Here is a 441,479-nt window from a genome sequence, read left to right as displayed (position 1 = left end):
GGACGGTTCGACCCCGATCGGTGGTCCGGTGAATGTGGTCGACGGTAAGGCGAAGCTGTCGCACACCTTCGACACGGCGGGTGCGCATTCGATTACGGCGACCTATTCCGGGTTCGCGGGTTTCTCGGGTGCGGGTTCGCAGGCCAGCACGGTGACGGTGGCCGGTTCCGGTGGGGACGGGTCGTTCGGCTCCAGCCAGTTCGGTTCCTGAATCCCCAGATCGACCTCGATCCAACAATGCTCGGTGCTGCAAATGGAGGAAATCTCATGTCTCATACGGTGATGCGTCGCGCGGTGGCGGCGGTGAGTGCCGCGGCTGTTGTTGCCCTGGGTCTCGGGGTCGGTGGTGGTGTCGCGTCGGCGGCGCAGACGTCGGCGACGGTGACGACGACGAACATCGTGGCGACGAAGACGTTGCTGGGTGATGGTTCGGTGTTTCCGGGTGAGGTGGTGACCTACCGCACCGAGTTCTCGGTGAACAGCATCATCGACCGGTACCTGAACAAGATCACCGATGTGCATCCGGCCGGGTTCGAGTATGTGCCGGGTAGCGCGAAGGTGTCGGCGGCGTCGACGTCGTCGGTGACGCCGAGTGTGGATGTGGCGAACAACCGGGTGTCGGTGTCGAATTCACTCAGTGCGTGGATGTTGTCGAAGAACGTCAACCGCAAGGTGTCGTTGGAGCTGTCGTACAAGGTTCCGGACAATGCACCGGCGGGCACGTTCGACAGTGGTCTGACGTTCGACGTGAACACCTTCGGCTCGACGCAGGTGTTCAACCCGATCGGCGTGACGATCGACGTGCAGGGCCCGGCCTCGACCACCACGCAGCTGACGGCTCCCGCGACCGCAACCGTGGGTACCGCGGTCGACCTGTCGGCCTCGGTGTCCCCGTCCGTTGCGGGCGGAACCGTGCAGTTCAAGGACGGTGACGTGAGCCTAGGCGCGCCGGCCACCGTTGTGAACGGCACCGCGACGTTGTCCCACACGTTCGCGACGGCGGGCCCGCGCAGCATCACCGCGGTGTACTCGGGCGTGCCGGGATTCGCGGGTTCGACCTCAGCGCCCTCGACGGTGGCGGTGTCGATGCCCGACGTGGCGACCTCGACGGTGCTCAGCCTCGCGAGCGACGCGCAGACCGGCGTCCAGGTGAGCCTGGTCGCCGCCGTGACCCCCGCCCCGGCAGGCGGCACGGTCCAGTTCAAGGACGGCGACACCCCGATCGGCGGCCCGGTGGGCGTGGTGGACGGCAAGGCCACCCTGTGGTTCACGTTCAACACCGCGGGTGACCATCAGATCACCGCCGTGTACTCGGGTGCGCCCGGCTTCAAGGCGTCGACCTCCGCGGCCACCGCGCTCAAGGTCACCGGGGCGAACACCGGCGGCACCGGGTCGCTCGGATTCGGCTCCTGATCACGAGGGCCCGGTCGCATTCAGTTCCACACAAGCACCTTGGAGGAATTCTCATGTCTCAGACGGTGATGCGCCGCGCGGCGGCCGCAATCAGCGTGGCGGCAGTTGTCGCCCTCGGTCTCGGGGTCGGTGGTGGTGTCGCGTCGGCGACGCAGACCTCGGCGACGGTGACGACGACGAACATCGTGGCGACGAAGACGTTGCTCGGTGATGGTGTGGTGTTTCCGGGTGAGGTGGTGACGTATCGGACCGAGTTCTCGGTCAACAGCATCATCGATCGGTATCTGAACAAGATCACCGATGTGCATCCGGCCGGGTTCGAGTATGTGCCGGGTAGTGCGAAGGTGTCGGCGTTCTCGACGTCGGCGGTGACGCCGAGCGTGGATGTGGCGAACAACCGGGTGTCGGTGTCGAATTCGCTCAGTGCGTGGATGCTGTCGAAGAACGTCAACCGGACGGTGTCGCTGGAGTTGTCGTACAAGGTTCCGGACAACGCACCCCTGGGTACGTTCGACAGTGGTCTGACGTTCGATGTGAACACCTTCGGTTCGACGCAGGTGTTCAACCCGATCGGCGTCTTCGCGACCGTCGAGGCGCCGGACACCGCCACCACGACCGGGCTGACCGTGCCCGGTTCCGCAGTGGCGGGCGACGTTGTCCCGCTGTCCGCGACGGTGGCCCCTGTTCCGACGGGCGGCACCGTGCAGTTCAAGGACGGTGACACCCCGCTCGGAGCGCCGGTCACCGTCATGGACGGCAAGGCGATGCTCCCGCATTCGTTCGACAGCAACGGGGCGCACCGGATCACCGCGGTGTACTCGGGCGGCGGACGATTCCTGGCGTCGGTCTCGCCGACCCTGACCGTCAACGTGTCGGGCGGCACCGGCGGTGGCGACGGCGGCACCGGTTCGGCCGGTCTGCCTTTCGGCTCCTAGACGCGTGAACGACAGGGCCCCGCCGACGCTCGGCGGGGGCTCTGCCTTGGTCGGGAGGTGCGGGCGTGGAGGGGGCGAGCATCGCTCGGCCCGGCTTCAGGTCGAGCCCGGTGGTCGGCTCGTCGAGGACCGGACAATGGGGCACGGGGTGCCGGGGACGTCCGAGGTCCGTGGTTCGATGGGGTGTGGCAACAGAACCGATCCGGCTCGAGGTGATCGTCGGAAGCGTCCGCGTCGGTAGGTTTGCACCCGTGGTCGCCGACTGGTTCCTGTGTCGGGCCCGGGCGCACGAGGGGTTCGACGTCGGCACGCTCGACCTCGCCCACATCGCGCTGCCTGCCGACCTGTCAGACAGCGCCGCGGCGGCCGCCTTTCGGGAGCGCGTCGACGCCGCGGAGGCATTTGTCGTGGTGACCCCGGAGTACAACCACGGCTATCCGGGCGCACTGAAGAACGCCATCGACAGCGCGAAGGAGCAGTGGCGGGCCAAGCCGGTCGGATTCGTGTCCTATGGAGGGTTGTCCGGAGGGCTACGCGCCACCGAGCAACTGCGTCAGGTGGTTGCCGAGGTGCACATGGTCTCGATCCGCCAGACCGTCAGCTTCCACCAGGCGCGCAAGCGATTCGGTCCGGACGGAGAGACCACGGACGGTGCGGCGATCGACGGTTCCGTCCGGCTGCTCGATCAGCTTGCATGGTGGGCAGAGGCGCTGCGGTCCGCGCGTGCCGCCGATCCGTATCCCGGCTGACCGACCTCACCGGGCCGGCTGAAGCGGGCGGGTGGCCCGTGGCCTTCCGATGAACGCGGTCTCCTGCGCGATGGTGACCAGGACGAGGTCCACCTGTTTGCCGTCGGCGCGGAGCGTGACGCGGTCGCCGCTCGCACCGGGCTGCACGATCGAGATCTGCGGTTCGACGCCGGGGGCGGGCTCGTGGACGTCGCGCACCCGGATGGTGGTGACGCCGGCGCGTGGCGGCACCGGCTCGACCCCGTCGAACAGAACCGCCGTGAACGTCGGGTCGAGCCGGGTCGGATCGCCGATCAGCCGCAGCCGGTCGGGTGTGGCGATGGAATCGATGAGCGAGCCCCACACCTGCGGGCGATCCGAGTGGATCTGGATCCGGGCTCCGGTCGCGACGGCACGGAAAACCAACTGCTGCGCAAGGTACAGCTCGCCGAGCACGTCCACGTACTCGATCTCCGGTCCCACGATCCGGGCGGTCAGCCCGTGTCCGTAGTTGTCGGAGCCGATCAGCTGACCACACCCCGACAGGGGCAGGGCAAGGGCATCGAGCTGTGCGGTCGTGAAGTCGGTGAACGGGGTGAGCGAGTCGAGGTCGGATGAGGCAAACGGCAGGTTGGAGGTCAGCCCGTCGGCATGCCGGCCCTGCATGGAGATGAGACCGGGGATGTCGAGCCGCTCTGGCAGGGTGCGGGTGGTCATCCGGACGGATGCGGCGACCCGAATCTCGCCGGACCGCGTGCCGGGACGCATCCGCACCGTCACCGTGGTGCCGAGGCCCGAGGGCACCCACAGCTTCGCCAGCAATTCGTCGGACAACACTCGCGGATCGACCGCGTATCCGGTGTTGCACACCCCCGGTAGCGGGGTATGGGTCCAGGAACGGGTGAACGAATCGGGGCGCACACCGCGGCTGATCTGTAGTGCGGCGGAGGTGATCTCGGCGGCGGTGAGCGGCCGCGACGCGCAGCCCGCATCGGACAGGGCACGGACGATCCGCAGAGCCGCGACCGATGCCGTCCGTGCCGCGCCGGTCGTGCCCCCGCCCCGCCGCGCGACGGCATCGGACTCGTCGGTCGCGTCGAATCGGACCGCGAGCCAGACCGTTCGCAACGCGGTCGCAGGCAATGGACCCACGAGCTGGTCGTAGACCTCGGTGGCGGGGCTTCCCGCACTCGAGCGATAGCCGTGGCTGACGATGTCGATGCCGCTGAGCCTGATGTCGTGCTGGGTCATCGATTCGGCCAGCACGACTACCGGCAGCCGGTGGACCGATTCGAACGAGTCGCGGGTGACCTGGGTCAGATTGCCGGGAATCGGCAGTACCTCGATGACGGCGACCACCGACCCGTTGTCCCAGTGCAGACCGACCACGGGGCCGGAGGGGGTGCGGAAGTCGGAGGTCGCGCCGAGGCCGCGTTCGCGCCGCAGCAGATATCGCCATCCGGTCACCGCCCAATCGAGCAGGCATCGCCCGCCGACGGGGATCAGGCCGAGCAGTGCGACGACGGCGCCGATGGCCACGGCGGGCCACCAGGACAATCCACAGACTGCCGCCGCCGCGCCTGCGGCTACGCCCAGGAGTTGGGCAACCACCAGATTTCGGACAGACACCGTCGGCATCACACGCCGACGCGACCCCCGTCGTCGAGACACGATCTTCCCCCATCGCCCCTGATCCGCGCGGTCCCCGCCGCTCGGTATCCCGGCAGAACTGTACTGTGTCCCTCCGTAGTGCGCGCCAAACGGGGGAGGGAACATGGCAGCACAGCCGACTACGCGTTGGCAGGTCAACGGGTATCGCTTCTTGGTCCGTCGGATGGAACACGCCCTGGTTCGCCGGGATGTACGAATGCTGCACGATCCGATGCGAACGCAATCTCGTGCGCTGGCGGTGGGCGCGGTTCTGGCCGCGATCGGCCTGGCCGGATGCGGCGCGCTGGCCTTGATCCGGCCGCAGGACAAGATCGGTGACGCGCAGATCGTCGTCGGCAAGGATTCCGGGGCGATGTTCGTGATGGTGGAGGCCACCCTCCATCCCGTGCTGAACCTGGCGTCTGCCCGCCTGATCGCGGGCGATGCGGCGACACCGGTCATCGTGAAGGAATCGGAGATCGGCACCCGTCCGCGCGGTGCGCTGATGGGCATTCCCGGTGCGCCGTCGGCACTTCCGCACGGCGGGCCGACCGCCTGGACGGTGTGTGATTCCATCGCCTCGGGCGGGACGAAGGCGATCAGCACCGCGGTGATCGCCGGTGATCCCGAGCTCGGTGAGAACGTCTCGACTCTCGCCGACGGCGAGGCGCTGCTGGTCACCGGCGCGGACGGAACGTTCCTCGTCTACGACGGCAAGCGCGCCCGCATCGACCCCGGCAATCGCGCGGTGGCACTCGCGTTCGGCCTCGACGGGGTCGAGCCGCGGCCGGTGAGCCCGGGCCTGCTCGGGGCGATCCCGGAGGCGCCCGCGATCTCGCCGCCCGTGATCGACGGTGCGGGTGGACAGCCCGCCTACCCGTTGCAGGGGAAGACGATCGGTTCGGTCGTTCGCGTCCAGGATGCGCAGGAGACCAAGTCCTATGTGGTGCTGCGCGGGGGACTGCAGCGGATCAGCCAGGCCACCGAGGATCTCATCCGGTACTCGGATTCGCAGGGCAGTGCGGGCGCCGACAGCATCACGCCGGATGTCGTGTCACGTGCTCCACAGGCGAACGACCTGGCGGTGTCCACGTTCCCGGCCGTGGCGCCGGAAATCGTCGAGGTCGACAGCCGTCCGGTGAGCTGCCTGTCCTGGCGGCCGATCGACGGCGCCGACGAGTCCGACGGCGGACTGCGCGCCACCGTCGATGTGATCACCGGGAATGCGATCCCTCTTCGTCGCGAGGCCGAGTTGGTTTCGCTGGCACAGGCGGATGGAACCGGCCCCAATGCGGACACCGCCTACCTGGAACCGGGCAGCGGTGGGCTGGTCCACACCACGGGCATCGATCCGTCCAGCGAGCGCAAGGGCGCGCTGTTCTTCGTCGCGGACACCGGAGTTCGGTACGGAGTCGAGAACGCGGAGGCCGCCAAGGTCCTCGGGTTCGCCGACGGAAGCGTCCCGGCGCCGTGGCCGATCGTCGGAATGCTCGCCCCTGGTCCGATGCTCGGCAGGGAGGCCGCTTTCCTGGCGCACGACGGGATGGCCCCCGACGATCAGCCGGCCGACGTCTCGCCGCCGTCGCGCTGAAGCCTGCGCCGCAACGGAAACGAGGCCAACAGGCCCAGCCCGAGCAGCGCCGCGACGCCGCCCACCCCCGCCACCGCGACATTTCGCGGACGGTGGTCGGGCGGCGTGGGCGCATCGGGGATGGCCATCGCGGTGGACTGGGCGCCGTGCGGCGATGTGGCACCGGGGACCTCCGCCGTCACCGCGGCCGCCGGGTCGATGACGCCGTGTCCCACGAACGGATCCCACCCGCCTGCGGGTGCATGCGCTGTCTGCTCGATCCGGTCCATGACCTGGCGGGCGTTCAACTGCGGGAACCGCGACCGGATCAAGGCGGCGGTGCCCGCGGCGTAGGGGGCGGCGAAGCTGGTGCCCTGAACCGAACCTCCGTTGACGGAGTTCGTCAGTCCGGTCGGTTCGGGTCGGCGCGGGTCGAGCGAGGTGATGTCCGTGCCGGGAGCAGCGACATCGACCCACGGGCCGGGGACGGTGAAGGCGGACGGGGCACCGTCCGGGTTGACCGAGCCCACCGCGAGCACCTGGTCGTCGTACCAGGCCGGGGTGGCGATGGTGGTCACCGAATCCCATGGACTCGCATGCGGCGCGGCGGGATTCGGCGGCGGGTTCGATGCCCGACAGGCCTCGCTGTCGAGGTTGCCCGCCGCGGCGACCACCACGATGTCCTTGATTCGTGCGGCGTAGTCGACGGCGGCGCCGAGCGTCGCACTGTCGCCCGCGCCGGCGGGGACACATGCTACCTCGGAGATGTTGATGACCGTCACGCCCGGGAAGTCCGCCGCGTGCCGGATTGCCCGGGCGAGGGTGCTCACATTGCCCACGCCCTTCGCGTTCTGGCCCTCCGCGTCCTTGCGGCCGTCGGTTTCCCGGTAGATATTGCTCGACTGCCGGATGCTCAGGATCCGGGCGTCCGGCGCGACTCCGGCGAACCCGGTCTGTCCGTTGCGATTCGCCGCGATGATGCCTGCCACCAGGGTTCCGTGGGCATCGCAGTCCTGGGTCCCGTCTCCCGCGGAGACGTAGTCCCCGCCGGGGATCAGTCCGGGCAGGCGGCTGTGCCGTTCGACCCCGGTGTCGATCACCGCCACGGTCTGACCCCGCCCGGTGCTGAGCGGCCACACCGACTCCAGGTCCAGCGCGCGCTGCGGCGCTGGCACCTCAGCGAGGTCACCGACCGGTTGTGTGGTGGAACAGGGGTCCCTCAGTTCGGTCTTGGGACCGGACGGCGCCGAATTGGGCGGCACCCGGCCGGGATCGATCGACGGCGGAGGTATGGCGACCGCGGTCGCCTGGCCGAGCGATACCGCGAGGGCGATACCGGCGAGCGCGACCGGGATCCGCCGGGAGTGGCCCCTCACAGTCCGCGCATCATGGTGAACAGCCCGGACACCCAGCAGACCAGCGGGACCACCGCGGCGATCGCCGCGTAGTCGAGCAGCTCGACGCTGCGACGAAGGACCGGTGAGAAGGTCTGATTCGGGGCGATGACACCCAGCGCCAGGGCGATTCCGGCGACGAGCACCGTCAGCGCGAAGACCCCGACGGACTGGCCGGGATTGGTGACAGCGGCACCGACGAGGAGCATCAGCACGATGGCCGCACCGCCGCCGATCAGGGGGATCGCCTGCTCGGCGCTGGCATAGGTACGGCCACGGAGCATGAGCACACCGGCACACACGACCGCGAGAATGGTTCCGGACCAGAAGATTCCGCCATCGGTGAAGACCTTGGCGGCGAGCAGGGCGCCCCCGGCCGTCAGCGCGGTCATCGCGCACACGAGGCCGGTGAGATACTGCCGGGCACGGGCCGCCCTCGACGCGAGCGAGACGAAGGACGGCAGTATCGCGTCCGGCTCGAGGGTCTCCTCTTCGATGTCGACCGCGGAACCCGGTGCGGGCACCGGCGGCAGGGGGAGCTTGGCCAGCAGCATCGAGATTCGCGGGGCGAAGGCGAGTCCGCCGAGCGCGACAGCCGCGAGCACCGCACCGATCGCGTACGTGGGCTGTTCGGTCAGCGTGCCGACGGCGGCGGCGACCGACAGCGGCAGGGTGGCGGCGGCGACCCCGGTGAACAGCGCCAGCCCGACCCCGCTGATCCGCATGGCGAGCGCGGCGGCGGCGCCGCAGGTCACGGCGCCCAGCAGCAGGCCGGCGGCGCCGAGCCTGCCGGGGACCATCAGGGCCCCGGCGGTGAACGCGAGTGGCATCGCGCATCCGCACAGCACCACCGCGGCGGCTCGGTCGAGATAGATCCGACTGACGACGGTGCCCGCCGTGATCAGGAGCGCGGCAACGAAGAGGGCCACGAATGCGCCGAGGAGACTGTCCGATTCGGTACGGGCCCGAAGCAGCGCCCCGGCGCCGGCCGTCATGGCGAGAACCGCAACGGCCGAACCCATCACCCGTGCCGACAGCGGCGTCCAGCGCCGGTACCGGTCGGCCTCGAGGGCGGCGACGTTGTGCATGATGTCGTCGAAGAGGGGGGGCGGGGGCGCTCGCCGGGGCCGACTGCAGGACGAGCAGATCGCCGTCGCGAACCCCGTGCTCTCCGAGGCTCAGCGTCGCCGACAGCGGGGACTGTCCGATCCGCGCCAACACCCATTCTGTGGGTTCGTACGAATCCGTGGGGGGCGCGAAGTCGTTTGCGATGCTGTGACTCTCGATCATGTCCACGATGCCGGGAATGATCAGCGCGACCGGTACCGCGAACGGAACCGCGAGATCGACCTGGGTGTGATCCGCCAGAATCGTCAGGCGACACAGATCGGTGCGGCCACCCTGATGTGCGTCGGCCCGCGACGCGTCTGTGCGTGGCGTGGTCATTGTTCGGTTCCCCCCAGAAACTCGGTGTGCAGGTCCCCACCTGCACCGATCCTCGTCCAACGGGTGAACTCTACGACATCGCCGGTCTCCGGCCCGGCGCTGTGGGGCCGCGTGGGATGGGCTAGCCTCTGATGGCTCGAGGCATCGGCTCAGGGGAGTGGGTCCGTCTCGAGACGTCCGAGCGGAATCTGGGGGGTGAACGCGCGTGAGTACCGTGCGATTCGTACGTAGGGCACGCCGAGAGGTGCCGCGCACGCCGGGTGGTGAACTGAGCCTGCAGGCCCCGCCCGAGATCCCCAAGATCATCCCGGGCAATCTGCTCACCAAGCTGTTACCGGTGGTGATGGTGGTGGCGATGCTCGGCATGGTCGCCCTGATGTTCACCTCCGGTATGGCGGCCAACCCGATGTCGCTGTTGTTCCCGGTGATGATGGTCGTCTCGATGCTGGGCATGCTCGCGGGCGGCGGTGGAAAGGGCGGCGGGGCCAGATCGGCCGAGGCGAACGAGGACCGCAAGGACTATCTGCGCTACCTCGACCAGTTGCGCCGGGACGTATACGAGACCGGTGACAAACAGCGCGCGGCCCTCGAGTGGTGCCACCCGGACCCGCGGTTCCTGTGGACGCTGGCGGGTACCGCGCGGATGTGGGAGCGCCGGGTCGCCGACCCGGACTACTGCCACGTGCGTGTCGGCAGGGGAAGCCAACGGCTGGCCACTCGGCTGATCGCGCCCGAGACGGGGCCGGTGGAGGACCTCGAGCCGGTCGCCGCGGTGTCGCTGCGGCGATTCGTCCGCACTCATTCGGTCGTCCACGAATTGCCGACCGCGGTCTCGGTGCGCGGCTTCGCCGCCATCGGCATCGATGGTGACCGGCAAGCCGCGCGCGCGATGGTGCGGTCGATGCTGGTGCAGCTGTGCACCTTTCACGGGCCGGACCAACTGCATGTCGCGATCGTCTGCGGCCCCGACACCGCACCCGAGTGGGAATGGGCGAAATGGCTGCCGCATGCGCAGCATCCCGAGGCGCAGGACGGAGCAGGAACGAGCCGGATGTTCTTCGGTTCGTTGATGGAGCTCGAGGCCTCGCTGGGGCCGCAGCTGGCGATGCGCAGTCGGTACTCCCGCAACGCCCCGGCCACTCCGGGTGTGGCGCAGATGATCGTGGTCGTCGACGGCGGGATCCTGGACGGCGAGAGCATCATCGACGGCGGTCTGGATTCGGTGACCGTCGTGGACCTCAGCGGCTACTGCCCGACGCTGGCGTCCGGCCGAGGGATCCAGCTCGTGATGGACGGTGAGTCCATCGGCGCGCGAAGCGGCTCCGGTGTGGAGACCTTCGCGATCGCGGACCAGCTGAGCACGCATCAGGCGCAGACCGCGGCCAGACGTCTGGCCCCGTTCCGGACGGCGACGCAGCAGACGGCCGACGCGGTCGAGGACGGGCAACCGGTCGCGAGCTGGCACCACCTGCTGGGAATCCCGGACGTCGCCACGCTCGATCCGACTTTGGCCTGGGCCCCGAGGTCCGCGCGGGAGCGTCTGCGGGTGCCCATCGGGGTCGGCATGGACGGTTCGCCGGTCGAGATCGACCTCAAGGAAGCCGCCGAGAACGGCATGGGCCCGCACGGCCTGTGCATCGGCGCCACCGGATCGGGCAAGTCGGAATTCCTCCGAACCCTGGTCCTCGGCCTGTTGGCCACCCATTCACCGGAATCGTTGAACCTCGTGCTCGTCGACTTCAAGGGCGGTGCCACGTTTCTCGGCCTGGAGAGCGCACCCCATGTCGCCGCGGTCATCACCAACCTGGCCGAGGAGCTGGCGATGGTCGACCGCATGAAGGACGCGCTCGCGGGAGAGATGAACCGAAGGCAGGAGCTGCTGCGCTCGGCCGGCAACTTCGCGAACGTCTCCGACTACGAGAAGGCGCGGGCCGCGGGCGCCGATCTCGCCCCGCTCCCGGCGCTGTTCATCGTGGTCGACGAGTTCTCCGAGCTGCTCAGTCAGCAGCCGGAGTTCGCCGATCTCTTCGTCGCGATCGGGCGGCTGGGTCGGTCCCTGCACATGCATCTGCTGCTGGCGAGTCAGCGGCTGGAGGAGGGCAAGCTCCGCGGACTGGACAGCCACCTCTCCTATCGCATCGGGCTCAAGACGTTCTCCGCCAACGAATCCCGCACCGTACTCGGGGTGCCCGACGCGTACCACCTGCCCGCGACGCCGGGCTCGGGCTATCTCAAGTGCGACTCCGCCGAGATCGTCAGGTTCGCGGCGGCCTATGTATCCGGCCCGTACCTCGGCGGCCGAGCGCGGGGCGCGATCGAGTCCGCCGCGTCGCCGATCGACCTGCGCCCTCGTCCGTTCACCGCGGCGCCGGTCTCCGAGCTGGTCGTCGATGTCCCGGCCGCGCTCCCGCCGAGCGCCGACGACACGGAGCCGGAACCGAGCGGGCTGACGGTCCTGGAGACGGTGGTGGACCGGATCCGTGACCGCGGACCCGCCGCGCACAACGTGTGGCTGCCCCCACTGGAGGACCCGCCGACCCTCGATTCCATGGTGCCGAGATCCGTTCTGACCGAGCCGGTTTCCGCGGTCAGTTCGCTGCGGGCGCCGATCGGCATCGTCGACCGGCCCTACGATCAGCGACGAGATCAGCTGGTGGTCGATCTCTCCGGGTCCCAGGGCAACATGGCGATCGTCGGCGGACCGCAGTCGGGCAAGTCGACCGTGCTGCGCACCCTGATCATGTCGATGGCACTGACCCATTCGCCCGAACAGGTGCAGTTCTATTGCCTCGACTTCGGTGGCGGAACCCTCGCGGCCCTGGCGGGTCTCCCACACGTCGGATCGGTCGCGAACCGTCTCGACGTGGACCGGGTACGCCGCACGGTGGCCGAGATGAACACCATCGTGCGTCAGCGCGAGCGCCGCTTCCGGGAGCTGGGCATCGACTCGATGGCCGAGTTCCGACGGCTGCGTTCGCTCGCCCCGGCCGCCGACGGCCACGCGAGCGGAGCCACCCTCGAGCCGGGAGCGCTCGGCGTGTCCGAGGACCCGTTCGGCGACGTGTTCCTGGTGATCGACGGTTGGCCCAGCATCCGGCAGGACTTCGAGCCGCTGGAGGCGCAGATCGGCGCCCTTGCGGGTCAGGGTCTCTCGTTCGGCGTGCACGTGGTGCTCACCGCGTCGCGGTGGGGCGAGATCCGTCCCGCCCTCAAGGATCAGTTGGGCACCCGAATCGAGCTCCGGCTCGGCGACCCGTCGGACTCGGATGTGGGCAGGCCCAAGGCCTCTCGCGTGCCGGAGGGCCGACCGGGCCGCGGCATGACGCGCGAGGGCCTGCACCTGCTGACCGGGTTGCCCCGAGTGGATGGCCACCCACGCAGCGCCGACCTCACCGCGGGCGTGGCCGACGCGGTCGGACGGATCGCCGCGGTCACGGTCGGCCGCGCCGCGCCGCCGGTGCGGATGCTCCCAGAGCGATTCCCACGAGGCGAACTGCTCGCGATGTCGTCACCGGCATGGCCGCCCGCGGGCGATGGCGGGTGCCTCCGGATCCCGATCGGCATCGACGAGGCGGAACTCGCCCCGGTGTTCGTGGACTTCACGGAACAACCGCACATGCTCACGTTCGCCGACAGCGCGTCCGGCAAGACCACCCTGCTGCGGGGCATCTGCGCGGGCATCATGGAATCGAACACCCCGTCGCAGGCCAAGATCATCCAGATCGACTACCGGCGGACCATGCTGGGGGTCGTCGAGGGCGATCACCTCGCCGGGTATGCGCCGAACTCGTCGACGGCCACCAAGTTCATGAACGAGCTCGCCTCGATCATGGAGCGCCGGATGCCGGCGCCCGACATCACCATTCAGGCGATGCGCGATCGGAACTGGTGGACGGGTCCCGAGATCTATGTTTTGGTCGACGATTACGACCTCGTCGCCACCGCGAGCGGGAACCCCTTGACCCCGCTGCTCGAGTACCTGCCGCACGCCAATGACATCGGCCTGCACCTGGTCATCGCCCGTCGATCCGGTGGCGCGGCCCGCGCCCTGTACGAACCGATCATCGCGCGGTTGCGTGATCTGGTCCCCGCCGGGCTGGTGATGAGCGGAAGCCGCGACGAGGGGAACCTGATCGGCACGGTCCGGCCCAGCGAGATGCCGCCGGGCCGGGGAACCCTGGTCACCAGGGCAGGCGCGTCCCTGGTCCAGGTCGCGTGGCTCCCGCCGCTGTGAGCCACGACGGTGTGCTGGCGATTCATCTCACCGAATCGACGGTGTGGGCGTGTCGTGAAGGTGTTCAATTCGATTGTCCGGCAGCGGTATACGCCGACGAGTTCGGATTGCAGTTCGGGGAACGGGCCTTTGTGTCGGGGATCGCGGACCCGGAGTTCTTCGAGCCCTACCCGATCAGGTTCGTCGACGACGACTACCTCGCCCTCGGCGACCGGGTGTTCCCGATCGACGAGGTGCTGGCCGGGGTGTTGCGGCACGCGGCGACCGGCACCGGGATGCGCACCACCCCGGACCTGATGGTGCTCACCCACCCGGCGAACTGGGGGCTCGGCCGACGGCGGACCCTGGTCAAGGCCGGGCGCGGGTTGGGGAAAGAGGTGGTGCTGATCAGCGTCGCGGCGGCGCTGGCGCGCTCGCCCCAGGAGCAGGTGCCGGCCGGGAGTGCGGTTCTCGAGGTCGGGTTCCTCGATGCGACGGCATCGGTACCCGGTGCCGACGGTGAGGATTGCGTGCACAGGCCGGACCACGGCTCGTCGGACCTGCGTGACAGCCCGGACACGGTCAGCGAGGTCGTCGCGGTGCTGCGCGAGCTGTGCCCCGAGCGGCCGCCGCGAGTGCTGGTGACCGGCGAACTGCCCGGCACGACGGGTCTGTCGATCGTCGACGCCGTGGAGGCAGCCTGGGATCTGCCGGTGGTGGTGAGGACGATCCCCGGCTCCGCCGTCGCGGCGGGCGCGCTGGCCCGGGGACTCGAGTTGCCGCCTCGGGTTCCCGAGGCGGTCCTCGCGCTCGCACCGGGGGTGCGGCAGTCGTGGTGGGATCGGTTCGGCCGGTGGGTGCCACTCGGCGCGGCGGGTCTGCTCGTGGTCGCGGCGACCGCGGCGGTGGTGGTGGTCGGGCGGGGAACGGATCCCCCGGCGCGGGCGGAGGTGCAGGAGCCTGCATCGGCGCGCGCGGGGCGGGCGAGTGTCACCGTTCCGCGGGGCTGGCGCGACCGCGGCGAGCGGAGCGAGGTCACCCGCGTGGAGTTGGTGCCGGAGAACGGCATGGCGGCGCGGATTCTGGTCGTGGCGCAGGAACTGGCGCCGGGCGCCGATCTCGATGCGGTGGCGCAGACGCTGCGCTCGCGCGCGGCCCTGCGTCCGGCGGTCTTCGGCGCTCTCGAGCGCGCCGAGGTCGGCACCCGGCCGGGCCTGGTGTACCGGGAGAAGCCCGACCCCGATTCCGAGGTGCGGTGGTCGGTCTTCGTCGAGGACGGGCTGCAGGTCAGCGTCGGCTGCCAGATCTCGCCGGATCGATGGCTCGACCTCGCGAGCGCCTGCGAACAGGCGGTTCACTCGACGTCGGTGGCCGACGGCTAGCTATCGACGGCGCCAGGAAATTGGTCCGGATTCGATGGAACCGAACAGCCGGGCGCGCGCGTCCAACTATCTGTAGGCGCGGTCCGGCTCAGTCCAGAGGGGGCTGGAAATCCAGGACGCGGACGATTTCGAAGGAGCTGGGCATGAGCGGTCAGATGAGGACCACCACCGAAACCATGGAGACCGCGGCGCGGCACGTGGGTGACGTCAACGCGGACATCCAGGGACAGCTGTCCTCGCTCCAGGGTCGGCTCGCCGCCGTCAACGGCGCCTGGGAGGGCGCAGCCAAGGTTGCCTTCGACAACCTGATGGTCCGCTGGGACTCCAGTGCCAAGCGCCTCAACGAGTCGCTGCTCGCGATCAGCGAGAACATCAAGGCCAACGGTGTCGCGTACGCGGCGGTGCAGGACGACCACACGAGCGCCATCAACAGCTCCGGCGGCGGCCTCAACATCTGACGTCGCGCTCGGGCCGGGCCCGGGCGGAAATCACCTTTCGAACCAGACTGCTTTCGATCCACACTGTAGGAGGACCCATGAGCGGGACCATGCGTTACGACTTCGGCGCCATCGACGGCGCCCGAGCGGACATCGCCGCCACCAGCGGCAACATCAACGGCAAGCTGGGCGACCTGAAGAGCTACCTCGCTCCGCTCGTCTCCGAGTGGGAGGGCTCCGCGTCGGAGGCGTATCAGGCGCAGCAGGCCAAGTGGGATTCCGCCGCCAACGAGCTGAACCAGGTCCTCGAGGCCATCGGTCGGGCCGTGGGCGCGGGCAATGACGACATGAATGCGACGAACAACAGCGCGGCCGCCAGCTGGGCCTGAGGTCGGCGCGCTGGTCGCGTTCATGTCTTGAGGATTCCCCGGTGGAGGAGAGCCGCCGGGGAATTCTCGTGTTCGGGGCCGGATCGTTGATTCGGGATCGCCGGGCGCGGATACTCGGAGCACCTTCGCCGAAAGGGGCAGGGGATGACTCAGACCGCAGGGGCCGATTCCGGCCCGACGGATGCCCGCGTCGCGCGGCCGCGAAGCTATCTGATGTGCCCGCCGACCTTCTTCGACGTGGTCTACAGCATCAACGAATGGATGCGGCCCGAGGAGCCCGTCGACACCGTGCTGGCGATGTCCCAGTGGGAGCACCTGGTCGGCACCTACCGGCGCCTCGGACACGAGGTGCTGACGATCGATCCCGTGCCGGGGCTCCCTGACATGGTCTTCGTCACCGACAGCGGCCTCGTCATCGACGGTGTCGCTCTGGGGGCGCGCTACCGAACCGCGCAGCGCGCGGCGGAGGCCGACCATGTGCTGCGATGGTTCCGCGCCAACGGACTGCGCAGGCCGACCCGGCCGCGATACGTCAACGAGGGCGAGGGCGACCTGCTGGTGGTCGGTGACATCGTCTGCGCGGGAACGGGTTTCCGTACCGACGAGCGGGCCCACGCCGAGGTGGCACGGCACCTGGTGCGGCGTGTGGTCACCCTGCGGCTGATCGATCCCCGGTACTACCACCTCAACACGGCCCTCGGTGTGCTCGACGATCGCACCATCGCCTATCTGCCGCAGGCCTTCGCTCCCGAGAGTCTCACCGTCCTCCGGGAACTGTTCCCCGATGCGATCATCGCCGCCGAAGCGGACACCGAATGGCTCGGCCTCAACCTGGTCAGCGACGGACTAAACGTGGTGCTGCCCGGTCAGGCGCACCGGCTGGCGGATCAGCTGGCCGACCGCGGCTATGTCCCGGTGCCGGTGGACTTCTCCGAGTTCCTCAAATCCGGCGGCGGGATCAAATGCTGCACCCTCGAACTCCGCGGGTTTCGCGAGCTGAAGGCGAGTCGATGAGCACGCGGGTGCCCGTGACGCCGGGCACACGCGCGGAACTCGACCGGGCGCAGACGCACAGTGCGCACAACTACGATCCGCTGCCGGTGGTGCTCGCATCCGCGCGCGGGGTGTGGGCGCGCGGCATCGACGGCGTCGAGTACCTCGACATGCTGGCCGGATACTCGGCGCTCAACTTCGGCCACGCGCACCCGCGACTCGTGGAGGTCGCCCGTGCCCAGCTCGGGACGCTCGCACTCACCAGCCGCGCGTTCCAGCACGAGACGTTCGCCGGGTTCTGCGAGGACGTCAGCCGCCTGTGCCGCAAGGAGGCGGTGCTGCCCATGAACACCGGGGCAGAGGCAGTCGAGACCGCGCTGAAGCTGGCCCGGCGCTGGGGGTATGACGTCAAGGGTGTCGCCGAGGACCGCGCGGAGATCATCACCTTCGACGGGAACTTCCACGGCCGGACCATCACCATCGTCGGGTTCTCCACCGACCCCGATGCGCACGACGGATTCGGTCCGTACCCGCCGGGGTTCCCCACCGTCGCCTATGGCGACATCGATGCGCTCGCGGCCGCGGTCACGGAGAACACCGTCGCCGTCCTGATCGAACCGATCCAGGGGGAGGCCGGGGTGCTGGTGCCGCCCGCAGGCTACCTCGCCGCCGTCCGGGCGCTGTGTGACGAGCACTCGATTCTGATGCTCGCCGACGAGATCCAGAGCGGGCTCGGTCGGACCGGTGACACCTTCGCCTGTGACCACGAGAATGTCGTGCCCGACGTCTACATCCTCGGAAAGGCGCTCGGCGGTGGATTGATCCCGGTCTCGGCGGTGGTGGCGGACTGGCCGGTGATGGGTGTGATCCGTCCGGGTCAACACGGCAGCACGTTCGGCGGGAACCCGCTGGCCTGCGCGGTCGGCAGTGAAGTGGTCCGGCTGCTGGAGACGGGGGAGTACCAGCGGCGCAGCCGCGAGCTCGGCGCGTACCTGCACGATCTGCTCGGGCAGCTCGCGCCGGACCAGGTGTCGGAGGTCCGCGGCCGCGGATTGTGGGCCGGCGTGCAACTGGCGAGCGGTCAACCGAGCGCGCGGGTGGTCTGCGAGCGATTGCTCGCTCGCCGGGTGCTGGCGAAGGACGCCCACGAGGGCACCATTCGGATGGCGCCACCGCTCGTCATCGAGCGCGACGAGGTCACCTGGGCGGTCGAGCAGCTGGCGGACGCGCTCGACCCACTTTGACCAGGCCCTGACCTGGACGGTATCGTTCTACGTCGGCGTGCGGTACTGCGCGGCACTCACGTGCCCGCTGTAGTGCGGGTTCTCGGGTCTCCCCTGGCCGCCGAGATCATCCGGACCGCGTGCTGTGGCCAGCAGCTACACGATATGACGAGGAAGTTCTGTGTCTACGTACACCCCGAAGGCCGGAGATGTGACCCGCACGTGGCACGTCATCGACGCCACTGACGTGGTGCTCGGCCGACTTGCCGTTCAGGCAGCGAACCTGCTGCGCGGCAAGCACAAGCCCACCTTTGCACCGCACGCTGACGGCGGCGACTTCGTCGTCATCATCAACGCTGACAAGGTCGCGATCAGCGGCAACAAGCGTGACGGCAAGCTGCTCTACAACCACTCCGGATACCCGGGTGGCCTGCGGTCCCGCACCGTCGGCGAGGTCCTCGAGCGGACCCCCGACCGTCTCGTGGAGAAGGCCATCGTCGGCATGCTCCCCAAGAACAAGCTCGGCAGCGCGATTGCCGGCAAGCTGAAGGTCTACGCAGGCCCGAATCACCCCCACGCCGCGCAGCAGCCGGTTCCGTTCGAGATCAAGCAGGTGGCCCAGTGACCGAGCAGAACGAGACCGCTGAGGTCGTTGTCGAGGAGACCGTGGTGGAGGAGTTCGATTCCGCCGATCAGCCCGAGATCGTCGAGGAGTTCGAGGCAGAGGCGGCCGTCGCCCCCGCAGCCCCGATCTACATCGATCGTCCGATCCAGACCGTCGGCCGTCGTAAGGAGGCGGTCGTCCGCGTCCGCCTGACCCCCGGCACCGGCGAGTTCAAGCTCAACGGCCGCACCATGGAGGATTACTTCCCCAACAAGGTGCACCAGCAGCTCATCAAGGCCCCGCTCGTCACCGTGGAGCGCACCGAGTCCTTCGACATCGTCGCCCTCCTGCACGGCGGCGGACCGTCCGGGCAGGCAGGCGCCCTGCGTCTGGCCATCGCCCGCGCCCTGATCGAGGTCACCCCCGAGGATCGTCCGGCTCTCAAGAGCGCCGGCTTCCTCACCCGTGACGCCCGCGCCGTCGAGCGCAAGAAGTACGGCCTGAAGAAGGCCCGTAAGGCATCTCAGTACTCGAAGCGCTGATGTGTCGCCGATGTCGGCCCTAGGGTCGGCATCGGCACCTGTTCACCAACAAGAGCAGGCGTCCAGCAGTACCGGACGCCTGCTCTTGTCGTAGCAAGGCAGAGGGGTCTGATTTCATGGGTCGGATGTTCGGTACGGATGGTGTGCGCGGCTTGGCGAATGCCGAGCTCAGCGCCGAGTTGGCGCTGCGGATCGCCGGGGCGGCGGCCTCGGTGCTGGCGCTCACCGAGCGGGGCGCGCCCCGTCCCACCGCCGTCGTCGGACGTGACCCCCGCGCCAGCGGCGAGATGCTCGAGGCGGCGGTCACCGCCGGGCTCACCGCGGCAGGCGTCGACGTGATCAGCGTCGGCGTGCTGCCCACGCCCGCCGTCGCCTTCCTCACCGATGCCTACGACGCCGCGCTCGGCGTGATGATCTCCGCCTCGCACAACCCCATGCCGGACAACGGCATCAAGATCTTTGCGGCGGGCGGGCACAAGCTCGACGACGAGTCCGAGGACCGCATCGAGGCCGCCATCGCCGACCACGACCTGATTCCGCGACCCACGGGCGCCGGGATCGGGCGAGTCCGCACCGCGACCGACGCCGCGGAGCGGTACCTCGCGAACCTCGCCCGCGCCACCACTCACCGCCTCGACGGATTGACCGTGGTGGTGGACTGCGCGAACGGCGCCGCCTCCACGGTCGGCCCCGAGGCGTACCGGGCCGCAGGCGCGCGCGTCATCACGATCGATGCCGATCCCGACGGTCTGAACATCAACGACGGCTGCGGTTCCACCCACCTCGAGAACCTGCAGGCCGCGGTCCTCGCGCACGGCGCGGACCTGGGCATCGCGCACGACGGTGACGCGGACAGGTGTCTGGCCGTCGATGCTACCGGCGCCGTGGTCGACGGAGACGCGATCATGACCGTGCTCGCCCTCGCGATGCGCGAGTCGGGCGAGCTCGCCCAGAACACCCTGGTCGCGACCGTGATGAGCAACCTCGGCCTGCACATCGCGATGCGGGAGGCCGGCATCGCGGTCCGCACGACGGCGGTCGGCGACCGGTACGTCCTCGAGGAGCTGCGCAACGGCTCGTTCAGCCTCGGCGGTGAACAGTCCGGGCACGTCGTGCTGCCCGGCTTCGGAACCACCGGCGACGGTGTCCTGACCGCGCTGCGGCTGATGGGCCGGATGGCTGAGACCGGCCGCTCGCTGCGTGAGCTGGCCGCGGTGATGCGCACGCTGCCGCAGGTCCTGGTGAACGTTCAGGTCACCGACAAGGCCGCGGTCGCCACCGCGCCCGCCGTGCTCGAGGCGGTGGCCGAGGCCGAGGCGATGCTCGGCGCGGACGGCCGCGTGCTGCTCCGCCCGTCCGGCACAGAACAGCTGGTGCGCGTGATGGTCGAGGCGACCGAGATCGAGATCGCCCAGAAGCTCGCCGACGGGCTCGCCGACCGCGTCGCGTCCGTGTAGCGGATTCCGCTCATCGGCCGCCCGGCAGTTAGGGGGAAACCCCTAACTGCCAAGGGTTTTCGTCCCATCCTGCAGGGGGATACCCCGAGGCGGAGATCAGCCCTCAGGGCGATGCGGCGGGGCGCCGTCTCCCGAATAGTGGAGGACAACGCAGCGAGCCGCTGCACCGTTCGACGAAGGGGAGAGACATGACCACCCAGACCACCGGCCGTCGCCTGAGCCGCGCCCGCACCGGGAACATCTTCGGCGGTGTCTGCGCAGGCCTCGCCCAGTACCTCGGTTGGAAGCCGTGGCTGGTGCGAGCGCTGTTCGTCGCCTCCTGCCTGCTGCCTGGCCCGCAGTTCCTCATCTACCTGGCGATGTGGATCTTCGTCCCGAAGAGCGAGTTCTAAGAGCGCATCCGACCCATTCTCCTGAGCACCTGAGGCGCTGCCGCCGGGCGTGGTCGACATGTGTACGACATGGCGGCTGCAGCCGGGGGCTGTGACCCGTTGCACACGACCGGCTCGATATGACACACTTCCGATTAGAAATAGCCATGTCACACGGTTGGGGGAGGGAAGGAGTCCCGGATGGCCCGGCAAGTCCCGGCGGAGTCCGTCACCAGTACCTTGCAGCGCGCCTCGCTGGTCCTCGATGTCTTCGACGGTGGAAGGCGTCTGAATCTGACGCAGATCGTGCTGCGAACGGGGCTGCCCCGTTCCTCGGTGCACCGGATTCTGGAGCGCCTCGTGTCGCTGCGGTGGGTGATCCGACAGGGCAACGAGTACGGACTGGGCCTGCGGATGATGGAGCTCGGTTCGGCCGCCGTGCACCAGGATCCGCTGCGACAGGCGGCCCTGCCCAGCCTGCAGTGGCTGCACCGCACCACCGGGTGCATCGTGCACCTCGGGGTGCTCGACGGAACCGACGTGATCTACCTCGAGAAGATCGGCGGGGAGCTCGCCTCCGCGGTCACGTCGCGGGTGGGAGGCCGGTTACCCGCGTACTCGTCGGCAGTTGGCAAGGCGATGTTGGCTTCCTACGATTGCGCGATATTCAAGTCTCCTGAGCTCGTGACGGTCCGTGAGACCGGCACCGCCTACGAACGTGAGGAGTCGCTGCGGGGGTTCGGCTGCATTGCCTCGCCCATCGGGCCGCCAGGCGGCCGTGAGGCGGTGGCCGCCGTATCCATTTGTGCGCCCATCAACCGGGTCGTGTCGGAGGACCGACTCCGCTTTCCCGTGCGGACGGCCGCTGCCCAGATCTGGCGGGAGTACAAGGATTCGCAGAGCGGACTGGTGCGATCGCCGCTCGTACGCAGTCACTCTGCGTCGGCGTAGGCCCAGCTCGGTCCCGGCGGGAGTCAGTTCTCCGCGGCCGGGGCGTCGCCGGTCGCCTCGCCGACCCGCCAGCTTCCAGGGGCGATCGGCTTGGGCAGGCCCCACTCGTCGAAATCCTCGACGCGGCCGAAGTCCAGTGCCGCGGCATCGATGTCCTCGAGCAGGCCGCGGGCCAGATCGATCTCGGCCTGGAAGTAGCGCTGCGACCACCGCAGGCTCAGCGCGGTGAACGCCCATGCCGGGTCGCGATCGGACCTGACGGCCTGCGCGCCTGCCCGGTCCCGGATCTCCTCGAGGTTCTTGATGTGCTCGGTGACAAGGGATTTCAGGTGCTCCGGGTCGTTCAGGTGCCCCATCCAGAGCCGGAGCACGACGCCGTGCTTGAGTACCGGCAGTTCCACGGGCGCGTCGTGTGACCATGCCCGGATCGCGTCGACACCGGCGCGGGTGATCTCGTACATGCGACGGTGTCGGACGCCCGGTTCGCTGACGACCGTGGATGTGACCAGATCCTGTTCCTCGAGCTTCTTGAGCTCCGAGTAGACCTGGCTCAGGGACGGTCCCCAGTAGAAGTACTTGACGCTCAGATCGGCCCAGCGCTTCAGATCGTTGCCCGTGAGCTTCTCGCCGAACGTGAACATCCCCAGGACCGCCCATGCGGTTGCCGGGAGTTCGGGGTACGACGCGCGATCCGGCGTGGGCTCGACCACTGCTGGAGAATAGCATTCGGCGGCCGGGGATCAGCCGTGCCGGCCGTTCGGTACCCGCCCGGCGAGCAGCGCCTCGACGGTTGCGTCGCCGAGCTCGTCGCGGAGCCGGCGAGTGATGTCGGGGGCCCGGCGCATGTGGGCGCCGCCGTCGACCGTGATCGCCGTGCCCGTGACCCACGACGATTCGGGACCCGCGAGGAAGCGGATGGCCCCGGCGATGTCCGTCGGCACCCCGAGGCGCCCGAGCGGGGTCTGCTCGAGGAAGGCCGTCGGCCGGGCGCCCGTGAAGCTGGCTGTGACCTTCGGGTTGTCAGGTGAGTTCACCAGGCCCGGGCGAATGCAATTGATCCGGATGCCGAGGTGCCCGAATTCGTCTGCGGCCGTGCGCACCAGCGCCTCGAGGCCGGCCTTTCCGGCGCAGTAGCCGCTCATGTACGGAAAGGTCTGTGCTGCGATGACCGACGAGGTGAACACCATCGATCCGCCGCCCGCCTTCGCCATGGCAGGCACGCACGCCTTGATCGCGACAAAGGCGCTGGTGGTGTTGACCTGCAGTTCGGCGGTGAAGTCCCGCGCGTTGTTCATCAACAGGGGCGTGGTGCTGCCCCGGCCAACCGTGCTCATGCAGATGTCGAGGCCCCCATCGCCGCTCGCCCTCGCCACGGCGGCGGCGACGTCCTCCTCGCTCAGCGAGTCGCCGACGATGTGATCCACCCGGGCGCCTGCGGGCGCCTGCGCGGTCAGTTCCGCCGCGAACGTGGCAATTCTCGTCTCGTCACGGCTCATGATCGTCACGGACGCACCCGCCGAGAGCAGGGCGCGTGCCCCGGCACCGCCGATGCCTCCGGCGCCGCCGATGAGCAAGGCTGTCTTTCCGCTGAGGGCGAGCTCCATCTGTGTGCACCTCCGAGGGATGGGCGCGTTGTCGCGGCCCTGAGGCCCCGAGGCTAACCCTGTCCTCGGAGGGTTCATGGCGGCGATGTCCGCTCCGCGGGAGAACCCGGCTGGCGCTGTCGGTGATCAGAAATGCACTGCGACAACCGGTTCGGGTGAGTCTCCGCGGCGGCAGTCGAGGTTCGTGAGTTTGTCCGCTCGGCGGGAAATCCCGATTCGCTGCAGTGTGCCGCGGTCCTACGTTCCGGTTGGCAGTTCCTGTCAACCCGACGAAAGAAGGTCCTTCATGTCTCGACGTGGTACCAGGTTCGCGGCCCTGCTCGTCACGAGTTCGGTGCTGTTCATGGGTTCGGCCGGTCTCGCGGCGGCCCAACCCGCGCTTCCCCCAGCGCTCGGCGGACTCCTCGAATCCGGTTCGGCAGGGCTGGGGAGCGTGGCTCCGGTCGCGGATGCCCCTCGGCTCGAGAGCGTGGACAACTTTCGCGATGTCGCGGGCACCGGAACCGGCTACTCCGCGGCGCACGGTCGGCAGGTCACCAAGGGGGTGTTCTATCGCTCCAACGCGATCGCACCGAACGATGCGGACCGCGCGACCCTCGCCGGCCTCGGCCTGACCGTCGCATACGACCTGCGCAGCCAGGGGGAGATCGCGAAGAAGCAGGACCGCCTTCCCGACGGGGTTGCGTACATGAACATCCCGATCCTGTCCGGCAATGTCAACGAGGCCGAGATCTTGGCAAGCATCCACACGCCCGAGGACGCTCGCGAGTTGATGCGGACGGGTAACCGTACGTTCGTCACTGGTGAGGTGGAGCGGGCCGGGTTCGGGAAGCTGCTCACCGAACTGGCGAACACCGATGGGCCGCAGGTGTTTCACTGCACCGCCGGTAAGGACCGCACCGGCTGGGCGTCATACCTGCTGCTGAGCATCGCAGGGGTGGCGCCGGGGACGATCATGGACGACTACCTGCTCACAAACGAATACGCCAAGGACTCGATCGCGGCCACGCTCGCGCACATCGAGCAGGCACAGGGGGCGGAGATGGCCTCGAAGATCGCCCCGCTGATCGGGGTCGAGCAGAGTTACCTGCAGGCTGGCATCGACCAGTTGACCGCCTCCTACGGCACGGTCGAGAACTATCTGACCGCCGGGCTCGGGCTCAGCGCGGACACCGTGGCCGCCCTCGAGCACAAGCTGGTCGGCTAGAGACGATGTCAGCCGAGGCGCCGGCAGTCGCGGCCTGCCTACCTACGGTTGCGTACGGATCTGCGTCTCGGGCAGGCTTCTCTCCGCATCGACCACACACCGCGGGAGAGATGACATGGGGCACTACAAGAGCAACGTGCGCGATATTGAGTTCAACCTGTTCGAGGTACTCGGAATCGGAGAACTGCTCGACGGTGGCGCCTACGGCGAACTCGACGCGGATACCGTGCGCAATATCCTCGCGGAGGTCGCGAGGCTGGCCGAGGGCCCGGTCGCCGCGTCCTTCGCCGACGCGGATCGGCATCCCGTCGAGTTCGACGCGCCGAATCACGCGATCGTGGTCCCCGATCCACTCCGCAAGACCGTCGAGGCGGTGAACGAGGCCGGCTGGTCGCGACTCGGGCTCCCCGAGGGCATGGGTGGCGTGCCCGCCCCCGCGCCGTTGGTCTGGGCGATCGGCGAGATGCTGGTCGCGGCGAACGGATCGGCGAGCTTCTTCAACATGGGCCCGCTGATGGCGAGTGTGCTCTACACCGTGGGGACCGAGCAGCAGAAGCATTGGGCGAAGGCGGGATTCGAGCGCGGCTGGGCCGGAACCATGGTGCTGACCGAGCCCGATGCCGGATCCGATGTCGGCGCAGGCCGAACGAGGGCGATCCAGCAGGACGACGGCACGTGGCACATCGAGGGAGTGAAGCGGTTCATCTCCGGCGGCGACGTCGGTGACACCGCCGAGAACCTCTTCCATCTGGTGCTGGCCCGACCCGAGGGCGCTGGTCCCGGCACCAAGGGGCTGAGCCTGTTCTACGTCCCGAAATTCCATTTCGATCCGGAGACACTGGATCTCGGCGAGCGCAACGGCGTGTACGTCACCGGCGTCGAGCACAAGATGGGCATCAAGTCGTCCCCGACCTGCGAGCTCACCTTCGGGGCCACCGGCGTCCCGGCGGTCGGCTGGCTCGTCGGCGACGTCCACGACGGCATCGCCCAGATGTTCCAGGTCATCGAGAACGCACGAATGATGGTGGGCACCAAGGCCGCCGGGACGCTGTCCACCGGGTACCTGAATGCCTTGGCGTACGCGAAGGAACGTGTGCAGGGTGCAGATCTCACCGAGATGACGGACAAGACCGCACCCCGAGTCACCATCACCCACCATCCCGACGTACGACGCAGCCTGGCGATGCAGAAGGCCTACGCCGAGGGCCTGCGCGCCGTGTACCTCTACACCGCGGCACACCAGAACGCCGATGTCGCGGAGCTGGTCTCCGGCGCCGACGCCGAGCTGGCGGCGCGGGTCAACGACCTGCTGCTCCCGATCGTCAAGGGCGTCGGCTCCGAGCGGGCGTACGAGCTGCTCACCGAGAGCCTGCAGACCCTCGGCGGTTCCGGCTACCTGCAGGACTACCCGATCGAGCAGTACATCCGCGATGCCAAGATCGACACTCTCTACGAGGGGACCACGGCAATCCAGGCGCAGGACTTCTTCTTTCGGAAGATCGCCCGCGACCGTGGGGTTGCGCTCGCGCATGTGTCCGGTCAGGTACGCGAGTTCATCGACAGCGCCGCCGGCAATGGCCGACTCAAGTCCGAGCGGGCGCTGCTCGAGACCGCGTTGACGGACGTGCAGGAGATGGCGGGGATCCTGACCGGCTATCTGATGGCTTCCCAACAGCAGCCGGCCGAGCTCTACAAGGTCGGTCTCGGTTCGGTGCGTTTCCTGTACGCCGTGGGTGACCTGCTCATCGCCTGGCGCCTGCTGGTGCAGGCGGAGGTGGCGTTGGCCGCGCTGGACGGTGATGCGCCGGCCAAGGAGCAGCCGTTCTATCGGGGCAAGGTCGCGGTCGCGTCGTTCTTCGCCAAGAACGTCCTGCCGACCCTGGCCTCGACGAAGGTGATCCTCGAGACCATCGACAACGAGATCATGGAGCTCGAGGAAGAGGCCTTCTAACGGCCGACTCCGCCTCGGCAGGGAACCGAAGAGTCGCCTGCTGCGTCTGTACTCGTGACGGGTGTATTCGACGGGGGAGCCGCGGTGGGGGAGCGTTTCGTACTGGACGTGCTGGCGGTACAGGCCGTCGCGGAGGGGCTCGGTGTATCGGCGGCGGCGCTGGAAGCGGCGGCCGTCGCACTGCGGCGCCGGGACGAACGGCTGGCGCGTCCCGTGCAGGCGTGGGCGGAAGCGACGAGGTCGAACGCGCACCGGCTGGACCGAACCGTCGCCGAGTACGAGCGGCAGGAACTGGAGAATGCCCGGGCGGTCGGCGGGGTGGACCGATGAGCGCGGCCGGGACCGACGAGCTCGGGTACTTCGCCGAGTTCTTGCCGCGACTGAGGTCCGTGACCGGGTCCGCGATCGGCTACGACCAGCTCGGTGACCGGTACTTCGGACCGGCCGAGAGCGCGCTCGCGGCGCTGCGCGAGGACGCGGATGTCGTCGGGGCCGCGGTCGCGACGATGCGGGCGCAGTGCGACGCGCAGCGGCAGCTGATTCTCGGCCTCGCGGCCGGGTGGGAGGGCGATGCGGCCGACTCGGCGCGGCTGGCGCTGCTCGCCGACCTCGAGCGCGCACACGCGAGCACCGAGACCATGATGGCCGTGCACGCGGCCCTGCTGGAGGCCGCGGAGGTCATCCGGACGGTGGTCGCCGCGAACGCCACGGCGATGAGCGAGCTCGACGCGACGCAGGTGGGCGGGCGCACCCCGGCGGATGTGGACGTGATGATCGCGGTCGCGCAGCTCACGTCCGGCGACCACGCGTGGGGTCTGCTGCAGCAGGTGTCGGGCTTTTTCGCCGAGTTGTCCCCGATGGTCCCGACGGCGGTGACAGCGGGGGCGCCGGTCGGTGACCGATTGCTGGGAGTCGCCGTCGACCTCGCCTCGACGTGGCTGAGTGAGGTGTTCGTGCCACATGTGCAATCGCAGGTCGCGGGAGTTCTCGAGCTGTGCGATGCGACGGCGCGGGCGGTCGACGGTGCCAACCAGTTGGTCTTGGACGCAATGGGATTCGCCGGTGCCGACCTGGACGGAACCGGTCCGGTGGACCAGGTGGCCGAGCAGGTCGGCGGATCCACTCCGACGGCTCTGGCGGAGTCACCCGTCGCGCGGGTGGCGGCCGCAGAACCGTCGACGTCGATGGTGGTCATCGAGGCCGACGACGGGCAGGCCCTGCAGCTACTGCGGCAGGGCGAGGAGCCGAGGACCTACCGAGTCGAGATCGGGGCCGATGGCGAGCCGTATCTGTGTGACTGTGATTCGCAGGCGCGCGAATTCGGTCTTGCCGTCGAACGGAAGGACGGCGGTGGCATCGACTCGGGGCCGCCGCCGCAGGAGTCCGCACCGCCCCCGAAGCCATCGCCGTCCGATCACGTCCTCGCGCCGGGGGACTCGGCACCGGGATCTCCCGTACCCGAATCTCCCGTGTCCGGAGCGCTGCCCGCCGCGCCCCCGCAGCCGGCGCGCGAAGGCAGGACCAGTGCGCCCACCTCGACCATCGACCAGCCGCCGGCTGGTCCGGGGCCGGAGTCCGGGGCCGAATTGGCCGAGGCAGGCCCGCTGTGAGGAACCGGATCTCGCCGGATTCGGTGCTCGCCGAGCATGCCGCCGCGCTCGAACGGATTCGGGCCGGCTTCTCGGACGCGAACCTCGCGGCAGACGCGCGGTCGCGGCGTTTGCGTTCCGCGGCAACGGTGCCCGAACCGCCGCGGGAAGAGCAGGAGCGCGCTGACGGCTACCCGGTGAGCTGGCTCGTCTGATCGGACGCCAGCTCGACGGCCAGGGTGCCGGGAATGTGCGCGCCGGGCAGTGCGTACTCCTCGTACCGGGTCTCGCCGAGCAGGTGGTAGAGCAGGTATCCGGTCAGCAGCGCGCGCGTGGTCTTCTGCGTTCCGCGCTCGGAGCCGCCGAGCCCGAGGGCGCCGAACAGCCTGCGGCCCTCGGTGAGTCCGCTGCCGGACGCGCCGTCGACGGTGCGCAGGATCGCCTGACCGCCCCAGGCCTCGGCGATGGAGCGGGCGTTGCAGTTCAGCGAATCGATGTCCTCGCCGCCCGCGACGATCAGCCCGGGGCCCGCGACGGCGGCGGCGGACCTCTCCGCGGACGGCGCGGTCGGCGCCGGGAACAGTGCGGCGACGGCCGCGGCCGGGCCGTGCTGGGCGGCGGCGATCACCGCGGCGCCCGCTCCCATGCCGTGGCCGGCGTACGCGACCCGGGTCGGGTCGACGCTGATCTTCCCGGGGCCCAGGCGCACGCCCGCGCAGATGTCCACCGCGGTCCGAAGATCGGCGGCCAGGCCCAGATGCGAGGGGACGGGGGTGCGTTGCGTGTCGGGAGCCGCCACGACCAGGCCCCAGGAGGCGAGGTGGGTGAGGGTCTGCGCGTACCGGTCGACGCCGGTCATCCACCCGTGTGCGAAGGCCACCACGGGCAGCGAGAAGCCCTCCGCCGGGGTGTACACCACGCCGGGTTGGCCCGCCAAGGAGAGGTCGCCGCGCAGCACCTGGTGCGGACCGCGCTTAGATAGCTGAGAGGCCAGGGTCTTCGGAGTCGGCGCCACGAGGATGACCGTATCCGATCGAGAACCACAGGGAGAAGCGACAAGTGTTTGGCATTCCGGTACCGGTGCCCCGCGACCTGCCCCGCGCGGTGGAGAACGTGCGTGCGCGGCTCGAATCCAGCGGTCTGGCGGATCTGCGGCCGACGCCGTCGGAGGTCGTCGACTCGAGCTCCGAACGCACCGTCCGTCGCTTCCGCTCGGTGCATCGTGAGGCGACGGGTGCGCCGCTGCTGTTGGTCACGCCGCTGGCCGCCACCTCCGTCGCGTTCGATCTCCGCCGCGGTTGCAGCGTCGTCGAATACCTCATGGAAACCGGTCGAGACGTGTACGTGGTGGACTACGGCCCGGTGAACTTCGAGGACCGGACGCGAGGCTTCGAGCACTGGGTGGACGACGTGGTCCCCGACGCGGTGCGGGTGGTCAGCGAGGACGCGGGCGGCCGGCCGGTGCACCTTGCCGGCTGGTCGCTGGGCGGGATCTTCGCCGTCTATGCGGCCGCGGCCCACTCCGAGCTGCCGTTGGCCTCGCTCACGCCGATCGCCAGCCCCTTCGATCTGCGGCAGGTCCCGCTGTTCGCGACCCTGCGTCCGCTCGATCGGCTGTTCGGCCCGTTCACCGTCTCGCCCCTCTACAAGGCGCTCGGCACCATTCCGGCGCCGCTGACCAGCCTCGGGTTCAAGGCAGCCAGCATCGACAAGTATCTGACCAGGCCGTTCACCATTCTCGCCAATCTCGACGACCGAGATCACCTCGAGCAGCTCGAGGCCGTCGACCGGTTCATGAACAGCATGTACGCCTATCCCGGCCGCACATTCGGACAGCTCTATCACGTGGTGATGCGGTCGAACGAGTTCGCGACCGGTCACATGGAGATCGGTGACCGGCGGGTGCACCTGAGCGACATCGACGTGCCGACGATGGTCATCGCGGGTGCGAATGACGGGCTCGCGCCCGAGAAGGCCGTTCATCACCTCACCGAACTGCTCACCGGGGCGCCGGAGGTCCGCTACGGGGCGTTCCCGGGCGGACATCTGGGGGTGCTGACCGGTCGCGCGGCGCGCGAGACGATGTGGCCCGCGCTCGCCGACTTCCTCGCCCACACGGACCCGGAGGTCACAGCACGGTAGCGGTCTCCGCGCACCGAAACCGGAAATGTTGCGAAAGCATCACGATGGCGGGATCCGGTCTGCTTGAATTCGCGGGAAATCCCGACTACCCGGACGGTGCACCTTGCGCAGAGCGGCCTACTGTCTCGCACTCTCGTTCCTGTTCCTCCTGGTAGCCGGCCCGACGCCGGCTATGGCGCAACCGGGTCCCTCGGTGCTCGGGGTGGGCGAGTATCCGCGCCTCGTCCGGCTCAAGCAGTCCGGCACGATCCTGGCGTCGATGACCAGCCGCGACGCGCAGGGTTACTTCTCGCCGATCCTCGAGAGCACCGACGACGGCGCCACCTTCCATCCCATCGGCGCCATCCGCGACCCCGAGGCCAACTCGGGACTGTGCTGCAGCACCCTCTTCGAGGTCCCGCAGCAGGCCGGCCTGCTGCCCGCGGGCACGCTGCTGTGGGCGGGCACGGTGGGCCACGAGGCCGGCCGCGACCGGCGGATCGCGATCAAGGTGTGGGCGAGCTGGAACGGCGGCCGCGACTGGGTGCCGCTCGGCGTCGCGGCACGGTCCCCGAACCACGAGGGCGTCTGGGAACCCGAGTTCGTTGTCGACGCGGCGGGCACGCTGTGGCTGTACTACGCCGACGAGACCGAGATGCCACGGCATTCGCAGGTACTGAGCAGGGTGTCGTCCGTCAACGGCCTGGACTGGCTCGGTAAGCAGGTGATCCTGGCGCGCGACCCGCAGCGGGTACGCCCGGGCATGGCGGTGGTGACCCGTCTACCGGACGGGCGGTTCGCCTCGACCTACGAGATGTGCAACTTCGGCGCCGAGTACTGCAGCCCGTACGTCAAGGTCTCGCACGACGGGGTCAACTGGGGTGCGACGACCGATCCCGGGGTCAGGGTGACCACCGCGGACGGCAGCTACTTCCAGCACTCGCCTTACCTGCAGTCCGTGCCGGGCGGCCCGAACGGGACCCGGCTGGTGCTCGGCGGGCAGACGTACGTCGGCAAGAACGGGAAACCGTCCGCGAAGAACGGTCGCGTCCTGCTCGCCAACGACAACTTCGGGGCGGGCCACTGGTTCGAGATCCCGGCGCCGGTGGCGGCGCCGAGCGCGAAGAACAAGACCTGTGCGAACTACAGCTCCCCGCTGCTGCCGGTCGCGGGCGGATCCAGGGTCCTGCAGGTCGCCGTCGAGCTGCACAACGGGGTGTGCACTGCGTTGTTCGGCACCGGCCCGGTCGCACCGTGACCCAGGTCACCCGGCGCCCGCGCCCTGCCGGTCGGCAGGGGTCCGCCTGCCCAGTACCCTTGTGACCCATGTGCGGAATCGTGGGATACGTCGGCCACCGCCAGGCGCTGGACGTCGTGGTGGAGGCACTGCGCCGGATGGAGTATCGCGGCTACGACTCGGCCGGGATCGCGGTCCTCGACGGTAAGGGCAGCGTCGCGATCGAGCGGAAGGCGGGCCGGCTGGCCAACCTCGAGGCCGAGCTCGCGGAGACCGGCACCGATCGGTTCGTCGGGACGGCAGGCATGGGCCACACCCGCTGGGCGACGCACGGCAGGCCCACCGACCGGAACGCGCACCCCCACCGGGATACCGCAGGCAAGGTCGCGGTCGTGCACAACGGCATCATCGAGAACTTCGCCCCGCTGCGCGCCGAGCTCGAGAACGACGGCGTCGAGTTCGCCTCCGACACCGACTCCGAGGTGGCGGTGCACCTGGTCTCGCGGGCCTACGCCTCCGGTGACACCTCGGGCGATTTCGTGGAGAGCGCCAGGAAGGTGATCCGCCGCCTCGAGGGCGCGTTCACCCTGGTGTTCACGCACGCCGACCACCCGGACACCATCGTCGCGGCCCGCCGGTCCACCCCGCTGGTGATCGGCGTCGGCGAGGGTGAGACCTTCCTCGGATCCGACGTCGCTGCGTTCATCGAGCACACCCGCGACGCGGTCGAGCTCGGCCAGGACCAGGTCGTCGTCATCACCGCCGACGGCTACACCGTGACCGACTTCGACGGCAACGAGGACGTCCCCACGCGTCCGTTCCGGATCGACTGGGACCTCGCCGCCGCCGAGAAGGGCGGCCACGACTACTTCATGCTCAAGGAGATCCAGGAGCAGCCGGCCGCGGTGGCCGACACCCTGCTCGGGCACTTCGACAACGGGCGCATCGTGCTCGACGAGCAGCGGCTCTCCGATCAGGAGCTGCGCGACGTGGACAAGGTGTTCGTCGTGGCCTGCGGCAGCGCCTACCACTCCGGTCTGCTCGCCAAGTACGCGATCGAGCACTGGACCCGGCTGCCCGTCGAGGTGGAGCTGGCCAGCGAATTCCGTTACCGCGACCCGGTTCTCGACCGTTCGACCCTCGTCGTCGCGATCTCGCAGTCCGGCGAGACCGCGGACACCCTCGAGGCGGTGCGGCACGCCAAGGATCAAAAGGCGCGCGTGCTCGCGGTGTGCAACACCAACGGGTCCCAGATCCCGCGCGAGGCCGACGCCGTCCTCTACACCCGGGCAGGACCGGAGATCGGAGTCGCGTCCACCAAGGCGTTCCTCGCCCAGGTGACCGCGAACTATCTGGTGGGGCTGGCCCTGGCACAGGCGCGCGGCACCAAGTACCCGGACGAGGTCGCCCGGGAGTATCGCGACCTCGAGGCGATGCCGGAGCTGGTCGCCCGCGTGCTGCAGACCGTCGAACCGGTTCGGGAACTGGCCCGCGAACTGGCGCACTCGCCGACCGTGCTGTTCCTCGGCCGCCACGTCGGGTACCCGGTGGCGCTCGAGGGTGCGCTCAAGCTCAAGGAGCTCGCGTACATCCACGCCGAGGGATTCGCCGCGGGCGAGCTCAAGCACGGGCCGATCGCGCTGATCGAGGAGGGCCTTCCGGTCATCGTCGTGATGCCGTCGCCGAAGGGTCGCGCGGTGCTGCACTCGAAGCTGGTCTCCAACATCCAGGAGATCAAGGCCCGCGGTGCACGGACCGTCGTGATCGCGGAGGAGGGCGACGAGGCGGTTCGCGCGCACGCGGATCACCTCATCGAGATCCCGGCGGCGCCGAGCCTGCTGCAGCCGCTGTTGTCCACGGTGCCGCTGCAGGTGTTCGCGGCCGAGGTCGCGCAGACCCGGGGCTACGACGTGGACAAGCCCCGCAACCTCGCGAAGTCCGTCACCGTCGAATAGACGCAGTCGCGATCGGTACCCGCTGGGTACCGATCGCGCTCAGGCACGTCAGCGCACGATGACCTGGCCGCCCATGTTCGAGTGCAGGGTGCAGATGTACGTGTAGGTGCCCGGCCTGGAGAAGGTGACACTGAAGCTGCCCTCGGACATGTCCTCGCTGGCGAAGTTCCTGCCGGACGCCGTGGCCCATCCGGTCGCGGTGACGTTGTGTTCGGTGGCGCCGTCGTTGAACTCCCAGGTGACGGTGTCGCCGATCAGGACCCTGGCGGTGTGCGGCCTGAAGGCCATGTTGTTGACCTCGACGGTCTTGTCCCGCGCCTGCGCCGGACTGCCGCTTCCCGCGAGAACCGATGCGACAAGCAGTCCGGTTGCGATGGTGGCGCCGAGTGCGCGCATGGTTAACAGGGTAGCCCCGAACAGCGGCTGTGGCGATACGGTGATTCGATGCGTGACTACTTCACGGCCGATCAGGTGCGGGCCGCCGAGGCGCCGCTGCTCGCCGCGCTCCCCGAAGGCGCGTTGATGCGCCGCGCCGCGCACGGCCTGTCCGTTGTCGCGGCGGCCGAATTGCGTTCTCGCACAGGAGGCGTGGCGGGACGTCGGGTGACCTTGCTCGTCGGGTCCGGCGACAACGGCGGAGACGCGCTGTGGGCGGGTGCGATGCTGCGGCGGCGCGGGGTCGTGGTCCGGGCGGTCCTGCTCGACCCGGGCCGGGTCCACGCCGCGGGCCTGGCGGCGCTGCGTTCCGCGGGCGGGCGGATCGATTCGGGCGTCGAGGCGGATCTCGGCGACCCCGACCTGGTCCTCGACGGCATCGTGGGGATCTCGGGCCGTGGGCCCCTGCGGCCACCCGCGGCCGCACTGGTGGCCAGGGTCTCGGCGCCGATCATCGCGGTAGACCTGCCGAGCGGGGTGGACCCCGACACCGGCGTCACGGCGGGACCGGCGGTGACGGCGTCGGTCACCGTCGCCTTCGGGGCGCTCAAACCCGTACACGCCCTCGCGGCGGCGCACTGCGGCCGGGTGGAACTCGTCGACATCGGCCTCGGCCTCCCGCAGGCGTCGGTTCAGGCCATGGGCGCGCCCGAGATCGGCGCCCGCTGGCCGATGCCGGGGCCGGGCGACGACAAGTACAGCCAGGGGGTCGTCGGGGTGATCGCGGGCAGCGCGCGCTATCCCGGCGCGGGCGTGCTGTGTGCGGGGGCCGCCGTCGCCGCCACCTCCGGCATGGTGCGATATGCGGGAACCGCGGCGCCACAGGTTCTTTCGCGCTGGCCCGAGGTCGTGGCGGTGGACGGGTTCGGCGCAGCCGGCCGGGTGCAGGCGTGGGTGGTCGGCCCGGGGATGGGCGTCGATGCGGAGGCGCTGGCGGTGCTGCGTGCGGTCCTCGGCACCGACCTGCCGGTGCTGGTGGACGCCGACGCCCTGACCCTGGTGGCGGCGGATCCCCGGCTCGTCATGGGCAGGGCGGCGCCGACGCTGCTGACCCCGCATGCGGGTGAGTTCGCCCGGCTCACCGGGCGCGATCCCGCGGCGGACCGGGTGGCGATGACCCGCGCCCTGGCGGCCGAGTGGGGGATCAGCGTGCTGCTGAAGGGGCGGTGCACGGTGGTGGCCGATCCGGACGGATCGGTTCTGCTGAACGAGGCGGGTGGTTCCGCCGCCGCGACGGCGGGTGCCGGGGACGTGTTGTCCGGCGTCGTCGGGGCACTGATGTCGACCGGCCTGGTGCCGCTGACCGCCGCGGGCATGGGCGCCCGGGCGCACTCGCTGGCGGCGAATCTTGCTGCGGGGGAGGGTTCCGTCACCGCCGCGCCGATCTCCGCTGACGCGCTGTTGTCCCAGGTCAGGGCGGCGGTGAGGGTGCTTCGTGCCCAAGCGGTGCCCGAAATGTGACCTCGTTAGTGATGGAAATCATTTGGCCTCTCAGCCGTCAATGGCAGTATCTGGGATCGTGACCTCCGACTTGTCCGTATGGGACGATCTGCGCATGACTTCCGCGGTTGCGCCGTCCGCGCCGCAAGCGGAAGCGCTGATCGACCTCGATGCGATCGCCCACAACGTCCGATTGCTGTGTGAACACGCGGGTGACGCTGCCGTGATGGCCGTCGTGAAGGCCGATGCCTACAACCACGGGGCGGTGGAGGTGGCCCGCACGGCGCTCGCCGCCGGGGCGGCCGAGCTGGGCGTCACCACCGTGGACGAGGCCCTGGCACTGCGGGCCGCGGGCGTCGACGCGCCCATCCTGTCGTGGCTGCACACCCCGGACGCGGACTTCGCCGCCGCAATCGCCGCGGGGATCGAACTGAGCGTCTCCTCGCCCCGGCACCTGCGGTCTGTGGTCGCGGCCGCCCGGGAACTCGGGACCACCGCGACCGTCACGCTCAAGGTGGACACCGGCCTGGGACGCAACGGCGTCTCGCCGTTCGAGCTCGAGGACACCCTCCAGGACCTGGCCCGGGCGGAGGCCGAGGGCGCGGTGTGGCTGCGCGGGATGTTCTCCCACCTGGCGCACGCCGACCAGCCGCACCACCCGGTGATCGACACCCAGGCGGCGCGCCTCAACCAGGCCGTGGCCGACGCCGCGCGGGTGGGCCTGCGCCCGGAGATGGTGCACCTGGCGAACTCGGCCGCCGTGCTGACCCGGCCGGACCTGCGCTTCGACATGGTCCGCCCCGGAATCGCGATCTACGGACTCTCCCCGGTGCCCGAACTCGGCGGGTTCGGGCTGCGCCCCGCCATGACGCTGCGCGCGCGGGTGGCACTGGTGAAGCGGATCGCCGCGGGGGAGGGCGTGTCCTACGGGCACACCTGGGTGGCGAAGCGCGACACGACTGTCGCCCTGCTGCCGGTCGGCTACGCCGACGGCATCCCGCGCGCCCTCGGCGGACGCATCGACGTGCAGATCGGGGGCCGTCGCCACCCGCAGATCGGCCGGGTCTGCATGGACCAGGTGGTCGTCGACCTCGGACCGGACCCCGCCGGGGTGACGGAGGGCGATGTCGCGGTGCTGTTCGGCAGCGGCGACAACGGCGAACCGGTGGCACAGGACTGGGCCGACGCGCTCGAGACCATCCACTACGAAGTGGTGACCGGGGTACGGGGACGAATCGTCCGCAGCTACACAGGTGGGGGGGACCCGCGATGAGACCGTTGGGAAAGGGCCTGATCGGCGGCGCGGTCAGTGCCACCGCGCTCGGCGCGCTCGCGGGCATCACCGTCGCTCACCGGCCGTCACCGCGCCGCGGCGGGCGGCGCGACCGGTACGCCAAGGAAGACTTCCGGCTGATGAGCGCCGACCGCGCCAGCATCGTGGCGGCCGAGGACGGCACGGCGCTGGCGGTCCGTGAGGTCGGACCCGCCGACGCGCCCCTCACGGTGGTCTTCGTGCACGGTTACTGCCTGCGCATGGAGTCCTGGCATTTCCAGCGGCGCCAGCTCGAGAAGCGTTGGGGCAAGGCGGTTCGGATGGTCTTCTACGACCAGCGCGGCCACGGTCGGTCCGGGGTGCCCGCGCACGCGAGCTGTACGATCGGCCAGCTCGGTCGGGATCTCGATGTGCTCCTGCAGGCGGTCGCGCCCAGGGGGCCCGTGGTGCTGGTCGGCCACTCCATGGGCGGCATGACGATCCTCGCTCTGGCCAGGCAGGTGCCGGAGTTGTTCGGCACCAAGGTGATCGGGGTCGGTCTCATCTCCACCGCGGCCGAGGGCCTCAACAAGACCGGGCTGAGCAGGAACCTGCAGAACCCCGTGATCGACGCGTTCCGGCTCGCGGTCCGCACCTCGCCGGGCCTGGTCCAGTTCGGGCGCGGCGCCGCGCGCATGCTGATCTCCCCGATCCTGCGCGCGGCCTCGTACGGCACCGAAGTCAGCGAATCGCTGATGCGGTTCTCCGAGTGGATGCTCAACCAGACGTCGGTGACGACGATCGTGAACTTCCTCAAGTCCCTTGAGCTGCACGATGAATCGGCCGCATTGCCGGTCATCGCCGAGCTGCCGTCGTTGGTGCTCTGCGGGGATGCGGACATGATCCTGCCGTTCTCCCAGTCCGAGGCCATGGCGGCCCAGCTGCCGGAGTCCGAGCTGGTGCGCGTGGTCGGCGGCGGGCACCTGGTGCAGCTCGAGTTCCCGATCCGGGTGACGGACGCGATCGACCGACTGGTGGGCCGCTCCATCGCCGAGCAGGGCGAAGCCGAACGGACGGTTGTCGGTGGCTGACCACGAACCGCGCACGATCCACCTGCCGACCGCCGAGGACACCGAGGCGTTCGGCAGGCGCCTCGCGCTCGAACTGAGCGCGGGTGACCTGGTCGTGCTCGACGGACCCCTCGGTGCGGGCAAGACCGCCCTCTCCCGTGGGATCGCGGCCGGGCTGGGTGTGCAGGGCAGGGTCAGCTCGCCGACGTTCATCATCGCCCGCGAGCACCGGGCAGGTGGCGAGCGTCCCGGCGGCGGTGAGCCGGTGGCCATGGTGCATGTCGACGCCTACCGGCTGGGTATCGGTGCCGATCCGGGACAGACCTTCGACGAACTGGACGCCCTGGACCTGGACACGGACCTCGCGGGCGCCGTCGTGGTGGTCGAGTGGGGCGAGGGCATCGTCGAGCACCTGGCCGAGCGTCATCTGCTGGTGCGGCTGCGTCGCGAACCCGAGTCGGACGTGCGCACGGCGCAATGGGCCTGGGTTCCTTAGCGCTGGGTATCCTCGATAACCGTGCTCGTACTCGCGGTCGATACCGCCACGCCCGCCGTCACCGCCGGGGTGGTGCGCCTTGAGGGCGACACCCCCAAGACCCTGGCGTCCCGCATCACGGTCAACGCGCGCGCCCACGCCGAGGTGCTGACCCCGCACATCCTCGAATGCCTCACCGAAGCGGGCGTGGTCCCGGCGGATCTCGACGCCGTCGTGGTCGGGTGCGGACCGGGCCCCTTCACCGGCCTGCGGGTCGGCATGGCCACCGCCGCTGCGTTCGGTGACGCCCTCGGCATCCCGGTGCACGGTGTCTGCAGCCTCGACGCGATCGCTGTCGAGGCCGCGCTGGGCCGGGATCTGCTGGTGGTCACCGACGCTCGTCGTCGCGAGGTGTACTGGGCCAGGTACAGCGGGGGTGTCCGCGTGCAGGGGCCGGAGGTGAACAAGCCTGCCGATCTGGAGCCGACTCCCTCACAGGCGATCGCGGGATCGGCCGGTCACGTCGACCTGTTCGACCTCCCGGTCGAGCCGGTCGAGACGCCCTCGCCTGCCGGTCTGGTCGCGGTGGCGGCGGCCGCGCTCGGCTCCGGTGCCGAACCCGCGCCGTTGGTGCCGCTCTACCTGCGCCGCCCCGACGCGGTCGCGATCGCGGACCGGAAGAAATGACCACGCGGATCGTCGGGATGACCGCGGCCGACGCGACCCGCTGCGAGGAGCTGGAGACGGTGCTGTTCCCCGGGGACAGCCCGTGGAGTGCGGATGCCTTCCGCTCGGAGCTGGCCGGACCACACAACCGATACTTCGTCGCCCGCGACGAGGCCGACACGATGCTCGGCTACGCCGGGATCGCGTTGCTCGGCACCGGGATCGGAGCCGAGTCGGAGGTGCACACGATCGGGGTCGATCCCGTTCACCAGCGCCGGGGCCTGGGCGCGCTGCTGCTCGCCGCGCTGCTGCGGGAGGCCGACGACCACGGTGGCCCGGTGTTCCTCGAGGTGCGCACGGACAACGAACCGGCGATCGCCCTCTACCGGGGAACGGGTTTCGAGATCGTCGGAACGCGAAGGAACTACTACCAGCCCAGTGGGGCCGATGCGTACACGATGCGCAGGCCGGCCGCCCGGGCCGAGGGGCAGCGGTCATGATCGTGATGGGGATCGAGAGCTCCTGCGACGAAACGGGAGTCGGCATCGTCCGGTGGCACGAGGACGGAACCTGCGAACTCCTCGCCGACGAGGTGGCCTCCAGCGTCGACCAGCACGCCCGATACGGCGGTGTGGTGCCCGAGGTGGCCTCGCGGGCGCACCTCGAGGCCATCGTCCCGACTATGCGCCGTGCGCTCGCGCAGTCGGGGATCGCCAAGCCGGATGCGCTCGCGGTGACCATCGGACCGGGTCTGGCCGGCGCACTGCTGGTCGGGGCCGCGGCCGCGAAGGCGTACGCCGCGGCCTGGGACGTGCCGTTCTACGCGCTGAACCACCTGGGCGGTCACGTCGCGGTGGACACCCTCGAACACGGCCCCATGCCGCCGTGCGTGGCGCTGCTGGTCTCCGGTGGGCACACACACCTGCTGCACGTCGAGGATCTGGCGCGGCCGATCGTCGAACTCGGCACCACGGTGGACGACGCCGCGGGGGAGGCGTTCGACAAGGTGGCCCGACTGCTCGGACTCGGATTCCCCGGCGGCCCGGCGCTCGACGCGGCCGCGCAGGACGGCGACCCGAACGCCATCGCGTTCCCGCGTGGCATGACCGGTCCGCGCGATGCGCGCTACGACTTCTCCTTCTCCGGGCTGAAGACGGCGGTGGCCAGGTATGTCGAGTCGAAGGAGCGGGCCGGTGAGCCGCTTCCCATCCCGGACATCGCGGCCTCGTTCCAGGAGGCGGTGGCGGACGTGCTCACCATGAAGGCGGTGCGGGCGGCGACCGACGTCGGCGTCGACACACTGGTGCTGGGCGGCGGTGCCACCGCCAACTCACGCATCCGGTCTCTCGCCGAGGAGCGTTGCGCGGCCGCCGGTTTGACCCTTCGCATCCCCAAGCCGCGGTTGTGCACCGACAATGGGGTGATGATCGCCGCGTTGGGAGCGCACGTCATCGCGGGGGGTGCCGCGCCCTCGCCCCTGACGGTCGCCACGGATCCGGGTCTCTCGGTGACCGTCAGCCAGTCGCGGACGGCGAGCAATGGGCGATGACACGTTCGAGAACCTGCCGAAGGAGCAGCGGCGCAGCCTGATCCGGCGCGCCGCCATTCGCCCGCTCGCCAGCGCGGTCGCGCTGGTTGTCGTCTACTTCGTCATCCCGATGGAGAACCTGGAGTCGGCCTCCGCGATCGGCGGGCTGGTGCTGGGGCTGGTCTTCGTCAGTGCGCTCTTCGCCTGGCAGATCCGGAAGATCGTCCACGCGGAGCACCCTGGGCTGCAGGCGATCGCGGGTCTCGGACTGATGCTGCCCGGTTACCTGCTCGCGTTCGCGACGCTGTACCACCTGATGTCCCTGTCGGGCTCGGAGAACTTCAATGAGCCTCTGACGAAGATCGATTCGCTGTATTTCACGCTGGTGTGCTTCTCGACGGTGGGATTCGGCGACATCACCGCGACCACCGAGGTCGCCAGGGCCATCGTCTCGGCGCAGATCGTGGGGAACCTGTTCCTGATCGCGGTCGGTGTCCGCATCATCACGGCCGCGGTGCGGCTGGGGCAGCGTCGCAGGGGCGGCGAGACGAGCGGGGAGATCACGCCCTGACGGGGTCGGTGAGCGCCAGCAAGGTGAGCCCGGTCGGCTCCTGGATCAGGTCGTCGACGGTGACCCCGTCGAGCGAGTCGTAGAACGCGATCTGGGCGCGGCGCAGGGCGCCGCGCAGTCGGCAGCCGCTGCGCAGCGGACACGGATGGTCACCCTCACAGGTGACGACCTCGTCGTCGCCTTCCAGCGCACGGGCGAGCCGGCCCACCGAGGTGACGCGACCGGCATCGGTGATCGTGAGCCCGCCGCCCCGACCGCGGCGGGCTTCGACCATACCGAGTTCACGCAGTCGCGCGACGACCTTGGCCGTGTGCGTGTACGGAATCGACATCTGATCCGCCACCTGACTTGTGGTCAGGCCACCGCCTCCGGGAGAGGCGGCCAGGCGCATCACCACGCGCAGCCCAAGGTCCGTGAAACGTGTCAGCTGCACGGTCCGACCGTATAATACTTGCATCTGAGATTCAACAAAACGATCACGCCCTCGGCGAGGCCAGCAGCAGCAGCTCGGTGTTGTGATCGGCGGACCCGCCCACCGACTTCGGGTCGGCGTGGATGTCGTTGAACGACAACTCCCGGTACAGCGAGGCCAGTCCCTGCTGGGAGAAGTCCCCGTGCCGGACCTCATAGGGGCTGTCCGCCTCGAGCAGCGTCGTCAGCAACGAGAGCGTGCCATCGGTGTTGTCGACCACCTCGATCACCCGTGCGTGCTGTGGGAAGTCGATGTGCGACGCGGTGTTGATCTCCCAGAAGCCCTGCACCGCGGTGGCGCCCGGGTGCGCCGTGATCTTGTTCTCGTGGGTGTGCCCGTTCACCCAGGCGAGCACGTTCGGGAATCGGTGCAGCAGGTGGAGCAGCTCGTCGCCGCTGTGCCTGCGCTCGGCGGGGTTCTCGGGGTCGGGAATCAGGTTGGTCATCGTGTCACTGGTGTGGTGACTGAACAGCAGGAAGTAGGTGTCCTCGCGCGACTGCGTGACCGGGCGCCCGCCCGCGTCGAAGAAGCGGCTGCTGCCCGCCTGCAGGGTCTGCTCGATCCAGCGGAACTGGGCGTCGCCGAGGGAGCCCTCGACGAACCCGGCGCGGTTGGTGGAGTCCATGCTGATGCCGACCACGCCCGGCGCGATCTCGAACGAGTAGTAGCCGATACCGGTCTCGCCCGCATCGGGGGCGAAGCCGTGCCCGACCGGTCCGGGTCCGGTGTTCCTCGGGTCGAGGTGGGCTGCGATGTACTGCCGCGGTGTGAACGGCGCCCGGTCGGAGTCGGGTGTGACGATGCGCGGCGGGGTGGTGACCGCCGCGAGCAGGGCCGGGATCGCGGATGGATCCGAGCTGGCGGCGCTACCGATCGCGCGGGCCTGCTCCGAGTCCGGCACCTCGATCTTGATCGACCCGGTGTACATGGCCTCGAGCGGTGGGATGCCGCTCGGGACGGTGCCCTCGACCGAATCGTCGTGGTTGCCGAACACGCTGAACCACGGGGTGCGCAGGCCGGGGCTGGTGACCGGGGTGAGGGTCGCCGCGCCGAGCAGTCCCGGCATCTCGGGGAAGCCGGCCTTCTTGTACATGTCGCGGATCGGTGATTCGGGGTTCCAGTACAGGTCCGCGCCGGAGTTCTGCACGCCCTCGTAGCGGTCCGCGGCACCGGTGTTCGGGATGAACGTCCCGCCGTTGAGCGCGGTCAGAAACCAGCCCAGCTCGGCGTGTTCCTTGTTGTCGGTGTTGTCGCCGGTCGTGACCACCGCATCGAAGGCGCGGCGGGTGTGCGGCCCTCCGGGCAGCGAGTTGATCCGGGACACGAGCGAGACCAGGCCCTGGGTGGTGAGGGTCTCGTGCGGGCGGAAGGCCGAGCCCGTGAACGGGTGCACGTACTCGAATCGCATGGGCGACTGGGCGTCGAGCACGTGCAGGTCGGTCAACTGCACCAGCGAGGCGAGGGCGGTCCTGCGCTCCTCGCGGCCCGAACGCGCCTGCGCGAGCTCGCCGCGCACGATCATCGGCCACCCGGGTCCGGCGGTGAGGGTCCGGTATCCGGACCCGCCGACGGGGGTCGCGACGGCCTCGAGGGTGGTACCCGCAAAGGATGCGGGCAGGGGATCGGCCGCCGCGTACCAGGTACCCCACGGTGCCCGTCCGAATGCGCCGACCCCGAGGGTTCCGGCGGCTCCGAGCCCGGCCAGTCCGATGAATGCGCGCCTGCTGATGTTTGCCACGGCGACGACTCTAGGTCACCAGACCGTCACCTCTGCCGGGTACGGCGCGGATGTCGGACAGTCGTCCATCCCGGCGCCGGCCGCGCGATCAGCTCGACGCGAGGCGCAGGGCGAGCGCCACGACGGCGACCGCCGCGTACGCGAGTGGAACGGGGAGGTTCTTCGCGTCGTGTGCTCGAAGGTGGAAGGCGACGGCCCCGGCGAAATAGCAGATCACCCCGGTCGCGGCGGCGACTCCGAGCGGGGCCCACGCCAGCCCCAGGATCAGGCCGGCTGCGCCGGCGAGGAGGATCGCCGCCAGCGTGTTCAGCCGGTTCTCGGGTACGCCGACCCGGGCATAGCTCTGAACCACCCGGTCCCGGTGGCTCAGCTTCCGGATGGCCGCGAACCCGAGGAGGGCGGCCAACAGAACGGATACGACGACGGTGGCGACGAACATGATGAGCTCCGGTCCTTCAGCCCCCCAATCTAAACAATTGTACAATTTGAACCGAGGCCCACAAGGGCGCGAGGGAGGGTGGGCGACCGTGTCCCAGCGCAGCAATCGTTCGAACCTGATCGAGGGCACGCTCCGGTGTCTGGAACGGCTACCGCCCGAGCGGATCACCGCCCGCGTCATCGCGGAGGAGTCCGGGGCGAACCTCGCGTCGATCACCTACCACTTCGGGTCCAAGGACGAACTGGTGACGGCGGCGGTGATCGAGGGGCTCGATCGTTGGCTCGCCGAGCTCGCGCGCGGCCTGGGCGAGCTGCCCACGGAGTTGCCTGCCTTGCGATTCGGCCACGCCGCGCAGGCGGTCGAGGCCAGCAGGCGACAACACACCGGACTGGCCAAGAACTTCGTCGGTGCGCTCGCGAAGGCGCAGCACGATCCGGGGATCAGGAGGTTGCTCGCGACCGGTTTCCGCCGTTCGCGCCCGGCGGTCGCGTCCCTGCTCGGGCTCGGCGACGACCAGGCGGGCGAGGATGCCGCCGGATTGGCGCTCGCCCTCTTCGACGGCCTGCTGTTCCAGGAGTTGCTCGACCCAGGCCTCGCCGTCAGTGGCGACCGGATGACGCGCGCGCAGATCCGACTGCGCCGGGTCCTGGCTGCGCGTGTGGAGTAGTCGCCGGCCGGAAGTCTGCCTTGCACCCGCCGACCTTGAGCGCTGGCACTCGCATGTATAGAGTGCTAGATGGCGCTGACCGAGTCTCGGCACCCGCGACGACGGGACTCGAGTGAGATGCCGCAAGCGTACGAACAAACCATCACGTCCTGGGACCAGCCCTGGACGCACAAACCCCTGAAAGTGGAGGGCTCATCGTGGCGAGCGTGAACATCAAGCCGCTCGAGGACAAGATCCTCGTCCAGGCCAACGAGGCCGAGACGACGACTGCCTCAGGCCTGGTCATCCCCGACACGGCCAAGGAGAAGCCCCAGGAGGGCACCGTCGTCGCCGTCGGCGAAGGTCGCGTGACCGACAAGGGCAACCGCATCCCGGTCGACGTCAAGGAAGGCGACACCGTCATCTACAGCAAGTACGGCGGAACCGAGATCAAGTACGCCGGCCAGGAGTACCTGATCCTCTCGGCACGTGACGTGCTGGCTGTCATCTCCAAGTAAGCCACTTGCGATCCGCCCCGGCGTCCCGTCCATCGGACCCGGGGCGGATCGCGTTGCGGACCCTCCCAATCCAGGAGTAGCTGAGCAATATGCCCAAGGAAATCCAGTTCAACGAGACCGCGCGCCGGGCTCTCGAGCGCGGTGTCGACACGTTGGCGGACGCGGTCAAGGTCACCCTCGGCCCCCGCGGACGGCACGTCGTGCTCGCCAAGGCGTTCGGCGGCCCGACGGTCACCAACGACGGCGTCAGCATCGCCCGTGAGATCGAGCTCGAGAACCCGTTCGAGAACCTCGGCGCACAGCTCGTCAAGAGCGTCGCCACCAAGACCAACGACGTCGCGGGCGACGGCACCACCACCGCGACCGTGCTCGCACAGGCGCTCATTCGCGGCGGCATGAAGAACGTCGCGGCGGGTGCCAACCCGATCTCGCTCGGCGTGGGCATCGGCCAGGCCGCGGACGCGGTGTCGGAGGCACTCATCGCCGCCGCGACCCCCGTCGAGGGCAAGTCCGCGATCGCTCAGGTGGCCACCGTCTCCTCGCGCGACGAGGAGATCGGCGAGCTGGTCGGCGAGGCGATGACCCGGGTCGGTGTCGACGGCGTCGTCACCGTCGAGGAGTCCTCGACGCTGCAGACCGAGCTCGTGGTCACCGAGGGCGTGCAGTTCGACAAGGGCTACCTCTCGCCGTACTTCGTCACCGACGTCGATGCGCAGCAGGCGATCTTCGACGACGCGCTGATCCTGCTCTTCCGCGAGAAGATCAGCTCGCTGCCCGACTTCCTGCCGCTGCTCGAGAAGGTCGCCGAGGCGGGCAAGCCGCTGCTGATCATCGCCGAGGACGTCGAGGGCGAGGTGCTCTCCACCCTGGTGGTGAACTCCATCCGCAAGACGATCAAGGCCGTCGCGGTGAAGGCACCGTTCTTCGGTGACCGGCGCAAGGCGTTCCTCGACGACCTCGCTGTCGTCACCGCGGGCACGGTCATCAACTCCGATGTGGGCCTGACCCTCAAGGAGGCCGGACTGGAGCTGCTCGGCAGCGCCCGTCGGGTCGTCGTCACCAAGGACGAGACGACCATCGTCGACGGCGCGGGCACCGAGGCGGACATCGAGGCCCGGGTCGCGCAGCTGCGTCGTGAGATCGAGAACAGCGACTCCGACTGGGACCGCGAGAAGCTCGAGGAGCGCCTCGCCAAGCTGTCCGGCGGCGTCGCCGTGATCAAGGTCGGCGCTGCCACCGAGACCGAGCTCAAGGAGCGCAAGTTCCGCGTCGAGGATGCGGTTCACGCGGCCAAGGCCGCGGTCGAGGAGGGCATCGTGCCCGGCGGCGGCTCCGCGCTGGTGCAGGCGGGCCAGACCCTCGGCGCGCTGGCCGCGTCGCTCTCCGGCGACGAGGCGACCGGCGTCGAGGTCGTGCGCGCGGCGCTGTCGGCCCCGCTGTTCTGGATCGCCACCAACGCCGGTGTCGAAGGCTCCGTCGTGGTCAACACGGTCGGCGAGGCGCCCAAGGGACACGGCTTCAACGCTGCCACCCTCACCTACGGCGACCTGCTCGCCGACGGCGTGGTCGACCCCGTCAAGGTGACCCGCTCCGCGGTGGTCAACGCGGCGTCGGTCGCCCGCATGGTGCTCACCACCGAGAGCGCCGTGGTGGAGAAGCCGGTCGAGGACACCGCCGACGCGGATCACGGCCACGGCCACAGCCACTAGTTCCACCGTCGCCCCCCGGGTGGCACAGCGACAGGCCCCGGACGGATCCGATTCCGTCCGGGGCCTGTCGGCTTCTCTAGCGCAGGGGCAGCGAGGCGAACACGTCGGTGGTTGGCCGCTCCGAACCGCCGGACGGTTCCACCGTGAAGGCGAGCAGCGATGCGCCGTCGAGATCGTCGAGCACCGCCACGGTCGACGGTGCCACCTGGTCCGGCGACATCGTGCCGGCCGAGACCGGAGCGCCGGTGCCCGCGATCAGCCACATCTGGTAGACCGAATCCGCCGCGGGCGGGGTGACGTCGTTCATCATCAGCACCGCGGCGTCGGTCGACCTGGAGTAGACGGCCGTCGCCGATCCGCCGCCCGGCACGGCGGTCGACGAGGTCCGGACGTCCGGGGCGCTCATCACCTGGGCGGCCACCGGCTGCGGCGGAGTCGTCTCGCGTAGCTGCGCTCCGATGACCACCCCGCCTGCGAGCAACGCGGCGGCGGCCGCCGCGGCGCCCACCAGCCGCCACCGGGTGACGCCGCGACGCCGATCGGCGAGCACGACCGGCGCAGCCTCCCGGGACGGGAAGGTGCGGGGTTCCTTCGCGATCTGCATCAGGAGGCGTTCCCGCAGGTGCGCGGGCGGCGGGGTCGAGGTCGCGGCGGCGGTCGCCGCCATGGTCTCCCTCGCCTGGCGCACCAACTTCTCGAAATCGGCGCGCAGCGCGTCGTCGGAGGAGGCCAGCAGTCGCTCGACCGAACGACGTTGATCCGCGTCGAGGGCATCGAGGGCGTAGGCGTGAGCCAGGTCGATCTGGTCGTCGTTCACCACTCCACCCCCAGGCATCCTCTGAGTCGAACCAGTCCGTCCCGGATACGGGTCTTGATCGTCGGTAGCGCCACCCCGAGCTGCGTGGCCACCTCGCGGTAGGTGCGCCCGCCGTAATAGGCGAGTGAGACCGACTCCCGCTGCACCGGGGTGAGGGAACCGAGGCAGTCGATCACGGCCTGCCGGTCGAGGCGCCCGGAGACCTCCTCGGCTACCTGGTCGAATTCGCTGCCACGGTTGCGTGACTCGTAGACCACCTCGCGATTCGAGTGCGACTGTTCCGACCTGACCCGGTCGACGGCCCTGCGGTGTGCGAGGGTCATCAGCCAGGAGACCGCGGAGCCCCTGGTCGCGTCGAAGGCGTCTGCGGTCCGCCAGAGTTGCAGGTAGACCTCCTGGGTGGTCTCCTCGGCGAAACCGGGGTCGCGCAGGACCCGCAGGACCATCCCGTAGACGCGGGCGCACGTCCGGTCGTACAGCTCGGCGAAAGAGCCGGTGTCCCCGTCGGCCGCGCGTGCGAGCAGGGCGGCCAGCTCGGCCGCCTCGGTCTCGCGCTCGGTGACGGCCGGCCCGATGTCGGTCGGGCAGGCCGCCTCGCCGGAGCCGTGATCGGGCGCAGCGCCGGAACCCGTGGACCCCGGGCCCGTCACGACTGTCCGATTCCCTTCATCGACAATCACGTTACTGCGGCATGAGCACCGAATCGATGAGGTAGACGGTGGCGTTCGCGGTGCTCACGCCGCCGCAGACGACGTTCGCGTCGTTGACCTTGAGCGCGTCCCCCGATCCGGTCACGGTCACGGCGGCGCCCTCGACCGTCGGGTGCTGGCCGGCGATCTCGCTCGGTGGGATCTGGCCGGGCACCACGTGGTAGGTGAGGACCTTGGTCAGCAGCGCGTCGTCGGTCTTCAGGGTGTCGATGGTCGCCGGATCCACCTTGCCGAACGCCTCGTCGACGGGAGCGAACACGGTGAACTGTCCGCCGTTGAGGGTGTCGACGAGGTTCACGTCCGGGTTGAGCTGTCCGGAGACCGCCGACACCAGGGTGGTGAGGAGCGGATTGTTGGAGGCGGCGACGGCCACCGGATCCTGGGCCATGCCCGAGATCGACCCGCCGCCCTCCGGCACGGCCTCGGCGTAGTCGGCGCAGCCGGGTCCGACCAGATCCGCAGCGGGATCGGCGGCCATCTCAGCCGACATGGAGTCGCCGGCGGCGGGAGCGGAGTCATCGCTGTCGGAGGAACACGCCGAGAGCCCGACCAGGGCGACCGATGTGGTGAGGGCGATGGCGAACGTGCGGGCGGTGCTGATGCTCATGGGATTGCCTTCCCGAGATGAACGTGCGAGTGCTGTCGGGAAGGCATTCGGTGCGAGTGGTGCGGTGGATTGGTCGCCGATTCGGCGCGCCCCTCAGGGCCGTGGCGACCGGTGGAAGCCCTACACGGCGATGCGCTGGCGGCCCCTACGGGCGTGCATCTCCCGTTCGGTCTCGGACATGCCGCCCCAGATTCCATACGGTTCGCTCACGCTGAGTGCGTGGCTGCGGCACTGCGCGAGCACCGGGCACTGGCGGCACATCTCCTTGGCGCGCGTCTCACGCTGGGTGCGGGCCCGGCCCCTCTCGCCATCCGGATGGAAGAACATCGCGGAGTCCACTCCGCGGCACAGGCCGTGCATCTGCCAGTCCCAGATATCAGCATTCGGTCCGGGGAGGTGATTCGGCTGAGGCATGCCATCTCCTGTCGATCCATACACCTGAAGTGCGTCCAGGTCTGCAATCAATTCGTCTCGGCAACGGTAGAGGCATTGCGGAAAACCAGTCAATAGTTCTTCAAGTGGGGATTTCCATAGTGTTCGCACGAGAATTTAACGTTCTGTTCATAGACAAGGACATGTAGCCGTGATCGGCTGTCGCGGCGACGGACTCCCGACTCGGTCTCGGTGTCCCGTAATGGGTGCTGACGAGTGCTTTTGTGCCTTTGACCCGGTGGGAGGGTGTGGCGTGGCACCTGTCAGCGGGCGGACCGGCGCTGAGATTCTTGATTAACACAATTGCCACAAACCAGACGCCGAATCAGCTGCCTGATTGAATCTTGATTCAACCTTGAAATACGTTGGCGCGTCCGTAACTCTCGACAAACGCGATGCGAATGGGTATTCGGGCGAGGGTGGGTGCGCCGCCCGGGCGCGCCGGGGCCGGCCCTACTCTTGGCCTGGTGGGGACACTGATCAACGCCGCATTCGGCGACGAGCCCGGGTTGGCCCCGCTGCCGGCCGCCGCCGACGACCATCAGCGCTGGCTCCGGGCGGTGGCGCTCGGAGGACAGGGTCGCTACGCGGCGGCCCGGACCGAACTCTCGGTCATCGGACGCGGGCGACCGAGTCGGGGCATCGCCTCGCTCGCGCTGAGCACGGAGGCGTCATTGCTCCGGCAACTCGGGTGGCATCGACTGGCGGCAGGTGTCGACGGGCGCGCACTCGCGGTGCTCGGCGGCCAGGAGGGTCGGGACGGGTGGTCCGTGGAGGTCGCGGCCCGATGCGACGCGCTCACCGGCCTGGCCGCGGATGCGCTCGGCTGCGGTCGGCTCGCGCTCGGCACCGCCCTGCTCGCTCGGTGTGCGCCGCTCGTCGGGAACGGACCCGAGATGTGGCGTCAGCGCGTGCGCCTGAACTGGGTGAGCGCCGAGATCGCGTTGGCGTCGGGAAACGCCGAGACGGCGCACCGGCATGCGAGCGCGGCCGTCGAACTCGCCCGGGGCACCGACTCGGTGCGCCACCAGGTGAAGTCGGATCTGCTGCTTGCGGCCGCCCACAGTGCGGGCCCGGATCCCTCCGCCGCGGTTGATCTGGGCGAACAGGTGTTGGACCGATGTGCCGAGCACGGGCTGTGGCCCCTGCGGTGGGCGGCGGCGATGCTCGTCAACGGAGTCCGTCCGAGTGCGGGTGCGGCGGCGATCCGGGACGAGTCCCGACGGCGAATCTCCGACCGCGGTGGCCGATTCAGGGATATGTGAGGGTCTGTCGCTATCCTTCAAACGTTCCACCACCAGGTGGGAGCGCTCTGGAGCGGGCGCCACTGTAACGCCAGGAATCACTCTGACGATGACTAATACGAGCGAGGAGTTGGACTCAGCCGTCGCTGCGGCAGCGCAGGGCGATCGAGTTGCCTTGTCTCAAGTGCTCGAGAGTGTTCGACCCTTGGTTGTGCGTTACTGCCGATCACGGGTCGGAGCCGCGGAAAGGGGACAACTGTCCGCGGACGACGTGGCGCAGGAGGTGTGCCTGGCAGTGATGACCGCGTTGCCGCGGTATCAGGATCAGGGCCGCCCCTTCATGGCATTCGTGTACGGCATCGCTGCGCACAAGGTGGCCGATGCCCATCGGAACGCCGGGCGTAACAAAGCCGAGTCGATGGCCGAGGTACCAGATGTCATCTCCACCGAGGAGGGACCCGAGAAGCTCGCGTTGGATTCGGAGACCACCCGGCAGATGAACGCATTGCTGGGAACCCTCCCGGAGAAGCATCGGGAGATCCTCGTCTTGCGGTTGGTGGTCGGCCTGTCGGCGGAGGAGACGGCAGCTGCCGTGGGAAGCACGGCCGGAGCAGTACGGGTCGCCCAGCACAGGGCGCTCGCGAAGTTGAAGAACGAAGTTGCGAAAGCGGGTGAGATGTATGGCTAGGGGCAGCAAGCGTGGTGGGGACCACGAGGGAACGCGGCAGGACACGTCCGGTGCCGACCTCACCCCGGACGCATCGTCCCTCGGTGACACCGACGCCTCGTCGCTCGGCGACCAGGACGCCTCGGCCGCCGATGCGACGGCAGTCGACTTCGCCGCCATCGCGCGCGACGACGCACTGATCGACGCGATCGCCGGTGACGGCCCGGTCGCGACGAACAGCCCCGAGGAGTTCGAGCTCGCGACCCTGCTGACCGCATGGCGCGCCGAGATCCTGGCCCCCGCCATGCCTGCCGAGCCGAATCTCGACCAGGTGGCCGCCGCGGTGGACAGGGAACTGGCGACGATCGCCGCCCCCCGCCGCTCGGGCCTACGGCTGCTCCGGCCGATCGCGGGTGCGGCCGCCGCCGTCGCCGTCGTGATGGCCGGGCTGACGGTCTTCTCCTACAACGCCGTACCCGGCGACCCGCTGTGGAAGGTCAAGGAGGTCGTGTTCACCGAGCGCGCCAACTCGACCGTCGCGGGCATCGACACCACCAACAACCTGGAGGAGGCCGAGCGCCTCATCCAGGCGGGTGACCCGCAGGCCGCGCTGGCCGTGCTGGAGTCCGCGCGCAAGCGAGCCGGCGACGTGAGCGAGTCGGCCAAGCGTGACGAGCTGACGGCGTGGCACGAGCGGCTGATGGCCGACGTGGTCAAGACCACGCCTCCCACGACGACGACCACCACGCCGCCTTCGGAGCCCGGGACGATTCCCGGGACGATCCCCGGACTACCGCCTGTGCCCGGTGTGACAGTGCCCGGGTCGACGGCGACCGTGCCGGTGCTGCCCACCACCGTGCCGACCTTCCCGAGCCTGCCGACCGTCCCGCCGATCACGGTGATTCCGCCGATCACGATCCCGCCGATCACGATCCCGCCGGTCGACACGACGATCCCGCCGGTCGACACGACGATCCCGCCGGTGATCACGACCGCTCCGCCCGTGCCGACCACGACGTGGAGCGAGCCGACCCCGGAGGACACGCCCCCGCCGCGCGACCTGACCACGAACGAGATCCCCGGCTGAGCCGAGTACGCACAACGAAACGGCCCGACAAGGTGAATTCCTTGTCGGGCCGTTTCGTTGTGTCAGCGGCGGATCAGGCGTCGAAGGTGTCGCCGTGCAGCGCCTCGTTCATCGACGCGTCCGCGTAGCCGCGGCAGTAGTCCCACGTGACGTAGGCCTCGGGCACGGGGTCGTAGGCGGGCTCGTGTGGGCGTACGGTGCCGTCCACGAGCAGCTGCAGCAGGTTGGCGCGCAGCATGTCCCAGTCGTGGTAGTGATCCTGCTGGCAATCGTCACAGCAGACGACGAGCCCGCGGATGCCACGATGGCCCAGCAGGGCCTCGTAGACGGCGAGGTCCGCGAGGTCCTCTTCCACGGCGAGTCGCTCATGGGGGTCCAGGGGCTGACCCGGCTCGAGCGCGTCCAGCGCGGCCGACGGATCGGAGGGGTCACCGGCGAACGGATCCGGCGGCAGACCGGGGGGCAATTGATCACGCACAGGTCCACGGTACGCAGCGCATGCGGGTCTGCGCCAGCCGTCACACTCACCGCGTTCGCTCGCACCCGTGTCCAGCCGATACCATGGTGGCCGGGTCAAGGGAATAGTTCGCCCCTTCCCGAGCATTGACGACGTATCCGCGCCGCGGGGGATCGATGCCCCCAACCAGGTGTGCCGCAACACAGTTCCAGGAAAGGTCCCGAGCCGCATGAGTATTTCCGGAGGGCACGTGCGTACCGGCGGTGACGACCCCGACAAGGTTGCGATGCTGGGCCTCACCTTCGACGACGTGCTGCTGCTGCCCGCCGCGTCGGACGTGATCCCGGGTCAGGTCGACACCTCCAGCCAGCTCACCCGCGACATTCGCCTGCGGGTGCCGCTGGTCAGTTCGGCGATGGACACCGTCACCGAGGCCCGCATGGCCATCGCGATGGCGCGCGCAGGCGGCATGGGCGTCCTGCACCGGAACCTCTCGGCGGATGCGCAGGCCGGTCAGGTCGAGACGGTCAAGCGCTCCGAGGCGGGCATGGTCACCGACCCGGTCACCTGCAAGCCGTCCGACACGCTCGCTGACGTCGACGCGAAGTGCGCCCGGTTCCGCATCTCCGGGCTCCCCGTGACCGACGAGCAGGGTCAGCTCGTCGGCATCATCACCAACCGCGACATGCGCTTCGAGGTCGACCAGAACCGCGCGGTCGCCGAGGTCATGACCAAGGCCCCGCTGATCACCGCGCGCGAGGGCGTCACCGCCGAGGCCGCGCTCGGACTGCTGCGCAGGCACAAGATCGAGAAGCTGCCGATCGTCGACGGTCAGGGCAAGCTGACCGGCCTGATCACGGTCAAGGACTTCGTCAAGACCGAGCAGCACCCCGACGCCACCAAGGACCGGGACGGCCGCCTGCTCGTCGGCGCCGCTGTCGGTGTCGGCGACGACGCCTGGGTTCGCGCGATGTCGCTGACCGACGCGGGTGCCGACGTCCTCATCGTCGACAGCGCGCACGGTCACTCCAATGGCGTGCTCGGCATGATCGCCAAGCTCAAGAGCGAGATCGGCGACCGGGTTCAGCTCATCGGCGGCAACGTGGCGACCCGCGCGGGCGCCCTCGCGCTGATCGAGGCGGGCGCGGACGCGGTCAAGGTGGGCGTCGGCCCCGGTTCCATCTGCACCACCCGCGTCATCGCCGGTGTCGGCGCCCCGCAGATCACCGCGATCCTCGAGGCCACGGCCGCGGCCAAGGCGCTCGGGGTGCCGGTGATCGCCGACGGCGGCCTGCAGTTCTCCGGCGACATCGCCAAGGCACTGGCCGCGGGCGCCTCGACCGCCATGCTCGGTTCGCTCCTCGCGGGCACGGCCGAGTCCCCGGGCGAGCTGATCCTGGTCGGCGGCAAGCAGTTCAAGAGCTACCGCGGCATGGGTTCGCTCGGCGCGATGCAGAGCCGCGGGCAGGGCAAGTCCTACTCCAAGGACCGCTACTTCCAGGACGACGTGCTCGCCGAGGACAAGCTCGTCCCCGAGGGCATCGAGGGGCGGGTGCCGTTCCGCGGCCCGCTGAACCAGGTCATCCACCAGCTCACCGGTGGCCTGCGCGCCGCCATGGGGTACACCGGCTCCGGCACGATCGAGGAGCTGCAGAACGCGCAGTTCGTGCAGATCACCGCCGCGGGTCTCAAGGAGAGCCACCCGCACGACATCACCATGACGGTCGAAGCCCCGAACTACGCTGCCCGCTAGCTAGCACTCACACAATCGAAGAAAGGGGCGCGCGTGCGCGACCTCGTTGAGATCGGCATGGGCAGAACCGCCCGTCGCACCTACGAGCTGGACGACATCGACATCGTCCCCTCCCGCCGGACCCGGTCCTCCAAGGAGGTGTCGACGGCCTGGCAGCTCGATGCGTACCGCTTCGACATCCCGGTGCTCGCGCACCCGACCGACGCCCTGGTCTCGCCCTCGTTCGCGATCGAGCTCGGCAAGCGCGGCGGACTCGGCGTGATCAACGGCGAGGGCCTGTGGGGTCGGCACGCCGACGTCGAGGCGAAGCTCGCCGAGCTGGTCCACCTCGCCGAGACGGACGACGACCCGGACGCGCCCATCGCCCGGCTGCAGGAGCTGCACGCGGCGCCGATCCAGCCGCACCTGCTCGCGGCGGCCGTCGCGCAGGTGCGTGACTCCGGTGTCACCACTGCGGTCCGGGTCAGCCCGCAGAATGCGCGTGCGTTGACCCCGGAGCTGGTCAAGGCCGGGATCGACCTGCTGGTCATCCACGGCACGATCATCTCCGCAGAGCACGTCGCGCACGGCGAGAGCGAGCCGCTGAACCTCAAGACGTTCATCTCCGAGCTCGACGTCCCGGTGATCGCCGGCGGCGTGAGCGATCACCGCACCGCGCTGCACCTGATGCGCACCGGCGCCGCGGGCGTCATCGTCGGCTACGGCTCCACCGAGGGCGCGACGACCACCGGTGAGGTGCTGGGTATCGGGGTGCACATGGCCACGGCCATCGCGGACGCCGCCGCCGCGCGTCGCGACTACCTCGACGAGACCGGTGGACGCTACGTGCACGTCATCGCCGACGGTGACATCAGCACCTCGGGTGACCTGGCGAAGGCCATCGCGTGTGGCGCGGACGCCGCGGTGCTCGGTGCGCCCCTCGCGGTCGCGGCGGAGGCCCCGGGCGGCGGCTGGTACTGGCCGTCGGCGGCCGCGCATCCGTCGGTTCCGCGCGGCGCGCTGTTGCCGGTCGGCGCCGGCGAGCGCCCGTCGCTCGACCGCGTCCTGACCGGACCGTCGGACGATCCGTACGGTTCGCTGAACCTGGTCGGCGGCCTGCGCCGCTCGATGGCGAAGTCCGGCTACTCGGATCTCAAGGAGTTCCAGAAGGTCGGCCTGACCGTCCGCGCCTGACATCGCTCCGGCGGCATTCCGCCTGTTCCTGCTACCTGTCGTTACACTTAGGCAACCCTTGTGGCATCGGTCACAGGGATCCGGTGCATACTGACGAGTAACTAATCCAGGTTCATGGTGGAGGTGTCCAGATGGGCAAGCGTGCAACGGACTTCGATGTCCTGATCGTCGGCTCCGGCTTCGGTGGCAGCGTCACGGCGCTGCGGTTGGTGGAGAAGGGGTATCGGGTCGGGATTCTCGAGGCCGGTCGTCGGTACGCCGATGCCGACTTCGCGAAGACCAGCTGGGACCTCAAGCGGTTCCTCTGGGCGCCCGCGCTCGGCTGCTACGGAATCCAGCGCGTGCACCTGCTGCGCGACGTGCTGATCCTCGCGGGCGCGGGCGTCGGCGGTGGTTCGCTGAACTACGCCAACACGCTCTACAAGCCGCCCACCTCGTTCTTCGAGGATCCGCAGTGGCGCGACATCACGGACTGGCACGACGAGCTGAGCCCGTACTACGACCAGGCCCGCAAGATGCTCGGTGTCGTACAGAACCCGCACATGACCCCCGCGGACGAGGTCATCAAGTCGGTGGCCGAGGACATGGGCGTCGGCGACACCTTCATCCAGACCCCGGTCGGCGTCTTCTTCGGCGAGCCGGGCAAGACCGTCCCGGACCCCTACTTCGGCGGCGCGGGCCCGGACCGCACCGGATGTATCGAGTGCGGCGAGTGCATGACCGGCTGCCGGCACGGTGCGAAGAACACCCTGGTGAAGAACTACCTCGGCCTCGCCGAGAAGGCCGGGGCCACGATCATCCCGATGACCACGGTGACCGGGCTACACGAGGCCTCCGACGGCAGCTGGGACGTGGTGACCCGGCGCACCGGCGCCAAGATCCGCAAGAACCACCGGACGTACACCGCGCAGAACGTCGTGCTCGCCGCCGGCACCTGGGGCACCCAGCACCTGATGCACAAGATGAAGGACACCGGCTCGCTGTCGCGCCTGTCCGACAAGCTCGGCGAGCTCACCCGCACCAACTCCGAATCGATCGTCGGCGCGGGCAAGTTGAAGGTGGACCCGGCGATGGACCTGACCAAGGGCGTCGCCATCACCTCCTCGTTCCACCCGACCGCGGACACCCACATCGAGCCGGTGCGCTACGGCAAGGGCTCCAACGCGATGGGTCTGCTGCAGACGCTGATGACCGACGGTGGCGGCACCACCCCCCGCTGGGTGAAGTTCCTCGGCGTCGTCGCGAAGAACCCGATGCAGATGATTCGCATGCTCACGGTGAAGAACTGGAGCGAGCGCACCATCATCGCCCTGGTCATGCAGAACCTGGACAACTCGATCACCACGTACACCAAGCGCGGTGTGTTCGGGCGCAAGGTGACGAGCAGGCAGGGCCACGGCGAGCCGAACCCGACCTGGATCCCGGCGGGCAACGACGCCACCCGGCGGATCGCGGAGAAGATCGACGGTGTCGCGGGCGGTACCTGGGGCGAGATCTTCAACATCCCGCTGACCGCGCACTTCCTCGGCGGGTGCGCGATCGGGTCGGACCGCGAGCACGGCGTCATCGACCCGTACCACCGCGTGTACGGCTACCCGACCCTGAGCGTGGTCGACGGGGCGTCGGTGTCGGCGAATCTGGGCGTGAATCCGTCGCTGACGATCAGCGCGCAGGCGGAGCGCGCGGCGTCGCTGTGGCCGAACAAGGGCGAGCAGGACATGCGTCCGGCGCAGGGTGAGGGCTACTTGCGGATCAACCCGATCGCGCCCAACAGCCCGGTGGTGCCTGCGAGCGCCCCCGCGGCTCTGGTGCTGCCGATCGTGGAGATCCGCACCGGCGCGGACGCGGTCCAGGCGAAGACCGGAACCGGCGCGGCCTGAACGCAGTTCGACTCACGACAAGCCCCCGACCCACGCGGTCGGGGGCTTGTCGTCCTTCGAGGGCGGGTCGAGCGGTGATGGGGTGCGCGGGGCGGTGGAGCTGGGCCGATTAGACTGGCCATGTGGCAGATATCCAGCACTCCGGCCCCGCTGCGCAGCAGCCCGTTCTCGTCGTCGATTTCGGGGCGCAGTACGCGCAGCTGATCGCTCGCCGGGTGCGGGAGGCGAACGTCTACTCGGAGGTGGTCCCGCACACGGCGACCATCGAGGAGATCGTCGAGCGCAAGCCGCTCGCGGTGATCCTGTCCGGCGGGCCGTCGAGTGTGTACGAGGACGGCGCACCGCAGCTGGACGCCCGGCTCTTCGACCACGACATCCCGGTGTTCGGTATCTGCTACGGATTCCAGGCCATGGCGGGCGCCCTCGGTGGCACCGTCACCCACACCGGGACCCGCGAGTACGGACGCACCCAGCTCAGCGTGGACGGCGGCGTGCTGCACGAGGGCCTGCCCACCACCCAGCCGGTGTGGATGAGCCACGGCGACGCGGTCACCGATGCGCCCAAGGGCTTCGAGGTGACCGCGACCAGTGCGGGCGCCCCCGTCGCCGCGTTCGAGGACCGCGCCCGGCGCCTCGCGGGCGTCCAGTACCACCCCGAGGTGCTGCATTCCCCGCACGGCCAGCAGGTGCTCAGTCGCTTCCTGCACGAGATCGCGGGCATCCCCGCCAGCTGGACTGCCGCGAACATCGCCGAGTCGCTGATCGAGCAGGTCCGCGAGCAGGTCGGCGACGGTCAGGCGATCTGCGGGTTGTCGGGCGGTGTCGACTCCGCGGTGGCGGCGGCGCTGGTCCAGCGCGCGATCGGCGACAAGCTCACCTGTGTGTTCGTCGACCACGGCCTGCTGCGGGCGGGCGAGCGCGAGCAGGTCCAGCAGGATTTCGTGGCCGCGACCGGCGCGAAGCTGATCACCGTCGACGCGGTCGACACCTTCCTCGGCGAGCTCGAGGGCGTCTCCGATCCGGAGACCAAGCGCAAGATCATCGGCCGCGAGTTCATCCGCAGCTTCGAGGGCGCGGTGTCCGAGGTGCTCGGCGAGAGCGCCGCGCACGGTGAGACTGTCGACTTCCTGGTCCAGGGCACCCTGTACCCGGACGTGGTGGAGTCCGGTGGAGGCACCGGTACCGCGAACATCAAGAGCCACCACAATGTCGGTGGTCTGCCGGAGGACCTGCAGTTCAAGCTCGTCGAGCCGCTGCGGCTGCTGTTCAAGGACGAGGTCCGTGCGGTGGGCCGCGCGCTCGGTCTGCCGGAGGAGATCGTCGCCCGGCAGCCGTTCCCCGGACCCGGCCTCGCGATCCGCATCGTCGGATCGGTCGACCAGGGCCGGTTGGAGACATTGCGGCAGGCGGATTCCATCGCGCGCGAAGAGCTCACGGCCGCGGGCCTGGACGGTCAGATCTGGCAGTGCCCCGTGGTGCTGCTCGCCGACGTGCGCAGTGTCGGTGTGCAGGGCGACGGCCGCACCTACGGCCACCCGATCGTGCTGCGCCCGGTCTCCAGCGAGGACGCCATGACCGCGGACTGGACGCGGCTGCCGTACGAGGTGCTCGAGCGGATCTCCACCCGCATCACCAACGAGGTGGCCGAGGTGAACCGGGTGGTGCTGGACGTGACGAGCAAGCCGCCGGGCACCATCGAGTGGGAGTAGGCGGCTCCGCCGCACTGTGCGCGTGGTGCACCCCGATCGGGGCGCACCACGCGCACAGTCATTTCCGGCCGTCCAGGTACAGGTAGCCGCCGACCAACGCGACCATGCCCAGCAGGCCCGCGCCCACCGGCATCGCGCAGCCGACCGCGGTGATGACGGTCGCGGCGGCGAGCACGATCGGCATGGTCCTGGATTCGCCTTCGTCCGTGCTGAGCAGCGACTCGCCCATCGACCTGGTCTCGTTCGGCTCACGCATGAGCAGCCAGGCTGCGAGGTAGACGGGGACGCCCGCGCCGGCGAACAGCAGCGAGACCAGCAGCGCCAGTCGGACGCTCGACGTGCTTACGTTCAGACGGCGCGCGATGCCGACGCTGACGCCCGCGATCATGCCCTCTGCGGGCAGGCGCTGCGGAAGGTTCTGGAGGAAGGAGCTTTTCGACATCGTGGTTTCGTTCGTGGTCATGCGATCAATACTTCTCGATCGACCGCGGTGTGCACCATCGGGAAGCACCCCGATCTTCGGACGGACGGACTCGGGGTGCCGGTCTCAGGGTGCGGCAAGCGCGGTGGGGTCGACGCCGGGGTCCTCGCGGCCGGCCAGTGCGGTGGCGACCCACAGTGAACGCTGCGCGTCGGCGGTCTCGCCGTTGCGCAGGTAGTCGAGGTAGTTGTCCACCTCGCGCGCGAGCGACCACCGTCGCGACAGCTCCCTGTCGAGTCCGGCCGAGTCGGCCAGGTCCTCGCAGCGCGCCCGCAGTTCGGCGCCGCGACCGTCCAAGTCCGCCAAGCGATTCCACAACATCGGCGCGACCGCGAATTCGCCGACCGCGGCCAGGGGCTTCGGGTCGATGGCCCGCCAGCCGCCGCGGGCCGCGAGGATGTTCTCGAAATGCAGGTCCGTGTGGACGAGGACCGGCCCGCCCGCCGGTTCCCGGCACACCGCGACGGCTTCCTCGACGAGCCACTCGGGGCAGGGCCCACCGAGGCGCCGCCACAGTTCCGGCAGCTCCGTCTCCCAGCGCGCGGCCAGGTCCGGCAGGAGGTCGAAGTCGTCCCCGGGCGTGACTTCCGACAGGTCGCGCATCAGCGCTCCCCAGATCGGGATCGCCTGCGCGACGGGCACGTTCATCAGCGACCGGGTCCGATCGAGGCGTTCGAGCAGTATCACCTGATCCGCGGGGTCCGCACGCAGCAACCGAACGGCACCATTGCCGTCCCAGCGCGCGAGCGCGGCCGACTCCTTGGCGGATTCTTTGCTCGGGTACGACACCTTGAGCACCGCGGGAGTGCGGTCGGGGAGCAGGACCGGGATCACGATGGCGACGTAGCCGTGCCAGACCTGGGTGCCGTCCCTGGTGAGCCCCCACTCGTCGAGGTGGCGCGTCACGAGCCCGGGGAGGCGCCGCAACCACGACTCGGCGTCCGGGGCGTATGACCGCACCCGGGCGCCGTAGGAGTCGGGGATCGTCAGCACTATTTCCGGCGTCCCGGGGCGAGCACCAGGATCACCCCGACCACCACCGCGGCGATCACGAGGATCCACCGGAACTGGGTGTCGCCGAGGGATTCGAAGCTTCCCGGCCCGATCAGGGCCCACCCGCTGACCAGTAGCGCGGCCAGCCCGGCGAGCAGTAGCAGCGCCGAGGGACGGCGCCCCGCCTTGTCTGTGGTTTCGGTGTTCTCAGCCACGATCCACCCGCATCTCTCCGAACGTTCCGTCCATGTTGAGTGTCAGCACGGGCCCGTTGGTCCCGTCGGCCCCGCCGTCGATTCCCTCGGGAAGGCAGTTCGTCTCCCCGAACGCCATCGAGCAGTTGTTCTTGACGTTCATGTTCTCGGGGACCAGAACTGTCAAGCTGCCCGCGTTCAGGTCCACGTCCACCGTCTTGTCCCCGGTGAGTTCGAGGCCGGTGAGGTCGAGGGTGAAATCCCCGAACTGGCCCGAGTATTCGGGTTTGAGGTCGGCGGCCGTGGGCGCCCATCGAACGTCACCCATGTTCTCGCTGTTCCAGTCGATCGGACCGATCAGCGAGGCCAACAGCACGAATCCGATCAGCGGCCCGGTGACCACGAGCAGTCCGTAGCCCCTGCGCAGGAAGGCCCCGATGAGGAGTCCGATGCCGATCACCGCGAGGGCGACGGCCCCGATCCGGGCGGGGGAGAGCCACTCCGATCCGGTGGCCGAGCTCAGCGCCCAGGTGGCCGCGGCCGCGATGATGGCGAGGCCGAGCACCGTCGTGGTCAGTCGGGACTTCGGCTGTTTCGGGAGCGCGGGCGCCGCCGCGGGGGTGGGCTCGGGCAGGTCCCAGGCGAAGGGGGCGACGCCGAGCGGGTCCCAGGCCGGGGGCTGGGGGGCGTCGGTCGTGCCCATGGTCGCCTTCCCGGCCTCGGGAGCCGCGTCCGTCTCGGCCGCCGACGCAGGTTCAGGGGTGGGGGCGGTGGTCGGTGTGGAGGGCTCGTAGGTCTGCGGGAGGGTCGTGTACGCGCCGACCGTGAACGGCGGGGTCGCCGTGAACGGCGGGGTCGCCGGGAACGACGGTGCCGGGAAGGTGCTCGGCGGGAACACCGCGCCGGGGTAGCCGGCGGCCGGGTAGATGCCCGCGGGCGGCGCCGGGGGCACCGGCGTCCGCTGGTACAGCAGCCACAGACCGCCGAGCATCAGCGCGAGGCTGATCAGGCCGGAGCCGCCGAGCCCGACGCCGACCGGGCCGAGCGTGCTCAGCGCGATGATCAGTGCGACGGCGAGCACCACCGTCTTGGTGCCGGACTCCGAGCTGTGCCCACGGCCGACGAGGGATTCCGCCGCGGACGTCTGGTCGCCCGCCTGCGGGAGCAACAGCCAGCAGGCGAGATAGAGAACGATGCCGATGCCGCCGAAGATGGTCGACACCGCGAAGGCGACCCGGATCAGCACGGGATCCACGCGATAGCGATGGCCGATGCCGGCGGCGACGCCTGCGATCGGGCCCTGTCTGGGCAACCGCACCGGTCGGGTGCGCCACAACTCGTGCAGCTGTTCCTGGAAGCTCGGATTGCTCATGACGACAATGGTGGTCGGCAGGAGGCGCCCAGCGCATCGGGACAAACCCTGATCTTTCGCCGCGGCCCGGGTCGGGGTGCCCGCGGGCAGTTCAGGGTCGGACCCTGATGCGCGCCCGGCGGTCGGCGTGCCACCATCGATGTTGTGCAGCCGGTTCCGCGTGCCCTCCCGACTGGCGAGGTGCCGTACCCCCGCCTCGAGCGCCGTGTCGGCGGTCGGGTGATCGGTGGTGTCGCGGGCGGGCTGGCCGACCATCTCGGCATCGACGTCCTCAAGGTGCGGGTGGCGTTCGTGTTCCTCGCCGCGCTGGCGGGCGCGGGCATCGTCGCCTACGGGCTGCTGTGGATCTTCACCCCGACCGGCTCGGATACCGAGCGGCCGAGCCCCGTCGAGCGTCGCCGGGCCCTCGGGCTCGCGGTGATCGGGCTGGCGCTGTCCGCGGCGTTGGCCTGGCTGTTCAGCGGCAGCGCGGCCTCGGTGATCGTCCCGGTGATCGTGGTGGCCGTCGGTGCAGCGCTGGTGTGGCGCGAATTCGATTCGGGCGGGCCGCGTTCGGCGCTCGGGCTGCCGCAGCGGCCGACGGTGCTGACCTGGGCGCGGGTGCTCGGCGGCGCCACCCTCATCGTGATCGGGCTCGGCGTCGTGGTGATCGCGCGTGTCGACCTGGATTCGCTGCGATCGTCGCTGCTGGCCGTCGTGGTGACGCTGGTCGGTGCCGGATTGCTGACCGTGCCGCTGTGGCTGCGGTTGTGGAGGGACCTGGGCGAGGAGCGCGCGGCCCGGATCCGGAACGAGGAGCGCGAGGAGATCGCCTCCCATCTGCACGATTCGGTGCTGCAAACGCTGGCGCTGATCCAGAAACAGGCCGACCGGCCCCAGGAGGTCATGCGGCTCGCGCGTGGCCAGGAGCGGGAGCTGCGCAAGTGGCTGTTCGACGGCGGGGAGGCCGCGCACGCCAGCCTGGCCGAGGCGCTGCGCACCATCGCTGGTGAGGTCGAGGACCAGCACGGCATCACCGTCCGGCCGGTCACCGTCGGCGACGTGCGGCTCGACGTGGACGCCGCGGAGTCGGGCCTGTCGAAGGAGAGCGTCACCGCACTGTTGGGTGCCACCCGTGAGGCTCTGGTCAACGCCGCCAAGCACTCCGGTGAGACGAACGTGGACCTGTTCGCCGAGGCCGAGGCCGACGAGGTGAATGTGTTTGTGCGCGATCGCGGTACCGGATTCGACGTGGACGCGGTGCCGGAGGATCGGCAGGGCCTTGCCAGGTCGATCAGGGCCCGGATCGAACGTCGTGGTGGTGTGGTCGAGGTTCGTTCCACGGTGGGCCGCGGCACCGAGGTGCGGATTCAGATGCCCCGCAACGGTAATGGCCACGACTCCGAAGCGGGCGAGGAGGAGGGCCACGACGCACCGCCGTCGGCGGAGGAGGCGGCTGTTCTAGAGTGGTCGCAGCAGCTGATGCAACCTGACACCGAGGTCAGGCCCAGACCCGAGGAGCAGCCCAGGTGACCACTCCCGGAACCGCCTACCGCGTCTTCCTCGTCGACGACCATGCCGTGTTCCGGTCCGGGGTGCGTGCCGAACTCGGGTCGGAGCCGGACATCGAGGTCGTCGGCGAGGCGGGTGGCGTGGCCGAGGCGATCGCGGGCATCAACGCCACGGCTCCGGACGTGGTGTTGCTGGACGTGCACATGCCGGACGGTGGCGGCGTGGCCGTCCTCGACGGCATCGCATCCGGACCGGTGTGCCTGGCTCTCAGCGTGTCCGATGCGGCCGAGGACGTCATCGCGGTGATCCGCGCGGGCGCGCGGGGCTATGTCACCAAGACCATCTCCGGGACCGAGCTCGCGGACGGCGTGCGTCGGGTGGCCGGTGGGGACGCGGTGTTCGGTCCCCGGCTGGCGGGCTTCGTGCTCGATTCGTTCACGGGGAGGTCCTCCGCCCCGGAACCGCCGCTCGACCCCGAACTGGATTCGCTCACCCCCCGCGAGCTCGAGGTGCTGCGGCTGCTCGCCCGCGGCTATACCTACCGTGAGATCGCCGAGGACCTGGTGATCTCGGTGAAGACGGTCGAGACCCACGCCTCCAACGTGTTGCGAAAGACCCAGCAGTCCAACCGGAATGCGCTCACCCGCTGGGCGCACCGGCGTCAGATCGACTGAATCGGAGCGTTCCGTCGACCGGCTCGGCTACATGCTGATCAGGGCGACGGTCAGGACCACGACGGCGATCGCGGCGATCGCGATGAGCGTCAACACGAGCGCCATCGGCGGAGCGGGCACGGACCGGCGCGAGGGCGCCGGGCCCGACGGGTTCACGGCCATGCTCGGCGGTCCGGGTACCCGGGGGCCGGGCCGGGGAACGTTGCCGAGTGGGACGTTCTGGTCCACCGCGGGCAGGCCGGCGATGGTGCTGGTGGGCAGCCGGTTCGAGCGGCGGCCCGGCCCGCCCCCTGCGCCGCGGGCGGCCCAGAACGGCACCGTGCCGTCGGCCTCCAGTAGCGGCGCGCCGAGGACATAGGCGACGTTGCCGCCCGCGCCGGCCGCGAGCGAGGCGAGCAGGTCGCGGGCCTCGGCCATGGTGGGCCTGCGGGCTGGGTCAGGTTCGAGCATGTGCAGCAGTGCATCGGTGATCTCGGCACTCTTGACGGGCCGCATGATCTCGGCCCTCGCCACTCGGTGCAGCAGGGCGATGGAGTCCTCGTCGATCCCGAACGGTGGCTGGCCCTCGGTGGCCGTGTACAGCGTGGCGCCGAGCGAGAACACATCCGAGGCCTCGGTGGGATCGCCGCCGCGGGCGACCTCCGGCGCGAAATAGGCCGGGGTGCCGGTGATCACGCCCGATTGGGTGGGGGCGCCGTCGCTCTTGGCCCTGGAGATGCCGAAGTCGCTGATCTTCACGGTGCCCGCCGCCCGGCCTCGGTCGGCGATGAGGATGTTGCCCGGTTTGATGTCGCGGTGCACGATGCCCGCCGTGTGCGCGTCGACCAGGGCGTCGGCCACCTGCGCCCCGATCTGTGCGACCTGGAGCGGCGGCAGTGTCTCGGTGACGTTGAGTGCCTGGGCCAGGCTGCGCGAGGGCAGGTACTCCATGACCAGCCACGGGTCGCCGTGCTCGAGCGCGACGTCGTACATGGCGATCGCGTGGTCGTGCGAGAGCTTCGCCGCGATCCGGCCCTCGCGCATGGCCCGGGCCCGGATCTCCTGCGCGGCCTCCTCGGTCAGTCCGGCCGTGGAGGTGACCTGCTTGATGGCGACCTCGCGGTGGAGCAGCGTGTCCTGGGCCAGCCAGACCGCGCCCATGCCGCCGCTGCCCAGCTTGGAGCGCAGGCGGTAGCGGCCCGCCACCAGGTAATCCGGTCCGACGATCCGCTGCGCCTGTTCTTGCTCCGTCACATCCGTGAGGTTAGTGGAGGGGGCGACGGGGCGTCTCGGGTGGACGCTGAACTGGCGCTTTCCCGTCGTCTTGACGGATGTCGGGGGGAGGGTCTTTACTGAGATCGTTCGAATGAGTGTTCGATAACCCCGTCTTCCCCGTGGGTGATCGGCCGGCCGTGACGGCGGCGGAATGAAGGTGGGAGACGGTGGTGGCTGTGGTTGGTGCGGTGGCCGAGGTGGCCGATTCGGGGCAGGCCGGGTTGGCGGAGTTGGCCGGGTTGGCCGGGTTGTCGAGGCAGGACCGGCTCGAGCACCTCCGGCGGCGGATGGCGGCAGTGCCCGCGCGGGGCGAATCGGTGGCGGCCCGGCCCCCGTCGCAGCCTGCCGAGGCCGCGGGCGTTTCGCGGTCGTCCGCCGGTGTGCTCCCGGTGCCGCCTGCGCTGGCATCGCTGCTGCCGCGCGGGGGACTGGCACGGGGTTCGGTGGTGTCCGTGTCGGGGGCGGGTTCGCTGTTGCTCGGCCTGCTGGCCTCGGTGACGGAGTCCGGAGGTCACGCGGCGGTGATCGGGCTGCCCCGGCTCGGCCTGCTGGCGGCCATCGAGATGGGGGCCGAGCTCGGCAGGCTCGCGCTGATCCCGGACCCGGGCCCGGACCCGGTGGAGGTCGCGGCCGTTCTGCTCGACGGACTGGACCTGGTGGTGCTGGGTCTCGGCGGGCTGGCGGTGCCGCCCTCTCGGGCGCGTGCGGTGGTGGCGAGGGCGCGGAGCAAGGGTTCGACCCTGGTGGTGACGGACGGACACTGGGACGGTGCCGAGATCCGGCTGGAGGCCAGGGTGTGCGGCTATGACGGGATGGGGCAGGGTGCCGAGCTGGGGCGCGGGCGGCTGCGCGCGCTCCGGTTGGCGGTCAGCGCCAGGGGCCGGGCGTTTCAGCCCCGCACCACCCGTCTCGATCTGCGTCCGGTCCGCGGTCGGGTGGAGTGGACGGCGGAAACGGTGCGGCGGCCCGGGATGCTTCCGGACGCGGTGTCGTGGTGACATCCGGTGATTCCGCGCGGGTGCTGGCGTTGTGGTGTCCCGACTGGCCCGCGATCGCGGCGGCAGCGGTGGCGGATCTGCCTCCGACGGAGCCCGTGGCGGTGACCCTGGGCAATCGGGTCGTGGCCTGCTCTGCGACGGCCCGATCGGAGGGGGTGCGCAGGGGGTTGCGCAGGAGGGAGGCGCAGGGGCGCTGCCCGGGGCTGCACGTGTTCACCGTCGATGCGGGCCGGGATGCCCGGCTGTTCGAGCCGGTTGCCGCGGCGATCGACGCGGTGGCGCCGGGCGTGGAGGTGCTGCGGCCGGGGCTGCTGGTGCTCGCCGCGCGCGGGGTGAGCCGCTACTTCGGCTCCGAATCGGCCGCCGCCGAGCGGCTGATCGACGAGGCCTCGGCCGCGGGGGTGGAGTGCCAGGTGGGGATCGCGGACGAGCTCTCCACTGCGGTGATCGCCGCCCGAAGGTCGGCCCTGGTCCCCGCGGGTGCGGGGGCGGAGTTCCTCGCCCCGATCCCGGTGGCCGAGCTGGCCGCGGAGCCCAGCCTGGCGGCGAAGGGGAGGGCCGATCTGGTCGATCTGTTGCACCGGTTGGGGCTGCGGACCATCGGCGACTTCGCGGCGCTGTCCCCGGTGGCGGTGGCGTCCCGGTTCGGCGCCGATGCGGTGTCGGCGCACCGCAGCGCGCGCGGGGAGCCCGAGCGTCCGCCGTCGGCACGGCGGCTGCCGCCGGACCTGGAGGTCGAGCAGCACTGCGATCCGCCGATCGACCGGGTGGATGCGGCGGCGTTCGCGGGGCGGGCGTTGGCCGAGCGGCTCCATGCCAAGCTGTCCGCCGCTGCGGTGGCGTGCACCAGGCTGCTGGTGCACGCGAGTACCGGTAACGGGGAACATCTTTCGCGAACCTGGCGGTGCGCGGAACCGCTCACTCCCGAGGGCACGGCGGACCGGGTGCGCTGGCAGTTGGACGGCTGGCTCACCGGACGCAGCGAGTCGCGGCCGACGGCCGGGATCGAGGTGTTGCGGCTCGAGCCGGTGGAGGTGGTCGCGGCGGGCGCGCTGCAGTTGGGGTTGTGGGGTGGGGTCGGCGCCGAGGACGAGCGGGCCAGGCGGGCGCTCGTCCGCGTGCAGGGCCTGCTCGGGGGAGACGCGGTCCAGGTGGGCGTGCTCAGCGGCGGCAGGGGGCCGTTCGAGCGGGTCACCCTGCTGCCGTTGGGGGATGAACTGCGACCGGCCGCGGACCCCTCCGCGCCCTGGCCCGGACGGTTACCCGAACCGTCGCCCTCGGCGGTGCTGTCGGGCAGGCCGACGGTGGCACTGGAGGGGGTGGACGGTGCGGCGGTACTGGTCACCGAGCGCGGCGCGTTCAGCGCGGCGCCGTTCCGGCTGCGCTGGGGGCGGCGGGAGTGGGAGTTGCTGGGCTGGGCGGGGCCGTGGCCGGTGGACGAGCGTTGGTGGGATCCGGCGACCGCGCAGCGGGCGGCTCGGGCGCAGGTGCTGCTGGACGAGCCGAGGGCGTTGCTGCTGATCTGCACGGCAGGAGTCTGGACCGTGGAAGGCGTGTACGAGTGAGGGTGGACGTGAGCCATAACCTTGTCGCATACCCCCTCTGGGTATAGTCTTCGTGACATGACTTCGGACCGCGGAACTCATGCCGGACAGCACGCGTCCGAAGGGCATCCAGGGCACGATCCGGCGATGGTCGAGGATCACGCCGGCCATGACGCGCGCGAAGCCCATGCAGCTCATGAATCCCACGAGGGACACGGGGGCCATGGCGCACAGGGCGGTCACGGGGGCCATGGCGGGCACGGTGACCATGGCGATCACGTCGGGCAGTTCCGGAGACTGTTCTGGATCATGCTCGCGATCGCCGTTCCGGTGGTGCTCGCCAACGCGATGTTCGCCGACCTGATCGGGTACACGCTGCCGCACAGCGGACCGGTCACCTGGATCTCGCCGGTCCTCGGCACGGTGATGTACGTCTGGGGCGGCAAACCGTTCCTCACCGGCGCGGTCGCCGAGGTCAAGGCCCGCCAGCCCGGGATGATGCTGCTGATCGCGCTGGCCATCACCGTGGCGTTCATTGCGTCCTGGGGCGCGAGCCTCGGAATCCTGAACCACGAGTTGGACTTCTGGTGGGAGCTCGCGCTTCTCATCGTGATCATGTTGCTCGGGCACTGGATCGAGATGCGCTCACTGGGACAGGCGTCGAGCGCGCTCGAATCCCTCGCCGCGCTGCTGCCGGACGAGGCGGAGCGGCTCGACGGCGATGAGGCCGTCACCGTGCCGACCTCGGAGCTGACGACCGGCGACCTCGTCATCATCCGGCCCGGCGGCCGGATCCCGGCGGACGGCACGGTCGTCTCCGGCGCAGCCGACGTGGACGAGTCGATGATCACCGGCGAGTCGGCGGCGGTCCGCCGTGCGGTGGGCGACCGGGTCGTCGCGGGCACCGTCACCACCGACTCGGCGCTGCGTGTGCAGATCACGGCGGTCGGGGACGACACCGCGCTGGCCGGGATCCAGCGGTTGGTGAGCGAGGCGCAGAGTTCGTCGTCGCGGGCCCAGGTGCTGGCGGACCGGGCCGCGGGCTGGCTGTTCTGGTTCGCGCTCGGCGCCGCGGTACTCACCGCGATCGCCTGGCTGATCCTCGGCGCCCCCGAATCCGCGGTCACCCGCACCATCACCGTTCTCGTCATCGCCTGCCCGCACGCGCTCGGCCTGGCGATCCCGCTGGTCGTCTCCATCGCCACGGAGCGGGCGGCCCGCGCCGGCGTGCTCATCACCGACCGCAGGGCCCTCGAGTCGATGCGCACGGTCGACGCCGTGCTGTTCGACAAGACCGGCACCCTCACCAGGGGGGAGCCCGCGGTCGTCTCCGTCGCGGCGGCGCCCGGGTACACCGAGGACGAGGTCATCGAGCTGGCCGCCGCCGTCGAACGCGACAGCGAGCACCCCCTCGGCCGGGCCATCGTCGCCGCGGCCGAGCAGCGCGGGCTCGCCGTCCGGGCCGCCACCGACTTCCAGGCGCGCAACGGGGTGGGGGTGACCGCCACCGTCGCGGGCGCGGAGGTCAGCGTCGGTGGACCGGGCATGCTCGCGAGCCACGACCTCGACGCCCTGACCCAGGCAGACGCCTGGTCGGGCCAGGGCTCGACCGTGTTGCAAGTGATCCGAGACGGCGCGGTCGCCGGGGCCGTTGCCCTTGCCGACGAGATCCGCCCCGAATCGCGGCAGGCCATCGACGCCCTGCACGAGCGTGGTGTGCACGTCGCCATGATCACCGGGGACGCGGAGGCCGTCGCCCATTCGGTGGCGCAGAGCCTGGGCATCGACGAGGTCTTTGCCGGGGTCCTCCCGCAGGACAAGGGCGCCAAGGTCAAGGCCCTGCAGTCCGCCGGCCGCAAGGTGGCCATGGTGGGGGACGGCGTCAACGACGCGCCGGCATTGGCGCAGGCCGACGTGGGGATCGCGATCGGTGCTGGCACCGACGTGGCCATCGCGTCCGCGGGTGTCGTGCTCGCCAGCGACGACCCCCGCTCGGTGCTGTCGGTGATCGAACTCTCCCGTGCGACCTACCGGAAGATGATCCAGAACCTCAGCTGGGCGGCCGGGTACAACCTGATCTCGGTGCCGCTCGCGGCCGGGGTGCTCGCGCCGTGGGGCTTCACCCTCCCGATGGAGGTCGGGGCGCTGCTGATGTCGGCCTCGACGGTCGTGGTCGCGATCAACGCGCAGCTGCTGCGCCGGCTGGACCTGCGGCCCTCGGCCGTTCTCGCGAAGCGGTCTGGGTAGCCTCACCACCGGGCCGCTCACGAGACGGCCGAGACGGCGAAGGGTGACTGCAGACGGTGATGCTGATGACTGCCACGACCGCCGACGACGTCGAGCTCTCCTTTCGCGATTCCGGTGGCGACGATCCGGTACCGGTGATCCTGGTGCACGGCATGGGCGGTGACAGTCACACCTGGGACCGGTTCGCCAAGAACCTCGTCGGCCGCGGGCGCCGGGTCATCGCCATCGACCTGCGCGGGCACGGCCGCAGCGCGCACGCGCCGTCCTACCTGTTCACCCAGTTCGGTGACGACCTCCTGCACCTGTGCGACCATCTCGGGCTCGAACGGGTGGACCTGGTCGGGCACTCGCTCGGCGGGCACACGGCCTCGCTGGTCGCGCAGGCGCGCCCGGACCTGGTCCGGCGCCTGGTCCTCGAGGAGGCGCCGCTGCCGCTCCGGACCGGCGAGACGCTCGGCCGGATGCGCAGCAGGTTACCGACGCCGGTCGAACTCTGGCATGCCGTGACCGCGCTGATCCGGCACCCGCGCGCGGCCCTCGCCTTCGACCGGTCGATGACCCGCAGCGCTCTGGCGCAGTTCCGCGAGCCGAATCCGGTGTGGTGGCAGAACCTGTCCGAGATCACCGCAGACACCCTCATGATCAGCGGCGGTCCAGGCGGGATGGTCGATCCGGACCGGCTGGTCGCGGCGGCTGACGCCATCCCGCGATGCGACGCCATCACGATCACGGTCGGGCACAGCGTGCACCGCGACCGGCCGAATCAGTTCGAGGCCGCCGTGACGGCGTTCCTCGAGGAGTGATCCTCGGCCGCCGCGTCACCAGCCCCCACTGAACGAGTACCAGGGGCCGCGCAGGTGCCAGACCTGCACGCCCTCGCCCACCGGGTCGGGCGTCGCGGGCTCGCCGTCCGGCAGGTAGGCCACACCGTCGTCATCGATGAAGCCGCTGTCACGGACCACGAAGTAGACGTTGTCCCCGTGCGTGCGGACGTCCCGGACGTCGTAGCCGCCGATCCGGCCGTCGTAGTCGGCCCGGTCGGCGCCGGACCGGACCTCCTCGACGGCCGCCGCGAAGTCCGACTGCGAGAGCTGCCAGCGCGCCTGCAGCGGGACGTCGAACACCAGCAGCGTGGTGCTCGTCAGCGCAACCAGCGGCACCGCGAGGATCCAGTTGGACCAGGCGTTGCGGCGGACGAGGAAGGTGGTGGTCTTGACGGTCCAGCTGACCGCGATCAGCACCGTCGGCCAGAGACAGAACAGGATCAGGATCCAGCTGTTGGGCGTGGGAAAGGTGAACGCCCACAACGCTGCACCGCACACCAGCGCGGTCGTGGCCAGCAGCGACCACCCCGGCGGCCGATCCCAGAACGTCGCCCACCACTGCAGCATCCGCACCCCCACCGCCGGCCCCGACCCGAATTCGGAGCCTACCCGCGGGGCCGCCAGCCCCCGGTCTGTCGCGCGTAGGTGGCCGGCGGTGTCCCGACCGCCGCAGTGAACGCGCGGATCAGGTGGGCCTGGTCGCTGTAACCGAGCCGGTCGGCCAGCTCCGCCCACACCACGGGGCGTCCGCCGTGTGCTTGCTCGGCGGCGTCGAGCAGGCGGTGGCGTTGGATCACCCACTTGGGCCCGATGCCGACGTACTCGGTGAACATCCGCTGCAGGCTGCGCACGCTGACACCGGCCAACGCGGCCACCTCGTCGACCCGGTGGATGCCCGGGTCGTTCTCGATCCGTTCCATCAGCGCGGCCACCGTCTCGATGTACGGATCGGGTTGTGGCCGTATGGCTTCGAGGTAGTCCTCGACGAGCGCGGTCATATTGTCGTCATCTGTCGTGGCGAGCGCCGCCGCCGCGGTCGGGGTGTCGTCGCGACCGAGGAGGTCTCCGGCGGGGAGCACGGTGCCCTCGAGTGCGCCGACGCTCGACCGCAGGAACGGCCGGAAGCCGCCGGCCCGGAACGCCACCCCGATCACGTGGCCGGTTCCCAACAGCTTTCGGCTGAACGGGGCTCGGCTCACACCGTGGACGAGCAGACGGCCGTCCTCGGCGGCGAGGTGGATCTTCGGTTGCGGCAGCACCTGCTGTTCGTGCGTCCCGTCGACCGCCCAGTGCACTATCCAGAGGTACTCGACGAAGGGCGCCAGCGACTCTCGGGGGTACCGCCGCGCGACGGTGAACTTCTCGGCGGCCTCGTCGGGGTGCAGCACCGCCTCCGGCGTGCCGCGGGGTGGGGTCGATTCGGTCATCGTCGTCGATCCTACGATCGGGGTATGACACTGACCGCGCTCGACGGCAAGCTCATCGGCTGGTCCGCCGCGTATCTGCTCTCGCAGGCCAACATCGCGCGACTGCTCGGCCCCGCCGCGCCCAAGCTCCTCAAGACCCAGACCGCGATGTCCGCGCGGGCCTACCGGGACGTCCTCGACAGCATGGAAGAGGCGGAGACGGCCCGGTTCCGCAGTCATTTCGGGCCGGACATGATCCATCCGGTCATCTACGGAGTCGCGCTGTGCACCGGGGCCAAGCGGCTGGGCCAGCTCACCGAGCTGTCCCCGGCCACCCGCCGCGCGCTGTACGCGGCCCCGGTCGTCGCCGCGGCCGCGGACTACGTCGAGAACGTGGTCGACCTGTACCTGCTCGACCACCGCGACCGCATCACCGACCCGGTGGTGCGCGCGACGTCGACGGTCAGCATCACCAAGTGGGTGCTGAGCCTCGGTACCCTCGCGTACCTGTCGCAGGGCTTCGTGCGGGTGTGGGCGGGCATGGCGACCGGTCGCCGGTAGCGTCGCGTTTGTTCAATCCTCTGTCGTGGTCGCCGCCTACGGTTGGACCATGGCGGTCGAACGCAGCATCGAGCACTTCCCGGACCAGGCGAGCTTCCGCGAGTGGCTGGCCGCGCACCACGACAACTCACCCGGCATCTGGCTCAAGTTCGCCAAGAAGGGGTCGGCCCAGACCAGCCCCAGTTGGGACGAGGCCGTCGAGGTCGCGCTGTGCTTCGGCTGGATCGACGGTCAGGCCCGCAAGTGCGACGACGACTTCTCGCTGCGCGGTTTCACCCCCCGGCGTAGGCGCAGCCCGTGGTCGAAGCGGAACCGGGAGAAGGCCGAGCGGCTGATCGCCGAGGGGCTGGTGCAGCCGTCGGGGCTGGCGGAGATCGAGGCGGCCAGGGCGGACGGCCGGTGGGAGCGGGCCTACGAGGGACAGGCCGCCGCGACCGTGCCACAGGACTTCCTGGACGCGCTCGCCGAGGTCCCGGCCGCCGAGGAGTTCTTCGGCACCCTCAACAAGGTCAACCGCTATGCGGTGTTCTACCGGCTGCAGGACGCGAAGAAGCCGGAGACCCGCGCCCGCCGGATCGAGAAGTTCGTGCAGATGTTCGCCGAGGGCAAGAAGATCCATGGGTGACGCCGCGGGCACAATGGTCGGGTGACCGCCCCAGCCCCCGCGCCGACCTGCTCCGCGCTCTCCGCGACGGACGAGCCGCTTCCCGGGACCGCGGCCCACGTCACCGGCTGGCTGTGCCTCGAGCACCCCGGTGCCTGGGGCCGCGATGTGCTCGGCGGTGAGGCGCTCGGGCCCGAGCTGTCCGCGGAACTGGAACGACGGACCGAGGCCGCAGGCGTGCGGCTGCTGCTGATCCGTCGCCCGGGTCGGGCCACAGCCCCGCCGGACAGGCGCACCGTGCTGGTCGGGCGCTCGGATCCGTCCGGTGCCTGGTGCGAGCGGCTGGAGGTGACCGATCCCGCCGCCCTGCTGGATCTCGATCTCGGGCTGCCCGCGTCCGCGCCGGGGATCGGGCGGCCGGTGACAGACCCGGTGACCCTGGTGTGTGCGCACGGCAAGCGCGACCAGTGCTGCGCGGTACTCGGCAGGCCGATCGCGGCGGAGCTGGCCGCGCGGTTCGGGGATTCGGTGTGGGAGTGCTCGCACACCGGCGGTCACCGGTTCGCGCCGTCGATGATCCTGCTCCCGACCGGGTACACCTACGGACGGCTCGGCGCGCAGCAGAGCGTCGAGGCGGTGCTCGCGGCCGCGCGCGGAGAGGTCCAGCTCGAGGGTCTGCGCGGCCGCAGTTGCTGGGACTCGGCCGGCCAGGTCGCAGAAATCGCAGTGCGGGAGCAGGTTTCGGCGGGCGCCGCGGACCTCACGGTGGACGAGTCCGGTGCGCTGCCGGTGGTCCGTCATCGTGACGGGCGGGCCTGGGTGGTCGAGCTGTCCCGGACGGAACTGGACCCGCGCCCGCCGAGTTGCGGCGCCGCGTCGAAGGCCGTGGTCGCGCTGGTCGCGGAATCGGTTCGGCCGCTTGCGGCGTGAACACGGCGGTCCCTGGGACACTGGGGTGCATGTCCGAGAACAGTGAACTGCCGCGCTATCGCGTCCTCACCGGGCCCGACGACGCCGAATTCTGCCTGCGGGTCAGCGCCGCCCTCGACGCGGGATACGACCTGCACGGATCGCCCGCGGTCACCTTCGACGGGGACCGGGTCATCGTGGCACAGGCGTTGATCCGTCCCCGATAGCCCGTCGGCTCCGCGTCACCAGTGGGTGCCGGGCACCACGCGGGCGATGCGTCGGCCCACCTTCGCGACGGCCGAATGCTTCGGCTTCGCCGTGGGTGCGAGCGCCGGTGCCGATGTCGGTTCCGGCGCGGCGGCGCCGCGGCCGGTCTCGACCTCGCCCTTGGAGGCGGGGGAGTCCGGGAACGCCCGGTACATCCGGTGCAGCACCCGGTCCTTGATCCCGGGCGCGAACAGCTGTCCGTACTCGCCGAGGGTGCCCAGCGGGTCGTCGATACGCTTGGGCCGCTCGACCAGTCCACGCACCACCATCGCGGCGGCCTTCTCTGGGCTGATGACCTTGCCGATGTTCGCCTTCCCCGACGGGGTGATCATGGGGGTCTCGACGAGCGGCATGTGGATGGTGGTGAAGGTGATGCCGGCCGAAAGCGTCTCGGAGGCAATGGTGTCGGTGAATCCGTCGAGGGCGGCCTTGCTGGCGACATAGGCGGAGAACCGGGGCGTGTGGCTCTGGACGGCGGCGCTGGAGATGTTCACGACGTGCCCGAAGCCGCGCTCGCGCATCTGTGGGAGCAGCGCGAGGACCAGTCGGACCGCGCCGAAGTAGTTGACGGCCATGGTGCGTTCGTAGTCGTGCAGCCGGTCGGTGGAGGCGAACACGCTGCGGCGGATGGACCGGCCGGCGTTGTTGACCAGCATGTCGACGTGGCCGTGCTCGTCGAGGACGGTCTTGACGGTCTGGTCGACCGATTCCCCGTCGGTGATGTCGCAGGGGTATCCGAATGCGGCGCCGCCCACGGCCCGGATCTCCGCGACGGTGGCCGCGAGCTCCTCTTCACCGCGGGCCAGCAGCAGCACGGTCGCCCCCTTGGCGGCGGCGGCGTGTGCGGAGGCGCGCCCGATGCCCGACGACCCGCCGGTGATCATCACGTGCCGACCGGCCAGGGGACCGGTCCGGCTGTCGCGGTGGGGGTCGAGGTTGCGTTCCCAGTAGGACCACAGGATTCCGGCGTAGGAACCCAACGGCGGCACCGTGATCCCGGTGCCACGGAGAGCCTCCTGGGTCTTGGTGGAGTCGAAGGTGGTCGGGAGGGTGAGGTGATCGAGGATGACCGGCGGGATGCCGAGCTTGCCCAACACCACGTTCCTGGCGGCCTTGACGCTGCGCAGGGGCGGTCGCATCACCGGCGCCGCGACGACGGCGGGCAGGTCGGCGACCGGATGTGGGGCGCCCGAGGCCTGGGCCAGGGCGGCGTACACCTCGCGCATCGGCTGCGGCTCGGGGTTGACGAGGTGGAACACCTCGCCATCGTGACCCGGTGTCAGCATCAGCGCGACGATGGCCTTGGCCACGTAGTCGACGGGCACCAGGTTGGTGGCGCCGAGGCTCGGCACCGCGACGGGAAGTCGGGAAGGCAGCTTGGCGAATCCGGCGATGGCGGGGAAGAGGTAATACGGGCCGTCGATCTTGTCCATTTCGCCGGTGGTCGAGTCCCCGACGACGGCGGAGGGGCGGTACACCCGCCACGTCAGCCCTGCGGTCTCGCGGACGAGCTTCTCGGCCTCGAACTTGGTGCGGTGATAGGCGGTGGGGAAGCCCTGGCCGAGGTCGAAGTCGTCCTCGGTGAACGTGCCCTTGTGGTCGCCCGCGACCGCGATCGAGGAGATGTGGTGCAGGGTGGCCCCGGTTCGCAGGGCGAGTTCGATGACCGATCGGGTGCCCTCGACGTTGGTGCTCGCCTGCTCGTCGCCGGCGGTCATGTCGTAGATGGCGCCGAGGTGTAGGAGGTGGTCCGCGGCGGGCGGGGCGGTGTCGAGGCCGAGTCCGGGCTCGGTCAGGTCGCCGATCAGCGGGTGCACGCGGTCACCTCCGTCCCATCCGGCGGCGAGGCGTTCCAGTCGTGCCACCGAGGCGGGGCGCACCAGAACGTGCACCTGGGCGTCGGGGTCCCGGCGCAGCAGCAGTGCGAGCACGTTGCGGCCGAGGAATCCGGTCCCGCCGGTCACGATGTAGGTCGACATCCCGCTCTCCTCTTTCATTGGGCTACACCGGTTAACTTACTCCAAAGTAAGAAATCGTGAAAGAGTTGATGTCGACGCGACCGGCCTCAGGAGATGGCGCTCATGCGATGTCCCACAACAGCCGGTAGTAGGCGATCCGTTCGCGATCAGGATCCACCCCGTAGCCGCTGTACACAGCATCCTCGAAGCCGGGACCGTAGTCGTCCACCGTGCTCCACGCGGCCACCGCCAGATCGGCCCAACGGTCGGCCACCCCGAGCGAACCGAGGTCGACGTGCGCGGCGAACGTGCCGTCGTCGCGCAGCAGCGCGTTGGGGACGCTGGCATCCCCGTGGCACACAACCAGCCGATCGATCGGCGGTGGGCTATCCGCCTGGGCGCGGGCCTGCGCCACCGACAGCGACGCGTGCTCGGGCGACCAGTCGGACGGACCCTCGCCCTGTTCGATCCGCTCGTCGGTCCGCGCGAGCCGCTGCTCGACACTCCAGGTGAAGGGGCAGGCATCCACCGGGAGGGCGTCGTGCAGCAGGCGCAGTCCGCGGCCGATCGCGGCTGCGGCGATGGCCGGTTCGTGGACCCAGCGCGGGTCGACGGCGGAACGGCCGGGGACAGGTCGCGTCACCAGCCATGTGCCGTCGGCGTCAGCGCCGTGCTCGAGCGGCTGCGGTACCGATGCCCAAGGCCGGGCCCACGCAAGTCGTGCCGCCTCGCCGGCCAGGTCGATCTCCGGGGTGCCCGCGGCGACCCATTTCACATAACGGTCCGTAGGTGTCCCGGCGCCGAGTCGAAAGGTGATGCCGCCGAGCTCGTTGCGCCACACCGCGTCGATCGACTCGCCGGCAGCCAGCGCGAGCACCGCTCCCGGCACATCGACGGGCCCGGTGGGTACCTCGGGTGCACTGCCCTCCGGCGTCAATGCCCGATGCCGACCTTCTCGTGCACCTTGCGCATCCACGCAGGCGCCCACCAGTTCGCCTCGCCCATCAGCTTGACGAGCGACGGGACCAGGAGCATTCGCACCACGGTGGCATCGATGATCAGTGCCAGGATCATGCCGATGCCGAGGAACCGCATGATCGAGAGCCCGGAGATGGTGAAGGCGCCGGTCACGATGATCAAGAGCGCCGCCGCCGTGGTCACGATCCGGCCGGTTCGCTCGGCGCTGAACCGCACGGCCTCCTCGGTGCTCGCCCCGTTCGCCCTCGCCTCGACCATTCTCGACATGAGGAACACCTCGTAGTCGGTGGACAGGCCGAACACCACTGCGAGGATCAGGACCACGAAGGTCGCCTCCAGCGGGGCCGGGGTCACGCCGATCAGGTCAGCGCCGTTGCCGTCCTGGAAGATCCAGGTCAGCACCCCGAACGTGGCCGCCATGCTGAGGCCGGCCATGGCCACCGCCTTGATCGGCAGGACCACCGACCCGAAGGCGAGGAACAGCAGCACGAGGGTCGAGCCGACCATGATGCCGAGCATCAGGGGCAGCTTCGCGGTGACCGCGGCGTTGCCGTCGTCGACGAGGGCGGCGCCGCCGCCGACCAGCACGTCGACGCCTGCCGGGGCCGGGATGGCTCGCACATCGCGGACCACCTGGCCGGGGGTTGCCCCCTCGGCGTAGGTCGCGGACAGGATCGCGAAATCGTCCGACGCCGCGACCATCCGCGCCGCGGCGACACCGTCGACGGCCCGCACCTGCGCACCTACCTCGCTGAGCTGGGCGGTGGTGGGCGGCGCCCCGTTCTCGCCGCGCACCATCACCGTCGCGGCCTCACCGGTGGTGGGGAACTCGGTGGACAGCGTGTCCGCCGCGGTGCGGGCCGGGTCGTTCGGCGGCAGCGCGGTGTAGGTGATCTCGCCGAGGCTCGCGCCGAACAACGGCGCGGCCAGCAGCAGCAGGCCCGCGGTGATGGTCACCGCCACCGTGGCAGGCTTGCGCATCACCTTGGTGACCACACCGCCCCAGAACTTGCGGGCCCGCTCCTCGCCGCGTTCGACGGTTCCGCGCCGCCAGGCGAGCGAGTTGATCCGGTGGCCGAGGATCGCGAGCAGCGCGGGCACCGCGGTGAGGGAGAGCACCGCGGCCCCGGTCACGGCTGCGATCGCCCCGAAACCGAGCGAACGGATGACCGCCTGCGGGAACACCAGCATGCCTGCGAAGGCGCAGACCAAGAGCAGTCCGGAGAACATCACGGTGCGTCCGGCCGTGTCGACCGTGCGGCGCACGGCGGCGTCGGGTTCGGTGCCAGAGGCCAGCTCTTCCCGGAAGCGGCTGACGATGAACAGGCCGTAGTCGATGGCAAGGCCGAGCCCGAGCAGGGAGGCGACGTTGATCGAGAACGAACTGACCTCGGTGACGGTGGTGAGCAGTCGCAGGATCGCCAGCGCGCTGAGCACCGCGAGCATTCCGACGAACACCGGGACGGCCGCGGCCGTGACGGTGCCGAAGACGACCACCAGGAGCAGCAGGGTGATGGGCAGCGCGATGGCCTCCGCGCGCACCAGGTCCTGCTGCAGGTGGACGTTGAAGGAGTACCCGACGACGGTGCCGCCTGCGAACTCGGTGTCGATGCCGGGCGGGGTGAGCGCCGCGGTCATCTTGTCCAGCTCGGTGAAATGCGTGCCCGCGTCCCAGTCGATCGAGATCGTCGCGAGGGCCTTGGTGCCGTCGTTCGAGGTCATCAGCTTCGCGGTGTTCGGGTCGACGGACCAGTACGAGGCGATGCCGAGGGTGGGCACCTGCTCGCGGAACGCCGCCAGGTTCTGTTCGACCTCGGGGCCGATGTCCGCGAGGGTCTTGCCCTCCGGCGCGGTGTAGATCGCGACGATGTCCGGTGACTGTGGGCCGAACTTCTCGTTGACCAACGAGCTGACCTGTGCCGCTTCGCTGTTCGGGTCGATATAGCCGCCCTGGCTGAGCTTGCTGAAGACCCCGAATCCCCAGAGTCCGCTGATCACGACGGCGAGCACCGTCAGGATCAGGACCCACCATTTCCGGGAGACGACGAATTTGGCCCAGCGCGTCATATGGGTGCTCTCTCGGATCGGGGGGTCGGATGCGCCCCGACTCTACCGACGGGCTGCGCGTGCCCGACTCTGGTGCCCGGCGGCCGAAACGCGGAGAGTGGAGCCATGGGCGTTCCGGATGTCATGTCGGGATGGCGGGTCCATGAGCCGGGGCCGTTGGCCGGCCGGCCGCTGGAGCTCGCGGAGCTGCCGGTGCCGGAACCGGGCCCGGCGGAGCTGCTGGTCCGGGTGCGGGTGTGCGGGGTCTGCCGGACCGACCTGCACGTCGCCGAGGGCGACCTGCCCGTGCACCGCCCCGCCGTGGTGCCCGGCCACGAGGTCGTGGGCGAGGTCGTCGGGTGGGGTGCCGACGCCGGCGCGGCCTTCGGTCTCGGCGATCGGGTCGGGATCGGGTGGCTCCGGCAGACCTGCGGCGAGTGCCGGTACTGCCGCAGTGGACGGGAGAACCTCTGTCCACGCTCGCGGTACACGGGATGGGACGTCGACGGTGGGTACGCGGAGTTCGCCACCGTGCCGGCGGCATTCGCGCACCGGCTGCCCGACGGCTACCTGGACGAGGAGCTGGCGCCGCTGCTGTGCGCCGGGATCATCGGCTACCGGGCGCTGATGTGTGCGGACGTCCCGGAGGGCGGACGCCTGGGCATCTACGGCTTCGGCGGCAGTGCCCACCTCGCGGCGCAGGTCGCGTTGGCGCGGGGTGCCGAGGTCCACGTGATGACGAGGGGGGAGCGGGCCAGGGAGCTGGCGCTCGAGCTCGGCGCCTCCTCGGCATCCGGCGCCGCGGATCCGCCGCCGGTGCCGCTGGACTCGGCGATCCTGTTCGCCCCTGCCGGTGAGCTGGTCCCGGCCGCGCTGGCGGCCCTGGATCGGGGCGGCACGCTGGCCGTCGCGGGCATCCACCTCTCCGACATCCCGCCGCTGAACTATCAGCGGCACCTGTTCCAGGAGCGCAGGCTGCGATCGGTCACGGCCAACACCCGCGCCGACGCCCGCGAGTTCCTGGAGTTCGCCGGCAGGCACCGGCTGCTGGTCAGCGCGATGGGGTACTCGTTCGACGAGGCCGACCGCGCCCTGGTCGATCTGCGCGAGGGGCGGGTGACCGGCGCGGCGGTGCTCATCGTGTGAGGTGTCGGCTCTGCTTCCTTCCCGGTCTGCCCGGCCCGGCCACGAGCCAGATGGCAAGCAGGAACTCGCCGACGAAGGTGAACCCGCCGATCTTCGGGAGGGAACCTCCGGACAGCACCGCAGCCAGGCTGTCGAAGGCATAGCCGAAGCCCGCGACGGCCACCAGGACCGCCAGGAACCTGGGCACGAAGCCCGACCGGAATGCCAGCACGCCGACCACGAGCAGGTGCAGGCCGAAGAGGAACAGGCCGATGTCCCAGATGTCGTGGAACGCCCCGACTTCCAGGAGCACCTGGGCGTCGCGCTGATCGGCGCCGAACGCGGCGGGGGCGCCGTCGTCGAGCAGCCGGAGCACACCGGCGAGCTGGGCGACGGCGACCAGGAACACGCCGGCGTAGGCCAGCCGGAACAGTGCCGCCAGCATCGAGAGCGCCGTGCTCACCGGGCGTAGCGCCGTGTAGAGCGCCCACGCGACCACCACGTCGAGCGCGGCCACCAGGATCAGGCTCACGATCCCGAGCCGGAACACTCCTTTCGAGTCCGCGAGGTTGCGGGCAGTCTGCGTCGCATCGCCGGGTGTCACCGGTCCGTCGACGGCGACCGGGATGGCGAATGCCGCGAGCGCGGCCATGAGCAGCAGCCCGACCCCCGCGACCAGGCAGGCGCGGCGCCACGACTGGTCCTGTGGTGCGGCCAGGTCCTCGTGCGGGACGGCGGCCCGGATGCTGTTCACGAGACCGCCGAGGAGACGCGCTCGCGCTCGTTGCCCGGGCCCGGGACCCGCATCGAGAAGGGTCGGAACCCCTTGGCGATCAGGAGGATCGGCAGGATCAGCTCGAACAGGCCGCCGGGGACGTACATCAGCATCCCGGGACCGGAGTCGAGCGTGGCGATGTCGAGCAGGCCCGCCGGGATGGCGAGGAGCAGTACGCCGTAGCCGAGGAAGCCGAGCCAGGCGAGCCATGCGTGAACGAGTCCGGTCCGGAGCAGGACGAAGGACAGGATCAGACCGGCGATGCCGGAGAAGAGGTAGATGAGCAACTCGTACTGCTCGAACTGCGACGTCGTGGTGAGCAGGTAGGCGCCGACCGCCACGATCGCCACGCACTCGAGGCACCGGGTGACCAGGTAGGCAGTGGCGAGGGTCCTGCTGTACCGACTCAGGATTCGCAGCAGTGCGAGCCCGATGCCGACGACGGCGAGGCCGCAGAGGGTTTGGAGAAGTACGCCCGCGACCAGACCGCCGGTCCGGCCGGTCCCGGTGGCGAAGTACTCCTGGATCAGGGCGTCCCCGACCAGGAACGTTGCGGTGGAGAAGAGAAACAGGATGCCGACGGTGCGGGCGGTTGTCCTGCTCGCTGGGTCGGTTCCCTGGCGGTCGTGGTCTGTGGGGGTTGTCGTCATGACGTCTTCCTCGGTGGTGGGACGTGAGACTTACGGTGTAAGTAGTTCTACGCTTACAGGGTAAGTGCGTCAAGGCGAGAGGGGGAGGTATGGCACCGCCCAGGTCTGCGCGCGGTCCGCGTGGCCGGCTGAGTCGAGACGAGGTGCTTCGGGCCGCTGTCGGTTACGCCGACGAACACGGGATCGCGTCACTGAGCATGCGCAAGCTCGGCGAGGCGCTCGCGGTCGAGGCGATGTCCCTCTACAACCACGTGGCCAACAAGGATGACCTTCTCGACGGGATGGTCGACCACGTCTTCGGTGAGATCGTGCTGGACCCGGGCGCATCCGGCTGGAGGCAGGCGATGCGACTGCGGGCGATCTCGGCCCGCGAGGTGCTGTCGCGTCATCGTTGGGCGATCGGGCTCCTGGACTCGAGGAGCAGTCCCGGCCCGGCGACGCTACGGCATCATGACGCCGTCCTCGGGAGTCTTCGGGCGGGAGGCTTCTCGGTTCCGATGGCCGCGCACGCGTTCGCCGTCCTCGACAGCTACATCTACGGCTTTGCGCTGCAGGAGGCTGCTCTTCCCTTCGAGGGCCCGCAGGAGACCGAGGATCTGGCCCAGGCCATCTTGGATGGAATGCCGGCCGACGAGTATCCGCACCTCACCGAGCTGGCCGTGGAGCACGTGCTCCAGCCCGGATATGCCTTCGGCAACGAGTTCGAGTTCGGCCTCGACCTGATCCTCGACGGCCTGGAGAGGTCTTCCGCGGCAACCTGATTCGCGGCGCCGACCGCCGCCCGCGGGATGGGTTGACTCCTGCGTGGGGTTCGGTTCATAATAGAACACACGTTCGACGCGACTTCCCCGCTCGAGCTCCACCGCCGGATCCCCGGCGGTCGGATGCGCAGGGAAGGTGAACGCGATGGGCTGGGGAAACGGGCCGCCGACGTGGTCGGAGATGGAGCGGGTGCTCTCCGGCAGGCCGGGTCGGAACCCGCCGGAGGCGATGTATCCGGGCGACGGCAGCGACAGTCCGGCCTGGTCCCGTAAGCGCGGCGAGTACCGCGCCGGTTCGATCGCCCGGGATGAGACGCCGACCGTGCCCTACGCGGAGCTGCACGCGCACTCGGCCTTCAGCTTCCTCGACGGCGCGAGCCCGCCGGAGGAGTTGGTGGAGGAGGCGGTCCGGCTGGGGCTGGAGGCGATCGCGTTGACCGACCACGACGGGCTCTACGGGGTGGTGCGCTTCGCGGAGGCGGCCAAGGAGCTGAACATGCGCACCGTCTTCGGCGCCGAACTGTCCCTGCCGTCACACGATGCGGGCCCAGCTGATCCGCGGACCGGGACGCCGGACCCCGGCGGCACCCACCTGCTGGTGCTGGCGCGGGGCCGGGAGGGGTACCGGCGGCTGTCGCGGCAGCTCGCGGCCGCGCACCTGGCCGGCGGCGAGAAGGGCAAGCCGCGCTACGACCTGGACGCGCTGACCGAGGCGGCGGGCGGGCACTGGCAGATCCTCACCGGCTGCCGGAAGGGGCACGTGCGGCTGGCGCTCGACTCCGGGGGCGTCTCGGCCGCGGAGGCCGAGTTGCGCGGACTGGTCGAGAGGTTCGGCACGGACCGGGTCACCGTCGAGCTCACCCATCACGGCGTGGCCGAGGACGATGAACGCAACGCCGCGCTGGCCGGGCTCGCCAAGGCCACAGGTCTGCCCGTCATCGCCTCCACCGCAGCGCATTTCGCCGGACCGCCACGGCGACGCCTGGCCATGGCGATGGCGGCGGTCCGCGCCAGGCAGAGCCTGGACGAGGCGGCCGGATGGCTGGGGCCGACCGGCGGGGCGCACCTGCGGTCGGGGGCGGAGATGGCCCGGCTGTTCGCCGCGCATCCCACCGCGGTGCCGGGCGCGGCCGAGCTGGGCCGCGAGTGCGCCTTCGACCTGCGCCTGATCGCGCCCGAGCTGCCGCCGTTCGAGGTGCCCGAGGGCCACGACGAGGACAGCTGGCTGCGGGAACTGACGATGGCGGGCGCACGGCGGCGCTACGGGACCCCCGAGCGGCGGCCTGACGCCTACCGGCAGATCGAGCACGAGCTGGCAATCGTCGCCCGGCTGGGGTTCCCGGGGTACTTCCTGGTGGTGCACGACATCGTGTCCTTCTGTCACCGCAACGACATCCTCTGTCAGGGAAGGGGATCGGCGGCGAACTCGGCGGTCTGCTACGCGATCGGCATCACCAACGTCGACCCGGTGGGGAACAAGCTCCTGTTCGAACGGTTCCTCTCGCCGGAGCGGGACGGCCCGCCCGACATCGACGTCGACATCGAATCGGATCGCCGCGAGGAGGCGATCCAGTACGTCTACAACCGCTACGGCCGTGCCTATGCGGCGCAGGTCGCGAACGTCATCACCTACCGCGGCAAGATGGCGGTGCGGGACATGGCTCGGGCGCTCGGCTTCTCGCAGGGTCAGCAGGACGCGTGGAGCAAGCAGGTCAGCCGATGGACCGGGGTGAAAGACGAGACCGGCACCGATATCCCGCCCGCCGTGCTCGATCTGGCCGGCCAGATCGAGGGCCTGCCCCGGCACCTCGGCATCCACTCCGGGGGCATGGTGATCTGCGACCGGCCGATCGCCGACGTGTGCCCGGTGGAGTGGGCGCGGATGGAGAACCGGAGCGTCCTGCAATGGGACAAGGACGACTGTGCCGCGGTGGGGCTGGTCAAGTTCGACATGCTCGGACTGGGCATGCTGTCCGCGCTGCACTACATGATCGACCTGGTCGCCGAGCACAAGGGCCTCGAGGTGGACCTGGCCAGGCTGGACCTGTCCGAGGACGCGGTCTACGAGATGCTGCAGCGCGCCGACTCGGTCGGCGTGTTCCAGGTGGAGTCCCGCGCCCAGATGGCCACCCTGCCGCGACTGAAGCCGCGCAACTTCTACGACCTGGTGGTGGAGGTGGCGCTGATCCGGCCCGGACCCATCCAGGGCGGCTCGGTGCACCCGTACATCCGGCGCCGCAACGGGATCGAGCCCGTCACCTACGACCACCCGTCGCTGGAGAAGGCCCTGGCACGGACCCTGGGGGTGCCACTGTTCCAGGAGCAGTTGATGCAGATGGCGGTCGACGTGGCCGGGTTCACCGCGGCCGAGGCCGACCAGCTGCGCCGGGCGATGGGGTCCAAGCGGTCACCGGAGCGGATGGAGCGGCTCCGTGGCCGGTTCTACGACGGGATGCGCGATCTGCACGGCGTCACCGGGGACGTGGCGGACCGGATCTTCGAGAAGTTGTACGCCTTCGCGAATTTCGGCTTCCCGGAGAGTCATTCGCAGAGCTTCGCCGCGCTGGTCTTCTACTCGGCGTGGTTCAAGCTGCACCACCCGGCGGCCTTCTGCGCGGGCCTGCTGCGGGCCCAGCCGATGGGGTTCTACTCCCCGCAGTCGTTGGTCGCCGATGCCCGCAGGCACGGGGTCCTGGTGCACGGGCCGGACGTGAACGCCAGCCTGGCGCACGCCACTCTCGAGGGCGGCGGGCTGGAGGTCCGTCTGGGTCTCGGAGACGTGCGGCACATCGGAACGGCGCTGGCGGAGAAGATCGTGGCCGCCAGGCGCGAGGGCGGGCCCTACGCCTCCCTGCTCGACCTGACGGGCCGAGTGGAACTGACCACCCCGCAGGCGGAGTCGCTGGCCACCGCGGGCGCGCTCGGCTGCTTCGCCGGGTCCCGCCGCCAGGCGCTGTGGGCGGCGGGGGCGGCCGCGGGAGAGCGTCCCGACCGGCTGCCGGGCATGGGTGCCTCGACCAACGCGCCGACGCTGCCCGGGATGAGCGACGTGGAGCTCGCGGCCGCGGACGTGTGGGCGACCGGGGTCTCCCCGGACTCCTATCCCACCGAATTCCTGCGACCCCAGCTCGACGCGCTGGGGGTGACCCCGGCAGCGGGGCTGCTCGCGGTGCCCGACGGCGACCGGGTGCTGGTCGGGGGAGCGGTCACCCACCGCCAGCGCCCGGCCACCGCGGGCGGGGTGACCTTCATCAACCTCGAGGACGAGACGGGGATGGTGAACGTGGTCTGCTCGGTGGGGCTGTGGGCCAGGTATCGCACCCTCGCGCACACCGCACCCGCGCTCCTGGTCCGCGGGAAGGTGCAGAACGCGGAGGGCGCGGTCACGGTGGTGGCGGATCGGTTGCAGCGGATGGACCTGCGAATGACGGGCCGATCCCGGGATTTTCGGTGAACCGCACCGGGCCGCACGCCGGGCGGCGTGTCGAAGCTCCCGCCGCCGCCCGCCGACCCGCATAGCATCCGGATATGAAGGCACCCGCGCTCGCCACGTTCCTGATCCTGATCGCGCTGCTGGCGGGCTGCGGCGGTGGCGAGCCCGAGCAATCGCAGTCGTCGCCTGCGGTCGGCGCCGACGCGGGGGTCGCACCCGACGCGAAGCTCGCCCCGGCGCCCGCGGAGGGCCTCGCCGAACGCCAGGAGGTCACCACCGGCACGGTGTCGCTCACCGCGGCCGACCCGGTGGACGCGGGTCACGCCGTCGCCCGCATCGTCGAGGACGCGGGCGGACGCGTCGACGACCGGACCGAGCGGCCGCGGACCGACGACACCGAGCCGAGCAGCTCCCTGACGGTCCGCATCCCGGCGGACCGCCTCACCGCGACCCTCGACGAGATCTCGGGTCTCGGCGAGGTGACCGGGGTCAGCATCAGCAAGAGCGATGTCACCATGCAGTCCCAGGATCTCGACGCGCGGATCGGTGCCCTGCAGGCCTCGGTCGCACGGCTGCAGGGACTGATCGCGTCCGCCGCGAACACCGCGGACCTCATCGAGGCGGAGAACGCGCTCGCCGAACGGCAGGGGGAACTCGACAGCCTCGTCGCGCAGCGGCGCACCCTGGCCGATCAGGTCGAGCTCGCCACCATCTCGATCGACATCAGCACCGACGGGCCGGACGGCACGGATCCGGACAGCTTCTGGGACGGCGTCGTCGCCGGATGGAACGCGCTGCTGTCCGCGCTGCACGGCCTCGTCGTGTTCCTCGGCCGGGCCGTCCCGTGGGTGGGCTTCGTCGCGCTGGTCGTCCTCGTCGGGTACGCCGTCGTGCGGCTGATCCGCAGGCGCTGAGCTCGTCAGCTGTCGCTGTCGGCGGGATACGGTCCGGTGTCGCCGCCGACATCCGGCTCGGTGTAATCGGCGGGCGCCGCGTCCGGGGCGTCGGAGGCGGCGGCGTTCTCGTCGAGGACGCTGACGGTCACCCCGTACGGCAGGAATCGCACCAGTCGGCGCGCGTCGGTGTTGTTCTTGTTCGCCCGCAGCGCCTCGAGTTCGGTCGCGAACACCTGCTCGACGCGGGCGGACCCGTCGTCGTCGACGATGTAGATGGCCCAGACGCCATCGCCGGTCTCGCCCGCCGTGTCCCGCCGGGGCCGCGGCCACGAGGTGTTGCTCCCCACGCTGAACGAGTGCGAATAGGGGATACCCGCATCGTCGAGGAACCTGCCGACCTTCTCGGCTGCGTCGCGGAGCCCCGCGCTGGCCTCACGGGCGATGCGCTCGATGTCTTCGGGATCGATGCCGAACGGTCCCCTGCTGCCCATGGCGACTCTCCTGAGGTTTCGCTCCCGGCCCGCGTCGAACCGGGGATCCACCTCCAGTGTGGCCGTGCCGCGTCGACCGCGCCAGCGCCGCGGGGTCATCGAGGCGCGGACTCCTGTTCCGCAAGCGCACGGCGCGACTCCTCGTGCAGCACCTCCAGCAGCTCCTGTTCCAGGGCGACGAACTCCGGCGAGGTGACCACCGACAGTTCCCGTGGCCGCGGGAGATCCACCCGCACCTCCCGGCGCACGGTGGCGGGTCGGGCCGACAGCACGATCACCCGGTCCGAGAGGTAGACCGCCTCGCGGATGTCGTGGGTGATCATGAGGACCATCCATCGGTACCGTTGCCAGACCTGCTGCAGCCACTCCTGCATCTCGGTGCGGGTCAGCGAATCGAGGGCGCCGAAGGGCTCGTCGAGCAGCAGCAGTTCGCGGTCCTGGACCACGGTGCGCAGCATCGCGGCGCGCTGCCGCATCCCGCCCGAGAGCTGGAACGGGCGGGCGTCCTCGAACCCGGACAGGCCGAAGATCGGGAACAGTTCGCGGGCGCGCTGCCTGGCCTCCCGCCTCGTGACGCCCTGCACCTCGAGCCCGAGCGCGGTGTTGTCGAGGACGGTTCGCCAGGGGAACAGCAGATCCTTTTGCGGCATGTACGCGCTGTGCGGGGTTCCCGCGGCGCCGTCGTCGCCGACGAGCACCCGGCCCGAGTCGGGGGAATCCAGCCCGGCGAGGATGTTGAACACCGTGCTCTTGCCGCAGCCGCTGGGGCCGATGACGGAGACGAACTCCCCCGGGGCGGCGTCGAAGGACACCTGCTCCAGCACGCGACGGGAACCGGCGCGGCGTCCAGGCAGCGGATACGACTTGGTGATCCGGTCGAGCGCGATCCTCGATCCCCGTGCCCCACTCACGTCAGCCATGTCCACGCTCCATCCGGGACCAGGGCGCGACGACCCGCTCGACCGCGAATGTGAGCAGGTACAGGGCGATGCTGATGGCGGCGGTGACCAACACCGCCGCCAGCACCAGGTCGGTGCGGAACGAGTTCTTCTGCAGGCTCATGTAGATGCCGAGACCCTTACTGGCGCCGACATACTCGGCGAACACCGCCCCGACGACGGCGTAGGTGATGCCGATCCGCAGCGCGGTGAAGAATCGCGGCAGCGCGGAGGGCAGTCGCACGTACCGGAACACCTGCCACCGCGACGCCCGCATGCTGCGCAACAGCGCGCCCGCCTCCCGATCGGTCGCGGCGAAGCCCTCGATCAACCCGATCGCCATGGGGAAGAAGGTCGCCAGGGAGATGACCAGGACCTTCGGCAGCAGCCCGAAACCGAACCAGATGATCATCAGGGGAGCGATCGCGATGATCGGCAGGGTCTGGGAGGCGACGAAGAGCGGCACGAATGCGCGACGCAGCCACGGCGAGAAGTCCACCAGGATCGCCAGCGCCCACGCCAGGGTGAGCGACACCGCGAAGCCGATCAGCGTCACCGTCAGCGTGGCCCCCGCATGCACGGCGATCTCGTCGCGGTGCGACCAGCCCTGCTGCGCGACGCGCAGCGGTGATGGCAGCAGGGCCGGGCGTATCCCGCTGACGGCGACGTAGATCTGCCAGGCGGCGACGAGCGCCGCCACCATGGCGAGAGCGGGGGCGAGCCTACGAAGAGCCGAGGTAGTCATTGGTGAAGTACGTCGACCAGTCGGGTTCGGTGGTCAACGGATTGCCGTCCGGGCCGGCGAGCAGTCCGTGCTCGTACAGGAACCCGGAGTTGCCGGACCATTGCTCGAGTGTCTGGGTGCCGACCTTCCCGGTCGCATCCTTCATGTACTGGGAGGCGAGCATCCGCTGGCTCTCGGTCACCAGCGACTCGTCGTTGAAGGCGCCCGGGTTGGCCTCGATGAGCAGCTTCGCGGCCTGATCCGGGTTGTCCGCGGCGAACTGGTAGCCCCGCTGCAGCGCCTGGACGAACGCGCGGGCCTGCTCCGGGTGCGCCTCGAGCCAGTCCTCGTTGCCGTCGATCACGATGGCGTAGGCGTCCGGGAACCCGAAGTCGGTGTAGCGGAAGTACCGCATCGGGGTGCCCGCGTGTTCGGCCTCGATGCCCTCCCACGCGAAGTAGGAGACGGTGAAGTCGGCCTTGCCGGAGTAGACCGCCTCGTAGGCGGACGTGCCGAGGGTGACCGAGTTGAAATCGCCCGTGCCGCCGTCGTTTCGGATCACCTGGCGCAGCGTCTCGTTCTCGCCGGGATCGCCGAATCCCGCGTAGGTCTTCCCGTCGAGGTCCTTCGGGCTCACGATGTCGGCCCGGTCGGCGCGGACGCCGATCGCGGTCGCCCAGTGCTGCAGCGGAGCCAGCACCGACACGGTGTGCGCGCCGGAGGCCCGCGAGAACGTCGACGCGTCATGGGTGCTGATGCCGAACTCGGCGTTGCCGGCGTCGACGAGGGTGTCGACCGCGGTGTTGTTGTACGGCAACACCTCCACGTCCAGTCCGGCGTCGGCGAAGTACCCCTGCTGCTGCGCCACGAACAACCCGGTGTGGTTGGTGTTCGGCGTCCAGTCGAGCGCGAACCGGATGGTCTCCTCGGAGCCCGTGTCGGTGCCGCACGCGGTGAGCAGGGACAGCGAGGTCAGCGCGACGACGGCGCCCGCGAGCGCGCGGCGGATCCGGGCGGTCATCGGACGGGCCAGGGCTGCGGGTGGAGCGCGGTGTCCCAGAACAACAGTTCGTACCGCGTCGCGACGGTGAACGCGTCGACCATCGCCTCGCGCTCGTGTTCGGTGGCGGCCGCCGCGGCCGCGTCGACCAGGGTGCGGGCGGTGGCCGCGGCGGTCTGGAACTCCTCGGCGTCATAGGTCGACACCCACTGCGCGTAGGGGTGCCCGGGATCGGTGGCGAGCACCTTCGCCGCGCTCGCGGCCAGGTCGCGCCCCACCTCGGCATAGATCCAGAAGCACGGCAGGATGGCGGCCGCCGCGACCGGGTACGGCTCGGTGGCCGCGGCCGCGATCAGATACGAGACGTAGCCGAGGCAGGTCGGGGAGTGCTCGGGCTCCTTCTCGGCGGGCGGCAGCACCCCGCCCGAGAGCAGGCCCTCGTGCAGGGACGTCTCGACGACGGCGGCGCTGGCGGCGGAGGTGGCCCAGAATGCCGCGGTGGCCGGGTCGGGTGCCCGCGAGGCGAGCAGCGCCAGCGCCTTGGCGTACCCGCTCAGGTAGAGCGTGTCCTGCTCGACGTAGAAGCGGAAGACATCCAGCGGCAGGGTGCCGTCGCCGAGACGCCGGAGGAACTCCAGCTCGTCGATCGCGACGCGCAGCGCCTTGGTGTGGTCCCACAGGTGTTCGGTGAAGCGGTCGGGCGTATGCGAAGCCATGACATCCCTTCGTCAGCATTACCTGGCCAGGTTCTCGGGTCTGCTCTCAGCCCCGCGTCTGCGGAGCACCCCGTGTCTCAACACGGCTGACATTAGCATCCGCGCAGGCCAGGGCCGACGCCGCCGGTGGTGATATACCCCGGCGGGTACCATGGCGACGACGGATCCGGATGTGCGAACAGGGAGTGGTGAGATGACGGGTGACGAGGAGAGCATCGCGTTGGTGCTCAACAGGCTGCGCCGCGCGCAGGGTCAGTTGGCGGGCGTCATCTCGATGATCGAGAGCGGCCGCGACTGCAAGGACGTGGTGACCCAGCTCGCCGCGGTCTCGCGTGCGTTGGACCGCGCCGGCTTCAAGATCGTCGCGACCGGCCTGCGCGATTGCCTGTCCGGGACCAATCGCGACAACCAGGAGCCGATGACCGAGGCGGAGCTCGAGAAGCTCTTCCTGGCACTGGCCTGAGCCGGCGGAGTCGATCCACGAACGCCGCGGTCGGCCCCGCGCTCGAGGCGTCGCCTTGGATCGGACCGCTTCGGCAGTGTGTCGCGCGCCCCCACCTGAACGTCGGCATAGCAAGATGTAACCCGGCCGCGCGCTGAATGATTCGGCGCGCGGACGGCGATCTGTTCATACCGAATGAGGTGTTGGCGTGTCCGTGGGAATTGGGCTCAGGGTGGGCAGCATCGTGTCGCACACGGTGATCGCGTCGAACGACGCGGGGACCCCGGACCCGATAGTGATCGTCCGCGACACGGTGTTGCATGTGTGCTCTGACGGGAGCACCGTTCTCGGTGGGGTTGCACAGGACGGTGGCGAGGTGCACACGCTGTCCGGTTTCCTGTCGAGGGTCGGCGACCCCGAGGGGGTCGCGGCCAGCGACGGCACCCGGTATCGGGCGGAGGATGTGGTCGCGACCGCGATCAGCAGCCTGCTGCACGAGTGCGAGCCGCTGCCGAATCACGGTGGGCGCGACGGCGGTACACCGCACGTCGTGGCGACCTATCCGTCCCACTGGGACTCCGAGGCCGTGGCGGGCCTCCGCGAATCGCTCGACTACGGCGGCATGCCGCAGATCGCGCTGGTGTCCGACGCGGAGGCGTCGTGTGCCTGGTTCGAGTCCGAGGTCGCGGAGCAGCCCGGTCAGCTGATCGGGACGTATCACGCCGACGACGCGGGAACGACCGTGAGCCTGGTGCGCTCGGGTGTCCTGGTCGGCCGGTCCTTCCGATTCGCCGCGGGCAGCGGAACGTCGCCGACCGCGCAGCTCTCCACGGCGCTCGGCGCCTTCGGGTGGTTGCCGTCGAACCTCGATGCGGTGGTCGTGACCGGGGACGGCCTGGTGGCGCGGGATGCGGTGGCGTTGAAGGGCGTCGCGGCCGCGCTGGCGGACCGGCTCGGGGTGCACTGTGTGGTCGGTCCGGGGCCGGAGCAGGCCGCCGCGCTGGGCGCGGCGATCCTGGCCGCCGGGTTCCAGACCCCGGCCATGGCGATCAGGCGGATCGGCCTGCCGCCGTCATACGACGTCACCGAGGTGCTCAACGCGGTTCCGGGTTCGGTGCGCGAGGTGACCGACGCCCATGAGCGTTCGAGCCTGCTCACCGCGTCGGCGGTGGGGGCGATCCAGGCCGTATCGGACGTCGACGACGACGCTCTGGACGAGGAGTCCTCGGGTTCGGGGGGCAGGCCGTTGATGCTGGCGGGCGCGCTCGCGCTGATCGCCGCCGTCGCGCTGATCGGCGCGGTGCTGGTGTTCCTGCTCTGACGGCGGTCCGCGCCGGCGGGGCTCAGGGGGTGGGGGTGAGCAGCGCCCTCGTCCACACCCCGTGTGCGGTGCGGGTGGCGACCACGGCCCAGATGCCGAGCAGCAGCGCCAGCAGGGCCACGGAGAACCATTGGACGGCAACGGAATCGGTTGCGATCCCGAGCGCTCCCGCGCCGATCGCGCAGGCGCCGAGCGGGAACGTGAAGCTCCACCAGCTCATCGAGAACCGCAGCCCGCGGCTCACGGCACGGCCGGTGAGCAGACAGGCGTAGCCGAGGACCAGTACGCCCACGCCCGCGACCGCGGTGCCGTAGACCACGCCGAACGCACGCAGCCCGGTCGCCGCACCCGGCCCGACCGCGGTGTCGGAGACCCGGCCGAGCAGGTTCGCGGCGGCGATCGACTGTCCGATCACGCCGAGCGGGATCCAGACTGTCGGGATGGCCTGCACGGCGGGCAGCCCGGTGCGGGCGAGGTGACCAATCACCACCACCATCGTCACGACGGCCGCGGTCAGTGCCATCGCGAACAGGGCGTAGCAGCCGAGCAGCATGGCGAGCCGGGCCTGACCCTCCGGCAGGTGGGGGATGAGCGCGGCCCCGGTGGCGGCGGACACCATCGGCGGCACGACAGGCATCAGCCACACGGGGCTGGGCGCCCCACCCGACAGCATGCGCGGCGGAACGGTGATCGCGGCCGCCACCCCGGCCACGGTGCCGAGCGCCCACAGGATTGCCGCGACCACGATGGCGGACGGGCCGAAGATCTCGGTGCCGACGGCCGCGGTGCCTGCGCCGACGGTCAGCACTGCCATCGGCAGAGCGCCGTAGAAGGGCGCCATCGCGGGGCTGCGGGCGTAGCCCAGCGCCTGTTCCCGATACCGCACCCAGTGGACCGCGAACGCCACGGAGAGCAGCAGCATCGCGGCGGTCGCCAGCACCCAGAATCCCCGCGCGATCGAATCGCGGCCCGGCAGATCCACCGGCAGCGATGCCGCGCCCACCGCGATGATCCCGGTGCCCATCACCACCGCGAACCAGTTCGGCGTCAGGTGCGCCAGCACGGGGCTGCGGCGAGCGGGAGTATCTGCGTCAACGGTGGTGGTGAGCATGAGTAAAGACTGCCGCCCGGACGTCGGCGCCGGTAGACGGCTTGTTCTTGGTCTGTCACAACCGCAGGTTGTGACCGCCTATCCTGGGGGTATGCCGTTGTCCCCTCGCGTCCCCGAACTCGCCGCCCTCGACGTCCTGGTCTCCGTCGCCCGGCTCGGCAGCATGGGGGCCGCCGGGCGCGAACACGGGCTCAGTCAGCAGGCGGTCAGCGCGCGGATCCGCTCGGCCGAACGCCTCCTCGGGATCAGGGTCTTCGACCGCGCGACCACCGGCGTCACCCCGACCTACGAGGGCGGACTGGTGCTGGAGTGGGCGGCGGGCACCCTCGCCGCGGCCGAGGAGCTGGCGTCGGGGATCTCGGCGCTGCGGGGCGAGCGGGAGGCCAACCTGACGGTGGCCGCGAGCATGACCATCGCCGAGTACCTCGTGCCGGGCTGGACGGTGACCATGCGACGCAAGAACCCGACCGTGGTCACCTCGGTTCGGCTGCTGAACTCCACCGACGTCGCGGCCCAGGTGCTGGCGGGGGAGGCGGACCTCGGCTTCGTGGAGGGGCCGGAAGTGCCGACCGGACTGCACTCCCGGGAGGTGGCGCGCGACGAACTGGTGGTGGTCGTCCCGCCGGGGCACCCGTGGGCGGGCGCGGCGCCGATCACCCCGGTCGAGCTCGCCAGGACGCCGCTGATCCAGCGGGAGTTCGGTTCGGGCACCAGGAACACGCTCGAGAACGCCGTGCCGGGGTGCGTGGACCCGCTGCTGGAGCTGACCTCGTGCACCGCGGTCAAGGCCGCTGTGGTCGCGGGCAACGCGCCCGCCGTCGTATCGTCGCTGGCGGTGGCGGCGGACCTGACGGACGGACGGCTGGTGTCCGTGGAGGTGCAGGGGCTCTCGCTGCCGCGCCGGCTGCTCGCGGTGTGGTCCGCCGATCGCGGTCTGCGCGGGCCCGCGCGCGATTTCCTCGACATCGCGGCGGGGTGAGGGTGTCCGTGACCGGATCCCGCATCGTCGCCGCGCAGATCAAGCCGAACAGCAAGAAGGGCCCGTTGGTCGAAACCCTCGAGGACGGCACCCTGCTGCTGTACGTGCGCGCGCCCGCGGTCGAGGGCAAGGCCAACAAGGCGGCCGAGGAGTTGCTCGCCGGACACCTGGGGGTCTCGAAGAGCTCGGTTCGGCTCATATCTGGTCAAACCTCCCGCCACAAGCGCTTCGAGGTGCAGGATTGACCCGTGTCCGAATGGGACGGTGAGGGCTACGCACGGGTCAGCGGGCTGCAGCGAACGCTGGCCGAGGCGTCGCTGTCCGATCTCGAGCTGACCGGTACCGAACGCCTGCTCGACGTCGGGTGCGGCGACGGGTTCATCACGCTCGCCCTGGCCCGGCGGCTGCCGCGGGGGTCGGTGGTCGGCGTCGACGCCTCGGCGGGGATGGTCGACAAGGCCCGGTCCCGGCCGGTGCCGGACGGGGCGACCGCGACGTTCCGCGTCGCGGATGCCTGTGAGTTGCCGTTCGCGGACGAGTTCGACGTCGTGGTCTCCTTCAACGCGCTGCACTGGGTGACCGAGCAGCGTCGGGCGCTGTCCGGCATCGTCCGCGCCGCGCACCCCAGCGCGCGGGTGATCATCCAGATGGTGTGCGCGAGTGCGCGGCCGAGCGTCGAGGCGGTGGCCATGCGGGTGTGCCGGGAGCCCGCATGGGCCGAGTCGTTCGTCGGATTCGAGGCGCCGTTCACCCACCCGGACCCCGCGGGCTATCCGGAGCTGGCCGCCTCGGCCGGCCTCGTCGTGACCGACCTGCGCACCTCGGATCTGGACTGGGACTTCGGGTCCAGGGAGGAGTTCTCCCGTTGGTGCGCCGTGGGTTTCGCGGCCTGGACCGCCCGGCTGGACCCGGGTGGGGCGTCGCGGTTCGTCGACGACGTGGTGCGCGAATACGAGGAGGTCTCGGGCCGTCCCGGGCTGTTCCGGTTCACCCAGATGCGCGTGGCCTGCGCAGTCGCGACGGTGCCGCGTCTCTAGACCCCGCCCGCGAAGCCGTGCTGGCGCCAGGCCTCGTACACGACGACGGCCGCGGCGTTCGAGAGGTTGAGCGAACGCCTGCCCGGGACCATGGGGATCCGCAGCTGCGCGGTGATGTGCGGATCGGCCAGGACCTCCGCGGACAGCCCGGTCGGCTCGGGGCCGAACAGCAGCACGTCGCCGGGCTCGTAGTCGACGTCCGCGAAGGAGGTCTGCCCGTGCGCGGTGAAGGCGTACACCCGCTCGGGTGCCAGCGCGGCCCACGCGGCCTGCAGGTCCTCGTGCACCGTCACCGACGCCAGGTCGTGGTAGTCCAGCCCGGCCCGCCGCAGCTTCGGCTCGGAGAGGTCGAAGCCGAGCGGGCCGACCAGGTGCAGCTCGCACCCGGTCCCCGCGACCAGTCGGATCGCGTTGCCGGTGTTCGGCGGGATGCGGGGCTCGTGGAACATCAGTCTGAACACCGCATCAGCTTGCCACCGCCGGTGGCGGGCCGTTCACAGACCTAGGGGAGTACCGCGGTCGCCTCGACCTCGACGAGCAGGTCGGGTTCCCCCAGCGCCGCGACGCCGAGCAGCGTGATCGGCTTGACCGGGTCGACGCCCAGTTTCTCGGCCGCCCGGGCAACGCCCTCGCCCAACAGCGCCATCTTGTCCGGGGTCCAGTCCACGACATAGATGGTCAGCTTCGCGACGTCGTCGAACGACCCACCGGCCCCGGCGAGTGCCGTACCGATGTTGAGGTAGGCCTGCTCGACCTGGGCGGCGAAGTCCCCGTCGCCGACCGGACGACCATCCGCATCGCGGGCGACCTGACCTGCGAGAAAGACGATTCTCGAGCCGGAGGAGATCGAAAGTTGCCGGTATGCATCGGGTTTCGGCAGTCCTTCGGGATTGAGCACTGTCACCGGCATGTCGCTCTCCTCTGTCTCCTCGGGCACGCTGTCACGGGAAACCATAGCAATGCCATGTATTGTTTCGCCATGGTCAGGACGAAAGATCCGGCGGTGCGTCAGCTGCTGGTCGAACGGGCGGCGCGGATGCTCCGCTCCAGGCAGCCGATCACGCTTCGCTCGCTCGTTGCCGGGACAGGCGTGTCCACGATGGCCGTCTACACCTACTTCGGTGGGATGGACGGCCTGTGGATGGCGGTGCGGCAGGAAGGCTTCACACGGCTCGCGGTCGTCCTCGAGGAGGTGCCGGCGTCCGATGACCCGGTTCGAGACCTGGTTGCGCTCGGGGCGGCGTACGTGGCGAATGCCCTGGCGAACCCCGACCTCTATCGGGTCATGTTCGACGACACCATCGCGCTCGAAGACGCCGCGGCTGCGGACGAAACCCTGAATCATCTGGTCGATGGTGTGGAACGAGCACAGCGCGCCGGGCGTTTCCGCGACGACGTCGTCGCCCAGGAGCTCGCCACCCAGTGCTGGGTCATCGGCCATGGACTGTCCTCGCTCGTCGCCACCGGACCCCTGCCGCGCGGGGCGCTCGAGCACGGCGCACACATGCTGACAGCACTACTGGTCGGCGCGGGCGACGAGCCCGGACTGTGTGAACGGTCCGTGACGCGCGGATGGGGCCTCGCCGGACCGACGGTCTCGGGAACAGCGGGTGCCGCCGGCTGAGCGGGAGTCCCCGGGTGCGTCTGACACCTCCCGCGTGATCGGGCGCGCCGAGTAGCAGACCGGGTGCCCATGGCACTCGGCCACCGGAGGGCCGACCCGTCGGTGGGTGGGTGCAGGATTGACCACATGGCACCGGATCACCCCGAGGAATTCGTCGGCGAGGACTTTTCCGACGCGCGACTGCCGCGCCAGAGTTGGCAGGATCGGCACTACACCGGATGCAACTTCCGGGATGCGGACCTAAGTGAGTTGCGCACGGAACGCGTCGTGTTCACGGACTGCGATTTCACCGGCGCCGACCTGTCGGGTTCGCATCACACCGTGACCGCGTTCCGTTCCTGCACGTTCACCCGGACGCGGCTCTGGCACAGCGTGTTCCGCGGTTCCAGCCTGCTCGGGTCCAACTTCGAGGACTGCCGGATCCGGCCGATCCAGTTCGATGAGGTGGACTTCACGCTCGCCTCCCTCGGCAAGGCAGACCTGCGCGGGGTCGACCTCACCGACTGCCGCCTGCGCGAGGCCAATCTCGTCGATGCGGACCTGCGCCAGGCGGTGCTGCAGTCCGTGGATCTGTTCGGCGCCAGGACCAGCGGCCTCCGGCTCGAGGGGGCGGACCTGCGCGGTGCGCACGCCGATGCCGCGCTGTGGACCAGCGCCAAGCTGGCCGGGGCGAAGATCGAGATGACGCAGGCGATCGCGATGGCCGCCGCACACGGGTTGGTCGTCGAACCGTGACGGGCGGGGGCCTGCCTCAGCGCACGAACTCCCGCGCGAGCAGGTCCATCAGCAGCCCGTCGTCCCAGGCGCCGTCCTTGTTCATCTCGTACTCCCGCATCACCCCGACATCCTTGAAGCCCACCTTCCGGTAGCAGGCGATCGCGGGGGTGTTGGCGAGCTTCGGGTCGATGACCAGCCGGTGGAACCGGTGATCGTCGATCAGGTGCGCGCACAGCACCCGGACCACCTCGGTACCGAGTCCCCGTCCCTGAGTCTCCGACGAGAGGAACAGGTCGAGGCCGGCGTGCCGGTAGTCGGGGTCCGGTTCCTGGTACCACTGGGCGAACCCGACGATCTGGTCGCCCTCCATCACCGTGTACTTGACCGTGTCCTGCTCCTCGGCCTCGGGCCAGTCGTCGTCCGGGACCTGCCACCATCTGCACACCTCGGGCTGCCGGTGGATCTCGCGCAGCCGGTCTCGGTGTTCGGGGCGAACGGGGGTGAGCAGGACCCGCGGGCCTGCCAGTTCGGGCGGAACTTCAGGAGTCGGTGCCATGTTCTCAGTCTTACCTGAAACAATGGCGGCCGTGACTGCGACGATCCTGGATGGCAAGGCAACCCGCGACGAGATCTTCATCGACCTCAAAGCCCGAGTGGACGCGCTCAGGGCCAGGGGCATCACGCCCGGTCTCGGCACCGTCCTGGTCGGGGACGACCCCGGATCGGCCTCCTATGTGCGCGGCAAGCACAACGACTGCGCGAAGGTCGGCATCACCTCGATCCGGCGTGACCTGCCCGCCGACATCACCCAGGCCGAGCTCGAGGCCACCATCGACGAGCTCAACGCCAACCCCGACTGCACCGGATACATCGTGCAGCTGCCGTTGCCCAAGCACCTCGACGAGAACGCCGCGCTCGAGCGCATCGACCCCGACAAGGACGCGGACGGTCTGCACCCGGTCAACCTGGGCAGGCTCGTGCTCGGCAAGGAGGCGACGCTGCCGTGTACCCCGCGCGGTGTCGTGCACCTGCTGCGGCGATACGACGTTCCGATCGACGGCGCCCGCGTCACCGTGGTCGGTCGCGGTGTGACCATCGGCCGCCCGATCGGCTTGCTGCTGACCCGCCGCAGCGAGAACGCCACGGTCACGCTCTGCCACACGGGTACCAAGGACCTCGCCGCCGAGGTGAGTCGGGCCGACATCGTGGTCGCCGCCGCCGGCGTCGCGGGCCTGATCACCGCGGACATGGTCAAGCCGGGGGCGGCCGTGATCGACGTGGGCGTCAGCCGCACAGCGGACGGCCTGCGCGGCGACGTCGACGACAGCGTCCGCGAGGTCGCGGGCTTCATCTCGCCGAACCCGGGCGGCGTGGGTCCGCTGACGCGAGCCTTCCTGTTGAGCAACGTCGTGGAGCGTGCAGAGCAGCTCGCGGCCGGCTCCGCGTAGGCCGCTCGATGACCACGCGGACGTCCGCCGAGCCTGCGAACCGCTGGGTGCGCTTCGCCCGCAAGAACCTGCCGCTGCTGGCCGTCTCCGCGGTGGTCCTCGTCGCCGTGGTCTTCGTGCTGGCCGATCGATGGCGGCGCGGCGCCTTCGTCTTCGGTCTGGCGACGCTCCTGGCCGCCGGGTTCCGGCTGTGCCTGCCCGCCGAGCGGGTCGGGCTGCTGGCGGTCCGCGGCCAGCGGTTCGACGTGGCGGCGCTGGCCGCGGTGGGTGGCGCGATCGTGTGGCTGGCGGTCTCGATCGACCCCCTCGGCACCGACTGAGCCGCTCTCGACGAGTCGGTGCCGCCGCCGTCACGACGGCGGCACCGGCGTCACACTGTCGCGGTGCTCGCGCGGGTGGCCCTGGCCAGCGTCAAGGTCTCATCGACCAGCGAGGCGACCCAGTCGACCTCGGTGAGGAAGCCGTCGTGCCCGGCGTCGGACCGCACCACCCGCAGGCCGTCGCAGCCCGGTAGCAGCTCCGCCATCTCCTGGAGGTGGCGGAGCGGCATGATCCGGTCCGAGTCGATGGCGCCGACGACCACCGGGACCGGGGTCGATGACAGGGCGGCCGCGATCCCGCCGCGGCCGTGCCCGACGTCGAACCGGCAGGCAGCCTCGCTGAGCACCACGTAGGTGCCGGGGTCGAAGACCTCCACCAGCTTGTCCGCGCAGTACTCGAGGTAGCTCTGCACCGCGAACCGCCCGCCCCCCGAGAGATCCTCGCCGTTCTGCATGCTGTTCTGGAACTGGTTGTCCAGGGCGGCCTCGCCGCGGTACGACAGGTGCGCGAACCGGCGGGCGATGCTCAACCCGGTGCCGGGGCTCCGGCCGGTGCCGTGGTAGTCGCCGCCCTGCCAGTTCGGATCCGCGGTGATGGCGTCGATCTGGGTGGTCTGGCCGCCGATCTGATCCGCGGTCGAGCGCGGGCCGACCGCCAGCGCCAGGGCCGAACCGACCCGGTCGGGGTGGCCGACCGTCCATTCGAGGACGCGCATGCCACCCATCGAACCGCCCACGACGGAGGCGAATCGCGCGATCCCCAGCGCGTCGGCCACCGCGACCTCCGCCTCGACCTGGTCGCGGACGGAGATCAGGGGGAAGCGGGAGCCCCAGGGCTTTCCGTCCGGGGCGGGCGAGCTCGGTCCGGTCGTGCCGTTGCAGCCGCCGAGCACATTCGTGGCCAGCACGCACCATTCATCGGTGTCGAGAGGCATACCCGGGCCGACCATGCCCTTCCACCAGCCGGGGGAGACATGCTCGTCGTCGGCCGGACCGGTGACATGTGAGTCGCCGGTGAACGCGTGCTCGACGAGCACGATGTTGTCCATCTCCGGGCTCGGCGTGCCCCAGCACTGCAGGGCGACGGTGACGTCCGGCAGCACGCCGCCGCCCTCCAACCGCAGCGAGCCGATGCTGATCTCGGTCAGACGCCCGTCCGTCGGCGGAAACGCGACGACGCCGCGAGCGGCCGGCCCCGCGATGACAGCCCCGACGGTGGCGTCGGTCGGGAGCTGCTCGACGGGGGTGCTGGGGTTGATCGCTGATGAAAGCACGGCGCCGATGTTATCGAGCGAGCGTCCAGTAGGAGGGCGATCTAGAAATCTCGCGCTACCCGGATTCGGGTTGCCCGACGGCGGCCCCGAAGCGGTCGATTCGGGCCAAATCCAGTGTCTCGCGGAGTAGTTTGGTGACCCATTTCGACTCGGTGAGAAAGCCGTCGTGTCCGTCCGCGGACCGCACCACGCGCAGGCCGTCGCAGCCAGGCAGGTGGTTCGCGACCTCTTCGAGTTGGCGCATCGGGAACAACCGGTCGGAGTCGATTCCGCCGACGATCACCGGGACCGGGGTCGACGCCAACGCGGCCGCGACCCCGCCGCGTCCGCGGCCGACGTCGTGCCGGTTGATGGCGTCGGTGAGAACCACGTAGGTGCCGGGATCGAAGCGGGCCACCAGCTTGTCGGCCTGGTACTCGAGATAGCTCTGGACCGCGTAGCGGCCGCCGCGCCACGGGTCCTCGCCCGGCTGCGGCGCGTTCCCGAAGTTGTCGTCCAGGCCCACCTCGGCTCGATAGGACAGGTGGGCGATCCGGCGGGCGATGCGCAGCCCGTTGTCCGGCGAGCTGCCGGTGCCGTGGTAGTCGCCGCCCTGCCAGTTCGGGTCGCCGGTGATCGCGGCGATCTGGGTGCTCTGGGCGCCGATCTGGTCCGCGCTCGCGCAGGCGCCGACCGCCAGGACCAGGGCCGAGCCGACCCGGTCGGGGTGGCCGACCGTCCATTCGAGGGTTCGCATGCCACCCATCGAGCCGCCGACGACGGAGGCGAATCGCGCGATCCCCAGCGCGTCGGCCAGCGCGACCTCGGCCTCGACCTGATCGCGGACGGAGATGGCGGGAAAGCGTGATCCCCATGGCCTGCCGTCCGGGGCGGTCGAGCTCGGGCCGGTGGTGCCGCGGCAGCCGCCGAGCACGTTGGTGGCCAGCACACACCATTCGTCGGTGTCGATGGGGGAGCCGGGGCCGACCATGCCGTTCCACCAGCCGGGGGTCACGTGTTCGTCGTCGGCGGGGCCGGTGACGTGGGAATCGCCGGTGAGGGCGTGCTCGACGAGCACGATGTTGTCCAACTCCGGAGTGGGGGTGCCCCAGCACTGGACGGCCAGGGTGACGTCCGGCAGCACCTCGCCGCTCTCCAGCAGGAGCGAGCCGATCGGGACATGGATCAGGGATCCGTCGGTCGGGGGAAACGCCTCGACCGCCCTGGCGGGGGTGGGGAGTGGAAGTGTCGAGATGGGGTGGATCACGGACGCACGCACGGCGCAGATGCTATCGACATGACGTGCCGGCCGAGGACGATCACGAGAATCGGCCTCGGCCGCGTGGATCAGACGCTGTCGGCCGCGGCCGCGCGGCCCGCCCTGGCCAGCGCCATGGTCTCGCCGAGCAGCTCGGTCACCCACTCCGCTTCGGTGAGGAAGCCGTCGTGACCGTATCTGGAGTTCACCACGCGCAGCCCGTCCGACCCGGGCAGGTGTTCGGCCAGCTCCTCCTGCTGCCGCAGCGGGTAGAGCCGATCGGAGTCCACGCCGCCGACGATGACCGGGACGGGGGTGGAGGCCAGCGCCGCCGCGACCCCGCCTCGGCGGCGGCCCACGTCGTGACGGTTCATCGCCTCGGTCAGCAGGACATAGGTGCCCGGGTCGAAGCGGGCGACCAGCTTGTCGGCCTGGTGCTCGAGGTAGCTCTGCACCGCATATCGGCCGCCGTGCCACGGGTCCTCACCCGGTTGCGTGGCGTTCTCGAACCTGGTGTCGAGCTCGTCCTCGGTGCGGTAGGTCAGATGCGCGATGCGGCGCGCGATGCCCAGTCCGGTGCGCGGCACCCGCCCGGTGCCGTGGTAGTCGCCACCCATCCAGTCGGGGTCGGCGGTGATGGCGGCCATCTGGGTGGTCTGGGTCCCGATCTGGTCCGCGGTCGCGCGTGCCCCGACCGCCAGGATCATCGCAGTACCGACCCGATCCGGGTGGCCCACCGTCCATTCGAGCGCGCGCATGCCACCCATCGAGCCGCCGACCACGGCCGCGAACCGGCTGATGCCGAGAAGGTCGGCGAGCGCGACCTCAGCCGACACCTGGTCGCGGATGGAGATCTCCGGGAAGCGTGACCCCCACGGCCTGCCGTCCGGGTCCAGCGAGGCGGGCCCGGTGGTGCCGCGGCAACCCCCGAGGACGTTCGTGGCGAGCACGCACCACTCGTCGGTGTCGATGGGGGCGCCGGGGCCGATCATGCCGTTCCACCAGCCCGGCGACGGGTGCTCGTCGTCCACCGGACCGGACACATGCGAGTCCCCGGTCAGGGCGTGCTCGACGAGCACCACGTTGTCGAGGGTGTCGCTCGGCACGCCCCAGGCCTGGACGGCGAGGGTGACGTCGGGCAGGACGGCCCCGCTCTCGAGCTCGAGGGGGCCGATGCCGATGCTCGTCAGGCGCCCGTTCGGCGGCGGGAACCCCGCGAGGGACGGTGTGAGTCCCTGCGGAGGCCGCGCCGAACGGGCGTCTGACTCGGAACGGACTGTCAAGACGCCGCCGCCGCGAGGCCGGCCTCTAGATCGGCCAGGATGTCGTCGATGCCCTCGATCCCGACCGCGAGCCGGACCAGGCCCGGGGTGACGCCCGACGCGAGCTGCTCGTCGGGGGTCAGCTGCGAGTGGGTGGTCGAGGCGGGATGGATGACGAGCGAACGCACGTCGCCGATGTTGGCGACGTGGCTGTGCAGGGTCAGGGCGTTCACGAACCGCTTGCCCGCATCGACCCCGCCGGCGAGCTCGAACGCCACGATCGCGCCCGCGCCCTTCGGTGCGAGCTGCTGTCCGCGCTCGTACCAGGGCGAGGAGGGCAGGCCTGCGTATGCGACCGACACGACCTCGGGTCGCGCCTGCAGGAACTCGGCGACCCGCTGGGCGTTCTCGACGTGCCGCTCGATGCGCAGACTCAGCGTCTCGAGGCCCTGGCTGATGAGGAACGCGTTGAAGGGCGACACCGCGGCGCCCACGTCGCGGAGCAGCTGCACACGGGCCTTGAGGGCGTAGGCGGGCGCGCCGAGATCGGCGAACACCGCACCGTGGTAGCTGGGGTCGGGGGTGGTGAAGTTCTGGTGTCGACCCTGGGTCCAGTCGAAGGTGCCGCCGTCGACGATGACGCCCGCGATCGCCGTGCCGTGCCCGCCGAGGTACTTGGTCGCCGAGTGGACCACGATGTCGGCGCCGTGCTCGAGCGGACGGATCAGGTACGGAGTGGCGACCGTGTTGTCGACGATCAGCGGGATGCCGTGCTCGTGCGCGACGGCCGAGACGCCGGGGATGTCGAAGACGTCGTTCTTCGGGTTGGAGATCGTCTCGCCGAAGAAGGCCTTGGTGTTCGGCTGGATGGCCGCGCGCCACTGCTCGAGGTCGTCGGGGTCCTCCACGAAACTGACCGTGATGCCGAACTTGGGCAGCGTGTAGTGGAAGAGGTTGTAGGTGCCGCCGTACAGGCGCGGGCTCGAGACGACGTGGTCGCCCGCCTCCGCCAGGTTCAGGATCGCGAACGTCTCCGCCGCCTGACCCGAGGCGAGCAGGAGGGCCGCGACGCCACCCTCGAGCGCGGCGATCCGCTGCTCGACGGCGTCCTGGGTCGGGTTCATGATCCGGGTGTAGATGTTGCCCGGCTCGGCCAGCCCGAACAGTGCGGCCGCGTGATCGGTGTTGTTGAACGTATAGGAGGTGGTCTGGTAGATCGGCAACGCGCGGGCGTTGGTGGTCGCGTCGGACGTCTGCCCGGCGTGGATCTGCTTGGTCTCGAAGCTCCAGGCGGCGGTCGGGTCGACGGTCGCGGGGGTGTTCTCGCTCATGTGTTGTCTACTCCAAGAATTTGGGGGAGAGCGGCGCAGTTCGGGCGCCAGGGGGCAAGAATGGGTCCTATCTGCGACAACAACACATGGTGAACCTCCGGTGGGTCGTGGCCCGGTTTGTGGGTCCGTCCCGACGGACCCGCGCTTGCCATCCGAACTGTTTCTCGGACAACCCGGTCATCACCCGGGGCACCCCACCGCGGATGGAGGGTTGCCGACCAGCTAGCCGGGGCTTGATGCTGGCACTCATGACCGCACTCGATATTAGCGGCTCGGGTCGCGCGGTCGACAGCTAGGGGGCGGCGATTCGCCCCTGGAGGCCGTACGGCCGAGCCCGGCGACCGCGGGTGACCTGCATTACAACGCTAAACTGCTGGGCGAATCGTCAGGTCCGGGCATTCGCCCGAGTTCGAGCACCGCGCAGGGAGACCGATAGTGAAAGCCGCCACCACGGCGCTGACCCGAGGTCTCACCTCCCGGCACATCCGGTTCATCGCGCTGGGCTCTGCCATCGGAACGGGCCTGTTCTACGGTTCGGCCGCGGCGATCGAGCAGGCCGGCCCGTCGGTGCTGCTGGCCTACCTGATCGGTGGCGTCGCGGTGTATCTGGTGCTGCGGGCGCTCGGCGAGATGGCCGTGAGCAATCCGGTGTCCGGGTCGTTCGGCGAGTACGCGAGCAAGCACCTCGGCCCGCTGGCCGGGTTCATGACCGGGTGGACGTACGCCTTCGAGATGATCGTCGTCTGCCTGGCGGACGTGACCGCCTTCGGCGTCTACATGGGTTTCTGGTTCCCGGACGTGCCGCGCTGGATCTGGGTGCTGGCGATCGTCTTCTTCATCGGCGCGATCAACCTGCTCAGCGTCAAGGTGTTCGGCGAGCTCGAATTCTGGTTCACCCTGGTCAAGGTCGCCGCCATCGTGGCGATGATCGCGGCGGGCGTCGCGATCCTGATCTTCGGGTTCGGGGTGCACGACACCGGCACCGGCATCAGCCAACTGTGGACCGAGGGCGGGTTCTTCGCGACCGGCTTCGGTGGGTTCGTCGGCTGCTTCGCGATTGTGGTCTTCGCCTTCGGCGGGACCGAGATCATCGGCGTCACCGCGGGCGAGGCGCAGGATCCGGAGCGGACCATCCCGCGCGCGGTCAACACGGTGCCGATCCGGATCATGCTCTTCTACGTGCTCACCCTCGCCGTGATCATGGCGATCAACCCGTGGCAGAGCATCGGCACCGACGGCAGCCCCTTCGTGCAGATCTTCCAGGGGCTCGGTATCGGCCCGGCCGCGACCGTGCTGAACATCGTGGTGATCACGGCGGCGCTGTCGGCGATCAACAGCGACATCTTCGGCGCCGGCCGGATGATGTACGGGATGGCCCAGCGCGGCCAGGCGCCCGCGGTGATGAAGCAGGTCTCCCGCAACGGGGTGCCCTGGATGACCGTCGTGATCATGACCGCCACCCTGCTGGTCGGGGTCCTCCTGAACTACCTGATCCCGGAGAAGGTGTTCCTCGTGATCGCCTCGATCGCCACCTTCGCCACGATCTTCGTCTGGCTGATGATCCTGCTGTCGCACTACCGGTCGCGACGGCAGATGAGCGCGGACCAGACGTCGGCGCTGAAGTTCCCGGTGCCGTTCTGGCCGTACGGGCAGATGCTGGCGATCGCCTTCCTGGTCTTCGTGATCGTCGTGCTCGCGTTCTCCGCCGACACCAGGGTGGCGTTGGTGGTCGGGGCCGTGTGGCTGATCCTGCTCACCCTCACCTACCTACGTTTCGTCCGTCCGCAGCCGGAATCGGAGCCGGAGCTCGTGCGTCAGCCGTCCTGACGGCGATTCCCCCGCGCCGCGCCCGATGTAGCGGGAGGATGTGACCATCAGCTCGCTTCCCTACGGAGGAGGCCGCGGTGGACATTCCCGAACCGGTTGTGGTCGGCGTCGGCCCCCTGACGCCCGACCAGGTGCTGCGCGTCGCCCGATCCGGCGCCCCGGTGCTCCTGGCGGACGAGGCGGTGTCCGTCATGGCGTCGACGCGGGCGCACGTCGAGGCGCTCGCGCGGGACGCCGGTCCGGTGTACGGCGTGTCCACCGGTTTCGGTGCGCTCGCCACCCGGCACATCCCGCCGGAGTTGCGCGCCCAGTTGCAGCGCAGCCTGATCCGTTCGCACGCCGCGGGGTGCGGTCCGGAGGTCGAGCGGGAGGTGGTGCGCGCGATGATGCTGCTGCGCCTGTCCACGCTGGCGACCGGTCGCACCGGGGTGCGGCCCGCGGTCGCGGGCGCCTACGCCGCGCTCGTGTCGGCGGGGATCACGCCCGTGGTCCCCGAGTTCGGCAGCCTCGGCTGCTCGGGCGATCTCGCGCCGCTCGCGCACGTGGCGCTCGCGGTGACCGGGGAGGGCCTGGTCCGAGATGCCGCGGGGACGCTGGTGCCCGCCGCTGACGCGCTGGCCGCGGCCGGGATCGTGCCGGTGGTCCTGGAGGAGAAGGAGGGCCTCGCGCTCATCAACGGCACTGATGGGATGCTCGGCATGCTGCTGCTCGCCTGCGACGACCTGCACCGGTTGCTGCCGCTGGCCGATATCACCGCGGCGATGAGTGTCGAGGGTCTGCTCGGCACGGACCGCGTGTTCGCCCCCGATCTCCAGGCATTGCGCCCGCATCGCGGTCAGGCCACGGCGGCGGCGAACATGGTCCGGCTGCTGGCGGGATCGGAGATCGTCGCCAGCCATGCCACCCCCGATTGCCCGTTGGTCCAGGACGCCTACTCGCTGCGGTGTGCTCCTCAGGTCGCGGGCGCGGCCAGGGACACCCTCGCCCATGCCGAATGGGTCGCGGCGTGTGAGCTAGCGAGCGCGATCGACAACCCGGTCGTGACCCTCGACGGCCGGATCGAGTCGAACGGCAACTTTCACGGGGCGCCGGTGGCGTACGTGCTCGACTTCCTCTCGATCGTCGTCGCGGATGTGGCCGGCATGAGCGAACGCCGAACCGATCGCTTCCTCGACGCCGCGCGCAGCCACGGGCTGCCCCCGTTCCTGGCCTACGACCCCGGGGTCGACAGCGGACACATGATCGCCCAGTACACCCAGGCGGCGATCGTCTCGGAGCTCAAGCGCCTGGCGTCGCCCGCCAGCGTGGACTCGATTCCCTCCTCCGCCATGCAGGAGGATCACGTGGCGATGGGATGGTCGGCCGCGCGCAAGCTGCGACGGTCGATCGACGGAATGACGCGGGTGCTCGCGATCGAGGCGCTCACCGCGGCACGGGGCCTCGACCTGCGGGCACCGCTGCGGCCGTCGCCCGCGACCGGTGCGGTTCGAGACGCGATCCGGCGCCGCGTCGGGGGTCCGGGGTCGGATCGGTTCCTCGCACCCGAGATCGGGGCCGTCGTCGAGCTGGCGGCCTCGGGTGCGCTGCTCCGGAGCGCCGAATCCGTGATCGGGGAACTGCGCTGACGGGACCGTCAGCCCAGCCACCACGGCCTGCCGCTCTGGGGTCAGCTCGGCGCCCGTGAGGTGACGACACGATGGATCAGCCTGGCCGCGGTCCTTGACGTGCGGTTGTCCGGGTCGAGCCTGGGGTTGAGCTCGGCGACGTCCAGCAGCGCGAGCCTGCCGCTGCGCGCGACGAGGTCACACACCCGCTGCACCACCTCGACCGGCACGCCGAACGCCGCGGGGGCGCTGACGCCGGGCGCGATCGACCCGGGCAGGACGTCGAGGTCGATGGTCAGGTGCACCAGGTCCACCGTTCGGAGGAACTCGTCGACGAACGACTCCACCGCGGGCAGATTCGCCGCGCTGCACTCGTCGTCGAGGAGGTGCCGCACGCCCAGCGACGCGGCCCGCGCGAACAGTGCCGGGGTGTTGCTCGGCTGCGCAATGCCCAGCACCGCATAGTTCAGCGAGCGACCCGCCGCCGCCTCGGCTTCGGCCATCTGCAGAAACGGCGTTCCGGAATTCGGCACGGCGTCGTTACGAAGGTCGAAGTGCGCGTCCAGGTTCAGTACCCCGAGGCGCGCCCCGGAAGCGATCGCGGTCGAACCCGACAGCCCGAGATAGCTGCCGTAGGCCACCTCGTGCCCGCCCCCGAGCACGGTGACGAAATGGCCGGCGTCGAGCAACCCGGCCACCACCTCGCCGAGTCGCCGCTGACCGGACTCCAGGTGGCCGACCGCCACCGCCACATCGCCTGCGTCGAACAACCGGATCGGATCGGCGAGCGCCATCGACGCCAGCGCATGGCGCAGCGCGGTCGGGCCTCGCGCGGCGCCCGGCCGCCCCTTGTTCCGTCGTACTCCCTCGTCGCTGCGGAAGCCGACCAGAACCGTTGCACCGGGTGCGATGTCGGGCTCGAACGCAGACACCGCCGAGTGCCAGCGCAGGTGCTCGGGCCCGGGGCCGTCGTCGCGCCCGGACCAGGTGCCGGGAATGAGATCGACTCTCGTCATTGTCGGTACCCGTCCTTCCAGACCTCATGGACCAGTGGCACGCCCGGCCGGTACGCCAGGTGCAGGTGCGACGGCGCGTCCAGTGCGATCAGGTCGGCCCGGGCCCCGACGCGAATGTGCCCGATGTCGTTGCGCCGCAGGGCAGCCGCGCCGCCGGCCGTCGCGGCCCACACGGCCTCGTCCGGGCTCATGTGCATCTCGCGTACCGCCAGGGCGATGCACAGCGGCACGCTGGTGGTGTAGCTCGTGCCGGGGTTGCAGTCCGCAGCGATCGCGACGGTGACTCCTGCATCGAGCAGGGCCCTCGCATCGGGATACCTGTTGCGCGTGGAGAAGTCGGCGCACGGCAGCAGCGTCGCGACCGTCTGGCCACCGGCCAGTGCCTCGACGTCCTCGGCGGTCGCGAAGTTGACGTGATCGACGGAGGCGGCGCGCAGGTCGACGGCGAGCCGGATCCCGGGCCCGTGGCCGAGTTGGTTGCCGTGGACCCGCGCCATCAGGCCGGCGGCGATGCCCGCCTCGAGCACGGTCCGCGACTGATCCTCGTCGAACGCGCCCTTCTCGCAGAACACATCGACCCACCGGGCGTTCGGTGCGCACGCCGGGACCATCTCCTCGCACACCATCCGCACGTACGCGTCGCTGTCCCCGGCGAACTCGGGCGGGGTCAGGTGCGCGGCCAGCAGCGTCGTCTCGGGCGTGAACGCCGCCGCGACCTCCAGGCTGCGCAGCTCGTCGACGACCGACTGCCCGTAGCCGGACTTGCATTCGATGGTGGTGGTGCCCGCGCGCAGGGACTCGGCGACCAGGCGTGCGGTGTTCGCACTCAGCTCGGCGTCCGTCGCGCCGCGGGTCGCGGCGACGGTGGTACGGATGCCGCCCGCGGCGTACGCGGTGCCGGCCATCCTGGCCGCGAACTCCTCGGCCCGCTCGCCGCCGAAGACGAGGTGCGCGTGGCTGTCCACGAATCCGGGCATCGCCACCCGGCCGTCGAGGTCCACGGTGGCGTCCGCGCCGCCCTCCGGGATGTGGGCACGCGCGCCCACCCACTGCACGATGCCGTCGCCCAGCACCACTGCGGCGTCCCGGATGAGCCCGAGCCTGCCCTCGCCGGTCTCCGGGTCGTTGGTGACCAGTGTGCCGATGTTGTCGATGACCACCCAGGGGCTGATGCTCACGGTCTCAGGCCTCCCACATGTCTCAGGCCTCCCACATCGGGATGCGGATCCCGCGTGCGGCCGCCACCTCGGCCGCGCGGGGGTACCCGGCGTCGACGTGCCGGATGACGCCGGTGGCGGGGTCGTTGGTGAGCACCCGCTCGAGCTTGCGTGCGGCCAGTTCGGTGCCGTCGGCGATGCACACCTGGCCGGCGTGGATGGACCGTCCCATCCCGACGCCCCCGCCCTGGTGGATCGACACCCACGACGCCCCGGAGGCGGTGCTGACCAGCGCGTTGAGCAGCGGCCAGTCGGCGATGGCGTCCGAACCGTCGGCCATCGACTCGGTCTCCCGGTACGGGGACGCGACCGAGCCCGCGTCGAGGTGGTCGCGGCCGATGGCCAGCGGTGCGGACAGTTCGCCGGAGGCGACCATCTCGTTGAACCTCAGTGCGGCCCGGTGCCTTTCCCCGTAGCCGAGCCAGCAGATGCGTGCGGGCAGCCCCTCGAATCGGACCTTCTCGCCTGCCAGGGTGATCCAGCGGCGGAGGTGCTCGTTTTCCGGGAAGAGCTCGAGAATCGCGCAGTCGGTGGCCGCGATGTCTGCGGGGTCACCGGAGAGCGCGGCCCAGCGGAAGGGGCCGCGTCCCTCCTCGAACAGCGGGCGGATGTAGGCGGGCACGAAGCCGGGGAAGTCGAATGCCCTGTCGCAGCCGCCCCGTCTGGCCTCGTCCCGGATCGAGTTGCCGTAGTCGAACACCTCGGCTCCCGCGTCCATGAACCCGACCATGGCCCGGACGTGCTGTGCCATCGATGCGCGGGCCTCGGTCGTGAACCAGGCGGGGTCCTCCTCCGCCATCCGGTGCCAGTCCGCGACCGCGACCCCGATCGGCAGATAGCTCAGCGGATCGTGCGCGGAGGTCTGATCGGTGACGATGTTGATCGGCGCGTTCATCGCGAGTAGTTGCGGCACCACCACGGCCGCGTTGCCGAGCAGCCCGATCGACAGCGGGCGGCCCTCATGACGGGCGAGGACGGCCATCTCCAGCGCCGACTCGACACTCTCGGTCTTGACGTCGAGGTAGTGATGCGCCATCCGGCGATTGATCCGGTCCGGGTCGCACTCGACGCAGATCGCAACACCGCCGTTCATGGTCACCGCCAGCGGCTGGGCCCCGCCCATGCCGCCCAGCCCCGCGGTCAGGGTGATCGTCCCCGCCAGCGAGCCCCCGAACCTCTTGCGGGCGACCGCGCCGAAGGTCTCGTAGGTGCCCTGCAGGATTCCCTGGCTCCCGATGTAGATCCAGGAGCCGGCGGTCATCTGGCCGTACATGATCAACCCGAGCGCCTCGAGCCTGCGGAACTCCTCCCAGTTCGCCCAGTCGCCGACCAGGTTGGAGTTGGCGATCAGCACTCGCGGCGCCCATTCGTGGGTGCGCAGCACCCCGACCGGCTTGCCCGACTGCACCAGCAGTGTCTCGTCGTCGGCCAGCGTCCGCAGTGTCCGCACGATCGCGTCGTAAGCCGCCCAGTTGCGGGCGGCGCGGCCGGTGCCGCCGTAGACGACGAGGTCGTCGGGGCGCTCGGCGACGTCCGGGTCGAGATTGTTCATCAGCATCCGGAGGGCGCCCTCCTGCTGCCATCCCCGGCAGGTCAGGGCGCTACCGCGCGGGGCGCGAACCGGTCGCGGACCGGCGTCGGTTTCCTCGGTCATCTCGATCTCCCCTCGATGACGTCCGCCCATCCATCACACCCCGTCGGAACCGGGTTGACCAGAGCCCGGCGGAATCGGCGCATGCCGGCGCCCGGGGACCTCCGAGGTCACGGCCCGGATCCGCGCTGAGCTGGGTAAAGCTACCGATCGGTAGGTTCGCCGCGGCCGGGCCAGCGGTTGCGTCCGAGTCGGTTAGCAGTACGCTCGTCTTGTTTGGTGCGGATCGACTCGGTTCGCACGGGTTGTATAGATTACTGATTGAGTCGTTCGTGGTCTCGCTCACAAAGCGGGGCTCGAGCCGTGTGACCAGGGGACACTTCCTAGGAGGACGCGAATACCACATGTCCAAGATCAAGGTTGAAGGCACTGTCGTCGAACTCGACGGCGATGAGATGACCCGCATTATCTGGCAGTTCATCAAGGACAAACTGATCCATCCGTACCTGGATGTGAATCTCGAGTACTACGACCTCGGTATCGAGTACCGCGACAAGACCGATGACCAGGTCACGATCGACGCCGCGCACGCGATCAAGAAGCACGGCGTCGGCGTCAAGTGCGCGACCATCACGCCGGACGAGGCCCGGGTCGAGGAGTTCGGCCTCAAGAAGATGTGGCGTTCCCCCAACGGGACCATCCGCAACATCCTCGGTGGCACGATCTTCCGCGCGCCGATCATCATCTCGAACGTCCCGCGACTGGTTCCGGGCTGGACCAAGCCGATCATCATCGGCCGTCACGCGTTCGGCGACCAGTACCGCGCCACCGACTTCAAGGTCCCCGGCCCCGGCAAGGTGATGATCACCTACACGCCCGAGGACGGCAGCGAGCCGATCGAGCACGAGCTGGTGAACTTCCCCGAGGGCGGCGGCATCGTCCAGGGGCAGTACAACTTCACCAAGTCCATCGAGGACTTCGCGCGGGCCTCGCTCAACTACGGCCTGCAGCAGAACTACCCGGTGTACCTCTCCACGAAGAACACCATCCTCAAGGCCTACGACGGCGCGTTCAAGGACATCTTCCAGAACATCTACGAGACCGAGTTCAAGTCCGAGTTCGACGCCGCGGGCCTGACCTATGAGCACCGCCTCATCGACGACATGGTCGCCTCCGCGCTCAAGTGGGAGGGCGGCTACGTCTGGGCGTGCAAGAACTACGACGGCGACGTCCAGTCGGACACCGTCGCGCAGGGCTTCGGCTCGCTCGGCCTGATGACGTCGGTGTTGCTCACGCCGGACGGAAAGACCTGTGAGGCGGAGGCCGCGCACGGCACCGTCACCCGGCACTACCGCCAGCACCAGCAGGGCAAGCCCACCTCGACGAACCCGATCGCGTCCATCTTCGCGTGGACCCGGGGTCTCGAGCACCGCGGCAAGCTGGACAACACCCCCGAGGTGATCGCGTTCGCGCAGCAGCTCGAGGATGTGGTCATCAAGACCGTCGAGGGCGGTCAGATGACCAAGGACCTCGCGCTGCTCGTGGGCGGTGACCAGGGTTACCTGACCACCGAGGAGTTCCTCGGTGCGCTCGACGAGAACATGCAGAAGGCCACCCGCTAGCGGGGGCGCGCACAGCAGGAAAGTGGGACCAGCCCCAGGTCGGGGCTGGTCCCACTTTCCGTTTGTCAGGGGCCGACTCGGGCAACCTCATGCGGAGTCTCCGGCGAACCGATACTATTCCGGCACCCCCCTGGCTAGGAGCGACGTTGTCTTCCGTTGTGCCCCTTTTCGAACGACCGATCTCGCCCACCGAACGTCTGTACCTGGCGATGCAGACGCTGGCCCCGCCCTTCGCGATCCAGTTGGTGATCCAGGGGACCGGCTCGATCGACGAGCGGGACCTCTCGGTCGCCGTCGCGGGCGCATCCGAATCCTGCCCCGGTGCCCGGCTCGTGCGGCGCGGTGAGCGCTGGGTGGACAGCGGCATCGCGCCCCCGGTGGTGGTGGCCGCGGAACACTCGTTGTCGGATGCCCCGCTCGACGACCACCCGATGCTGAGTCGGCCGCTGGACCCGGAACACGGACCCACCTGTGAGGTCCTTCTGCTCGGAAGTGCTCGGAACACGCTGGTGCTGCGAGCTTTTCACGGCGTGATGGACGGAAGAGGACTGCATCTCTGGGCGGCCGAGGTGTTCCGCTTGCTGCGCGGTGAGCGGACGCTCGGAGCGCGGGACGCGATCGCCGATCACAGCCTCGTCGAGTCGCTCGGGGTCGACGGCAAGCCGACCGCGCTGCTCCCCACCGCGCGTTCGCCCTTCGGGCGCGCCCGCCCGGCGCCCGGCGAGCCGGATTTCCTCTGGCGCAGGCGCACCGTGGATGGCATCTCGCCCGCCGTGGTCGCGCGGATCGCCGACCTGATCACGACGGCGGTCGGCGGCAAGACCCGGATCATGGTTCCCGTCGACCTGCGTCGGCACGACAAGGACCTGCGGTCGACGGCCAACCTGGCGCTGCCTCTGTTCCTCGACGCGGTGCCCGGTGACGGCTGGTCGCGCATCCACGCTCGACTGCTGCGCGGGATGGTGGAGTCCCGCGAACTCGGCGAGATGAACAACGGTGGGCTGCAGAAGATGCCGGTGTGGATGGCGCGGGCAATCCTGCGCACCGGCATGTCCGTCGGCGCCCGAACCGGGGGAAACCTGGTATCGGCGATCGTCTCCCACACGGGCACAGTCGATCTCGATGAGCTGAGCTGCGACGGGTTCTCCGCCTCCGAGGTGTGGGGGCTGCCGGTGCACACGGGCATGGTGCCGCTCTCGATCGCCGTGCTGGAGGCCCGCGGGCGAACCGAGCTCGTGGTGTCCTGCCGCAACGGTGCGGGGATCGGGCCCCGGCTCGAGCGCCTGCTGGACGACATCACCGGGGCGCTCGAGACGCAGACGGAGGGGCAGCCGGCCGAGACGGAACCGTCCCCGCCGGGACCGACGGTGACGAGCGTCTTCGGTGACCTTGTCCGGGACGCCCCGGATGCCCTGGCCGCGATCGGCCCGGACGGTCGGCTCAGCTACGGAGAACTCGACGCGCGCGCCGACGTCGTGGCCGCGGAGTTGCGTGCACGCGGTGTGCGTCGCGGGGACGTCGTGGCGCTGCTGGCCCGGCGGACCCTCGACGCGGTGGTGGGACATCTGGGAATCCTCAAGGCGGGCGCGGCTTTTCTGGCGCTCGATCCCAAGCACCCGGACGAGCGGATCATCGGCATCCTCGCCGATTCCGGTGTGCGTCACTGCGTCACCGAACGGGCGTCGAGCGAGCGCGCCGCGTTCGGCGACACCGATGTCCTGGTGGTCGACGACCTGCCGCATTCCGGGGCAGAGAAGGCCGCGGATGTCGCGACCCCCGACGACCTGGTCTACGTCACCTACACCTCGGGTTCGACGGGGCGGCCCAAGGGTGTCCAGGTCGAGCACCGGGGCATCGTGAACCTGATGCGCTCGGCCACCGACTGGTACCGGCTCGGACCCGAGACCCGCTACGCGCACTATCACACGCAGGCCGCGGACATGGCCTGTGCCGCACTGCTGCTTCCGCTGCTCAGTGGCGGTGCGGTGGTGCTGATCCCGGACGATGTCAATCACCTGGTCTTGTCGGAGATGCTCGAGGGCCCCACGGTGAACACGATGATGGTGACTCCGAGCCTGCTCGAGGTGATCGTCCGCCTCGAACTGCGGCCGGAGGGGATGCGCGCGGTCAGCATCGGTGGCGAGGCACTGCACGGGCCGCTCGCCGCGCGTGCCCGCGACCTGCTCGGCCCGGAGTGTCGGCTGCTCAACAGTTATGGGCCCGCGGAGATGTCGATCGTGTGCACCGCCCAGGTACTCGACGACGAGCCGTCGGCGGCGGCCCTTCCGGTGCCGATCGGGTCGCCGGCCGCCGACACCACGATCCACCTGCTCGACCGGGATCGAGCTCCGGTGCCCGACGGTGAGGTCGGTGAACTGTATTTCGGTGGTCCGCAGGTGGCGCGCGGGTACCTGAACCGTCCGGAGGTGACCGCCGAACGCTTCGTCACGCTGGCGGCGGGCGAACGGTGCTACCGGACCGGGGACCTCGCGCGCAGGCTCCCCGGCGGTGCGCTCGAGTTCGCGGGTCGCGTCGACAGTCAGGTGAAGATCCGGGGCAATCGTGTCGAGCCAGGCGAGGTGCAGGCGGCCGTCGAGCAGCATCCACTGGTCGCCAGGGCCGCGGTGGTCGCGGTCCGGCGTGCGGAGCGAGGCGACAACATCCTGGCCGCGTATGTGGTGGGCACCGCCGAGGCGGGCGGCGCTGAGCTGGCCCAGCAATTGCGGGCGTTCCTGGCGCAGAAGGTGCCCGCGTACATGATCCCGGCCGAGATCCACGTCGTGGACGAGATCCCCATGACGGCCAACGGCAAGCTGGACAGCGCGGCGCTGAGCGCCGATACGGCGGCCGCGGGACCGGGGACCGACGCCGGGTCCGGTCCCGAACCGGAGGCCGCCAGGCGCCACGAGCACGAGATCGCGGCGATCTGGGCGAAGGTCCTCGTGGTCGACGTGAGCACCCTGCGCGCTGATTCGGACTTCTTCGCCCTCGGCGGGGATTCGCTGGCCTCGGTGGAGATGCTCTCGCAGGTCTCGAGGACGGTCATCGGGCGGGCGGGGGAAGCGGCGTTCGTCGCCGAACTCGACGACCTGGTGCACCACCTCACTCTCGGCCGGGTGTGCGCGGCCGCCGCGCGGGCGCAGGGCCTCGGGGATCTCGCGTGATCCTGGTCGGGGGCGGCGCACTGCTGTGGCGCGCCGCGAGATTCGCGTCGGCATCGGGTTTCGTGGTGGATCTGGTGTGCACCGGTCCGGGTGATCTCGCTCCCGCGGGGCTCGAGCAGCTCGCACACCTGGAAACCACGGACATCGACGCCGTCGCCGGGCCGGTCGCCGACGCCTGCACCGACTCGGTGGTGTGGTCGATCAACAACTCGATGATCTTCGGGCCCGAGCTCGTGCACTCCGATCTGCGGATCTACAACATCCACAACGGCCCGCTGCCGGAGTTCCGCGGACTGCCCGCCGCCGCGATCGTGCACGCGATTCTCCAGGGGCGCACCGAGTACGCGGCGACGCTGCACCGGGTCGACTCGGGGATCGACACCGGAGCGGTGGTCGACGTCGAGCGGTTCGCGATCGCGCCCGACGATCGCTTCCAGGAGGTCATGATGAACGGATTGCGTGCCTGCCACGAGCTGTTCGAGCGGAGCCTGCCCGCGGTGATGAGCGGAGCGGAACCGTCCGTGCCCGCCGCCGCGGGCCCGGGCGGCTACTACGGCGCGGCCAGCATCCGCGACCTCGCCGTGCATCGCGGCAACGAGAACTTCGAGCGGGCCACCGCACTCGGGGTCTTCGCGCCCCGCTACCCGGCGATCGCCGCCGCGGCGGAAGGCGGCGCAGTGAGGGATTTCGAGGCCGCCGGACTGATGTGAAGTTCCACCGAAGAGAACGCCGAACCACCAGCCAGATCTACCAACCCCCAAGAGGATCCAGATGACCAAGTCGAGGTTCGAATCGATAGGCGCGTACCTCCCGTCCACGGTGCTCAGCACAGAGGACCTGCTCGCCAGGCTTGCCGCGCCGCCGAGCTTCGATCTCCAGGCCATCACCGGGGTCGTGAACCGCCGGGTCTACGACGCGAGCGCCGACACCTACGAGGATTCGTTCGTCCTGGCGTGCAACGCCGCCCGCGACGCACTCTCGCGCTCGAGCTATGAGGCGGGTGATCTCGACGTGATCATCTCGACGTCGATCTCGCGGAGCAAGGACAGGGACGTCATGTACCTGGAGCCCTCGTTCGCCTCGATGCTCGCCAAGGAGCTCGGCGTCAAGGGCGCCATCCACTTCGACCTGTCCAATGCCTGTGCGGGGATGCTCAGTGGCGTCTACGTGCTCGACCGCATGATCCGGTCGGGTGCGGTCCGCAGCGGGATGGTCGTGAGCGGCGAGCACATCACGCCGATCTCGGAGACTGCGGTGCGGGAGATCTCGGACAAGTACGATCTGCAGTTCGCCTCGCTGTCCGTGGGTGATTCGGGCGCGGCCGTGATCATGGACCGAGCGGTCGACGACGCCGACAAGATCGACTACATCGAACTGATGACGGCGTCGGAGTACTCAAATCTGTGCATGGGCATGCCGAGCGACCGCTCGCAGGGCATCGCGCTGTACACCGACAACCGCAAGATGCACAACGAATCCCGGTTCCTGCTGTGGACGAATGCTCAGCGCGAGTTCCTGGAGGCGAGGGGCCGGACCTTCGCCGACGAGGAGTTCGATTTCATCATCCACCACCAGTTCGGCGCCTCCGCCGTGGTGTACATGAACGCACTCGGGGAGAAGGAGTTCGGCACCCCGATGCCGCCGGCGCTCAACGTGGTGGAGAAGTACGGCAACACCTCCAGCACCTCACATTTCATCGTGTTGCACGACCATCTGAAGGACAAGGCCGTCCCGAAGGGGTCGAAGATCCTGATGGTTCCCGCGGCGTCCGGAATCGTCACCGGCTACGTGTCCGCCACGATCACGTCCCTGGAGGTCTGAGCAACATGGGTATCTCGATCAAGTCCACGGGGATGAGCGTGGCCACCGCGACGACGAGCGCGATCGAGCATTCGGCTCGCGCGGCACGCGGCGCCATGCGTACGGCAGGAATCGAACCCGAGCAGGTGGGCGTGCTCATCAACACCGGCGTCTACCGCGATTCGAACCTGTTCGAGCCGGCCATTGCGGCGCTGATCCAGAAGGAGGCGGGGATCGGTCTGGAGTATCCCGAGGGGTCGAGCAGGTCGTTCTCGTTCGACCTGATGAACGGGGCCTGCGGGGTGCTCAACGCGGTGCAGGTGGCGACCGCGTTGCTCGAGACCGACAGTGCGCAGTACGTCCTGGTCGTCTCGGGGGACACCCATCCCTCGCTGCAGCGTCGAAGGCCCGCCGCGGACTTCCCGTTCGTCACGGCGGGGGCGGCGATGCTCCTCGAGAAGACCGACACCCCATCGGGATTCGGGCCGGTTCAGGTCGCGGAGCTGGAGGGGACCCCGGCGACGAGGGGGTTCGCCAACACCGCCGAGATGGGCATCCACGGCCGCTCGCTCGTGACCGTGGAGCGCGAGGAGGGATTCGAGGAGCGTCTGCTCGAGGTGGCGGGTGTCGCGGCGGGTAAGGCGATCGGGGCGCACGAGGGCGGGCTGGACCTGTCCCGGACGGCTCTGATCAGCTCGCGGCCGACCGCGGGGTTCCCGGCCGCGCTGGCCGCGCGGCTGGGCATCGCGCCGGAGGCGGTGTTCGGCAGCGGTGAGGTCGAGGGTGACGCACACACAGCCGCGTTGACGGTGGCCTATCACCAGGTGGACCAGGCGATCCTGGCCGGATACGACAGTGTGCTGTTCGTCGCCGCGGGCGCCGGGCCGAGCGCGGCCGCCAGCGTGTACCGGTTGGCGCCGACGGCGTGAGTAGCGCGACGACCACGACGGCGGTGCCCGCCCGGCCCCCGGCGCACTGCGGTTCCGTCGAACGGATCCGGGCGATGGCGCTCGCGCATCCCGATCTCGAGGCGGTGATCTACCCGGACGGCCAGGGTGAGGCGGGTATCCCGGCGTACGGCCGCCTGACCTATCGGGAGCTCGACGACTGGTCGGACCTGCTCGCGCAACGGTTCGAGTCGATCGGTATCCGGCGCGGCGTGCGGACCCTGCTGTTGGTCACCCCCGGACCCGAGTTCTACGCGATCATGATCGGGCTGCTCAAGGTGGCTGCCGTGCCCGTCGTGATCGATCCGGGTATGGGTCTGCGTCCGATGCTCACCTGCCTGAAATCCGTGTCACCGCAGGCGTTCATCGGTATCCCGAAGGCGCACTTGCTGCGGTTGGTGTTCCGCTCGTCGTTCGCGACGGTGGGGGCGAAGGTGACGGTCGGCCGAAAGCTGTGGGGCGGCCATTCCCTTCGGGCCTGGGGCCGGACGCCGGACCGGCCGGTGGTCGCGAGCCAGGAGGCGCCCGCCGACGAGGTGATGATGATCGCGTTCACCACGGGGAGCACCGGCCCGGCGAAGGCGGTCAACCTCACCCACGGCAACCTCGCCGCGATGCTGGACCAGGTCGATGACGCCCGGAAGCGGGTGCCGCCCGAGACGTCCCTGATCACGTTGCCGATCTTCGGGGTCCTCGACCTGATGCTCGGCTCGCGTTGCGTGCTGCCGCCGATCGTGCCGGGGGAGGTGGGTTCGACCGATCCCGGGCACGTGGTGGATGCGATCCACCGGTTCGACATCCGGACGATGTTCGCGTCGCCGGCGGTGCTGGTCCCGTTGGTGCGGTACGCGCAGGCGCATGACGTGCGGCTGCCGTCGGTGCGGTCCGTCTTCTCCGGCGGCGCGCCGGTGCCCGACCATGCCATCGCGGCGCTGCGCGCGATCCTCCCGGCCGAGGCGGAGGTGACCGCCGGATACGGATCGACGGAGGCGTTGCCGATGTCCGCGATCGAGTCACGCGAGCTGCTCGGTGAGTTCGTCGACCGCGCCCACGCCGGAGCCGGGACCTGCATCGGTCGGCCGGCGCTCGGCCTCGAGGTGAGGGTCGTCGGCATCACCGACGACCCGATCCCGTCGAGGTCCGACGAGACGGCTGCGGGTGGGATCGGCGAGATCGTGGTGGCGGGACCGAACGTGAGCACCAGCTACGCGTGGCCGGAGTCGGCGAACGTGCTCGGCAAGATCAGGGACGGTGACCGGATCTGGCACCGGACGGGTGACCTGGGCTGGATCGACGAGGGCGGCCGGATCTGGTTCTGCGGGCGCAAGAGTCAGCGCGTCCGCACCGCGGAGGGCGCTCTGTTCACGGTCCAGTGCGAGCAGATCTTCAACACGATCCCCGAGGTGTTCCGGACCGCGTTGGTCGGCGTCCGCGGTGAGGGTGACACCCGCCCGGTGCTCTGCGTCGAGTTGATGCCGGGTGTCCGGGGGAGCGAACGGGCCCGGATCGAGGAGGAACTGCGCGAGCTCGGTGCGCAGAGCCACACCACCGAACGGATCCACGACTTCCTCTTCCATCCCGGCTTCCCGGTCGACATCCGGCACAACGCGAAGATCGGGCGCGAGAAACTGACGGTGTGGGCGGCGTCGCAACTGGTGAAGGCGGAACGATGAGTACGAAGGTCACGGTGCTGCGCGCCATCCCGGTGCTGGGATGGATCTACCTGGTGGCCGGGCTCATCCGGCCCTCCGGCAACCGCATCGCGCGGGCGGTGTGGTGGATCGACGTCGTACTCAGCGTCGGCGCGCACGCCGCACAGATCCCGGCCGCGTTGAAGGAAGGCCGAGCCAGGGGACACTCGGACGTGAAGATCGCCGCGATGACGATGCTGCTCGGCGCCACCTGGTGGCGGACGCAGTGAGGGCACTGGTGACCGGTGCGAGCGGATTCCTCGGTGGCGCGCTCGCACGCCGGTTGGTCGCGGACGGCGAGATGGATGTCTCAGTGCTGGTGCGCCGGAGCAGCAACCTCACCGATCTCGGCGACACCTCGAGGATGACCGTCGTCCATGGCGACCTCACCGACCGCGACTCCCTGGTCGAGGCGACGCGGGGAGTGGACGTGGTGTTCCACAGTGCCGCCCGGGTGGACGAACGCGGTGTCCGCGAACAGTTCTGGAATGAGAACGTGCGGGCGACCGTCGACCTGTTGGAGGCGTCCCGCCGAAATGGGGTGTCGCGCTTCGTGTTCATCTCCAGCCCGAGCGCGTTGATGGAGTACGACGGCGGCGATCAGATCGACGTCGACGAGTCGGTCCCGTACCCGAGCCGGTACCTCAACCTGTACTCCGAGACCAAGGCCGCCGCCGAGCGGCGCGTGCTGGAGGCGAACGGCGCCGACCTGATCACCTGTGCGCTTCGGCCGCGGGCGATCTGGGGTGCCGGCGACCGATCCGGGCCGATCGTCCGGCTGCTCGCGAAGGCGTCCGCGGGCTCCCTGCCGGACATCTCCGGCGGTAAGGACGTGTACGCCTCGCTCTGCCACGTCGACAACATCGTCGACGCGTGCGTGCGGGCCGCGAGCGCGGACCACGTCGGGGGCAAGCCGTACTACATCGCGGACGCCGAGACGACCAACGTGTGGGAGTTCGTCGGGGTGGTGGCGCGGATGTTCGGGTTCTCCCCGCCCAGCCGCAGGCCCAATCCTCGGGTGCTGGCCGCGGTGGTGAACGTCGCCGAGGTGATCTGGAAGGTGCCCTACATCGCGACGCGCTGGTCGCCGCCGCTGTCGCGGTACGTGATCGCGCTGATGACGCGCAGCGCGACCTTCGACACCGGCGCGGCCCGACGAGATCTCGGGTACGTCCCGATCGTGGAGCGGGACACCGGCCTGGCCCGGTTCAAGGCCTGGGTCGACGAGCAGGGCGGCATCGCGGAGCTGGCGCGGCCGCTGCGCTGAGCGCTCCGACCGCGAACCGATCGTGTGGCGAGCCGGGCGGCCGTTCAATCCCCCGCTCGGACCCGCCGCACCTCGAGCACGGCCTCGCGGACCTCTTCGGGCACCCATTCGACGCGAGCCGCGAGCGTGTGTCGACCGCGCTTCTCGGCCACGAGGGTGCAGCGGAGTGGAAGCCCGGAGCTCTCGACTTCGCTGGAGCTGCTCGATCCCGTGGTGGCCTTGCCGTCGAAGGCGCCGCACGTGGTGGAGTCGCCAGGGCCGTCACCCGGAGAGAGGGTGACGGTGAGCGTCGAGGCCTCGAGTTCGTCGTGTACGGCGTTGCTCCGGCTGCGTGAGCTGTTCGGGTAGCCGTCGGCCGTGCCCACCGTCACGTCGAGGCGGAAGGTCAGCTCGTCGCCGGCCGCGAGATCGACGGCGAGGGTGGGTGATGCCGCGCGGAGGTCCATCTCGCCGAGGCGATCGCCTCTCGGCCAGAGAAAGTAGGCAGCGAAACCCGCGATGGTCGCCAGGGAGATCCCGATCACGGACACGACGATGAGCGCGGGGTTCCGTCGCTTGACCGGCGACGCCGCTGTATCCATGCACGCAGCGTACTGAGCGCTTCGCTATTTCATCGTCGGATCACTAGCGTGTGGGCGTGCCGCACATCATCACCACCGTCAACGTCAACGGGATCCGCGCCGCAGCCAAGAAGGGCATGCTGGAGTGGATCGAGGCCACCGAGGCGGATGTCATCTGCCTGCAGGAGACCCGCGCCGACGACAAGCAGCTCGCCTCCACCCTGGCCGCAGCCCTCGAGGCGGGCTGGCATCTCGCCTCGGCGCAGCCATCGGCGAAGGGGCGAAACGGGGTGGCGATCCTGTCGCGTAGGCCTGCGGACGCGGTGCGGATCGGACACGGCGACGAGGAGTTCGCGGAGGCCGGGCGGTACATCGAGGCGGACTTCGACGACCTCACGGTGGCCAGCCTGTACCTCCCGTCGGGCGAGGTGGAGACCGACCGGCAGGCGGAGAAGGAACGGTTCCTCGGTTCGTTCGGGTCCTATCTGGCCGCGACGGCGGCGGCCGCGCAGCGGGCGGACCGGCACGTCGTGGTGTGCGGCGACTGGAACATCGCGCACACCGAGCTGGATCTGAAGAACCACAAGGGGAACAAGAAGAACTCCGGCTTCCTGCCGAACGAACGCGAGTGGATGGGTTCGGTGTTCGGCGAGTTCGGCTGGGTGGACGTGATGCGGACGCTGCATCCGGACCTGGACGGGCCGTACACGTGGTGGTCCTACCGCGGCAAGGCATTCGACAACGACTCGGGCTGGCGGATCGACTACCAGGTCTCGACGCCAGCGCTCGCCGAGCGGGCCAAGCAGGCCGTCGTCGAGCGGGCCGCGTCCTACGACCTGCGGTGGTCGGACCACGCGCCGGTCACCGTCCAGTACCGCTAGTCGGATACCGCTAGTCTTCCACCGTGACGCGGTGGACATCGTTCGTGTTGGGGCGCCGTTGGGCCGTGCTGACGGTCGTGGTCGGCGCGATGCTCCTCGGGGGGCTGTGGGGATCCGGTGTGCTGGACCGGCTCAGCCAGGGTGGTGACATCGACCCGTCCAGCGAGGCGGCGCTCGTCGACGAGCTGCTGGCCGATCATTTCGACATCCGCAGCCCGGACATCATCGCGATCTATCGCGCGCCCGACGGCGAGACCGTCGACGACATCGGCCCGGCGGTCGCCGCGCAGCTGGCAGAGGTCGATCCCGATCGGCTCGCGCAGCCGATCGAGGACTACTGGAGCGCAACGGGACCGGTGAAATCGCTACTACGCAGCCCGGACGGATCCACCGCGCTGGCAGTGGTTTTCGTGGCGGGGAGCGAGAGCGAGCGGATCGCGTCGTTCACGGAACTCGAACCGCAGCTGACCGTGCCGGGCGTGTCGACCGAACTGTCCGGGTTCAGCGCGATCGCGGACGAGGTCAACAAGGAGTCCAAGCGCGACCTGGTGGTCGCGGAGATGGTCTCGTTGCCGGTCACCCTGCTGGTACTGGTGTTGGTCTTCGGCGGGCTGGTGGGCGCGGCGATCCCGGTCGCGATCGGCGCGCTCTCGATGTTCGGCGCGCTCGCCGCGCTGCGCCTGCTGTCGATGTTCCTCGAGGTCAGCGTCTTCTCCGTGAACATCGCCTCGTTGCTCGGGCTCGGCATGGCGATCGACTACGGACTCTTCATCGTCAGCCGCTACCGCGAGGAGTTGGCTGCCGGGGCGGGCACCGACGAGGCGGTCACGAAGACGATGGTCTCCGCGGGCCGCACGGTCGCGTTCTCCGCGGTGCTGCTGCTGTGCGCATTCGCGGGAACCCTGGTGTTCCCGCAGCAGATGCTCAAGTCGCTCGGGTTCGGCGCGATGGCCGCGGTCGCGCTGGCGGCGGCGCTCTCCCTGACGGCGTTGCCGGCGCTGCTCGCGATCCTCGGCCCGCGGATCGACGCGCTGACCTGGCGTCGGGGTGCATTCGAGCGGGGTGAGGCTCGCGCGCAACGTTTCTGGGGCGCGCTCGCCACCGCCGTGATGCGTCGGCCGGTCATCATCGCCACCACCATCGTGGCCGGGTTGCTGCTGCTGACCCTGCCGCTGTTGGGCACCCGTTTCGGCGACGTGGACCACACCGCACTGCCGCCGGGCAACGAGACGCGGACGACGGTGGAGCAGCTCACCGCGCAGTTCCCGATCGCGAGCAGTGGCGCCACCGTCGTGGTGCGCGGCGAGGACGGTGCGCAACCCGATGACGCCGCGGTCGCCGAGGTGAGCAGTGCGGTCGGCGCGACCGAGGGCGTCCAGCAGGCGATCACCCTCGGAACCGCCGACGACATGGTCGCGATCCGCGCGGTGCTGGAGGACCCGGACCGGTCGGTCGCCGCGGTCGACACCGTCCACCGGCTCGACGAGATCGAGGCGCCCGCGGGTACCGAGGTGCTGCTCGGCGGGATCACCGCGCTGTCGGTCGACAGCGTGGACTCGGTTCTGCGCTATCTTCCGGTGATGATCGCGGTGATGGTGATCGCGACGCTGGTGCTGATGTTCTTCGCGTTCGGGTCGATCGCGCTGCCGATCAAGGCGGTGGTGATGGCCGCGCTGAGCCTGGGCGCGACCTTCGGCATCCTCACCTGGATCTTCTACGACGGGCACCTGACGGGGCTGCTGAACGTCACACCGGGGCCACTGATCTCGGGGATGGTCGTCCTGATCATCGCGATGGTCTTCGGCCTGTCCACCGACTACGAGGTGTTCCTGATCTCGCGGATGGTCGAGGCGCGGCGCGAGGGGGCGAGCACGGAGGAGGCGGTGCGCATCGGCGCGGCCAAGACGGGGCGGGTGGTGACCGCGGCCGCGACCCTGTTGATCCTGGTGACCGGCGCCTTCACCCTCTCCGACCTGTCCGTGATGCGTTTCATCGGGGTCGGGATGATCGTCGCGCTGATCATCGACGCGACCGTGGTCCGGATGTTGCTGGTGCCCGCGCTGGTGAAGCTGATGGGCGAGGCCAACTGGTGGGCGCCCGCATCGATGGTCCGACTGAGGGAGCGGGTCAATGTCCACTAGGTCTCGCGGTGTGATCGCGGCGGCGGTGCTGGTGCTGGTCGCGATCGTGGCGGCGCTGCTGCTCACCACCGGCGGCGACGAACCCCGCTCGTCCGCGTCCGCAGGTGTGCCCGCGGCCGCCGTCGCCACCCTCCAGAAGATCGACGCGGGCACCTGGCCGGACTCGGCCGATGCGCCCGGCACCAAGGGCGGCGAGCGCTTCGGCAACAGGGAACGCGCACTGCCGACCGAGGATGCGGCGGGCCGCGCCGTCAGCTACCGCGAGTGGGACGTGAACCCGAAGCAGCGCGGAAAACCGAGGGACGCGGAGCGCATCGTCACCGGAAGTGACGGTTCGGCCTGGTACACCGGTGACCACTACTCGAGCTTTGTGAGGATGCGCTGATGACAACGGTGGACGGATTCATCACCGATCGATCCGGGATGGCGGCCGGCCTGCTGACCGGGTCCGCGCCGGTCGGCGACACCCTCGCCTACTCGCTCTCCGAGCGTGGCTACACGGTGCGGGTGGTTCGCGGGAACAAGATGCGGACCACGGAAGCCCTGTTCGACGAGTTCGCCGCGGCCCTGCAGTTCCCGTACTACTTCGGTGCCAACAAGGACGCGTTCGACGAGTGCCTCCGCGACGTCGACGACTGGCTGGGCGAGTCGCCGGGACTGATCGTGATGGTCCGGGACGCCGGCGACCTGCTCGCCGACGAGCCGGGGGAACTGGGCTGGTTCGTCGACGCCGTCGAGGACAGCGCGCGGGATCGCCCCGGGGGGCTCCTGCGGCTGATCCTGCAGGCCGATCGTGGCTCGGCGAGCGCGCTGGCCCGCCGCTGGACGTCGGCAGGCGGGGCGCTGGCGTGGGTGGAGCCCTGATCGAATTCGAGGCGGCTGCTGCGGCATGAAAGGATCGGGGCCATGTCGAGTCCTGCATCGTCGCCGTCCGCTCCGTCATCGGATACCGCCGCATCCGGCTCCACCGCCCGGCACCGCGTGCTCTCGGGCATCCAGCCGACCGCCGACTCGTTCCACCTCGGCAACTTCCTCGGCGCCCTGCAGCAGTGGGTGCCCCTGCAGGACGAGTTCGACGCCTTCTACTTCATCCCCGACCTGCACGCGATCACGGTGCCGCAGGATCCCAAGGAGCTGCGCCGCCGCACGAAGATCGCCGCCGCCCAGCTGCTCGCGGTCGGTATCGACCCGAAGCGCTCGACGCTGTTCGTCCAGAGCCAGGTGCCCGAGCACGCTCAGCTCGCGTGGGTGCTGAACTGCATCACCGGTTTCGGCGAGGCCAGCCGGATGACGCAGTTCAAGGACAAGTCCGCCAAGCAGGGCACCGAGTCCGCGACGGTGGGCCTTTTCACGTATCCGGTGCTGATGGCCGCCGACATCCTGCTGTACCGCCCGCAGCGGGTACCGGTGGGCGAGGACCAGCGCCAGCACCTGGAGATGGCGCGCGACCTGGCGCAGCGGTTCAACACCCGGTTCGGCAAGGCGTTCGTGATCCCCGAGGCGCAGATGATCAAGGGCACCTCCAAGATCTATGACCTGCAGGACCCCACGTCAAAGATGAGCAAGTCGGCGGCCTCGCCTGCGGGGCTGATCAACCTGCTCGACGACCCGAAGGTGTCGGCGAAGAAGATCAAGTCCGCGGTGACCGACAACGAACGCGAGATCCGCTTCGACCGGGAGAACAAGCCGGGCGTGAGCAACCTGTTGACCATCCAGTCCGCGCTGTCCGGCACGAGCGTCGAGGACCTGGAAAAGGGCTACGAGGGTAAGGGCTATGGCGACCTGAAGTCCGATACGGCCGAGGTGCTCGTGGAGTTCGTGACCCCGCTGCGCGCGAAGGTCGACGGCTACATGGCCGATCCGGCCGAGCTGGACCGCATTCTGGAGGCGGGCGCGGAACGGGCCCGCGAGGTGTCCGAGCGGACTCTGGCGACGGTCTATGACAAGGTGGGGTTCCTGCCATACAAGGGGTGATCCGCGGTGCCGGACGTCAGCGGCAATTCCGGGCACGGCCCGGGTGCTCTCCTCGAGCGTCTACGTGCGGCACGACCGTGGCTTGATCACCTGATCCGTGCGGGCGAGCGGTACCAGGCGCAGAAGGGCGACTACTTCGCCGCCGGGATCACCTACTTCAGCGTGTTCGCGCTGTTCCCGCTGATGATGGTCGCCTTCGCGGCCACCGGCTTCATCCTGGTCGGGCATCCCGAGTTGTTGACCTCCATCCACGATGCGGTGACAAAGGCGATGCCGGGCAATCTGGGCGACCAGATCAACGAGCTGATCGATGCCGCGATCGCCGCGCGAACCACGGTGGGTGTCATCGGACTGGCCGTCGCGGCGTACTCGGGCCTGGGGTGGATGGCGAACCTGCGCGAGGCGCTCAGCGCGATGTGGGACCAGCGCCATCCCAAATCGGGGTTCCTGCGGACGAAGCTCACCGATCTCGCGAAGCTGGTGGGTCTGCTACTCGCCCTGATCCTTTCGGTGGGACTGTCCGTGATCGGTGAGGGCAGCACCACGGGCAGGGTCCTGGAATGGCTCGGCATCGATGACATCGGGTGGGTCGGGACCCTGGTGCGGCTGCTGTCGAGCCTGCTCGCCGTCGTGGCGACATGGGCACTGTTCGTCTGGGTGATCGCCCGGCTGCCCCGCGAGCCCATCACCGTGCGCAGCGCGGCGAAGGCGGCGTTGTTCGCGGCGGTGGGATTCGAGATCTTCAAGCGCTTGGGTGTGATCTACCTGAGGGCGGTCACCACCGGCCCGGCGGGCTCGACATTCGGCCCGATCATCGGCCTCCTCGTGTTCATCTATTTCACCGCGCGGTTGGTGCTCTTCTCGACGGCATGGGCGGCGACGGCACACGAGAACGAGGTGAAGGCGTTTGTGCCGCCGCCGGATCCGGCGATCATCGAGGTGAGGGAGGCGCCGGCGAAGGGGCCGACGATGTCCGAGGCGCTCGCCCTCGTTGGGGTGGGCGCCGCGGCTGCCGTCGGGCTCGGTGGGTTGATACGTCGGCGGCGGCGCCGCGACTGACCTCCCGGTGCGGGGGTGCCCACTCAGCGGCGACGTCGGAGTCGGCCGGCCGCCACGAGCAGCATGCCGACGATTGCCGAACCGATCACCGCGACAGCGGTTCTCGAGAACCCCGGAGTGGCGTCTTTCGGTCCGGCGGCGGTGATCGGACCGGCGATCTCCTCCTCGGGCGGTACGGCGAGGGTCACCGGTGCGGCCGTCTGCGCCTCGTCCGAATCGACCAGTGTGCCGACCGTTTCCGAGGCGGGCAGCGCGAAGCCGTAGTCGAGGAGTCGGGCGGCCTGTTCCCACGGCCGAATCGGCTTGACCTCGCCGGCCAACAGGGTCACCACGAGGGACCGGCCGTTGCGTTCGGCGGCACCGACGAAGGTCTGGCGGGCGTCGTCGGTGAAGCCGGTCTTACCTCCGAGTGCACCGTCGTAGTTGTAGAGCAGCTTGTTGTCGTTGGCGAGCGTGAAACCGGGGTGGTCCTTGTCCTCCGGGTCGGTGGGGTCCTTGGGGAATCCCGGAAACGGCACCGACTCGGTCTTGATGAATTCGGCGAAGGTCTTGTCCCGCATGGCTTCACGGAAGATCACCGCGAGATCGTAGGCGGAGCTGGACATTCCGGGTCCGTCCAGGCCCGACGGGGTGGCGGTGCGGGTGTCGAGAGCGCCGAGAGACCGGGCCAGCTCGTTCATCTTCTCGACGGTGCGCTCGTCCCCGCCGAGCTGAGCGGCGAGTGCGTGCGCGGCATCGTTGCCCGACGCCATCACGAGGCCCTGCATGAGCTGGCGGTTGGTGTAGCGCCCGTCCTTGCCGAGCCCGACCGCGCTGCCCTCGGCGTTCGCGTCGTCGGCGGTGGCGGTGATCGTGGTGTCCAGGTCGAGCTCGCGCAGGGCGAGGATGGCGAGGAGCAGTTTGATCGTGCTCGCGGGGCGGTAGCGGCCGTGCGGGTCCTTGGCCGCGATCACGGCGCCCGAGTCGAGGTCGGCAAGCACCCATCCGGTCGCGGAGATGTCGGCGGGTAGCCGGGGTGCACCGTCGGGGGCGACCGCGCCGCACTCGCCGAGGCGCGGGCCGCCGACCGGCTCGGCAGGGACTGGTAGCGGCGCGGGTGCCTTCTGTCCGGGTGCGGGCACCTCGGAAAGGTCGATGGCCCTCGGCGGCGAGTGGCGCTGCGGGCAGTTGTCGGTGTTCGGGGTGGTGAACGGCGTGGTCGTTGTCGTGCTCGAGTCCGGGGGCGCGGGGGAGGGCTGAGCCACCGCGGGCGCGCCGACCAGGGCGATCGAGGCGACAGCGGCCAGTGCGGTCAGGGCTCGTGCGGGCGCGGTCATCGAGGATGCAGGGTATTCGACCCGGTGCTCCGGTCCAAGTCTCCACTCCGGCCCGTGATCGAATCGGCTTGGCAGGGGTTCGCGGTGACCGTAATGCTGCTCCGCCCGCGAGTGACAAACAGACTGTCCATCACTTTTCGCGGGGGAGGCAACTGATGAACCGCAGACTGCTCATCACGGCCGGTGCGCTGGCGATCGGCATCGGCACGGTGCTAGCTCCCGCGGCAGGAGCCCAGGGTGGAGCCGGAGAGTATCAGCTGTGCAGTGACCAGTTCAGGGTGCCGATCGCCCAGGACGCCTGGGTGCCGGGCAATCACGCGGTCGTGTTCAGTCCCTACGGAACGGACCGCATCTACTGCCAGTCGTGGCACGGATTCACCAGCGTGTACCAGCTCGATCCGGCAGGGAAGCGGCACGCGCTCACGCCGCCGGAGGCATTCGTGGGCTCCTCGCGCGGAGGCTGGAGCAAGGTGTACGTCTGGAACTTCTGACGGCGTCGGACGTGGGGTGCTGTGCGTTCGTCGACCGTCCGAAGGAGGCGAAGGCGCTGCCGCTGCGAGACGTGGCTTCGTAGTGCGTTCAAAACGGCGGCGGGTCCGGGGGAGGGTTGGGCCTTGGCGATGGGGTGTGGCCGCGGCGGCCGGTGATGTGTGGGCTGGGGGTGGTGAGGGTGTGGCTGCCGTGGGCGCCGGCGGGGAGGGTGAGGGCGGTGGTGCCGGTGTGGGAGGTCCAGAGCAGGGTGTGGCCGGGGAGGGCGGTCACCTGCCAGAGGCCGAGGGTCTTGAGCCGAAGATATGCACTATCTAGAGCCTTGTCGGTGGTCTGGGTGTCGGGTCGGCGGGGTACCGTGAGTCACAGGGTTGGACGTGGACCATCGCGAGCGGCCGATCCCTCCAAGCTAGACGGTCACATGTAGGGAACCATCGGAACCCCCGGCGCGGACATCGCGAGGCACGCCGGACGGACCCCCGGACAGCACGTCCATCGGAGTCCCCTGGTGTCCCGCTACATCTACCCCCGCACATCCCTCACCCGCAGCGCTATCGGCAGGCTCGGAGCGGCCTGCGGCAACCTGCGCCCCGAACCCGAGCGCGTCCCCGACCTCCTCCGCGACGTGCGGGCGGCTCAGCTCGAAGATCACGTCGCCTACGTCCTGTCTCAGGCACCGCCCCTGACCGACGAGCAGAGGGCGCGGATCGTGGCCCTGCTGGGGGGTGGGGAGTGATGAGCCTCGACTACGCGCGCTCCTTGATCGACTGCGGCATACCGGTATTCGTCGCCAAGCCGGATGACAGCCGCAGCACCGGTTACCGGCTTCCGTCGGGTTGGGACAAGGCCGTCGCCGACCCTGGCGCGCTCGACTGCTACCGGCCCGGCGACGCGCTGGTGATGGTGACCGGGTGCGGCATCGACGTGATCGACACGGACCCGCGTAACGGCGGCGACGCCACCCGCGCGGCACTCGGCAACGCCGGAATCATGCCGACGGTGTACGGGATGACGCGCACCCCGAGCGGCGGAACGCACGAGTTCATCGCGTCGCTGGGCGTCCGGAAAGGTAAGGCGGGCGACGGTATCGACGTGCAGGCCGGTGACGCGGACGGCGAGGGTCGCGGGCTTGTGTTCCTCCCGCCGACCGAGCGGATCTCCAAGGCCTACGACGAGACGCGGGGCTTCAACGTTCCGTACACCTGGGATCACCTCGACCTGGACCGCTGGATCGAGGATCACGCCACCGACGACAGCGGAGACGAACTCGCCGAGCTGGTGAGCCGTGGTGTCGAACGGGACAGGGCAGTTGCCGCGGGTGATCCCGGACCGGAGTACGCCCTCATGCCTGCCGAGCAGCAGCGGTCGGTGGATCGCTGGATCTCCAGAGCGCTGGAGGGCATCGCGTCCGACCTGCGGGCAATGAGCGCCTGGCCGGTCGGCTACCAGGACGGGCGCGGCCGCGGATGGGAGAAGGTCACCGCCGACGCCTGCTACCGGCTCGGAGCACTCGCGCGGGCCGCGTGGAACGCGCTGGGATTCAGGGAATGCGAGGAGCTGCTACGCCGGAACGCGCCTACCGACTCCGATTGGACCGCGGAGGACGTTGCGGCCAAATGGCGGTCGCAGAGAGGCCGGGGTAACGCGGACAGCCTGCCCGCAAGCCTCATGCAGCTGGGCACGATCCGAGAAGACCCGCCACCACGGCCGGATGTGGGAGCAGGATCGCAGGTGGCGACGGCTGAGGTCAGAACGCACGGTCAGCTTCACATCGCGGAGCGGTTCGAGGTCGAACACACCGGGAAGCTGATCCACGTGCACGGCATCGGGTGGATGCACTGGGACGGGAAGCGGTGGACCGAAGACCATCACGGACACGCTCTCCGGGCGGTGAAGCGAACTCTGCGAAAGGCTTTGGCCGACTCGATCTACGACCAGGATCTCCGCAAAGACGTGACGAAGTGCGAGACGTCGGCGGGTATGTGCGGCGTACTCGCAATCGCCGCCAGCGCCGAATGTTTCGCCAAGACGGTCGACGACCTCGACCCGGACCCATACCTGGTCAACTGCGCGAACGGCACCCTCGATCTGCGGGCCATCAAACTGCACGAACACAATCCGGCAGACCTGATCACCAAAGTGTGCAGGGCGGCATACCGACCGGGAGCCAACGCACAGTTGTGGACTGAGTTCCTGGAGAAGGTGCTGCCCGACTCCGAGGTCCGCGAGTTCCTACAGCGGTACGCCGGTCTCGCGCTGGCCGGTGCCTGCCTGGAGCATCTGCTGGCCATCTTGATCGGCGTGGGCCGCAACGGGAAGACGGTGTTCTACTCGGCGCTGCTGCACGCGTTGGGCGACTACGCCGCAATGGGCGAGCCGGACCTGTTCATGCACCGCGAGGGGGCGCACCCGACCGGGGAGGTGGACCTGCTCGGTAGGCGGCTGGTGATCGTGTCAGAGAACGACCGGGGGCGGAAGCTGGCCGAGGCGACAGTGAAGCGGCTGACCGGCGGTGACCGCATCAAGGCGCGCAGGCTGTACCGGGACTTCATCGAGTTCGAGCCATCGCACACGTCGGTCGTGGTGACCAACTTCCTGCCGAGCGTGCGGGGGGATGACCCAGCGCTCTGGGCGAGGCTGGTGGTGGTGCCGTTCGAGGTGGTGGTGCCCGAGGACGAGCGTGACCCTGAGCTGGGCGAGAGGTTGCAACTCGAAGCGGACGCCATCCTGGCCTGGGCGGTGGCAGGCTGGATCGCCTATCGGAGCGGTGGTATGAAGCCGCCCAGCAAGGTTGTCGCGGCGACCGGCGACTACAGCCGGAGGTCCGATGCGCTCGGCCGGTTCCTCGAAGACCGGTGCACCACAAGCTCGCCAGCGCTCCGGGTGAAGGTGTCCGAACTGTTCGAGGAGTGGTCCCGCTGGTGTGCCGCGGAAGGCGTCGAGCCGGGGACCAAGATGCAGCTCGGGGACACTCTGAAACAGCGCGGTTTCGATCAGGCGAAGGGTCATGCCGGGGCACGTTTCTGGGCCGGAATCGGACTGCTGCCCAGGTACGAGCCGGAGGACGAAAACACCCTCTGACCTGCACAGGTGGCAAGGGTGGCACGCCAAAGGCAACTTTCTCCATCTCCCCCCGCATGGGAAAAGCTACTTCTAGCTCGCCACCTTTGCCTCCCCCCTCGGAAGTTAGGTAACCCTAATCCACTGGTAGGCAACATGTTTCACCACACGAAAGCGAGATACGAACAGTGACAGGAAGACACGTATCGGATCGGTCTAACGACCTTCACATACGAACGTGAACAACACGAACTCGCAACAAGATTGGACCACAGAAGTGAACAACACGAACTCACAACAGGATTCATCTACAGAACTGAACGTCGCAAAAGGTGACACGAAGGCTGGACAACCGCTCCGGTTCGGCGACCTCCCCCAGGACCACCCCCGCCGGATCGCGGTCGAAGAGTCCGTCCGCGTCCTGATGGCCGTTCCGACGCCCCAGCAGCTGCGAGGGCGCACGAAAACGCCTGGCGGGCAAAACCACCAAGGGGAGCTGTCGTGAGCAACGCGCTGGCGGTGTGGATGGTCGGGAAGTGCGAGGGCGAGCGCGAGACCAAACTCCTCGCCGGGGTCCACCAGCTCCTCACCGATTACGCCGACCTGCTCCGGGAGTTCGGCGCGGAACCCTCGAAACAGGCCCTGGTCGCCGCGCTGGCGGACGTTCTGGTCCAGCCCCACCTCGACCACCGGAAGCTGTATCCGCTGATCCGTGAGACCGGCAGGCCGTTCGTCGGCGTCGTCTTCCGCCGCATCAGGATCGACGTGGCCTACTACGGCTGCGGCAGCTGCTGGATCGACGTGGACGAGAACGGCGAGGAGTACGTCGAATTCGACTCGGCCGACCTGGTGGAGGAGCTGATCGAGCGTCTGGCGTACGAGTGCGCGCACTCCGAGGGATTGTGGCTCATGGCCGGTGAGAGTCTGAACGACGAACCCGGCTGACAGGCGGTAGAATCCACCTAAGACGCTCCACCGATTTCTCCGCACCGCGAGATCCCCCGCAAGGGCTGACAACTCGCACCGCCGAACACTCCCGGGACCGTCCAGAGGGCGCGCCAATCGGCCTTGCCTGAAATCCTTTGCTATGCAAGGAAATTCCGTGATGGATGAATTTAAGGCTCAAGCCTTCAAGGCGCTGGCCGAGAAGATGCGTCGGCGCGAGGAACTGACACCGGATGATCGAGAGCTTGCGCTTGAGGGGCTGCGGCTGTGGAAAGAAGCCACGCCTGCTCAACGAGCGCGAGTAGAGGCTGCCGCAGCGCGCGGCATCGACGCCGAAATCACCGAACAGAATCGGGAAACATACATGCCGCGCATGGAAACTCGCGGTGGAGCGAACGGATTGGAAATGATACGTCTACGGGATCAGGTGCAGACCCGGGTCAACGAGCTGGACACAGAGATCCGGCACTACGACAGCAAGAAGCAGGCAAGGACTTTCACCGTCGACGACAAGCAGGAATACGACGCCCTGATCAGGGAGCGCGGAGAGGTGTCACAGCGCCTGGCAGAGCTGGAGCGTGACGAGCGCAGGGAGATCGAGGCGGGCAAGGTACGGACACCAGCGCCTGGCACATTCGCCAACGAGCGCAGGGTGGGCGGCTTCACGGTCCGCGACTCCTCGGTCTACCGGCCGGACAACGGAACCGAGGTCTCGTTCCTCCGCGACCTCTACAACGCCAGGCGCGGCGACTGGGGGGCGGCGGACCGGCTCCAGCGCAACAACCGCGAGATGCGGGCGCTGACCACCACAGCAACCGACGGCGGCGAATTCGCACCTCCGGGACACCTGGTGGAGCTGTATGCGAGGCACGCCAAGGCGTCGAGGGTGTTCGCGGAGGTCCTCGGGCCGAACGTCCTCCCGGCCGGGGTGTCGAGCATCAACATCCCTCGGGTGTCCAGCGGAACATCCGTGGCGGTGCAGGCGGCGCAGAACACCGCGCTGAGCGAGACGGATCTGGTCTCCGCGCAACTCACCTCGGGCATCGTCACCATCGGCGGTAAGCAGGTCGTGAGCCTCCAGCTGCTCAACCAGGGCGGAATCCCGGTGGACCAGGTGGTGTTCGACGACCTCAGCCGCGAGCACGCGAAGCAGATCGACACCCAGCTACTCACCGGCACGGGCGCTGGTGGACAGCTCAAGGGCTGGATCTTCACGGCGGACACCGGACCGTCCGAGGTGATCTGGACGGACGCCGCGCCGACGCAGGTGACTTTCCTCAAGAAGGTGGCCGAGCTGCTGAACAAGGTCGCGACTCAGCGGTTCCTGGCCCCGTCGTGGATCGTGATGCACCCGAGGCGCTGGTTCTGGCTGATGGCCGGGCAGGACACCACCAACCGGCCGCTGACCCCGCCCGTCGCCAACGGAACCGTCAATTCGGCTGCGGTGTCGAGTGTTCCGGTAGCGGAGGGTAGCGCCGGCTCGATCTACGGCATCCCGGTGTTCCTCGACGCGAACGTGCCGACCAACCGTGGCGCGGGCACCAACGAGGACTCGGTGCTGGCGGGAGTCGGAGGCGACTCGCTGTTCTGGGAATCCCCGTTGCGCGTGGAGGCTTTCGATGCCACGTACGCGGACAGCGCGGGAGTCCTGCTGAGGGTGCTGAACTTCAGCGCTGCCATCCCGGACAGGCAGGCAACGTCGTTGGGCTTGCTGACAGGCACCGGACTGGTGACGCCGACCTTCTGAGAAAAGCGGCGCTCCTGCCGGGTTTCCAGACCCACAAGGTGCGCAAGCAGGGGACTTTCACTCCTGCGCTCGAAGCGGTCTCGGTGGCCTTACCCCATCGGGGCCGCTTCTTCCATGTCAGGTGTCCCGAATAGGACGGGTGCGCAAAAGGATTCAGATCCGATGAAGAAGTACCCCGGCTACGGCCGCAAACACAGGGAATGGGCAAACCGACTTCCCAATCCGGAGGGCAAACCCTGCCCGATATGCCATAAGCCTATGTTCAAGGCTCAGATGCTGGAGCTGGGCCACAGCATTCCGGTAGCGCTCGGAGGCGCTGCCAGCGCGCGGAGGTGGGAGCACCGGCATTGCAATCGGAGGATGGGCGCACTCCTGAAAGCGCAACTGCACAAACTCAAACCGCGTAAACCCTTTATGCCCGATAGCCATTCAGAAGAGTGGTGAGCAATGCGTTGTGTATCAACAACACTCATGCTCTGTGTTGTATGCACCCGGTGGGCATTCGCCGCCGGACAGGGTCGGGTGAGGCTGGCAGTTGTGTGGTGTGGTCGAGGCTGGGCATTGTTGTGACACATCACAAGTCATCACCCGGATTGCCGATCTTGATGGTACAAACGATTCCGGCCTTCGCCGTCTTTTTTGGCTGCGAGCGCCGGTCACAGCCCGCCGTATGACCGAATTCCCTCCCCGGCTGTTTCATGCCCTGACCTGCGAGTTTGTACCAAGACGGGATGGGCAGGGGTTTGGAAGATCTCACAAAACAGTGCTTGTCGGGTGGGTCAATCAGGGTCGTTCCGGCAGATTCACCACTCGTGCCCGGCGAAACTTCTCCCGGTGCTCTCTGTGCTGCCGGTAGAGCTCCATGCGGGCAACCCCCTCAGCTTCCCGCTGTTGCTTGACCCGCCGCTGGCGAAGGGCGATGGTGACCCGGACAGCCGCGGTTCGCTCACGCAGGGCGCAGGCGCGTTCGGCGGCGACCTCGTCATCGAGCAGACGGCCAGCGGCGCGGTCGAGGTCTACGAGGAGGCGTTCGTAGGCCAGTCGAAGGGGTGCACCCTCGTCGAGCTGGGACATCCCGACATCCTCGATCACCTGCAGGGGGAACTGGACCGCCTCGTAGTTGGCGCGCAGAACAGCCATTGGAAGTGACCCCGACCTCACCGCAGCGATTTTACTCTTGAGGGCGCGCAATGCCTCCTCTCGCCAGGACCTCATTCGCCCTGTGACCACCGGAGGTTGGCCACGTTGTTGTTCGCCTTGTCCCCGTCGAGATGGATGGCGGTAAACCCCGCAGGCTTCGGTCCGACGAACGCCTCCAGCACCAGCTCGGCGACGAGCCGCCGCTTGCCGTCAATGATCGTGTAGAGGTTGCCGTCGGCGTCGCGGGTGAGGTCAGACAAAGGGGCTCTCCCATGGAGTGGTCGGCGACAAGTGATTCAGTTAAACATTAAACATGAGGACCTTCTCACGTTTAGCTCCAGGGGGCCTTGGGCGGCCCATCCACAGGCACTAACGAGCGGCTACTGATCGACTGCGACCGCGCCGCCGCCTACCTGCTGGCTGGGCAGCTGCGCGAGCGTGCGAACTGCAAGAGGAGCCTCCCCGGCTCGCGTCACACCTGCACTCCAGCTGCGCAGGGTCGAGCGCCACCGGCCCCACATGAAAGCCGCCGTAGTTCATTCTGTTGATGAACGTGTGTGCCAGGGCGCAAGGGGTGTCCGGGCGCAGGTCTGACTAACTGATACCGAAGTCGATGCCGAACGTCACCTTCAGCCACTTGACGAACAGCTCAAACGCCAGCCCGAAGTCGATCCCGAAAGAACCCATCTCACTCACCTCCCATGAAATCGGAAGATCCCGACCTACTGGTATATCGCTGTCGGAGGGCGGTGTGTTGCGACTCCAAGCGCATCGCGCTCGGCCCTACGCTTCGGTGCATGAGTCTGGCAATAGCGGGTTTTGTGCTGTCCGTCGTGGCACTCGTATGGAACTTTGCTCTCACATGGGTCCGCTGGCCACGTATCGGTGTCGAGTTGCGTAAAGGAGTGACGATACGGGCAGGGGAGGACGGACAAGGCACCATCGAGGACACTTGCCGACTGCTCGTCATCAACCAAGGCGCTGAGGCCGTAACCATCGGGAACGTGGGACTCATCATGACCGAGAACGGCATCGTGAGTGACTACGAGAATTTGCAGGAGAGAGGGAAACCACTGCCCGAAGGGCCGGAACTGCCAGCACGAATCGAAGGGCACGGATACCTCGCCTGGAAGTACGACGAATCGCTACTGACCTTGTTTCCATATCAATCGAAGGTGTTCGGGTACGCCGACCGCTACAAGACCTTCCGAAGGTGGCCGCGCAAGAGGCGATCCATTATCCACAGAACCAGATCCCTCTATTCGTTCGAGCGCAACGGCGGGGCACGGCGGTAGCCCCCAAAAGGCGCGGTGTTGCGGCTCCAGAGCGTTGCTCTCGGGCCTACATTTGATTGATGGAGATGTGGGGGCAGTGGGTCGAGCTGATCGGGACCGGCATCACCCTCCTCGGTCTGTTGTACGCCTGGTGGAGGGCTTGGTCGAGGTTCGACCGGTTCAGGAACTTCGTCAAGGATTGGCTCGATCGTCTGGTGAAGAAAGAACCCACTACACGAATCGTGCAGGGGTTCGACAGAGTCACGATCAGGGAAAGTGCGACGGTACTCGTCAAATCCGACGAGAGAGCGGAAACCGTCGAAGGGATGCTAGAGATCATCGGTGAGAGGGAGGCGGCGCTACGCCAGGAGCTGGATGCCGTTCGTGAAAGCATTCGCGCGGAGGTCGAGGCGGCAGGGCACGAGGTCGAGGCCTCCGCCAGGGGGTTGGTCGATGAATTCAAGGGCGAACTCGACACCAATGCGTGGAAAGACCTGTCAGTGGCGCTGTTCGGCGTCGCTATGACGGCGGTTGGAATCCTGCTCCAGATCTGTGCGTGATGGGGGGTCAGCGCTTCCAGTCGATCTCGATGTACCGCGGATCGAACCCGCGCCTACCACGGGGGCAGGGCTGGATCGTCACCGTCATCAACACACGGATGACCGCGGCCCGCTCCGCCACCTCCATCCCGCTCCAGCGTTCGCGAATGTCACCTTCCGACAGGACCAGCTCCGACAGGGGGTCGCGGGTGGCAGCGGCAGCCAGCTCCGCGTCCACCAAAGCAATGTCCGCGCGCAGGCCCGTTGTGCCGACGCGGAGCTGTGATGCCTCGATCTCACCGGACCTAAACATCTCCGCGAGCTGGTCTAGCCGCAGCTGTAGTCCGTCCCGTTTGCCTTGCAGCGCCGGTAGGTCTATGTCGTGGCGCTCGATCACCAGGTGCGCGTCGGGTGCGCCGAGCCTGCCCATCACCAGCGTGTCCACGTACCCGTCAACGTCGGTGAGTTTGCGCGCGAGGTGCTGATGCGCGCGGCACTGGTAGAACGAGACACCTTTCACCGTGTACGTCCGCACCACCGACCCGCAACGGCCGCACAGATAGGTTCCTGAACCCTGCCAGCGCCTAGGCCGTCCTGGTGTACGCCTGGAGTCGAGAAGCCCGACCAGCGCTTCATGGGTGGCCCCGTCGAGGATCGGTTCCCAGTTGCCGGGGCCGACCACGACACCTTTGTAGGTGGCGAGCGCGGCATAGGTCGGGTTGCCGAGGATCTGCGCGATACGCCGGAAGTCCCACGGCCTGCCCTGGGTGGTGGTGAGGCCAGCAGCGTTCCAGCGTCGGGCTATGGCTGCGGAGGACACACCAGCGAGCACGTCCCGGGCTGCATCCCGTATCGCCTGCGCCTCGACCTCGATGACAGCGCTGCCGTCCTGGGTGTATCCGAACGCCCTCATGGTCCCTGTCCAGCGCCCGGAGTGCGCCTTCTGCTGGTGTGCGGCGACCATGCGTTCCTGCGCGTGGGCCACCTCGTGCTGAGCGACGCTGCCGAGGATCTCCGCTGTCATGACGCCGGACGCGGTGGACAGATCAAGCTCACCGGCCTTGACGGTTCGGACCTGAGCGCGCGCCGCCCGGACCACCTCGATGAACGGGGCGAGGTCTGCCATGCGCCGGTACAGCCGGTCGGTGTGCCAGGCGATGACGGCCTCGATGCGCCCAGACCCGAGATCCGCGAGGAGACGCTCGTAGCCCGGTCTGGCCTTGCCCGAGAAGGCGCTGAGGTCGTTGTCCGTGTACACCTCGACCACCGTCCACCCGAGCTGGTCCGCGAGGTCACGGCAGTCAGCTTCCTGGCGCTGCACCCCGAGACCTTTGCCGGTGGGATCGGAGGAGATCCGCACGTAGATGCCTGTCTTCATCGGGTGCCTGCCTCAGAACTTAGATAGTGTCTAATCCCTATCCTACGTTTTGAGTTGGTGGTGGAACTGGCAGAGGCATTGCAGGTTGGATTCGATGGTCCAGCCGCCGGCGGCCGGGTTGTAGGCCCAGTATTCGATGATGTGATCGGTCTGGCATTGGGCGGCGGGGCGGGTGCAGCCGGGGAATCGGCAGTGTCCGTCGCGGGCGCGGACGAGTGCGGTGGTGGTGGCGTCGGGGCGGTAGGTGAGGGCGCCGTCGGGTGGGGTGGCGAGTCCGCCGTGCCCGTCGGGGTGCTCCGGTCGCGCCAGGGTCGGGTCGGCATCGATGGCGGCGAGGATCGCCTCGGTGATGGTGCCGACGCTGGTCGGGGCCGGTGGTGTGGTTGTGCACGGTCGCGGTGGAGCGAGTGTCCCGAAGTCGGGGACGTATCCGGCCTTTCGGCGGCTGCCGCGGGAGAGGAACGAGCGCAGGCAGAACCGCGGCGGTAGCGGGAGTGACTCGCCCGGCTCGGGTGAGTCCGCCTCGGTGTGGGCAGGCCTATTCGCCTCCGCCTCCGCCTCCGGCTCCGCCGCCGCCTCCGCGTCGGCTTCTGGTTCTTCGGAGGGGTCCGTCGCCGCTTCCGGCTCCGGCCCACTGTCATTGACGGTTCGCGCAGCCGCGCGATCGCCATCCTCGATGTCGATGTCGATGTCGATGTCGATGTCGATGTCGGTGTCGGTGTCGGTGCTGTCGTCGTGGTGGATCAGGCCGAGTTCCTCGGCGAGGTTCAGGGCCTCGGTGAGCAGTGCCTGCCAGGTTCCGTCCGCGGCCAGCGTGCGTGCCAGTTCGGGGTCGATCGGGCCGTGGCCATGCAGGTATGCGGGCTCGGACAGCAACCCGAGCAGGGTTGCGACGTCGATGGTGATCTGGGTCAGCGGCGCCCGACGCCCGGGCAGCGCGGTTCGTCCGGCCTGGGTGCAGTCCTCGCGTCCGCAGCTGCACTGCAGGTAGGGCTCGCCGTGCATGATCGCCAGCACGGCATCGACCAGCCGGCATTGCTTGCCGCGCTTGTCGTGCGGGCAGACGGTGGCGGCGAACTCGGCGACCAGCTGCATCACCTGTTCGGCCTCCTCGGGGGAGACGGTCACCTCGATGGTGGAGGTAGTGCCGCGAGCGCGTTTGACGATCCGTCGCCCCAACTCCTGCGCGGTGTTTCGCTGGGCGGCCGCCTCCTCCGCCGAGAACTCGGCCACTAGTCGGCCGATTTCCCCGGCCAGCGGACCGGGCGTCAGGTGCCGTGCGGCCGCCACGATCCCCGGCTCCAACGCGGCCACCGTCTCCGGCTTCAGTCCCGTCGTCTCGCGGCTGATCGCCCGCACCCGCGGCAGGTCCAGCTCACCCGCCTCGAACGCCGCGCGGGCCAGGGGAAGTCGCAGCCGCAGGTCCATCCCCAGCGACGCAAACGACTCGGCGACGGTCTTCGAGCAGCCCATCCGCACCGCGAGTTCGGCGATCGCATTGTTGCCGCAGTCGACGATGTCGCCCGACCCCAACCGGATGTCGCGTTCGATCCACGACTCCCAGAACCGGCCCGCCGCCAACACCTTCCGCGCCGCACACCGATTCTCGATGCGCCACGACCGACCGACCTCGTCGAGGGCGGCGACATCGGCCAGCAGCGACGCGGCCGCCGCCTCGGCGCCGGCCCTCACCTCGCCGACCTGGACCCCACCACCGGACTCGAACATACATTCGATACTACGCTTGGGGTTCGGCGTAAACAATGGGCAGGAATGGGCGAGGATTCGCTGCGGTCTGGACGCAGGCCTCGTTGGCTATCTCAATATATGAAACAATCATCTTGAATAATGGGAACTATTCTGGTGGGGTGTGGGCAAGCGAAGGGGGTCGTTGTGGAGTTGCTGGAGTGGGACGCCCGAACGTATGACTCGCTGCCGTTGCCGCATCGGCGGTGGGGTGCAGCCGCGATCGCGCGGTTGGCGTTGGCCGGCGACGAAACCGTGCTCGATCTCGGCTGCGGGACGGGACGTGACGCAGAACTGCTCCTCGGATTGCTCCCGCACGGCCACGTGATCGCCCTTGACGGCTCTGAACAGATGCTGAGCGAGCTGCGCAAGCGGCTGGCCTCGCAGCTGCACCGGATCACCGTCCTCCAGGCGGATTTTCGCCAACCGGTCACCCTGCCGCGATCGGCAGACGCGGTCTTGAGCGTGGCAACATTGCATTGGCTGCCTGACCATTCCGAGGTATTTCGCAGTGTGGCGGCGGCCCTGCGGCCAGGAGGTCGGTTCGTGGCCGAGGCGGGTGGCGCAGGCAACCTCGCGACTTTCCGCGCCGCTTTGCGAGCCGTGAGCGGCGCCGACGGTAGCGAGCTCTGGAACTTCGCCGATATCGCCGAAACGGCCGGCCGCCTGGAGGATGCAGGATTCACCGACATCGACGTTCGCCTGGTCGCGGACCCGGCGAGGCTGCAGCGCGGAGAGCAGCTGGAAGCGTTCATCGCCACTGTGCTGCTCGCCGCACAGCTCCGAGACCTGCCCGACAAGGAGCGTCGGCCGTTCGTGCACTCCGTCGCCGAACGGCTGCCCGATCCGGTCATCGACTATGTCCGCCTGCAGATCAGTGCGAGACGAGGCTGACGCTGCGTCGATCCCCAGAAGCCAGCCCAGCAGGAAGGAATCCCGACCGTGAACCCGATCTCCGATCGCTACCGCCGTCGCGCCGAGGCGTTCGAACGAAAGATCGCTGCCGTTCGACCGGGGCAGTGGTCCGATCAGTCCCCGTGTGAGGCCTGGACCGCTCGCGACGTGGTGGCGCACATCGTCGTCATGCACGCCGCCGTGCTGCGTCCGGTCCAACGCAATCTCAGTCCGGCGCCCTCGGCCGGCGACGATCCGCTGGCCGCGTTCAGGGCCGCCCGCGCCGATGTCCAGCAGGTGCTCGACTCTCCGGACCTGGCCGCGACAGAGTGCGATTCCCCGGCCGGGTGGATGTCGGTCGAGCAGCAGATCGACGAGGTCCTCAGCGACGATCTGGTGCTGCACGGATGGGACCTCGCCCGCGCGACCGGCCAGGACGAAACGATGGATCCAGACGATGTCGCCCGGCTATGGGCGACGGTATCCGCGACCCCGCCGGAGCTGATGCAGAAGTATCGGACGCCGGGCGCGTTCGGCCCCGGCATCGAGGTGTACGGACCGGAGGTGCCGGTGCCCGACGACGCCCCGCTCCAGGACCGGCTACTCGGGCTGATCGGGCGCCGCCCCCGCTGACCCGGACCTGCCGATGATCGAGCGCGGCACCATGTCCACCTCGATCCGGTCCCAGGTCTCCAGCGACCGGATCCCTGCCGCGCACACCGCCGCGGCTGCGTACCCGTCCCACGATCCCGGGCCGTCGACACAGTCCCCGGATCGACCGCCCGCATGGATGGCGTCCACCCAGCGCTGGACCTCGCTGTCGTAGGCCTGCCCGAAACGTTCGCGGAAGCCGGGCGTGATCTGACCACCCCAGCTGCCGGGCTCGGTCCGTCGCACGAGCCCGACGTCGAGTCCGATCATGGCGCTACCGCGCTCGCCGACGACCTCGGTCCGTACCTCGTACCCGACTCCCGCGTTGACGAAGACCTCGATGTCCACCATGCGGCCGGTCTCGGTCTCGAGTATCACCAGCTGCGGATCCTGAAGTCCTTCGGCGGCGTGGGAACTCGGGGTCGGACGCAGCACGGTGATCGCCATGATCTCCTCGCCCAGCAGGAACCGCGTCGCGTCGATCTCGTGGACCACCGAGTTCGTGATCACCGCGGCACTGTCGCACCGTGGTGACACCGCCGGGTTTCGGTGTGCGCAATGCATCATCAGCGGCTGGCCGAGATCGCCCGTGTCGATCAGCGACTTGAGGCGCTCGTGCTCGTGGTCGAAGCGGCGCATGAACCCGACCTGCACGAGCCGCCGGCCGAGTTCCGCTTCCCGCCTGACGATTTCGAGTGCACCCTCGGCATCGGTGGCCAACGGCTTCTCGCAGAGCACCGGCTTGCCCGCGTGCAGGCAGGCGAGGACCTGCTCGGCATGCACTGCACTCGGCGTGGCGAGCAGGACCGCGTCGACGTCCTCCACGGCGATCGCCTCGAACGGATCGGCCACCAGTTGGGCGTCCCGCGCCGTCGCTCCGACCTGCGCGGCCCGTTCCGGTGAGGCGTCGCTGATCACCGTGACCCGTGCGCCGCTGATCCGCCTGTTGATCCGGTCCACGTGATCGGCCCCCATGACGCCGACGCCCAGCACGGCCACCCGCAGGTCCTGAGTATCAGACATGGTGTGCTCCTTGTGATCAGTCGAACCGGAGAGCCGGGACTCCGCATCCCGACAGGTACTTCTGGGTGCGCGCGGCGATCGGCAGCGGCACGTCCCCCGCGCACGGGTACAGGTCCTGCTCGACGATGGCGAACACGTCCACCTCCAGCTTCTCCACCGCGGCGAGCAGCGGGGGCAGTTCGGGGACACCGCGCGGCGGTTCGACCATCACCCCGAGTGTGACGGCCTCGCCGAACGTCAGGCCCTGCTCGTCCGCCTTGGCGACGATGGCCGGGTCCACCTGCTTGAGATGCAGGTAGCCGATGCGGTCCGGGTACTCGCCGATGATGGCGAGGTTGTCGCCCCCGCAGTAGCTGATGTGGCCGGTGTCCAGACACAGGTTCACGAAGCGTGGATCGGTGTCCTCGAGAAGCCGGACCACCTCGTCCTGCCTGCCGACGTGGCTGTCGGCGTGCGGGTGATAGCGCAGCGCCACCCCGAACTCCTCGAACATCGCCTGTCCGAGACGGTCGACCCCGGACGTCTTGGCGCGCCACAGCTCCGGGGTGAGATGGCTGTCCTCGCGGACGACCCCGGTCGCGGGATCGCGCCACATCTCGGGGATCACCACCACCTGCGTGCCGCCCGCCGCGGCCGTCAACGCGGAAACCCGGGCGACCACATCCCACACCGCATCCCAGGAACCCGGCTGGTGCAGGCGCTCGAAGACGGTACCGGCGGACAGCCGCAGATTCCGCGCACCGAGCTCGTCCAGGAGCCGCTGTGGGTCGGTGGGCAGATATCCGAAGGGGCCCAGTTCGATCCACCGGTAGCCGGCCGCGGACACCTCGTCGAGGAACCGGCCATACGGCACCTGTCGCGGGTCCGTACCGAACCACACACCCCAGGAATCGGGGGCCGATCCGACCCGGATCACGCTCATCGTGACTCCTCTCCAGATTGCTCGCTGTGGGGCCCTCGGTTGTCGGACGGGCGTAGACAGTGCCGTTGTGCCCGCTTGCGGAACTCGTACTCATCGCGGGCCCGGCGGGTGGACGGCAGGGTCGAGACCTCGGAAACCGGTACATCCCACCAGGAGCCGCTGTCCGGGGCGGAGGCCATCGGGTCCGTCTCGACGTACAGCACCGTGCTGCGCGCGCTCGCCTTGGCGGTCTTGACGGCGTCGGTGAACTCGCTTGCGGTGCGGGCCGAGATGACGTCGACGCCGAGACTGGCGGCATTCGCGGCGAGGTCGACGGGCAGCGGGCCGCCGTCGAGTCGCCCGTCCGGCGACCGGTACCGGTAGCGGGTGCCGAAGCGCTGCGCGCCAACAGATTCCGACAGCGATCCGATCGAGGCGAAACCGTGGTTGTCGACCAGCACGACGATCACCTTGATCCCCTCCTGGACGGCCGTGACCAGTTCGGTGGCCATCATCAGGTACGAACCGTCACCGACCATCACGAACACGTCCCGTCCGGGACAGGCCATCGCGACACCCAGCCCGCCCGCGATCTCGTAGCCCATGCAGGAGTAGCCGTACTCCACGTGATAGCCGGCGCGGTCGCGCACCCGCCACAGCTTGTGCAGGTCGCCCGGGAGCGATCCCGCCGCGCACACCACCACGTCCGTCGGGTCCGAGAGCGTGTTCACCAGCCCGATCACGGCGGTCTGGGTGAGTCCCTCGCCCGCCGATCGGTGCGCGGCGTCGACGGTGGCGTCCCAGGCCGTCACCAGATCGGTTGCCCGAGTCCGGTATTCCGTCGACACCCGGTGGTCGTGCAGTTCGGTGGCGAGGGCGTCGAGTGCCTCCCTCGCATCAGCGATCACGCTGATGGCGGATTGCTTGGCGGCGTCCACCGAGGCGACATTGATGTTGACGAACCGCACTCCCGGGTCGGCGAACGCGGACCGGGAGGCGGTGGTGAAGTCGGTGTACCGGGTGCCGATCCCGATCACCACGTCGGCCGCGGCCGCGAGGGCGTTCGCGGCGGTGGTCCCGGTGGCACCCACCGCGCCGACGGACTGCGGGTGCGCGGAGTCCAGCGCACCCTTGCCGGACTGGGTCACCGCCACCGGGATCCCGGTGATCTCGGCGAACCGGGCCAGCGACTCGGATGCGTCCGAGTAGAGGACGCCGCCGCCCGCGACGATGAGCGGTCTGCGTCCCGAGCGGATCGCCTCGGTGGCGCGGTCGAGCGCGGAGCGCTGGGGCAGCGGGCGCCCCACATGCCAGACCCGCTCCGCGAACAGTGATTCGGGCCAGTCGTACGCCTGGGTCTGCACGTCCTGGGGGATCGCCAACGTCACGGCGCCGGTCTCGACCGGATCGGTGAGCACCCGCATCGCGCCGAGCAGGGCCGCGGGCAGCTGCTCGGGCCGCCACACCCGGTCGAAGTACCTCGACACCGGGCGGAACGCGTCGTTCACCGTGACGTCGCCGCTCGAGGGCAGCTCCAGCTCCTGCAGGACCGGGGCGCCGACCCGGCTGGCGAAGGTGTCGGCGGGCAGCAGCAGCACCGGCAGGTGGTTGATGGTGGCGAGCGCGGCGCCGGTGATCATGTTCGTCGCACCCGGTCCGACGCTCGTGGTCACCGCCCAGGTCTGCAGCCGACCGCGCGCCCGCGCGTACGCGGCGGCGGTGTGCACCATCGCCTGCTCGTTGCGCCCGAGCACGTACGGCATCAGGCTCGGGTCCTCGAGTTCGGTCTCCAGCAGCGCCTGGCCGAGGCCGGCGACGTTGCCGTGACCGAAGATCCCGAGAAAGCCCGCGATCAGCCGGACGCGGTCGCCGTCGCGCTCGGTGAACTGGTTCGCCAGGAATCGCACGGCGGCCTGCGCGACGGAAAGCCGCACCGTCGCTTCGGTGTTCGGTACTTCCGGTCGCTGTGCCACGTTCAGGCTCCTGTGGTCCGGGGCAGGGGCAGTCGGGGGTCGATGTCCTGGTCCCGCCAGGTCTGTCTGATCCAGGCGTGGTCGGGATCGTCGACGATCCGCCAGGACCGCCCCGCGCCCGTCCCCGACATCACGTTCAGGTAGTACATGTCGTAGCCGGGCGCGGCCACCGACGGCCCGTGGTACCCGTGCGGCACCAGCACCGCGTCCCCGGTGCGTACCTCGGCCAGCAGGTCGATCGGCCGGTCCGGGGTGCCGTACACCCGGTGGAATCCGAACCCACGCCGGTCGAGATCCACCGACCGCGTGCCGGCCTCACCGATCTCGAAGTAGTAGATCTCCTCGAGGGCGGACTCGTGCTCGGTGTCCTCGTCGTGCTTGTGGCTCGGGTACGACGACCAGTTTCCCGCGGGGGTGATGACCTCGCAGGCGAGGATCGAATCGGCGGCGAAGGTGTCGGTCATCGCGAAGTTGTGTACCTGACGACTGCACTGTCCGGCACCGCGCAGTTCGACCGGGACCTGCGCGGCCCCGACGTGGCGGAACGGGAACTCTGTTTCCGCCCGCGCGCCGCACAGGGCGAAGCGTCCGCCGCCCCGGCTGGCGACGGTGAACGCGTGTCCGCGCCCGACGTAGCCGAAATCGCTCGGGCCGTCGAACACCGATCGTCGACCCGCGAGGGCTATCTCGCGGCCGCCGCACTCCACCGATGCGGACCCCGCGAGCGGCAACACGATGACCTCGTCGTCGCCCGATTCGCGCTCTAGGTGCCCGCCGGGTGGCAGCTCGAGAACCCACAGGCTCGACGCGTGCCAGCCCGCCGAGCGCGGGGTGATGGCCAGGGTGAACGGGCCGTCGCCCGCGGTGCCCGCGGGTAGGTGGTTCTCGTCAGGCATCGACGGCCCCCACGGCGGACTGTTCCACGAGCCCCGCGATCTCCTCCGCCGTCGGCATCGCGGTGGAGCATTCCAGGCGCGAGGCGACGAGGGCACCCGCCGCATTGGCGTGGCGCAGCGTCTTCTCGAGCGGCCAGCCGGCGAGCAGCCCGCGGCAGAGGCTGCCGCCGAAGCCGTCGCCCGCACCGAGCCCGTTCACCACCTCGACGGCGACGGGCGGCACGGTCACCGATTCGTCCCGGGTCCGCGCGAGCACCCCCGCGGGTCCCTGCTTGACGACCGCGAGTTCGACTCCCAAATCGAGCAGCGCGTCGGCCGCCCGGTGCGGATCTCGCTCGCCGACCGCCACCTCGCACTCCTCGATATTGCCCACCGCCACGCTGACCTGGTGCAGTGCCCGTTGCGCGGCGGAGGCGGCCGCGGCGGGGGAGTCCCAGAACACCGGCCGGTAGTCCAGGTCGAGCACGGTGTGCCGGGCGCGCCCACGTGCCCGCCACGCGGCGAAATGTGCGTCGTGGCTCGGCTGCTCGGACAGGCCGGTCAGCGTCGACCAGTACAGCGCCGCCGACCGCACGGCGGCGGTGTCGATCTCCTCGGCCCGCAGCTGCAGATCCGGCGCGCTGGGGCGGCGGTAGAAGTACAGCGGAAACCGGTCGGGCGGGAAGATCTCGCAGAAGGTGATCGGTGTCGGGTATTCGCCGTCGATCCGGACGTATCTGTTGTCGACGCCGAGGCGGGCGAGTTCCGTGCGCACGAAGATGCCGAACGGATCCTCGCCGACTCCGGAGATCAGGGCGCTGCGCAGGCCCAGGCGTGCCGCCGCGACGGCCACGTTCGCGGCGCTGCCGCCGAGGAACCTGCCGAAGACGCTGACGTCCTCCAGGCCGACACCGGTCTGCATCGGGTAGAGATCGACGCCGCAGCGCCCGATGGCGAGAACGTCGATCATCCGATTAGCCGTGTTTGCCAAGAGGGACTCCCGAAGTTGATGGAGACTGATCTCTGATGCAAACTCTGCGCCACGTCGCGGGGGAATGTCAACCGTTTGTCCTAACATTCTAACTTTCGGTCAACTGGTGTTAATCTTCGCCTCAGCCTGCCTTTTCGGTGGCCGCGCGGGCGCGGTCGCCGTCGATGATCGGAGCCGAGAGTGGCTGCACCGCTTGCCGTTGAGCTCGACCGGTCGAGTCCGGTGCCGCTGTACTTCCAGCTGGCACAGGCGATCGAGGGTGCGATCCTGGGCGGTGATCTGGGGCCGGGCGACCGATTCGAGAACGAGCTGGACCTCGCGAAGCGGCTGAATCTGTCCCGGCCCACCGCCAGGCGCGCGATCGCCGAACTGGTGGACAAGGGACTGCTGGTGCGCAAGCGCGGAGTCGGCACCCAGGTGGTGCAGGGGCCGGTGCACCGGCCGGTCGAGCTGACCAGTCTCTTCGACGACCTCGCGCGGGCCGGCCAGAATCCGACCACGACGCTGCTCGAGTACCGGGTCGGCGCCCCGACCGAGGAGCTCGCGCGGGAACTCAACCTCTCGCGCGACGAGGAGGTCACCACGATCCGCCGGCTTCGGCTGAGCAATGGCGAGCCGCTGGCCCTGATGACCAATCATCTGCCCGCCGCTCTCGCGCCGGGGCCCCAGGAGCTGGAGACGCACGGGCTGTACCAGTCGCTGCGCACCAGTGGGGTGCACATCCGCCTCGCACGTCAGCGGATCGGAGCCAAGGCCGCGGACAGGGAGGAGGCGGCCCTTCTCGAGGAGAAACCCCGCGCGCCGTTGTTGACGATGAACCGGACCGCATTCGACGACGAGGGCCGGGTCGTCGAGTTCGGCAGCCACGTCTACCGCGCGAGCATGTACCACTTCGACATGACCGTGGTCGACCGGTAGATCCGCTCACGGCGGTCCGGGGTGACTACCGTGGAACTGGGTGATTGACGAATGGCCGAGACCATCGTGCTGTTCCTCGCCGGGGACGTGATGACCGGCAGGGGTGTGGACCAGATCCTGCCGTGTCCGGGCTCGCCCGCGCTGCGTGAGCGCTGTGCTCACGACGCGCGCGAGTACGTCTCGTTGGCCGAGCGCGTGAACGGCAGGATCGCCGCGCCGGTCGACTGGGACTGGCCCTGGGGCGAGGCGCTGCCGGTCCTCGACGAATCCGAACCGGACATCCGGGTGATCAACCTGGAGTCCACCGTCACCACATCCGATGACTACGCGCCCAAGGGGATCAACTACCGGATGCACCCGTCGAACGTCGGTGTCCTCACCGCCGCCGACATCGACGTCTGCGTCTTGGCGAACAACCACATCCTGGACTTCGGCATCCGCGGTCTCGAGGAGACACTGCGGACGCTTCGCAGCGCGGGCATCCGGCAGGCGGGCGCGGGGCACACCGCCCAGCAAGCGTGGGCTCCGGCGGCGGTGAGGACCGGCGCGGGTCGGGTGCTGATCTGGTCGATGGGCGCGGAGTCGTCCGGTGTCGCCCGCCGGGATGCGGCCAGGGGAGGCCGTCCGGGATTGGCGCTGCTCGCGGATGTATCGGATGCGGGTGCCGACGCTGTGATCAACCGGATGCTGCGGGTACGCCACGAAGGCGACGTCCTGGTGGCTTCCGTTCACTGGGGATCGAACTGGGGCTTCGGCGTGCCCGCGACGCAGGTCCGGTTCGCGCACCGGCTCGTCGACGGCGGCGTCGACATCGTGCACGGTCATTCCTCGCACCATCCGCGGCCTGTCGAGATCTACCGCGGCAGGCCGATCCTGTACGGCTGTGGCGACCTGATCAACGACTACGAGGGGATCGGTGGGTACGAGCGGTTCCGCGACGACCTCAGGCTGCTGTACCTCGTCGCCCTCGACGCGCGGACGCACGATCTGCGCGAGCTTCGGATGGTGCCGATGCAGTCCCGGCGGATGCGGCTGCGCCGCGCGTCGGCCGCCGATACCGCATGGCTACGCGAGGCCCTCGACGGGCTCGGCCGCGACTTCGGGACCCGGGTGGACGCGGGCCGCGGCGGGCTCTTCGCCCGAGCGGACCGGGGGAGGGAATGACACGAGGCGCGGTTCCCGTCGCCGGGAACCGCGCCTCGAGTGTCTGAACTGTCTACTACCGCGCGCTGTATCGGTAGGTCGCGCTAGCCGCTTCGCTACCGCGCGAACAGGAGAGCGCGCTTGACTTCCTGGATCGCCTTCGTCACCTGGATGCCACGGGGGCACGCGTCGGTGCAGTTGAAGGTGGTGCGGCAGCGCCACACGCCATCCTTGTCGTTCAGGATGTCCAGACGCTCCGAGGCGCCCTCGTCGCGGCTGTCGAAGATGAACCGGTGCGCGTTGACGATCGCGGCGGGGCCGAAGTAGGTGCCGTCGCTCCAGTACACCGGGCACGAGGTGGTGCAGCACGCGCAGAGGATGCACTTGGTGGTGTCATCGAAGCGCGCGCGGTCGGCCTGCGACTGGATGCGCTCGCGGGTCGGCTCGTTGCCGGTGGTCATGAGGAACGGCTTCACGGCGCGGAATGCGTCGAAGAAGGGCTCCATGTCCACGAGCAGGTCCTTCTCCACCGGCAGGCCCTTGATGGGCTCGACCGTGATGGTGAGGGTCTTGCTCGGGTCCTTCGGCAGCATGTCGCGCATCAGGACCTTGCAGGCGAGCCGGTTCACGCCGTTGATGCGCATCGCATCGGAACCACAGACGCCGTGCGCGCAGGAACGACGGAAGGTCAGCGTGCCGTCCAGGTAGCCCTTCACGTAGAGGAGCAGGTTCAGCAGCCGGTCGGTGGGCAGGGTCGGGACCTGGAAGCTCTCCCAGTGCTGGCCCTCGCCGTCCTCGGGGTTGAAGCGGGCGATCTTGAGGGTCACCATCACGGCGCCCTCGGGAACGGGCGGCAGCGCGGGGGCGTCCTTGTCTACAACGGGTGCGGACATCAGTACTTACGCTCCATCGGCTCGTAGCGGGTCATGACTACCGGCTTGTAGTCGAGACGGATGTCGGAGAGCAGACCGTCGCCTTCCTTGTAGGCCATGGTGTGCTGCATGTACTCGGCATCGTTGCGGTCCGGGAAGTCCTCGCGCGCGTGGCCGCCGCGGGACTCCTTGCGGTTGAGCGCGCCGACGACGGTCACCTCCGCCATCTCCAGCAGGAAGCCGAGCTCGACGGCCTCGAGCAGGTCGCTGTTGTAGCGCTTGCCCTTGTCCTGCACGGTGATGTGGTTGTACCGCTCCTTGAGGGCGCGGACGTCCTTGAGCGCATTGGTCAGCGTGGTCTCGGTGCGGAACACGGACGCGTTGTTGTCCATGGTCTGCTGCAGCTCGGTCCGGATGTCCGCGACCCGCTCGTGGCCGTGGTCGGAGAGGATGACCGCGAGCCACTCCTCGACCATCTTCGCCGGGTTCTCCGGCAGCGGCACGAAGTCGGTGTTCTCCGCGTGCTCGGCGGCGGCGATGCCGGCGCGACGGCCGAACACGTTGATGTCGAGCAGCGAGTTGGTGCCGAGACGGTTCGCACCGTGCACGGAGACGCAGGCGCACTCGCCCGCGGCGTACAGGCCGGGGACGATGTCGTCGTTGTTGCGCAGCACCTCACCGCGGATCTTGGTGGGGATGCCGCCCATCACGTAGTGGCAGGTCGGGTACACGGGCACCAGCTCGGTGACCGGGTCGACGCCCAGGTAGGTGCGGGCGAACTCGGTGATGTCGGGGAGCTTCTCCTCGAGCACCTCCTCGCCGAGGTGGGTCACGTCGATGTAGACGTAGTCCTTGTTCGGGCCTGCGCCGCGGCCCTCGAGCACCTCGAGCACCATGGAACGGGCCACGATGTCGCGGGGCGCGAGGTCCTTGATGGTGGGGGCGTAGCGCTCCATGAAGCGCTCACCGTCCGCGTTGCGGAGGATGCCGCCCTCGCCTCGGACGGCCTCCGAGATCAGGATGCCGAGGCCCGCGAGGCCTGTCGGATGGAACTGGTGGAACTCCATGTCCTCCAGGGGCAGGCCCTTGCGGAAGATGATGCCCATGCCGTCACCGGTGAGGGTGTGGGCGTTGGAGGTGGTCTTGTACATGCGTCCCGAGCCGCCGGTGGCGAACACGATGGACTTGGCATGGAAGACGTGGATCTCGCCGGTGGAGAGCTCGTAGGCGATGACACCCGTCGCGACGGGGCCCTCCTCGGTCTCGGTCAGGGCGATGTCGAGCGCGTAGAACTCGTTGAAGAACTCGACGTCGTGCTTGACGCAGTTCTGGTAGAGCGTCTGCAGGATCATGTGGCCGGTGCGGTCCGCGGCGTAACACGCACGGCGCACGGGCGCCTTGCCGTGGTCACGGGTGTGTCCACCGAAGCGGCGCTGGTCGATCTTGCCCTCGGGGGTCCGGTTGAACGGCAGACCCATCTTCTCGAGGTCGAGGACCGCGTCGATGGCTTCCTTGGCCATGATCTCGACCGCGTCCTGGTCGGCGAGGTAGTCGCCGCCCTTGACGGTGTCGAAGGTGTGCCACTCCCAGTTGTCTTCCTCCACGTTCGCCAGCGCGGCGCACATGCCGCCCTGGGCCGCGCCGGTGTGGCTGCGGGTGGGGTAGAGCTTGGTCAGGACCGCGGTGCGCACCCGAGGGCCGGCCTCGATGGCGGCGCGCATGCCGGCGCCGCCGGCACCGACGATGACCACGTCATAACGATGTTCCTGCATGAAGTTTCTGCTCCCCTAGCTCGCGACGATATTGGGGTCGAAGGTGAAGATGACGTAGGTGCCCAGGCCCATGATCAGGATCATCGACACCACGAGAACCGTGTTGAGCCAGAAGCGCGTCGAATCCTTGCGCGAGTAGTCCGCGATCACGGTGCGCAGGCCGTTGCCGCCGTGCAGCTGGGCGAGCCAGAGCATGGTGAGGTCCCAGAACTGCCAGAACGGGCTGGACCAGCGGCCCGCGACGAACGCGAAGTTGATGCGGTGCACGCCGCTGTCCACCATCAGCATGATGAACAGGTGCCCGAGAACCAGCACGATCAGCGCGAGTCCGGACAGGCGCATGAACAGCCAGGCGTAGAGCTCGAAGTTGTTCTTCGCGACGCGGCGCGGCGAACGCGGGTTCTCCAGGCTGGCGGGACGGTCGTAGGACGTGCCGAGAGTCTTGGCTTCAGTCATGTCAGTGCCCCGCAAACATGTTGTAGAAGATGCGGCCGGCGCCCGGGATCATCACCAGGAACCAGATCGCCAGGATGATCCAGAGCATCGGGCGCTGGTACTGCGGGCCCTTCGACCAGAAGTCGACCAGCATCACGCGGACGCCGTTGAGCGCGTGGTAGAGCACCATCGCGACCAGGCCGAGCTCCATGAGCCCGACGAGCGGGTTCTTGTAGGTCTCGATGACCGCGTCGTAGGTGTCCGGGTTGACTCGCACCAGCGCGGTGTCGAGAACGTGGACGAAGAGAAAGAAGAATGTCGCGACTCCGGTGATCCGGTGTAGAACCCAGGACCACATGCCGGGGTCGCCCCGGTATAGCGACCGTGTGCGCTCCTTCGCCGGAGCGGCTTCAGTCGTGCTACTCATCGAGTGCTGTGCCTCCAACGTCTTTGGTGGACGTGTCGCACCCCGTTTGGCTGTTTCATCTGGGACGACCCTGGAGTTTTCAGCCTTGGCGCGACGTGTACCTGAACCGACTGTCTGAACTGTAATCCCCGTCGAATCGGGGAACTAATTCGACGGGCGGTTCGTACGACGGGGTGACGAGCTTCTTAGGTTTGCCTGTCCAATGGCCTCGGGGGGCGTTCCGGGGATCTTCTGCATCCATTCAGTGGGCATGCTTGGATGGCGAACTGTGGCCGAAATTGATTGGAAAACGTTGCGCGACAATGCTGATCGCGCCATGAGATCCGCCTACGCGCCCTACTCCGGGTTCCCGGTGGGCGCGGCGGCCCTGGTCGACGATGGACGAATTGTCGTCGGATGCAATGTGGAAAATGTCTCATACGGACTCGGCCTCTGCGCCGAATGTGGACTGGTCAGTAACTTGCATTCCTCGGGCGGCGGCACCCTGATCGCCTTCAGTTGCCGGGACGGCAGCGGGGAGACACTGATGCCGTGCGGTCGCTGCAGGCAGCTGCTGCTCGAGCACGGCGGGGGTGACCTCCTCGTCGACGCTCCCGGCGGGCCCGTGCCGCTCGCGGAGCTCCTACCTGCTGCTTTCGGGCCGCAGGACCTGGACCGGGTGCGGCAGGAGCGGAGCCCGCGGAGCGACCATGAAACGGAGCGGAGCGACCGGGGGTCGAGGTCATGACCGATCCCGTCTCCATCATCACAGCCAAGCGGGACGGCCGTGAGCTCAGCGCGGCGCAGATCCACTGGGTGATCGACGCGTACACCAGGGGCGAGGTCGCCGATGAGCAGATGTCGGCGCTGGCCATGGCGATCGTATTCCGCGGACTCACCAGGGCGGAAACCGTCGCATGGACGGGTGCGATGGTGGCCTCGGGCGGACGGATGGATTTCTCGCGACTGCGCAGGCCGACGGTGGACAAGCACTCGACCGGCGGTGTCGGCGACAAGATCACCCTGCCGCTGGCCCCGCTGGTGGCGGCCTGCGGCGCGGCGGTCCCGCAACTGTCCGGGCGCGGCCTCGGCCACACCGGGGGCACCCTCGACAAGCTCGAGTCGATCCCGGGCTGGCGGGCCGACCTCGGGGCCGAGGAGATCCACTCGATCCTGGCGGACCCCGAGGTCGGCGCGGTGGTGTGCGCAGCCGGTTCCGGGCTGGCACCCGCGGACCGCAAGCTGTACGCGCTGCGCGATGTGACCGGCACCGTCGAATCCATCCCGCTGATCGCCAGCTCGATCATGAGCAAGAAGATCGCGGAGGGGACGGGGGCCCTGGTGCTCGATGTCAAGGTCGGCTCCGGCGCCTTCATGAAGAAGCTCGACGACGCGCGCGAATTGGCTTCCACCATGGTCGATCTCGGCGCGGATGCGGGGGTCCGCACGGTCGCACTGCTGACCGCGATGGACAGCCCGCTCGGCAACACCGCGGGCAACGCCCTCGAGGTGGCCGAGTCGCTCGAGGTGCTCGAGGGTGGCGGGCCCGCCGATGTCGTGGAACTGACGCTGACGCTCGCGCGGGAGATGCTCGCGGCGGCGGGCCTCGACGGGATCGATCCGGCGCAGGTGCTGACCGACGGGCGGGCGATGGATCGCTGGCGCGCGATGGTCCGCGCGCAGGGCGGGGACCCACACGCCGCCCTGCCGACCGCCCACCATCACGAGGTCGTGCGGGCGCCCGAGTCCGGCGTGCTGACCCGGCTCGACGCCATGGCCGTCGGTGTCGCGGCCTGGCGGCTGGGCGCGGGCCGCGAGCGTCAGGGCCAGGCCGTGCAGGCCGGCGCCGGGGTCCGCTGGCACGCCAAACCGGGCGACGCCGTCGTCGCGGGTCAGCCGCTGTTCACGCTGTACAGCGACACCCCGCGCCTGTTCGAACCGGCGTTGGCCGCGCTGGCGGGCGCGTGGGATGTCGGCGACACGCCGCCGTCGACGCCGCTGGTCTTCGAGCGGATCGGCCTGAGCGGGTCTAGCGTCGGAGCATGAGCCCGCTACCGCTCGATCTCGCGCACATCAGGACCGCGCCCAAGGCGCTCCTGCACGATCACCTCGACGGGGGACTGCGGCCGGCCACCGTGCTCGAGCTGGCGCACCAGGCCGGCTACCGCGGACTGCCTGCCGACGACGCCGACTCGCTGGCGCTGTGGTTCGCCGAGGCCGCGGGCAGCGGTTCCCTGGTGCGCTATCTGGAGACCTTCGAGCACACGGTCGCGGTGATGCAGACCCCGGAGGGACTCGCCCGGGTCGCCAGGGAGTGTGCCGAGGACCTGGCGGCGGACTCGGTGGTCTACGCCGAGGTGAGGTTCGCCCCGGAGCAGCACCTGGAGGCGGGGCTGAGCCTCGACGAGGTCGTGCACCACACGCTGCTCGGGTTCGAGGAGGGTGTGGCCGCGGCGCGTGAACTCGGACGCGAGCTCCGGGTCGGCTGCCTGCTCACCGCCATGCGGCACGCCGCCAGGTCGCGGGAGATCGCGGAGCTGGCCGTGCGGTTCCGGGACCGAGGGGTGGTCGGGTTCGACATCGCAGGCGCCGAGGCCGGGCACCCGCCGAGCCGGCACCTCGACGCGTTCGAGTACATGCGGACGAGCAACGCACACTTCACCATCCATGCGGGCGAGGCCTTCGGGCTGCCGTCGATCCACGAGGCCATCGCGTTCTGCGGCGCCGATCGCCTCGGACACGGGGTGCGGATCACCGACGACATCGCCGTGGCGTCGGATGGCGTGGCGACCCTCGGACGGCTCGCGAACTACGTGCGGGACAAGCGCATCCCGTTGGAGCTGTGCCCGAGTTCGAACGTGCAGACCGGTGCCGTGGAGAGCCTGGAGAAGCATCCCTTCGACCTATTGGCGAGGGAGCGCTTCCGCGTCACGGTGAACACCGACAACCGGCTGATGAGCGCGACCAGCATGAGTGAGGAGATGCTCAAACTGGTCACGACCTTCGGCTACGGCTGGAGCGACCTCGAGCGGTTCACGATCAACGCGATGAAGTCCGCGTTCATCCCCTTCCCCGATCGGCTGCGCCTGATCGACGAGGTGGTCAAGCCGGGCTACGCGGTGCTCATCGGCTGAGTCGTCTCATCCGCTGATCACTCGACCCGCAGCCGGGCCTCGAACTCGCGCTCGAGGGCACGCCAGGCCTCGGACTCGGCGTCGAACGGCGGGTTCGGTGCCAGTCGGGAGGGGTCGGGATTGAGCGTGTAGGAGACGTACCAGCCGAGCGGGGTGGAGGTGGCGAGAGCCTGCTCGGTGGAGTCGTCGTCCGCGTAATCGGCTGCGTCGGTGAACAGTTCGACCGCCAGGTCGAGCTGGTCGGCGTCGACCGACTGAGGTCCCTGGGCGAGATCATCGGCGAGGCCCGGCAACACGTAGACGTTCTCGTCGGTGACCTCGATCTCGAGGGCGCCGTCGACTGCCGCGGTCTGCACATCCGAGTAGGTGCTCAGCTGCGCGAGGTCGTGATCGTGGTTGTCGGCCAGGTAGCGGGCCAGTGCGCGCTCGGAGGTGAAGACCAGGATGCGTCCCGACCTGCCGAGGAAGATCGGATCGTCATCGAGGTAACACCGCAGCGTGTAGTAGACGGCACCCGAGGTGATGATCTTGATCGGATCGATGCCGACGGACGTCCAGAACGATTCGTCCTCCGCGGCGAGTGCGATCGGGTCGACGGTCTCGTCGTCGAGGTCGACCGTCATGAACTCGAGTTCGTCGTCCTCGTCCGATTCCTCCGCGGCGTCGTCCGCATCGACGATATTCTCCTCTGCGGCAAGGATTTCGGCCTCGGCGACGGCAACGGCCGCCTGGTCGACCTCGGGGGTCGCCACGATCGCATCGATCGCGTCGAGAACGTCATCCCAGCCGTCGGCGACGGCAGTGCCGATCTGGATCCACAGCTGCTCGCCGTCGCGCCCGGCGAAGGCGTTCACGCCGCCGGGCAGCGCCCCGAGGACCGGGTGAGCGCCGAAGAACTTGGTGACGGTGTCGAGCTCGCACACCTCGCCGATCGTGCGCACCATCTCGAGGGTCTCCTCGAGTTCGGTGATGGTCAGCGCATCGGGATCTCCCGCGGCGAGCTCGGGCACGCCCACCAGGTCGTAGACGTGCGTCTCGTCCGGTTCCAGCTCCGAGGCCCCCAACGCCGACAGCGTCGACCACGACGGGTGCTCGACCAGGTCATTGTCCGAGTTGGTGCGGGTGAACGCTGCCAGTTCGGCGACCGATTCGAAGGCGTACAGATCCTCGTCGTGACCGAGGAACGCCTCCCACTCGTCGTCCCCCTCACGCCACCGGGGAGCCCACAACGTGACGAGGTCGCCATCGGTGAGACCGAGCTGGATCGGGACGATGTCTCCTGCCATGGCTGGCAGCCTAGTCGGTGAACGCGGCCTGCAGCGACGTCAGTATCCGTTCTCGTCGGTCGGCCACCATCTGCGCGGCCCTGGCGGCGGTCGTGGTGATCATGGTGGCCAGTTCACGGGCATCGACGTGGGCAATCGACTCGGAGATCCACAGGCCGCTCATCCCGCCGTTCCGATCGACCTCGACGCTGACCAGGCCCGAGTCGTGGGTCACCCGGGCCCGTGCCCGGGTGAGGTCGTGCAGCGCGTTCTCAAGGTCGTCGACGCGGCCGCTGGCGCGCTCGACGATGAGGTCCATCTGGTTGTCGGTGTTTCGCTCGCTCACAGCTGTCGCATCCAACTCGTCGGGGCGGCTTCTTCCTCGGCCTCGGCCTGCTGCACGGCGGCCAGCTCGTTCCTGGTCGGCAGGCCCAGCTTGTCGAGGACCTCGGCGGGCACCCCCTGCTCGGTCAGGTCGGCGCGCCTGCGGACCTGCGCCTCCCGTGTGGACCGCGTGCAGACCTCGAGGATTGCGGCGGCCAGTTGCGTTCCGCCGTAACGCAGTTCGCGCTGATCGATGCGGATCTCCAACGGAAGGCCCTGATCGGTGGCACGGACGGTGATGCTGCCTGCCCGGTTTCCCACCGTCGCGACCGACACGTTCGCCGGCACCTGCTGCCCGGCGCTCATTCGGTCGGCCTGTAGAAGCCCTGGAAGCCCATGCCGATGTTCTCGGTGCGGACCGAACTCACCTGGACCGGGTCCCCGGCTTCCACCATTTGATTGTTCCCGATCACCATCGCGACGTGGCCGTCCCAGACGGCCAGGTCGCCGGGCTGCAGGTCAGACTGGTTCACCGGGATGCCCACGCTCTGTTCCTGGGCGAGCCGGGGGATCTCCACACCCGCCTCGCCGTACGCCCACTGCGTCAGCCCGGAGCAGTCCAGACCCTGACCCGGCGTGGTGCCACCCCACTCGTACGGCACGCCCTGCTGGCTCAGCGCGTTGCGGACCGCGTCCGCGGCCTCGCGGTTCGGTGCCATCGCGGTGCTGCCGTCCGGCAGGAAGATCTCGACGCCCTCGCTGCTGCCCAGCGAGTCCGAGCTGCTCCCGGTGCGCGGGCGGGTGGGGGCCTTGCCGATCTCCGGTGGAGCGGTGCCCGAGCCCCGCCCGAGCGGGTTGCCGCCGCCGAGCCCGCGTCCGGTCTGGCCCATCGCGCCGCTGAAGCCGGAGTAGCCGTTGCCGGGCGCGGACGAGGCGGCGTTGCCGAAGCTGTTGCCGAAACCGCTGAAGGCGTCGCCACGCTGCTGCAGCGACGACGCGGGCGTGGTGGCAGCGGTCGAGGCCGCGGGGCGCACCGAGGCCTGTGCCGCACCGGGATCTGCAGGGTCGCCGGTCGCCTCGGGGGCCGTCAACGCCGTCATCTTGGCGGTGTGCACGGTCAGCTCGGCGCGGACCCGCGCGACCACGGCCAGCCCCCGGGAGAGGTGATCGATGGCGGCGGCGATGATCATGATCTGGCCCGGTGGCGTGGTCAGGGTGGGACCGGCCGCGACGGCGACCGAGATGAACGACTGCAAGATGCCCTCGAGCTCGACCATTCCGGTGTTCACGTCGCGGGAGGCGACGGTGAGCACGTCCGCGATCTCGTTGCCGCGGTCGGAGAGCTGGACCTGTTGCGCCTGGGCCTGGTCCGCTTTGGCCACGGCGGCGTCGGACGCGACACCGGTCCACACGCCGCCGAGTTCGGCGATGCCGAGCTTGCCGACCGCATACGCGGAGTCGAGGGCGATCGAGGCGATCCTGATGGCGTCCGCAGGCCCGCCGGACGGCATCACTCCGGTGCCGAAGGTGTCCACCAACTCGATGATGGGGCGGGCGAGCAGGTCGATCCCGATCATGCTCAGGCCTCCAATCCGTTGCCCGTGGCACTGAGTCCCGACGCCGCGCCGAGGTCGGCGGCGTCATAGGCGGCGGCAGAGGCGTGCGCGGCCTCGCTCATGCTCCCCAGGACCCGCGCGAGGTCGGTCAGCGCGGCCGCGTGACCGCCGTGCGCGGTCGCGAAGGCGGCGACGAAGTCGCCGCCGATCAGCCCGAACGCGGGGCCGAGCAGGACCGGGCCCGCCGCCGCCGTCCCGAGCGCGGCGGTCTCGACCTGGGCCGCCATCGACCAGGCCGTCGCGCCGTAGGCGCGGATGCCCTCGGTCACCGCCGAAAATTCACTCATGTCGTTCCCCCGGAGTCAGAACTGTGCATTGCCTGGTTGGACGCCGCCGACGCGGCTCCGGTTCCATCGAAGCGAGTTTCGCGCATATTCTTTCGGCCATGGACACGCATGTGGTTGATCACCCCCTGGCCGCCTCGCTGCTGACCACGATGCGCGATGCCGACAGTGACAACCCGACCTTCAGGTCGGCGCTGCGGGAACTGACCCAGATGCTGATCTACGAGGCCATCCGCGACGCCGAGATCGAGGTGTTCGAGGTGCAGACCCCGGTCGCGGCGGCCCGCGGCGTCCGGCTGGCCACGCCGCCACTGCTGGTGCCGGTGCTGCGGGCCGGTCTCGGCATGGTCGAGCAGGCGAGTTCACTGATCCCGCAGTCGCAGGTCGGCTTCGTCGGCATGGCCCGCGACGAGCAGACCCATCAGCCGGTGCCGTATCTCGAATCGCTGCCCGACGACCTGTCCGGGATCCCGGTGTACGTGCTCGACCCGATGCTCGCCACCGGCGGGTCGATGGTGCACACCATCGAACTGCTCGTCGCCAGGGGCGCGGGCGACATCACCGCGGTCTGTGTGGTTGCCGCGCCGGAGGGCGTCGCGGCACTCGAAGGCTCGGGGTTCCCCGTCCGGTTGGTCACCGCGAGCATCGACGAGGGACTCAACGAGGACGCGTACATCGTCCCCGGCCTCGGTGACGCGGGGGACCGGCAGTTCGGCCCGCGCTGGATCTGAGGTCAGAGCCGGCGCGCGTAGTCGGCCAGCTCCCGCAACCGAGTCGCCGCCTCTGCCCGCGCGCGCTCCAGATCGGATCGGTCGTCGACGTCCACGACGACCTCGAGATAGCACTTGAGTTTGGGCTCGGTTCCGGACGGCCGCACCACCATTCGGGTGTGGTCGCCGCGTAGCACCACCGCGTCCGTGCGGAGCGCGCCGCGCCGGGCGAGCAGGTCCTCGGCGGTGACGTCGTCGCCGGCCAGCGATCGCGGCAGGGCGGCCCGCAGCCGGGACATCAGGTCCTCGAGCTCGCGCTGGTGCCCGACCCGTCGCGACACCTGGTCTCCCGCGTGCACCCCGAACTCGACCGCGTAGTCGTCGAGGACGTCCTGCAGGGCTCGGCCCCGCGCCTTGAGCCCGGCCGCCAGGTCTGCCACCAGCACGGCGGCGGAGATCCCGTCCTTGTCGCGGACGGCCTCCGGGTCGACGCAGTGCCCCAGGGCCTCCTCGTAGGCGTAGACCAGGCCGGCCCCGGCCCGGACCAGCCACTTGAAGCCGGTGAGCGTCTCGGCGAAGCGCGCACCCCTGGCCGCCGCGACCTTCGCCAGCAGCTGTGACGACACGATCGTGGTCGCCAGGAGTGGATCGGGCCCCGCAGTGGAGAGCACGTGGTCGCCCAGCAGGACGCCGGTCTCGTCCCCGCGCAGCATCCGCCACCCGTCCGGTCCGGGTACGCCGACCGCACAGCGATCCGCGTCCGGGTCGAGCGCGATGGCCAGGTCGGCGTCGACGTCGTCGGCGAGCTCGAGGAGGGCGTCGGTGGCGCCGTCCTCCTCGGGATTGGGGAACCGCACGGTGGGAAAGTCCGGGTCCGGATCGAATTGCCTTGTCACGGTGTGCACATCGGTGAAGCCCGCGGCGGTCAGCGCGGCGAGCGCGGTGTCGCCGCCGACGCCGTGCAGCGGGGTCAACGCGATGCGCAGGTCGCGGCTGCTCCCGCGCGGTAGCGCGGCGACCCGGGCGAGGTACTCGGCGACCAGCGCGTCGTCGGCCGGTGCGACCGGGGCGCGGCGGACCGCGGACGCGGGACCGGCCGCCTCGATGGCGCGCTCGATCTCCCGGTCGGCGGGGGCGATGAGCTGCGCCCCGCCGTCGGTGTACACCTTGTAGCCGTTGTCTGTCGCGGGATTGTGCGAGGCGGTGATCTGCACGCCTGCGGCCGCCCGGAGCCGGCGGACCGCGAAGGCCAGCACCGGTGTCGGCAGCGGTCGGGGCAGTGCCACCACCTCGAACCCGGCGGCCGCGAGCACCTCCGCGGTCGCGGCGGCGAATTCCTCCGAACCGTGGCGCGCGTCGCGGCCGACCACCACGGTCGAGCCGCCGAGGCAGCGCGCCTGCAACCAGGACACCAGCCCGGCGGTGGTCCGCACGACGGTGTCGACGTTCATCGCGCCCCGGCCGGGTCCCAGCGGCCCGCGCAGTCCGGCGGTGCCGAAGGTCAGCGGAGTCACGTTCTCGTCCGTCACAGCCGGGCGACCAGCGCGCGGAGCAGCTCGCCCATCCGTCCCGCCGAGGCGGCACCCGCCGCGAGCACCTCGGAGTGGTCGAGTGGTTCGCCGGTGATGCCCGCGGCCAGGTTGGTCACCAGCGACAGTCCCAGCACCCGTGCGCCGATCGCCCGGACCGCGATCGCCTCGTGGACGGTCGACATCCCGACCAGGTCCGCGCCGAGCACCCGCAGCATCCGGATCTCGGCAGGCGTCTCGTAGTGCGGTCCGGGCAGCCCGGCGTACACACCCTCGGTCAGTGCCGGGTCGATCTGCCTGGCGAGCGCGCGCAGGTCGGGGGAGTACGCGTCCACCATGTTCACGAACTCGGCGCCCACCAGCGGCGACCTGGCCGTCAGGTTGAGATGGTCGGAGATCAGGACCGGCACACCGACACTCATGCCCTCCCGGATCCCGCCCGCAGCGTTCGTCAGGATCACGGTTCCCGCGCCCGTGGCGCAGGCGGTCCGGACGGGGTGCACCACCCGGGTCAGATCGTGTCCCTCGTAGGCGTGGGTGCGGCCGAGCAGCAACAGCACGTGGGCGTCTCCGACACGCACCGAGCGCACCTGCCCGGCGTGCCCGGACGCGGACGGCGCGGCGAAGCCGGGCAGCTCCGCCATCGGCACCGTGGCGGACGGGGCACCGAACGCATCGGCCGCGGCCTGCCATCCGGAGCCGAGCACCACCGCCACGTCGTGGGCGGGCACCCCGGTGCGTTCGGCGAGCACACTCGCGGCCCGCGCCGCGGCGCCGAACGGGTCGGCGGCCAGATCGGAATCGTCCATGGCCGCTATTGTGCCCATATGCCATTTCTTGAGCGCGACGGCGACGTATTCATCCTGTACCTCGGTGACGAGGGGCAGAGGGACAGCGAGAACCGCTTCCATCCCGACTGGATCACCGAGATCCACGCGAAGCTGGACGAGGTCGAGGCCCACGAGGGTCCCGCCGCCCTGGTCACCTACGCCACCGGCAAGTTCTACAGCAACGGACTCGACACCGACTGGCTGTTCGGCAACCTGGACAAGTCGCACTGGTACCTGGATCAGGTGCACACCGTGTTCACCCGGCTGCTGACCTTCCCGATGACCACGGTGGCCGCCGTGCAGGGGCACGCCTTCGGTGCCGGCGCCATGCTCGCCACCTCGCAGGATGTGCGCGTGATGCGCGCGGACCGGGGTTTCTACAGCCTGCCGGAAGCGGCCCTGAACATGCCGTTCACCATCGGCATGAACGCGCTGATGACGACGGCCCTGCCCCGGCAGACCGCGGTCGAGTCGATGACCACGAGCCGCCGGTACGGCGGCCCCGACGCCCTGGCCGCCGGGATCGTGAACCAGACCGCGGACGGCGACGGCGTGCTGGCCGCGGCGGTGGCCCGCGCGGCGGCGACGACGGCGCTGCACGGACCGAACCTCGCCGGGATCAAGGCGGGCATCCACCGGCCGGTCCTCGAGGCATTCGCCGTGCCGACGGACCCGTCCAATCTCACCTTCGGGTAGCCGCCGGGCCCGCACGGGCGGGTGACGCAGGACACGGATGAGATACTGGACCCGTGAATTCGGAAGTGGTCGGTACGGTTGCGACAGCGGCGTCCGACCTCGTCGCTCTGTCGCATTCGATTCACGCGGAGCCGGAGCTCGCGTTCGAGGAGCATCGCAGCGTCGCGAAGATCGCGGAACTGCTGTCTCAGCGCGGTTTCGACATCGAGACGCCGGTGGCCGAGTTGCCGACGGCGCTGCGTGCGAGCTACGGCAGCGGCGACCTGGTCGTCGGGATCTTCGCGGAGTACGACGCGCTCCCGGAGATCGGACATGCGTGCGGGCACAACATCATCGCGGCGTCGGCGGTCGGCGCGGGTCTCGCGCTCGCGCCGCTCGCCGACCGCCTCGGCATCACGGTCCGGGTGCTCGGCACGCCGGCGGAGGAGAGCGGCGGCGGCAAGGTACTGATGCTCGAGCGCGGGGTCTTCGACGATCTCGGCGCGGCATTGATGGTGCACCCGGGGCCGGAGGACATCGCGGGCGCCGCCTCCCTGGCGATGGCCGACCTGGCCGTCACCTTCAGCGGCCGTGAGGCGCACGCCTCGGCGGCGCCGCAGCTCGGGCGCAACGCGGCGGATGCGGCCACCGTCGCGCAGGTCGGACTCGGGCTGCTGCGTCAGCACCTGTCCGCGGGGCAGCAGATGCACGGGATCATCAGCGACGGTGGGGTCGCGCCGAACATCGTCCCTGCCAGGACCGAGATGCACTACTACCTGAGGGCGCAGACCTCGGATTCGCTCGCGGACCTGACCGAGCGGGCGCTGGCCTGCTTCGAGGCGGGCGCGCTGGCGGCCGGGTGCACGCACGAGATTCGCACCGTCTCACCGAACTACACCGAACTACGGCCCGATCCGTGGCTGGTCCGGTCCTATCGTGAACTGATCGTGGAGATGGGGCGCAGTCCGCTGGCCCCAGCATTGGAAGGATCGCGTCCCTTGGGCAGCACAGATATGGGCAACGTCACGCACGTGTTGCCGGGGATCCACCCCGTGATCGGTATCGAGTCGGGTGGCGCGGCCACCCATCAGCCGGCGTTCGCCGCGGCGTGCGTCACCGACTCCGCGGACCGTGCGGTGACCGATGGCGCGGTGGCGCTGGCGTGCACCGCGATCCGCGCGGCGACCGATCCGGCTGCGCGCGAGCGGCTGCTCGAGGGCGCACAGCGGAGGGCGGTGGCCGGCCGATGACCGAGTGGATCGACCGCTGGGTCGCCGAGCACACCGAGGACCTCTCGTCGTGGCGACGCCACATCCACGCGCACCCGGAACTGGCCCGGCACGAGTACGCCACCACCGAGTTCGTGGCGACACGTCTGATCGCGGCGGGGCTGGAACCCGAGATCCTGCCCGGCGGAACCGGTTTGACGTGTGATGTCGGTCCGGATGGTCCGCGGGTCGCGCTTCGGGCCGACATGGACGCGCTGCCGCTGCAGGAAGCGACCGGAGCGCCCTATGCGTCGATGGTCACCGGGGTCTCGCACGCGTGCGGTCACGACGCACACACCACCATCCTGCTCGGCGCCGGTCTCGCGCTCGCGCAGGCGCCGGAACTCCCGGTCGGGGTGCGGCTGATCTTCCAGCCCGCCGAGGAGGTGATGCCCGGCGGCGCGCTGGACGCGGTGGCCGCCGGTGCGCTCCAGGATGTGTCGAGAATCTTTGCGCTGCACTGTGACCCGCGCCTGGAGGCGGGGCGGGTCGGTGTCCGGCTCGGTGCGATCACCTCCGCGGCGGATACCGTCGAACTGATCCTCGACTCGCCGGGTGGGCACACCTCTCGGCCGCACCTGACCACCGACCTCGTCTACGCCCTCGGCACGGTGATCACCGGGCTGCCGGGGATGCTGAGCAGGCGGATCGATCCGCGCACCAGCACCGTGATGGTGTGGGGCGCGGTCACCGCGGGCCAGGCTCCGAATGCGATTCCCCAGTCCGGCAGGTTGGTCGGGACCGTGCGGACCGGCGACCACGACACGTGGGCGCTGCTCGAACCGATGGTCCACGAGATCGTGGACGGTCTGCTCGCCCCGACCGGAGTCCGTTACCAGCTCAACTACCGGCGCGGGGTGCCGCCGGTGGTGAACGACGAGGTCTCCACCCGGCTGTTCGAGAGTGCGATCGCCGCGATCGGGCCCGACGCGATGTCGGACACGCCACAGTCCGGGGGCGGCGAGGACTTCTCGTGGTATCTCGAGGAGGTTCCTGGCGCGATGGCCCGGCTGGGCGTCTGGTCCGGTGTCGGGCCACAGCTCGACATCCACCAGCCGACCTTCGACCTCGACGAGCGGGCCCTCGGCGTCGGCGTCAAGGTGATGGCGAACCTGCCGCTGGCCGCCGCGGGCGTTCTCTAGCTCGGGTAGCCGGGGGTCCCGGGGCCGACATTGCGGCTGTTGCGGGTCCTCAGGTCGCGCACGTACTCCGCCGGTGCGCCCGCGATCTCGGCGGCCTCGGCCATCACGCCGAGGTAGCGCGCGGAGGGCAGCCCGCCCTCGTATGCGTCGAGGACGTAGAGCCACGCCAGCACCGGCTCGCCGTCCGTGTCGACGCGGAGCCGGATCTTGCGGTGGATGCCGAGCTCGGAGCCCTCCCACCGGTCGAGGCTCACCTCGTCCTCGTCGGGGACGTCGTAGAGCACCACGAAGACGCTGGAGTCGGGGTCCTCGACGACGGTGGCCAGCGCACCTTCCCAGCCGATGTCGCCGCCGCTGAAGGTCAGCCGCCAACCGTGCAGCCAGCCCGTTCCCGCCATCGGCGAGTGCGGGCAGCGCTTGAGCATCTGCTCGGGATGCATGTTGGACCCATACGCGGCGTAGATCGGCACGGCGAAAGCCTAAACCGTGGCGGCGTGACTGCAGAACCGCACACAGCAAATCGGAACCTGTTCGCCGCAGGGAACCGGTGTCGACGTGCGTCGGAGTGGGCCGGTGCAATAGCGTGGTTTGCACCGACAACTGTGTGACAGCTCCCGAACAACTGGAGGATGAATGACCCGGATCGTGATCATCGGCGGCGGACCGGCCGGGTACGAGGCGGCGCTGGTCGCCGCGCAGCACGGTGCGACGGTCTCGCTGATCGATTGCGACGGAGTCGGCGGTGCCTGCGTGCTGTGGGACTGCGTGCCCTCGAAGACGTTCATCGCCTCGACCGGCGTGCGCACCGACATGCGCCGTGCCACCGACCTGGGCATCAGCCTCGAGCCGTGGCAGGCCACCGTCTCGTTGCCGCAGATCCACGCCCGCGTCAAGAGTCTCGCGCAGGCCCAGTCCTCGGACATCCGGGACCGCCTCCAGACCGTCGGCGTCGAGCTGCTCGCCGGGCGAGGGGAGCTGATCGACCAGGAGCTCGGGATGGCCGCGCACCAGGTCAAGGCGACCCTGCACGACGGGGGCGAGCGGGTGCTCGACGCCGACGTCGTGCTGATCGCCACCGGCGCGAGCCCCCGTGTCCTGCCCAGCGCGAAGCCCGACGGCGATCGCATCCTGAACTGGCGCCAGCTCTACGACCTCGACACGCTGCCGGAGCACCTGGTGGTGGTCGGTTCCGGCGTCACCGGCGCCGAGTTCGTCTCCGCCTACACCGAGATGGGTGTGAAGGTGACGATGGTCTCCAGTCGTGACCGGGTGCTGCCCCACGAGGATGCCGACGCCGCTCTCGTGCTCGAGGAGGCGCTGTCCGAACGCGGTGTGACCCTGGTCAAGCACGCGCGCGCCGATGCCGTCGAACGCACCGCGGACGGAATCGTGGTCACGCTGGCCGACGGTCGCGCCGTCACCGGTAGCCATGCCCTGATGACGGTCGGTTCGATCCCCAACACCGGCGGCCTCGGACTCGACCGGGTGGGCATCGAGCTCGACTCCGGCGGCTACCTGCGGGTGGACCGCGTCTCGCGGACCTCGGTGTCGGGGATCTACGCGGCCGGGGACTGCACCGGCCTGCTGCCGCTGGCCTCGGTCGCGGCGATGCAGGGCCGGATCGCGATGTATCACGCCCTGGGTGAGGGCGTGAACCCCATCAAGCTCAAGACCGTCGCCTCCGCGGTGTTCACCCGTCCCGAGATCGCCACGGTCGGCGTCAGCCAGGCCGCGATCGACGACGGCGAGGTGCCGGCACGCACCGTGATGCTCCCGCTCAACACCAATCCGCGGGCCAAGATGTCGGGCCTGCGTCGCGGCTTCGTCAAGATCTTCTGCCGCCCCGCCACCGGTGTGGTGATCGGCGGCGTCGTCGTCGCGCCGACGGCGTCGGAGTTGATCCTCCCGATCGCCATCGCGGTGCAGAACAACCTCTCGGTGAACGATCTGGCGCAGACCTTCTCGGTGTATCCGTCGCTGACCGGCTCGATCACCGAGGCTGCCCGCCAGCTGATGCGCCACGACGACCTCGACTGATCGCGAACGTTCCCACGATGTGAACAATTGAGTTCACATCGTGATCGGGCCTGTGTGATAGTCGAGGCATCGGCCGCAACCATCGGCCTCGCTCTCGCGCCTCCCGCCCCGCGGATCCGGGACCTGCTCACCATCACGGCTCGGCCCGAGATCGTCAGCCTCGCGGGCGGGTTGCCGGACCCGGACCTCATTCCGCGGACACGGATTCGAGAGGCAGGCGCGGAGGCGCTCGCCCGTCCGGATGCTGTCCAGTACACCGAGACCGCGGGCTGGTTCGGCCTGCGGGAGGTGATCGCCGCGCGGGAGTCGGCGGCGGGATCGCGTTCGGTGGACCCGCGCGAGGTGGTGGTGACCCACGGGTCCCAGCAGGCGCTGAGCCTGCTCGCCCAGGTGCTGCTCGACCCCGGCGCCACCGTCGTCGTCGAGGAACCCGCCTACACCGGTGCCCTCCAGGTGTTCCGGCTCGCCGAGGCGAGGATCCTGACGGTGCCGCTCGACGCCGACGGGATGCGCACCGACCGCCTGGAGGAGCTCCTGGACGCGGGTGAGCGGCCCGCGCTGGTGCACACGGTGAGCAACTTCCACAATCCGGGCAGCGCGACGATGTCCGCCGCGCGCAGGCGGCACCTGGCCGCGCTCGCCGATACGTACGGGTTCTGGGTGATCGAGGACGACCCGTACGGCGAGATCTGGTTCGATGCCGCGCCGCCCGCGCCGGTCGCGGACCACTCGGATCGGGTCATCCGGCTCTCGAGTGCGTCGAAGATCCTGGCGCCCGCGCTGCGGGTCGGGTGGCTGCGTGCTCCCCGCCCGGTCTGCGCGGCCGTCGAGCTGGTCAAACAGGGCGCGGACCTGTGCGGTTCGACGTTGACCCAGCGGATCGCGGCGGTCATGCTGTCCGACGGACCGTGGCTCGCCGGGCATCTGGAGCGGATCCGGGGTGCCTATGGCGCACGCGCCGCGGCGGTCGCAGGCGCGTTCGGCGATCGCGTGTCCGCGACGGTGATCGGCGGCGGCATGTTCTGCTGGCTCGAGTTCCGCGACGGCACCGACACGGCGGCGCTCCTGGAGGCCGCTCTCGACCACGGGGTCGCGTTCGTGCCCGGATCGGCCTTCGCCGTCGGAGGCGACCACCGGGCCACCGCGCGGCTGTGCTTCACCACCAATGACGAGTCGGCCCTGGCCGAGGCGGTGGACAGGCTGGCCGCGGCGCACGCGTCCGCTGACCGGCGGCGAACTCAGTCGACCCAGTCGTAGGTCCGCTCGACGGCCTTGTTCCACTCCCGGTACAGCCGATCACGTTCGGCCGCAGCCATGGTCGGATTCCAGGTGCGCCCGACGGCCCAGTTGTTGCGGATGTCGTCCTCGCCGGCCCAGAACCCGACCGCGAGCCCGGCTGCGTAGGCGGCGCCGAGCGCCGTGGTCTCGTTGACCACCGGCCGGATCACCGGGACGTCGAGGATGTCGGACTGGAACTGCATCAGGATCTCGTTGAGCACCATGCCGCCGTCCACCTTGAGGGCGGTGAGCTCGACCCCGGAGTCGGCGACGCACGCCTCGATGACCTCGCGGGTCTGAAATGCGGTGGCCTCCAGTGCGGCCCGAGCGAGATGACCCTTGTTGACGAATCTGGTCAGCCCGACGATCGCCCCGCGCGCGTCGGGGCGCCACCGCGGTGCGAACAGGCCGGAGAACGCCGGCACGAAGTAGGCGCCGCCGTTGTCCTCGACGCCGGCGGCGAGGCCCTCGATCTCCTTGGCGGAGTTGATGATCCCGAGGTTGTCACGCAACCACTGGATGAGCGATCCGGTCACCGCGACCGAACCCTCGAGCGCGTACACGGCCGGTGCGTCGCCGATCCGGTAACAGACGGTGGTGAGGAGTCCGTTGTTGCTGGGCATCGGAGTGGTGCCGGTGTTGAGCAGCAGGAAGTTGCCGGTGCCGTAGGTGTTCTTGGCCTCGCCGACGCTCAGGCAGGCCTGCCCGAACGTGGCGGCCTGCTGGTCGCCGAGGATGCCGGCGATCGGCACCCCGGCCAGGGTGCCGCGCTCGCGAACCTGCCCGTACACCTCGGAGGAGCTGCGGATCTGCGGGAGCATGGAGATCGGGATCCGGAAGTCGGCGCAGATCTGTTCGTCCCAGGTCAGGGTCCGCAGGTCCATCAGCATGGTCCGGGAGGCGTTGGTCGGGTCCGTGACGTGCAGCCCGCCGTCGACGCCGCCGGTGAGATGCCACAGGATCCAGGTGTCCATCGTGCCGAAGCAGAGGTCGCCCGCGTCGGCGCGCTCGCGGGCCCCCTCGACGTTGTCGAGGATCCAGCGGATCTTCGGTCCGGAGAAGTAGGTCGACAGGGGAAGTCCGGTGCGCTCGCGGTAGCGCCCAGGGCCCTGGTCACCGGCGAGCTCGGCGCAGAGTTCGTCGGTGCGCGTGTCCTGCCAGACGATCGCGTTGTACACCGGCTTGCCTGTTGCGCGGTCCCAGACGACGGTGGTCTCGCGTTGGTTGGTGATGCCCACCGCGGCGATGTCGTGCCGGGTCAGATCCTTCTTGGCGAGCGCGGCCGCGACGACCTCGCGGGTCGCCCGCCAGATCTCCTCCGGATCGTGTTCGACCCACCCCGCACGCGGGAAGATCTGCTCGTGCTCCTTCTGCGCTGAGGCGACCACCATCCCGGCATGATCGAAGATCATGCAGCGACTCGAGGTCGTGCCCTGGTCGATCGCGGCGACATACACGGCTAAAAGCTACTAAAGCGCGCGTCACAATTCACGTTGATCGTGAGACACCGCCCTTCTCGGGCGTCGTGCCGGTCCTGAACACCACGCGTTCGAGGCAGCGAAGACCGGTCGACATGGCCTAGCCTTGGTGCTGATTCGCCGACAACTCACAGGAGCCCGCGTGACCAAGCAATCGGGAGCACAGTTTCTGGGCCCACAGCAACGCAAGGATGCGTGGGACCAACTGGGTTCCGAGCAATTCGACGTCGTCGTGATCGGTGGCGGGGTCGTCGGCGCAGGCATCGCGCTCGACGCAGCCACCCGGGGGCTGAGCGTCGCCCTGGTGGAGGCGCGCGACTACGCGTCCGGGACCTCATCGCGGTCGTCGAAGATGTTCCATGGCGGACTGCGCTACCTGGAGCAGCTCGAATTCGGACTGGTGCGTGAGGCATTGCGTGAGCGCGAACTCTCGCTCTCGACGCTGGCGCCGCACCTCGTCAAGCCGCTGAAGTTCCTGTTCCCGATCACGCACCGGGTGTGGGAGCGCCCGTACATGGCGGCCGGGATCTTCCTCTACGACACGATGGGCGGCGCGAAGTCCGTCCCGGCGCAGAAGCACCTCACCCGATCGGGTGCGCTCCGGCTGGCCCCGGGCCTCAAGCGGAACTCGCTGGTGGGCGGAATTCGCTACTACGACACCGTCGTTGACGACGCCCGTCACACCATGACCGTGGCACGCACCGCGGCGCACTACGGCGCCGTGGTCCGCACCTCGACACAGGTGGTCGGGTTCCTGCGGGAGGCCGACCGGGTTTCCGGTGTGCGGGTGCGGGATTCGGAGGACGGCAGCACGGCCGAGGTGCGCGGTCACGTCGTGATCAACGCCACCGGTGTGTGGACCGACGAGATCCAGGCGCTGTCCAACCAGCGCGGTCGGTTCCGGGTGCGCGCGAGCAAGGGGGTGCACATCGTGGTGCCCCGGGACCGGATCGTCAGCGAGGCCGCGATCATCCTGCGCACCGAGAAGTCGGTGCTGTTCGTGATCCCGTGGGGCAACCACTGGATCATCGGAACCACCGACACCGACTGGAATCTCGATCTCGCGCACCCCGCCGCCACCAAGGCGGACATCGACTACATCCTCGGGCACGTGAACAAGGTGCTGGTCACCCCGCTCACCCACGACGACATCGACGGCGTGTACGCCGGACTGCGGCCGTTGCTCGCGGGCGAGAGCGACGAGACCTCGAAGCTCTCGCGGGAGCACGCGGTGGCACGGGTGGCGCCGGGGTTGGTGGCGATCGCGGGTGGCAAGTACACGACGTACCGGGTGATGGCGGAGGACGCCGTCGACCTGGCGTCCGAGGACATCCCGGCCCGCGTTGCACCCTCGATCACCGAGAAGGTGCCGTTGGTGGGGGCGGACGGCTACTTCGCGTTGGTCAACCAGACGACGGCGGTGGGACATCAGTACGGGCTCCATCCGTACCGGGTCAAGCACCTGCTGGACCGCTACGGCTCGCTGATCCACGAGGTGCTCGATCTCGCGACGTCGACGCCGGAGCTGCTGCAGCCGCTCACCGACGCACCCGACTACCTGCAGGTCGAGGCGGTATACGCGGCCGCGGCCGAGGGCGCGCTCCATCTCGAGGACATCCTCGCGCGGCGCACCAGGATCTCGATCGAGTACGCGCACCGCGGGGTGAACTGTGCCGAGCAGGTGGCCCAGCTGGTGGCTCCCGTCCTCGGCTGGGACGCGGCCACCGTGGACCGCGAGGTGGAGACCTATCGGGCGCGGGTGGAGGCGGAGGTCCGCTCCCAGGCGCAGCCCGACGACTCCGCGGCCGACGCGCTGCGGGCGGCCGCGCCGGAGGCGCGGGCCGAGATCCTGGAGCCGGTGCCGATCTCGCGCTGATCGGCGGGGCCGGCGGTCAGTGCGTCAGCACGAGCTTGACGGCGACCACCGCGATGGCGACGAAGGCCAACAGGCTGCACGCGACCAGGGTCTGCCTGCTGAGCTTCTCGCCGCGCAGACGGGTCATGACGATGCCGAGGCCGGCGATGCGGCTGACCACCCAGAGCTCGGCGAGCAGCAGCGCGGTCTGCTGCTCGAGCACGCCGAGCGCGTCGAGCCCGACCACCGCCGTGGGAACCACCCCGGAGGTCAGGACCGGCACGGAGTCGCGGAGCTCCTCGAGGTGTTCGGACCGAGTCAGCGGGCGCCCGATACGGGCACTCCTCCCGACGGATTCGGCGAAGGCGTGCGCGACGAAGGTCGACAGCACGGTGCCGATGACGACCAGTCCGGCGCGGGTGGTGCTGGCGTCGTGCAGCGGGATGAGCGCGGCGAGCACCAGGATGTTGCCGTAGACGTACGCGCTGATCCGGCTCGCGGAGTCCTCGACGTCCAGGGGGGTTCGCTCCATGGACGTAGAGCTTTCCACGTCCGGGTGGGTCAACGCGTGCGGACCACGGTCGAGGGAACCGAACGAGCGGCGAGGCCGGACAGGGCCATGGCGGTCAGGACGATGAAGACGAGCGGGAATGTGATCATGGGTCAAGGATCGCGGGCGAACCCTTGAGGCACATCAGCGCCAGGTGTGAACTCGCTGAGAGTCGGGTCAGCCCTGGGGTGGACGCAGCCCGGCGGTGAGCGTCCGGATACAGCGCGCGGCGATCTCGGCGGGCGTCCCGTCGTTTCCGGCCGTGGCATCCGAATCCGCCCAGGTCTGGATGGCGATCCGCATGGCGCTGTTCCCGGCCACCGCCATCATGCGCACGTCCAACGGGTCGGCGTCGGGGCCCATCAGGTCGCGCAGGATCTCGACGAGGGACTCCTCGGTGTCGTTGACGATCCGGAACCAGACGGACTCGAGTCCGGGATCGCCGGGGATCGCGCGGAAGAGTTCGTGCGTCAGCCGGAGCGAATCGAGGCCGGCCTGGTCGGTGCGGGAGAGGGCGCGCCGAGCTGATCGTTCGAGCGCCTCGGCCGCCGGGAGGTTCCGGGGTCCCCGCGCGAGGTCGTGGATCCAGTCCCGCACGCCACCGGCGAGCATCGGGGCGACCGCCTCCTCCTTGGTCCGGAAGTACCGGTAGAAGGTCCGCAGGCTGATCCCGGCGGCGGTGGCGATGTCCTCGGCCGTGACTGCGGACGCCCCGCGGGCGGCGAACAACTCGGCGGCGCAGTGTGCGATCTCGAGCTGGGTCTGGAGCCGCCGTCGCTCGGTGAGAGGGAGGGGGGCTTGTGCGACTGGGTCCGCCATGGTCACCATCATGGCACGTTGTGCCATCTCGGCGTAACGTGCAACTGAGATCGGGAACACAACCTCTACCCAGCAGAAGGAGATCAGTTCATGAACCGCTTCGAGGGCCGCAAGACGCTCATCACCGGGGCCGGGTCCGGCATCGGACAGGCGACAGTTGCCCGGATTCTCGAGGAAGGCGGCGTGGTCGTCGCCGCCGACATCAACGCGGACGGACTCGAGGTCACCCGGCAGCGGGCCGAGGAGGCCGGCACAGCCGACCGCCTGAGCATCACGACCGTCGACATCTCCAACGAGGACTCGGTCCGGGAGAACATCGGTGGCGCCATCGAGCGGCTCGGCGGGCTACAGGTGCTGGTCAACGCCGCCGGCATCCTGCGGGCATCGCACACTGCCGAGACCTCCCTCGAGTTCTGGAACACCGTGGTCGGCATCAACCTCACCGGCACCTTCCTGGTGACGCGGCAGGCGCTGCCCGCCCTGCTCGAGAACGGCCAGGGCGTGGTCGTGAACTTCAGCTCCACCTCCGCGCACTTCGCGCACCCGTACATGGCGGCATACGCGGCGACCAAGGGCGGCATCCGGTCCTTCACCCACGCGATCGCGCTCGAGTACGCCAAGCAGGGGCTGCGTGCCGTGGCGGTCGAGCCCGGTTCCATCGCGTCCGGCATGACCAGCAACCCGGGCTTCCCGGAGGAGGGCGTGGACCCGACCCTGATCGGCAAGCTGTACCCGTGGATCGGCGAGGGCTTCGCGCCGCCGGAGGACGTCGCCGGTGTGATCGCGATGCTCGCCTCCGACGACGGCAAGTTCGTCACCGGCACCGAGATCCGCATCGACGGCGGCACCCACATGTGACGTGCTCGCCGCCCCGAATCCCTAGACTCGGGGCAGTGAGCACCGAACGCCGCAGCTGGGCAGGCACCGACCTGGAACAGCGACAGAGGGCCCGCCGCGAGAAACTGCTCGCGGCGGGCGTCGACCTGCTCGGCGGGGCGGACGGACCGGCGGTCAACGTGCGCGCGGTCTGCCGCGCCGCGGGCGTCACCGAGCGGTACTTCTACGAGAGCTTCGGCGACCGCGAGGAATTCGTCCGCAGTGTGTACGCCGACGTGGGGGAGCGCGCCCGCGAGGCGTTGATCGCCGCGGTCGGCTCCGCCGAGACGCCCCGCGAGCGGGCATCGGCCGCGGTGCTCGCGTTCGTCGAGCTGATGGTCGACCACCCCGAGATGGGGCGGGTGCTCCTGCTCGCCCCGATCACCGAGCCCGCGCTCGGCGGGCGTGGCCTCGAGCTGGCGCCCAGTTTCGTTGTGCTGGTTCAGGATCAACTCGGATCGGTGGCCGACCCGGATGAACGGCAGATGGTCGCCGTCGGGCTCGTCGGGGCCCTGACGAGCCTGTTCATCAGCTACCTCGACGGCACGATCACCACCGACCGCGAGCGGTTCGTCGCCCACTGTGTGGAGCTGTTGACCGGGGCGGGCGAGCGCGTTCCCGGAGCCTGAGCCCGGTCAGCTCTGGCAGCGGGGACAGAAGTAGATGTGCCGTTCGCTCGAGGCGTCCTCACCGAGAACTCCGCCGCGGACCAGCGTTCCACACCGCAGGCACGGCTTGCCGGTGCGCCCGTACACCCAGGACCGCCGGCCGGGCCGTCGATCCCCGGTGGTGGTCCGGGCAACCCGGGACCTGTTGGCCACCATGGTCCGGTGTGCCAGGTCGACCAGCCCCGCCAGGTCCGCAACGGTGCCCACGGGACGCTCCGGGCGCAGTCCGCGCAGGAAACAGAGCTCACTGCGGTACTCGTTGCCGATCCCGGCGAGTACCCGCTGATCGAGCATGGCCAGGCCGACGGGCCGTGCGGGATCCGCGGCCAGATTCGACGCCGCCACGGCGGGATCCCAGTCGGGCCCGAGCAGATCCGGCCCGAGGTGGCCGACCACGAGATCCTCGTCGCCGCGCGGCAGCACCTCCACGATCCCGAGCTGGAATCCGACCGCCACTCGCTTCGCGGTGCCCAGCAGGATGCGCGCCTGCCACGCGGGCCGCCGCCAGCGCGCGCCCACCGGATACACGTGCCAGTCGCCCTCCATCTTGAGGTGGGTGTGCACGCTCTGCTCGCCCACCCGGATCAGCAGGTGTTTGCCGCGGCTGACGACCTCGTCGACCGGTCCGGGGGTGAGATCGACCGTCGCGAAGCGCGGGACCCGGATGTCGCAGACGGTGAGGGGCTCGCCGACCAGCGCCTCGCGAAGCTGCCCCGCGACCCGCCACACCGTGTCGCCCTCAGGCATGGCGGGACCGCTTGCGGAGGCCGCGCGGAGTGGCGGAGAAGCCGGCCTCGACCAGCACCGGCGACAGGCGGCTGGAATGGACGGATTCGCCGTCGACCTTCTCGATGACGATCTTGTCGGCGCCACCCCGATCCACCACCGCGGCCAGGGATTCGGCCGCGCCGTGCAGTGCGCCGGGGTCGTCGGTGAAGGTGAGCACGGTCTTGCCGCCGCGCTCGACGTACAGCGCGAGCTCGCCGTCGACGAGGACCACCAGGGCGCCCGCCTTGCGCCCCGGGCGGTGACCCCCGGCGGCAGCGGGCCAGCTCAGTGCCGCACCGAACGGATTCGCCGGGTCCGTTGCCGCGAGCGTCACCGCGGCGGGCGCGTTGGCCGGCCCGACACGCTCGCCGTACGCCCGCAGCCGGTCGACCACCTCGGAGGTCGAGAACTGTGCGGCGCCAAGGGTGTTGACGAAATATCCGCGGCGGCACCGCCCGTTCTCCTCGAAGCCCCGCAGCACCTTGTACATCACGGCGAACCCGCCCGGAACCGACTCGCTGACCACCGACCCCCGCGTGAGCACCCCGTACCGGTCCAGCAGCACGTCCGCTCGCGCGTGCGCCCGGATGGTGGGGTCCGGTTCGAGTTCGGGCAGCAGCGACCACCTCCCGCCGACGGTCGGCGGCCCGGTCCGGCTCGGCATCGCGGGGCGCGCGAGCGCCCGATAGGGCCGGGCCCGCGGCGCGCGGCGCGGCGTCCGGTGGCTCGGTGCGGAGCGCGACGGTCCCGACAGCAGGGCGCGCAGCGGCGCAAAGGTGTCGTTGCTGAGGTAGCCGGCCCACACCAGGTCCCACAGGGACGCGGCGAGGACGGCGTCATCGGTCGAGCCGATCAGGTCCGAGAGGTTCCGGAAGAAGTAGGCACCCCCGGGGGCCAGCGCGTCGAGGATCTGGCGCTGCTGCTCGGACAGCTCCGCGTCCACGGGTGGGGCCAGCGTGAGCGGTGCGGCGTCGGCAGGGTGCAGGCACACCCAGCCGTCGCTGCCGGAGATCGCACCGGCGCCCGACCACAGCACTTCCCCGGTTGCGGTCAGCTCGTCGAGCATGGCCGGCTGGTAGTCGCGCACCCGCGCGCGCAGGATCATCGGCTCCCAGGCGGAGGCCGGAATCGGGACGCCCGCAAGCTGTTCGATCACCGCGGCCACCCCGTCGATGCCGCGCAGGCCGCCGCCGATGTGCTGCCAGTCCGGCAGGAACCGGCCGAGCGCGGCCGGCTCGACGGGCTCCACCTCCTTGCGGGCCGCGGCGAGCGAACGTCGGCGCAACCGCCGCAGCACCTCGGCGTCGCACCATTCACTTCCGGTGGCGGCGGGCCGGTACTCGCCCTCCAGCACGCGCTTGTCGGCGGCGAGGCGGCGCAACACGTCGCGGACCACGGAGGTCCCGAGGCCGAACCGGGCGGCGGCGTCGGTGAGCGCGAACGGCCCGTGGGTGCGCGCGTAGCGGGCGATGAGATCGCCCAGCGGATCGTCGACGGGTTCGATGAACGCGGCCGGGGTGCCGATCGGCAGTGGCACGCCGAGCGCGTCGCGCATCCGGCTCGCGTCCTCGATCGCCACCCACCACTGCTCGCCCGCGAACCCGACCCGCATGGCCCGACGCTGTGATTCGAGGTCGCGGATCCACGACGCGGCATCGCCGTGCGTGCGGCTCGCGATCTCCGCGTCGGTCAGCGGTCCGAGCAGGCGCAGCAGGTCCGCGACGCCCTCGGCGTCCCGCGCCCGGCGGTCCGGGACCAGGCGTTGGAGCTCGCGTTCGGTGAGGTCGATGACGTCGGCATCGAGCAGCTCGCGCAGTTCCACCCGGCCGAGCAGCTCGGCGAGCAGGGTGGAGTCGAGGGACAGGGCCGCGGCCCGGCGTTCGGCCAGCGGGCTGTCGCCCTCGTACATGAACGCGCCGACGTAGTCGAAGAGCAGCGCGCCTGCGAAGGGCGACGGCGTCGCCGTCTCGACCTCGACGAGCCGGATCTGCTTGCGGCCGATGCCGTCGAACAGCCCGGTGAGCGAGGGCAGGTCGTAGACATCCTGCAGGCATTCGCGGACCGTCTCCAACAGGATCGGGAAGGTCGGGAACTTGCGCGCCACGTCGAGCAGCTGGGCGGAGCGCTGCCGTTGCTGCCAGAGCGGGGCGCGCTTGCCCGGGTTGCGCCGCGGCAACAGCAGGGCGCGGGCGGCACACTCGCGGAATCGCGAGGCGAACAGCGCGGAATTGCTGACCTGCTCGGTGACGATGTCCGCGATCTCGTCGCGGTCGAACACGAACAGCTCCGAGCCGGGCGGAGCGTCTTCGGTGTCCGGTAGCCGCACGATGATGCCGTCGTCGGATGCGGTTGGCGCGGAATCGATCCCGTACCGGTCCTGTAGACGTGCGCCGACCGCCAGGGCCCACGGCGCGTGTACCGGAAGGCCATAGGGCGAGTGCAGCACCAGGCGCCAGTCGCCGAGTTCGTCGCGGAACCGCTCCACCACCAGGGTGCGGTCGGTGGGCACCTGCCCGGTGGCGGTGCCCTGCTCCTCGACGAGGGCGAGCAGGTTCTGGGTGGCGTTGGCGTCGAGGCCCTGATCGGCCAGACGGGCCCGCAGGTCCGGGTCCGCGCCGAGGGACATCTCGCGCAGGAACTCGCCGAGTGCCGCGCCGAGCTCGGCGGGCCGGCCGAGTCCGTCGCCATGCCAGAACGGGAGTCTGCCCGGCAGCCCGTACGCGGGGCTGACGAGGACCCGGTCGTGGGTGATCTCCTCGATCCGCCAGCTGGTGGCGCCGAGCGCGAAGACGTCGCCGACCCGCGACTCGTAGACCATCTCCTCGTCGAGTTCGCCGACGCGCGAAGCTTTCTCGCCGACCATGTACACGGCGAACAGCCCGCGGTCCGGGATCGCCCCGCCGGAGGTGACGGCCAGCCGCTGCGAGCCCGGGCGTCCGGTGAGGACGTCGGCGTCCCGGTCCCAGACCAGCCTCGGGCGCAGCTCGGCGAACTCGTCGGACGGGTAGCGGCCGGCGAGCAGGTCGAGGGTGGCGTCGAAGGCGGATCTCGGCAGGGACGCGAAATTGCCGGTCCGGCGGACGGCGTCGAACCAGGCCTGCACGTCCAGTTGGTCGAGGGCGCAGGCGGCCACCGTGTGCTGCGCCAGGATGTCGAGCGGGTTGGCGGGCACGGTGAGCGCCTCGATCCGTCCCGCGGTCATCCGTTCCACGGTGACCGCGCAGTGGATGAGGTCGGTGCGGTGCTTGGGGAACAGCACGCCCCGGGAGATCTCGCCGACCTGGTGCCCGGCTCGTCCGACCCGCTGCAGGCCGCTCGCCACCGACGGTGGCGCCTCCACCTGCACGACGAGATCGACCGCGCCCATGTCGATTCCGAGTTCGAGACTGCTGGTGGCCACCACGCAGCGCAGCCGCCCGGACTTGAGGTCGTCCTCGATGATGGCGCGCTGGTCCTTGCTCACCGAACCGTGGTGAGCGCGGGCGAGCAGCGGCTCGGCGCCGTGCCCCACCTCGGTGGGGGATCCGATCTGTGCGGCCGGCCCGTGCACCGTCTCGACCGGGGCACCGAGTCGTTCGGTGTAGACCTCGTTGAGCCTGGCGGTGAGCCGCTCCGCGAGCCGGCGGGAATTGGCGAACACGATCGAGGACCGGTGCTCGAGGACTAGGTCGACGATCTGCTCCTCCACATGAGGCCAGATCGAACCCTGCTGCGGGGCAGGGGAACCGGACTCCTCGTCCGGCGTCGTGACGCCCAGCTCCGTCATGTCCTCCACCGGAACCCGCACCGTCAGGTCGAACGTCTTCGGTGAGGGTGGGGAGACGATGTGGATCGGCGCGGACCCGGTGAGGAAGCGGCCCACCTCCTCGTGCGGGCGCACCGTCGCGGACAGCCCGATCCGCTGCGCGGGCCTCGCGAGCATCATGTCCAGCCGTTCGAGCGAGAGGGCCAGGTGCGCACCGCGTTTGGTCGCCGCGACCGCGTGCACCTCGTCGACGATCACGGTCTGCACGGTGGCGAGCGATTCGCGGGCCGCGGAGGTGAGCATGAGGAACAGCGATTCCGGGGTGGTGATCAGGATGTCCGGCGGCTTCCGCACCAGTAGGCGTCGGTCGGCGGGCGTGGTGTCGCCGGAGCGGACGCCGACGGTGATCTCCGGCGGAGTGAGGCCGAGCCGCTTGGCGGTCTGGGTGATGCCGACCAGCGGTGCGCGCAGGTTCCGTTCGACGTCCACCGCGAGGGCCTTGAGCGGTGAGATGTACAGGACCGTCGTGCCGGGCGGACGCTGCTCGTCGTGCGGGCGGGCGGCGAGCCGGTCGAGCGCCCACAGGAAGGCGGAGAGGGTCTTGCCGGAGCCGGTCGGTGCGACGACCAGCGCGTGGGAGCCGTCCGAGATGGCATCCCACGCCCCGAGCTGCGCGGCGGTGGGGGCGGGGAAGGCACCGGCGAACCACTCCCTGGTGGGGGCGGAGAACCTGCCGAGCACCGTGTCCATGGTGTCCATAGTGCCCCGGCCCCCCGACACGGGGCGCACACTGAGGGTGGCGCACCGCCCAGATCACGACCACGTGGAGGTGTCCATGGCGCCGAAGGTCCTGGATTCGCCCGGCGGTCCGCCCACCGCGGGGGTCGACGACGGCGGGCCGCCCGCGTCCGGCGAGCACCGGAGGCTGCTGTACGTCACCCTTCCCGGGTGTTGGGGTGCACTCGTTTTCGCATGCCTGTCGTTCACGCCGTCGCTGCTCCCGCGCGGCGGCCTCCTGCAGGGAGTGGTCGGTGGGATCACCGCCGCGATCGGGTACGGGCTGGGGGTGTTCGCGGCCTTCGTGTGGCGCGCGTTCGCCGACCGAGCGCCTCGGCGTCCCCGACGCGGCGCCTGGCGCGCCTTCCTCGTCGGTGCGGTGGCGCTGTTCGCCGTCTCGTTCGGTGTCGGGCAGTACTGGCAGCACCAGATCCGCGCGTTGATGGGAGTCGCCGAGTACAGCATTCCGCTCGTGGTTCTCGCGCCATTCATCGCAGCGGCGGTGTTCTGCGTCCTCCTGGCGGTCGGGCGCGGCATCCGCGGCCTGTATCGCTGGAGCGCGGGGCTGCTCGACCGGTGGATCGGGAGGCGGGCGGCGACCGTTCTCGGGTGGTTTCTGGTCGCCGGACTCGTCTACGCGGTGGTCTCGGGGGTGCTGCTCGGCGGCCTCGTCGGCGTTGCGAACGGGGCCTTCTCGTTGCGCGACACGAAGACCCCCGAAGGCGTGCAGCAGCCGGTGACCGGCCTGCGATCGGGTGGCCCCGGATCGGTGGTGCCGTGGGATTCGCTGGGGTGGCAGGGGCGCAGCTTCATCGGTGCAGGCCCGTCCACCGATCAGATCGACCAGTTCGCCGGCCACCCGGCTATGGAGCCGATTCGCACCTACGCCGGTCTGGCGTCGTCGGCGGACTCCGAGTCCCGGGCGGCGTTGGCGGTCGAGGACCTCACCCGCGCCGGAGGTTTCCAGCGCGCCAACCTGCTCGTGGTGACGACGACCGGGAGCGGCTGGGTGGACCCGGCCCTGGTGGACACCTTCGAGTACCTCACCGGTGGCGACGCCGCGACCGTGGCGATCCAGTACTCGTACCTGCCGTCGTGGATTTCGTATCTGGTCGACCAGTCGAAGGCCCGGGAAGCCGGGCGCGATCTGTTCGACGCGGTCTACGACGTGTGGTCGAAACTGCCGCAGGACGACCGTCCCCGGCTGTTCGTCGCGGGGGAGAGCCTGGGTTCGTTCGGCGGCGAGACCGCCTTCAGCGGTGAGTACGACCTGCGCAACCGCACCTCGGGAACGTTGTTCGCCGGCCCTCCCAACTTCAACACCCTGTTCCGTGAGTTCAGCGATCGGCGTGATGCCGGGAGCCCGGAGGTCGAGCCGGTGTACAAGGACGGGCGAACGGTGCGGTTCAGCAACGACCCCGAGAGCGGAATCCCTCCGTCGGGGCGGCCGTGGGACGGCAGCCGGGTCCTGTACCTGATGCACCCCTCCGACCCGATCGTCTGGTGGAGCCCGAACCTGATCCTGAGCGAGCCGGACTGGATCGGTCAGCCGCCCGGGCGGGACGTGCTCGAGGAGATGGTCTGGATCCCGTTCGTGACGTTCTGGCAGATCACCGCCGACCTGCCGTTCTCCACAGGCGTTCCGGGTGGTCACGGCCACAAGTACACCGGCGGGTACGTCGACGGATGGAATGCGGTCCTGCAACCCGCGGATCTCACCGCCGAGCAGCTCGCCACCCTCCGAACCGTCATCGGCGCCGGCGGGTAGCGTCAGCCGGCCGCCCCGCCGAGTCGATCCAGCAGCGCCGCGCGCATCTGCGGCCTCGAGGCCGCCACCAGCGTCAACGTCGCCTCGCGCATCAGCCGCTCCGCGGTGGCCCCGCTCACCGCCGCGGAGCTGCCCGTGGCCGTCACCAGCGCGGCCGCGGCCCGGATCGCCAGTTCCGACGCCTGCGCGCGCGCCACGAAGAGGTCGAACCCGCCGCCGAGCGCGGCGTCGAGGTTCGCCCGCACCGCCGAGGCTTCCGCCGCGAACCCGGTGGTGTCCACACCCCTGTCGGTGAGCTCGGTGAGGCAGCGCCGGACGACGCCCATCGCCATGCACGCGTTGAGCCAGGACCCGAATCCCTGACCCGCCGTGAACTGCTCCTGGGTGACCACCGCGCTCACCCGCTCGTCCGGCACCTCGAAACCGTCGAAGCGCATGCGGACGGTGTTGCTGCCGCGCGCGGCGATCAGCGGCAGCGCCTCGATCGACAGGCCCTCGCCGGGCACCGCGTCGACGATGGCGTGCACGATCGAGTCGTCGAACTCGTCGCGGGCGCTCAGCTGCAGGATGTCCACGATGCCCCAGCCGGTCACGAAGGGCGCCACACCGTCGAGCACGTATCCGCCGTCGACGCGGCGCGCGTACAGCAGCGGCGGCTGCGGGATCGCGCCCGCGAAGGCGACGCCCGCCCGGACCGATCCGTCCATCAGGCCGTCCCAATACTCATCGCGCAGATCATGATTCGGACTCGCCGCCAGGCCGGCGACGACGCCGTGATGCTGCAACCACGTGAAACATGTGGCGAGGCAACCACCGCACAGGGTCTCCACGACCGCCACCAGGTCGTCGAGGCCGAGCCCGGGTCCGCCGAACTCGGGCGGTGCGGCGATCCCGTAGAACCCCTCGGCCGCCAGCGCCTCGAAGTGGCTGAGCGGGATCTCGCCGTCGGCGTCGACGCTGTCGGCGGCGGGGAACAGCACATCCTCGGCGATCTCGCGCGCGAGCTCGGGCCAGTTCGTCACGCCTGTGAGGGTAGATCCGTCGAGCCGGCAGCGGTGAGAAGCGCGCGGAGGTTTCGGGTGACGATGCCCGTCGAGATCGTCGGGTCGATGGCGCGCTGGATGCCGAGGCCGACGCCCATGCTGAGGACGCTGGTCGCGGCGTCGTCGACCGACATCGGCAGGGTGACCTCGCCGGAGGCCACGAGCGCACCGAGCATGGCGGCCACGATGCCGCGCGCCATGCCGAGGCTGGACACGAGGGCGGCGCGCAGCTCCGGGTCGTGGCGCGCCAGCACGATGAACTCGAACTCGAGTGTCGTCCAGCCGACGTCGCCGAGCGTCCGCTCGGCCCAGTTCTCGAACGCCGTCAGCCGTTCCTCCAGCGGTGCCTGCCGCGACATCACCTCGGCCACCTCGGCGCCCTTGGTGACGTGGATCAGCTGGAGCACCTCTAGGCACAGCTCGTTCTTGTTGCGGAAGTTGGAGTACACCGCACCCTTGGAGTAGCCCGCCTCCTCGGCGACCTTCTCGAGCGAGGTCGCGGCGTACCCGTCAGCGAGGAACAGGTCGCGCGCGGTCGCAATCAGGTCGGCCCTGGTCTTGGCCTGACTCTCCGACCTGGTCATTCGCGCCATCGCAACTCCGTTCCGAGAAAACTCCAGATTTGGTATACCCATCGTATTCGAATACTGCTAGTTTCTGAATATGACTTCGAGTGACAGACAACTTCGTCGGGGCCTGGTGATCGGCTGCGGCGGGACCCTGGGCGCGGCGTGGACCGTCGCGGCGCTGGCCGCGGTCCGCGACGAGCTCGGCTGGGACCCCCGCGAGGCCGCGGTGCTCGTCGGTACGTCGGCAGGCGCGGAACTGGTGACCATGCTCGGCAGCGGGGTGGGGGTGGACGAGCTGCTCGCGATGCAGCTGGGGGAGCAGGTCACCCATCCGGCGCTGCGCGGTCACCTCGCCGACGCCCCCGGCCGGATGCCGCCGCTGCCGCGGTTCGGACTCGGCTCGCCACGGCTGGCGCGCGCAGGCCTGCGCCGCGAGGTCGCGCCGGTGACGGCGCTGAGCGGGCTGCTGCCGCCCGGTGGTGGGGACGCGGGTTGGCTGCACCGGCTCGCGCTCGGCATGGCCCCGGGTCGCATGTGGGTGTCCCACCCCGCGACCTGGCTTGTCGCGATGGATTACGACAGCGGAGAGCGCGTCGCGTTCGGCTCGCCTGGTGCCCCGGAAGCGACTCTCTCGCAGGCTCTTCGGGCCTCCTGGGCGATCCCGGGCTGGTTCCCGCCCGTGCGGGTCGGCGACCGCCGCTTCGTCGACGGGGGCGCGGCCTCGACCGCGTCCGCGGACCTGGTCGCACCGCTCGAACTCGACGAACTGGTGGTGCTGGCGCCGATGGCCTCCACCGGACGGGTCCCCGGCCGCGGCGCAGCCCGCGCCGAGCGCCTGGTCCTGCGCGGCTGGATGAGCGCGGGCCTGGACGCGGAGGTCGCCGCCGTCGAGGCGGCGGGCACCCGGGTGATCCGGCTCGACGCGACCGCAGAGGACCTGGCCGTGATGGGCCCGAACTTCATGGACGACCGCAGGCGCCTGGCCACGTTGGAGGCCTCCCTGCGCACGACGCGAAAGGCACTGTCATGACACAGACATCGACCCAGCACTTCGAGGTCCTCATCGTGGGGGCCGGGATCTCCGGGATCGGTGCCGCGATCACCCTGCGGCAGATGGGGATCACGGACTTCGCCATCCTGGAGAAGGGTGATTCGCTCGGCGGCACCTGGCGAGACAACGACTACCCCGGGTGTGCCTGCGACGTCCCCTCGGGCCTGTACTCGTTCTCGTTCGCGCCGAACCCGGAGTGGACCCGGCTGTTCGCGGGCCAGGACGAGATCCGCCGGTACATCGACCGAACCGCCGCCGAACACGGCGTCGGCGACCACGTGCGCTTCGGAACCGAGCTCGTCCGCGCGGACTGGGACGAATCGGTGCACCGCTGGGTGCTGCAGACCTCGAACGGCACCTTCACGGCGAACTCGGTGGTGGCGGCCGCCGGCCCCTGGAACGAACCGCTGGTGCCGCAGATCCCGGGCCTGGACACCTTTGGCGGCAAGGTGTTCCACTCCTCGCGGTGGGATCACGACTACGACCTGGCGGGCAAGCGTGTCGCCGTCGTCGGCACGGGGGCCTCCGCGGTGCAGTTCGTACCCGCGATCGCGCCCCTGGTCGAGGAGCTGCACCTCTACCAGCGCACGGCTCAGTGGGTGCTGCCGAAGCCGGACCATCACGTCCCGAAGGCGGAACGATGGGTGATGCGGCGGGTTCCGGGTGCGCACCGCGCGCTGCGGGCGATCGAGTACTCCATCATGGAGGCGCTCGGGCTCGGGTTCCGGCACCCGTGGATCCTGCGGATCGTTCAGCAGATCGGCAAGGCGCAGTTGCGCGCCCAGGTCCGTGACCCAGAACTGCGCAAGGCGCTCACCCCCGACTACACCCTCGGATGCAAGCGGCTGCTGCTGTCGAACTCCTACTATCCGGCGCTGACCCGCCCCAACGTCGAGGTGCACGCGAATGCGGTGACGGCCATCAGGGGCAACACCGTGATCGGGGCCGACGGTGCCGAGCGGGAGGTCGACGCCATCATCTTCGGCACCGGCTTCCACATCCTCGACATGCCGATCGGGGGCAAGGTCTTCGACGGAGAGGGCCGCAGCCTCGACGAGCACTGGAAGGGCAGCCCGCAGGCCTACCTCGGCACCACCATCGCCGGCTTCCCGAATGCCTATGTGCTGCTGGGCCCGGCGCTCGGGACCGGCCACACCTCCGCGTTCATGATCCTCGAGGCGCAGCTCGGCTACGTCGCCAAGGCGATCGCGGCGGCCAGGGAGAGCGGCTGGACCCGGATGGTGCCCCGACCCGATGTGCAGGCGGCGTTCAATGCCGAGGTGCAGCAGGCGCTGGCCACCACCGTCTACAACGCAGGCGGATGCCAGAGCTACTTCCTGGACGTCAACGGGCGCAACAGCTTCAACTGGCCGTGGTCCACGGCGCGGATGCGCAACCGGCTCGGCGAGTTCGACGAGCGTGCGTACGAGACCTCCACCGACCTCCCCACAGAAATGGTGACCCGATGAACCTCACAGCAGAGCAGCGTTACCCCGCGATCGACCTCGCCGGCGCCGTCGTCCTCATCACCGGTGCCGGGCGCGGGATCGGGCGGGCCACCGCGCAGGCCATGGCCGCGCGCGGCGCCAAGGTCGCGGTCGCCGACCTCGATCGCGCCGCGGCCGATGAGGTGGTGGCCGAGATCGGTTCGGCGGCACGGGCATACACGCTGGACGTGCGGACGCGGGCGTCCTGGGACGCCTGCGTTGCGGCCGCCGTCGCCGACCTCGGTCCGATCGACGTCCTGGTCGGCAATGCCGGCGTGATGCCGGTGGCCCCGTTCCTCGAGGAGCCGGACGAGATCGGCGAGGCGACGATCGACGTGAACGTGTGGGGGCTGATCCACGGCATGCGGGCGGTGGCGCCCGGGATGATCGAGCGCCGTCGCGGCCACATCGTCAATGTCGCCTCGCTCGCCGGGAAGATCGCCATCCCCGGGCTGGCCGTGTACAACGCCAGCAAGTTCGCCGCCGTGGGCCTGTCCTCGGCGGCGCGGCTGGAGTTCGCCGACCACGGGGTGAGCGTGTCGACGGTGCTGCCGAGCGCGGTGCGCACCACGCTGACCTCGGGGCTGCCGCTGGGCAAGGGGCTGCCCACGGTGGACCCGGAGGACATCGCCGCGGCGGTGGTGCGGACCTGCCGCACCCGGCGCGCGCAGACCCCGGTGCCCGGCTACCTGGCCGCCCTCGACGTCGCGCTCGCGCTGGCGCCGGAGTCACTGGTCGGGTTGGTCCGCAAGGCCGTCGGCGGCAACCGGGCGGTGACGTCCGTCGACTCGGCCGGCCGGGCGGGCTACGACGAGCGGGTGAAGTCGATCACCCGAACCTGACGCCCTGCGCGAGAGGAAGCTGATCGGAGTAGTTGACGGTGTTGGTGGCCCGGCGCATGTACGCCTTCCATGCGTCGGACCCCGACTCGCGGCCGCCGCCGGTCTCCTTCTCGCCGCCGAACGCGCCGCCGATCTCGGCCCCGGAGGTGCCGATGTTCACGTTGGCGATCCCGCAATCGGAGCCGTCGGCGGCGAGGAAGCGCTCGGCCTCGCGCTGGTCCATGGTGAAGATCGCGGACGACAGGCCCTGCGGCACATCGTTGTGCAGGGCGATCGCCTCGTCGAGTGTCTCGTAGGTGAGCACGTAGAGAATCGGGGCGAAGGTCTCCTCGCGCACCACCGCCGTCTGGTCGGGCATCCGGACCAGCGCGGGGGTGGCGTAGTGGCCGCCGCCCGACTCCACCCGTTCGCCGCCACACGCCACGATGCCGCCGTCCGCTCTGGCCTTGTCCAGCGCCGCCTGCATGGCCTCGAACGCGGTGCCCCGGATCAACGGGCCCACCAGGACGCCGTCCTCGAGCGGGTTGCCGACCCGCAGCTGGCCGTAGGCCTTTGCGATCCGGTCCACCACGGCGTCGGCGATCGAGGAGTGCACGATCAGCCGGCGCAGGCTGGTGCACCGCTGGCCCGCCGTGCCCGCCGCGGAGAACACGATCCCCCGCACGGCCAGGTCGAGGTCCGCCGACGGGGCGACGACGACCGCGTTGTTGCCGCCGAGTTCGAGCAGGCACCGGCCGAAGCGCTGCGCGACCCGCGGCCCGACCTCCCGGCCCATCCGCACGGAACCGGTCGCGCTGACCAGTGCGACCCGCGGATCGTCGACGAGTTGCTCGCCGACCGGTCCGGCGCCGAGCACCAGGCGGTGCACCCCGGTGGGCGCGCCGACGTCTTCGGCGGCCCTGCGCAGCAACGCATCACACGCGATCGCGGTCAGGGGGGTCAGCTCGGAGGGCTTCCACACCACGGTGTCCCCGCAGACCAGGGCGACCGCGGTGTTCCAGGACCACACGGCCACCGGGAAGTTGAACGCGGAGATCACCCCGACCACGCCCAGCGGATGCCAGGTCTCCATCAGCCGGTGCCCGGGGCGCTCGGAGGCCATCGTCCTGCCGTAGAGCTGGCGGGAGAGGCCGACCGCGAACTCGCAGATGTCGATCATCTCCTGGACCTCGCCGAGTGCCTCGGAGGTGATCTTTCCCGCCTCGAGCGTGACGAGGGTGGCGAGGTCGGACTTGTGCTCGGTCAGGAGCTCGCCGAGCCGTCGGACGAGCGCGCCGCGTTGCGGTGCCGGCACGGTCCGCCACCGCGCGAAGGCGTCGTGCGCCTCGGCTATCGCGTCCGCGACCTGTTCGGGGCCGCTGGGCGTCAGGGCGCACAGGACCCCGCCGGTGATCGGCGAGCCTGCGATCAGGGTGCCGTCGGCGGAAGGGTGCTCGTCACGGGCACCGCAAGCGCGCAGCGCCTCCTCGGCCATCGTCCGCAAGGTCTCGGTCTCGGGAAGGTTCATGGTCTCCTCCTGTGCGTGCCTGCTCCAGTGTCCGCTGAGTTAGCCTGCCTTGGTGCCGGACACACTGGACGAGATCGACACCCTGTTGGTGCGTGAACTGATCGCCGACGGCAGGGCGACCCTGGCGACGCTGGCCGAGAAGGCCGGTCTCTCGGTCTCGGCCGTCCAGGCTCGGGTGCGCAGGCTCGAGGCCCGCCAGGTCATCAGGGGCTACTCGGCGAAGGTCGACCCGGAGGCGTTGGGAAACGAGTTGTCGGCGTTTGTCGCGATCACCCCCCTCGACCCGTCCAGCCCCGACGACGCTCCCGCTCGGCTCGAGCACATCCCCGGGATCGAGGCCTGCCATTCGGTCGCGGGGGAGGAGAGCTATGTCCTGCTGGTGCGGGTGGCCTCGCCCCGGGCCCTGGAGGCGCTGCTGCAGGAGATCCGGTCCACTGCCAACGTGCGGACCCGCAGCACCATCATCCTGCAAACATTTTACGAAAGCTGAACATCGTGCAGGCAATTTTTCGTCGCTGGGTGACCTTGGCAGGATTATTCACATAATCTTGAGGTATGAGCACGGCGATCCGGCGTTCTCGGCCCGTCCCCGACCTCGCCCCCGACGAGGTTCACGAGGTGCTGCGGGAGAGCCTGCTGGTCGACGGATTCGATCTGGTCCTCGATCTGGAACGGTCCCACGGCCGTCGGCTCGTCGATCAGCGCGACGGCACCGCCTACCTGGACATGTTCGGCTTCTTCGCGTCCTCCGCGCTCGGGATGAACCACCCGGACCTGGCGACGGACGAGACCTTCCTGGCCGAGCTCACCACCGCCGCCGTGAACAAGCCGAGCAACTCCGACATCTACTCGGTGCCGATGGCAGAGTTCGTGCGGACCTTCGTCCGGGTCCTCGGCGATCCGGCACTGCCGCACCTGTTCTTCGTCGACGGTGGGGCGCTCGCGGTGGAGAACGCGCTCAAGGTCGCGTTCGACTGGAAGAGCCGGACGAATGAGGCCCGCGGGCTCGATCCGGCGCTGGGCACCAAGGTGCTGCACCTGACCCACGCGTTCCACGGCCGGAGCGGGTACACGATGTCGCTCACCAACACCGACCCGAACAAGGTCGCCCGGTTCCCGAAGTTCGACTGGCCCCGCATCGACGCCCCGTACCTCGAGCCCGGCCGCGACGCCGACGAGGCCGACGAACGGGCGCTGACCCAGGCGCGACTGGCGTTCGACCGATATCCAGACGACATCGCGTGCTTCATCGCGGAGCCGATCCAGGGTGAGGGCGGCGACCATCACTTCAGGGCCGAGTTCCTGCAGGAGATGGCGGCACTCTGCCACGAACGCGACGCGCTGTTCGTGCTCGACGAGGTGCAGACCGGTGTCGGACTGACCGGGACCGCCTGGGCCTATCAGCAACTCGGCCTCGTCCCCGACGTGGTCGCGTTCGGCAAGAAGTCCCAGGTGTGCGGGATCATGGCCGGCGGCAGGGTGGACGAGGTGCCCGACAACGTGTTTCGGGTGTCCTCGCGGATCAACTCCACCTGGGGCGGCAACCTCACGGACATGGTGCGGGCCCGCCGCACTCTCGAGGTGATCGAGCGGGACCGGCTGATCGACCGCGCGCGGCTGCTCGGCGTCCACCTGGTCTCGAGGCTCGTCGACCTGGCCGAGCGGCATCCGGCCGTCACCGATCCCCGCGGCCGCGGCCTGATGTGCGCGTTCACGCTGGACTCGACCGACAGACGCGACGCCGTCGTCACCGAGCTACGCGAGCGCGAGCACGTGCTGATCCTGGGGACGGGGTCGCGGGGGATCCGGTTCCGGCCGCCGCTCACGGTGACGGTGGCCGAGCTCGATTCCGCGGTGGACGCGCTGGGCCGGGTGCTCGACCGGTAGCGGTCTCAGTCCCGGGACAACTCCCGCCCGAGGCGCTCCAGACGCGACGGGTCGGCGAGGATGTACATGTCGACGATCCGGCCGTTGGTGACGGTGACCGACATGACCGACTGCACCCGGCCCTTCGGGGCATTGACGAGTCCGAAGGCGCCGTTGACGAGCACCGGCATCGAGGCCTGGGCGAACCGGGCGAAGCTGAGCGCCTGCGCGGAGACGGCCGCCGCCCCGCGGACCACCTTCAGGATTCCCACGCCGGTGTCGGCCCTGAGCACGACGTCCGGGTCCAGGAGCCCGACCAGCGCGTCGAAGTCGCCGCCGCGGGCGGCCGCGAAGAACGCCTCCACGATCTCCCGCTGTCGCGCGAGGTCGGGATCGGGAACCGGGGTCGAATCCTGGACGCGGCGGCGCGCCCGGCTGGCGAGCTGCCTGGTGGCGGCGGTGGTCTTTCCCACGACGAGCGCCACGTCCTCGAATGGCACCGCGAACATGTCGTGCAGGACGAAGGCGAGGCGCTCGGCGGGGGTCAGGGTGTCGAGAACGACGAGCAGCGCGAGTCCGACCGAATCACCCAGCAGCGCCTCGTGTTCGGGGTCGGTGCCCTCCACCACGCTGACGATCGGGTCGGGCAGGTGCTGCTCGCCCATGGACTCCTCGCGACGCACCTTGCGAGAGCGCAACATGTCCAGGCACACCCGACCCATGACGGTCGTCAGCCAGCCGCCGAGGTTCTCGAGGCTGTCGGCGTCGGTGCGGCTGAGCCGGAGCCAGGTCTCCTGGATGGCGTCGTCGGCGTCGCTCAACGAGCCGAGCATCCGGTAGCCCACCGCTCGCAGGTGGGACCGGTGTTCCTCGAAACGCAGCGCCAACCAGACTTCGTCCATCTGCCACATCCTCCCGTCGAGTTCCGCCGATGCCGTGACGGACGAAAACGCCGATACCACTGGAGGAGTCATTATGCAGGCACGAACGGACCGGCCGGCAAATGCTCAGGCTTCGACGGCCCGATCGAAGACGGCCTGCGCGCGGCGCGCCATGTCGGCGCCGATCTTGTGGCCCTCGGCGATCAGTTGCTCGTGCACGTGCGGGTCCGCCGTCTCCGCGCCGAAGAGCAGCCGCACGGACGACTCGTCGATCCGGGAGTAGCCGGCGATGCCGTGCTGCAGCTGGGTGGTCATCGCCTCCCGGTAGCCGCGCCGATCGTAGGTGCCCTCGTCGACGGCGGCGACGCCCACGAAGTGCAGCTCGTTGATCGCGCTCGGACCGCCGTCCGGACCGTCGTCGTAGGCCCACCCTCGGGTGAACACACGGTCGATCCAGCCCTTGGCGAGGGCTGGCATGGCCCACCAATACACGGGGAAGAGGACGACGATCACGTCGGCCGGATCCAGCAGCTGCTGTTCGCGCCGGACGTCGGCTGGCGCATCCCCGCCGTTCCGGTAGTGCTCGAGATCCTGCTCGCCGAAGACGGGATCGAACCCCGCTCGGGAGAGGTCGTGTGTGGTGACCGAGGCGGTCCCGTCGGTCCGGATCCCCTGTTCGATCGCGCGGCCGATGGCCCAGGTGGCCGAGTTCCGATCGGGGTGCGCAACCACGAGAACCACGTTCGCTGTGCTCGTTTCGTTCGTCATGCGGCCAACGTAAAGTATGACACCAACGTCAATGTCAAGGTGGAGGACGAATGCGGATCGGTGAGTTGAGCGCGATCACGGGCGCGAGTGCGCGGATGCTTCGTCACTACGAGAACGCGGGTCTGCTGTCGCCCGGCCGCGACCTCAACGGCTATCGCCACTACGGGCCCGAGGACGCGAAGACGGTCCACGACGTCCGATGCCTGCTGGCATCGGGCATGTCCCTCGCCGAGGCGTCGTCCATGCTGCACATCGTGTGCGGTGACGAGCGGGATGTATCGGACGACGAACGCGCGGCCGCACTGGACAAGCTCGACGAACGGAGTCGCCAGCTGGACGCGGCGATCGCGCGCCTGCGCGCCGAGAAGGCCGGCATCCATGAAATCCGTTCAAACATCGAACGAAATTACGGGCGGGCCTGAGTGCGGCGTGCGATCGTGGTCTACCGTGCTGGTATGAGCACTCCCTCCACGGTCGGCGCCAGCATCCCCATCGCCTCGGTGCCCAACCTGCGCGACATCGGTGGTTACCCGACGGCAGACGGGTCCAGGGTTCGGACCGGTGTCGTCTATCGCTCCACCGATCTCGGCCGGGTGGTCGACGGCGACGTCGCCGCGTTGGAGGCGCTGGGGATCACCACCGTCTTCGACCTGCGGACCGAGGCCGAGCGGGCGCTGCTGCCCGACCGGATCCCGGCCGGGGCGAGGGAGGTGGCGCTGGATGTGCTCGCGGACACCGATCCGAGCGCGGCCCCGGCGATGATGCAGCAGATCCTCACGGACCCGGAGCTGGCGGAGCGGCTGCTCGGCACCGGCGACACCAACGAGTACCTGCTCAAGAGCTACGGCGACTTCGTCACCCTGCCCAGCGCGGTCGCGTCCTATCGCGGCCTGTTCACCGACCTGGCGCGGGCGCAGAGCACTCCCGCGTTGATCCACTGCACCACCGGCAAGGACCGGACGGGCTGGGCGAGCGCTGCGCTGCTGATGTTCCTCGGGGTCAGCGAGGAAGACGCATTCGCCGACTACCTGCTGACCAACGAGCAGCTGCTGCCCGCCTTCGAGCCGGTCTTCGACAAGTTCCGCGCCGCGGGCGGCAACCCCGACATCCTGCTGCCCATCCTCGGCGTGCGCAGGGCCTATCTCGAGGCGGCGATCGAACAGGTCCGCTCCGCATTCGGGGACGTCGAGGGCTACTTCGAAGACGGTCTCGGGCTCGCGGCCGCGGACCGCGAGGCGCTTCGCGCGAAGCTGCTCACGTAACCGTCAGGTCCAGCGCCCCCTCGGCGAACCGGCGGATGACGGTCGTCGCGGTGCTGAGCGCGTCCTCGTGCCCGGCGCGGGCCCAGCCGACCAACACCGCTCGCGGCCCGTCCAGGGTCAGGCCCACCTCGGCGAGCAGTTCGCCGGTGTTCGGCTGGCACACCGCCCACGAGTAGTGCTCGTCGGCCGCCCACTGCGCTGTGCGGGTGGCGACGTAGTCCGGGTCGTCGATCCCGCCGTCGGTGAGGGCGGGCCGGTCGTCGACCCGCTCGTCGGCGCGCAACGCGCGCAGGTACCAGGCGCCGGCGTTGACCTCGATGGGTTCCATCAGTTCTGATCCTCGTCCCTTCAGCGCCGAACGCCCCCGATCGCGTGAGCGATCGGGGGCGTGAGCGGCGGTGCTTGTACTACTTGAGCTCAGCCAGCACGGTGCCCTGGGTGATGGCGGCGCCCGGCTCGACGGCGAGTCCGGTCACGACGCCGGCCTTGTGCGCGTTGACGGGGTTCTCCATCTTCATGGCCTCGAGTACGGCGATCAGATCGCCCTCGGCGACCTCCTGGCCCTCCTCGACGGCGACCTTGACCACGGTGCCCTGCATGGGGGCCGTCACGGCGTCACCGGACGCCGCTCCGCCCGCGCCGCCGCCACGCTTGCGCGGCTTCGGCTTCTTGCGGGTGGCGCCGTTGGTGGAACCGCCTCCGCCGAGCGAGAACTGTCCGGGCAGCGACACCTCGACGCGGCGTCCGCCGACCTCGACGACGACCGACTGACGCGGCAGCGCCTCGTCCTCGTCGAGTGCCTCACCGTTGGTGAACGGCTCGACGGAGTTCTTCCACTCCGTCTCGATCCACTTGGTGTAGACGTCGAAGCCCTCGCCGTTGCCGATGAACGCCGGGTCCTCGACGATGGCGCGGTGGAACGGGATGACCGTCGCGAGGCCCTCGACCTGGAACTCGGCCAGCGCGCGGCGGGCTCGGGCGAGCGCCTGGTCGCGGGTGGCGCCGGTGACGATCAGCTTGGCCAGCATCGAGTCGAACTGGCCGCCGATGACGGAGCCGGACTCGACGCCCGAGTCCATGCGGACGCCGGGGCCGGTGGGGGCGACGAACTTGGTGACCGGTCCGGGGGCGGGCAGGAAGCCGCGGCCCGCGTCCTCGCCGTTGATCCGGAACTCGAAGGAGTGGCCGCGCGGAGCCGGATCCTCGGTGAACTCCAGCTCCTCGCCGTTGGCGATCTTGAACTGCTGGAGCACGAGGTCGATGCCCGAGGTCTCCTCGGTGACCGGGTGCTCGACCTGCAGGCGGGTGTTGACCTCGAGGAACGACACGGTGTCGCCCTGCACGAGGAACTCGACCGTGCCGGCGCCGTAGTAGCCGGCCTCCTTGCAGATCGCCTTGGAGCTGGCGTGGATGCGGGCGCGCTGGTCGTCGGTGAGGAACGGCGCGGGCGCCTCCTCGACCAGCTTCTGGAAGCGGCGCTGCAGCGAGCAGTCGCGGGTGCCGGCGACGATGACGTTGCCGTGCTGGTCGGCGATGACCTGGGCCTCGACGTGGCGGGCCTTGTCGAGGTACTGCTCGACGAAGCACTCGCCGCGGCCGAAGGCGGCGATCGCCTCGCGGGTGGCGGAGTCGAAGAGCTCGGGGATCTCCTCGATGGTGTGGGCGACCTTCATGCCGCGGCCACCGCCACCGAAGGCCGCCTTGATCGCGACCGGCACGCCGTACTTCTTGGCGAACTCGACGACCTCGTCGGCGTTCTTGACCGGGTCCTTGGTGCCCGCGGCCATCGGGGCGTTGGCGCGCTCGGCGATGTGCCGGGCGGTGACCTTGTCGCCGAGGTCGCGGATGGACTGCGGCGAAGGACCGATCCAGATCAGCCCGGCGTCGAGGACGGCCTGGGCGAAGTCGGCATTCTCGGACAGGAAGCCGTAGCCGGGGTGGATCGCGTCGGCACCGGACCGCTTCGCTGCGTCGAGGATCTTGTCGAACACGAGGTACGACTCGGCGGATGTCTGGCCGCCGAGGGCGAAGGCCTCGTCGGCAAGGCGCACGAACGGCGCGTCGGCATCCGGCTCGGCGTACACGGCGACGCTGGCCAGGCCTGCGTCCGCTGCCGCCCTGATCACACGCACGGCGATTTCGCCGCGGTTGGCGACGAGCACCTTGGTGATGTGCGCGCTGGCATGACTGGGCACTGAGCCTCCTGTTTGTCGCAAGGGGTACCCGCTGTTCGATCCCCTCGCGGGGGTCGTACCCGGCGGGGTGGTTACGGGCATCACATCGGAGTGTAGGCACCGCCCCCCGGCCCGATGTAATCGGATAGCGAATTCGTCCCGATGGCCGCCCGGGCGGGTCAAACACTACTGACCAGTAATTCTTCCGGTCACCCGGTGATGCGGTCCGTGAGCGCGCAGGTTCCGGTGCCGACGACCTCCTCCATCAGGTTCCCGAGCCGGCCCAGATAGCGGTGCACGTTGTCCGCCGCCTCGTCGGTGTCGGGGTACCGGGCGGCGATGTTCACCCCCTTGGGCGTCCGGTTGACCCAGATGTGCACGTCGTGCTCGTACTGCTTGCTGCGCAGGGCCCGTGCGTTCCACTCCGGCCACTGCGTCGCCGCCGGGACGAACCGCAGGTCCATGTAGGAGACGACGAACCGGGGCCGGGCGGCGGTGGTGAGCACCTCGCTGACCCGCTCGTAGGGATACCGTGCCGCGGGCTTGGCCGCGGCGATCTGTTCCTGGGCGCGCGCGGCGAGCTCGCCGAACGACTGGGCGCCGCGCACGTCGAAGCAGATCGGGCCGAGCCCGACGTACCAGCCGACCGAGGCGGCCAGCTGCGGATCGTTCCGGGTGTGCATCGGGGTGACCGCCTCGAATCGTGGTTCGCCGGCCAACTCGGCGCCGACGATGCCGAGGCACGCGAGGGTGCCCGCGAAGAAGCTGTGCCCGAGCTTGCGGCAGGCCAGCGTGAACGCGTCCGCGCCGTCCGCGTCGAGCGCCCAGGTGGACACCCCGCTCTGCGGCACCGGGCCGGGTTCCGCGTCGCCGAGGCCGAGCGGGAACTCGGGTAGTGACCCGCCGCCGCTGTCGAGGGTCGACCGCCACAGCTGGACCACGGGGTGCCCGGTGTCCAACTCGGCGGCGCCGTCGCGTTCGCGCGCACCGAAGTCCACGTAGCTGCCGACCGGGAACAGGTCGGCGTCGACACCCTCGCGGGCCTGCCGGTACAGCGCCTCGATCTCCTGCGCGACGATCACGACCGACAGACCGTCGATGATCGCGTGGTCGGCGGCGAGGAACACGGTGAAACGACCGTCGGGGCCGGGCGGCACCACCGTGGCGAAGGCGTAGGAGGGCCAGGACAGCGGGGAGGTGCAGCCGTCGAACAGCTCGGCCAGCGCGGAGTGGTTCTCGGCGCCGTTGCTGCGGTAGCCGTGACTGCGGGCTCGCACCCGGACCCGCCCGGTGGCGATCGTGTGACGACTGACCTCGCCGGTGCTCGGGCTGATGCCGGCGTGACTTCGCAGCGCCTCGTGTCGGTCGATCCATTCGGTCAGTGCCCGCTCGAGGGCAGTGGCGTCGAGCGGCCCGGCGATCTCGAAGGCGGTCCCGAGCCACGATCCGTGTTCGGGCCCGGTGGTGCGGGCGGCCTCGCGCAGACGGGCCTCGTGCACATAGGAGGCGGGCCTGGGATCGTCGAACCACGGTGACGATCCGGCGTCGAACGGTGCGGACGGAAGCCACTCGATCAGGGTGCCCGCGGAGATGGGGTAATCGGCGAGTTCGGTGAATTCCATTGGCAGCATCCAATTCTTGCGAGTGGTGTGCTGACGGATGGGGAGGGCTACGCTGACCCGCCCGCCCGGGAGTCTACCGGCGGGCGGGTCGGCGTGCAGGTCTCGATCAGTCCGAGAGGTGTCGCTTGATGCGGGTCAGCATCGCGGACATCCCGCGGAGCCGGAGCGGGCTCACCGCCTCCGCCAGACCCAGTGCCGAGTAGAAGTCGGCGGGGACATCGAGAATCGCCTGGGCGCTCTGGCCGTCGAGGCCCTGATGCAGGATCGACGCGAAACCCCGCGTGGTCGGAGCCTCGGGCGGGGCGCTGAAGTGCAGTCGCACCTTGTCCCGGTCGCTGGCGTCGACCGAGAGGAACAGCGGCGACTGGCACTCCGGCACCGGCTCCATCGCCGCCTGCTCGAGTTCGGCGGGCAGGTCGGGGAGTTCCCGGCTGAACTCGAGCAGCAACTGCAGCTTCTGCTGACCGTCGACGGCGGCGAAGTCGTCGACGATCTCGGCGAGCGGTGCGGGCAGGCTCATGCGGTCGCGGGGACCTCTCCGGGCTCCTCGCCCTTGGCGATGGGGACCCGCACCGCGTTGCCCCATTCGGTCCAGGAGCCGTCGTAGTTGCGGACCTTCTCGAAGCCGAGCAGGTAGGTGAGCACGAACCAGGTGTGGCTCGACCGCTCGCCGATCCGGCAGTACGCCACCACGTCGTCGGTGGGCGCGTAGGCGCCGTAGATCTCCTCCAGCTCGGCGCGGGAGCGGAACCGGCTGTCGGGGGCCGCGGCCTTGGCCCACGGGATCGACACCGCGGTGGGGATGTGGCCGCCGCGGAGCGCGCCCTCCTCCGGGTAGTCCGGCATGTGGGTGCGCTCGCCGGTGTACTCCTGGGGCGAGCGGACGTCGATCAGCGGTCCCTTGCCCAGATGGCCGAGGACGTCATCCTTGAACGCGCGGATCGCGGCGTCGTCGCGCTCGACCACCGGGTAGGAGGTGCGAGGGTTCTCGGGTACGTCCAGGGTGGTGCCGCGGTCCTCCGCGATCCACGCGTCCCGCCCACCGTCGAGCAGTCGCACGTCCTCGTGACCGAACAGGGTGAACACCCACAGCGCGTAGGCGGCCCACCAGTTGCTCTTGTCGCCGTAGATCACCACGGTGTCGTCGCGGCTGATGCCCTTGCGGCTCATCAGCTCCGCGAAGGCCTCGCCGTCGATGTAGTCGCGGGTGACCTGATCGTTGAGGTCCAGGTGCCAGTCGATCTTGACCGCGCCCGGGATGTGACCGACGTCGTAGAGCAGAACGTCCTCGTCCGACTCCACGATCTTGACGCCCGGTGCGCCGATGTGAGCGCCAAGCCATTCGGAGGTGACCAGTCGATCGGGATGGGCGTACGCCGCGAAGGAGGGGTTCGGGTCGGGCGCTACGGGCACTGGGGATCTCCTGAGGCTGTGTCGGATGGTGCAGGTCCGCCGTCGATTCTAGACGCGGCGGAGCGGCAGTACCGACTGAGCAGTCCGCGGGAGGCTAGCGAGGCCCCCACAGCTCGGACACGCCTATCCCGACCTCACCGAGCAGGCGTCGCACGAGGGGCAGCCCGATGCCGATCACGCTGGAGGGGTCGCCCTCGATGCGGTCGATGAACCAGCCGCCGAGTCCGTCGAGGGTGAAGGCGCCCGCGACCTGCATCGGTTCACCCGATTCCAGGTAGGCCTCGAGGTCGTCGCCGGACGGGGTCCCGAAATGCACCACGGTGGCGCTGTCCGCACTCGACTCGCCGACGGTCGCGCCGTCCCGCACGCGCAACACGCAGTGCCCCGTGAGCAGGGTGCCGCTGCGGCCCATCATCGAACGCCAGCGGGCCCGGGCGATGTCGGCGGTGTGCGGCTTGCCCTGCAACGTGCCGTCGATCAGCAGCATCGAATCGCAGCCGATGATCACCGCGTCGGCGGCGACGTCGGCGGGCAACTCCGTGAGCACGGCCGTGGCCTTCGCCCGCGCCAGCTCGGTGACCACCCGAGACGGGGCGGCCGAGGGTCCGAGCGCCTCCTGCACCGCATCCTCGTCGACACCCGAGACCACGACGAACGGCTCGACCCCGGCCTTGCGCAGCACGGTCAACCGTGCCGGCGAGGCCGAGGCCAGGACGAGCGTGGTCACCGACGGTTCGGGTACGCGTACGGGGACAGGGGGGCGGCGCCCCGGTGCATGGAGGTGGGATCGCCCCAGCGCTCGGCCGGACGGGTGTCGGCCGGAGCCTCCTCGGCGCCGGAGGCGGCCGCGAAAACGGTCACGAGTGCCGCCAGCTCGATGTCGTTCGGTGAGCCCTTGACCACCTTGATGACCGGCAATGAAGAGCCCTCGCTGTCGGCAGCCACGATGTCGACCGTAGCGGAGTCCACTGCCTCGGCGGCTGCGGAGAGCACCTCGACGTCTTCGAGTGTCGTTTCCCTCGTCGCTGTCATAGCGGGATGTTCCCATGCTTCTTGGGCGGAAGGGAAACCTGCTTGCGCTCGAGCAGGCGGAGCGCCGCCACGATCTGGCCGCGGGTGTGCGACGGCGGGATGACCGCGTCGATGTAGCCGCGCTCTGCCGCGACGTACGGGTTCACCAGGGTGTCCTCGTACTCGTTCTGCAGCTTCAGGCGCAGCGCGTCGACGTCGGCGCCGGTGGCCTCGGCCTCCTTGAGCTGCTTGCGGTAGACGAAGCCGACGGCGCCGGAGGCGCCCATGACCGCGATCTGCGCGCTGGGCCAGGCCAGGTTCAGGTCCGCACCCATGTGCTTCGAGCCCATGACGTCGTACGCGCCGCCGTACGCCTTGCGGGTGATGACGGTGATCTTGCCGACCGTCGCCTCGCCGTACGCGTAGAGCAGCTTGGCTCCGCGGCGGATGATGCCGTTGTACTCCTGCTCGGTGCCGGGCAGGAAGCCGGGCACGTCGACCAGGGTGATGATCGGGACGTTGAAGGCGTCGCAGGTGCGCACGAAGCGCGCGGCCTTCTCGGAGGCGTTGATGTCGAGGCAGCCGGCGAACTGGGTGGGCTGGTTCGCGACGATGCCGACGCTGCGGCCGTCGACGCGGCCGAAGCCGACGATGATGTTCGCGGCGCGCTCGGCCTGCACCTCGAGGAACTCGTCGTCGTCGAGGATGCGCCGGATGACCTCGTGCATGTCGTACGGCTGGTTCGGCGAGTCCGGGATCAGGGTGTCGAGCTCGTGGTCCTCGGCGGTCAGCGAGTCCTCGATGGAGCCGACGATCGGATCCGACGGGGCCAGTCGCGGCGCGGCGGCCTGGTTGTTGCTCGGCAGGTAGCTGAGCAGGTCCTTGACGTAGTCGAGGGCGTCCTGCTCGCCGGAGGCGACGTAGTGGGCGACACCGGACTTGACCATGTGGGTGTGCGCGCCACCGAGGTCTTCCATGGTGACGTCCTCACCGGTGACGGTCTTGATCACGTCGGGTCCGGTGACGAACATCTGGCTGGTCTGGTCGACCATCACGACGAAGTCGGTCAGCGCGGGGGAGTAGACGTGCCCGCCTGCCGCGGGGCCCATGATCAGCGAGATCTGCGGGATGACGCCGGAGGCCTGGACGTTGCGGTGGAAGATCTCGCCGTAGAGGCCGAGCGAGACCACGCCCTCCTGGATGCGGGCGCCCGCACCCTCGTTGATGCCGACCAGCGGGCGGCCGGTCTTGAGCGCCAGGTCCATGACCTTGACGATCTTCTCGCCGTAGATCTCGCCGAGGCTGCCACCGAACACGGTCGCGTCCTGCGAGAAGACGCAGACGTCGCGGCCGTCGATGGTGCCGTAGCCGGTGACCACGCCGTCGCCGAAGGGGCGGTTCTCGGCGAGGCCGAAGTTCACGCTCCGGTGCCGGGCGAGAGCGTCGAGCTCTACGAAGGAGCCCTCGTCGAGCAGCGCGGTGATGCGCTCACGGGCGGTCAGCTTGCCCTTGGCGTGCACCCGCTCGACGGCGGCTTCGCCGCTCGGGAACTTCGCTTCTTCCTGGCGTCTGCGCAGGTCGGCGAGCTTTCCGGCCGTCGTGTGGATATCAGGGGTGTTTGTCGCCTCTGGCGCAGTGGGCTCCTGGACACTGGTCATGGGGACAGAGCTTATCCAGCCGGTCCCGGTGCCCGTTGACCGAGGTCAGGTTGCGTTCAATCATTGAACCCAAGCTACTGGCCAGTACGAAATTGTGATCCCTGCCGCAGCGGCCGGAGCCCATAGGCTGATCGGCATGTACACCGATCTGAATCGGCCCCCGCTCGTCGTCGATGCACTGCGCAGGGCGCTCGTGCGCGGGACGGCCGGCGGCGACCCCGACGCCTTCTACTCGAGTCTCGACGTCGTCACCGAGACCGGTTCGACGAACGCCGACCTGTTGGCCAGAGCGGCGGACTCCGCCCTCGACCGCGCGGTGCTGATCTCGGAGTTCCAGGACCACGGCCGGGGCAGGCACGCCCGATCCTGGGTGGCCCCGCCCCGTTCGGCCGTTTCCGTCTCGGTGCTGCTGCGGATGCCGGGGATCGATCCCGCCGACCTGGGCTGGCTCCCGCTGCTCGCCGGAGTCGCCACGGTCGACGCCCTGCGCGCGGTCGCCGAGGTGGACGCCGTTCTGAAGTGGCCGAACGATGTGCTGATCGGCGGGCTCAAGGTGGCGGGCATCCTCGCCGAGGTCGCCGCGACCGCACCGGTCCCGTCGGTGGTGCTCGGTATCGGGTTGAACGTCAGCCTCACCGAATCGGAGTTGCCGGTGCCGACGGCGACCTCGCTCGCGCTGGCGGGTGCCGCCACCACCGATCGCGACACCGTGGTGCGCGCACTGCTGCGCGCGCTGGCGTCGGAATGGACGAAGTGGCACCGGAACGGTTGGGACACAACGGCCCTCGCCGCGGCGTACCGGGAGCGGTGCGCCACGATCGGGCAGCGCGTCCGCGCGGAACTGCCGGGCGGGGGCGAGCTGCTGGGCACCGCGAGCGGGATCGATGCGCAGGGCCGGATCGTGATCGACCCGGCGGGCGGCCGGGAGCCGGTGGCGGTGTCCGCGGGCGACATCACGCACCTGCGTCCGCAGGAATGACGAAGGGAGGGCACGGGCCTCGGCCCGCGCCCTCCCATCGTCAGCCGCGGTGGGGCTAGTCGTTGTCCCACGTCGCGATGGCCCAGATCACGACCACGTCGAGGGCGATGATCAGGATCGACCACCACGGGTAGTAGGGCAGCCACATGAAGTTGGCGATGATCGAGAGGGCCGCAAGGAAGATGGCCGCGATCCGCGCCCAGGTCGCGCCGGTGAGCAGACCGAAGCCGGTCAGCGCGATGAGGATTCCCACGATCAGGTGAATCCAGCCCCAGCCGGTGGTGCTGAGCTGGTAGGTGTATTCCGGCCCGACGATCAGGACGTTGTCCTTGGCCAGCGCTGAGATCCCCTGGAAGACCTGGAGGATGCCCACGGTCAGCAGCAGGACCGCCGCCGCAATCGAGCCGCCGGCCGCGAATCCCTGCTTGACGCTGTTGTCCGCGCGGTTTGCCGTCATAGCTGTTCCTCTCTCATATATGGGAGTGGTGCTTCGACAAGCAGTGTGAGTCCCGATCTGCGGATGTGCCTCATCCGTCGTGGGTGAAGCGTGCGTCGTGCGTCCGATGCGAGGCTCGACGGTGAACGACCGTGAGCTTCAGGAAGGGACAGCAATGACGAGCTATCCGGGTGGGTCCGGCATCTCCGGCACCCCAGGAGCGCCCACGCGAGGCATCGCCGGGGGGAAGTACTGGGCGGGTGCCGCGGCCGCGTCGCTGGTCACCGCCCTGAGCGCGCTGGTGGCCACGGTCATCCTCCGGGTGTTCGGTCTGATGCCGCTGTCGCCGAACTGGTTGCCCGAGGCAACCGTCGCGATCCGGTTCGCCCTGCTCGGGTTCATCGGGGCACTGATCGCCGCCGGCCTCCTGTACCTGCTGCTGCTGACCACCCCGGGTGGCGACTCGTTCTTCGGATGGATCGTCGGCCTGATCACCCTCGCCATGGCCGTGTTGCCCTTCGCCTATGACGCCACGACCGGCGATCGGATCGCCACGAGCCTGATCCACCTCGCCATCGGCCTGCCGATTCTCGGGCTGCTGCCCGGGGTCGCTGATCGAGCCGCGGTGTGGAAGTGAGTCGATCGGTGACCACGGCGCCCGCGTCCGCCCCTCCCTCGCCGGTGCCGCCCTCGACGCTGCCGCGCGGGCTGATCGTGCTGCTCGGCCTCGCGGCCGCCGTGGTCACGGTGGCCGGCACCAAGGCCTTCGCCGGAATCGTGGGGCCGGTGTTCCTGGCGCTGATGCTGGTGGTGGGTGTGCAGCCGCTGGGCGACTGGCTGCAGCGCAAGGGTGCGCCCAAATGGGTTGCGGTGATCTCGACACTGACGGCCGTCTACCTGATCCTGCTCGGTCTGGTTGCGGCGCTTGTCGTTTCGATCGCGCAGTTGGCCACCTTGCTGCCTCAGTACACCGACAAGGCCGACGAGCTGATCGCCAATCTGCAGGACCGGTTCGCTCAGCTGAACATCGGCTCCGAGCAGGTCGAGAAGGCGCTCTCGAGCATCGATCTCGGCAAGGTCATCGGGCTGATCGACGATGTGCTGGTCGGCCTGCTCGGGGTGTTCTCGAACCTCTTCTTCATCCTCGCCCTGCTCATCTTCATGGCGATGGACGCCAGTTCGTTCGGTGAGCGGATGCGCGCGGTGGCCTACTCTCGCGCGGACATCGCCTACGCGTTCTCCTCCTTTGCCAGCGGCACCCGCAGCTACCTCATCGTCTCGACGGTGTTCGGCCTCATCGTCGCCGTGATCGACGCGGGCGCGCTCTGGGCCATGGGCATCCCGCTGCCGATCCTGTGGGGCCTGCTCTCCTTCATCACCAACTACATCCCGAACATCGGGTTCGTCATCGGTCTCATTCCGCCCGCGCTGATCGCCCTGTTGGAGGGTGGTCCGACGTTGATGCTGTGGGTGATCGTCGTCTACAGCGTCATCAACGTCATCATCCAGTCGGTGATCCAGCCCAAGTTCGTCGGCGAGGCCGTCGGGTTGTCGGTGACGCTCACGTTCCTGGCCCTCGTGTTCTGGGGATGGGTGATCGGGCCGCTCGGTGCGCTGCTGGCGATTCCGATGACCCTGCTGGCCAAGGCCCTGCTGCTGGACATCGATCCGTCGACGCGGTGGGCCAACGCCCTGATCACCGGCTCCCCGCCGACCGCGGAGGAACTGGCGACGGCCGAGGCCGAGGCCGCACGGCAGGCCGCGGAGCTGCAGTCGGAGGCAGAATCCGCGGTCGAGGGTGCGGTGGAGAGCGCGAACTAGTCGATACGCTTCCCGCATGGGATACCCGGAGGACGCCCTCGCCTCGGACGAGGAGCTGCTGCTGCACCGACACCCGCATTGGAAGATGCTGGTGCTGCCCGCGTTGACGTTCATCGTGGCGACAGCGCTCGCCGGGTTCGCGCTCGGGCTCGCCCAGGATCGGCTCGAGGGCACCGCCCGTTCCGTCGCCTTGATCGTGGTGGCGGTGGCGTGGCTCGGGATCGTCGGGTGGCGTTGTGTCGGACCGCTGGTGAGTTGGAAGTTCACCCATTTCATCGTCACCGACCGCCGGGTGCTGATCCGACACGGCGTGATCACCCATACGGGGATCGACATCCCGTTGGGACGGATCAGCAACGTGCAATTCCGGCACGGACTGGTCGACCGGATGCTGCGGACCGGCACCCTCGTGATCGCCTCGGCGGCCGACGATCCGCTGGAGTTCGACGACATCCCCGACGTGCAGCGGGTGCATTCGCTGCTCTATCACCAGGTGTTCGACGCGATGAATCTCGATTTCGGTCCGCCGACCGATCGTGGCGAGGCCGCTCCGTAGTCTGGGGTGGTGACAGCCGTACTGCTTGCCGAAGACGACGAGGCCATCGCCGCTCCGCTCTCCCGCGCCCTTGGCCGAGAGGGCTACACGGTCACCGTCGAATCGACCGGTCCGGGAACCCTGGAACTCGCGCTGAGCGGGTCGTTCGACCTGCTGGTTCTCGACCTCGGCCTACCGGGCATGGACGGGCTGGAGGTGTGCAGGCAGCTGCGCGCGGATGGATCCGATCTCGCGGTGCTGATGCTGACGGCGCGCACGGACGAGGTCGACTTCGTGGTGGGTCTCGACGCGGGCGCCGACGACTACGTGGGCAAGCCGTTCCGCCTGGCGGAGCTGATGGCCCGGGTCCGTGCGCTGATGCGCCGCCGCGGCGGCTCCGAGGACACCACCATCGCGGTGGGCGACATCCGGCTCGAACCGGCGGCCAGGCGGGTGCTGGTCGGCGGCTCCGAGGTCGTCCTCGCGAACAAGGAGTACGAACTGCTCAAGGTCCTTCTCGACCGCGCGGGCGAGGTGGTCTCGCGCGATGTCATCCTGCAGGAGGTGTGGGGGGACGCGGACCTGCGTGGATCCAAGACCCTCGACATGCACATGTCGTGGCTGCGCCGGAAGATCGGCGACGAGGGTCCGGTCGCCGAGCGGCGCATCGCAACCGTGCGCGGCGTCGGCTTCCGGCTGAACACCTAGCCGGGCGCAGACGTGCGCCGCCGAATCCTGCTGTCGATCCTGGCCGTCGTCATCCTGATCGCGCTGCTGCTCGGGCTGCCGTTGATGTACACGGCCTGGCTGTGGGTGGAGGACATCACCCGGGGTGGCATGCAGGCCAGGCTGGATCGGATGGCGGCGGAGATCATCTCGCAGGAGGGCGAGCAGGGCGTGATCGTCGGCGCCCTCGATGCGGCGCCCCTGCGCCTGGTGGTGCCGGACGGGGCGAAGCTGTCGGTGACGTATCCGACCCCGGGCGACTTCGAGGTGCAGGTCGACATCGGCGAGTCGACGGTCGAGCGCCCCCTGGTCGAAGCGCTCTCGATGGGCCGATCCGGTTCGTTGCGGCTCGAGGAGCCCTCGGATTCGATGCGGTCTCTGCAACAGCAGGCCGTCGGTGCGGTCGCGCTGGTGGTGCTGGCCTCGCTGGGGGCCGGTACGGCGGTGGCATCGGTGACGGCCCGGCGGCTCGCGGACCCGCTCCGGGACGTCGCGGATCGGGCGGCCCGGCTGGCGGAGGGCGACTTCCGGAAGGACCCGCGCAGACACGGGATCGCCGAACTCGATCGCGTCTCCGACGTGCTCGACGCGGTCACCGTCGAGATCTCCGGGCGGTTGCAGCGCGAGCGGGCCCTGGTGGGTGACGTCTCGCATCAGCTCCGCAGTCGACTCACCGCGGTGCGACTGCGGCTGGACGAGTTGTCCGCGCATCCGGACCCGGCGGTGGTCGACGAGGCGACGGAGGCGCTGGCCCAGGTGGACCGGCTGACGGTCGCGATCGACGAGCTGGTCCGGTCGTCGCGGATGGCGGGTGGCGGGCCCGAGCCCATCTCGGTGGTCCGCGAGCTGGCCGCGGTGGTCTCCGAGTGGCAGCGGCCGTACCGCGAGGTCGACCGCGCCCTCGTGCTGCGCGGCGAGGCTGCGCTGATGTCGACGGCCAGGTCCTCGCGACTGCGTGAGTGCGTGTCCGTGCTGGTCGACAACGCGCTGATGCACGGCGGGGGCACCTGCACCGTGGCCGTGAGGTCGGTGCCGGCGACCCCGGGGCACGAGGCGATGGTCTGTGTGGAGGTCGGGGACGAGGGCGAGGGCGTCAGCGACGAGCTGGCCCCCCACATCTTCGACCGGGGCTTCTCCGGCGGCGGTTCGACTGGGGTCGGTCTGGCGTTGGCCAGGGCCCTGGTCGAGGCGGACGGCGGCCGGCTCGACCTACAGCGCAGGCGTCCCGCGGTGTTCGCCGCCTTCCTGCCGGTCGCGCCCGACGTCGAGCCGCGTTAGAGCGCCTTCCGCATCGTTGTGCGGGGCGTCCCTCAGCTGTGGCCGAGTTCTTCCTCGGCCAGTTGTTCCGGGGTCGGGTCGAAATCGGTGGATCCGCCCGCCGCGCCCCTGGCGTTCTCCTCGGGGAACGCGAACCGGCGCAGCGCCCAGAACCGGAAGATCATCTGCAGCAGGTTGCCGATGATGTAGTTGAGCACGAAGTCGACGATCACGAGCGTGGTCAGGCTCGCCGACGCCCGGATGTCGAAGATGTTGTTCGCGATGAACAGCGGGGCCGCGGCGATGACGACTCCGATGCCGCTGATGGTGAAGAACAGCAATGCCTCGTGGTGCCGCTCCCGGCCGCCGCGGTTCTTGAACGACCACTCGCGGTTGAGGATGTAGCTCAGGATCGTGGCCATGACGCCGGAGATGATCTTGGCGACGACGGGCTTCTGTTCGAGGATGGTCAGGCTCAGCGAGTAGAAGATCGCGAGGTCGAAGACCATGGTGGTGCCGCCGACGATCGCGAACTTGATCAGCTCGTGATGGCGAAGGACCACGTCCCGGAAGGGCTGGGGTACGCGGCTGACCGCCTGATCGACTAAAGACACAACGACCGAGTGTACGAAAAGGGGCAGTGAACCGGCGAACTGACACTCCGATCGCAGGTCCTGAGTCAGCCATGACACCATTGACTGCCGTGAGCGTTGATTCCGGATCCCAGCACCGCCCCAGCACCCCCCGCGGCCCGAAGGCCGGATTGCCGGTGGTCGCGATGATTGGCGGCGGGCAGCTGGCCCGGATGACCCATCAGGCCGCGATCGAGCTCGGCCAGAGCCTGCGCGTGCTCTCCGGCCGCGACGACGAGCCGGCCGCCAAGGTGTGCTCGGACGTCGTGATCGGCAGCCACACCGACCTCGAGGCGCTTCGGGCCGTCGCCGTCGGCGCGAGCGCGCTGACCTTCGACCACGAGCACGTGCCGACCGAGCATCTCGAGGTGCTCGTCGCGGAGGGCGTGAACGTCCAGCCGCCGCCGCAGGCGCTGATCTACGCGCAGGACAAACTCGCGATGCGGCGGAGGCTGGCGGACCTGGGCGCGCCGGTACCCGCGTTCGCGGAGATCACCTGGGCCGGCGACGTCGTGCGCTTCGGGGACGAGCACAACTGGCAGATCGTGATCAAGGCGGTCCGCGGCGGCTACGACGGGCGCGGGGTGTGGATGCCCACGGATTCCGACGAGGCCGAGGCCATCGTCACCGAGCAGCTCGACAAGGGCGTCGCGTTGATGGTCGAGCAGAAGGTGCCGATGCGGCGCGAGCTGTCCGCGATGGTCGCGCGCTCGCCGTTCGGGCAAGGGGCGACCTGGCCGGTCGTCGAGACGGTGCAGCGCGACGGGCAGTGCGCCGTGGTGATCGCGCCTGCACCCGAGCTGTCCGACGCCCTCGCCCTGGAGGCCGAGCAGTTGGCGCTGCGCATCTCCGCCGAGCTCGGTGTCGTCGGGTCGATGGCCGTGGAGCTGTTCGAGACCACCGACGGCAGGCTGGTGGTGAACGAGCTGGCGATGCGCCCGCACAACTCGGGGCACTGGACCCAGGACGGGGCGCGGACCTCCCAGTTCGAGCAGCATCTGAGGGCGGTGCTCGACTACCCGCTCGGCGACACCACGCCGACGGCCCCGGTCACCGTGATGGCGAACGTGCTCGGCGCGGAGACCGCACCGGAGATGAGCATGGACGAGCGCCTGCACCACCTGTTCGCCCGGATGCCGGACGCGAAGGTGCACCTCTATGACAAGGGCGAGCGCCCGGCACGCAAGATCGGGCACGTCAACGTGGTCGGCGGTGCACGGGGATCGCTCGCCGACGACGCTTACGTGGCGGCGGTGCGCGAGCGTGCCGAGCGGGCGGCGCACTGGTTGTCGCACGGCGAATGGACCGACGGTTGGGATGTGCATGAGGGCGAGCGGAGCGACGGGGGAGTGACACGGTGAGTGATTCGAATGGGCCCGCTGTCGGTCTGATCATGGGCAGCGACTCGGACTGGCCGACGATGGAGGCGGCCGCCGAGGCGCTCGCCGAGTTCGGGATCCGCTTCGAGGTCGGTGTCGTCTCGGCGCACCGGACCCCGCAGCGCATGCTCGACTACGCCCGCGAGGCCGCCGATCGCGGCATCAAGGTGATCATCGCCGGAGCGGGTGGGGCCGCGCATCTGCCGGGCATGGTGGCGTCGGCGACCCCGCTCCCGGTGATCGGGGTGCCCGTGCCGCTCAAGTACCTCGACGGCATGGACTCGCTGTTGTCGATCGTGCAGATGCCCGCGGGTGTCCCGGTCGCGACGGTGTCGATCGGCGGCGCCCGCAACGCCGGGTTGTTGGCGGCGAGGATCCTGGGCGCGTCGGACCCCGCGCTGCGCGCGGCGATGGCGGAGTTCCAGGCCGGCCTCGAGGCGATGGTGCTGGAGAAGGACGCGGCCCTGCGGTCGAAGCTGCTCGGCTGAGTATCCGGTGGCCGCCGAGCGGCCACGGCGGGCCGGTTCTGTCAATCGGCTGACCGGAGCGGAGTCCCGGGGTTAGATTTGCGGTGTCCGGATTACGTTTGACGCTGTAACGAATCCCCCGGGAGTGTTCTCATGGTTGCGCCGCTCGATGAATACCCGATCCACCAGACGCCGCTGTCCATGGCGCGGGTCGCCTCCAGTGACAAGAACTTCTACGACCGGTCCTACTTCAACGCGATCGACACCGAGGGCGAGCTGTTCCTGGTGAGCGGATTCGGCGTGTACCCGAACCTCGGTGTCACCGACGCGTTCGCCACCGTCCGCAAGGGCGACCGGCAGTGGGCGGTCAAGTTCTCCGACGCGCTCGAGCAGCGGTCGATCGACCTCGCGGTCGGCGGCTATCGGATCGAGGTGCTCGAGCCGCTGCGCAGGCTGCGGATGGTCTGCGAGGGCGACGGCGAGGGCGGGCTCGGTTTCGACCTCACCTGGGAGGGTTCCTGCCCCGCGGTCGCGGAGCAGCCGCACCTGCTGATGAGCAAGTTCCGGCCGACCCTGGACGCGAGTCGTTTCGCGCAGACCGGCACGTGGTCGGGGGTGCTCTCGGTCGACGGCGAGGACGTCGTGGTGAGCCCGGATCGGTGGATGGGCACCCGGGACCGGTCCTGGGGAATCCGCCCGGTCGGCGACGGCGACCCGGCCGGACGGCTCGCCGACGAGCCGTCCGAGGGCTTCTGGTGGATGTACGTGCCGTTGCGGTTCGAGGAGTTCTCGATCATCGTCATCCTGCAGGAGAACCCGGACGGATTCCGGACGCTGAACGACGCGACCCGGGTGTGGAACGACGGCCGGATCGAGCAGCTCGGCTGGCCGCGATACGACATCAAGTATCACTCCGGCACCCGTCGTCCGTTCGCCGCCACACTGCACCTGACGGCCGCCGACGGAAGTCCGGTGACCGTCGAGGTGACCCCGCGCAGCGGTCTCGCACTGCACGTCGGCGCGGGCTACGGCGGCGACCCGGAGTGGACGCACGGCCAGTGGCGCGGCCGTGACTGGAGTTCCCGATCGGTCTACGACCTCACCGACCCCGCGATCGCGGCGCGAATTCCCTACGGCGTCAACGAGTATCCGGCGAGCGTCACCTGCAACGGTGTGCCGGGGGCCGGCATGTTCGAGCACGCGAGCATGGGCAGGCACGATCCGACCGGATTCGCGGACTGGAGCTCGGTGGCGCCATAGGCGCTGCGCGCCCGTGCGCGGTTGACGAGTGCAGGGACTCGTCAACCGCGCACGGGCGGCGGAGCCGCCTAGGCTGTTGCTCATGCCAGACGACACAGACCGGTTCCGTCTCCAGGTGGTGTCGGAGGCGCTTCGGCTCTTCTCCGAGAAGGGTTACGAGGCGACCAGTGTCGACGAGATCGCCGAGGCGGCGGGCATCTCGCGACGGACCTTCTTCCGGCAGTTCCGGTCCAAGGAGGACGTGGTCTTCGCGGATCACGAGATCCTGCTCGGTCAGGCGCAGGAGTATCTCGCGGCCGACCACGAGGATCCGTGGGATGCGGTGTGCGACGCGGCGATGATCGTCTTCGAGCGGTTCTCGCACTGGAACGACATGGCGACCCGGCGCTACGCGGTGGTGCACGAGGTGCCCGCGCTGCGGGATCGGGAGATCGTGACCGGATTCCGGTACGAGCGGTTGTTCGTCGAGTATCTGCGCCGCGCGCTGCCCGACGAGCCGGACCTGGCGATGGTGCAGTTCTCGGCCTCGGTCACCGCCACGCACAACTACCTGCTGCGGCGGATGGTGCGCGACGGCGCCGAGACCACCTCCCAGGACCTGCGCGCGGCGTTGGCCGACCTCCGGCAGGGCGTGGGTCGCCGCGACCATCCGGCGCCGGATGCGGACGGCGAGATGGTGGTGGCGGTGTTCCCGCGGGGCACCGCGCCGCGTCGGGTGGCCGAGTTGCTGCGACGCAGGCTCGAGGAGGACGAATGAGATTGGCACTCGGTGCCGTGGGGTTTCACGTCATACCTGGCGGGTGATCCTGCGGGTGCGGTACCATGGCCCGTGAATGGCACTGAGTGCCGCGCCCCGAGACCTTCCATGAGGAGCAACCAGATGGCTGGCAACCCCGACTTCGACCTGTTCAAGCTCGCCGACGAGCACGATGAGCTGCGGGCCGCGATCCGCGCGCTGTCGGAGAAGGAGATCGCGCCGTACGCGAAGGACGTCGACGAGAACGCGCGGTTCCCGGAGGAGGCGCTCAAGGCGCTCGTCAACTCCGGATTCAACGCGATTCACGTCCCCGAGGCCTACGACGGTCAGGGCGCCGATTCCGTGGCCACCTGCATCGTGATCGAGGAGGTCGCCCGCGTCTGCGGTTCGTCCTCCCTGATCCCCGCGGTGAACAAGCTCGGCACCATGGGTCTGATCCTGAACGGTTCCGAGGAGCTCAAGCAGCAGGTGCTCCCGTCGCTCGCCTCCGGTGAGGCGATGGCGTCCTACGCGCTGTCCGAGCGTGAGGCCGGCTCCGACGCCGCCAGCATGCGCACCCGCGCCAAGGCGGACGGCGACGACTGGATCCTCAACGGTTCCAAGTGCTGGATCACCAACGGCGGCAAGTCGACCTGGTACACCGTCATGGCCGTGACGGACCCCGACAAGGGCGCCAACGGCATCTCCTCCTTCATGGTCCACAAGGACGACGAGGGCTTCGTCGTCGGCCCGAAGGAGAAGAAGCTCGGCATCAAGGGCTCGCCCACCGCGGAGCTGTACTTCGAGAACTGCCGCATCCCCGGTGACCGCATCATCGGCGCCCCCGGCACCGGCTTCAAGACCGCCCTGCAGACGCTCGACCACACGCGCCCGACCATCGGCGCGCAGGCCGTCGGACTCGCGCAGGGTGCGCTCGACGCGGCGCTCGCATACACCAAGGACCGCAAGCAGTTCGGCAAGTCGATTGCCGACTTCCAGGCGGTGCAGTTCATGCTCGCCGACATGGCGATGAAGGTCGAGGCCGCCCGACTGATGGTGTACACCTCGGCGGCTCGCGCCGAGCGCGGGGAGGCCAACCTCGGCTTCATCTCCGCCGCGGCCAAGTGCTTCGCGTCCGACGTCGCGATGGAGGTGACCACCGACGCGGTGCAGCTGTTCGGCGGCGCCGGCTACACCACCGACTTCCCGGTCGAGCGGATGATGCGTGACGCCAAGATCACCCAGATCTACGAGGGCACCAACCAGATTCAGCGTGTCGTGATGTCGCGCGCGCTGCTCAAGTGAGCTGACGTCTGAACCAAGCCTGTGGCCGGTGAGCTCACTCACCGGCCACAGGTGCATTTCAGGTGCCGTGTCTACGCTGGGGTCCATGCCCCGATTCCCACTGAGCGAGCGCTGGTACCGCTGGAGCGCCGGTCACGTTGTCGGGATCGACCGCACCGTCGCGGCGTTCTTCGCGCTCATCGGTGTGGCCGCGTCGATCGGCCTCGGGCCCGTCGACGTGGTGATCGCGTTGGGACTCACGGTGCCGTTGGCCTGGCGCCGCATCCGGCCGGTCGCGGCCGCCGCGGCGGTGGCGCTCTTCTCGGTGGCGTATCTGATCGTCTCGGGTGATCAGACCAATCTCGTCATGCCCGGCATCTGCGTGCCGATCGCGCTGTACGCGCTCGCGGCATACGGACCGAGGTGGGCGAGCGGCTGGGGCCTGGCCGCGGCCATCGTCGGTGTGACCGTGGCCGGCTTCCGGTATTTCGGCGGCGAGCAGTCCACGTGGCAGGCGCACGCATTCCTGATCGCGTCCCTGATCGTGTACGTCGTCGCGGTGTGGGCGTTCGGCGACCTGCGCCGGGTCCGCAACCAGGAGCTCGAGGGACTCACCGAGCGGGCCCGGCTGCTCGAACTGGAACGGGCGCAGGAGGCGGAGATCGCCGCCATCAACGAGCGCACCCGGATCGCGCGGGAGATGCACGACATCGTCGCGCACTCGCTGACCGTCGTGATCGCGCAGGCCGACGGCGGTCGGTACAGCGCGGCCGCAGACCCCGCAGCTGCGGTCACGGCGCTGGAGACCATCTCCCAGACCGGACGGCAGGCGCTGACGGACATGCGCGCGCTGCTGTCCGTGCTGCGGGAGGACCGGCCGCGTGAGTACTCCTCGACCCCAGGGGTTTCCGATATCGACACGCTGATCGAGGAGGTCCGCAAGGGCGGTCTCGGCGTGCAGCTCACCACGGACGGCGAGCGACGCGTGCTGTCCACGGGCGCCGAGCTGACGGCGTACCGGATCGTGCAGGAATCGCTGACCAACGTGCTCAAGCACGCGGGACCAGCGGCCAGTGTCGAGGTCACCGAGCGCTGGACCGACGAGGCACTGGAACTGACGGTTGCCGACGACGGCAGAGGAGCGTCCGGCGCCCTGGTCGCACCGTCCGCCGGCGGGCAGGGTGTGCTCGGGATGCGCGAACGGGCGGAGTTGTACGGCGGCAGCTTCGAGGCCGGACCCGCCCCTGGGGGCGGTTACCGGGTGCACACCGTGCTGCCCTATTCGAGAGGTGAATGACATGTCCGATGCCGCAACGGGTCCGATCCGGATCGCGATCGTCGACGATCAGCAGCTGGTCCGCGCCGGGTTCCGGATGGTGATCGATTCCCAGCCCGACATGAGCGTCGAGGTCGAGGCCTCGGACGGCGAGCAGGCGCTGCGCGAGCTCGCGCGGGTTCCGGTCGACGTGGTCCTGATGGACGTGCAGATGCCGAACCTGGACGGCATCGAGGCCACCCGTCGCCTGACGGCACTCGAACACTCGCCGAAGGTGGTGGTGCTCACCACTTTCGACAACGACGAGTACGTGGTGGCCGCGATCTCCGCGGGTGCCAGCGGCTTCCTACTCAAGGACGCGCAACCGGAGGACCTGCTCGCCGCGCTGCGAACCGTGTACCGAGGCGACGCGGTGATCGCCGCGCGGTCGACCCGTCGGCTGCTCCAGCACGTGGGCCCGATGCTGGCAGGCACGTCAACGGTCGAGCGCCCCCCGCTGCCCGATGACCTGACGCCCAGGGAGGTGGAGGTGCTCGAGGCGATGGCGCACGGATTGTCGAACACCGAGATCGCGGCGAAGTTCTTCGTCTCAGAGGCGACCGTGAAGACGCACGTGGGACGCGTGCTGGCGAAGACGGGGTCGAGGGACCGGGTACAGGCGGTGGTGTTCGCGTATCAGACCGGGCTGGTGCAGCCGGAGGACCTGCTCGGCGGGTAGCCCGGAGTCACGTCACAGTCTGTGAGTGAAATGCGCGAAACCTCGCGAAACGCGTACAGAGTGTGGGCTCGGTCCGGGTTGTCCACACCCGGGACTACATCCACAGGCCGTGGCATTCGCCCAGGGCGCTGCTGATGGACATCCCAGCCCGGGCGCGAAGGTCGTGCCATGAATCCCTTCGGAGTACGGACCCGAGTCGAACTGCTCGAGGCGGGTGTCGCGAGCAGCACCATCCATGACCGGTGCCGCAGCGGCCGGTACACGCGGTTGGCGCCGGGCATCTACTGCATCTGTGAACCCACCCCGCACGCACTGTGCTCGGCGGCGGTCCTGTGGCAACCGACCGCGGTGCTGAGCCACTGCACGGCTGCCTGGATCTGGAACATGCTTCCGGCTCCCAGCATCATCGAAGCCTCCGTGCCCGCCCATGTCAGTGTCCGACCACCGAGTTGGCTTCGGCTCTACCGCCGAGCGGTCGCGGCCGAGAACGTCACGTCGGCATGGGCGATGCCGACGGTGGATCCCGAACGCGCCATGCTGGATTCGGTGGCGGTGCTGCCGCGACACGAGGCAGACGCCATGGTCGATGGGCACATCCGGACCACCGTGAACGCAAGAAAGCTGCAGCTGATGTGCGACGAGGACGCCGGACGGGTCGGGGTCCGGGAGCAGCGGAGGCAACTGTATGCGGCCGCCGGCTGGGCGGCCTCCGAACCGGAGCGGAAATTTGCCCGCGCGCTCGCCGCGCGTCGTTGCAAGCTGGTGCCGAACCACCCGGTGGGCGCCTACTACTGCGACTTCGTCGACGAGCGCTCCCGAACGATTGTCGAGATCGATGGCCGCGAATTCCACAGCGAACCCGAGGTGTTTCGAAAGGATCGGCGCCGCCAGAACTGGCTCGTTCTCGACGGTTGGCTGGTGTTGCGGTACGCGGCGTATGACGTGTACCAGCACCTGGACGAGATTGCGGATGAGACGGTGCGGGTGGTGAGGAAACGCAGACGGGCTCGTCCGGACTGAGCGCACACTCTGTGTGCGATTCGACAGCTTTCGCGCATTCGGGCGACAGAGTGTGAGAAGAATCCGGGCCCCGTCCTACCCAGGTATGACGCGGGCGCCCTGAGGATCCGTCCGCACGCCGACGCGCCGGGACGGCCGTCGTTCGTAGCGTCGAGGGCATGAACGCACCCACCATCACACGAACCGCTGCGGTCCGCGGCGTCGGCCTGAGCAAGAGCTACGGCGAGGGCGAGGCGGCCGTGCGCGCACTCGACGGAGTACACACAGAGTTCGCCGGCGCGGCCTTCACGGCGATCATGGGTCCGTCGGGGTCGGGCAAGTCCACTCTGATGCACTGCCTGGCCGGCCTCGACACGGCGACGTCCGGGCAGGTGTACCTGGGCGACACCGCGTTGACCGGGCTGAGCGACCGGGAGCTGACCGAATTGCGTCGCTACCGAATCGGATTCGTGTTCCAGGCCTTCAACCTCCTTCCGGTGCTCACCGCGGAGGAGAACATGCTGCTGCCGATGCGCCTGGGCGGAGTGGCACCGGATCCGGAGTGGATGGCGGAGGTCGTCGGTCGGCTCGGACTGGCCGAACGACTCGGGCACCTGCCGCACGAGCTGTCCGGCGGCCAGCAGCAGCGTGTCGCGGTCGCGCGGGCGCTGCTGCCCCGGCCCGACGTCATCTTCGCCGACGAACCGACGGGCAACCTCGACTCTCGTTCGGGCACAGAGGTTCTCGAGCTGCTGCGCTCCAGCGTCCGGGAATTCGGACAGACGGTCGTGATGGTCACCCACGACCCGGTGGCGGCGTCCTATTCGGACCGGGTGGTGCTGATCGCCGACGGGCGGATCGCCGGTGAGATCGACCGCCCGACCACCGATTCGGTGATCGAGACCATGCGCGAGCTCGGGGCCCGAGCATGCTGAGGCTCACCCTCGCCCAGGCGCGCGCGCATTTCGGGCGATATCTGGCCGCGATGCTGGCGGTGCTGATCGCGGTGGCCTTCGTCGTCGCGACCCTGGTGCTGAGTTCCACGGCCACCGCAGGCGTCACCAATTCGCTTGCCGGGCAGTATCGGAGCACCGACCTGGTGGTCTCCGACCTCGGGGACGGCACGCAGGCGCAGCGGGCGGCGGACGCGATCCGGGCGGTGCCCGGCATCCGAGCGGTGACCACCGACGTCAGTACGCCGGTCAAGGTGACGGCCGCGGGATCGGGCAAGTCGTTCGGCACGGCCACCTCGCTGGCCGCGGACGCGGACCTACGGTGGCAGACGCTGGCCGAGGGCCGCCTCCCGAGCGCCGCGGGCGAGATCGCGGTCGGCTCGAACGCGGACCTGCCCATCGGCACCCGCGTCGCGGTGACGGCGCTCGGTGAGTCCACCGGGTCGGAGGCCGCCGACGCCGTTGTCGTCGGCAAGGTCGACCTCGACGGCAGCGCGCAGCGCATGGACGGGATCTCGGTCTTTGCCGCCGCGGCGGACATCGAGGGGTGGTCGGGCGGTCAGGCCGCCCGCGAGATGCGCATCGCGGGAGGGGACCGCGCGGCCGTCGCCGGTGCCCTGCCGCCCGGGGCCACGGTGATCACCGGTGCCGAGAAGGCCGAGGACGTCTCGGCGAGCTTCCTCGGCAGCAGCGACATGCTGCGCAACGTGCTGCTCGCGTTCGGCGCCCTCGCGGTGGTGGTGTCCGGCCTGGTCATCGCGAACACCTTCGCGGTGCTGCTCGCGGCACGAACCCAGGAGCTGGCGTTGCTCCGCTGCGTCGGCGCGACGAGCGATCAGGTTCGCCGCAGCGTGCGCATCGAGTCGCTGGTGGTGGGACTCGTGGCCTCGGCGGCCGGCCTCGTTGCCGGCGTGGCGATGGCCGCGGCCGTCACCGAGGTCGCGGGCGCACTGGATGTCCCCATTCCACTGGACCACCTGTCCGTCCCGCCCTCCGCCCTCGCGATCGGCATGCTTGTCGGGGTCGTCGTCACCTACCTGGCCGCGGTCGCGCCTGCACGGGCGGCCACCGGGGTGTCGCCGCTCGCCGCCATGACACCGGCCGAAGCCAAGCCCGAACCCGCGGGCGCGTCGCGGCTGCGCCGGCTCGCCGGTGTGACCGGTCTGATCGGTGGTACCGCGGTGCTGGTGGTCGGTGTGCTGGGCACGCAGGTGCTGGTGGCGGCCGCGGGTGCGCTGGTCTGTTTCGTCGCGGTGATCCTGCTGTGCCGGTATGTGGTTCCGGCGGCGGTCGCGGTGTGCGGAAGGGCGCTGGGGCGTGCATCGGGTCCGTTGGGGGAGCTGGCGGCGGGCAACGCGGGCCGCAATCCCCGCCGCACCACGGCCACGGCGACGGCATTGCTGATCGGCGTCACCGTGACCGCGACGATGATCGTCGGGATCGCGACCGTCAAGGCCAGCGCCCCCGGCGCGCTCGACGAGCAGTTCCCCGTCGATGTGTCGGTGGCAGGCGACCAGGGTTCGGCGCTACCGGCGACGATGGGCGAGCGGATCGACGACGTGGACCGGGTCACGGCGGTCGCGGCGCTCTCGCGCGGCGAGGTGAGCACCCCGTCGGGGCGGGACCTGACCGTCACCGGCGTCGATCCGGCGGAGGCGGCTGCGGCGCTGCGCGTGTCGATCACGCTGCCGAAGTCCGGCCAGATCGTCTTGCCGCCTGAGCTTCTCGAGGAGTTGGGTGCACGCGCCGGGGAACCGATCGACATCCGTGGCGTCGGCGCGGCCCGGAGCCTGACGGTGGTGGCCGGATCGGAGGGACCGCCGCCCCTGATGGTGCGCGAGGACCTGGCCTCGGTCACGGCGAACCCGGCACTCGATTCGTTGTGGATCCGGTTCGCGGATGACCTGACCGACGACGAGATCGCGGCCGTGCAACGGGAGGTCACCGCGCTGGCCACCGACATCGTGCCCACCGCGGAGATCGGCGGCGCGGTGTCCATGCGTGCGGCACTGAACTCGGTCCTCGACACCATGTTGATGATCGTGGTGGGCCTGCTGTCGGTGGCCATCCTCATCGCGGTGATCGGGGTGGGCAACACGATGGCGCTGTCGGTGATCGAACGGCGACGTGAGAGCGGTCTGCTGCGCGCGATCGGCGTCACCCGCGCCGGACTGCGCACCCTGCTGATCTATGAGGCCGTCCTGGTGTCGGTGGTCGCGTCGGTGCTCGGGGTCGCGCTCGGGCTGGCGTTCGGGCTGTCGGGAACGGCCTCGGTGTTCGGTCTCGACGACCTGGTGCTGCCGTCACTGCCCTGGCTGGAGTTGGCGGCGACCGTGTTGGTCGGCGGGATCGCGGGCGTGGTCGCGGCACTGCTGCCGGCCAGGAGTGCCGCGAAGGTGACGCCCGTGGAGGCCATGGCGACCTAACCTGGACACGTGCCCGCTGGATCGAGTTCGCTGCGACGCCAGGCCCGGACCGGTCGACTTCGACTGGTCCGGGCCTCACGGGGCAGCGCAGGCGCCATGGTGGCGACCGCCGCGGCCCTCGCGTATGCGGGGGTGCTGCGAGCCCGGATCGTCTTCGACGAGGAGTTCGACCTGTTCGTCTGCGCCGGAATGCGGTTCGGCTTCGCCAGGGGAGGCACCACGATCGGCGGGGCGTACCTGACCGGACGGAACACCGGTGCCGCGACGCTGCGCCACGAGGCGGTCCATGCCGAACAGTGGGCCCGGTACGGTCTCGGATTCGGGGTCCGCTATCTGATCGAGGAGATCCGGCATCCGATGCACCGCAACCGGTTCGAGATCGAGGCCGGGCTCGTCGACGGTGGATACGCCCGACGTCCCAAGCGCCCGATAACCTAGACCGGCCTGGTCCCGCCCGGTTCCCCCGCGGTAACTCGGTCTCGCCGAAGTGCCGTCTTCCGCTCGCCTCCGGGACGGCGCATGCTGGCGTCGGTTACGCAAAGGTACCGAGACGGGAGATGGGCATGAAGGTCACGTCGTTCGCCACGCTCGAGGAGGAGTTCAATGCGTTCGTCGGGTCGATCGTCTACGCGACGATGGTGACGGTCGACCGCAAGGGACGGCCGAGGACCCGGGTGCTCATCCCGGTCTGGGAGGTCGTCGACGGCCGTCCGCTCGGCTGGTTGGCCACCTACAAGACCCCGGTGAAATCCGCACACCTCAGCGCGAACCCACACACGAACTTCTCCTACTGGGCGCCCGGCAACTACTCGGTCGCGGTCGACACCGTCGCGGAATGGATCGACGACCGCGCCACCACTCGGCACGTGTGGGACCTCTATCGCCAGACCAGCCCGCGTGGGGCGGGATACGACCTCGGCAACTTCTGGCGGTCACCGGACGATCCGACATTGCACATCCTGCGCCTCGATCCCTGGCGCATCCAGGTGATCAGGGGGCGGGATCTGCGCAGCCGGATCTGGACGGCGGATCACGCCGAGGACCGGCTCAGCGTCGGATCGTGATCTTCTCGGTGCCCATCCGCCGGGCCATCGCGTCGTCGGCCGGGTGGGCGACCTGGACCAGCGAGGCGCCGGCGGCGAGCACCGCGACCAGCCCCTCGATCAGCTCCGTCGAGGTGTCCCAGCCGGCGCTCGAGAGCACGCGATCCGTCCGATCGATGGACTGGGCCGCCGCGGAGTCCGTTGCCGCGGTGAGGACCTCGGCGATCGACAGCCCGTCGAGCGCGGACCGCGCCCCACTGTCGGGGCGGAATTGGTCGCCGTGCACGCGCACCGAGGTGGCGTAGTCGGTGACGCCCACCGGAAGTCCCTCCGCGGGCCTGCCGAAGGCGTCCAGCGAGAGCACCGCGACCTCGGGGACGTCCTCGACCTCGGCGAGCCGGTCCGCCGAGACCATCGCGAGGTCCGCGTCGTCCGCCGGTGTCAGCAGCACCTCGGCGCCGGCCCACCAGCAGCCGAGGAGGACGGCCGCGCTCTGCCAGTGCGCGGGCAGCAGCACACAGATCCGGGCGCCCGGCAGCAGGCCGAACTCGTCGCGGATCAGGTTCGCGGTCTTGGCGGCCCAGTTGGCGAGGGTGAGGGCGGACAGTTCGATCCGTTCACCGCTGGCATCGTCGTAGTAGGTGATGCGAGGGCCCGCCGGGTCCTGCTGCAGGATCGGATCGAGAAGGGCAGCAGTGAGGTTGTTCACCGCGGTGTTCGGGTTGGGCACTTCGCCGCCGTTCTCGTTAGTTGACGCACCGGGGTCCCTTGCTCCCGGCGTCGATCGCCGGACCGGGAGGAGCCGGGGTGGGGCTGGTGCCCATGTCGACGATATCCGAGGTCGGTTCGGCGGCGGAGTCGGAACCGGGACCGGCGTAGTCCGCCGCGATCAGGACCTTCACCGTGCCCTGTGGCAGCGTGCTGTCGGTGACGATCGTCAGGTCGCCGAGCGCCGCTGCGACGGCCTTCGCAGCATCGGAATCGGGGTCTGCCGCGAGGACCCGGCTGGTGCTGACGGTGGTACCGGTGTTGTTCCCGACCACTCCCTGCGCGTAGCCCCGCTCGGTCAACGCCTCGGACACCCGGGACGCCAGACCGCCGATCCCGCTGTCGTTGGACACGTCCACGGTGACCGTCGAGGTGTCGATCGACGGCGGTTCGCTGCTGGCGGGCCCGTCGCTGTCGCTCTCGCCGTCGCCGACCAGGCCCGCGACGAAGTCGCGGACGGCCTTGGGTTCGACCTGGACGATCGATTCGCCGTAATCGGTCATCGCGTTGAGGTCGACCACCGGGATGGTCTGGAACTTGACCTCTCCGCCCGCCAGACCCTGCAGTTGGCGAGCGAAATCGATGATGTCCCAGTCGTCGTCGAGCACGACCGACCGCTGCACGGCGGAGGTCAGCTGCTTGAGCTTGCCGGGATTGCTCAGCGTCTTCGCATTGAGGACCTCGTGCACGAGGGAGGCCATGAACACCTGTTGACGCACGATGCGGTCGAGGTCGCCGCGGGGCAGGTCGTGCCGCTGCCGGACGAAGGACAGCGCGTTCGATCCGCTGAGGGTCTGTTCGCCCGCAGGGAATCTCGCGCCGGACATCCATTCGTCGACCGGGTTGTTCAGGCACACGTCGACGCCGCCGACCGCGTCGGTGAGCAGCACGAAGCCCAGCAGACCCACCTCCGCGTAGTGGTCGACGGTGATGCCGGTGAGGTTGGCGACCGACTTGATCAGGGCCTCGCGGCCTGCCTGGGTTGCCGCCTTGTCGGCCGCGTCCTCGGACTCGCCCTCGTCGAGCAACCGCTGCCGCTCGGTGGCACGGGTGGCGCCGAAGGCCGCGTTGATCTTCGAACGGCCGATGCCCGGGACCTCGACGTACGAATCGCGTGGGATCGAGACGGCCGTCGCCGAACTGCCGTCGGTGGGCACGCGGACGAGCACGATGGTGTCGGTGTTGTCGGCCTCCGCCTCGCCTGCCCTGAGCGAGGCCAGTTCGTCGGCGGAGAGCGGATTGCCGTGCGCGTCGGTGCGGCTGTCGGTGCCGACCATGAGGATGTCGACCGCGCCGTCCTTGCCTCCGTCGCCCAGTTCCAGCCGCGCGGTGGCGAGGTTCGACGCGAGCGCATCGACGCTGCGCCACGCGAATCCGGTGATGAGGAGGACGAGGACGGAAGCTGCGGCGACGGCGATCTGGACCCGACCGAAGGCGGTGCGCCTCGCCGTCGGCGTTCCCTCGTTGTCCGGCACCTGATGCCCCCTACTCTGCATGTGGTTCACCCGACCGAGGTCCAGATTACTGGTGGGGACGCGCGGTGCCGGTGTCCGCGGACCGGCGTGCCAGACTTTCCGGTGTGAGAAAGATCCTTGTAACCGGGGCCGGCGGTCAGCTGGGCACGCAGTTGCTGCGACGGGGTGCGGCGGCCGGCATGGAGGTGGTCGGCTTCGGATCGCGAGACCTCGACATCACCGATGGTGAGGCGGTCGACAGGGTTGTCGAGCCCGGCACCGTCGTCATCAACTGTGCCGCGTACACCGCAGTCGACGCAGCCGAGTCCGATGAGCGGGCCGCGGCGCGGGTGAACGCGGACGGGCCGCGGAATCTGGCCTCCGCGACCGCGCGTGTCGGCGCCCGCCTGATCCACGTGTCGACGGACTACGTCTTCGCGGGCGATGCGGTCGCCCCGTACGAGGCGGACTCGGAGACCGGTCCCCGGACCGCCTACGGCCGGACCAAGCTCGACGGCGAGCGCGCGGTGCTCGCCGCTGATCCGAACGCCCTGGTGGTGCGGACCGCGTGGGTCTACACCGGGGTGGGCGCGGACTTCGTGGCCACGATGCTGCGGCTGCAGCGCGAGCGCGACACCGTGGACGTGGTCGACGACCAGGTCGGTTCTCCGACCTTCGCGGGCGATCTCGCCGACGGCTTGCTGCAGTTGGCGAGGTCGCCGGAGCTGCCGGGTGGGGTGCTGCACGCGACGAATGCGGGTCGGGCGAGCTGGTTCGATCTGGCCAGGGCGGTGTTCGCCGGTGTCGGTGCGGACCCGGAGCGGGTGCGCCCCTGCACCAGCGCCCAGTTCGTGCGACCCGCACCCCGGCCGGCGTATTCGGTGCTGTCGGATGCCTCCTGGGTGAGGGCCGGGCTGACCCCGTTGCGGCCCTGGCAGGAGGCGTTGGCGGCGGCCCTGGCGCAGTTGCCGCCGGCCAGCGACTAGGGTTGCCGGCGTGAGTTCGCAGCTGGCCGTGGTGACGGTGACCTATTCGCCGGGCAAGCATCTTCAGAGTTTCCTCGACACCCTGGAGGGAGCCACCACGTCGAAAACCCAGGTCATCATGGCCGACAACGGGTCGACGGACGGTGCTCCCGAGGCGGCACTCGAGCAGAACTCGAATGTGCGGCTGCTGCGAACGGGCGGGAACATCGGTTACGGCGGAGCGATCAACCGCGCGGTGGCCGAGCTGGACCCGGAGGCCGAGTTCGTGGTGATCGCCAATCCCGACCTCCGCTGGGGCGCCGGCTCCATCGATGTGCTGCTCGACGCGGCGCGGCGTTGGCCGCGCGCAGGCGCATTGGGTCCGCTGGTGCTCGAACCGGACGGCAGCGTGTATCCGTCGGCACGGCAGGTGCCCGGACTCGTCTCGGGAGCCGGCCATGCCGTCCTCGGCAGCGTCTGGCCGTCGAACCCGTGGACTCAGCGGTACCGGCAGGAGAACGAGGAGATCTCCGAGCGCCCCGTGGGGTGGCTCTCGGGTTCCTGCCTCCTGGTGCGTCGCGCCGCCTTCGACTCGATCAACGGGTTCGACTCGCGGTACTTCATGTACATGGAGGACGTGGACTTCGGCGATCGGCTGGGCCGAGCGGGCTGGCACAACGTGTTCGTGCCCTCGGCCGAGGTGACCCACGCCAAGGGACATGCGGCGGGGCGGCATCCCGAGTTGATGCTGCCGGCACATCACCAGAGCGCCTACCGCTTCCAGGCCGATCGGCATCCGCATTGGTGGCAGGCGCCGCTCCGGTGGGCGTTGCGCGGCGGTCTCGCGGTGCGATCGAAGGTGGCCGTCGCGGCGGCGGTACGGAGTAGGGCCAAGGACGAGGGGACTGCACACGATGGCGAATGACACGGTGACGAGCGAACCGAACGTGGACGCGGTGGTCCTCGTCGGCGGCAAGGGCACCAGGCTGCGGCCGTTGACGCTCTCCGCGCCGAAGCCCATGCTGCCGACGGCGGGTCTGCCCTTCCTACAGCACCTGCTGGCGCGGATCGGCGCGGCCGGGATCAAGCACGTCGTGCTCGGCACCTCGTTCAAGGCCGAGGTGTTCGAGGAGTACTTCGGCGACGGTTCCTCGATGGGACTGGAGATCGAGTACGTCACCGAGACCGAGCCTTTGGGTACCGGTGGCGGCATCCGGAACGTGCTGCCGAAGCTCCGCGCGGACAACGTGATCGTGTTCAACGGCGACGTGCTCGGCGGCACCGACCTGCGGGCGGTGCTGGACACTCACATCACCACCGAGGCGGACGTGACGATGCACCTGGTCCGGGTGGGGGATCCGCGGGCCTTCGGTTGCGTGCCGACGGACGAGGACGGCCGGGTCACCGACTTCCTCGAGAAGACCCAGGATCCGCCGACCGACCAGATCAACGCGGGCTGCTACGTCTTCAAGCGCGAGATCATCGAGAAGATCCCCGCCGGACGTCCCGTCTCGGTGGAACGCGAGGTGTTTCCCGGGCTGCTGGGCGACGGTCGGCGTGTTTTCGGGCATGTCGACGCCTCGTACTGGCGTGACATGGGCACGCCGGAGGACTTCGTTCGTGGTTCCGCGGACCTGGTGCGTGGCATCGCACCCTCACCCGCGCTCGACGGCCCGCGGGGCGAGTCGCTGGTGCATCCGGGCGCGGGTATCGCCCCGGGCGCCGTGCTGATCGGCGGCACCGTCGTCGGCCGCGGGGCCGAGATCGGCGCGGGCGCACGGCTCGACGGCGCGGTCGTGTTCGACGGCGCGGTCATCGAGGCGGGCGCGACGGTGGAGCGGTCGATTATCGGCTTCGGCGCCCGGATCGGTCCGCGTGCTCTGGTCCGCGATGCGGTGATCGGGGACGGCGCCGACATCGGTGCCCGCTGTGAACTACTGCGTGGCGCACGGGTGTGGCCGGGTGTGACCCTGCCCGACGGTGGAGTGCGGTTCTCCACCGACGTGTAGCCCGTACAGGTGTGACCCGGCCCATGCTGGCAAAATCGATGCGATGAGTACGCCGGAACCTGTATTTCATCGCTACGTCGCGCTCGGGGATTCCTTCACGGAGGGACTCGGCGATCGCGATCCGAAGCGGCCCAACGGACTCCGGGGCTGGGCGGATCGGGTAGCCGAGCAGCTCGCAGCCAAGAACACCGATTTCCGGTACGCCAACCTCGCGGTCCGCGGCAAGCTGCTGGGGCAGATCATCGACGAGCAGCTCGACCAGGCGCTCGCCCTGGGCCCGGATCTGGTCACGATCTACGGCGGCGGCAACGACCTGATGCGTCCGTCGGTGGACATCGACGCGATGGTGGACCGCTACCACGAGGCGGTCGGCAGGCTCACCGCGAGCGGGGCGACCGTTGCGTTGTGGACGGCTTACGACGCCGGCTGGTCGGCCGTGTTCGGGAAGATCCGCGGCCGCACCGCGATCTACAACGAGCTGGTGCGCGAGGTCGCGGATCGGCACGGCGCCGTCGTCGTCGATTTCTGGCGGTTCGACGGCTACGACGACGAGCGGATGTGGGATTGGGATCGCCTGCACATGTCGACTCCCGGGCATCAGCGGATGGCGGTCGAGACGCTCGACGCGCTCGGGGTGAGCCATGACCTGGTGGCCCCCGATCTGGGACCGGCGCCGGTTCTGGACAAGGCCGAGCGACGGCGGGTGAACTACATCTGGACCAAGGATTTCGTCGGTCCGTGGATCGGGCGGCGGCTGACCGGCAAGTCGTCGGGCGACACCGTCGCTGCGAGACGTCCTGTGCTGGAGTCGATTTCCGTGGAGGGCTAGCGGAGCGGGGCTGTCGATGCGGTGCCGCGAGTGGTCACCCTCGGATGGAAAATGATTCACCCTTGGGTGCCGACTGTCAGCACTAGGGGTGTGGTCGTCCTCGTGGAGGAGGACAAGGGTTGGGGCTATCCACATGGCATTCCGCAATCCGAAGGGTGCCCTGGCCCCCACACAGAAGATGTCCAATCCGATGGAACTGACCAAAGCAATCCTCGAAAAGATCCTCTCGGCCGGAACGTCCAAGTTGCCTGAAACAGCCGCTGCTCTCGGCTACAGGAACGTAGATGAACTCCTGCTGGATATGGCGATGGAGAGGACGAAAGGGGGGGAACTTGCGGATATGGCGAAAAAGGTCATCGAAAGGAGAAAGATCCTCCTGGACCTCGAGGCCGCCAAAGCCGCTCGCGAGGCCCAGCTTGCCGCCAACGCCGCAGCCAGGGCTCACCAGGCCAACAGGGCAGCGCAGGGCGTCAGAGTGGCCAGGACACTCAAGGTTGTCAAGCGGGCGCGGGACGCCAGGGTGCTCCTCGGCTTCGGACTCGTCGGCGCTTTCGCGTTCACTCTTCTGGTCGCAGGCACCATCATCTACGTGATGCAAGACGACGTGGAGGGTGCGCCCACTGCCGACCCGGGCGCCGGGGCACCCGCCGCGGTGGTCGTCGAGGAACCCGGTCCCGGACAGGGGGTCGCGCCGCCGGAGCCTGCGTCCGATCCGGGGATTGCTCCGGAAATGCCCGCGCCGGATCCGGGCGATCCCGGACTTGTTCTTCCCGCCGCCTTGCCTGACCCCGCATTGCCTGACCCCGCCGAGGCCGCCCCGGTGCCCGCCCCCGTGCCGGCCCCGGCACCGCCGGCTCCGCCGGAACCCGGGTCCGATTCCGCTCACCGCGCTCCGGCGGAGCCCGCGTCGGCTCCTGCGGACTCAGCTCCCGTCGCTCCTGCTCCGGCGAGGGACGCGCCCGCGGTTCCTGCCGCGCCTGCGGCGCCGGCGGTACCGATGTCCAACCCCGGGCACGTCGCGGGTGCCGGAGCTGCCGGTGCTGGTGGGGATGCAGGGAGCGTCCCGGCACAGGTCGCGCCCGCGCCCGCACCGGTGGACCCGATGTCCGGCGCCGGGCACGATGGAACCGCCTCCGCGGGTACGTCATCCGGTGTTGACGGCGCGGGTGCCGCAGCCGGTTCCGGTGCGTACCCGGATCCCGCTGCGGGTTCGGCGACCGGTGACGCCGTGACGGATGGTGCGGGTACTGGTGGGTACACCGATCCTGCTGCGGTGAGCCCACAGCCTGGTTCGGTGACCAGTGACGCCGTGACGGCCGGCTCGGGCGCCGGTGGTGACGTCGGAGGAACCGGGGCCGATCAGGGCGGGGCTGCGGCAATTCCCAATGGGTACACCTACTCCGATCCTTATGCGGGGCTGCCGCGGGATGCCGATGGCTGGGCAGTAGACGGCGACGGAAACTACGTCGATGCCGACGGGTACGTCCCCGATCCTTCTCAGATCTCCCCGTTGTATCCCAGTGAGGATGGATCAGGTTCCGGTGGCTCGACATCCGGCGGCTCGACATCCGGTGGCTCGACTTCCGGTGGTGCGTCGAGTTCCAGTGGTTCGACTTCCAGCGGCGGTTGACGCACCGACCCACCTGAGGCCGCTCGACACTGTGGCCTACCACCTACTGCCGGTCCGCATTTCCCGCCGGCGGTAGGTGTGTGCGATACCCCCCGCCGCACTCGGAGATCGCCGCACTCGTAGGTCTCAGCGCAGCGCTGCCAGCTCCACCAGGTGATCGATGGTCTCCCGCTCGGCCGTCTCCGGCAGCGCGTCGACTGGCCACCACCGCAGATCGGTTGACTCGTCGCTGACGACGATCGGCGCGTCATTCGCTGCACGCACGAGGAACAGCAGATCCAGGTGCCGTGTCGGCCGGCCCAGCGAGCAGGTGATCGGATGCGTGTGCGCGGAGAGCAGGACGGGGTCGATACGCAGTCCGTCGATGCCGGATTCCTCGGTGGCCTCTCGGAGCGCCGCGCCGACGACGGTCTCGTCGCTCGGCTCGCAATGACCGCCGAGCTGGATCCAGCGCCCGACCCGCGGGTGCAGGGTCAACAGCACCTGCCGTCCGTCCTCGCTCAGGACCAGGGACGACGCGGTGATGTGGCCGGGTGCGTGCTCGCGCAGGCAGCCCAACGGCGCCGAGTCGAGGAACGCGAGCATCGTGTGCCGCAACGAGTCGTCGGCCGCGTTCGGCGTCTGCCAGCCCAGCAACGTCTCACACGCCGACCGGTGCAGGGACTGTGCGCTCACATCTCCACCAACAGGTCCCCGGGCTCGCGCGGTGGACGCGGCGCGAGGGGCTCGAGCGGATGACCGACGGCGATCGCGCCGAGGGCTTGCCAGTCCGCGCGCAGGCCGAGCTCGGCACGCACGAGGTCCGCCGCGAAGATCGTCGACCCGATCCAGCAGCTGCCGATTCCCTTGGTGGCCAACGACACCAGCAGCCCCTGCACGGCCGCGCCCGCGGCGACGGTGAACATGGTCTGTTCGGCCCTCGTCCTGGCCTCGTCGGGATAACTGTGCGCGCCCTCCGGCACGCAGAACGGGATCACCAGTTCGGGGGCGTCGAACAGGATGTTGCCCCGATCGAGCCGCGCGTTGATCTTCTCCAGGCTCAGCCCGTCCGCGGTGAGGTCCGCGCGCCACTGCTCGCGCATCGCGTTCAGCAGTCGCCTCCGGGTCGCGGCCGTGCGGATCCACACGAAGCGCACCGGTCGGGTGTGGTGCGGCGCAGGCGCCGTCAGCGCTTCGGCGATGGCGTCTCGAAGAGCCTGCGGATCAATCGACTCGGAGGAGAACTCGCGCACAGATCGGCGCAACAGCAGGGCCTCGTTCCTGCCCCGCTCCAGTGCCTCGTTGGAGCCGAGCCAGAACAGGTCTTCCTCGCCCTGTCTCAGCAGATCCCGCGCAGCCGAACCGTCGTCCTCGAACTCGAAACCGCGGACCACGGCGATCGGCACGCTGCCGACCTTGCCCTTGACCAGGTCGCCCGCCGCCGCCAGCTCGTCCGCGACGGCGACCGCCGTCACGTAGAGCTCGTTGCCCTGGGCGTCGACGGATCCCGCGTACCCATGCAGCACCGGCAGCCCGGCCGCTCCGATCGCGGCGTCGGTCTGCCCGACCCGCCAGGCGCGGCCCATCGTGTCGGTGATGACCACCGCGACGCTGACGCCCAGCAGTTCGGACAACCGTTCGCGCAGCCGCCGGGCACTCGCGTCGGGATCCTCCGGCAGCAGAGCCAGTTCCGCCGGGTCCACGTTCGATCCGTCGATGCCGGACGCCGCCTGGATGATGCCCAGTTTGTTCTCGGTGATCAGGGTGCGACCCCGGCGGGCGACGATGCGGACCGCTTCCTGGTCCACCAGGCGCCGGCGAACTGCGTCGCGTTCGTCGGGGTCGGTGGGGGAGGCCACGATTCGGCCCTCGACCTTGGAGACGATCTTGCTCGTGACGATCAGGACATCGCCGTCGACGAGCCACGGCGCCTGCGCCGCGATCGCAGCCGCCAGGTCATCGCCCGGCCGGAACTCGGGAAGGCCTGGCACGGGCAGGATCTCGATGGATCCGCCTGCCCCGTGATCGCCGGTCACACCGTGACTCCGGCCAGCCGCAGGGCCGCTCGCGCCATCTCGGCCGTCGTCGCCGGGTCGGTCATCAGCAACGGCACGGCCTCGACCTGCACTCCGGGCACCTGTGCGGTGTCGGTCTCGTGGATCAGCCAGCCATCGAGGATCCCGGTCTCCGATCGGGCGCCGTAGAAGCGCCCGATCGCCTCTGCGGACGTCTCCACCCCGATGACCTCGAGGCACTCGTCCGCCATGCCGCGCAACGGCTTTCCGTCGATGACGGGGGACAGGCCGACGACCTTCGCCTTGCCGGTTCGCAGCGCGCCGCGGATACCGGGCACCGCCAGGATGGCGCCGACGCTGACCACCGGGTTGGACGGGGCCAGCAGCACCGCGTCCGCGTTCTCGATCGCCTCGACGACCCCGGGTGCCGGGGTGGCCTTGTCGGCGCCCACGTGCACGAAGCTGTGCGTCGGAACCTGGGCGCGATGCCGAACCCACCATTCCTGAAAGTGGATTGCCCGCTGCTCCTCGTCGGCCGGATCTGTGATGACCACATGGGTCTCGCTGCGATCGTCGGTCACCGGGAGCAAGCGCACACCGGGCTGCCAGCGATTGCACAGCGCCTCGGTGACGGCCGACAGCGGATAGCCGGTGCGCAACATCTGGGTGCGGATGAGGTGTGTGGCGATGTCCCGGTCGCCGAGGCCGAACCAATCCGGCTTCGCGCCATACGCCGCGAGTTCCTCTTTTGCGTTCCAGGTTTCGCCGACGTGGCCCCAGCCACGGTCGGGGTCGATTCCGCCGCCGAGCGTGTACATGCAGGTGTCCAGGTCCGGACAGATGCGCAGTCCATGCATCCACACGTCGTCGCCGACGTTCACGACCGCGGTGATCTCGTGCGTGCCTGCGGTATCCGATTTTTCGAGCAGACTTCGAACACCTTGAAGGAAACGGGCTCCGCCGACACCGCCGACCAATACTGTGACTCTCACAGTTCTAGAGCCTAGGCGTCGCGCGGCGAGGTGTCGGACTTGCACCGGTCGATCCACCGCAGCCGGCGCGACACGCGGATGACGCGCACGAATGCGCCGTCGAGGCGATTCCGGGGCGGGTGGTGGTAAGGGGAATTGCCCAACAGCTTGACCCCAGCGCTCGGAGCCGTGTCTAATCACAGGTATGTCATTCCCCCGTCGCCACGCGAGATCAGTTGTGGCGAACCTTTTTTCGAACGTTCGTTCGGGGTGGATGGCTAGGTCGGGGGATGAAAGTGACCGGAATTTTCTGCGCAATCCAAGGTGAGGAGGCGGAACGATGCCCAACCAGTACGAGGGATCACGACTTCTGAGCGCGCTTGATTACGAACCGCAGACCGATTTCACAGCGAACGCAGTGGAGGGTGTTGGCGAACTTTTGGGGGAGAGCGAGCCTGTACGGCCCCAGCTGAGTCTGGTCGCCGGATTCGATGAGATGTTCGAGAACATCGAAGACCAGTGGCAGGAGCGCGCTCTGTGCGCTCAGACCGATCCCGAGGCGTTCTTCCCCGAGAAGGGCGGTTCGACCCGCGAGGCGAAGCGAATCTGCCTCGGGTGCGAGGTGCGTGACGAGTGCCTCGAATACGCGCTCTCCAACGATGAGCGTTTCGGCATCTGGGGGGGACTCTCCGAGCGCGAGCGGCGCCGGCTCAAGCGGGGAATCGTCTAGCGCCGGATCGTTTAGAGCTCAAGCACATTCAGTCCTCTGGTTCGCCGCCGAGCTCCGGATCGATGACTTCTGGATCGACTCCGAGATAGGTGGCAACCTGCCGGACCAACACCTCGTTCAGCAGATCGACGAGGTCTTCCTGACGCTTGGCGCGCAATTCGAGGGGCCGGCGGAATAGGACCAGTCGTGCTCGCGTGGCGGCGCCGTGCCGGTCCACGCCGGCCGGTACCAGTCGCGAGAGCGGCACCGGTCCCTCCGCCACCACCTCCGGCGGCCAGGTGACCGAATCCGGGTCGAGTGCGCGAATCTTGGGCACCTCGTCGACGGCGATGTCGAGTTTGGTGATCCGCTCGTGCCAGCGGGCGTCGATCGGGGCGAACGCCTCCAGGACCAGCATGTCGAACTTCTCTGCCCGGCTTCGCCATGCGGGCACGTTCGTCGGGAGCACCGGCCCGCGGATGCCACGTCCGCGTCGAGCCGCCGATCGGGAGGTCAACGGTCGTCCGTGTCGGGCTCTGCGCATGAAGGTCAATCCTACCGACACCCATCGGCTTCCGGTGTGTCCGAGTAGGAGCCTGGGGGTCTGCCAGCTACCCTCATCAGCGTGAGAGCACTGCGTCGATGCTGCCGGCCTGGGTGTAAGAACCCCGCCGTTGCGACGCTGACGTATGTCTATTCGGACTCGACGGCAGTGGTCGGTCCTCTGGCGACTGTCGACGAGCCGCATTCCTGGGACCTGTGCGAGACGCACGCCTCCAGGATCACCGCGCCGAAGGGCTGGGAGTTGGTCCGCTACGAGGGTGGGTTCTCCTCGAGCACCCCGGACGAGGACGACCTGACCGCCCTCGCCGAAGCCGTCCGCGAGGCGGGCATGGCGGAGCGTGGATCGGTCGATTCCGCGACCTCGGGTTCGGCGGATTCGACGCACACGGTGGTTCAGGCGCCGCGCACCGGCCGTCGGGGTCATCTCCGGGTTCTGCCCGATCCCACGAACTGACCCGCGCGGCACCTGGCACTAGGCTGGCGGTGCACCGATCAAGACCGTCCCCGAACGCAGGAGTTATCGCAGTGGCACGTCCCGCCGAATCCGTCCATGCCGTCATCAAGGCATACGACGTCCGCGGAGTGGTCGGCGAGCAGATCGATGTCGACTTCGTGCGTGACGTCGGCGGCGCCTTCGCCCGCCTGGTCCGCGACGTCGAAAATCCAGCGGACCGCGTGGTGATCGGCCACGACATGCGCGATTCGTCGCCGGAGCTCGCGAACGCGTTCGCGGACGGGGTGACGGCCCAGGGGCTCGATGTCGTCCTGATCGGTCTCGCCTCCACCGATCAGCTGTACTTCGCGTCGGGGCTGCTCGACTGCCCGGGTGCGATGTTCACGGCGAGCCACAACCCGGCCAAGTACAACGGGATCAAGCTGTGCCGGTCCGGCGCCAAGCCCGTCGGTCAGGACACCGGGCTGGCGACCATCGCGGCCGAGGTCATCGAGGGCGTGCCCGGATTCGGTGACACGACCCGAGGCTCCGCCCGAGGAGGCGGCGAGGCCGGCTCGGTCAGCGAGCAGGACGTGCTCGCCGAGTACGCGGACTTCGTGCGCGGGCTCGTCGACCTGTCGTCGATGAAGCCGATGGCGGTCGCGGTGGACGCGGGTAACGGCATGGGCGGGTACACCGTCCCGGCGGTGTTCGCGCCGCTGCCGCTGACCGTGGATCCGATGTACTTCGAGCTCGACGGCAACTTCCCGAACCACGAGGCCAACCCGCTCGACCCCAAGAATCTCGTCGATCTGCAGGAGCGGGTCCGCACCACCGGAGCGGACATCGGACTCGCCTTCGACGGTGACGCGGACCGCTGCTTCGTCGTCGACGAACTCGGCAACCCGGTGTCCCCCTCCGCGGTGACGGCACTGGTGGCCGAGCGGGAGCTGGCCAAGGAACCCGGTGCCACGATCATCCACAACCTGATCACCTCGCGCGCGGTGCCCGAGCTGGTGACCGAACTCGGCGGCACGCCGGTCCGGACCCGGGTGGGACATTCCTTCATCAAGCAGCAGATGGCGGAGACCGGCGCGATCTTCGGTGGCGAGCACTCGGCGCACTACTACTTCCGTGACTTCTGGGGCGCCGACTCCGGCATGCTCGCCGCGCTGCACGTGCTGGCCGCGCTCGGTGAGCAGGACCGCCCACTGTCCGACCTGATGAAGAGCTACGAGCGCTACGAGGCGTCCGGGGAGATCAACTCCACCGTCGCGGACGCCGCGGAACGGACCGCAGCGGTCCTCGCCGCATTCTCGGGCCGGACGAAGTCGGTCGATCGCCTCGACGGCGTGACCGTCAACCTCGGCCAGGGCGCGTGGTTCAACCTGCGCGCCTCGAACACCGAGCCGCTGCTGCGACTGAACGTGGAAGCGCGGACGGTCGAAGAGGTCGATGCGCTGGTGGCTGAGATACTTGGCGTCGTGCGCGCCTAATCGGCGCCGGAAGAGCCGTAGAATTCTTGCCCCGGGCAGAGCGAGAGAGGAAGGACGCCATGACGGCTCCGTCACACCTTCTCGACCTCGATGACTCCGCAAGCGTCACCGCAGCAGATTCCGAGGGGGCACTGCGGTCCGCGGCGCTCGGCGGTGCGCAGGTGCGGGCCACCGCGGAGGCGGTCAGCGAGGGTGCCCTGGATCGGATCAGGGACCTGCGCCCGCGCAGCATCGTCCTGGTGACCGGCGGCGGCCGGGCCGGCCGCGCCGCATCGGTGCTCACCAGTTCACTCGGCGCCAGGATCGGTGTGCCGATCCTGCACCTACCGGCTGTCCCGCCCTGGGTCGGCTCGCTGGATGTCGTCGTCGTCGCCGGTGAGGACGCGGGGGATCCGCGGCTGCTCACCGCGGTCGACTCGGGGTTGCGCCGGGGTGCCGAGGTGGTGATCGCGGCACCCGATGAGGGGCCGCTACGCGCGGCCGGGGCCGGACGGGCGATGTTGCTTCCGCCGCGGATCCGGGTCGCCGACCAGCACGGGTTCCTGCGATACCTGTCCGCGGGTCTGGCGGTGCTGACGGCGCTGGGGTCGACGCGAGCCGACGACCTGGTCCCGGATCTGCACGAGCTCGCCGATGCGGTCGACGCCGAAGCGTTGCGCGGTCACCCTGCCAACGAGGTGTTCCACAATCCCGCGAAGTCGCTGGCGGTCCGCATGCGTGGGCGCCGCGTGGTGCTGGCCGGGGACGGTCCGTCCACCACGGCGCTCGCGCGGCACGGCGCCGATGTGCTCATGCGCACCGCGGGGGCGGTGGCCGCGGCGGCCGACCTGAGCGATGTGGTGGTCTCGGCCACACGATTCGCGTCCGGCGAATCCGGCGGGCAGGCAGCTGGATACGATCCGATCTTCCATGACGAGGAACTAGACGGTCCGCCGCCGAGCAATCCGGTGCGGGTCTTCGTGCTGTCGAGCGCGGCCAACAGGCCGGCGGCCTCGCGCCGGATGTCGGTCCTGCCGGACGCCGAACTCGTGCTCGCGGTGGGGGACGAAGAACAGGTCGACAAGGGGGGTCAGGCGATGGCTGGGGAGCGCACCGAGATCGAGCAGCTGGCGGTGACGACCGTGCGGCTGGAGATGGCCGCGGCCTATCTGCAGTTGATCGGTGGTAGCTAGTGCACTTGCTTCAGGGTGCGCTGCGCACCTATGCCTGGGGCTCCCGCACGGCGATCGCTCAACTGTGTGGCAGGCCCGTGCCGTCGAACCATCCGGAGGCCGAGGTCTGGCTCGGTGCCCATCCGGCCGATCCCGCGCGATTGCTCGGCGCAGGGGGCCCTGTCTCCCTGCTGGAAGCGGTCGACGCGGACCCGGCGGGCCAGCTCGGTGACCGGGCGCGGGCCGAGTTCGGCGACCGGTTGCCGTTCCTGCTCAAGCTGCTCGCCGCGGAGGAACCGCTGTCGCTGCAGGCGCACCCGAGCGCCGTTCAGGCCAAGGAGGGCTTCGCGCGGGAGGAGGCCGCCGGGATACCGCTCGACTCTCCGGTGCGCAATTACCGCGACGACAGCCACAAGCCGGAACTGGTGGTGGCGCTGACCCGGTTCGAGGTGCTCGCCGGCTTCCGGGATCCGCATCGGACCATCGAGTTGCTTAGGGCGCTCGAGGTGCCCGCGCTCGATCACTACATCGCACTTCTTGCGGGACAGCCCGATTCGTCCGGGTTGCGGGCGCTGTTCACCACCTGGATCACCCTGCCGCCGCCCGCGCTGCACGCTCTGCTCCCGCAGATCCTCGAGGGCTGCGTGCGGTATCTGTCGGGCGCGACCGGTTCGCGTCCGTACACCGCGGAACTGCGGACGGTGCTGGGGCTGGGCGAGTCCTATCCGGGCGACGCGGGCGTGCTCGCGTCGTTGTTGCTGAACCGGATCACCCTCGCGCCGGGCGAGGGCCTCTACGTCGCGGCCGGGAACCTGCATGCGTATCTGCACGGGCTCGCCGTCGAGGTCATGGCGAACTCGGACAACGTGTTGCGCGGTGGGCTCACCCCGAAGCACGTCGACGTCCCCGAGCTGTTGCGGGTGCTCGACTTCGAGCCCCTGACCGGTCCGGCGCTGACGCCGTCCGCGGTTCCCGGTGCCGCCACGGTCGTCTACGAGACGCCCGCCCCCGAGTTCGCGCTGACCCGGGTGGACCTGGACCGGACGGGCGATCGGCATCCCGCCTCGGTGGAGTTCGAACTCGCCGGTCCGCGGATACTGTTGTGCACCTCCGGATCTGTCACGCTTCGGAGCGGCGGAAAGACCCTGGAGCTCGAGCAGGGCGGCGCGGCGTGGATCGCGGCCTCGGATCCCGAGGTCGTAGCCGTCGCGCAGACCGAGGCCGCACAGGTGTTCAGCGCCGCCGTCGGGTGACACCCCCGGACAGATCGGTGCCCGGACCACCCGCCGACGCGCCACCGCGGCGAAACCTCGTGTGAGGCGCGCCCCGCGCAATAGGCTTGATCCCATTCCTTCACGAGGAGGCAGCGATGGGTTCCGGGATATTTCGAACGAAGTCGGTCGAGCAGTCGATCGCGGACACAGACGAACCGGACAGCAAGCTACGCAAGGATCTGACGGCCTGGGACCTCACCGTCTTCGGTGTCGCGGTGGTCGTCGGTGCGGGCATCTTCACGCTCACCGCGCGCACCGCGGGCAATGTCGCCGGTCCGTCGGTCTCGCTCGCGTTCGTGCTCGCGGCCATCGCGTGCGGCCTGGCCGCGCTGTGCTACGCGGAGTTCGCCTCGACGGTCCCGGTCGCCGGCAGCGCGTACACCTTCTCCTACGCGACCTTCGGCGAGTTCGTCGCCTGGATCATCGGGTGGGACCTGATCCTGGAGTTCGCCCTGGCGGCCTCGGTGGTGGCCAAGGGATGGTCGCTGTACCTCGGGAACGTGATCGGCGCCGAGGGATCGACCGTCGTCGAGCTGGGCCCGGTCGACTTCGACTGGGGATCGGTGCTGCTGATCGCGGCGCTGACCGTGATCCTCGCGACCGGAACCAAGCTCTCGTCCCGGGTCTCCGCCGTCATCACCGCGATCAAGGTGGGCGTCGTCCTGCTGGTGATCGTGGTGGGAGCGTTCTACATCAGCAAGGACAACTACTCGCCGTACATCCCGCCGTCGCAGCCCGGGGAGACCGGCGAGGGCATCCACCAGTCGCTGTTCTCGTACCTCACCGGGGCGGGCGGCAGCACCTACGGCTGGTACGGACTCCTCGCCGCATCCAGTCTGGTCTTTTTCGCGTTCATCGGATTCGACGTCGTGGCCACCACGGCGGAGGAGACGAAGGACCCGCAGAAATCGCTGCCGAGGGGCATCCTCGGATCCCTGGCGATCGTGACCGTCCTGTACGTCGCGGTGACGCTGGTGCTCACGGGAATGGTCAAGTACACCGATCTCGCCGGTGAGAGCTCGACGCTCGCCACGGCATTCGAGATCCACGGCATCACCTGGGCGCAATGGGTGATCAACCTGGGTGCCCTCGCCGGTCTCACCACGGTCGTCCTGGTGATGCTGCTCGGTCAGACCCGGGTGCTGTTCGCGATGTCCCGGGACGGACTGATGCCCAAGAAGCTCGCGCACACGGGCCCGCACGGGACCCCGGTGCGGATCACCGTCATCGTCGGTGCGGTGTCCGCAGTGCTGGCCGGCTTCTTCCCGATGGGGACGCTCGAGGAGATGGTCAACATCGGCACCCTCTTCGCGTTCGTGCTCGTGTGCGTCGGGGTGATCGTCCTTCGTCGCACGCGGCCCGACCTGCCGCGCGGTTTCACGGTGCCCCTGGTGCCGCTGGTCCCGATCCTCGCGGTCCTCGCCTGCCTGTGGCTGATGCTCAACCTGTCGGTGGAGACCTGGATCCGCTTCGTCGTCTGGATGGCCATCGGCGTCGTCATCTACTTCCTCTACGGCTACCGGCACTCGATGGTGGGTCGCCGGGCCACGCCCCCGCCCGGGGTGGAGTCCGAGGCGCTCGGGCATCTCGGCGGACCCGCGGGGCCGGGCGGAGTCGGGCTCTGACCCTGGCCGATCAGGCCGAACCTTTGTGCTGCGAACACCCCGCCGGATCCCACCGGCGGGGTGTTCTGCGTTTACCGGTTGCAGTGTCCAGTTCGTGAGCTCGACGGAGGTGTGTACAAATCACTAGATTTGTATAGACGGCGGACAAGATATGGCATATCGTCCATAACTACGTGGTTCACCTCACAGTCGTGGGCCCGCCGCAGAGGAGGCAGTCGTGGCAATGCAGGTCGATCCGGGGGCGCAGGCGCCCGCCGAGCAGTGGCGAGACAAGAAGCGGTATCTCTGGCTGCTCGGGCTGATCCCGCCGACCGCGGTCTTTCTCGCGGCCGGACTGGTGTGGGGATTCAACGAGCTCGGCTGGTCCGTGGTCTCGCCGGTGTGGTGGTGGATCGGGCCGATCCTGGTGTACGGCCTGCTGCCGGTGCTCGACATCTTCTTCGGGCCGGACGGACAGAACCCGCCCGAGGAGGTGATGGAGCAGCTGGAGAACGACAAGTACTACCGCTACTGCACCTACGTCTACATCCCGTTCCAGCTCGCGAGCCTGGTGTTCGCCTGCTACCTGTGGACCGCCGACAACCTCGCGTGGCTCGGCATCGAGGGTGGGCTCGGGCTCGCCTCCAAGATCGGGCTCGCGCTCAGCATCGGCGTCATGGGCGGAATCGGGATCAACACCGCGCACGAACTCGGCCACAAGAAGGACGAGCTCGAGCGCTGGCTGTCGAAGATCACCCTGGCCCAGACCTTTTACGGGCACTTCTACATCGAGCACAACCGCGGTCATCACGTCCGGGTGTCCACCCCGGAGGACCCGGCCAGCGCTCGGTTCGGCGAGACCTTCTGGACCTTCCTGCCGCGCAGCGTCTGGGGCAGCCTGAAGTCCTCGTGGGAGCTGGAGAAGACCCGCATGGAGCGCCTCGGCAAGCGCACGTGGAGCATCCACAACGATGTGCTCAATGCGTGGTTGATGTCCGTGGTCCTGTTCGCGGCGCTGGTCGCCGGCTTCGGCTGGGAGGTGCTGCCCTTCCTCCTGATCCAGGCCGTCTACGGATTCTCGCTGCTGGAGACCGTGAACTACCTCGAGCACTACGGACTGCTCCGCCAGAAGACGGCGAGCGGACGGTACGAGCGCTGCGCCCCCGTGCACAGCTGGAACTCCGATCACATCTGCACCAACATCTTCCTGTACCACCTGCAGCGGCACAGTGACCATCACGCCAACCCGACGCGGCGCTACCAGACGCTCCGAAGCATGGACGGTGCGCCGAACCTGCCGAGCGGATACGCCAGCATGATCTCGCTTGCCTACTTCCCGCCGATCTGGCGCGCGGTGATGGACAAGCGCGTCCTCGATCACTACGACGGCGACATCACCCGGGTGAACGTCCAGCCGGCCAAGCGCGAGCGGATCCTCGCCCGGTACGGGGCGGCGTGACCATGGCTGCGTATCGGTGTCCCGTCTGTGACTACATCTACGACGAATTGAAAGGTGCCCCGCGAGAAGGGTTTCCGGCCGGAACCGCATGGGATTCGGTTCCCGATGACTGGTGCTGCCCGGACTGCGGTGTGCGGGAGAAGATCGATTTCGAGAGGAGCGCGTGATGAAGCTGTATCGCTGTGTCCAGTGTGGATTCGAGTACGACGAGGAGTTGGGCTGGCCCGAGGACGGGATCGCTCCCGGCACTCGCTGGGACGACATCCCCGAGGACTGGAGCTGCCCCGACTGCGGCGCGGCCAAGGCCGATTTCGAGATGGTCGAGGTTGCCCGCTCGTGAGCTCCATCGTGATCGTCGGTACCGGGATCGCAGGGATCACCGCTGCCGAAACGCTTCGGGCGGAGGGCTTCTCGGGAACGGTGACGGTGATCGGCGACGACCCTGCGCACCCGTACCGGAGGCCGGCCCTGTCGAAGGACCTGCTGCTCGGGGTCATGCCCGAGGAGAAGGCCCGGCTACGCGGGGCCGACTACTGGAGCGAGCGCGGGATCGAGTTCCGCACCTCGGTGGCGGTCATCTCGATCGAGGTGGCCGCACGGACGGTCCGGCTCGACACGGGTGAGGAGTTGCCGTACGACGCACTGCTCCTCGCCACCGGTGGCCGTGCTCGCAGCATCGAGCACTCGGGCGGCGACGCGGTGTACGCGCTGCGGTCCATGCACGATGTCGCGCCGTTGCGCGGCGCCATCGAACGAACGAACTCGATCCTGGTGATCGGTGCCGGCCTCATCGGTTCGGAGGTCGCCGCCACCGCGCGGACGCTCGGGGCCGAGGTGACGATGCTCGAGGCGGCGCCCGCCCCGCTGCACCGGGTACTCCCGCCGCAGATCGGCGCTCTGTACGAGCAGATCCACCGCGAGCAGGGCGTCGCGCTGCACACCTCGGTGCAGCTCACCGGGCTCGAGTCGGACGGCGCGGGCGGGGTCCGTGCCACCGCCGCGGACGGTAGGACGTGGTCCGCGGGCGCGGCCCTGCTCGCCGTCGGAATGGTGCCGAACACCCTTCTCGCCGAGCGGGCGGGCCTGGCCGTCTCCGACGGGATCGTGGTGGACGAGGGCCATGCCACCTCGGAGCCGGGGGTGTACGCGGCAGGTGACGTCGCCAACTGCCCGAATCTCGTCCTGGGGGGTCGTCATCGAACCGAGCACTGGAACTCCGCGCAGGCGCAGGGCGCCGCGGCCGCGCGGGCGATGCTCGCCGGCCTGGCCGGCGCCGAGGCCGAGCCGGCTCGCGAGGTGCCGTGGTGCTGGTCCTCGCAGTACGGGCTCAACCTCCAGGTCGCGGGATGGCCGCAGGCCGACGACGAGATCGTCCTGCGGGGCGACATCGCCGAGCGCGACTTCACCGTGCTCACCCGGCGCGGCGGCCGTCTGGTCGGGGCGGTGACGCTGGGACGGCCCAAGGACCTCCGCGCGGCGAGGGTGCTGATCGCCGGGTGCCCGACGATCGATCCGGCGCTGCTGGCGGACGAGGGCGAAGACCTGACCGCGCTGAGTCAGCGGGTTCCTGTTTGACGCCCCGCACGCTTGCTGCCACTCTCGCCACCATGGCCCCGACGAACCGAGTCCCGTTCCAACAGGCGACCCGCACGCTGCTGCGGGATTCGGTTCTCGGCGCGATGCGGGACCTGCTGTCGGCGAACGACTGGTCCGAGGTGACCATGACCGACGTCGCGGCCGGCGCCGGGGTGAGCAGGCAGACCGTCTACAACGAGTTCAAGTCCCGGCAGGGTCTCGCGCAGGCGTATGCGTTGCAGCTGGCGGACCGCTTCGTCGGCGCGATCGAGGATTCGATCTACGGCAACGCGGGGCGGCCGCACGAGGCGCTGGTCGAGGCGTTCACCACGTTCTTCCGTCAGAGCGCCTCCGATCCGCTGGTCCACTCGCTGCTCACCGGGGAAGCCAAGCCGGACCTGCTGCGGTTGATCACGACCGACAGTGCCCCGTTGCTCGAGCAGGCCTCGACCAAGCTCGCGGAAACGTTGGAGCGCAGTTGGGTTCAGGCCTCGCCGGAGGACGCCGGGATCCTGAGCAGGGGGATAGTCAGGCTGGCGATCAGCTACATCTCGATGCCGCCGGATTCGGATCGCGACGTGGCCGAGGACCTGGCCCGGATCTTCGTGCCCTTCATCGACGTGATCGTCGGCGCTCAGGCCTAGCTCGCGCGCCCACTCCCGGAGCCAACCCGATAGCCTTACCCGAGATATCGGCAACCAGGAGAGGCAGATGACGACCTCAGTGTCTGAGAACAAGCTCGAGGCGGATACCCGCAACGGAATCGACTACAAGGTGGCGGACCTGTCGCTCGCCGAGTTCGGCCGCAAGGAGATTCGTCTCGCCGAGCACGAGATGCCGGGCCTGATGGCCCTTCGTCGTGAGTACGCCGAGGTCCTGCCGCTCAAGGGTGCCCGCATCTCCGGGTCGCTGCACATGACGATCCAGACGGCCGTGCTGATCGAGACGCTGGCCGCGCTCGGCGCCGAGGTCCGTTGGGCCTCGTGCAACATCTTCTCCACCCAGGATCACGCCGCCGCGGCCATCGTCGTCGGCCCGCACGGCACCCCGGAGGAGCCCAAGGGCATCCCGGTGTTCGCCTGGAAGGGCGAGACGCTGGAGGAGTACTGGTGGGCGGCCGAGCAGATGCTCACCTGGCCGGGCGAGCCCGCGAACATGATCCTCGACGACGGCGGCGACGCCACCATGCTTGTCCTCAAGGGTGCGCAGTTCGAGAAGGCAGGCGTCGTGCCGCCCACCGACGAGGAGCACGACTCCGACGAGTACAAGGTGTTCCTGGCGCTGCTGCGCAAGTCCCTCGAGGCCGACAAGGGCAAGTGGACGACCATCGCGGAGTCCGTCAAGGGCGTCACCGAGGAGACCACCACCGGCGTGCTGCGGCTGTACCAGGTCGCCGCCGCGGGTGAGCTGACCTTCCCGGCGATCAACGTCAACGACTCGGTCACCAAGAGCAAGTTCGACAACAAGTACGGCACCCGGCACTCGCTGCTCGACGGCATCAACCGCGGCACCGACGTGCTGATCGGCGGCAAGGCGGCGCTGGTCTGCGGCTACGGCGACGTCGGCAAGGGCTGCGCGGAGGCGCTGCGCGGTCAGGGCGCGCGGGTCGCGGTCACCGAGATCGACCCCATCAACGCCCTGCAGGCGCTGATGGACGGCTTCGAGGTCAAGACCGTCGAGGAGGCGATCGGCTGGGCCGACATCGTCATCACCTCGACCGGCAACAAGGACATCATCACCTTCGAGCACATGAAGCAGATGAAGCACCAGGCGATCCTGGGCAACATCGGTCACTTCGACAACGAGATCGACATGGCGGGCCTGGAGCGGGCGGCCGACGTCACCCGCGTCAACATCAAGCCGCAGGTCGACGAGTTCACGTTCGCGGACGGCCACTCGATCATCGTGCTGTCCGAGGGACGCCTGCTGAACCTGGGCAACGCCACCGGCCATCCCTCGTTCGTGATGAGCAACAGCTTCTCCAACCAGGTCATCGCGCAGATCGAGCTGTGGACGAAGCCGGACGAGTACGACAACGAGGTGTACCGCCTGCCCAAGCACCTGGATGAGAAGGTGGCGCGCATCCACGTCGAGGCGCTCGGCGGTTCGCTGACCAAGCTCAGCAAGGACCAGGCGGAGTACATCGGCGTGGACGTCGAGGGCCCGTACAAGCCCGAGCACTACCGGTACTGAGCAACACCACAGTGGGAACACTGATCGCGCTGGAGGGTCTCGACGGCGCGGGCAAGCGGACGCTGGTCGACAAGCTCGTCTCCGAGCTCACGTCGGCCGGCGTCCGCGTCGCGGTCCACACCTTCCCCCGCTACGGCGCCTCCATTCACGCGGACCTCGCGGCCGAGGCGCTCAAGGGGGCCCACGGTGACCTGGCCGAGTCGGTGCACGGCATGGCCGTGCTGTTCGCGCTCGATCGCGGCGGCGCCGTGGCGGAACTGACGGACCTGCTCGAATCGCACGACCTCGTGCTGCTCGACCGCTATGTGGCCTCCAACGCGGCCTACGGGGCGGCCCGCCTGCGGCAGGAGCCGGACGGCGAGTTCGTCCGGTGGGTGGGCGAGCTGGAATTCGACCGTCTGGGACTGCCTCGCCCGGCGCTGCAGATGCTGCTCGACGTCCCGGTCGAGCTGGCGCGGGCGCGGGCACTGGCGAGGGAGGCATCGGATTCCACACGCGAGCTCGACGCCTACGAGCGGGACTCGGACCTGCAGGCCCGGACCGGCGCCGTGTACCGCGGGCTGGCGCAGCGGGAGTGGGTTTCGAGGTGGAAGGTGATCGACCCGAACGTCGATCCGGCGGCACTCGCCGCGGATCTGGCACAGTGGATATGAGCGACACACTGCGCCGGACCTCACACAACGACGGGTTCCGGCGTCCCGAGATGACACGATAGGGATATGAAGCCACGCATTCTGGTTGTCGATGACGACACGGCTCTGGCCGAGATGCTCACCATCGTGCTCCGTGGGGAGGGCTTCGAGCCCTTTGTCGTCGGGGACGGCACGCAGGCGCTGACCGCGGTCCGAGAGATCCGGCCGGACCTGGTGCTGCTGGATCTGATGCTGCCGGGGATGAACGGGATCGACGTGTGCCGGGTGCTGCGCGCCGATTCCGGGGTCCCGATCGTGATGCTCACCGCGAAGACGGACACCGTCGACGTGGTGCTCGGCCTCGAGTCGGGCGCCGACGACTACATCATGAAGCCGTTCAAGCCGAAGGAACTGGTGGCCCGGGTGCGGGCCCGACTGCGGCGCACCGAGGACGAGCCGGCCGAGTTGCTCAGCATCGCCGACATCGTCATCGACGTGCCCGCGCACAAGGTGACCCGGGAGGGGCAGCTCATCGCCCTCACCCCACTCGAGTTCGACCTGCTCGTCGCCCTGGCCCGCAAGCCGCGCCAGGTCTTCACCCGCGAGGTCCTGCTCGAGCAGGTGTGGGGCTACCGCCACGCCGCGGACACCCGCCTGGTCAACGTGCACGTTCAGCGGTTGCGCGCCAAGGTCGAAACCGATCCGGAGAATCCTGAAGTGGTGCTCACGGTCAGGGGGGTCGGCTACAAGGCCGGACCGCCGTGATCCGTTTCTCTCGTACGCGGCGGCGTATCAACGGAACGTTCACGCCGCTGCTCCGCCGCTTCAAGAACCTGAGTCATTCACTCGGGCACCTGTGGCGGCGCTCTCTGCAGCTACGGGTCGTCGTGTCGACCCTGACGCTGTCGCTGGTGGGCATCACCATTCTCGGCGTGGTGTTGACCAGCCAGATCACCGATCGTCTGCTCGAGGCGAAGATCACCGCCGCCACCGAGGAGATGGACCGGGCCAGGTCGACCGTGCAGGCCGAGCTCGCGGGCGCCGACGACGGCACCTCGCTCAGCACCCGACTCGACGGGGCCCGGGCGGCACTGACGAACCGGGACGCCGACGCGGGCGCTGCCTCGGGCGCGGCGGGCACCTTCGATTCCGTCCTGGTGGTGCCCGCGGACCCGCCGCGGCAACCCACCTCGAGCGGGCCGATCGAGCAGATCCCGGACAACCTCCGCGATTTCGTCAAGAAGGACCAGGTCAGCTACCAGTTCGCGACGGTCTCGGATCCGGACGGCTATGCCGGCCCGGCGCTGATCGTCGGCAGCCCGGCCTCGGCCGACGTCTCCAACCTCCAGCTGTACCTCGTGTTCCCGCTGGCGGCGGAGGAGAAGAGCCTGTCGTTGATGCGCGGCACCATGCTCATCGGCGGTGCCGTGCTGCTGGTGCTGCTTGCCGCGATCTCGATGCTGGTCGCGCGGCAGGTGGTGCTCCCGATCCGGTCGGCGTCGCGGATCGCGGAACGATTCGCCGACGGCAGGCTCAAGGAGCGGATGCCGGTCCGTGGCGAGGACGACATGGCCAGGCTCGCCGTCTCGTTCAACGACATGGCGGAGAGCCTGTCCAAGCAGATCACCCAGCTCGAGGAGTTCGGCAACCTGCAGAAGCGCTTCACCTCAGACGTCAGCCACGAGCTGCGAACCCCGCTGACCACCGTGCGGATGGCTGCCGAGCTGATCCACGACGGCAGCGCCGACCTGGATCCGGCGATGCGCCGTTCGTCCCAGCTGCTCGTCGCCGAGCTCGATCGGTTCGAGTCGCTGCTGAACGACCTGCTGGAGATCAGCCGCCACGACGCCGGTGTCGCCGAGCTGTCCAACGAGCAGTTGGACCTGCGGATGAGCGCGCGGGCCGCGGTCTCCACGATTCGTCACCTCGCCCGCGAATCCGGGACGGAGCTGATCCTCGATCTCCCGGACGAACCGGTGATCGCCTCCGTCGATCCACGCCGCGTCGAGCGCATCCTGCGGAACCTGCTGGCCAACGCGATCGACCACGGGGAGGGCAAACCGGTGCTGCTCCGGCTGCGCGCGGATGCCGACGCGGCCGCGTTCATCGTGCGAGATCAGGGGATCGGTCTCCGCCCCGGTGAGGAGAAGCTGGTGTTCAACAGGTTCTGGCGGTCGGATCCGTCACGGGTGCGTCGTTCCGGCGGTACCGGTCTGGGCCTGGCGATCAGCGTCGAGGACGCGCGACTGCACGACGGCAGGCTCGAGGCGTGGGGCGAGCCGGGGGAGGGTGCGTGCTTCCGGTTGACGCTGCCCCTGGTGCGCGGCCACAAGATCACCAGCAGCCCCCTGCCGCTCAAGCCCTCGACGCGCAAACACGCTCAGGGACAGCCGATTCCGGGGACCGCCCGGTCCGACGACGGACTCGAGGTGCGGAGCGAGTCGCTCGACCCCGACGAGGCGAGCAGCGTGCCGATGCTCAGGGAGCGGCCATGAAGGTGAGCATCGTCGCGGCGCTGGCGGCGGTCTTCGTGCTCGCCGGCTGCGCCAGCCTCCCCGACTCGTCGACCCCGCAGGCGATCGGCACCATCGCGCCCAGCCCGGTCACGGGCGAGGTGCCGGTGCCGACCCCGGGCCGCGAGCCGAACCTGTTGCTCCGAGACTTCTTCGGGGCGAGCACGGACCCGGTGAACCGGCACCATGCCGCGCGTCAGTTCCTCACCCCGGCCGCCGCCGACCGCTGGGACGACGGCGCGAGTATGACCATCGTCGACAAGGTGGATGTGCTCCAGGACGAACGCAACGGCGACCGGGCGAGCTTCACCATCCGCGCGAACAAGGTCGGCCAGCTCGAGCCCGGCGGGTCCTACCTGGCGACCGAGGGGAGCTTCGAGGCCAAGATCCAGCTGCGCAGGATCGACGGGCAGTGGCGGATCGACGAGCTCCCGCCCGGGGTGATCATGGACCGGCCCCAATTCCTCAAGTCCTATCAGCGCAATGCCCTGTACTTCCTCGATCCCGGCGAGGCCGCGGTCGTGCCCGACCTGCGCTGGATCTCGGCCCGGCAGGAGAATCTCCCGGAGCGGCTGGTCGACCTGCTCATCACCGGTCCCAAGCCGGTGCTGGCGAACGCGGTCGGAAATCAGCTCGGAAACCTGTCGGCCGCGCCCATCACCAAGGCCGACGGCCGGGCGGAGGGTGTCGGCACCGGGTTCGGCGGCGTGCGGATCGACTTCCAGGGAGCTGCGGGACTCGACCAGCGTCGCCGCGAGCTGCTGGCGGCGCAGGTCGTGTGGACCCTCGCCGCCGCCGAGATCTCCGGACCGTACGTCCTGCTCGCGGACGGCAAGCCGCTCGACGAGCGCTTCCCGCAGGGGTGGACCACCGCCGACGTGGCGTCGACCAACCCGACGGCCTCGGCGAGTGCAGGCGTCGGTCTGCACGCGCTGCGGGACGGGGCGCTGGTCACCGTGACCGACACCGGCGTGCTCCCGCGCCCCGGTTACTTCGGCTCGGCGACGAGCCTCGAGTCGATCGCGCTGTCCCGCGACGGCAAATGGGCCGCCGGGGTGTCGACCACGGGGCACGGGCCGGAGACGGTCCGCACGCTGATGGGGGGCCCGATCGACGGCGACGCAGTGCCGTTGCTCAAGGGTGGCGCCATCACCAGGCCCACGTGGTCGCCGGGTGACGGCTCGGTGTGGGCGGTGGTGGACGGCACCCAGGTGATCCGCGCGGATCGAGACCCGAACTCCGGTCAGATGTCGGTCCAACCCGTCGACTCCGCCGCGACCGCGGGCCTGGGTGGGGCCATCACCGAATTCCGGCTGTCCCGAGACGGGGTGCGGGCCGCGATGATCGTCGACGGCAGGGTGTACGTGGCGGTGGTCGAACGGAATCCGGACGGCCGATACCAGCTCATGCATCCGCGGCCTGCTGCGGTCGGCCTCGGTAGTCCGGCGCTGGCGCTGGACTGGAGCGGTGGCGACTCCGTGGTGGTGGTCCGGGCGGCATCGGAGATCCCGGTGGTCGTGGTGTCGCAGGACGGCTCCCGGATGGACGCGCTGCCGAGCCGGAACCTCACGCCGCCGGTCGACTCGGCCGATGCCTCCCCGACGACGGTGTTCGTGGGTGACGAACGCGGGGTGTTCCAGCTCAACAACAACGATCCGGCGGGAGACCGGTACTGGCGTGAGGTGCCGGGACTGACCGGGGTCAAGGCCACGCCGGTCCTGCCGGGCTGACTGTCGTGGTGCGGGTGCACACTGCGGTGCATGCGCGCGCTCTTCGACCTGATCCTGCCCCGCGAGTGCGGTGGCTGCGGGACCGTCGGCACCGACTGGTGTGATCGATGTCGGGCTGAACTCGCCGTCGATCCCATCCGGCTCGCGCCCCGGCTCGAACCGGGGGTTCCGGCGTGGGCGCTCGGCCCGTATTCGGGTCCGCGCCGGAGTGCGGTGATCGCAGCCAAGGAGCGCGGGCGCCGGGATCTGGCGAGGCCGCTCGGGCAGGCTCTGGCCGGCGGCCTGCGGAGGCTGAGAGAACTCGGCGAGATCGACCCGCCGGAACTCGCCGTGCTGGCGCTGGTGCCGGCACCGACCCGGACGCGGGCCGCGAGGGCGCGCGGGGGAGATCCCGTGGCCCGGGCGGCGCGTGAGGCGGTGTCGGCGCTGGCGCCCGAACCGGCTGCGGTGCTGCCGATGCTGAAATTCGCTCGGGGAGTTCGGGATTCGGTCGGACTCTCGGCGCGGGCACGCGCCAGGAACCTGTCGGGCCGGATCGCGGTGGTGCCGGGTGTGCGAACCGGACGGTCCGGATGCGTGGTGCTCGTCGACGACGTCCTGACGACCGGGGCGACGGCCTCGGAGTCCGTTCGATCCCTCGCCGCGAGCGGTGTGGTGGTGGACGCCGTGCTCGTGATCGGCGCCGCATGAACCAATCCCCGAGAACGCTGGCACTCGCGTCCAAGTCGGACTAGCGTCGCCAACACAGCCGACGACACAGGTGGGAGGTGATACCCCGAACCTGGCGCCGGGCGGTCCCCTCCCGACGCAGATCACCCGCCGACCGTCACCGCGGTGACTCGGCCGTAACCTGGAGGTACCGTGACGACCCCTTCAAAAGCCTCGGTTTTTTTCGAAGAAGAGACGGACTCGGTCGGGCAGCCCGAGGGCCCCAGCGCCGACATTGTGGTGAAGGGCCGCAATGTCGAGGTCCCCGACCACTTCCGTGTATATGTCGCAGAGAAGCTGGCTCGACTCGAACGCTTCGACCCCACGATCTACCTCTTCGACGTGGAGCTCTATCACGAGCGCAATCGACGGCAGGCCAAGAGCTGCCAGCGCGTCGAGATCACTGCCAGGGGCAAGGGCCCTGTTGTCAGGGCTGAGGCCACCGCCGACAGTTTCTATGCGGCATTCGAGGGTGTCACCGCCAAGCTGGAGAGCAGACTGCGCCGCACCAAGGATCGGCGCCGCGTCCACTACGGCGACAAGACCCCGGTCTCGGTGGCAGAGGCCACCGCGGCCCTGGCCGAGGACGAGTCCCTCGCGATATCGCCCGACGTGTCACTCGAATCCGAGACCGCGCCCCCCGACGGCCCGGGCCAGGTCGTGAGGACCAAGGTGCACACCGCGGCGCCTATGAGTGTCGATGACGCCCTGTACGAGATGGAACTGGTCGGCCACGACTTCTTCCTGTTCCACGACAAGGAGTCGGATCGACCGTCGGTGGTCTACCGACGGCACGCCTTCGACTATGGCCTCATCCGACTGGCCTGATCCCGGTCAATTGAGTTAGCGCCTACCATGGGAGCCGGTCGGGGGAGAACTCTCCCGACCGGCTCCACCGTGTACACCACCTGCCCGCCGAGGATTGAGGACGTTTAAGCCCGTGCCGTCGTTGTCGCTGTCGAAGCTGCTCCGTGTTGGTGAAGGTCGCATGGTCAAGCGGCTCAAGCACATCGCCGAGCACGTATCCACCCTCTCGTCCGACGTGGAAACCCTGTCCGACGCCCAGCTCCACGCGAAGACCGCGGAGTTCAAGGAGCGGTACGTGGGCGGGGAGACCCTCGACGAGCTGCTGCCCGAGGCGTTCGCGGTCGCGCGGGAGGCCTCCTGGCGGGTCCTCGGTCAGAAGCACTACACCGTGCAGGTCATGGGCGGGGCGGCCCTGCACTTCGGGAACGTGGCCGAGATGAAGACCGGTGAGGGCAAGACCCTGACCTGTGTGCTCCCGGCCTACCTCAACGCGATCGCCGGCGACGGCGTGCACGTGGTCACCGTCAACGACTACCTGGCCAAGCGAGACTCCGAGTGGATGGGCCGCGTGCACCGTTTCCTCGGTCTCGAGACCAGCGTGATCCTGTCGGGGATGACCCCTGCCGAACGGCGCACGGCGTACGCCGCCGACATCACCTACGGCACCAACAACGAGTTCGGTTTCGACTACCTGCGCGACAACATGACGCACTCGCTCGACGACCTCGTCCAGCGCGGGCACAATTTCGCCATCGTCGACGAGGTCGACTCGATCCTCATCGACGAGGCGCGCACCCCGCTGATCATCTCGGGACCCGCCGATGCGTCGTCGAAGTGGTACGGCGAGTTCGCCCGGATCGCGCCGCTGCTCAAGCGCGACGTGCACTACGAGGTGGACATCAAGAAGCGCACGGTCGGTGTGCACGAGGCGGGCGTCGAACTGGTCGAGGATCAGCTCGGTATCGACAACCTCTACGAGGCCGCGAACTCACCGCTGGTCAGCTACCTGAACAACGCGGTCAAGGCCAAGGAGCTCTACCAGAAGGACAAGGACTACATCGTCCGGGACGGCGAGGTCATCATCGTCGACGAGTTCACCGGACGAATCCTGGTCGGCCGCCGCTACAACGAGGGCATGCACCAGGCCATCGAGGCCAAGGAAAAGGTCGAGATCAAGGCCGAGAACCAGACGCTCGCCACGATCACCCTGCAGAACTACTTCCGCCTCTACGACAAGCTCTCGGGCATGACCGGCACCGCCGAGACCGAGGCCGCCGAGCTGCATCAGACCTACGGGCTCGGCGTGATCCCGATCCCGACCAACCGTCCGATGGTCCGCGTCGACCAGGGCGACCTGATCTACAAGACCGAGGAGGCGAAGTTCGCCGCCGTCGTCGACGATGTGGTCGAGCGCCACCAGAAGGGCCAGCCGGTCCTCATCGGCACCACCAGCGTCGAGCGCTCCGAGTACCTGTCGAAGCAGTTCACCAAGCGCGGCGTCGCACACAACGTCCTCAACGCGAAGTTCCACGAGCAGGAGGCGACCATCGTCGCCGAGGCGGGCCGCACTGGCGCGGTCACCGTGGCCACCAACATGGCAGGCCGTGGCACCGACGTCGTGCTCGGCGGCAACCCCGACATCCTTGCCGACCTGCACCTGCGTAAGCAGGGGCTGGACCCGATCGAGACCCCCGACGAGTACGAGGCCGCGTGGGAGCCCGCCCTCGAGGAGGTCAAGGCCCAGTCCAAGGCCGACGCGGAGAACGTGCGCGAGGTGGGCGGACTGTACGTGCTCGGCACCGAGCGGCACGAGTCCCGACGCATCGACAACCAGCTCCGAGGCCGTTCCGGCCGTCAGGGCGACCCGGGCGAGTCCCGCTTCTACCTGTCGCTCGGCGACGAGTTGATGCGACGGTTCAACGGCGCTGCGCTCGAGTCGATCATGACCCGCCTCAACCTGCCGGACGATGTGCCGATCGAGGCGAAGATGGTCTCCAAGGCCATCAAGAGCGCGCAGACACAGGTCGAGCAGCAGAACTTCGAGATCCGCAAGAACGTCCTCAAGTACGACGAGGTGATGAACCAGCAGCGCACGGTCATCTACGCCGAGCGCCGCCAGATCCTCGAGGGTGAGGACATGGAGGGCCAGGTCGAGGGCATGATCACCGACGTGGTGACCGCGTATGTCGACGGAGCCACCACCGAGGGCTATGTCGAGGACTGGGACCTCGAGCAGCTCTGGACCGCGTTGCGCACGCTCTACCCGGTCGGCATCGATCACGTCGAGCTGACCGGCGTGACCGAGGTGGGCGAGCGCGGCGACCTCACCCGGGAGGAGTTGCGCGAGGCGCTGCTCGCGGACGTGCGGGCGGCCTACGACGCGCGCGAGCGGCAGATCGACGAGATCGCGGGCGAGAACGGCATGCGCGAGCTCGAGCGTCGGGTGCTGCTCTCGGTGCTCGACCGCAAGTGGCGCGAGCACCTCTACGAGATGGACTACCTCAAGGAGGGCATCGGCCTGCGGGCGATGGCCCAGCGTGACCCGCTGGTCGAGTACCAGCGCGAGGGCTACGACATGTTCACCGCGATGCTGGACGGGCTCAAGGAGGAGTCGGTCGGGTTCCTGTTCAACCTGCAGGTCGAGGCCGCACCGGCCGCCGAGCCGGCGCATTCGGGTTGGACCGCCGCCGCGACGGCTGCCCGTCAGGCGCCCGCCGCGTTGCCGACCGAGGAGCCCGCGGCACCGGCCGCCCCGGCGGCCCCGGCCGCGTTGCGTGCGAAGGGGCTCGATGCCTCCGAGGAGACCAGGCTGACCTATTCGGGTCCCGCCGAGGACGGCAAGGCCCAGGTCCGCCGGACCGCCGCGGGCGCGGGGGAGGGTTCCCGGCGCGAGCGCCGACAGGCCGGACGGGCCAAGCGCAAGAAGTGATCGGCTCAGCCGATCTGTAGCGATGTGACACGCCAGCCGCCGGGAGGGGGAGCGGAGCCTGCGGAGTGACCCGGAGGCGCAATCCCGGCGGCTGGCGTGCGTTCGAGGCGAGCCGCCACTGCGAACATCCGCTGCCCGCGGGAGTAGCTGCCGAACACCTCGACGGTGTCGGCGTCGCTCGCTCGTAGGTGCACTCGCTGCAGGCAGGCGACGCCGAGTCGGCGGGCCGGGACGGGTTGCCGGGACAACGTGCCGACGAGGCCCGCCAGCGACGGGGCCAGCAGCGGTCGAAGCTGTGCGGGAGGACGGCGGCGGTCGAGCACCTCGAGCGTGACCCGCAACGCGTGCTCCGCCGATCGCCTGGCCTCGGGGTCGACCGTGAGTGCCTCTGCGGGTGGCCGCGCGGGGCCGTGGTTCCGGAGGGGTGAGCGCCCGCTGTGCGGCGACCGGGTGGGTGCGCGGTGCGCGGTGGCCCGCGACTCCGACCGCCCCGCCACGGGTGGTTCGCACGGCGGGGCCTGGGTCAGGAACCTCGAGGGCTCACGCATGAGGGACATCTCCTGTCTCGACCGGGCGGCTCGTGACGAGCCGCCGTGAGGGCGGTGCCGAGTCCGAGGAGAGGCCGGACGGTCTGAAGGATCGCACGGATCGGGATGCGGCGCGCGGGTTCTCGCGATCCTCATCGCGCGCGGACGCTCCCGGAGCCATAGGGTGGGCGGATGCGAGGGTTGGTGGTGGACTTCGGCGGCGTGCTGGCCGGGACGGGCTCGGACCGGGCGGGATTGACCGCGATCATCGGGGCGTTACGCGCGGCCGGCGTCCGGACGGCCATCCTCAGCAACGATCCGGGGGGCCCGGCCGCCGCGGACCTGCGCGGGCTCGGCGCAGGCGAACTGGTCGACGAGGTGGTGCTCTCCGGCGATGTCGGATTCGCCAAGCCCGACCCACGCATCTACCGGCTGACCGCGGAGCGGCTCGGACTGACGGCCGCGGACTGCGTGTTCGTCGACGATCTCGCGGTCAACGTCCGCGGCGCCGCCGCGTCCGGGATGGTCGGGGTGCACCACGTGGATCCCGAGACCACGGCGAGGGAGCTGCGGATACTCTTCGATCTCGGGCAGGGGGCGCAGGCGCAATGGTGAACAGGCTGACCACCCTCGACGCCTCGTTCTACTTCCTCGAGGCCAGCAACACCCCGATGCACCTCGGTTCGCTGGTGATCCTGCAGCCGCCCCGGGCGGGTCTCGACTACGAGGACCTGCTGACCCGCGTCGAGACCCGGCTTTCCCAGGTGCCGCGGTATCGGCAGCGGGTGCGGGAGGTGGCCTTCGGCCTGGCACGGCCCGTGTGGGTGGACGACCGGGACTTCGACATCACCTATCACGTCCGGCGCTCGGCGCTGCCGAAGCCGGGGTCCGACGAGCAGCTGCACGACCTGGTGGCGCGGCTGACATCGCGACCACTGGATCGGTCGCGGCCGCTGTGGGAGATGTACCTGGTGGAGGGCCTGTCGAAGAACCGGGTCGCGATCTTCACCAAGTCGCACTCCTCCCTGGTCGACGGCGAGCACGCGCTCGAGATCGGCCAGGTGCTGCTCGACCCCACGAAGACCCCGCCGCCCGCCACCGAGGAACTGTGGATGCCCCGCCGCGAACCGCGCGAGGCGGAATTGGTGCTCGATGCGGTCGCGGAGATGGTCGCGCGCCCGAGCGAGGGTGCGGCCACCCTCCGGATGGCCGTGGGTGACCTGATCGGTACGGCCACCGAGGTGGCCGGCAACATCGCCGCCGTGGTGCGGACGGCCGCGCACACCGCGCCGACCAGCCCGTTGAACGCCCCGATCTCCAGGAACCGGCGTTTTGCCGTGGCGAAGACGAAGCTCGCGGACTACCGGTCCATCCGTGACAAGTACTCGTGCACGGTCAACGACGCGATTCTGGCGGTGCTGACCGGGGCGCTGCGGAACTGGCTGCTGTCCCGTGGTGAACCTGTCACCGCGTTCACGACGGTGCGCGCCCTGGTGCCGATGGCGGTCGATTCCGGCGTCGCCGAGCGGGGTGTGTCTTCGTTCCTGGTCGACTTGCCGGTGGGCGAGTTGAACCCGGTCGTCCGGCTCTCGCACATCGCGCACTCGACGGAGGCGCACGCGAAGCAGAGTCGCTCGGCCGCGTTGCCGCTGGCCCGGATGTCCGGACTCGCGCCCGCGACCCTGCACGCCATGGGGCTGCGGGTGGCGAGCGGGCTGTCGCAACGGGTGTTCAACCTGATGATCACCAACGCCCCCGGCCCGCAGACCCCGCTGTACCTGGGCGGGGCGAAGGTGCTCGAGATGTACCCGGTGTCGCCGCTGCTGAAGAATCAGACGCTCAGCGTCGGCCTGACGTCATATGACGGTCACGTCTACTACGGTTTGAATGCCGACCGCGATGCGATGTCCGATGTGGATGTGGTGACGGCGCTTCTGTACGAGTCGCTCGAGGAGCTGTTGGATGCCAGTAATTGAGGATTGCGCATGAGGGTCTACATCCCGGCGACCGTCACCATGCTGCAGCGGTTGGTCGCGGATCAGGAGTTCGACCCGGTGAGCCGCACCGCCTTCGCGGTCACCCCGGCACTGCGCGAGGCGTACGCCTCGGGTGACGATGAGGAGTTGGCCGAGGTCGCGATGACCGAGGCGGCACGCGCCTCGCTGCGACTGCTGGCCGCGGAGGGCGACGACAAGGGTGAGGAAGGCGGGGCGCCCGTCTATCGCCGTGCGGTCATCGCCGCCGATGTGGACGAGGTGAAGCTCCGGCCCGATCTCGATGACGCCGTGGTGCGGTTGGCGGCGCCGGTGACCCTGGCCGAGGTGGCGTCCGTCCACGTCGATCTGGCGGAGGCGGAGTCGGCGATCGCCAAGGCCGTCGAGGCGATCGACGCGGCCGATCTGGGCGATGTGGATGCCGAGTTCGTGCTCGGTGACGCCGAGGACCACGAGCTGGCCTGGTACGCCACCCAGGAGCTGGCGTTCCTGCTCGATCTGATGTGACGGTCCACGTGACAGCGGGGCACCCGGGTAGGTAACCTACGGTTCCGTAACCTACGCGAGTGGATGGATTGTTGATGGGTTTGAGGAACTGGCTCGAGGCGCCTGCTGCCGACATCTCGGCGCCCCGCCGGCCGAAGCTGAACATGCTGCGCGGGGCGGTGACGCGGGTGACCACGCCCCTGTTGCCGGACGACTTCCTGCACCTGGCGAACCCGCTGTGGTCGGCGCGTGAGCTACGCGGCAAGGTGATCGAGGTCCGCAAGGAGACCGCGGACTCGGCGACCCTGGTGATCAAGCCGGGGTGGGGCTTCGATTTCGACTACCAGCCGGGCCAGTACATCGGCATCGGGCTGCTCGTGGACGGCCGTTTCCACTGGCGTTCCTACTCGCTGACCTCCCCGCCGAACTGGGAGAAGAAGCGGATCTCGATCGCGGTCAAGGCGATGCCCGAGGGCAAGCTGTCGAGCCACCTGATCAACGGCGTCCCCTCGGGGACGGTGATCCGGCTGGCCGCGCCGCAGGGCAACTTCGCTCTTCCCGAGCCGCCGCCGGAGAAGATCCTGTTCCTCACCGCGGGCAGTGGCATCACGCCCGTGATGGCGATGTTGCGCGCGATGGTGCGTCGCGACGAGCTGCCGAACGTGGTGCACGTGCACTCCGCGCCCACGGCCGAGGACGTGATGTTCGGCGAGGAGCTGGCGGAGCTGCACGAGTCGCATCCGAACTTCGTCTCCAAGGTTCAGCACACGCGGACCGGTGGCCGGTTCCGGCTGGCGGACCTGGACGCGTTGTACCCGGACTGGCGGGAGCGGCAGACCTGGGCGTGCGGGCCGGCGCCGATGCTCGACGAGATCGAAAGGGTCTGGCACGAGGAAGGTCTCGCCGACCGGCTGCACACCGAACGGTTCGCGATCTCGCGCGCGGACGATGCCGGGCAGGGCGGCACGGTGACCTTCACCAAGACGGGCCGCAGCATCGAGATCGACGGCGCGACCACGCTGCTCGAGGCAGGCGAGAAGGTCGGCGTCCAGATGCCGTTCGGATGCCGGATGGGTATCTGCCAGACCTGCGTGGTCCCGCTCGTCGCCGGTCACACCCGGGACCTGCGGTCCGGCCGTGAACACGGCGAGGGGGAGAGGGTGCAGACCTGTATTGCCTCGGCGGCGGGTGACTGCACCTTTGATCTCTAGATTCGTCGCCGCTTCCTGTTCACCAATGTCGGCTATCGTTGTCGGCATCGGATACGCCGCGGGGGCCTCCGCAGGCAATCTATCTATCCCCATCGGAGGGCCCTGATGGCCATCACGGACATCAAAGAATTCTCACACCTCACCGAAGCCGACATCGAGGCGCTCGGGCGCGAACTCGACGAGATCCGACGCGACGTCGAGGATTCGCGCGGCGAGCGCGATGCGCGGTACATCCGCAATGTCATCCGGCTCCAGCGCGTTCTGGAGGTCGGTGGCCGGCTGACCCTGTTCGGCAGCAAGTACCGGCCTGCCTGGTTCGCCGGCACCACCATGCTGGCCCTGGCCAAGTGCATCGAGAACATGGAGCTGGGCCACAACGTGGTGCACGGCCAGTGGGACTGGATGAACGATCCGGAGATCCACTCCACGACGTGGGAGTGGGACATGACCGGTCCGACTTCGCAGTGGAAGCGCGCGCACAACTACTCGCACCACACGTACACCAACATCGTCGGGATGGACGACGACGTGGGATTCGGGATCCTCCGGATGACCCGCGACGAGCAGTGGCGACCGATCAACCTGCTGCAGCCCGCGGCGAACGTGCTGCTCGCAACGACCTTCGAGTGGGGCATCGCGCTGCACGACCTGGGGAACGCCAAGGCCGAGGACGAGAAGCGCGGCGGCGCCAACGTCGACCAGCTGAACCGGGAGTTCTACGCGAAGGCCGCCAAGCAGGTCGCCAAGGACTTCGTGCTGTTCCCGGCGCTGACGGGTCCGGCGTGGAAGCACACGTTGACCGCGAACGCGACCGCGAACCTCGCCAGGAACCTGTGGGCGTACGCGGTGATCTTCTGCGGCCATTTCCCGGACGGTGCGGAGAAGTTCACCGTCGAGCAGTACCGCCACGAGACGAAGGCGGAGTGGTACCTGCGGCAGATGCTCGGCAGCGCCAACTTCAAGGCCGGCCGGGTGATGGCGTTCATGAGCGGCAACCTCAGCTTCCAGATCGAGCATCACCTGTTTCCGGATCTGCCGAGCAACCGGCTTCGTGAGGTGTCGGTCCGGGTCCAGGCGCTGTGCGACAAGTACGACCTGCCGTACACGACGGGCTCGCTGGCGCGGCAGTATCTGTTGGCGCTGCGGACGATTCACAAACTGGCCCTGCCGGATCGGTTTCTGACGGCCACCGCGGATGACGCGCCGGAGACCAGTTCGGAGCGTAAGTTCCGCTCCGAGGGTTCGCTGAATCCGCTTCGGGTCGACCCGGTCACCGGCAGGCGCAGTGGCCTGAGGTCGGCGCTGCGCGAGCTGCGAGATCGTCGTCGCTAGCCGGGCGGCGCCGGTGATTCAGCGTCGTCGCTAGTCGGGCGGCGCCAGTGAATCAGCGCCGTCGCTGAGTCTCGCCGTGAGTTGGATCACACCCTTGATTCATGTAACCTACGGAGCCGTAACTTACGGTACGGTAGGTCGGAACTGAGGAACTGATCGACTGCGGGGAGAGCCGGAATGGCGATTGCGGACGTCAAGGAATACGCGCACCTTACCGAGGCGGATGTGGAAGCGCTCGGGATTGAGTTGGATGCGATCCGTCGTGACATCGAGGCGTCGCGCGGCGAGCGCGATGCCCGCTACCTGCGCAACACCATCCGCCTCCAGCGCGGCCTCGAGGTCGCGGGCCGGGCCGTCCTCTTCGGCAGCCGCAAGCGCCCGTTGTGGCTGCTGGGTGCCGGACTGCTCGGCACGGCGAAGATCATCGAGAACATGGAGCTCGGCCACAACGTCATGCACGGCCAGTGGGACTGGATGAACGATCCCGAGGTGCACTCGAGCACCTGGGAATGGGACGTCGTCGGGCCCTCCGCGCACTGGAAGCAGACGCACAACTACCTGCACCACAAGTACACCAACATTCTCGGCATGGACGACGACGTGGGATACGGCCTGCTCCGCGTCACCCGGGACCAGCGGTGGAAGCCGTTCAACGCCGGCAACCTCGCCTACAACACCCTGCTCGCGCTGTTCTTCGAGTTCGGCATCGCCGCGCAGCACGTCGAGCTCGGCAAGGTCGCGAAGGGCCGCGACGACCGGGCCGAGACCAGGCGCAAGCTGCGCGAGGTCGGTGAGAAGGTCGGCAAGCAGGTCGTCAAGGACTACGTCCTGTTCCCGGCCCTGACCGGCAAGGCGTGGAAGTCGACGATGACCGCGAACCTGACCGCGAACGTGATCCGCAACGTGTGGACGAACGCCGTGATCTTCTGCGGGCACTTCCCGGACGGTGCCGAGAAGTTCACCAAGGACGATGTCGACAACGAGACCCAGGCTCAGTGGTACCTGCGGCAGATGCTCGGCAGCGCCAACATCAGCGGCGGCCCGGTGATGGACTTCATGACCGGCAACCTCAGCTACCAGATCGAGCACCACATCTTCCCCGACCTGCCGTCGAACCGGTACGCCGAGATCGCGGTGCGGGTGCGGGAGCTCTGCGACAAGTACGACCTGCCCTACACCACCGGCCCGCTGCTGGTTCAGTACGCGAAGGCCTGGCGCACGATCGCCAAGCTGTCGCTGCCCAACAAGTACCTGCGCGACACGGTCGACGATGCGCCGGAGACGGCCTCGGAGCGTCGGTGGGAGGGAACCCCGGCGGTACTGACGGTCGATCCGGTCACCGGGCGCAGTCGTGGGTTGCGGACGGCGATCCGCGAGGCGAAGAAGCGTCGGTCCGTGCGGGGATTGTTCTCACGCGCGGCCGGCTGATGTCCGGGTGGGTGCGCCGTCCTGGGGGACCGCGCACCCACCCGGATCGGGCGAGCTCAGTCGGCGGACCCGGCCAATGCGGAGCCGGTGTCGATCAGCGTCCCGAAGATGCTCCGGAGATCGCCTAAGATGGCCGATCCGGCATTGATGATCAAATCTTCACTACCCATTTGAAACTCCTTGTGTCGTGACCGGTGAGATCGGCTGATCCCGGTGTGTCTTGACCGTGAGGTGATTCGAATCAGGTTGAGCCCACACAGTGTAAAAACACGGTTACTACAAACTTGGGATTTCACAGGGGAGTTGACCCGACCGTGACCTTCTGAGGTATCGAAACCGTTACCAGGCCTCGTTGGAATTGAGCGCGACCAGCAACAAGCGCACCGCGGCGACCCGGCGCGCGGCCTCGCCCTCGAGGCGGTCCAGCGCGCACTCGGGGTCGGCAGGCGGGCCCAGGTGGCTGCAGCCCCGCGGGCAGTCCTCGATGGCCGAGGCCAGGTCGGTGAACGCACCCAAGACGTCGTCGGGCGAGATGTGCGCCAGGCCGAACGAACGGATGCCCGGGGTGTCGATCACCCAGCCCCCGGAGCGCCCTGCGCCTGACGGGTCGGGCAACGGCAGGGCCACCGACTGGGTCGAGGTGTGCCGTCCCTTGCCGACGCCCGAGACCACGCCGGTGGCCCGATCGGCATCCGGCACAAGACGATTGACGAGGGTCGACTTCCCGACTCCCGAGTGGCCGATCAGTGCGGTGACCTTCCCGGTGAGCGCGGTCTGGGCGGCGTGCAGTGGGTCGTCCTGACCCGCCAGGATGACCGGCACGTCCAGATCGGCGAAGGCGGCGGCGAACTCGGCATGGTCGGCCAGATCGCCCTTGGTCAGGCAGAGGATCGGTGCGAGCCCGCCGACGTAGGCGGCGACCAGCGCCCGCTCGACGAACCCGGTGCGGGGTGGCGGGTCGGCGAGGGCGACCACGATCAGCAGTTGGGAGGCGTTGGCCACCACGATCCGCTCGAACGGGTCGGTGTCGTCGGCCGTTCTCCGCAACACCGTCGAGCGCTCCTCGACGCGCACGATGCGCGCCAGCGTGTCGGTGCGGCCGGAGACGTCGCCGACCACCCCGACCTGATCGCCGACGACGATGGGCGTCCGGCCGAGCTCGCGGGCGCGCATGGCGACGACCAGTCGGTCCGGATCGTCGCCGAGCACGCAGCCCCAGCGACCGCGATCGACGGAGACGACCATCGCGGTCTCGGCGCTCTTGTGTTCCGGCCTGGTCTTGGTACGCGGCCGCGAACCCTTGCCCGGGCGGACCCGGACATCGGACTCGTCGTACCGGCGCGCAGTCAGGAGGGCGCCCCGATCTGCTCGGCGCTGCTCGGCTTCAGCATCGTCTCCCAGAGCGCCTCGAACCCTGGCAGGGTCTTGGCGGTGGTGCCTATGTCCTCGATCTCCACGCCCGGCACCACCAGGCCCAGGATCGCGCCCGCGGTCGCCATCCGGTGGTCGGCGTAGGAGTGCCACGCGCCGCCGTGCAGCGGGCGCGGCTCGATTCGCAGGCCGTCGTCGGTCTCGGTGACGGCGCCGCCGAGGTTGTTGATCTCGGTGCGCAGGGCGGCGAGCCGGTCGGTCTCGTGGCCTCGCAGGTGGGCGATTCCGCGCAGCGTGGACGGGCCGTCCGCCAACGCCGCCAGGGCAGCGACGGTGGGGGTCAGCTCGCCGATGTCGTGCAGGTCCACGTCGATGCCACGAAGGCTACGCGGCCCCCGCACGGTCAGCGTCGAATCCGCCAGCGACACGTCGGCGCCCATGTCTGTGAGGATGCCGCGGATGGCATCGCCCGGCTGCGTGGTGCGGGCGGGCCACAGCGGCACGCCGACCGAGCCGCCGGTGACCGCGGCCGCCGCGAGGAACGGGGTGGCGTTGGACAGGTCGGGTTCGATCACCCAGTCGACCGCGTCGACAGGTCCCGGGAACACCCGCCAGGTGTCGGCGTCGCCCCCGTCGCCGGGGGTCTGGACCCGGACGCCCGCCTCCCGCAGCATCTCCACGGTCATGTCGATGTGCGGCATCGAGGGCACCGAGCGGCCCTCGTGGCGCACGGTGACGCCCAGGTCGAACCGCGCGGCGGACAGCAGCAGCCCGGACACGAACTGGGATGACCCGGAGGCGTCGATGGTCACGACCCCGCCGGAGACCTGGCCGTGCCCGTTCACGGTGAACGGCAGGCCGTCCCCGTCGATGTCGACACCGAGTCCGCGGAGCGCGTCGAGGATCGTGTTCAGGGGTCGGGTGCGGGCCTGCTCGTCGCCGTCGAACGCGACGGCGCCGTTGGAGAGCGCCGCCAGCGGTGGCAGGAAGCGCATCACGGTTCCGGCCAGACCGCAGTCCACCGTGGCCGAACCGAGATCGCCTGGGGCCACGCGCAGGGTGGTGGCCCCGGCGTCGCCGTCGATCCGCGCGCCGAGGGCGCGCAGCGCATCGATCATCAGGTCGGTGTCGCGGCTGCGGAGCGCGCCGGTGATCGTCGACGGGCCCGAGGCGAGGGCGGCCAGGATCAGCGCCCGATTGGTGATCGACTTGGACCCGGGCAGGGTCACGGACGCGTGCACGGGCGATGCGGCGACGGGCGCCTTCCACAGACTCACGTCCACCATCTTCCCAGAGTGTCGGTGGTGGGAGACACAATGGTCGTATGTGCGGCAGATACGCGACGACGGTCGACCCGGCGCTGCTGGCGGTCGAGTTGGACGCGCTCGACGAGACGTCCGGCGCGGGGGGCGAGCGGGAACCGACCGAGAACTACAACGTGGCGCCGACGGATCCGGTGCTCGCCGTGGTGAGCAGGCACTCGCACGAGCACCCCGACGACATTCCTGTCCGCCGGATCCGCCGGATGCGGTGGGGCCTGCTTCCGTCGTGGACCAAGGCGGCCGCACCGGGCGTGCCCGCGAAGGGGGCGCCGCTGTTCAACGCCCGCGCCGACACCGCCGCCACCAAGCCGGCCTTCCGCAGCGCGCTCAAGACCAAGCGCGCGCTGGTGCCGATGGACGGCTGGTACGAGTGGCTGACGGAGCCGACGGCGACGGGCAAGGCGGCGAAGGTGCCGTACTTCATGTCGCCCGCGGATGGCTCACGGCTCTTTGCGGCCGGCCTGTGGTCGGTGTGGCGGGACCGGGAGGCCGACAGCGCACCACTGCTCAGCGTCACGATCCTCACCACCGACTCGGTCGGCGAGCTGCAGTCGATCCACGACCGGATGCCGCTGATCCTGACGCCCGATCGGTGGAAGCGCTGGCTCGACCCCGATGCGGACGCGCCCGACGACCTGCTCGATCCGATCGACGCGGCGGTCGCGGCGGGCATCGAGATCCGGCGGGTGTCGGACAGGGTGAACAGCGTCCGCAACGACGGCCCGGAACTGATCGAGCCCGCGGGCCCGGCCGGGTCCGGCGTGGGCGAGCAGATCACCCTGTTGTGACCAGCCCGCTGACCTCGGCGACCAGCTCGAGCGAGCGCAGCCAGGCCGCCCGATCGGTGGCCGAGGAGACGACCATCAGCTCGTCCGCCGCGGTCTCCTCCGCGAAGCGGTCCAGGTAGTCGCGCACCACGGTGGGCGTGCCGACCGCCGAGTACCGCACCATCTGCAGGACCTGTTGGCCGGCGGGGGATTCGAGGATCATGTCCGCCTCGTCCGGGGTGAAGGTCCGGCCGCGGCCCACGAACAGCCCGACACGTTTGCGCTTGGTCTCGAGGAACAGCCGGTCCGCCTCGTCCTGGGTGTCCGCCGCGATCACGTTGACGGCGGCGATGACGTACGGCTGGGCGAGCTGGGCGGACGGCCGGAACTCGCGCCGGTAGATCGCGATCGCGTCGAGCAGCGCATTCGGTGCGAAATGCGAGGCGAAGGCGTACGGAAGTCCCAGTGCGGCGGCGAGTTTGGCGCCGAACAGCGAGGAACCGAGGATGTACAGCGGGACTCCGGTGCCCCTGCCGGGCGTTGCCTCGATCCCCGGTATCCGGGAGGGGCCGGTCAGGTAGCCCTGCAGTTCCAGCACGTCCTGGGGGAAGGACTCCGCGGAGCTGGGGTCGCGGCGCAACGCCCGCATCGTTTTCTGGTCGCTGCCCGGCGCGCGACCGAGCCCGAGGTCGATCCGGCCGGGATGCAGCTCGGCGAGCGTGCCGAACTGCTCGGCGATGGTCAGCGGCGCGTGGTTGGGCAGCATGATGCCGCCCGCGCCGAGACGGATCCGCCGGGTGTTCGCGGCGATGTGCGCGATGAGCACGCTGGTAGCCGAGGAGGCGATGGACGGCATGTTGTGGTGCTCGGCGTACCAGATCCGGTGGTAGCCCCACTGCTCGGCGCGTTGCGCCATCTCCACGCTCGACCGGAAACTGTCGCCGGCGGTCTCGCCCTCGCCGATGTGCGCCAGATCGAGAATGGAGTAGGGGACCGTCACGGTGGTACCGCCTTCGTTCGGTGACAACTGTTGCTCGCGGGCATAGGTGCCCGGTGGTGCAACCGACGACGGGCCCGGAGTATTTCTGGTCAGCCCGCCGTGATCGGTGCCAGCACCGCACCGGTCAGCCGGATCAGGTCGGCCGGTGCCAGGTCGATCTCCAGCCCGCGCCTGCCCGCGCTGCACAGCACCCGGTCCCAAGTGGCGGCGGAGGCGTCTATCACGGTCGGCAGCTTCTTGCGCTGACCGAGCGGGGAGATGCCGCCGAGCACGTAGCCGGTGGAGCGTTGTGCCTCGGACTGTTCGGCCATCGCCGCTTTGCTCGACCCCAGCGCGGCCGCCGCGGCCTTGAGGGAGAGCTTCTCGGGGACCGGGAGCACCGCGACCGCGAGCTTGCCGTCGGAGGTCTTGATCACCAGCGTCTTGAGGATCTGCGCCGGCTCGAGGCCCAGCTCGGCGGCCAGTGCGTCGACCGCCTCGGCGCCGTAGGAGGAGCTGCTCGCATCGTGCTGGTAGCTGTGCACGCGGTGTGCGATCTTGCCCTTGGTGAGCGCCTGCGTCGCGGGGGTGGAGGTGCCGGCCATGGCGCCGACTCTAGTTCTCCGGGAACACGCCGTGACCACGTCGTGGGAACACTTGGCGGCGACCCGGCGTTGCACCCAGCACGTTGGTCCATCTCGAAAGGAGTCGTAGGTGTCGGTGCAGTGCCTCGAGCGCCCCGCTGGCCGCAGTCCCGTCGACCGGGTAGCGGTAGCCTTGATCCCTATGGCGAGCGAAGGGATCAGCGTGCCTGACGACCGGCCCGAGAACGATCAGCCACCGACGGACGAGCCGAGCGGCGATCTGACCGCGCGGTTCGAGCGCGACGCGCTCCCGCTGTTGGACCAGCTCTACGGCGCTGCGCTGCGGATGACGCGCAACCCGGCCGACGCGGAGGACCTGGTCCAGGAGACCTACATCAAGGCGTACTCGGCGTTCCGGTCCTTCAAGGAGGGCACGAACCTCAAGGCCTGGATGTACCGGATCCTGACGAACACCTACATCAACTCGTACCGCAAGAAGCAGCGCCAGCCGGCGCAGTACCCGACGGACGAGATCACCGACTGGCAGCTCGCGGCCACCGCCGAGCACACCTCGCAGGGACTGCGGTCCGCGGAGGTGGAGGCCCTCGATTCGCTGCCCGACGACGACATCAAGGCGGCCCTGCAGGAGCTGCCCGAGGAGTTCCGGATGGCGGTGTACTACGCCGACGTCGAGGGCTTCCCGTACAAGGAGATCGCGGAGATCATGGGCACGCCCATCGGTACCGTGATGTCGCGCCTGCACCGCGGGCGCAAGCAGCTGCGCGGGCTGCTGGCCGATGTGGCACGAGAACGTGGATTCAACCGGAGCGGCGCCGCGGCGGCGGCCCAGGAGCAGGAGGCGACCCGGTGAGCGAGCAGGACGAGTTCGAGCGGTTGGACTGCTCTGCGGTGATCGCGGACGTGTGGCTGATGCTCGACAACGAGTGCGACGAGACGACGCGCGCCCGGCTGCGGCGGCACATGGAGGACTGCGGTTCCTGCTTCGAGGCCTACGGCATCGAGGAGAAGGTGAAGTCGCTGGTGAACCGCAAGTGCGGCGGGGAGCACGCGCCGGACGGTCTGCGGGAGCGGCTGAAGATCCAGCTGCGGAGCACCACGATCATCACCCGGGTCGACCCCGAGTAGACACAGGACATACGAAAAGCGAGCCGCCCCAGAGAATTCCGGGGCGGCTCGCTTCATGTCGGGGCGGGGGATATCGAAGGATCGGGCGGGAAGCCGGATCAGCTGCCGTAGCTCACGCTGCCGACGATCGGGTTGCACTCGGCGGGGGCGAGGTGGCCACCCTCGCAGAGAATCAGGTCGATGGGATCGGTGGTTCAGCTGCCGAACAAGCCCCGGCTTGTCGAACAACGCTTGTAGCAGCTGACGGGCATACCCATGTCCGGCTTGGCGACGATCCCGAGGCCGGGGACGTCGAGCGCAACACCGGTGTCGATGTTGTCCTCTACCCATCCGGTGCCGATCAGGATCTCGCGATCGGTTCTCCATCGGTAGGTCGTCTCGAGGACCAGGGTCTTGGCGGCCGAGATCTGCCAACCGGCTGTCGAGAGTTCCCAGCCGGATCGCGTCTCGCCTCTCGGCAGCGTCCATGTGTTCCAGGTGGGGTGGGCGGCCTCTGTCTTCCGGGTTCCGTCCGCCGCCGTGTAGCTGACTTTGGCGGACCCATCAACGGGGACGAGGGTGCCAAAGGGGGATCCGGGTTCGATGGCGAGCAGCCGGGTGACCTCACGGTTGGAGCCGTCGGCGGTCGTAACCGTGGTGCGGTAGGTGAGTGTTTCGCCGGCGACCCGGGCATCGCGGCCGATGATCGCCTTGGTCACCTCGAGGTTGCCGAAGGTTGCGGTCGCCGATGTGCCGATCGGACCATACGCTGTCGGGTTTCCCGACGAGCCGGGGAAATGCTCCCAATCCCAGTCGACGTCGCCGTTCAGCGTGCCTTCGAGGATGGCGGATCCGCCATCGGAGCCGAAGCCGTCGGCGGAGCCTTGGGCCGCGGCGCTGCCTGCACCGGCGACGAGGCCGCCGGCCAGAAGCGCGGTGGCGGCGAGGCCGGCCGCGACGCGCCGGAATGCGCGGTTGGACAGAGTAGTGCGGGACACGGGTTGCCTTTCGATGACGGACGGAATTGCGTCGGGAAAAGGGTTCGCGTGCCCCCCGACCGCATGCGCGTCATCGTATGGACAGGTGTCCGAGCTGAGGGGTGGATTGGTGAATCTCGCCGTAATGTCTAACCAAAAGCCATCCGCGCCAATGATTCTGATGAGTGGATCGGCCGCCAGGTGTTTGACGAAACGAGGGCCGGCACACCCATGGTGTACCGGCCTCGCGTGTGCCCGGTGTCTAATTGCTGGAACCGAAGTTGTTCGCCATCGCGGGCAGCGAAAGGTAGCTCGAGCAGCCGTAGAGGCAGGTCACCGTGACGCCGGTCGGGGACCATTTCAGGGTGTCGAGGCCGGTAGCGTCGATCGACACCCAGTTGTCGATGTTCTCCGTTGGCCAGTAGGAGTCGTAGCCGATCGCGAAGCCGAGAGAAGGGTCCTTGAACCGGTAGGTGGACTCGTAGACCACCGTGGTGCCGGTCGCGGCGTCGACCGGCCATGCTCCGACCGCGCCGTCAGGGGCGTACGGGACCTTCTCGGTGACAACGGAACCGGAGGGGTCGGTGTAGGTGACGTTCGCCTCCTTGAATCCCATCGGCGGTCGCCCGTACGACGTGTTGACCGCCTCGTAGATTCTCGTCACCTGCCGTGCCGGTCCGTCCGTGGCCGAGAACGTCGTTCGGTACGTCACGGTGTCTCCTGCGACGCCGACGTTGTTGCCGACGATCGCGCGAGTGATCGACAGATTGCCGTGCGTGATCGTCGCGGACCGACTCAGGGTGGGGTCCACTCCGCTGGATCCGCTGGAAGTGGATCCGGTTGCAGCGGAACCGGTGTCGGCGGCTACCGCGCTTCCGGTGCCGGTGACGAACCCGCCGACAACCAGTGCGGCCGTGGCTGCCGTCATGGCGACTGCTCGGGGGATTCGGTGCCGGCTCGTTTGGCTACCGCGAGATGCGCCTGAATGTGCGTCGTGGGAGTACTGCATGGGCCTCCTGTCGGGCGGGCACGGACGGGCTTCCCCCCGGTGCCACTGGGTTGGTTTCCGTGCCGGGGCAGGGCTTCGCCGGTGTCCGGCAAAGCTGAGAACATACCGACTGGTCCCCCGACGCGTGGCGCAATAGTAGGGAGTGGTGGCCCACCAGGGGGACGAATAGGGAAAATCGGGTCGTTGCCGGATACGACACAGGGCCGGACACCCGAAGGTGTCCGGCCCTGTGTGAGGCTTCGTCTACGACGCGTCAGCTGTTGGGACGCTTGCCGTGGTTGGCCTTGTTGCCCTTGCGGCTGCGCTTCTTGCGACCACGCTTACCCATGGTTGTCTCCTTCCCTCAGATCTCGCTCGGGGACATTCTTCCACGTGTGGTTGGCTGTACTTCCACTGGCAGGTCTACACAAGCGAGGTGCTCGATGGCAGAAGACGTCCGTGCCGAGATGGTTTCCACCGTCTTCCAGGTGGTTGTCGCCGAAGGCGACGAGGTGCGCGAGGGCGACACCCTCGTGATCCTGGAGTCGATGAAGATGGAGATCCCGGTGCTCGCCGAGGTGAACGGCACCGTGACCTCGGTGGATGTCACGGTGGGCGACGTCATCCAGCAGGGCGACCTCATCGCCGTCATCTCCTGACCGCTTCGCCACTGACCGATGTCCACCCTCAGCGACCTCCTCGCCGAACACACCGACCTGCCGGGCGGCGCCGTCGACCACCTGCAGCGGGTGGTCGGGGAGTGGCAGCTGCTCGCCGACCTGTCGTTCGCCGACGTGCTGCTGTGGGTGGGCGCGGACAACGGCAACGCGGAGGCCGCCGGTCACGGTGAGGTGGTCTGCGTCGCCCAGTGCCGGCCGACCACCGCCCCGACCGCGTTCGCGGAGGATGCCGTCGGCACGGTGGTCTCCGACGCCGAGCACCCGCACGTGCGGCAGGCGCTGACGGAGTGGCGGATCGTCCGCGTCGAGGACGGGCCGCCCGGCGAGGGGACGCCGGTGCGCCGCGAGGCGATCCCCGTCCGGTGTGCGGGGGACGTGATCGCCGTCCTGAGCCGGGACACCAACCCCACCCAGCATCGGCAGTCCAGCCCGCTCGAGGTCGCGTACCTGGACTGCGCCGCCGACCTGTGCCAGATGATCAGCGAGGGGACGTTCCCGACCCCGGAGGAGCACAGCGAGATCCTCTCCAGCCCGCGCGCGGGCGACGGGTTCATCCGGCTGGACTCCGACGGAACCGTGGTCTACGCCAGCCCGAACGCCCTCTCGGCCTATCACCGGATGGGCCTGACGACCACGACCCTGACGGGCAGCGACCTGGCCTCGGTGACCAGGACCCTGGTCACCGACCCGTTCGACTCGCAGGATGTGGCCAACGACATCCGGGCCGCGCTCGCGGGCAAGGCGGGCAAGCGGATGGAGGTGGAGGCGCGCGGGGCCACCGTGCTGCTGCGCACCCTGGTGCTGCGGCCGGGCGGCCAGCCGGCGGGTGCGGCGGTGCTCATCCGCGACGTCACCGAGGTCAAGCGCCGCGATCGCGCGCTGCTGAGCAAGGACGCGACGATCCGGGAGATCCACCACCGGGTGAAGAACAATCTGCAGACCGTCGCCGCCCTGCTGCGACTGCAGGCCAGGCGGACCAACAACGACGAGGCGCGTCAGGCGCTCAGCGAGTCGGTGCGCCGGGTGACCTCGATCGCGCTGGTGCACGACACCCTCTCGATGTCGGTGGACGAGGAGGTCAACCTCGACGAGGTGGTCGATCGGCTGGTGCCGATCATGGCCGACGTCGCGATGGTGGGCAGTGCCGTCCAGATCCGGCGCGAGGGCAGCCTGGGGGTGTTCCCGGCGGAACGGGCCACCCCGTTGGTCATGGTCCTGACCGAGCTGGTGCAGAACGCGATCGAGCACGCCTTCGAGCCGGGGGAGGCGGGCACCGTGACGCTGCGCGCCGAGCGGTCCGCACGCTGGCTGGACGTGGTGATTCACGACGACGGCCTCGGCCTGCCGCCCGGGTTCAGTCTGGAACGGTCCGACCGCCTGGGCCTGCAGATCGTCCGCACCCTGGTGTCGGCCGAGTTGGGTGGGTCGCTCGGCCTGCATCCCGCCGACGGCGGCGGGACGGACGCGGCGCTGCGGGTGCCGCTCGGGCGTCGCGCCAACCGGGTGTAGCCGAACCTGCCCCGAGAACGACTGAGGCCCGGCACCACCGTGGTGCCGGGCCCGTTCGTACGGTGCTGTGTTGCTAGACCGTGGTGCGGGCGCGGGTGCGCGCGTTGCGACGCTTGAGTGCGCGGCGCTCGTCCTCGCTCATGCCGCCCCAGACGCCTGCATCCTGGCCGGACTCGAGTGCCCAGGACAGGCAGTCGGCGGTGACGGGGCACCGGTTGCACACGAGCTTCGCGTCCGCGATCTGAGCGATGGCCGGACCGCTGTTGCCCACGGGGAAGAACAATTCCGGGTCTTCATCCCGACAAATTGCGTTGTGGCGCCAGTCCATCCTTCTGCTCCTTAACCGGGTGCGTTCTGCACCGTTTCGTATCGCTGAGTTCATGCGCACGGCGTGAATTGTTTCCGCGCTGTTGCTTGTGAATGCTTTCACGAACTAGCGGGATGTCAATGGATTCAGACCGCTTCGTGGGGTAACTCACTCTGTTAGGTTGCCCTATGTGGTCTGGGCTACTTTCTACCCCGGTTGCGGCGAGAATGCACTAGTCCCGTAAGATTTCTTGGCATTTTCTCATGTTCGGGGCGATCGCGCAGGGTGGCGGCAGCGGGGGGGGGCGACGTGTCAGACGCCGCTCGGCGCCACGACGGAGATCGCGTCGGGGACCGAGACGAACTCGACGTCGGTGCGCATGCCGATGTAGTCGCCGTCCATCTGCAGGGCGATCGGAGTGCTCGAGGTGATCCGCACCCGCGGCACGTCATCGACGCGAAAAAGGTTGCGCCCCTTGGGTTGTGCGCCTGGCGTGAGGAGTTGCCGGACGATCTTGAGGGTTGTCGGCACCCCCATGGTGGCCATCGCGAAGACGCCGAGGCCGGTGCTGAACGTGGTCTCGGGGTTGATCCGGACGGGACGGTCGTTCAGGTACGTCCACGGGCTGGAGTTCGACACGAAGGCGTAGTGCACGCCCTCGACGGGGTCGTGGCCGGGCACCTGGACGGTCAGCGTCGGTTCGGTGCCCCGGTTGCGGAAGAAGGCGCGGATGGCGGTCCGGACGTAGCGCGACGGCGTCGCCGTGTGGCCGTTGCCGCGGCTCGCGTCGATCGCCTCGCACACCTGGGCGTCGAGGCCCATGCCCGCGTTGAAGGTGAACCAGCGGTTGTCGCAATGGGCGAGCCCGATCCGCCTGCTCTGGCGCAGCGCCAGCAGTTCGATGAGCTGGTTGGTCGCCGTCACGGGGTCCGCGCTGATGCCGAGCGAGCGGGCGAACACGTTGGCCGACCCGCCCGGCACCACGGCGATGAGCGGGATGGGCCCGATCGCGACCTCGCTCATCGAATCCGGGTGTGGCGCGCCGAGCAGTCCGTTGATCACCTCGTTCACCGTGCCGTCGCCGCCGTGCACGACGATCAGGCCGATGCCCTCGACGGCCGCCCGGCGGGCGAGTTCGCCCGCGTGACCGCGATGGGTGGTGTGCGCGACCCGCACCTGGACTCGGCTCGACACGGCATGCGCGAGCAGATCACGCGCCGCGGGGGTCGTCGAGGTGGCATTCGGGTTGACGATCAGCAGCGCGCGCACAGGACACCACCCTAGCGGGGGCCTGGCGTTCTATAGGCTGGCGCGGTGTCAGAACAGCCCTCACGCCCCCGCCCGCCCGCCCCGGTCCGTTGGGCCGGCCTGCTGGTGACCCTTCAGGGTGCCGTCGCCATCGGCATCGCGGCCGTGCTGCTGATCCGCGGCCTGCTCGGTCACGACCAGACCGCGACCAGTGGGTACGGCACCGCGGCGTGGTTCGCCATCCTCGGCGGCGCGGTCCTGGCCGCGGGCATCGCGCTGATCATGGGCAGGCGCTGGGGACGGACGATCGCCGTCGTCGCCCAGTTGCTGCTGCTCCCGGTGTCGTGGTCGCTGCTGACCGACTCCCACCAGCCCGCGTACGGGGTGCTGCTCGGGGCCGTGGTGATCGCCGCGCTGGTGCTGCTCTTCAGCACCCCCTCGTCTCGCTGGATGGCCGACGAGTACGGCCAGGACGCGCCTTAGGGCATGTCTCCCAATCCCCATTTCGGCGCCCCTGGCGTCCAATCGCCGCCCTGCAGCGTTGTCGTCGGCGCCGATACAACAGCGGTATCGGCTTCTCCTCCGCCTTGCCGGACGACGATTGTCTCGCCAGGTGCATCCGAGAGGGATTGGGAGACACGCCCTAGCCGCTACGCCTGCGCGGCGAGGCGGGTCAGCGCGTCGCCGGACAGTCGGTAGGTCGTCCACTCGTCCTGCGCGGTCGCATCGAGCGACTCGTAGAACGCGATGGACGGGGCGTTCCAATCCAGCACAGCCCAGCTGAGCCTGCTGTAGCCGTTGTCGGCGCATTCCTTCGCCAGCGCGGCCAGCAGCGCCCTGCCGTGGCCCGCGCCCCGTCGCTCGGGCTTGACGAAGAGGTCCTCCAGGTAGATCCCGTGCACGCCGTCCCAGGTGGAGAAGTTGCGAAACCACAGCGCCATCCCGACGACGGCACCGGCCTCCTCGGCAACGTGGCAGAACGCCGACGGGTTCTCGCCGAACAGCGCCGTGGCGATCTGACCCTCGGTGACGGTGCACTCGTGCCGCGCCTTCTCGTACTCGGCCAGGTCGTAGATCAGGCCGGTGACGGCCGCGGCGTCGTCGGGGGTGGCCCGCCGGATCATGATCGCTCGCTCTCGAATCGAGTCAACAGGTGACATTGTGTGAATTGATCTGCTGGACACCGCGATCGAAGCCGAGCACGGAGATCGCCGCCGGGTCCATCGCGAAGCGCCTGCCCTCCGCGACCGGGAGCTCGGCCCACCGCGCCAGCAGGGCGCGGGAGAAGTGACCGTGGCCGACGAGGATCACGTCGCGCTCGTCGAGTTGCGACGACGCGGTGGACAGGACCATGTCGGCCCGCGCCGCCACCGACTCGGCACTCTCCCCGCCCGGGCACGGGTGCGACCACACGGTCCAGCCCGGCACGATCTCGCGGATCTCGGGCGTGGTCAGGCCCTCGTACCGGCCGTAGTCCCACTCGGCCAGCGCGTCCCACGTGGTGGCGTGCTCGAGCCCGGCGAGTTCCGCGGTCCTGGTGGCCCGGCTGCGCGGACTGGTCAGGACCAGCGGGTTGCGCAGGCCGAGCCGGGCGATCCGGCGCCCGGCCTCACGCGCCTGGTCCTCGCCCGTCGCGGTGAGCGGGATGTCGGTGCCGCCGGTGTGCCTGCCGTTCAGTGCCCACTCCGTCGCGCCGTGTCTGACCAGGGCGATGCGGGGCCGTGCGGTACTCATGCCGCAATGATGCCAGGGCGATCTCGACCGGAGCGCTCGCCTCATCCGTCGAAGTGCGCAAAGATCACCGGGTGACAACTGTGCTCGCTGTGGCGAATCAAAAGGGTGGGGTCGCCAAGACCACGACGGTCGCCTCGCTCGGGGCCGCGCTTGCGGGGCTCGGACGCAAGGTGCTCGTGGTGGATCTGGACCCCCAGGGCTGTCTGACGTTCTCGTTGGGCCACAACCCGGATCGGGTCGAGTCGTCGGTGCACGAGGTGCTCACCGGCGAGGCGGCGCTGCGTGAGGTGATCCTCGAGACCGAGGAGGGCATCTCCCTGGTCCCGGCCACGATCGACCTCGCGGGCGCGGAAGCGGTGCTGCTGATGCGGCCGGGCCGGGAGTTCGCGCTCAAGCGCGCGCTGGCGACGCTCGACAACGACTTCGACATCGTGCTGATCGACTGCCCGCCGTCGTTGGGCGTCCTGACCCTCAACGGGTTGACCGCGGCCGATTCGGTGCTGGTGCCGTTGCAATGCGAGACGCTGGCGCATCGTGGTGTCGGACAGTTGTTGCGCACCGTCGGCGAGGTGCAGCAGATCACCAACCCGGACCTGCGGCTGCTCGGCGCGCTGCCGACGCTGTACGACGCCCGCACCACGCACAGTCGCGACGTGATCTCGGACGTGGCCGACCGCTACGAGATGCCCGTGCTGGCGCCGCCGATCCCGCGCACGGTGCGGTTCGCCGAGGCCAGCGCCTCGGGCGCGACCGTGCTCGCCGGCCGACGCAACAAGGGCGCGCTGGCGTACCGGGAGCTGGCCGAGCAACTGGTGGCGCACTGGGAAACCGGAGCGGACCTCGTGACGTTCAGTCCCGCTTCCTGAATCGAGGGCGCGCGAGCCCGTCAGCGCAGCGCGACGAGCTCGTCCCCGCGCTGCTCGAGCAGAACCGTCCCGACCACCGAGCTGGTGATCGGCGCCTGGGCGTCCGCGCGATCGACGGCGATCCGACGCACCTCACCGCCGGTTGCCAGGTCGTGCACGGCGATCGCGCCCTCGACCGGGATCAGGATCTGGCCCGCCATCAGAGCGCCGGGACCGATGGCGCCCTCGACGGTCCACCGTGGCGCGAAATCGGTTGCGCCGAGAGCGATCATCCGTGAACCGGTCCACCACGAGTACACCGAGCCGACCTTGACCACGCGGGAATCGGGGGAGACGTCGGCGGGCACCGGATGCGTGGCGATCAGGCTGCCGGAGCCGTCGAAGACCCCGACCCTGGCCCCCGTCGTGGGCCCGGCGGGCAGGTACACCGCGCTGCGTTCGCCCGCCACGGCGAGCACCTTCGCGCCCGTGACGCCGGGGTCGAGATCCGCCAGCACGCTCGAGCCGTACTCGTCCGGTTCGGAGTTGTCCTTCGGTGCGGGGGCCAGCACGCTGAGTCGGTCGGCGGGCTCGTCCGCGCAGCGCTCGAGCACCGCGAGCCGGGTGCTGCTCGACGCCGACGAGAGCAGCTCGCAGCCCGATCGGGGCTGGGTGTTGGGGTTCACCGGCGCGTCGACGCGGCCGAATTCGAGGGTGCGGACCAGATCGGAGCGCCACAGCTCCAGCCGGTGCATCCCCCGCGAGGTGACGTAGGTGCCGTCCTCGGACAGGGTGACGGCGTCGTCGGCGTCGCTGTTGCGCTGGGCGACCCGGGAGCCGTCCGAGCCCTGCAGTTCGGTGACGGCCCCGCATCCTCGAGCGTCCCGGTACACCGAGACGACGGCGTTCCACGCCCCGATCACCCCGCACAGCGCCAGGTCCCGGGTGTAGCTCCACAGCTGCGCGCCGGTGTCACGGTCACGACCGACGACCGCGCCCTCCTCGGCGGTCACCACGGCGCCGCCCGAGGTGACCGGACGATCGGTTGCGGAGCTGTCGGCACGCCAGATCTCGGTGACGCGTTCCGGGATGGACAGCGCCGTATCTGCCGGTGTGGCAGGGGTTTCCGCGGTGATCGAGGTGGTGCCCCTGGCGTCGCCCCGCAGCCAGATCGCACCGGCGGCGAGCACCACGACGACCGCGATCGCGACAGCGGCGATGAGGTCGGCGCGAGTGCGCCGCTCCGGTGCGACCACGGCGGCCGGCTACTCCGAGGCCACGGCCACGGAGGGTGCGGCGGCGGCCGCGGGCTTGCGCCGACGGCGGCGACGCCGCGCGGGCGCGGTTCCGTCACCCGACGGCGCGGTGGTGTCGGTGGCCGGGGCGTCGGAAACCGCTGCGGTGGTGTTGGTTTCGGCGGTGCTGCGACCGCCGCGGGTGCGCTTGCGGGGGGCGCGGGTGCGGGCGGGGCGCTCGGACTTCTCGCTCCGCTCGGTACCGGCGGCGTCGGTGTCACCGGCCGCCTCGCTCGCGCGCTCGGCCCTGGCCCGCTTGATCGAACCCTTGGCGTCGGTCGGGATGTTCAGCTCGGAGTACAGGTGCTCGGAGCTGGAGTAGGTCTCGGCCGGCTCGGGGATGCCGAGGCCGAGCGCCTTGTCGATGAGCTGCCAGCGGGGGATGTCGTCCCAGTCGACCAGGGTGACGGCGATGCCGGTGCGTCCCGCGCGGCCGGTGCGGCCGATGCGGTGCACGTAGGTCTTCTCGTCCTCGGGGCACTGGTAGTTGATGACGTGGGTGACGTCGTCGATGTCGATGCCACGGGCGGCGACATCGGTGGCGACCAGCACGTCGATCTTGCCGGTGCGGAAGGCCTTGAGGCCCTTCTCGCGGGCCACCTGGCCGAGGTCGCCGTGCACGGCGCCCACGGAGAACCCGCGCTCGGCGAGGTCGTCGGCCACCTTCTGCGCGGTCCGCTTGGTGCGGGTGAAGATCATGGTGGCGCCGCGGCCCTCGGCCTGCAGCACGCGGGCGACCATCTCGGCCTTGTCCAGCGCGTGCGCCCGGTAGATGTGCTGGCTGGTCCGGTCGTGCACCGCCGACGACTCCGGCTCCTCGGCGCGGATGTGCGTGGGCTGGGTCAGGAAGGTGCGCGCGAGGGTGATGATCGGTCCCGGCATGGTGGCCGAGAACAGCATCGTCTGGCGCTTGTCGGGGACCATGCCGAGGATCCGCTCGATGTCCGGCAGGAAGCCGAGGTCGAGCATCTCGTCGGCCTCGTCCAGGACCAGCACGCCGACCTTGCCGAGGATGAGGTGGCCCTGCTTGGCCAGGTCGAGCAGCCGGCCCGGGGTGCCGACGACGACGTCGACGCCCTTCTGCAGGGCGGCGATCTGGGTCTCGTACGGGCGTCCGCCGTAGATCGAGAGCACCTCGAGCTTGCGGTCACCGGCCTTGAGGTACTTGCTCGCGTTGACCAGGTCCTCGGTGACCTGGATGCACAGCTCGCGCGTCGGCACGATGATCAGCGCGCGCGGCGTGCCGTCCAGGGTCGCGGTCCCGGTGTCGCCGGTGGCGATGCGGTGCAGCAGCGGCACACCGAATCCGAAGGTCTTGCCCATGCCGGTGCGGGCCTGACCGATGAGGTCGTCGCCGGCCAGCGCCAGCGGCAGGGTGAGCTCCTGGATGGCGAAGGTGCGGTCGATGCCGATCTCCGCGAGGGCCCGGACGATCTCGTCGCGGACGCCCAGTTCGGCGAAGGTCGGGGCGATGTGGGTCTCGTCGAGTTGCGCGGAAAGAGTGGTCTCGGTCGCGTCGTCTTCGTGGTCGATCGTGATCTTGCTCAGGGGTCTGGCCTTCCTCGTTGGCACGCGCGCACGAGGTGGGGCCAGGCCGATTGTCGGCCGATGTCGGTGCCCTCGTCCGTGAGTCGCGCTTCCTGCTGCCTGAGCGCGGAAATCGTGGGATCTCGACGCGGCGCGGGAAGGGACTTCAAGATCAGGTGCGCGCACATTATCTGCGGGTCGCCGCGTGGTTGTGTGGGCCCATTTGTTCGGGCTCCGGGCGGCTGCCCGCGTCCATGGTAGCTTGCGCCCTCGCCTGTGCTGGTATTTGCATGGCCGATCTCACGCCGCGCGGCCGCGATCGGTGGGCGCGCGACGCCGTCTAGGCTGTCCGCATGGGAGCCAATCCACCGGATTCTTTGACGCCAGCCATCGCAGCCGATCATCCGGGAGTGGGTGAGCTCTTCGCCGTCCTCGCGTACGGCGAGATCTCTGCTTTCTACCGCCTCGCGGACGACGCGCAGATGTCCCCGACCCTGCAGGGGAAGGTCGCGCTGGCGAGCATGGCCGCGGCGGAGATGAGCCACTTCGAGACCCTCGAGGCCGCGCTGACTGCGCGCGGGCACGACGTCTACGCCGCGATGAAGCCGTTCGTGGCGCCGCTGGACGACTACCACGCCGCCACGCACCCGTCGACCTGGCTGGAGTCGCTGGTGAAGGCCTATGTCGGCGACGGCATCGCCGCCGACTTCTACCTCGAGATCGCGGACTCGCTCGACCCGTCCGTCGCGGCCGTCGTGCGCGAGGTGCTGGCCGAGACCGGGCACTCGGAGTTCGTGGTGCACGAGGTCAACGCGATGGTCCGCTCGAGCACGCAGGAGAAGGACCGGCTGATGCTGTGGGGACGCCGGCTGCTCGGTGAGGCGATCACCCAGGCGCAGTACGTGATGGCTCAGCGCCAGGACCTGACCGAGCTGGTGATCACCGCGAGCGGCGACCTGGCCGGCATCGCGGCCATGTTCGACCGGATGCAGGAGCGTCACGCCGAGCGGATGACGGTCCTCGGACTCGTCTGAATCGGTCGCGGTCTCCGCTGTTCGCTCTCAGCACACGCGCGGCCCGGGCGCGGCGGCGAGCGGCTGCACTAGCCTGGGCACCGGTAGTGATGGCACGAGATTTCGGAGGTTGGCCGTGGAGGTCAAGATCGGCGTTTCTGACAGCCCGCGCGAGCTCATCGTGAACAGCGAACAGACCCCCGACGAGGTCGAGGCCCTGGTCGCGAGCGCGCTCGGCGGCGAGGGCGGCGTGCTGGCGCTCGTCGACGACAAGGGGCGCAAGTTCCTGATCCAGGCCAGCAAGGTGGCGTACGTGGAGATCGGACCATCGGACAGCCGCAAGGTCGGTTTCGCGGCGACCAGCTGACCCTCGCAGACGAAGAAACGGGGCGCGGTGATCCGCGCCCCGTTCTCGTTGGTGCCCCGGTCCTGTGCGGTGCCCGGGGTCAGTGCTGCAGCGGCACGTGCGACAGGCCGCCCCAGGCGAGCGCGACGGTGGTGTCGACGGCCTCTTCCTTCGGGATCGGCCGGTTGGCCTGCAGCCAGTAGCGCGCGGTGAACTGGCTGGTGCCGACGAGGCCGACCGCGAGGATGCGCGCACGGTAGGGATCGAGGCCGGAGTCGTGGCTGACGAGGTCGAAGACGGCGTCCACGCAGGCCTCGGTGGCCTGGTCGACCCGGGCCAGGACCTGGGGGTCACCCATGACGTCCGACTCGAACACCAGTCGGTAGCCCTGGCTGTCGTTGTCGACGAAGTCGAAGAAGGCCTGAACGGCGGCCCGGACGCGTTGCCGGTTGTCGGTGGTCGAGCGCAGGGCCTGCCGCACACCCGAGATCAGGCTGTCCACGTAGCTCTGCAACACCGCGAGGTAGAGGTCGAGCTTGCCGGGGAAGTGCTGGTACAGGACGGGCTTGCTGACACCCGCGCACTCGGCGATCTCGTCCATGCCCGCAGCGTGGTAGCCCCTGGTGACGAAGACCTCGCTCGCGGCCTGGAGCAGCTGCAGCCGTCGCGCGTCGCGGGGGAGTCGGGTGCTGCGTTTGGTGGTCTGGCCGGCGGGCGCTGCCGCCCGGTCCGCGAGTTCTGTCATCGTGCTCCCAATCTGCTGCCTATCCACCATCACGACCCGTGCGGTGCGGTGAGGGTGCTCACTGCACTGAGTGCACAAAGTCATCGAACGATACCCGGACGATCGCCGGGTCACCCTCACAATGGCGCATGCTGTGTAGGTGAGTATTCCAGGTGATGCGGTCGGTGTCGGCATGTCGCCGTCCGGCGCCCGCTCGGGGCGACGTTCGGCGCGCCGAATCGCGGTGGCGTCGGTCTGTGAGATTCTGACGTCGTGACGGATCGAGGTGGACCGCGTATGCGGGGCGACGCCCCGCGGCGCCCCGTCGACGGTGGCTACCCCGATGACCGGTACTCGGCCACGCGCACAGACGACGACCACTCAGACGATCGCTACCTCGACGACGAGCGTTACGGAAGGCGGGGCGAGGTCGGGTCCCACCAACCGCTGCGCGCGCAGTGGGATCCCACCAGCCGTGAGCTCGGACGCCCCCGTGTCCCGCGGCCGGAACGGCAGGTCCGAAAGCAGAGCAAGCTCGGCAAGTTCGTCTCCGTCTACGGGTGGCGGGCGTACGCGATCCCGATCCTGCTGGTGGTCACCGTGCTCGTCGCGGTCGACGCGATCCGTGGTGGCGGCGGCGGTTCCCCCGAATCCGAGACCGGCGACGGACCCGGTCTCGGCGCGCTCAGCACCGCCACCGACGGCACCGACGTGATCGGCGTACCGCCGCAGGGCGACGGCAGCTTCGCCGCGTCGATCCCCTCCGGCGCGCTCCCGGACGGTGGGCCGTTCACCGCCCAGGGCGCGGGCACCTGGCACGTGATCCCGGGTGCGACCGCACAGGCGGGCCAGGGCACCGAGCAGGTGTACACCTACACCGTCGAGGTGGAGGACGGCGTCGACACGTCCGGCTTCGGCGGCGACGAGGCCTTCGGCCGGATGGTGGACCAGACGCTGTCCAACCCGAAGAGCTGGACCAAGGACCCGAGGTTCGCAGTCCGGAGGATCGACAGCGGCGAGCCCACCTTCCGGGTGTCGCTGACCTCCCAGATGACGGTTCGCCAGGCCTGTGGGTACGACATCGAACTCGAGGTCTCCTGCTACAACCCGTCGATCAACCGGGTGGTTCTCAACGAGCCGCGCTGGGTCCGCGGGGCCATCGGCTTCCAGGGCGACATCGGCTCCTACCGGCAGTACCAGATCAATCACGAGTTCGGCCACGCGATCGGCTATCAGGACCACCAGCCGTGCGAGTCGGACGGGGGACTGGCGCCGGTGATGATGCAGCAGACCTTCGGCACCTCGAACAACGACATCGCCAAGCTCGACCCGGAGGGTGTGGTGCCGATGGACGGCAAGACCTGTCGGTTCAACCCCTGGCCGCACCCGCGCGGCTAGCCGCGTACCCAGGCCGCGAGGAGCGCACGTTCGTCCGCGGTCAGGCGGCGCAGGCGCTGGGTGTGCGGATCGCCGAGTGCCAGCTGGGTGATGGCCTCGACGGCGGGGCGGGAATCCGGGGGCGCCGTGGCCGCGCGCACCTCGTAGCGGACGGTCACGTCGACCGTGCGCAGTCGCTCGACCCACATCGTGACCGACAGCGGGCTGTCCGCGTGGGTGAGGGGCGACCGGTACCGCACGTCGATGTGGGCGACCACCGAGGTCCCGAGCAACTCGGACGCCTCCGGCCCGACGCTGCGCAGCCAGTCGATCCGGGCCTCCTCGAGCAGGGTCACCATCCGGGCGTGGTTCACGTGCTGGAAGGCATCCATGTCCGACCAGCGGACCGGCACCTCGGCGCGGAAGGAGACCGGATCCGTGGTCGGGGTCGGGGCGGTGCTCATCGGGACTCCTCGCGATGGTCGTGCGTACCAGGGCGACCGACCGTAGCCGATCGGGGGAAGAATGAAGTGGTACGGAGCGTTGTAGCTGCGTGAGCGCGTTGACCCCAGGAGCCGTCGTGTCTGACCTGAAGTCCAAGAACCCGTTGCCGCCGCTGGTCGAACCCGCGGCCGAGCTGAGTCGCGCCGAGGTGGCGCGCTACAGCAGGCACCTGATCATTCCCGACGTCGGCATGGTCGGGCAGAAGCGGATCAAGAACGCCCGAGTGCTGGTCATCGGTGCGGGCGGACTCGGATCGCCTGCCCTGCTCTATCTGGCCGCCGCGGGTGTGGGCACCATCGGGATCGTCGAGTTCGACGAGGTCGACGAGTCCAACCTGCAGCGCCAGGTGATCCACGGGCAGGCCGACATCGGCAGGCCCAAGGCCGAGAGCGCCCGCGATTCCATCCTGGAGATCAACCCGGGCGTCGAGGTGCGGCTGCACCGGTTCCGGCTCGAACCCGACAACGCGGTGGAGCTGTTCGCGCAGTACGACCTGATCCTCGACGGCACCGACAACTTCGCCACCCGGTATCTGGTCAACGATGCCGCCGTGCTCGCGGGAAAGCCGTACGTCTGGGGCTCGATCTACCGGTTCGAGGGGCAGGCGTCGGTGTTCTGGGAGGACGCCCCGGACGGGCGCGGGCTGAACTACCGCGACCTGTACCCGGAGGCGCCGCCGCCGGGGATGGTGCCCTCGTGCGCGGAGGGTGGGGTGCTCGGCGTCCTGTGCGCGTCGATCGGGTCGATCATGGCCACCGAGGCGATCAAGCTGATCACCGGAATCGGGGAGTCCCTGCTCGGCCGGCTCATGGTGTACGACGCCCTCGAGATGAGCTATCGGACCATCAAGCTGCGCCGTGACCCGGCTCGGGAGCCGATCACCGAGCTCATCGACTACGACGCGTTCTGCGGTGTGGTGTCCGACGAGGGGGTGGCGGCCACCGCTGATTCGACGATCACCGCGCGCGAACTGGCCGCCATGCTCGAGGAGGGCAGGGAGATCGAGATCGTCGACGTTCGTGAACCGGTGGAGTGGGACATCGTCCACCTGCCGGGCGCGACGCTGATCCCGAAGGACCGCATCCTGTCCGGTGAGGCGCTCGCGGAGCTGCCCCAGGACCGGCCGATCGTGCTGCATTGCAAGACCGGCATCCGGTCGGCCGAGGCGCTGGCCGCGCTGAAGAAGGCCGGTTTCGCGGATGCGACTCATCTGCAGGGTGGGGTCATCGCCTGGGCGAACCAGGTGGACAAGTCGCTGCCTGTGTACTGACGGAGTCCGGCGCGTCAGGGACGGCGACGGGTCCGACGGCGGTAGCGTTGGCGGCGTGAGCTCTGTCGAACCTCCCGAGCACGTGCGCTCCACCTTCGGTCTGCGCGAGACGGATCCGATTCCGCTCGGCGCCGACTGGGACGGCGGCTGGCGTTGCGGCGATGTGGTGCTCTCGCCGGTGGCCGATCACGCCCGCGCCGCGTGGTCGGCGAAGGTGCGGGAGACCCTGACCGCGGACGGGGTGCGGATCGCGAGGCCGGTCCGCGCCACCGACGGGCGTTACGTCGTATCGGGCTGGCGGGCAGACACTTTCATCGGCGGTTCCCCCGAGCCTCGGCACGACGAGGTGGTGTCGCTGTCGATGCGATTGCATGCGGCGACCGCTGGGCTCGAGCGGCCGCGGTTCCTGGTGCAGCCCCCGGTGGCGCCCTGGGCGGACGTCGATGTGTTCGTCGCGGCGGATCGGGCCGCGTGGGAGCAGGTTCCGCTGCGGGCGGTGAAGGGTCAGTTCGAGACGGTCACCGAGGACGGCCGGACCAGCGTCGAGCTGATCGGGCAACTGGCGACGCTGCGCAAGCCGGTGCGCAGCCCCGACCAGCTGGTGCACGGTGACCTGTTCGGCACTGTGCTGTTCTCCGGTTCGGAGGCGCCGGGCATCACCGACATCACCCCCTACTGGCGGCCGGTGGCGTGGGCGGCCGGGGTCGTCGTGGTGGACGCACTGTCCTGGGGCGGGGCCGACGCCGAGCTGATCGCTCGGTGGGAAGATCTGCCGGAGTGGCCGCAGATGCTGCTGCGCGCCTTGATGTTCCGCCTCGCCGTCCACGCGTTGCATCCACGATCGACGGCGGAGGCGCTGCCCGGCCTGGTCCGCACCGCGGACCTGATCCGGTTGATGCTCTAGGTGCGCTGGGCGAGGAGTTCGGTCAGGAACCGGCGCGCGGCGGTCGCTGCGCGCTCGCTGTCGCCGTCGATGACGGCCTGCACGAGCTCGTCGTGCTCGGGTTCGTAGGAGTTCTCGGCCGCGACCGGGTGGCGGAGGATGGTCTGCTCGATGGCGGGCAGTAGCGAGTCGTAGAACTCGAGGTAGACGCCGTTGTGGCTGGCCGCGACGATGGCGCGATGCAGTGCCAGGTCGGCTGCGACCGCGGCCGATGTGTCGGCCGCGCCCTCGGCGGGCGACCAGAGCAGATTCCGGCGCGCGAGCAGGTCCCGCAGAGTCGCGATGTCGGCGTCGTCGCGCCGCCGCGCTGCGAGGGCGGCCGCGGTCACGTCGAGGGCCTGGCGAAGCTCGAGGACGTCCCGTTCGTGCGCGCCCGCGAAGTACTTGCCGAGCGTTCCGCCGAGGTCGCTGGTGGTGATCACGTAGGTGCCCGAGCCCTGGCGCCGTTCCAGCATCCCCGCGTGCACCAGCGCCTGGACCGCCTCGCGGACGGTGTTGCGCCCGGTGCCCGTCAACTCGGCCAGTTCCGGTTCGGTCGGTATCCGCGAGCCGGTCGGCCAGCGTCCGGCCACGATCTCCGCGCGGAGCTGGTCGGTGACCTGCGCGATGAGGCTTGTCCGTCGTACGGGTTGCACGCCATCCCTCTCGTGTGAGTTGTGTGCGCATCTTACTCAGTTGCATCGGATCATCCATTCATCCTATGATTTTGCGAGCAATCGATGAGGGAACTGAGGTGTGCGGTGTCCGTGCAGACGACCGAGCGGCAACCCCCCACGATCGGACGGCGCGCGCTCGTGACCGGTCGGCTGATGGTGCTCGTCGCGATCGTGCTCTCCGCACTCACGCTCCGAACGGCTGTCACCTCCCTGACCCCGCTGCTCGACGAGATCGGCCGGGACGTCGGGTTCGGATCGACCATCGTCGGTGTCTTCGGGATGCTCCCCACCGCGATGTTCGCCGTCTTCGGCCTGCTCACGCCGCGACTGGCCGTGGCGTTCGGCCTGGAACGAGTCGCGCTGGCGGCGATGCTGATGACCGGTATCGGCATCGCGACCCGCTCGATGGTGTCCGAGACGGCCGCCCTGCTCGCCCTCTCGGCGCTCGCGCTCGGCGGGATGGGCATCGGCAACGTGGTGATCCCGCCGCTGGTCAAGCGCTACTTCTCGGATCGTGTCGCGATGATGAGCACGATCTACATCACCTGCGTGCAGGTCGGCACGGTGCTCCCGGCGCTGGTCGCGGTGCCGCTCGCGGACGCCTACGGGTGGCGGGTCTCGCTCGGCCTGTGGTCGCTCGTGGCCTTCGCCGCGGCCCTGCCGTGGATCGGCATCGTGATCAGCAGGCGCGGCCGAGACCGTCTCGACACCTCCGCGGAACCGCACGCCGATCAGGGCGAACGCGGTCGGGCCTGGCGTTCTCCGGTGGCCTGGGGGATGGCCGGGATGTTCGGCATGACCTCGCTGATCACCTACTCGATGTTCACCTGGGTGCCGAAGATCCTGACCGAGGCCGGTGCGAGCGCCGGATTCGGTGGCACCATGGTCGGGCTGTTCGCCGCGGTCGGCTTCCTCGCGGCGATCGGGGCGCCCACCCTCTGTGCGCGGATCGCCAATCCGTACCCCGTCGTGGTCGCCTGCGCGGTCTTCTACCTGGCCGGGTTCGCCGGCCTGCTGTTCGTGCCCATGGCGGCCCCGGTGCTGTGGATCCTGCTGGTCGGCCTCGGGCCGAGCACGTTCCCGATGTCGCTGACGCTGATCAACCTGCGCACCCGCACCGCGGCCGGTTCGGCGGCACTGTCCGGCTTCACCCAGGGGCTCGGGTATGCCGTGGCCTGCCTCGGCCCGCTGTTGTTCGGCATCCTGCACGATGTGACCGGCGGCTGGGCCTGGCCGTTCGCCATGCTCCTCGTGGCGGTCGGGGTCATCCTCGCCGCGGGCTACGTGGCCTGCAAGCCGAGGTTCCTCGAGGACAGCTGGCGGTGACGTCGGTCACATCGTGACCGCAGTGTGATGGTCCGTCACACGTCGTAACACCCCGTTTACCTGCGGAAACATCCTCACCGTTCCGGTAACACGCTGGTGAGCGCAAGTTCATTCTGGAGTCATTGCGCGCATCACCCAGGCAACATCCGACTCGTACCTTTAGGTCTCCCACGCACAGAGGAGGCCCGGTGACCACACGTTCGGACGAAGCCACGGCAGCAGCCGGCGCGCTCGAGGACACGTCCTCGAATCGCAAGCACTACATCGCAGACTGGGACGCCGAGGACGTCGAGGCCTGGGACGCCGGCGGCAAGGACATCGCCAAGCGCAATCTCGTCTGGTCGGTCATCGCCGAGCACGTCGGATTCTCCGTGTGGTCCGTCTGGTCGGTGATGGTCCTGTTCATGCCGACCGACGTCTACGGCATCGACCCGGCAGGCAAGTTCTTCCTGGTGGCCGTCCCGACCCTCGTCGGCGCCGTCCTCCGCATCCCCTACACCGTCGCCACGGCACGGTTCGGCGGCCGGAACTGGACGATCTTCAGCGCGCTGGTGCTGATGGTGCCGCTGGTCGGGACCCTGTACCTGATGCTCAACCCCGGCTTCTCGTACACGACGTTCCTGCTCGTCGCGGCGATCGCCGGCGTCGGCGGCGGCAACTTCGCCTCCTCGATGGCGAACATCAACGCCTTCTATCCGCAGCGGCTCAAGGGTTGGGCGCTCGGCCTCAACGCCGGCGGAGGCAACATCGGCGTGCCGGTCGTCCAGCTCATCGGTCTCGTCGTCATCGCGACGGTCGGCAACACCGAAGCGTGGATCGTCTGCGCCATCTACCTGGTGTTGTGTGGTGTCGCCGCGGTCGGTGCCGCATTGTTCATGGACAACCTGGGCAACCAGAAGGCCGACATGAAGGCGATGGGAACGGCGCTCAAGTTCCGCGACTCGTGGGTGATCGCCTTCCTGTACATCGGCACCTTCGGCTCGTTCATCGGCTACAGCTTCGCGTTCGGCCAGGTCATGCAGATCAACTTCATCGCAGGCGGCGACACCCCCGCCCAGGCGGCCCTGCACACCGCGCAGATCGCGTTCATCGGCCCGCTGCTCGGGTCGATCGCCCGCCCGTACGGCGGCAAGCTCGCCGACCGCATCGGCGGCGGCAAGATCACGCTCTACACCTTCGCCGCGATGACGCTTGCCTCAGGCGTCCTGGTCACGGCCAGCACGATCGACGACAGCACGGCAGGAGCCGCCAGCACCGGCGTCATGGTGACACTGGTCCTCGGCTTCGTCGCACTGTTCCTGCTGTCCGGACTCGGCAACGGTTCGGTCTACAAGATCATCCCGTCGATCTTCGAGGCCAAGGCTCAGGGACTCGATCACCTCAGCGCGGAAGAGAAGGCCAGTTGGTCGCGCAACATGTCGGGTGCACTGATCGGCTTCGCCGGCGCGATCGGCGGGCTCGGCGGCGTCGGTATCAACCTGGTGCTCAGGGCCTCCTACCTGAGCCCGGCCAAGTCCGCGACCATGGCGTTCTGGGTCTTCCTCGGGTTCTACCTGGCCTGCATCGTCGTCACCTATGTGGTGTTCCTGCGCCGCCCGGCGGCCCGGGACGTCACCGAAACCGAGGAGTCGGTGCTGGTATGACCATCGCAGTTCCGTCTCTGGTTTCCACCCCCACCCACTGCCCGTACTGCGGACTCCAGTGCGCGATGAACATCTCGCGTGACTCCTCGGCAACGGATCAGGCCCTGACCGCGACGGTCACGGGTCGGAGCTTCCCCACCAATCGGGGCGGGCTGTGCCAAAAGGGCTGGACCAGTGCGGAACTGCTACGGAACCCGAACCGGCTCACCGCGCCGCTCGTGCGCCGGGACGGGGAACTGCGCCCCGCGAGCTGGGACACGGCGCTCGACATCGTGGCGGACGGCTTCGCGGCGGCGCAGGCAAAGGGTGGGCGCGACGCCGTCGCGATCTTCGGCGGCGGCGGGCTCACCAACGAGAAGGCCTACCAGCTGGGCAAGTTCGCGCGGGTGGCACTGGGCACCTCGAACATCGATTACAACGGCCGGTTCTGCATGTCCTCGGCGGCGGCAGCGGGCGGCAAGGCCTTCGGGCTCGACCGCGGGCTGCCCTTCCCGGTGGCCGACCTCGGCGCGGCGCGGGCGATCCTGATCCTGGGCGGCAACGTCGCCGAGACCATGCCGCCGTTCCTCGGTCACCTCGCGACCGCGGCGGACGCGGGCGGACTCGTCGTCGCGGACCCCCGGCGCACGGCCACCGTGGAACGCGCGCTCGCCGGCGGCGGGGTGCACCTGCAGCTGAGCCCGGGCACCGACCTGCCGCTCGCCCTTGGCCTGCTGCACCTGGCCGTGCTCGACGGCCGCGTCGATCACAACTACATCGGCTCGCGCACCGAGGGCTTCGACGATGCGTGGCTGGCCGCCGCCCAGTGGTGGCCCGAGCGCACCGAGCGGGTCACCGGGGTGCCGGTGAGCGCGCTGCGTCGCACGGTGGAGATCCTGTGGCGCGCACAGCAGTCCGACACGGGCGCCTACATCCTGACGGCCCGTGGGGCGGAGCAGCACGCCACCGGGACCGACACCGTCTCGGCCGTGATCAACCTGGCCCTGGCCCTCGGGCTGCCCGGCCGCCGGGGCAGCGGTTACGGCGCGATCACCGGTCAGGGCAACGGGCAGGGCGGTCGCGAGCACGGGCAGAAGGCCGACCAGCTTCCCGGCTATCGCAAGATCACCGATCCCGCGGCCAGGGTCCACGTGGCGCAGGTGTGGGGGATCGACCCCGCCGAGCTGCCCGGCCCGGGGAAGAGTGCCTACGAGCTGCTCGAGTCGATCGGCGCGCCCGGCGGGCCGAGCGCGCTGATGGTGCACGGGGCGAACCTGGCGGTGTCCGCGCCGCGCGCAGGCCATGTGGTGGACCGGCTGGCCGCCCTGGACATGTTGGTGGTCAACGACTTCCTGCTCTCCGAGACCGCCGCCATGGCAGACGTCGTGCTGCCGGTCCTGCAGTGGGCCGAGGAGGAGGGCACCATGACCAGCCTCGAGGGCCGGGTGCTGCGCCGCAAGGTGGCCGTGTCCGCCCCCGAGGGCCCGCGCTCCGAGCTCGAGGTGCTCGCCGAGCTCGCGCGTCGACTGGGCCAGCCCGCGGGCCGGTTCGGCACCGACCCCGAGACGGTGTTCGAGGAGCTGCGGTTGGCCTCCGCGGGCGGGGTCGCCGACTACTCGGGGATCAGCTACGCCCGGCTGGACGCGGGCGAGGCGTTGCACTGGCCGTGTCCGGAGGTCGAGGGTGAGGCCGATCATCCCGGGACGCCGCGGCTGTTCCTGGACCGCTTCGAGACCCCGAGCGGCCGTGCCCGCTTCGTCGCAGTGGAGCACCGCGGCCCGGATGAGGTGATGGACACCGAGTACCCGTTGGTGGCCACCACCGGGCGCGTCCTGGCGCACTACCAGTCCGGTGCGCAGACCCGCCGGATCGACGAACTGGTCCGCGCCGCGGGCGAGATGTTCGTCCAGGTGCATCCCGACACCGCTCGCCGGATGGGCCTGGCCGAGGGTGGGCTGGCCGCCGTGGTGAGCAGGCGCGGGCGGACCGAGGCGACCGTGCGCTGCGACGACAGCATGCGGCTCGACACGGTGTTCCTGCCGTTCCACTTCGCAGGCGCGGGCCGGGCGAACCTGTTGACCAACCCGGCGCTCGACCCGACCAGCCGGATGCCGGAGTTCAAGGCGTGCGCAGTCAAATTGGAGGCGGTGGCATGAGTAGGACCCGAATCGTGGTGGTGGGCAACGGCATGGCCGGCTCGCGACTGGCGGAGGAGTTGCGTCGCCGCGATCCCGAAGCCGAGCGGCTCGACATCGTGGTGATCGGAGCCGAGACGCATCCCGCCTACAACCGGATCCTGCTCTCGAACGTGTTGGCGGGCAGCATCACCGGCCGTGACACCCGGCTCAAGCCCGACGGCTGGTGGGAGCGCCAGGGCATCGACGTCCGATCCGGCGTCCGGGTGACCGGCATCGACACCGCCGCGCGGACCGTGCGTCTCGACGACGGCGCGGGGAACCCGGACGCCGAGATCGGCTACGACGAGCTGGTGCTGGCGACCGGCAGCCGGTCGTTCATCCCGCCGATCGAGGGCGCGGTGGACGAGTCGGGCTCTCTCGTCGAGGGCGTGGCCGCTTTCCGGACGATCGGCGATTGCGACCAGATCATCGCCGCGGCCGCAGGCGGCTCCAGTGCCGTTGTGCTCGGCGGCGGGCTGCTCGGCCTCGAGGCGGCGCGTGGGCTGTTGATGCGCGGCATGGACGTCACGGTGGTGCACCCCAAGGACTTCCCGATGGAACGCCAGCTCGACCCGGCGGGCGGGGCGGTGCTGACCAGGGTGCTCACCGAGCTCGGCATGCGAATGGTGCTCGGCCGCAGGGCCGTCGCCCGCAACGCCGAGAACCGGACCGTGACGCTCGACGACGGCACCGAGTTGCCCGCCGACCTGCTGGTGCTGTCCGCGGGCATCCGGCCGGAGGTGACGCTGGCCGAGTCGGCAGGCATCACGGTCGATCAGGCCATCGTGGTCGACGACCTGCTGCGCACCAGCGCGCCGCGGGTCTCGGCCATCGGGGAGTGCGCGCAGCACCGCGGGGAGGTCTACGGGCTGGTCCAGCCCGGCTGGGAGCAGGCCGCGGTGGTGGCCGAGCGGCTCGCCGGTGAGAACCGGTTCGCCACCTACCACGGGACGGCGAACGTGACCCGGCTCAAGGCACACGACATCGACCTCGCGTCGATGGGCGACATCAGCGCCGAGATGCACTGCAACCACAGCGAGGTGCTGACCCTGGCCGATCCGACCCGGGGCCGCTACGCGAAGGTCGTCGTCCGCGAGGACCGGGTGGTCGGCGCGGTGTTGCTGGGCAACCCCGACGTGGTCGGCACGCTGACCCAGCTGTTCGACGCGCAGCTTCCGGTTCCGGTGGACCGGATGTCGCTCCTCATCGGCCGCGGGTCCGGGGCGGGCGTCGAGGTGGCGAGCCCGGCCACCATGCCCGGATCGGCGGTCGTCTGCCGATGCAACTCGGTGACGAAGGCACAGCTGACGCGGGCCTGGAAATCGGGCTCGCGCAGCGTGGCCGCCATGGCGACGGAGACACGGGCGACCACCGGCTGCGGGGGCTGCAGCTCCGTCGTGCAGGGCATCTGCGAATGGCTACGCAATTCGGATCCGGAACCAAGAGACCAACCAGTACACGAAACACCATCGATCGAAGAAGAGGGCGCAGCATGAACAACAAGTCGGTAGTGGTGATCGGGCACGGGATGGTCGGCCATCGATTCGTCGAGGCCCTGCGCGCGCGGGACGAGGACGCCCAGTGGCGCGTCACGGTCCTGTGCGAGGAAGCGCTGCCCGCGTACGACCGAGTCGGCCTGTCCTCGTACGTCGGATCCTGGGACGCAAAGGAACTCGCGCTCGCCGGCAACGACTACGTCGGCGACGCGCTGGTCGACCTGCGGACCGGTGAGCGGGCCGTCGCGATCGACCGGGTCGCGCGCACCGTCACCACCGGCTCCGGCGAGACCCTCGGCTACGACGCTCTCGTCATGGCCACCGGTTCGTACCCGTTCGTGCCGCCGATCCCGGGCCACGACCGCGACGAGTGCTTCGTGTACCGCACCCTCGACGACCTCGACGGCATCCGCGCCACCGCGGAGAAGGCAGGCCCGGGCGCGGTCGGCGTGGTCGTCGGCGGCGGCCTGCTCGGCCTGGAGGCGGCGAATGCGCTCCGGCTGATGGGCATGACCCCGCACGTCGTGGAGTTCGCCCCGCGGCTGATGCCGTTGCAGGTCGACGAGGGCGGCGGTGCGCTGCTGGCGCGGCTGGTCACCGACCTCGGGGTGACCGTGCACGCGGGCGTCGGCACCGCCGCGATCACCGAGGGCCCCGAGGGCTTGAGCGTCGAGCTCTCGGACGGCTCGGTGATCGACGCCGCGCTGCTGGTGTTCTCCGCCGGTATCCGCCCGCAGGACAAGCTGGCACGCGATGCCGGCCTCGAGGTCGGCGAACGCGGCGGCGTCCTCACCGACCTCGGCTGCCGTACCTCGGACGAGGCCATCTACGCGGTGGGTGAGTGCGCGGCCGTCGACGGCGTCGCCTACGGCCTGGTGGCGCCCGGCTACACCACCGCTGAGATCGTCGCCGACCGTCTGCTCGGCGGCGCGGCCGAGTTCCCTGGCGCGGACCTGTCCACCAAGCTCAAGCTGATGGGGGTGGACGTCGCCAGCTTCGGTGACGCGCACGCCCAGACCCCCGGGGCGCTCGAGGTGGTCCTCAGCGACGCGGCCAAGGGCACCTACGCCAAGCTCGTCGTGTCCGACGACGCCAAGATCCTGCTCGGCGGCATCCTCGTCGGCGACGCGTCCGCGTACGCCTCGCTGCGGCCCCTGGTCGGTCGCGAGCTCCCCGGCGACCCGGCCTCGCTGATCTCGCCCGCGGGCGAGAAGCCCGGCGCGGGTTCGCTGCCCGACGATGCGGAGGTGTGTTCCTGCAACGGTGTCACCAAGGGCGCGATCTGCGGCGCGATCGCCGACGGTGCCTGCGACATCGCGTCCGTGAAGAGCTGCACCAACGCGGGAACCACCTGCGGTGGCTGCCTGCCCACGATCAAGCAGCTGCTGGCCTCGTCCGGCGTGGTGATGTCGAAGGCGCTCTGCGAGCACTTCGAGCAGTCGCGGGCGGAGCTGTTCGAGATCGTGATGGCGACCGGCACCCGCACCTTCTCCGCGCTGATCACCAAGTTCGGCACCGGCACCGGATGTGACATCTGCAAGCCGGTGGTGGCCTCGATCCTGGCCTCGACCGATTCGGATCACATCCTGCACCGGCACCAGGCCTCGCTGCAGGACACCAACGACCACTTCCTGGCCAACATCCAGAAGAACGGCACCTACTCGGTGGTGCCGCGGATGCCCGGCGGCGAGTGCACGCCCGAGCAGCTGATCGTGATCGGCGAGGTGGCACGGGATTTCGGCCTGTACACCAAGGTGACCGGTGGCCAGCGCATCGACCTGTTCGGTGCCCGGGTCGAGCAGTTGCCCGCGATCTGGAAGCGCCTGGTCGATGCGGGCATGGAGTCCGGTCAGGCTTACGGCAAGTCGCTGCGCACGGTGAAGAGCTGTGTCGGATCCACCTGGTGCCGTTACGGAGTCCAGGATTCGGTGGGGATGGCTGTCGGACTCGAGAACCGCTACCGCGGTCTGCGTTCCCCGCACAAGATCAAGTTCGGTGTCTCCGGGTGCGCGCGTGAGTGCGCTGAGGCACGCGGAAAGGACGTCGGCGTCATCGCCACCGAGAACGGGTGGAACCTCTACGTCGGCGGCAACGGCGGGCAGTCTCCCAAGCACGCGCAGCTGCTCGCGGGCGGCCTCGACGACGAGACGCTGGTCCGCTACATCGATCGGTACCTGATGTTCTATGTCCGCACCGCCGACCGGTTGCAGCGCACCGCGCCCTGGGTGGAGGCGATGGAGGGTGGCCTCGATCACCTCAGGGCCGTGGTCTGCGAGGACAGCCTCGGCATCGCCGACGAGCTCGAGGCGGCCATGGCCAAGCACGTCGAGGGCTACCAGGACGAGTGGGCAGGCGTGCTCGACGATCCGGAAAAGCTCTCGCGCTTCGTGTCTTTCGTCAACGCGCCGGAGGAGGCCGACCCGACCGTGGTCTTCGACGAGTCCGGCGATCGCAAGATCCCGGTCCTGATGGGCATGCCGCCGATGCCCGGGGCGACCTCGCAGTAGCGGGGGAGGACAGCTCAGATTCTGCTTACCGCGCGGGAATCGCGGCTTAACGCCGAGGAAACACCGGAAAAGTAGAAAGTAAGCCTGCATTACAGGAGGACCGCGATGATGACCGTTATCGACATGAAGGCGCACAACGTGACCGGACCCGGACGCGAGAGCGTCAACGACGGACGACTCGAATGGACCTCGGCCTGCCCGCTCAGCCACCTCATCCCGGGGCTCGGTGTCGCGGTGCTGATTCGGGGGGGCGAGCAGGCGGCGCTGTTCCTTCTCGAGGACGGTTCGCTCTACGCCGTGGGGAACATCGACCCCTTCGGGCGCGCGGCGGTGATGTCGCGAGGCCTGGTCGGGGACAGGGCAGGCGAGCCCATCGTGATCTCACCCCTGCTCAAGCAGGTGTTCTCGCTCGTCGACGGACGTTGCCTCGACGACGAGTCCGTCCGGCTGCCCGTCTACGACGTGCGGGTCTGGGCCGGCATGGTCCAGGTCCACAGCACCACCGGTGCCGGCACGGCCGCTTCCACGGTGGACAGCGCGTGAGTGCGGGCAGGGCGGCGCCGCAGGTCGGTGAGCCGCTGTCCGGTTTCACCGTGGGGGTCACCGCGGCCAGGCGGTCGGAAGAGTTCACCACTCTGCTGACCCGTCGGGGTGCCACCATCGTGCACGCGGCCGCGATCCGCATCATCCCGCTCGTCGACGATGCCGAGCTGGAACGGGTGACCAGGGAACTGATCGACAACCCGCCCGAGATCGCGGTCGCGACCACCGGAATCGGCTTCCGGGGCTGGATGGAGGCGGCCGATGGATGGGGGCTCGCCGAACAGCTGGGCGGCGCCCTCTCGACTGCGCGGCTGCTCGCCCGCGGCCCGAAGGCGAAGGGCGCGATCCGTGCCGCGGACCTGCGGGAGGAGTGGTCGCCGGTCTCCGAGTCGTCGGCCGAGGTGATCGACCACCTGCTCGCCGAGGGCGTGGAGGGCAAGCGGATCGCGGTGCAGCTGCACGGCGCCACCACCGAATGGGAGCCGTTGCCGGACTTCTGCGAGGTGCTCCGGGTCGCCGGTGCCGAGGTCGTGCCGGTGCCGGTGTACCGGTGGACGCAGCCCGAGGATTCGACCGCCATGGACCGGCTGATCGAGCTGACCGTCAGCGGGGGACTGGATGCGCTGAGCTTCACCAGCGCACCCGCGGTGGCGTCGATGCTGATCCGCGCCAAGGAGATCGGCCTCGTCGACCCGTTGCTGAACTCGCTGCGCACCCGGGTGCTGGCGGTGTGCGTCGGTCCGGTGACCGCCGCTCCACTGGAGGCGCTCGGCGTCCCGAGCACCATGCCGGGCCGCGCACGGCTCGGGTCGCTGGCCCGGCACATCGCCGAGGAACTGCCGCGCCGGTCGATGCGCCTGCGCGCCGCGGGCCACGACGTGAGCGTGCGCGGGGGATGTGTTGTGGTGGACGGCGAGGTTCGTCAACTCGCGCCTGCCGCAATGGCTTTGATGCGCACGCTGGCACACCGGCCCGGACGTGTTGTCTCGCGGGAGGAGCTGCTCTCCGTGCTCCCCGGAGGTGGAGAGGACACCCACGCCGTCGAGACGGCCATCGCGCGACTGCGGACCTGCCTCGGCGCCCCCAAGATCGTGCAGACGGTGGTCAAGCGTGGCTACCGCCTTGCGCTGGACCCGGTCGACTGCGGGGACGAATCGTGAACCGGCCCGCGTTGGTGCTCGTCGCGCACGGCACGCGAAGCCCACGTGGCGTCGACATGGTCGCCGCGCTGGCCGACGCGGTGGCCGGCGAGGTGGGCACGACCCGTGTCGCCTTCGTGGACGTGCTCGGGCCCTCACCGGCGGAGGTGCTGCGTGACCTCGGCGGGCCCGCGGTCGTGGTGCCTGCCTTCCTGGCCTCCGGATACCACGTGCACACCGACGTCCCACGCGAGGTCGCGGATTCCGGCCACCCCGACGTGACCGTGACCAGGGCGCTCGGGCCGGATCCGGTGCTGGCGCGGGTGCTGTTCGAGCGGCTGCGGGAGGCCGGCTGGCGTCCGGGCGACGCGGTGGTGCTCGCGGCAGCCGGCTCCTCGGACCCACGGGCGCTCGCCGATGTGCGCCGGGGCGCCGCGATGCTGGCGGAGTTGCTCGGTGATCGGGTGCACATCGGGTACGTCGCGACCGCGGAGCCGCGGGTGCCCCAGGTGGTCGGCGGGCTGCGGTCGTCGGGCCACCGCAGGGTGTTCATCGCCTCGTACCTGTTGGCGCACGGCCTGTTCCATCGACGGCTGGCGGACGCCGGCGCGGACGGGGTGGCCGAGCCGCTCGGCGTGCATCCCGCACTGGTTCGGCTGCTCGCCGATCGATACAGGGCCGGCTGCGCGAGCATGGAATCCGTCAGCGCGGCAGCGGCAGCAGTTCCGCGGAGCCGCCGTCAGGTGTTGCCGGTTCGATGATCGCCAGGGCGTGAGCCCCGATCAGCGCGGCGAGGTGAGCCGTCCCGGCGGGGACGGCTGCGTACCAGCGACCATCCGCTCGCTGGGTGGCCGTGACGACCCGAGGTGCATCGGCGGCCAGTTCGCCTGCGTTCTCGATCGGCGCGATCTGGGGAGTCGGCGCCGGGGCGCCGGTCAGCGCGGAGACCACGGTAGGCGCCGTCATCAGCAGCGTGGCGACCGCGGCATAGGGGTTGCCGGGCAGCCCCAGCACGACGCGTCCGTCGGGCAGCACCGCGACGACCTGCGACCCGCCGGGTCGGCACCGCACCCGCCCGACCACCAGGTGGGCGCCGCTTCGGGCGAGCGCCAGCCGGAGGTGGTCCGCGGCCCCGCCCCCGGTGGCGCCGACGATGACGATCAGGTCGGGACGCGCGGCCGCACCCGAAACCGGCTGTGCCAGTAGCTCGTCGAAGCCGCCCGCGGTGTCGCGCAGGTGTGACTCCGCGGCCGTGTGGATCCCGCACCAGGACAGGAACCGAGGCATCAGGGGCCCCAGGCTGTCGCGCGTCTGTCCGGTGCGCAGGGGTCCGTCGCGGCGGATCTCGTCCCCCGTCACCACGACATGGGCCGTCGCCGGGCCGCGGACCAGCAGCTCGGCGACCTCGCCGCTGAGCGCCACCGAGGCGACTGCCTCGGTGACCCGGACGCCCGCCTCCGCGAGTGGTGCGCCCGGCTGCCAGTCCTCGCCCCGCCTGCGGGTGTCGTTGCGGACCGGCGCGTCCGGCCGCCTGCTCAGCGTGGCGTTCGCGAGTTCGACATGCTCGTCGCGCACGACCGCGGTGGCGCCGGACGGCACATGGGCGCCGGTGGCGATCCGTACCGCGTGCCCGGGCTCGAGCTCCACCTCGTCCTCGGAGCCGGCGTAACGAATCGCCTTGTCGAGATGCCAAGGGCCGTCTCCGGATACGGCGTATCCGTCCATCGCCGAGGTGTCGAGCCGGGGCAGCGCACCGGCGGCGAGCATCGGCCGTGCCAGCACCCCGCCGAGCGCGGTGAGCGGGGTGGCCACGCGAGCGGGCAGCATCTCGATGGCGTCGCGGGCGGCGCGCCTGGCCTCGGCGAGGCCGACGGCGGGCGAGGTGGTGCGGCTCCGGGCGGCGGCGACGTCCGCCTCCGTGTCACAGTCGGAGATGCCCGTCATGGGGACGGTGAGGTATCCGGCCGGGATCAGTGTCTTCATCGGCCGGTTGGCCAGGTCGGCGCGGCCGATCTCGTCGAGCCGGGCGGCCAGCGCGTCCCGCCGCCACACGCCGAGGAGGAACTGCACCCGGCCGGATTCGTCGAGTGCGAAGGCCGCGGGTGCTCCCGGTTCGAGGTCGAGAGCCGCGACGAGGCCCTCGATCGACGCGGAGGACAGGAACGGCAGGTCGGCCGCGAGCACGACGACCTGTGCGGCGCCGCCGCCCAGCGCGCGCAGACCGGCGTCCATCGCGAGCACCGGGCCGCCGCCGACCGGTGATTCCTGCGTCTGCGCGATCGCGGATGCGAGACCGTCCCGGTGCGGTCCCACCACGACCACCCGCTCGGACCCGGCGACGGCGTCGAGCGCGGCACCGAGCATGGAGCGGCCGGCGATGACGATCGCGGGCTTGTCGACGCCACCCATCCGGGTGGCGGATCCGCCGGCGAGAATGACTGCGTCGTATGCCGAGGGCGTGCCGATGGTCACCGGTTGATGATCCCATCGATCTGCGCGGTAATCGAATTGAGGACGCTCACTGTCCTCGATCCCCCTTACCGTCGCCGCCATGGACAACACGACGAAAACGACGCCCGTCCGGCCCGTCCCCGCGGGCTACGCCACCGTCACGCCCTGGATCATCTCCCGGGACACCGCCCGACTCCTCGACTTCGTGCGGGACGCCTTCGACGCCGAGGAACTGGCCCGCGTCGAGTACGCGGGCGCGATCGGCCACGCGGAGGTGCGGATCGGGGACTCGGTGGTGATGATGTTCGACGGCCGCCCGGACTGGCCGGACACGCCTGGCTTCCTGCGGCTGTACGTCGAGGACGCCGATGCCACCTTCCGGCAGGCGCTCGAGGCGGGGGCCACGCCGGTCACCGAGGTGACCGAACTCTTCTTCGGGGACCGCGTCGGTCGCGTCCGCGACCCGCTGGGCAACCTGTGGTGGGTTCAGACCCGAGTGGTGGATCTGACGCCCGAGGAACTCGAGATCCGTGCGCAGCAGCCGGAATTCGTGGCCGCGATGGAATACGTCGCGGGTGCCTCGCTCGTGCAACCGTCGACGTAGCCCCGATTCAGGCGATGAGGCCTCCCTGTAGACCCGCAGCACAGCGACGGATTCGCTTTGGCGTAGAGCGATTTTCGCGATCGCTACCTGCCTCGATTTGTTGAGCGCGTCCCGCAGGAGGGTGTAGGCGCGTCGAGACTGGTGCTGCGGTTCGACAAAGTAGCTCTTGTCGAAATAGATCGGGTCAATCGAATCGAGGGGAATGAACTGCTGGACGTCGATGAGCTGGGCGCTGGGGAGTGAAAAGTCTTCAAAGTCGTCTTCGGTGAGCACGATCATTCCCTGATCGGTCTCGAACCCCTTGCCGATGTCCTCGTACGGGACTTCCTCATCGTCGAGTGAGCACACCCGTTTGTGGTGTATCCGGCCGCCGTCTTCGATGTGGACCTGATGAAACGAGACGTTCTTGTTCTCCGTGGCCGCATACAGGCTGATCGGGATTGCGACCAACCCGAACGACACTGTCCCCTTCCACATCGCACGCAGGGCACACACCTCCGGCCTTTGAGCGCGGACACGTCCACGCTACTGCGCCCGCAATGAAGGCCGGTCTCGCAAGAAGCCACAGTGCGATCTCCTGGCTGTCGGGTCGCACTGATCGGTCAGCCCTATGAATCCACCGTGTCCCGCGTTCGGTCGTTTCCGAGACACCGACCCGCTGGCGCCCTCGACGTCGAATCCAGTCGGCCGGGTCGGTTCGCAGCGGTCGAGCAACTGCTGCACCCAAATCGCGCTGTGATTCCCGACGTTATTTGGCACGTGCCAACGCTATTTAGCACGGTGGGGGGCGCGAGCTACGTAGGTCCCCACGGACCCCGTCACCATGTGCCGAATGGGGATCCGTCAGCGGGACGACAACATTCCGATCACATCGACCGTTGCCGCGTCTACGGATGTGCCCGACCCCGCATATTCAACTGGTCGGCGGCGAACTTGATCGAAGGCGAGCCCACAGCGTTTGGCGAAGTCGAGTAGGGGAGTACCCGCGACATCCGTTCTCGTTTGCGTCAGGCTCGGACCATCCCATCCACACCCCTCGACACCTTCGAGAGCGGGGAGATCACCCATGTGCGCTCAGGCCGCGGAGGCTCCGGAGCAGCAGGCCCGCGGGCCAGGGGCGTCGTTCGACTACGACGCCTTCATCTCCTACGCCCACCACGACCGGCCGGTCGCAGCGGGGATCCAGAAGGGCCTGCACCGTATCGGCCGGCGCATGGGCCACCTGCACGCGCTGCGGGTGTTCCGCGACGCCACCGACCTCACCGCCAGCCCGGATCTGTGGGGCAGGGTGATCGATGCGATGGACCGCGCCCGATACCTCATCGTGGTGCTCTCCCCGCACGCGGTCGCCTCGGGCTGGGTGAACAAGGAGGTCGCCCACTGGCTGGACCGGCGCGGGCCGGACCGGCTGATGTTCGTTGTGGCCGACGGGCACCTCACCTGGGACGAGGACACCGGACGGTTCGATCCGGACCGGTCCGATGTGGCGTTGCCGGTGCTGACGGAGCCGGGGGTCCTCGCCGCCGAGCCGTTCTACGTCGACGTGAGCGAGGACGCACCGTGGGACCCGGCAGCACCGATGTTTAGGGAGAAGGTCACCGACCTGGCCGCCCCGATCCACGGCAAACCCAAATACGAGCTGGCCGGCGAGGACCTGCGCGAGCACCGCCGATTCCGCCGCCTCCGCCGCGCCGCCATCGCCGGCCTGGTCCTCCTGACCGTCCTCGCACTCGCCGCGGCCACGATCGCATTCGATCGACAACAGGAGGCGGAACGCCAACGCAACGAGGCGATCGCTCTCGCCCTCGCCGCAACCTCCCGCGATACCGCCACCAGCAATCCGGCGGTCGCTCTCGCTCTCGCCGCCGAGAGTAGCCGGGCGACACCCGCCCCTCTGTGGCAGGCCACCAGCGCGTTGGTCAACGCCCGCGTCGCCTTTGCTCAAAGAACGACGCAGCAGGTGCGCACGCCGATCACCGGCCACACTGGCCCGGTAAGTGCGGTGGCGTTCAGACCCGATGGCGCGCAATTGGCCTCCGCCAGCTTGGACAACACCGTGCGGCTGTGGGACCCGGCCACCGGTGATCCGGTCGGTGCCCCGCTCACCGGCCACACCGACCCGATTGACGGGGTCGCGTTCAGTCCGGACGGCACCCGCCTGGCCTCTGCCAGCGATGACGGCACCGTGCGGCTGTGGGACCCGGCCACCGGCCAGCCGATCGGCGAACCGTTCACCGGCCACACCGGCAGTGTGACCTCGGTGGCGTTCGGCCCCGACGGCACCCGGCTGGCCTCCGCCGGCGCCGACGGCACCGTGCGGCTGTGGGACCTGGCCACCGGGAAACCGGCCGGCGCCCCGCTCACCGGCCACACAGGCAGCGTATTCGCGGTGGCCTTCGGCCCGGACCGCACCCGGCTCGCCTCCGCCGGCTCCGACGGCACCGTGCGGCTGTGGGACCCCACTGGCCGGCCGGTCGGCGAACCGCTCACCGGCCACACCGGCGAGGTGACCGCGGTGGCGTTCAGCCCGGACGGCACCCGACTCGCCTCCGCCGGCTCCGACGGCACCGTGCGGCTGTGGGACCCGGCCACCGGTGATCCGGTCGGTGCCCCGCTCACCGGCCACGAATGGGTGTCCGCGGTGGCCTTCGGCCCGGACGGCACCCGGCTCGCCTCCGCCGGCGGCGACGGCACCGTGCGGCTGTGGGACCCGGTCACCGGGGCCCAGGTCGGCGCCCCGCTCACCGGCCACACCGGCGCGGTGACCGCGGTGGCGTTCGGCCCGGACCGCACCCGGCTCGCCTCCGCCGGCGCCGACGGCACCGTGCGGCTGTGGGACCCGGTACACGGGCAGACGATCGGCGCCCCGCTCACCGGCCACACAGACATCGTGACGGCGGTGTCGTTCGGCCCCGACGGCACCCGGCTGGCCACCGCCGGCGCCGACACCACCGTGCGCCTGTGGGACCCCGCCACCGGGCAACAGATCGGCGCCCCCCTCACCGGCCACACCGGCGCGGTGACCGCGGTGGCGTTCGGCCCGGACGGCACCCGGCTCGCCTCCGCCGGCTCCGACGGCACCGTGCGGCTGTGGGACCCGGTACACGGGCAGCCGATCGGCGCCCCGCTCACCGGCCACACAGGCAGCGTATTCGCGGTGGCCTTCGGCCCGGACCGCACCCGGCTCGCCTCCGCCGGCTCCGACGGCACCGTGCGACTGTGGGACCCGGCCACCGGCAGGCCGGGAGGCGACCCACTCACCGGCCACACGGACGCGGTGCTCGACGTGGCGTTCAGCCCGGACGGCACCCGGATCGCCTCCGCCGGCACCGACGGCACCGTGCGGTTGTGGGATCCGGCCAGCGGTGAGCCGGCCGGCACCCCGCTCACTGGCCACACGAACTGGGTGTTTGCGGTGGCGTTCAGCCCCGACGGCACCCGGCTGGCCTCCGCCGGCGTCGACGGCACGGTGCGGCTGTGGGATCCGGCCACCGGACAACCGGTCGGTGATCCGCTCACCGGCCACACCGACTTTATAATGGGGATAGCGTTCAGTCCGGACGGTACCCGGCTGGCCTCCGCCGCATACGACACAACAGTGCGGTTGTGGGACCCGGTACACGGGCAGGCGATCGGCCCACCGCTAACCGGCCACACGAACTGGGTGACCGCGGTGGCGTTCAGCCCGGACGGCACCCGGCTGGCCTCCGCGGGAGACGACGGCATCGTGCGGCTGTGGGAACCCGCCTGGGACGTGGACGAGGCGTGTGAGCTCGCCGCCCCCTATGTGACCCGAGCCCAGGTACAGGAATACGTGCCATCAGGCTGGGAGACGGGATGCCCATATGCGGAGTGACCCTGTCTGCCGCGAACTGTGCAGGTTGGCGCAAAGGCGGACAAGGAAATCCGTGCATATATACGCCCCGTTGCCTCGGAAGAATGGATCCGCGCAGGACATGCGACACGCCAGGAGGTAGACGGTGTACCACAACGATCGCCGATCCGAGCTTCGCGCCCGGCTCTGGAATGACGCACCGGACAAGACCGGGCCCGGGGCCGGACCACCACCTACGAGAGCGCGGTGCTTGAGCAGTACCGGCTCTACGTGGAGATGGCCGACCGCGTCAGCGCCCGGTGCGGGCTGGCGAATTCGTTCTTCTTGACCCTGAACACTGGCATCGTCACCTTCGTCGCCGCCTTCGGGAAGGCCCCACCACAGGACAAGGTGTGGTGGCTGGCGATCCCCCCTGGCCGCGGTCCTCGGCCAGTGTTTCGCCTGGTTCTATTTGGTCCGGAGCTACCGGCTCCTCAACAGTGCCAAGTACCAGGTCGTCGGCGTCCTTGAGGAACGACTCCCGGCCTCCCCCTTCTGGCGTGCCGCATGGTGGGCACTGGGTGAGGGGAATGACCGGTCCCGGTACTGGCCCCTGTCGCACATCGAGCAGTGGATCCCCGTTCTCTTCGCGCTCGCGTACATCTCGGGGTTCCTCGCCGCTGTTCTCGCCTGAGTCTTCGCCAATAACGCCTGTGCGGTGTGTCGATTCGGGACCCGCAAGTCGCCGACGATCCGGCCGGGATTGGTCTCCAAGCGCACGGGAATCGTGCCCGATCGCAAGGAATTGATCGATAGGTTATCCCCCCGCTCTCCAGACGGCGCTCCGGGCCGTCATCTGGAGGCTGCCGGGAGTGCGGGGGCGGCGGGACCAATCGGGACCGTCCCGGGCTGCGTGAGACCCTGGCGGCGGTACGCGAAGGCGACATGTTGGTCGTGAGCAAACTCGATCGCCTGGCCCGCTCCGTGCCCGATGCCCGCGCGATCGCCGACGAGCCCACCGGCCGGAAGGACAAGCTCAACATCGGTGGATCTGTCCACGACCCCACCGACCCGATCGGACGGCTGTTGTTCACGACGCTGTCGATGATCGCGAAGTTCGAGGCAGACCTGGCCAGGGCTCGCACCCGAGAAGGAATGGCCGTCGCGAAAGCCAAAGGTCGGCTCCGCGGCAAGAAATCCAAACTCAGCCCGCACCAGGAAGCCACCTCGTCGAGCTGCACCGCTCCGGGCCAGCACACCACCACCTTCCCGAGTACTACGGCGACCCTGATCCCCGTTGGTCAGCCCAATCCGGTGCACATCACGTTTCCCGGAGTCAAACGGTGCGCGAGTGCCCTGTCTCGCGTAACCGGAGGTGGACTGGTCGATACCGAATGTTTGTGGGGTTCCACAAAAAATGACAGTGGCTCGCGTTCGGTCGTTTCTGCGACAGCAGGCGGTGAGACGTCTCGGATCGTAGCCGGCCCGCCGCGGCAAGGGCATGATCCCCTGCCTGAGAATCGATCGTTTCTGACGCGCTGATTCGTGAGACCTGTTCCGTCTTGGATGGTCGGCTGGCTGTCGGGGAACTTCAGTCGCTCGTTATGGTTTTAGGTGTTCGAGCCAGGGCAGTTCCAGGACGGCAATGATGAACAGTGCGAGCCCGAGCACCACGGCGACGGCATGCGGAAGGAGAACGTCTGTCGTCCAGCGGGCTCCTTTCAGTGTGCGATCTACATTCTTCTGATCCCGCCGCTTGGGCTTCGCGGTTCGGAAGTCGGGCCCGCGTCCCTTGTAGTCCCAGTACCAATCAATGCGCGGACTGGACTCCTGGCGATCGTCAATCGGGACATGGTTCAGGTAGTACGCCGCTACCTCGATATCGCGCATCCGTGAGTAGTACCGTCTCTGATGGCGTTTCATTTCGCCCTCGATGAACCAGAACGCGAGCGCCGTACCGCTGGCGAGGGCGAACAAGGCGTAATGCTCCTGTTGGAAGCCCAAGCCGATAGCCGCAAGACTCAACGTGACCGACCAGCTCTTTACGATCAAGAAGCGCCCGTCGAAGTCGGACACTATGCGTACGAGTGCCTGATACTCAGTTCCAAGGTCTGCACGCAGGGCGTCTTCACGAGTGCGCTGTTCTGCGCTGACCTTCGCTTCTCCGCGTTTTCGAGAAGCTCCAGCGACCGAATGAGGACGCCGTCGCGGCGGTGGGGAGCTGGCGCTCATTCTGTCATGATTCCGGCTGCACAAAGGGTGGGGATGTCTTTATCCGGGTTTGTTACCGAGCGGCGATATCCACCTTCCACTGATTGGGGTCTCAGTTTCGCTCGATTCTGCGACACCGAGGATGAGACATCGAGATGCCAATGGTCGGCGTCTGTTGACCAGTTCAGCTCTGCTCGTCAGTTGTCAGGAACACTGTGCCGAAGAGCTTTCCGTCGATCGGTGTGATGGAGTGCGAGACCGAGACGACGACTTGGCCTTCGGTCTGCCATGCGAGTGTGGCTGCGGTCGAGGCGTGGTTCGCCAGATCTGCCATCAACTGCGACAGGTCGTCATAGGGGCCGAGTTGGATGGTGGAGATCTCGTAGCTGTGGTCCGTGCTCACGATCGCCAGCGTACGGGCGAGTGCGAACTCCGAATCGGGATTGATTGCTGTTGCCTATCGGGGGGGGGCTGCACCTGTCTCCCTATCGGTCGTTTCCGAGACACCGACACGCGAGACACGACCCCCTGCGTCCCCGACGGCATCCTTCGAACACGGCACGTCAAAGAGCCCAGCAGCCAATCGTGTCCGTTTCCACGCTACTGCTCCCGCAATGAAGGCCGGTCTACTGATCGGGATTGGTGAGTCGGGACCCTTCGGATGGCGCTCGACTTGGATCGATCACACGGCAGTCGCGGGTGGCGGGCGTGAAGATTGGTCCGGTCGCGGTGAGTAGGCGGGTGAGCTCGGCTTGGCGACGCGTGTTGGTCTTCTCGAATACATGCTGCAGGTGCACCCGGACAGTCGAGAGTGTTATCGCCAAGCTATCTGCGACGGTCTGCAGTCCCTCGCCTCTGAGCACGTTTTGAGCAATGACCGATTCTCGCGGTGTGAGGCCATAAAGCAGCCGCCAAATCTCGGCAGGAGGCTTCTGGCTGGTCTCATCGGGATCGACAATAGTGAGGAGCGCGAGCCGCGGACCTCGAGACGAGGATTCGTCGCGTCGAATCGGTAGGCCGTGTAGAACGTAGTGCCTTTGACCCGACCGCCGGGCGATCAACATACTGCCGGCTGCGCCAACGGGTGTGTCGTGGCCACACACCCGTCCGATCAGCCCGCACAGAGTCATCCGGTTGCCTGCAGTGCCAGCGGACAGCTCGCCGTTACTGGTGATGGACAACCCGTCGCTGCGCTGCAGGATCGCGTGCGCTGCGGTGTTCATGTGCTGGACTCGGCCGTGTGCGTCGACCAGCAGTGCGCCGTGGTCGAGATGCTCAAGGATGTCGGTCGTCAGTCGGAGATTTGCCCTCTGATCGGACAAGGTGCGCTCGATTCTGGCCGCTGCCGCAAGGTGTGGGATGAGTTGGTGCATCAACTTGAGTCGCCACGGTGTTCCGAATCGTCGATTCTGTTCCAACGGGTCGATGCATATGAACCAGCACGGACCGTCGTTGCGGGCCGAGAACCGAGCGAACAGGCCGTCCCCCAACCCGCTCGGACGCGCCCAGTCGATGAAGAACTCGCTGTTGGACAAGTCGGCTGGTGGGACACTGTCGAACACACAACCCACGGTGCCTGGGGAGCTTTGCTCGATGATCCGGGCAATCGGATCGAGGTCGCGGTAGTGGTTGTTGTAGCTGTCGACTGTTTTCGTCCCCAGCCCGACCCCGAGCGTGATGTGCCGATCGGCCGATGACGTCAGCACCAGCGAGCCGGCTATGCCGTCGAACGCGTCGACTACGTCGTAGAGGGTCGCCTGCCACGTCGATGGGTTCACAGCAGAGTCGTATATCGACGAAACCAGGCTCGAAAATGTTTCTAGGTCTACGAACCGCGCCACGAAATAATGTTCCGCCGGGGACTGCCCTGGTGTCACGGGTAGAGGTCTACTCGCTTCCGGAGTGGCGCTACGCGACATCGTCACCACGCACCCGCGGACTCCGACAGTACTGCCGAGCGTTTCGGTGCGGATGGCCGCCAACGACTGGGGACTGGTCACGGTGGACGAGGCTGCTGAGCGCTATGTTCCCCGCGGTGTCGTCGCGGTACGGCGCAAGTGTCCACCCTCGACAGCAAGATCGACTACAGCTAAGCCGTTCATACGATGTCAGTTCGGCTGCGTTGGGACAGAATTCCTGTAATCGAGCAGCAACCATCCGAATGTGGCCGCGCGGGAGGATGCCGTCGCGGGACGACGGCGCAATCGCGGCTCGATACGGAGGACCGGGAGTCGGCACGGTGTCATCAATCAATCTTGAGGCGGAACCGACGATGTCGTCCTCATCCGCCGACTTCGATCCCCGATACGGCCGTATTGGGCCTCACATCGGCTGCGTCGGCATCGATTATCCCGCAGCAGTAGAGGTGAGGACTCTCGCCTGTTACTGCCAGAAAGGATCACCATGAACGGCACGAAACATGTTGGACGTGTGGGCACTTTCGTCTTCACTGTGGGGTTGGGTGCCGCATTGGCAGTCGCCACCGCAGAGGAAGCGTCCGCAAAGCCCAATTCTGATACGTCCAGTTCTACATCTGCATCGTCGACGGATTCAACGTCGTCATCGTCGAGGGATTCGAAGTCTTCTACTGGCTCGAAGTCTTCGGATCATTCCCCCAACCTGAGCGTATCGACCAACGGAGAGCTGCGCGTACAGAAGGGCAACGCTACATCCACGTCGGAGGGAACCGGTTCGGTAGCGATCGCTCATGGTGACGGCAGTGCAGCCACAGCAACTGGCGGTGATCACAACAAGGCGCAAGTCAACGGCGACAACAGCACTGCAGTAGCGGGGTCGACACCTGATGCTGGCACGGGAGGCAGCCGTAACACCGCGCGGGTCAACGGGGACGACAGCACCGCCCGCGCCGGGGACGGCGATGGGAACACCGCCACCGCCATCGGGGATAGCAGCTTCGCCGATGCGACCGTCGGCAACGGAAATACGTCGACCGTCATCGGCGATGGCAGTCAGGCGCTAACGGGTGGCACCGCAACCACGGGTGCAGGCGACAACAACACCGCCACCGTCACCGGCGACAACAGCATCGCGGTGGCAGGGTTCGGTGACAGCAACACCGCCACCGTGACTGGCGGCGACAGCATCGCCCTCGCGGAAGGTGATGGAAACACCGCCACCGTCACCGGGGATAGCAGCTTCGCGGATGCTAGCTTCGGTGACAACAACACTGCCACTGTCACCGGCGACAACAGCGAAGCCATCACTGCCGGCAGCGACAACACCACCGCCACCGTCACCGGCAACAACAGCGAAGCCCTAGCGAACGGCTCCGACAACAGCACAGCCACCGTCACCGGCAACAACAGCAGCGCCTTCGTCGACTTCGGTGACAGCAACACCGCCACGGTCACCGGCAACAGCAGCATCGCCGCGGCTGAAGGCGACGACAACAGCGCCACCGTCACCGGCAACAACAGCGAAGCCTTCGCGGGTGACGGCGACGACAACAGCGCGACGGTGACCGGCAACAACAGCCTCGCGGATGCTGGCTTCGGTGACAGCAACACTGCCGCCGTCACCGGCAACAACAGCGTCGCCTTCGCGGGTGACGGCGACGACAACAGCGCGACGGTGACCGGCGACAGCAGTGAAGCCTTCGCCACCGCCCCCACCGGATGCTCTGCCTCAGCAAACGGTGATGCGCAGTCCACGTCTTGTCCGTCGTAAAGCCGACTACGCACGTGTAGAAACCGGAGGCGGGTGGCGACCATGGCGAACCGCCACACTTTGTGAGAGCAATCTGCACTATCTTGCACAGTCTTGCAAGACTCAGATTCGGTCATTACCGAGACACCGACCAGCGAGACACCAGACCCGCTGGCGTCCCCGCCGCCCGGCCCGGTCGGCGGGGACGGTTCCCCCGGTCGAACAACTGCTGCACCCAAATCGCGCCCGGCCGTTACCGAATCGTGACGTGTCCCAGAAACCCGTCTCACCCTCCCATGTGGCTCCTCGTCGAAGTCGGACGTTTCTGGGACAGTCTTGCCCTGTGAGCGCAACATTGGGTTACTGCGGGTCAGTACAGCCGATCAGTATCTCGACCTCCAGAGGGACGCTCTCGCGGCCGAGGTTTTTCCGGGTCTGGGAGGAGGTCGCGAGCGGGGCAAAGAAGGACCGCCCCGAGTTGCAGGATGCACTCGACAACCTTCGACCAGGGGACACGCTCGTCGTGTCGCGGTTAGACCGATTAGGTCGAAACCTGCCCCACCTGATCGAAACTGTCGGGCTCAATCGAGAGCAAGGGTGCAGCGTTCCGCAGCGTGACCGAGCGGATTGACACCTCCACTCCTACAGGAAGACTCGTGTTCGGGCCAGCATTCGCGGGGAGAGTATGACGAAGGGCGGGCACTCGGGGGTCTGCAACGCCCAGCCGCACCCGGCTCCCCAGAGCGGGTCGAGCACCAGGGCCGTGCGGATGTAAACACAACGATTCGGCCACGGATCCGGACGGTATCCGCAGGTCGGCCGACAATCACACGCATGACTCTTGGCGGTGAACGGAACCTGCGGGACCTCGAGCCCGGCATCGTCACCGATTTCAGCGCCAGAATGAGCTACGGATCCTATCTGGACCTCGACACCCTGCTCAGCGCGCAGAACCCGGTCAGCGAGCCGCAGCACCACGACGAGATGCTGTTCATCATCGCGCACCAGACCACCGAACTCTGGCTCAAACTCGTCCTGCACGAGATCCGTGCGGCCCGTCGGGCGTTCGCGGCGGACGACATCGGTGTCGCGCTCAAGTGCATCGCCCGGGTCAAACACATCCAGAAGTCGATGACCGAGCAGTGGTCGATCCTCGCGACGCTGACGCCGACCGAGTACGCCGAGTTCCGTGGTTTCCTGGGCAACGCGTCGGGGTTCCAGTCCTTCCAGTACCGCGCCGTCGAGTTCATCCTTGGCAACAAGAACCCGGACCTGCTCAGGGTGTTCGAGGCGGACCCGCCGTCGCATGCAGTCCTCGACGCCCTCCTGCACGAGCCGACCCTCTACGACGAGTTCTGGCGCTGCCTCGCGCGCGCGGGCTATGAGGTGCCCGGCTCCGCCCTCGACAGGGAGGTCACCGCCGCGTATGTGCTGAACCCCGACCTGATGCCGATGGTCAGGCACGTCTACGAGCATCCGGAGGACTGCTGGCGGGCGTACGAGTCCTTCGAGGAACTCGTCGACCTCGAGGAGAGCTTCCAGCTCTGGCGCTTTCGGCATCTACGGACGGTGCTCCGGGTGATCGGGATGAAGTCCGGCACCGGTGGCTCCTCCGGGGGCGCGGGCTATCTCCAGCGCGCGCTCGACTTGACCTTCTTCCCGGAGCTGTTCGCCGTCCGCACCGAACTGGGACGGTGAGGACCGATGAACGTCGACGTCGAGAACCTCTGGTGCGGAGCCTGGTTGGGGCCGTGCAGGCTGACGGCGCGCGGAGGCCGGCTGGTATCGCTGCGGCGGCGAACCCCGACGGACGGGCATGCCGATCTCGAGATCCCCGGGGTCGTGTTCGCAGGCCTGCGGGACGCCCATGTGCACCTCGGGCTCGTCGATGCGCGCGCTCTCTTCGCGGGTGGCCTGGCGGTGGTGCACGACCTCGGCTCGTCACCGACGGTCCTCGCGCCGTTTGTGGACGCGGCGGTCCGGGACGGGTTGCCCGAGGTGAGTTTCGCGGGTCAGTTCCTCACGGTCCCGGGCGGCTACCCCACCGACCGGTGGTGGGCGGCCGCCGACTCGGTGTGCATCGTCGAGGGGCCGCAGGAGGCGGCGGCCGCCGTCGACGTCCAGATCCTCGCAGGCGCGACCTTCGTCAAGGTCATGCTGAACTCCGTGGCGGGCCCGGTGTTCGACGATGCGACCCTCGAGGTGCTGGTCGGCGCCGCACACGCGCGAGACCGACTCGTCGTGGTCCACGCCGAGGGGCCGGGGCAGGCCTTGCGCGCCTTCGAGTCCGGGGCGGACCTGCTCGCGCACACCCCGTGGACCGAGCCTCTGCCCGAGGAGTTGCTCGCGGCGATGGCGCGGTCGATGCGATGGGTCAGCACCCTCGACATCCACGGCCGCGGAGGAGAGTTCGACGTCGCCGCCGACAACCTTCGCCGGTTCTGCGCCGCAGGCGGAGTCGTGGTGTACGGCACCGACCAGGGCAACGGCCCCCAACCGGTGGGGGTGAATCCCCGCGAACTGACGGCGCTGCTCGGGGCCGGACTCGATCGTGAGTCGGTGCTGGAATCGATCGCCGTGCCGTGGCCGGCGGGCTCGGCGACGCGGCTCGCGTGGACGCCGGGCCCGCCGCCTGCCGAGGACGAGGACTGGGCCTCGTGGCTGGCCGAGACCCGAAACCTCGACACCGCGCAGATCAAGGAGCGGTTCGGGTGAGCGCGATCAGACCTGTCCCGCAACGATTCTCGGCGCGCGCGGCCGAACTCGACGACGCCGATCCGCTGCGCTCCTATCGGGAGTTGTTCGTCGACGCCCCGTCCGTCGTCTCCTATCTCGACGGGAACTCACTCGGGCGGCCGACCAGGGCGGGCGCCGAGCGGGTGGCCCGATTCGTCACCGAGGACTGGGGCGGCAGATTGATCCGCGGCTGGGACGAGGAGTGGTTCGACCTGCCCCTGACGATCGGTGACGATCTCGCCCGGGTGGTCCTCGGCGCCGGCCCGGGCCAGACCGCGGTGGGCGACTCCACCACCGTGCTGCTCTACAAGCTGGCACGCGGCGGCATCGCGACACGCCCGGGCAGGAACGAGATCGTCCTGGACACCGACAATTTCCCCACCGACCGCTATGTGCTCGAGGCGATCGCGTCGGAGCTGGGGATGACGCTGCGCTGGATCGAGTCCGATCCGCGGAGCGGGGTGCACGCGAACGAGGTCGCCGCGACGGTCGGCGAGCGGACCGCGTTGGTGGTGCTCAGTCACGTCGCGTATCGCTCTGGTTACCTGGCCGACGCCGCCACCATCACCCGGGTCGTCCACGGTGCGGGGGCGCTCATGCTGTGGGATCTGTGCCACTCGGTCGGTTCGGTCCCGATCGAACTGGACGACTGGGGAGTCGACCTCGCCGTCGGCTGCACCTACAAGTATCTGAACGGCGGTCCCGGCTCACCCGCCTTCGCCTATGTGCGTGCGGGACTGCTGGAGGAGTTCGTGCAGCCGATCTGGGGATGGATGGGCCGCGAGGACGTCTTCGAGATGGCCCCCGGGTACCGGCCCGCGCGCGGCATCCGTCGGATCCTCAGCGGCACGCCCGCGGTGCTGGGCATGATCGCGATGCGCGAGATGCTCGAACTCATCGAACGGGCAGGCATAGGCGCGATCAGGGAGAAGTCGGTGCGGCTCACCGAGTTCGCGCTCGACCTCGTCGCCGAGTCGCTGGTACCGCTGGGGGTGAGGGTCGCGACGCCCGCCGACGCGGACCTGCGTGGCGGCCATGTGACCATCGATCATCCGCACTTTCGTGCGGCGACCCCGGCACTGTGGGAGCGCGGGGTGATCCCCGACTTCCGCGCGCCCGAGGGTCTCCGGCTGGGGCTGAGCCCGCTGAGCACCAGCTTCGCCGAGGTGGTGGTCGGCGTCGAGGCGATCCGCGCGGAGTTGGCGGCCGGGTGCTGATACTCAGCCCCGACCGTCGGCGGCGAGCGCCTTCAACTCGGCGAGCGCGTGCGATGCGTCATCGATCGGCACCAGCAGGTGGTCATGGTGGTAGCCGGCGATGACGTTGCAGCTGATGCCGATTCCGGCGAGCCGGGAGCTCACCGCCGCGGTCAAGCCGACCGCGTCCAACGCGGAGTGCACCCGCAGCGTGAGCCACGCCGCCTCGAACTCGTACCCCCAGCCGCGGGCGTCGGCTTCTTCTTTCGTCAGCACCAGGGTGACGCCCTCGTCCTCGGTGATCGTGGCCGCCGCCCGGACCCCGGGGGCCGCCGCCTCCGGGACCGTGACGAACACGAAGGTGCCCGGTCGGAGGACGGGGTTCATCGACGAGATCAGGATCTCGAGGTCGCGTTCACCGCTCATCAGGACCTCAGAACTCGTGCCTGGCCGCGGCGAGGTCGACCCTGCCGTCGCGGATGGGTACGCCCTCGAGTGCCAGCTTCGAGATCTGCCGGTGCGCGAGATGGGCAGCCGGTCTGCCGCTCGCGCCGAGCACGCGGTGCCACGGCAGGTCGGCCGAGTCGGTGCGCATGATCCAGCCGACGGTCCGGGCGCTCGACAGTCCCGCGGCCGACGCGATGTCGCCGTAGGTCGCCACCTTCCCGGGCGGGATCGCCGCGACCAGCTCGCGGACCCGCTCGATCTGTGCCTCCGTGGTGGCGGCCACCTACAGCAGCTTCCCGATCAGCTCCGCGACGTCCCCGGGCCTGGCCTGCCCGACCATGTGATCGACGTCCATCTCGACCACGGTGAGTCGATCACCGAGGTGTGCCGCAAGCGCGGATCGGAACGCGGGTGTCACGTAGGGCGGCTGCACCCGCATCGCCTGCACCAGAATCGTCGGCAGGTCCGCGGGCGGCAGCACGAACGGCCGGGCCAGCTCGCCCCAGGACGCCACGATCGCCGGTATCGACATCCGCCAGCCGACCCGGCCGCCCTCGCGGTCGATCAGGTGCTCGGCGAGTTCGGCGTCGAGCAGTTCGTCCGCCACGTCCGCCCACGCCCCGTGCACCTTTTCCGAGCGCGCCTCGGCGGCGTCGGTGTAGTCCGGGAACCGGACGGTCAGGTCGGCGACCTCCGCCATCAGCGCCGGTTCGAGCCCGATCGCGGGGTCGAGGAGCACCAGGGCGCGCACCCGCTCGGGCACCCGGCGGGCCAGGTGCACGGCGATGGCGCCGCCGTACGAGTGGCCGACCAGCACGACCGGCTCGGTGGTCTCGGACGCGAGGACCTCGACCAGGCTGTCCACGTGGTCGGCAATGCCCCAGGGCGGCGACCACGTCGAGCGGCCGTGCCCCCGCAGGTCCGGCGCGATCACCCTGGCCTCGGGCAGATGCGCCTCCGCGAGGTGCTGCCAGCGCTGACCGTGGCCGGTGAGGCCGTGCAGTGCTAGGACCGGCCGGCCGGCCGGCGGCCCGAAGCGGTGGATGTGGATCTCGCCCATGCCGGACATCTTGCCGGATCCGCCGACCGTGGTGGACGCGCGGCGGTGGTTGTCGGCCCGCCGTGATGGAATGCCACCCATGTCGGGCGATCGGGAACAGGCGCGGCGGGCCACCGCCACATTGGTCCGCCGATCGGCGGAGGCCGGCCCTCGCCGGGTGTGGGCTCCCGAGGCACTGCGGTTGATCGCCGAGCCGCGAGGAGGCCGTGGGCGACGGCCCTGGCAGGTGCTCGGCGGACCGGGCACGGGCAAGACCTCGCTGTTGGTCGACCTCGCGGTCTCGCGGATAGCCGACGGTGGCTGCGACCCGGAATCCATTCTCGTGCTGACCCATTCACGCCGCGCCGCCACCATGGTCCGTGAGGCGATCACCGCGGGTCTGCTCGGCTCCGCCGGTCCCGACTCGCTGCGGGCCACCCGTGAGCCGCTGGTCAGGACCGTGCACTCGTACGCGTTCGCGGTGCTCCGCCTGCAGGCCGCCGCGCATTCCAACCCGCCGCCGCGGCTGATCACCGGGGCCGAGCAGGACGCGGTGCTGCGCGAGATGCTGCGTGGTGACGTCGCGGACGGGGCGCAGCACTGGCCCGAGCGGCTGCGCCCCGCGCTGTCGATGACCGGCTTCGCCGTCGAGCTACGCGACCTGATGCTGCGGGCGGGCGAGCGCGGACTGGGCCCCGAGGACCTCGCTGCGCTCGGTCGGAAGCACTCGCGGCCGGAGTGGGTGGCGGCCGGACGCTTCGCCGCCCACTACGAGCACGTGATGCTGTTGCGCGGTGCCGTCGGGGTGGAGGCCCCCGAGGCCACGGCGCCCGCCCTCGACGCGGCCGAACTCGTCGGCGCGGCGTTGACCGCGTTCGCCACCGACCCGGAGCTGCTGCAGCAGGAGCGTTCACGCATCCGGTACCTGCTCGTCGACGACGCCCAGCACCTGGACCCGCAGGCGGCCGAGCTGGTCCGGCTGATCGGCTCGGGCACCGATCTGTCCGTCGTGGCGGGCGATCCGGACCAGGCCGTCTTCGGATTCCGGGGGGCCGACTCGCGATTCCTGATGGACCTCGCCGACGCCGGCTCGGAGAACCAGCTGATCCTCGACACCGATCATCGCTGCGCGGAACGGATCTCGACGGTCACCGCCGCGATCGCCGGCCGCCTGCCGGGCCGGCCGCCGCACCGGGGTGCGGCGTCCTCGACCGAGGAACCGGGCCGGGCCCAGGTGCAGGTGCTCGGCACCCAGGGCAAGGAGGCCGCGCTGATCGCGGACACCCTGCGCCGCGCGCACCTGCACGACGGTGTGCCCTGGTCACGGATGGCGATCGTGGTCCGATCGGTTCCGCGGGTGCTCGCCCCGCTCCGCCGAGCCCTGCTGGCCGCGGGTGTCCCGGTGACCACCTCGGCCTCGGAACTCCCGCTCGCCCGACAACATTCGGTCGGCGGCCTGCTGCTGGTGCTGCGCGCGGTCGCGGGCGTCGAGTTCACCGGCGAGGACGCGCTGGCGCTGGTGTCCGGACCGGTCGGCGGATCGGATCCGGTGACCCTGCGGCGGCTGCGACGGGGCCTGCGCCGGGTCGAGATCGCCGCCGGTGGCCAGCGAGACTCCGCGGACCTGTTGCGCTCGTTGATCGTCGACGGCGAGGACGAGCACCGCGGGCTGATCGCCAAGCTCACCGACGGCGAGTCGGCGGCCCTGCGGCGCGTCCTCTCGATCCTCGGGCAGGCCAGGGCGGCCCATCGGAAGGGACGCGGCGTCGAGGGCGTGCTCTGGGCGAGCTGGCAGGCGACCGGCCTGGAGAAGCGGTGGGCGGCGGCCTCCCTGCGCGGCGGCCCGATCGGCGCGCAGGCGGACCGGGACCTCGACGCGGTGGTCGCGCTCTTCGACGCCGCCGCGAGCTATGTCGACAGATTGCCGCGGGCCACCCTCGCGGGGTTCGTGGAATACCTGTCCGAACAGCAGATCTCGAGCGACTCGAGATCCGCGGTGGCGATCGCGGGGGAGGCGGTGACGGTGCTCAGTGCCCACTCCGCGGCGGGCCGGGAATGGGACGTGGTGGCCGTCGCCGGGGTCCAGGAGGGGCTGTGGCCGGGCCTGCGCGCCCGCGGCACCCTCTTGGGGACCGAGGTGCTGGTCGACCTCGCCGCGGGCGTCAGCGACGCCTCGCCGTCGAGCGAATCGCAGCTGTCGCGCACCGCCCCGCTGCTCGCCGAGGAGCGGCGACTGTTCCTGCTCGCCTGCAGCCGGGCACGCCGTTCCCTGCTGATCACGGCGGTCGAGTCCGCGACCGGGGACTCGGACCTGGTGCCGTCGCGGTTCGTGGACGAGCTCATCGGCCGGATCGAGGGCGACGACGGGCCCGGTGAGGTGGTGGTGGAACAACCGGTGCCCGCGGGGCGGGTGCTGTCGCTGCCGTCGCTGGTCGCGGAACTCCGTCGGGCCGTGTGCGATCCGGACCTCGCCGAGAACGATCCGCAGCGTCAGGCCAGGGCGGCCCGGCAACTCGCCCGGCTGGCCAGGGACGGGGTGCGCGGCGCGCATCCGGAGAACTGGTGGGGCGTGGGCGGGATGAGCACCGACGCCCCGCTGTGGGAACCGGAGGACGGTCCGGTCCCGCTGTCGCCGTCGACGATCGAGCAGCTGAGCACCTGCCCGCTGAGGTGGGCGCTCGAACGGAACGGCGGCACCGACGGCGAGAACACGCACGCGGTGACCGGAACCCTGGTGCACACCCTGGTCCAGGCCGTGGCGGGCAAGCTGCCACCCGACCAGGTGCGCCGGGCGCTCGCCACCGCATGGGACGCGGTCGATCTCGGTTCGCAGTGGTACTCGAGACGGGAGATGGACCGCACCGGGCAGATGCTCGACAGCTTCTCCGAATGGCTGCGGCTCTCCCGCGGCGAACTCACGGAAGTCGGCGTCGAGGTCGCCGTCGACGGGGTGCTCGAGGCGCGGGAGGAGGGCGGACCCGAGATCCGGCTGCGCGGCCGGATCGACCGCCTCGAGCGCGACACCGAGGGGCGGCCGGTGATCGTGGACGTGAAGACCGCGCGTAGCCCGGTGAGCAAGGAGGCCGCACAGCAGCATGCGCAGCTGGCGACCTACCAGGTGGCGGCGCTGGCGGGCGCGATCGAGGGCGAGCCGCCCTCGGAGCCGGGTGGGGCGCGCCTGGTGTTCGTGGCGAAGCCGAACAAGAAGGAGGGCGCCGCCCAGCGCCTGCAGGCCCCGCTCGGCGAGGACGGCGAACAGGAGTGGCTCACCGTGGTGCACGACGCGGCCGCGGCCACCAAGGGCCCCGGCTTCCGGGCGCAGCCGAACGACGGGTGCAGGCACTGCCCGGCGCGGTCGAGCTGCCCGGCACAGGAAACCGGACGGCAGGTGACCGAGGGATGAGCCGCGACGTCGAGACGTGGAGGAGCGGGGCCCGGGTGAGCCCGGCCGACCTGGCCGTCGCGCTCGGCCAGCATCCGCCGACCGCCGAGCAGGCCGCGGTGATCGCGGCGCCGCTCGGGCCGACCCTGGTGGTCGCGGGTGCGGGCGCGGGCAAGACCGAGACGATGGCGGCCCGGGTGGTCTGGCTGGTGGCCAACGGCCTGGTCGACCCGGAGCAGGTCCTCGGGCTCACCTTCACCCGTAAGGCGGCCCAGCAGCTGACCACACGGATTCGGCAACGCCTTGCGCGCCTTGCCGGTTCGGCTCTGCTGCGCAAGCTCGATCCGAGCGGGGACCTGCGTGGCCGGATCCTCGGCGGCGAGCCGGAGGTGAGCACCTACCATTCCTACGCCGGTCGACTGCTGACCGAGCACGGTCTGCTGCTGCCCATCGAACCGTCCGCCGAGCTGCTGTCGGAGACCGAGCTGTGGCAGCTCGCGCACCGGGTGGTCAGCTCCTGGGACGGCGACCTGGAGACGGACCGTACCCCCACCTCGCTCACCGAGGCGGTGCTCGCGCTGTCCGGGCAGCTGGCCGAGCACCTGGTGGAGCCGGAGGACCTGCGCGAGGCGCACACCGAGCTGGACAAGCTGATCCACACCCTGCCCGCCGGTCCCAAACAGCGCGGCGGGCCGAAGAAGGAACTCCTCGACATCCTCGAGACGCAGCACGAGCGGGTCGCCCTGTTGCCGCTGGTGCAGCGGGTCTCCGAGGTGCTCCGGCGTGAGGGTGCGCTCGACTTCGGCAGCCAGATGTCCCTCGCCGCCCGGGTCGCCGCGGAGCATCCCGAGGTGGGCCGATCCGAGCGGCAACGATTCCGGGTCGTGCTGCTCGACGAGTACCAGGACACCGGACACGCCCAACGGGTGCTGCTGTCCTCGCTCTTCGGTGGCGGCGAGGACGGCGACCTCGCCCTGACCGCCGTCGGCGACCCGATGCAGTCGATCTACGGCTGGCGCGGCGCGTCGGCCGCCAATCTGCCCCGGTTCGCCACCGACTTCCCGTTGCCCGGAGGCGATCCCGCGCCGCGGCTCGAGCTGCTGACGAGCTGGCGGAACCCGCCCGAGGCGCTGACCCTCGCCAACGCGGCCTCGGAGTCCTTGCGTGAGCGCGGGGTTCCCGTGCAACAGCTGCGACCGCGACCCGGTGCGGTCGCGGGCGACATTCGCCTCGCGCTCACCGAGGACGTCGAGCGCGAGCGGGACTGGCTCGCGGCCCGGATCGCCGAGGAGTACGCCGCCGCGGGCGCCCGGGGCGAGGCGCCGCCCACCGCGGCGGTCCTGATCCGCCGCAACGCCGACGCCGCGCCGATCGCGGCCGCCCTGCGCCGCCACGGCCTCCCGGTGGAGGTGGTCGGGCTCGGCGGGCTGCTGCACACGCCCGAGGTGGCGGACGTCATCGCCATGCTGCGGATGGTCGCCGACCCGCTGGCGGGCAGCGCGGCGATGCGGATCCTGACCGGGGCCCGGTGGCAGATCGGGGCCGCGGACCTGGCCGCGCTGTGGCGCCGGGCGCGCGAGCTGGCGATCGGGTCGACACACGGCACCGGGGGAGCGGTCACCGACGCGGCCAGCCTCGACCAGGCGCTCGAGGCCGCGCTTCCCGGTGAGCATGCCGAGCTCGCCGGGCTGGCCGACGCGATCGCGGACCCCGGTGGACCGCAGCGTTATTCGCCTCTCGGTTACGCCCGGATCGGGGCCCTGGCGGCCGAGCTGGTCTCGCTGCGCGAACGCATCGGTCAGCCGCTCACGGAGCTGGTGGCCGAGGTGGAGCGGGTGCTGGGGATCGGGATCGAGGCGCAGGCCCGGCTGCGCTTCACCGGCGACGGCGGAGCGGGGCGCGAGCATCTTGACGCCTTCGCGGACGCGGTGGCCGGGTACTCCCGCAACTCCACCGCGACGCTGACCGGGCTGCTGGCCTTCCTGTCGGCCGCGGAAACGATCGAGAAGGGCCTGGCCCCCGGCGAGGTCGAGGTCGCGCCCGATCGGGTGCAGGTCCTGACGGTGCACTCGGCGAAGGGGCTCGAGTGGCAGGTCGTGGCGGTGCCCCACCTGGTGGAGGGCGTCTTCCCGTCGAAGACCGCCTCCGGCAGCTGGCTGGGCGCCGTCGGTGAGCTGCCCCCGGCGCTGCGCGGTGACCGGGCGCACGACGGTGACGGGGCGGACGGTGTCCCGGTGCTCGATCTCGAGGACCTGTTCAACCGCAAGGACCTCGAGGATGCCCTCGGTGAGCACAAGGCCGCGCTGGGCAGGCGCAGGCTCGACGAGGACAGGCGTCTGTTCTATGTGGCGCTGACCCGCACCGAGCGGGCGCTGTACCTGTCCGGCCACCACTGGTCGGAGTCGGGCGGCACGCCGAGGGGTCCGTCGGAGTTCCTGCTGGAGATGCGCGAACTCGTCGACGCGGCGGACGAGCTCGGGACGGTGGAGCTGTGGGCGCAGGCGCCGGAGGAGGACGCGGAGAACCCGCTCACCGCCGAGCCGGTGACCGCGCAGTGGCCGAGCGATCCGCTGGGGAACAGGCGTGATCCGGTGCAGCGCGGCGCCGAGTTGGTCCTGGCCGAGCTCATCGCGCTGGGGCCCGAGGACGAAGACGAGGACGCCGACGACGAGGCAGACCCGGAGGGCTGGGCGGCCGACGTGGACGTGCTGCTGGCCGAGCGCAGGCAGCGAGCGCTCGCCCGCGCCGAGGTCGCGCTGCCCGCACAGTTGTCGGTGAGCCAGTTGGTGGAACTGGCCGCCGCGCCCGACGAGCTCGCGGCCCGGCTGCGTCGCCCGCTGCCGTATCCGCCGAATCCGCTGGCGCGCAGGGGAACCGCGTTTCACGCCTGGATCGAGCGCAGGTTCGGCGCCACCCGGCTGCTGGATCTGGACGAGCTGCCGGGCGCCGCGGACACGGGGGCCGTCGGCGACACCGACCTGGAAGGGCTGCAGGAGGCCTTCCTACGCTCGACATGGGCGAACCGCAGCCCGGTCGAGGTGGAGGTCCCGTTCGAGACGTCGATCGCGGGCACGGTGATCAGGGGCCGCATCGACGCGGTCTTCGCCGACCCGGACGGCGGTTGGACCGTGATCGACTGGAAGACCGGCGCCGAGCCGTCGGCGGCCAACGAGCGGGCGGTGGTGATGCAGCTCGCGGCCTATCGTCTGGCGTGGTCGGAGCTGATGTCGGCGCGGTCCGCCGCCAGGGGCGGGCCGCCGGTGCCGTTGGACAAGGTCCGCGCGGCGTTCCACTATGTGCGCACCGGCCGGACCATCGCGCCGACCGAGCTGCCCGACGGCGACGCGCTCGCCCGGCTGATCGACTCGGCGGGGGCGAGCGCCCAGTCTGACTGAGAGGCACGCATGAAGATCTGTGCCGAACGGGTCAGGCGCCGGCGTCGCCCTTGCGGACCTTCAGGGCCGCGAGGATCAGCGGAATCTGCAGCGGCAGGCGACCGACCGCAATCGCCTTGAGCGGCAGCGGCGTCGAGCCGCGGCCGAGCCAGTCCGCGGCCATCTGCACGTTAGCGGGGAAGACCGCGACGAACAGTGCCGCGGCCAGCCCGCCGCCGAGCCGCCTCGTCCGGGGCAGCGCGATGGCCGCTCCGATCGCGAGTTCGGCCGCGCCGGAGAGGTGCGTGTAGGTCCGGGCGCGGCCCGGCAATGCGCGCGGGACGATGTTGTCGAACGGCGTGGGGCTGACGAAATGCAGCGTGCCCGTGCCCAACAGGAGAGCGGCGAGTCCGGTGGCCGGGGAGATCTTCATGTCGCCAGCCTGCCCGACCGGAACCAGGCGCGCCAGACGCGCCGCGCGCGGTTGTCCGGCCCCGGTGCCGGATCGGGGGTTAGGCTGCCAGCCGATGTCAGCGAACTGGAGAACACGTCATGGCCGGTAAGTTGCGCGCGAGGCTGCGCAATCACGAGGTACTGACCGATCGGCCGGACTACGCGTTGGTCGGGGTGCTGCGTATCCCGGAGGTGATCCGGAGCCCGTACCAGTTGATCTTCCGTCGCGTGATGATGGCCGTCGCGGTCCTGATGCTCGCGGTCCTGGTGATCTATCTCGACCGGGACGGCTACCGGGACGCGCAGGAGAACGAACTGTCCTTCCTGGACTGCCTCTACTACGCCACCGTCTCGCTCTCCACGACCGGATACGGCGACATCACACCGATCACCCCGAGCGCACGGCTCATCAACGTCATCGTGATCACGCCATTGCGGGTGTTGTTCCTCATCATCCTCATCAGCACGACCATGGCCGCGCTCACCGAACGATCGCGTCAGGCATTCAAGATTCAGCGTTGGAGGCACACCATGCGCAATCACACCGTCGTCGTCGGATACGGCACGAAGGGCCGGACCGCGGTCGACGCGATGCTCGGCGACGGCATCGCCCCGTCCGAGATCGTGGTCGTCGACACCGACCAGACCGTGTTGGAGTCCGCCGCGAGCCTCGGCCTGGTGACCGTCCACGGTTCCGCGACCAAGTCCGACGTTCAGCGATTGGCGGGCGTGCAGAACGCGGCCTCGATCATCGTGGCCACGAACCGGGACGACACCGCGGTGCTGGTGACGCTCACCGCCCGCGAGGTCGGGCCGAACGCCAAGATCGTCGCGGCCATCCGCGAGACCGACAACGCGCATCTGCTGCGTCAGTCCGGCGCCGACTCGGTGGTCGTCTCCTCCGAGACCGCCGGACGTCTGCTCGGCATCGCCAGGACCACCCCGACCGTGGTGGAGATGGTGGAGGACCTGCTCACCCCCGAGGCGGGATTCGCGATCGCCGAGCGCGAGGTCGAACGCGACGAGATCGGTGGCTCGCCGCGGCACCTGTCCGACATCGTGCTCGGGGTGGTGCGGGACGGCCGCCTGGTCCGGGTCGGCAGTCCCGAGGTCGATGCGGTGGAGGAGAACGACCGCCTGCTCTACATCCGCCGCGTGAGCAATTAGTGCCTCGTGCCCGAGGCGCCGGGCGCGACACCTAGGGTTGGGGTCGTGGCGAACTTCGAAATGACCGACGTCCCGTTGCTGTCGCGGTCGGCGCTGGATCGAGCCGAGGAACTGCGCACGGACAGTGCGGCTTTGCGCGCCGGGTGGGCCGAGGCCCTGCTGTTGCGCGTCAACCACCGCGGTCAGGTCCGCCTCGACGGCGGCGAGCTGATCCTCGACCCCGCAACCGAACTTGGACCCGAGCCGGTCTCCGGCGCGGTCTTTCTCGGACGCCGCGACGGCAGGCACCTGTGGGCGGTCCGGGTGGCGGCCCTGTCCGGCGAGCTCGGGGACCTGAGGTTCGTCGGGCACCTCTTCGACGATTCGAGTGCCGGGCTGCTGACGACGGCCATCGCAATCCTGAACTGGCACGACAGCGCCGGGTTCAGCGCCGTCGACGGGGCCGCCACCACGCCGACCATCTCCGGCTGGTCACGGCACAGCACCAGCACCGGCCACGAGGAGTTCCCGCGCACCGATCCCGCGGTGATCTGCCTGGTCCACGACGGGGCAGATCGGGTGCTGCTGGCGCGCAACGGGAACTGGCCCGAGCGCCGGTTCTCCGTGCTCGCCGGGTTCGTCGAGGCCGGCGAGTCGCTGGAGTCGTGCGTGGTCAGGGAGATCGGCGAAGAGGTCGGCCTCGCGGTCAGCGATGTCCGGTACCTGGGCAGTCAGCCTTGGCCGTTTCCCCGGTCGGTGATGATCGGGTTCTCCGCGGTCGGTGACCCGGACGCACCGCTCGCCTTCACCGACGGGGAGATCGCCGAGGCGCACTGGTTCGGCCGTGACGAGGTCAGGGCGGCCCTCGAAGCGGGGGACTGGACCTCGGACACGGACGCCCGGCTGTTGGTGCCGGGGTCCGTGTCCATCGCCCGTGGGATGCTCGAGGCCTGGGCCAAGGCCTAGCCAGCGGCCCGCACGTCAGAGACCCAGCGCCTGCTTGACCTGGACCAGCGTCGGATTGGTGGCCGTGCTGCCGTCGGCGAACTTCACGGTCGGGACGACGTGGTTGCCGCCGTTGACGCTGCCGACGAACTCTGCGGACGCGGGATCGTCCTCGATGTCGATCTCGACGTAGCTGATGCCGGACTCGTCGAGCTGCTTCTTGAGGCGGCGGCAGTACCCGCACCAGGTGGTCGAGTAAATGGTCAGGTCGGTGGCGGTCTCTGTAGCAGTCACGGCGGATATAACATCACGACCGGCGGCTCTGTTCCACGCCGGTTGTGATCCCGGCGACTCGATGCGGCGCTGTCGGTGCGCCCTGCCATGATGGACGCCATGTCAGCGGACGATACGGGCCTGGACCCCCAGCAGTCGGCCGCGGTGCTCGCGCCAAGAGGACCGGTATGCGTGCTGGCCGGCGCGGGTACGGGCAAGACCAGGACCATCACCCGTCGGATCGCGCACCTCGTCTCCGGCGGGCACGTCTCCGCCGGACAGGTGCTCGCGGTCACGTTCACCGCGCGGGCCGCGGGAGAGATGCGGGCCCGGCTGCGGACCCTCGGGATCGGAGACGGTGCCAACCAGGTGCAGGCCCGCACCTTCCACGCCGCGGCGCTGCGTCAGCTCAGGTACTTCTGGCCGCAGGTCGTCGGCGACACCCAATGGGACCTGCTCGACCGCAAGTTCGCGATCGTGGCGCAGGCCGCCAACCGGGTGGGGCTGTCCACCAGCACCGAATCCGTCCGCGACCTCGCGGGCGAGATCGAGTGGTCGAAGGCGTCCCTGATCGCGCCCGAGGACTATCCGGCTGCGGCCGCGCGGTCGAGGAGGGAACCGCCCGCGGACGCGGGCAAGGTCTCCGACGTCTACGCCGCCTACGAGGCGCTCAAGGTCCGCGACGGCGCGATGCTGCTCGACTTCGACGATCTGCTCCTGCACACCGCCGCCGCGCTGGAGGAGCACTCCACGGTCGCCGAGGAGTTCCGCGACCGGTACCGCTGCTTCGTGGTGGACGAGTACCAGGACGTGACGCCGTTGCAGCAGCGGGTGCTCGACGCCTGGCTGGGCGAGCGCGACGACCTCACCGTCGTCGGCGACGCGAACCAGACCATCTACTCGTTCACCGGCGCGACGCCGCGGTACCTGCTCGACTTCTCCCGACGGTTCCCCGATGCCGCGGTCGTGCGTCTCGAGCGTGACTACCGGTCGACGCCGGAGGTCGTGTCCCTGGCGAACCAGGTCATCGGAGCCGCACGCGGCCGGATCGCGGGCACCCGGCTCAAGCTGATCGGGCAGCGCCCGCCGGGGCCTGCGCCCGAGTTCGTCGAGTTCGACGACGAGCCCGCCGAGGCGGCCGGGGTCGCGAGGGCGATCCAGAAGCTCATCGCGGGCGGCACCCCCGCCGCCGAGATCGCCGTGCTCTACCGGATCAATGCGCAGTCCGAGGCGCACGAGCAGGCGCTGACCGAGCTGGACATCCCGTTCCAGGTGCGTGGGGGTGAGGGCTTCTTCACCAGGCCGGAGGTGCGCCAGGCGGTGTCCGCGCTGCGCCAGGCCGCCGGCCGCGACGACCTGCCGCAGGAGGCGGGGCGCGGCAAGGAACTTCTCACCTTGGTCCGCGCGATCCTGGTCCCACTGGGACTGACGGACGCCGAACCGGTCGGCGCCCAGGCCCGCGAGCGCTGGGCCTCGCTCGGTGCGCTCGTCTCGCTCACCGAGGACCTGCTCGTGCACGAGCCGGAGCTCGACCTCGACGGACTGCTCCGGGACCTGGCCGCTCGTGCCGAGGCGCGGCACCCACCGACGGTGCAGGGCGTCACGCTCGCCTCGCTGCACGCGGCGAAGGGGCTCGAGTGGGACGCGGTGTTCCTGGTCGGGCTCGCGGACGGCACCCTGCCGATCGCCCACGCCCTCGGGGACAGCAAGTCGCCCGACGACGAGGCGGCCGTCGAGGAGGAACGCCGGCTGCTCTACGTCGGGGTCACGCGTGCGCGCGAGCACCTGCAGCTGTCCTGGGCGCTGGCCCGCAACGAGGGCGGCCGCAAGTCCAGGCGCCGCTCGCGGTTCCTGCACGGTCTCATCCCCGAGGACTCGCCCGCGTCCCGGATCGCGGCGCCCGCCGCGACACAGAAGAAGCGACCGCGCTGCCGGGTGTGCGGCAAGCCGTTGCTCGGCACCGCCGCGACGATGCTCGGGCGCTGCGAGGCCTGCCCGTCGAACCTCGACGCCGCGCTGTTCGACTCGCTCAAGGCGTGGCGGTCCGCGAAGTCGAAGGAGCTGAAGGTGCCCGCCTACGTGGTGTTCAGCGATGCGACGCTCACCGCGATCGCCGAGCAGCAGCCGCAGGACGACCGCGGACTGGTGGCGATCCCCGGGATCGGCGCGGCGAAGCTCGAGCGGTACGGGGCGGACGTCCTCGCGGTGGTACGGGGCGAGTCGCCGGTCGGCGAACCGGAACTGGCACCGTGACCGTCGGACGCGGGAAACCGCAGGTCAAAAATGGGTTGTGCGGTTTGTAGGAGACCGCATACCCTGGTTCCCGACGCAGTGAGCTCCGGCTTGCCGTCGCGACAAGCCCGCAGGTGCCTCGGTACCGGCGGGACGGCACGAACGAAAAGGGAGGTGAACGGCAGATGATCGATTGGAACCGCAGCGCGAACGCGTACGCGGCGACCACTCGTGTCGCAGGCGCCGCTCACCTGCCCGCAGCTACGTGGGCGGTGGCGCCGAAGCGCGTCGTCCGCCATCGCGCACACGCAGCAGCGCTCTCGTCCGTGCCCTGGAGTAGAAGCCGAATCACCATTCGGTAGGAACTCCTTCCTCTTGGCCACGGACGCACCAGCGGACCGTGGCCCTTGTTTTTGAGCTCGTTGCTCCAAAGCCCGGCTTTCGGTTCGCACCACGACCTGAATCCATCGCAGAGCTTTAAGGAGAACGACGTGTCTACCCCGACATGCCGAGACGATTACCGGACCGTGACCGCCATCAGCGAGCCGACCGTGATCGCACCCGCGCGACGCGAACTTCCGTGCCGAGCCGACAACCCCGATCTCTGGTTCGGTGAGACCCCCGCCGAGCTCGAGCAGGCGAAGACACTGTGCGCCCAGTGCCCGATCCGTGCCCGGTGCCTCAGCGCCGCACTCGATCGCGCCGAACCATGGGGCGTGTGGGGTGGCGAGATCCTCGATCAGGGTGTCGTCATCGCGCGTAAGCGTCCCCGCGGGCGCCCGAGGAAGGTGGCCGTCTGCGCGTGACCGGACGTGCAGGGGAAGGGAAGTCAGAGTTCGTAGTCGACGACGACCGGGGCGTGATCGCTCATCCGCCGGTCCGCGGCGGGTTCGCGGTCGGTGCCCGCCGCGCCGGCCGCCCGCGCCAGCCCGGGTGTCGCGAGGTGGTAGTCGATGCGCCACCCGGTGTCGTTGGCGAACGACTGCCCCAGCCAGGACCACCACGAGTACGGCCCGTCGGCGTCCGGATTCCGACTGCGGACCACGTCGACGAGGGTGCGGGGGGACAGGATCGAGCCGAACCACTCGCGTTCCTCGGGGAGGTAGCCCTCGACCTGGTTGCTGCGCCGCCAGTTCCGCACGTCGTGGCGGGTGTGGGCGATGTTGAGATCACCCATGAGCAGCAGTTCCCGGCCGTTCGATCGGGCGTCGCGACGTGAACGCGCCAACTGTCGCGCGAACCCGTCGAGGAAGCGCATCTTGCGCGCATAGCGGGCGCCGCCGTCCGGCGCCTCCCGCATCCGCCCCGGCTTCTGGAGGTGGGCGGGCAGGCCTCCCTTCGGCAGGTACAGCGACGCGACGGTGATCGGCGCGTCCGCGAGGTCGACCTCGATGTACCGACCCTGGGCGGCGAACTCGCGCAGCTCCCGGGCCAACGGCACCCGGTCGAGTTCGGCTGTGCCGGTGTGCACTTCGCCGGGAGTCCGTACCAGGGCGGTGCCGCTCCACGTGCGGATCGCGTCGGGAGCGTGCCTCGTCAGGATCGCGACGCCGTTGCGGCCGGCGTGCACGCCCTCGTCGTAGGCGAGGTGATAGGCACCGAACACCCCGGGGGGAATCGCGGCCGCCCGGGCCCGCACCTCCTGCAGCGCCACCACGTCCGGATCGCGCTCGCGCAGCCACTCCTCGAATCCCCGCCGTTGCGCCGCTCGGATGCCATTGATGTTGAAGGTCGCGATCCGCACGGTCGACCAGTGTAGGCAGTCGGCCTACTCGGCCTGCCGCACGTCCTCGGCGAAGCCGGGCAGCCACTTGGTGAGGATCTCCATGTAGGGCGCGTACGCGTCGAGCTGAGCGCAGATCCCGACCGAGCCGAGCAGTACGCGGAAGACCATCACGTACTCGGCGGGCATGTTCAGCGCACGAGCGGTCCGGAACTGCGCGGACGAGAAATCCGTCGCGGTTCCGGCCGCCTTCTGCAGCCAGGCCCTGGTGAAGTGGAAGGACTCGGTGTGGATCGGGTCGGTGAACGGACGCAGGTAGTCGGCGATCTCCTGATCGGTGACATTGCGGCCGGGGAGCACGAATCCGTTGGCGCGCAACAGTTCCGTCAGCTCGTCGAAGCGCTCTTCCAGCGCGAGCCGAACCATCCTGCCGAGTACCGGGGGCAGACCGCCGGGCATCGGCGCGCAGGCGCCGTAATCGATGACGCCGAGCCTGCCGTCCTCGAGCATCATGAAGTTGCCGGGATGTGGATCGCTGTGTAGCAGTCCGACCCGGGCGGGTGAGGCGAAATGGAACTCGGCGAGCAGGGCGCCCGCGCTGTTGCGCTGTTCGGCGGTGCCGCCGGCGATGATCGTCGACAGCGGTGTCGCCGACATCCATTCGGTGATCACCACCTTCGGCGAACTCGCGACCACTCGCGGGATCGCGAACCTGGGGTCGCCCGCGAACTCGGCGGCGAAGGCGCGCTGGTTGTTCGCCTCGATGCGGTAGTCCAGCTCGTCCTCGGTGCGGGCGGTCAGCTCCTCGAGGACGGGCTTGACGTCAGCACCGGGGATCACCGAACTGAACATCCCGGCGAAGCGGGAGAGCGTCCGCAGGTCGGCGCGCAGGGCCTCGTCGGCGCCCGGGTACTGCACCTTCACCGCGACCTCGCGGCCGTCGGACCACACGGCGCGGTGTACCTGCCCGATGCTCGCCGAGGCCGTCGGAACATCGTCGAAGGACGCGAAGCGCTCGCGCCACTTGCTGCCCAACTGCTCGCTGAGCACCCGGTGTACCTTCCTGGCGGGCAGCGGCGGGGCTTCCGCCTGTAGCTTCGTCAGTGCCTCGCGATACGGCTCCGCGAACTCCTCGGGGACGGCCGCCTCCATCACGCTCAGCGCCTGGCCGAGCTTCATCGCGCCGCCCTTGAGTTCGCCCAGCACCGTGAACAACTGCTCGGCGGCCTGCTGGGTCAGTTTGGCGTCGATCTCTTCGCGATCGCCGCCGACGAGCTTGCGGCCGAACCCGACCGCCGCGCGTCCCGCGATCCCGAGGGGGATGCTCGCCAGTTTGGCGGTACGGGCGGAACTGCTGCGGGGGATGTCTGGCACGCCCACCATCATGGCTGACGATCCGCCGGTTCGCCCAGATGTGGCGCATGCCGTCGGCATTCGCAGCGCGGATGCGGTCGCCAGGATCTCCTGACCAGTCGATACGTGGTCAGGTTCAGTTCCAGGGTTGCATCGAGGCTCGCGGGTGTTCGGGTGGGTTGGGCTGAGATCAGCAGATTCAACTCCGCCAGCGCGAGGGCGGTGGTGGCCAGGATCGACGCCGGGTCCGCATGCCCGACCGCGCCGAGCAATTGCGCGGCCAGGTGCGGCCATTCGTCGTCACGGGCGGCCCGGGTCAGGTCGGCGCAGCGCAGGCAGCTGGTGTGGCCGGGGAGTACCAGAGGCCCGACGATGCCCGTCCCGTCGCGCAGCCGCACCTGCAGGTGGGGCACCCGCGCCTCGACGAGCTCGGCCACCACCCGTGGATCGGGCACCAGTTCGTCGGTGAGCACCACACAGGCCGTTCGGTCGACGCGCGGAGCGCCCGTGCCGCCGAAGGGCACGGACCGGGTCAAGCGGACCCGCCCGTCGGCGAGAGCGCTCGCGATGCCGTCGGCGAGCGGCCCGCGACCGCGCACATGAACGGAGCGCACGCCGAGACGCGGCGCGGTCGCCTGCTCCAACAGCCCGGCCGCGGCCAGCTCGGACAGCAGTGCCGCGGTGTCGGCGGTCGTCAGTCCGATTTCGTGTGCCCGCCAGAGGATCTCGTCACGGGTGTGCAGACCGTCGAGCAGCCGCAGCAGTGCGGCCATCGCGTGGGGTGCGACGCCGGTCGGAACGGAGAGCAGCAGCGCACGCTCGGGATCCCAGCCCAATTGGACGCTGCCGCTGGGCCGAACCAGGATCGGGATCCGCGGATCGAGCCGCGGTCCCGCGTTCAGTGCCGAGACCGATGTCATGTCCCCGACCCTGGCAGATCCGGTGGTGCCGACGAGCGCCGCGCACCCGGTTATCCACAGGGTCGCGGCGGCGGTGGCCTGGGGTTTCGGGCCGGTCGACTACTCCGTCGGCCGCTCGGGGTCGCCGCCGGAGCCACCCTCCTCGCGCTCGCGCGCCTCGGTCGCCTCGAGCTGCGCGATCGGGTCCTCGAAGGCGCTGGTGCCGCCGCCCACCACCCGGTCGACGAACCCGGCCGGGCTGTCCAGGTCCGAGGAGTCCGGCAGCAGGTCGGGGTGCGCCCAGACGCCGTCCCGACCGTCGATCCCGGCCGACTCGGTGAGCTGGTGCCACAGCCGCGACGCCTCACGGACCTTGCGGGGACGGAGCTCGAGGCCGACGAGGGTGGCGAAGGTCTGCTCGGCGGGACCGCCGGTGGCGCGCCTGCGCCGGATCGTCTCGCTCAGGGCGGCCACCCCGGGCAGCCGGTCGCCGAGCGCCTCGGACACCACGGTCTCCACCCAGCCCTCGATGAGCGCGAGCATGGTCTCGAGCCGCTCGAGGGCCTGCTTCTGCTCGGGGGTCGTCTGCGGTTCGAAGGCGCCCTGCTGGAGGATCTCCTCGATCTTCGACGGATCGGTCAGCGCGCTCGGGTCGAGGCCCTGCGCGGCCTCCTCGATCGCGGAGAAGTCCATCCGGATGCCGCGCGCGTAGTCCTCGACGGTGGCCAGCAGCCGCTGCCGCAGCCACGGCACGTGCACGTACAGCCGGTGGTGGGCGGCCTCGCGCGCGGCGAGGAACACCAGGATCTCGCGGTCGGGCTGCTCGAGGCCCTCGCTGAACTTCTCGATCGCGGTCGGCAGTAGCGCCGCGACCCCGCTGGGACCGAGCGGCAGCCCCACATCGGTGGAGGTCAGCACCTCGGAGGAGAGCTGCCCCAGGGCCTGGCCCAGCTGCGAGCCGAACGCCAGTCCGCCCATCTGCCCGAGCATGCCCATCATCGGGCCGGCCATGTGCTTGGCCTCCTCCGGCAGCCCGGACACCCACATGCCCGAGATCTGCTCGGCGACCGGATCGCACAGTCGCTTCCAGGTGTCGAGGGTGTTCTCGAGCCAGTCGGCCGCCGTCCAGGCAACCGCCTTGGACGCACCCGCGGGCAGTGTGGTGGCGCCGTCCAGCCACACCTCCGCGAGGTGGGCGGCATCGGCCACCGCGGCGCCGGTGCCGCTGGAGATCGGGGGCACCGTGCCGAGCTGCTGGAGGGCCAGCTTCTTGGCGACCTCGTAGTTCACGGGGCCCCCGCCGCCTGTGCCCATCGCGCTGCCCATGCCGCTGAGCATCTGACCGAACTGCGTGAGCATCTGGCCGAGCTGCGCGGGGTCGAAGCCCTCGGGACTGAAACCGAAGGGGATCCCTCCCGGACCGGGGGTACCTTCGCCGTCCCGACCCTTGTCCCGGTCGGGATCGTTGTCGGAATTCGAGAAACCAAACGGCGGATTGCTCATGGCTCAACGGTACAAGGCATCGAGGACGTGGGTGGCGGCGGAGATGACGCTCAGCGCGAACAAGCCGAGCCGCCCTCTACGCTGGACCGGGTGAATCGACGGATGGTGACCCTGGCCGCTGCGCTGGTGCCGGTGGTGGCGCTCTTCACTCTCGGGACTGCGGTGACCGTGCCGTTCGTGGCCCTCGGGCCTGGCCCCACGTTCAACACTCTCGGCGAGGCCGACGGCAAGCCCGTGGTCGAGATCGAGGGGACCGATCTCGACCCGACGTCGGGCAACCTCAACATGACCACCGTCTCGGTCCGCGACGGGCTCAACATCTTCGAGGCCTTCGGGAACTGGATCAGCGGACGCTACGGCCTGGTGCCGCGCGCCGAGGTCTATCCGCCGGACAAGAGCAAGGACGAGGTCAAGCAGGAGAACGAGGCGGACTTCGCGAAGTCGGAGGACTCCGCGGAACTGGCCGCCCTGCACTTCCTGGACCTGCCGGTGGCGCTCGATGTGGTCGACGTCTCGGAGGACGGACCGGCCAAGGACGCGCTGCGGCCGGGCGATCAGCTGCTCGCGATCAACGGGACCCAGGTTCGGACCGTCGGTGAGGTGCAGCGGGCGGTGGCCGAGCTCGATCCCGGCACCGAGGTCAGCATCCTGTTGCGTCGCGACGGCCAGGAGATGACGGTGCCGGTGACACTCGGCGAGCGTCCGGGCGCGACGGACCGCGGGTACCTGGGGATCACCCCGCAGGAGAATCCCGAGGTCCCCTTCACGGTGGAGTTCAACCTGGCCGAGGTCGGCGGACCGTCCGCGGGGCTGATGTTCACCCTCGCGGTCATCGACAAGCTCTCGCCGGGTGAGCTGAGCGGCGGCGGGTTCGTCGCGGGCACCGGGACCATCGATTCCGACGGTGAGGTCGGCCCGATCGGCGGCATCCCGTACAAGTTGCTCGCCGCACGCGAGGCGGGGGCGACCACCTTCCTGGTGCCGTCGAAGAACTGCGACGAGGCCCGTCAGCGGGTACCCGAGGGCCTGCGGCTGGTGAAGGTGGACAACCTCGACGGCGCGGTGGCCGCACTCGAATCGCTGAACGCCGGCGGCGAGGCGCCCGCCTGCTAGCGCCCCGTCGGCTCGTGGATCAGTCGTCCGGGGCGTCGAACGTCGCGTACAGCGCGTTCACCAGGTTCGGGGCCAGGTCCTCGTAGGTGAGCAGCTCGGGTTCCTCGTCGAGGTCGTCGTCCTCGGGCTTGAGCTGCAGCACGCACACGGCCGGTCCGTCGCGCAGCACAGCCGCGATGAGACGGGCATCGCGACGCTCGGGGTGCGCGTCCGCCGTCGCGCGGGCGACCTCGTCGGCGGCGTGCTGATCGGTGACCAACGGGGCCACTGCGCTGTCGAGGTCGGATTCCGCGGTCGGCGGGAGCACCACGATCTCCTGGACCAGCGCGCAGCCGACGACGCCCTCGGGCCAGCTGGTGGTGGCCAGGAACTCGTCCAGCGCCGGGGTGCCGCCGCCGATGTCTTCGGGGAACGGTTCCTGCTCCACGGGCGTGAGTTCCGCGCCGTCCTCGAGCTGATCGATCAGGTCGGGCTCCGCGGCGGCCAGGACAGCGGTGGGGACGAGGGCGAACATCACCGGCGGCTGGCCCCATCCGCCGGCGTCGACGAAGTCCGACACCTCGCGCACACACCGGGGGAGTGCGTCGACGGAGAAGTCGGCGGGGTGGCCGTAGTACACGCCATTGCTATCGCTCACGGTCTCATCCTCCCACCCACACGTAGAGTGGTGACAACCACCGCGGCGCCTGTGCGCCGCCCGAATCACTGGAGAGTGGCACGTGGGCATGCGGCCCCCCACCGGATTACCGTCGTTGTCCCGTCGAAGCCGAGTGCTGCTAATCCTGGCCCTCGTTGCCGCGGCACTGTTGCTGATCGGCCCCCGGCTGATCGATACCTATACCAACTGGTTGTGGTTCGGCGAGGTCGGGTTCCGCACCGTCTTCACCACGGTGCTCGTCACCCGGCTCATCCTGTTCCTGGCGGTCGCCGTGCTCGTCGGTGGGGCGGTGTTCCTGGCGCTGCTGTTCGCGTATCGCTCGCGGCCGGTGTTCGTACCGGTGGCCGGGCCCAACGACCCCATCGCCCGGTACCGGACCACCGTGATGGGGCGGCTGAAGGCCTTCGGTATCGGGATCCCGGTGGCGATGGGTCTGCTCTCGGGCCTGGTCGCGCAGTCGAACTGGGTGACGGTGCAGCTGTTCCTCAACGGTGGGGCGTTCGGGATCAATGACCCCCAGTTCGGACTGGACATCGGGTTCTACTCCTTCGACCTGCCCTTCTACCGGCTCGTGTTGAACTGGCTGTTCGTCGCGGTTCTCATCGCCTTCTTCGCGAATCTGGTGACGCACTACGTCTTCGGCGGGCTACGCCTGAGCGGCCGGGACGGCGCGCTGACCAAGGCCGCCACCGTCCAGCTCGCGTTGCTGGCCGGAACCTTCGTGCTGCTCAAGGCCGTCGCATACTGGCTGGACCGGTACTCGCTGCTCTCGAGCAGCCGCAAGGAGCCCACGTTCACGGGCGCCGGGTTCACCGATACCAACGCGGTGATGCCGGCCAAGCTGATCCTGATGGCCATCGCGATCGTCTGTGCGCTCGCGTTCTTCGCCGCGATCTTCCTGCGCGACATCCGGATCCCCGCGATGGCCGCCGCGCTGTTGGTGCTCTCCTCGATCCTGATCGGCGCCGTCTACCCGCTGGTGGTCGAACAGTTCTCGGTGAAGCCGAACGCCGCGCAGAAGGAGAGCCCGTACATCGAGCGCAACATCCAGGCGACCAGACAGGCGTACGGGATCACCGACGACAGGGTCGAATACGTCGACTACACGGGCGTCGCGACGAAGCAGCCGCAGGAAGTCCCCGCGGACGTGACGACCATCGCGAACACCCGGCTGCTGGACCCGAACATCCTGTCGCCGACCTTCACCGCGCAGCAGCAGTTGAAGAACTTCTACGCCTTCCCGAAGGCGCTCAACATCGACCGGTACGAGATGAACGGTCAGCTGCGCGACTTCGTGGTGGCGGCGCGTGAGCTCTCGCCCGCCAGCCTGAGCGGCAACCAGACCGACTGGATCAACAAGCACACCGTGTACACGCACGGCAACGGATTCGTCGCCGCTCCTGCCAACCAGGTGACCAAGGTGTCGGGCGATGCCCAGAACAACACCGGTGGCTACCCGATCTACAGCGTCAGCGACCTCAAGACGCAGCCGTCGGATCCCGCCCTGCGGGTGGACAACCCGCGGATCTACTACGGCGAGGTGATCGCCAAGTCGGATGCCGACTACGCCATCGTCGGTGCCGCGGGCGGCGAGCCGCGCGAGTACGACACGGACGACTCGAAGTACACCTACACCGGCGCCGGTGGCGTCGGGATCGGCAACTGGGTGAACCGGCTGGCATTCGCGGCCAAGTACACCGAGCGCAACATCCTCTTCTCCGGTGCGATCGGGGACGATTCGAAGATCATCTACAACCGCGACCCCCGCGACCGGGTGAACCAGGTCGCGCCGTGGCTGACCACCGACGGCACCATCTATCCCGCGGTGGTCCAGGGCCGGATGCAGTGGATCGTCGACGCCTACACCACGCTCGACAACTACCCGTACGCGCAGCGCTCCTCGCTCGACGGACTGGTCGAGGACAGTGTGGACCAGGCCACCGGCCGGCTGCTTCCGAAGAAGGAGGTCTCGTACATCAGGAACTCGGTCAAGGCCACCGTCGATGCCTACGACGGAACGGTGACCCTGTACCAGGTGGACGAGCAGGACCCGGTCCTCAAGGCCTGGATGGGTGTGTTCCCGGGCACGGTCCAGCCCAACACTGCGGTCACCGACGAGCTGAGGGCGCATTTCCGGTACCCCGAGGACCTGTTCAAGGTGCAGCGGGAGATGCTCGCCAAGTACCACGTCGACGACCCGAACGAGTTCTTCACCAACAACAACTTCTGGTCGGTGCCCAGCGACCCGACGGTGGAGACCGACAAGAACCAGCCGCCGTACTACGTGCTGGTCGGCAACAAGGAGACGGCCAAGCCGGAGTTCCGGTTGACCAGCCCGATGGAGGGCTACAACCGGGAGCTGCTGGCTGCGTACATCTCGGTCGCGTCGGATCCGAAGGACTACGGCAAGTTCACGGTGCTGCAGTTGCCGACAGAGACCCAGACGCAGGGACCGCAGCAGGCGCAGACCGCGATGACGTCGAATCAGACCGTGGCCAGCGCGCTGTCGCTGATCAAGCAGTCGAACAAGATCCAGTACGGCAATCTGCTGACCCTGCCGATCGCCGACGGCGGCATCCTGTATGTCGAACCGCTGTACACCCAACGGAATTCGCCGAATGCCTTCCCTCAGCTCACGGCGGTGCTGGTGAGCTTCACCGACACGAAGGGCATCCGCGTCGGGTACGCGCCGACGCTGGCGGAGGCGATGGACCAGGTGTTCGGTTCGGGTGCGGCCGCGGTGGCGACCGCGCCGGGCGGGGCGTCGCCGCCGCCGAGCGATCAGGCGCAGCAGCAGGCGCAGCAGCCCGTCCCGGTGCCGGCGCCGGCGCCGAGCGGTGATGTCGGAGTGGCGCTGAACGAGGTCGATGCCGCGCTCGGGGCGGTGAAGACGGCCCAGCAGAGCGGTGACTTCGCCGCCTATGGCGCTGCTCTCGACCGGCTGCAGAAGGCGGTCGACGCCTACCAGGGGCTACCCAAGTAACAGGCGCGACAGCAAAGGGGCCCTGCCATCCGACCGGATGGCAGGGCCCCTTTGCTGTGGAGCTGGATCAGCGGGTGAGGCTCGCGAGGGCCACGCCGTTGTTGGCGATCAGCTGCTGGATCTGATCTCCGAAGCCGTGCTGGGTCGCCAGGGCGACGGCGGCGTCGGATGCCTGCTTGACCTGGTCGGCGGCCGGCGCCGGGATGGCCTCGAGGGCGGGCAGAGCAGGGGCGATGACCGCGGGCACGACCGGAGCGGGCGCCGGGGCGGGCGCGGGGGCCGGCTCCGGGGCGACATCCTCGGTCGCGGTGGTCAGGTACTTGCCGCAGTGCGGCCAGGCGCCGGGGCCCTGGCTGGCGAGGGTGTTCTCCGCGACGCGGATCTGCTCGGCCTTGGAGGCGCCGTGCGGCGAGCCGGTGCCGCCGTTGGCGGTCCAGGTGCTCTGCGAGAACTGCAGGCCGCCGTAGTAGCCGTTGCCGGTGTTGATGCCCCAGTTGCCGCCGCTCTCGCACTGCGCGACGCCGTCCCAGTTGTGGGAGGCGGCGGCTGCGGTGCCGGTGGCAAGGCCGAAGGGAACTGCGACGAGTGCGCCGGTGGCGGCAACCCATCCGAGAGCACGCGTGGTCATCTTGCGAGTGGTCATGCGGGGTGAATCCTCTCCGCGCTTGCGAACGGGCCGGCCTGGGCGGAGTGAACTCGTCTCGCCCGGCACACAAACACTGGCGCCGCGTCCCTGCCCCTCGAAGGTTTCGGGGTTCCGATCCCGCGGGGCAGAGTGAGCAGCGGCGGGTCGGCTAATGCCCGGTTGTTTCGGGCCGGTGGCGACCGTACGCAACATTTTCGACACGGTCATCCCCGGATCGGGAGGCTCTCGGCGGCCGGGATCTCGGGCCGGATCGGTCGTCGCCGCAGGTGGGCGAGTGTCGTTGCAAACGGGATGCGCGTTCGTTATGCGCCCGTTATGTGGTCGGGATCACGGGCAATTTGTGCACTGGGTCACGCGTGCGGGCGCTCGTCCCGGCGCGGTTCCGGTCCCGTCTGTGCGCGATTTGTGTTCTGTTCCGCGGCTCGTGTAACTTCGTTCATGCATCGCGGGGTGGAGCAGCTCGGTAGCTCGCTGGGCTCATAACCCAGAGGTCGCAGGTTCAAATCCTGTCCCCGCTACCAAAGTACGAAAGCCCGGTCTTCGGACCGGGCTTTCGTCGTTTCCGGGTCTTTCACGGCGCCGATCAGGCGTGACGGCAGAAACCGGGCATGTCCCCGGGTAGTTCTCCCGTGGTCACGCGGCCGCGTGGGCGGGAGGCTGTGAGGCGTCTCACCAGCCACGCTCGGAAGGGTGCCCACACCTATGAACGCCGGACAGTTGACTTCAAGTGCCTACGTCGCCGCGATGTTCTCTCGTGACTTCGTCGAGGGCGGATTCGATCACGACGCGGTCGAGGGGATCCACTGCGGCGAGTTCGACGAGTGGATCCTCGCGGTTGCCCGATCGGGCCTGCTGTCCGACAAGGAAGTGGCGGGTGTGGCGCACGCGTGGCAGCGCGACCCGAAGCTGCTCCTGGACGCGCTGCTGGTGGACGCGGACGAGGTGACGCGCAGGCGCTGCGAGTCCGCCTGGGGAGCGTTGGATCGGGCTGCCGAGAGGCGGGCTTCGGCGGTGGTCGGGAGCGCCCCGATCTTCGTGTAGAGTTATCAGTGCAGCGCGGGGTGGAGCAGCTCGGTAGCTCGCTGGGCTCATAACCCAGAGGTCGCAGGTTCAAATCCTGTCCCCGCTACCAATGAACGAAAGCCCGGTCTTCGGACCGGGCTTTCGTCATTTCTGTGTGGATGTCGCCGTTGTGCCAGGCTTGGCCGGTGACTCGAACCTGGGAGCGCGCGCTCATCCGCGACTGCCTGGATCTCGGTGTCCCGGTGATCGGGGTGTGTCTCGGCGCGCAGCTGATGGCGGCCGCACTCGGGGCCAACGTATTCGAGGGCCCCGCAGGGGAATTCGGTGCCGGGACGGTCACCCTCACCGATGCGGGCATGTCGGACAAGGTTTTTGGCGGCATCGGCGGCGAGGTGCCGGTGGTGCACTGGCACGGCGACACGTTCGATCTGCCGGACGGTGCGGTGCTGCTCGCCGGCCTCGCTAGTCCTCCGCCGAGTCCATCTCGATCAGGACCCTCCGCAGCAACTTTCCTGTCGCGTTGCGGGGCAGCTCCTCGAGGAACACCACCTCGCGGGGGACCTTGTAGCGGGCGAGGTGTTCCTTCACATGGGCCTTGATCATCTGGTCGTCGAGAGCGGAGCCGGGGCTCGGCACCACGAATGCCTTGAGTCGGTGCCCGAACTCGGCGTCGTCGACACCGATCACCGCCACCTCCAGCACATCCGGGCGCTCGTAGAGCAGGTTCTCGACCTCGAGCGGGTAGACGTTCTCGCCGCCCGAGACGATCATGTCGTCGTCGCGGCCGTCGACGAACAGCAGCCCGTTCTTGTCGAAGTGCCCCACGTCGCCGGAGGAGAGCAGCCCGCCTATCCGCTCCTTGTCGCGGCCGTCGGTGTATCCGCTGAAGCTCAATCCGCTGGCCACGAAGATCCGGCCCACCGTGTCGGGTTCGGTGATCCGGACACCGGCGTCGTCGTAGAGCTCGACATGACAGGTCACCGGTGCTCGGCCGGCGGTGCCCGGCGCCAGCGCGAGGTCGGCCGGGGTCGCGACGGTGGCCACCGCGACTTCGGTTGAGCCGTACAGGTTGTGCAGCACGTGGCCGAATGCCTCGGTGGTGCGCCTACACAGGTCGGGGGACAGCGCGGACCCGGCGGCGAAGATGATCTTGAGGTTGGTGGTGTCGTACTTCGACAGGACCTCGGGGCCGAGGTCGATGATCCGCTGCAGCATGGTCGGTACCACGACGAGAACGTCGGCGCGCTGCTCGGCGACGAGCCGGACGCTGCCCTCGGGATCGAACTTGCGCTGCATGACCACCGTCTGGCCGAGCGCAAGGGCGATCGCGAACTGGGACATGCCCGTGCCGTGGAAGGCGGGCGCCGCCATCACCATCGTCTGACCGGGGCGCAGGGGCACGCGGTCGAGGAACTGGGCGGACGCCAGTGGCGAGGTGCGCTCGCGCGGGGCGCCCTTCGGGGTTCCGGTGGTGCCGCTGGTGAGCAGCACGAAGCTGCCGTGGGTCGGCGGATGGGCTACGGCGTGGGTGGGTTGGCCGGCGATGAGACCGTCCAGCGATCGCGCACCCTGTCCCGTGTCCTCGCCCCAGGACAGGAAGAGCCGCACGTCCGAGGGCAGCGCCGCGGCGACGTCGGCGAACTCCTCGTCGTAGACGAAGGACCGAACCTGTTCGCGGGCAGCGACATCCACCAGCTGCGGGGGAGCGAAGCCCGTGTTCATCAGGACCAGCTTGGCGCCCAGTTTCGCCGCCGCGAGCATGGTGAGGACCAGGCCGCGGTGGTTGCGGCACATCGCACCCATCACCGAGCCGGGGGCGATGCCGTTCGCCTCCCAGGCCCGGACCAGGGCGTTGGACTGCTGCTCGAGCTGGGCGTAGGTCAGTTGCCCGCGTTCGTCGACGATCGCGACCGCGTCGAGTCCCGCCTCGGCGTGCGCGTGGATCGGTCCCGCGAAGGGGCCGTACTTGCGGACCGCGAGGATGGCCGCGATCCCGTGGTCGACGCGGGGAAACGGGACGAGACCCGCGCGCATCATCACCCTCGCCGCCCCGAGAGTGTCGGTCATCTTCGTCAGAACACCCGGCATTGGAATTGCCCCCTGAGCCCAGAAACGATCTTCGGAACGGACGGCCCTCAGCCTAGTGCGGGCGGGGGTCACAGTCACTGGTTTCGAAACGGGGCGAGGGTGGGAACCAGGCAACCACGGTCGCCCCGCTCCCAACCGCATGGTCTGTCGCCTATCTGAGCAGCAGGGATTTCGGATGGGTCAGAAAGCGGGGGCCGCGAGTTTGGCAGGGGCCGAATCGGTGATGGCGGGCCGACGCAACACGGTCAGACTGACTACGAGGGCGGCGGCCAACAGCCCGGCCGCGACGGTGAAGGCCAAGCGGTAACCGCTGGTCAATGCCGCGGCCTCGGAAGCACCCGAAACCAACTGGCTCCCAGTGCGGGAGGCGGCGAGCGTGGACAGCACGGCAATGCCCAGCGCCATGCCGACCTGCTGCGTCGTGTTGAACAATCCGGAGGCCAACCCGGCATCCTCGGCATCCGCATCGGACATACCCAGCGTGGCCAGCGCGGGCAGCACCAGCCCACCACCGGCGATCAGCACCATCATCGGCAGCAAGTCGACGACATAGGAGGCGTCGACCGGAAGCCTGGTCAGCCAACTCATTCCGGTCAGCAGCAATACCAATCCAGCAACCAGCACGGCCCGTTCACCGAAGCGGGTGATCAATCGAGCCGAGGCGAACAGCGACACCCCACCGATGGCGACGGCCGCGGGCAGCATGGCCAGCCCGGTGGCCAGTGCGCTGTAGCCGAGGACCTTCTGCATGTACAGCGCGACAATGATCTGGAAGGCGAACATGGCCGACAGCGTCAGCATCTGCACCAGATTGGCGCCGGATACATTGCGGGAATGGAAGATTCGCAGCGGCAGTAGCGGCGTACGCGCGGTCTGCTGACGCACGACGAAGGCGACGAGCATGCCGGCCGCGACGGCCCCGAGCCCCAGCGTGTGCGCGGACGTCCAGCCGTACTCCTCGATCTTCACCACCGTGTAGATGCCCAGCATGAGTCCACCGGTCACCAGCAGCGCACCGAGCGCATCCGCACCCGCGGCCAACCCGATACCGCGATCGGCGGGCAAGGCCTTCACCGCCAGCGCGACGGTCACCACTCCGATCGGCACATTGATGAGGAAGATCCAGTGCCAGTTCAGCACATCGGTCAGCACCCCGCCCAGCACCTGGCCGATGGAGGCGCCTGCCGCACCGGTGAAGCTGAAGATCCCGATGGCCTTTGCCCGTTCACGGTTCTCGGTGAACAAGGTGACCAGGATTCCCAGCACCACCGACGAGGCGATAGCACTGCCCACGCCCTGGAGGAAGCGGGCGGCGACCAGCATCTCCGGCGTAGTGGCCGCTCCGGCGAGCAGCGAGGCGACGGTGAATACCGCATTCCCGGCGAGGAACATGGTCTTTCGGCCGATCAGATCGCCGAGCCGCCCGGCCAGCAGCAGCAATCCACCGAAGGCGATGAGGTAGGCGTTCACAGTCCAGCTCAGTCCGGCCGCAGTGAAGCCCAGATCGTTCTGGATCGCGGGCATCGCGACGGTCACGATGCTGCCGTCGAGGATGGTCATCAACGTCGCCGCCGACAGTACGGCGAGGGCGAGGCGGTTGGACATTGTCATGGGTCATCTCCTGTTCAGAACCAACAAGAGGGACCGTACTAGATAGTTCCGTTGCAGACAATATTAAAGCGGACTATTGCCTGGCGCGCCGCGCCGCCGATGCCTCTGCCGGTGTCGCGAGATGCCCTTCTGCTAGGGAGTTCAAGGCGCGCAACAAGTTTTCGCGATCCCCCTTCGGCAGGGCCTCTAGGGCGTCCCGATGCACCTCATCGACAATCTTCTGACTCCGCTTGGCGACCTTCTCTCCCTCCGGGGTAACCGCGATGATCCGAGCCCGCCGATCCGTACTGGATGGCCGCCGCTCCGCCAACCCGGCCTTCTCGAGCGCGTCGACAGTGACCACCATCGTGGTCTTGTCCATATCCCCGATCTCTGCGAGCTGAACCTGCGTCCGCTCGTCCTCGAGCGCGTGCACCAGCACGCAATGCATGCGAGCGGTCAGTCCGATCTCGGCCAGCGCCGCCGCCATCCGAGTGCGCAGAACATGGCTCGTATGATCGAGCAGAAACGACAGGTCGGGCTCGTCACGCCTGGGTGCCAGTGCAGTCATGCCACCAATCATAGTTTTGTTGCAGATAATCTTCACGCCCGCGCATCTTCCTCGTCCACGTGAAACGCACGCTCATGCCGCTTACCGCACGGGGAGTCCGTCGGAGGTATCGACCGAAACAAGAAACCGGTGCGAGTCGAAAAGCAGACTCGCACCGGTTTCCGTTGTTGTGCAGGCTATTTCAGCTCCGCGGACGACTTGCCGAGCACTCGCCGCGCCACGATCAGCTGCTGGATCTGCTGGGTGCCCTCGAAGATGTCGAGGATCTTCGAGTCGCGGCCCCACTTCTCCAGGAGCGTGCGCTGCGAGTAGCCGAGGCTGCCGGCCAGCTCGACGGCCTTGAGCGTGACGTCCGTGCCGGTGCGTCCCGCCTTGGCCTTGGACATCGATGCCTCGAGCGAGTTCGGCTTCTTGTTGTCGGCCATCCACGCGGCGCGCAGCGACAGCAGGTACGACGCCTCCCAGTCCGCCTCGAGGCGGAGGAACTCGGCGGCCGCCGCGTGCTGGTTGTAGGCGGGGGTGTCGTAGGAGACCTCGACGCCCGCCTCGGACAGGATGCCGCGCAGTTCCTCGAGCGCGGCCCGGCCGACGCCGACGGCCATGGCGGCCACCAGCGGGCGGGTGTTGTCGAAGGTCTGCATCACGCCCGCGAAACCCTGCTCGACGTTCACCTCGGGGCTACCGAGGATATTGTCCTTGGGGATCCGGCAGTCCTGCAGCAACAGGACTGCGGTGTCGGACGCCTTGATACCGAGCTTGTGCTCGAGACGCGCGACGGACAGGCCCGGAGCGTCCCGCGGCACGACGAACGACTTGATCGCCGCACGGCCCTTCGACTTGTCGACCGACGCCCACACCACGATGTGGGTGGAGCGTTCGCCCGCGGTGACGAAGATCTTCTCGCCGTTGAGGACCCACTCGTCGCCGTCGAGGACGGCGGTGGTCGTCACGGCGGCGGAGTCGGAGCCGAAGCTGGGCTCGGTGATGGCCATCGAGGCCCAGACCTTGCCGAAGCGTTCGAGCTGCTCGTCGGTCGACACCGCCGCGATCGCCGCGTTGCCCAGTCCCTGGTAGGGGATCGAGAGCATCAGACCGACATCGCCCCACGAGGTCTCGAGCGCATTCAGCAGCGCGGACATGTTGCCGCCGTTGGAGTTGCCGAGCAGCTCGGTGGAGGCGTCCGACCGGCCGCCCGTGGCGCCGCCGACGTCGCCGCCGGAGTCGTTGAGGCCCTCGACCATGGCGGCCATGGTGTCGAGTTCCACCGGGTATTCGTGCTCGGCCAGATCGTACTTGCGCGAAATGGGCCGGAAGATCTCCGCTGCGACCTGGTGTGCCTGGTTCGCAGAGGCTTTGAGCTTCTTGGGAAGTTCGAGGTTGATCATCAAAGTCTCCTAGTGGACAGCAGCGGCGTCAGATGAGGACGATGCCCTCGGCAACGCCGATGGCTCGGAGGTCGCGGTACCAGCGCTCGACCGGGTGCTCCTTGGTGAAGCCGTGGCCGCCGAGCAGCTGCACACCGTCGAGGCCGATCTGCATGCCCTTCTCCGAGGCGAGCTTGCGGGCGAGCGCCGACTCGCGCCCGAAGGACAGCCCCTGCTCGGCGCGGGAGGCGCCGCGGAGGGTGACCAGGCGCAGGCCGTCGAGCTCGATCGCGATGTTGGCGACCATGAAGGCCACCGCCTGCCGATGGCTGATCGGCTCGCCGAACGCCTCGCGCTCGTTGACGTAGGGGATCACATAGTCCAGCACGGCCTGCCCGGTGCCGACCGCCATCGAGGCCCAGCCGAGGCGGGCCAGGCGGATCGCGTTGGCGTAGTCGGTGGCACGCTGGCCGGCGTCGCCATCACCGAGGATCGCGGACTCGGGCACCGCGACATCGGTGAGGATCAGCCGGCCGAGGCCCGCCGCGCGCAGGCCCATGCTGGGGTCCGCCTCCACGACGAGGCCCTTGGCGTCGGACTCGACGATGAAGAAGGCCGGCTTGCCGTCGAGTTCGGCCGCGACGAGGAACAGCTCGGAGTCCGCGGCTGCGGGCACGAAGGACTTGACGCCGTTGAGCTTGTAGCCGCTGGGCGAGCGAACCGCCTTGGTCTGCAACGCGAACGGGTCGAACAGGGCGCGGGGCTCGCTGACCACGACGGCCGCGTTCGGCACCTTCTCGCCGGTGAAGGCGGGCAGGTAGGTCCGCTGCTGGCTGTCGGTGCCCCACTGGGTGAGGGCGACCGCGACGCCGCTCGGCGCCAGGATCGGTAACGCCAGGCCCATGTCGCCGTGCGCCAGCGCCTCGGCGACGAGGGAGTTGGTGACCGCCCCGCGCTCGCTGGCCGCGCCGTCGAGCTCCTCGGGCACGTTGATGAGGGTGATGCCGAGCTCCGCGGCGCGCGCGACCAGGTCGGCGGGCGAGGCGGCGGCGGCATCGGCGTCGTGCGCGGCGGGGCGCAGGATCTCGTCCGAGAACTCGCGGACCGTCTCGACGATCATCTTCTGCTCGTCGTTCGGGGTGAGGTCGAAGTAGTCGGCGTGCTTGGCCTCGCCCGCGGGCAGGCGCTTCGGCTGGCCACCGCCGGACACCTTCGTGAACGTCCTGGTGGCCGCTCCGAGCGTCTTGAACCCCGTCTTCGTGCCCTCGTAGGTGACCCGGTCGATCGGCTTGCGGAGGTTGTACTTCTCGGCGAGCTCCGAGCCGGTGATCTTGGTGAGCACCCGCATGGCTGCGCCCATGGCGTCGCGCTTCACCGGGTTCAGGCCCACCGCGGAGGTGTCGCGGGGTTCACGCTTGGCGCCGTTCGTTCTCACAACGCTGTCTTGCTTACTCATGATCACCAGGTTTCTCGGTGTATCGGTCGTGGACACCCGTTATCTTACTCCGGAGTAAGATAGGAAGTCGAGAATTTCGTCAGAGTGATCACGGTCACGCGCCCGGCCTCCCGGAGCGCGGTGATCGACCTTGATCGACGCGCCGGGCCCGGTCACGCTCGAGGACATGGCGGACAACTCGGCCATCGCGATCGTCGATCCACACGTGCATCACTGGCTGCCGTCCACCCGGCGCTGGTATCCGCTGATGCAGGAGCGCGCCGACGCGAGGCCCTCCACACTCGGCGATCTGGGCCGGCTGGCACACGACTACACCGCGGCGGACTACCTCGCCGACTCGGCCGGCTACGACGTCCGCGCGATCGTGCACGTCTCGGCCGTCAGCCGGGCAGGCACACACATCGACGAGCTGGCGTGGATCACGGAACTCGCGGGGGTGGCCGGCTGGCCCGCGGCGGCGATCGGCACCGTCGACCCCGGCGCGAGCTGGCCCTCGATCCGGGCGGACCTCGACGCCCAGCGTCGCAGCCCGCTCTTCCGTGGGATCAGGGTGCTGCGGGGGCTCCGGCCGGATTCCGACCCGACCGGTCCGCTGCTCGACTATCTGAGGCGGCACTCGCTGGTGTTCGACCTCGTCGCGCACCCCCGCTCGATGCCGGGCTGGGCGGAGGCGCTGCGCGGCCACGAGGACCTGACGGTGGTGCTCGAGCACGCCGGGTGGCCCGTCTCCGCGGGAGATTTCGGCGACTGGTCGGCCGCGCTCGGGCTGTTCGGCGACCGCGGGAACGTGCACTGCAAGATCTCGGGGCTGGGCATGGCCCTGCACACCCTGGACGTGGGGGCGCAGCGTCCCTGGGTGTCGAGGTGCCTCGAGGTGTTCGGACCGCGGCGGGCGATGTTCGCGAGCAACTTCCCGGTGGACCGCATGTACGGCGAGTTCAGCGAGCTCTACGACGGCTACCTGGCGGCGGCAGCGCAATTCGACACCGCCGATCGGTCCGCGCTGTTCGAGACCAACGCGCGACGCGTCTACGGCCTCCTCCCCAGGTAGGAGGTCTCGGGCAGGTCGCTCACCTACCGTTGGGTGGTGACCGAGATCGGAATGCACCGCGACCTGCGCCTGCTGGGGCGCTGCGTGCCGCTGGTCCTGGTGCCGCTGATGTTGCTCGCGAGCAACTTTCCTGGCGAGTACCGGGTGCCGGCCGGCTACTGGCTGCTGTCGATGGCGGCGGCCGCGGTCTTCGTGGTGGGCGATCGATGGCCGCTGCCGGTGTCTGTGGTGTTGTCCGCGCTGGCGGTTCCGCTGTTCGCCGCGGACGCGTGGGGCCTGTCCGAGCTGGTCCCGTACCTGGGGGCGGTGTCGCTGGCCGAGGTCGCCATGCGCACCCATCGGACCTGGCAGGTGGTCACGGCGACCGCCTGCTGGACCGGTGCGGTGCTCGCCGGGACCTGGGCCGACAGCCATTCGGACTTCTGGCGCCCCGCGACCGCGGTCGGGGCGGTGGCCTATGTGGGCCTGCCGTTGCTGCTCGGGCTGTACCTGCGCGCGCAGCGGGACCTCGCGGTGACCTACCGGGCGCAGGCCGCGGTGGCCGAATCACGCAGGGCCGATGCTGAACTCCATGTCAGGGCTGCCGAACGCAGTGCGCTGGCGAGGGAACTCCACGACCTCGTCGCGCATCACATGGCGTCGATCGTGCTGCGGATCGGGGTCGCGCGACACGTGCTCGCGGATGCGGATCCGCGCGTGCACGGGGTGCTCGACGACGTGCACGCGACGGCCTCCGATGCGCTCGCCGACATCCGCAGGCTGCTGGTGGCACTGCGGGATCCGGCGCTGGGTGAGGTCGCGCTCGTGGAGTCCGACGCCGTGCCGACGGAGATCGCCGCCGCGATCGAGCGCACCAGGGCGGCCGGGTTCACCGTCTCCGCGGAGGTGGACCGGGATCTCGGCGGGCTGGACGCGATCGGCAGGCTCACGTTGCTTCGAGTGGTGCAGGAATCGCTGACCAACGTCATGAAGCACACCGATCCGGGCGGGTCGGTGGCCGTGACGGTGGCGCGCCGGAGCGCGGGCATCGCCGTGCGGGTCACCGACACCGGCCACGGTGCGGGCGCCCCGAATCCGGCCGGGCACGGCGTCATCGGGATGGGCGAGCGCGTCGAGCTCGCCGGCGGCACCCTCGACGTCGGCCCCACCGAACACGGCTGGGAGGTCGACGCCTGGCTTCCCGGCGTCTCCGCGGCGTCCGAGACGGGGCACTGATGATCCGGCTGCTGATCGTCGACGACCAGCGCCTGGTCCGCGCCGGGCTGCGAATGCTGTGCGAGTCGACGCAGGATCTCGAGGTGGTCGGTGAGGCGTCGAACGGGGTGGAGGCGATCCGGCTGGCCGCCGAGCTGTCCCCGGACCTGATCCTGATGGACCTGCGGATGCCCGGATTGGACGGCATCGAGGCGACCCGCCAGATCCTCTCGTCGAGGCCGGGGGCCAAGGTGTTGGTGCTCACCACCTTCGACGACGACGAGCACCTCTACCCGGCGCTCGCGGCGGGAGCGGTGGGCTTCCTGGTCAAGGACACCGCGCCCGCCGACCTGCTGAGCGCGATCCGCCGGGTCGTCGACGGGGACATGCTGTTCTCACCCGCGTTGCTGCGCCGGCTCGTCGATCGGGCGCTCGAGGCCGGCCGACAGGACGCCGAGGACACGGGCACGGGGACCGCGGCGCTGACGGCGCGGGAGCGGGAGGTGCTCGCCCTCGTCGGCGAGGGGTTGAGCAACCAGGAGATCGCCGACCGTGTGCACCTCGGCGTCACGACGGTGAAGACACACATCGCCAACCTGATGGACAAGACCGGCTGCGACAACCGGGTGCGGCTGGCGGTCTACTGGCACAAACGCGGCTAGGACGTGTCCGTCCAAACCTGCACACAACCTTCACAACTCCTGCCGGGCATCCCCACACACGGCCAATACAGTCGAACGCATGACCCAGCGCAGAGTGCTCGTCGTCGACGACGAACGCACGATCTCCGAGTCGATCGCGGCGCGATTGCGAGCGGAGGGGTACGAGGTCGACACGGCCACCGACGGTCCGGGAGCCGTCGCGGCGTGCGCGAGCTTCGAGCCGGACGCGGTGGTGCTGGACGTCATGCTCCCCGGATTCGACGGACTCGAGGTGTGCAGGCGAATCCAGGCCGATCGGCCCGTTCCGGTGCTGATGCTCACCGCCCGGGCCGACGAGACGGACATGGTGATCGGGCTCGGCGTCGGTGCGGACGACTATCTGAGCAAGCCGTTCAGCATGCGGGTGCTGGTGGCACGGGTCGCCGCCCTGCTTCGTCGGGCAGAGCGCACCGTCGCGGAGCAACCGGAGACCGTCGCCGTCGGGGCGGTGACCATCGACCTCACGGCCCGCCGGGTCCGGCTCGGGGCCGACGAGGTCCACCTGACCCGAACCGAATTCGACCTGCTCGCCCACCTGGCGCTTCGGCCGCGGGCGGCGATCGCCCGCGAAACGCTGCTCGAACAGGTCTGGGGTTGGGGCGATGCGGCCAGCAGTCGCACCGTCGACAGTCACGTGAAGGCGCTGCGCCGCAAGCTCGGTGGCGACATGATCCGCACGGTGCACGGGGTGGGCTATGCGCTGGAGGTGCCGAGATGAACTGGCCCCGGCCCTTGGACCCACTGCGTTCCTTCAAGGCGAAGACCGGCCTGCTGGTGGTCGCCTCGTTGTTCCTCGCGTCGCTGACCTTTTGGATCACCGCGCAATGGCAGTTCCGATTCGCGCTGCTCGCGGCCCTCATCTCCGCGCTCGCGGTGACTCAGGTTCTCGCGCACGGGATGACCTCGCCCCTGCGGGAGATGACCGCCGCGGCGAGGGCGATGGCGACCGGGGACTATTCCCGCCGGGTGCGGTCGACCTCGCGGGACGAGATCGGGCAACTGGCCACGGCGTTCAACCAGATGGCGGAGGACCTCGAGGCCGACGACCGGTACCGCCGTGAGTTGATCGGCAACGTCTCGCACGAGCTGAGAACTCCCATCGCGGCCCTGCAGGCGGTGTTGGAGAACGTGGTCGACGGCGTCGAGACACCGGATCAGCAGACGATGCGGGCGGCGCTGGCGCAGACCGAGCGGCTGGGCAGCCTGGTCGCGGACCTGCTCGACCTGTCCCGGCTCGAGGGCGGTGCGGTCCCGTTGCAGCGAACCGCCTTCGAGATCGAGCCCTTCCTCGACGAGGTGATCCGGCAGGCAGGCGGGCCCGCGGGACCGCTGCCGGCCGTCGTGGAGGTGAGCCCGGCGGGGCTGCGGGCGGTGGCGGACACCGCCCGGCTCCACCAGGTGATCGCCAACCTCGTCGACAACGCGGCCAGGTACGGCTCGCCCGAGGCGCCCATCCGGGTTCGGGTCCGGATCGACCAGCACACGGGCGACCTGGTCCTGGATGTCCACGACGACGGGCCCGGCATCCCCGCGGCGGACCGTTCACGGGTGTTCGAGCGCTTCACCCGTGGCGGCGCACAGGACGGCGGGACCGGTCTCGGACTCGCGATCGCCCGCTGGGCGGTGGAGCTACACGACGGCCGGATCGAGGTCCTCGACACGGACCCGGGTTGCTGCATCCGGGTGTCGCTACCCCAGACGTAGCGCCGCCGACGACGAAACACCCCCTGGGCCCGGCCTTCCGGCCGGTGCCGCGATGACGCCTGCCCGGACACCGGGAGGGTGCGGATGAGGAGGTCCACATGAGCGCGGAAACGATCGCCCGAGCAGAGACCATGACCGGACACGGGTCCGAGCGGGTGATGCGCCGAAGGCAGTGGCCGCGCGGTATCTGGCCGTACGACCGGACCTCGGTGGCGCCACGCGCGACCCTGGCGTCGGCGCTCGCCGCCGGCGCGATCGCGGCCCTCACCCTGCAGGTGACGGTCGTGAGCATCGCCTACCTCCTGACCGGGGTGGCGGTGGCGGTGACCGCCTTCGCGACCGTTCGCCCGCGTCCGACGCGAGCCCAGGCGGGTGCTGTCCTGGGCGCGCTCGCCCTGCTCGCGGTGGCGGTGGTGCGCGGCGCCGAGTGGCTGATCGCCCTGTGCGTGGTCGCGAGCTGGGTCGTCGGGTCCGTCGCCCTGGTCGGGGGTTGGACGTGGACGGGGCTCGCGTTCGCGTCGATCGCGCTCTGGCTCACCCCCGCGCGGGTGACCGGCTGGGTGCGGCGCGGTCGCGCGCGGTTGCGGACCGGTCGTGGCGTGAAACCCGGCCGGGTGGCCGCGGTGGCGGCGATCAGTGTGGTGCTCGTGCTGGTGTTCGGTTCCCTGTTCGTGAGCGCGGACCCGCAGTTCGCGGCCGTGTTCGGCGCCGTGGTTCCCGATGTGCGGGTGACGAATCCGGTCGGCCGCCTGGTCCTCGGGTTCCTCGTCATGGGCACGGCGCTCGCGGCGGCCTACCTGCGGCGGCGGACCCCGCGGTTCGACGCGCTGGCACCGCGCCCCGGACGTCCGATCGCACGGTGGGAATGGGCGGTGCCGCTGGCGTTGCTGGACCTGTTGTTCGCCGGCTTCGTCGCGGTGCAGGTCCGGGTCCTGTTCGGCGGCGACGGTCACGTGCAGGACACCGACGACCTGACCTATGCGGACTATGCGCGGCAGGGTTTCTGGCAGCTGACCGCGGTCACCGCACTCACCCTGGTGGTCATCGCGGTTGCGGTCCGCAGGGTGGATCGGCAGCGGGCGGGGGACCGGCGGTGCGCCCGACTGCTCCTGGGGGCGCTCTGCGTCCTCACACTGGTGATCGTCGCGTCGGCGGTGCACCGGATGTCGCTGTACGAGAACGAGTTCGGGTTCACCCGGCTGCGCGTGAGCGTGATGGCGGCGGAGCTGTGGCTGGGCACGGTCTTTGTGTTGCTTCTCGTGGCCGGGGTGCGCATGTCGGCACGGTGGCTGCCGCGGGCGGTCCTGGCGTCGGCAGCGGTGGGGCTGCTCGGGTTCGCGGCGCTCAACCCGGACGGCTACATCGCCGAGCGGAACGCGCAACGGTATGCGGACACCGGGGACATCGACGTCGGGTACCTGCGCGGCCTGTCGGTCGACGCGGTGCCCGCACTGGACCGGTTGCCCGAGCCGGTGCGGTCGTGCGCGCTGATCGGGATCGACGTCGACGACGATCCGGGGTGGTTCGAGTACAACGCAGCTCGGTCTCGCGCGCGGGAGATCCTGCGGGCCAGGCCGGTCGGGGAGTGCACCGCCCGTTACTCGGGCTAGGTCCAGGGCGGGATGGGCCGCTTGACCCACATGATCTTCTCGTCGGCGTGCGCGGGCGTCGCCTGCGGGTGCTCGGGGTTCGCGGCGGCCCAGGCCGACTTCTGTTCGAGGAGCTCGGCCACCACGGTCCAGGTCTCCCTGGTGCTCGGCGGGTTGGCGCCCGCGGCCCGGGCCAGCTTGCGCAGCCGGTCGTCGGGCAGGTCGAGCAGTTCGGCGCCGGTGATGGCCCGATCCCACGCATAGCGGGCGAGACCGGTGGCCTTCTCGCGGCGCTTCCGGTCGGCGGCGTCGGTGTGCGCGAAGTCGACCTCGTTCGGATCCATCAGGCCTCCCAACCGTCAGCCGCCGTGGCCCCCGTGATTCGTGGGCATGGTCATCGCCATCGGGGCGGGTTGCTGGCCCGGCTCGAGGACGAGGAACTGACCCATCATGCCCTGATCCTCGTGCAGCAGCAGATGGCAGTGGTACATGTACGGAACGGTGGGGTCGGTGTACTCGGTGAAGCGCAGCGCGAGCCGGAACCGGACCCCTGGCGGCGTGTAGACGGTGTCCTTCCATCCGGCGAGCTCCGCCGGAGGCGGGCTGCCGTCGATGTCGACGATCTGGAACTGCACGTCGTGCACGTGAAAGTTGTGCGGCCAGTCGTCGATATTGCGGACCGTCCAGACCTCGGTGGTGTCGACGCCGGGGGAGAAGTCGATGCGGTTCATGTCCATCTGGGCGCCGTTGATCATGAACCACTGGAGTTCGAAGCTGCGCTGCGTGGCCGCGGACTCCGGGTCGAGCCGGGCGATCGTCGCGAGCGTGGCGGGCAGCGCCGCCGATGGATCCGGGTTCGCGCCCGGCCGCAGTTCGAGGATGCCGAAGCTGTCCCGCACTCCGAACGAGGCGGCGTCGCCGCGGTCGAGTCCCGCGTCGTCCTCGAAGGCGTGCGCGCGCAGCAGGGCGTTCGAGCCGTCCATCGCGACCACGATCTCGGCTCGCTCGCCGGGGCTGAGCCGGACGCGGGTGAGCGGTACTGGGGCCGCGAGCAGTCCGCCGTCGCTCGCGACCAGGTGGAACTCGCGATCGTCGGAGAACCCGAGGTTGTACATCCGACCCGATGAGCCGTTGAGGATCCGCAGGCGAACCCTCTCGGTTCGCACGGGCAGGTGGGCGCCCGCGATCCCGTTGGTGACGATGGTGTCGCCGAGCAGCCCGATGTCGGTGGGGTCGGACTCGTCGAGCGCTCCGTCGGGGGTGAAGCGCTTGTCCTGGATGATCAGCGGGATGTCATCCACCCCATAGGTCTTGGGCAGGTTGACGGCGTCGGTGACGTCGTCGTCGACCAGGAACAGTCCGGCCAGGCCGCGGTAGACGTGCTTCTCGGTGGACCCGTGCGGGTGCGGGTGATACCAGAGGGTCGCGCCCGGCTGGTTCACCGTCCACGCCGGCTCCCAGCGGGCGCCGGGCTCGATGGTCTGGTGCGGTCCACCGTCGAATCGGGCGGGCACATGCATGCCATGCCAGTGCACCGTGGTGGCCTCGGGCAGGCCGTTGTCGATGGTGAACGCGATCGCGTCGCCGCGACGGGCCCGGATCGTCGGTCCCAGCATCGAGCCGTTGAAACCCCACGTCGCGGTGGACTTTCCGGCCAGGATCTCCGTGCTGCCCGTCCCCGCGGAGAGGGTGAAGTGCCGGGCGCCGGCCGCATCGACGGTCGCGGTCGCGAGGGGTGGGATCGGCAGCGGACGGGAGGATGCTCCCACCGGGCTCGGTTGCGCTGGGTTCGATTGCCCGGGGTTCGATTGCACGGCGGCGCATCCGGCGGACAGTGCGATCGGGGTGGCGGCGAGCCCCATCAGGAAGGCGCGCCGGGAGACGACGTTCATGCGATTCAGTCTTCGGGGCCGACGACCGCGTGCCGCCCTCCCGGAGGCCGGTGTTCCGGAGCCGCGCGCCCTCCCATCGGACCTTGTGCCGACGGTCGCGCTGTGTTAGCGCGCGAGGGCGGGGACCGTGTGGCATCGTTTGGTCATGCCGGTCATCGCTCAGGTGTTCGCTGGTCTCGCTGCTGCCCTCCACGTCGTCATCTTCGCCATGGAGAGCGTGTGGTGGACACGCCCGGAGGTCTGGAAACGCTTCGGGCTGACCAGCCAGCAGGACGCCGACGTTGCGCGTCCGCTCGCGTACAACCAGGGCTTCTACAACCTCTTCCTGGCGATCGGCATCGTGGTCGGCCTGGTCATCGGCGGTGCCGCCGGGCACGCGATCGTGGTCTTCTGCTGCGTGAGCATTGTCGGTGCCGCGGTCGTGCTGGCGTCGACGGGTAGTGCCTATCTGAAGGCAGCTGTGGTGCAGGGGATCACGCCGCTGCTCGCGCTGCTCGCGGCCGCGGTGTTCTAGAACGGCGGTGGCTGGTAGCGGAAGCGTTCGCGCAGGATTGCTTGGTGCTCGGCGTGGTGGGCGCGGAGTTGTGCGCATCGGGCGAGGTGGTCGGGGTCGGTGATGGTGGCGAGTTCGGCGAGGGTGGGTGGCTGGTCGTTGGGGTGCATGTGGGTTTCCCACCAGGTCGCCTCGTAGATGCCGGGGTCCGGCGGTTCGGGTGGTGGCGATGATGGGCCGCGCTGTAGCGGTGGGGTCGGTCGCGGTGTGGGTTTCTGGGCGCGGGCGCTGGGTCGCTGGTCGACCGGTAGCGGCAGGGTGACCCCGATGGTGCCGTGTTCGCCGATCCAGACGATGATGTCGCCATCGAGGCGGACGACGCGGAAGAGGCGGTCGGTCTTGGCTTGGTGGTGGCGGGTGCAGGCGGGTTCGCCGTTGCTCTCGACGCTCCACCCGCCCGCATGCGGGTTGTCGGGGTCATATTCGACGATGTGGTCGAACTGGCAGTCGCGGGCTTTAACGGTGCAGCCGGGGAAGGTGCAGGTGTCGTACTTGTCGAAGACGGCGGCGCGGACGGCGTTGCTGGGCCGGTAGGTCAGCGCGCCGCGGGGCGGCAGGTCGTATCCACCGTGCCCGTCCGGATACTGGCCAACGAGCAGGGCCGGGTCGGAGGCGATCGCGTCGAGGACGTCGGTGACCCGCGGCCCGCGAGAGCTCGCATCCGACGGCGGCGGCGGATCATGCCGGGCAGGTAGTCGCCCGGCCGGTCTGCGCCGCAGGCGATAGCGGGCGGGCACGCCGGGTGGCGGGGCCGAGGCAGAGCTGTCCCCTGAACCGTTGCCGCCCTCTGGTTCTGGTGGTTCCGCGCTGGAGCCGTCCGGTGGTTCAATGTCGGGCGGTTCGGAGTGGACGTCGGGCGGTTCGGGGTCGACGTCGGGTACGTCGTTGCCACTGCCCGCATTTCGTTGGGCATCGATGCGCCTGGCATCGGCGATCACCGCCTGCCACGTCGCATCGCCGGCGAGCAGCCGAGCCAGCTCCGGATCGATGGGTCCGTGGCCCTCGAGATGGCTGGGGTTGTCGGCCAACCGGAGCAGGGTGTCGAGGTCGACGTGGATGTGCACCTCGGGCTTCGGCCGCTCCGGCCGCGGCAAATGCGCCGTGGGGCAGTCGACGCGTCCGCACTGGCAGTGCAGATAGCTCTCGCCGTGCACCAACGCCATGAACGCATCCGCCCGCAAAGCGTCGACCGTCCGCGGGTCCTCCCGGCAGACAGTGCCAGCCATCTCCTGGATGAGACTGTCGAGAGTCCGGCCCTCCGCCGCCGTCAGCGTCGCATACACCTGAGCCATCCCGTGCAGGTCCGCGGTCACCGACACCCGCCGACCATGGCGCTCACGCCGCTTCCGGAGCTCCTCCGCCTCCTCCGGGTTGATGCGGATCAACTCCCGCATCACCTCCGCCACCAACTTCCTCGGAGTCAAATACAACGCCGCATCCGCGAGATGGCCCTCCATCCGCCCGAGCGTGGCGTCGCTGATCTCGGCGGTCGCCTCGACGATCGCGAACACCCGCGGAAAGTCCACCCGCCCCGACACGAACACCGCACGTATCAGCGGCAAGCGCAGATCCAGCGCATTGCCCACCGCGACATACCGTTCCGCGGTGAACGCACTCACCCCCAACGCGAGTGCGGTCTCCATCTCCGCGGACCGACCGGCGCGGTAGGCGAACTCCTCCCCGAACAGATCCACCTCGGATGCGAACTGCCGCCGCGCAAACGCCGCCGCTGTCAACACCTTGCGGGCGGCGGCGATGTTCTCCGCCCGCGCGTACTCCCGCAACGCAGCCAGCGCCGCCGTGCCGTCCTCGAAGTCAACCGCAGGCTCGTCGCCGCAGGCCTTCTCACCTGTGGCGTTGCCTCGCGATCCCCCCGAATCGAACATGTGTACGAGTCTACGCGCGCCCACCGACAACTTTGAGGTTCGGCCGCTGCACAACTGACCGTGCATTAGCCAGGTCGGCTTTGCGATGCCGGGCCATGGGGGAAGCGACGTGTTTGATGGGCCCATGCGTTGGATCCGCGTAGGCCTGGGTGTCCTGACTGGTGCGGCGATACTGGTCTTCGCCTTCATTCTCGCCACCCCTTGGAATCTGTGCGCCGATCGTGGTCCGTGCACTTCTCCCGGTGCCGGCGGCTCGATGCACGACGGAGTGGGTTGGAACCGACGTGTCGGTCACAACGCTGGTTGTTGATTGGCCGGCAACCGCACTCGCCTGCCTCGGCGCCGTCCTCATCGTGGTCTCGCTGCTGACCGTGAAGCGGGACGCTCAGGATCGCTAGCGGGAAGCCGGTGGTAGGTCCCGCTGCGCCAAACGCACACTGCCCGTTGGGATGACGCCGGGGAAGTAGTGGTAGCCCTCTGGTGACAGCACCAGATCGGCGGCATCGACACCGTGGACCTCCCACACGTCCACGGCTCCACCCGTGTTGTTCATCCGCACGAACCAATCGCGTTCGAACTCGTCAGCAGCGAGGAAGCAGCCTTCCTGTACCGGCCGACGGCTGCCTGCGATGCCGGGGGCGGCGCCCATGCGGCGCCAGTCCAAACCAAATCGCAGAATTGATGCCCGGTTCAGCGCGGAAGTGACGTGGTAGCGGGCTGGCATCTGTCGACGGTACAAGCCGGAGCACGCAACAGGCCGTCACTCATTGGATCCGACCTCCGAGAGATCCTGATTCGATCAATCGGAGGCAGGCGATCAACCAACGCCGACCGAAGGACCGCTAGTTGGTGGTCGCGTGCCCCAGCCGCTCCAGCACCGCGTCGTGCAGCAGTCCGTTGCTCGCCACCGCGCTGCCGCCGTGTGGGCCCGCGCTGCCGTCGAGCGCGGTGAAGCGTCCACCCGCCTCGCGGACCAGGATGTCCAACGGTGCCAGGTCCCACAGCGAGACCTCCGGCTCTGCGGCGATCTCCAGCGCGCCCTCGGCGAGCAGGCAGTACGAGTAGAAGTCGCCGTAACCGCGGACCCGCCACACCTCGTCGGTCAGCGCGATGAACTGGTCGCGGATGCCGCGGTCGCGCCAGCCGCTCAGGCTCGCGAAGCTCAGGCTGGCCGACGCCAACCGGTCCACCGCGGACACCGAGATCCGGGTCGGCTCGCCGCCGCCGAACGAGGCGAACGCACCCGCGCCCTCGGATGCCCACCAGCGTCGGGTCAGTGCCGGGGCGCTGACGACGCCGACCACGGGAATTCCGTCCTGCAACAGCGCGATCAGGGTGGCCCACACCGGGACCCCGCGGACGAAGTTCTTGGTGCCGTCGATCGGGTCGACCACCCACTGCCTGCCCTCGAACGTCGCGTCACCGCCGAACTCCTCGCCGAGGACCGCGTCGTCCGGACGCTCCGCCGCGAGCACCGCCCGCACCGCACGTTCGACCGCGAGGTCCGCGTCCGAGACCGGGGTGAGGTCGGGCTTGTCGTCCACCTTGAGGTCGAGCGCGCCGAAGCGTGCCCGGGTGATGGTGTCGGCCTCATCGGCGATGCGCAGTGCGAGTTCGAGATCGGTCACGGCGACGACGGTACTCGACCGGGTGCCGGACTTCCTCGGCACTTCATCGTGCATTCAGCCCGAGTCGGGCGGCCGTTTCGCCGCGACGGCCATCATCGGATCGTGATGCTGACACGGCGCCGCGTTCTCCTCGGGGGTGCCGCGTCCGCCGGGCTCGCCGCGGCACAATTCCTCGGTATGACCGCGCAGACGTCCGGTACGCCGACCCCGACGAGGCAGAAGCCGCCGACGGCCGCCTGGTTCGACGTGATCTCCGACATCCAGGGCGATCTCGCGGACCTCGACCGCGCGCTCGACGGGCTCGCTGCGTTCGGCCCGGCGGACGCGTTGCTCGTCAACGGAGACCTCACCCCGAACGGCCGCCTCGACGAGTACGAACAGCTGTTCCGCAGGCTGGAGCGGACCGCCCACCCGCAGACGCTGTACACGATCGGCAATCACGAGTTCTACAACGACGAGACGAGCGAGGTCTCGATCGCGCGGTTCCTCCGGTACTCGGCGATGCCAGCGTTGTTCTCGGCCCACCCGATCGGTGGGGTCCCGGTGATCCGGCTCGGGACCACAGATGGCAGCGAGTCGAGGGGGCACTGCGTGATCCTCGGCCGCACCCAGCTGGACTGGCTGCGGGACACCCTCGAGGAATGCCCGCGCGAGCGCCCGGTCCTGGTGATGAGCCATCACGCGCTGCCGGGCACCGTGTCGGGCACGTTCACCGATCCGCTCACCCAGGCCCCCAGGATCTACAGCAGTGACTACGCGGAGTCCGATGACCTACTGGCCCTGCTCGGGGGATTCCCCAACGTGCTGCTGCTGAGCGGACACACCCACTGGAGCCTGTACCGCGACGACTGGCTGTCCAGGAAGACCGTGCCGGGCGGGCACCCGGACGGGTTCGCCGCGGTGAACACCGGCGCGGTACAGATCGGGTTCGGACCGGACGGCCGGGGCGGCGAGGAGCCCGTCGACCGGAAGCAGAATCAGGGGCTGCGGATCGAGGTCGACGGACCCACCGTTCGGATCCACGCACTCGACTTCCGGCGGGGCGCGGTGATCCGTACGGCCGAGTTCCGCGTGGGCGATGGACCGGACCCGGCCTTGGTCGCGTCACCGGGCTGGCCCGACGCGTCCTCCTGAGGGCGACCGCGGCGGCGATCCGCCGCGGACACCGGTAACCTTGATTCTTGTGCATCCCGATGTTTCCGCAGACCTGGCCGAGCTCAACACCACCCTCACCACCGTCGAGCGGGTGCTGGACGTGGAGGAGCTGCGCCGGCGCATCGACGAACTCGAGCACCAGGCGGCCGATCCGGAGTTGTGGAACAACCAGGAGCACGCCCAGCAGGTGACCAGCCAGCTCTCGCACGCGCAGTCCGAACTGCGCCGCGTCGAGGGCCTGCGCGGCCGACTCGACGACATGCCGGTGCTCTACGAGCTGGCCGAGGACGAGGGGGCGGACGCCGTCGCCGACGCCGACACCGAGCGCGCGTCGCTGCGAGAGGACATCGCGGCGATGGAGGTCAAGACCATGCTCTCCGGCGAGTACGACGAGCGCGACGCGCTGGTCAACATCCGGTCCGGGGCAGGCGGTGTCGACGCAGCCGACTGGGCCGAGATGCTGATGCGCATGTACATCCGTTGGGCCGAGAAGCACGGCTACGGCGTCGAGGTCTACGACACCTCGTACGCGGAAGAGGCAGGCATCAAGAGCGCCACCTTCGCGGTCAAGGCGCCCTACAGCTACGGCACCCTGTCCGTCGAGATGGGCACCCACCGCCTCGTGCGGATCAGCCCGTTCGACAACCAGGGCCGCAGGCAGACCTCCTTCGCCGAGGTCGAGGTGCTGCCGGTGGTCGAGACGACCGACCACATCGACATCAACGAGAACGACGTCCGCGTCGACGTCTACCGCTCGTCCGGCCCCGGCGGTCAGTCCGTCAACACCACCGACTCGGCGGTGCGCCTGACGCACATCCCGACCGGCATCGTGGTCACCTGCCAGAACGAGAAGTCGCAGCTGCAGAACAAGGTGTCCGCGATGCGGGTGCTGCAGGCCAAGCTGCTCGAGGTCAAGCGCAAGGAAGAGCGCGCCGAGATGGACGCCCTCAAGGGTGACGGCGGCAGTTCCTGGGGAAACCAGATGCGCTCGTATGTGCTGCACCCGTACCAGATGGTCAAGGACCTGCGGACCGAATACGAGGTCAACAACCCGTCGGCGGTGCTCGACGGCGACATCGACGGCTTCCTCGAGTCGGGCATCCGCTGGCGAATGAGCGCGGAGCAGGTCTAGCCGGTGTTCTCGGCGATCAAGCTGTTCCCCGAGTCGACGACGTTCGAGGACTGGCTCTCGTCCAGCGGTCTGGAGATCGCGCTCTACGTTCTCGGTGGGCTGCTGGTGGCGCGGTTCCTGTCCTGGGCCGGGAACAAGGTGACCGATCGGATTGACCTGAACTACCACCAGGGCGACGCGTTGGTCCGTTCGGAGGCCACCAAGCACCGGCACGCCCTCGCGCAGGTGATCACCTGGGTGCTGATCATCATCGTCTACACCCTGGTGACCATCGAGGTGCTGCAACGCCTCGGGTTCTCCGTCGCGAGCCTGGTCGCGCCCGCGACCGTGCTCGGCGCGGCGCTGGGCTTCGGCGCGCAGCGGGTGGTGCAGGACATCCTGGCCGGCTTCTTCATCATCGCCGAGCGGCAGTACGGCTTCGGTGACGTCGCGCGGATCGCGATCACCGGGTCCTCGGAGGACGCCTATGGGACGGTCGAGGACGTGACCCTGCGGGTGACCCGCCTGCGGTCCTCCGACGGCGAGGTGATCACCGTGCCCAACGGGCAGATCGTCAAGGCCGTCAACCTGTCCAAGGACTGGGCGCGGGCCGTGGTCGACGTGCCCATCCCGGCCACCGCGGACATCAACCACGTCAACGACGTGCTGCGGACCGTCGGCCGCGAGGCGTTCGCGGACCTCGACCTCGAGCCGCTGCTCCTGGACGAGCCGTCGGTGATGGGCGTGGAGAGCCTCGAGCTGGACACCGTCAACATCCGGATGGTCGCGCGCACCCTGCCCGGCAAGCAGTTCCAGGTGGGACGCGAGCTGCGGGTGCGGGTCGCGGCGGCGCTGCGCCGCGAGGGCATCTTCGTCGGCCCGGAACTGGCGGCCGACCAGATCGGGGACAACGGATGACCGCCGAACGCGCGAAGAAGAAGGAACCGGCGACCACGCACGAGCGGCACTGGTCGCTGCCGAAGAAGCTGTTCGGCCGGGTCAGGACGTCCACGGTGGCCCTCTGCGTGGCGTTCGTCGCCACGGCGATGCTGTACGGGTACCTCAATCCGGATCCGCCCGAGTCCGGCGGCACCGGACCCACGGCGCCGGCGCCGTCGGCCCCCCGGTCGCCCGCCCCCGCGCGCCAGGAGCCGGCGACGTCTGCCCCGCAGACCACCAGCATCGCCCCGCCGTCGACCACGGCCCCCGAAGCGGTCACCACGACTCCGCAGCCCGCCATCGTGCTGCCTCCGTGGGTCACCGTCCCGCCCGGGATGGAGCTGCCGCCGGGGGTCGTGACGGCCACCCCGGAGGCCTCGACCGCACCGCCCACACCCAGCCCGTAGCGCCTGGACCTGCAGGTCCACCGAAACCCAAGGTCACCGTCAGATAACGGCTAAACTGGCTCCCCGTGATCAGCGTGGAGAATGTGTCCAAGTCCTACAAGACCTCGTCGAGGCCAGCACTGGACAAGGTGAGTGTGTCGGTGGACAAGGGCGAGTTCGTCTTCCTGATCGGCCCGTCCGGGTCCGGGAAGTCCACCTTCATGCGGCTGTTGCTCAAGGAGGACACCCCCACCTCGGGCGACATCAGGGTCGGCGATTTCCACGTGAACCGGTTGTCCGCGCGCCGGGTGCCGAAGCTGCGGCAGAGCATCGGATGCGTGTTCCAGGACTTCCGGCTGCTGCAGCAGAAGACGGTGACCGAAAACGTGGCCTTTGCGCTCGAGGTGATCGGTAAGCCACGCAGCGTGATCGACCGCACCGTCCCCGAGGTGCTGGAACTCGTCGGACTGTCCGGAAAGGCGGACCGGCTGCCCACCGAACTCTCCGGCGGTGAGCAGCAGCGCGTCGCCATCGCGCGGGCCTTCGTCAACCGGCCGTTGGTGTTGCTCGCCGACGAGCCCACCGGAAACCTCGATCCGGAGACCACCGGCGACATCATGCTGCTGCTCGAACGGATCAACCGCACCGGAACCACCGTGCTGATGGCCACCCACGACCACCACATCGTCGACTCGATGCGGCGCAGGGTGGTCGAACTCGACCTCGGACGCGTGGTGCGCGACGAGGCCCGCGGTGTCTACGGCGTGGGGCGTTAGGTACCCACACCCCTCGCCGGCCCACCCCGACACACGAAGGACAAGACTTTCCGATGCGCGCCAGCTTCATCTTCAGCGAGGTTTTCACCGGCCTGCGCCGCAACATCACCATGACCATCGCGATGATCCTGACGACCGCGATCTCGCTCGCCCTGTTCGGTGGCGGCCTGCTCGTCGTCCAGATGGCGGGGAAGACGCAGCAGATCTTCCTCGATCGAGTCGAGGTGCAGATCTTCCTCACCGACGACGTGTCGATCTCCGATCCCGACTGCGCCCAGGACATCTGCGCGGGGCTGCGAAGCGATCTCGAGAGCACCCCGTCGGTGGTGTCCGTGCAGTACCTCAATCGGGCGGACGCGGTGGCCGACGCCAAGGAACGGGTGTTCAAGGACCAGCCCGAGCTGGCCTCGATGGTGAGCGAGGACTCGTTGCCCGCCTCCTTCAAGATCAAGCTCAGCGACCCCGAGCGGTTCGGGGTCATCAACGACTCGTTCGGGACCCGGCCAGGCGTGCAGAGCGTGCTCAACCAGCGCGATCTGGTCGAGCGGCTGTTCAGCGTGCTGAACGGAATCCGTAACGCGGCCTTCGCGATTGCCATCGTTCAGGCGATCGCGTCGATCCTGCTGATCGCGAACATGGTGCAGATCGCCGCGTACACCCGGCGCACCGAGGTCGGGATCATGCGGCTCGTGGGCGCGACCCGCTGGTACACCCAGTTGCCGTTCCTGCTCGAGGCCGTCGTCGCGGCGCTGATCGGTGCGGCGCTGGCGATCGCGGGATTGTTCACCGCGAAGAACCTGTTCATCGACGACGTGCTGACCGACGTCTACGACGCGAACATCGTCGCCCGGATCTCGAACAGCGATGTGCTGCTGGTGTCGCCGTTCCTGGTGCTCGTCGGCGTCGGCATGGCCGCGTTCACCGCCTACATCACGCTGCGGCTCTATGTCCGCGAGTAATCGGTTGCGCCCCGGGCCTATCCTGGGGGTAGAACTCGATCACTTGCGGACTGAAGGGGCCCGAACGTGAAGGAAAAGGGCCGCAAGGTCATCGCGAGCAATCGCAAGGCGCGGCACAACTATTCGATCATCGATGTCTACGAGGCGGGCATCGCGTTGGTCGGCACCGAGGTGAAGAGCCTGCGCGAGGGCAAGGCGTCGCTCGTCGACGCGTTCGCCACCGTCGACGACGGCGAGGTGTGGCTGCGCGGGCTGCACATCCCCGAGTACACCCAGGGCAGCTGGACCAACCACTCGCCGCGGCGAACCAGGAAGCTGCTGCTGCACAAGCGCGAGATCGAGCACCTCGTCGGCAAGACCAGGGAGGGTAACCAGACGCTGGTCCCGCTGTCGATGTACTTCTCCGACGGCAAGGTCAAGGTGGAGCTCGCCCTCGCCAAGGGCAAGCAGGACTACGACAAGCGTCAGGACATCGCGCGGCGGACGGCCGAACGAGAGGTCACCCGGGAGCTCGGTCGTCGGGTGAAGGGGATGAGCCGCTAGCGCGCGACCTGGGCGGCCAGCGCGTCGGGCATCAGCTCGTACCGCAGGTGGCAGCGGGAGAACTCGGCGTTGCCGTGGACGAGTGAGTTGAGCTCGACCGGGTAGCGGGCGAGTTCGATCTCGGGCACCTCCGCGCGCAGCAACGACAGCCCGGGTCCCTTCGTCTCGGTCCCGAGGACCCGGCCGCGCCGGGCGGAAAGGTCACTGAGAACGGCACCGAGATAGTCGTCCGGGAGCGTCACGGCCACGGCGGCGACCGGTTCGAGCAGCCGGATCGAGGTGTGCCCCGCCGCGTCGCGCAGCGCGAGACTCGCCGCGGTCTGGAAGGCGGCGTCTGACGAGTCCACCGAATGCGCCTTCCCGTCGACCAGGGTGACCCGGACGTCCACCAGCGGATGCCCGGTCGCGACGCCCTTCTCCAGTTGGGCGCGCACGCCCTTCTCGACGGACGGGATGAATCCCTTCGGGACCGCGCCGCCCACCACGTGTTCGCGGAACTCGAACCCGGAGCCGGTCGGCAGCGGTTCGACCTCGAGGTCGCAGATCGCGTACTGGCCGTGGCCGCCCGACTGCTTGACCAGACGCCCGTGCCCGGATGCGTTGCCGCCGAATGTCTCCCGCAACGCGACCTGGTACGGCACGGTGTCGACGTGGACGCCGTGACGGTTGCGCAGCCTGTCCAGCGCGACTTCGGCGTGCGCGTCGCCGGTGCACCAGAGCACGAGCTGGTGGGTGTCCGGATTCTGTTCCAGCCGGAGGGCGGGGTCCTCGGCGGTGAGCCGGGTCAGCGCCTGCGAGAGCTTGTCCTCGTCGGACTTGCTGTGTGCCTCGACACCGATCGGCAGCAGCGGTACGGGCAGGGTCCAGGTGTCCAGCGGGGCCGGGTGGTCGGTGTCGCCGATGGTGTCGCCGATGTGCGCGGTCAGCTTCGGGATGCAGACGATGTCACCCGCGATCGCCTCGGGTACCGGTCGCTGCAGCTTGCCGAAGGGGCCGGTGAGGGTGGTGACCTTCTCGTCGGTGGACTCTCCCGCCGCGGCTTCCGCACTCGTGAGGTGGACGTGGGTGTCGGGGAGCAGCGTCCCGGCGAACACGCGGACGAGGCTGATGCGCCCGACATAGGCGTCGCCGGTGATGCGGATGACCTGGGCCGCGAGCGGCGCGGCCGGGTCGGCCGCGGGTGCGGGTCCGCGGCGGTGGGTGGGGTCCGGGAAGGCGCCGGTGATGAGGTCGAGCAGTTCGGCCGCGCCGACCCCCTCGTCGGTGACGGCGAGCGCGGGGTGCAGGGTGCAGTCGACGATCTCGCGGCGCAGGCCTGCGGTCAGTGCCTCCTCGTCGAGCGGTTCACCCGCGAGGTAGCGCTCCATGAGGGTGTCGTCCTGACCGGAGATGGCCTCGACCAGGCTCTCGCGCGCGGCCTCGGCATCGGGGCAGGCACCGGGCGCGCCGTAGCTGCGACCGGTGAGCAGGCCGAGGGACCCGCACGGTCGACCGTCGTCGAACACCGGGAGGTAGACCGGGCGGAGGGTGTCGGTGCCGAGACCGAAGGCGTCGTGGCACGCGGTGAGGATGTCATCGAAGCCGCTGCGTGCCACGTCGAGTTTCGCGACCACGATGGCCCGGGGTATCCCCGCCTCCGCGCATTCGCGCCACAGCGCCCGGGTGGGTGTGGTCACCGGGTCGGTGGCCGAGACCACGAAGACGGCGGCATCGGCGGCGTGCAGCCCGGCCCGCAGCTCGGCGCCGAAATCGGGGTGGCCGGGCGGGTCGAGGAGGTTGACCTTGCAGCCGTTCCATTCCAGCGGCAGGACCGCGAGCTGAACCGATCGCTGTTGGTGGTGCTCGATCTCCTCGTAGTCGGAGACCGTGTTGCCGTCGGGGATCCGGCCGGCCCGGCCGATGGCCTCGGCCGCCAGCGCGAGCGACTCGGCGAGCGTGGTCTTGCCCGCGCCGCTGCACCCGATCAGCACCACGTTGCGCAGCTGCTCGGGACGCGAGGCGGGTGGGGCGTTGCCCGCGCGAACCGTCATCCGGTCGGCCATCGATGTCTCCTCCCGCAGCGACGGGCTGACCCGATTCTAGGCGGGTCGGCCCGTCGCGGCCGGAGGAATGACCTATCGAGAGTGCAACAACCTACTTCGCGACGCGCTCCCACATCTGCAGGTAGGCCTCGGCGCCCCGGCTCATGTCCTCGATGATCCGGTCGCCGTCTTTCCCGGCGGCGATCCGCATGTCCGCGATCCAGTCGGGGATCAGGCCGTACTGCGCGACGCCGTCCTTGTTGACGTCGAAGACCCGTTCGCCGGTGCGCTGGCGATCCATCGTGGTGCCGCCGTCGAAGGTCTTGTACGGATACTGCAGTGGATTGGTGTCGGCGTCCTCACGCGGCCGCGCCTGCGGGCCGAAGCCGTTGGTGTCCGCGCCGTAGCCGAAGCCGTAGTAGTAGTCCTCGCTGCGATCCGCGCGGGCCTTGCGCCAGGCGGTGACGAAGTTCTCCTTGCGCGGGTCGGTGTTGAGTCCGGAGGCGTATGCGGCGACGAAGCCACCGAGCGCGTAGATCCGCTTGTAGTTCAGCGGGTCGGTCCAACTGTGGCTCGAGACCACGCCGGAGTACTCGGCCTCCTCGAGGATCCGCAGGGTGTCCTCGGCGGTCTTGACGCTCATGTGGTCGAGGTCGACGATCATGCCGCGGTCCATCATGCCGCGGACCATGTGCTCGCCCAGCTTCGTCAGCCCGCGGGTGTTGCAGAGGGGGCCGGACGGGTAGACGGGCGTGGTGACGCCGGGCGGCAGTGCGGACAGCACCTCGGCCGGTCCGTCACCGACGGACAGCAGCGGGTTGTCGTGCACCGGGCCGGTGCACGGTTCGGCCTCCCAGAACTTGCCGGTGCTGAGGAAGTTGCCCGCGTTGACGGCGATGCCCTGGATGCCGCCGTCGAAGCGGACGCCGCCGAAGGCGTTGTCGAACTTGTGCGTGACGATCATCTGGCGCACGCCCATCGCGTAGACCTCGTCCAGGCCGCGGTCGACGTCCGCCTCGGTGCACTGGGGCACGTCGTTGCGCTGCGAGCACCCGAACGGTTCCGAGGTCTCGATGCCGATCGTCACCGCGAGCTTGCCCTCGCTCGCGACCTTGCGGACCTCGTCGGGAGACCTGACGATCCGGAACCAGCCGCGGCCGGGGCCGCCGTACTGGGCGTCGATGTAGTCCTGCATCTGCCGGACCTGCTCGGCCTGCGCCCGAATGGTGTCCATGTCGTTGCAGGAGCGGTTCTTGAGCGGGTAGATGTCGCACAGCACCTTGTTGTTCACCAGCAGGTTGGTGAAGATCCGCAGGCCGCCACGCCAGGCCCGCTCCACCCACCGGTAGTAGGTCTGCTCGTGGGTCAGCGAGTCGGCGTCCGGCCAGTCCTCGAAGGTCGGCCAGCCGACGGTGTCGTGCTCCGCGACCGGGCTGCCGTGCGAGAGGATGTTCTCCAGCAGTGCCGGCATCCCGTCGGTGCCGTGGTCGGCGCAGTCCTTCAGTGCGACCGTGATGCCCTGCGGGTCGAAGGGGGTGCCGCAGTGCACCTGGCCGCCGATGAACAGGTTGGCGTCGAGGTGGACGTGTGCGTCGATGAAGCCACGCACCTCACCGTTCGGTCCGGTGCCGGAGAGCGGCGTGCCGGTGGCGTTCACCTCGGAGTCGGGGAAGGTCGCGCAGCCCTCGGCCGGGGCGAGGACGAATCGTCCGCCCGCGGGATCGGTGCCGGGGTCGGTGAGCCCCATCCCGCCGTTCGCGGCGGTGAGCTGACTGCCGTTGGCGGTCGCGGTGATCGAGTAACTGCCCGCGGTGTAGGTCAGGGTCCAATCGGTGGTCGGCAGCGCGTCGCGGGTGGAGACCACCGCCCGCTTGTCGTCGTGGGCGAGCATGTCGCCGCCCTTGCCGTAGAACATGAACCGGCCCAGTTGTGCCGCGTGGGTGCGGAACGCCTCCGCGCCGCTCAGCGCGTCGGCGTCGGCGCGATAGCCGCCGTCGGCGCGTCGGACGAACTTGCCGCTCTGTTCCGATTTGAGGGCGTAGCAGCCGTTGGCGAGTCCGAAGACCGGGTCGTCGCCGGGGCCGGTCGGCGCGGGTGAGGACTGCGATGCCGCGATGCCACCGCCTGCCAGGACCAGTGCCAGCGTGGCGGCCAGTGCGTTAACCCAACGTCGGCGTGAACGCCCTGGTTGCTGTGACATGTGGCTTCGACTTCCCCAATCAATCCGCTCACTGATTTGCCCCAGAAGGGTAGATCATTTTGGACAATCGTCCAGATGAAACGCCGGAGAATTAATCGGGATGATTTCGCGGCGCCGGAGCGTTACAGTATGTGGTCCCAGCACGGTGCTGGGTACGTACGGGGCTGAACGGTTTCGACTCTGTGCGTTGAGTTAGGGGAAGCGTGTCGGTGCAGGCAAGAGACCACCGTAAGCGTCGCTGCAAACATATAAGCGCCGATTCCAATCAGCGCGACTACGCTCTCGCTGCCTAAGTAGCGAAGCGTGTCTGTCAGTCCGATCTCGCCCTCGGGTCGGGTACTGGCATCAGCTAGAGGGCTTTACCTACCGGCTCGGTCACGGAGTCGGATGGGACATCAAACAGTGACTGGGATCGTCATCACGGCTTGTTCGCGAGACCGGGAGATCCAAGTAGAGGCATAGCGAACTGCACACGGAGAAGCCCTGGCGATTCGGCGGAGGACCCGGGTTCGATTCCCGGCAGCTCCACAAGACGATGGCCCCGGACCACACGGTCCGGGGCCATCGTCGTTCGGCCCGGGTCAGCGCGGCGGCGGGAGCAGCGCGGTGAGGAAGCGGGTCGCGTCGCCGTCCGAGGCGGGCAGCACGCTCCGGTGGTCCGTGCCGGGATAGACCTTCAACTGGGCGTCGGCCCCACCCGCGGCGAGCTGCAGGTGCAGGGCGACGCTGAGGGGGAGGGGAACCGTCACGTCGTCGGATCCGTGCACGATCATGACCGGTCGATCCCAGCCGGTGGTGGGGACGGCCATGTAGTCCTGGAGGGCGGCGACCACGGCCGGATCGAGCAGCGGTTCGGCGAACAGGGCCCCCATCGCCGTCCCCTTCAGCATGTCGAGGTCGTCGCCACATCCGAGCTCCGCCGAGGCCACCGCCCTGACCCCGAAGTCGGTGAGGTGGTCGGGAATCCGGAGATCCGGTCGGGCGGCGTTCAGGCCCGCGAGGATGTACACGAGATAGGTGCTCGCCCCGTCGAGGAAGTCGAGCGAGGGGACGTAGGGGCCCGCTCCGATCACCAGGTTCTCCACATTGGATTCGGGTGCGTAGGAGAGGGTTCCGCGGAAGTCGAGCTCCGGGGCGTACTCGCCGGCCATCCGCCCGGCGAAGAGGGCGGCCTGCCCGCCCTGGGAGTGCCCGATCGACACCCAGGAGGGAGAGAGGTCGGGGAGGAGGCTGCGTCCGGCGCGAACGATGTCGATCGCGGCATGGCCCTCGGCACGGCCGGCCAGGTACTGATGGATGCCGGGTGAGCCGAGGCCGATGTAGTCGGTCGCGACGACCGCGTAGCCCCGGCGGAGGTAGTCGACAAGGGGTTGCGTCGTGGTGAGGCTCCCGGTGACGCTCGGCGCGCACTGGTCGCCGACCCCGGTCGTGCCGTGCGACCAGGACACGACCGGCCAGCCGCCGGCGGGGGCATTGCCCCGCGGGAGGAAGACCTGCCCGGTGCTGAGCGCGGGCCTGCCGTCCTGCCCGGTTGTGTTGTAGGTCAACAGGTATCCCTCGGCCGCACCGTCGATCAGGCCGTCGCCCGACAGTGCGGAGGAACTCACGATCGATCCGGGAACGGCGGCGGGAGGGGTGGCGTGGGCGTGGGCGCAGGCACCGACCGCGATGAGACTGGACACGATCACCGACATCATTCCCCCGAGATGCACCTCGCGAACGCTATCAGCGCGGGAGGAGGAACGGGGGGACCCACGAATCCGCTCACCCGTCAGCAGTTGCTCGGCGCGGGCTGACCGGCGAACCGGCCGTCGAGCCACCCCAAGGCGCCGGGCAGGCCCTCGATGCTGGCCGGACCGTGATCGCCGGGAAGCACGTTGAACTGCACCGGGAGTCCGGCCGCACAGTAGTTGCGGACGGTGGCGGCCGCCGAATCGAGCGGCGCCAGCTGATCCGCCCTGCCGTGCCAGGCGTACATCGGCGCCCGCGGGACCCCGCGGTACATCATCAGGCTGTTGTCGTCGAAGATCGCCCGGACCGCGGGCGCATGGATCTGGGCGGGATCAGCCGACACCTCGGCGGCGCTGTGGTTCGCCCCCGCGTCGATGATCTCCTGCGAGCAGGCGTTCGTGATCCGATCGCGCAGCGCCAGCCCCGCGGCGGTGAGGCCGCTGGCCAGCGGGATGGACGACGGGTACTCGCGCTCGAGACCCAGGGTGGCGGCGAAGCCGAGACCGAACAGCGGATGCGGCGCGGTACCGAGGCCGTTCGCCAGCTCGCTGAGGTTGGCCGGGACGCCGCCCTGCGCAATGCCGACGATGTTGAGTTCCGGGGCATAGGTCGGCGCCAGCACGCCCGCCCAGCCGCTGGTCATGCCGCCGCCCGAGTAGCCGGCCACGCCGACGGGGCTCCGCCAGAGCCGGGCCTCCGGCAGGCGTTGCGCGGCCCGGATGCCGTCGAGGACGATCTGGCCGCCGAGCCGAGCGGCGCCGTAGGCGCTGGTGGGCCCGAGGTGGTCGGGGAGCGCGACCGCCCAGCCCCGCAGCAGCATCAGGTTGATCAGCGGGGCTTCCTGGAGCTGCCCGCTGAACAGGGTGTGCGAGGGCCCGCACCGGGTACCGAGGGAGTTGATGATCGTCTGGTAGGACACGAGCGGCCTGTTCACCCCGCCGCGGGGGACCAGCACGGTGGTCACCGCGGCGATGGGGTGGCCCGACGAGTTGGTGGAGCGGTAGGCGATCTGCCAGCCGTCCGCGTTGCCGAACCGCGAGACGTCCACGGGCCTGCTGCGCAGGACATCACCGTTCGCGCGGGCGCCCAGATCCGGTGTCGGCCAGTAGAACGGGTCGGGGTCGGGCGCGGGCATCAACGCCTGGGCCAGGGCGGCAGGCGGAGGCGTCGCGATCGCCGGCGAGAGCGCCAGTGCCAGTGCCGCGAGGAGGGCAGTGGCGGAATCCCTGAGTGCGATTCTCATCGAATCCTCCGAAGGAGGATGGGGGACACCGAACTCGCCCCCCAGTGCGCGGCCTCGTGCCCGAGTGATCCACTCCGCAACATTGGCTCACCGCCGTCCGTCAAGCACCCCCGCACCATGACGCAGCTCACACTAGCGAAAACCGGCGTGGTCTTTCGCGGATATCGCCGCGACACCCGGATCGAGGGCATGCTGTGACCGTGGATGCTCTGCCGATGTTCCCGCTCGGTGCCGTGTTGTTGCCCGGTGAACTACTGCCGCTGCAGGTGTTCGAGCCGCGCTATCTCGAGATGGTCGCCCAGCTGACCTCGTCACCCGAGCCGCCGCGATTCGGCGTGGTGCTCATCACCCGCGGCCACGAGGTGGGCGGCGGCGACGAACGCACCGACGTCGGAACCGTGGCGCGGATCGTCGATTGTGAGCAGGTGCCGGGAGGGCGACTGCTGCTCGGATGCGTCGGCGAGAGCCGGATCCGGGTGCGCCGCTGGTTGCCGGACGACCCCTACCCGCGGGCAGAGGTGGATCCGTGGCCCGACGAGGGTGGGGACCACCGGACGGAGGCGGTCGACGAGGTAGGCGCGCTGGTGGACGAACTCGGTGGGCTGCTGAGCAGGTCCGCGGCGTTGCGTGGCATCCCGGTGCCAGGGTTCCCGAGGCTCGACGAGTTGCCGGGCGAGCTGGGCGAGCGCATCTATGCCCTCGCGGCGACTCTCCCGCTTGTCGCCGTGGACCGGCTGCGGTTGTTGTCCGCGCCCGGGCCGGGGGAGCGGCTGACCGTCCTCACCGAGGCTCTCGAGGACGTGATCGCCGCGGTGCGATTCAGGCTGTCGGAGTAGATGATTCAGATGCGCGGTGAGGGATCGTTGCTCGCAGTCGTCGCGCTGGGCGGGGGGCTCGGCGCGCTCGCGAGATACGGCATCGCGCACGCGGTGCCCACCAGGGAGTTCCCGTGGGCGACGCTGATCACCAACGTGATCGGCTGTCTGCTGATCGGCATTCTCATGGTGCTCATCACCGAGGTCTGGACCGCGCACCGGTTGCTCCGGCCGTTCCTCGGGGTCGGGGTCCTCGGTGGCTTCACCACCTTCTCCACCTATGCGGTCGAGGTGCGGGGGCTGCTCGCGTCCGGCAGCTACCCGGTCGGGTTCGCGTATCTCTTCGGCACGGTGGTCGCGGCGCTCGGCGCGGTGCTGGCGGGGGTGTGGGGCACACGGCTCGTCACCGGTGCAGTCGCCAGGAAAGGGGATTGACATGTCCTATTCGCGGACGGAGCTGCGGCTCTCGATCATTCTGGGCCAGGACGACCTCTGGCATCACAAACCGAAGTACCAGGAGATCGTCAAGCGCGCCCGCGCCGCCGGGCTGGGTGGGGCGAGTGTGTGGCGGGGCGTCGAGGGTTTCGGCGCGTCCGCGCACATCCACACCACCAGGCTCCTCGACCTAGCCGACGGGCTGCCCCTGCTGGTGATCGCGGTGGACAGCGAGGAACGGATCCGTGCGTTCCTCGACGGCATCGCCGAACTGCTCACCGAGGCGACCGTGACGCTGGAAGACGTCGAGCGGGTGCACTTCACCGAGGGCCGGCCGTGACGGTGGTCCTGGTGGTCCTCGGCGGCATAGTCGGCGCACCGGCACGATTCCTGCTCGACCGCGCGGTCGGCTCCCGCATCGACAGCGAGTTCCCCTGGGGAACCCTGACGGTGAACGTGCTCGGATCGCTGATCCTCGGCGGCTTGGTCGGTGCCTCGGTCGGTCACGGTGGTCAGGTGATGGCGCTGGTGGGCACCGGATTCTGCGGGGCGCTGACGACCTACAGCACCTTCGGCTACGAGACGGTCCGGCTCGTCGAGGACGGGGTGCGGCTGTACGCGCTCGGCAATGTCGTGGTGAGCGTGGCGGCGGGAATCGCGGCGGCGGCCCTCGGATTCGCGGGGGCACACGCGCTGTTCGCGTGATCGAATGACGCGGTGCCGCACTCGCAGACCGACATCAGGCCGCCGATGGCCCGCAGGTTCGTCGTCGGCGTGGGCTCCGCGGTCGCCGCCGGAGTGCTGGTCGGGATCATGTCGAGACTGTTGATGCGATTGACGACCCTCGCCGCAGGCGGGTCCGCCGGCTTCTCGTGGAGCGGGACCGCCGGGATCGTCGCGCTGTACGTCGCGGCCATGATTCCCGGCGCCCTGCTCGTCGCCACCACCGGCGCACGGCGGTCGTGGTGGTTGCTCGCGGCCGGCGCCGTGTTTCTGTGCTTTCCCGCCATCGGAGTCGCGAGTGAGGAGGTCGGGTACCTGGGTGATCTGAGCGTGGTCCGGTTGCTCGCCGTCGCCGTGTCCGGGGCTGCCGTGTTCGCGACGCTCGCGCTCCTGCCATTGCTGACACTCCGATTGGTCAGACGTTCGGCGTGATCGAATGGTCCGGCAGGATCACAATCCCCGACCGAGGAGGCGCGCCGTGGCGCACGATCGAGCAGGCACGCCGGCTCAGCCGCAGGATCTCGAGGACCTCGCCCAGCTGGTGACGGCCTACTACAGCCGCATCCCCGACCCGGAGAACCCGGACGAGCGGGTGACGTTCGGTACCTCCGGGCACCGTGGATCCAGCCTGGACGGCGCCTTCAACGAGGCGCACATCCTCGCCACCACCCAGGCCATCGCCGAGTACCGGGCAAGCCAGTCGATCACCGGACCGCTGTTCCTCGGCCGCGACACCCACGCCCTCTCCGAGCCCGCCTGGACCAGCGCGCTCGAGGTGCTCGCCGCCAATGACATTGCGGTGCTGATCGATTCCGGTGGCCGTTACACGCCGACCCCCGCGGTCAGTCATGCGATCCTGCGGCACAACGCCTCGGGACCCGCAGCCAGGGCGGACGGCATCGTGGTCACGCCGTCGCACAACCCGCCGCGCGACGGCGGCTTCAAGTACAACCCACCCCACGGCGGTCCGGCCGACACCGCGGCCACCTCGGCGATCGAGACACGTGCGAACGAGCTGATCGCGGCCGGTCTGGCAGGGGTGAAGCGGGTCCCGCTGGCCTCCGCGCTGCGGGATGCGGCCCGGCCCTACGACTTCCTCGGCACGTACGTCGACGACCTGCCCACCGTGGTGAATCTCGACGCCGTCCGGGACGCGGGCATCCGGATCGGGGCCGACCCGCTCGGCGGTGCCAGCGTCGACTACTGGGGCGCGATCGCCGAGCGTCATCGCCTCGACCTGACGGTGGTGAACCCCTTGGTCGACGCGACATGGCGGTTCATGACCCTCGACACCGACGGCAAGATCCGGATGGACTGTTCCTCCCCGGACGCGATGGCCTCCCTCATCGGTGCGCGGGACCGCTTCGACATCTCCACCGGCAACGACGCGGACGCGGACCGGCACGGCATCGTCACCCCCGATGGCGGCCTGATGAACCCGAATCACTATCTCGCCGTGGCCATCGACTACCTGTACGCGAATCGGCCCGGCTGGGCGCCTGGCACCAAGGTCGGCAAGACCCTGGTGAGCTCGTCGATGATCGATCGGGTGGTCGCGGGTCTCGGCCGGGAGCTGGTGGAGGTGCCGGTCGGGTTCAAGTGGTTCGTGCCCGGGCTGCTGACGGGGGACCTGGGTTTCGGCGGCGAGGAGAGCGCGGGCGCGTCGTTCCTGCGCACCGACGGCCGGGTGTGGACGACCGACAAGGACGGCATCATCATGGCGCTGCTGGCCTCCGAGATCGCCGCCGTCACCGGGCACTCGCCCGCGGCCCGGTACGCCGAACTCGCGCAGCGGTACGGCAGCCCCGAGTACGCACGCGTCGACGCCCCCGCCACCCGTGAGCAGAAGGCCGCGCTGGCCGCGCTGTCCTCGGATCAGGTCACCGCGACCGAGCTGGCGGGCGAGCCGATCACCGCCACGCTGACCGCGGCGCCCGGCAACGGGGCGGCGCTCGGGGGTCTCAAGGTGTGCACCGAGAACGCCTGGTTCGCGGCGCGGCCGTCCGGAACCGAGGACAAGTACAAGATCTACGCCGAATCGTTCAGCGGCGCGGCGCATCTCGCGCAGGTGCAGGGCGAGGCCCGGGAGCTGGTGTCCCGGGCGTTGGGAGCAGGCGTCTGAGGCGTTTCGGCGCTGGCTAGGATCGGTGGCAATCATGCACACCACCGCAGCCAAGCTGCCACGCGAGATCTGGGTCCTGGTCTCGGCCAGTTTCGTCATCGCCCTCGGGTTCGGCATCGTCGCTCCGGCGCTGCCCCAGTTCGCCCGCAGCTTCGACGTCGGGGTCACCGCCGCGACCGCCGTCATCAGTGTCTTCGCCCTGATGCGGCTGCTGTTCGCGCCGCTCAGCGGCGCCTTCGTGCAGCGGCTGGGGGAGCGCCCGACGTATCTCACCGGGCTGCTGATCGTCGCCGGCTCGTCCGGCGCCGTGGCGTTCGCACAGGACTACTGGCAGCTGCTGCTGTTCCGGGCGATCGGCGGTGTCGGGTCGACCATGTTCACCGTGTCCGCGCTCGGTCTCCTGATCCGGATCACGCCGCCGGGCATCCGCGGTCGGGTGTCGGGCCTGTATGCGACGTCGTTCCTGTTCGGCACCATCGGCGGCCCGCTGGTCGGCGGTGCGCTGGCGGGCTTCGGGTTGCGCGCTCCGTTCCTGATCTATGCGGTGGCGCTCCTGATCGCGGCCGCGGTGGTGTACCTGAGCCTGCGGGGATCCGTGCTCGCCTCACCGGATTCGGGTGGTTCCGTCGTCACGATGAGCCTGCGCGAGGCGTTGGCCTCGGCGACGTACCGGGCGGCGCTGGTGTCGAACTTCGCCAACGGCTGGGTGTCGTTCGGCGTCCGGGTCGCGATGGTGCCGCTGTTCGTGGTCGAGGCGCTGGACGAGGGCACCGCGCTGGCGGGCGTGGCACTGACCGTGTACGCGATCGGCAATGCGCTCGTGCAGATCCCGGCGGGGCGCTTGTCGGACCTGCGCGGCAGGCGGCCCTTCGTGCTGGCCGGGCTCGCGGTCGCCGGGGCGGCGACGATGTTTCTCGGGTACAGCGAGAACCTGCTGGTGTTCCTTGCGCTGTCACTGGTCGCGGGGGTGGGGTCCGGGCTGATGAATCCGGCCCAGCAGGCCGCGGTCGCCGACGTGATCGGCTCCAGGGCGCGGGGCGGCCCGGTGCTGGCCACCTTCCAGATGGCCTCGGACGTCGGGGTGGTGGCCGGGCCACTTGTGGCCGGCCTGCTGGCCCAGTACCTGTCCTACGGCGCGGCATTCGCGGTCACGGGCGGGTTGATGCTGCTCCCGATCGCGTTCTGGGTGGTCGCGCCGCGGACGATCGCGCAGGCGTCAACCGGGGATGCCGACCCCGATCAGCGCGCCGACCAGGTAGGTGGCCGCGACCGCGATCGCACCGAAGGCGAGTTGCCGGATGGCCCCGCGGACCTTCGACTTCGCGGTGAAGCTCGCCGCGAGTGCGCCGACGACAAGTAGGCCGATCCCGCCGACGGTCAGCCCGGCGACGAGCGACTCGTAGCCGAGCAGGTACGGGATCAGCGGGATGACCGCGCCGATGCAGAACATCAGGAACGAGGAACCGGCGGCCACCAGCGGCGAGGGCTTCTCGCTCGGGTTGACGCCGAGCTCGTGGGTGAGGTGGATGTTGACCGCGCGTGCGGAGTCGTTGTGCACCTCCGCGGCCGCGGCCTCCGCGGTCGCCTCGCTCATCCCCATCGCGGTGAACGTCCCGACCAGTTCGGCCTGCTCGGCCTCGGGGTAGCGGGCCTGCGCGCGCGTCTCGACCTTCACCTCCGCCTCGATCTGCTCGTTCGCCGTGGAGACCGAGGCGAACTCGCCTAGCGCCATGGAGAAGGCGCCGGCGACGAGACCGGCGACGCCGCTGAGGATCACGGTGTGCGCCGCCACGCCCGCGCCGCCGACTCCCGCGATCAGAGAGGTGTTGGTGACCAGGCCGTCCATCGCCCCGAACGTCGCCGCCCGGAGCCAGCCACCCGACACGTCCGAGTGAGTGTGATCGAACTCGTGGGGGAGCGCGTTCTCGATCGACTCTGGGCCGGGCATCGGCTCGCTCATATCGGTGAATCTACGCCGGTCGGTACCGTGGTCCGGGTGTGGATTCGTATCGTCAGCCTGCTCGCCCGGCTCGGTCTCGCCGCCGTCTGGCTGATCTCCGGGGTACTCAAGGCAGCCGATCCGGCGGGGACGGTGATCGCCGTGCGCGCCTATCAGTTGCTCCCGGAATCGCTGGTCCGGCCGGTCGCGAACGCGCTGCCGTTCCTCGAGATCGCGCTCGGCCTGCTGCTGCTGATCGGGCTGGGGGTCCGGCTCGCGGCGATCGCGTCGGCGGTGCTGTTGGTGGTGCTGATCGGGGTGATCGTCTCGGTGTGGGCCCGCGGGCTCTCGATCGACTGTGGCTGCTTCGGCGGCGGCGGGGCCGCGGATGTCGACGGCTGGGACTATGCCCGCGAGATCGCCCGCGACGTCGGGTTCCTCGCCCTGGCCGTGTGGCTGACGGTGTTCCCGCGCAGCCCGTTTGCGCTCGGGCCCGCGTCGCGGCCCGCACTCTCAGTGCCAGCTCAGCATGGGATGGCAGAGTAAAGCCACATTTGAATCTCGGAGCGAAGGACTGCATCTGTGAATGCGAAGAACGGCAAGCCCGTCACCTCCCTGCAGCCGACGTCGAGTCGGTCGACGTACATCCTCGGTGGTTTGGCGGTACTGGTGATCGCGGCCGTGGTGATCGGCGGGGTCATCTGGCAGAACAACCGCAGCAAGCCGCGCAACGAGGGCTATGGGGCCGTGTCGAACTCGGCCGTGCAGGTGGCAGTGGTGGAGGACGGGATCGTGCGGATCGGCCAGCCGGGGGCGACCACCACGATCGACATCTTCGAGGATCCGATGTGCCCGTACTGCGGCGAGTTGGAGAACAAGAACGGCCAGGAGGTCGCGCAGAAGATCGACGAGGGCAAGGTCGCGGTGCAGTACCACATCCTCGACTTCCTCAACCGGCTCTCGGCCAGCGGTGACTACTCGACCCGCGCGGTGGCCGCGTCGATGTGCGTGGCGGAGAGCGGCGACGCGATCGCGTACTCCAAGTTCCACGCGGCGCTGTTCTCGCCCGAGAACCAGCCGGCGGAGAACGGGTCCTCGGATCACTCCAACGCCGAACTCGCCCAGATCGCCACGGACTCGGGCGCAAACGACGCCGCGGTGGCGTGCATCTCGGACGGCGCCAAGGTGAACGAGGCAGCCGCGGCGGCACAGAAGGGTCGCGAGGCCCTGGCGGCCAGCGGCGCGGCCGGGACGCCCACGGTGATCGTGAACGGCAGCATCATCGATGCCCTCGGCAATCCGAACTGGGTCGCCGAACTGAACTGAGACCGGCTTCGAGGCGGCGGGCGCCGGTGATGTCGGTGCCCGCCGCGCTCGGTCCGGATGGCTTTGACCAGGCAATTTGTTGGCCGTAGTGGCAATGGTGTAACTTTCTTCCAGCACGCAGGAGCAAGCACTGAGTGCGCAGAGAGAACTGAATACGGGGCTATGGCGCAGCTGGTAGCGCACCACACTGGCAGTGTGGGGGTCAGGGGTTCGAGTCCCCTTAGCTCCACTTCACGAGGAAGCCCCTCACCGCGCAGAGAATGCGGGTGAGGGGCTTCCTCGTTGTCGTGTACATCGGTTCAGCCCAGCAGCGGAGGTCCTTGCTCGATGCGGGCGCGAACCGCGTCGAACTCGCTGAGCTGCTCGAAGGGAAACCGTTCGTCCCACCAGGTGGCGCCGGCGTCGGCGAGCGGGCCGACGATGTCGGTTGCGGCCGCGCCGCCGGGGCTGGATCCGCCGACCGCGAGCTCGAACGGTTGATCGGCCAGTCCGGCGGCGCTGCGGTGGGTATGGATGTAGGCGTGCATGTCGGCGACGACTTCGGGGGTGGGTGGCCGGTCCCACGAGCCGGTGGTGAGGATCGCGCCGTCCCACCGGGCGGCGCGGCGGGCGGGTGGCGTGTGGGGCCAGTCACCGCCGACCCAGATCGGCACCCGCGGGCGTTGAAGAGGGGTGGGTCGCATGATCACGTCGTCGACGGTGACGTGGCGGCCGTGGAAGGTGACCGGTTCACCACTCCACAAACGGGTGATCACGTGCAGACCTTCGTCGAGCATGTCGGCCAGCACCTTGGGGTCAGTGGGTTCACCGAATCGGCCGTACTCGTTGTCGATCGGGTTACCGAGGCCGACACCGAGGATCATGCGCCCACCGGAGAGCCGGTCGAGTGTGGCGATCTCGCGGGCGAGCTGGCGTGGCCGGCGGCGCGGGATCGGGGTCACCGCGGTGCCCAATCGGATCCGCTGGGTGGCCAGTGCGGCCGCGGTGAGCAGGATGTTGGAGGCGGCGAAATCGCCGACCAGATCGCGGTTGTAGCCGATCATCTGGTCCCAGACGAACAGTCCGTCCCGGCCCGCGTTCTCGGCCAGCCGCGCCGATTCCCCGACAACGCGCGGGTCCGCGAAATCCCCAAGGTTCGGGATGTTGATCGAGCACCGCATGGCTCCAGTGTCGTCCAGGCCACCGACACGATCCCGGATGTTCCCGGGTAACGAATCCTCAACGTTTGGTCGAGGGTTCTGGTCGGGACCCGAGGGGCTCTGGTTCACTGTGGTGCGAATGTGACCTGTGTGACTTGAGTTGTATTTGTCTCGGAAGGAGAGCGGCGTCTGCGGACGCCCATCGCCAGATGCACAAGACCTCCCTGATGGCCGTGCTGGCGGTCGCCGCCCTGACCACGATCACGCTGCCCGCGGGCGCGCTGGCGGAACCGGTCGCCGAGGCCGCCGCCGAGACCCCGTTGACCGGGAAGACGGTCTTCCTCGACCCCGGGCACCAGGGCACGGCCCACACCGAGAACCTCTCCAGGCAGGTCGACGACGGCCGCGGGGGCAAGAAGGACTGCCAGACCACCGGCATGACCAGCCGCGGCGGCGTCGCCGAGCACACGATCAACTGGGACGTCTCGCAGCTGGTGAAGACGAGCCTGGAGACCCTGGGCGCGAAGGTCGTGCTCAGCCGCCAGGACGATTCCGGCTGGGGCGGCTGCGTGGACGAGCGCGCCCGCGCGGCCAACGACTCGGGCGCGGACCTGGCCATCAGCATTCACGCCGACTCCACCACGGCGGAGGCGGACGCGACCAAGCGCGGGTTCCACATGATCGTTCCCGAGCTGCCGGTACCCGACCCCGCCGTCGACAAGGTCCAGTCGGGTGCGGGCCTGCAGGCCTCGCGACAGATGCGCGACGTCTACGTCAAGAACGGCTTCACTCCCGCCAACTACGCGGGGGTCGTCGAGGGGCTGCAGACCCGCGGTGATGTGGCAGGTCCCGCGCTGACAACCGTCCCGCTGGTGTTCGTCGAGATGGGCAACGGGTCGAACCCCGAGGACTCGGCGGTCCTCGACACCATCGACGGCCGGCTCAAACATGCGATCGCGATCACCACCGGGGCCGTCAACTTCCTGATGGACGGCGGGACCGTCGCTTCGACGCCGGCCACGGGAGCCAGCACCACCACGAGCACCACCACGCCTGCTGCGCCCGCGAGCACCACCACGCCTGCTGCGCCGGCGACGACCACCACGGCGGTCGAGCCGACCACGCCGCCCGCTACGACCACGACGAAGCCCGCACGGCCCAGCACGACGACCCCGGAGAAGGCGGCCCCGGCGGACTCCGGGCTCAGCGAGGTGCTCGTGATGTTGCAGCCGCTGCTCGAACAGCTGGGCCTCGGCGGCTTCACCGGGCTGGCCACCGACGAGAACCTGGGGCTGGTCTCGAAGCTGCTGAGCGGGCTGCTCGAGGCGCTGACCGCGCAGGGCGCCCAGGGCTGAGCCCCGACGGGGCCGCAGTCCAGCCCGATTCGACCGACTTGAGATGATGGCCGGTCGAGTCGGGAGGTCGTGCGGTGGCAAAACGAGTGATACCGGTGGTCCTGGTAGCGGGATTCCTCGGTGCAGGAAAGACCACCCTGCTCAACCACCTGTTGCGCAACAACCGCGGCGTGCGGATCGGTGTCATCGTCAACGACTTCGGCGCCGTCAACATCGACTCGATGATGGTGGCGGGCCAGGTGGATTCGATGGTCTCGCTGAGCAACGGCTGCCTGTGCTGCGCGGTGGACGTGAGCGAGATGGACTCGATGCTCGACCGGCTCGCCCACCCCCGCTCGCAGATCGACGTGATCGTCGTCGAGGCCAGCGGGCTGGCGGAGCCGAGGAACATGGTCCGGCTGGTGCTCGGCAGCGAGAATCCGCACATCGTCTACGGCGGGCTGGTGGTGCTCGTCGATGCCGTCGAGTTCGAGGACACCAGGGCGGCCAACCCCGAGTTGGACCTGCACGTGCGGATGGCGGACCTGTTGGTGCTCAACAAGACCGACCGGATCTCCGAACCCGACCTGCGATCGGTGCTGGCCCGCATCGAGGACCTGGGCGGCCGGTCGCCGGTGCTGCCCACGGCGCACGGCCGCATCGACCCGCGGCTGCTCTTCGACGAGGTGACCCGGGTCGACGACGGCCCCCGTCAGCTCAGCCTCGACGAACTGCTCGCCGACCCGCACGACCACGACTGCACCGGCCACGACTGCTCCGAGCACGATCATCTGCACGACCGCTACGAGGCCGTGACGTTCACCAGTGCGCAGCCGATGGACCCGCGGGCCCTGACCCAGCTCCTCGAGGATCCGCCGCCCGGCCTGTATCGCGTCAAAGGCTTTGTGTACTTCGGCATTCCGGGATACACCCAGCGGTACACGCTGCAGACCGTGGGCAGGCACATCCGGTTCGAGACGGGACCGTGGGGCAGGGGAGCGGCCCGCGTCACCGAGCTGGTGCTGATCGGTTCCGGCATCGACGCGGACGTGCTGCGCCGGCGCATCAGCGATTGTGTCCGGGTACACGAAAGCGGTGCCGCGTCATTGCGCGGCACCGCCGCGGCGGCCATGACAGGCGTGCACCGCTACGTGGTGGAGAGCTAGAACCTAGGGACGCGTGGCGCGACGGCGACGCTGATTGCTGCCGCCGCCCTGCGAGCCCCCGGACCCCGGCGTCTCGCTGCTGTACATCACCTTGGGCTGCGCGGAACCCTGACCGCGTCCGCGGCCACCCGATCCGCGACCACCGCCGGCGGCGGCACCCTCGCCGCCACGGCCCGCTCCGGAACCGGACTGTCCGCGGCCGCGTCCGCCGCCCTGGCCACCGCCGCTACGAGCGCCGCCCTGTGCACCGCCACGACGCTGACCACCACCACCGGCACCGCCCCGGCGTCCGCCGCCCTGGCCCTGCGGCTGGGTGGCCGGCTTGGGTGCGGGGATCACGTGCGGCGCGATCTCGCCGACCAGCGCGTTGACCGGATCGGAATCCGCGGTCACCTGCTGCGGGGTCACCTTGATGGCGGCCTTGCGCATGAGGATGGCGAGGTCCTTGCGCTGCTCGGGCAGCACCACCGTCACGACGTCGCCGGCGCTGCCCGCGCGTGCGGTGCGGCCGGAGCGGTGCAGGTATGCCTTGTGCTCGGCGGGCGGGTCCACGTGCACGACCAGCTCCACGTCGTCGACGTGCACGCCGCGCGCCGCGACGTCGGTCGCGACCAGGACGCGGGCCTCGCCCGCCGAGAACGCGGCCAGGTTGCGGTCGCGCGCGGCCTGCGACAGGTTGCCGTGCAGGTCCACCGAGGGGATGCCGGCCTCGGTGAGCTGGCGGGCCAGCTTGCGGGCCTGGTGCTTGGTGCGCATGAACAGGATCCGGCGGCCGGTGCCGGACGCCAGCTTGTGCACGAGCTCCTTCTTGGCCTCGACGCCGTGCACGTCGAACACGTGGTGCGTCATCGCGGCGACGGGCGAGTTGGCCTCGTCCACCGAGTGCAGCACCTCGTTGTGCAGGAAGCGCTTGACCAGCTTGTCCACGCCGTTGTCGAGGGTCGCGGAGAACAGCAGCCGCTGTCCCTGCGTCGGGGTGGCCGCGAGGATCCGCGTCACGACGGGCAGGAAGCCCAGGTCCGCCATGTGGTCGGCCTCGTCGAGGACGGTGATCTCCACGGCGTCGAGGGAGACGAACTTCTGCTTCATCAGGTCCTCGAGGCGACCGGGGCACGCCACGACGATATCGACGCCCGCCTTGAGGGCCTGCACCTGACGGTGCTGCGAGACGCCACCGAAGATGGTGGTGACGCGCAGGTCGTAGGCGTTGGCGAGGGGCTCGAGCGTCGCGGTGATCTGGGTGGCGAGCTCGCGGGTCGGGGCAAGGACGAGCCCGAGCGGGCGGCCCGGGCGACGCTTGCCGCCCGCCAGGTCGCCGGCCAGGCGGGCGACCATCGGGATGGAGAAGGCGAGGGTCTTGCCGCTGCCGGTCTTGCCTCGTCCGAGCACGTCTCGGCCGGCCAGGGTGTCCGGCAGGGTGTCGACCTGGATCGGGAAGGGGGAGGTGATGCCGCCGTCGGCGAGCGCCCTCACGAGGGGTTCGCGCACGCCGAGGTCAGCAAAGGATTTCGTCATGTGGGTCGAGTGCCTTTCAGGCATCGGGTTGCACTGTTCGACGCACGGGGGAATCGAGAGGATCCACACGTCTGTCAGCACAAGATGGCGAGATTGCCGGTGGGCAAAATCGATCGCCGTAAGAAGAGCTCGTGCTGGGGTGCACCGATCAACGAGTTCGTTGAGGAAGCGTTCCACGACGTTTGGCGCGCATACAGCCGCGCCAGGTGTCACCAAGGATAGCCGACGATCGGACCACTCCGACCGTCGGCTGCGTCACACCTCTACAGCCCAACCCATTCTGTGACGCCGTCCGCGAAGTGTTGCCGCTTCCAGATCGGCACCTCGGCCTTGATGCGTTCGACCAGTGTGGAGCACGCCGCGAAGGCCTCCGCGCGGTGCGGCGCCGCGACCGCGGCGACCAGCGCCAGATCCCCGACGACCAGGGGGCCCACCCTGTGCACGGCCGCGACCGGGAGCCCGGTCTCGGCGGACACCTGCTCGCAGCACTCGCGCAGGAAGCGCTGGGCGTCCGGGTGCGCCTGGTACTCCAGGGCCGAGACCGACTGTCCGCCATCGTGGTTGCGCACCACGCCGCTGAACAGCACGACCGCACCGTGCTCGGGGCCCGCGACCGCCGCGTCGACCGCGGCCTGGTCGATGGGGTCGGTCGAGATCAAAGCGAGAAGCTCACGCATCGTGCATCCCTCCACCGGAGACCTGCGCCAGCAGGTGTTCCAGGATCGGTTCGAGTACCGACATGCCGTCGCGGACACCGCCGGGTGAGCCCGGCAGGTTGACCAGCACGGTGCGGCCGGACAACCCGGCCAGTCCCCGGCTGAGCGAGGCATACGGGGTCTTCTCGGCCCCCTTGCGGCGCATCGCCTCCGCGAGTCCGGGCAGCTCCCGGTCGAGTACGGCGCGGGTGGCCTCCGGGGTCTGGTCGGTGGGGGACGTGCCCGTTCCGCCGGTGGTCACCACGAGCGCGGGCGCACCGGTGAGCGCGTCGGCCAGCCCGGCGGCGATGTCGGCGTCGGCGTACACCAGGGGACCGCGCACCGAGAGTCCCTGGGCGGTCAACCATTCCGCGATGACGGGCCCGGTGGTGTCCTCCCTGGTGCCGCGTGCACCCCCGGTGGAGGCGACGAGGACGACGGCGGATCGAGGTCCGGCCGTGGGGGTTTCGACCTCGGCCTCGGTGGTGTTTTCGGCATCGGGGCGAACCCAGTGCCCGTGCTTGCCGCCCTCCTTGGTCAGCAACCGCACACCGTTCATGGTGGCTGCGGGATCGACGGCCTTGACCATGTCGTGCAGCGTCAGCCCGGCCACGGCGACCGCGGTCAGCGCCTCCATCTCGACGCCGGTCTGGCCGGTGGTCTTGGCGGTGGCCTCGACGGTGATGGTGGTCTCGGTGAACCCGAACTCGATCTTCACCGAGGACAGCGAGAGCTGATGGCACAGCGGGATGAGCTCGGAGGTGCGTTTGGCACCCGCGATGCCCGCGATCCGGGCGGTCGACAGTACGTCTGCCTTGGGCATGCCGTCGGCGCGGACCAGGGCGATCACCTCGGCGGTGGTCTGCAGTTCCCCGCCCGCCACCGCGATCCGGGTGGTGGTGGCCTTCGCGCTGACATCGACCATGCGCGCGCGGCCCTCGCCGTCGAGATGAGTCAGCTCGTTCGTCGTCGGTTTGTCATTCACAGTGGCCACACCCGCACGTTGTCTCCCGCCTTCATTGTCGTCACATTCTCGGGGATGTCGATCAGGACGTCCGCGCGGGCCAGCGCCCCGACCAGGTGTGAACCCGGTCCGGACTCGAGGGCGACGCCCCCGTCGACCCGCCTGCCGCGCAGGAATTGGCGCTTGCCCGGAATCGAGGTGATCGGCTCGGCGAGCGCGAGTTCCTCCTGGGGGACGGGGGGCAGGCCCGCGGCCCGGCGCAGCAGCGGCCGCACGAACACCTCGAAGGAGACCATCGTGCTCACCGGGTTCCCCGGAAAGTTCAGCACCGGGACGCCATCGATCTCGGCCAGGCCCTGTGGCCCGCCGGGCTGCATGGTGGTGTGCCCGAACCAGCCGCCCAGCGGGGTGAGCACCTCGCGCACCACCTCGAAATCGCCCATCGACACCCCTCCGGAGGTGACCACGAGGTCCGCGGAAGCGGTTGCGCGGCCCAGGATCTCACCGAACACGGCGAGGTCGTCGTCGCTGCGTTCGACGAACACCACGTCCGCGCCGTTCGCTGTCAGGCTCGCGGCCAGGGCCACGGAGTTCGATTCGTAGATCTGTCCGGGTCGCAGCGGCTCGCCTGCACGGACCAGTTCGGCCCCGGTCGCGATCACCGCCGCCCGCGGGCGGCGCAGGACCGGGACGGTGGCGAGGCCGACCGCCGCGAACAGCGACAGGTGCCGGGCACCGAGCGCGGTGCCCGCCGCCAGCAGCAGATCGCCAGCGCGGACGTCGGTGCCCGCCTCCCGGACGTACTCGCCTGCGCGGCGTGGCACCCGGATCGTGACGGTGTCCTCGGTGGAGTCGGTGTCCTCGACCGGGACGATGGCATCCGCGCCCGCCGGGATCACGGCCCCGGTCATGATCCGGACCGCGCTCCCGGGGGCGAGCGGGGCCGGCTCGGCGGGACCCGCCGCGATGGTCCCGGTCACAGGCAGGGTCACCGGCACTGCCGCCAGGGAGGCAGCGGCGACCGCGAACCCGTCCATCTGGGAGTTGCGGAAGAGGGGGAGGTCCAGGGGGGAGCGGACGTCGGCGCCCAGCACCCGTCCGAGTGCCTCGGTGACGGCGACGTCCTCGACGATCGGCGCCAGCAGCGGCGCGAGGAGGCGCTGCACCTCGGTGGAGTGCTCCTCGACAGATCTGCTGGTCATGGCGTTTCCTGCGACATGGGGACAATCCTAGGCAGGCGCTCGGCGCGACGAGCAACCCGTGTTGGCCGCATACTGGTGGGGTGGCAGAGCTGATGACGCGATGACTGCGACCGTCAGAGCGGTCCAGATGGGAATGCCGCGCGTCCGCAACAGCCACCCGTCGATCGCCGATCGTCCCGACGTCCCCGAGTTGGTCGACCGGTTCGGCCGGGTGGCCAGGGACCTGCGCGTGTCGATCACCGAGAAGTGCTCGCTGCGCTGCACCTACTGCATGCCCGCCGAGGGCCTGCCCGCGATCCCGCGTGAGCGATTGCTGACCGCGGCGGAGATCGTCCGGCTGGTTCGGATCGCCGTCGAGGAGCTCGGTGTCCGGGAGGTCCGGTTCACCGGCGGGGAGCCGCTGATGCGCCCCGACCTCGAGGAGATGATCGCCGGCTGCGCCGCAGCGGTCCCGGGGATCCCGCTGTCGATGACCACCAATGCGGTCGGCCTCGAACACCGTGCCGAGGCGCTGGCCGCCGCAGGCCTGACCCGGGTGAACGTGTCCCTCGACTCGATCGACCGCGCGCACTTCGCCGAGCTCACCCGTCGCGACCGCCTGCCCTCGGTGCTGGCGGGCATCCGCGCCGCGGCCGCGGCCGGCCTCGCCCCGATGAAGATCAACGCCGTGCTGATGCCGGAGACCCTCGGCGGCGCAGCCGATCTGCTGGAGTGGTGTCTCTCGGAGGGCTGTCACCTCCGGTTCATCGAGGAGATGCCGCTCGACGCCGATCACGCGTGGGCCCGCGACTCGATGATCGCCGCGACCCAGCTGCTGGAGGTACTGGGCGAGCGCTTCGAGCTGACCGAGGCGGGACGCCCGGATGATCCCTCCGCCCCCGCGGAGGAATGGCTGGTGGACGGCGGCCCGGCCACGGTCGGCATCATCGCCTCGGTCACCAGGAACTTCTGCGGCGACTGCGACCGGACCAGGCTCACCGCGGAGGGGACCGTCCGGTCCTGCCTGTTCAGCGACGACGAGATCGACCTTCGCGCCGGGCTGCGCTCGGGCGCGAGCGACGAGGACCTCGCACAGTTGTGGCGGGGCGCGATGTGGAACAAGTGGGCGGGCCACGGGATCAACGCGGCGGGTTTCGAACCGCCGCAACGCAGCATGGGGGCGATCGGTGGCTGAACAGGCGATTCTGGTGCGCTACTTCGCGGCGGCAGCGGAAGCGGCCGGGTGCACCGAGGAATCCGTGCGGATCGGTGCGGGGGCCGACCTCGGGGCGCTGAGGTCCGTGCTCGTCGAACGGCACGGTCCCAAGATGGAGCGGGTGCTGACGGTCGCCGCATTCCTGCAGGACGACGAGTTGACCCGCGACCTCGGCCTCGTGGCCGCGTCGCGGGTCGACGTGCTGCCCCCGTTCGCCGGCGGCTGATCAGCCCTCGGCGGTCATTCACTCGTCGAAGGTGCCTCGGTGGCCAGCCACTCGTCGAATGTGACAGCGCCGTAGCGGTTTTCCGTCGTCAGGTTCAGCCCCGCGCGCAGGAAACGGCCGGGTGCACCGGGCACCGGAACCGGGAGCACCAGAGCCCGGCTGCCGGTGGCGCGCTTCCAGGACTCGGCCAGCTCACGCATCGTCCGGACCTCCGGGCCGCCGACCTCGATCCGGCCGTCGGCGGTGGTGGACTCGATCAGCGCGGCGTCCGCAAGGGCGCGGGCCAGGTCCGCCGTGGCGATCGGCTGGAAGCGGGCGCCGCGAACCGCCGGGATCACCCCCAACCGCGCGGTCGTGGCGAAGATGGACCGCAGCAGCTGGTGGAACTGGGTGGAGCGCACGATCCGCACGTCCAGGCCGGATGCGGAGTAGATGCCCTCCTGCTCGGTCAGTGCGTCGTAGTAGGAGAACCGCACCCGGTCGACGCCGACGATCGACAGCAGCACCGCTCGCCGCACACCCGCCGCCTCGGCCGCGCGCACGAGGTTTCGGGCGCCCGTGGTGAACACCGGCCTGGTCCGTCGGGTCTGGCCGTTCACCGCGGAGATCACCGCGTCGACGCCGTCGAGCGCCGCGGCCAGGCCCTCGCCGGTGAGCAGGTCCGCGGTGACGTGGTCGGGGGCGGGACCGTCGGGGGAGTGCCTGCTCAGGGTCAGCACCCGATGCCCGCGCGCGCGGAGTTCGGCGACCGCCGCCGCGCCTGCGGTGCCGGTGCCGCCCGCGACCAGGACGGTGCTCATCGCGTCACCTCCACCAGTCGTCGAGCGGTGACACGGGCACCGCGCGCTTGTGCCGGGTGCCCAGGTACATCGACTCGAGCTTCTCGGCCACCGCCGCGGTCACGTCCTTGCCCTCGAGATAGTCGTCGATCTCGCTGTAGCGCAGGCCGAGTGCCTCCTCGTCGGGCAGCGCGGGCCGGTGGTCCTCGAGATCGGCGGTCGGGACCTTGGCCCAGGTGCTGGCGGGGGCACCGAGATGCTGCAACAGCGCGGCGCCCTGTCGCTTGCTCAGACCGGTCAGCGGCGTGAGGTCGACGCCACCGTCGCCGTACTTGGTGAAGAAGCCGGTGATCGCCTCCGCGGCATGGTCGGTGCCGATCACCAGGTGGCCGAGCTGTCCGGCGATGGCGTACTGGATCACCATCCGCTCGCGGGCCTTGATGTTGCCGCGCACGAAGTCCCGCAGCTCACCGTCGTGCCCGATGATCTCGGCGAGACCCCCGGCGCTCTCGGCGGCCGCGGCGTCCGTGCTCGGCTTGATGTTCACGGTCACCGAGCGGTCCGGCTTGATGAACTCGAGCGAGATCTGGGCGTCGTGCTCGTCGGCCTGCACGCCGTACGGCAGTCGGACCGCGACGAATTCGGCGTCGTGGCCTTCTTCCCGCAGTTCGGCGGTCGCCAGTTGGGCCAGCCGGCCCGCCAGGGTGCTGTCCTGGCCGCCGCTGATCCCGAGGACGAATCCCTTGGCGGGAGTGGAGCGCAGGTAGCCCTTGAGGAAGTCGATGCGCGCCCGCACCTCGCCCTCGGCGTCGATCGTCGGTTTCGCGCCGAGTTCTTGCAGGATTTCCGCACGGAGATTCGCCATGCGCGTCACTCTAGTGCCCCGCGCCCGAAGTCTTCTCGCGGTTGCCGGGGCCCACGCGGCGCCTCGCTGCGTTGTCGGAGTCCCAGGTAGAACCCCGCTACCTGGGACTCCTCCGCCTTGCGATGCATCCACGTGGATCCCCGGCAACCATCAATTGACTTCGAGCACGAGGCACTAGCGACGGTGGGCGGTGCGCGCGCGGGTGCGCGCGGGCACCGGTCACCGGGCGATCCGGCGGGCGATACAGTGCCACGCGTGCCCAACGTGACCACACCCAGGTTCCTCGTCGTGTCCGCCACCGCGGGGGAGGCCGCGTACGTGCCCGACGAATTCGAGGTGGTCGTCACCGGCATCGGAAAGGTCGCCGCGGCCGTGGCGGTCACGGAGGCGCTCGCGCGATTCCGCCCCGAGGAGCGTCCGTCGGTGGTCAACATCGGTACCGCGGGCGCGCTGCACGAGCACCATGCCGGGCTCTTCGCGCCGTCCGCGGTGCTCAATCACGACATCAGCGCCGACGTGTTGCGCTCGCTCGGGCACCCGGTGACGGATCGGATCGCACTCGAGGACGGAGACGGCTCCGTGCTCGCCACCGGCGATGTGTTCATCTCCGACGTCGCGGTGCGGGACGCGCTCGCGACCCGGGCGGACCTCGTCGACATGGAGGGCTTCGCGGTCGCTGCATCCTGTGCGCGGATGGGTGTCGGGTGCCGAATCGTCAAGCACGTCAGCGATCGCGCCGACGAGTCGGCCATGGACTGGCCGGCGCAGGTGGACGCGAGTGCCCGGATCCTCGGCACCTGGTTGATCGAGAACCTGTAGCGCCGCAGTCGTTATCGGGCGCGCAGGCCCAGTCCGTCGCCGTCCGCCTGCATCACGCGGGCCCGGTCGGCGTCGACGGTGAAGGTGGTCTCGCCGTTCAGCACGTTCAGCACCGCCCGTTCGACCTCGGCGACCTCGGGCTCGCAGGCCATCCGGGTGGTGGCCAGCGGGCCGAAGGTGACCTTGTCGCCCGCCACCTGGGCGGTGCCGGTGATCCGGTTGCACCCGGCGGAGCCGGTGACCGATCCGTCCTCGCCGATCAGCAGGTTCGGGGCGGCGGTCTCGAGGGCGACCGACGTGGTGACCGCGGTCGGGCCGATCAGCTGGTCGACGACCCAGGTGGTCCCGGTGATCGGGCGGTCCGGGGTGGCGACCTTCTTGTCCACGAGGGTGACCGCGGTGTCGCCGGTGGTCAGGGTGAGGGTCTCGCCGGTCAGGGTCCAGGCCGGGCCCGCCTCGAACAGCGAGGTCATCCACTCGTCGGCGCCGGCGGTGTCGCCGACGCAGGCCATCATGGTGGTCGCTATCGGCCCGGTGACCATCTTGCCGTCGGACAGGTCGACGGTGCTGTTGCCACGGTTGCAGCCGGCGGTCATGGAGATCCGGTCCGGCTGCGCGAACTCGACGGTGAGCGGCCCGCCGCCGGGGATCGGGGTGCCCTCGACCTCGGTGGAGATGAACGTGCGTCCCTGGAGATCCGCACCGCTCGGCGTCGACGCGCTCTCCGCGCTACAGGCGGTGAGGAACGCGGCGGCGAGCAGGGCGAATCCGGCCAGACGGCGAAGGCGCATGCCCGGAGCCTAGTGCCCCGCTGGGGTTTCCGTGACCCGCCGGGCCAGATCCTCCCAGGCGTCGGCGATCCGCTCGATCGGCATGTGCAGGGTGCGGATCTGGTGCATGACCAGCGATGCCTCGACGGGAGCGAGCAGGCTGTGGGCGAGCAGTGGGATGTCGCCCCGGGTACCCGCGGCGCGCAGCAGCATCATCACGTGGGTGAGGCTGACCTGGCGTGGGGCGCTGCCGAATCGGAGCTCGGGGGAGTCCTCCACCGCGCGGAGGGTGTCGCCGCTGAGGCCCACCAGCGCGATGCGGGCACGTCCGAAGGCGACGAGCCGGTCGATGGGGTCGGCCCCCGGACCCAGGGGTGGCGGTCCGTACATGAACGCCTGCTGCAGTTCCTGCTCGGTGTGGTCGAGGAGGGCCTGCATCAGCCCCGATCGACTGCCGAACCGTCGGAACACTGTGCCCTTGCCCACACCGGCCTTCGCGGCGACCGCGTCCATCGTCACCGCGTCCGCGCCCCGCTCGGCGACCAGCGCGGCGGCGGCGTCCAGCAGCAATGCCCGGTTGCGCACGGCGTCGCAGCGTTCAGCCTCGGGCTGTCCGGCCATCGGGATCGGGGTGGTCTGCACGGAGGCGATCGTACCCTCCCGGGAATATAAGTGGACCGCGGTCCGGTTAGCTGATATACCTAGATCGGCAAGCGCCCCCGGATCATCGAAGGAAGTCTCATGTCCCACGCCAACGTTCTCGTCCTGGTCGGCAGCCTGCGCGCCGCCTCCGTCAACCGCCAGCTCGCCGAGGCCGCCGTCACCGTCGCGCCCGAGGGTGCGAACGTCACCGTGTACGAGGGCCTCGCCGAGGTGCCCTTCTACAACGAGGACATCGACGTCGCGGGCACCATCGACAGCGTCGAGGCGCTGCGCGCGGCCGCCGGTGCGGCCGACGCCCTCCTGCTGGTGACGCCCGAGTACAACGGGACCATCCCCGCCGTCCTCAAGAACGCCATCGACTGGATCTCCCGCCCCTACGGTTCCGGCGCCGTCTCTGGCAAGCCGGTCGCCGTGATCAGCGCCTCCCCGAGCCCCAACGGTGCGAAGTGGGCCCACGACGACACCACCAAGGCCGTCGGTGTCGCCGGTGGCAAGGTCGTCGAGGACGCCGCGCTCGTCATCGGCGGTGCCTTCGAGAAGTTCGGTGATCGCCACGCCAGCGAGAACGCCGAGGTCTCGGCGCAGCTCGCCAAGGTCGTCGCCGATCTGGTCAACGCGACCAAGGTGCTCGTCGACGCCTGACCCAGCTTTCCCATTCGGGCCCGGGCGGTGCATCACGCACCGCCCGGGCCCGGGTTCGTGTGTGGGCAGCGCGTCGGGTGGTCAGTCGAGCGTGACCCGCATCAACTCGGTGCGTGCGACAACCCGGTCGCGTTCGTCGGCGAGCGCGAGCCGGCGCTCGTCCTGCATGTATCCGTCCAGCGCCGACTGGGATTCGAACGTGAACATCTGGATCTCGAGCGGCTCATCCCCGGTGCCGTCGGTGCGGGCCCGCTGCAGCACCCGGCCGCCGTGCTCGGTGACGAGCTCCAGGACCCGATCCTCGTACCTGACGAGGCCTTCCTCTTCGCCCGGCCGGGCCCACAGCAGTACGCACAGTGAAATGCTCACAGCGGCAGCCTAACCGGGATCCGGCCCTCATCGACGGTTCCCTGGCAGGGCTACTACAGCCCGGCCTGCTCGAGGGCGTCGTCGACGGCGTCGCGCACCTCGTCGATGCTGCGGCCCGCCGACAGCTCGTTCATGGTGAGGGCCTCGATCTGCGGCTCGACCTCCGCGTACCGGGCGAGCCAGCGTTCCTTGTCGGCCTGCCAGTAGCCCATGATGTCGAATCGTTCCGTCGCCCAGCCCAGGTCGCGGCGGACGTGCCTGCGGATCTGCCTCGAGGCCCCGGTCTCGCCCGCGGACCAGATGTAGCCGGGGCCCTCGGGGAGCCGGTGCTCCCGCAGCCACCGGGGCAGTGCGCTCGGGGTGTGGCCGTTACCGGTGCCGTGCAGCCAGGTCACCGTCAACTCGGCCGCGGTGTCCCAGTCCTGCTCGTCGGCCGGCTCCGGGAGTTCGGCGACCAGGCGGGTCTCGACACCTGCAGGCAGGCGCTCGACGATCCGCGCGGCGGCGGGGAGGGCGCTCAGGTCGGCGAGCAGCAGTTGCCAGCGCGCGTCCGCCGGCGGCCGGTACCAGCCCTTCGGGTGGGACAGCCGCACCGGCATCCCCGGCTCGGCCGCGCGTGCCCACTCGGCCGCCGCTCCGCCCGCGTGCACCGCGAAGTCGATGTCGAGCCTGCCTGCGCCCGCATCCCAGCGGCGCACGGTGTAGCTGCGCCGGTGGCCGTCGCCGAACTCGATGAGCAGTCGCTCGTCGGGGTCGCCGCTCGAGGCGAACGCGGCGGGTTCCGCGAGCGCGAATCGGATCCGGCGCAGGCTGGGGGACAGGTGGGTGGTCGACACCACCGCGGCGTGGAACTGGGGATCGTCGGCGGTCGGCACCGCCTCACCCTAGGCCGGGCGGGGGCCACCCCATGCATATCGGGGAAGCGCCGCGCGCGGCACGGCGAAAATGTGACCTGCGACACGCCGAGGGGGTCTGTTCGTGGCGGGGGTGGATGCCTTACGACCTGGGAATTCCATGGTTGTGGTTCACAACATCTCGCGTTCTATGGATATGTCGGCCACTAGGTGTAGTGTCTAGAACACCGAGAGGGCATAGCCGGAACGGTCGAGAAACATAGGCCGGAGCGCTGTCCAGTAGGTGAGATCCACATGATCTTCCGCGTCACTGACCATCAGTTCCGTAAGCCAAAGAAAGAGGGACTTACATGAGCATCACCGTCTACACCAAGCCGGCGTGCGTTCAGTGCAATGCGACCTACCGGGCGCTCGACAAGGCCGGTATCGAGTACTCCGTCATCGACATCACCGAGGACTCGGAGGCCCGCGATTACGTGATGGCCCTGGGTTACCTGCAGGCACCCGTCGTGGTTGCCGGCGACGATCACTGGTCGGGATTCCGCCCGGACCGGATCAAGTCGCTCACCACGGCCGCTGCTTGAAGATCGTACGGAGATGATCGGCAGTGACCTCGCTGGTCTACTTCTCCAGCGCGTCGGAGAACACACACCGCTTCGTTGAGAAGCTGGGCCTCCCGGCGACGCGCATCCCGCTCCACGACCGCGACGGCACGTTCGAGGTCGACGAACCGTACGTCCTGATCCTGCCCACCTATGGCGGTGGGACGACGGTGACCGGACGCGACACGAGCTACGTGCCCAAGCAGGTCATCAGATTCCTCAACAACAAGCACAATCGCTCCCTCATCCGGGGGGTGATCGCTGCGGGCAATACGAACTTCGGCGAGTCGTATTGCTATGCCGGAAACGTGATTTCGCAGAAGTGCCAGGTGCCGTACCTGTACCGATTCGAACTCATGGGAACCGCCGACGACGTAGTCGCCGTCCGCGACGGGCTCGAACAATTCATGGAGAGTGAACAGTGGCACCGACAATCACAGACACAGCCCCGGCTGGGAGTGTAGAGCGGGCTGTGGCACGACCCGACGCCTCCGCGGGGGAGCTCGACTACCACGCGCTGAACGCGATGCTCAACCTCTACGGCCCGAACGGCGAGATCCAGTTCGATAAGGACCGCGAGGCCGCGAACCAGTACTTCCTCCAGCACGTCAACCAGAACACCGTCTTCTTCCACAACCAGGACGAGAAGCTGGACTACCTGGTCAAGGAGAACTACTACGAGCGTGAGGTTCTCGACCAGTACACCCGCAACTTCGTCAAGTCGCTGATCGACCACGCGTACTCGAAGAAGTTCCGGTTCCCCACCTTCCTCGGCGCGTTCAAGTACTACACCTCGTACACGCTCAAGACGTTCGACGGTAAGCGGTACCTGGAGCGCTTCGAGGACCGTGTCTGCATGGTCGCCCTGACCCTGGCCGCGGGCGACGAGGAGCTGGCCACCAAGCTGGTCGACGAGATCATCGCCGGCCGGTTCCAGCCGGCCACCCCGACCTTCCTCAACTCGGGCAAGAAGCAGCGCGGCGAGCCCGTGTCCTGCTTCCTGCTCCGCATCGAGGACAACATGGAGTCGATCGGTCGCTCCATCAACTCCGCCCTGCAGCTCTCCAAGCGCGGCGGCGGAGTCGCGTTGCTGCTCAGCAACGTTCGCGAGCACGGCGCCCCGATCAAGAAGATCGAGAACCAGAGCTCGGGCGTCATCCCGATCATGAAGCTGCTCGAGGACTCGTTCTCGTACGCGAACCAGCTCGGCGCGCGTCAGGGCGCGGGCGCGGTGTACCTGCACGCGCACCACCCGGACATCTACCGCTTCCTCGACACCAAGCGTGAGAACGCGGACGAGAAGATCCGCATCAAGACCCTCTCGCTCGGCGTGGTCATCCCGGACATCACCTTCGAGCTGGCGAAGAAGAACGAGGACATGTACCTCTTCTCGCCGTACGACGTCGAACGCATCTACGGGAAGCCGTTCGCGGACATCAACGTCACCGAGAAGTACTACGAGATGGTCGACGACAAGCGGATCCGCAAGTCGAAGATCAAGGCGCGCGAGTTCTTCCAGACCGTCGCCGAGCTGCAGTTCGAGTCCGGCTACCCGTACATCATGTACGAGGACACGGTGAACCGGGCCAACCCGATCGCGGGCAAGGTCACCCACTCGAACCTGTGCTCGGAGATCCTGCAGGTCTCCACGCCGTCGGAGTTCAACGACGACCTGTCCTACAGCAAGACCGGCAAGGACATCTCCTGCAACCTCGGATCGCTGAACATCGCCAAGACGATGGACTCGCCGGACTTCGCGCAGACGATCGAGGTCTCCATCCGTGCGCTGACCGCCGTCGCCGATCAGACCTCCATCGACTCCGTCCCGTCGATCAAGAAGGCGAACGACGAGGGACATGCCATCGGTCTCGGGCAGATGAACCTGCACGGGTACCTGGCGCGCGAGCGGATCCACTACGGCTCCGACGAGGGCATCGACTTCACGAACATCTACTTCTACACGGTGGTGTTCCACGCGATTCGGGCCTCGAACGAGATCGCCAAGGAGCGCGGCACGTACTTCGCGGGCTTCCCGGAGTCCAAGTACGCCTCCGGTGAGTACTTCGACAAGTACACCGATCGGGTCTGGGAGCCGGAGACCGAGCGGGTGCGGCAGCTGTTCGCCGACGCAGGCGTGCACATCCCCACCCAGGACGACTGGCGCGAACTGAAGGCGTCCGTGCAGCAGCACGGCATCTACAACCAGAACCTGCAGGCCGTCCCGCCGACCGGGTCGATCTCGTACATCAACAACTCCACCAGCTCCATCCACCCGGTGGCGTCGAAGATCGAGATCCGCAAGGAAGGCAAGATCGGTCGCGTCTACTACCCGGCGCCCTACCTGACCAACGACAACCTGGAGTACTACCAGGATGCCTACGAGATCGGGTACGAGAAGATCATCGACACCTACGCCGCGGCCACCCAGCACGTGGACCAGGGCCTGTCGCTGACGCTGTTCTTCAAGGACACCGCCACCACCCGCGACATCAACAAGGCGCAGATCTATGCGTGGCGCAAGGGCATCAAGACGCTGTACTACATCCGGCTGCGTCAGATGGCCCTCGAGGGCACCGAGGTCGAGGGTTGCGTCTCGTGCATGCTGTGAGTGTGGCGTACGGCTCGAATGGAGTGAGGCAATCGTGAGCGAGAAGATCAAGCTGATCGACCGGGTGTCGGCGATCAACTGGAACCGCGTCCCGGACGAGAAGGACGCCGAGGTGTGGGACCGCCTCACCGGTAACTTCTGGCTGCCGGAGAAGGTCCCGGTGTCCAACGACATCCCGTCGTGGAACACCCTGACCGCGAACGAGAAGCAGCTGACCATGCGGGTCTTCACCGGCCTGACATTGCTGGACACGATCCAGGGCACCGTCGGTGCCGTCAGCCTGATCCCGGATGCGATCACCCCGCACGAGGAGGCGGTGTACACCAACATCGCGTTCATGGAGTCGGTGCACGCGAAGAGCTACAGCTCGATCTTCTCGACGCTGTGCTCGACCCGCGACATCGACGACGCCTTCCGCTGGTCCGAGGAGAACCCGAACCTGCAGCGCAAGGCGCAGATCGTCATGGACTACTACCGTGGCGACGATCCGCTCAAGCGCAAGGTCGCCTCGACTCTGCTCGAGTCGTTCCTGTTCTACTCGGGCTTCTACCTGCCGATGTACTGGTCCTCGCGGGCCAAGCTCACCAACACCGCCGACCTGATCCGGCTGATCATCCGCGATGAGGCCGTGCACGGGTACTACATCGGCTACAAGTACCAGAAGGGCCTCGAGCAGCTCACCCAGGCCGAGCGCGAGGACCTCAAGGACTACACGTTCGAGCTGCTCTTCGAGCTCTACGACAACGAGGTCGAGTACACCCAGGACCTCTACGACGAGGTCGGGCTCACCGAGGACGTCAAGAAGTTCCTCCGGTACAACGCCAACAAGGCGCTGATGAACCTCGGCTACGAGGGGCTGTTCCCGAAGGACGAGACCGACGTGAACCCGGCGATCCTGTCGGCGCTGTCCCCGAACGCGGACGAGAACCACGACTTCTTCTCCGGGTCCGGCAGCTCCTACGTGATCGGCAAGGCCGTGAACACCGAGGACGAGGACTGGGACTTCTAGAACCGCCCGTCGAATTGACTCTGGGGTGGGCACGCCAATGCCCACCCCAGCGAGGATCACATACGCAATCCGGTGTTACGACTTGAAGCGTATGGATCCTCACCTCCGGTTGCAACTCTCCTGCTGCAACTCACAACTAGGTAAGGAAGCCATCATTACCAAGCACATGATCAATTACGACCTGTCCGCGCCCGGTCGGAACTACACGGCGCTCACCGAAGCAATCAAGGCACTCGGACGCTGGTCTCATCCAGTTGAGTCCACCTGGATCGTGTCGTCATCTCTGACGCCAGCTCAGATCCGCGATCGGCTACGCGGGAAGCTTGACAGCAACGACAAGCTGATCGTTGCGGAAATGTCGGGCGCCTGGGCCTCGACCAGGGTGTCAACCAGGGTGACTGACTGGCTGAAGACTGCCGCCTAGCATTCGGATCCGCCACCAAATGTGGCACCGTCCCAATTGGGAGGGGTGCCACATTCAAGCGCGGGCGTCTGTGCGCTTCATTCGTGCCGCGAACGGGACTGACGAGGTCGGGCTTGACCGAGGCCCGTCAAGAAGTTCCTGCGCTACAACGCGAATAAGGCGCTGATGAACCTCGGCTACGAGGGTCTGTTCCCGAAGGACGGGACCGCCGTCAATCCGGCGGTCCTGTCGGCGACGAACGCGGACGAGAATCGCGAGTTCTTCTCCGGCTGCAGCCTCCTGTTCGCCGCGGCGCCTCCACATCCACTCGACCGAGTGGCTTTACCACCGGTCACTCCGAAGGAAGGTCCTCATGGGCCAGACCGTCGACGGCGCGTTCGCCGAACTCGACCGCAACCTCAATCTCGATCCTAAGCAACGCCTGCAAGCTCAGAACCGGCACAACGCGATCCGCGAGGTCCTTGATGACGCCGGCTTCGTCGCGACCAGCTTCCTGCAAGGGTCCTTCGCCCGCAAGACGATGCTTGCGCCGCTGAAGGACGTCGACATCGTCATCGTCCTTGAGGAAGCTCATTGGAAAGAACTCCAAGGCCCGAAGGGTCCCGAGACTGCAATGGGCTGGTTCCGGCAAACCGTCGAGAATGCCTGGCCGAATGCGAAATTCGACAAGGGTGACAAGCCGTCGGGGAAGGCCTTGCGGGTCACCTTCCCCGACATCGACTTCGATATCGACCTGGTCCCCGCCTTCGATCTCGACGGCGCGAACGTGTTGATCGGTGATCGCGATCAACAGCATTGGGAGCCCAGCAACACCCGTCGTCAGATCCGTGCGGTTGCTGAGCGTAACCAGGCCACCGGTGGCCGCTTCGTCCACCAGGTTCGCCAGCTCAAATCGTTGATCAAGAACCACGAGGAGCAGCTCGGTTTCGTCAAGGGCATCGTCGTGGAATCGCTCGCGTACGCAGCGATCCACGTGAAGGCATCGGACAAACGCGCTATCGCCGAGTCTCTAGAGCATGCGAAGACCGCGGTCCGAGGTGGCGTAATCGAACCCGCCGGGGATGACAATGTCACGGCGAAGTGGACGCAGACTGAGCGGGAGGTCGCCGCCAAGCTGTTCAGCGACTTCGCTGCCCGGGCGGCCGAAGCGCTCCGGCTCGAGGTCGATGGCGATGTCGAAGCCGCGATCGACGTCTGGCACAGCCTGTTCGGTGACAGCTTCCCCGTGGCCGGCGACCGGTCGCCCGAGGCGGTGCTAGCGGCGTGGAACAGCGTCGGAAGCAGGACCAGCACCGGCAGGCCCTCGATCTCCACGAGCGGCCGGCAACCCACTCGCCCGGGGCGGGCATGGGCACCGCGCTGACAGCACTGTTCGAGGATCCCCAGCGTGCGATCGACAGACTGATGGGAACGCATGCTGGGATCGTCGTCGACCGCGCCTGGGCACCGCGCATCGGCGGTTACGTTCTCGATCTCACCTTGTTCCCGCCGCCAGAACTGGATGCTGCCGGCTACGACGAAGAACGAGCCCGTATCAGCGTCAGGGAGCACGGCGAGCCCCTGACGTTTCCGCTCGGTCCCGAGCGCCGATGGAAACACCGGTATCCCTCGCCGCTCGGGGTGGGCTTCGGCTACATATGCGGGCAGCTGTGCCTGTGGTTACCAACCGACCCGCGACCGCTGAAGTGGGTGCCCGAGGACGGACTCGAGAACTATGTCGACCGGGTCCACCGTCACCTGTTCCTGGAAGAACACTGGCGCCGAATGGGCCACTGGGCTACCGAGGACGCCCCGCACGGCGCACCTACCTCCAACCACCTATCGAACGGTTCGGCTACGGACACGTTCCCAATCACCAGCCGTCCGCTGCTCCGGGCGGTCCGGATGTGGGAGCACCACCACCGCACCCACACGTAACCAATCCACGAAAGTAGCAATGACCGACCTCTCCGATCTCGTTCAAGTTATCCCCCTAGCCCTCGGATCCTCCGTGCTCGGTGGACTACTCACCGCCGGCATCGCCGGCCTGCGCGAGTCTGCTGGAAAGCGGCGCGAGGGATACGCCCTTGCCACCCGCACCCTCGTCGCCCGTGCCGAATACCCCTACCGCGTCCGACGCCGAACGTCAGATAACGCCGAAACACTTACCTCGCTCGCCAAGCTCGGCAGTGACCTCCAGGAACAGCTCGCCGCATCCAGGATCTGGGTCGGCACCGAAAGCCCGCGTCTGGGGAAGATCTATGTACAAACGGTCACCGATATCGACGCGGCAGTCGGTCCGGCAACCCAGGACGCCTGGTCCCTCCCCCCGATCACCTCTGGCAACCAGATGAACCTCAACGGGTGGGGCCCCGGAGGCAGTCCCCACGATCACATCACCGCATTCGAACGTGCAGTTCGATGGCGATTTGGAATCCGACGCCTCGTTCCTTTCGCTCCGCGCTGCCCGTAGCTGAGCAATCGACGGCAGGGCAGTCTTGTGTCCGTGGCAATGGAAATTACATGGCTGATGAACCCCTCAACCTGGGGATTACATGACCACTGACATCTGGTTGTGAAGTGGTTCGTACATAGCTGACCGCAGATGCTGGCTCTACGACAACGAGGTCGAGTACACCCAGGACCTCTACGACGAGGTCGGGCTCACCGAGGACGTCAAGAAGTTCCTGCGGTACAACGCCAACAAGGCGCTGATGAACCTCGGCTACGAGGGGCTGTTCCCGAAGGACGAGACCGACGTGAACCCGGCGATCCTGTCGGCGCTGTCCCCGAACGCGGACGAGAACCACGACTTCTTCTCCGGGTCCGGCAGCTCCTACGTGATCGGCAAGGCCGTGAACACCGAGGACGAGGACTGGGACTTCTGAGTCGTCTCCCGGCCGACACGCCGATGAAGGGCCCCCGCACGTGTGCGGGGCCCTTCACGCGTTCCGACGATCGGGCTAGCGTCGACATCGTCGGATTTCACTTCAGGTGAGGAGGCGGCGATGACCGGACGAGTGGTGCACTTCGAGGTCCCGTTCGACGACGGGGACCGGGCGAGGGACTTCTACAAGCAGGCGTTCGGGTGGAACAACACCGAGATGCCCGAGATGAGCTACACGATCGCGGGCACCGGACCGGTGGGCGAGCAGGGCATGCCCACCGAGCCCGGATACATCAACGGCGGCATGTTCGAGCGCGTCCCGGAGTACCCGCAGGGGCCGGTGATCACCATCGACGTGGAGAGCATCGACGTCGCCCTGGCCAGGATCAGCGAGCTGGGCGGCTCGACGGTCGGGGAGAAGCAGGCGGTCGGCGAGATGGGGTTCGCTGCCTATTTCAAGGACACCGAGGGCAACATCATGGGTCTGTGGGAGAACGCCGGCTGAACCACGCCTCGGGCACCCCGCGTAGCGCCTTCTCGATGCGCCGCGCCGAGCTCTCGGTGAGGTCCGCCGGCAGCGCCTCGGGCGCGAACCAGGCGACCGCGAGGTTCTCCTCGTCGGCCGCGCGGGCCTCGCCCGCGGTGTGCCGTGCCAGGAAGCAGACGTCGAGATAGCTCGCGACATCCCCGTTCGGGTAGGTGATCGGACCGGCGGTGTCGACGCTGGTGATGCGTACGAGCTCCGCCTCGACGCCCGTCTCCTCGAGGATCTCGCGCACCGCGGCCGGGCCGGGTTCCTCGCCGGGTTCGAGGATGCCGGAGACCACCGCCCACCTCCCGTTGTCGGCCCTGCGTGTCAACAGGATCCGGCCCGCACCGTCGACGACGACCGCGCTCACGCCGGACAGCCACAGCGGGGCGTGTCCGAGGTGAGCGCGGAGGTCGCGGACGAACCGGGGGATCGGCACGGGGGCCTAGTACCGGAAGGTGACCGGGGCGGCCTGCGCGCCGGAGTACGGCAGCAGGATGCTCGGCTGCAGCGCCGCCGCGAACCGGGCAGGTACATCGGTGAACTCGGACGTGCCCGCCTCGGCAGGAGTATCCAACTGTGCGAACCGGATCCGGTTCATGGCATCGGTACCGACCATGTTGCCCTCCGAGGTCTCCGCGGACAGGAACGTGCCCTCGGGCGTGAACTCGATCCACGGGTCGGCGAGCGCGATCTCCGCGAGGTGGAAGCGGGTGAACGAGACCACGGTGCCCCGATAGCGAGCGGTGCCCAGGCCGGTCGCCGGATCGACGTCGGCGGACTCGAGTTCGAAGGTGAGCCGGCCGTCCTTGCGGACGGTGGCGCCATCGCCGCCCACGACGGAGCCCTGGGTGGTGCGCTGCACCAGGTCGGTGTAGCCGGGCGCGAGCGCCCACAGCAGGTCCTGGGCCGGCGCCGTCGGCGCGTCGGGGCCGGGGGAGGGGTCGAAGTTCACCGGGACCGACAGCTCCTCCGCGGCGTTGACGGCGTCCGCGGCGGCGTAGGTGTACACGCCGTAGGCCGCGTCGGGGGCGGCCGTCGCGGGCTTCTTCACGGTGAGTGTGGCGGTGAAGGAACCGTCGCCCGCGAGCGGCACCCACTGCTGGCGGATGGTCCTACGAAAATCGAAGGGCGCGTCCGGTACCCGATTCAGTGCGTCCTCGGACATCACCCACGCGGTGGCCGAGCGCTGCTGTCCGACCCGGGCCTGTGCGGGTGCGTCCTGCGACGGACGCCACTGCGGCGCGAACGCGCCGAACGCGACGAAGGTGCCGTGCGGGACACCCGGCGGCACCGGAACCGGTAGCCCGCCCGTGTTGGCCCGCGGGTCGAACCCGGTGCCGCGCACCACGATCCGGTCACCCTCGTGCACGGCGGTGTCGCCGAGCGCGGTGGTGCCGTCGGCCGCGAACAGCTCGATACGGGCCTGCTGACCCGGTCCGGCAGGCGCGGCGACGGCCGGAGCCGTCACCGCGAGCGAGCCGATGAGGCCGGCGGCGAGCGCGGCGAGGGCGCCGCGGACCCTAGTTGACGTAGCCATTGAGCGAGGCCTCGAGGTCGGCGAGGATGCCGCGGGCGGCGATGACGCCGATGCCGGTCATCCAGATCTCGTCGTCCACGCTGAAGACGCGCCTGTCCTTGACGGCGCCCAGCTGCTCCCACAGCCCGCCCTCCATGACCTCGACGCCCTGCCCCTTCGCCTCGTCGCCGTAGAAGCTCACGTAGATCACGTCACCCTCGGCGTTGCTCAGCTGTTCCTCGCTGATCTCGGCGAACCGCTTGTCCTTGGCGTCCGTGAGGCGCTGGAAGGGCGGACGCTGGACGCCCGCGTCGGTCAGGACCTGACCGGCGAAGCTGTCCGGCCCGTAGATCCGGATGACACCGGGCATGAAGCGGACGACGGAGGCCTGCGTCTGCGAGGAGTCGAGGGTCTCGCCGGTCGCGGTGGCCGCGCCCTGGTAGGCGTCGACGGCCTCGCGGGCGGCCGCGCCGCGACCGAGTGCGGTGCCGTCGAGGACGACGTTCTCCTTCCAGCTCGTGCCGACCTTCTCGGTGAAGGTGGTCGGCGCCACCGCGCTGAGCTGCTCGTAGAGCTCCGGGGTGCGGAACTTCGAGCCGAGGATGAGGTCCGGCTTGAGGCCGGCGATCTTCTCGATGTCCGGTTCCTGCAGGGTTCCGACCGGCGGGACCGCGGCGATCGTCGCACCCAGGTACTCGGGCTGGGCGCCGACCGCGCCGGTCACCGCGGCGCCGACCAGCCGGTCCTGCAGGCCCAGGGCGCAGACCGTGTCCAGCTTGTCGGTGTCGAGCACGACGATCCGTTGCGGGTCCGCGGGCACCTCGGTCTCGCCCGCCGCGTGCACGACCTTCCGCGTGGTGCCCGTCACGCCCGCGGGGTCGACGGGAGCGGTTGGCGCGCAGACGTTCTCGGTGTCCCGGGCATTGCCGAGCACGCCAGCGCCCGCGACGTTGGTGGTGCTGCGCACGATGCCGTCGGCGGCGGCGTCGTCGGTGCCGGACCCGCCGCACGCGGCGAGGACCACCGCCGTGGCCGTGAGCAGGGCCGCGGACACGACGCGGACGGGGCGAGGCTTGTGCATGATGAGGGTCCTCCTGGGCTGTCGGGCGGTGTCGAGACTAGCTGCGGTGCGGGTCGACGTCGTAGGCCGCGGCCAGGTCGTCGAGGATGCCGCGCGCGCCCTGCACGCTGACCGCCGCCATCCAGACCGTGTCGTCGACGTCGATCTTGCGGCCGCGCAGGCCGGCCCAGAGCGGGTTGGTGAGGAACGGCTGGGCGTGGTCGGCCACCGCGGTGCTGCCGTCGGGGGTCTGGTAGGTGGAGACCAGGATCAGGTCGGCGTCGGCCTCGGTGATCAGCTCGGGGCTGATGTCGTTGGCGATGCTGGAGGGCTTCGCCGGGTCCGGTGCCGCGCTGGCGGGCCTGGCGAGACCGGCGTCGGCGAGCACGATGCCGCTGAACGAGGTGCTCCGGTAGATCCGGGCGGTCGGCTCACCCGCGAAGCGGACCACCGATACGGTCGGGTTGTTCGCCTTCGCGTTGATCTCGCCGCCGACCGCCGCCGCCCGGTCCTCGTAGGCGCCGATCTTCTGCTCGGCGAGGTCCTCCTTGCCCAGCGCCTTGCCGAGCAGGCGGATGTTGTCCTTCCACGTCGGCCCAGTGGTCTCGGACATCACCGTGGGCGCGATCTTGGACAGCTGCTCGTAGATCTCGCCGTGCCGAACCTTCGCGGACACGATCAGGTCCGGCTGCAGTTCGGCGATCTTCTCCAGGCTGGGAGTGGCCAGCGGGCCCACCGCGACGGCGTCCTTCGCGAACTCGTCGCGCGCGTCGCCGAGATAGTCCGGCAGGGTGTCGGTGCGATAGGTGACGTACCCGACCAGATCGGTCTCGAGAAGCAGCACGGCATCGGAGTAGCTGGTGTCGAGGGCGACGACGCGCTTGGGGGCGTCGGGGATCTGCGTGGATCCCATCGCGTGATCGATGGCGCGGGGGAACGCGGCCTGTGCGGTCGGTTCGGGGGCCGCCTCGGTATCCGCGCTGGAGCAGGCGGTCAGGCCGATGAGCGCGGCGGCCGCGCCTGCGACGAGCACGAACAGTGGATTCTTGCGGGCCTTCACAGAAAACTCCTGTCACATCGTTAGGTAAGCGAAACCTTAGCAAGGCTGACCTTTTCTGTGGGACGCACCGCTTCGCGGTCGCACCGGGGCACAATGGCGTGATGGCCGTTTCGGTGAGCCAGACGTTGATGCAGGGCTTGGGCGAGCTGCGATTCCAGCCGACCGCCAAGCGGATCAGGGCGCTGCGCGGTCGCGCCGTGGTGGCGGACTCCACCCGCGCGGCGTTGGTGTGGGAGCCGAGGCGCGTGGTCCCGGTCTACGCGGTTCCGCTGACGGACGTGTTGGTGCCGATGACCGCCTCGTCCGCGGCGGGAGAGGCGACGGAGGTCCCCGTTCGGATCGGCGACGGCGAGACGGTCCTCGACCCGCGGACCGGATTCGGATTCCACAGCTGCCCGGGCCGGGCCATGAGCATCGAGACCGGGGAGGGCGTCCTCGACGGGGTCGTGTTCCGTCCCGACGACCCCGAGCTGGCCGACCTGGTGCTGCTGGACTTCGCGGCGTTCGACTGGCTCGAGGAGGACGAACCGATCCGCGGCCATCCACGGGATCCGTTCCATCGGGTCGACGTCCGCCGCAGTTCCCGGCGCGTCCGGCTCGAGCTCGACGGACTGCTCATCGCCGAGTCCGACCGCCCGTCGATGCTGTTCGAGACGATGCTGCCGTCGGTCCGCTTCTATCTGCCCCGCGAGGACGTCCGGGTCCCGCTGACGCCGACCGAGACGAGGACGTGGTGCGCCTACAAGGGCGAGGCGTCGTATTTCACCGTGGAGCGCGCGGGTGAGCGGGGGGTCGATGTGGCGTGGAGCTACGAGCGCCCGCTGCCGGACTGCCCGCAGATCGCCGGACAGGTCGCCTTCTTTCAGGAGCGGCTCGACGTGACCGTCGACGGCGCACCGTGGGTCCGGCCGCGTACGCCCTGGTCGGAGCCCGCGTGACGGCTGTACGCGACACGAAGTACGACGATGGGTAGGACCGGCTCCGCGGATCGCGGAGGGACGGTCTACGATTCGTCAGAGCGCAAGCAAGAGGACGTTCGCCTCGCAGCCCGGGGCCGGACGTCCTGAGCGGAGCCTGCGGAGCGACCAAGGGCACATTCAGGAGGATCAGTGACTGCCGTAGCGCCCCAGCCAGTCCCCGAGATAAACGCCGCCAGGCCCTACCCGGCGCGATTGGGACCCAAGGGCTCGTACATCTACAAGATGATCACCACCACTGACCCCAAGGTTCTTGGGATCATGTACATGGTGACGTCGTTCGCGTTCTTCCTCGTCGGCGGCCTGATGGCGCTGCTGATGCGTACAGAACTCGCGGTTCCGGGAATGCAGTTCCTGTCGAACGAGCAGTTCAACCAGCTCTTCACCATGCACGGCACGATCATGCTGCTGCTGTATGCGACCCCGATCGTGTTCGGATTCGCGAACTACATCCTGCCGCTGCAGATCGGCGCCCCCGACGTGGCGTTCCCGCGCCTGAACGCGTTCAGCTACTGGCTGTACCTGTTCGGTGCGCTCATCGCCACCGCCGGCTTCATCACCCCCGGTGGTGCCGCCGACTTCGGTTGGACCGCCTACAGCCCGCTGACCAACGCCCTGCACTCGCCCGGCGTCGGTGCGGACCTGTGGATCATGGGCCTCGCGGTCGGTGGTCTCGGCACCATCCTCGGTGGCGTCAACATGATCACCACGGTGATCTGTCTGCGCGCCCCCGGCATGACGATGTTCCGCATGCCGATCTTCACCTGGAACATCCTGGTGACCAGCGTGCTCGTCCTGCTCGCCTTCCCGCTGCTGACCGCGGCGCTGCTGGGTGTGTTCGTGGACAGACACTTCGGTGCGCACATCTTCGACCCGGCCAACGGCGGTGTCCTGCTCTGGCAGCACCTGTTCTGGTTCTTCGGTCACCCCGAGGTCTACATCATCGCGCTGCCGTTCTTCGGCATCGTCTCGGAGATCTTCCCGGTGTTCAGCCGTAAGCCGCTCTTCGGCTACAGCGGCCTGGTCTACGCCACGCTGGGCATCGCGGCCCTCTCCATCGCGGTGTGGGCGCACCACATGTACGCCACCGGCGCCGTGCTGCTGCCGTTCTTCTCCTTCATGACGTTCCTGATCGCGGTCCCGACCGGCGTGAAGTTCTTCAACTGGATCGGCACGATGTGGAAGGGCCAGGTGACGTTCGAGTCGCCGATGCTGTTCTCCGTCGGCTTCCTCGTGACCTTCCTCTTCGGTGGTCTGTCCGGCGTGCTGCTCGCCAGCCCGCCGCTCGACTTCCACGTCACGGACTCGTACTTCGTGGTCGCGCACTTCCACTACGTGCTCTTCGGCACCATCGTGTTCGCCACCTACGCGGGCATCTACTTCTGGTTCCCGAAGATGACCGGTCGCCTGCTCGACGAGCGCCTCGGCAAGTGGCACTTCTGGACGACCTTCATCGGCTTCCACACCACGTTCCTGGTGCAGCACTGGCTCGGCAACGAGGGCATGCCCCGCCGTTACGCGGACTACCTGCCCAGCGACGGATTCACCACGCTGAACACGATCTCCACGATCGGCGCGTTCGTCCTCGGTGCCTCCACGCTGCCGTTCATCTGGAACGTCTTCAAGAGCTACCGGTACGGCGAGATCGTCACCGTCGACGACCCGTGGGGCTACGGCAACTCCCTGGAGTGGGCCACGACCTGCCCGCCGCCGCGGCACAACTTCACCGAGCTGCCCCGGATCCGTTCGGAGCGTCCGGCGTTCGAGCTGCACTACCCGCACATGGTCGAGCGGATGCGTGCCGAGGCGCACGTCGGGCCCGGCCACGGCGGCAAGGCCACCGCGGTCCTCGAGGACGCGCACTAGCCGCAACGAACAACTCTCAAGGCCCCGCCCGAGCTTCGGGCGGGGCCTTGTGATTGGCACAATGGGTTCGAATCCGCGGTGTGAACCGCGGGATGGAGGGAGTTCTCGGTGGGTTCAGACACCACGGTGTTGGTCACGGTCACCGGACCGGACCGCCCCGGCGTCACCTCGGTGCTGTTGGCGGCGCTCTCGCGGCACCGCGTCAGCCTGCTCGACGTGGAGCAGGTCGTCATCCGGGGGCGCCTCACGCTCGGCGTGCTGGTGTCCTGCCCCAACGATGCCGACGCCCTCCAGGAGGAGCTCGAGGGGGCGATGGCCACCGTCGGCATGCAGGTCGACGTGGAGTCGGGCTCGTTCGCCGCGGCCCGGCCCGCGCCGTCCACCCACGCGGTGGTGGTGCTGGGCAGCCCGGTCAGTGCCCGCTCGTTCAGTACCATCGCCCGCGAACTCGCCAGGCAGGGCGCGAACATCGACTCCATCCGCGGTGTCGCCGACTATCCGGTGACCGGACTCGAGCTGATGGTCACCGCGTCCAACACCGGTGCCGAGGCGGACGCGGCCCTGCGCACCGGACTGGCGGAGGTCGCCGCCGGTGAGGCCGTGGATGTTGCGGTGGAACGGGCCGGGCTGGCCCGACGCGCCAAGCGGCTCATCGTCTTCGACGTGGACTCCACCCTCGTGCAGGGCGAGGTCATCGAGATGCTCGCCGCCCGCGCCGGCAAGGAGGACGAGGTCCGCGCCGTCACCGAGGCCGCGATGCGGGGCGAGATCGACTTCACCGAATCGCTGCACCAGCGGGTCGCCGTGCTGGCCGGGCTCGACGCGTCGGTCATCGACGAGGTGGGAGAGTCCCTCGAGCTGACCCCAGGCGCCCGGACCACCATCCGGACCCTGCGCAGGCTCGGTTTCCACTGCGGCGTCGTCTCCGGCGGCTTCCGTCAGGTGATCGAGGGCCTCGCGCACGAGCTGGAGCTGGACTTCGTCGAGGCGAACACCCTCGAGATCGTCGACGGAAAGCTGACCGGCCGCGTCATCGGCGACGTGGTCGACCGGGCCGCGAAGGCGGTCGCGCTGCGAAAGTTCGCCGCCCAGTCGGGCGTGCCGATGGAGCAGACCGTCGCGGTCGGCGACGGCGCCAACGACATCGACATGCTCAACGCGGCGGGCCTCGGTATCGCCTTCTGCGCCAAGCCCGCCCTGCGGGAGGTGGCGGATGCCGCGCTCTCGCACCCGTTCCTGGACGCGGTGTTGTTCATCCTCGGTGTCACCCGCCACGAGGTGGAGGCGGCCGACGCCGAGGACGGACTGGTGCGCCGGGTGCCGCTCTGATGGACGAGGGCGTACCCGCGGCGTTCCTGGCCCGGCACGCGATGCTGGCGGCGGGGTACGGCGGCCGCGCAGACCCGGAGGACCCGGCACAGGTGCTCGCCATGCCGATGGTCCTGCACATCACCAAGACGCACCCGCCCGCACGCAGCGACCTGCTGGCGGCCGCGGCCTCGGCGACGGTGGCGCTGTGCCTGGACGAGCGGACCGGGGCGGGCGACGACGGCGAGCCCGGCCCGTGGCAGCGGGCCCTGCTCGACTGGACGGGCTCGCGCATCCGGAAGGTCGCCCGCAGGGCCAGGGGCGCGCAGTGGCTCGCCGCGCAGCACGTGGACGGCGTGACCGTCGAGGTGGACGGGGCGCAGGCCCGGGCCCTCGTGCCCGGACCGGTCGGCGAGGTCGATCAGCGGATCCGCAAGCTCCAGATCGGGGGGACCGATCTCGAGCACGACGAACCGGGCCCCCCGGTCGTGGGCCTGCCGGTGCTGTGGGTGAACCGTTCCCTGGAGATGACCGTCGGCAAGGCGGCGGCGCAGGTCGGGCACGCGTCGATGCTGCTGGCGGGCGCGATGGCACCCGAGCGGGCCTGGGAGTGGTCGCGCGACGGCTTCCGCTGCGCCGTGCGGGACGCCGATCGGGCGCACTGGGCGGCGCTCGGCGAGCTGGTCGCCCAGGGCCGGGCGATCGCCGTGCGCGACGCCGGGTACACCGAGGTGGCCCCCGGGTCGATGACGGTGATCGCCCACCCCTGATCCCGGCCGGTGCCCGCCGAACCCGTCGGCCGGAAGGTCCAGCGGCGGCGAAGTGGCTCTTTCCAGGCGGTCCAGTTTTGGGGAGGCTGGCCGTCATGTTCACCCGACTCCCCGCCCGCCTCGCCGCCCTTTTCGTCGGTCTGTGGCTGTACGGGTTCTCGATGGCGCTGATGGTCGCGGCCGGCCTCGGGCTCGACCCCTGGGACGTGTTCCACCAGGGTGTGGCGCAGCGCACGTCGCTGAGCTTCGGCACCGTCACCGCGTTGACCGGCGCGGCGGTGCTGCTGCTGTGGATCCCCATCCGTCAGCGTCCCGGCTTCGGCACGGTCGCGAACGTCGTGGTGATCGCGGTGGCAGTGGACACCTCACTGGCCCTGCTTCCCGAGCTGAATTCGATGGCCGTCAGGGTTCCGGTGATGTTGTCCGCGGTCGTGCTCAACGCCCTCGCGACGGTGCTCTACATCGGCGCCGGGCTGGGCCCCGGGCCGCGGGACGGACTGATGACCGGCCTGGTCGCCCGCACCGGGCTGTCGGTTCGGTTGGTGCGCACCGGAATCGAGGTGGCGGTGCTGGCCACCGGGTGGGTGCTCGGCGGGACCGTCGGGGTCGGCACCGTGGTCTACGCGCTCGGCATCGGCCCGCTCATCCAGCTGATGATGCGGCTCGCGTCGCGGGACTCTCGCGCGCGGCGCGGCGGCGCGGCGATCCCGGTGGCACCGGTGCCCGTGACCGTGGGTGAGGGGTGCCCGGCCCGGTGACCTGCGGGTCGACCGAATCCGGCGACACGCAACCCGATCCTGCCGCGTGCACTCGACGCGGGTAGGTCAAGATGGGCGTCGTGTCCGAACTTGATCCCGATCTGCTCATCGATTTCGACGACGTGCTCATCCGCCGTGGCGGTGTCACCCTGGTGGGTCCCGTGACCTGGAAGGTGGAGCTCGACGAGAAGTGGGTTGTCCTCGGGCCCAACGGCGCGGGCAAGACCTCGCTGCTGCGGATCGCGGCCGCCGAGGTGCACCCGACGTCGGGGAAGGCTCACCTGCTCGGGGAGGTCCTGGGCCGCGTCGACGTCACCGAGCTGCGCCCGCGGATCGGACTCTCGTCCTCCGCGCTCGCGCACCGGGTACCCGCAGACGAGATGGTCCTCGATCTGGTGGTGTCGGCCGGCTACGCGGTGCTGGGCCGGTGGCGGGAACGGTACGAGGAGATGGACACCACCCGCGCCGTGGAGATGCTCGAGAGCCTCGGCGCCGAGCACCTCGCGAACCGGACCTACGGCACGCTGTCCGAGGGCGAGCGCAAGCGGGTGCTGATCGCGCGGGCCCTGATGACCGATCCGGAGTTGCTGCTGCTCGACGAGCCGGCCGCGGGCCTGGACCTCGGTGGGCGCGAGGAGCTGGTCGCGCGGCTCTCGGACCTGGCCGCCGACCCGGACGCTCCCGCGACCGTGCTCATCACCCACCACGTCGAGGAGATCCCCCCGGGATTCACGCACGCCCTGCTCCTCAAGGAGGGTGAGGTGGTCTCGCAGGGGCTGATCGACGACGTGATCACCGCGGAGAACCTGACGCACGCGTTCAGCCAGGCGATCAGCCTGGACAAGGTCGACGGGCGGTTCTTCGCCAGGCGCACCCGGCTGCCGGGTCAGCACCGGCGCTGAGGCGCCCGCGGCAGGGCGCAATGGTGAGCCGCGCGAACCACCGGTGAGGGTGGCGTTGTAACGTCCGACACATGGCCACATTCGACCCACACCCCGAGGTTGCCCCCAAGGACGCCTCCACCGTCATCCTGGTACGTGACTCCGAGTCCGGACCCGAGGTGTTCATGCTCCGGCGCGTCGGGGGGATGGCCTTCGCGGGCGGCATGACCGTGTTCCCGGGCGGCGGGGTGGACCCGCAGGACGCCGACGCCGACGTGGCCTGGAGCGGCCCGCCGGTCTCCTGGTGGGCCGAGCGTTTCGGGGTGGACGAGGGCCGGGCGAAGGCGCTCGTGTGCGCCGCGGTGCGGGAGACCTTCGAGGAGTGCGGCGTCCTGCTCGCCGGACCCACCGCGGACACGGTCGTCGCGGACACCGCGGGATACGCGCAGGCACGCAAGCAGCTGGAGGCGCGCGAACTCTCGTTCAGTCAGTTCCTCGCACGCGAGAACCTGGTGCTGCGCGCGGATCTGCTGCGGCCGTGGGCGAATTGGATCACCCCGGTCGGTGAGGGCAGGCGCTACGACACCCGGTTCTTCGTGGCGGCCGCCCCGACCGGTCAGATCGCGGACGGCGAGACGTCGGAGGCCGCCGAGGTCACCTGGCAGACCCCGGAGCAGGCCGTCACGGATTGGACCGAGGGGCGGACCATGCTGCTCCCGCCGACCTGGAGCCAGCTGCGTGCGATCGGCGAATACGACACCGTCGCAGAGGTTCTCGCCGCGGAACCGGAGATCCCGGTGATCCTGCCGACGCTGTACCAGGAGGAGGACGGCTCGTGGCGGGTGCGATTCCCCGGCCAGGAGCCGTACTACGCCGCCGCCGCCCACCCCTGGGCCAAGCGGTAGCCTTCGCTCCATGGCTGAGTTTGTGACTCTCGAGGTATCCGACGGCATCGGCACCATCCGGCTCGCGCGCCCCCCGATGAACGCGCTGAATCGTCAGTTGCAGGAGGAGCTCCGGGCCGCGGCCCGCGAGGCCACCGTCAACGCCGACGTCAAGGCGGTCATCGTGTACGGCGGCGAGAAGGTGTTCGCGGCGGGTGCGGACATCAAGGAGATGGCGGAGATGTCCTTCGCGGAGATGAGCCCGGTCGCCGGTGACCTGCAGTCGGCGCTCGGGTGCATCTCCGAGATCCCGAAGCCGACCGTCGCCGCGATCACCGGCTACGCCCTCGGAGGCGGCCTGGAGATCGCGCTCGGCGCGGATCGCCGGATCGCGGGCGACAACGCGAAGGTCGGCGTCCCCGAGGTGCTGCTCGGCGTGATTCCCGGCGGCGGCGGCACCCAGCGCCTGGCCCGGCTCATCGGCCCGAGCAAGGCCAAGGACCTGGTGTTCACCGGGCGGTTCGTCGGCGCCGAGGAGGCCCTCGCGATCGGTCTGATCGACGAGATGGTCGCCCCCGACGAGGTCTACAACGCGGCTCGCGCCTGGGCCTCGCAGTTCACCGGCGCCGCGAGCCGGGCCATCGCCGCGGCGAAGGCGTCCATCGATCAGGGGCTCGACACCGACCTGAACACGGGCCTCAAGATCGAGGCTCAGCAGTTCGCGCAGCTCTTCGCGACCGAGGACCGGACGATCGGCATGGAGTCCTTCATCGAGAACGGCCCGGGTAAGGCGCAGTTCACGGGCAAGTAGCGGCCCGGCTTTCCGTGCAAAACTAGAACCTGTTCACACTCCTTACTACCCGGTAGGCTCTCACCCATGACTGCAAGCCCGAAGGACGGGATCGATCCCGCGCCGAACCCGCACGCCACGGCCGAAGAGGTCGAAGCCGCGCTCAAGGACACCAAGCTCGCCCAGGTGCTGTACCACGACTGGGAGGCCGAGACGTACGACGAGAAGTGGTCCATCTCGTACGACGAGCGCTGCATCGACTACGCCAGGGGCCGGTTCGACGCGGTCGCGGGCGACCAGCCGCTGCCGTACGAGCGCGCCCTCGAACTCGGTTGTGGCACCGGGTTCTTCCTGCTCAACCTCATGCAGGGCGGGGTCGCCAAGACCGGGTCGGTGACCGACCTGTCGCCGGGCATGGTGAAGGTGGCGCTGCGCAACGCCGAGGGCCTCGGCCTGCCGGTCGACGGCCGGGTCGCCGACGCCGAGACCATCCCGTACGAGGACGACACCTTCGACCTGGTCGTCGGACACGCCGTGCTGCACCACATCCCCGACGTGGAGCAGTCGCTGCGCGAGGTGCTGCGGGTGCTCAAGCCGGGCGGCCGCTTCGTCTTCGCGGGCGAGCCCACCACCGTCGGTAACTTCTACGCGCGCTGGCTCGGCCGCGCGACGTGGGAGGCGACCACCCGGATCACCAAGCTGCCCTTCCTCGCCGACTGGCGTCGTCCGCAGGCCGAGCTCGACGAGTCCTCCCGCGCCGCCGCGCTCGAGGCCGTCGTCGACCTGCACACCTTCGATCCCACCGACCTGGAGAACATGGCCAAGTCGGCCGGCGCCACCCAGGTGCACGCCGCGACCGAGGAGTTCGCCGCTGCGCTGCTCGGCTGGCCCGTCCGGACCTTCGAGGCCGCCGTGCCGCCGGAGAAGCTGGGCTGGGGCTGGGGCCGGTTCGCCTTCGGCGGCTGGAAGACGCTCAGCTGGGTGGACGAGAAGGTCCTCAAGCACGTGGTGCCGCGGGGCTTCTTCTACAACGTCATGATCACCGGTGTGAAGCCCGACCCGAAGTAGTGGGATACGAGTTCACCCCGGAGGACGTGCGCTACCTGACGTCCGCGGACGGCGTCGCCGCCCTCGCCGAGGTGGATCAGCTCGAACTGTCCACGCGCACGCACCTGGCCGACATCGGCCGGGTGCGTGCGCGTTTTGCCGACCGCTCCGGTGCCCTGGTCGAGACGGTCCTGCTGCGGCGCAGGGCGGTCGGCAAGATCGACGGCGGCCGCGACTGGTTGTTCACCGACGATGCGTTGCAGCAGACGACGCCGTCGGTGGTGGCGCGCAATCGGGCCCACCGGGTGGCGGGCCGGGCCGTCCACGATGTGACGTGCTCGGTGGGGGCGGAGCTGTCCGCGTTGGTCGGCGTCGCGAGCACGGTGATCGGCAGCGACCTCGACCCGGTACGCCTGGCGATGGCGCAACACAACGTGCCCGGCGCGACCGTCGTCCGCGCGGACGCGTTGGTGCCCTGCACCCGAGACACCGTCGTCCTCGCCGACCCGGCCAGGCGGGCGGGGGGCAAGCGCAGGCACGACCCGGCCGCGCTGCAGCCGCCGCTACCGGACCTGTTGGAGGCCTACCGCGGCCGCGACCTGTCGGTGAAGTGCGCGCCCGGACTCGACTACGACGCGCTGGACTGGCCGGGCGAGGTGGAGATCGTCTCGCTCGACGGGGGTGTGCGCGAGGCATGCCTGTGGTCGCCGGGGCTGGCCGGGGCGGGGGTGCGTCGCCGGGCGACCGTGCTGACCGCGGATGCGGGCTGGGAGCTCACCGACGCCGAACCGGACGAGATCCCCGAGCGTGAACCGGGGGAGTGGATCGTCGACCCGGACGGGGCGGTGGTGCGGGCGGGTCTGGTGCGGCACTACGCGGCCCGGCACGGGCTCTGGCAGCTCGACCCCCGGATCGCGTACCTCACGGGCGACGCGGTGCCCCCGGGCGTGCGCGGCTTCCGGGTCCTCGAACAGCTCAAGTACACCGAGAAGGCACTGCGCCAGGAACTCGCGCGCCTCGACTGCGGGGTGGCCGAGATCCTCGTGCGCGGGGTCGACGTGGACCCGGCGGTGCTGCGCCCGAGACTGAAGCTGCGCGGTTCGGTGCCGCTGAGCGTCGTGCTGACCCGGATCGGCCGGACCCCGGTCGCGTTCGTGTGCGCCCCGGGCGTGCGGGGCTAACGGAGGACGAACACCTCGCCGATCAGGGTCGGCGTGACGACCTGGCCGTCGGGGCCGATCGACGTGCCGACGGTGAAGCCCTCGGCGCCCGGCAGGGTGTCCTGGTCGAGGGTCTCGCCGGTGTCGGTGTCGAAGGTGAATGCCGCTAGACCGGTGTCCCCTTCGCGCACCACCGTGTAGCCGGTCGCGCCGCCGGTCTGCGCCGCCACCCCGAGCTGGACGACATCCTTACGCTCCCAGAGCAACTCGGCGTGGTCTCCCTTGTCCTCCAGGGCGAGCAGGTGGCCCTTGTCGGAACCAGACGGGATGATCAGGCCGTCCGCGGAGACGGACGGGCTGCCCGCCGCGGCGAAGCCGAGGCCGTGGCTCCAGCGGGGCTCCCCGGTCGCGGCGTCGAGCGCCCACAGCGTGCCCTCGTTGTCGTTCGCGTACAGCGTCGCCCCGTCGGCGGAGATCACCGGGCTCGACGTGACGCCGCCGGGCAGCGCATCGGAGGACCAGTCCTCGGTGATCCGGCCGTCGGCGTACCGCAGGCCGACGAGCTCGGTCTGCGGTCGGCCCGGCCGCCAGACCGTGAGGTAGAACCTGCCCGTCGCGAGGTCGATGGCCGGCGCGGTCGAGACAGGGCACTCGGGGGCGCCGAAGAAGCACTGCTCGAGGCCCTGCGCCGCGGGCGGCAGCGGCAGGTCCTTGGCCTCGTCGAACGTCGGGGTGGGAATCAGCTGGTACGACGGCACGATCTCCTTGCCGGTCTGGGTGCTGAGCACCGAGACGACGCCGAAATGCGTGACGAACAGCAGGTTTCCGTCGGCCGTGAACTGGGCGGACAGCGGCGTCCCACTGACCACGGTGCGCCAGCGCAGCTGGCCGTGCTCGTTGAAGGAGTTCATCGCGCCGTCCTCGCCGACGTACACGTTCGTGACGCGGTCGACGAGCGGGGTGGCGACGGCGACGCCGGGGCCGAGCCGGTTGCACCAGCGCTTGCGGCCGGTCTCGATCTCGAACGAGTAGAGGTTGCAGCCGTTCTCGCTGCGCGAGGTCACGAAGATCTGGCCGTTCGATGCGACGGATGCGGCCGTGGCGGTCGGCGCACCGATCGGGCGCGACCAGTCGAGTGAGATCGACCTGGTTCCGTCGGCTTCGCTGGTCCCGCTGTTGCGGGCGTCCGCGTGCATGGCGGGCCATCCGCTCGCGGCGTAGGCGTCGTCGAGCGGTGCGTCGCTGCTGCAGCCCGCGATGACCAGCACCGAAACTGCCGTCAGCATCACCGCTGCCGACTGGAGAACACGCCGCATTCAACACTCCTCGTGTGGATTTCGCTCGATGCAGACTATCCGGCCGCGCACCCCGGGGTGTGAACCCGCCCCGTCGCTGAATGTGGGCCGAGTGCCCGCCGAATGCGGGGTGAGCCGAGCGCGATGATCGGAGCGTCGGGGAGGGGGTGAAATCGGACTCGTTCAGAATTCAATTGCCGCAGACGTGGTCCGGGGCGAATTGTGGAGCAATGGGGCAGGTCCCATGCATCGCGTGATTGGACCGTTATTCGGAGCATTACGTATCGGGTCGCTATTGTTAGCTGAAGAAATCTTCCAATTCTCGGCGCAATTGTGTTTGAATGGCGAGATGGAACGGCCAGGGGGCGGAGATTTGAGCGCACCGCGGCGATCGCCGCGCGTGGACGCCAACGACAATCACCTGCTCGGCACTCCTCAGGCGGGGGTCGTGATCGTCGTCGGCCTGATCGTCGGGTCCGCGACCCTGATCGGCGTCATGACAGCCTCGGCGCTCGCGGTCATCGTGGTCGCGGTGACGGCGGCGCTGGTCGCGGCGCTGCTGGGCGGTGGCGGATGGCTCGCCGGTGGCGGCGGAGTGGGCCGTCGCGGGGCCCGCATTCGCTGACCGTAGGCTGCATGGCATGACCAGCATGTGGGGCGCACCGTTGCGCACGAGGTGGCGGGGATCCCGTCGGACCGACAGCGAGCAGGCGAAGTTCCTGACCCGCGACTCGCTCCGGTGGGTGCTCGCGAACAAGGCGTACACGCCGTGGTACCTGGTCCGTTACTACCGGCTGGCGAAGTTCAAGCTCGCGAACCCGCACGTGATCCTGCGTGGCATGGTCTTCCTCGGGAAGAACGTGGAGATCCACTCGACCCCGGACCTGTCGCGGCTCGAGATCGGCCGCTGGGTGCACATCGGTGACGGCAACGCGATCCGCTGCCACGAGGGTTCGCTTCGCATCGGCGACAAGGTCGTCTTCGGCAAGGACAACGTCGTCAACACCTACCTCGACATCGAGATCGGCGCGTCCACCCTGGTCGCGGACTGGTGCTACATCTGCGACTTTGACCACCGGATGGACGACGTCAACGTCCCGATCAAGGATCAGGGCATCGTGAAGGGTCCGGTCCGGATCGGCCCCGACACCTGGATCGCCGCGAAGGTGACCGTGCTGCGGAACACGATCGTCGGCCGCGGCTGCGTGCTCGGCGCGCACGCGGTGGTCAAGGGCGAGGTCCCGGACTACAGCATCGCCGTCGGCGCGCCCGTGAAGGTCGTCAAGAACCGCAAGGAGGCGTGGGAGGCCGGCGCGGCCGAGCGGGCCAAGTACATCGCCGCCCTCGAGGACATCGAGCGCAAGAAGGCCGCGGCAGCGAGCTGAGGCGCTGCGCGCCCGTGCGCGGTTGACGAGTCTCTGGACTCGGCAACCGCGCACGGGCGGCGGAGTCGCCTACCGGCCGGGCAGGGGCCGCTGGGGAATGTCGGGGCGTGCCAACGGGTGCCGCACCCGTCGCTTGGCGCTCAGGTAGACCTGCGCGGTGTCGACCGCGACCCGGTGCCAGTCGAAGTCGGCGGTGAGCCGTTCCCGGGCAGCCTCCGCCCGTCGCTGCGCCGCCGCGGGATCGTCGAGCACCTCGCGCACCGCCGAGGTCAGCCCCTCGACATCGCCCGGCAGGAACGACATCCCGGTGACGCCGTCGACCACGGCCTCGCCGAGCCCGCCCGCGGTGGAGGTGACCAGCGGAGTGCCCGCGGCCGCCGCCTCGAGCGCGATGATGCCGAACGGCTCGTACCGGCTCGGCAACACGATCGCGTCCGCCGCGTGCAGCCAGCTCAGCAGCTCGGTGTGGTCGAGATTGCCGAGGAAGGTCACCGAGCGCAGGACCCGGTTGGTGCGCGCTTCCTGCTGCAGCCACTCGAACTGGGTGCCCTCGCCCGCGACGGCCAGGGTGGTGCCCGGATGGCTGCGACGGATGCGGGGCAGCGCGGCGATGATGTCCTGCACGCCCTTCTCGTACTCGAGCCGGCCGACGAACAGCAGCCGCGGCGGGCCGGACCGCGGCGCGCGCTGCCGGTAGTTCCAGGTGGTGACGTCGATCCCGTTGCGGATCACCGTGATCGGCGGCAACTGCGGGCCGTACAGCTCGGTGACCTCGTCCTCCATCGACACCGAGCAGGTGATGATCGAGTCGGACTCGTTCGCCAGCCACCACTCCACCGAGTGCACCTGACGGTTGATGGTGCCGGAGATCCAGCCGCTGTGCCGGCCTGCCTCGGTGGCATGCAGCGTCGAGACCAGCGGCACGTCGAAGTACTCGGCCAGCGCGATCGCCGGGTGCGCGACCAGCCAGTCGTGCGCGTGCACGACGTCGGGCTGCCAGCCGTCGCCGAGGCCGGGCTTGCCGAGCGCGACCCCGGCGCGCACCATCGCGTGCCCCATCGCGAGCGTCCACGCCAGCATGTCCTCGCCGAACACGAAGTGGGCGGGGTCCTCCGCGACCGCCACCACCAGCACGCCCTCGGAGATGTGGGTGATGGTCGGGTGGGTCGACGCGTCGGTGCCCGTGGGGCGTCGGGAGAGCACGACCACCTCGTGGCCGGCCTCGACGAGTTCGGTGGCCAGGTGGTGCACGTGCCTGCCGAGCCCGCCGACCACCACCGGCGGGTACTCCCAGGACACCATCAGGACCTTCATGCGGGACCGCCGATCACGTCGTCGGGGAGCCGCCGGGCGTCGAGAGAGGGGAACAGCCCGTCGGCGTGGTTCCATCCGTCGGCCAGGCGCCGCGCCCGGTCCAGTTGGCCGGCGGCGAGGGCGCCGGCGATCTCACGGGTGGCGTGGGCGTGCAGGTGCGCGCGGTCGCGCGCGTACCCGGCGGCGGAGTCCTTGCTCACCATGAACGCCCAGTCGCTCTGCACGGTCATGATGGCCTCGCGCAGGATCTGGTCGTTGACCCGGTCCCGCAGTTCCGGCCTGCCCGGCGCCCGGTGCTCCCCGCGTGCCTTGTCCACCGCGTCCAGCGCGGTCTGCACCACCTCGGTGTTCAGCTTGACCAGGTCGGCGACCTGATCACCCGCCCACACCCGCCAGTCCTTGCCGCTGCCCCAGGAGGAATCGGTGAGCTCGACGGGTTCGCCGACGAAGCCGGCGGCCCTGGCGTCGGCCAGGGTGCCGACCGGGATGCCCGCCTCCGGCAGCGCGCGCAGAACCTTCTCCAGCCACTGCGGACCCTCGAACCACCAGTGCCCGAACAGTTCGGTGTCGAAGGCCGCGACCACGAGGGCGGGCCTGCCGATGCGTTCGCTCTCCGAGCGCATCCGCGACTTCACCGTGTCGACGAAGTCCGCGACGTGCCGGTCGACGGCCGCGGCGGCGAGTTCGGGGTCGTACGGCGCCTTGTCCTTGGAGTCGACCGTCCGGCCGGTGACCCGCGCGGGCTTGAGGCCGGTGTCGTGGTCGTAGGTGTGGAAGTCGCGGTAGGCGCCGTCGCCCGGGTAGCCGGACTTCGGCGACCACACCCGGTAGGAGACCTGCAGGTCCCGCCCGAAGGCGACCACGTCGGAGTCGCGGACCGGGCGGCCGAGGGAGGTGTCGCCACGCAGTGAGGGGCCGTCCACCATGAAGTGCTGCACGCCTGCGGCGGCGTACTCCCGCTCCATCCCGGGCGTGTAGCCGCATTCGGGTGCCCAGATCCCGGATGGCCTTGTGCCCCACCGCGATTGGGCGTCGGCGAGGCCCTCGGTGAGCTGGAACGAGCGCAGTCGCGGGTGGAGCAGCGGCTGGAACGGGTGGGCGAGCGGGCCGCCGAGGAGCTCGATGGCGTCGGCGTCGATCAGCCCCCGCAGCACCGGCGAGCCGCCGTGCGCCCAGCGTTCCTCGAAGTCCGTCAGCGCCTCCGCGGCGAGCCGGTGCTCGCGGGCGCCGAGGTCGCGGTGCGCCTGGTCGCGCATGCCCGCGGCCTCGTGGGCGCGCAGCTGCCAGTTGCCCAGCCAGTGGTGCATGCCCGCCAGGCAGTGCGGGTCGTCGAGCTGGGCCGCGAGCACCGGGGTGATGCCGAGGCTGAGCAGCCGGGTGCGGCCCTCCGCGGCGAGCGTGCGCAGCACGCGGGCCACGGGCAGATAGGTGGCCGCCCAGGACTGGTAGAGCCATTCCTCGCCGACGGGCCACCGGCCGTGGTTTGCCAGCCACGGCAGGTGTGAGTGCAGGACCAGGCAGAACATGCCCGGTTCCTGTGCGACTCCGGTCGGTTGGTTCACCGCGGCACCGCGGGCTTCCGTGCGATGGCGACCAGGTCGAGGCTGGCGTCGATGTCGGGCTCGGTGAGCGCGAAGTCGTCCACGGTGATGGCCTCGACGTCGGCGACGAGGTCCGCGGGCCACGGCTCGCCCGCCAGCGCGCGGTCGATCTGGGCGTCGATGAAGGAGCCGCCGTGCTTTGCATCGAGCTCACGCAGCCGGGGGCCGTGGTGCACACCCGTCATCAGGTCGACGACGAAGCCGGCCTCCTCGAGGAGTTCGGTCATCTCGGCGGCGTTGAGCTCGCGGGTGTGGAACGGGTTGAGCGGGGTGTCCCGGCCGGGGGAGAAGGTGATCCGGTTCGGGGTGCTGATCAGCAGCTCGCCGCCGGGGGTGAGCACGCGGTAGCACTCGGCCAGGAACTGGGCCTGGTCCCACAGGTGCTCGATCACCTGGAAGTTGACCACGATCCCGACTCTGGCGTCGGGCAGGGGGAGGTCCGCGAGGTTGCCCTGACGCATGTCGATGCGCGGGTAGCGGGCGCGCACGTGCTCGACGGCGGAGGTGTCGTAGTCGAGCCCGATGACCTTCTCGGCGACATCGGCAATCATGTTGGCGCCGTAGCCTTCTCCGGATCCGGCCTCGAGCACCACCCGGCCTGCGCAGCGCTCGAGCAGCCGCTGGTACACCACCTCGTGGCGGCGGAACCAGTAGTTCTCCTCGGGCACACCCGGGACCGTGCGCTCGCCGGTCAGGGGGAGGGTCGCTTCGCTCGGCTGCGGGGTCGCCTCGGCGGCCGCCGGGTGCTGATCGGCGTCGACGGACATGGCCGGGGTCGAGACAGATGAATCGCTCACCGCTGCGAGGTTAGTGCCCCCGGTGTCAGAACTGGTCGGGGTGGTCCACATCACAGACATGAATGATCCTCCTGGCCGTTATGGTGGACGAGGTTTCCCACCCAAGTTACCGACCGGTAACTTAACATGGGGTAATCTGACGCACACCCGACGTGCGAACGAGACGGTTACGCGAGCGCTCCTCCTCGACGTGGAGCTGCTCTCGATCATCAGGCAGAAATACACAGGAGGTCGACGAAGACCCATGACGAACATCGTCGTTTTGATCAAGCAGGTCCCTGACACCTGGTCCGAGCGCAAGCTCACCGATGGTGACTTCACGCTGGACCGCGAGGCCGCGGACGCCGTGCTCGACGAGATCAACGAGCGCGCGGTCGAGGAGGCCCTGCTCATCAAGGAGGCGCAGGGGGGCGAGGTGACCGTGCTGTCCGCCGGCCCGGACCGCGCCACCGACGCCATCCGCAAGGCGCTGTCCATGGGTGCCGACAAGGCTGTGCACATCAATGACCCGGCCCTGCACGGATCCGACGCCATCCAGACCGGCTGGACCCTGGCCGCCGCGCTCGGCCAGATCGGCTTCGAGAACGACGAGCCGGCCGACCTCATCATCGCGGGTAACGAGGCCACCGACGGTCGCGTCGGCGCCGTCCCGGCCATCATCGCGGAGTACCTCGGCATCCCGCAGCTCACCCAGCTGCGCAAGCTGACCGTCGCCGAGGGCAAGGTCACCGGCGAGCGCGAGACCGACGAGGGCATCTTCGGCCTCGAGGCCACGCTGCCCGCCATCGTCTCGGTCACCGAGAAGATCAACGAGCCGCGCTTCCCGTCCTTCAAGGGCATCATGGCCGCCAAGAAGAAGGAAGTTGCGGTCCTGACCCTGGCCGACCTCGGCGTCGACCCGGAGACCGTGGGCGTCGCGAACGCCGGCACCACCGTCACCGCGTCCACCCCCAAGCCCCCGCGTACCGCTGGCGAGCGCGTCACCGACGAGGGCGACGGCGGCAGCAAGATCGCCGCTTACCTCGTCGGCCAGAAGATCATCTGATCGCGCCCCTCACCCAGCAGACCCACACGTAGGAGAAGACAGCAATGGCAGAAGTACTTGTGCTCGTCGAGCACGCCGAGGGTGCGCTCAAGAAGGTCAGCACCGAGCTCATCACCGCAGCGCGCGCGCTCGGTGAGCCGGCCGCGGTCGTCGCGGGCCCGGCCGGAACCGCGGCCAAGCTCGCCGAGGGACTGGCCGCTGCGGGCGCCGCGAAGATCTATGTCGCCGAGTCCGACGACATCGACGGCTACCTGATCACCCCGAAGGTCGACGTGCTCGCCGCCCTGGTCGAGACCGCCGCTCCGGCCGCCGTGATCACCGCCGCCACCACCGAGGGCAAAGAGGTCTCCGGACGTCTGGCTGCGCGTATCGGCTCCGGCCTGCTCACCGACGTCATCGAGGTCAAGGCCGACGGCAGCGCCGTGCACTCGATCTTCGGTGGCGCGTTCACCGTCGAGGCCAAGGCCAACGGCGAGGTCCCGGTCATCTCGGTTCGCCCGGGTGCCGTCGAGGCCCAGCCGCAGGCCGGTGCCGCCGAGCAGGTCACCGTCGAGGTGCCGGCTCAGGACGAGAGCGCCGTCAAGGTGACCTCGCGTCAGCCGATCGTCGGTGGCGACCGCCCCGAGCTGACCGAGGCCTCCGTCGTGGTCTCCGGTGGCCGTGGCGTCGGCAGCGCCGAGAAGTTCAGCGTGGTCGAGGAGCTCGCCGACTCGCTCGGTGCCGCCGTCGGTGCCTCGCGCGCCGCCGTGGACTCGGGCTACTACCCCGGCCAGTTCCAGGTCGGTCAGACCGGCAAGACGGTCTCGCCGCAGCTGTACATCGCGCTCGGCATCTCCGGCGCCATCCAGCACCGCGCCGGCATGCAGACGTCGAAGACCATCGTCGCCGTCAACAAGGACGAAGAGGCCCCGATCTTCGAGATCGCGGACTACGGCGTCGTGGGCGACCTGTTCAACGTCGCACCGCAGCTCACCGAGGCGGTCAAGGCTCACAAGGGCTGATCTCGCTTCACCGTCGGCGGCCCCGTTCCCTGGTTGGGAGCGGGGCCGCTGTCGTATTCAGCTCGCCGATCGGTCGGATGTCGCCGCTATCAGTCGATCGATGACATCCAGCGCCTGGCGCAGCTCCTCCACGTCGACGGCCGCGGACACCCGGTCCGCCCACTCGGCCTGTGCCGGACGCAGAGCTTGAATCGCGCCCCGGCCTGCCGGCGTCGGTCGCAGCAGCTTTGCGCGGCGATGCGCCGGGTTCGGCACGTATTCGGCCAATTGGCGCTCGACGAGCAGGTCCGCGATGCGTTGCACGCCTTGCCTTCTCAGTCCCATCGAGCGGGCGATTCCGGCAACGGGCGCGGGGTCGCCCAGTATGGCGCCGAGGACCTGCCACCACGCGGCGGTGAGCCCGACGGGTTTGGCAATCTGTTCCGCGGCGGTGAGGAACTGCCCGTTGAGCCGGAACGTTCGCATCACGATCTCGGTGAGCACGTCCCCGGCCGCGGTCCGGGTGGTCATCGGGCCGCTTGTTCGAGCCGGAAGAATGCCGCTGGATCGCCGGTTCCGTACAGGTCGAACCAGGCGTCCGCGACGTCGGGCGCGTAGAGGTCGAGAGCGTCGAAGATGCTGCGGGCGAACGCAACCGGTGCTGTTCCTGTCGCGGTGATCAGTCCGCGATCGACGACGACGGGCTCGTCGCGATAGTGGGCTGCGCCGGCGTATCTCGGCGCGAATGCCACGAACTGCGCTGCGTTGCTGGTGTGTTCGCGATCGTCGAGCAGGCCCGCGGCGGCGAGTCCGAGCGTTGCGCCGCAGATCGCGGCGACCGGAACCCCCGCGTCGAGGAACCGGCGGGCGGCGTCCGCGAACGCGGTGTTCGCGCCGGAGTTCGTCGGTCCCCAGGTCTCCGAGCCCGCCAAGATCAGCATCGCACTGGCGTCGGGCGACAGTTCGTCGAGCGTGATGTCGGGAGCGACGCGTAGTCCGCCCATCGTCGTGACGGGTTCGGTTGTGGCGCCGACCGTCACCACGCGATAGCGACCTGGCCGGCGCTGCCAGTCGCGCTTGTTGATGTGGGCTGTCACGTAGCCGACCTCCCAGTCCGACATGGTGTCGTAGATGCCGAGGTGTACCGCTTGCGGAGTCATGACAACATGTTGTCCTAATTGACAACACATTGTCAATGTTGGATCGTTCACCGAGGCGCCGTCAACGCGTCACCGCAGAGATGCCGGATCGCCGCCAAGGGCGTCGACGCTTCCGGCATGACCACAACGCCGGTCCTCACGCACGAATCCACGAGCGTCACCGTCGTCCCGAGGTACAGCCTGCTGCTGTCCTCGGACCGCGAGCATCGGGAGGCCGCGCAGCGGCTGCGGTACCGGGTGTTCGCCGCCGAGCCGGGCTTCGAGTCCGCGGTCCGCGGCATCGCCGACGGGCGCGACGCCGACCGCTTCGACGAGCACTGCGACCACCTGCTGGTCCGCGACGAACTGGCCGACGAGGTGGTCGGCTGCTACCGGATGCTCACCCCGGACGCCGCCCTCGCCGCCGGTGGGTTGTACACCGCCACGGAGTTCGACGTCACCGCGCTCGATCCGCTCCGGCCTCAACTCGTCGAGATGGGGCGGGCCTGTGTGCATCCCGACCACCGCTCCGGGTCGGTGCTGGGCTTGATGTGGGCGGGCATCCTCAACTACCTGGAGCTCACCGGCTATCGCTGGGCTATGGGTTGCGTGTCGGTGCCGATGCAGGCGAGGCCGACGGACTCGCCGGGAGCGAACGTGCGTGGGGTCCGCGACCGGCTGCTCGCCGAGCACGCCACCGCCCCCGACCGCCGGGTCCGCCCGCTGCGGCCGGTGCCCGGTCTCGACGAGATCGCGGCCCCCGCCCGCGCGGTGCTGCCCCCGCTGCTGCGCGGGTACCTGCGCCTGGGGGCCTCGATCTGCGGGGAACCCGCACACGACCCCGACTTCGGTGTCGCCGACTTCGTGGCGCTGCTCGGCATGGCGGAGGCCGACGAGCGGTACCTGAGCCGACTGCGGGCGGCCGCCGCCGCGGTCCCGGTGATCGTCCGGTGACGCACGCGTGGATGCCGTCGAGCCCCTGCGGGGACGGCTGTCTGCCCACCGCGACGGCGCGGGCAGGCGCGGTCCGGATGTCGGCCCGGTGCGCGCTGCTCGCCGCGATGGTGCTCTCGCTGCCCGCGCTGCTCGCCGCCGGGGCACTGCCCGGGTCCTGGCGTCGTCCGGTGCAGCGCGGCTACTCGCGGGTGGCGCTGCGGGGGCTGGGGGTGCGGCTGAGGGTGCGTGACGAGCGCGGCCTGGACCTCGATCCGGGGGAGCGGGGCGTGCTGGTGGTGGCCGGACACGTCTCCTGGGCCGATGTCCTCGTGCTCAGCGCGCTCGGGCCCGCCGACTTCGTGGCCAGGGCCGACATGCTGGACTGGCCGTTGCTCGGGACCCTCGCCAGGCGGATGCGGATCATCCCGATCGACCGGTCGCGGCTGGCCGAGCTGCCCGGCGCGGTCGACGAGGCCGCGGAACGGCTGCGGGCCGGCGGCCGGGTGGTGGCGTTCCCCGAGGGCACGACGTGGTGCGGACGCGCGTACGGCAGCTTCCGCCCCGCCCTGTTCCAGTCGGCAGTCGACGCTGGCGCGCTGGTGCAGCCGGTGGGGATCAGGTACTGCACGCCGGACGGCCGGCTGGACACCACGGCCTGCTTCGTCGGGGACCAGACCCTGGCGGCGTCGTTGCGCCGGACGGTGGGGTTGCGCAGGCTCGACGTGGAGGTGTTGCTCGCCCCGCTGCAGGAGCCGGGCACCGACCGTCGGGAACTGGCGCGGCGCTGCGATCGCGCGGCGCGCGCGATCCTCGGCGCGGACCTGACCGTGCAGGACATCCTCGACGGCATGGAGGCCCGCCCGACCGCCGCGGCGTGAGCAGGTCTACCAGCACAGTCGCGGTCGTGGCCGGCTCCGGGCGACGGGCTATCCTGGTCAGGTCATGACATCGCCCCACCCGAGTTCCTCCGACCGCAGTGACGTCGCCCTGCGGTCGAGCGCGCCTTCCCACGTCTACCTCGACCACGCCGCGACGACCCCGATGCTGCCCGAGGCCATCGAGTCGATGACCGCGGTGCTCGCCACGGTGGGCAACGCGTCCTCGCTGCACGGCTCGGGTCGTGCGGCCCGCCGCCGGGTGGAGGAGGCGCGCGAGTCCATCGCGGCCGACCTGGGCGCGCGGCCGTCGGAGGTCATCTTCACCTCCGGTGGCACCGAGAGCGACAACCTGGCCGTCAAGGGCATCTACTGGGCCCGCCGCGACGCCGACCCGCGGCGCCGCAGGATCATCGCGGGCGCCGTCGAGCACCATGCCGTGCTGGACGCGGTCGAGTGGCTGGTGGAGCACGAGGGTGCCGAGGTGACGTGGCTGCCGGTGGACTCGCAGTGCCGCATCGACCCCGAGGCGCTGCGCGTCGAGCTGGCCGCCGGTGCCGACGAGGTCGCGCTGGTCACCGTGATGTGGGCGAACAACGAGGTCGGTTCGATCATGTCGATCGCCGCCCTCGCCGCCGTCGCGACCGAGTTCGACGTCCCGATCCACAGCGACGCGGTGCAGGCCGTGGCGCAGCTGCCGGTCGACTTCGGGGCCAGCGGCCTCTCGGCGCTCAGCATCGCCGCGCACAAGTTCGGCGGGCCGCAGGGCACCGGAGCACTGTTGCTCGGACGCCAGGTGCCCTGTGTGCCGCTGCTGCACGGTGGCGGCCACGAGCGCGACCTGCGGGCGGGCACCCTGGATACCGCCGCGGTGGTGTCGATGGCGACCGCCCTTCGGAAGACGGTGTCGGACATGGATTCTCGCGCCGCCGAACTGGCCAGACTGCGCGACCGGCTGGTCGCCGGGGTGAGGGCCGTGGTGCCCACCGCGGTGCTCAACGGGCCGGTGGGCGACCAGCGGTTGCCGGGCAACGCGCACTTCACCTTCCCCGGCTGCGAGGGTGATTCGCTGCTGATGCTGCTCGACGCGGCAGGAATCGAGTGCTCGACCGGATCGGCGTGCACCGCAGGCGTGGCCAGCGCCAGTCACGTGCTGATCGCGATGGGCGTCGACCCGACCGTCGCGCGCGGGTCGTTGCGGTTCTCGCTCGGACACACCTCGACCGACGCCGACGTGGATGCATTGATCGCGGCGCTGCCGCAGGTCGTCGAGCGGGCCCGGATGGCGGGGCTGGCCGGCGCCGGAGCCAGGGGAGGGGTGCGCTGATGCGGGTGCTCGCGGCGATGAGTGGCGGAGTGGACTCCGCGGTGGCGGCGGCCCGTGCGGTCGCGGCAGGCCACGAGGTGGTCGGCGTGCACCTGGCGCTGTCGACGGCGCCGGGGACCCTGCGGACCGGATCGCGCGGCTGCTGCTCCAAGGAGGACGCCGGGGACGCGCGCCGCGCCGCCGACATCCTCGGGATCCCCTTCTACGTCTGGGATTTCGCGGATCGCTTCAAGGAAGACGTGATCGAGGACTTCATCGAGTCCTACGCCGCGGGCGAGACGCCGAACCCGTGCCTGCGCTGCAACGAGAAGATCAAGTTCGCCGCCCTCGCGGACCGCGCGATCGCGCTCGGGTTCGACGCCGTCGCGACCGGTCACTACGCGCGGCTGGAGGACGGCGTGCTGCGCCGCGCGGTCGACGCGGACAAGGACCAGTCCTACGTCCTCGGGGTGCTCACGGCCGAGCAGCTCTCCCGGGCGATGTTCCCGGTCGGCGACACCCCGAAGCCGCAGATCCGGGCGGAGGCCGCCGAGCGCGGGCTCGCGGTCGCGGACAAGCCCGACAGCCACGACATCTGCTTCATCCCGTCCGGGGACACCCGGGCCTTCCTCGGCGCCAAGATCGGGGTCCGGCCCGGCAAGGTCGTCGACGCGGATTCCGGCGAGGTGCTCGCCGATCACGAGGGCGTGCACGGGTTCACCATCGGCCAGCGCAAGGGACTGGGCGTCCAGGGCCCGGCGGCCGACGGCAAGCCGCGCTACGTCACCGCCATCGAACCCGAGACCGGCACCGTGACCGTCGGTTCGGCCGAGCGCCTGCAGGTCTGGTCGATCGCGGCCGAGCGCGCGATCTGGACCTCCGGCTCGGCGCCGGACGGACCGATCGAGTGCGTGGTGCAGGTCCGGGCGCACGGTGGGCTGGCCGAGGCCGTGGTCGTACCCGTCGACGGCGGACTGGACGTGCAGCTGCGCGAGCCGCTGACCGGCGTTGCCCGGGGGCAGGCCGTCGTGCTGTACCGGCCCGACCCCGAGGGCGACGAGGTCCTCGGCAGCGGCACCATCGTCGGCACCGGCTCGGACCGTCGGTGACGGCACCGGCCATCCCGGTCGGCGTCGCGACCGGCGTCGGTTCGTGGCCGGGTACCGATCCGCGGGAGGCCGCCGCCATCGTGGTCGGCGAGCTGCCCGCACTGCCACACCTGGTGGAGCTGCCCGACCGCGGGGTCGGCGCCGACATGATCGGCCGCGCGGCCGCGCTGCTGGTCGACCTGCCGCTGGACACGTCCACCACCGCCTACCGGCTCGCGCAGCGTCCGGGAGCGGTCACGCGACGGGCCCGCGACCTGCTGCGGCGCGACCTGGACGCGCTCGAGGAGGCCTGGGAGGTCGCCGGTCGCCGGGGCACCGACCAGCCGGTGAAGGTCCAGGCCGTCGGGCCGTTGACGTTGGCGGCGCAGGTCGAGCTGTCCGGTGGGCACCGCGTGCTCACCGATGCGGGTGCGCTGCGCGACCTGGCCGAATCGCTGGCCGAGGGGCTGAGCGTGCACGTCGCCGAGGTGGCCCGCAGGCTCGGCTCGCCGGTGGTGGTGCAGCTCGACGAGCCCGGGCTGCCCGCGGTGCTGGCCGGTTCGCTGGCGGGCGTCTCGATCCTGCAGACCCCTCGCGCGATGCCCGAACCGGAGGCGCTCGCCGTCCTGACCTCGGTCATCGACCGGCTCGAGCCTCCGGTGCTGGTGCATTCCTGCGCCGCCGGGCCGCCGCTGGGGCTGCTGCGTCGGAGCGGGGCAGCGATGATCGGACTCGACCTGAGCGAGCTGACGGTCGCCGACCTCGACGGGGTCGGTGAACTGCTCGAGGACGGCATCGCGCTGGCGCTGGGTCTGGTGCCGACGCTGGGCGCGGAGCCCGCGCCGGGCTGGCGCGAACTCGCCGAGCCCGCGGTGAAACTCGTTGACCGGCTGGGGTTCCCGCGATCGGTCCTGGCCTCGCAGGTGACGGTGACGCCGCGATGCGGTCTCGCGGGCGCGAGCCCGGAGTGGGCGCGGACGGCACTGCGTCGGGCCGCCGAGCTGACGAGGGCATTCGCGGACGGCGCCGAGCTCGGCTGATACACGTTCGATCGGGGAGTTCTGGCGCGGCGGACGCGTCGGGGTCCTGCGATAGCCTTTCCTGCGTGACCGAGAACGTGGCAGCGACCGCCGACGAACGCGACGAATGGCAGCGGCTCGCGGAGGAGGTACGCGAGCACCAGTTCCGCTACTACGTGCGGGACTCGCCGATCATCTCCGACGGCGAGTTCGACGCCCTGCTGAATCGGCTGATCGCGCTCGAGGAGCGTCACCCCGATCTGCGTACCCCCGACTCGCCCACCCAGCTCGTCGGCGGTGGGTTCGCCACCGAGTTCACCGCGGTCGACCATCTCGAGCGAATGCTGAGCCTGGACAACGTCTTCGACGAGGAGGAACTGCGCGCCTGGGTGCGGCGGGTGGAGGCTGCGGTGTTGGATGGTCACTCCGCAGGCTCCGCGCCTGATGGTTCCGACCTGCACTACCTGTGCGAGGTGAAGATCGACGGTGTCGCGCTGAACCTGGTGTACGAGAACGGCAGGCTGGTGCGCGGCGCCACCCGCGGCGACGGCCGAACCGGCGAGGACGTCACCCTCAACGCGCGCACGATCGAGGAGATCCCGCACGTGCTGACGCCGAGCGAGGAGTTCCCGATCCCGTCGCTGCTCGAGGTCCGGGGCGAGGTGTTCTTCCGGCTCGAGGACTTCGAGGCCCTCAACGCGTCCCTGGTCGCGGAGGGCAAGGCTCCGTTCGCCAATCCCCGCAACTCGGCGGCCGGCTCGCTGCGACAGAAGAACCCGGCGGTCACCGCCAAGCGCCGGCTCGGCATGATCTGCCACGGGTTCGGCCGGATCGAGGGCTTCGCGCCGGACTCCCAGCACGACGCCTACACCGCGCTCGCGGCCTGGGGGCTGCCCGTGTCCACCCATACCGCGCGGGTGCGGGGGGTCGACGAGGTGGTGGCGAGGGTGGCCTACTGGGACGAGCACCGTCACGACGTGGAGCACGAGATCGACGGCCTGGTCGTCAAGGTCGACGAAATGGCGCTGCACCGGCGGCTCGGCTCCACCTCCCGGGCCCCGCGCTGGGCCATCGCCTACAAGTACCCGCCGGAGGAGGCCACCACCCGGTTGCTCGACATCCGCGTCAGCGTGGGCCGCACCGGCCGGGTCACCCCGTTCGCCTACATGGAGCCGGTGACGGTGGCCGGCTCGACCGTCTCGCTGGCGACGCTGCACAACGGGTCGGAGGTCAAGCGTAAGGGCGTGCTGATCGGCGACATGGTGGTCATCCGCAAGGCGGGCGAGGTGATCCCCGAGGTGCTCGGCCCCGTGGTGGACACGCGGACCGGCGAGGAACGGGAGTTCGTGATGCCGACGCACTGCCCCGAGTGCGGCACCGAACTGGCGCCCGCGAAGGAGGGCGACGCCGACATCCGGTGCCCGAACCAGCGGTCCTGCCCGGCGCAGTTGCGGGAGAGGGTCTTTCACGTGTCGGGCCGCGGCGCCTTCGACATCGAGGTGCTCGGCTACGAGGCGGCGACCGAGCTGCTCAAGTCCGGCGTGATCACCGACGAGGGCGACCTGTTCTCGCTCACCGCCGACGACCTGATGAAGACCTCGCTGTTCACCACCAAGGCGGGCGGGCTGTCGGCGAACGGGCGCAGACTGCTCGACAACCTGCACTCGGCCAAGGACAAGCCGCTGTGGCGGGTGCTGGTGGCGCTGTCCATCCGGCACGTCGGGCCCACCGCGGCACGGGCGTTGGCCTCCGAGTTCGGCAGCCTCGAGCGGATCGAGAACGCCTCGGTGGAGGAGCTGGCCGCCGTGGACGGGGTCGGTGGCACGATCGCCGCGGCCGTCGTCGAATGGTTTGCGGTGGACTGGCATCGCGAGATCGTCGAGAAGTGGCGCGCGGCCGGGGTCTCGATGGAGGACGCCCGCGACGAGTCGATCGAACGGAACCTCGAGGGCCTGTCGATCGTGGTGACCGGCTCGCTGGTCGGGTTCACCCGCGACGGCGCCAAGGAGGCCATCCTGATCCGCGGCGGCAAGGCCGCCGGTTCGGTGTCGAAGAAGACCGCGTTCGTGGTCGTCGGGGAGGCGCCGGGATCCAAGCACGACAAGGCGATCGAGCTCGGGGTGCCGGTGCTCGACGAGGACGGGTTCCGGCTGCTGCTCGAGGGCGGCCCGGACGCGGTGACGCCGGCGGGCGGCGAGGGCGACGACGACACCGCCGACTAGCCGGAACAGCGGGAGGGTGACATGGGCGCGTTGATCTACTCGTCGATCTGTTCGCTCGACGGTTACGTCGCGGACCGCGGGGGCAGTTTCGACTGGGCCATGCCGGACGAGGAGGTGCACGGTTTCGTCAACGACCTCGAGCGACCGATCGGCACCTATCTCTATGGGCGGCGCATGTACGAGGTGATGGCCGTCTGGGAGTCGATGGCCGGCGACCCGGACCCGGGTATAGGGAATGACTTCGCCGAGCTGTGGTGTGCCGCCGAGAAGGTCGTGTACTCCACCACACTGCGGGCGGTGTCCACCGCCCGCACCCGGCTCGAGCGGGAGTTCGACCCCGCGGCGATCCGGGCGATGAAGGAGTCCTCGCCGCGCGACCTGTCGATCGGCGGCCCCACCCTCGCCGCGTGCGCACTCCGGGCGGGACTCGTCGACGACGTGCAGCTGTATCTCGTCCCGGTCGTGGTGGGCGGCGGAACCCCGGTGCTACCCCAGGACATTCGGCTGGACCTCGAGTTGGTCGACGAACACCGGTTCGCAGGCGGGACGGTGTTCCTGCACTACCGAACGCGATAGCTACTCCGGGATCGATTCGAAATCAGCCCCGGCACGCGGGACTTCCGGGAAATGCCGGAACACCGAACCGGCAACCGACATCGGTGACGGCGGCCATCCGCTCGACCGGGTTCCTGATCTCCAACGCCGGCAGTAGTCCGTCGTGCAGGAGGGCGGTCTTGGTCGCGGGCGTGGTGGCCTGGGCGTCGAGGGTTCCGCGGATTCGTGCGAACTCGACGAGTTCGTCGTAGACCATCGACAGCGCCGCTTCCGTGGTCTGGTCCTCGGGCTCGAGCCCAGCGAAATCCACACCGGTCTCGTACTCGTGGCGGACCGCGTGCGGGCCCTGGTCACAGGTGGGTTTGTTCAGATCGATGCGGAACTCCGGCCGATCCGGCAACGGCGGGGTGATCGTGCCGTCATCGGTGCAGGCATGGTGCGAGATGCGATCGCCGAGGGCATGGAGGTAGATGCCGATCCTCGCGTTCCAGGAATCGTCGCCGATCCAGGAGTCGAACTGCGACGATCGGACATCGCCGGAGATGACCTGCTCTCCGGTGAGGTTGGTGAACGGGATCGCGACCGGGGCCTGCACGCTGTATGTGCCGTTGATTTGAGCCGGCTGCGGGTCGTCGTAACACGCTGCGCCGGTGGAATAGTCGCCGTTGACCGAGCGGTTGGTGAAGCCCCCCGTGCACAGCGGTGTGCTGCTGCCCGGCCCGGCCATGGCCCACCGACGCACGTGCGTGAGCATCACCTCGTGTGCGGGATCGTCGACATCGGGCCGCAGCCCGTTTGGCTCGGGGTCGAGCGGCCCCCGCATGGTCGGGAGGAAGTGGTAGAGGAACCCGCCGGTGGCGAAGTGCGTACGCACGAGCCCGCCGATGTCCTTGGTGGTCAACGTGTCGGCTTCGGCGACGAGTTGGCCGTTCACGTCGCGGGGCGCGAAGGTGCCCAGGTCCGTCGCCTCGTCGTACGCCGCGATCCAGTACGCATCCCGCTCCGAGAAGCCGACGGTGCGGGCGATGATGTACGTCGAATCGGCGTGCACGAGGCTGCGCCCGCCGAGCGGCTGACGCAGCGTGTACCCGTAGCGCGCGAACGCCTCGAGGCCACAGATCGGCCCGTTCGGGTCGTCCAGCGGACACGGGGGTGGCAGGGGTGCACAGCTGTGCGGCGGTGCACCACCCGGGGAATAGCAGATGTCTTCGGCAAAGCCGTGGGCCTGCGGCGGTGCGATCACGAACGCCGCGGCGGCGAGCGCCAGCGCCACCGTGGCCGATCTCCGAATGTGTCCATTCATCGACAAGCGCCTCTCCGGTCGCCGCGTTCATCCAGGCTAGCATCGACGCTACGGTTTCGGAGCTCGTTTCCGCAGGTCGGAGCGATGGCCGCGTCAGGGGACTTGAGTCTCCCGCAGGGGGAGACGCGATGGTGGGGGCATGGACGTCGACGCGGTGGCGCGACTGGACCTCGTGCGGACCCTGCGCGAGCTGGGATTGGACCTGGTCACGATCAAGGGTGTCGTGGACCGCCAGACCTCCCTGCCCGAGGTCGCGGCCGCTCACGCCGAGGCGCTGGCGGCGCAGATCCGGACGTTGCGCCTTCGGCGGACGGTGTTGTCGGTGGTGGCCAAGCGCGGATCCGACCCGGAGGAGATGAGGCTCGTGCACAAGCTGGCCAAACTGTCCGAGTCCGAACGGCGAAGCCTGATAGTCGATTTCCTCGAGAACACCTTCGGCGGACTGGATGACGAACCCGGGTCCGAGGGGATCATGCGATCGATGACCCCGGAACTGCCCGAGAACCCCGAGTCCGAACAGATCGAGGCGTGGGTGGAACTGGCCGAACTGTCGTGGGATCCGGACTTTCGCGCTGTCATGCGGGATATTGCGCAGGACCACGCGACCGACCAGGAAGCCGGCCGTGCGCACGGCGGCGACACATGCGTGCGCCGCGAGATCGTCGCGGTCGTCCGCGACCACGTGGAGCCGATGTTGGCGGCGGGCGTCGACCCGGCTGGGCCCGAGGCGAATCCGGTGGTCGAGGGCGTGACGGCGCAGTACGCCCGACTGCGCTGCCGTTCCGACGATGTCGTGCTCCGGCGGCGGCTGTTGTCGCGGCTGGAGGCCGCGAACGACCCGCGCCGGGAGCGCTACCTGCGGCTGCTCGCCCTGGTCAACGGATGGGCGGCGCCCGACAGTTCGGCGGCCGCGCTCGACTGGTTCGTGCGCGCCCTGCGTGCCCGGCTGCCGGGGTAGCGAGCGGGGCGATCAGGCGGGGCGGTCCGCGTCGTCGCGGTGCAGCGCCTTCGGCAGGTAGGCCGCGCCCGGTCCGTAGCTCGCGGCGGCATCGCCGGGATTCGACAGAGCGCACGTCCTGAGGGACAGGCACCCGCAGCCGATGCAGGAGTCGAGCCCGTCGCGCAGCGCGATCAGGGCGTCGATCTGCTCGTTGAGCCTGCCTCGCCAACTCTGCGAGAGTCTCGTCCAGTCGGCCCGGGTCGGGGCGCGCCCGTCCGGTAGCTGCGCGAGCGCCGCGGCCACCTCGTCCAGGCTGAGCCCGATGCTCCTGGCGGCCCGGACGAACGCGATCCTGCGCAGCACGCTGCGCTGATACCGCCGCTGGTTGCCCGGCGTCCTGCTCGACGAGATCAGTCCCTGGTCCTCGTAGTACCGCAGGGCGGACGGGGCCAGGCCGCTGCGTCGCGCCACCTCGCCGACGGTCAGCAGATCCGTGGTGCGCACGGCGAGCTCCTCACCTGCGGTCCTTGACATGAAGTGAACTTGAGCTTTCAGGATGGTCCCAGAAGTCAGCGGACGCAAGGAGCTCTGATGGACGACAGCAGGACGGCGTTGATCACCGGCGGATCGGCCGGTCTCGGCAGGGCGGTGGCGCTCGCGCTCGCGGAACGGGGGTGGCAGGTGATCATCACCGGTCGTCGTGCGGCACCGCTCGAACGGGTCGCGGCTCTGGCGCCCGGCATCACCGCGTGCCAGGGCGACGTCACCGACGCCGGGCATCGCCGACGGCTCGGGTCCGAGATCGCGGCCCGAGGGCGACTGGACCTGTTACTCAACAACGCCAGCGCCCTGGGACCGAGTCCGATGCCCACGCTCGCGCAGTACCCGGAGGCCGAGCTCGCGGCCGTGTTCACGACCGATGTGCTCGCGCCGCTCGCGCTGATCTCCGCTCTGCTCGACCCGGTGTCCCGCGCGGGCGGGGCGATCGTCAACGTGTCGTCCGACGCGGCGGTCGAGGCCTACGAGGGGTGGGGCGGATACGGCGCGGCGAAGGCCGCCCTCGATCATGCGACGGCCGTGCTCGCGCTGGAGCAACCGGAACTCTCGGTGTACGCGTTCGATCCGGGCGACATGCGCACCGCGATGCACCAGGCGGCGTTCCCGGGCGAGGACATCTCCGACCGGCCCGAACCCGACACGGTGGTCCCCGCGTTGCTGCGGCTGCTCGACACCCGGCCGGCGAGCGGGCGGTATCGCGCGGCCGACCTGCTGAGCGGGGCGGCGGCGTCGTGACCGCGGCGCGGACCACGACCGCGGCCGGGCCCGGCTTCGTGCTGCCGCACCGGCTGGAGGCGGCCGGCCCACCGGAGAGCCGCGGGCAGTTGCGGGACACCGTGCGCCTGCTGGTGGCCGAGGGGGAGCGTCTGGAACACGTCCGCTTCCACGAGCTACCGCGGCACCTGCGCGCGGGCGACGTGGTGATAGTGAACACGTCGGCCACCCTCGCCGCCGCGGTCGACGGGACCGTTGACGGTGTGGGCCGGGTGGTCGTGCACTTCTCCACGCCGCTCGACGACGGCGACTGGGTCCTGGAGGTACGAGCGCCGGGGCCGGTCACCGGGCCGCTCGATGCCGCCGCGGCGGGAATGCGAATTCGCCTTCCGCTCGGCGCGCAGGCAAGCCTGCGGGAGCCGTGGCCACGGACATCGATCCGGCTGTGGCGCGCCGAGATCGAGGGTGTCGCGGACGTCGCGAGGGATCTGCTCGCCGTTGCCGGCCGACCGATCACCTACGCGTACGTCCGGGAACGGTGGCCGCTGCCGTACTACCAGACCATCTTCGGTACAAACCAGGGAAGCGCGGAGATGGCCAGCGCCGCAAGACCGTTCACGCACTCGATGATCACCGAGCTGGCCGTGTCGGGGGTGGTTGTCGCGCCGATCCTGCTACACACGTCGGTCTCGTCGGCCGAACCCGGTGAGCCTCCGATCCCCGAGCGGTACGAGGTCCCCGAGTCGACCGCACGGCTGATCAACGACCGGCGCGCCGCGGGCGGGCGGGTCATCGCGGTCGGCACCACGGTGACCCGCGCGCTCGAAACAGGGGCAACCGAGCGCGGGACGGCGGTGGCAGGCGCCGGCTGGACGGACCTGGTGCTGAGCGAGCGTCGGCCGGCCCGGGTGGTGGACGGCCTGGTCACGGGCTGGCATGCCCCCGGCGCCTCGCACCTGATGCTCCTCGAGTCGGTGGTGGGCGCGGCGGCGGTGCGCAGGGCCTACGAGGCCGCGCTCGCGGAGGGATACCTGTGGCACGAGTTCGGGGACAGCGCGTTGTTGCTACGGCCGAAGGCCCCATTCGAGCGCCTCACGCCTCCCGTGGAAGGGGGGTGAGGTTGTTCACAATCGGCCTGCGCGCGTGACCGGATCGCCCGGGAATCCTGCGATAGTGACCCCATGATCGAGATTCGCCCCGCAACGCCTGACGACTACGACACCATCGGCGAGCTGACCGTCGATGTCTACGTCGACGGTGGGTTCGTGTCGGACACCAGCGCATATGTCGACCGATTGCGCGATACCGCGACCCGTGCGGAGCAGGCCGAGGTCGTGGTGGCCGTGGCCGGGGACGAGATCGTCGGGTCGCTCACGATCGCGGAGCCCGGCACCCCCTTCGCCGACGTCGCGGAGGCGGGCGAACTGGAGTTCCGAATGCTCGCGGTCGCGCCCGCGGCCCGCGGCAAGGGCGTGGGCTCGGCACTGGTGAAGCACGTCCTGGACGCGGCGTACGACCGCGGGCTGGCGCGCGTGGTGATCTCAACCGAGGCCGACATGGTCGATGCCCGCCGGATCTACGATCGCAACGATTTTGTGCCCGCTCCGCAGCGCGACTGGGAGCCGGCGCCGGGTGTCCCGCTCACCGTGCTGGTGCGCGAGTTCGTCTGAGCCGAGAGGCAGTACAGCTAGCTGAGCACCGTCGCCACGATGCCGGCCAGGTAGCCCAGCCGCGCGATCTCGGACGGCCGGAACTCCGGTCCGCCCGGACGGCCGAGCAGCAGCGCCTGGCCGGAGTGCCCGAGCGGGGCCGCGGCGAGCGTGGTGTTCATGTCCTTCCACACGGTCGGCACCCAGTCGGCCTCCCCGTCGAGGACCGTCGGCTTGGTCAGTGGCATCCACGGTGCCTCCCCGGCGTGGGTCTCGGGGGCTCCGGAGCTGCCGACCACCCGGAAGGTCCCGCGCGAGCCGATGCCGATCACCGTCGCCCAGCCGACCCGCAGCACCCGCGGGGCACCCTCGACGAGGACCTGGAGCCGGTCGTCGGTGGCCGTGGCGACCTGGTCGATCAGTTCCAGTTCGCGGTGGGTGTCGAGGATTCCGGTGTACGGCCGGATCGAGTCGACGCGGACCCCCGTGAGTTGCTCCGCGGCGGTGAGCAGGGTGTCCGGCAGTGAGCCGTGCGCCACGTCGACGACGAGATCGTCGACGGCGTACCCGGCGCCCCGCTCGACCACGTCGAGCGAGAGGATGTCGGCGCCGACCGAGCCCAACGCGACGGCCAGCGAGCCCAGGCTGCCTGGACGATCGGGGAGCTGGACTCGCAGGAGATACGACACGGGCGTTCCTTCGGTGGCGGGTGGTCGGGGAACGGTCGGTTCGCCGTGACCCCATCCTTGCACCGTTGTCGGTCGGCGCGCGGCCCGGACGTGTCCGCGAAAGCGCCGCTGCCCGTCGGATTCCCAGCTCGCCGCGGTTCGGTGACATGCGCGACATCGGATCGTTCCGCGGCGGAAACGAAGTCGCGTCGTGGTGGTCGGGCGCTCCGCGGGCTCCGCGCCTGGCGGCCGGGTCGGTCTCGGCCTCGGCTCTGCCTGCGGGGTCCGGGCGGCGACGCTCTAGGCTAGGGGCGATCGCTGTCTCCGACCTGAAAGGGGCCCACGCGGTGCCTGCCATCTCCCGTGACGAGGTCGCCCACCTCGCCCGGCTGTCCCGGCTCGCGCTGTCCGACGCCGAACTCGACGAGTTCGCCGGCCAGCTCGATTCGATCCTCAGCCACGTCAAGACGGTGGCCGAGGTCGCCACGGACGATGTGCCGCCCTCCGCGAACCCCAACGCGATCACCAACGTGACCCGCCCGGATGTCATCGTTCCCGGACTCACCCCCGAGCAGGCGCTCTCCGGCGCGCCCGCCGTCGAGCAGGACCGTTTCGCCGTGCCGCAGATTCTGGGGGAAGAGCAGTGACCACCGACCTCACCGCGTTGGACGCCTCCGTCCTCGCCTCGAAGATCCACGCCCGTGAGGTGTCCTCCGTCGAGGTCACCCAGGCGCACCTGGACCGCATCGCCGCGGTCGACGGGGAGATCAACGCCTTCCTGCACGTGGCGGGCGAGCAGGCGCTGAGCGCCGCCAAGCAGGTGGACGACGCGCTCGGCTCCGGGCAGGCCCCCGCCTCCGCGCTGGCCGGTGTCCCGCTCGCGCTCAAGGACGTCTTCACCACCACGGACATGCCCACCACCTGCGGATCGAAGATCCTCGAGGGCTGGGTGTCGCCGTACGACGCGACGCTGACGACGCGGCTGCGCGAGGCCGGGATCCCGGTGCTGGGCAAGACGAACATGGACGAGTTCGCGATGGGCTCGTCCACCGAGAACTCGGCCTACGGGCCCACCCGCAATCCGTGGGACACCACCCGTATCCCGGGCGGTTCCGGCGGTGGATCGGCCGCCGCGCTCGCATCGAACCAGGCGCCGCTGGCGATCGGCACCGACACCGGCGGATCGATCCGTCAGCCCGCGGCCGTGACCGCGACCGTCGGCACCAAGCCCACCTACGGCACGGTGTCGCGGTTCGGCCTCGTCGCGTGCGCGTCCTCGCTGGACCAGGGCGGTCCGTGTGGCCGCAGTGTCCTCGACACCGCCCTGCTGCACGAGGTGATC

Annotated in this window: 427 protein-coding genes, 3 tRNA genes, 1 other RNA gene, 6 pseudogenes and 1 riboswitch (1 of these 438 cut by a window edge); of the genes and pseudogenes, 272 read left to right on the top strand and 165 right to left on the bottom strand. The window is 69.5% G+C overall.

What is annotated here, in order from left to right; genetic code table 11:
* The 4 genes from ACFQS9_RS07765 to ACFQS9_RS07750 all read left to right on the top strand — a co-directional run.
* On the top strand, nucleotides 1-211 hold a 211-nt coding region (locus tag ACFQS9_RS07765), incomplete at its 5' end, for an Ig-like domain-containing protein (RefSeq protein ID WP_378403132.1).
* A gap of 56 nt (nucleotides 212-267) precedes the next feature.
* Complete coding sequence (locus tag ACFQS9_RS07760; RefSeq protein ID WP_378403130.1) at nucleotides 268-1,413, top strand: Ig-like domain-containing protein; 1,146 nt, start codon at nucleotides 268-270, stop codon at nucleotides 1,411-1,413.
* Nucleotides 1,414-1,466: 53 nt separating this feature from the next.
* Nucleotides 1,467-2,348 (top strand): Ig-like domain-containing protein, encoded by an 882-nt coding sequence (locus tag ACFQS9_RS07755; protein WP_378403128.1) that lies wholly within the window; start codon nucleotides 1,467-1,469, stop codon nucleotides 2,346-2,348.
* A 185-nt stretch (nucleotides 2,349-2,533) separates the two neighbouring features.
* Nucleotides 2,534-3,097, top strand: a complete 564-nt coding sequence (locus ACFQS9_RS07750; protein ID WP_378403126.1) for an NADPH-dependent FMN reductase — start codon at nucleotides 2,534-2,536, stop codon at nucleotides 3,095-3,097.
* Between the two features lie 6 nt (nucleotides 3,098-3,103).
* Here ACFQS9_RS07750 and eccE read toward each other — a convergent pair whose 3' ends face one another.
* Nucleotides 3,104-4,714 (bottom strand): type VII secretion protein EccE, encoded by a 1,611-nt coding sequence (gene eccE / locus ACFQS9_RS07745; RefSeq protein ID WP_378403124.1) that lies wholly within the window; start codon nucleotides 4,712-4,714, stop codon nucleotides 3,104-3,106.
* A gap of 136 nt (nucleotides 4,715-4,850) precedes the next feature.
* Here eccE and eccB point away from each other — a divergent pair, with 136 nt between their 5' ends.
* Complete coding sequence (gene eccB / locus ACFQS9_RS07740; protein WP_378403122.1) at nucleotides 4,851-6,317, top strand: type VII secretion protein EccB; 1,467 nt, start codon at nucleotides 4,851-4,853, stop codon at nucleotides 6,315-6,317.
* Here eccB and mycP read toward each other — a convergent pair.
* The 3 genes and pseudogenes from mycP to ACFQS9_RS07725 all read right to left on the bottom strand — a co-directional run.
* On the bottom strand, nucleotides 6,284-7,672 hold the full coding sequence (gene mycP / locus ACFQS9_RS07735) for a type VII secretion-associated serine protease mycosin (RefSeq protein WP_378403227.1): 1,389 nt from the start codon (nucleotides 7,670-7,672) through the stop codon (nucleotides 6,284-6,286). The two genes, eccB and mycP, sit on opposite strands and share 34 nt — an antisense overlap.
* On the bottom strand, nucleotides 7,669-8,778 hold the full coding sequence (gene eccD, locus ACFQS9_RS07730) for a type VII secretion integral membrane protein EccD (protein WP_378403120.1): 1,110 nt from the start codon (nucleotides 8,776-8,778) through the stop codon (nucleotides 7,669-7,671). The genes mycP and eccD overlap by 4 nt, the downstream gene beginning before the upstream one ends.
* A 106-nt stretch (nucleotides 8,779-8,884) precedes the next feature.
* Nucleotides 8,885-9,136, bottom strand: a pseudogene (locus tag ACFQS9_RS07725) (EsaB/YukD family protein); the annotation flags it as partial.
* A 205-nt stretch (nucleotides 9,137-9,341) separates the two neighbouring features.
* Here ACFQS9_RS07725 and eccCa point away from each other — a divergent pair.
* The 11 genes from eccCa to ACFQS9_RS07670 all read left to right on the top strand — a co-directional run bounded on the left by eccCa (nucleotide 9,342) and on the right by ACFQS9_RS07670 (nucleotide 21,698).
* A complete protein-coding gene (eccCa, locus tag ACFQS9_RS07720; protein WP_378403118.1) occupies nucleotides 9,342-13,370 on the top strand; it encodes a type VII secretion protein EccCa in 4,029 nt (1,342 codons plus the stop codon).
* Between the two features lie 107 nt (nucleotides 13,371-13,477).
* Nucleotides 13,478-14,731: a type VII secretion-associated protein gene (locus tag ACFQS9_RS07715; RefSeq protein ID WP_378403116.1), complete on the top strand. Its 1,254-nt coding sequence runs from the start codon at nucleotides 13,478-13,480 to the stop codon at nucleotides 14,729-14,731.
* A gap of 143 nt (nucleotides 14,732-14,874) precedes the next feature.
* Complete coding sequence (locus ACFQS9_RS07710) at nucleotides 14,875-15,189, top strand: WXG100 family type VII secretion target (RefSeq protein ID WP_378403114.1); 315 nt, start codon at nucleotides 14,875-14,877, stop codon at nucleotides 15,187-15,189.
* A gap of 77 nt (nucleotides 15,190-15,266) precedes the next feature.
* Nucleotides 15,267-15,557, top strand: a complete 291-nt coding sequence (locus ACFQS9_RS07705; RefSeq protein ID WP_027501820.1) for a WXG100 family type VII secretion target — start codon at nucleotides 15,267-15,269, stop codon at nucleotides 15,555-15,557.
* Nucleotides 15,558-15,701: 144 nt separating this feature from the next.
* Nucleotides 15,702-16,571, top strand: coding sequence for a dimethylargininase (gene ddaH, locus ACFQS9_RS07700; RefSeq protein ID WP_378403111.1), 870 nt, complete (start codon nucleotides 15,702-15,704; stop codon nucleotides 16,569-16,571).
* Nucleotides 16,568-17,794 carry an ornithine--oxo-acid transaminase gene (gene rocD, locus ACFQS9_RS07695; protein WP_378403109.1) on the top strand — a complete coding sequence of 409 codons (1,227 nt, stop codon included), beginning with the start codon at nucleotides 16,568-16,570 and terminating at the stop codon, nucleotides 17,792-17,794. The genes ddaH and rocD overlap by 4 nt, the downstream gene beginning before the upstream one ends.
* A gap of 160 nt (nucleotides 17,795-17,954) precedes the next feature.
* Nucleotides 17,955-18,398 (top strand): 50S ribosomal protein L13, encoded by a 444-nt coding sequence (gene rplM, locus ACFQS9_RS07690; protein ID WP_378403106.1) that lies wholly within the window; start codon nucleotides 17,955-17,957, stop codon nucleotides 18,396-18,398.
* Complete coding sequence (rpsI, locus tag ACFQS9_RS07685; protein ID WP_027501816.1) at nucleotides 18,395-18,919, top strand: 30S ribosomal protein S9; 525 nt, start codon at nucleotides 18,395-18,397, stop codon at nucleotides 18,917-18,919. Before rplM ends, rpsI begins: the two co-directional genes overlap by 4 nt.
* A 116-nt stretch (nucleotides 18,920-19,035) precedes the next feature.
* Nucleotides 19,036-20,376, top strand: coding sequence for a phosphoglucosamine mutase (gene glmM / locus ACFQS9_RS07680; protein ID WP_378403104.1), 1,341 nt, complete (start codon nucleotides 19,036-19,038; stop codon nucleotides 20,374-20,376).
* Between the two features lie 188 nt (nucleotides 20,377-20,564).
* A complete protein-coding gene (locus tag ACFQS9_RS07675) occupies nucleotides 20,565-20,768 on the top strand; it encodes a PspC domain-containing protein (RefSeq protein ID WP_378403102.1) in 204 nt (67 codons plus the stop codon).
* 180 nt (nucleotides 20,769-20,948) lie between these two features.
* Entirely contained in the window at nucleotides 20,949-21,698 is a 750-nt protein-coding gene (locus ACFQS9_RS07670; RefSeq protein WP_378403100.1) for an IclR family transcriptional regulator, read from the top strand.
* 23 nt (nucleotides 21,699-21,721) lie between these two features.
* Here the strand turns inward: ACFQS9_RS07670 and ACFQS9_RS07665 are convergent, their stop codons facing one another.
* Entirely contained in the window at nucleotides 21,722-22,339 is a 618-nt protein-coding gene (locus ACFQS9_RS07665) for a PadR family transcriptional regulator (RefSeq protein WP_378403225.1), read from the bottom strand.
* Nucleotides 22,340-22,438: 99 nt separating this feature from the next.
* Nucleotides 22,439-23,302: an SDR family NAD(P)-dependent oxidoreductase gene (locus tag ACFQS9_RS07660; RefSeq protein WP_378403098.1), complete on the bottom strand. Its 864-nt coding sequence runs from the start codon at nucleotides 23,300-23,302 to the stop codon at nucleotides 22,439-22,441.
* A 286-nt stretch (nucleotides 23,303-23,588) separates the two neighbouring features.
* Here ACFQS9_RS07660 and ACFQS9_RS07655 point away from each other — a divergent pair, with 286 nt between their 5' ends.
* The 5 genes from ACFQS9_RS07655 to ACFQS9_RS07635 all read left to right on the top strand — a co-directional run bounded on the left by ACFQS9_RS07655 (nucleotide 23,589) and on the right by ACFQS9_RS07635 (nucleotide 28,264).
* Nucleotides 23,589-24,509, top strand: coding sequence for a tyrosine-protein phosphatase (locus ACFQS9_RS07655; protein WP_378403096.1), 921 nt, complete (start codon nucleotides 23,589-23,591; stop codon nucleotides 24,507-24,509).
* 115 nt (nucleotides 24,510-24,624) lie between these two features.
* Nucleotides 24,625-26,460 carry an acyl-CoA dehydrogenase gene (locus tag ACFQS9_RS07650; protein WP_378403095.1) on the top strand — a complete coding sequence of 612 codons (1,836 nt, stop codon included), beginning with the start codon at nucleotides 24,625-24,627 and terminating at the stop codon, nucleotides 26,458-26,460.
* 84 nt (nucleotides 26,461-26,544) lie between these two features.
* On the top strand, nucleotides 26,545-26,790 hold the full coding sequence (locus ACFQS9_RS07645; RefSeq protein ID WP_378403093.1) for a hypothetical protein: 246 nt from the start codon (nucleotides 26,545-26,547) through the stop codon (nucleotides 26,788-26,790).
* Nucleotides 26,787-28,070, top strand: a complete 1,284-nt coding sequence (locus tag ACFQS9_RS07640) for a hypothetical protein (protein WP_378403091.1) — start codon at nucleotides 26,787-26,789, stop codon at nucleotides 28,068-28,070. The genes ACFQS9_RS07645 and ACFQS9_RS07640 overlap by 4 nt, the downstream gene beginning before the upstream one ends.
* Nucleotides 28,067-28,264: a hypothetical protein gene (locus ACFQS9_RS07635; RefSeq protein WP_378403089.1), complete on the top strand. Its 198-nt coding sequence runs from the start codon at nucleotides 28,067-28,069 to the stop codon at nucleotides 28,262-28,264. Before ACFQS9_RS07640 ends, ACFQS9_RS07635 begins: the two co-directional genes overlap by 4 nt.
* On the opposite strand, the gene ACFQS9_RS07630 is transcribed toward ACFQS9_RS07635, so the two are convergent.
* A complete protein-coding gene (locus ACFQS9_RS07630; protein WP_378403087.1) occupies nucleotides 28,240-29,064 on the bottom strand; it encodes a poly(ethylene terephthalate) hydrolase family protein in 825 nt (274 codons plus the stop codon). The two genes, ACFQS9_RS07635 and ACFQS9_RS07630, sit on opposite strands and share 25 nt — an antisense overlap.
* A 44-nt stretch (nucleotides 29,065-29,108) precedes the next feature.
* Between ACFQS9_RS07630 and ACFQS9_RS07625 the strand changes: the two genes are divergently transcribed.
* The 3 genes from ACFQS9_RS07625 (at nucleotide 29,109) to glmS (ending at nucleotide 33,362) form a co-directional block, all read left to right on the top strand.
* Nucleotides 29,109-30,191 (top strand): alpha/beta fold hydrolase, encoded by a 1,083-nt coding sequence (locus ACFQS9_RS07625; protein WP_378403085.1) that lies wholly within the window; start codon nucleotides 29,109-29,111, stop codon nucleotides 30,189-30,191.
* 202 nt (nucleotides 30,192-30,393) lie between these two features.
* On the top strand, nucleotides 30,394-31,428 hold the full coding sequence (locus tag ACFQS9_RS07620; protein ID WP_378403083.1) for a sialidase family protein: 1,035 nt from the start codon (nucleotides 30,394-30,396) through the stop codon (nucleotides 31,426-31,428).
* A gap of 68 nt (nucleotides 31,429-31,496) precedes the next feature.
* Complete coding sequence (gene glmS, locus ACFQS9_RS07615; protein ID WP_378403081.1) at nucleotides 31,497-33,362, top strand: glutamine--fructose-6-phosphate transaminase (isomerizing); 1,866 nt, start codon at nucleotides 31,497-31,499, stop codon at nucleotides 33,360-33,362.
* A 48-nt stretch (nucleotides 33,363-33,410) separates the two neighbouring features.
* On the opposite strand, the gene ACFQS9_RS07610 is transcribed toward glmS, so the two are convergent.
* Complete coding sequence (locus ACFQS9_RS07610; protein ID WP_378403079.1) at nucleotides 33,411-33,758, bottom strand: cupredoxin domain-containing protein; 348 nt, start codon at nucleotides 33,756-33,758, stop codon at nucleotides 33,411-33,413.
* Nucleotides 33,759-33,806: 48 nt separating this feature from the next.
* On the opposite strand from ACFQS9_RS07610, the gene ACFQS9_RS07605 reads away from it, so the two are divergent.
* The 8 genes from ACFQS9_RS07605 to ACFQS9_RS07570 all read left to right on the top strand — a co-directional run bounded on the left by ACFQS9_RS07605 (nucleotide 33,807) and on the right by ACFQS9_RS07570 (nucleotide 40,799).
* Entirely contained in the window at nucleotides 33,807-35,258 is a 1,452-nt protein-coding gene (locus tag ACFQS9_RS07605; protein WP_378403077.1) for an NAD(P)H-hydrate dehydratase, read from the top strand.
* 94 nt (nucleotides 35,259-35,352) lie between these two features.
* Entirely contained in the window at nucleotides 35,353-36,510 is a 1,158-nt protein-coding gene (alr, locus tag ACFQS9_RS07600; protein WP_378403075.1) for an alanine racemase, read from the top strand.
* On the top strand, nucleotides 36,507-37,580 hold the full coding sequence (locus ACFQS9_RS07595; protein WP_378403073.1) for an alpha/beta fold hydrolase: 1,074 nt from the start codon (nucleotides 36,507-36,509) through the stop codon (nucleotides 37,578-37,580). Before alr ends, ACFQS9_RS07595 begins: the two co-directional genes overlap by 4 nt.
* Nucleotides 37,573-38,055, top strand: coding sequence for a tRNA (adenosine(37)-N6)-threonylcarbamoyltransferase complex ATPase subunit type 1 TsaE (gene tsaE, locus ACFQS9_RS07590; RefSeq protein WP_378403067.1), 483 nt, complete (start codon nucleotides 37,573-37,575; stop codon nucleotides 38,053-38,055). The genes ACFQS9_RS07595 and tsaE overlap by 8 nt, the downstream gene beginning before the upstream one ends.
* Nucleotides 38,056-38,076: 21 nt before the next feature.
* On the top strand, nucleotides 38,077-38,721 hold the full coding sequence (tsaB, locus tag ACFQS9_RS07585; protein WP_378403065.1) for a tRNA (adenosine(37)-N6)-threonylcarbamoyltransferase complex dimerization subunit type 1 TsaB: 645 nt from the start codon (nucleotides 38,077-38,079) through the stop codon (nucleotides 38,719-38,721).
* Nucleotides 38,718-39,200, top strand: coding sequence for a ribosomal protein S18-alanine N-acetyltransferase (gene rimI / locus ACFQS9_RS07580; protein ID WP_378403063.1), 483 nt, complete (start codon nucleotides 38,718-38,720; stop codon nucleotides 39,198-39,200). Before tsaB ends, rimI begins: the two co-directional genes overlap by 4 nt.
* Entirely contained in the window at nucleotides 39,197-40,249 is a 1,053-nt protein-coding gene (tsaD, locus tag ACFQS9_RS07575; protein WP_378403061.1) for a tRNA (adenosine(37)-N6)-threonylcarbamoyltransferase complex transferase subunit TsaD, read from the top strand. The genes rimI and tsaD overlap by 4 nt, the downstream gene beginning before the upstream one ends.
* On the top strand, nucleotides 40,239-40,799 hold the full coding sequence (locus ACFQS9_RS07570; protein ID WP_378403059.1) for a potassium channel family protein: 561 nt from the start codon (nucleotides 40,239-40,241) through the stop codon (nucleotides 40,797-40,799). The genes tsaD and ACFQS9_RS07570 overlap by 11 nt, the downstream gene beginning before the upstream one ends.
* Here ACFQS9_RS07570 and ACFQS9_RS07565 read toward each other — a convergent pair.
* The 3 genes from ACFQS9_RS07565 to ACFQS9_RS07555 form a co-directional block, all read right to left on the bottom strand.
* Nucleotides 40,789-41,232 (bottom strand): RrF2 family transcriptional regulator, encoded by a 444-nt coding sequence (locus ACFQS9_RS07565; protein WP_378403057.1) that lies wholly within the window; start codon nucleotides 41,230-41,232, stop codon nucleotides 40,789-40,791. The genes ACFQS9_RS07570 and ACFQS9_RS07565 overlap by 11 nt on opposite strands.
* A 43-nt stretch (nucleotides 41,233-41,275) precedes the next feature.
* Nucleotides 41,276-43,009: a TIGR03767 family metallophosphoesterase gene (locus ACFQS9_RS07560; RefSeq protein WP_378403055.1), complete on the bottom strand. Its 1,734-nt coding sequence runs from the start codon at nucleotides 43,007-43,009 to the stop codon at nucleotides 41,276-41,278.
* A gap of 88 nt (nucleotides 43,010-43,097) precedes the next feature.
* Nucleotides 43,098-43,448: a DoxX family protein gene (locus ACFQS9_RS07555; protein ID WP_378403053.1), complete on the bottom strand. Its 351-nt coding sequence runs from the start codon at nucleotides 43,446-43,448 to the stop codon at nucleotides 43,098-43,100.
* Between the two features lie 88 nt (nucleotides 43,449-43,536).
* On the opposite strand from ACFQS9_RS07555, the gene ACFQS9_RS07550 reads away from it, so the two are divergent.
* The 3 genes from ACFQS9_RS07550 to groL all read left to right on the top strand — a co-directional run bounded on the left by ACFQS9_RS07550 (nucleotide 43,537) and on the right by groL (nucleotide 46,321).
* Entirely contained in the window at nucleotides 43,537-44,115 is a 579-nt protein-coding gene (locus tag ACFQS9_RS07550; protein ID WP_378403051.1) for a TetR/AcrR family transcriptional regulator, read from the top strand.
* A 197-nt stretch (nucleotides 44,116-44,312) separates the two neighbouring features.
* Nucleotides 44,313-44,612 carry a co-chaperone GroES gene (groES, locus tag ACFQS9_RS07545; RefSeq protein ID WP_027501788.1) on the top strand — a complete coding sequence of 100 codons (300 nt, stop codon included), beginning with the start codon at nucleotides 44,313-44,315 and terminating at the stop codon, nucleotides 44,610-44,612.
* 89 nt (nucleotides 44,613-44,701) lie between these two features.
* Complete coding sequence (groL, locus tag ACFQS9_RS07540; RefSeq protein ID WP_378403048.1) at nucleotides 44,702-46,321, top strand: chaperonin GroEL; 1,620 nt, start codon at nucleotides 44,702-44,704, stop codon at nucleotides 46,319-46,321.
* 76 nt (nucleotides 46,322-46,397) lie between these two features.
* Here groL and ACFQS9_RS07535 read toward each other — a convergent pair whose 3' ends face one another.
* The 4 genes from ACFQS9_RS07535 to ACFQS9_RS07520 all read right to left on the bottom strand — a co-directional run bounded on the left by ACFQS9_RS07535 (nucleotide 46,398) and on the right by ACFQS9_RS07520 (nucleotide 48,869).
* Nucleotides 46,398-47,138: an anti-sigma factor gene (locus ACFQS9_RS07535; protein ID WP_378403046.1), complete on the bottom strand. Its 741-nt coding sequence runs from the start codon at nucleotides 47,136-47,138 to the stop codon at nucleotides 46,398-46,400.
* Nucleotides 47,135-47,788, bottom strand: a complete 654-nt coding sequence (locus ACFQS9_RS07530; protein WP_378403044.1) for a sigma-70 family RNA polymerase sigma factor — start codon at nucleotides 47,786-47,788, stop codon at nucleotides 47,135-47,137. Before ACFQS9_RS07530 ends, ACFQS9_RS07535 begins: the two co-directional genes overlap by 4 nt.
* 31 nt (nucleotides 47,789-47,819) lie before the next feature.
* On the bottom strand, nucleotides 47,820-48,455 hold the full coding sequence (locus ACFQS9_RS07525) for a fasciclin domain-containing protein (protein WP_378403042.1): 636 nt from the start codon (nucleotides 48,453-48,455) through the stop codon (nucleotides 47,820-47,822).
* A gap of 120 nt (nucleotides 48,456-48,575) precedes the next feature.
* Nucleotides 48,576-48,869, bottom strand: a complete 294-nt coding sequence (locus ACFQS9_RS07520) for a WhiB family transcriptional regulator (protein ID WP_378403040.1) — start codon at nucleotides 48,867-48,869, stop codon at nucleotides 48,576-48,578.
* A gap of 485 nt (nucleotides 48,870-49,354) precedes the next feature.
* Between ACFQS9_RS07520 and ACFQS9_RS07515 the strand changes: the two genes are divergently transcribed.
* From ACFQS9_RS07515 to ACFQS9_RS07505, 3 genes are all read left to right on the top strand, one after another.
* A complete protein-coding gene (locus ACFQS9_RS07515) occupies nucleotides 49,355-50,152 on the top strand; it encodes a hypothetical protein (RefSeq protein WP_378403038.1) in 798 nt (265 codons plus the stop codon).
* A gap of 88 nt (nucleotides 50,153-50,240) precedes the next feature.
* Nucleotides 50,241-50,819: a sigma-70 family RNA polymerase sigma factor gene (locus ACFQS9_RS07510; protein WP_378403036.1), complete on the top strand. Its 579-nt coding sequence runs from the start codon at nucleotides 50,241-50,243 to the stop codon at nucleotides 50,817-50,819.
* Nucleotides 50,812-51,885, top strand: coding sequence for an anti-sigma-D factor RsdA (locus tag ACFQS9_RS07505; RefSeq protein ID WP_378403034.1), 1,074 nt, complete (start codon nucleotides 50,812-50,814; stop codon nucleotides 51,883-51,885). The genes ACFQS9_RS07510 and ACFQS9_RS07505 overlap by 8 nt, the downstream gene beginning before the upstream one ends.
* A gap of 73 nt (nucleotides 51,886-51,958) precedes the next feature.
* Here ACFQS9_RS07505 and ACFQS9_RS07500 read toward each other — a convergent pair whose 3' ends face one another.
* Nucleotides 51,959-52,363: a DUF5319 domain-containing protein gene (locus ACFQS9_RS07500; RefSeq protein WP_378403032.1), complete on the bottom strand. Its 405-nt coding sequence runs from the start codon at nucleotides 52,361-52,363 to the stop codon at nucleotides 51,959-51,961.
* Between the two features lie 208 nt (nucleotides 52,364-52,571).
* Between ACFQS9_RS07500 and guaB the strand changes: the two genes are divergently transcribed.
* From guaB to guaA, 4 genes are all read left to right on the top strand, one after another.
* Nucleotides 52,572-54,095: an IMP dehydrogenase gene (gene guaB, locus ACFQS9_RS07495; protein WP_378403030.1), complete on the top strand. Its 1,524-nt coding sequence runs from the start codon at nucleotides 52,572-52,574 to the stop codon at nucleotides 54,093-54,095.
* Nucleotides 54,096-54,128: 33 nt separating this feature from the next.
* Nucleotides 54,129-55,268 carry a GuaB3 family IMP dehydrogenase-related protein gene (locus ACFQS9_RS07490; RefSeq protein WP_378403028.1) on the top strand — a complete coding sequence of 380 codons (1,140 nt, stop codon included), beginning with the start codon at nucleotides 54,129-54,131 and terminating at the stop codon, nucleotides 55,266-55,268.
* A gap of 131 nt (nucleotides 55,269-55,399) precedes the next feature.
* On the top strand, nucleotides 55,400-57,148 hold the full coding sequence (locus ACFQS9_RS07485; RefSeq protein WP_378403025.1) for a GMC family oxidoreductase N-terminal domain-containing protein: 1,749 nt from the start codon (nucleotides 55,400-55,402) through the stop codon (nucleotides 57,146-57,148).
* Between the two features lie 122 nt (nucleotides 57,149-57,270).
* Entirely contained in the window at nucleotides 57,271-58,857 is a 1,587-nt protein-coding gene (guaA, locus tag ACFQS9_RS07480) for a glutamine-hydrolyzing GMP synthase (protein ID WP_378403024.1), read from the top strand.
* 58 nt (nucleotides 58,858-58,915) lie between these two features.
* On the opposite strand, the gene ACFQS9_RS07475 is transcribed toward guaA, so the two are convergent.
* The 4 genes from ACFQS9_RS07475 to ACFQS9_RS07460 all read right to left on the bottom strand — a co-directional run bounded on the left by ACFQS9_RS07475 (nucleotide 58,916) and on the right by ACFQS9_RS07460 (nucleotide 61,897).
* Complete coding sequence (locus tag ACFQS9_RS07475; RefSeq protein ID WP_378403022.1) at nucleotides 58,916-59,320, bottom strand: PspC domain-containing protein; 405 nt, start codon at nucleotides 59,318-59,320, stop codon at nucleotides 58,916-58,918.
* An 84-nt stretch (nucleotides 59,321-59,404) separates the two neighbouring features.
* Nucleotides 59,405-60,331 (bottom strand): aminoglycoside phosphotransferase family protein, encoded by a 927-nt coding sequence (locus ACFQS9_RS07470; RefSeq protein WP_378403020.1) that lies wholly within the window; start codon nucleotides 60,329-60,331, stop codon nucleotides 59,405-59,407.
* Complete coding sequence (locus ACFQS9_RS07465) at nucleotides 60,331-60,546, bottom strand: hypothetical protein (RefSeq protein WP_378403018.1); 216 nt, start codon at nucleotides 60,544-60,546, stop codon at nucleotides 60,331-60,333. The genes ACFQS9_RS07470 and ACFQS9_RS07465 overlap by 1 nt, the downstream gene beginning before the upstream one ends.
* Nucleotides 60,539-61,897 (bottom strand): PspC domain-containing protein, encoded by a 1,359-nt coding sequence (locus ACFQS9_RS07460; RefSeq protein ID WP_378403016.1) that lies wholly within the window; start codon nucleotides 61,895-61,897, stop codon nucleotides 60,539-60,541. The genes ACFQS9_RS07465 and ACFQS9_RS07460 overlap by 8 nt, the downstream gene beginning before the upstream one ends.
* A 144-nt stretch (nucleotides 61,898-62,041) precedes the next feature.
* Here ACFQS9_RS07460 and ACFQS9_RS07455 point away from each other — a divergent pair, with 144 nt between their 5' ends.
* Both ACFQS9_RS07455 and ACFQS9_RS07450 read left to right on the top strand, forming a co-directional pair.
* The gene (locus ACFQS9_RS07455; protein ID WP_378403014.1) at nucleotides 62,042-63,409 is read left to right on the top strand and encodes an ATP-binding protein; all 1,368 of its coding nucleotides are present in this window, start codon (nucleotides 62,042-62,044) and stop codon (nucleotides 63,407-63,409) included.
* Entirely contained in the window at nucleotides 63,406-64,062 is a 657-nt protein-coding gene (locus ACFQS9_RS07450) for a response regulator (RefSeq protein ID WP_378403011.1), read from the top strand. The genes ACFQS9_RS07455 and ACFQS9_RS07450 overlap by 4 nt, the downstream gene beginning before the upstream one ends.
* Before the next feature lie 27 nt (nucleotides 64,063-64,089).
* Here the strand turns inward: ACFQS9_RS07450 and ACFQS9_RS07445 are convergent, their stop codons facing one another.
* Nucleotides 64,090-65,295 (bottom strand): serine/threonine-protein kinase, encoded by a 1,206-nt coding sequence (locus ACFQS9_RS07445; RefSeq protein ID WP_378403009.1) that lies wholly within the window; start codon nucleotides 65,293-65,295, stop codon nucleotides 64,090-64,092.
* A gap of 209 nt (nucleotides 65,296-65,504) precedes the next feature.
* On the opposite strand from ACFQS9_RS07445, the gene ACFQS9_RS07440 reads away from it, so the two are divergent.
* The 4 genes from ACFQS9_RS07440 to ACFQS9_RS07425 are packed head-to-tail and all read left to right on the top strand — an operon-like array spanning nucleotide 65,505 to nucleotide 70,908.
* The gene (locus tag ACFQS9_RS07440) at nucleotides 65,505-66,314 is read left to right on the top strand and encodes a hypothetical protein (RefSeq protein WP_378403223.1); all 810 of its coding nucleotides are present in this window, start codon (nucleotides 65,505-65,507) and stop codon (nucleotides 66,312-66,314) included.
* Entirely contained in the window at nucleotides 66,311-67,879 is a 1,569-nt protein-coding gene (locus tag ACFQS9_RS07435) for a DNA polymerase Y family protein (protein ID WP_378403007.1), read from the top strand. Before ACFQS9_RS07440 ends, ACFQS9_RS07435 begins: the two co-directional genes overlap by 4 nt.
* Before the next feature lie 57 nt (nucleotides 67,880-67,936).
* The gene (locus tag ACFQS9_RS07430) at nucleotides 67,937-70,105 is read left to right on the top strand and encodes a heavy metal translocating P-type ATPase (protein ID WP_378403006.1); all 2,169 of its coding nucleotides are present in this window, start codon (nucleotides 67,937-67,939) and stop codon (nucleotides 70,103-70,105) included.
* Between the two features lie 59 nt (nucleotides 70,106-70,164).
* Entirely contained in the window at nucleotides 70,165-70,908 is a 744-nt protein-coding gene (locus tag ACFQS9_RS07425) for an alpha/beta fold hydrolase (RefSeq protein ID WP_378403221.1), read from the top strand.
* Nucleotides 70,909-70,923: 15 nt separating this feature from the next.
* Here the strand turns inward: ACFQS9_RS07425 and ACFQS9_RS07420 are convergent, their stop codons facing one another.
* Nucleotides 70,924-71,496, bottom strand: a complete 573-nt coding sequence (locus ACFQS9_RS07420) for a hypothetical protein (protein ID WP_378403004.1) — start codon at nucleotides 71,494-71,496, stop codon at nucleotides 70,924-70,926.
* Nucleotides 71,497-71,534: 38 nt separating this feature from the next.
* A complete protein-coding gene (locus tag ACFQS9_RS07415; protein ID WP_378403002.1) occupies nucleotides 71,535-72,356 on the bottom strand; it encodes a helix-turn-helix domain-containing protein in 822 nt (273 codons plus the stop codon).
* A gap of 24 nt (nucleotides 72,357-72,380) precedes the next feature.
* On the opposite strand from ACFQS9_RS07415, the gene ACFQS9_RS07410 reads away from it, so the two are divergent.
* From ACFQS9_RS07410 to ACFQS9_RS07395, 4 genes are read left to right on the top strand one after another with little or no spacing between them, the layout of a single operon-like run.
* On the top strand, nucleotides 72,381-72,896 hold the full coding sequence (locus tag ACFQS9_RS07410; RefSeq protein WP_378403001.1) for a hypothetical protein: 516 nt from the start codon (nucleotides 72,381-72,383) through the stop codon (nucleotides 72,894-72,896).
* Between the two features lie 49 nt (nucleotides 72,897-72,945).
* Nucleotides 72,946-73,521, top strand: coding sequence for a YdeI/OmpD-associated family protein (locus ACFQS9_RS07405; protein WP_378403000.1), 576 nt, complete (start codon nucleotides 72,946-72,948; stop codon nucleotides 73,519-73,521).
* Nucleotides 73,522-73,542: 21 nt separating this feature from the next.
* Nucleotides 73,543-74,430 (top strand): sucrase ferredoxin, encoded by an 888-nt coding sequence (locus ACFQS9_RS07400; RefSeq protein ID WP_378402998.1) that lies wholly within the window; start codon nucleotides 73,543-73,545, stop codon nucleotides 74,428-74,430.
* A gap of 29 nt (nucleotides 74,431-74,459) precedes the next feature.
* A complete protein-coding gene (locus ACFQS9_RS07395; protein ID WP_077043552.1) occupies nucleotides 74,460-74,636 on the top strand; it encodes a DUF1737 domain-containing protein in 177 nt (58 codons plus the stop codon).
* A 15-nt stretch (nucleotides 74,637-74,651) separates the two neighbouring features.
* Here the strand turns inward: ACFQS9_RS07395 and ACFQS9_RS07390 are convergent, their stop codons facing one another.
* From ACFQS9_RS07390 to ACFQS9_RS07380, 3 genes are all read right to left on the bottom strand, one after another.
* Nucleotides 74,652-76,655, bottom strand: coding sequence for an SDR family oxidoreductase (locus tag ACFQS9_RS07390; protein WP_378402995.1), 2,004 nt, complete (start codon nucleotides 76,653-76,655; stop codon nucleotides 74,652-74,654).
* 100 nt (nucleotides 76,656-76,755) lie between these two features.
* On the bottom strand, nucleotides 76,756-77,523 hold the full coding sequence (locus ACFQS9_RS07385) for a phosphotransferase (protein ID WP_378403219.1): 768 nt from the start codon (nucleotides 77,521-77,523) through the stop codon (nucleotides 76,756-76,758).
* A 44-nt stretch (nucleotides 77,524-77,567) separates the two neighbouring features.
* A complete protein-coding gene (locus tag ACFQS9_RS07380; RefSeq protein ID WP_378402993.1) occupies nucleotides 77,568-79,679 on the bottom strand; it encodes an MMPL family transporter in 2,112 nt (703 codons plus the stop codon).
* A gap of 123 nt (nucleotides 79,680-79,802) precedes the next feature.
* Between ACFQS9_RS07380 and ACFQS9_RS07375 the strand changes: the two genes are divergently transcribed.
* Nucleotides 79,803-80,804 (top strand): zinc-binding alcohol dehydrogenase family protein, encoded by a 1,002-nt coding sequence (locus tag ACFQS9_RS07375; RefSeq protein WP_378403217.1) that lies wholly within the window; start codon nucleotides 79,803-79,805, stop codon nucleotides 80,802-80,804.
* Here ACFQS9_RS07375 and ACFQS9_RS07370 read toward each other — a convergent pair.
* Nucleotides 80,794-81,537 (bottom strand): DUF4386 domain-containing protein, encoded by a 744-nt coding sequence (locus ACFQS9_RS07370; protein WP_378402991.1) that lies wholly within the window; start codon nucleotides 81,535-81,537, stop codon nucleotides 80,794-80,796. The two genes, ACFQS9_RS07375 and ACFQS9_RS07370, sit on opposite strands and share 11 nt — an antisense overlap.
* On the bottom strand, nucleotides 81,534-82,208 hold the full coding sequence (locus tag ACFQS9_RS07365; protein WP_378402989.1) for a DUF4386 domain-containing protein: 675 nt from the start codon (nucleotides 82,206-82,208) through the stop codon (nucleotides 81,534-81,536). The genes ACFQS9_RS07370 and ACFQS9_RS07365 overlap by 4 nt, the downstream gene beginning before the upstream one ends.
* Nucleotides 82,209-82,297: 89 nt before the next feature.
* Between ACFQS9_RS07365 and ACFQS9_RS07360 the strand changes: the two genes are divergently transcribed.
* The 3 genes from ACFQS9_RS07360 (at nucleotide 82,298) to ACFQS9_RS07350 (ending at nucleotide 87,316) form a co-directional block, all read left to right on the top strand.
* Entirely contained in the window at nucleotides 82,298-82,969 is a 672-nt protein-coding gene (locus tag ACFQS9_RS07360; RefSeq protein WP_378402987.1) for a TetR/AcrR family transcriptional regulator C-terminal domain-containing protein, read from the top strand.
* Between the two features lie 145 nt (nucleotides 82,970-83,114).
* Nucleotides 83,115-86,423: an error-prone DNA polymerase gene (locus tag ACFQS9_RS07355; RefSeq protein ID WP_378402985.1), complete on the top strand. Its 3,309-nt coding sequence runs from the start codon at nucleotides 83,115-83,117 to the stop codon at nucleotides 86,421-86,423.
* A 74-nt stretch (nucleotides 86,424-86,497) separates the two neighbouring features.
* The gene (locus tag ACFQS9_RS07350) at nucleotides 86,498-87,316 is read left to right on the top strand and encodes a DUF4349 domain-containing protein (protein ID WP_378402983.1); all 819 of its coding nucleotides are present in this window, start codon (nucleotides 86,498-86,500) and stop codon (nucleotides 87,314-87,316) included.
* A 5-nt stretch (nucleotides 87,317-87,321) separates the two neighbouring features.
* Here the strand turns inward: ACFQS9_RS07350 and ACFQS9_RS07345 are convergent, their stop codons facing one another.
* The 5 genes from ACFQS9_RS07345 to ACFQS9_RS07325 form a co-directional block, all read right to left on the bottom strand.
* Nucleotides 87,322-87,789 (bottom strand): hypothetical protein, encoded by a 468-nt coding sequence (locus ACFQS9_RS07345; RefSeq protein WP_378402982.1) that lies wholly within the window; start codon nucleotides 87,787-87,789, stop codon nucleotides 87,322-87,324.
* A gap of 95 nt (nucleotides 87,790-87,884) precedes the next feature.
* Nucleotides 87,885-88,709, bottom strand: a complete 825-nt coding sequence (locus tag ACFQS9_RS07340) for an ABC transporter ATP-binding protein (RefSeq protein ID WP_378402980.1) — start codon at nucleotides 88,707-88,709, stop codon at nucleotides 87,885-87,887.
* Nucleotides 88,702-89,472 carry an ABC transporter permease gene (locus tag ACFQS9_RS07335; protein WP_378402978.1) on the bottom strand — a complete coding sequence of 257 codons (771 nt, stop codon included), beginning with the start codon at nucleotides 89,470-89,472 and terminating at the stop codon, nucleotides 88,702-88,704. Before ACFQS9_RS07335 ends, ACFQS9_RS07340 begins: the two co-directional genes overlap by 8 nt.
* Nucleotides 89,450-90,472 (bottom strand): ABC transporter substrate-binding protein, encoded by a 1,023-nt coding sequence (locus tag ACFQS9_RS07330; RefSeq protein WP_378402976.1) that lies wholly within the window; start codon nucleotides 90,470-90,472, stop codon nucleotides 89,450-89,452. Before ACFQS9_RS07330 ends, ACFQS9_RS07335 begins: the two co-directional genes overlap by 23 nt.
* Complete coding sequence (locus tag ACFQS9_RS07325; protein WP_378402974.1) at nucleotides 90,469-91,167, bottom strand: TenA family protein; 699 nt, start codon at nucleotides 91,165-91,167, stop codon at nucleotides 90,469-90,471. Before ACFQS9_RS07325 ends, ACFQS9_RS07330 begins: the two co-directional genes overlap by 4 nt.
* Before the next feature lie 193 nt (nucleotides 91,168-91,360).
* Between ACFQS9_RS07325 and ACFQS9_RS07320 the strand changes: the two genes are divergently transcribed.
* Together ACFQS9_RS07320 and ACFQS9_RS07315 are read left to right on the top strand one after the other, a co-directional pair.
* Nucleotides 91,361-91,630: a metal-sensitive transcriptional regulator gene (locus ACFQS9_RS07320; RefSeq protein WP_027501746.1), complete on the top strand. Its 270-nt coding sequence runs from the start codon at nucleotides 91,361-91,363 to the stop codon at nucleotides 91,628-91,630.
* Between the two features lie 187 nt (nucleotides 91,631-91,817).
* Entirely contained in the window at nucleotides 91,818-92,930 is a 1,113-nt protein-coding gene (locus ACFQS9_RS07315; protein WP_378402972.1) for a hypothetical protein, read from the top strand.
* Between the two features lie 22 nt (nucleotides 92,931-92,952).
* Here ACFQS9_RS07315 and ACFQS9_RS07310 read toward each other — a convergent pair whose 3' ends face one another.
* Nucleotides 92,953-94,041 carry a TDT family transporter gene (locus ACFQS9_RS07310; RefSeq protein ID WP_378402970.1) on the bottom strand — a complete coding sequence of 363 codons (1,089 nt, stop codon included), beginning with the start codon at nucleotides 94,039-94,041 and terminating at the stop codon, nucleotides 92,953-92,955.
* A gap of 91 nt (nucleotides 94,042-94,132) precedes the next feature.
* Here ACFQS9_RS07310 and ACFQS9_RS07305 point away from each other — a divergent pair, with 91 nt between their 5' ends.
* Genes ACFQS9_RS07305 through ACFQS9_RS07295 form a run of 3 tightly spaced genes read left to right on the top strand, consistent with a single transcriptional unit; the run spans nucleotide 94,133 to nucleotide 96,057 of the window.
* Nucleotides 94,133-95,020 carry a LysR family transcriptional regulator gene (locus ACFQS9_RS07305; protein WP_378402968.1) on the top strand — a complete coding sequence of 296 codons (888 nt, stop codon included), beginning with the start codon at nucleotides 94,133-94,135 and terminating at the stop codon, nucleotides 95,018-95,020.
* A gap of 8 nt (nucleotides 95,021-95,028) precedes the next feature.
* A complete protein-coding gene (locus ACFQS9_RS07300; RefSeq protein WP_378402966.1) occupies nucleotides 95,029-95,265 on the top strand; it encodes a DUF167 domain-containing protein in 237 nt (78 codons plus the stop codon).
* Nucleotides 95,266-95,268: 3 nt separating this feature from the next.
* Nucleotides 95,269-96,057, top strand: coding sequence for a class I SAM-dependent methyltransferase (locus ACFQS9_RS07295; RefSeq protein ID WP_378402964.1), 789 nt, complete (start codon nucleotides 95,269-95,271; stop codon nucleotides 96,055-96,057).
* Here the strand turns inward: ACFQS9_RS07295 and ACFQS9_RS07290 are convergent.
* Nucleotides 96,054-96,518, bottom strand: coding sequence for a tRNA (cytidine(34)-2'-O)-methyltransferase (locus tag ACFQS9_RS07290; RefSeq protein ID WP_378402962.1), 465 nt, complete (start codon nucleotides 96,516-96,518; stop codon nucleotides 96,054-96,056). The genes ACFQS9_RS07295 and ACFQS9_RS07290 overlap by 4 nt on opposite strands.
* Nucleotides 96,519-96,559: 41 nt before the next feature.
* Nucleotides 96,560-96,967 carry a RidA family protein gene (locus ACFQS9_RS07285; RefSeq protein ID WP_378402960.1) on the bottom strand — a complete coding sequence of 136 codons (408 nt, stop codon included), beginning with the start codon at nucleotides 96,965-96,967 and terminating at the stop codon, nucleotides 96,560-96,562.
* 69 nt (nucleotides 96,968-97,036) lie between these two features.
* Between ACFQS9_RS07285 and ACFQS9_RS07280 the strand changes: the two genes are divergently transcribed.
* A complete protein-coding gene (locus ACFQS9_RS07280; protein WP_378402958.1) occupies nucleotides 97,037-97,681 on the top strand; it encodes a TetR/AcrR family transcriptional regulator in 645 nt (214 codons plus the stop codon).
* A 126-nt stretch (nucleotides 97,682-97,807) separates the two neighbouring features.
* Complete coding sequence (locus ACFQS9_RS07275) at nucleotides 97,808-98,416, top strand: pentapeptide repeat-containing protein (protein ID WP_378402956.1); 609 nt, start codon at nucleotides 97,808-97,810, stop codon at nucleotides 98,414-98,416.
* Nucleotides 98,417-98,432: 16 nt separating this feature from the next.
* Here the strand turns inward: ACFQS9_RS07275 and ACFQS9_RS07270 are convergent, their stop codons facing one another.
* Nucleotides 98,433-98,954, bottom strand: a complete 522-nt coding sequence (locus tag ACFQS9_RS07270) for a GNAT family N-acetyltransferase (protein ID WP_378402954.1) — start codon at nucleotides 98,952-98,954, stop codon at nucleotides 98,433-98,435.
* Between the two features lie 31 nt (nucleotides 98,955-98,985).
* Here ACFQS9_RS07270 and ACFQS9_RS07265 point away from each other — a divergent pair, with 31 nt between their 5' ends.
* Together ACFQS9_RS07265 and ACFQS9_RS07260 are read left to right on the top strand one after the other, a co-directional pair.
* Nucleotides 98,986-99,846: a bifunctional methylenetetrahydrofolate dehydrogenase/methenyltetrahydrofolate cyclohydrolase gene (locus ACFQS9_RS07265; RefSeq protein ID WP_378402952.1), complete on the top strand. Its 861-nt coding sequence runs from the start codon at nucleotides 98,986-98,988 to the stop codon at nucleotides 99,844-99,846.
* 8 nt (nucleotides 99,847-99,854) lie between these two features.
* A complete protein-coding gene (locus tag ACFQS9_RS07260; protein WP_378402950.1) occupies nucleotides 99,855-100,166 on the top strand; it encodes a DUF3017 domain-containing protein in 312 nt (103 codons plus the stop codon).
* Between the two features lie 50 nt (nucleotides 100,167-100,216).
* On the opposite strand, the gene metX (ACFQS9_RS07255) is transcribed toward ACFQS9_RS07260, so the two are convergent.
* From metX (ACFQS9_RS07255) to ACFQS9_RS07240, 4 genes are all read right to left on the bottom strand, one after another.
* The gene (gene metX / locus ACFQS9_RS07255; protein ID WP_417715321.1) at nucleotides 100,217-101,368 is read right to left on the bottom strand and encodes a homoserine O-acetyltransferase MetX; all 1,152 of its coding nucleotides are present in this window, start codon (nucleotides 101,366-101,368) and stop codon (nucleotides 100,217-100,219) included.
* Nucleotides 101,369-101,495: 127 nt separating this feature from the next.
* Nucleotides 101,496-102,674, bottom strand: coding sequence for a homoserine O-acetyltransferase MetX (metX, locus tag ACFQS9_RS07250; protein ID WP_417715320.1), 1,179 nt, complete (start codon nucleotides 102,672-102,674; stop codon nucleotides 101,496-101,498).
* A 92-nt stretch (nucleotides 102,675-102,766) separates the two neighbouring features.
* Nucleotides 102,767-103,960, bottom strand: coding sequence for a homoserine O-acetyltransferase MetX (metX, locus tag ACFQS9_RS07245; RefSeq protein ID WP_417715319.1), 1,194 nt, complete (start codon nucleotides 103,958-103,960; stop codon nucleotides 102,767-102,769).
* Nucleotides 103,957-105,270 carry a bifunctional o-acetylhomoserine/o-acetylserine sulfhydrylase gene (locus ACFQS9_RS07240; protein WP_378402948.1) on the bottom strand — a complete coding sequence of 438 codons (1,314 nt, stop codon included), beginning with the start codon at nucleotides 105,268-105,270 and terminating at the stop codon, nucleotides 103,957-103,959. The genes metX (ACFQS9_RS07245) and ACFQS9_RS07240 overlap by 4 nt, the downstream gene beginning before the upstream one ends.
* A gap of 136 nt (nucleotides 105,271-105,406) precedes the next feature.
* Nucleotides 105,407-105,524: riboswitch (SAM riboswitch) on the bottom strand.
* 181 nt (nucleotides 105,525-105,705) lie between these two features.
* Here ACFQS9_RS07240 and ACFQS9_RS07235 point away from each other — a divergent pair.
* Nucleotides 105,706-107,097 (top strand): amino acid permease, encoded by a 1,392-nt coding sequence (locus ACFQS9_RS07235; protein WP_378402946.1) that lies wholly within the window; start codon nucleotides 105,706-105,708, stop codon nucleotides 107,095-107,097.
* Nucleotides 107,098-107,180: 83 nt separating this feature from the next.
* The gene (gene hutH, locus ACFQS9_RS07230; protein WP_378403209.1) at nucleotides 107,181-108,722 is read left to right on the top strand and encodes a histidine ammonia-lyase; all 1,542 of its coding nucleotides are present in this window, start codon (nucleotides 107,181-107,183) and stop codon (nucleotides 108,720-108,722) included.
* 41 nt (nucleotides 108,723-108,763) lie between these two features.
* Here hutH and hutG read toward each other — a convergent pair whose 3' ends face one another.
* The 3 genes from hutG to hutU are packed head-to-tail and all read right to left on the bottom strand — an operon-like array spanning nucleotide 108,764 to nucleotide 112,588.
* Nucleotides 108,764-109,717: a formimidoylglutamase gene (hutG, locus tag ACFQS9_RS07225; RefSeq protein WP_378402944.1), complete on the bottom strand. Its 954-nt coding sequence runs from the start codon at nucleotides 109,715-109,717 to the stop codon at nucleotides 108,764-108,766.
* Nucleotides 109,714-110,889: an imidazolonepropionase gene (gene hutI / locus ACFQS9_RS07220; protein WP_378403207.1), complete on the bottom strand. Its 1,176-nt coding sequence runs from the start codon at nucleotides 110,887-110,889 to the stop codon at nucleotides 109,714-109,716. The genes hutG and hutI overlap by 4 nt, the downstream gene beginning before the upstream one ends.
* A 28-nt stretch (nucleotides 110,890-110,917) precedes the next feature.
* Nucleotides 110,918-112,588: a urocanate hydratase gene (gene hutU, locus ACFQS9_RS07215; protein WP_378402942.1), complete on the bottom strand. Its 1,671-nt coding sequence runs from the start codon at nucleotides 112,586-112,588 to the stop codon at nucleotides 110,918-110,920.
* A gap of 341 nt (nucleotides 112,589-112,929) precedes the next feature.
* Here hutU and ACFQS9_RS07210 point away from each other — a divergent pair, with 341 nt between their 5' ends.
* From ACFQS9_RS07210 to ACFQS9_RS07175, 8 genes are all read left to right on the top strand, one after another.
* A complete protein-coding gene (locus tag ACFQS9_RS07210; RefSeq protein ID WP_378402940.1) occupies nucleotides 112,930-114,147 on the top strand; it encodes an NADP-dependent isocitrate dehydrogenase in 1,218 nt (405 codons plus the stop codon).
* Between the two features lie 146 nt (nucleotides 114,148-114,293).
* Nucleotides 114,294-117,311, top strand: a complete 3,018-nt coding sequence (locus tag ACFQS9_RS07205; protein WP_378402938.1) for a non-ribosomal peptide synthetase — start codon at nucleotides 114,294-114,296, stop codon at nucleotides 117,309-117,311.
* Nucleotides 117,308-118,021 (top strand): formyltransferase family protein, encoded by a 714-nt coding sequence (locus tag ACFQS9_RS07200; RefSeq protein ID WP_378402936.1) that lies wholly within the window; start codon nucleotides 117,308-117,310, stop codon nucleotides 118,019-118,021. Before ACFQS9_RS07205 ends, ACFQS9_RS07200 begins: the two co-directional genes overlap by 4 nt.
* Before the next feature lie 61 nt (nucleotides 118,022-118,082).
* A complete protein-coding gene (locus ACFQS9_RS07195) occupies nucleotides 118,083-119,132 on the top strand; it encodes a 3-oxoacyl-ACP synthase III family protein (protein ID WP_378402933.1) in 1,050 nt (349 codons plus the stop codon).
* A 5-nt stretch (nucleotides 119,133-119,137) separates the two neighbouring features.
* Nucleotides 119,138-120,040, top strand: a complete 903-nt coding sequence (locus ACFQS9_RS07190; protein ID WP_378402931.1) for a hypothetical protein — start codon at nucleotides 119,138-119,140, stop codon at nucleotides 120,038-120,040.
* On the top strand, nucleotides 120,037-121,731 hold the full coding sequence (locus ACFQS9_RS07185) for a fatty acid CoA ligase family protein (RefSeq protein ID WP_378402929.1): 1,695 nt from the start codon (nucleotides 120,037-120,039) through the stop codon (nucleotides 121,729-121,731). Before ACFQS9_RS07190 ends, ACFQS9_RS07185 begins: the two co-directional genes overlap by 4 nt.
* Nucleotides 121,728-121,979 carry a hypothetical protein gene (locus ACFQS9_RS07180; protein ID WP_378402927.1) on the top strand — a complete coding sequence of 84 codons (252 nt, stop codon included), beginning with the start codon at nucleotides 121,728-121,730 and terminating at the stop codon, nucleotides 121,977-121,979. The genes ACFQS9_RS07185 and ACFQS9_RS07180 overlap by 4 nt, the downstream gene beginning before the upstream one ends.
* Entirely contained in the window at nucleotides 121,964-123,016 is a 1,053-nt protein-coding gene (locus ACFQS9_RS07175) for an NAD-dependent epimerase/dehydratase family protein (protein ID WP_378402925.1), read from the top strand. Before ACFQS9_RS07180 ends, ACFQS9_RS07175 begins: the two co-directional genes overlap by 16 nt.
* A 44-nt stretch (nucleotides 123,017-123,060) precedes the next feature.
* Here the strand turns inward: ACFQS9_RS07175 and ACFQS9_RS07170 are convergent, their stop codons facing one another.
* Nucleotides 123,061-123,597: a hypothetical protein gene (locus ACFQS9_RS07170; RefSeq protein ID WP_378402923.1), complete on the bottom strand. Its 537-nt coding sequence runs from the start codon at nucleotides 123,595-123,597 to the stop codon at nucleotides 123,061-123,063.
* A gap of 56 nt (nucleotides 123,598-123,653) precedes the next feature.
* On the opposite strand from ACFQS9_RS07170, the gene ACFQS9_RS07165 reads away from it, so the two are divergent.
* From ACFQS9_RS07165 to yhjD, 6 genes are read left to right on the top strand one after another with little or no spacing between them, the layout of a single operon-like run.
* On the top strand, nucleotides 123,654-124,457 hold the full coding sequence (locus ACFQS9_RS07165; protein ID WP_378402921.1) for an exodeoxyribonuclease III: 804 nt from the start codon (nucleotides 123,654-123,656) through the stop codon (nucleotides 124,455-124,457).
* A 23-nt stretch (nucleotides 124,458-124,480) separates the two neighbouring features.
* The gene (locus ACFQS9_RS07160; RefSeq protein WP_378402918.1) at nucleotides 124,481-126,598 is read left to right on the top strand and encodes an MMPL family transporter; all 2,118 of its coding nucleotides are present in this window, start codon (nucleotides 124,481-124,483) and stop codon (nucleotides 126,596-126,598) included.
* Nucleotides 126,588-126,983 carry a guanyl-specific ribonuclease gene (locus tag ACFQS9_RS07155; RefSeq protein WP_378402916.1) on the top strand — a complete coding sequence of 132 codons (396 nt, stop codon included), beginning with the start codon at nucleotides 126,588-126,590 and terminating at the stop codon, nucleotides 126,981-126,983. The genes ACFQS9_RS07160 and ACFQS9_RS07155 overlap by 11 nt, the downstream gene beginning before the upstream one ends.
* The gene (locus tag ACFQS9_RS07150; protein ID WP_378402914.1) at nucleotides 126,983-127,462 is read left to right on the top strand and encodes a barstar family protein; all 480 of its coding nucleotides are present in this window, start codon (nucleotides 126,983-126,985) and stop codon (nucleotides 127,460-127,462) included. Before ACFQS9_RS07155 ends, ACFQS9_RS07150 begins: the two co-directional genes overlap by 1 nt.
* Nucleotides 127,463-127,504: 42 nt before the next feature.
* Nucleotides 127,505-128,572, top strand: coding sequence for a tryptophan--tRNA ligase (gene trpS / locus ACFQS9_RS07145; protein WP_378402912.1), 1,068 nt, complete (start codon nucleotides 127,505-127,507; stop codon nucleotides 128,570-128,572).
* A 6-nt stretch (nucleotides 128,573-128,578) separates the two neighbouring features.
* Nucleotides 128,579-129,631 carry an inner membrane protein YhjD gene (gene yhjD, locus ACFQS9_RS07140; protein ID WP_378402910.1) on the top strand — a complete coding sequence of 351 codons (1,053 nt, stop codon included), beginning with the start codon at nucleotides 128,579-128,581 and terminating at the stop codon, nucleotides 129,629-129,631.
* 23 nt (nucleotides 129,632-129,654) lie between these two features.
* On the opposite strand, the gene ACFQS9_RS07135 is transcribed toward yhjD, so the two are convergent.
* Complete coding sequence (locus tag ACFQS9_RS07135) at nucleotides 129,655-130,947, bottom strand: D-alanyl-D-alanine carboxypeptidase family protein (protein WP_378402908.1); 1,293 nt, start codon at nucleotides 130,945-130,947, stop codon at nucleotides 129,655-129,657.
* A 155-nt stretch (nucleotides 130,948-131,102) separates the two neighbouring features.
* Between ACFQS9_RS07135 and ACFQS9_RS07130 the strand changes: the two genes are divergently transcribed.
* Nucleotides 131,103-131,438: a hypothetical protein gene (locus ACFQS9_RS07130; protein ID WP_378402906.1), complete on the top strand. Its 336-nt coding sequence runs from the start codon at nucleotides 131,103-131,105 to the stop codon at nucleotides 131,436-131,438.
* A gap of 88 nt (nucleotides 131,439-131,526) precedes the next feature.
* Here ACFQS9_RS07130 and ACFQS9_RS07125 read toward each other — a convergent pair whose 3' ends face one another.
* Nucleotides 131,527-131,709, bottom strand: coding sequence for a hypothetical protein (locus tag ACFQS9_RS07125; RefSeq protein ID WP_378402904.1), 183 nt, complete (start codon nucleotides 131,707-131,709; stop codon nucleotides 131,527-131,529).
* Nucleotides 131,710-131,944: 235 nt separating this feature from the next.
* On the opposite strand from ACFQS9_RS07125, the gene ACFQS9_RS07120 reads away from it, so the two are divergent.
* From ACFQS9_RS07120 to ACFQS9_RS07100, 5 genes are all read left to right on the top strand, one after another.
* Nucleotides 131,945-132,172 carry a hypothetical protein gene (locus tag ACFQS9_RS07120; RefSeq protein WP_378402902.1) on the top strand — a complete coding sequence of 76 codons (228 nt, stop codon included), beginning with the start codon at nucleotides 131,945-131,947 and terminating at the stop codon, nucleotides 132,170-132,172.
* A complete protein-coding gene (locus ACFQS9_RS07115) occupies nucleotides 132,172-134,517 on the top strand; it encodes a phage/plasmid primase, P4 family (RefSeq protein ID WP_378402900.1) in 2,346 nt (781 codons plus the stop codon). Before ACFQS9_RS07120 ends, ACFQS9_RS07115 begins: the two co-directional genes overlap by 1 nt.
* Nucleotides 134,518-134,997: 480 nt before the next feature.
* On the top strand, nucleotides 134,998-135,441 hold the full coding sequence (locus ACFQS9_RS07110; RefSeq protein WP_378402898.1) for a hypothetical protein: 444 nt from the start codon (nucleotides 134,998-135,000) through the stop codon (nucleotides 135,439-135,441).
* A 406-nt stretch (nucleotides 135,442-135,847) separates the two neighbouring features.
* A complete protein-coding gene (locus ACFQS9_RS07105; protein WP_378402896.1) occupies nucleotides 135,848-137,188 on the top strand; it encodes a phage major capsid protein in 1,341 nt (446 codons plus the stop codon).
* Nucleotides 137,189-138,022: 834 nt separating this feature from the next.
* Complete coding sequence (locus ACFQS9_RS07100; RefSeq protein WP_378402894.1) at nucleotides 138,023-138,337, top strand: hypothetical protein; 315 nt, start codon at nucleotides 138,023-138,025, stop codon at nucleotides 138,335-138,337.
* Nucleotides 138,338-138,399: 62 nt separating this feature from the next.
* Here the strand turns inward: ACFQS9_RS07100 and ACFQS9_RS07095 are convergent, their stop codons facing one another.
* Nucleotides 138,400-138,588 carry an HNH endonuclease gene (locus tag ACFQS9_RS07095; protein ID WP_378402892.1) on the bottom strand — a complete coding sequence of 63 codons (189 nt, stop codon included), beginning with the start codon at nucleotides 138,586-138,588 and terminating at the stop codon, nucleotides 138,400-138,402.
* Nucleotides 138,589-139,125: 537 nt separating this feature from the next.
* On the opposite strand from ACFQS9_RS07095, the gene ACFQS9_RS07090 reads away from it, so the two are divergent.
* Nucleotides 139,126-139,623, top strand: coding sequence for a hypothetical protein (locus tag ACFQS9_RS07090; RefSeq protein ID WP_378402890.1), 498 nt, complete (start codon nucleotides 139,126-139,128; stop codon nucleotides 139,621-139,623).
* A 59-nt stretch (nucleotides 139,624-139,682) separates the two neighbouring features.
* Nucleotides 139,683-140,162, top strand: a complete 480-nt coding sequence (locus ACFQS9_RS07085; RefSeq protein ID WP_378402888.1) for a hypothetical protein — start codon at nucleotides 139,683-139,685, stop codon at nucleotides 140,160-140,162.
* 7 nt (nucleotides 140,163-140,169) lie between these two features.
* Here the strand turns inward: ACFQS9_RS07085 and ACFQS9_RS07080 are convergent, their stop codons facing one another.
* Together ACFQS9_RS07080 and ACFQS9_RS07075 are read right to left on the bottom strand one after the other, a co-directional pair.
* Nucleotides 140,170-141,519, bottom strand: a complete 1,350-nt coding sequence (locus ACFQS9_RS07080; protein ID WP_378402886.1) for a recombinase family protein — start codon at nucleotides 141,517-141,519, stop codon at nucleotides 140,170-140,172.
* A 42-nt stretch (nucleotides 141,520-141,561) separates the two neighbouring features.
* Entirely contained in the window at nucleotides 141,562-143,247 is a 1,686-nt protein-coding gene (locus ACFQS9_RS07075) for an HNH endonuclease signature motif containing protein (protein WP_378402883.1), read from the bottom strand.
* 165 nt (nucleotides 143,248-143,412) lie between these two features.
* Here ACFQS9_RS07075 and ACFQS9_RS07070 point away from each other — a divergent pair, with 165 nt between their 5' ends.
* A complete protein-coding gene (locus ACFQS9_RS07070; RefSeq protein ID WP_378402881.1) occupies nucleotides 143,413-144,159 on the top strand; it encodes a class I SAM-dependent methyltransferase in 747 nt (248 codons plus the stop codon).
* Nucleotides 144,160-144,207: 48 nt separating this feature from the next.
* Entirely contained in the window at nucleotides 144,208-144,792 is a 585-nt protein-coding gene (locus ACFQS9_RS07065) for a TIGR03086 family metal-binding protein (RefSeq protein ID WP_378402879.1), read from the top strand.
* Here ACFQS9_RS07065 and ACFQS9_RS07060 read toward each other — a convergent pair.
* From ACFQS9_RS07060 to iolC, 5 genes are read right to left on the bottom strand one after another with little or no spacing between them, the layout of a single operon-like run.
* Nucleotides 144,760-145,833 (bottom strand): Gfo/Idh/MocA family protein, encoded by a 1,074-nt coding sequence (locus ACFQS9_RS07060; protein WP_378402877.1) that lies wholly within the window; start codon nucleotides 145,831-145,833, stop codon nucleotides 144,760-144,762. The two genes, ACFQS9_RS07065 and ACFQS9_RS07060, sit on opposite strands and share 33 nt — an antisense overlap.
* A gap of 16 nt (nucleotides 145,834-145,849) precedes the next feature.
* Nucleotides 145,850-146,755 carry a sugar phosphate isomerase/epimerase family protein gene (locus tag ACFQS9_RS07055; protein WP_378402876.1) on the bottom strand — a complete coding sequence of 302 codons (906 nt, stop codon included), beginning with the start codon at nucleotides 146,753-146,755 and terminating at the stop codon, nucleotides 145,850-145,852.
* Complete coding sequence (gene iolD / locus ACFQS9_RS07050) at nucleotides 146,752-148,707, bottom strand: 3D-(3,5/4)-trihydroxycyclohexane-1,2-dione acylhydrolase (decyclizing) (RefSeq protein ID WP_378402873.1); 1,956 nt, start codon at nucleotides 148,705-148,707, stop codon at nucleotides 146,752-146,754. The genes ACFQS9_RS07055 and iolD overlap by 4 nt, the downstream gene beginning before the upstream one ends.
* Before the next feature lie 2 nt (nucleotides 148,708-148,709).
* Nucleotides 148,710-149,603: a 5-deoxy-glucuronate isomerase gene (iolB, locus tag ACFQS9_RS07045; RefSeq protein WP_378402871.1), complete on the bottom strand. Its 894-nt coding sequence runs from the start codon at nucleotides 149,601-149,603 to the stop codon at nucleotides 148,710-148,712.
* The gene (iolC, locus tag ACFQS9_RS07040; RefSeq protein ID WP_378403205.1) at nucleotides 149,596-150,552 is read right to left on the bottom strand and encodes a 5-dehydro-2-deoxygluconokinase; all 957 of its coding nucleotides are present in this window, start codon (nucleotides 150,550-150,552) and stop codon (nucleotides 149,596-149,598) included. The genes iolB and iolC overlap by 8 nt, the downstream gene beginning before the upstream one ends.
* 201 nt (nucleotides 150,553-150,753) lie before the next feature.
* Between iolC and ACFQS9_RS07035 the strand changes: the two genes are divergently transcribed.
* Together ACFQS9_RS07035 and ACFQS9_RS07030 are read left to right on the top strand one after the other, a co-directional pair.
* Nucleotides 150,754-151,491 carry a GntR family transcriptional regulator gene (locus ACFQS9_RS07035; protein WP_378402869.1) on the top strand — a complete coding sequence of 246 codons (738 nt, stop codon included), beginning with the start codon at nucleotides 150,754-150,756 and terminating at the stop codon, nucleotides 151,489-151,491.
* 51 nt (nucleotides 151,492-151,542) lie between these two features.
* Complete coding sequence (locus ACFQS9_RS07030; protein WP_378402867.1) at nucleotides 151,543-152,655, top strand: CapA family protein; 1,113 nt, start codon at nucleotides 151,543-151,545, stop codon at nucleotides 152,653-152,655.
* A gap of 95 nt (nucleotides 152,656-152,750) precedes the next feature.
* Here the strand turns inward: ACFQS9_RS07030 and ACFQS9_RS07025 are convergent, their stop codons facing one another.
* The 4 genes from ACFQS9_RS07025 to sdhC are packed head-to-tail and all read right to left on the bottom strand — an operon-like array spanning nucleotide 152,751 to nucleotide 156,140.
* Complete coding sequence (locus ACFQS9_RS07025) at nucleotides 152,751-153,527, bottom strand: succinate dehydrogenase iron-sulfur subunit (protein WP_378402865.1); 777 nt, start codon at nucleotides 153,525-153,527, stop codon at nucleotides 152,751-152,753.
* Complete coding sequence (sdhA, locus tag ACFQS9_RS07020) at nucleotides 153,527-155,278, bottom strand: succinate dehydrogenase flavoprotein subunit (protein ID WP_378402863.1); 1,752 nt, start codon at nucleotides 155,276-155,278, stop codon at nucleotides 153,527-153,529. The genes ACFQS9_RS07025 and sdhA overlap by 1 nt, the downstream gene beginning before the upstream one ends.
* A gap of 15 nt (nucleotides 155,279-155,293) precedes the next feature.
* Nucleotides 155,294-155,734: a succinate dehydrogenase hydrophobic membrane anchor subunit gene (locus tag ACFQS9_RS07015; protein ID WP_378402860.1), complete on the bottom strand. Its 441-nt coding sequence runs from the start codon at nucleotides 155,732-155,734 to the stop codon at nucleotides 155,294-155,296.
* Between the two features lies 1 nt (nucleotide 155,735).
* Nucleotides 155,736-156,140, bottom strand: a complete 405-nt coding sequence (gene sdhC, locus ACFQS9_RS07010) for a succinate dehydrogenase, cytochrome b556 subunit (RefSeq protein WP_378402858.1) — start codon at nucleotides 156,138-156,140, stop codon at nucleotides 155,736-155,738.
* Between the two features lie 268 nt (nucleotides 156,141-156,408).
* Between sdhC and ACFQS9_RS07005 the strand changes: the two genes are divergently transcribed.
* The 3 genes from ACFQS9_RS07005 to ACFQS9_RS06995 are packed head-to-tail and all read left to right on the top strand — an operon-like array spanning nucleotide 156,409 to nucleotide 159,253.
* Nucleotides 156,409-156,867, top strand: a complete 459-nt coding sequence (locus ACFQS9_RS07005; RefSeq protein ID WP_378402856.1) for a cytidine deaminase — start codon at nucleotides 156,409-156,411, stop codon at nucleotides 156,865-156,867.
* Nucleotides 156,864-158,165, top strand: a complete 1,302-nt coding sequence (locus tag ACFQS9_RS07000; protein WP_378402854.1) for a thymidine phosphorylase — start codon at nucleotides 156,864-156,866, stop codon at nucleotides 158,163-158,165. Before ACFQS9_RS07005 ends, ACFQS9_RS07000 begins: the two co-directional genes overlap by 4 nt.
* A complete protein-coding gene (locus ACFQS9_RS06995; protein WP_378402852.1) occupies nucleotides 158,162-159,253 on the top strand; it encodes an adenosine deaminase in 1,092 nt (363 codons plus the stop codon). The genes ACFQS9_RS07000 and ACFQS9_RS06995 overlap by 4 nt, the downstream gene beginning before the upstream one ends.
* A gap of 17 nt (nucleotides 159,254-159,270) precedes the next feature.
* Here the strand turns inward: ACFQS9_RS06995 and ACFQS9_RS06990 are convergent, their stop codons facing one another.
* The 5 genes from ACFQS9_RS06990 to ACFQS9_RS06970 are packed head-to-tail and all read right to left on the bottom strand — an operon-like array spanning nucleotide 159,271 to nucleotide 162,745.
* On the bottom strand, nucleotides 159,271-160,539 hold the full coding sequence (locus ACFQS9_RS06990) for a primosomal protein (RefSeq protein ID WP_378402851.1): 1,269 nt from the start codon (nucleotides 160,537-160,539) through the stop codon (nucleotides 159,271-159,273).
* Nucleotides 160,540-160,549: 10 nt separating this feature from the next.
* Entirely contained in the window at nucleotides 160,550-160,864 is a 315-nt protein-coding gene (locus tag ACFQS9_RS06985; RefSeq protein WP_378402849.1) for a YbaB/EbfC family nucleoid-associated protein, read from the bottom strand.
* Nucleotides 160,861-161,208, bottom strand: a complete 348-nt coding sequence (locus tag ACFQS9_RS06980) for a hypothetical protein (RefSeq protein ID WP_378402847.1) — start codon at nucleotides 161,206-161,208, stop codon at nucleotides 160,861-160,863. Before ACFQS9_RS06980 ends, ACFQS9_RS06985 begins: the two co-directional genes overlap by 4 nt.
* On the bottom strand, nucleotides 161,205-162,419 hold the full coding sequence (locus ACFQS9_RS06975) for a C40 family peptidase (RefSeq protein ID WP_378402845.1): 1,215 nt from the start codon (nucleotides 162,417-162,419) through the stop codon (nucleotides 161,205-161,207). The genes ACFQS9_RS06980 and ACFQS9_RS06975 overlap by 4 nt, the downstream gene beginning before the upstream one ends.
* 2 nt (nucleotides 162,420-162,421) lie before the next feature.
* Nucleotides 162,422-162,745 (bottom strand): type VII secretion target, encoded by a 324-nt coding sequence (locus ACFQS9_RS06970; protein ID WP_378402843.1) that lies wholly within the window; start codon nucleotides 162,743-162,745, stop codon nucleotides 162,422-162,424.
* Nucleotides 162,746-162,843: 98 nt separating this feature from the next.
* Between ACFQS9_RS06970 and upp the strand changes: the two genes are divergently transcribed.
* Nucleotides 162,844-163,473: a uracil phosphoribosyltransferase gene (upp, locus tag ACFQS9_RS06965; protein ID WP_378402841.1), complete on the top strand. Its 630-nt coding sequence runs from the start codon at nucleotides 162,844-162,846 to the stop codon at nucleotides 163,471-163,473.
* 2 nt (nucleotides 163,474-163,475) lie between these two features.
* On the opposite strand, the gene ACFQS9_RS06960 is transcribed toward upp, so the two are convergent.
* Together ACFQS9_RS06960 and ACFQS9_RS06955 are read right to left on the bottom strand one after the other, a co-directional pair.
* Nucleotides 163,476-164,966, bottom strand: coding sequence for a phospho-sugar mutase (locus tag ACFQS9_RS06960; RefSeq protein WP_378402839.1), 1,491 nt, complete (start codon nucleotides 164,964-164,966; stop codon nucleotides 163,476-163,478).
* 11 nt (nucleotides 164,967-164,977) lie between these two features.
* The gene (locus ACFQS9_RS06955) at nucleotides 164,978-165,790 is read right to left on the bottom strand and encodes a purine-nucleoside phosphorylase (RefSeq protein ID WP_378402837.1); all 813 of its coding nucleotides are present in this window, start codon (nucleotides 165,788-165,790) and stop codon (nucleotides 164,978-164,980) included.
* Nucleotides 165,791-165,808: 18 nt separating this feature from the next.
* On the opposite strand from ACFQS9_RS06955, the gene ACFQS9_RS06950 reads away from it, so the two are divergent.
* The 3 genes from ACFQS9_RS06950 to ACFQS9_RS06940 are packed head-to-tail and all read left to right on the top strand — an operon-like array spanning nucleotide 165,809 to nucleotide 168,896.
* Nucleotides 165,809-166,507, top strand: a complete 699-nt coding sequence (locus tag ACFQS9_RS06950) for an enoyl-CoA hydratase/isomerase family protein (RefSeq protein WP_378402835.1) — start codon at nucleotides 165,809-165,811, stop codon at nucleotides 166,505-166,507.
* A 53-nt stretch (nucleotides 166,508-166,560) separates the two neighbouring features.
* The gene (locus ACFQS9_RS06945) at nucleotides 166,561-167,736 is read left to right on the top strand and encodes a M20 family metallopeptidase (RefSeq protein ID WP_378402833.1); all 1,176 of its coding nucleotides are present in this window, start codon (nucleotides 166,561-166,563) and stop codon (nucleotides 167,734-167,736) included.
* On the top strand, nucleotides 167,733-168,896 hold the full coding sequence (locus ACFQS9_RS06940; protein ID WP_378402831.1) for a M20 family metallopeptidase: 1,164 nt from the start codon (nucleotides 167,733-167,735) through the stop codon (nucleotides 168,894-168,896). Before ACFQS9_RS06945 ends, ACFQS9_RS06940 begins: the two co-directional genes overlap by 4 nt.
* Here ACFQS9_RS06940 and ACFQS9_RS06935 read toward each other — a convergent pair.
* On the bottom strand, nucleotides 168,893-169,366 hold the full coding sequence (locus tag ACFQS9_RS06935) for a gamma-glutamylcyclotransferase family protein (protein WP_027500255.1): 474 nt from the start codon (nucleotides 169,364-169,366) through the stop codon (nucleotides 168,893-168,895). The two genes, ACFQS9_RS06940 and ACFQS9_RS06935, sit on opposite strands and share 4 nt — an antisense overlap.
* Nucleotides 169,367-169,529: 163 nt before the next feature.
* On the opposite strand from ACFQS9_RS06935, the gene ACFQS9_RS06930 reads away from it, so the two are divergent.
* Together ACFQS9_RS06930 and ACFQS9_RS06925 are read left to right on the top strand one after the other, a co-directional pair.
* Complete coding sequence (locus ACFQS9_RS06930; RefSeq protein ID WP_378402829.1) at nucleotides 169,530-170,933, top strand: NAD(P)H-quinone dehydrogenase; 1,404 nt, start codon at nucleotides 169,530-169,532, stop codon at nucleotides 170,931-170,933.
* 54 nt (nucleotides 170,934-170,987) lie between these two features.
* Nucleotides 170,988-172,190: an aminotransferase-like domain-containing protein gene (locus ACFQS9_RS06925; RefSeq protein ID WP_378402827.1), complete on the top strand. Its 1,203-nt coding sequence runs from the start codon at nucleotides 170,988-170,990 to the stop codon at nucleotides 172,188-172,190.
* Here the strand turns inward: ACFQS9_RS06925 and glpK are convergent.
* Nucleotides 172,172-173,668, bottom strand: a complete 1,497-nt coding sequence (gene glpK, locus ACFQS9_RS06920) for a glycerol kinase GlpK (protein WP_378402825.1) — start codon at nucleotides 173,666-173,668, stop codon at nucleotides 172,172-172,174. The two genes, ACFQS9_RS06925 and glpK, sit on opposite strands and share 19 nt — an antisense overlap.
* 163 nt (nucleotides 173,669-173,831) lie before the next feature.
* Between glpK and glpD the strand changes: the two genes are divergently transcribed.
* Entirely contained in the window at nucleotides 173,832-175,565 is a 1,734-nt protein-coding gene (glpD, locus tag ACFQS9_RS06915; RefSeq protein WP_378402823.1) for a glycerol-3-phosphate dehydrogenase, read from the top strand.
* A 16-nt stretch (nucleotides 175,566-175,581) separates the two neighbouring features.
* On the opposite strand, the gene ACFQS9_RS06910 is transcribed toward glpD, so the two are convergent.
* Together ACFQS9_RS06910 and ACFQS9_RS06905 are read right to left on the bottom strand one after the other, a co-directional pair.
* A complete protein-coding gene (locus ACFQS9_RS06910) occupies nucleotides 175,582-176,076 on the bottom strand; it encodes a hypothetical protein (protein ID WP_378402821.1) in 495 nt (164 codons plus the stop codon).
* Between the two features lie 195 nt (nucleotides 176,077-176,271).
* Nucleotides 176,272-176,913 (bottom strand): TetR family transcriptional regulator, encoded by a 642-nt coding sequence (locus ACFQS9_RS06905; RefSeq protein WP_378402819.1) that lies wholly within the window; start codon nucleotides 176,911-176,913, stop codon nucleotides 176,272-176,274.
* A gap of 90 nt (nucleotides 176,914-177,003) precedes the next feature.
* Here ACFQS9_RS06905 and ACFQS9_RS06900 point away from each other — a divergent pair, with 90 nt between their 5' ends.
* Together ACFQS9_RS06900 and ACFQS9_RS06895 are read left to right on the top strand one after the other, a co-directional pair.
* Nucleotides 177,004-177,771, top strand: a complete 768-nt coding sequence (locus ACFQS9_RS06900) for an SDR family NAD(P)-dependent oxidoreductase (RefSeq protein WP_378402817.1) — start codon at nucleotides 177,004-177,006, stop codon at nucleotides 177,769-177,771.
* A gap of 35 nt (nucleotides 177,772-177,806) precedes the next feature.
* On the top strand, nucleotides 177,807-178,418 hold the full coding sequence (locus tag ACFQS9_RS06895) for a TetR/AcrR family transcriptional regulator (protein WP_378402815.1): 612 nt from the start codon (nucleotides 177,807-177,809) through the stop codon (nucleotides 178,416-178,418).
* A gap of 6 nt (nucleotides 178,419-178,424) precedes the next feature.
* On the opposite strand, the gene ACFQS9_RS06890 is transcribed toward ACFQS9_RS06895, so the two are convergent.
* Nucleotides 178,425-179,204, bottom strand: coding sequence for a DNA-formamidopyrimidine glycosylase family protein (locus ACFQS9_RS06890; protein WP_378402813.1), 780 nt, complete (start codon nucleotides 179,202-179,204; stop codon nucleotides 178,425-178,427).
* Nucleotides 179,197-183,720 carry an ATP-dependent helicase gene (locus ACFQS9_RS06885; RefSeq protein ID WP_378402811.1) on the bottom strand — a complete coding sequence of 1,508 codons (4,524 nt, stop codon included), beginning with the start codon at nucleotides 183,718-183,720 and terminating at the stop codon, nucleotides 179,197-179,199. Before ACFQS9_RS06885 ends, ACFQS9_RS06890 begins: the two co-directional genes overlap by 8 nt.
* Nucleotides 183,721-183,805: 85 nt before the next feature.
* Here ACFQS9_RS06885 and ACFQS9_RS06880 point away from each other — a divergent pair, with 85 nt between their 5' ends.
* A complete protein-coding gene (locus ACFQS9_RS06880; RefSeq protein ID WP_378402809.1) occupies nucleotides 183,806-185,515 on the top strand; it encodes an alpha/beta hydrolase in 1,710 nt (569 codons plus the stop codon).
* Nucleotides 185,516-185,517: 2 nt separating this feature from the next.
* On the opposite strand, the gene ACFQS9_RS06875 is transcribed toward ACFQS9_RS06880, so the two are convergent.
* Together ACFQS9_RS06875 and ACFQS9_RS06870 are read right to left on the bottom strand one after the other, a co-directional pair.
* Entirely contained in the window at nucleotides 185,518-186,537 is a 1,020-nt protein-coding gene (locus ACFQS9_RS06875; protein WP_378402807.1) for an acyl-CoA dehydrogenase family protein, read from the bottom strand.
* Entirely contained in the window at nucleotides 186,534-187,151 is a 618-nt protein-coding gene (locus ACFQS9_RS06870) for a TetR/AcrR family transcriptional regulator (RefSeq protein WP_378402805.1), read from the bottom strand. Before ACFQS9_RS06870 ends, ACFQS9_RS06875 begins: the two co-directional genes overlap by 4 nt.
* 70 nt (nucleotides 187,152-187,221) lie before the next feature.
* On the opposite strand from ACFQS9_RS06870, the gene ACFQS9_RS06865 reads away from it, so the two are divergent.
* Genes ACFQS9_RS06865 through ACFQS9_RS06855 form a run of 3 tightly spaced genes read left to right on the top strand, consistent with a single transcriptional unit; the run spans nucleotide 187,222 to nucleotide 190,507 of the window.
* Nucleotides 187,222-188,157: a patatin-like phospholipase family protein gene (locus ACFQS9_RS06865; RefSeq protein ID WP_378402803.1), complete on the top strand. Its 936-nt coding sequence runs from the start codon at nucleotides 187,222-187,224 to the stop codon at nucleotides 188,155-188,157.
* Entirely contained in the window at nucleotides 188,154-189,647 is a 1,494-nt protein-coding gene (locus tag ACFQS9_RS06860) for a flavin-containing monooxygenase (protein WP_378402801.1), read from the top strand. Before ACFQS9_RS06865 ends, ACFQS9_RS06860 begins: the two co-directional genes overlap by 4 nt.
* On the top strand, nucleotides 189,644-190,507 hold the full coding sequence (locus ACFQS9_RS06855; RefSeq protein ID WP_378402798.1) for an SDR family oxidoreductase: 864 nt from the start codon (nucleotides 189,644-189,646) through the stop codon (nucleotides 190,505-190,507). Before ACFQS9_RS06860 ends, ACFQS9_RS06855 begins: the two co-directional genes overlap by 4 nt.
* Here the strand turns inward: ACFQS9_RS06855 and amaB are convergent.
* Entirely contained in the window at nucleotides 190,494-192,014 is a 1,521-nt protein-coding gene (amaB, locus tag ACFQS9_RS06850; protein WP_378402796.1) for an L-piperidine-6-carboxylate dehydrogenase, read from the bottom strand. The two genes, ACFQS9_RS06855 and amaB, sit on opposite strands and share 14 nt — an antisense overlap.
* Nucleotides 192,015-192,063: 49 nt before the next feature.
* Between amaB and ACFQS9_RS06845 the strand changes: the two genes are divergently transcribed.
* Both ACFQS9_RS06845 and lat read left to right on the top strand, forming a co-directional pair.
* Nucleotides 192,064-192,504: an Lrp/AsnC family transcriptional regulator gene (locus ACFQS9_RS06845; protein ID WP_378402794.1), complete on the top strand. Its 441-nt coding sequence runs from the start codon at nucleotides 192,064-192,066 to the stop codon at nucleotides 192,502-192,504.
* Between the two features lie 65 nt (nucleotides 192,505-192,569).
* The gene (lat, locus tag ACFQS9_RS06840) at nucleotides 192,570-193,901 is read left to right on the top strand and encodes an L-lysine 6-transaminase (RefSeq protein WP_378402792.1); all 1,332 of its coding nucleotides are present in this window, start codon (nucleotides 192,570-192,572) and stop codon (nucleotides 193,899-193,901) included.
* A 5-nt stretch (nucleotides 193,902-193,906) separates the two neighbouring features.
* Here lat and ACFQS9_RS06835 read toward each other — a convergent pair whose 3' ends face one another.
* Both ACFQS9_RS06835 and ACFQS9_RS06830 read right to left on the bottom strand, forming a co-directional pair.
* Nucleotides 193,907-194,782, bottom strand: a complete 876-nt coding sequence (locus tag ACFQS9_RS06835) for a sigma-70 family RNA polymerase sigma factor (protein ID WP_378402790.1) — start codon at nucleotides 194,780-194,782, stop codon at nucleotides 193,907-193,909.
* A gap of 105 nt (nucleotides 194,783-194,887) precedes the next feature.
* Nucleotides 194,888-195,529 (bottom strand): NAD(P)H-dependent oxidoreductase, encoded by a 642-nt coding sequence (locus ACFQS9_RS06830; protein ID WP_378402788.1) that lies wholly within the window; start codon nucleotides 195,527-195,529, stop codon nucleotides 194,888-194,890.
* Nucleotides 195,530-195,579: 50 nt separating this feature from the next.
* Between ACFQS9_RS06830 and ACFQS9_RS06825 the strand changes: the two genes are divergently transcribed.
* Complete coding sequence (locus ACFQS9_RS06825) at nucleotides 195,580-195,951, top strand: MerR family transcriptional regulator (protein WP_378402786.1); 372 nt, start codon at nucleotides 195,580-195,582, stop codon at nucleotides 195,949-195,951.
* 33 nt (nucleotides 195,952-195,984) lie between these two features.
* A complete protein-coding gene (locus ACFQS9_RS06820; protein ID WP_378402784.1) occupies nucleotides 195,985-196,791 on the top strand; it encodes a tyrosine-protein phosphatase in 807 nt (268 codons plus the stop codon).
* On the opposite strand, the gene ACFQS9_RS06815 is transcribed toward ACFQS9_RS06820, so the two are convergent.
* From ACFQS9_RS06815 to ACFQS9_RS06780, 8 genes are all read right to left on the bottom strand, one after another.
* On the bottom strand, nucleotides 196,784-197,119 hold the full coding sequence (locus ACFQS9_RS06815) for a hypothetical protein (protein ID WP_378402782.1): 336 nt from the start codon (nucleotides 197,117-197,119) through the stop codon (nucleotides 196,784-196,786). The genes ACFQS9_RS06820 and ACFQS9_RS06815 overlap by 8 nt on opposite strands.
* 79 nt (nucleotides 197,120-197,198) lie before the next feature.
* Nucleotides 197,199-198,986 carry an acetyl/propionyl/methylcrotonyl-CoA carboxylase subunit alpha gene (locus ACFQS9_RS06810; protein ID WP_378402780.1) on the bottom strand — a complete coding sequence of 596 codons (1,788 nt, stop codon included), beginning with the start codon at nucleotides 198,984-198,986 and terminating at the stop codon, nucleotides 197,199-197,201.
* A gap of 188 nt (nucleotides 198,987-199,174) precedes the next feature.
* Entirely contained in the window at nucleotides 199,175-200,587 is a 1,413-nt protein-coding gene (locus ACFQS9_RS06805) for a condensation domain-containing protein (RefSeq protein WP_378402778.1), read from the bottom strand.
* Between the two features lie 106 nt (nucleotides 200,588-200,693).
* A complete protein-coding gene (locus ACFQS9_RS06800) occupies nucleotides 200,694-201,107 on the bottom strand; it encodes a SufE family protein (RefSeq protein WP_378402776.1) in 414 nt (137 codons plus the stop codon).
* Nucleotides 201,104-202,000 carry a sulfurtransferase gene (locus tag ACFQS9_RS06795; RefSeq protein WP_378402774.1) on the bottom strand — a complete coding sequence of 299 codons (897 nt, stop codon included), beginning with the start codon at nucleotides 201,998-202,000 and terminating at the stop codon, nucleotides 201,104-201,106. Before ACFQS9_RS06795 ends, ACFQS9_RS06800 begins: the two co-directional genes overlap by 4 nt.
* Nucleotides 202,001-202,094: 94 nt before the next feature.
* Entirely contained in the window at nucleotides 202,095-202,727 is a 633-nt protein-coding gene (locus tag ACFQS9_RS06790) for a Maf family protein (protein ID WP_378402772.1), read from the bottom strand.
* A complete protein-coding gene (locus ACFQS9_RS06785) occupies nucleotides 202,724-203,032 on the bottom strand; it encodes an acyl-CoA carboxylase subunit epsilon (RefSeq protein ID WP_378402770.1) in 309 nt (102 codons plus the stop codon). Before ACFQS9_RS06785 ends, ACFQS9_RS06790 begins: the two co-directional genes overlap by 4 nt.
* Nucleotides 203,029-204,669 (bottom strand): acyl-CoA carboxylase subunit beta, encoded by a 1,641-nt coding sequence (locus tag ACFQS9_RS06780; RefSeq protein ID WP_378402768.1) that lies wholly within the window; start codon nucleotides 204,667-204,669, stop codon nucleotides 203,029-203,031. Before ACFQS9_RS06780 ends, ACFQS9_RS06785 begins: the two co-directional genes overlap by 4 nt.
* A 136-nt stretch (nucleotides 204,670-204,805) precedes the next feature.
* On the opposite strand from ACFQS9_RS06780, the gene ACFQS9_RS06775 reads away from it, so the two are divergent.
* Nucleotides 204,806-205,648 carry a biotin--[acetyl-CoA-carboxylase] ligase gene (locus ACFQS9_RS06775; protein ID WP_378402766.1) on the top strand — a complete coding sequence of 281 codons (843 nt, stop codon included), beginning with the start codon at nucleotides 204,806-204,808 and terminating at the stop codon, nucleotides 205,646-205,648.
* 55 nt (nucleotides 205,649-205,703) lie between these two features.
* Here the strand turns inward: ACFQS9_RS06775 and ACFQS9_RS06770 are convergent, their stop codons facing one another.
* Nucleotides 205,704-206,105 (bottom strand): DUF7144 family membrane protein, encoded by a 402-nt coding sequence (locus tag ACFQS9_RS06770; RefSeq protein WP_378402764.1) that lies wholly within the window; start codon nucleotides 206,103-206,105, stop codon nucleotides 205,704-205,706.
* A gap of 154 nt (nucleotides 206,106-206,259) precedes the next feature.
* Between ACFQS9_RS06770 and ACFQS9_RS06765 the strand changes: the two genes are divergently transcribed.
* Genes ACFQS9_RS06765 through ACFQS9_RS06745 form a run of 5 tightly spaced genes read left to right on the top strand, consistent with a single transcriptional unit; the run spans nucleotide 206,260 to nucleotide 210,444 of the window.
* A complete protein-coding gene (locus ACFQS9_RS06765) occupies nucleotides 206,260-206,721 on the top strand; it encodes a DUF6069 family protein (RefSeq protein WP_378402762.1) in 462 nt (153 codons plus the stop codon).
* Between the two features lie 8 nt (nucleotides 206,722-206,729).
* Complete coding sequence (locus tag ACFQS9_RS06760; RefSeq protein WP_378402760.1) at nucleotides 206,730-207,905, top strand: AI-2E family transporter; 1,176 nt, start codon at nucleotides 206,730-206,732, stop codon at nucleotides 207,903-207,905.
* 16 nt (nucleotides 207,906-207,921) lie between these two features.
* Nucleotides 207,922-208,461, top strand: a complete 540-nt coding sequence (locus ACFQS9_RS06755) for a PH domain-containing protein (RefSeq protein ID WP_378402758.1) — start codon at nucleotides 207,922-207,924, stop codon at nucleotides 208,459-208,461.
* Nucleotides 208,462-208,470: 9 nt separating this feature from the next.
* A complete protein-coding gene (locus ACFQS9_RS06750; RefSeq protein ID WP_378402755.1) occupies nucleotides 208,471-209,148 on the top strand; it encodes a response regulator transcription factor in 678 nt (225 codons plus the stop codon).
* Nucleotides 209,149-209,160: 12 nt separating this feature from the next.
* Nucleotides 209,161-210,444: a sensor histidine kinase gene (locus ACFQS9_RS06745; RefSeq protein ID WP_378402753.1), complete on the top strand. Its 1,284-nt coding sequence runs from the start codon at nucleotides 209,161-209,163 to the stop codon at nucleotides 210,442-210,444.
* Nucleotides 210,445-210,476: 32 nt separating this feature from the next.
* Here the strand turns inward: ACFQS9_RS06745 and ACFQS9_RS06740 are convergent, their stop codons facing one another.
* Entirely contained in the window at nucleotides 210,477-211,037 is a 561-nt protein-coding gene (locus ACFQS9_RS06740) for a GtrA family protein (protein WP_378402751.1), read from the bottom strand.
* Nucleotides 211,038-211,108: 71 nt separating this feature from the next.
* Here ACFQS9_RS06740 and ACFQS9_RS06735 point away from each other — a divergent pair, with 71 nt between their 5' ends.
* The 12 genes from ACFQS9_RS06735 (at nucleotide 211,109) to ACFQS9_RS06680 (ending at nucleotide 223,617) form a co-directional block, all read left to right on the top strand.
* A complete protein-coding gene (locus ACFQS9_RS06735; RefSeq protein WP_378402750.1) occupies nucleotides 211,109-212,416 on the top strand; it encodes a 5-(carboxyamino)imidazole ribonucleotide synthase in 1,308 nt (435 codons plus the stop codon).
* Nucleotides 212,417-212,448: 32 nt separating this feature from the next.
* Nucleotides 212,449-212,922, top strand: coding sequence for a 5-(carboxyamino)imidazole ribonucleotide mutase (gene purE / locus ACFQS9_RS06730; RefSeq protein WP_378403203.1), 474 nt, complete (start codon nucleotides 212,449-212,451; stop codon nucleotides 212,920-212,922).
* Nucleotides 212,923-213,054: 132 nt separating this feature from the next.
* A complete protein-coding gene (locus tag ACFQS9_RS06725) occupies nucleotides 213,055-214,161 on the top strand; it encodes an Rv3169 family protein (RefSeq protein ID WP_378402748.1) in 1,107 nt (368 codons plus the stop codon).
* An 82-nt stretch (nucleotides 214,162-214,243) separates the two neighbouring features.
* Entirely contained in the window at nucleotides 214,244-214,918 is a 675-nt protein-coding gene (locus tag ACFQS9_RS06720) for a TetR family transcriptional regulator (protein WP_378402746.1), read from the top strand.
* A 123-nt stretch (nucleotides 214,919-215,041) separates the two neighbouring features.
* The gene (locus ACFQS9_RS06715) at nucleotides 215,042-216,202 is read left to right on the top strand and encodes an acyl-CoA dehydrogenase (RefSeq protein ID WP_378402744.1); all 1,161 of its coding nucleotides are present in this window, start codon (nucleotides 215,042-215,044) and stop codon (nucleotides 216,200-216,202) included.
* Nucleotides 216,203-216,287: 85 nt separating this feature from the next.
* Nucleotides 216,288-217,478 (top strand): sensor histidine kinase, encoded by a 1,191-nt coding sequence (locus ACFQS9_RS06710; protein WP_378402742.1) that lies wholly within the window; start codon nucleotides 216,288-216,290, stop codon nucleotides 217,476-217,478.
* 1 nt (nucleotide 217,479) lies between these two features.
* Complete coding sequence (locus ACFQS9_RS06705) at nucleotides 217,480-218,175, top strand: response regulator (RefSeq protein WP_378402740.1); 696 nt, start codon at nucleotides 217,480-217,482, stop codon at nucleotides 218,173-218,175.
* A gap of 168 nt (nucleotides 218,176-218,343) precedes the next feature.
* Nucleotides 218,344-219,195, top strand: coding sequence for a DUF559 domain-containing protein (locus ACFQS9_RS06700; RefSeq protein WP_378402738.1), 852 nt, complete (start codon nucleotides 218,344-218,346; stop codon nucleotides 219,193-219,195).
* 158 nt (nucleotides 219,196-219,353) lie between these two features.
* Nucleotides 219,354-220,109 carry an ABC transporter ATP-binding protein gene (locus ACFQS9_RS06695; protein WP_378402736.1) on the top strand — a complete coding sequence of 252 codons (756 nt, stop codon included), beginning with the start codon at nucleotides 219,354-219,356 and terminating at the stop codon, nucleotides 220,107-220,109.
* Nucleotides 220,103-222,553, top strand: a complete 2,451-nt coding sequence (locus tag ACFQS9_RS06690) for an ABC transporter permease (protein WP_378402734.1) — start codon at nucleotides 220,103-220,105, stop codon at nucleotides 222,551-222,553. Before ACFQS9_RS06695 ends, ACFQS9_RS06690 begins: the two co-directional genes overlap by 7 nt.
* Nucleotides 222,554-222,649: 96 nt before the next feature.
* Nucleotides 222,650-222,991, top strand: a complete 342-nt coding sequence (locus tag ACFQS9_RS06685) for a hypothetical protein (RefSeq protein WP_378403201.1) — start codon at nucleotides 222,650-222,652, stop codon at nucleotides 222,989-222,991.
* 125 nt (nucleotides 222,992-223,116) lie between these two features.
* Complete coding sequence (locus tag ACFQS9_RS06680; protein WP_378402732.1) at nucleotides 223,117-223,617, top strand: pyridoxamine 5'-phosphate oxidase family protein; 501 nt, start codon at nucleotides 223,117-223,119, stop codon at nucleotides 223,615-223,617.
* On the opposite strand, the gene ACFQS9_RS06675 is transcribed toward ACFQS9_RS06680, so the two are convergent.
* Nucleotides 223,601-224,326: a TIGR03089 family protein gene (locus ACFQS9_RS06675; protein ID WP_378402730.1), complete on the bottom strand. Its 726-nt coding sequence runs from the start codon at nucleotides 224,324-224,326 to the stop codon at nucleotides 223,601-223,603. The genes ACFQS9_RS06680 and ACFQS9_RS06675 overlap by 17 nt on opposite strands.
* 16 nt (nucleotides 224,327-224,342) lie before the next feature.
* The gene (locus ACFQS9_RS06670) at nucleotides 224,343-225,860 is read right to left on the bottom strand and encodes an LCP family protein (protein WP_378402728.1); all 1,518 of its coding nucleotides are present in this window, start codon (nucleotides 225,858-225,860) and stop codon (nucleotides 224,343-224,345) included.
* 83 nt (nucleotides 225,861-225,943) lie between these two features.
* Here ACFQS9_RS06670 and rfbD point away from each other — a divergent pair, with 83 nt between their 5' ends.
* The 5 genes from rfbD to ACFQS9_RS06645 all read left to right on the top strand — a co-directional run bounded on the left by rfbD (nucleotide 225,944) and on the right by ACFQS9_RS06645 (nucleotide 231,251).
* Complete coding sequence (gene rfbD, locus ACFQS9_RS06665) at nucleotides 225,944-226,804, top strand: dTDP-4-dehydrorhamnose reductase (RefSeq protein WP_378402726.1); 861 nt, start codon at nucleotides 225,944-225,946, stop codon at nucleotides 226,802-226,804.
* Between the two features lie 10 nt (nucleotides 226,805-226,814).
* Entirely contained in the window at nucleotides 226,815-227,708 is an 894-nt protein-coding gene (locus ACFQS9_RS06660; protein ID WP_378402724.1) for a glycosyltransferase family 2 protein, read from the top strand.
* Nucleotides 227,698-228,792 (top strand): mannose-1-phosphate guanylyltransferase, encoded by a 1,095-nt coding sequence (gene manB / locus ACFQS9_RS06655; protein WP_378402722.1) that lies wholly within the window; start codon nucleotides 227,698-227,700, stop codon nucleotides 228,790-228,792. The genes ACFQS9_RS06660 and manB overlap by 11 nt, the downstream gene beginning before the upstream one ends.
* Before the next feature lie 43 nt (nucleotides 228,793-228,835).
* Nucleotides 228,836-229,621 carry an SGNH/GDSL hydrolase family protein gene (locus tag ACFQS9_RS06650; protein ID WP_378402720.1) on the top strand — a complete coding sequence of 262 codons (786 nt, stop codon included), beginning with the start codon at nucleotides 228,836-228,838 and terminating at the stop codon, nucleotides 229,619-229,621.
* Nucleotides 229,622-229,754: 133 nt separating this feature from the next.
* Nucleotides 229,755-231,251 (top strand): hypothetical protein, encoded by a 1,497-nt coding sequence (locus ACFQS9_RS06645; protein WP_378402718.1) that lies wholly within the window; start codon nucleotides 229,755-229,757, stop codon nucleotides 231,249-231,251.
* 126 nt (nucleotides 231,252-231,377) lie between these two features.
* Here the strand turns inward: ACFQS9_RS06645 and ACFQS9_RS06640 are convergent, their stop codons facing one another.
* The 3 genes from ACFQS9_RS06640 to cofD are packed head-to-tail and all read right to left on the bottom strand — an operon-like array spanning nucleotide 231,378 to nucleotide 234,237.
* Nucleotides 231,378-231,926, bottom strand: a complete 549-nt coding sequence (locus ACFQS9_RS06640; RefSeq protein WP_378402716.1) for an NUDIX hydrolase — start codon at nucleotides 231,924-231,926, stop codon at nucleotides 231,378-231,380.
* Nucleotides 231,923-233,266, bottom strand: coding sequence for a coenzyme F420-0:L-glutamate ligase (locus tag ACFQS9_RS06635; protein WP_378402714.1), 1,344 nt, complete (start codon nucleotides 233,264-233,266; stop codon nucleotides 231,923-231,925). Before ACFQS9_RS06635 ends, ACFQS9_RS06640 begins: the two co-directional genes overlap by 4 nt.
* Complete coding sequence (cofD, locus tag ACFQS9_RS06630; protein ID WP_378402712.1) at nucleotides 233,263-234,237, bottom strand: 2-phospho-L-lactate transferase; 975 nt, start codon at nucleotides 234,235-234,237, stop codon at nucleotides 233,263-233,265. Before cofD ends, ACFQS9_RS06635 begins: the two co-directional genes overlap by 4 nt.
* 475 nt (nucleotides 234,238-234,712) lie before the next feature.
* Here cofD and ACFQS9_RS06625 point away from each other — a divergent pair, with 475 nt between their 5' ends.
* On the top strand, nucleotides 234,713-234,946 hold the full coding sequence (locus ACFQS9_RS06625; protein WP_179800471.1) for a WhiB family transcriptional regulator: 234 nt from the start codon (nucleotides 234,713-234,715) through the stop codon (nucleotides 234,944-234,946).
* Between the two features lie 28 nt (nucleotides 234,947-234,974).
* On the opposite strand, the gene ACFQS9_RS06620 is transcribed toward ACFQS9_RS06625, so the two are convergent.
* Nucleotides 234,975-235,469 carry a metallopeptidase family protein gene (locus ACFQS9_RS06620; protein WP_378402710.1) on the bottom strand — a complete coding sequence of 165 codons (495 nt, stop codon included), beginning with the start codon at nucleotides 235,467-235,469 and terminating at the stop codon, nucleotides 234,975-234,977.
* 81 nt (nucleotides 235,470-235,550) lie between these two features.
* On the opposite strand from ACFQS9_RS06620, the gene ACFQS9_RS06615 reads away from it, so the two are divergent.
* From ACFQS9_RS06615 to secA, 18 genes are all read left to right on the top strand, one after another.
* The gene (locus tag ACFQS9_RS06615; RefSeq protein ID WP_378402708.1) at nucleotides 235,551-235,943 is read left to right on the top strand and encodes a DUF3499 domain-containing protein; all 393 of its coding nucleotides are present in this window, start codon (nucleotides 235,551-235,553) and stop codon (nucleotides 235,941-235,943) included.
* 71 nt (nucleotides 235,944-236,014) lie between these two features.
* On the top strand, nucleotides 236,015-237,418 hold the full coding sequence (locus tag ACFQS9_RS06610) for a phosphomannomutase/phosphoglucomutase (protein WP_378402707.1): 1,404 nt from the start codon (nucleotides 236,015-236,017) through the stop codon (nucleotides 237,416-237,418).
* A 59-nt stretch (nucleotides 237,419-237,477) separates the two neighbouring features.
* Nucleotides 237,478-238,590, top strand: coding sequence for a tobH protein (locus ACFQS9_RS06605; RefSeq protein ID WP_378402705.1), 1,113 nt, complete (start codon nucleotides 237,478-237,480; stop codon nucleotides 238,588-238,590).
* The gene (gene manA, locus ACFQS9_RS06600) at nucleotides 238,590-239,822 is read left to right on the top strand and encodes a mannose-6-phosphate isomerase, class I (RefSeq protein WP_378402703.1); all 1,233 of its coding nucleotides are present in this window, start codon (nucleotides 238,590-238,592) and stop codon (nucleotides 239,820-239,822) included. The genes ACFQS9_RS06605 and manA overlap by 1 nt, the downstream gene beginning before the upstream one ends.
* A 116-nt stretch (nucleotides 239,823-239,938) precedes the next feature.
* Nucleotides 239,939-241,468: an amino acid permease gene (locus ACFQS9_RS06595; protein ID WP_378402701.1), complete on the top strand. Its 1,530-nt coding sequence runs from the start codon at nucleotides 239,939-239,941 to the stop codon at nucleotides 241,466-241,468.
* 223 nt (nucleotides 241,469-241,691) lie between these two features.
* The gene (locus ACFQS9_RS06590; protein WP_378403199.1) at nucleotides 241,692-242,906 is read left to right on the top strand and encodes an alkane 1-monooxygenase; all 1,215 of its coding nucleotides are present in this window, start codon (nucleotides 241,692-241,694) and stop codon (nucleotides 242,904-242,906) included.
* A 2-nt stretch (nucleotides 242,907-242,908) separates the two neighbouring features.
* Nucleotides 242,909-243,073, top strand: a complete 165-nt coding sequence (locus ACFQS9_RS06585) for a rubredoxin (RefSeq protein WP_378403197.1) — start codon at nucleotides 242,909-242,911, stop codon at nucleotides 243,071-243,073.
* Nucleotides 243,073-243,246 carry a rubredoxin gene (locus ACFQS9_RS06580; protein WP_378402699.1) on the top strand — a complete coding sequence of 58 codons (174 nt, stop codon included), beginning with the start codon at nucleotides 243,073-243,075 and terminating at the stop codon, nucleotides 243,244-243,246. Before ACFQS9_RS06585 ends, ACFQS9_RS06580 begins: the two co-directional genes overlap by 1 nt.
* Nucleotides 243,243-244,481 (top strand): NAD(P)/FAD-dependent oxidoreductase, encoded by a 1,239-nt coding sequence (locus ACFQS9_RS06575; RefSeq protein WP_378402697.1) that lies wholly within the window; start codon nucleotides 243,243-243,245, stop codon nucleotides 244,479-244,481. The genes ACFQS9_RS06580 and ACFQS9_RS06575 overlap by 4 nt, the downstream gene beginning before the upstream one ends.
* A gap of 32 nt (nucleotides 244,482-244,513) precedes the next feature.
* Entirely contained in the window at nucleotides 244,514-245,125 is a 612-nt protein-coding gene (locus tag ACFQS9_RS06570; protein ID WP_378402695.1) for a TetR/AcrR family transcriptional regulator, read from the top strand.
* A gap of 67 nt (nucleotides 245,126-245,192) precedes the next feature.
* Nucleotides 245,193-246,674 carry an adenosylhomocysteinase gene (ahcY, locus tag ACFQS9_RS06565; RefSeq protein ID WP_378402692.1) on the top strand — a complete coding sequence of 494 codons (1,482 nt, stop codon included), beginning with the start codon at nucleotides 245,193-245,195 and terminating at the stop codon, nucleotides 246,672-246,674.
* Nucleotides 246,675-246,685: 11 nt separating this feature from the next.
* Entirely contained in the window at nucleotides 246,686-247,327 is a 642-nt protein-coding gene (locus ACFQS9_RS06560; RefSeq protein WP_378402690.1) for a dTMP kinase, read from the top strand.
* Between the two features lie 66 nt (nucleotides 247,328-247,393).
* On the top strand, nucleotides 247,394-248,071 hold the full coding sequence (mtrA, locus tag ACFQS9_RS06555; protein ID WP_097210558.1) for an MtrAB system response regulator MtrA: 678 nt from the start codon (nucleotides 247,394-247,396) through the stop codon (nucleotides 248,069-248,071).
* Nucleotides 248,068-249,801, top strand: coding sequence for an MtrAB system histidine kinase MtrB (gene mtrB, locus ACFQS9_RS06550; protein ID WP_378402687.1), 1,734 nt, complete (start codon nucleotides 248,068-248,070; stop codon nucleotides 249,799-249,801). The genes mtrA and mtrB overlap by 4 nt, the downstream gene beginning before the upstream one ends.
* Nucleotides 249,798-251,549 carry an MtrAB system accessory lipoprotein LpqB gene (gene lpqB / locus ACFQS9_RS06545; protein WP_378402685.1) on the top strand — a complete coding sequence of 584 codons (1,752 nt, stop codon included), beginning with the start codon at nucleotides 249,798-249,800 and terminating at the stop codon, nucleotides 251,547-251,549. The genes mtrB and lpqB overlap by 4 nt, the downstream gene beginning before the upstream one ends.
* 30 nt (nucleotides 251,550-251,579) lie before the next feature.
* A complete protein-coding gene (locus tag ACFQS9_RS06540) occupies nucleotides 251,580-252,239 on the top strand; it encodes a ComF family protein (RefSeq protein ID WP_378402683.1) in 660 nt (219 codons plus the stop codon).
* A gap of 171 nt (nucleotides 252,240-252,410) precedes the next feature.
* Entirely contained in the window at nucleotides 252,411-253,085 is a 675-nt protein-coding gene (gene hpf / locus ACFQS9_RS06535) for a ribosome hibernation-promoting factor, HPF/YfiA family (RefSeq protein ID WP_378402681.1), read from the top strand.
* A gap of 112 nt (nucleotides 253,086-253,197) precedes the next feature.
* The gene (gene secA / locus ACFQS9_RS06530; protein ID WP_378402679.1) at nucleotides 253,198-255,993 is read left to right on the top strand and encodes a preprotein translocase subunit SecA; all 2,796 of its coding nucleotides are present in this window, start codon (nucleotides 253,198-253,200) and stop codon (nucleotides 255,991-255,993) included.
* A 5-nt stretch (nucleotides 255,994-255,998) separates the two neighbouring features.
* Here the strand turns inward: secA and ACFQS9_RS06525 are convergent, their stop codons facing one another.
* A complete protein-coding gene (locus ACFQS9_RS06525; protein ID WP_378402677.1) occupies nucleotides 255,999-256,541 on the bottom strand; it encodes an Rv3235 family protein in 543 nt (180 codons plus the stop codon).
* A 171-nt stretch (nucleotides 256,542-256,712) separates the two neighbouring features.
* Here ACFQS9_RS06525 and ACFQS9_RS06520 point away from each other — a divergent pair, with 171 nt between their 5' ends.
* From ACFQS9_RS06520 to ACFQS9_RS06495, 6 genes are all read left to right on the top strand, one after another.
* The gene (locus ACFQS9_RS06520) at nucleotides 256,713-257,135 is read left to right on the top strand and encodes an HAD-IA family hydrolase (RefSeq protein ID WP_378402675.1); all 423 of its coding nucleotides are present in this window, start codon (nucleotides 256,713-256,715) and stop codon (nucleotides 257,133-257,135) included.
* On the top strand, nucleotides 257,129-258,496 hold the full coding sequence (locus ACFQS9_RS06515; RefSeq protein WP_378402673.1) for a WS/DGAT/MGAT family O-acyltransferase: 1,368 nt from the start codon (nucleotides 257,129-257,131) through the stop codon (nucleotides 258,494-258,496). The genes ACFQS9_RS06520 and ACFQS9_RS06515 overlap by 7 nt, the downstream gene beginning before the upstream one ends.
* A 9-nt stretch (nucleotides 258,497-258,505) precedes the next feature.
* Nucleotides 258,506-259,021 (top strand): DUF6912 family protein, encoded by a 516-nt coding sequence (locus ACFQS9_RS06510; protein WP_378402671.1) that lies wholly within the window; start codon nucleotides 258,506-258,508, stop codon nucleotides 259,019-259,021.
* Nucleotides 259,022-259,095: 74 nt separating this feature from the next.
* Entirely contained in the window at nucleotides 259,096-260,211 is a 1,116-nt protein-coding gene (locus ACFQS9_RS06505; RefSeq protein ID WP_378402670.1) for a ferredoxin reductase, read from the top strand.
* Between the two features lie 105 nt (nucleotides 260,212-260,316).
* A complete protein-coding gene (locus tag ACFQS9_RS06500; protein WP_378402668.1) occupies nucleotides 260,317-261,543 on the top strand; it encodes a fatty acid desaturase family protein in 1,227 nt (408 codons plus the stop codon).
* 177 nt (nucleotides 261,544-261,720) lie between these two features.
* The gene (locus ACFQS9_RS06495; RefSeq protein ID WP_378402666.1) at nucleotides 261,721-262,971 is read left to right on the top strand and encodes a fatty acid desaturase family protein; all 1,251 of its coding nucleotides are present in this window, start codon (nucleotides 261,721-261,723) and stop codon (nucleotides 262,969-262,971) included.
* A 339-nt stretch (nucleotides 262,972-263,310) separates the two neighbouring features.
* Here ACFQS9_RS06495 and rsgA read toward each other — a convergent pair whose 3' ends face one another.
* Nucleotides 263,311-264,321, bottom strand: a complete 1,011-nt coding sequence (gene rsgA / locus ACFQS9_RS06490) for a ribosome small subunit-dependent GTPase A (protein ID WP_378403195.1) — start codon at nucleotides 264,319-264,321, stop codon at nucleotides 263,311-263,313.
* Nucleotides 264,318-265,628, bottom strand: coding sequence for a 3-phosphoshikimate 1-carboxyvinyltransferase (aroA, locus tag ACFQS9_RS06485; protein ID WP_378402664.1), 1,311 nt, complete (start codon nucleotides 265,626-265,628; stop codon nucleotides 264,318-264,320). The genes rsgA and aroA overlap by 4 nt, the downstream gene beginning before the upstream one ends.
* A gap of 38 nt (nucleotides 265,629-265,666) precedes the next feature.
* Between aroA and ACFQS9_RS06480 the strand changes: the two genes are divergently transcribed.
* Nucleotides 265,667-266,452, top strand: a complete 786-nt coding sequence (locus ACFQS9_RS06480) for an SOS response-associated peptidase (protein ID WP_378402662.1) — start codon at nucleotides 265,667-265,669, stop codon at nucleotides 266,450-266,452.
* On the opposite strand, the gene ACFQS9_RS06475 is transcribed toward ACFQS9_RS06480, so the two are convergent.
* On the bottom strand, nucleotides 266,439-267,431 hold the full coding sequence (locus ACFQS9_RS06475) for an LLM class flavin-dependent oxidoreductase (RefSeq protein ID WP_378402660.1): 993 nt from the start codon (nucleotides 267,429-267,431) through the stop codon (nucleotides 266,439-266,441). The genes ACFQS9_RS06480 and ACFQS9_RS06475 overlap by 14 nt on opposite strands.
* Nucleotides 267,432-267,520: 89 nt before the next feature.
* Complete coding sequence (gene ybaK / locus ACFQS9_RS06470; RefSeq protein WP_378402658.1) at nucleotides 267,521-268,015, bottom strand: Cys-tRNA(Pro) deacylase; 495 nt, start codon at nucleotides 268,013-268,015, stop codon at nucleotides 267,521-267,523.
* A gap of 181 nt (nucleotides 268,016-268,196) precedes the next feature.
* On the opposite strand from ybaK, the gene ACFQS9_RS06465 reads away from it, so the two are divergent.
* Nucleotides 268,197-268,865 (top strand): sigma-70 family RNA polymerase sigma factor, encoded by a 669-nt coding sequence (locus ACFQS9_RS06465; protein WP_378402656.1) that lies wholly within the window; start codon nucleotides 268,197-268,199, stop codon nucleotides 268,863-268,865.
* Nucleotides 268,862-269,140 carry a mycothiol system anti-sigma-R factor gene (rsrA, locus tag ACFQS9_RS06460; protein WP_378402654.1) on the top strand — a complete coding sequence of 93 codons (279 nt, stop codon included), beginning with the start codon at nucleotides 268,862-268,864 and terminating at the stop codon, nucleotides 269,138-269,140. Before ACFQS9_RS06465 ends, rsrA begins: the two co-directional genes overlap by 4 nt.
* A 194-nt stretch (nucleotides 269,141-269,334) precedes the next feature.
* Here the strand turns inward: rsrA and ACFQS9_RS06455 are convergent, their stop codons facing one another.
* From ACFQS9_RS06455 to ACFQS9_RS06445, 3 genes are all read right to left on the bottom strand, one after another.
* Entirely contained in the window at nucleotides 269,335-270,117 is a 783-nt protein-coding gene (locus tag ACFQS9_RS06455) for a hypothetical protein (protein ID WP_378402652.1), read from the bottom strand.
* 241 nt (nucleotides 270,118-270,358) lie between these two features.
* Nucleotides 270,359-271,024 carry a hypothetical protein gene (locus ACFQS9_RS06450; RefSeq protein ID WP_378402650.1) on the bottom strand — a complete coding sequence of 222 codons (666 nt, stop codon included), beginning with the start codon at nucleotides 271,022-271,024 and terminating at the stop codon, nucleotides 270,359-270,361.
* 334 nt (nucleotides 271,025-271,358) lie between these two features.
* Complete coding sequence (locus ACFQS9_RS06445; RefSeq protein ID WP_115967926.1) at nucleotides 271,359-271,433, bottom strand: 50S ribosomal protein bL37; 75 nt, start codon at nucleotides 271,431-271,433, stop codon at nucleotides 271,359-271,361.
* A 94-nt stretch (nucleotides 271,434-271,527) separates the two neighbouring features.
* Between ACFQS9_RS06445 and ACFQS9_RS06440 the strand changes: the two genes are divergently transcribed.
* Both ACFQS9_RS06440 and ACFQS9_RS06435 read left to right on the top strand, forming a co-directional pair.
* Nucleotides 271,528-271,743, top strand: coding sequence for a biotin/lipoyl-binding carrier protein (locus tag ACFQS9_RS06440; protein WP_378402648.1), 216 nt, complete (start codon nucleotides 271,528-271,530; stop codon nucleotides 271,741-271,743).
* 18 nt (nucleotides 271,744-271,761) lie between these two features.
* Nucleotides 271,762-273,273, top strand: coding sequence for a sensor histidine kinase (locus ACFQS9_RS06435; protein WP_378402646.1), 1,512 nt, complete (start codon nucleotides 271,762-271,764; stop codon nucleotides 273,271-273,273).
* Nucleotides 273,274-273,346: 73 nt separating this feature from the next.
* On the opposite strand, the gene ACFQS9_RS06430 is transcribed toward ACFQS9_RS06435, so the two are convergent.
* The gene (locus ACFQS9_RS06430; RefSeq protein ID WP_027500159.1) at nucleotides 273,347-273,601 is read right to left on the bottom strand and encodes a WhiB family transcriptional regulator; all 255 of its coding nucleotides are present in this window, start codon (nucleotides 273,599-273,601) and stop codon (nucleotides 273,347-273,349) included.
* A gap of 291 nt (nucleotides 273,602-273,892) precedes the next feature.
* Nucleotides 273,893-274,849: a diacylglycerol/lipid kinase family protein gene (locus ACFQS9_RS06425; protein WP_378402644.1), complete on the bottom strand. Its 957-nt coding sequence runs from the start codon at nucleotides 274,847-274,849 to the stop codon at nucleotides 273,893-273,895.
* A 45-nt stretch (nucleotides 274,850-274,894) separates the two neighbouring features.
* Between ACFQS9_RS06425 and ACFQS9_RS06420 the strand changes: the two genes are divergently transcribed.
* A complete protein-coding gene (locus tag ACFQS9_RS06420) occupies nucleotides 274,895-275,311 on the top strand; it encodes a hypothetical protein (protein ID WP_378402642.1) in 417 nt (138 codons plus the stop codon).
* A 167-nt stretch (nucleotides 275,312-275,478) separates the two neighbouring features.
* Here the strand turns inward: ACFQS9_RS06420 and ACFQS9_RS06415 are convergent, their stop codons facing one another.
* Both ACFQS9_RS06415 and ACFQS9_RS06410 read right to left on the bottom strand, forming a co-directional pair.
* The gene (locus ACFQS9_RS06415) at nucleotides 275,479-275,952 is read right to left on the bottom strand and encodes a GNAT family N-acetyltransferase (protein ID WP_378402639.1); all 474 of its coding nucleotides are present in this window, start codon (nucleotides 275,950-275,952) and stop codon (nucleotides 275,479-275,481) included.
* 22 nt (nucleotides 275,953-275,974) lie between these two features.
* Nucleotides 275,975-276,562 (bottom strand): acid phosphatase, encoded by a 588-nt coding sequence (locus ACFQS9_RS06410; protein WP_378402636.1) that lies wholly within the window; start codon nucleotides 276,560-276,562, stop codon nucleotides 275,975-275,977.
* Between the two features lie 71 nt (nucleotides 276,563-276,633).
* On the opposite strand from ACFQS9_RS06410, the gene ACFQS9_RS06405 reads away from it, so the two are divergent.
* On the top strand, nucleotides 276,634-277,428 hold the full coding sequence (locus tag ACFQS9_RS06405) for a ParA family protein (RefSeq protein WP_378402634.1): 795 nt from the start codon (nucleotides 276,634-276,636) through the stop codon (nucleotides 277,426-277,428).
* Between the two features lie 20 nt (nucleotides 277,429-277,448).
* On the opposite strand, the gene ACFQS9_RS06400 is transcribed toward ACFQS9_RS06405, so the two are convergent.
* Together ACFQS9_RS06400 and ACFQS9_RS06395 are read right to left on the bottom strand one after the other, a co-directional pair.
* Entirely contained in the window at nucleotides 277,449-278,663 is a 1,215-nt protein-coding gene (locus ACFQS9_RS06400; protein WP_378402632.1) for an Rv3212 family protein, read from the bottom strand.
* A 9-nt stretch (nucleotides 278,664-278,672) separates the two neighbouring features.
* Nucleotides 278,673-280,274: a DEAD/DEAH box helicase gene (locus ACFQS9_RS06395; protein ID WP_378402630.1), complete on the bottom strand. Its 1,602-nt coding sequence runs from the start codon at nucleotides 280,272-280,274 to the stop codon at nucleotides 278,673-278,675.
* A 308-nt stretch (nucleotides 280,275-280,582) separates the two neighbouring features.
* Between ACFQS9_RS06395 and ACFQS9_RS06390 the strand changes: the two genes are divergently transcribed.
* Nucleotides 280,583-281,263, top strand: coding sequence for a ferritin-like fold-containing protein (locus ACFQS9_RS06390; RefSeq protein ID WP_378402628.1), 681 nt, complete (start codon nucleotides 280,583-280,585; stop codon nucleotides 281,261-281,263).
* Nucleotides 281,264-281,378: 115 nt separating this feature from the next.
* Complete coding sequence (locus ACFQS9_RS06385; protein WP_378402627.1) at nucleotides 281,379-281,609, top strand: DUF3107 domain-containing protein; 231 nt, start codon at nucleotides 281,379-281,381, stop codon at nucleotides 281,607-281,609.
* Nucleotides 281,610-281,688: 79 nt separating this feature from the next.
* On the opposite strand, the gene ACFQS9_RS06380 is transcribed toward ACFQS9_RS06385, so the two are convergent.
* Nucleotides 281,689-282,333, bottom strand: coding sequence for a TetR/AcrR family transcriptional regulator (locus ACFQS9_RS06380; RefSeq protein ID WP_378402625.1), 645 nt, complete (start codon nucleotides 282,331-282,333; stop codon nucleotides 281,689-281,691).
* Nucleotides 282,334-282,609: 276 nt separating this feature from the next.
* Here ACFQS9_RS06380 and ACFQS9_RS06375 point away from each other — a divergent pair, with 276 nt between their 5' ends.
* Entirely contained in the window at nucleotides 282,610-283,710 is a 1,101-nt protein-coding gene (locus tag ACFQS9_RS06375) for a DUF3152 domain-containing protein (protein ID WP_378402623.1), read from the top strand.
* On the opposite strand, the gene ACFQS9_RS06370 is transcribed toward ACFQS9_RS06375, so the two are convergent.
* Nucleotides 283,707-284,153, bottom strand: a complete 447-nt coding sequence (locus ACFQS9_RS06370) for an acyl-CoA thioesterase (protein ID WP_378402621.1) — start codon at nucleotides 284,151-284,153, stop codon at nucleotides 283,707-283,709. The two genes, ACFQS9_RS06375 and ACFQS9_RS06370, sit on opposite strands and share 4 nt — an antisense overlap.
* A gap of 125 nt (nucleotides 284,154-284,278) precedes the next feature.
* Here ACFQS9_RS06370 and moeZ point away from each other — a divergent pair, with 125 nt between their 5' ends.
* The gene (gene moeZ / locus ACFQS9_RS06365) at nucleotides 284,279-285,463 is read left to right on the top strand and encodes an adenylyltransferase/sulfurtransferase MoeZ (RefSeq protein WP_378403192.1); all 1,185 of its coding nucleotides are present in this window, start codon (nucleotides 284,279-284,281) and stop codon (nucleotides 285,461-285,463) included.
* Nucleotides 285,464-285,518: 55 nt separating this feature from the next.
* Nucleotides 285,519-286,367, top strand: a complete 849-nt coding sequence (locus ACFQS9_RS06360; protein ID WP_378402619.1) for a TIGR02569 family protein — start codon at nucleotides 285,519-285,521, stop codon at nucleotides 286,365-286,367.
* Here ACFQS9_RS06360 and ACFQS9_RS06355 read toward each other — a convergent pair.
* Nucleotides 286,364-287,041 carry a FadR/GntR family transcriptional regulator gene (locus tag ACFQS9_RS06355; protein WP_378402617.1) on the bottom strand — a complete coding sequence of 226 codons (678 nt, stop codon included), beginning with the start codon at nucleotides 287,039-287,041 and terminating at the stop codon, nucleotides 286,364-286,366. The two genes, ACFQS9_RS06360 and ACFQS9_RS06355, sit on opposite strands and share 4 nt — an antisense overlap.
* Nucleotides 287,042-287,125: 84 nt before the next feature.
* Between ACFQS9_RS06355 and ACFQS9_RS06350 the strand changes: the two genes are divergently transcribed.
* The 8 genes from ACFQS9_RS06350 to ACFQS9_RS06315 all read left to right on the top strand — a co-directional run bounded on the left by ACFQS9_RS06350 (nucleotide 287,126) and on the right by ACFQS9_RS06315 (nucleotide 298,633).
* A complete protein-coding gene (locus tag ACFQS9_RS06350) occupies nucleotides 287,126-288,388 on the top strand; it encodes a CynX/NimT family MFS transporter (protein ID WP_378402615.1) in 1,263 nt (420 codons plus the stop codon).
* A gap of 263 nt (nucleotides 288,389-288,651) precedes the next feature.
* Nucleotides 288,652-290,031 carry an MFS transporter gene (locus ACFQS9_RS06345; RefSeq protein WP_378403190.1) on the top strand — a complete coding sequence of 460 codons (1,380 nt, stop codon included), beginning with the start codon at nucleotides 288,652-288,654 and terminating at the stop codon, nucleotides 290,029-290,031.
* Nucleotides 290,028-292,166: a molybdopterin oxidoreductase family protein gene (locus ACFQS9_RS06340; RefSeq protein ID WP_378402613.1), complete on the top strand. Its 2,139-nt coding sequence runs from the start codon at nucleotides 290,028-290,030 to the stop codon at nucleotides 292,164-292,166. Before ACFQS9_RS06345 ends, ACFQS9_RS06340 begins: the two co-directional genes overlap by 4 nt.
* On the top strand, nucleotides 292,163-293,683 hold the full coding sequence (locus ACFQS9_RS06335) for an FAD-dependent oxidoreductase (RefSeq protein ID WP_378402612.1): 1,521 nt from the start codon (nucleotides 292,163-292,165) through the stop codon (nucleotides 293,681-293,683). The genes ACFQS9_RS06340 and ACFQS9_RS06335 overlap by 4 nt, the downstream gene beginning before the upstream one ends.
* Entirely contained in the window at nucleotides 293,680-296,190 is a 2,511-nt protein-coding gene (gene nirB / locus ACFQS9_RS06330; RefSeq protein WP_378402610.1) for a nitrite reductase large subunit NirB, read from the top strand. Before ACFQS9_RS06335 ends, nirB begins: the two co-directional genes overlap by 4 nt.
* A gap of 108 nt (nucleotides 296,191-296,298) precedes the next feature.
* Complete coding sequence (nirD, locus tag ACFQS9_RS06325) at nucleotides 296,299-296,733, top strand: nitrite reductase small subunit NirD (RefSeq protein WP_378403188.1); 435 nt, start codon at nucleotides 296,299-296,301, stop codon at nucleotides 296,731-296,733.
* Nucleotides 296,730-297,893 (top strand): uroporphyrinogen-III synthase, encoded by a 1,164-nt coding sequence (locus ACFQS9_RS06320; protein WP_378402608.1) that lies wholly within the window; start codon nucleotides 296,730-296,732, stop codon nucleotides 297,891-297,893. The genes nirD and ACFQS9_RS06320 overlap by 4 nt, the downstream gene beginning before the upstream one ends.
* Nucleotides 297,890-298,633: a sirohydrochlorin chelatase gene (locus tag ACFQS9_RS06315; RefSeq protein WP_378402606.1), complete on the top strand. Its 744-nt coding sequence runs from the start codon at nucleotides 297,890-297,892 to the stop codon at nucleotides 298,631-298,633. The genes ACFQS9_RS06320 and ACFQS9_RS06315 overlap by 4 nt, the downstream gene beginning before the upstream one ends.
* Here ACFQS9_RS06315 and ACFQS9_RS06310 read toward each other — a convergent pair.
* A complete protein-coding gene (locus tag ACFQS9_RS06310; RefSeq protein WP_378403187.1) occupies nucleotides 298,575-300,338 on the bottom strand; it encodes an NTP transferase domain-containing protein in 1,764 nt (587 codons plus the stop codon). The genes ACFQS9_RS06315 and ACFQS9_RS06310 overlap by 59 nt on opposite strands.
* Nucleotides 300,339-300,423: 85 nt before the next feature.
* Here ACFQS9_RS06310 and ACFQS9_RS06305 point away from each other — a divergent pair, with 85 nt between their 5' ends.
* On the top strand, nucleotides 300,424-300,927 hold the full coding sequence (locus ACFQS9_RS06305) for a VOC family protein (protein ID WP_378402604.1): 504 nt from the start codon (nucleotides 300,424-300,426) through the stop codon (nucleotides 300,925-300,927).
* Between the two features lie 21 nt (nucleotides 300,928-300,948).
* On the opposite strand, the pseudogene ku reads toward ACFQS9_RS06305, so the two are convergent.
* Nucleotides 300,949-301,404 (bottom strand): annotated as a pseudogene (gene ku / locus ACFQS9_RS06300) (non-homologous end joining protein Ku); the annotation flags it as partial.
* Between the two features lie 589 nt (nucleotides 301,405-301,993).
* On the opposite strand from ku, the gene ACFQS9_RS06295 reads away from it, so the two are divergent.
* The 4 genes from ACFQS9_RS06295 to ACFQS9_RS06285 all read left to right on the top strand — a co-directional run bounded on the left by ACFQS9_RS06295 (nucleotide 301,994) and on the right by ACFQS9_RS06285 (nucleotide 306,283).
* On the top strand, nucleotides 301,994-304,783 hold the full coding sequence (locus ACFQS9_RS06295) for a toll/interleukin-1 receptor domain-containing protein (RefSeq protein WP_378402602.1): 2,790 nt from the start codon (nucleotides 301,994-301,996) through the stop codon (nucleotides 304,781-304,783).
* Between the two features lie 255 nt (nucleotides 304,784-305,038).
* The gene (locus tag ACFQS9_RS26465; protein WP_465269919.1) at nucleotides 305,039-305,272 is read left to right on the top strand and encodes a hypothetical protein; all 234 of its coding nucleotides are present in this window, start codon (nucleotides 305,039-305,041) and stop codon (nucleotides 305,270-305,272) included.
* Nucleotides 305,175-305,435 (top strand): RipA family octameric membrane protein, encoded by a 261-nt coding sequence (locus ACFQS9_RS06290; protein WP_465269918.1) that lies wholly within the window; start codon nucleotides 305,175-305,177, stop codon nucleotides 305,433-305,435. Before ACFQS9_RS26465 ends, ACFQS9_RS06290 begins: the two co-directional genes overlap by 98 nt.
* A 125-nt stretch (nucleotides 305,436-305,560) precedes the next feature.
* Entirely contained in the window at nucleotides 305,561-306,283 is a 723-nt protein-coding gene (locus ACFQS9_RS06285; protein WP_378403185.1) for a recombinase family protein, read from the top strand.
* 60 nt (nucleotides 306,284-306,343) lie between these two features.
* On the opposite strand, the gene ACFQS9_RS06280 is transcribed toward ACFQS9_RS06285, so the two are convergent.
* The 3 genes from ACFQS9_RS06280 to ACFQS9_RS06270 all read right to left on the bottom strand — a co-directional run bounded on the left by ACFQS9_RS06280 (nucleotide 306,344) and on the right by ACFQS9_RS06270 (nucleotide 308,730).
* Nucleotides 306,344-306,973, bottom strand: coding sequence for a hypothetical protein (locus ACFQS9_RS06280; RefSeq protein WP_378402598.1), 630 nt, complete (start codon nucleotides 306,971-306,973; stop codon nucleotides 306,344-306,346).
* 163 nt (nucleotides 306,974-307,136) lie between these two features.
* Nucleotides 307,137-307,355: a hypothetical protein gene (locus ACFQS9_RS06275; protein ID WP_378402597.1), complete on the bottom strand. Its 219-nt coding sequence runs from the start codon at nucleotides 307,353-307,355 to the stop codon at nucleotides 307,137-307,139.
* 223 nt (nucleotides 307,356-307,578) lie between these two features.
* Nucleotides 307,579-308,730 carry a helix-turn-helix transcriptional regulator gene (locus ACFQS9_RS06270; protein ID WP_378402595.1) on the bottom strand — a complete coding sequence of 384 codons (1,152 nt, stop codon included), beginning with the start codon at nucleotides 308,728-308,730 and terminating at the stop codon, nucleotides 307,579-307,581.
* A gap of 625 nt (nucleotides 308,731-309,355) precedes the next feature.
* Between ACFQS9_RS06270 and ACFQS9_RS06265 the strand changes: the two genes are divergently transcribed.
* The 5 genes from ACFQS9_RS06265 to ACFQS9_RS06245 all read left to right on the top strand — a co-directional run bounded on the left by ACFQS9_RS06265 (nucleotide 309,356) and on the right by ACFQS9_RS06245 (nucleotide 314,571).
* Nucleotides 309,356-310,639: a beta strand repeat-containing protein gene (locus ACFQS9_RS06265; protein ID WP_378402593.1), complete on the top strand. Its 1,284-nt coding sequence runs from the start codon at nucleotides 309,356-309,358 to the stop codon at nucleotides 310,637-310,639.
* A complete protein-coding gene (locus ACFQS9_RS26460) occupies nucleotides 310,611-311,249 on the top strand; it encodes a recombinase family protein (RefSeq protein ID WP_465269916.1) in 639 nt (212 codons plus the stop codon). The genes ACFQS9_RS06265 and ACFQS9_RS26460 overlap by 29 nt, the downstream gene beginning before the upstream one ends.
* 203 nt (nucleotides 311,250-311,452) lie before the next feature.
* Nucleotides 311,453-312,316 (top strand): tryptophan 2,3-dioxygenase, encoded by an 864-nt coding sequence (locus ACFQS9_RS06255; RefSeq protein ID WP_378402591.1) that lies wholly within the window; start codon nucleotides 311,453-311,455, stop codon nucleotides 312,314-312,316.
* Nucleotides 312,317-312,322: 6 nt separating this feature from the next.
* Nucleotides 312,323-313,333 (top strand): amidohydrolase family protein, encoded by a 1,011-nt coding sequence (locus tag ACFQS9_RS06250; protein ID WP_378402589.1) that lies wholly within the window; start codon nucleotides 312,323-312,325, stop codon nucleotides 313,331-313,333.
* Between the two features lie 5 nt (nucleotides 313,334-313,338).
* Nucleotides 313,339-314,571 (top strand): kynureninase, encoded by a 1,233-nt coding sequence (locus tag ACFQS9_RS06245; RefSeq protein ID WP_378403183.1) that lies wholly within the window; start codon nucleotides 313,339-313,341, stop codon nucleotides 314,569-314,571.
* Nucleotides 314,572-314,574: 3 nt separating this feature from the next.
* On the opposite strand, the gene ACFQS9_RS06240 is transcribed toward ACFQS9_RS06245, so the two are convergent.
* Genes ACFQS9_RS06240 through ACFQS9_RS06230 form a run of 3 tightly spaced genes read right to left on the bottom strand, consistent with a single transcriptional unit; the run spans nucleotide 314,575 to nucleotide 316,066 of the window.
* Nucleotides 314,575-314,976 carry an ACT domain-containing protein gene (locus ACFQS9_RS06240; RefSeq protein WP_378402587.1) on the bottom strand — a complete coding sequence of 134 codons (402 nt, stop codon included), beginning with the start codon at nucleotides 314,974-314,976 and terminating at the stop codon, nucleotides 314,575-314,577.
* Nucleotides 314,977-314,983: 7 nt separating this feature from the next.
* Nucleotides 314,984-315,280, bottom strand: a complete 297-nt coding sequence (locus ACFQS9_RS06235) for an MGMT family protein (RefSeq protein ID WP_378402585.1) — start codon at nucleotides 315,278-315,280, stop codon at nucleotides 314,984-314,986.
* Complete coding sequence (locus tag ACFQS9_RS06230; RefSeq protein WP_378403181.1) at nucleotides 315,281-316,066, bottom strand: alpha/beta fold hydrolase; 786 nt, start codon at nucleotides 316,064-316,066, stop codon at nucleotides 315,281-315,283. It lies immediately after the preceding gene.
* 70 nt (nucleotides 316,067-316,136) lie between these two features.
* Between ACFQS9_RS06230 and ACFQS9_RS06225 the strand changes: the two genes are divergently transcribed.
* The gene (locus ACFQS9_RS06225; protein ID WP_378402583.1) at nucleotides 316,137-319,439 is read left to right on the top strand and encodes an ATP-dependent helicase; all 3,303 of its coding nucleotides are present in this window, start codon (nucleotides 316,137-316,139) and stop codon (nucleotides 319,437-319,439) included.
* A complete protein-coding gene (locus tag ACFQS9_RS06220; RefSeq protein WP_378402581.1) occupies nucleotides 319,436-322,813 on the top strand; it encodes an ATP-dependent helicase in 3,378 nt (1,125 codons plus the stop codon). The genes ACFQS9_RS06225 and ACFQS9_RS06220 overlap by 4 nt, the downstream gene beginning before the upstream one ends.
* A gap of 31 nt (nucleotides 322,814-322,844) precedes the next feature.
* Here the strand turns inward: ACFQS9_RS06220 and ACFQS9_RS06215 are convergent, their stop codons facing one another.
* Nucleotides 322,845-323,225 carry a DoxX family protein gene (locus ACFQS9_RS06215; RefSeq protein WP_378402579.1) on the bottom strand — a complete coding sequence of 127 codons (381 nt, stop codon included), beginning with the start codon at nucleotides 323,223-323,225 and terminating at the stop codon, nucleotides 322,845-322,847.
* 119 nt (nucleotides 323,226-323,344) lie between these two features.
* Here ACFQS9_RS06215 and ACFQS9_RS06210 point away from each other — a divergent pair, with 119 nt between their 5' ends.
* The gene (locus ACFQS9_RS06210) at nucleotides 323,345-324,412 is read left to right on the top strand and encodes a potassium channel family protein (RefSeq protein WP_378402577.1); all 1,068 of its coding nucleotides are present in this window, start codon (nucleotides 323,345-323,347) and stop codon (nucleotides 324,410-324,412) included.
* Nucleotides 324,413-324,472: 60 nt separating this feature from the next.
* Entirely contained in the window at nucleotides 324,473-325,357 is an 885-nt protein-coding gene (nudC, locus tag ACFQS9_RS06205; protein WP_378403179.1) for an NAD(+) diphosphatase, read from the top strand.
* Nucleotides 325,358-325,372: 15 nt separating this feature from the next.
* Here the strand turns inward: nudC and ACFQS9_RS06200 are convergent, their stop codons facing one another.
* Nucleotides 325,373-325,630: a mycoredoxin gene (locus tag ACFQS9_RS06200; RefSeq protein ID WP_378402575.1), complete on the bottom strand. Its 258-nt coding sequence runs from the start codon at nucleotides 325,628-325,630 to the stop codon at nucleotides 325,373-325,375.
* A gap of 87 nt (nucleotides 325,631-325,717) precedes the next feature.
* On the opposite strand from ACFQS9_RS06200, the gene ACFQS9_RS06195 reads away from it, so the two are divergent.
* On the top strand, nucleotides 325,718-327,862 hold the full coding sequence (locus ACFQS9_RS06195; RefSeq protein WP_378402573.1) for an ATP-dependent DNA helicase UvrD2: 2,145 nt from the start codon (nucleotides 325,718-325,720) through the stop codon (nucleotides 327,860-327,862).
* Nucleotides 327,863-328,368: 506 nt separating this feature from the next.
* Nucleotides 328,369-328,647, top strand: a complete 279-nt coding sequence (locus tag ACFQS9_RS06190) for a WhiB family transcriptional regulator (protein WP_051636997.1) — start codon at nucleotides 328,369-328,371, stop codon at nucleotides 328,645-328,647.
* Between the two features lie 23 nt (nucleotides 328,648-328,670).
* Here the strand turns inward: ACFQS9_RS06190 and ACFQS9_RS06185 are convergent, their stop codons facing one another.
* From ACFQS9_RS06185 to ACFQS9_RS06170, 4 genes are all read right to left on the bottom strand, one after another.
* Nucleotides 328,671-329,585 (bottom strand): exodeoxyribonuclease III, encoded by a 915-nt coding sequence (locus tag ACFQS9_RS06185; protein WP_378402571.1) that lies wholly within the window; start codon nucleotides 329,583-329,585, stop codon nucleotides 328,671-328,673.
* 24 nt (nucleotides 329,586-329,609) lie between these two features.
* Entirely contained in the window at nucleotides 329,610-330,950 is a 1,341-nt protein-coding gene (locus ACFQS9_RS06180; RefSeq protein ID WP_378402569.1) for an ABC1 kinase family protein, read from the bottom strand.
* On the bottom strand, nucleotides 330,947-331,837 hold the full coding sequence (locus ACFQS9_RS06175) for a hypothetical protein (protein ID WP_378402567.1): 891 nt from the start codon (nucleotides 331,835-331,837) through the stop codon (nucleotides 330,947-330,949). Before ACFQS9_RS06175 ends, ACFQS9_RS06180 begins: the two co-directional genes overlap by 4 nt.
* Nucleotides 331,838-331,936: 99 nt before the next feature.
* Nucleotides 331,937-333,319, bottom strand: coding sequence for a zinc-dependent metalloprotease (locus ACFQS9_RS06170; RefSeq protein WP_378402565.1), 1,383 nt, complete (start codon nucleotides 333,317-333,319; stop codon nucleotides 331,937-331,939).
* Between the two features lie 90 nt (nucleotides 333,320-333,409).
* On the opposite strand from ACFQS9_RS06170, the gene ACFQS9_RS06165 reads away from it, so the two are divergent.
* Nucleotides 333,410-334,432 (top strand): YlbL family protein, encoded by a 1,023-nt coding sequence (locus ACFQS9_RS06165; RefSeq protein ID WP_378402563.1) that lies wholly within the window; start codon nucleotides 333,410-333,412, stop codon nucleotides 334,430-334,432.
* Nucleotides 334,433-334,451: 19 nt separating this feature from the next.
* Here ACFQS9_RS06165 and ACFQS9_RS06160 read toward each other — a convergent pair whose 3' ends face one another.
* Nucleotides 334,452-335,069: a PPA1309 family protein gene (locus tag ACFQS9_RS06160; RefSeq protein ID WP_378402561.1), complete on the bottom strand. Its 618-nt coding sequence runs from the start codon at nucleotides 335,067-335,069 to the stop codon at nucleotides 334,452-334,454.
* 82 nt (nucleotides 335,070-335,151) lie between these two features.
* Here ACFQS9_RS06160 and ACFQS9_RS06155 point away from each other — a divergent pair, with 82 nt between their 5' ends.
* A complete protein-coding gene (locus ACFQS9_RS06155) occupies nucleotides 335,152-338,073 on the top strand; it encodes a UPF0182 family protein (protein WP_378402559.1) in 2,922 nt (973 codons plus the stop codon).
* A 67-nt stretch (nucleotides 338,074-338,140) separates the two neighbouring features.
* Here the strand turns inward: ACFQS9_RS06155 and ACFQS9_RS06150 are convergent, their stop codons facing one another.
* Entirely contained in the window at nucleotides 338,141-338,716 is a 576-nt protein-coding gene (locus ACFQS9_RS06150; RefSeq protein ID WP_378402557.1) for a transglycosylase family protein, read from the bottom strand.
* Nucleotides 338,717-339,163: 447 nt separating this feature from the next.
* Here ACFQS9_RS06150 and ACFQS9_RS06145 point away from each other — a divergent pair.
* The 4 genes and pseudogenes from ACFQS9_RS06145 to ACFQS9_RS06130 form a co-directional block, all read left to right on the top strand.
* Nucleotides 339,164-339,240, top strand: a tRNA-Met gene (locus tag ACFQS9_RS06145).
* 181 nt (nucleotides 339,241-339,421) lie between these two features.
* Nucleotides 339,422-339,760, top strand: coding sequence for a hypothetical protein (locus tag ACFQS9_RS06140; RefSeq protein ID WP_378403176.1), 339 nt, complete (start codon nucleotides 339,422-339,424; stop codon nucleotides 339,758-339,760).
* A gap of 14 nt (nucleotides 339,761-339,774) precedes the next feature.
* Nucleotides 339,775-339,851: transfer RNA gene (locus ACFQS9_RS06135), tRNA-Met, on the top strand.
* A 49-nt stretch (nucleotides 339,852-339,900) separates the two neighbouring features.
* Nucleotides 339,901-340,176, top strand: a pseudogene (locus tag ACFQS9_RS06130) (type 1 glutamine amidotransferase); the annotation flags it as partial.
* A 28-nt stretch (nucleotides 340,177-340,204) separates the two neighbouring features.
* Here the strand turns inward: ACFQS9_RS06130 and ACFQS9_RS06125 are convergent.
* The 5 genes from ACFQS9_RS06125 to ACFQS9_RS06105 all read right to left on the bottom strand — a co-directional run bounded on the left by ACFQS9_RS06125 (nucleotide 340,205) and on the right by ACFQS9_RS06105 (nucleotide 346,817).
* Nucleotides 340,205-341,830: an acyl-CoA synthetase gene (locus ACFQS9_RS06125; protein WP_378402555.1), complete on the bottom strand. Its 1,626-nt coding sequence runs from the start codon at nucleotides 341,828-341,830 to the stop codon at nucleotides 340,205-340,207.
* 180 nt (nucleotides 341,831-342,010) lie between these two features.
* The gene (locus tag ACFQS9_RS06120; protein WP_378402553.1) at nucleotides 342,011-343,441 is read right to left on the bottom strand and encodes an MFS transporter; all 1,431 of its coding nucleotides are present in this window, start codon (nucleotides 343,439-343,441) and stop codon (nucleotides 342,011-342,013) included.
* 73 nt (nucleotides 343,442-343,514) lie between these two features.
* On the bottom strand, nucleotides 343,515-343,991 hold the full coding sequence (locus ACFQS9_RS06115; RefSeq protein WP_378402552.1) for a MarR family winged helix-turn-helix transcriptional regulator: 477 nt from the start codon (nucleotides 343,989-343,991) through the stop codon (nucleotides 343,515-343,517).
* A gap of 176 nt (nucleotides 343,992-344,167) precedes the next feature.
* Nucleotides 344,168-345,376: an acyl-CoA dehydrogenase family protein gene (locus ACFQS9_RS06110; RefSeq protein ID WP_378402550.1), complete on the bottom strand. Its 1,209-nt coding sequence runs from the start codon at nucleotides 345,374-345,376 to the stop codon at nucleotides 344,168-344,170.
* 28 nt (nucleotides 345,377-345,404) lie between these two features.
* A complete protein-coding gene (locus ACFQS9_RS06105) occupies nucleotides 345,405-346,817 on the bottom strand; it encodes an acyl-CoA dehydrogenase family protein (protein WP_378403174.1) in 1,413 nt (470 codons plus the stop codon).
* Between the two features lie 124 nt (nucleotides 346,818-346,941).
* Between ACFQS9_RS06105 and ACFQS9_RS06100 the strand changes: the two genes are divergently transcribed.
* The 6 genes from ACFQS9_RS06100 (at nucleotide 346,942) to ACFQS9_RS06075 (ending at nucleotide 353,071) form a co-directional block, all read left to right on the top strand.
* On the top strand, nucleotides 346,942-347,862 hold the full coding sequence (locus ACFQS9_RS06100; RefSeq protein ID WP_378402548.1) for an amidohydrolase family protein: 921 nt from the start codon (nucleotides 346,942-346,944) through the stop codon (nucleotides 347,860-347,862).
* Between the two features lie 51 nt (nucleotides 347,863-347,913).
* Nucleotides 347,914-349,077 (top strand): sensor histidine kinase, encoded by a 1,164-nt coding sequence (locus ACFQS9_RS06095; RefSeq protein ID WP_378403172.1) that lies wholly within the window; start codon nucleotides 347,914-347,916, stop codon nucleotides 349,075-349,077.
* Nucleotides 349,077-349,718: a response regulator gene (locus ACFQS9_RS06090; RefSeq protein WP_378402546.1), complete on the top strand. Its 642-nt coding sequence runs from the start codon at nucleotides 349,077-349,079 to the stop codon at nucleotides 349,716-349,718. Before ACFQS9_RS06095 ends, ACFQS9_RS06090 begins: the two co-directional genes overlap by 1 nt.
* A 79-nt stretch (nucleotides 349,719-349,797) precedes the next feature.
* On the top strand, nucleotides 349,798-350,475 hold the full coding sequence (locus tag ACFQS9_RS06085; protein WP_378402544.1) for a response regulator: 678 nt from the start codon (nucleotides 349,798-349,800) through the stop codon (nucleotides 350,473-350,475).
* Entirely contained in the window at nucleotides 350,472-351,461 is a 990-nt protein-coding gene (locus ACFQS9_RS06080; protein ID WP_378402542.1) for a HAMP domain-containing sensor histidine kinase, read from the top strand. Before ACFQS9_RS06085 ends, ACFQS9_RS06080 begins: the two co-directional genes overlap by 4 nt.
* Nucleotides 351,462-351,559: 98 nt before the next feature.
* Entirely contained in the window at nucleotides 351,560-353,071 is a 1,512-nt protein-coding gene (locus ACFQS9_RS06075) for a DUF4153 domain-containing protein (RefSeq protein WP_378402540.1), read from the top strand.
* Here the strand turns inward: ACFQS9_RS06075 and ACFQS9_RS06070 are convergent.
* Complete coding sequence (locus ACFQS9_RS06070) at nucleotides 353,068-353,394, bottom strand: hypothetical protein (RefSeq protein WP_378402538.1); 327 nt, start codon at nucleotides 353,392-353,394, stop codon at nucleotides 353,068-353,070. The two genes, ACFQS9_RS06075 and ACFQS9_RS06070, sit on opposite strands and share 4 nt — an antisense overlap.
* A gap of 15 nt (nucleotides 353,395-353,409) precedes the next feature.
* A complete protein-coding gene (locus tag ACFQS9_RS06065) occupies nucleotides 353,410-354,942 on the bottom strand; it encodes a multicopper oxidase family protein (protein WP_378402536.1) in 1,533 nt (510 codons plus the stop codon).
* Nucleotides 354,943-355,087: 145 nt separating this feature from the next.
* Between ACFQS9_RS06065 and ACFQS9_RS06060 the strand changes: the two genes are divergently transcribed.
* Complete coding sequence (locus ACFQS9_RS06060; RefSeq protein ID WP_378402534.1) at nucleotides 355,088-355,456, top strand: DUF1304 domain-containing protein; 369 nt, start codon at nucleotides 355,088-355,090, stop codon at nucleotides 355,454-355,456.
* Here ACFQS9_RS06060 and ACFQS9_RS06055 read toward each other — a convergent pair.
* The 3 genes from ACFQS9_RS06055 to hisN form a co-directional block, all read right to left on the bottom strand.
* Nucleotides 355,453-357,381 carry an HNH endonuclease signature motif containing protein gene (locus ACFQS9_RS06055; protein ID WP_378402532.1) on the bottom strand — a complete coding sequence of 643 codons (1,929 nt, stop codon included), beginning with the start codon at nucleotides 357,379-357,381 and terminating at the stop codon, nucleotides 355,453-355,455. The genes ACFQS9_RS06060 and ACFQS9_RS06055 overlap by 4 nt on opposite strands.
* Nucleotides 357,382-357,775: 394 nt before the next feature.
* Nucleotides 357,776-358,105, bottom strand: coding sequence for a hypothetical protein (locus tag ACFQS9_RS06050; protein ID WP_378402530.1), 330 nt, complete (start codon nucleotides 358,103-358,105; stop codon nucleotides 357,776-357,778).
* 118 nt (nucleotides 358,106-358,223) lie between these two features.
* Nucleotides 358,224-359,063, bottom strand: coding sequence for a histidinol-phosphatase (gene hisN / locus ACFQS9_RS06045; RefSeq protein WP_378402528.1), 840 nt, complete (start codon nucleotides 359,061-359,063; stop codon nucleotides 358,224-358,226).
* 51 nt (nucleotides 359,064-359,114) lie between these two features.
* Here hisN and ACFQS9_RS06040 point away from each other — a divergent pair, with 51 nt between their 5' ends.
* The 7 genes from ACFQS9_RS06040 to smpB all read left to right on the top strand — a co-directional run bounded on the left by ACFQS9_RS06040 (nucleotide 359,115) and on the right by smpB (nucleotide 364,878).
* Nucleotides 359,115-360,143, top strand: coding sequence for a metallophosphoesterase family protein (locus ACFQS9_RS06040; protein ID WP_378403170.1), 1,029 nt, complete (start codon nucleotides 359,115-359,117; stop codon nucleotides 360,141-360,143).
* 49 nt (nucleotides 360,144-360,192) lie between these two features.
* A complete protein-coding gene (gene prfB, locus ACFQS9_RS06035; RefSeq protein ID WP_378402526.1) occupies nucleotides 360,193-361,296 on the top strand; it encodes a peptide chain release factor 2 in 1,104 nt (367 codons plus the stop codon).
* Nucleotides 361,297-361,311: 15 nt separating this feature from the next.
* Complete coding sequence (locus ACFQS9_RS06030) at nucleotides 361,312-362,193, top strand: mechanosensitive ion channel family protein (protein WP_378403168.1); 882 nt, start codon at nucleotides 361,312-361,314, stop codon at nucleotides 362,191-362,193.
* Complete coding sequence (locus ACFQS9_RS06025; protein WP_378402524.1) at nucleotides 362,190-362,621, top strand: hypothetical protein; 432 nt, start codon at nucleotides 362,190-362,192, stop codon at nucleotides 362,619-362,621. Before ACFQS9_RS06030 ends, ACFQS9_RS06025 begins: the two co-directional genes overlap by 4 nt.
* Before the next feature lie 65 nt (nucleotides 362,622-362,686).
* The gene (gene ftsE, locus ACFQS9_RS06020) at nucleotides 362,687-363,376 is read left to right on the top strand and encodes a cell division ATP-binding protein FtsE (RefSeq protein ID WP_378402522.1); all 690 of its coding nucleotides are present in this window, start codon (nucleotides 362,687-362,689) and stop codon (nucleotides 363,374-363,376) included.
* Nucleotides 363,377-363,429: 53 nt separating this feature from the next.
* On the top strand, nucleotides 363,430-364,335 hold the full coding sequence (gene ftsX / locus ACFQS9_RS06015; protein WP_378402520.1) for a permease-like cell division protein FtsX: 906 nt from the start codon (nucleotides 363,430-363,432) through the stop codon (nucleotides 364,333-364,335).
* Between the two features lie 66 nt (nucleotides 364,336-364,401).
* Nucleotides 364,402-364,878, top strand: coding sequence for an SsrA-binding protein SmpB (gene smpB, locus ACFQS9_RS06010; protein WP_378402518.1), 477 nt, complete (start codon nucleotides 364,402-364,404; stop codon nucleotides 364,876-364,878).
* Here smpB and ACFQS9_RS06005 read toward each other — a convergent pair.
* Nucleotides 364,875-366,920, bottom strand: coding sequence for an elongation factor G-like protein EF-G2 (locus ACFQS9_RS06005; protein ID WP_378402516.1), 2,046 nt, complete (start codon nucleotides 366,918-366,920; stop codon nucleotides 364,875-364,877). The two genes, smpB and ACFQS9_RS06005, sit on opposite strands and share 4 nt — an antisense overlap.
* 91 nt (nucleotides 366,921-367,011) lie before the next feature.
* On the bottom strand, nucleotides 367,012-369,099 hold the full coding sequence (locus tag ACFQS9_RS06000; RefSeq protein WP_378402514.1) for a membrane dipeptidase: 2,088 nt from the start codon (nucleotides 369,097-369,099) through the stop codon (nucleotides 367,012-367,014).
* A 160-nt stretch (nucleotides 369,100-369,259) separates the two neighbouring features.
* Between ACFQS9_RS06000 and ssrA the strand changes: the two genes are divergently transcribed.
* Nucleotides 369,260-369,630: a transfer-messenger RNA gene (ssrA, locus tag ACFQS9_RS05995) on the top strand.
* Nucleotides 369,631-369,680: 50 nt separating this feature from the next.
* On the opposite strand, the gene ACFQS9_RS05990 is transcribed toward ssrA, so the two are convergent.
* Together ACFQS9_RS05990 and ACFQS9_RS05985 are read right to left on the bottom strand one after the other, a co-directional pair.
* Nucleotides 369,681-370,811 (bottom strand): lipase family protein, encoded by a 1,131-nt coding sequence (locus tag ACFQS9_RS05990; RefSeq protein WP_378402512.1) that lies wholly within the window; start codon nucleotides 370,809-370,811, stop codon nucleotides 369,681-369,683.
* A gap of 59 nt (nucleotides 370,812-370,870) precedes the next feature.
* Entirely contained in the window at nucleotides 370,871-372,073 is a 1,203-nt protein-coding gene (locus tag ACFQS9_RS05985) for a lipase family protein (protein ID WP_378402510.1), read from the bottom strand.
* Nucleotides 372,074-372,273: 200 nt separating this feature from the next.
* On the opposite strand from ACFQS9_RS05985, the gene ACFQS9_RS05980 reads away from it, so the two are divergent.
* From ACFQS9_RS05980 to ACFQS9_RS05950, 7 genes and pseudogenes are all read left to right on the top strand, one after another.
* Nucleotides 372,274-372,909, top strand: coding sequence for an LON peptidase substrate-binding domain-containing protein (locus tag ACFQS9_RS05980; protein WP_378402508.1), 636 nt, complete (start codon nucleotides 372,274-372,276; stop codon nucleotides 372,907-372,909).
* A gap of 9 nt (nucleotides 372,910-372,918) precedes the next feature.
* Nucleotides 372,919-373,323 (top strand): fluoride efflux transporter CrcB, encoded by a 405-nt coding sequence (gene crcB, locus ACFQS9_RS05975; RefSeq protein WP_378402506.1) that lies wholly within the window; start codon nucleotides 372,919-372,921, stop codon nucleotides 373,321-373,323.
* 1 nt (nucleotide 373,324) lies between these two features.
* Nucleotides 373,325-373,663: a DUF190 domain-containing protein gene (locus ACFQS9_RS05970; protein ID WP_378402504.1), complete on the top strand. Its 339-nt coding sequence runs from the start codon at nucleotides 373,325-373,327 to the stop codon at nucleotides 373,661-373,663.
* Nucleotides 373,660-374,028 carry a fluoride efflux transporter FluC gene (locus ACFQS9_RS05965; protein ID WP_378402502.1) on the top strand — a complete coding sequence of 123 codons (369 nt, stop codon included), beginning with the start codon at nucleotides 373,660-373,662 and terminating at the stop codon, nucleotides 374,026-374,028. The genes ACFQS9_RS05970 and ACFQS9_RS05965 overlap by 4 nt, the downstream gene beginning before the upstream one ends.
* A 12-nt stretch (nucleotides 374,029-374,040) precedes the next feature.
* The gene (locus ACFQS9_RS05960) at nucleotides 374,041-374,478 is read left to right on the top strand and encodes a hypothetical protein (protein ID WP_378402500.1); all 438 of its coding nucleotides are present in this window, start codon (nucleotides 374,041-374,043) and stop codon (nucleotides 374,476-374,478) included.
* 46 nt (nucleotides 374,479-374,524) lie between these two features.
* Nucleotides 374,525-376,168, top strand: coding sequence for a phosphoglucomutase (alpha-D-glucose-1,6-bisphosphate-dependent) (gene pgm, locus ACFQS9_RS05955; protein ID WP_378402498.1), 1,644 nt, complete (start codon nucleotides 374,525-374,527; stop codon nucleotides 376,166-376,168).
* A gap of 34 nt (nucleotides 376,169-376,202) precedes the next feature.
* Nucleotides 376,203-377,399: pseudogene (locus tag ACFQS9_RS05950) on the top strand (MFS transporter); the annotation flags it as partial.
* Here ACFQS9_RS05950 and ACFQS9_RS05945 read toward each other — a convergent pair.
* Entirely contained in the window at nucleotides 377,385-378,128 is a 744-nt protein-coding gene (locus tag ACFQS9_RS05945; protein ID WP_378402496.1) for a VIT1/CCC1 transporter family protein, read from the bottom strand. The pseudogene ACFQS9_RS05950 and the gene ACFQS9_RS05945 sit on opposite strands and share 15 nt — an antisense overlap.
* A 36-nt stretch (nucleotides 378,129-378,164) precedes the next feature.
* Here ACFQS9_RS05945 and ACFQS9_RS05940 point away from each other — a divergent pair, with 36 nt between their 5' ends.
* From ACFQS9_RS05940 to ACFQS9_RS05930, 3 genes are all read left to right on the top strand, one after another.
* Nucleotides 378,165-378,653, top strand: coding sequence for a MauE/DoxX family redox-associated membrane protein (locus ACFQS9_RS05940; RefSeq protein WP_378402494.1), 489 nt, complete (start codon nucleotides 378,165-378,167; stop codon nucleotides 378,651-378,653).
* Nucleotides 378,654-378,689: 36 nt separating this feature from the next.
* The gene (locus ACFQS9_RS05935; protein ID WP_378402492.1) at nucleotides 378,690-379,433 is read left to right on the top strand and encodes a DsbA family protein; all 744 of its coding nucleotides are present in this window, start codon (nucleotides 378,690-378,692) and stop codon (nucleotides 379,431-379,433) included.
* A 156-nt stretch (nucleotides 379,434-379,589) separates the two neighbouring features.
* Nucleotides 379,590-379,662: transfer RNA gene (locus tag ACFQS9_RS05930), tRNA-Ala, on the top strand.
* Between the two features lie 70 nt (nucleotides 379,663-379,732).
* On the opposite strand, the gene ACFQS9_RS05925 is transcribed toward ACFQS9_RS05930, so the two are convergent.
* Entirely contained in the window at nucleotides 379,733-380,593 is an 861-nt protein-coding gene (locus ACFQS9_RS05925) for an LLM class flavin-dependent oxidoreductase (protein WP_378402490.1), read from the bottom strand.
* Nucleotides 380,594-380,781: 188 nt separating this feature from the next.
* Here ACFQS9_RS05925 and ACFQS9_RS05920 point away from each other — a divergent pair, with 188 nt between their 5' ends.
* Nucleotides 380,782-381,927: an N-acetylmuramoyl-L-alanine amidase gene (locus ACFQS9_RS05920; RefSeq protein ID WP_378402488.1), complete on the top strand. Its 1,146-nt coding sequence runs from the start codon at nucleotides 380,782-380,784 to the stop codon at nucleotides 381,925-381,927.
* Between the two features lie 74 nt (nucleotides 381,928-382,001).
* The gene (locus ACFQS9_RS05915) at nucleotides 382,002-383,072 is read left to right on the top strand and encodes a CobW family GTP-binding protein (RefSeq protein ID WP_378402486.1); all 1,071 of its coding nucleotides are present in this window, start codon (nucleotides 382,002-382,004) and stop codon (nucleotides 383,070-383,072) included.
* Nucleotides 383,073-383,075: 3 nt separating this feature from the next.
* Here ACFQS9_RS05915 and ACFQS9_RS05910 read toward each other — a convergent pair whose 3' ends face one another.
* The 4 genes from ACFQS9_RS05910 to ACFQS9_RS05895 all read right to left on the bottom strand — a co-directional run bounded on the left by ACFQS9_RS05910 (nucleotide 383,076) and on the right by ACFQS9_RS05895 (nucleotide 387,448).
* Nucleotides 383,076-384,587, bottom strand: coding sequence for a DEAD/DEAH box helicase (locus ACFQS9_RS05910; protein WP_378402484.1), 1,512 nt, complete (start codon nucleotides 384,585-384,587; stop codon nucleotides 383,076-383,078).
* Nucleotides 384,588-384,850: 263 nt separating this feature from the next.
* The gene (locus tag ACFQS9_RS05905) at nucleotides 384,851-385,264 is read right to left on the bottom strand and encodes a molybdenum cofactor biosynthesis protein MoaE (RefSeq protein ID WP_378402482.1); all 414 of its coding nucleotides are present in this window, start codon (nucleotides 385,262-385,264) and stop codon (nucleotides 384,851-384,853) included.
* Nucleotides 385,257-386,267, bottom strand: coding sequence for a bifunctional molybdenum cofactor biosynthesis protein MoaC/MoaB (gene moaCB / locus ACFQS9_RS05900; RefSeq protein ID WP_378403166.1), 1,011 nt, complete (start codon nucleotides 386,265-386,267; stop codon nucleotides 385,257-385,259). The genes ACFQS9_RS05905 and moaCB overlap by 8 nt, the downstream gene beginning before the upstream one ends.
* Nucleotides 386,264-387,448, bottom strand: coding sequence for a molybdopterin molybdotransferase MoeA (locus tag ACFQS9_RS05895; RefSeq protein WP_378402480.1), 1,185 nt, complete (start codon nucleotides 387,446-387,448; stop codon nucleotides 386,264-386,266). Before ACFQS9_RS05895 ends, moaCB begins: the two co-directional genes overlap by 4 nt.
* Nucleotides 387,449-387,548: 100 nt before the next feature.
* Between ACFQS9_RS05895 and moaA the strand changes: the two genes are divergently transcribed.
* Nucleotides 387,549-388,622 (top strand): GTP 3',8-cyclase MoaA, encoded by a 1,074-nt coding sequence (moaA, locus tag ACFQS9_RS05890; RefSeq protein WP_378402478.1) that lies wholly within the window; start codon nucleotides 387,549-387,551, stop codon nucleotides 388,620-388,622.
* On the top strand, nucleotides 388,615-388,869 hold the full coding sequence (locus ACFQS9_RS05885) for a MoaD/ThiS family protein (RefSeq protein WP_246044740.1): 255 nt from the start codon (nucleotides 388,615-388,617) through the stop codon (nucleotides 388,867-388,869). The genes moaA and ACFQS9_RS05885 overlap by 8 nt, the downstream gene beginning before the upstream one ends.
* A 14-nt stretch (nucleotides 388,870-388,883) precedes the next feature.
* On the opposite strand, the gene ACFQS9_RS05880 is transcribed toward ACFQS9_RS05885, so the two are convergent.
* Nucleotides 388,884-389,669, bottom strand: coding sequence for an SDR family oxidoreductase (locus ACFQS9_RS05880; RefSeq protein ID WP_378402475.1), 786 nt, complete (start codon nucleotides 389,667-389,669; stop codon nucleotides 388,884-388,886).
* A gap of 4 nt (nucleotides 389,670-389,673) precedes the next feature.
* Nucleotides 389,674-390,513 carry an ammonia-dependent NAD(+) synthetase gene (gene nadE, locus ACFQS9_RS05875; protein ID WP_378402473.1) on the bottom strand — a complete coding sequence of 280 codons (840 nt, stop codon included), beginning with the start codon at nucleotides 390,511-390,513 and terminating at the stop codon, nucleotides 389,674-389,676.
* Between the two features lie 264 nt (nucleotides 390,514-390,777).
* Here nadE and ACFQS9_RS05870 point away from each other — a divergent pair, with 264 nt between their 5' ends.
* On the top strand, nucleotides 390,778-391,332 hold the full coding sequence (locus ACFQS9_RS05870) for a nucleosidase (RefSeq protein WP_378403164.1): 555 nt from the start codon (nucleotides 390,778-390,780) through the stop codon (nucleotides 391,330-391,332).
* A gap of 11 nt (nucleotides 391,333-391,343) precedes the next feature.
* Here ACFQS9_RS05870 and ACFQS9_RS05865 read toward each other — a convergent pair whose 3' ends face one another.
* Entirely contained in the window at nucleotides 391,344-392,123 is a 780-nt protein-coding gene (locus ACFQS9_RS05865; RefSeq protein ID WP_378402471.1) for an META domain-containing protein, read from the bottom strand.
* 9 nt (nucleotides 392,124-392,132) lie between these two features.
* On the bottom strand, nucleotides 392,133-392,723 hold the full coding sequence (locus ACFQS9_RS05860) for a TetR/AcrR family transcriptional regulator (protein ID WP_378403163.1): 591 nt from the start codon (nucleotides 392,721-392,723) through the stop codon (nucleotides 392,133-392,135).
* A 120-nt stretch (nucleotides 392,724-392,843) separates the two neighbouring features.
* Here ACFQS9_RS05860 and ACFQS9_RS05855 point away from each other — a divergent pair, with 120 nt between their 5' ends.
* Nucleotides 392,844-393,407, top strand: a complete 564-nt coding sequence (locus ACFQS9_RS05855; RefSeq protein WP_378402469.1) for an NAD(P)H-dependent oxidoreductase — start codon at nucleotides 392,844-392,846, stop codon at nucleotides 393,405-393,407.
* An 81-nt stretch (nucleotides 393,408-393,488) separates the two neighbouring features.
* Here the strand turns inward: ACFQS9_RS05855 and ACFQS9_RS05850 are convergent, their stop codons facing one another.
* Both ACFQS9_RS05850 and ACFQS9_RS05845 read right to left on the bottom strand, forming a co-directional pair.
* A complete protein-coding gene (locus ACFQS9_RS05850; RefSeq protein ID WP_378402467.1) occupies nucleotides 393,489-393,776 on the bottom strand; it encodes a hypothetical protein in 288 nt (95 codons plus the stop codon).
* A gap of 53 nt (nucleotides 393,777-393,829) precedes the next feature.
* Nucleotides 393,830-394,651 (bottom strand): siderophore-interacting protein, encoded by an 822-nt coding sequence (locus tag ACFQS9_RS05845; RefSeq protein WP_378402465.1) that lies wholly within the window; start codon nucleotides 394,649-394,651, stop codon nucleotides 393,830-393,832.
* A 329-nt stretch (nucleotides 394,652-394,980) separates the two neighbouring features.
* On the opposite strand from ACFQS9_RS05845, the gene ACFQS9_RS05840 reads away from it, so the two are divergent.
* The 11 genes and pseudogenes from ACFQS9_RS05840 (at nucleotide 394,981) to ACFQS9_RS05790 (ending at nucleotide 402,644) form a co-directional block, all read left to right on the top strand.
* The gene (locus ACFQS9_RS05840; protein WP_378402463.1) at nucleotides 394,981-395,214 is read left to right on the top strand and encodes a redoxin NrdH; all 234 of its coding nucleotides are present in this window, start codon (nucleotides 394,981-394,983) and stop codon (nucleotides 395,212-395,214) included.
* A 23-nt stretch (nucleotides 395,215-395,237) separates the two neighbouring features.
* Complete coding sequence (nrdI, locus tag ACFQS9_RS05835) at nucleotides 395,238-395,696, top strand: class Ib ribonucleoside-diphosphate reductase assembly flavoprotein NrdI (protein ID WP_378402461.1); 459 nt, start codon at nucleotides 395,238-395,240, stop codon at nucleotides 395,694-395,696.
* Nucleotides 395,654-397,840 (top strand): class 1b ribonucleoside-diphosphate reductase subunit alpha, encoded by a 2,187-nt coding sequence (gene nrdE / locus ACFQS9_RS05830; protein WP_378402459.1) that lies wholly within the window; start codon nucleotides 395,654-395,656, stop codon nucleotides 397,838-397,840. Before nrdI ends, nrdE begins: the two co-directional genes overlap by 43 nt.
* Nucleotides 397,841-397,886: 46 nt before the next feature.
* Complete coding sequence (gene nrdF / locus ACFQS9_RS05825) at nucleotides 397,887-398,849, top strand: class 1b ribonucleoside-diphosphate reductase subunit beta (RefSeq protein WP_378403161.1); 963 nt, start codon at nucleotides 397,887-397,889, stop codon at nucleotides 398,847-398,849.
* A 166-nt stretch (nucleotides 398,850-399,015) separates the two neighbouring features.
* Nucleotides 399,016-399,273 (top strand): hypothetical protein, encoded by a 258-nt coding sequence (locus ACFQS9_RS05820; RefSeq protein ID WP_378402457.1) that lies wholly within the window; start codon nucleotides 399,016-399,018, stop codon nucleotides 399,271-399,273.
* A 126-nt stretch (nucleotides 399,274-399,399) separates the two neighbouring features.
* Nucleotides 399,400-399,543 (top strand): annotated as a pseudogene (locus ACFQS9_RS05815) (class 1b ribonucleoside-diphosphate reductase subunit beta); the annotation flags it as partial.
* Between the two features lie 82 nt (nucleotides 399,544-399,625).
* The gene (locus ACFQS9_RS05810; RefSeq protein ID WP_378402455.1) at nucleotides 399,626-400,636 is read left to right on the top strand and encodes an SMODS domain-containing nucleotidyltransferase; all 1,011 of its coding nucleotides are present in this window, start codon (nucleotides 399,626-399,628) and stop codon (nucleotides 400,634-400,636) included.
* A complete protein-coding gene (locus ACFQS9_RS05805; protein WP_378402453.1) occupies nucleotides 400,621-401,190 on the top strand; it encodes a hypothetical protein in 570 nt (189 codons plus the stop codon). Before ACFQS9_RS05810 ends, ACFQS9_RS05805 begins: the two co-directional genes overlap by 16 nt.
* 19 nt (nucleotides 401,191-401,209) lie before the next feature.
* Nucleotides 401,210-401,725, top strand: a complete 516-nt coding sequence (locus tag ACFQS9_RS05800) for a hypothetical protein (protein ID WP_378402451.1) — start codon at nucleotides 401,210-401,212, stop codon at nucleotides 401,723-401,725.
* 139 nt (nucleotides 401,726-401,864) lie between these two features.
* Nucleotides 401,865-402,140, top strand: a pseudogene (locus tag ACFQS9_RS05795) (ribonucleotide-diphosphate reductase subunit beta); the annotation flags it as partial.
* 120 nt (nucleotides 402,141-402,260) lie between these two features.
* On the top strand, nucleotides 402,261-402,644 hold the full coding sequence (locus ACFQS9_RS05790; protein ID WP_378402449.1) for a VOC family protein: 384 nt from the start codon (nucleotides 402,261-402,263) through the stop codon (nucleotides 402,642-402,644).
* On the opposite strand, the gene ACFQS9_RS05785 is transcribed toward ACFQS9_RS05790, so the two are convergent.
* The 4 genes from ACFQS9_RS05785 to ACFQS9_RS05770 are packed head-to-tail and all read right to left on the bottom strand — an operon-like array spanning nucleotide 402,616 to nucleotide 406,307.
* On the bottom strand, nucleotides 402,616-403,107 hold the full coding sequence (locus ACFQS9_RS05785; protein ID WP_378402448.1) for an NUDIX hydrolase: 492 nt from the start codon (nucleotides 403,105-403,107) through the stop codon (nucleotides 402,616-402,618). The genes ACFQS9_RS05790 and ACFQS9_RS05785 overlap by 29 nt on opposite strands.
* Before the next feature lie 6 nt (nucleotides 403,108-403,113).
* The gene (locus ACFQS9_RS05780; RefSeq protein WP_378402446.1) at nucleotides 403,114-404,208 is read right to left on the bottom strand and encodes an HtaA domain-containing protein; all 1,095 of its coding nucleotides are present in this window, start codon (nucleotides 404,206-404,208) and stop codon (nucleotides 403,114-403,116) included.
* Entirely contained in the window at nucleotides 404,192-405,268 is a 1,077-nt protein-coding gene (locus ACFQS9_RS05775) for an ABC transporter substrate-binding protein (RefSeq protein ID WP_378402444.1), read from the bottom strand. Before ACFQS9_RS05775 ends, ACFQS9_RS05780 begins: the two co-directional genes overlap by 17 nt.
* Nucleotides 405,269-405,305: 37 nt before the next feature.
* Nucleotides 405,306-406,307, bottom strand: coding sequence for an ABC transporter substrate-binding protein (locus tag ACFQS9_RS05770; protein ID WP_378402441.1), 1,002 nt, complete (start codon nucleotides 406,305-406,307; stop codon nucleotides 405,306-405,308).
* A 101-nt stretch (nucleotides 406,308-406,408) separates the two neighbouring features.
* On the opposite strand from ACFQS9_RS05770, the gene ACFQS9_RS05765 reads away from it, so the two are divergent.
* The 10 genes from ACFQS9_RS05765 to ACFQS9_RS05720 all read left to right on the top strand — a co-directional run bounded on the left by ACFQS9_RS05765 (nucleotide 406,409) and on the right by ACFQS9_RS05720 (nucleotide 416,769).
* A complete protein-coding gene (locus tag ACFQS9_RS05765) occupies nucleotides 406,409-407,245 on the top strand; it encodes a DUF427 domain-containing protein (RefSeq protein ID WP_378402439.1) in 837 nt (278 codons plus the stop codon).
* A gap of 171 nt (nucleotides 407,246-407,416) precedes the next feature.
* Complete coding sequence (ctaD, locus tag ACFQS9_RS05760; protein ID WP_378402437.1) at nucleotides 407,417-409,150, top strand: aa3-type cytochrome oxidase subunit I; 1,734 nt, start codon at nucleotides 407,417-407,419, stop codon at nucleotides 409,148-409,150.
* 108 nt (nucleotides 409,151-409,258) lie between these two features.
* Entirely contained in the window at nucleotides 409,259-410,479 is a 1,221-nt protein-coding gene (gene serB / locus ACFQS9_RS05755) for a phosphoserine phosphatase SerB (RefSeq protein ID WP_378402435.1), read from the top strand.
* Nucleotides 410,479-411,228, top strand: a complete 750-nt coding sequence (locus ACFQS9_RS05750) for an aminoacyl-tRNA hydrolase (RefSeq protein WP_378402433.1) — start codon at nucleotides 410,479-410,481, stop codon at nucleotides 411,226-411,228. Before serB ends, ACFQS9_RS05750 begins: the two co-directional genes overlap by 1 nt.
* A gap of 95 nt (nucleotides 411,229-411,323) precedes the next feature.
* A complete protein-coding gene (yczE, locus tag ACFQS9_RS05745; RefSeq protein WP_378402431.1) occupies nucleotides 411,324-411,986 on the top strand; it encodes a membrane protein YczE in 663 nt (220 codons plus the stop codon).
* A gap of 71 nt (nucleotides 411,987-412,057) precedes the next feature.
* The gene (locus tag ACFQS9_RS05740) at nucleotides 412,058-412,888 is read left to right on the top strand and encodes an ABC transporter ATP-binding protein (protein ID WP_378402429.1); all 831 of its coding nucleotides are present in this window, start codon (nucleotides 412,058-412,060) and stop codon (nucleotides 412,886-412,888) included.
* A 71-nt stretch (nucleotides 412,889-412,959) separates the two neighbouring features.
* On the top strand, nucleotides 412,960-413,772 hold the full coding sequence (locus tag ACFQS9_RS05735) for an NUDIX hydrolase (RefSeq protein ID WP_378402428.1): 813 nt from the start codon (nucleotides 412,960-412,962) through the stop codon (nucleotides 413,770-413,772).
* 10 nt (nucleotides 413,773-413,782) lie between these two features.
* Nucleotides 413,783-414,562: an enoyl-CoA hydratase/isomerase family protein gene (locus ACFQS9_RS05730; protein WP_378402426.1), complete on the top strand. Its 780-nt coding sequence runs from the start codon at nucleotides 413,783-413,785 to the stop codon at nucleotides 414,560-414,562.
* 66 nt (nucleotides 414,563-414,628) lie between these two features.
* Complete coding sequence (locus ACFQS9_RS05725; protein ID WP_378402424.1) at nucleotides 414,629-415,609, top strand: class I SAM-dependent methyltransferase; 981 nt, start codon at nucleotides 414,629-414,631, stop codon at nucleotides 415,607-415,609.
* Entirely contained in the window at nucleotides 415,609-416,769 is a 1,161-nt protein-coding gene (locus ACFQS9_RS05720) for a THUMP-like domain-containing protein (RefSeq protein WP_378402422.1), read from the top strand. The genes ACFQS9_RS05725 and ACFQS9_RS05720 overlap by 1 nt, the downstream gene beginning before the upstream one ends.
* On the opposite strand, the gene ACFQS9_RS05715 is transcribed toward ACFQS9_RS05720, so the two are convergent.
* Complete coding sequence (locus ACFQS9_RS05715) at nucleotides 416,766-418,064, bottom strand: outer membrane protein assembly factor BamB family protein (RefSeq protein WP_378402420.1); 1,299 nt, start codon at nucleotides 418,062-418,064, stop codon at nucleotides 416,766-416,768. The genes ACFQS9_RS05720 and ACFQS9_RS05715 overlap by 4 nt on opposite strands.
* 379 nt (nucleotides 418,065-418,443) lie before the next feature.
* On the opposite strand from ACFQS9_RS05715, the gene ACFQS9_RS05710 reads away from it, so the two are divergent.
* Together ACFQS9_RS05710 and ACFQS9_RS05705 are read left to right on the top strand one after the other, a co-directional pair.
* Complete coding sequence (locus tag ACFQS9_RS05710) at nucleotides 418,444-418,668, top strand: hypothetical protein (protein WP_378402418.1); 225 nt, start codon at nucleotides 418,444-418,446, stop codon at nucleotides 418,666-418,668.
* 16 nt (nucleotides 418,669-418,684) lie between these two features.
* Entirely contained in the window at nucleotides 418,685-419,428 is a 744-nt protein-coding gene (locus tag ACFQS9_RS05705; protein WP_378402416.1) for an acyltransferase, read from the top strand.
* A gap of 69 nt (nucleotides 419,429-419,497) precedes the next feature.
* On the opposite strand, the gene ACFQS9_RS05700 is transcribed toward ACFQS9_RS05705, so the two are convergent.
* The 3 genes from ACFQS9_RS05700 to ACFQS9_RS05690 are packed head-to-tail and all read right to left on the bottom strand — an operon-like array spanning nucleotide 419,498 to nucleotide 423,110.
* Complete coding sequence (locus tag ACFQS9_RS05700; protein WP_378402415.1) at nucleotides 419,498-420,742, bottom strand: glycosyltransferase family 4 protein; 1,245 nt, start codon at nucleotides 420,740-420,742, stop codon at nucleotides 419,498-419,500.
* Nucleotides 420,739-422,268, bottom strand: coding sequence for a 1,4-alpha-glucan branching protein domain-containing protein (locus ACFQS9_RS05695; protein WP_378403159.1), 1,530 nt, complete (start codon nucleotides 422,266-422,268; stop codon nucleotides 420,739-420,741). Before ACFQS9_RS05695 ends, ACFQS9_RS05700 begins: the two co-directional genes overlap by 4 nt.
* Before the next feature lie 32 nt (nucleotides 422,269-422,300).
* Nucleotides 422,301-423,110 (bottom strand): class I SAM-dependent methyltransferase, encoded by an 810-nt coding sequence (locus tag ACFQS9_RS05690; protein WP_378403157.1) that lies wholly within the window; start codon nucleotides 423,108-423,110, stop codon nucleotides 422,301-422,303.
* A gap of 274 nt (nucleotides 423,111-423,384) precedes the next feature.
* On the opposite strand from ACFQS9_RS05690, the gene ACFQS9_RS05685 reads away from it, so the two are divergent.
* Together ACFQS9_RS05685 and ACFQS9_RS05680 are read left to right on the top strand one after the other, a co-directional pair.
* On the top strand, nucleotides 423,385-424,185 hold the full coding sequence (locus ACFQS9_RS05685; protein WP_378402414.1) for an electron transfer flavoprotein subunit beta/FixA family protein: 801 nt from the start codon (nucleotides 423,385-423,387) through the stop codon (nucleotides 424,183-424,185).
* A gap of 44 nt (nucleotides 424,186-424,229) precedes the next feature.
* Nucleotides 424,230-425,186 carry an electron transfer flavoprotein subunit alpha/FixB family protein gene (locus tag ACFQS9_RS05680; RefSeq protein WP_378402413.1) on the top strand — a complete coding sequence of 319 codons (957 nt, stop codon included), beginning with the start codon at nucleotides 424,230-424,232 and terminating at the stop codon, nucleotides 425,184-425,186.
* Nucleotides 425,187-425,243: 57 nt separating this feature from the next.
* Here the strand turns inward: ACFQS9_RS05680 and ACFQS9_RS05675 are convergent, their stop codons facing one another.
* Both ACFQS9_RS05675 and ACFQS9_RS05670 read right to left on the bottom strand, forming a co-directional pair.
* On the bottom strand, nucleotides 425,244-425,696 hold the full coding sequence (locus tag ACFQS9_RS05675; protein ID WP_378402411.1) for a MarR family winged helix-turn-helix transcriptional regulator: 453 nt from the start codon (nucleotides 425,694-425,696) through the stop codon (nucleotides 425,244-425,246).
* Nucleotides 425,693-426,325, bottom strand: a complete 633-nt coding sequence (locus ACFQS9_RS05670) for a DJ-1/PfpI family protein (protein ID WP_378402409.1) — start codon at nucleotides 426,323-426,325, stop codon at nucleotides 425,693-425,695. Before ACFQS9_RS05670 ends, ACFQS9_RS05675 begins: the two co-directional genes overlap by 4 nt.
* Nucleotides 426,326-426,442: 117 nt before the next feature.
* On the opposite strand from ACFQS9_RS05670, the gene ACFQS9_RS05665 reads away from it, so the two are divergent.
* The 7 genes from ACFQS9_RS05665 (at nucleotide 426,443) to ACFQS9_RS05635 (ending at nucleotide 434,326) form a co-directional block, all read left to right on the top strand.
* Nucleotides 426,443-427,258: a GNAT family N-acetyltransferase gene (locus tag ACFQS9_RS05665; RefSeq protein ID WP_378402407.1), complete on the top strand. Its 816-nt coding sequence runs from the start codon at nucleotides 426,443-426,445 to the stop codon at nucleotides 427,256-427,258.
* A complete protein-coding gene (locus tag ACFQS9_RS05660; RefSeq protein ID WP_378402405.1) occupies nucleotides 427,255-428,118 on the top strand; it encodes a lysophospholipid acyltransferase family protein in 864 nt (287 codons plus the stop codon). The genes ACFQS9_RS05665 and ACFQS9_RS05660 overlap by 4 nt, the downstream gene beginning before the upstream one ends.
* A gap of 64 nt (nucleotides 428,119-428,182) precedes the next feature.
* A complete protein-coding gene (locus ACFQS9_RS05655) occupies nucleotides 428,183-429,442 on the top strand; it encodes a cysteine desulfurase family protein (RefSeq protein ID WP_378402403.1) in 1,260 nt (419 codons plus the stop codon).
* On the top strand, nucleotides 429,442-430,530 hold the full coding sequence (gene mnmA / locus ACFQS9_RS05650) for a tRNA 2-thiouridine(34) synthase MnmA (protein ID WP_378402402.1): 1,089 nt from the start codon (nucleotides 429,442-429,444) through the stop codon (nucleotides 430,528-430,530). The genes ACFQS9_RS05655 and mnmA overlap by 1 nt, the downstream gene beginning before the upstream one ends.
* Nucleotides 430,527-431,549, top strand: a complete 1,023-nt coding sequence (locus ACFQS9_RS05645) for a methionine synthase (RefSeq protein ID WP_378402400.1) — start codon at nucleotides 430,527-430,529, stop codon at nucleotides 431,547-431,549. The genes mnmA and ACFQS9_RS05645 overlap by 4 nt, the downstream gene beginning before the upstream one ends.
* A gap of 65 nt (nucleotides 431,550-431,614) precedes the next feature.
* Nucleotides 431,615-433,750, top strand: a complete 2,136-nt coding sequence (gene ligA, locus ACFQS9_RS05640) for an NAD-dependent DNA ligase LigA (protein WP_378402398.1) — start codon at nucleotides 431,615-431,617, stop codon at nucleotides 433,748-433,750.
* A gap of 21 nt (nucleotides 433,751-433,771) precedes the next feature.
* Nucleotides 433,772-434,326, top strand: a complete 555-nt coding sequence (locus ACFQS9_RS05635; protein WP_378402397.1) for a dihydrofolate reductase family protein — start codon at nucleotides 433,772-433,774, stop codon at nucleotides 434,324-434,326.
* Nucleotides 434,327-434,348: 22 nt separating this feature from the next.
* Here the strand turns inward: ACFQS9_RS05635 and ACFQS9_RS05630 are convergent, their stop codons facing one another.
* A complete protein-coding gene (locus ACFQS9_RS05630; RefSeq protein ID WP_378402396.1) occupies nucleotides 434,349-435,608 on the bottom strand; it encodes a hypothetical protein in 1,260 nt (419 codons plus the stop codon).
* A 139-nt stretch (nucleotides 435,609-435,747) separates the two neighbouring features.
* Here ACFQS9_RS05630 and ACFQS9_RS05625 point away from each other — a divergent pair, with 139 nt between their 5' ends.
* Nucleotides 435,748-436,566: a MerR family transcriptional regulator gene (locus ACFQS9_RS05625; protein WP_378402394.1), complete on the top strand. Its 819-nt coding sequence runs from the start codon at nucleotides 435,748-435,750 to the stop codon at nucleotides 436,564-436,566.
* A 12-nt stretch (nucleotides 436,567-436,578) separates the two neighbouring features.
* Here the strand turns inward: ACFQS9_RS05625 and soxR are convergent, their stop codons facing one another.
* A complete protein-coding gene (gene soxR / locus ACFQS9_RS05620; RefSeq protein ID WP_378402392.1) occupies nucleotides 436,579-437,082 on the bottom strand; it encodes a redox-sensitive transcriptional activator SoxR in 504 nt (167 codons plus the stop codon).
* Nucleotides 437,083-437,139: 57 nt separating this feature from the next.
* Between soxR and ACFQS9_RS05615 the strand changes: the two genes are divergently transcribed.
* The 3 genes from ACFQS9_RS05615 to ACFQS9_RS05605 all read left to right on the top strand — a co-directional run bounded on the left by ACFQS9_RS05615 (nucleotide 437,140) and on the right by ACFQS9_RS05605 (nucleotide 439,490).
* Complete coding sequence (locus ACFQS9_RS05615; protein WP_378402390.1) at nucleotides 437,140-437,841, top strand: SDR family NAD(P)-dependent oxidoreductase; 702 nt, start codon at nucleotides 437,140-437,142, stop codon at nucleotides 437,839-437,841.
* Complete coding sequence (locus ACFQS9_RS05610; RefSeq protein WP_378402388.1) at nucleotides 437,838-438,938, top strand: S-adenosylmethionine:tRNA ribosyltransferase-isomerase; 1,101 nt, start codon at nucleotides 437,838-437,840, stop codon at nucleotides 438,936-438,938. The genes ACFQS9_RS05615 and ACFQS9_RS05610 overlap by 4 nt, the downstream gene beginning before the upstream one ends.
* 63 nt (nucleotides 438,939-439,001) lie before the next feature.
* Nucleotides 439,002-439,490, top strand: a complete 489-nt coding sequence (locus ACFQS9_RS05605; RefSeq protein ID WP_378402386.1) for a GNAT family N-acetyltransferase — start codon at nucleotides 439,002-439,004, stop codon at nucleotides 439,488-439,490.
* A gap of 17 nt (nucleotides 439,491-439,507) precedes the next feature.
* On the opposite strand, the gene ACFQS9_RS05600 is transcribed toward ACFQS9_RS05605, so the two are convergent.
* On the bottom strand, nucleotides 439,508-440,158 hold the full coding sequence (locus tag ACFQS9_RS05600; RefSeq protein WP_378402384.1) for an ACT domain-containing protein: 651 nt from the start codon (nucleotides 440,156-440,158) through the stop codon (nucleotides 439,508-439,510).
* A 326-nt stretch (nucleotides 440,159-440,484) separates the two neighbouring features.
* Between ACFQS9_RS05600 and gatC the strand changes: the two genes are divergently transcribed.
* Entirely contained in the window at nucleotides 440,485-440,784 is a 300-nt protein-coding gene (gene gatC / locus ACFQS9_RS05595) for an Asp-tRNA(Asn)/Glu-tRNA(Gln) amidotransferase subunit GatC (RefSeq protein WP_027499190.1), read from the top strand.
* Nucleotides 440,781-441,479: the start of an Asp-tRNA(Asn)/Glu-tRNA(Gln) amidotransferase subunit GatA gene (gene gatA / locus ACFQS9_RS05590; RefSeq protein ID WP_378402382.1), read on the top strand. The gene runs 777 nt beyond the window's last position; the window shows 699 of its 1,476 coding nt (coding positions 1-699); the start codon lies at nucleotides 440,781-440,783; its stop codon lies off the right edge, out of view. Before gatC ends, gatA begins: the two co-directional genes overlap by 4 nt.

This window comes from Rhodococcus daqingensis (genome assembly GCF_042665615.1).
GTDB lineage: Bacteria > Actinomycetota > Actinomycetes > Mycobacteriales > Mycobacteriaceae > Rhodococcus_G > Rhodococcus_G daqingensis.
This window is presented reverse-complemented; position numbering and strand designations above follow the sequence as displayed.

Excerpts from the sequence above, each read along its gene's own strand:
- nirD (WP_378403188.1), top strand. The coding sequence starts at position 296,299 with ATGACCGTTATCGACATGAAGGCGCACAACGTGACCGGACCCGGACGC.
- ACFQS9_RS06050 (WP_378402530.1), bottom strand. The coding sequence starts at position 358,105 with ATGCCAGCCCGCTACCACGTCACTTCCGCGCTGAACCGGGCATCAATT.
- manB (WP_378402722.1), top strand. The coding sequence starts at position 227,698 with ATGGCGAATGACACGGTGACGAGCGAACCGAACGTGGACGCGGTGGTC.
- ACFQS9_RS06465 (WP_378402656.1), top strand. The coding sequence starts at position 268,197 with ATGGCGAGCGAAGGGATCAGCGTGCCTGACGACCGGCCCGAGAACGAT.
- ACFQS9_RS07330 (WP_378402976.1), bottom strand. The coding sequence starts at position 90,472 with ATGACCGCCCGGATCCGCCGCGCGCTCGCGGGCGCCGTCGTCGCGCTG.
- ACFQS9_RS06815 (WP_378402782.1), bottom strand. The coding sequence starts at position 197,119 with ATGGAACCCATCGAGGTCAACGCCGGCGCCTGGTACCTGCGCGCGTTG.
- glmS (WP_378403081.1), top strand. The coding sequence starts at position 31,497 with ATGTGCGGAATCGTGGGATACGTCGGCCACCGCCAGGCGCTGGACGTC.
- ACFQS9_RS06225 (WP_378402583.1), top strand. The coding sequence starts at position 316,137 with ATGTCGGGCGATCGGGAACAGGCGCGGCGGGCCACCGCCACATTGGTC.
- ACFQS9_RS07285 (WP_378402960.1), bottom strand. The coding sequence starts at position 96,967 with ATGCCGGTGACAGTGCTCAATCCCGAAGGACTGCCGAAACCCGATGCA.
- ACFQS9_RS07390 (WP_378402995.1), bottom strand. The coding sequence starts at position 76,655 with ATGTCGACCTACATCGTGACCGGCGGGACCGGATTCCTCGGCCGCAAC.
- ACFQS9_RS07755 (WP_378403128.1), top strand. The coding sequence starts at position 1,467 with ATGTCTCAGACGGTGATGCGCCGCGCGGCGGCCGCAATCAGCGTGGCG.
- ACFQS9_RS06680 (WP_378402732.1), top strand. The coding sequence starts at position 223,117 with ATGAAGGTCACGTCGTTCGCCACGCTCGAGGAGGAGTTCAATGCGTTC.
- ACFQS9_RS07415 (WP_378403002.1), bottom strand. The coding sequence starts at position 72,356 with ATGACCGAATCGACCCCACCCCGCGGCACGCCGGAGGCGGTGCTGCAC.
- ACFQS9_RS07375 (WP_378403217.1), top strand. The coding sequence starts at position 79,803 with ATGTCGGGATGGCGGGTCCATGAGCCGGGGCCGTTGGCCGGCCGGCCG.
- ACFQS9_RS06835 (WP_378402790.1), bottom strand. The coding sequence starts at position 194,782 with ATGGACGAAGTCTGGTTGGCGCTGCGTTTCGAGGAACACCGGTCCCAC.
- ACFQS9_RS06370 (WP_378402621.1), bottom strand. The coding sequence starts at position 284,153 with ATGAGCACCGCCCCGACCCCGACCACGGATCCGGTCTCCTTCCGCGCC.
- ACFQS9_RS05860 (WP_378403163.1), bottom strand. The coding sequence starts at position 392,723 with ATGGCCGGACAGCCCGAGGCTGAACGCTGCGACGCCGTGCGCAACCGG.
- ACFQS9_RS07555 (WP_378403053.1), bottom strand. The coding sequence starts at position 43,448 with ATGTTCGTCGCCACCGTCGTCGTATCCGTTCTGTTGGCCGCCCTCCTC.
- ACFQS9_RS06860 (WP_378402801.1), top strand. The coding sequence starts at position 188,154 with ATGACACAGACATCGACCCAGCACTTCGAGGTCCTCATCGTGGGGGCC.
- ACFQS9_RS06820 (WP_378402784.1), top strand. The coding sequence starts at position 195,985 with ATGAGCACTCCCTCCACGGTCGGCGCCAGCATCCCCATCGCCTCGGTG.
- upp (WP_378402841.1), top strand. The coding sequence starts at position 162,844 with ATGGACACGCATGTGGTTGATCACCCCCTGGCCGCCTCGCTGCTGACC.
- ACFQS9_RS06090 (WP_378402546.1), top strand. The coding sequence starts at position 349,077 with ATGATCCGGCTGCTGATCGTCGACGACCAGCGCCTGGTCCGCGCCGGG.
- ACFQS9_RS06255 (WP_378402591.1), top strand. The coding sequence starts at position 311,453 with ATGACTCTTGGCGGTGAACGGAACCTGCGGGACCTCGAGCCCGGCATC.
- ACFQS9_RS07190 (WP_378402931.1), top strand. The coding sequence starts at position 119,138 with ATGGGTATCTCGATCAAGTCCACGGGGATGAGCGTGGCCACCGCGACG.
- ACFQS9_RS05615 (WP_378402390.1), top strand. The coding sequence starts at position 437,140 with ATGGACGACAGCAGGACGGCGTTGATCACCGGCGGATCGGCCGGTCTC.
- ACFQS9_RS06970 (WP_378402843.1), bottom strand. The coding sequence starts at position 162,745 with ATGAGTGAATTTTCGGCGGTGACCGAGGGCATCCGCGCCTACGGCGCG.
- ACFQS9_RS06180 (WP_378402569.1), bottom strand. The coding sequence starts at position 330,950 with ATGATGGTGGGCGTGCCAGACATCCCCCGCAGCAGTTCCGCCCGTACC.
- ACFQS9_RS07260 (WP_378402950.1), top strand. The coding sequence starts at position 99,855 with ATGACCACGCGGACGTCCGCCGAGCCTGCGAACCGCTGGGTGCGCTTC.
- ACFQS9_RS06060 (WP_378402534.1), top strand. The coding sequence starts at position 355,088 with ATGCCGGTCATCGCTCAGGTGTTCGCTGGTCTCGCTGCTGCCCTCCAC.
- nudC (WP_378403179.1), top strand. The coding sequence starts at position 324,473 with ATGACCGACGTCCCGTTGCTGTCGCGGTCGGCGCTGGATCGAGCCGAG.
- ACFQS9_RS07275 (WP_378402956.1), top strand. The coding sequence starts at position 97,808 with ATGGCACCGGATCACCCCGAGGAATTCGTCGGCGAGGACTTTTCCGAC.
- ACFQS9_RS07660 (WP_378403098.1), bottom strand. The coding sequence starts at position 23,302 with ATGGAGCTCGCCCTCAGCGGAAAGACAGCCTTGCTCATCGGCGGCGCC.
- ACFQS9_RS07420 (WP_378403004.1), bottom strand. The coding sequence starts at position 71,496 with ATGCTGCAGTGGTGGGCGACGTTCTGGGATCGGCCGCCGGGGTGGTCG.
- ACFQS9_RS06305 (WP_378402604.1), top strand. The coding sequence starts at position 300,424 with ATGGACAACACGACGAAAACGACGCCCGTCCGGCCCGTCCCCGCGGGC.
- ACFQS9_RS06580 (WP_378402699.1), top strand. The coding sequence starts at position 243,073 with ATGAAGCTGTATCGCTGTGTCCAGTGTGGATTCGAGTACGACGAGGAG.
- iolC (WP_378403205.1), bottom strand. The coding sequence starts at position 150,552 with ATGATCGACGTTCTCGCCATCGGGCGCTGCGGCGTCGATCTCTACCCG.
- iolB (WP_378402871.1), bottom strand. The coding sequence starts at position 149,603 with ATGCCTGACGAGAACCACCTACCCGCGGGCACCGCGGGCGACGGCCCG.
- alr (WP_378403075.1), top strand. The coding sequence starts at position 35,353 with ATGACTTCCGCGGTTGCGCCGTCCGCGCCGCAAGCGGAAGCGCTGATC.
- ACFQS9_RS06710 (WP_378402742.1), top strand. The coding sequence starts at position 216,288 with ATGCCCCGATTCCCACTGAGCGAGCGCTGGTACCGCTGGAGCGCCGGT.
- ACFQS9_RS06715 (WP_378402744.1), top strand. The coding sequence starts at position 215,042 with ATGGCTGGCAACCCCGACTTCGACCTGTTCAAGCTCGCCGACGAGCAC.
- ACFQS9_RS07650 (WP_378403095.1), top strand. The coding sequence starts at position 24,625 with ATGGGGCACTACAAGAGCAACGTGCGCGATATTGAGTTCAACCTGTTC.
- ACFQS9_RS07655 (WP_378403096.1), top strand. The coding sequence starts at position 23,589 with ATGTCTCGACGTGGTACCAGGTTCGCGGCCCTGCTCGTCACGAGTTCG.
- hisN (WP_378402528.1), bottom strand. The coding sequence starts at position 359,063 with ATGCACGATGAAGTGCCGAGGAAGTCCGGCACCCGGTCGAGTACCGTC.
- ACFQS9_RS06375 (WP_378402623.1), top strand. The coding sequence starts at position 282,610 with ATGCGGGGCGACGCCCCGCGGCGCCCCGTCGACGGTGGCTACCCCGAT.
- ACFQS9_RS06595 (WP_378402701.1), top strand. The coding sequence starts at position 239,939 with ATGGGTTCCGGGATATTTCGAACGAAGTCGGTCGAGCAGTCGATCGCG.
- ACFQS9_RS05925 (WP_378402490.1), bottom strand. The coding sequence starts at position 380,593 with ATGCGGTGCTCGATCAACATCCCGAACCTTGGGGATTTCGCGGACCCG.
- ACFQS9_RS06140 (WP_378403176.1), top strand. The coding sequence starts at position 339,422 with ATGAACGCCGGACAGTTGACTTCAAGTGCCTACGTCGCCGCGATGTTC.
- ACFQS9_RS06605 (WP_378402705.1), top strand. The coding sequence starts at position 237,478 with ATGACGGCTCCGTCACACCTTCTCGACCTCGATGACTCCGCAAGCGTC.
- amaB (WP_378402796.1), bottom strand. The coding sequence starts at position 192,014 with ATGAACCTTCCCGAGACCGAGACCTTGCGGACGATGGCCGAGGAGGCG.
- ACFQS9_RS07270 (WP_378402954.1), bottom strand. The coding sequence starts at position 98,954 with ATGGCACCGACTCCTGAAGTTCCGCCCGAACTGGCAGGCCCGCGGGTC.
- ACFQS9_RS07570 (WP_378403059.1), top strand. The coding sequence starts at position 40,239 with ATGGGCGATGACACGTTCGAGAACCTGCCGAAGGAGCAGCGGCGCAGC.
- ACFQS9_RS06620 (WP_378402710.1), bottom strand. The coding sequence starts at position 235,469 with ATGCGCAGAGCCCGACACGGACGACCGTTGACCTCCCGATCGGCGGCT.
- hutG (WP_378402944.1), bottom strand. The coding sequence starts at position 109,717 with ATGACGAGAGTCGATCTCATTCCCGGCACCTGGTCCGGGCGCGACGAC.
- ACFQS9_RS06870 (WP_378402805.1), bottom strand. The coding sequence starts at position 187,151 with ATGGCGCGAATGACCAGGTCGGAGAGTCAGGCCAAGACCAGGGCCGAC.
- ACFQS9_RS06805 (WP_378402778.1), bottom strand. The coding sequence starts at position 200,587 with ATGGAATTCACCGAACTCGCCGATTACCCCATCTCCGCGGGCACCCTG.
- ACFQS9_RS06120 (WP_378402553.1), bottom strand. The coding sequence starts at position 343,441 with ATGACAATGTCCAACCGCCTCGCCCTCGCCGTACTGTCGGCGGCGACG.
- purE (WP_378403203.1), top strand. The coding sequence starts at position 212,449 with ATGGGCAGCGACTCGGACTGGCCGACGATGGAGGCGGCCGCCGAGGCG.
- ACFQS9_RS07595 (WP_378403073.1), top strand. The coding sequence starts at position 36,507 with ATGAGACCGTTGGGAAAGGGCCTGATCGGCGGCGCGGTCAGTGCCACC.
- ACFQS9_RS06755 (WP_378402758.1), top strand. The coding sequence starts at position 207,922 with ATGGGATACCCGGAGGACGCCCTCGCCTCGGACGAGGAGCTGCTGCTG.
- ACFQS9_RS06070 (WP_378402538.1), bottom strand. The coding sequence starts at position 353,394 with ATGGATCCGAACGAGGTCGACTTCGCGCACACCGACGCCGCCGACCGG.
- ACFQS9_RS06780 (WP_378402768.1), bottom strand. The coding sequence starts at position 204,669 with ATGACCAGTGTCCAGGAGCCCACTGCGCCAGAGGCGACAAACACCCCT.
- ACFQS9_RS07015 (WP_378402860.1), bottom strand. The coding sequence starts at position 155,734 with ATGACTGAAGCCAAGACTCTCGGCACGTCCTACGACCGTCCCGCCAGC.
- ACFQS9_RS05715 (WP_378402420.1), bottom strand. The coding sequence starts at position 418,064 with ATGCGGCGTGTTCTCCAGTCGGCAGCGGTGATGCTGACGGCAGTTTCG.
- ACFQS9_RS07485 (WP_378403025.1), top strand. The coding sequence starts at position 55,400 with ATGGGCAAGCGTGCAACGGACTTCGATGTCCTGATCGTCGGCTCCGGC.
- ACFQS9_RS05865 (WP_378402471.1), bottom strand. The coding sequence starts at position 392,123 with ATGCGCCTTCGCCGTCTGGCCGGATTCGCCCTGCTCGCCGCCGCGTTC.
- ACFQS9_RS06450 (WP_378402650.1), bottom strand. The coding sequence starts at position 271,024 with ATGACGGCAGCCACGGCCGCACTGGTTGTCGGCGGGTTCGTCACCGGC.
- ACFQS9_RS07430 (WP_378403006.1), top strand. The coding sequence starts at position 67,937 with ATGACTTCGGACCGCGGAACTCATGCCGGACAGCACGCGTCCGAAGGG.
- ACFQS9_RS06880 (WP_378402809.1), top strand. The coding sequence starts at position 183,806 with ATGGCGCCGAAGGTCCTGGATTCGCCCGGCGGTCCGCCCACCGCGGGG.
- ACFQS9_RS06150 (WP_378402557.1), bottom strand. The coding sequence starts at position 338,716 with ATGACCACTCGCAAGATGACCACGCGTGCTCTCGGATGGGTTGCCGCC.
- ACFQS9_RS06390 (WP_378402628.1), top strand. The coding sequence starts at position 280,583 with ATGGGAGCCAATCCACCGGATTCTTTGACGCCAGCCATCGCAGCCGAT.
- ACFQS9_RS06955 (WP_378402837.1), bottom strand. The coding sequence starts at position 165,790 with ATGGACGATTCCGATCTGGCCGCCGACCCGTTCGGCGCCGCGGCGCGG.
- ACFQS9_RS06110 (WP_378402550.1), bottom strand. The coding sequence starts at position 345,376 with ATGATCAACCTCGAACTTCCCAAGAAGCTCAAAGCCTCTGCGAACCAG.
- ACFQS9_RS07325 (WP_378402974.1), bottom strand. The coding sequence starts at position 91,167 with ATGGCTTCGCATACGCCCGACCGCTTCACCGAACACCTGTGGGACCAC.
- ACFQS9_RS05670 (WP_378402409.1), bottom strand. The coding sequence starts at position 426,325 with ATGACTCCGCAAGCGGTACACCTCGGCATCTACGACACCATGTCGGAC.
- ACFQS9_RS05985 (WP_378402510.1), bottom strand. The coding sequence starts at position 372,073 with ATGAGAATCGCACTCAGGGATTCCGCCACTGCCCTCCTCGCGGCACTG.
- ACFQS9_RS06670 (WP_378402728.1), bottom strand. The coding sequence starts at position 225,860 with ATGCAGAGTAGGGGGCATCAGGTGCCGGACAACGAGGGAACGCCGACG.
- ACFQS9_RS06720 (WP_378402746.1), top strand. The coding sequence starts at position 214,244 with ATGCCAGACGACACAGACCGGTTCCGTCTCCAGGTGGTGTCGGAGGCG.
- aroA (WP_378402664.1), bottom strand. The coding sequence starts at position 265,628 with ATGGTGGACGTGAGTCTGTGGAAGGCGCCCGTCGCCGCATCGCCCGTG.
- ACFQS9_RS06980 (WP_378402847.1), bottom strand. The coding sequence starts at position 161,208 with ATGAGCGCCGGGCAGCAGGTGCCGGCGAACGTGTCGGTCGCGACGGTG.
- ACFQS9_RS07760 (WP_378403130.1), top strand. The coding sequence starts at position 268 with ATGTCTCATACGGTGATGCGTCGCGCGGTGGCGGCGGTGAGTGCCGCG.
- ACFQS9_RS07305 (WP_378402968.1), top strand. The coding sequence starts at position 94,133 with ATGCCGTTGTCCCCTCGCGTCCCCGAACTCGCCGCCCTCGACGTCCTG.
- ACFQS9_RS07025 (WP_378402865.1), bottom strand. The coding sequence starts at position 153,527 with ATGTCCGCACCCGTTGTAGACAAGGACGCCCCCGCGCTGCCGCCCGTT.
- ACFQS9_RS05675 (WP_378402411.1), bottom strand. The coding sequence starts at position 425,696 with ATGACCACCCGGACCGCGGCCGGGGACGTGCTCACCGAGATCGTGATG.
- ACFQS9_RS05805 (WP_378402453.1), top strand. The coding sequence starts at position 400,621 with ATGGGCACCGCGCTGACAGCACTGTTCGAGGATCCCCAGCGTGCGATC.
- ACFQS9_RS06650 (WP_378402720.1), top strand. The coding sequence starts at position 228,836 with ATGAGTACGCCGGAACCTGTATTTCATCGCTACGTCGCGCTCGGGGAT.
- ACFQS9_RS06825 (WP_378402786.1), top strand. The coding sequence starts at position 195,580 with ATGCGGATCGGTGAGTTGAGCGCGATCACGGGCGCGAGTGCGCGGATG.
- ACFQS9_RS07410 (WP_378403001.1), top strand. The coding sequence starts at position 72,381 with ATGACACTGACCGCGCTCGACGGCAAGCTCATCGGCTGGTCCGCCGCG.
- ACFQS9_RS05700 (WP_378402415.1), bottom strand. The coding sequence starts at position 420,742 with ATGAAGGTCCTGATGGTGTCCTGGGAGTACCCGCCGGTGGTGGTCGGC.
- ACFQS9_RS05840 (WP_378402463.1), top strand. The coding sequence starts at position 394,981 with ATGAGCATCACCGTCTACACCAAGCCGGCGTGCGTTCAGTGCAATGCG.
- ACFQS9_RS06700 (WP_378402738.1), top strand. The coding sequence starts at position 218,344 with ATGAATCCCTTCGGAGTACGGACCCGAGTCGAACTGCTCGAGGCGGGT.
- ACFQS9_RS07080 (WP_378402886.1), bottom strand. The coding sequence starts at position 141,519 with ATGAAGACAGGCATCTACGTGCGGATCTCCTCCGATCCCACCGGCAAA.
- ACFQS9_RS07085 (WP_378402888.1), top strand. The coding sequence starts at position 139,683 with ATGGAGATGTGGGGGCAGTGGGTCGAGCTGATCGGGACCGGCATCACC.
- ACFQS9_RS07510 (WP_378403036.1), top strand. The coding sequence starts at position 50,241 with ATGACTAATACGAGCGAGGAGTTGGACTCAGCCGTCGCTGCGGCAGCG.
- ACFQS9_RS05810 (WP_378402455.1), top strand. The coding sequence starts at position 399,626 with ATGGGCCAGACCGTCGACGGCGCGTTCGCCGAACTCGACCGCAACCTC.
- ACFQS9_RS07425 (WP_378403221.1), top strand. The coding sequence starts at position 70,165 with ATGCTGATGACTGCCACGACCGCCGACGACGTCGAGCTCTCCTTTCGC.
- ACFQS9_RS07340 (WP_378402980.1), bottom strand. The coding sequence starts at position 88,709 with ATGGCTGACGTGAGTGGGGCACGGGGATCGAGGATCGCGCTCGACCGG.
- ACFQS9_RS06800 (WP_378402776.1), bottom strand. The coding sequence starts at position 201,107 with ATGAGCCTGCCCGCACCGCTCGCCGAGATCGTCGACGACTTCGCCGCC.
- ACFQS9_RS06905 (WP_378402819.1), bottom strand. The coding sequence starts at position 176,913 with ATGGCGGACCCAGTCGCACAAGCCCCCCTCCCTCTCACCGAGCGACGG.
- ACFQS9_RS06975 (WP_378402845.1), bottom strand. The coding sequence starts at position 162,419 with ATGATCGGGATCGACCTGCTCGCCCGCCCCATCATCGAGTTGGTGGAC.
- ACFQS9_RS05725 (WP_378402424.1), top strand. The coding sequence starts at position 414,629 with ATGACTGCAAGCCCGAAGGACGGGATCGATCCCGCGCCGAACCCGCAC.
- lat (WP_378402792.1), top strand. The coding sequence starts at position 192,570 with ATGAGCACGGCGATCCGGCGTTCTCGGCCCGTCCCCGACCTCGCCCCC.
- ACFQS9_RS07210 (WP_378402940.1), top strand. The coding sequence starts at position 112,930 with ATGTCCAAGATCAAGGTTGAAGGCACTGTCGTCGAACTCGACGGCGAT.
- ACFQS9_RS07360 (WP_378402987.1), top strand. The coding sequence starts at position 82,298 with ATGGCACCGCCCAGGTCTGCGCGCGGTCCGCGTGGCCGGCTGAGTCGA.
- ACFQS9_RS06865 (WP_378402803.1), top strand. The coding sequence starts at position 187,222 with ATGACTTCGAGTGACAGACAACTTCGTCGGGGCCTGGTGATCGGCTGC.
- tsaD (WP_378403061.1), top strand. The coding sequence starts at position 39,197 with ATGATCGTGATGGGGATCGAGAGCTCCTGCGACGAAACGGGAGTCGGC.
- ACFQS9_RS06115 (WP_378402552.1), bottom strand. The coding sequence starts at position 343,991 with ATGACTGCACTGGCACCCAGGCGTGACGAGCCCGACCTGTCGTTTCTG.
- ACFQS9_RS05855 (WP_378402469.1), top strand. The coding sequence starts at position 392,844 with ATGTCCCACGCCAACGTTCTCGTCCTGGTCGGCAGCCTGCGCGCCGCC.
- ACFQS9_RS06080 (WP_378402542.1), top strand. The coding sequence starts at position 350,472 with ATGAACTGGCCCCGGCCCTTGGACCCACTGCGTTCCTTCAAGGCGAAG.
- ACFQS9_RS06410 (WP_378402636.1), bottom strand. The coding sequence starts at position 276,562 with ATGAGTACCGCACGGCCCCGCATCGCCCTGGTCAGACACGGCGCGACG.
- ACFQS9_RS06520 (WP_378402675.1), top strand. The coding sequence starts at position 256,713 with ATGCGAGGGTTGGTGGTGGACTTCGGCGGCGTGCTGGCCGGGACGGGC.
- ACFQS9_RS07505 (WP_378403034.1), top strand. The coding sequence starts at position 50,812 with ATGGCTAGGGGCAGCAAGCGTGGTGGGGACCACGAGGGAACGCGGCAG.
- eccB (WP_378403122.1), top strand. The coding sequence starts at position 4,851 with ATGGCAGCACAGCCGACTACGCGTTGGCAGGTCAACGGGTATCGCTTC.
- ACFQS9_RS07705 (WP_027501820.1), top strand. The coding sequence starts at position 15,267 with ATGAGCGGGACCATGCGTTACGACTTCGGCGCCATCGACGGCGCCCGA.
- rocD (WP_378403109.1), top strand. The coding sequence starts at position 16,568 with ATGAGCACGCGGGTGCCCGTGACGCCGGGCACACGCGCGGAACTCGAC.
- ACFQS9_RS06025 (WP_378402524.1), top strand. The coding sequence starts at position 362,190 with ATGACCGCCGAACGCGCGAAGAAGAAGGAACCGGCGACCACGCACGAG.
- ACFQS9_RS05690 (WP_378403157.1), bottom strand. The coding sequence starts at position 423,110 with ATGTCCGTCGACGCCGATCAGCACCCGGCGGCCGCCGAGGCGACCCCG.
- ACFQS9_RS07335 (WP_378402978.1), bottom strand. The coding sequence starts at position 89,472 with ATGACTACCTCGGCTCTTCGTAGGCTCGCCCCCGCTCTCGCCATGGTG.
- ACFQS9_RS05880 (WP_378402475.1), bottom strand. The coding sequence starts at position 389,669 with ATGAGCACCGTCCTGGTCGCGGGCGGCACCGGCACCGCAGGCGCGGCG.
- ACFQS9_RS06250 (WP_378402589.1), top strand. The coding sequence starts at position 312,323 with ATGAACGTCGACGTCGAGAACCTCTGGTGCGGAGCCTGGTTGGGGCCG.
- ACFQS9_RS05605 (WP_378402386.1), top strand. The coding sequence starts at position 439,002 with ATGATCGAGATTCGCCCCGCAACGCCTGACGACTACGACACCATCGGC.
- ACFQS9_RS06725 (WP_378402748.1), top strand. The coding sequence starts at position 213,055 with ATGGTTGCGCCGCTCGATGAATACCCGATCCACCAGACGCCGCTGTCC.
- ACFQS9_RS07525 (WP_378403042.1), bottom strand. The coding sequence starts at position 48,455 with ATGAGCATCAGCACCGCCCGCACGTTCGCCATCGCCCTCACCACATCG.
- ACFQS9_RS06525 (WP_378402677.1), bottom strand. The coding sequence starts at position 256,541 with ATGCGTGAGCCCTCGAGGTTCCTGACCCAGGCCCCGCCGTGCGAACCA.
- ACFQS9_RS05910 (WP_378402484.1), bottom strand. The coding sequence starts at position 384,587 with ATGACGAAATCCTTTGCTGACCTCGGCGTGCGCGAACCCCTCGTGAGG.
- ACFQS9_RS06910 (WP_378402821.1), bottom strand. The coding sequence starts at position 176,076 with ATGGAGCGAACCCCCCTGGACGTCGAGGACTCCGCGAGCCGGATCAGC.
- ACFQS9_RS05905 (WP_378402482.1), bottom strand. The coding sequence starts at position 385,264 with ATGCGTGAGCTTCTCGCTTTGATCTCGACCGACCCCATCGACCAGGCC.
- ACFQS9_RS06210 (WP_378402577.1), top strand. The coding sequence starts at position 323,345 with ATGGCCGGTAAGTTGCGCGCGAGGCTGCGCAATCACGAGGTACTGACC.
- ACFQS9_RS06505 (WP_378402670.1), top strand. The coding sequence starts at position 259,096 with ATGGGTTTGAGGAACTGGCTCGAGGCGCCTGCTGCCGACATCTCGGCG.
- ACFQS9_RS06350 (WP_378402615.1), top strand. The coding sequence starts at position 287,126 with ATGAGGGAACTGAGGTGTGCGGTGTCCGTGCAGACGACCGAGCGGCAA.
- ACFQS9_RS07355 (WP_378402985.1), top strand. The coding sequence starts at position 83,115 with ATGGGCTGGGGAAACGGGCCGCCGACGTGGTCGGAGATGGAGCGGGTG.
- ACFQS9_RS07520 (WP_378403040.1), bottom strand. The coding sequence starts at position 48,869 with ATGCCTCAGCCGAATCACCTCCCCGGACCGAATGCTGATATCTGGGAC.
- ACFQS9_RS05740 (WP_378402429.1), top strand. The coding sequence starts at position 412,058 with ATGGGCGTCGTGTCCGAACTTGATCCCGATCTGCTCATCGATTTCGAC.
- ACFQS9_RS07395 (WP_077043552.1), top strand. The coding sequence starts at position 74,460 with ATGTCCGAGAACAGTGAACTGCCGCGCTATCGCGTCCTCACCGGGCCC.
- ACFQS9_RS06340 (WP_378402613.1), top strand. The coding sequence starts at position 290,028 with ATGACCATCGCAGTTCCGTCTCTGGTTTCCACCCCCACCCACTGCCCG.
- ACFQS9_RS07350 (WP_378402983.1), top strand. The coding sequence starts at position 86,498 with ATGAAGGCACCCGCGCTCGCCACGTTCCTGATCCTGATCGCGCTGCTG.
- ACFQS9_RS06540 (WP_378402683.1), top strand. The coding sequence starts at position 251,580 with ATGCGCGCGCTCTTCGACCTGATCCTGCCCCGCGAGTGCGGTGGCTGC.
- ACFQS9_RS06855 (WP_378402798.1), top strand. The coding sequence starts at position 189,644 with ATGAACCTCACAGCAGAGCAGCGTTACCCCGCGATCGACCTCGCCGGC.
- ACFQS9_RS06435 (WP_378402646.1), top strand. The coding sequence starts at position 271,762 with ATGTCCACCCTCAGCGACCTCCTCGCCGAACACACCGACCTGCCGGGC.
- ACFQS9_RS05920 (WP_378402488.1), top strand. The coding sequence starts at position 380,782 with ATGCACAAGACCTCCCTGATGGCCGTGCTGGCGGTCGCCGCCCTGACC.
- ACFQS9_RS07090 (WP_378402890.1), top strand. The coding sequence starts at position 139,126 with ATGAGTCTGGCAATAGCGGGTTTTGTGCTGTCCGTCGTGGCACTCGTA.
- ACFQS9_RS06690 (WP_378402734.1), top strand. The coding sequence starts at position 220,103 with ATGCTGAGGCTCACCCTCGCCCAGGCGCGCGCGCATTTCGGGCGATAT.
- ACFQS9_RS07195 (WP_378402933.1), top strand. The coding sequence starts at position 118,083 with ATGACCAAGTCGAGGTTCGAATCGATAGGCGCGTACCTCCCGTCCACG.
- ACFQS9_RS05765 (WP_378402439.1), top strand. The coding sequence starts at position 406,409 with ATGGCCGTTTCGGTGAGCCAGACGTTGATGCAGGGCTTGGGCGAGCTG.
- ACFQS9_RS07115 (WP_378402900.1), top strand. The coding sequence starts at position 132,172 with ATGAGCCTCGACTACGCGCGCTCCTTGATCGACTGCGGCATACCGGTA.
- soxR (WP_378402392.1), bottom strand. The coding sequence starts at position 437,082 with ATGTCAAGGACCGCAGGTGAGGAGCTCGCCGTGCGCACCACGGATCTG.
- ACFQS9_RS07030 (WP_378402867.1), top strand. The coding sequence starts at position 151,543 with ATGGCCGAGACCATCGTGCTGTTCCTCGCCGGGGACGTGATGACCGGC.
- ACFQS9_RS06380 (WP_378402625.1), bottom strand. The coding sequence starts at position 282,333 with ATGACAGAACTCGCGGACCGGGCGGCAGCGCCCGCCGGCCAGACCACC.
- ACFQS9_RS06950 (WP_378402835.1), top strand. The coding sequence starts at position 165,809 with ATGCCATTTCTTGAGCGCGACGGCGACGTATTCATCCTGTACCTCGGT.
- ACFQS9_RS05945 (WP_378402496.1), bottom strand. The coding sequence starts at position 378,128 with ATGAGCGAGCCGATGCCCGGCCCAGAGTCGATCGAGAACGCGCTCCCC.
- ACFQS9_RS07280 (WP_378402958.1), top strand. The coding sequence starts at position 97,037 with ATGGTCAGGACGAAAGATCCGGCGGTGCGTCAGCTGCTGGTCGAACGG.
- ACFQS9_RS05730 (WP_378402426.1), top strand. The coding sequence starts at position 413,783 with ATGGCTGAGTTTGTGACTCTCGAGGTATCCGACGGCATCGGCACCATC.
- ACFQS9_RS05750 (WP_378402433.1), top strand. The coding sequence starts at position 410,479 with ATGGACGAGGGCGTACCCGCGGCGTTCCTGGCCCGGCACGCGATGCTG.
- ACFQS9_RS07240 (WP_378402948.1), bottom strand. The coding sequence starts at position 105,270 with ATGAGCGAGAACACCCCCGCGACCGTCGACCCGACCGCCGCCTGGAGC.
- ACFQS9_RS06040 (WP_378403170.1), top strand. The coding sequence starts at position 359,115 with ATGCTGACACGGCGCCGCGTTCTCCTCGGGGGTGCCGCGTCCGCCGGG.
- ACFQS9_RS07365 (WP_378402989.1), bottom strand. The coding sequence starts at position 82,208 with ATGACGACAACCCCCACAGACCACGACCGCCAGGGAACCGACCCAGCG.
- ACFQS9_RS26465 (WP_465269919.1), top strand. The coding sequence starts at position 305,039 with ATGGCCGACCGCGTCAGCGCCCGGTGCGGGCTGGCGAATTCGTTCTTC.
- nirB (WP_378402610.1), top strand. The coding sequence starts at position 293,680 with ATGAACAACAAGTCGGTAGTGGTGATCGGGCACGGGATGGTCGGCCAT.
- ACFQS9_RS07320 (WP_027501746.1), top strand. The coding sequence starts at position 91,361 with ATGACGGGTGACGAGGAGAGCATCGCGTTGGTGCTCAACAGGCTGCGC.
- ddaH (WP_378403111.1), top strand. The coding sequence starts at position 15,702 with ATGACTCAGACCGCAGGGGCCGATTCCGGCCCGACGGATGCCCGCGTC.
- ACFQS9_RS06215 (WP_378402579.1), bottom strand. The coding sequence starts at position 323,225 with ATGAAGATCTCCCCGGCCACCGGACTCGCCGCTCTCCTGTTGGGCACG.
- ACFQS9_RS06230 (WP_378403181.1), bottom strand. The coding sequence starts at position 316,066 with ATGTCCGGCATGGGCGAGATCCACATCCACCGCTTCGGGCCGCCGGCC.
- ACFQS9_RS07135 (WP_378402908.1), bottom strand. The coding sequence starts at position 130,947 with ATGACCGCGCCCGCACGAGCCCTGACCGCACTGGCCGCTGTCGCCTCG.
- ACFQS9_RS06075 (WP_378402540.1), top strand. The coding sequence starts at position 351,560 with ATGAGCGCGGAAACGATCGCCCGAGCAGAGACCATGACCGGACACGGG.
- hutU (WP_378402942.1), bottom strand. The coding sequence starts at position 112,588 with ATGACCGAGGAAACCGACGCCGGTCCGCGACCGGTTCGCGCCCCGCGC.
- ACFQS9_RS05630 (WP_378402396.1), bottom strand. The coding sequence starts at position 435,608 with ATGAATGGACACATTCGGAGATCGGCCACGGTGGCGCTGGCGCTCGCC.
- ACFQS9_RS05695 (WP_378403159.1), bottom strand. The coding sequence starts at position 422,268 with ATGTTCTGCCTGGTCCTGCACTCACACCTGCCGTGGCTGGCAAACCAC.
- ACFQS9_RS07380 (WP_378402993.1), bottom strand. The coding sequence starts at position 79,679 with ATGACGCGCTGGGCCAAATTCGTCGTCTCCCGGAAATGGTGGGTCCTG.
- ACFQS9_RS07000 (WP_378402854.1), top strand. The coding sequence starts at position 156,864 with ATGACCGATCCCGTCTCCATCATCACAGCCAAGCGGGACGGCCGTGAG.
- ACFQS9_RS06785 (WP_378402770.1), bottom strand. The coding sequence starts at position 203,032 with ATGACAGCGACGAGGGAAACGACACTCGAAGACGTCGAGGTGCTCTCC.
- ACFQS9_RS06900 (WP_378402817.1), top strand. The coding sequence starts at position 177,004 with ATGAACCGCTTCGAGGGCCGCAAGACGCTCATCACCGGGGCCGGGTCC.
- ACFQS9_RS06990 (WP_378402851.1), bottom strand. The coding sequence starts at position 160,539 with ATGGCAGGAGACATCGTCCCGATCCAGCTCGGTCTCACCGATGGCGAC.
- ACFQS9_RS07155 (WP_378402916.1), top strand. The coding sequence starts at position 126,588 with ATGTCCACTAGGTCTCGCGGTGTGATCGCGGCGGCGGTGCTGGTGCTG.
- trpS (WP_378402912.1), top strand. The coding sequence starts at position 127,505 with ATGTCGAGTCCTGCATCGTCGCCGTCCGCTCCGTCATCGGATACCGCC.
- ACFQS9_RS06415 (WP_378402639.1), bottom strand. The coding sequence starts at position 275,952 with ATGATCCGGCGGGCCACCCCCGACGACGCCGCGGCCGTCACCGGCCTG.
- ACFQS9_RS06570 (WP_378402695.1), top strand. The coding sequence starts at position 244,514 with ATGGCCCCGACGAACCGAGTCCCGTTCCAACAGGCGACCCGCACGCTG.
- eccE (WP_378403124.1), bottom strand. The coding sequence starts at position 4,714 with ATGCCGACGGTGTCTGTCCGAAATCTGGTGGTTGCCCAACTCCTGGGC.
- ahcY (WP_378402692.1), top strand. The coding sequence starts at position 245,193 with ATGACGACCTCAGTGTCTGAGAACAAGCTCGAGGCGGATACCCGCAAC.
- ACFQS9_RS05685 (WP_378402414.1), top strand. The coding sequence starts at position 423,385 with ATGACGAACATCGTCGTTTTGATCAAGCAGGTCCCTGACACCTGGTCC.
- ACFQS9_RS05625 (WP_378402394.1), top strand. The coding sequence starts at position 435,748 with ATGGACGTCGACGCGGTGGCGCGACTGGACCTCGTGCGGACCCTGCGC.
- ACFQS9_RS05705 (WP_378402416.1), top strand. The coding sequence starts at position 418,685 with ATGACCAGCATGTGGGGCGCACCGTTGCGCACGAGGTGGCGGGGATCC.
- ACFQS9_RS07605 (WP_378403077.1), top strand. The coding sequence starts at position 33,807 with ATGCGTGACTACTTCACGGCCGATCAGGTGCGGGCCGCCGAGGCGCCG.
- ACFQS9_RS06765 (WP_378402762.1), top strand. The coding sequence starts at position 206,260 with ATGACGAGCTATCCGGGTGGGTCCGGCATCTCCGGCACCCCAGGAGCG.
- ACFQS9_RS06930 (WP_378402829.1), top strand. The coding sequence starts at position 169,530 with ATGACCCGGATCGTGATCATCGGCGGCGGACCGGCCGGGTACGAGGCG.
- glmM (WP_378403104.1), top strand. The coding sequence starts at position 19,036 with ATGGGTCGGATGTTCGGTACGGATGGTGTGCGCGGCTTGGCGAATGCC.
- ACFQS9_RS05970 (WP_378402504.1), top strand. The coding sequence starts at position 373,325 with ATGTCCTATTCGCGGACGGAGCTGCGGCTCTCGATCATTCTGGGCCAG.
- ACFQS9_RS06625 (WP_179800471.1), top strand. The coding sequence starts at position 234,713 with ATGTTCGAGAACATCGAAGACCAGTGGCAGGAGCGCGCTCTGTGCGCT.
- ACFQS9_RS06995 (WP_378402852.1), top strand. The coding sequence starts at position 158,162 with ATGAGCCCGCTACCGCTCGATCTCGCGCACATCAGGACCGCGCCCAAG.
- ACFQS9_RS06280 (WP_378402598.1), bottom strand. The coding sequence starts at position 306,973 with ATGAGCGCCAGCTCCCCACCGCCGCGACGGCGTCCTCATTCGGTCGCT.
- ACFQS9_RS06515 (WP_378402673.1), top strand. The coding sequence starts at position 257,129 with ATGGTGAACAGGCTGACCACCCTCGACGCCTCGTTCTACTTCCTCGAG.
- groL (WP_378403048.1), top strand. The coding sequence starts at position 44,702 with ATGCCCAAGGAAATCCAGTTCAACGAGACCGCGCGCCGGGCTCTCGAG.
- crcB (WP_378402506.1), top strand. The coding sequence starts at position 372,919 with ATGCGCGGTGAGGGATCGTTGCTCGCAGTCGTCGCGCTGGGCGGGGGG.
- moaA (WP_378402478.1), top strand. The coding sequence starts at position 387,549 with ATGACTGCGACCGTCAGAGCGGTCCAGATGGGAATGCCGCGCGTCCGC.
- ftsX (WP_378402520.1), top strand. The coding sequence starts at position 363,430 with ATGCGCGCCAGCTTCATCTTCAGCGAGGTTTTCACCGGCCTGCGCCGC.
- ACFQS9_RS07055 (WP_378402876.1), bottom strand. The coding sequence starts at position 146,755 with ATGAGCGTGATCCGGGTCGGATCGGCCCCCGATTCCTGGGGTGTGTGG.
- ACFQS9_RS06095 (WP_378403172.1), top strand. The coding sequence starts at position 347,914 with ATGCACCGCGACCTGCGCCTGCTGGGGCGCTGCGTGCCGCTGGTCCTG.
- ACFQS9_RS06495 (WP_378402666.1), top strand. The coding sequence starts at position 261,721 with ATGGCGATTGCGGACGTCAAGGAATACGCGCACCTTACCGAGGCGGAT.
- ACFQS9_RS06195 (WP_378402573.1), top strand. The coding sequence starts at position 325,718 with ATGATGGACGCCATGTCAGCGGACGATACGGGCCTGGACCCCCAGCAG.
- ACFQS9_RS06705 (WP_378402740.1), top strand. The coding sequence starts at position 217,480 with ATGTCCGATGCCGCAACGGGTCCGATCCGGATCGCGATCGTCGACGAT.
- ACFQS9_RS07640 (WP_378403091.1), top strand. The coding sequence starts at position 26,787 with ATGAGCGCGGCCGGGACCGACGAGCTCGGGTACTTCGCCGAGTTCTTG.
- ybaK (WP_378402658.1), bottom strand. The coding sequence starts at position 268,015 with ATGGCCGGCACCTCCACCCCCGCGACGCAGGCGCTCACCAAGGGCAAG.
- ACFQS9_RS05895 (WP_378402480.1), bottom strand. The coding sequence starts at position 387,448 with ATGACCAGCAGATCTGTCGAGGAGCACTCCACCGAGGTGCAGCGCCTC.
- nadE (WP_378402473.1), bottom strand. The coding sequence starts at position 390,513 with ATGGCGAATCTCCGTGCGGAAATCCTGCAAGAACTCGGCGCGAAACCG.
- ACFQS9_RS06240 (WP_378402587.1), bottom strand. The coding sequence starts at position 314,976 with ATGAGCGGTGAACGCGACCTCGAGATCCTGATCTCGTCGATGAACCCC.
- ACFQS9_RS06480 (WP_378402662.1), top strand. The coding sequence starts at position 265,667 with ATGTGCGGCAGATACGCGACGACGGTCGACCCGGCGCTGCTGGCGGTC.
- ACFQS9_RS05680 (WP_378402413.1), top strand. The coding sequence starts at position 424,230 with ATGGCAGAAGTACTTGTGCTCGTCGAGCACGCCGAGGGTGCGCTCAAG.
- guaB (WP_378403030.1), top strand. The coding sequence starts at position 52,572 with ATGAGTATTTCCGGAGGGCACGTGCGTACCGGCGGTGACGACCCCGAC.
- ACFQS9_RS06085 (WP_378402544.1), top strand. The coding sequence starts at position 349,798 with ATGACCCAGCGCAGAGTGCTCGTCGTCGACGACGAACGCACGATCTCC.
- ACFQS9_RS05635 (WP_378402397.1), top strand. The coding sequence starts at position 433,772 with ATGGGCGCGTTGATCTACTCGTCGATCTGTTCGCTCGACGGTTACGTC.
- ACFQS9_RS06770 (WP_378402764.1), bottom strand. The coding sequence starts at position 206,105 with ATGACGGCAAACCGCGCGGACAACAGCGTCAAGCAGGGATTCGCGGCC.
- ACFQS9_RS06055 (WP_378402532.1), bottom strand. The coding sequence starts at position 357,381 with ATGTTCGATTCGGGGGGATCGCGAGGCAACGCCACAGGTGAGAAGGCC.
- ACFQS9_RS07075 (WP_378402883.1), bottom strand. The coding sequence starts at position 143,247 with ATGTTCGAGTCCGGTGGTGGGGTCCAGGTCGGCGAGGTGAGGGCCGGC.
- yczE (WP_378402431.1), top strand. The coding sequence starts at position 411,324 with ATGTTCACCCGACTCCCCGCCCGCCTCGCCGCCCTTTTCGTCGGTCTG.
- ACFQS9_RS06645 (WP_378402718.1), top strand. The coding sequence starts at position 229,755 with ATGGCATTCCGCAATCCGAAGGGTGCCCTGGCCCCCACACAGAAGATG.
- ACFQS9_RS07060 (WP_378402877.1), bottom strand. The coding sequence starts at position 145,833 with ATGTCTGATACTCAGGACCTGCGGGTGGCCGTGCTGGGCGTCGGCGTC.
- ACFQS9_RS07710 (WP_378403114.1), top strand. The coding sequence starts at position 14,875 with ATGAGCGGTCAGATGAGGACCACCACCGAAACCATGGAGACCGCGGCG.
- ACFQS9_RS06685 (WP_378403201.1), top strand. The coding sequence starts at position 222,650 with ATGGTGGCGACCGCCGCGGCCCTCGCGTATGCGGGGGTGCTGCGAGCC.
- ACFQS9_RS05820 (WP_378402457.1), top strand. The coding sequence starts at position 399,016 with ATGATCAATTACGACCTGTCCGCGCCCGGTCGGAACTACACGGCGCTC.
- ACFQS9_RS05780 (WP_378402446.1), bottom strand. The coding sequence starts at position 404,208 with ATGGCTACGTCAACTAGGGTCCGCGGCGCCCTCGCCGCGCTCGCCGCC.
- ACFQS9_RS06065 (WP_378402536.1), bottom strand. The coding sequence starts at position 354,942 with ATGAACGTCGTCTCCCGGCGCGCCTTCCTGATGGGGCTCGCCGCCACC.
- ACFQS9_RS06735 (WP_378402750.1), top strand. The coding sequence starts at position 211,109 with ATGACACCATTGACTGCCGTGAGCGTTGATTCCGGATCCCAGCACCGC.
- ACFQS9_RS06940 (WP_378402831.1), top strand. The coding sequence starts at position 167,733 with ATGACCGAGTGGATCGACCGCTGGGTCGCCGAGCACACCGAGGACCTC.
- ACFQS9_RS07405 (WP_378403000.1), top strand. The coding sequence starts at position 72,946 with ATGGCGGTCGAACGCAGCATCGAGCACTTCCCGGACCAGGCGAGCTTC.
- ACFQS9_RS06295 (WP_378402602.1), top strand. The coding sequence starts at position 301,994 with ATGTGCGCTCAGGCCGCGGAGGCTCCGGAGCAGCAGGCCCGCGGGCCA.
- ACFQS9_RS06125 (WP_378402555.1), bottom strand. The coding sequence starts at position 341,830 with ATGCCGGGTGTTCTGACGAAGATGACCGACACTCTCGGGGCGGCGAGG.
- ACFQS9_RS05665 (WP_378402407.1), top strand. The coding sequence starts at position 426,443 with ATGACCACAACGCCGGTCCTCACGCACGAATCCACGAGCGTCACCGTC.
- ACFQS9_RS07345 (WP_378402982.1), bottom strand. The coding sequence starts at position 87,789 with ATGGGCAGCAGGGGACCGTTCGGCATCGATCCCGAAGACATCGAGCGC.
- ACFQS9_RS06000 (WP_378402514.1), bottom strand. The coding sequence starts at position 369,099 with ATGTCACAGCAACCAGGGCGTTCACGCCGACGTTGGGTTAACGCACTG.
- ACFQS9_RS06775 (WP_378402766.1), top strand. The coding sequence starts at position 204,806 with ATGTACACCGATCTGAATCGGCCCCCGCTCGTCGTCGATGCACTGCGC.
- ACFQS9_RS07670 (WP_378403100.1), top strand. The coding sequence starts at position 20,949 with ATGGCCCGGCAAGTCCCGGCGGAGTCCGTCACCAGTACCTTGCAGCGC.
- ACFQS9_RS06175 (WP_378402567.1), bottom strand. The coding sequence starts at position 331,837 with ATGACATCGGTCTCGGCACTGAACGCGGGACCGCGGCTCGATCCGCGG.
- ACFQS9_RS06265 (WP_378402593.1), top strand. The coding sequence starts at position 309,356 with ATGAACGGCACGAAACATGTTGGACGTGTGGGCACTTTCGTCTTCACT.
- ACFQS9_RS07665 (WP_378403225.1), bottom strand. The coding sequence starts at position 22,339 with ATGTTCACGTTCGGCGAGAAGCTCACGGGCAACGATCTGAAGCGCTGG.
- ACFQS9_RS06590 (WP_378403199.1), top strand. The coding sequence starts at position 241,692 with ATGCAGGTCGATCCGGGGGCGCAGGCGCCCGCCGAGCAGTGGCGAGAC.
- ACFQS9_RS06170 (WP_378402565.1), bottom strand. The coding sequence starts at position 333,319 with ATGAGCAATCCGCCGTTTGGTTTCTCGAATTCCGACAACGATCCCGAC.
- ACFQS9_RS07170 (WP_378402923.1), bottom strand. The coding sequence starts at position 123,597 with ATGGATACAGCGGCGTCGCCGGTCAAGCGACGGAACCCCGCGCTCATC.
- ACFQS9_RS06335 (WP_378402612.1), top strand. The coding sequence starts at position 292,163 with ATGAGTAGGACCCGAATCGTGGTGGTGGGCAACGGCATGGCCGGCTCG.
- ACFQS9_RS07150 (WP_378402914.1), top strand. The coding sequence starts at position 126,983 with ATGACAACGGTGGACGGATTCATCACCGATCGATCCGGGATGGCGGCC.
- ACFQS9_RS06885 (WP_378402811.1), bottom strand. The coding sequence starts at position 183,720 with ATGGACACGGTGCTCGGCAGGTTCTCCGCCCCCACCAGGGAGTGGTTC.
- ACFQS9_RS06430 (WP_027500159.1), bottom strand. The coding sequence starts at position 273,601 with ATGGACTGGCGCCACAACGCAATTTGTCGGGATGAAGACCCGGAATTG.
- ACFQS9_RS05775 (WP_378402444.1), bottom strand. The coding sequence starts at position 405,268 with ATGCACAAGCCTCGCCCCGTCCGCGTCGTGTCCGCGGCCCTGCTCACG.
- ACFQS9_RS05655 (WP_378402403.1), top strand. The coding sequence starts at position 428,183 with ATGACATCGCCCCACCCGAGTTCCTCCGACCGCAGTGACGTCGCCCTG.
- sdhC (WP_378402858.1), bottom strand. The coding sequence starts at position 156,140 with ATGAGTAGCACGACTGAAGCCGCTCCGGCGAAGGAGCGCACACGGTCG.
- ACFQS9_RS06005 (WP_378402516.1), bottom strand. The coding sequence starts at position 366,920 with ATGGCCGACCGGATGACGGTTCGCGCGGGCAACGCCCCACCCGCCTCG.
- ACFQS9_RS07310 (WP_378402970.1), bottom strand. The coding sequence starts at position 94,041 with ATGCTCACCACCACCGTTGACGCAGATACTCCCGCTCGCCGCAGCCCC.
- ACFQS9_RS26460 (WP_465269916.1), top strand. The coding sequence starts at position 310,611 with ATGCGCAGTCCACGTCTTGTCCGTCGTAAAGCCGACTACGCACGTGTA.
- ACFQS9_RS07180 (WP_378402927.1), top strand. The coding sequence starts at position 121,728 with ATGAGTACGAAGGTCACGGTGCTGCGCGCCATCCCGGTGCTGGGATGG.
- ACFQS9_RS07105 (WP_378402896.1), top strand. The coding sequence starts at position 135,848 with ATGATACGTCTACGGGATCAGGTGCAGACCCGGGTCAACGAGCTGGAC.
- ACFQS9_RS06695 (WP_378402736.1), top strand. The coding sequence starts at position 219,354 with ATGAACGCACCCACCATCACACGAACCGCTGCGGTCCGCGGCGTCGGC.
- mtrA (WP_097210558.1), top strand. The coding sequence starts at position 247,394 with ATGAAGCCACGCATTCTGGTTGTCGATGACGACACGGCTCTGGCCGAG.
- ACFQS9_RS06220 (WP_378402581.1), top strand. The coding sequence starts at position 319,436 with ATGAGCCGCGACGTCGAGACGTGGAGGAGCGGGGCCCGGGTGAGCCCG.
- ACFQS9_RS05800 (WP_378402451.1), top strand. The coding sequence starts at position 401,210 with ATGACCGACCTCTCCGATCTCGTTCAAGTTATCCCCCTAGCCCTCGGA.
- ACFQS9_RS07460 (WP_378403016.1), bottom strand. The coding sequence starts at position 61,897 with ATGAGCAATCCGAGCTTCCAGGAACAGCTGCACGAGTTGTGGCGCACC.
- ACFQS9_RS06890 (WP_378402813.1), bottom strand. The coding sequence starts at position 179,204 with ATGCCTGAGGGCGACACGGTGTGGCGGGTCGCGGGGCAGCTTCGCGAG.
- ACFQS9_RS07610 (WP_378403079.1), bottom strand. The coding sequence starts at position 33,758 with ATGCGCGCACTCGGCGCCACCATCGCAACCGGACTGCTTGTCGCATCG.
- ACFQS9_RS05735 (WP_378402428.1), top strand. The coding sequence starts at position 412,960 with ATGGCCACATTCGACCCACACCCCGAGGTTGCCCCCAAGGACGCCTCC.
- ACFQS9_RS07475 (WP_378403022.1), bottom strand. The coding sequence starts at position 59,320 with ATGACCACGAACGAAACCACGATGTCGAAAAGCTCCTTCCTCCAGAAC.
- lpqB (WP_378402685.1), top strand. The coding sequence starts at position 249,798 with ATGAAGGTGAGCATCGTCGCGGCGCTGGCGGCGGTCTTCGTGCTCGCC.
- ACFQS9_RS06830 (WP_378402788.1), bottom strand. The coding sequence starts at position 195,529 with ATGACGAACGAAACGAGCACAGCGAACGTGGTTCTCGTGGTTGCGCAC.
- ACFQS9_RS06500 (WP_378402668.1), top strand. The coding sequence starts at position 260,317 with ATGGCCATCACGGACATCAAAGAATTCTCACACCTCACCGAAGCCGAC.
- ACFQS9_RS05790 (WP_378402449.1), top strand. The coding sequence starts at position 402,261 with ATGACCGGACGAGTGGTGCACTTCGAGGTCCCGTTCGACGACGGGGAC.
- sdhA (WP_378402863.1), bottom strand. The coding sequence starts at position 155,278 with ATGCAGGAACATCGTTATGACGTGGTCATCGTCGGTGCCGGCGGCGCC.
- eccD (WP_378403120.1), bottom strand. The coding sequence starts at position 8,778 with ATGCACAACGTCGCCGCCCTCGAGGCCGACCGGTACCGGCGCTGGACG.
- ACFQS9_RS06440 (WP_378402648.1), top strand. The coding sequence starts at position 271,528 with ATGGCAGAAGACGTCCGTGCCGAGATGGTTTCCACCGTCTTCCAGGTG.
- ACFQS9_RS06510 (WP_378402671.1), top strand. The coding sequence starts at position 258,506 with ATGAGGGTCTACATCCCGGCGACCGTCACCATGCTGCAGCGGTTGGTC.
- ACFQS9_RS06585 (WP_378403197.1), top strand. The coding sequence starts at position 242,909 with ATGGCTGCGTATCGGTGTCCCGTCTGTGACTACATCTACGACGAATTG.
- mnmA (WP_378402402.1), top strand. The coding sequence starts at position 429,442 with ATGCGGGTGCTCGCGGCGATGAGTGGCGGAGTGGACTCCGCGGTGGCG.
- ACFQS9_RS07130 (WP_378402906.1), top strand. The coding sequence starts at position 131,103 with ATGAACCGCAGACTGCTCATCACGGCCGGTGCGCTGGCGATCGGCATC.
- rimI (WP_378403063.1), top strand. The coding sequence starts at position 38,718 with ATGACCACGCGGATCGTCGGGATGACCGCGGCCGACGCGACCCGCTGC.
- ACFQS9_RS07675 (WP_378403102.1), top strand. The coding sequence starts at position 20,565 with ATGACCACCCAGACCACCGGCCGTCGCCTGAGCCGCGCCCGCACCGGG.